Source organism: Cellulosimicrobium sp. SL-1, from assembly GCF_011033075.1.
Lineage (GTDB): Bacteria > Actinomycetota > Actinomycetes > Actinomycetales > Cellulomonadaceae > Cellulosimicrobium > Cellulosimicrobium funkei.
In genome coordinates, this window is record NZ_JAACJC010000005.1 from 56746 (window position 1) to 385694 (window position 328949).

At 74.1% G+C, this 328949-nt stretch carries 297 protein-coding genes, 6 tRNA genes, 1 other RNA gene and 2 pseudogenes; 123 read left to right on the top strand and 183 right to left on the bottom strand.

The window, feature by feature from the left end:
* Positions 1-132: 132 nt before the first annotated feature.
* On the bottom strand, positions 133-951 hold the full coding sequence (gene thiD / locus GWJ10_RS08735; protein WP_021483778.1) for a bifunctional hydroxymethylpyrimidine kinase/phosphomethylpyrimidine kinase: 819 nt from the start codon (positions 949-951) through the stop codon (positions 133-135).
* Between the two features lie 218 nt (positions 952-1169).
* Here thiD and GWJ10_RS08740 point away from each other — a divergent pair, with 218 nt between their 5' ends.
* Positions 1170-1439: a ribbon-helix-helix domain-containing protein gene (locus GWJ10_RS08740; protein ID WP_163186907.1), complete on the top strand. Its 270-nt coding sequence runs from the start codon at positions 1170-1172 to the stop codon at positions 1437-1439.
* A 130-nt stretch (positions 1440-1569) separates the two neighbouring features.
* On the opposite strand, the gene rnpB is transcribed toward GWJ10_RS08740, so the two are convergent.
* Positions 1570-1983, bottom strand: an RNA gene (gene rnpB, locus GWJ10_RS08745) — RNase P RNA component class A.
* A gap of 118 nt (positions 1984-2101) precedes the next feature.
* Between rnpB and GWJ10_RS08750 the strand changes: the two genes are divergently transcribed.
* Together GWJ10_RS08750 and recQ are read left to right on the top strand one after the other, a co-directional pair.
* Positions 2102-4180: an AAA family ATPase gene (locus GWJ10_RS08750; RefSeq protein WP_163186909.1), complete on the top strand. Its 2079-nt coding sequence runs from the start codon at positions 2102-2104 to the stop codon at positions 4178-4180.
* A gap of 68 nt (positions 4181-4248) precedes the next feature.
* On the top strand, positions 4249-6075 hold the full coding sequence (recQ, locus tag GWJ10_RS08755) for a DNA helicase RecQ (protein WP_163186911.1): 1827 nt from the start codon (positions 4249-4251) through the stop codon (positions 6073-6075).
* 57 nt (positions 6076-6132) lie between these two features.
* Here the strand turns inward: recQ and GWJ10_RS08760 are convergent, their stop codons facing one another.
* Complete coding sequence (locus GWJ10_RS08760; protein ID WP_163186913.1) at positions 6133-6516, bottom strand: tautomerase family protein; 384 nt, start codon at positions 6514-6516, stop codon at positions 6133-6135.
* Between the two features lie 86 nt (positions 6517-6602).
* On the opposite strand from GWJ10_RS08760, the gene yaaA reads away from it, so the two are divergent.
* Together yaaA and GWJ10_RS08770 are read left to right on the top strand one after the other, a co-directional pair.
* Positions 6603-7445 carry a peroxide stress protein YaaA gene (gene yaaA / locus GWJ10_RS08765; RefSeq protein ID WP_163186915.1) on the top strand — a complete coding sequence of 281 codons (843 nt, stop codon included), beginning with the start codon at positions 6603-6605 and terminating at the stop codon, positions 7443-7445.
* 104 nt (positions 7446-7549) lie between these two features.
* Positions 7550-7885 carry a TfoX/Sxy family protein gene (locus tag GWJ10_RS08770; RefSeq protein WP_163186917.1) on the top strand — a complete coding sequence of 112 codons (336 nt, stop codon included), beginning with the start codon at positions 7550-7552 and terminating at the stop codon, positions 7883-7885.
* Between the two features lie 57 nt (positions 7886-7942).
* Here the strand turns inward: GWJ10_RS08770 and GWJ10_RS08775 are convergent, their stop codons facing one another.
* From GWJ10_RS08775 to GWJ10_RS08785, 3 genes are all read right to left on the bottom strand, one after another.
* Positions 7943-9193, bottom strand: a complete 1251-nt coding sequence (locus GWJ10_RS08775) for a bifunctional RNase H/acid phosphatase (protein WP_163186918.1) — start codon at positions 9191-9193, stop codon at positions 7943-7945.
* Positions 9190-9933, bottom strand: coding sequence for a hypothetical protein (locus GWJ10_RS08780; RefSeq protein WP_163186920.1), 744 nt, complete (start codon positions 9931-9933; stop codon positions 9190-9192). Before GWJ10_RS08780 ends, GWJ10_RS08775 begins: the two co-directional genes overlap by 4 nt.
* A gap of 80 nt (positions 9934-10013) precedes the next feature.
* On the bottom strand, positions 10014-10991 hold the full coding sequence (locus tag GWJ10_RS08785; protein WP_163186922.1) for a Nif3-like dinuclear metal center hexameric protein: 978 nt from the start codon (positions 10989-10991) through the stop codon (positions 10014-10016).
* Between the two features lie 90 nt (positions 10992-11081).
* Here GWJ10_RS08785 and GWJ10_RS08790 point away from each other — a divergent pair, with 90 nt between their 5' ends.
* From GWJ10_RS08790 to GWJ10_RS08805, 4 genes are read left to right on the top strand one after another with little or no spacing between them, the layout of a single operon-like run.
* Entirely contained in the window at positions 11082-11528 is a 447-nt protein-coding gene (locus tag GWJ10_RS08790) for a metalloregulator ArsR/SmtB family transcription factor (RefSeq protein WP_076405483.1), read from the top strand.
* On the top strand, positions 11525-13237 hold the full coding sequence (locus GWJ10_RS08795; RefSeq protein WP_163186924.1) for a SulP family inorganic anion transporter: 1713 nt from the start codon (positions 11525-11527) through the stop codon (positions 13235-13237). The genes GWJ10_RS08790 and GWJ10_RS08795 overlap by 4 nt, the downstream gene beginning before the upstream one ends.
* Before the next feature lie 17 nt (positions 13238-13254).
* Entirely contained in the window at positions 13255-14160 is a 906-nt protein-coding gene (locus tag GWJ10_RS08800; protein ID WP_206158381.1) for a helix-turn-helix domain-containing protein, read from the top strand.
* On the top strand, positions 14126-14614 hold the full coding sequence (locus tag GWJ10_RS08805; protein ID WP_206158382.1) for a VOC family protein: 489 nt from the start codon (positions 14126-14128) through the stop codon (positions 14612-14614). Before GWJ10_RS08800 ends, GWJ10_RS08805 begins: the two co-directional genes overlap by 35 nt.
* A 28-nt stretch (positions 14615-14642) precedes the next feature.
* Here the strand turns inward: GWJ10_RS08805 and GWJ10_RS08810 are convergent, their stop codons facing one another.
* From GWJ10_RS08810 to GWJ10_RS08865, 12 genes are all read right to left on the bottom strand, one after another.
* Complete coding sequence (locus GWJ10_RS08810; protein WP_163186927.1) at positions 14643-16334, bottom strand: bifunctional 3'-5' exonuclease/DNA polymerase; 1692 nt, start codon at positions 16332-16334, stop codon at positions 14643-14645.
* Entirely contained in the window at positions 16331-18415 is a 2085-nt protein-coding gene (locus GWJ10_RS08815; RefSeq protein WP_163186929.1) for a hypothetical protein, read from the bottom strand. Before GWJ10_RS08815 ends, GWJ10_RS08810 begins: the two co-directional genes overlap by 4 nt.
* Positions 18412-19611, bottom strand: coding sequence for a VWA domain-containing protein (locus GWJ10_RS08820; protein ID WP_206158383.1), 1200 nt, complete (start codon positions 19609-19611; stop codon positions 18412-18414). The genes GWJ10_RS08815 and GWJ10_RS08820 overlap by 4 nt, the downstream gene beginning before the upstream one ends.
* Complete coding sequence (locus GWJ10_RS08825) at positions 19587-22094, bottom strand: DUF5682 family protein (RefSeq protein ID WP_163186931.1); 2508 nt, start codon at positions 22092-22094, stop codon at positions 19587-19589. Before GWJ10_RS08825 ends, GWJ10_RS08820 begins: the two co-directional genes overlap by 25 nt.
* The gene (locus tag GWJ10_RS08830) at positions 22085-23218 is read right to left on the bottom strand and encodes an AAA family ATPase (protein WP_061268614.1); all 1134 of its coding nucleotides are present in this window, start codon (positions 23216-23218) and stop codon (positions 22085-22087) included. Before GWJ10_RS08830 ends, GWJ10_RS08825 begins: the two co-directional genes overlap by 10 nt.
* Positions 23215-24636 carry a YihY/virulence factor BrkB family protein gene (locus GWJ10_RS08835; protein ID WP_163186933.1) on the bottom strand — a complete coding sequence of 474 codons (1422 nt, stop codon included), beginning with the start codon at positions 24634-24636 and terminating at the stop codon, positions 23215-23217. The genes GWJ10_RS08830 and GWJ10_RS08835 overlap by 4 nt, the downstream gene beginning before the upstream one ends.
* 36 nt (positions 24637-24672) lie before the next feature.
* Positions 24673-28398, bottom strand: coding sequence for a DUF4132 domain-containing protein (locus tag GWJ10_RS08840; protein WP_163186935.1), 3726 nt, complete (start codon positions 28396-28398; stop codon positions 24673-24675).
* A 235-nt stretch (positions 28399-28633) separates the two neighbouring features.
* Positions 28634-30349, bottom strand: a complete 1716-nt coding sequence (locus tag GWJ10_RS08845) for a DUF2075 domain-containing protein (RefSeq protein ID WP_163186937.1) — start codon at positions 30347-30349, stop codon at positions 28634-28636.
* Complete coding sequence (locus GWJ10_RS08850; protein ID WP_163186939.1) at positions 30336-30656, bottom strand: nucleotide pyrophosphohydrolase; 321 nt, start codon at positions 30654-30656, stop codon at positions 30336-30338. Before GWJ10_RS08850 ends, GWJ10_RS08845 begins: the two co-directional genes overlap by 14 nt.
* 182 nt (positions 30657-30838) lie before the next feature.
* A tRNA-Val gene (locus tag GWJ10_RS08855) sits at positions 30839-30915 on the bottom strand.
* A 69-nt stretch (positions 30916-30984) separates the two neighbouring features.
* Positions 30985-31482 (bottom strand): peroxiredoxin, encoded by a 498-nt coding sequence (locus tag GWJ10_RS08860; protein ID WP_034655440.1) that lies wholly within the window; start codon positions 31480-31482, stop codon positions 30985-30987.
* Positions 31466-31879 (bottom strand): DUF3052 domain-containing protein, encoded by a 414-nt coding sequence (locus tag GWJ10_RS08865; RefSeq protein ID WP_031316633.1) that lies wholly within the window; start codon positions 31877-31879, stop codon positions 31466-31468. The genes GWJ10_RS08860 and GWJ10_RS08865 overlap by 17 nt, the downstream gene beginning before the upstream one ends.
* 431 nt (positions 31880-32310) lie before the next feature.
* Between GWJ10_RS08865 and aceE the strand changes: the two genes are divergently transcribed.
* Positions 32311-35073 carry a pyruvate dehydrogenase (acetyl-transferring), homodimeric type gene (gene aceE, locus GWJ10_RS08870; RefSeq protein WP_034655442.1) on the top strand — a complete coding sequence of 921 codons (2763 nt, stop codon included), beginning with the start codon at positions 32311-32313 and terminating at the stop codon, positions 35071-35073.
* Positions 35074-35158: 85 nt separating this feature from the next.
* Here aceE and GWJ10_RS08875 read toward each other — a convergent pair whose 3' ends face one another.
* Positions 35159-35845, bottom strand: coding sequence for a hypothetical protein (locus tag GWJ10_RS08875; RefSeq protein ID WP_163186941.1), 687 nt, complete (start codon positions 35843-35845; stop codon positions 35159-35161).
* Positions 35846-36042: 197 nt separating this feature from the next.
* Here GWJ10_RS08875 and GWJ10_RS08880 point away from each other — a divergent pair, with 197 nt between their 5' ends.
* From GWJ10_RS08880 to GWJ10_RS08900, 5 genes are all read left to right on the top strand, one after another.
* On the top strand, positions 36043-37164 hold the full coding sequence (locus GWJ10_RS08880; protein ID WP_228087650.1) for a PucR family transcriptional regulator: 1122 nt from the start codon (positions 36043-36045) through the stop codon (positions 37162-37164).
* Between the two features lie 131 nt (positions 37165-37295).
* Positions 37296-38282, top strand: coding sequence for an ACP S-malonyltransferase (locus tag GWJ10_RS08885; protein WP_108048410.1), 987 nt, complete (start codon positions 37296-37298; stop codon positions 38280-38282).
* Positions 38279-39286, top strand: a complete 1008-nt coding sequence (locus tag GWJ10_RS08890; RefSeq protein ID WP_163186943.1) for a beta-ketoacyl-ACP synthase III — start codon at positions 38279-38281, stop codon at positions 39284-39286. Before GWJ10_RS08885 ends, GWJ10_RS08890 begins: the two co-directional genes overlap by 4 nt.
* A 163-nt stretch (positions 39287-39449) precedes the next feature.
* Positions 39450-39698, top strand: a complete 249-nt coding sequence (locus GWJ10_RS08895) for an acyl carrier protein (protein WP_021482065.1) — start codon at positions 39450-39452, stop codon at positions 39696-39698.
* Between the two features lie 97 nt (positions 39699-39795).
* A complete protein-coding gene (locus tag GWJ10_RS08900; RefSeq protein ID WP_061268620.1) occupies positions 39796-41040 on the top strand; it encodes a beta-ketoacyl-[acyl-carrier-protein] synthase family protein in 1245 nt (414 codons plus the stop codon).
* A gap of 112 nt (positions 41041-41152) precedes the next feature.
* On the opposite strand, the gene GWJ10_RS08905 is transcribed toward GWJ10_RS08900, so the two are convergent.
* The 3 genes from GWJ10_RS08905 to GWJ10_RS08915 form a co-directional block, all read right to left on the bottom strand.
* Positions 41153-41653: a DUF3145 domain-containing protein gene (locus GWJ10_RS08905; protein ID WP_021481145.1), complete on the bottom strand. Its 501-nt coding sequence runs from the start codon at positions 41651-41653 to the stop codon at positions 41153-41155.
* 168 nt (positions 41654-41821) lie between these two features.
* Positions 41822-42307 carry a peptide deformylase gene (def, locus tag GWJ10_RS08910; RefSeq protein ID WP_021481144.1) on the bottom strand — a complete coding sequence of 162 codons (486 nt, stop codon included), beginning with the start codon at positions 42305-42307 and terminating at the stop codon, positions 41822-41824.
* A gap of 67 nt (positions 42308-42374) precedes the next feature.
* Positions 42375-43181 carry a DUF1206 domain-containing protein gene (locus GWJ10_RS08915; RefSeq protein ID WP_241005728.1) on the bottom strand — a complete coding sequence of 269 codons (807 nt, stop codon included), beginning with the start codon at positions 43179-43181 and terminating at the stop codon, positions 42375-42377.
* Between the two features lie 142 nt (positions 43182-43323).
* Between GWJ10_RS08915 and GWJ10_RS08920 the strand changes: the two genes are divergently transcribed.
* The gene (locus tag GWJ10_RS08920) at positions 43324-44442 is read left to right on the top strand and encodes an acyltransferase (protein ID WP_163186945.1); all 1119 of its coding nucleotides are present in this window, start codon (positions 43324-43326) and stop codon (positions 44440-44442) included.
* On the opposite strand, the gene GWJ10_RS08925 is transcribed toward GWJ10_RS08920, so the two are convergent.
* Positions 44415-44774, bottom strand: a complete 360-nt coding sequence (locus GWJ10_RS08925; RefSeq protein ID WP_206158384.1) for a DUF488 domain-containing protein — start codon at positions 44772-44774, stop codon at positions 44415-44417. The two genes, GWJ10_RS08920 and GWJ10_RS08925, sit on opposite strands and share 28 nt — an antisense overlap.
* Positions 44775-44825: 51 nt before the next feature.
* Positions 44826-44899, bottom strand: a tRNA-Ile gene (locus GWJ10_RS08930).
* Between the two features lie 58 nt (positions 44900-44957).
* On the opposite strand from GWJ10_RS08930, the gene GWJ10_RS08935 reads away from it, so the two are divergent.
* From GWJ10_RS08935 to GWJ10_RS08945, 3 genes are all read left to right on the top strand, one after another.
* A complete protein-coding gene (locus GWJ10_RS08935; RefSeq protein ID WP_076405514.1) occupies positions 44958-45473 on the top strand; it encodes a hypothetical protein in 516 nt (171 codons plus the stop codon).
* Positions 45474-45528: 55 nt separating this feature from the next.
* Positions 45529-45604: transfer RNA gene (locus GWJ10_RS08940), tRNA-Asn, on the top strand.
* 183 nt (positions 45605-45787) lie between these two features.
* Positions 45788-46492, top strand: a complete 705-nt coding sequence (locus GWJ10_RS08945; RefSeq protein WP_163186947.1) for a hypothetical protein — start codon at positions 45788-45790, stop codon at positions 46490-46492.
* Positions 46493-46544: 52 nt separating this feature from the next.
* Here the strand turns inward: GWJ10_RS08945 and dnaG are convergent, their stop codons facing one another.
* Positions 46545-48491 (bottom strand): DNA primase, encoded by a 1947-nt coding sequence (gene dnaG, locus GWJ10_RS08950; RefSeq protein WP_163186949.1) that lies wholly within the window; start codon positions 48489-48491, stop codon positions 46545-46547.
* Between the two features lie 9 nt (positions 48492-48500).
* Positions 48501-49466, bottom strand: coding sequence for a helix-turn-helix domain-containing protein (locus GWJ10_RS08955; protein WP_163186951.1), 966 nt, complete (start codon positions 49464-49466; stop codon positions 48501-48503).
* A 96-nt stretch (positions 49467-49562) separates the two neighbouring features.
* On the opposite strand from GWJ10_RS08955, the gene GWJ10_RS08960 reads away from it, so the two are divergent.
* Positions 49563-50015 carry a VOC family protein gene (locus GWJ10_RS08960; protein WP_163186953.1) on the top strand — a complete coding sequence of 151 codons (453 nt, stop codon included), beginning with the start codon at positions 49563-49565 and terminating at the stop codon, positions 50013-50015.
* 21 nt (positions 50016-50036) lie between these two features.
* Here GWJ10_RS08960 and GWJ10_RS08965 read toward each other — a convergent pair whose 3' ends face one another.
* Complete coding sequence (locus GWJ10_RS08965; protein WP_241005746.1) at positions 50037-51326, bottom strand: deoxyguanosinetriphosphate triphosphohydrolase; 1290 nt, start codon at positions 51324-51326, stop codon at positions 50037-50039.
* Positions 51327-51439: 113 nt separating this feature from the next.
* Here GWJ10_RS08965 and GWJ10_RS08970 point away from each other — a divergent pair, with 113 nt between their 5' ends.
* On the top strand, positions 51440-51871 hold the full coding sequence (locus GWJ10_RS08970; RefSeq protein WP_163186957.1) for a hypothetical protein: 432 nt from the start codon (positions 51440-51442) through the stop codon (positions 51869-51871).
* Here the strand turns inward: GWJ10_RS08970 and GWJ10_RS08975 are convergent.
* The 4 genes and pseudogenes from GWJ10_RS08975 to GWJ10_RS08990 form a co-directional block, all read right to left on the bottom strand.
* Positions 51810-53722: pseudogene (locus GWJ10_RS08975) on the bottom strand (glycoside hydrolase family 13 protein). The gene GWJ10_RS08970 and the pseudogene GWJ10_RS08975 overlap by 62 nt on opposite strands.
* Positions 53723-53726: 4 nt before the next feature.
* Positions 53727-54575, bottom strand: coding sequence for a sugar ABC transporter permease (locus GWJ10_RS08980; RefSeq protein ID WP_228086664.1), 849 nt, complete (start codon positions 54573-54575; stop codon positions 53727-53729).
* A gap of 64 nt (positions 54576-54639) precedes the next feature.
* Positions 54640-56286: an ABC transporter permease subunit gene (locus tag GWJ10_RS08985; RefSeq protein WP_076405524.1), complete on the bottom strand. Its 1647-nt coding sequence runs from the start codon at positions 56284-56286 to the stop codon at positions 54640-54642.
* A gap of 152 nt (positions 56287-56438) precedes the next feature.
* Positions 56439-57671, bottom strand: a complete 1233-nt coding sequence (locus tag GWJ10_RS08990) for an extracellular solute-binding protein (protein ID WP_137281084.1) — start codon at positions 57669-57671, stop codon at positions 56439-56441.
* Between the two features lie 264 nt (positions 57672-57935).
* On the opposite strand from GWJ10_RS08990, the gene GWJ10_RS08995 reads away from it, so the two are divergent.
* Positions 57936-59012: a LacI family DNA-binding transcriptional regulator gene (locus GWJ10_RS08995; RefSeq protein WP_241005729.1), complete on the top strand. Its 1077-nt coding sequence runs from the start codon at positions 57936-57938 to the stop codon at positions 59010-59012.
* 181 nt (positions 59013-59193) lie between these two features.
* Positions 59194-61047 (top strand): glycoside hydrolase family 13 protein, encoded by a 1854-nt coding sequence (locus GWJ10_RS09000; RefSeq protein WP_163186961.1) that lies wholly within the window; start codon positions 59194-59196, stop codon positions 61045-61047.
* Positions 61048-61182: 135 nt separating this feature from the next.
* On the opposite strand, the gene dusB is transcribed toward GWJ10_RS09000, so the two are convergent.
* Positions 61183-62418, bottom strand: a complete 1236-nt coding sequence (dusB, locus tag GWJ10_RS09005) for a tRNA dihydrouridine synthase DusB (RefSeq protein ID WP_163186963.1) — start codon at positions 62416-62418, stop codon at positions 61183-61185.
* A gap of 116 nt (positions 62419-62534) precedes the next feature.
* Between dusB and GWJ10_RS09010 the strand changes: the two genes are divergently transcribed.
* Positions 62535-62693, top strand: coding sequence for a hypothetical protein (locus tag GWJ10_RS09010; protein ID WP_021483859.1), 159 nt, complete (start codon positions 62535-62537; stop codon positions 62691-62693).
* Between the two features lie 111 nt (positions 62694-62804).
* On the opposite strand, the gene GWJ10_RS09015 is transcribed toward GWJ10_RS09010, so the two are convergent.
* Positions 62805-64202 (bottom strand): glycine--tRNA ligase, encoded by a 1398-nt coding sequence (locus tag GWJ10_RS09015; protein WP_021482542.1) that lies wholly within the window; start codon positions 64200-64202, stop codon positions 62805-62807.
* Positions 64203-64363: 161 nt separating this feature from the next.
* Here GWJ10_RS09015 and GWJ10_RS09020 point away from each other — a divergent pair, with 161 nt between their 5' ends.
* Genes GWJ10_RS09020 through GWJ10_RS09045 form a run of 6 tightly spaced genes read left to right on the top strand, consistent with a single transcriptional unit; the run spans position 64364 to position 68857 of the window.
* The gene (locus GWJ10_RS09020) at positions 64364-65356 is read left to right on the top strand and encodes a metal ABC transporter substrate-binding protein (protein WP_076405528.1); all 993 of its coding nucleotides are present in this window, start codon (positions 64364-64366) and stop codon (positions 65354-65356) included.
* The gene (locus GWJ10_RS09025) at positions 65353-66183 is read left to right on the top strand and encodes a metal ABC transporter ATP-binding protein (protein ID WP_082774215.1); all 831 of its coding nucleotides are present in this window, start codon (positions 65353-65355) and stop codon (positions 66181-66183) included. The genes GWJ10_RS09020 and GWJ10_RS09025 overlap by 4 nt, the downstream gene beginning before the upstream one ends.
* The gene (locus GWJ10_RS09030; protein ID WP_076405529.1) at positions 66180-67148 is read left to right on the top strand and encodes a metal ABC transporter permease; all 969 of its coding nucleotides are present in this window, start codon (positions 66180-66182) and stop codon (positions 67146-67148) included. The genes GWJ10_RS09025 and GWJ10_RS09030 overlap by 4 nt, the downstream gene beginning before the upstream one ends.
* Positions 67145-67537 carry a transcriptional repressor gene (locus GWJ10_RS09035; RefSeq protein WP_009864106.1) on the top strand — a complete coding sequence of 131 codons (393 nt, stop codon included), beginning with the start codon at positions 67145-67147 and terminating at the stop codon, positions 67535-67537. Before GWJ10_RS09030 ends, GWJ10_RS09035 begins: the two co-directional genes overlap by 4 nt.
* Before the next feature lie 3 nt (positions 67538-67540).
* A complete protein-coding gene (locus tag GWJ10_RS09040) occupies positions 67541-68149 on the top strand; it encodes a hypothetical protein (RefSeq protein WP_076405531.1) in 609 nt (202 codons plus the stop codon).
* Between the two features lie 30 nt (positions 68150-68179).
* Positions 68180-68857 (top strand): alpha/beta hydrolase, encoded by a 678-nt coding sequence (locus tag GWJ10_RS09045; protein WP_076405533.1) that lies wholly within the window; start codon positions 68180-68182, stop codon positions 68855-68857.
* Positions 68858-68899: 42 nt separating this feature from the next.
* On the opposite strand, the gene GWJ10_RS09050 is transcribed toward GWJ10_RS09045, so the two are convergent.
* From GWJ10_RS09050 to GWJ10_RS19595, 8 genes are all read right to left on the bottom strand, one after another.
* Positions 68900-69274, bottom strand: a complete 375-nt coding sequence (locus GWJ10_RS09050) for a VOC family protein (protein ID WP_163186965.1) — start codon at positions 69272-69274, stop codon at positions 68900-68902.
* 69 nt (positions 69275-69343) lie between these two features.
* Positions 69344-70147: an isoprenyl transferase gene (locus tag GWJ10_RS09055; protein ID WP_061266733.1), complete on the bottom strand. Its 804-nt coding sequence runs from the start codon at positions 70145-70147 to the stop codon at positions 69344-69346.
* Complete coding sequence (gene recO / locus GWJ10_RS09060) at positions 70147-70965, bottom strand: DNA repair protein RecO (protein ID WP_061266734.1); 819 nt, start codon at positions 70963-70965, stop codon at positions 70147-70149. Before recO ends, GWJ10_RS09055 begins: the two co-directional genes overlap by 1 nt.
* 54 nt (positions 70966-71019) lie before the next feature.
* Positions 71020-71592, bottom strand: coding sequence for a TetR family transcriptional regulator (locus GWJ10_RS09065; RefSeq protein WP_163186967.1), 573 nt, complete (start codon positions 71590-71592; stop codon positions 71020-71022).
* 120 nt (positions 71593-71712) lie between these two features.
* The gene (locus GWJ10_RS09070; RefSeq protein WP_163186969.1) at positions 71713-72423 is read right to left on the bottom strand and encodes an ABC transporter ATP-binding protein; all 711 of its coding nucleotides are present in this window, start codon (positions 72421-72423) and stop codon (positions 71713-71715) included.
* The gene (locus GWJ10_RS09075; protein WP_163186971.1) at positions 72420-73541 is read right to left on the bottom strand and encodes an ABC transporter permease; all 1122 of its coding nucleotides are present in this window, start codon (positions 73539-73541) and stop codon (positions 72420-72422) included. Before GWJ10_RS09075 ends, GWJ10_RS09070 begins: the two co-directional genes overlap by 4 nt.
* A gap of 120 nt (positions 73542-73661) precedes the next feature.
* On the bottom strand, positions 73662-75443 hold the full coding sequence (gene leuA, locus GWJ10_RS09080) for a 2-isopropylmalate synthase (protein ID WP_043651760.1): 1782 nt from the start codon (positions 75441-75443) through the stop codon (positions 73662-73664).
* Positions 75444-75674: 231 nt separating this feature from the next.
* On the bottom strand, positions 75675-77921 hold the full coding sequence (locus tag GWJ10_RS19595; protein ID WP_206158385.1) for a hypothetical protein: 2247 nt from the start codon (positions 77919-77921) through the stop codon (positions 75675-75677).
* A gap of 231 nt (positions 77922-78152) precedes the next feature.
* Between GWJ10_RS19595 and GWJ10_RS09090 the strand changes: the two genes are divergently transcribed.
* The 5 genes from GWJ10_RS09090 (at position 78153) to GWJ10_RS09110 (ending at position 82022) form a co-directional block, all read left to right on the top strand.
* On the top strand, positions 78153-78578 hold the full coding sequence (locus GWJ10_RS09090) for a hypothetical protein (RefSeq protein WP_163186973.1): 426 nt from the start codon (positions 78153-78155) through the stop codon (positions 78576-78578).
* A gap of 169 nt (positions 78579-78747) precedes the next feature.
* Positions 78748-79236 carry a hypothetical protein gene (locus GWJ10_RS09095; RefSeq protein WP_163186975.1) on the top strand — a complete coding sequence of 163 codons (489 nt, stop codon included), beginning with the start codon at positions 78748-78750 and terminating at the stop codon, positions 79234-79236.
* A gap of 34 nt (positions 79237-79270) precedes the next feature.
* Positions 79271-80335, top strand: coding sequence for a peptidoglycan-binding domain-containing protein (locus GWJ10_RS09100; RefSeq protein WP_163186977.1), 1065 nt, complete (start codon positions 79271-79273; stop codon positions 80333-80335).
* Positions 80332-80955 carry an ATP-binding cassette domain-containing protein gene (locus tag GWJ10_RS09105; RefSeq protein WP_076405546.1) on the top strand — a complete coding sequence of 208 codons (624 nt, stop codon included), beginning with the start codon at positions 80332-80334 and terminating at the stop codon, positions 80953-80955. Before GWJ10_RS09100 ends, GWJ10_RS09105 begins: the two co-directional genes overlap by 4 nt.
* Before the next feature lie 74 nt (positions 80956-81029).
* Positions 81030-82022, top strand: a complete 993-nt coding sequence (locus GWJ10_RS09110) for a hypothetical protein (protein WP_163186979.1) — start codon at positions 81030-81032, stop codon at positions 82020-82022.
* Between the two features lie 8 nt (positions 82023-82030).
* Here GWJ10_RS09110 and GWJ10_RS09115 read toward each other — a convergent pair whose 3' ends face one another.
* The 11 genes from GWJ10_RS09115 to GWJ10_RS09165 all read right to left on the bottom strand — a co-directional run bounded on the left by GWJ10_RS09115 (position 82031) and on the right by GWJ10_RS09165 (position 94354).
* Positions 82031-83683: a PQQ-binding-like beta-propeller repeat protein gene (locus GWJ10_RS09115; protein ID WP_163186981.1), complete on the bottom strand. Its 1653-nt coding sequence runs from the start codon at positions 83681-83683 to the stop codon at positions 82031-82033.
* 82 nt (positions 83684-83765) lie between these two features.
* On the bottom strand, positions 83766-85364 hold the full coding sequence (locus GWJ10_RS09120) for a prolyl oligopeptidase family serine peptidase (protein WP_076405552.1): 1599 nt from the start codon (positions 85362-85364) through the stop codon (positions 83766-83768).
* A 77-nt stretch (positions 85365-85441) separates the two neighbouring features.
* On the bottom strand, positions 85442-86392 hold the full coding sequence (gene era, locus GWJ10_RS09125; RefSeq protein ID WP_043651768.1) for a GTPase Era: 951 nt from the start codon (positions 86390-86392) through the stop codon (positions 85442-85444).
* Positions 86389-87723, bottom strand: coding sequence for a CBS domain-containing protein (locus GWJ10_RS09130; protein WP_061266746.1), 1335 nt, complete (start codon positions 87721-87723; stop codon positions 86389-86391). The genes era and GWJ10_RS09130 overlap by 4 nt, the downstream gene beginning before the upstream one ends.
* Positions 87720-88172, bottom strand: a complete 453-nt coding sequence (ybeY, locus tag GWJ10_RS09135; protein ID WP_021482948.1) for an rRNA maturation RNase YbeY — start codon at positions 88170-88172, stop codon at positions 87720-87722. Before ybeY ends, GWJ10_RS09130 begins: the two co-directional genes overlap by 4 nt.
* On the bottom strand, positions 88169-89257 hold the full coding sequence (locus tag GWJ10_RS09140; RefSeq protein WP_163186983.1) for a PhoH family protein: 1089 nt from the start codon (positions 89255-89257) through the stop codon (positions 88169-88171). The genes ybeY and GWJ10_RS09140 overlap by 4 nt, the downstream gene beginning before the upstream one ends.
* 121 nt (positions 89258-89378) lie before the next feature.
* Positions 89379-89741, bottom strand: coding sequence for an HIT domain-containing protein (locus GWJ10_RS09145; protein WP_021482946.1), 363 nt, complete (start codon positions 89739-89741; stop codon positions 89379-89381).
* A complete protein-coding gene (locus GWJ10_RS09150; RefSeq protein WP_163186985.1) occupies positions 89738-90550 on the bottom strand; it encodes a 16S rRNA (uracil(1498)-N(3))-methyltransferase in 813 nt (270 codons plus the stop codon). The genes GWJ10_RS09145 and GWJ10_RS09150 overlap by 4 nt, the downstream gene beginning before the upstream one ends.
* Positions 90551-90563: 13 nt before the next feature.
* Positions 90564-91688: a molecular chaperone DnaJ gene (gene dnaJ, locus GWJ10_RS09155; RefSeq protein WP_163186987.1), complete on the bottom strand. Its 1125-nt coding sequence runs from the start codon at positions 91686-91688 to the stop codon at positions 90564-90566.
* Positions 91689-91794: 106 nt separating this feature from the next.
* Positions 91795-92811: a heat-inducible transcriptional repressor HrcA gene (gene hrcA / locus GWJ10_RS09160; protein WP_021482687.1), complete on the bottom strand. Its 1017-nt coding sequence runs from the start codon at positions 92809-92811 to the stop codon at positions 91795-91797.
* 79 nt (positions 92812-92890) lie between these two features.
* Positions 92891-94354: an MFS transporter gene (locus GWJ10_RS09165; protein ID WP_076405561.1), complete on the bottom strand. Its 1464-nt coding sequence runs from the start codon at positions 94352-94354 to the stop codon at positions 92891-92893.
* Positions 94355-94509: 155 nt separating this feature from the next.
* On the opposite strand from GWJ10_RS09165, the gene GWJ10_RS09170 reads away from it, so the two are divergent.
* Positions 94510-95373, top strand: a complete 864-nt coding sequence (locus GWJ10_RS09170; protein WP_076405563.1) for a DUF3097 domain-containing protein — start codon at positions 94510-94512, stop codon at positions 95371-95373.
* A 112-nt stretch (positions 95374-95485) separates the two neighbouring features.
* Here GWJ10_RS09170 and GWJ10_RS09175 read toward each other — a convergent pair whose 3' ends face one another.
* The 3 genes from GWJ10_RS09175 to lepA form a co-directional block, all read right to left on the bottom strand.
* Positions 95486-96592: a hypothetical protein gene (locus GWJ10_RS09175; RefSeq protein ID WP_163186989.1), complete on the bottom strand. Its 1107-nt coding sequence runs from the start codon at positions 96590-96592 to the stop codon at positions 95486-95488.
* Between the two features lie 193 nt (positions 96593-96785).
* Entirely contained in the window at positions 96786-98078 is a 1293-nt protein-coding gene (gene hemW, locus GWJ10_RS09180; protein WP_163186991.1) for a radical SAM family heme chaperone HemW, read from the bottom strand.
* Positions 98075-99967, bottom strand: a complete 1893-nt coding sequence (gene lepA / locus GWJ10_RS09185; protein ID WP_021479819.1) for a translation elongation factor 4 — start codon at positions 99965-99967, stop codon at positions 98075-98077. The genes hemW and lepA overlap by 4 nt, the downstream gene beginning before the upstream one ends.
* A gap of 205 nt (positions 99968-100172) precedes the next feature.
* On the opposite strand from lepA, the gene GWJ10_RS09190 reads away from it, so the two are divergent.
* The 3 genes from GWJ10_RS09190 (at position 100173) to rpsT (ending at position 101995) form a co-directional block, all read left to right on the top strand.
* Positions 100173-100751 (top strand): type 1 glutamine amidotransferase domain-containing protein, encoded by a 579-nt coding sequence (locus tag GWJ10_RS09190; RefSeq protein ID WP_163186993.1) that lies wholly within the window; start codon positions 100173-100175, stop codon positions 100749-100751.
* A gap of 54 nt (positions 100752-100805) precedes the next feature.
* Positions 100806-101495, top strand: coding sequence for a type II toxin-antitoxin system PemK/MazF family toxin (locus GWJ10_RS09195; RefSeq protein WP_163186995.1), 690 nt, complete (start codon positions 100806-100808; stop codon positions 101493-101495).
* 239 nt (positions 101496-101734) lie between these two features.
* Positions 101735-101995: a 30S ribosomal protein S20 gene (rpsT, locus tag GWJ10_RS09200; protein WP_021482133.1), complete on the top strand. Its 261-nt coding sequence runs from the start codon at positions 101735-101737 to the stop codon at positions 101993-101995.
* Between the two features lie 232 nt (positions 101996-102227).
* Here rpsT and holA read toward each other — a convergent pair whose 3' ends face one another.
* Positions 102228-103238, bottom strand: a complete 1011-nt coding sequence (gene holA / locus GWJ10_RS09205) for a DNA polymerase III subunit delta (RefSeq protein ID WP_076405569.1) — start codon at positions 103236-103238, stop codon at positions 102228-102230.
* Between the two features lie 188 nt (positions 103239-103426).
* The gene (locus tag GWJ10_RS09210) at positions 103427-105259 is read right to left on the bottom strand and encodes a ComEC/Rec2 family competence protein (RefSeq protein ID WP_163187258.1); all 1833 of its coding nucleotides are present in this window, start codon (positions 105257-105259) and stop codon (positions 103427-103429) included.
* Between the two features lie 82 nt (positions 105260-105341).
* Between GWJ10_RS09210 and GWJ10_RS09215 the strand changes: the two genes are divergently transcribed.
* The 5 genes from GWJ10_RS09215 (at position 105342) to GWJ10_RS09235 (ending at position 109473) form a co-directional block, all read left to right on the top strand.
* Positions 105342-106826, top strand: coding sequence for a recombinase family protein (locus GWJ10_RS09215; protein ID WP_163186997.1), 1485 nt, complete (start codon positions 105342-105344; stop codon positions 106824-106826).
* 201 nt (positions 106827-107027) lie between these two features.
* Entirely contained in the window at positions 107028-107330 is a 303-nt protein-coding gene (locus tag GWJ10_RS09220; RefSeq protein ID WP_034654815.1) for a hypothetical protein, read from the top strand.
* Positions 107331-107532: 202 nt separating this feature from the next.
* Entirely contained in the window at positions 107533-107718 is a 186-nt protein-coding gene (locus GWJ10_RS09225; RefSeq protein ID WP_163186999.1) for a hypothetical protein, read from the top strand.
* 139 nt (positions 107719-107857) lie between these two features.
* Entirely contained in the window at positions 107858-109102 is a 1245-nt protein-coding gene (locus GWJ10_RS09230; RefSeq protein WP_163187001.1) for an AAA family ATPase, read from the top strand.
* 218 nt (positions 109103-109320) lie between these two features.
* The gene (locus tag GWJ10_RS09235) at positions 109321-109473 is read left to right on the top strand and encodes a hypothetical protein (protein ID WP_163187003.1); all 153 of its coding nucleotides are present in this window, start codon (positions 109321-109323) and stop codon (positions 109471-109473) included.
* Between the two features lie 5 nt (positions 109474-109478).
* Here GWJ10_RS09235 and GWJ10_RS09240 read toward each other — a convergent pair whose 3' ends face one another.
* Complete coding sequence (locus GWJ10_RS09240; protein WP_163187005.1) at positions 109479-109730, bottom strand: hypothetical protein; 252 nt, start codon at positions 109728-109730, stop codon at positions 109479-109481.
* 607 nt (positions 109731-110337) lie between these two features.
* Between GWJ10_RS09240 and GWJ10_RS09250 the strand changes: the two genes are divergently transcribed.
* The 11 genes from GWJ10_RS09250 to GWJ10_RS09300 all read left to right on the top strand — a co-directional run bounded on the left by GWJ10_RS09250 (position 110338) and on the right by GWJ10_RS09300 (position 120650).
* The gene (locus GWJ10_RS09250) at positions 110338-111657 is read left to right on the top strand and encodes a hypothetical protein (protein ID WP_163187009.1); all 1320 of its coding nucleotides are present in this window, start codon (positions 110338-110340) and stop codon (positions 111655-111657) included.
* Between the two features lie 294 nt (positions 111658-111951).
* Complete coding sequence (locus GWJ10_RS09255) at positions 111952-112848, top strand: phage portal protein (protein ID WP_163187011.1); 897 nt, start codon at positions 111952-111954, stop codon at positions 112846-112848.
* A gap of 3 nt (positions 112849-112851) precedes the next feature.
* A complete protein-coding gene (locus GWJ10_RS09260; RefSeq protein WP_163187013.1) occupies positions 112852-114414 on the top strand; it encodes a hypothetical protein in 1563 nt (520 codons plus the stop codon).
* Positions 114415-114416: 2 nt separating this feature from the next.
* On the top strand, positions 114417-114758 hold the full coding sequence (locus tag GWJ10_RS09265) for a hypothetical protein (protein WP_163187015.1): 342 nt from the start codon (positions 114417-114419) through the stop codon (positions 114756-114758).
* Complete coding sequence (locus tag GWJ10_RS09270; protein WP_163187017.1) at positions 114755-115135, top strand: hypothetical protein; 381 nt, start codon at positions 114755-114757, stop codon at positions 115133-115135. The genes GWJ10_RS09265 and GWJ10_RS09270 overlap by 4 nt, the downstream gene beginning before the upstream one ends.
* Positions 115135-115551, top strand: a complete 417-nt coding sequence (locus GWJ10_RS09275) for a hypothetical protein (RefSeq protein WP_163187019.1) — start codon at positions 115135-115137, stop codon at positions 115549-115551. The genes GWJ10_RS09270 and GWJ10_RS09275 overlap by 1 nt, the downstream gene beginning before the upstream one ends.
* Entirely contained in the window at positions 115551-116039 is a 489-nt protein-coding gene (locus GWJ10_RS09280; protein ID WP_163187021.1) for a hypothetical protein, read from the top strand. Before GWJ10_RS09275 ends, GWJ10_RS09280 begins: the two co-directional genes overlap by 1 nt.
* Before the next feature lie 3 nt (positions 116040-116042).
* A complete protein-coding gene (locus tag GWJ10_RS09285) occupies positions 116043-117353 on the top strand; it encodes a hypothetical protein (protein ID WP_163187023.1) in 1311 nt (436 codons plus the stop codon).
* A gap of 1 nt (position 117354) precedes the next feature.
* Positions 117355-119004, top strand: a complete 1650-nt coding sequence (locus tag GWJ10_RS09290; RefSeq protein ID WP_163187025.1) for a hypothetical protein — start codon at positions 117355-117357, stop codon at positions 119002-119004.
* Positions 119005-119007: 3 nt separating this feature from the next.
* Positions 119008-120129 (top strand): hypothetical protein, encoded by a 1122-nt coding sequence (locus GWJ10_RS09295; RefSeq protein WP_163187027.1) that lies wholly within the window; start codon positions 119008-119010, stop codon positions 120127-120129.
* A gap of 17 nt (positions 120130-120146) precedes the next feature.
* Positions 120147-120650: a hypothetical protein gene (locus GWJ10_RS09300; protein WP_163187029.1), complete on the top strand. Its 504-nt coding sequence runs from the start codon at positions 120147-120149 to the stop codon at positions 120648-120650.
* A gap of 84 nt (positions 120651-120734) precedes the next feature.
* Here the strand turns inward: GWJ10_RS09300 and GWJ10_RS09305 are convergent, their stop codons facing one another.
* Both GWJ10_RS09305 and GWJ10_RS09310 read right to left on the bottom strand, forming a co-directional pair.
* The gene (locus GWJ10_RS09305) at positions 120735-121229 is read right to left on the bottom strand and encodes a hypothetical protein (RefSeq protein ID WP_163187031.1); all 495 of its coding nucleotides are present in this window, start codon (positions 121227-121229) and stop codon (positions 120735-120737) included.
* Positions 121226-121933 (bottom strand): hypothetical protein, encoded by a 708-nt coding sequence (locus GWJ10_RS09310; protein WP_163187033.1) that lies wholly within the window; start codon positions 121931-121933, stop codon positions 121226-121228. Before GWJ10_RS09310 ends, GWJ10_RS09305 begins: the two co-directional genes overlap by 4 nt.
* 213 nt (positions 121934-122146) lie before the next feature.
* On the opposite strand from GWJ10_RS09310, the gene GWJ10_RS09315 reads away from it, so the two are divergent.
* Positions 122147-122641, top strand: coding sequence for a hypothetical protein (locus GWJ10_RS09315; RefSeq protein ID WP_163187035.1), 495 nt, complete (start codon positions 122147-122149; stop codon positions 122639-122641).
* Between the two features lie 62 nt (positions 122642-122703).
* On the opposite strand, the gene GWJ10_RS09320 is transcribed toward GWJ10_RS09315, so the two are convergent.
* The 4 genes from GWJ10_RS09320 to GWJ10_RS09335 all read right to left on the bottom strand — a co-directional run bounded on the left by GWJ10_RS09320 (position 122704) and on the right by GWJ10_RS09335 (position 126507).
* Complete coding sequence (locus GWJ10_RS09320) at positions 122704-122910, bottom strand: hypothetical protein (protein ID WP_163187037.1); 207 nt, start codon at positions 122908-122910, stop codon at positions 122704-122706.
* A complete protein-coding gene (locus GWJ10_RS09325; RefSeq protein ID WP_163187039.1) occupies positions 122910-123203 on the bottom strand; it encodes a hypothetical protein in 294 nt (97 codons plus the stop codon). Before GWJ10_RS09325 ends, GWJ10_RS09320 begins: the two co-directional genes overlap by 1 nt.
* Positions 123204-124179: 976 nt before the next feature.
* Entirely contained in the window at positions 124180-125505 is a 1326-nt protein-coding gene (locus tag GWJ10_RS20000; RefSeq protein WP_277394948.1) for a helix-hairpin-helix domain-containing protein, read from the bottom strand.
* 120 nt (positions 125506-125625) lie between these two features.
* Positions 125626-126507: a DegV family protein gene (locus GWJ10_RS09335; protein WP_163187042.1), complete on the bottom strand. Its 882-nt coding sequence runs from the start codon at positions 126505-126507 to the stop codon at positions 125626-125628.
* An 84-nt stretch (positions 126508-126591) separates the two neighbouring features.
* Here GWJ10_RS09335 and GWJ10_RS09340 point away from each other — a divergent pair, with 84 nt between their 5' ends.
* Together GWJ10_RS09340 and GWJ10_RS09345 are read left to right on the top strand one after the other, a co-directional pair.
* Positions 126592-128472 (top strand): helicase HerA-like domain-containing protein, encoded by a 1881-nt coding sequence (locus GWJ10_RS09340; RefSeq protein WP_163187044.1) that lies wholly within the window; start codon positions 126592-126594, stop codon positions 128470-128472.
* Between the two features lie 144 nt (positions 128473-128616).
* Positions 128617-129522 carry a hypothetical protein gene (locus tag GWJ10_RS09345; protein ID WP_163187046.1) on the top strand — a complete coding sequence of 302 codons (906 nt, stop codon included), beginning with the start codon at positions 128617-128619 and terminating at the stop codon, positions 129520-129522.
* 67 nt (positions 129523-129589) lie between these two features.
* On the opposite strand, the gene leuS is transcribed toward GWJ10_RS09345, so the two are convergent.
* Positions 129590-132565 carry a leucine--tRNA ligase gene (gene leuS / locus GWJ10_RS09350; protein WP_241005748.1) on the bottom strand — a complete coding sequence of 992 codons (2976 nt, stop codon included), beginning with the start codon at positions 132563-132565 and terminating at the stop codon, positions 129590-129592.
* A 91-nt stretch (positions 132566-132656) separates the two neighbouring features.
* On the opposite strand from leuS, the gene GWJ10_RS09355 reads away from it, so the two are divergent.
* Positions 132657-133103, top strand: a complete 447-nt coding sequence (locus GWJ10_RS09355; RefSeq protein ID WP_051876945.1) for a YbjQ family protein — start codon at positions 132657-132659, stop codon at positions 133101-133103.
* A gap of 33 nt (positions 133104-133136) precedes the next feature.
* Here the strand turns inward: GWJ10_RS09355 and GWJ10_RS09360 are convergent, their stop codons facing one another.
* The 6 genes from GWJ10_RS09360 to GWJ10_RS09385 form a co-directional block, all read right to left on the bottom strand.
* Positions 133137-133793, bottom strand: a complete 657-nt coding sequence (locus GWJ10_RS09360; protein ID WP_241005731.1) for a vitamin K epoxide reductase family protein — start codon at positions 133791-133793, stop codon at positions 133137-133139.
* 147 nt (positions 133794-133940) lie between these two features.
* Complete coding sequence (locus tag GWJ10_RS09365; RefSeq protein WP_241005749.1) at positions 133941-135119, bottom strand: MFS transporter; 1179 nt, start codon at positions 135117-135119, stop codon at positions 133941-133943.
* A gap of 232 nt (positions 135120-135351) precedes the next feature.
* Entirely contained in the window at positions 135352-136080 is a 729-nt protein-coding gene (locus GWJ10_RS09370) for a metal-dependent transcriptional regulator (RefSeq protein WP_061266759.1), read from the bottom strand.
* Between the two features lie 34 nt (positions 136081-136114).
* Entirely contained in the window at positions 136115-136819 is a 705-nt protein-coding gene (locus tag GWJ10_RS09375; protein ID WP_163187052.1) for a YceI family protein, read from the bottom strand.
* A 54-nt stretch (positions 136820-136873) separates the two neighbouring features.
* A complete protein-coding gene (locus GWJ10_RS09380) occupies positions 136874-138754 on the bottom strand; it encodes a metallophosphoesterase (RefSeq protein ID WP_163187054.1) in 1881 nt (626 codons plus the stop codon).
* 97 nt (positions 138755-138851) lie between these two features.
* The gene (locus tag GWJ10_RS09385; protein WP_241005732.1) at positions 138852-140411 is read right to left on the bottom strand and encodes an MFS transporter; all 1560 of its coding nucleotides are present in this window, start codon (positions 140409-140411) and stop codon (positions 138852-138854) included.
* Between the two features lie 226 nt (positions 140412-140637).
* Here GWJ10_RS09385 and GWJ10_RS09390 point away from each other — a divergent pair, with 226 nt between their 5' ends.
* Positions 140638-141282 carry a TetR family transcriptional regulator gene (locus GWJ10_RS09390; RefSeq protein WP_241005733.1) on the top strand — a complete coding sequence of 215 codons (645 nt, stop codon included), beginning with the start codon at positions 140638-140640 and terminating at the stop codon, positions 141280-141282.
* Between the two features lie 2 nt (positions 141283-141284).
* On the top strand, positions 141285-141446 hold the full coding sequence (locus GWJ10_RS09395) for a hypothetical protein (protein ID WP_163187058.1): 162 nt from the start codon (positions 141285-141287) through the stop codon (positions 141444-141446).
* A 213-nt stretch (positions 141447-141659) separates the two neighbouring features.
* On the opposite strand, the gene GWJ10_RS09400 is transcribed toward GWJ10_RS09395, so the two are convergent.
* Together GWJ10_RS09400 and GWJ10_RS09405 are read right to left on the bottom strand one after the other, a co-directional pair.
* On the bottom strand, positions 141660-142112 hold the full coding sequence (locus GWJ10_RS09400; RefSeq protein ID WP_043654330.1) for a VOC family protein: 453 nt from the start codon (positions 142110-142112) through the stop codon (positions 141660-141662).
* Positions 142113-142238: 126 nt separating this feature from the next.
* Positions 142239-143297 carry a Ku protein gene (locus tag GWJ10_RS09405; RefSeq protein WP_163187060.1) on the bottom strand — a complete coding sequence of 353 codons (1059 nt, stop codon included), beginning with the start codon at positions 143295-143297 and terminating at the stop codon, positions 142239-142241.
* A 90-nt stretch (positions 143298-143387) separates the two neighbouring features.
* Between GWJ10_RS09405 and GWJ10_RS09410 the strand changes: the two genes are divergently transcribed.
* Positions 143388-143690 carry a DUF1905 domain-containing protein gene (locus tag GWJ10_RS09410; RefSeq protein WP_031315545.1) on the top strand — a complete coding sequence of 101 codons (303 nt, stop codon included), beginning with the start codon at positions 143388-143390 and terminating at the stop codon, positions 143688-143690.
* A 41-nt stretch (positions 143691-143731) separates the two neighbouring features.
* Here the strand turns inward: GWJ10_RS09410 and GWJ10_RS09415 are convergent, their stop codons facing one another.
* Positions 143732-144430 (bottom strand): GTP pyrophosphokinase family protein, encoded by a 699-nt coding sequence (locus tag GWJ10_RS09415; protein WP_074809919.1) that lies wholly within the window; start codon positions 144428-144430, stop codon positions 143732-143734.
* Positions 144431-144645: 215 nt separating this feature from the next.
* On the opposite strand from GWJ10_RS09415, the gene GWJ10_RS09420 reads away from it, so the two are divergent.
* The 3 genes from GWJ10_RS09420 (at position 144646) to GWJ10_RS09430 (ending at position 149868) form a co-directional block, all read left to right on the top strand.
* A complete protein-coding gene (locus GWJ10_RS09420) occupies positions 144646-147330 on the top strand; it encodes an ATP-dependent DNA ligase (RefSeq protein WP_163187062.1) in 2685 nt (894 codons plus the stop codon).
* Between the two features lie 73 nt (positions 147331-147403).
* Positions 147404-148654: a YncE family protein gene (locus tag GWJ10_RS09425; RefSeq protein ID WP_163187065.1), complete on the top strand. Its 1251-nt coding sequence runs from the start codon at positions 147404-147406 to the stop codon at positions 148652-148654.
* The gene (locus tag GWJ10_RS09430) at positions 148651-149868 is read left to right on the top strand and encodes an amidohydrolase (RefSeq protein WP_163187067.1); all 1218 of its coding nucleotides are present in this window, start codon (positions 148651-148653) and stop codon (positions 149866-149868) included. Before GWJ10_RS09425 ends, GWJ10_RS09430 begins: the two co-directional genes overlap by 4 nt.
* Positions 149869-149887: 19 nt before the next feature.
* On the opposite strand, the gene GWJ10_RS09435 is transcribed toward GWJ10_RS09430, so the two are convergent.
* The gene (locus tag GWJ10_RS09435) at positions 149888-150769 is read right to left on the bottom strand and encodes an alpha/beta fold hydrolase (RefSeq protein ID WP_163187070.1); all 882 of its coding nucleotides are present in this window, start codon (positions 150767-150769) and stop codon (positions 149888-149890) included.
* Between the two features lie 243 nt (positions 150770-151012).
* Between GWJ10_RS09435 and GWJ10_RS09440 the strand changes: the two genes are divergently transcribed.
* Together GWJ10_RS09440 and GWJ10_RS09445 are read left to right on the top strand one after the other, a co-directional pair.
* On the top strand, positions 151013-151420 hold the full coding sequence (locus tag GWJ10_RS09440; protein ID WP_034654698.1) for a VOC family protein: 408 nt from the start codon (positions 151013-151015) through the stop codon (positions 151418-151420).
* A gap of 45 nt (positions 151421-151465) precedes the next feature.
* A complete protein-coding gene (locus GWJ10_RS09445) occupies positions 151466-152401 on the top strand; it encodes an NADP-dependent oxidoreductase (RefSeq protein WP_076405593.1) in 936 nt (311 codons plus the stop codon).
* Between the two features lie 80 nt (positions 152402-152481).
* Here GWJ10_RS09445 and GWJ10_RS09450 read toward each other — a convergent pair whose 3' ends face one another.
* Positions 152482-152874 (bottom strand): cupin domain-containing protein, encoded by a 393-nt coding sequence (locus GWJ10_RS09450; RefSeq protein ID WP_034654712.1) that lies wholly within the window; start codon positions 152872-152874, stop codon positions 152482-152484.
* Positions 152875-153020: 146 nt separating this feature from the next.
* On the opposite strand from GWJ10_RS09450, the gene GWJ10_RS09455 reads away from it, so the two are divergent.
* Entirely contained in the window at positions 153021-154199 is a 1179-nt protein-coding gene (locus GWJ10_RS09455) for an aminopeptidase P family protein (protein ID WP_163187072.1), read from the top strand.
* 43 nt (positions 154200-154242) lie between these two features.
* On the opposite strand, the gene GWJ10_RS09460 is transcribed toward GWJ10_RS09455, so the two are convergent.
* Positions 154243-155655: an MFS transporter gene (locus tag GWJ10_RS09460; RefSeq protein ID WP_163187074.1), complete on the bottom strand. Its 1413-nt coding sequence runs from the start codon at positions 155653-155655 to the stop codon at positions 154243-154245.
* Between the two features lie 27 nt (positions 155656-155682).
* Positions 155683-156756, bottom strand: coding sequence for a biotin synthase BioB (gene bioB, locus GWJ10_RS09465; protein WP_163187077.1), 1074 nt, complete (start codon positions 156754-156756; stop codon positions 155683-155685).
* 220 nt (positions 156757-156976) lie between these two features.
* Here bioB and GWJ10_RS19835 point away from each other — a divergent pair, with 220 nt between their 5' ends.
* The 4 genes from GWJ10_RS19835 (at position 156977) to mqo (ending at position 160947) form a co-directional block, all read left to right on the top strand.
* Positions 156977-157582 (top strand): TetR/AcrR family transcriptional regulator, encoded by a 606-nt coding sequence (locus GWJ10_RS19835; protein WP_076405601.1) that lies wholly within the window; start codon positions 156977-156979, stop codon positions 157580-157582.
* Positions 157579-158253 (top strand): pyridoxal 5'-phosphate synthase, encoded by a 675-nt coding sequence (locus GWJ10_RS09475; protein WP_163187079.1) that lies wholly within the window; start codon positions 157579-157581, stop codon positions 158251-158253. Before GWJ10_RS19835 ends, GWJ10_RS09475 begins: the two co-directional genes overlap by 4 nt.
* The gene (locus GWJ10_RS09480; RefSeq protein ID WP_163187081.1) at positions 158244-159176 is read left to right on the top strand and encodes a maleylpyruvate isomerase family mycothiol-dependent enzyme; all 933 of its coding nucleotides are present in this window, start codon (positions 158244-158246) and stop codon (positions 159174-159176) included. Before GWJ10_RS09475 ends, GWJ10_RS09480 begins: the two co-directional genes overlap by 10 nt.
* A 250-nt stretch (positions 159177-159426) precedes the next feature.
* Complete coding sequence (gene mqo, locus GWJ10_RS09485; RefSeq protein WP_163187083.1) at positions 159427-160947, top strand: malate dehydrogenase (quinone); 1521 nt, start codon at positions 159427-159429, stop codon at positions 160945-160947.
* A 122-nt stretch (positions 160948-161069) separates the two neighbouring features.
* Here the strand turns inward: mqo and GWJ10_RS09490 are convergent, their stop codons facing one another.
* Positions 161070-161492 (bottom strand): hypothetical protein, encoded by a 423-nt coding sequence (locus GWJ10_RS09490; protein ID WP_163187085.1) that lies wholly within the window; start codon positions 161490-161492, stop codon positions 161070-161072.
* Positions 161493-161582: 90 nt separating this feature from the next.
* Between GWJ10_RS09490 and GWJ10_RS09495 the strand changes: the two genes are divergently transcribed.
* The gene (locus tag GWJ10_RS09495; RefSeq protein WP_021482731.1) at positions 161583-162536 is read left to right on the top strand and encodes a helix-turn-helix domain-containing protein; all 954 of its coding nucleotides are present in this window, start codon (positions 161583-161585) and stop codon (positions 162534-162536) included.
* Positions 162537-162689: 153 nt separating this feature from the next.
* Positions 162690-163799, top strand: a complete 1110-nt coding sequence (locus GWJ10_RS09500) for an acyl-CoA desaturase (RefSeq protein ID WP_034651111.1) — start codon at positions 162690-162692, stop codon at positions 163797-163799.
* Between the two features lie 70 nt (positions 163800-163869).
* On the opposite strand, the gene GWJ10_RS09505 is transcribed toward GWJ10_RS09500, so the two are convergent.
* The gene (locus GWJ10_RS09505) at positions 163870-164697 is read right to left on the bottom strand and encodes a siderophore-interacting protein (RefSeq protein ID WP_241005734.1); all 828 of its coding nucleotides are present in this window, start codon (positions 164695-164697) and stop codon (positions 163870-163872) included.
* 172 nt (positions 164698-164869) lie between these two features.
* On the opposite strand from GWJ10_RS09505, the gene GWJ10_RS09510 reads away from it, so the two are divergent.
* The gene (locus GWJ10_RS09510) at positions 164870-165088 is read left to right on the top strand and encodes a hypothetical protein (RefSeq protein WP_086151137.1); all 219 of its coding nucleotides are present in this window, start codon (positions 164870-164872) and stop codon (positions 165086-165088) included.
* A gap of 56 nt (positions 165089-165144) precedes the next feature.
* Here the strand turns inward: GWJ10_RS09510 and GWJ10_RS09515 are convergent, their stop codons facing one another.
* Entirely contained in the window at positions 165145-166377 is a 1233-nt protein-coding gene (locus GWJ10_RS09515) for an MFS transporter (RefSeq protein ID WP_163187089.1), read from the bottom strand.
* Positions 166374-167375 carry a LysR family transcriptional regulator gene (locus tag GWJ10_RS09520; RefSeq protein WP_083711899.1) on the bottom strand — a complete coding sequence of 334 codons (1002 nt, stop codon included), beginning with the start codon at positions 167373-167375 and terminating at the stop codon, positions 166374-166376. The genes GWJ10_RS09515 and GWJ10_RS09520 overlap by 4 nt, the downstream gene beginning before the upstream one ends.
* Positions 167376-167618: 243 nt before the next feature.
* On the opposite strand from GWJ10_RS09520, the gene GWJ10_RS09525 reads away from it, so the two are divergent.
* On the top strand, positions 167619-168551 hold the full coding sequence (locus GWJ10_RS09525) for an aldo/keto reductase (RefSeq protein ID WP_163187091.1): 933 nt from the start codon (positions 167619-167621) through the stop codon (positions 168549-168551).
* Positions 168552-168642: 91 nt separating this feature from the next.
* Positions 168643-169092, top strand: a complete 450-nt coding sequence (locus GWJ10_RS09530; RefSeq protein WP_034651120.1) for a hypothetical protein — start codon at positions 168643-168645, stop codon at positions 169090-169092.
* Positions 169093-169188: 96 nt separating this feature from the next.
* On the opposite strand, the gene GWJ10_RS09535 is transcribed toward GWJ10_RS09530, so the two are convergent.
* Positions 169189-170034 carry an aldo/keto reductase gene (locus tag GWJ10_RS09535; RefSeq protein WP_076405613.1) on the bottom strand — a complete coding sequence of 282 codons (846 nt, stop codon included), beginning with the start codon at positions 170032-170034 and terminating at the stop codon, positions 169189-169191.
* A gap of 171 nt (positions 170035-170205) precedes the next feature.
* Between GWJ10_RS09535 and GWJ10_RS09540 the strand changes: the two genes are divergently transcribed.
* Positions 170206-171171, top strand: coding sequence for an SH3 domain-containing protein (locus GWJ10_RS09540; RefSeq protein ID WP_163187093.1), 966 nt, complete (start codon positions 170206-170208; stop codon positions 171169-171171).
* Positions 171172-171234: 63 nt separating this feature from the next.
* Here GWJ10_RS09540 and GWJ10_RS09545 read toward each other — a convergent pair whose 3' ends face one another.
* The 14 genes from GWJ10_RS09545 to GWJ10_RS09610 all read right to left on the bottom strand — a co-directional run bounded on the left by GWJ10_RS09545 (position 171235) and on the right by GWJ10_RS09610 (position 181505).
* Positions 171235-171804, bottom strand: coding sequence for a dihydrofolate reductase family protein (locus GWJ10_RS09545; protein ID WP_163187095.1), 570 nt, complete (start codon positions 171802-171804; stop codon positions 171235-171237).
* Between the two features lie 208 nt (positions 171805-172012).
* Positions 172013-172468 (bottom strand): GNAT family N-acetyltransferase, encoded by a 456-nt coding sequence (locus tag GWJ10_RS09550; RefSeq protein WP_163187097.1) that lies wholly within the window; start codon positions 172466-172468, stop codon positions 172013-172015.
* A 184-nt stretch (positions 172469-172652) separates the two neighbouring features.
* Positions 172653-172725 (bottom strand) — tRNA-Ala (locus GWJ10_RS09555).
* 68 nt (positions 172726-172793) lie between these two features.
* Entirely contained in the window at positions 172794-173474 is a 681-nt protein-coding gene (locus tag GWJ10_RS09560) for a histidine phosphatase family protein (protein ID WP_061266781.1), read from the bottom strand.
* Positions 173471-173917, bottom strand: coding sequence for a ribosome silencing factor (gene rsfS / locus GWJ10_RS09565; protein ID WP_163187099.1), 447 nt, complete (start codon positions 173915-173917; stop codon positions 173471-173473). The genes GWJ10_RS09560 and rsfS overlap by 4 nt, the downstream gene beginning before the upstream one ends.
* A gap of 25 nt (positions 173918-173942) precedes the next feature.
* Positions 173943-174992, bottom strand: a complete 1050-nt coding sequence (locus GWJ10_RS09570) for a hypothetical protein (RefSeq protein WP_163187101.1) — start codon at positions 174990-174992, stop codon at positions 173943-173945.
* Complete coding sequence (nadD, locus tag GWJ10_RS09575) at positions 174985-175590, bottom strand: nicotinate-nucleotide adenylyltransferase (protein ID WP_031316993.1); 606 nt, start codon at positions 175588-175590, stop codon at positions 174985-174987. Before nadD ends, GWJ10_RS09570 begins: the two co-directional genes overlap by 8 nt.
* Positions 175591-175633: 43 nt before the next feature.
* Positions 175634-175789 (bottom strand): hypothetical protein, encoded by a 156-nt coding sequence (locus tag GWJ10_RS09580; protein WP_021483496.1) that lies wholly within the window; start codon positions 175787-175789, stop codon positions 175634-175636.
* Positions 175790-175979: 190 nt separating this feature from the next.
* Positions 175980-177332 (bottom strand): glutamate-5-semialdehyde dehydrogenase, encoded by a 1353-nt coding sequence (locus GWJ10_RS09585; RefSeq protein WP_163187104.1) that lies wholly within the window; start codon positions 177330-177332, stop codon positions 175980-175982.
* Positions 177333-177385: 53 nt separating this feature from the next.
* Positions 177386-178513, bottom strand: a complete 1128-nt coding sequence (gene proB, locus GWJ10_RS09590) for a glutamate 5-kinase (protein ID WP_163187266.1) — start codon at positions 178511-178513, stop codon at positions 177386-177388.
* Between the two features lie 194 nt (positions 178514-178707).
* The gene (gene obgE, locus GWJ10_RS09595; protein WP_061266785.1) at positions 178708-180228 is read right to left on the bottom strand and encodes a GTPase ObgE; all 1521 of its coding nucleotides are present in this window, start codon (positions 180226-180228) and stop codon (positions 178708-178710) included.
* Positions 180229-180369: 141 nt separating this feature from the next.
* On the bottom strand, positions 180370-180627 hold the full coding sequence (rpmA, locus tag GWJ10_RS09600; protein WP_021482383.1) for a 50S ribosomal protein L27: 258 nt from the start codon (positions 180625-180627) through the stop codon (positions 180370-180372).
* Positions 180628-180713: 86 nt separating this feature from the next.
* On the bottom strand, positions 180714-181022 hold the full coding sequence (gene rplU / locus GWJ10_RS09605; protein ID WP_198163222.1) for a 50S ribosomal protein L21: 309 nt from the start codon (positions 181020-181022) through the stop codon (positions 180714-180716).
* A 276-nt stretch (positions 181023-181298) separates the two neighbouring features.
* Entirely contained in the window at positions 181299-181505 is a 207-nt protein-coding gene (locus tag GWJ10_RS09610) for a dodecin family protein (protein WP_021482381.1), read from the bottom strand.
* 166 nt (positions 181506-181671) lie between these two features.
* Between GWJ10_RS09610 and GWJ10_RS09615 the strand changes: the two genes are divergently transcribed.
* A complete protein-coding gene (locus tag GWJ10_RS09615) occupies positions 181672-182304 on the top strand; it encodes a protein-L-isoaspartate O-methyltransferase (RefSeq protein ID WP_163187106.1) in 633 nt (210 codons plus the stop codon).
* Here the strand turns inward: GWJ10_RS09615 and GWJ10_RS09620 are convergent.
* Genes GWJ10_RS09620 through GWJ10_RS20005 form a run of 5 tightly spaced genes read right to left on the bottom strand, consistent with a single transcriptional unit; the run spans position 182247 to position 188919 of the window.
* Entirely contained in the window at positions 182247-182972 is a 726-nt protein-coding gene (locus GWJ10_RS09620) for a thymidine kinase (RefSeq protein WP_163187108.1), read from the bottom strand. The genes GWJ10_RS09615 and GWJ10_RS09620 overlap by 58 nt on opposite strands.
* Positions 182973-182992: 20 nt before the next feature.
* The gene (locus GWJ10_RS09625; RefSeq protein WP_163187110.1) at positions 182993-184489 is read right to left on the bottom strand and encodes a 5'-nucleotidase; all 1497 of its coding nucleotides are present in this window, start codon (positions 184487-184489) and stop codon (positions 182993-182995) included.
* A 52-nt stretch (positions 184490-184541) separates the two neighbouring features.
* Positions 184542-185153, bottom strand: coding sequence for a GNAT family protein (locus tag GWJ10_RS09630; protein WP_241005735.1), 612 nt, complete (start codon positions 185151-185153; stop codon positions 184542-184544).
* Positions 185150-188800, bottom strand: coding sequence for an Rne/Rng family ribonuclease (locus tag GWJ10_RS09635; RefSeq protein WP_163187112.1), 3651 nt, complete (start codon positions 188798-188800; stop codon positions 185150-185152). Before GWJ10_RS09635 ends, GWJ10_RS09630 begins: the two co-directional genes overlap by 4 nt.
* On the bottom strand, positions 188797-188919 hold the full coding sequence (locus GWJ10_RS20005; RefSeq protein WP_255181389.1) for a hypothetical protein: 123 nt from the start codon (positions 188917-188919) through the stop codon (positions 188797-188799). Before GWJ10_RS20005 ends, GWJ10_RS09635 begins: the two co-directional genes overlap by 4 nt.
* A 409-nt stretch (positions 188920-189328) precedes the next feature.
* On the opposite strand from GWJ10_RS20005, the gene GWJ10_RS09640 reads away from it, so the two are divergent.
* From GWJ10_RS09640 to cydC, 4 genes are read left to right on the top strand one after another with little or no spacing between them, the layout of a single operon-like run.
* The gene (locus GWJ10_RS09640; protein ID WP_061266797.1) at positions 189329-190843 is read left to right on the top strand and encodes a cytochrome ubiquinol oxidase subunit I; all 1515 of its coding nucleotides are present in this window, start codon (positions 189329-189331) and stop codon (positions 190841-190843) included.
* A gap of 41 nt (positions 190844-190884) precedes the next feature.
* Entirely contained in the window at positions 190885-191997 is a 1113-nt protein-coding gene (cydB, locus tag GWJ10_RS09645) for a cytochrome d ubiquinol oxidase subunit II (RefSeq protein WP_163187114.1), read from the top strand.
* The gene (gene cydD / locus GWJ10_RS09650) at positions 191994-193778 is read left to right on the top strand and encodes a thiol reductant ABC exporter subunit CydD (RefSeq protein WP_163187116.1); all 1785 of its coding nucleotides are present in this window, start codon (positions 191994-191996) and stop codon (positions 193776-193778) included. The genes cydB and cydD overlap by 4 nt, the downstream gene beginning before the upstream one ends.
* Positions 193775-195589, top strand: coding sequence for a thiol reductant ABC exporter subunit CydC (gene cydC, locus GWJ10_RS09655; RefSeq protein ID WP_163187118.1), 1815 nt, complete (start codon positions 193775-193777; stop codon positions 195587-195589). Before cydD ends, cydC begins: the two co-directional genes overlap by 4 nt.
* A 10-nt stretch (positions 195590-195599) precedes the next feature.
* Here cydC and GWJ10_RS09660 read toward each other — a convergent pair whose 3' ends face one another.
* The 3 genes from GWJ10_RS09660 to GWJ10_RS09670 are packed head-to-tail and all read right to left on the bottom strand — an operon-like array spanning position 195600 to position 199017.
* A complete protein-coding gene (locus tag GWJ10_RS09660; RefSeq protein ID WP_086151155.1) occupies positions 195600-197003 on the bottom strand; it encodes a dipeptidase in 1404 nt (467 codons plus the stop codon).
* On the bottom strand, positions 197000-197533 hold the full coding sequence (locus GWJ10_RS09665) for a hypothetical protein (protein WP_163187120.1): 534 nt from the start codon (positions 197531-197533) through the stop codon (positions 197000-197002). Before GWJ10_RS09665 ends, GWJ10_RS09660 begins: the two co-directional genes overlap by 4 nt.
* Positions 197530-199017, bottom strand: a complete 1488-nt coding sequence (locus GWJ10_RS09670; RefSeq protein WP_163187122.1) for an APC family permease — start codon at positions 199015-199017, stop codon at positions 197530-197532. The genes GWJ10_RS09665 and GWJ10_RS09670 overlap by 4 nt, the downstream gene beginning before the upstream one ends.
* 263 nt (positions 199018-199280) lie before the next feature.
* Between GWJ10_RS09670 and GWJ10_RS09675 the strand changes: the two genes are divergently transcribed.
* Complete coding sequence (locus tag GWJ10_RS09675) at positions 199281-200222, top strand: NAD(P)-dependent oxidoreductase (protein WP_163187125.1); 942 nt, start codon at positions 199281-199283, stop codon at positions 200220-200222.
* Between the two features lie 73 nt (positions 200223-200295).
* Here GWJ10_RS09675 and mutM read toward each other — a convergent pair whose 3' ends face one another.
* The 6 genes from mutM to coaD form a co-directional block, all read right to left on the bottom strand.
* Positions 200296-201240, bottom strand: a complete 945-nt coding sequence (mutM, locus tag GWJ10_RS09680; RefSeq protein ID WP_085387653.1) for a bifunctional DNA-formamidopyrimidine glycosylase/DNA-(apurinic or apyrimidinic site) lyase — start codon at positions 201238-201240, stop codon at positions 200296-200298.
* A complete protein-coding gene (gene rnc / locus GWJ10_RS09685) occupies positions 201233-201982 on the bottom strand; it encodes a ribonuclease III (RefSeq protein ID WP_051028283.1) in 750 nt (249 codons plus the stop codon). The genes mutM and rnc overlap by 8 nt, the downstream gene beginning before the upstream one ends.
* Positions 201983-201987: 5 nt before the next feature.
* Entirely contained in the window at positions 201988-202182 is a 195-nt protein-coding gene (rpmF, locus tag GWJ10_RS09690) for a 50S ribosomal protein L32 (protein ID WP_021482203.1), read from the bottom strand.
* A 2-nt stretch (positions 202183-202184) separates the two neighbouring features.
* Positions 202185-202703 (bottom strand): YceD family protein, encoded by a 519-nt coding sequence (locus GWJ10_RS09695; RefSeq protein ID WP_163187270.1) that lies wholly within the window; start codon positions 202701-202703, stop codon positions 202185-202187.
* A gap of 280 nt (positions 202704-202983) precedes the next feature.
* The gene (locus tag GWJ10_RS09700; RefSeq protein ID WP_241005736.1) at positions 202984-203568 is read right to left on the bottom strand and encodes a hypothetical protein; all 585 of its coding nucleotides are present in this window, start codon (positions 203566-203568) and stop codon (positions 202984-202986) included.
* A gap of 23 nt (positions 203569-203591) precedes the next feature.
* Entirely contained in the window at positions 203592-204092 is a 501-nt protein-coding gene (gene coaD, locus GWJ10_RS09705) for a pantetheine-phosphate adenylyltransferase (RefSeq protein WP_031315746.1), read from the bottom strand.
* An 87-nt stretch (positions 204093-204179) separates the two neighbouring features.
* Between coaD and GWJ10_RS09710 the strand changes: the two genes are divergently transcribed.
* Positions 204180-204917: a GNAT family N-acetyltransferase gene (locus tag GWJ10_RS09710; RefSeq protein WP_128957475.1), complete on the top strand. Its 738-nt coding sequence runs from the start codon at positions 204180-204182 to the stop codon at positions 204915-204917.
* 140 nt (positions 204918-205057) lie between these two features.
* Here GWJ10_RS09710 and rsmD read toward each other — a convergent pair whose 3' ends face one another.
* From rsmD to GWJ10_RS09725, 3 genes are read right to left on the bottom strand one after another with little or no spacing between them, the layout of a single operon-like run.
* On the bottom strand, positions 205058-205702 hold the full coding sequence (rsmD, locus tag GWJ10_RS09715; protein ID WP_163187127.1) for a 16S rRNA (guanine(966)-N(2))-methyltransferase RsmD: 645 nt from the start codon (positions 205700-205702) through the stop codon (positions 205058-205060).
* A 36-nt stretch (positions 205703-205738) separates the two neighbouring features.
* Positions 205739-207997, bottom strand: coding sequence for an ATP-dependent DNA helicase RecG (recG, locus tag GWJ10_RS09720; RefSeq protein ID WP_163187129.1), 2259 nt, complete (start codon positions 207995-207997; stop codon positions 205739-205741).
* Positions 207994-209829, bottom strand: coding sequence for a DAK2 domain-containing protein (locus tag GWJ10_RS09725; protein ID WP_076405657.1), 1836 nt, complete (start codon positions 209827-209829; stop codon positions 207994-207996). The genes recG and GWJ10_RS09725 overlap by 4 nt, the downstream gene beginning before the upstream one ends.
* A gap of 319 nt (positions 209830-210148) precedes the next feature.
* Between GWJ10_RS09725 and rpmB the strand changes: the two genes are divergently transcribed.
* Positions 210149-210340, top strand: coding sequence for a 50S ribosomal protein L28 (gene rpmB, locus GWJ10_RS09730; RefSeq protein WP_024840757.1), 192 nt, complete (start codon positions 210149-210151; stop codon positions 210338-210340).
* Positions 210341-210487: 147 nt separating this feature from the next.
* On the top strand, positions 210488-211003 hold the full coding sequence (locus GWJ10_RS09735; RefSeq protein ID WP_021483587.1) for an N-acetyltransferase: 516 nt from the start codon (positions 210488-210490) through the stop codon (positions 211001-211003).
* Positions 211004-211012: 9 nt separating this feature from the next.
* Here the strand turns inward: GWJ10_RS09735 and GWJ10_RS09740 are convergent, their stop codons facing one another.
* Positions 211013-212005, bottom strand: a complete 993-nt coding sequence (locus GWJ10_RS09740; protein WP_163187131.1) for a thiamine-phosphate kinase — start codon at positions 212003-212005, stop codon at positions 211013-211015.
* Between the two features lie 64 nt (positions 212006-212069).
* Here GWJ10_RS09740 and GWJ10_RS09745 point away from each other — a divergent pair, with 64 nt between their 5' ends.
* Entirely contained in the window at positions 212070-212621 is a 552-nt protein-coding gene (locus GWJ10_RS09745; RefSeq protein ID WP_232322537.1) for a DUF3515 family protein, read from the top strand.
* A 45-nt stretch (positions 212622-212666) separates the two neighbouring features.
* Here GWJ10_RS09745 and GWJ10_RS09750 read toward each other — a convergent pair whose 3' ends face one another.
* Positions 212667-213836 carry a D-alanine--D-alanine ligase family protein gene (locus GWJ10_RS09750; RefSeq protein ID WP_163187133.1) on the bottom strand — a complete coding sequence of 390 codons (1170 nt, stop codon included), beginning with the start codon at positions 213834-213836 and terminating at the stop codon, positions 212667-212669.
* A gap of 219 nt (positions 213837-214055) precedes the next feature.
* Here GWJ10_RS09750 and GWJ10_RS09755 point away from each other — a divergent pair, with 219 nt between their 5' ends.
* The 4 genes from GWJ10_RS09755 to GWJ10_RS09770 all read left to right on the top strand — a co-directional run bounded on the left by GWJ10_RS09755 (position 214056) and on the right by GWJ10_RS09770 (position 219110).
* Entirely contained in the window at positions 214056-215486 is a 1431-nt protein-coding gene (locus GWJ10_RS09755; protein ID WP_163187135.1) for a hemolysin family protein, read from the top strand.
* Complete coding sequence (locus tag GWJ10_RS09760; protein WP_043654869.1) at positions 215483-216514, top strand: hemolysin family protein; 1032 nt, start codon at positions 215483-215485, stop codon at positions 216512-216514. Before GWJ10_RS09755 ends, GWJ10_RS09760 begins: the two co-directional genes overlap by 4 nt.
* A 106-nt stretch (positions 216515-216620) precedes the next feature.
* The gene (locus GWJ10_RS09765) at positions 216621-217805 is read left to right on the top strand and encodes an acyl-CoA dehydrogenase family protein (RefSeq protein WP_163187138.1); all 1185 of its coding nucleotides are present in this window, start codon (positions 216621-216623) and stop codon (positions 217803-217805) included.
* Positions 217806-217958: 153 nt separating this feature from the next.
* Positions 217959-219110: an aminotransferase class I/II-fold pyridoxal phosphate-dependent enzyme gene (locus GWJ10_RS09770; protein WP_163187140.1), complete on the top strand. Its 1152-nt coding sequence runs from the start codon at positions 217959-217961 to the stop codon at positions 219108-219110.
* 80 nt (positions 219111-219190) lie between these two features.
* Here the strand turns inward: GWJ10_RS09770 and GWJ10_RS09775 are convergent, their stop codons facing one another.
* Both GWJ10_RS09775 and GWJ10_RS09780 read right to left on the bottom strand, forming a co-directional pair.
* Complete coding sequence (locus tag GWJ10_RS09775; RefSeq protein ID WP_163187142.1) at positions 219191-219661, bottom strand: hypothetical protein; 471 nt, start codon at positions 219659-219661, stop codon at positions 219191-219193.
* Between the two features lie 64 nt (positions 219662-219725).
* The gene (locus tag GWJ10_RS09780) at positions 219726-220061 is read right to left on the bottom strand and encodes a DUF6191 domain-containing protein (RefSeq protein WP_206158387.1); all 336 of its coding nucleotides are present in this window, start codon (positions 220059-220061) and stop codon (positions 219726-219728) included.
* A gap of 133 nt (positions 220062-220194) precedes the next feature.
* Between GWJ10_RS09780 and GWJ10_RS09785 the strand changes: the two genes are divergently transcribed.
* Entirely contained in the window at positions 220195-220914 is a 720-nt protein-coding gene (locus GWJ10_RS09785; protein ID WP_206153646.1) for a hypothetical protein, read from the top strand.
* Between the two features lie 26 nt (positions 220915-220940).
* Here the strand turns inward: GWJ10_RS09785 and GWJ10_RS09790 are convergent, their stop codons facing one another.
* From GWJ10_RS09790 to GWJ10_RS09820, 7 genes are all read right to left on the bottom strand, one after another.
* Complete coding sequence (locus GWJ10_RS09790) at positions 220941-221966, bottom strand: NAD(P)H-dependent glycerol-3-phosphate dehydrogenase (protein ID WP_241005737.1); 1026 nt, start codon at positions 221964-221966, stop codon at positions 220941-220943.
* Positions 221963-222688: a lysophospholipid acyltransferase family protein gene (locus GWJ10_RS09795; protein WP_163187144.1), complete on the bottom strand. Its 726-nt coding sequence runs from the start codon at positions 222686-222688 to the stop codon at positions 221963-221965. The genes GWJ10_RS09790 and GWJ10_RS09795 overlap by 4 nt, the downstream gene beginning before the upstream one ends.
* 31 nt (positions 222689-222719) lie before the next feature.
* On the bottom strand, positions 222720-223325 hold the full coding sequence (locus GWJ10_RS09800) for a response regulator transcription factor (RefSeq protein WP_043654878.1): 606 nt from the start codon (positions 223323-223325) through the stop codon (positions 222720-222722).
* Complete coding sequence (locus GWJ10_RS09805) at positions 223322-224602, bottom strand: histidine kinase (RefSeq protein ID WP_163187146.1); 1281 nt, start codon at positions 224600-224602, stop codon at positions 223322-223324. The genes GWJ10_RS09800 and GWJ10_RS09805 overlap by 4 nt, the downstream gene beginning before the upstream one ends.
* 81 nt (positions 224603-224683) lie before the next feature.
* Positions 224684-226000, bottom strand: a complete 1317-nt coding sequence (gene murA, locus GWJ10_RS09810; protein WP_021481138.1) for a UDP-N-acetylglucosamine 1-carboxyvinyltransferase — start codon at positions 225998-226000, stop codon at positions 224684-224686.
* Between the two features lie 351 nt (positions 226001-226351).
* Positions 226352-227392 (bottom strand): adenosine deaminase, encoded by a 1041-nt coding sequence (locus GWJ10_RS09815; protein WP_043654883.1) that lies wholly within the window; start codon positions 227390-227392, stop codon positions 226352-226354.
* A gap of 114 nt (positions 227393-227506) precedes the next feature.
* Positions 227507-228397, bottom strand: coding sequence for an SDR family oxidoreductase (locus GWJ10_RS09820; protein WP_163187148.1), 891 nt, complete (start codon positions 228395-228397; stop codon positions 227507-227509).
* A 237-nt stretch (positions 228398-228634) separates the two neighbouring features.
* Here GWJ10_RS09820 and GWJ10_RS09825 point away from each other — a divergent pair, with 237 nt between their 5' ends.
* Positions 228635-229579, top strand: a complete 945-nt coding sequence (locus GWJ10_RS09825) for an alpha/beta fold hydrolase (protein ID WP_163187150.1) — start codon at positions 228635-228637, stop codon at positions 229577-229579.
* A complete protein-coding gene (locus GWJ10_RS09830) occupies positions 229576-230019 on the top strand; it encodes a MarR family winged helix-turn-helix transcriptional regulator (protein WP_163187152.1) in 444 nt (147 codons plus the stop codon). The genes GWJ10_RS09825 and GWJ10_RS09830 overlap by 4 nt, the downstream gene beginning before the upstream one ends.
* Positions 230020-230180: 161 nt before the next feature.
* Here GWJ10_RS09830 and lpdA read toward each other — a convergent pair whose 3' ends face one another.
* Entirely contained in the window at positions 230181-231587 is a 1407-nt protein-coding gene (gene lpdA, locus GWJ10_RS09835) for a dihydrolipoyl dehydrogenase (protein ID WP_034654525.1), read from the bottom strand.
* A gap of 261 nt (positions 231588-231848) precedes the next feature.
* Here lpdA and GWJ10_RS09840 point away from each other — a divergent pair, with 261 nt between their 5' ends.
* The 3 genes from GWJ10_RS09840 to GWJ10_RS09850 all read left to right on the top strand — a co-directional run bounded on the left by GWJ10_RS09840 (position 231849) and on the right by GWJ10_RS09850 (position 235199).
* Positions 231849-232835, top strand: coding sequence for a DUF808 domain-containing protein (locus GWJ10_RS09840; RefSeq protein WP_163187154.1), 987 nt, complete (start codon positions 231849-231851; stop codon positions 232833-232835).
* Positions 232836-232871: 36 nt separating this feature from the next.
* Complete coding sequence (locus GWJ10_RS09845) at positions 232872-234179, top strand: hemolysin family protein (protein WP_163187156.1); 1308 nt, start codon at positions 232872-232874, stop codon at positions 234177-234179.
* A 108-nt stretch (positions 234180-234287) separates the two neighbouring features.
* Positions 234288-235199, top strand: a complete 912-nt coding sequence (locus tag GWJ10_RS09850; protein ID WP_241005738.1) for an LLM class flavin-dependent oxidoreductase — start codon at positions 234288-234290, stop codon at positions 235197-235199.
* A gap of 196 nt (positions 235200-235395) precedes the next feature.
* On the opposite strand, the gene leuD is transcribed toward GWJ10_RS09850, so the two are convergent.
* Both leuD and leuC read right to left on the bottom strand, forming a co-directional pair.
* Positions 235396-236034: a 3-isopropylmalate dehydratase small subunit gene (leuD, locus tag GWJ10_RS09855; RefSeq protein WP_034654518.1), complete on the bottom strand. Its 639-nt coding sequence runs from the start codon at positions 236032-236034 to the stop codon at positions 235396-235398.
* A gap of 57 nt (positions 236035-236091) precedes the next feature.
* Positions 236092-237573 carry a 3-isopropylmalate dehydratase large subunit gene (gene leuC, locus GWJ10_RS09860; protein ID WP_061266852.1) on the bottom strand — a complete coding sequence of 494 codons (1482 nt, stop codon included), beginning with the start codon at positions 237571-237573 and terminating at the stop codon, positions 236092-236094.
* Positions 237574-237734: 161 nt separating this feature from the next.
* Between leuC and GWJ10_RS09865 the strand changes: the two genes are divergently transcribed.
* The 3 genes from GWJ10_RS09865 to GWJ10_RS19605 all read left to right on the top strand — a co-directional run bounded on the left by GWJ10_RS09865 (position 237735) and on the right by GWJ10_RS19605 (position 239763).
* Positions 237735-238454 carry an IclR family transcriptional regulator gene (locus tag GWJ10_RS09865; protein WP_034654517.1) on the top strand — a complete coding sequence of 240 codons (720 nt, stop codon included), beginning with the start codon at positions 237735-237737 and terminating at the stop codon, positions 238452-238454.
* Positions 238455-238630: 176 nt separating this feature from the next.
* A complete protein-coding gene (locus tag GWJ10_RS09870; protein ID WP_163187158.1) occupies positions 238631-238798 on the top strand; it encodes a hypothetical protein in 168 nt (55 codons plus the stop codon).
* A 2-nt stretch (positions 238799-238800) separates the two neighbouring features.
* Positions 238801-239763 carry a PH domain-containing protein gene (locus GWJ10_RS19605; RefSeq protein ID WP_241005739.1) on the top strand — a complete coding sequence of 321 codons (963 nt, stop codon included), beginning with the start codon at positions 238801-238803 and terminating at the stop codon, positions 239761-239763.
* Between the two features lie 187 nt (positions 239764-239950).
* On the opposite strand, the gene GWJ10_RS09880 is transcribed toward GWJ10_RS19605, so the two are convergent.
* Positions 239951-240023 (bottom strand) — tRNA-Glu (locus GWJ10_RS09880).
* A 100-nt stretch (positions 240024-240123) separates the two neighbouring features.
* Positions 240124-240195 (bottom strand) — tRNA-Gln (locus GWJ10_RS09885).
* 202 nt (positions 240196-240397) lie between these two features.
* Here GWJ10_RS09885 and GWJ10_RS09890 point away from each other — a divergent pair.
* On the top strand, positions 240398-241177 hold the full coding sequence (locus GWJ10_RS09890; protein WP_076405683.1) for a class I SAM-dependent methyltransferase: 780 nt from the start codon (positions 240398-240400) through the stop codon (positions 241175-241177).
* Entirely contained in the window at positions 241174-241821 is a 648-nt protein-coding gene (locus GWJ10_RS09895; RefSeq protein ID WP_206158388.1) for a hypothetical protein, read from the top strand. The genes GWJ10_RS09890 and GWJ10_RS09895 overlap by 4 nt, the downstream gene beginning before the upstream one ends.
* A gap of 9 nt (positions 241822-241830) precedes the next feature.
* Here GWJ10_RS09895 and GWJ10_RS09900 read toward each other — a convergent pair whose 3' ends face one another.
* A complete protein-coding gene (locus GWJ10_RS09900) occupies positions 241831-242754 on the bottom strand; it encodes a LysR family transcriptional regulator (protein WP_163187160.1) in 924 nt (307 codons plus the stop codon).
* A 69-nt stretch (positions 242755-242823) separates the two neighbouring features.
* Between GWJ10_RS09900 and GWJ10_RS09905 the strand changes: the two genes are divergently transcribed.
* Positions 242824-244074 carry a putative sulfate exporter family transporter gene (locus GWJ10_RS09905; protein ID WP_163187162.1) on the top strand — a complete coding sequence of 417 codons (1251 nt, stop codon included), beginning with the start codon at positions 242824-242826 and terminating at the stop codon, positions 244072-244074.
* Positions 244075-244278: 204 nt separating this feature from the next.
* Here the strand turns inward: GWJ10_RS09905 and GWJ10_RS09910 are convergent, their stop codons facing one another.
* From GWJ10_RS09910 to GWJ10_RS09930, 5 genes are all read right to left on the bottom strand, one after another.
* Positions 244279-245067 carry an HAD family hydrolase gene (locus tag GWJ10_RS09910; protein WP_163187164.1) on the bottom strand — a complete coding sequence of 263 codons (789 nt, stop codon included), beginning with the start codon at positions 245065-245067 and terminating at the stop codon, positions 244279-244281.
* Complete coding sequence (gene gltX / locus GWJ10_RS09915) at positions 245064-246566, bottom strand: glutamate--tRNA ligase (RefSeq protein ID WP_206158389.1); 1503 nt, start codon at positions 246564-246566, stop codon at positions 245064-245066. Before gltX ends, GWJ10_RS09910 begins: the two co-directional genes overlap by 4 nt.
* Positions 246567-246632: 66 nt before the next feature.
* Positions 246633-246899 (bottom strand): hypothetical protein, encoded by a 267-nt coding sequence (locus GWJ10_RS09920; RefSeq protein WP_163187166.1) that lies wholly within the window; start codon positions 246897-246899, stop codon positions 246633-246635.
* Between the two features lie 2 nt (positions 246900-246901).
* Positions 246902-247684: a fumarylacetoacetate hydrolase family protein gene (locus GWJ10_RS09925; RefSeq protein WP_163187168.1), complete on the bottom strand. Its 783-nt coding sequence runs from the start codon at positions 247682-247684 to the stop codon at positions 246902-246904.
* Between the two features lie 31 nt (positions 247685-247715).
* A complete protein-coding gene (locus GWJ10_RS09930; protein ID WP_163187170.1) occupies positions 247716-248606 on the bottom strand; it encodes a methyltransferase domain-containing protein in 891 nt (296 codons plus the stop codon).
* 129 nt (positions 248607-248735) lie between these two features.
* Here GWJ10_RS09930 and GWJ10_RS09935 point away from each other — a divergent pair, with 129 nt between their 5' ends.
* The 3 genes from GWJ10_RS09935 to GWJ10_RS09945 all read left to right on the top strand — a co-directional run bounded on the left by GWJ10_RS09935 (position 248736) and on the right by GWJ10_RS09945 (position 251431).
* Positions 248736-249956, top strand: a complete 1221-nt coding sequence (locus GWJ10_RS09935; protein ID WP_163187172.1) for a heparan-alpha-glucosaminide N-acetyltransferase domain-containing protein — start codon at positions 248736-248738, stop codon at positions 249954-249956.
* A gap of 10 nt (positions 249957-249966) precedes the next feature.
* The gene (locus GWJ10_RS09940; protein WP_163187174.1) at positions 249967-250974 is read left to right on the top strand and encodes an aldo/keto reductase; all 1008 of its coding nucleotides are present in this window, start codon (positions 249967-249969) and stop codon (positions 250972-250974) included.
* Positions 250975-251050: 76 nt separating this feature from the next.
* Complete coding sequence (locus tag GWJ10_RS09945) at positions 251051-251431, top strand: MmcQ/YjbR family DNA-binding protein (protein WP_163187176.1); 381 nt, start codon at positions 251051-251053, stop codon at positions 251429-251431.
* A 24-nt stretch (positions 251432-251455) separates the two neighbouring features.
* Here the strand turns inward: GWJ10_RS09945 and GWJ10_RS09950 are convergent, their stop codons facing one another.
* Positions 251456-252403 carry a hypothetical protein gene (locus GWJ10_RS09950; protein WP_163187178.1) on the bottom strand — a complete coding sequence of 316 codons (948 nt, stop codon included), beginning with the start codon at positions 252401-252403 and terminating at the stop codon, positions 251456-251458.
* A 28-nt stretch (positions 252404-252431) separates the two neighbouring features.
* Entirely contained in the window at positions 252432-253481 is a 1050-nt protein-coding gene (locus tag GWJ10_RS09955) for a DUF4190 domain-containing protein (protein WP_163187180.1), read from the bottom strand.
* Positions 253482-253739: 258 nt separating this feature from the next.
* Between GWJ10_RS09955 and GWJ10_RS09960 the strand changes: the two genes are divergently transcribed.
* Both GWJ10_RS09960 and GWJ10_RS09965 read left to right on the top strand, forming a co-directional pair.
* Positions 253740-254678 carry a 3-methyladenine DNA glycosylase gene (locus tag GWJ10_RS09960; protein ID WP_083711920.1) on the top strand — a complete coding sequence of 313 codons (939 nt, stop codon included), beginning with the start codon at positions 253740-253742 and terminating at the stop codon, positions 254676-254678.
* An 84-nt stretch (positions 254679-254762) separates the two neighbouring features.
* The gene (locus tag GWJ10_RS09965) at positions 254763-255590 is read left to right on the top strand and encodes an aminoglycoside 3'-phosphotransferase (protein ID WP_163187182.1); all 828 of its coding nucleotides are present in this window, start codon (positions 254763-254765) and stop codon (positions 255588-255590) included.
* 30 nt (positions 255591-255620) lie between these two features.
* Here GWJ10_RS09965 and GWJ10_RS09970 read toward each other — a convergent pair whose 3' ends face one another.
* Together GWJ10_RS09970 and GWJ10_RS09975 are read right to left on the bottom strand one after the other, a co-directional pair.
* On the bottom strand, positions 255621-256217 hold the full coding sequence (locus GWJ10_RS09970) for a YdeI/OmpD-associated family protein (RefSeq protein ID WP_163187184.1): 597 nt from the start codon (positions 256215-256217) through the stop codon (positions 255621-255623).
* Positions 256218-256335: 118 nt separating this feature from the next.
* Positions 256336-261423 (bottom strand): glycoside hydrolase domain-containing protein, encoded by a 5088-nt coding sequence (locus tag GWJ10_RS09975; protein ID WP_206158390.1) that lies wholly within the window; start codon positions 261421-261423, stop codon positions 256336-256338.
* 367 nt (positions 261424-261790) lie between these two features.
* On the opposite strand from GWJ10_RS09975, the gene GWJ10_RS09980 reads away from it, so the two are divergent.
* The gene (locus GWJ10_RS09980; RefSeq protein ID WP_163187188.1) at positions 261791-264526 is read left to right on the top strand and encodes a DEAD/DEAH box helicase; all 2736 of its coding nucleotides are present in this window, start codon (positions 261791-261793) and stop codon (positions 264524-264526) included.
* Between the two features lie 27 nt (positions 264527-264553).
* Here GWJ10_RS09980 and GWJ10_RS09985 read toward each other — a convergent pair whose 3' ends face one another.
* Positions 264554-264979 carry a carboxymuconolactone decarboxylase family protein gene (locus GWJ10_RS09985; RefSeq protein WP_076405713.1) on the bottom strand — a complete coding sequence of 142 codons (426 nt, stop codon included), beginning with the start codon at positions 264977-264979 and terminating at the stop codon, positions 264554-264556.
* 89 nt (positions 264980-265068) lie between these two features.
* Here GWJ10_RS09985 and GWJ10_RS09990 point away from each other — a divergent pair, with 89 nt between their 5' ends.
* The 3 genes from GWJ10_RS09990 (at position 265069) to ybaK (ending at position 267771) form a co-directional block, all read left to right on the top strand.
* A complete protein-coding gene (locus tag GWJ10_RS09990) occupies positions 265069-265794 on the top strand; it encodes a VIT family protein (protein ID WP_163187190.1) in 726 nt (241 codons plus the stop codon).
* 252 nt (positions 265795-266046) lie between these two features.
* On the top strand, positions 266047-267225 hold the full coding sequence (locus tag GWJ10_RS09995) for a Cmx/CmrA family chloramphenicol efflux MFS transporter (protein WP_163187192.1): 1179 nt from the start codon (positions 266047-266049) through the stop codon (positions 267223-267225).
* Positions 267226-267267: 42 nt separating this feature from the next.
* Complete coding sequence (ybaK, locus tag GWJ10_RS10000; protein ID WP_061266868.1) at positions 267268-267771, top strand: Cys-tRNA(Pro) deacylase; 504 nt, start codon at positions 267268-267270, stop codon at positions 267769-267771.
* Positions 267772-267779: 8 nt separating this feature from the next.
* On the opposite strand, the gene GWJ10_RS10005 is transcribed toward ybaK, so the two are convergent.
* The gene (locus GWJ10_RS10005; protein ID WP_021483390.1) at positions 267780-268178 is read right to left on the bottom strand and encodes a YccF domain-containing protein; all 399 of its coding nucleotides are present in this window, start codon (positions 268176-268178) and stop codon (positions 267780-267782) included.
* 109 nt (positions 268179-268287) lie between these two features.
* On the opposite strand from GWJ10_RS10005, the gene GWJ10_RS10010 reads away from it, so the two are divergent.
* Complete coding sequence (locus tag GWJ10_RS10010) at positions 268288-269037, top strand: YggS family pyridoxal phosphate-dependent enzyme (RefSeq protein WP_163187194.1); 750 nt, start codon at positions 268288-268290, stop codon at positions 269035-269037.
* An 81-nt stretch (positions 269038-269118) separates the two neighbouring features.
* On the opposite strand, the gene GWJ10_RS10015 is transcribed toward GWJ10_RS10010, so the two are convergent.
* From GWJ10_RS10015 to cimA, 8 genes are all read right to left on the bottom strand, one after another.
* A complete protein-coding gene (locus GWJ10_RS10015; RefSeq protein ID WP_163187196.1) occupies positions 269119-270111 on the bottom strand; it encodes an N-acetylmuramic acid 6-phosphate etherase in 993 nt (330 codons plus the stop codon).
* The gene (locus tag GWJ10_RS10020; RefSeq protein ID WP_163187198.1) at positions 270108-271409 is read right to left on the bottom strand and encodes an anhydro-N-acetylmuramic acid kinase; all 1302 of its coding nucleotides are present in this window, start codon (positions 271407-271409) and stop codon (positions 270108-270110) included. The genes GWJ10_RS10015 and GWJ10_RS10020 overlap by 4 nt, the downstream gene beginning before the upstream one ends.
* Positions 271406-273118 (bottom strand): glycoside hydrolase family 3 N-terminal domain-containing protein, encoded by a 1713-nt coding sequence (locus GWJ10_RS10025; RefSeq protein WP_163187200.1) that lies wholly within the window; start codon positions 273116-273118, stop codon positions 271406-271408. Before GWJ10_RS10025 ends, GWJ10_RS10020 begins: the two co-directional genes overlap by 4 nt.
* Positions 273115-273948: a carbohydrate ABC transporter permease gene (locus GWJ10_RS10030; RefSeq protein ID WP_241005752.1), complete on the bottom strand. Its 834-nt coding sequence runs from the start codon at positions 273946-273948 to the stop codon at positions 273115-273117. The genes GWJ10_RS10025 and GWJ10_RS10030 overlap by 4 nt, the downstream gene beginning before the upstream one ends.
* A 59-nt stretch (positions 273949-274007) precedes the next feature.
* On the bottom strand, positions 274008-275012 hold the full coding sequence (locus GWJ10_RS10035; RefSeq protein WP_163187202.1) for a sugar ABC transporter permease: 1005 nt from the start codon (positions 275010-275012) through the stop codon (positions 274008-274010).
* Positions 275013-275123: 111 nt separating this feature from the next.
* On the bottom strand, positions 275124-276431 hold the full coding sequence (locus GWJ10_RS10040; protein WP_163187204.1) for a sugar ABC transporter substrate-binding protein: 1308 nt from the start codon (positions 276429-276431) through the stop codon (positions 275124-275126).
* Positions 276432-276728: 297 nt separating this feature from the next.
* Entirely contained in the window at positions 276729-277778 is a 1050-nt protein-coding gene (locus GWJ10_RS10045; RefSeq protein ID WP_163187206.1) for a biotin/lipoate A/B protein ligase family protein, read from the bottom strand.
* A 35-nt stretch (positions 277779-277813) separates the two neighbouring features.
* A complete protein-coding gene (cimA, locus tag GWJ10_RS10050) occupies positions 277814-279472 on the bottom strand; it encodes a citramalate synthase (RefSeq protein WP_076405729.1) in 1659 nt (552 codons plus the stop codon).
* A 335-nt stretch (positions 279473-279807) separates the two neighbouring features.
* On the opposite strand from cimA, the gene GWJ10_RS10055 reads away from it, so the two are divergent.
* Complete coding sequence (locus tag GWJ10_RS10055) at positions 279808-280401, top strand: hypothetical protein (protein ID WP_076405730.1); 594 nt, start codon at positions 279808-279810, stop codon at positions 280399-280401.
* Between the two features lie 110 nt (positions 280402-280511).
* Here the strand turns inward: GWJ10_RS10055 and GWJ10_RS10060 are convergent, their stop codons facing one another.
* Both GWJ10_RS10060 and GWJ10_RS10065 read right to left on the bottom strand, forming a co-directional pair.
* The gene (locus tag GWJ10_RS10060) at positions 280512-281645 is read right to left on the bottom strand and encodes a branched-chain amino acid aminotransferase (protein WP_031317075.1); all 1134 of its coding nucleotides are present in this window, start codon (positions 281643-281645) and stop codon (positions 280512-280514) included.
* A gap of 207 nt (positions 281646-281852) precedes the next feature.
* Positions 281853-282896 (bottom strand): 3-isopropylmalate dehydrogenase, encoded by a 1044-nt coding sequence (locus tag GWJ10_RS10065; protein ID WP_076405733.1) that lies wholly within the window; start codon positions 282894-282896, stop codon positions 281853-281855.
* Between the two features lie 132 nt (positions 282897-283028).
* Between GWJ10_RS10065 and GWJ10_RS10070 the strand changes: the two genes are divergently transcribed.
* Positions 283029-284249, top strand: a complete 1221-nt coding sequence (locus GWJ10_RS10070; RefSeq protein ID WP_076405735.1) for an ROK family transcriptional regulator — start codon at positions 283029-283031, stop codon at positions 284247-284249.
* A 73-nt stretch (positions 284250-284322) separates the two neighbouring features.
* On the opposite strand, the gene GWJ10_RS10075 is transcribed toward GWJ10_RS10070, so the two are convergent.
* The 11 genes from GWJ10_RS10075 to GWJ10_RS10125 form a co-directional block, all read right to left on the bottom strand.
* Positions 284323-284862: an ASCH domain-containing protein gene (locus tag GWJ10_RS10075; RefSeq protein ID WP_074809855.1), complete on the bottom strand. Its 540-nt coding sequence runs from the start codon at positions 284860-284862 to the stop codon at positions 284323-284325.
* A 289-nt stretch (positions 284863-285151) separates the two neighbouring features.
* Positions 285152-286177, bottom strand: coding sequence for a ketol-acid reductoisomerase (ilvC, locus tag GWJ10_RS10080; protein WP_021481959.1), 1026 nt, complete (start codon positions 286175-286177; stop codon positions 285152-285154).
* A 114-nt stretch (positions 286178-286291) separates the two neighbouring features.
* Positions 286292-286816 carry an acetolactate synthase small subunit gene (gene ilvN / locus GWJ10_RS10085; RefSeq protein WP_061268745.1) on the bottom strand — a complete coding sequence of 175 codons (525 nt, stop codon included), beginning with the start codon at positions 286814-286816 and terminating at the stop codon, positions 286292-286294.
* A 98-nt stretch (positions 286817-286914) separates the two neighbouring features.
* Positions 286915-288825 carry an acetolactate synthase large subunit gene (locus GWJ10_RS10090; RefSeq protein WP_061268746.1) on the bottom strand — a complete coding sequence of 637 codons (1911 nt, stop codon included), beginning with the start codon at positions 288823-288825 and terminating at the stop codon, positions 286915-286917.
* Positions 288826-289201: 376 nt separating this feature from the next.
* Positions 289202-291070 carry an alpha-glucosidase gene (locus GWJ10_RS10095; RefSeq protein WP_163187208.1) on the bottom strand — a complete coding sequence of 623 codons (1869 nt, stop codon included), beginning with the start codon at positions 291068-291070 and terminating at the stop codon, positions 289202-289204.
* Positions 291071-291089: 19 nt separating this feature from the next.
* Positions 291090-292136 (bottom strand): DUF4037 domain-containing protein, encoded by a 1047-nt coding sequence (locus GWJ10_RS10100; RefSeq protein ID WP_163187210.1) that lies wholly within the window; start codon positions 292134-292136, stop codon positions 291090-291092.
* A gap of 47 nt (positions 292137-292183) precedes the next feature.
* On the bottom strand, positions 292184-293164 hold the full coding sequence (locus GWJ10_RS10105) for an NAD(P)-dependent oxidoreductase (protein WP_163187212.1): 981 nt from the start codon (positions 293162-293164) through the stop codon (positions 292184-292186).
* Positions 293161-294996: a class I adenylate-forming enzyme family protein gene (locus GWJ10_RS10110; RefSeq protein ID WP_163187214.1), complete on the bottom strand. Its 1836-nt coding sequence runs from the start codon at positions 294994-294996 to the stop codon at positions 293161-293163. Before GWJ10_RS10110 ends, GWJ10_RS10105 begins: the two co-directional genes overlap by 4 nt.
* Positions 294993-296285 (bottom strand): cytochrome P450, encoded by a 1293-nt coding sequence (locus GWJ10_RS10115; protein WP_240696672.1) that lies wholly within the window; start codon positions 296283-296285, stop codon positions 294993-294995. The genes GWJ10_RS10110 and GWJ10_RS10115 overlap by 4 nt, the downstream gene beginning before the upstream one ends.
* Positions 296282-297046: a glycosyltransferase family 2 protein gene (locus GWJ10_RS10120; RefSeq protein WP_163187216.1), complete on the bottom strand. Its 765-nt coding sequence runs from the start codon at positions 297044-297046 to the stop codon at positions 296282-296284. The genes GWJ10_RS10115 and GWJ10_RS10120 overlap by 4 nt, the downstream gene beginning before the upstream one ends.
* Before the next feature lie 23 nt (positions 297047-297069).
* On the bottom strand, positions 297070-298164 hold the full coding sequence (locus GWJ10_RS10125) for a ketoacyl-ACP synthase III (protein ID WP_241005740.1): 1095 nt from the start codon (positions 298162-298164) through the stop codon (positions 297070-297072).
* Positions 298165-298292: 128 nt separating this feature from the next.
* On the opposite strand from GWJ10_RS10125, the gene GWJ10_RS10130 reads away from it, so the two are divergent.
* Positions 298293-299669 (top strand): cytochrome P450, encoded by a 1377-nt coding sequence (locus GWJ10_RS10130; RefSeq protein ID WP_241005741.1) that lies wholly within the window; start codon positions 298293-298295, stop codon positions 299667-299669.
* A gap of 36 nt (positions 299670-299705) precedes the next feature.
* Here the strand turns inward: GWJ10_RS10130 and GWJ10_RS10135 are convergent, their stop codons facing one another.
* The 3 genes from GWJ10_RS10135 to ilvD (GWJ10_RS10145) all read right to left on the bottom strand — a co-directional run bounded on the left by GWJ10_RS10135 (position 299706) and on the right by ilvD (GWJ10_RS10145) (position 303060).
* A complete protein-coding gene (locus tag GWJ10_RS10135; RefSeq protein WP_163187218.1) occupies positions 299706-300518 on the bottom strand; it encodes a hypothetical protein in 813 nt (270 codons plus the stop codon).
* Between the two features lie 68 nt (positions 300519-300586).
* Entirely contained in the window at positions 300587-301261 is a 675-nt protein-coding gene (locus GWJ10_RS10140) for a 4a-hydroxytetrahydrobiopterin dehydratase (protein ID WP_163187220.1), read from the bottom strand.
* An 80-nt stretch (positions 301262-301341) separates the two neighbouring features.
* Complete coding sequence (gene ilvD, locus GWJ10_RS10145) at positions 301342-303060, bottom strand: dihydroxy-acid dehydratase (RefSeq protein ID WP_163187222.1); 1719 nt, start codon at positions 303058-303060, stop codon at positions 301342-301344.
* Positions 303061-303186: 126 nt separating this feature from the next.
* Here ilvD (GWJ10_RS10145) and GWJ10_RS10150 point away from each other — a divergent pair, with 126 nt between their 5' ends.
* A complete protein-coding gene (locus GWJ10_RS10150) occupies positions 303187-303747 on the top strand; it encodes a hypothetical protein (RefSeq protein ID WP_163187224.1) in 561 nt (186 codons plus the stop codon).
* A gap of 78 nt (positions 303748-303825) precedes the next feature.
* Here the strand turns inward: GWJ10_RS10150 and ilvD (GWJ10_RS10155) are convergent, their stop codons facing one another.
* Complete coding sequence (gene ilvD, locus GWJ10_RS10155; RefSeq protein ID WP_163187226.1) at positions 303826-305688, bottom strand: dihydroxy-acid dehydratase; 1863 nt, start codon at positions 305686-305688, stop codon at positions 303826-303828.
* A 320-nt stretch (positions 305689-306008) separates the two neighbouring features.
* Between ilvD (GWJ10_RS10155) and GWJ10_RS10160 the strand changes: the two genes are divergently transcribed.
* Positions 306009-306593, top strand: a complete 585-nt coding sequence (locus GWJ10_RS10160; protein ID WP_163187228.1) for a DoxX family protein — start codon at positions 306009-306011, stop codon at positions 306591-306593.
* 86 nt (positions 306594-306679) lie between these two features.
* Here GWJ10_RS10160 and GWJ10_RS10165 read toward each other — a convergent pair whose 3' ends face one another.
* Positions 306680-308311 carry a peptide MFS transporter gene (locus GWJ10_RS10165; RefSeq protein WP_163187230.1) on the bottom strand — a complete coding sequence of 544 codons (1632 nt, stop codon included), beginning with the start codon at positions 308309-308311 and terminating at the stop codon, positions 306680-306682.
* 51 nt (positions 308312-308362) lie between these two features.
* Between GWJ10_RS10165 and GWJ10_RS10170 the strand changes: the two genes are divergently transcribed.
* The 3 genes from GWJ10_RS10170 (at position 308363) to GWJ10_RS10180 (ending at position 310709) form a co-directional block, all read left to right on the top strand.
* Positions 308363-309742, top strand: a complete 1380-nt coding sequence (locus GWJ10_RS10170; protein ID WP_163187232.1) for a deoxyribodipyrimidine photo-lyase — start codon at positions 308363-308365, stop codon at positions 309740-309742.
* A gap of 113 nt (positions 309743-309855) precedes the next feature.
* Positions 309856-310224: a metalloregulator ArsR/SmtB family transcription factor gene (locus GWJ10_RS10175; RefSeq protein ID WP_043654229.1), complete on the top strand. Its 369-nt coding sequence runs from the start codon at positions 309856-309858 to the stop codon at positions 310222-310224.
* Complete coding sequence (locus GWJ10_RS10180; protein WP_085387610.1) at positions 310221-310709, top strand: SRPBCC family protein; 489 nt, start codon at positions 310221-310223, stop codon at positions 310707-310709. The genes GWJ10_RS10175 and GWJ10_RS10180 overlap by 4 nt, the downstream gene beginning before the upstream one ends.
* Positions 310710-310917: 208 nt before the next feature.
* On the opposite strand, the gene allB is transcribed toward GWJ10_RS10180, so the two are convergent.
* The 8 genes and pseudogenes from allB to GWJ10_RS10220 form a co-directional block, all read right to left on the bottom strand.
* A complete protein-coding gene (gene allB / locus GWJ10_RS10185; RefSeq protein WP_241005742.1) occupies positions 310918-312297 on the bottom strand; it encodes an allantoinase AllB in 1380 nt (459 codons plus the stop codon).
* 27 nt (positions 312298-312324) lie between these two features.
* Complete coding sequence (gcl, locus tag GWJ10_RS10190) at positions 312325-314100, bottom strand: glyoxylate carboligase (protein WP_021481125.1); 1776 nt, start codon at positions 314098-314100, stop codon at positions 312325-312327.
* A gap of 44 nt (positions 314101-314144) precedes the next feature.
* Positions 314145-315035, bottom strand: a pseudogene (locus tag GWJ10_RS10195) (2-hydroxy-3-oxopropionate reductase); the annotation flags it as partial.
* Positions 315036-315068: 33 nt separating this feature from the next.
* Entirely contained in the window at positions 315069-315875 is an 807-nt protein-coding gene (locus tag GWJ10_RS10200) for a TIM barrel protein (protein ID WP_086151230.1), read from the bottom strand.
* A gap of 200 nt (positions 315876-316075) precedes the next feature.
* Complete coding sequence (locus tag GWJ10_RS10205; protein ID WP_021481128.1) at positions 316076-316906, bottom strand: bifunctional allantoicase/(S)-ureidoglycine aminohydrolase; 831 nt, start codon at positions 316904-316906, stop codon at positions 316076-316078.
* A gap of 78 nt (positions 316907-316984) precedes the next feature.
* Complete coding sequence (locus GWJ10_RS10210; protein WP_163187235.1) at positions 316985-318334, bottom strand: aldolase/citrate lyase family protein; 1350 nt, start codon at positions 318332-318334, stop codon at positions 316985-316987.
* Positions 318334-319980 (bottom strand): malate synthase A, encoded by a 1647-nt coding sequence (gene aceB / locus GWJ10_RS10215; protein ID WP_085387606.1) that lies wholly within the window; start codon positions 319978-319980, stop codon positions 318334-318336. The genes GWJ10_RS10210 and aceB overlap by 1 nt, the downstream gene beginning before the upstream one ends.
* 44 nt (positions 319981-320024) lie before the next feature.
* The gene (locus tag GWJ10_RS10220; protein ID WP_021480427.1) at positions 320025-321521 is read right to left on the bottom strand and encodes an NAD-dependent malic enzyme; all 1497 of its coding nucleotides are present in this window, start codon (positions 321519-321521) and stop codon (positions 320025-320027) included.
* Positions 321522-321650: 129 nt separating this feature from the next.
* Here GWJ10_RS10220 and GWJ10_RS10225 point away from each other — a divergent pair, with 129 nt between their 5' ends.
* On the top strand, positions 321651-322463 hold the full coding sequence (locus GWJ10_RS10225) for an IclR family transcriptional regulator (protein WP_061268761.1): 813 nt from the start codon (positions 321651-321653) through the stop codon (positions 322461-322463).
* A gap of 69 nt (positions 322464-322532) precedes the next feature.
* On the opposite strand, the gene pucL is transcribed toward GWJ10_RS10225, so the two are convergent.
* The 7 genes from pucL to gatC all read right to left on the bottom strand — a co-directional run bounded on the left by pucL (position 322533) and on the right by gatC (position 328539).
* A complete protein-coding gene (gene pucL, locus GWJ10_RS10230) occupies positions 322533-323471 on the bottom strand; it encodes a factor-independent urate hydroxylase (protein ID WP_163187237.1) in 939 nt (312 codons plus the stop codon).
* Between the two features lies 1 nt (position 323472).
* Positions 323473-323841 (bottom strand): hydroxyisourate hydrolase, encoded by a 369-nt coding sequence (uraH, locus tag GWJ10_RS10235; RefSeq protein ID WP_021480424.1) that lies wholly within the window; start codon positions 323839-323841, stop codon positions 323473-323475.
* On the bottom strand, positions 323838-324335 hold the full coding sequence (gene uraD, locus GWJ10_RS10240) for a 2-oxo-4-hydroxy-4-carboxy-5-ureidoimidazoline decarboxylase (protein ID WP_163187239.1): 498 nt from the start codon (positions 324333-324335) through the stop codon (positions 323838-323840). Before uraD ends, uraH begins: the two co-directional genes overlap by 4 nt.
* Before the next feature lie 254 nt (positions 324336-324589).
* Positions 324590-325195: a GNAT family protein gene (locus GWJ10_RS10245; RefSeq protein WP_241005743.1), complete on the bottom strand. Its 606-nt coding sequence runs from the start codon at positions 325193-325195 to the stop codon at positions 324590-324592.
* 5 nt (positions 325196-325200) lie between these two features.
* Complete coding sequence (gatB, locus tag GWJ10_RS10250) at positions 325201-326706, bottom strand: Asp-tRNA(Asn)/Glu-tRNA(Gln) amidotransferase subunit GatB (protein WP_061268762.1); 1506 nt, start codon at positions 326704-326706, stop codon at positions 325201-325203.
* On the bottom strand, positions 326703-328241 hold the full coding sequence (gatA, locus tag GWJ10_RS10255; RefSeq protein WP_163187241.1) for an Asp-tRNA(Asn)/Glu-tRNA(Gln) amidotransferase subunit GatA: 1539 nt from the start codon (positions 328239-328241) through the stop codon (positions 326703-326705). The genes gatB and gatA overlap by 4 nt, the downstream gene beginning before the upstream one ends.
* A gap of 1 nt (position 328242) precedes the next feature.
* Positions 328243-328539, bottom strand: a complete 297-nt coding sequence (gene gatC / locus GWJ10_RS10260) for an Asp-tRNA(Asn)/Glu-tRNA(Gln) amidotransferase subunit GatC (RefSeq protein WP_021480419.1) — start codon at positions 328537-328539, stop codon at positions 328243-328245.
* Positions 328540-328949 lie beyond the last annotated feature (410 nt).

A 328949-nucleotide genomic window follows, 5' to 3' on the forward strand; every position in this document is an offset into this window, starting at 1 on the left:
GGGAGAGGTCGTTCACGGTGACGAGAGTATTCCTTGACCGTCAGGGGACGTCGAGACGTCCGAGGGGTGATCGCTGGTCGAGCACGGGTCGGCCCGGGGTCGTGGGGCGCAGCCCGGGCGCACCGCAGGAGGTCAGCGGCGCGCGCCGACCCGCACCGCGTCGAACGGCGCGTTCGAGGCCACGCGGTCCTCGATGGAGGCGGTGACGACGTCCTTGGCGACGCGCGCGGCGTCGAGCACCGAGGCGCCCTTCGCGAGCTCCGCGGTGATCGCGGCGGCGAACGTGCAGCCGGCCCCGCTCACGCGCTCCTCGCCGATCTTCGGGGTGCGCAGCACGTGCACCTCGTCGCCGTCGACCAGGACGTCGACCGCGTCGGGACCGGGGAGCTCGACGCCGCCCTTCGCGACGACGGCGCGCGGGCCGAGCGCCTGGACCTTGCGCGCCGCCTCGACCAGCTCCTCGACCGTCTCGATCGACTCGACGCCCGCGAGCGTGCGCGTCTCGAAGAGGTTGGGCGTGACGACGGTCGCGAGCGGGAGGACCTGCGCGCGCAGCGCCGTGTCGGTGTCGAGGGCGGCACCGGGCTCCTGGCCCTTGCAGATGAGGACCGGGTCGAGCACGACGTGCTCCCACGTGCGCGAGCGCAGCGACTCGGCGACGACGTCGATCGTCGCGGGCGTGCCGAGCATGCCGATCTTCACGACCGAGGGCTCGTGCGTGACCGTCGCCGCCTCGAACTGGTCGGCGATCACCTGCGGGTCCACGGGGACGAAGCGGTGGCCCCAGTCGTTCTTCGGGTCGAACGAGACGATGCACGTGAGCGTGCCGACGCCGTAGGCACCGAGCTCCTGGAACGTCTTCAGGTCGGCCTGGATGCCGGCGCCGCCGGTGGCCTCGGAACCGGCGATGACGTAGGCGAGCGGAGGCGTGTGCGAGTCGTGGTGCGACATGGTGCTCCTCGGCACGAGTAGGACGGGGCCCGTCCTCCCGGTGGTCCCGGGAGAGGCGGGCGGACGCGCCGGCGGACCGGCGGCTCCGCGGCGGGTGCGGCACGACAGCCTAACTCCGCACCGCGTCTCTCACGCCGTCCCGCCGCCCCGCGGGCGCCGCGGCCCGGCGCCCCCGCGACGGACTGACCGCCGCACACATTTTCGTGTACGTCATTCCTGTGAGCGAGGAGCAGCGCACCATCCACGGCAAGCCGGTCCCCGACGAGCAGACCCGGGCATGGGCCGACGAGGCCGGATACGACCTGCCCGCTCTCCGCACGCGCCGCCGTGGCCGCCCCACGGCCGGCGACGGCCCCGGCAAGCCCGTCACCGTCCGCCTCGACGAGCAGACCCTGACCGCGCTCCGGGAGCGCGCCGAGCGAGAGGGTCTGGCGAACGAGTCGGAGACGATCCGCGCCGCCGTCCGCGCCTGGGCCCACGTCGCGTGAAGCTTCACGAGCCCGTACGGAACCGCGACACGCGGGACCGACCCGCCGAAGTAGACCCCCAGCCGTCTCGTGGTCCTCGTGCAGACCGAGGAGAGCCCTCCTGCGACGCCCCAGGTCGGGTGGTGAGATGCGGACGAGCCGGTCTGTACGCCGGGTTCTGTTCCCGCGCGAGGTCACCCTCGCGCGGGCGACGGTCATCCATCTAGGCCCTGCGTCGCCGCAGGGCTCGAGCGGTCTACCCGACTGTGCTTCTCCGTGGAGAATCGGGCGGGCAGCCCTCAGACACAGTCTGTCTGACCTTGCTCCAGGTGGGGTTTACCGAGCCGGACCGGTCACCCGGTCCGCTGGTGGTCTCTTACACCACCGTTTCACCCTTACCGCACCGGTCGGGGCCGGAGCCCTTCCCGACGCGGCGGTCTGTTCTCTGTGGCACTGTCCCGCGGGTCACCCCGGGTGGGCGTTACCCACCACCTTGCCCTTCGGAGCCCGGACGTTCCTCGGCGGGAGGCACGAGGCCTCCCGACGCGACCGTCCGACCGACTCGTCCGCGCCAGCAAGGCTACCGCTCCCGGGCGGCTCGGCGGACCAGCGACCGGCCCGCCGGCGGGTCATGGCCCGTAAGATGGCCCGCCCCCCTCGAAGCCTGCTCCCGGAGGTCTGTCGTGCCCGCCACCGCCGAACCGTCCGCCCCCGACGCCCCGAGCGCGGCACCCGCCACCGACACGTCGGCCGAGCTCGCCCGGGAGCAGGAGTTCCTCGCCGACGCCCGCAGGCAGCTCGCCCGCATGCGCGAGCGGGCGGGGTCGCTCGACGCGCTCGCGGGAGACCGGGTCAGCGCCGAGTACCTCGAGGCGGCGCTCGCCCGTCGGCTCGCCCAGCTCGCCGACGACCCCGAGGCCCCGCTCTTCTTCGGACGCATCGACCTCGACGGCACCGGCCACGAGCCCGCCGAGGTCTTCCACATCGGCCGCCGCCACGTCTCGGACCCCGAGGGCGACCCGCTCGTCGTCGACTGGCGCGCCCCGGTGAGCACGCCCTTCTACCGCGCAACCCGCACGGAGCCGATGGGGGTCGCCGTCCGCCGTCGCTACGGCTTCCAGCGTGGTGCCCTCACCGGCTTCGAGGACGAGACGCTCACCGCCCCGGGTCCCGGTGCGGAGCTCTCCGCGATCCTCGAGGCCGAGATCGAGCGGCCCCGCACCGGGCCGATGCGCGACATCGTCGCCACCATCCAGCCCGAGCAGGACGTCATCGTGCGCAGCGGGCTCGACCGGACCGTCGTCGTGCAGGGCGCGCCCGGCACCGGCAAGACCGCCGTCGGGCTGCACCGCGCCGCGTACCTGCTGTACTCCCACCGCGAGCGGGTGAGCCGCGCCGGGATGACCGTCGTCGGGCCCAACGCGAGCTTCCTGCGGTACATCCGCGACGTGCTGCCCGCGCTCGGCGAGGTCGACGCGACCCAGACCACCGTCGAGGAGATCGTCACGGCGCACGGCCGCCTGCGCGGCACGGAGCCCGCGGAGGTCGCCCGGCTCAAGGGCGACGGGCGCCTGGCCGAGGTGCTCCGACGCGCCGTGTGGTCGCACCTCGTCGATCCGTCCGAGGCGCTCGTGCTGCCGCGCGGTGCGCGCCGCTGGCGCGTCGCCGCGTACGAGGCACGCGAGTGCGTGGCGCAGGTGGTCGGCCGGGGGCCGCGCTTCGACGCCGGTCGCGACCACCTGCGGCACGCGCTCGCGCACCGGATCCTCGTGCAGATCGAGGAGTCGGGCGAGGCGCTCGACGAGCGGGCGTGGGACGCGCTCGCGCGCACGCGCCCGGTCCGGGACTACACCGCCGCGGTGTGGCCGAAGGTCACGCCGACGGCGCTGCTGCACCGGCTCCTCGTCGACCCCGCGTTCCTCGCCGCGAGCGCCGACGGCGTCCTCTCCGCGGCGGAGCAGGAGCTGCTGCGCCCGGCCCGACCGTCCCGGACGCCGGGCACGGCTCGCTGGACGCTGGCCGACCTCGTCCTGCTCGACGAGATCGCGGACCTGCTGGCCCGCGGGGCGTCGGTCGCGCACGTCGTGGTGGACGAGGCGCAGGACCTCTCGCCGATGATGCTGCGCGCTCTCGGGCGCCGGGCGCGCACCGGCTCGCTGACGGTGCTGGGCGACCTGGCCCAAGCGACGACGCCGTGGGGGGTCTCCTCGTGGACCGACGCGCTGACGCACCTCGGCAAGCCCGACGGCCACGTGGAGCAGCTCACCGCGGGCTTCCGCGTCCCCGGCGACGTCATCGAGTACGCGGCCCGCCTGCTGCCCTCGATCGCGCCGGACCTCGACCCGCCGGTCGCCGTCCGCCGGGCGCGGGGCGAGCTCGTCCTCACCACGAGGCCGGTCGTGGACCTGGTCCGCACGGCGCTCGCCCGGGAGGGGTCGGTCGGGCTGATCGTGCCCGACGCCGGCACGGACGCCGCGCGCGCGGCGCTCGCCGCGGCGGGCCTCGCCTTCGCGGTCGTCGGCGAGGCGTCGGACGACGACGGCGCGGTCGAGTTCGACGCGCGCCTCGACCTGGTGCCCGCGTCGCTCGCGAAGGGCTTGGAGTTCGACCACGTCGTGCTGGACGACCCGGAGGGCGTCGTCCGGGGCGAGCCGGACCGGGTCACGGGGCTGCGACGGCTGTACGTCTGCCTGACCCGCGCGGTGACGTCCCTCGCCGTCCGCCACCGGGACGACCTGCCCGCCGAGCTCCGCCGCCCGTGACGGGCGCCTCGGTGGTGGCGCGGACGCGCCGGGACCGTCGTATCGGCACTCCTCGGTAGGGTGCCCGGGTGGCCACAGCGACTGCGACCGATCCCGCGCTCGACGTGCTCCGGCGGGTGTTCGGGTACGACGCGTTCCGGGGTGAGCAGGCGGCCGTCATCGACACCGTCGTCAACGGCGGCGACGCCCTGGTGCTCATGCCGACCGGCGGGGGCAAGTCGCTGTGCTACCAGGTCCCCGCCCTGGTCCGTCCGGGGACCGGCGTCGTGGTCTCCCCGCTCATCGCCCTCATGCAGGACCAGGTGGACGCCCTCGCGGCGCTCGGCGTCCGCGCCGCGTTCCTCAACTCCACGCTGTCCTCGGAGGACCGCCGCGCCGTGGAGCGCGCGCTCGTGGCGGGTGAGCTCGACCTGCTCTACGTGGCGCCGGAGGGGCTCCGCAGCCGCGCCACCCTCGACCTGCTCGACAGGACGCCGATCGCGCTCTTCGCGATCGACGAGGCGCACTGCGTGTCCCAGTGGGGCCACGACTTCCGGCCGGACTACCTCGAGCTGTCGGTGCTGCACCAGCGCTGGCCGTCCGTCCCGCGCATCGCGCTGACCGCGACGGCGACGGCCGCGACGCGGGCCGAGATCGCCCAGCGCCTCGACCTGGAGGGCGCACGGCACTTCGTCTCCAGCTTCGACCGCCCCAACATCACCTACCGGATCGTGCCCAAGGACCGGCCCGAGAAGCAGCTGCTCGACCTGCTGCGCACCGAGCACGCCGGGGAGGCGGGGATCGTCTACTGCCTCTCGCGCGCGTCGGTCGAGAGGACCGCCGCGACGCTCGTCGAGAACGGGATCCAGGCGCTGCCCTACCACGCGGGGCTCACCGCGTCGGTGCGCGCCGCGAACCAGTCCCGGTTCCTGCGCGAGGACGGCCTGGTCATGGTCGCGACGATCGCCTTCGGCATGGGCATCGACAAGCCCGACGTCCGGTTCGTCGCCCACCTCGACCTGCCCAAGTCCGTCGAGGGGTACTACCAGGAGACAGGACGCGCGGGGCGTGACGGCCTGCCGTCCACCGCCTGGCTGGCCTACGGCCTCGCCGACGTCGTGCAGCAGCGCAAGCTCATCGAGACGTCCGACGGCGACGCCGCGCACCGGCGCAACCTGGGCCGGCACCTGGACGCGATGCTCGCCCTCTGCGAGACCGTGGAGTGCCGCCGCGCCCAGCTCCTCGCCTACTTCGGCCAGGAGCACCCGGGGGCCTGCGGGTCGTGCGACACGTGCCTCGCCCCGCCCGAGGCCTGGGACGGGACGGTCGCCGCGCAGAAGGTGCTCTCGACGGTGTTCCGCCTGGACCGCGAGCGCGGGCAGCGCTTCGGCGTCGGGCAGGTCGTCGACATCCTCCTCGGCCGGGACACGGAGAAGGTCCGACGGTTCCGGCACCAGGAGCTGTCGGTGTTCGGGGTCGGGGACGACCTCTCCGAGAACGAGTGGCGGGCCGTGGTGCGCCAGCTCCTCGCCCAGGGGCTGCTCACCGTCGAGGGCGCGCACGGGACGCTCGTGCTCACCGCGGCGAGCGGGGAGGTCCTGGCCCGGCGCCGCGAAGTCCGGATGCGGCACGAGCCGGCGCGTCCGGCACGCGCGGCGAAGGGACGGAAGGCGGCCGCCGCCGAGCTGGCCGAGGCCGACGTCCCGCTCTTCGAGGCGCTGCGCGCCTGGCGGGCGGGCGAGGCGAAGACCCAGGGCGTGCCCGCGTACATCGTGTTCGGTGATGCGACGCTCCGCGGGATCGCGACCGCCCGGCCCGGCTCGCTCGAGCGGCTCGCGCTGGTGAGCGGCGTCGGCGAGAACAAGCTCGCCCGGTACGGAGACGCGGTGCTGGCCGTCGTCGCCGAGGCAGGCTGAGCGGCCGCACACCGGTCTCGGACCGTCCCCCGCCGCCCTCGGCAGCGGACGACCGTGTCAGACGTCGACGCGGTACGACAGCGCGAGCTCGTCGCCGCTGACGCCGCGGATGCCCCAGTTCTCGCGCGGGCTCTCGAGGATCACAAGCTCCACGTCGTCCGCCGTCAGGCCGAGGGCGGGCGCGACGTCCTCGTACAGCGCCGCGACCAGCGCGCGCTTGGCCTCGCGCGTGCGGCCCGTGAAGCAGACGACCTCGACGACGAGGTACCCGTCCGAGCGCGGGGCGACCAGGTCGTCGTCGTCCAGGAGCAGGAAGCGGTGGAACCGCTTGTCCGGCGGGAGCTGCCACGCGCGCACGAGCGCGTCGTGCAGCGCGTCGGACAACTCCGTCCGCCGCGCGCCCCACACGCTGCGCCGTCCGTAGATCTTCACCTGGGCCATCGGGCGAGCGTAGCCGTGACGCACCCCACGCCGTCGGCCCCGGTCACCCGCGACGGCGACGTCGCGCGCGCTCGTAGAGTGACCCGGTGCTCGTGCTGCTCCCCCCGTCCGAGGGCAAGACCCCCGCGCCCGACGGCGCCCCGCCCGTCGACCTCGACACCCTGACCTCCCCCGCGCTCACCGCGCACCGCGTGACGGTCCTCGACGCGCTCGCCGCCGCGAGCGCCCGGCCGGACGCCCACGAGGTCCTGGGCACGACGCCGGGGCTCGCCGAGGAGGTGCGACGCAACACCGTGCTGCGCTCGGCCCCGGCCGGTCCGGCGGCCGACGTGTACACGGGCGTGCTGTACGGCGCCGCGGACCTCGCGGGGGCGCTCGCCGCGGGCGGGGAGCCCGCGCGTCGGGCCCGCGAGGACGTGCGCGTCGTGTCGGGGCTGTGGGGCACCCTCTCCCCTGCCGACCGGGTCCCGGCGTACCGGCTCTCCATGGCGGTGGACCTGCCGGGCGTCGGGAAGCTCGCCACGGCGTGGCGACCCCACCTCGCCCCCGTGCTCGACGAGCGGGCCGCGGGCGACGTCGTCGTCGACTGCCGGTCCGCGACGTACGTGGGCGCGTGGAAGCCGCGGACGTCCGGCCCGCCGGCGGCCGAGTGGGTCGCGGTGCGGGTCGTGCGCGAGCACGCCGGGAAGCGCACCGTCGTCTCGCACAACGCCAAGCACACGCGCGGCGTGCTCGCCGGGCACCTCGTGCGCCGGGAGGCGGCGGCGCCGTCGTCCGCGGCCGGGCTGCTGGACGCCGCGCGCGAGCTCGTCGGCACGGTGATCGGGACCGAGGTCGGCTCGGGCCTCACCTACCGGCTGATCGAGGCGACCCTGCACGACGCCACGACGCGCAGCGGCCCGCGGACGCTCGAGCTCGTCATCGCCTGAGCGGTCCAGGCGAGCGGTCCGGGCGAGCGGTCCGGCGCGGTTGTCGGCCCGGGCCGGTGCCGCGTGCCACTGCGCCGGGACGGGCAGGGGTCCACAGTGGACCCATGGCCGTCAGCCAGGACCTCGCCGACCGCGTCCGCGCGGTGCTGGCGCCCCGCGCCCCGTTCGAGGAGCGGACGGTGTTCGGCGGGCTCGCGTTCCTCGTCGACGGGCGCATGGCGGTCGCGATCACCGGCGACGCCCTCATGGTGCGGGTCGGGACGGGCGGACGCACCGCCGCCCTGGAGCGCGGCGCCCGGCCGATGACGATGGGCACCCGCACGATGGCGGGGTGGGTCGTCGTCGACGGTCCGCGCCTGGCGGACACGCGCGAGCTCGACGCCTGGGTGGAGACCGGTCTCCAGGTCGCCCGCACCGCGCGTCCGAGGCCGCCGAAGTAGAGGCCTGGTCACGACCATGCCTCTACTTCGCGCTACCAGGCCTCTACCTCGGCCGGGTCAGAGGTCGCTCGGGACGCCCTGGGCCGTGAGCTCGCTCATGCCGTCGGCCCACAGCCGCAGGATGCTCACCGACGCCGGAGGGACACGGATGCGCGACCACTGCTCGGGCGGCGCGTCCACGGCCGTCCCGATCGCGGCCCGCACCTGGACGGCGTGGCCCACGACGACGACGGTGCGGCCCGCGGGTCCGGCACCCGGCAGCATGGTGTCGACGAGGTCGCACAGCCCCTGCCGGACGCGCACGCCGACGTCGGCGGCGGACTCGCCGCGCGGGGCCGGCGTCGTCCCGGTCGTGTACCAGGCGGGCAGGAGGCCGGGCCACCCGGCGTCCACCTCCGCGGCCGTGAGCCCCTCCCACGCGCCGAAGTCCACCTCGGCGAACCGGTCGTCCGTCGTCACGGGCACCCCGAGGCGGCGGCCGACGGCGCGCGCGGTCTCCTGGGCCCGGACCATGGGCGAGGAGACGACGGCCGACGGGCGCGGCAGGTCGGGCCACGCCTGACGACCGATCCGGAACACCAGGTCCGCGGCCTGCGCGGCCTGGGTCCGGCCGCGCGCGGTGAGCGACGGCCCCGGGACCGACGAGCCGCTGAACGCGCCCGCGACGGTGAGCGGCGTCTGGCCGTGGCGCACGAGCACGACCGTGAGCGCGGGCGCGTCGTCGAACCGGACGGTGGCGCCCGACGGCCGAGCGGGCGTGTCGAGCGCCGCGCCCTCGGGGACGGCGGGGAGGGTCGCCCCGTCCACGGGGACGGGCGCGGTCTCGGCCGCGGGGTCGGCTGCTGCACCCGAGGACGGGTCCGCGGGGTCGAGGTCGCGCACGACGGTCCCGCGGGTGTCCATCGCCTCGTTGGCCAGGGCGTCGGCCGCCGCGTTCTGCGCGCGCGGCACCCACTCGTACGTGACCTGCGCGGCGGGGAGCACCGCCGCGGCCTCGGCCGCCAGGCGGCGCATGTCGTCGTGCTTGATCTGCCAGCGCCCCGACATCTGCTCGACGACGAGCCGCGAGTCCATCCGGACCGTCACGCGCGCGTCCGGGTCGATCTCCGCGGCGGCGCGCAGCCCGGCGACGAGGCCCGAGTACTCGGCGACGTTGTTCGTCGTCGTCCCGAGGTACGCGGCCCGCTCGGCGAGCACCTGGCCGGTCGCGGCGTCGCGCACGAGCGCCCCGAAGCCCGCGGGCCCCGGGTTGCCGCGTGAGCCGCCGTCGGCCTCGACGACGAGCTGCCGACCGCTGGTGCCGCTCACGCGCCGGCGCCCTCCGGCCGCACCACGATGTGGCCGTAGTCCTCGAGCCGCACCACCTGGTCGGGCGCGGCCGACGTGATCGCCGCGAGCTCGGCCGGGCTCAGCGAGACGTTGAGCCCGTCGACGTGCTGGCCGCGCAGCGCGACGACGCCGCGGCCGCCGTTCTGGTCGCGCACGCGCTCGTAGAGCGCGAGCAGGCCCGCGTCGAGACCGGCGACGGCGTCCGTGCGCCGCCCCGCGACCTGCGCGGCCTCGGCGTCGAGCTCGGCGTACCGGGCGTCGCGCGCGGCCACGACCTCGGCCTTGGCGGACTCGAGCTCGGCGTGCGCCGACTCGAGCTTCGCGAGGGCCTCCTCGTGCGCCTCGAGCCGCTCCATGACGTCGAGCTCGACCTCCTCGAGGACGCCCTGCCTTCGCGCGAGCGACTCGAGCTCGGCGACGAGCGCCTGAGCGTCCTTCGCCCCGACCTGGCCGGAGTCCAGGCGGAACTGGTCACGCGCGGCGCGCGTCCGCACCTGCTCGACGTCGCCCTCGGCCTTGGTCAGCTCGCGCCGGAGGTCGCTCACCGCGGTCCGCGACTCCACGAGCTTGCCGCGCAGGTCCTCGAGCTGGGCGTCGAGCTCGGCGATGCGCGTGTGCTCCGGCAGGTTCTTGCGCTGGTGCGCGAGCTGCTGGGCACGCGTGTCGAGCTCCTGGACGTCGAGCAGGCGGAGCTGGTCGGCGGGCGGTGCAGTGGCCACGGGTGGTTCCTTTCGTGGGCCCCGGACGGGGCCGGCGTGCGGGTCGGTGGGGACGGGTGGGGGTCGACGCGCGGCGGGCGTCAGCCCTGCGCCGTGGCGTGGGGCGGTCCGGCGTCGGCTGTGGGGTCGGCGGGTGCGGACGGGAACCGCGCCGTCCACGGGTCGGTGACGAGCGTGCTGACCCGCGTCTCCACGGCCGCGCCGGAGCGCGCGAGGACGCGCACGAGGTCCTCGGCAGCGTAGCGGAGCCACGGCCACTCCGAGGCGTAGTGCGGCACGTCGACGAGGAACGGCGTCCCCGCCTCGCCGCCGTCGAGCCGCGCGCGCTCGCGCAGCTCGGACACGGGGTGGTGGCGCAGGTCGGAGGTGAGGTAGACGTCGGCCCCGCTCGCGCGCACGGCGTCGAACAGCGAGTCGCCGGACCCGCCCACGACCGCCACCGACTCGACGCGCGCGTCGAGGTCGCCCGCCACGCGGACGCCCTGCACCGTCGGAGGCAGCACCTGCGCGACGCGCTGCGCGAACGCGCGCAACGTCGTCGGCTCCGCGAGCCGGCCCACGCGGCCGGTGCCGGTGCGCGCCGCCTCGTGCGGCGACGGCGCGGGGTGCGGCACGAGGGGGACGCGGTGCAGGAGGTCGAGCGCGTCGGCGAGGGCGTCCGCGACCCCGCGCTGCGCGGCGTCGGCGTTGGTGTGCGCGACGTACAGCGCGCAGCCGCCCCGGATGAGGCGGTGCACGAGCGAGCCCTTGAAGGTCGTCGCGGCGACGGAGTGCACGGGCCGCAGGAACAGGGGGTGGTGCGTCACGAGGACGTCGGCACCCCAGGCCAGCGCCTCGTCCGCGACCTCCTCGACGGGGTCGACGGCGAGCAGCACCTTGCGCACGGGCGCGTCCGGGTCCCCGGCGACCAGGCCGACGGCGTCCCAGTCCTCCGCCGTCGACGGCGGGTACAGCTCGTCCAGCGTCCGCACGACGCGGCCGAGCGTCGGGTGCCCCGCGCCCTCGGCCGCCGGGTCCGCAGGAGGCGTGTCGGTGCTCGGGTCGGGCGCGGCGGTCATGGCGGCAGGCTATCCCGGGCGGGCCGCCGGACGCCGCTCGCCATGGTTTGATGGATTGCGCAAGCCATCATCCCGCAGCCCGGAGGACCCGTGCCCCGCCCACCCCGACCCGACGACGGCGCCCCCGGCACCGACGAGACCGCCCCCCTCTACCGCATCAAGGCCGAGCTCTTCCGGTGCCTCGCGCACCCCACGCGAATCCAGGTGCTCGAGGTCCTCGCCGCCGACGCCGACCACACCGCGCCCGTCTCCGTGCTGCTCGACGTCACCGGGTGCGAGGCGTCCCAGCTCTCCCAGCACCTCGCGGTGCTGCGCCGGGCAGGCGTCGTCACCTCGACGCGCAGCGGGAACGCCGTCGAGTACCGCCTCGCCGAGCCGCTCGTCGCCGAGCTGCTCGTCGTCGCGCGGGCGTTCCTCCTGTCGAACCTCGCCGGCGCGTCCGACCAGCTCGAGGCCGCGCGGCGGCTCCCGGCCCTGCCCGGCGCGACCGCGCGCGCGGTGCTCGACGCGACCACGGCGTCGTCCCCCTCGGCATGAACCGCCTCGCCGCCGTCCGCGACCTGCTGCCCCGCCGCTCCGACTACGACCTGCGCCCCCGGACCCTGCGCGCCGACCTCCTCGCCGGCGTCACCGTGGGCGTCGTCGCGCTCCCGCTCGCGCTCGCGTTCGGCGTCAGCTCCGGCGTCGGGGCCGCCGCCGGGCTCGTCACCGCCGTCGTCGCCGGCGTCGTCGCGGCGGTCCTCGGCGGGTCGAACCACCAGGTGTCCGGACCGACCGGGGCGATGGCGGTCGTGCTCGCGCCGGTCGTCGTCGCGCACGGTCCGGGCTCCGTCGCGCTCGTCACCGTCCTCGCCGGGCTCGTGGTCCTCGTCGCCGGGCTCGCCCGGCTCGGGCGCGTCGTCACGTACATCCCGTGGCCGGTCGTCGAGGGGTTCACGCTCGGGATCGCGTGCATCATCTTCCTCCAGCAGGTCCCGGCCGCGGTCGGCGTCGAGGTCGCGCCCGGCCACAACACCCTCGTGTCCGCCGTGGAGGCCGTGCGCGCCGCCGTCACCGACGTCCCCGCCGCCCCGGTGCTGTGGACGCTCGGCTGCGTCGCGCTCGTCGCCGCGACCATGGTGCTGCTCCCCCGGCTCCACGCGGGGATCCCCGCGTCGCTCGTCGCGGTCGTGCTCGCCACCGTCCTCGTCGAGGTGCTCGGCGCGCCCGTCCCGCGCATCGGTGCGCTGCCGTCGTCGCTGCCCGCGCCCGTCCTGCCGTCGGTCACGCCCGGCGCGCTGCGCGACCTCGGCGGCGCCGCGCTCGCCATCGCCGCGCTCGCCGCGATCGAGTCCCTGCTGTCCGCGCGCGTCGCAGCGACCATGGTCCAGTCCGGGCCGGGCGGCGGTTCCGTCTACCAGCCCGACCGGGAGCTCGTCGGCCAGGGCGCCGCCTCCGTCGCCAGCGGCCTCTTCGGCGGCATGCCCGCCACGGGGGCCATCGCCCGCACCGCGGTCAACGTGCGCTCCGGCGCCCGGACGCGGCTCTCCGCCGTCGTGCACGCGGTCGTGATCCTCGCGGTCATGTACCTCGCCACCGGCCCGGTCTCGCGGATCCCGCTCGCCGCGCTCGCCGGCGTCCTCATGGTGACGAGCTTCCGGATGATCGGCGGGCGCACGATCCGCTCCGTCGTCGGGGCCGGTCGCTCCAGCGCGGCGACCTTCGCCGTGACTGCCGTCGTCACCGTCGCGTTCGACCTCGTGCAGGCCGTCGAGATCGGCATCCTCGTCGCCGCGTTCTTCGCGCTGCGGACCGTCGCCCGCGCCTCCGGGGTCCACCGCGAGCCGCTGCCCGGCCCCGCCGAGCCGGGCGACGAGCACGTCGCGCTCTTCCGGCTCGAGGGGTCCATGTTCTTCGGTGCCGCCGACCGCGTGCTCGCCGAGGTGACCGACGCCTCGGCGCACGAGGACGTCGCCGTGGTCGTCCTGCGGCTCTCCCAGCTCCGCATGGTCGACGCGACCGGGGCGAAGGCGCTCGGCGGGCTCATCGAGGGCCTCGAGGCGCGCGGGGTGACCGTCCTCGTCAAGGGCGTCCAGGACCGGCACCGCGCGCTGCTCACGAACGTCGGCGCGCTCGCCGAGCTCCGGCACGAGAACCACCTGTTCGACACGCTCGACGACGCCGTCGAGCACGCGCGCTCCCACGTGCGCCGCGCGGCCACCGGCACCGACGTCCCGCAGGTGCGCGGTCTGCGACCCGCGACGTGAGTGCCTAGCCTGGAGCCGTGCACGAGTACGTGCGAGCCCTGCCGCGGGCGCTGCCGCCCGGCGTCGTGTCGATGGTCGGATACCGCCTGCGGACCGCGACGACGGACGGCACGCCGTCCGTCCACCGCGGCCTGCCGTCGCCGTGGCTCACGCTCGTCGTGAGCACCGCGGGCGCCGTGCCGACGGCGGTCGGGCCGGACGACGCCCCGGTGGGCTACGCCTCGCTCGTCGGCGGGCTGCACACGCGGCCCGCGTACATCCACCAGCCGCCCGAGCAGGCGGGCGTGCAGCTCGCCCTCGACCCCCTCGCGTGCCGGGAGCTGCTCGGCGTCCGGGCCGGCGAGCTCGGGCTCGTCGAGGACGCGGACGCGGTGCTCGGGCCCGTCGCCGAGCGGTTGCGCGAGCAGGTGGCCGAGGCGGGCTCGTGGCCCGCGGCGTTCGACGTCGTGCGGGCGGCGCTCACGCAGCCCGGGGGCGTCATGCCAGGTGGCTCCGTCGCCCGGCGCGACGGCGTGCGCCCCGAGATCGCGGAGGCGTGGCGCGTGCTCGTGCGCACGCACGGGCGCGCCCGGGTCCGGGACGTGGCCCGCCACGTGGCGCTGGGCGAGCGCCGCCTGGAGACGCTGTTCCGGGCGGAGCTCGGGGTCTCGCCGCGCGCGGCGCGCGGGCTCGCGCGGTTCGACGCCGCCCGTCGCGCGGTGCAGCGCCTCGCCCTCGGCCGCGGGCCCCGCACGCTCGCGGACGTCGCCGCGAGCGCCGGGTACGCCGACCACTCCCACCTCGTGCGCAACTTCCGGCGGTTCGCCGGTACGACCCCGACCGGGTGGGTCCGGGAGGAGGTCGGGAACATCCAAGCCGGGGGCCACACCGACGGCCCAGCCTGGGACCATGAGCATCCACGAGAGCACCCGGGACACCACTGACCACGCACCCGCCGCCGACGCGGCCGGGACGCCGACCGGGACGCCGAGCCCCCAGGTCTGGCCCACCCTCCAGGCGCGCGACGCCCGCGCGCTCGTCGTGTTCCTCACCGACGTCGTCGGGTTCGTCGCGACGGCCGTCATGGCGGGCGACGACCGCGACGTCGCGCACGCCCAGCTCGACTGGCCGTACGGCGGCGGGATCATGCTCGGCAGCCACTCCCCCGAGCGGGAGTGGTCGCGCGAGCCGGGGACGTGCGGCACGTACGCCGTCGTGCCCGACGACGCCGCGATCGAGGCGCTCGACGCCCGGCTGCGCGAGCGCGTGCCGGGTACCGGCGGTCGCGTCGTCGTGCCGCTGCGGGACACGGACTACGGGAGCCGCGAGCTCGTGCTCCGGGACCCCGAGGGGAACCTCTGGTCCTTCGGCACGTACCGCGGGGAGCCGCGGCGGTGACGACGCCGGGCGTCCTGCCCGCCGCGTCTCACTTCGCCTCGGCGTAGTGGTCGACGACCGCGACCGTGAGCGGGAAGTCGACCGGGAAGTCGCCGAACAGGAGGCGACCCGCCTCGGCCGCCGCGGCGCGGACCTCGTGCGCGACCGTCTCGGCGAGCTCGGCCGGCGCGTGCACGACGACCTCGTCGTGCAGGAAGAAGACGAGGTGCGCCCGGTCGGCGAACGGGGCGGGCGCCGCCCCGGGGGTCGCGGCGAGGGGCAGGTCCCACAGCCGCCGCCGGATCGACGCGAGCCAGCACAGCGCCCACTCGGCGGCGGTGCCCTGCACGACGAAGTTGCGCGTGAACCGGCCCCAGGCCCGCGTGTACGACCGGGCCCGCGCCTGCGCGTCGGCCCCGGACGCGGCGTCCTCCGTGGCACCGACCTCCTCGACCGCGTACGCCCCGTCCTGCGCGGCGTGCCACGACTCGCCGGGGCGCGGGGAGCTGCGGCCGAGGAGCGTCGAGACGATCTCCCCGCGCTCACCCGCCTGGGCGGCGCGCTCCACGAGGCCGATGGCGTCGGGGAACGCCTTCGCGAGCCGCGGGAGCACGAGCGCGCTGTCGCCGGTCGTGCCGCCGTACATCGCGCCGAGCATCCCCACCTTCGCGTGGTCGCGGGTCGCGACGGCGCCCGACGCGACGATCCCCGCGTACATGTCGCCGCCGCGACCCGCGGCGGCCATGCGCTCGTCGTGCGCGAGCCCGGCGAGCACGCGCGGCTCGAGCTGCGCGGCGTCGGCCACGACGAGCCGCCAGCCCGGGTCCGCGACGACGGCGCGCCGCACCTGCTTCGGGAGCTGCAGCGCTCCCCCGCCGCTCGACGCCCACCGGCCCGTGACGACCCCGCCCACGACGTACTCGGTACGGAACCGGCCGTCGTGCACCCAGGTGTCGAGCCACGCCCAGCCGTTCGCCGTGAGGAGCCGCGCGAGCTTCTTGTACTCCAGCAGCGGCTCGACGACGGGGTGGTCCGTGCGCTCGAGCTCTCCCTTGCGCAGGGACCGCACGCCGACGCCCGCGTACTGCAGCGCCTTGAGCAGGTCGGGGTGGGAGTCGGGGTTGAGCGTGGGCGGCGCGTCGAGCGCCGTACGGATGCGCGCGACGAGCTCCTCCATGCGCGCGGGCCGCTCGCCCGGCCGCGGCCGCGGCCCGAGCTCGCCGCTGAGGATCGCGTCGTGCACGTCGGCGCGCCACGGCACGCCCGCGTGGTGCATCTCGGCGGCGACGAGTGCGCCCGCGGACTCAGCGGCCAGCAGGAGCCGCAGCCGCCCAGCGGCGTCCGGCCCGTCCGCGGCGGCGACGGTCACGAGCTGGTCGCGAAGCTCGGCGACGGGGTCGAGCCGCACGCTCGGGCCGTCCTGCGCACCGAGCTCGAAGAGCCCGACGGGCTGCCGCGGCGCGGACGGGTCGCGCCCGGCCGGTACCGCGGCGAGCGCGTCCCACGGCCCGGGGTCGCGCCGCGCGAACGGCGTGCCCGCGACGAGCCGCGAGCGTCGTAGCAGCACGTGGGACAGGCGCAGGTCGTGCGACCGCTCCACGCGCCGCCCGGCCGTGAGCAGGGGCGGGTACCACCGGTTCGTGTCGTCCCAGGTCTCGCGGACCGGGTCCGCCGGGCCGTCCGCGACGTGCTCGACCCGGGCCCGCCCCGGCGAGCCGACGTGGACGGCGTAGGTGCTCACGCGCTCACCTCCCGTGCTCGGGGCCCGGGGTCGGGCGCGGCGGCCACGGCGCGCGCGAGCGTCCGACCCCGGGACGCGACGAAGCCGGCCCGCAGGAGCCGGGCCGCGTCGGGCTCGTGCGCGACGAGGCTGACCGTGGCGGCGAGCGTCGTCGCCCCGAGGTCGTCGGCGGTGCGCGCGGCGCGCGCGAGCGCGCTCGCCTGGTGGGGCGTGAGGTGCCGGCGCCCCGTGGCGGCGAGCGCCACGACCGTGTCGAGCAGCGTGTCGCACACCTCCTCGACGGGCGTGGGCACGACCACCTCCCGCGCGTGCATGCCGGCGCGCCCGCGCAGCGACCGGACCCGGGCGCGGAGCCGGGTCCACGGGGTCGACCACGCCCGGTGGTCGTACGCCGGCGTCAGCGTCGGGACGACGACGTCGAGGCCCTCGCCCGGGCGGTCGACGAACAGCCCGACGGCCTCGTCGCTCCGCGACGCGAGGTCGCGCTCGACGGCGACGGCGACCACGCGCCGGTTCCCCGCCGCGACCCCGAGCAGGGTGTCGCACGCCGCCTCGTCCGCGGCGTCGACGCGCACGACCGTCTCCGCGCCGTCCGCCGCGACCAGCGTCCAGGTGAGCTCCTGGGCGACCTCGTCGAGGCCGATCGCCCCTGCCTCGCGCACCATGACGACCCGCACGGCGGCGGGTGTCCGGCCGAACCCGGCCTCGGCCCGCGGCGGGGTCGTCGCGGTGCGGGCCGCGACGTCGCGGAGGTCGTCGGCGTCGAGCGCCCCGAGCGGCTCGACGGCGGGCCCCTCGCCCGCGCGCAGCCCCGTGTCCGCCCGCTCGGTCGCGCCGCGGAGCGCGAACGGGCCGCGGCACAGCGCCTCGACCGAGCGGCCCCAGACGAGCGGGAGGTCCCACGAGCGCCGGAAGGTCGGGTCGGCGCCCGGCGGGCGGCCGGTGGTGACCGACCGCACGCGCCCGGCGTCCGCGTCCCACAGGTGCACGGTCACACCCCGCGCGCCCGACGCCGCGACCCACCACCGTGCACCGAGCGGCACGACCCGCGCGAGGTCGGTCGGGCGCTCGTCGGGCGTGCCGGCGTCGGGCGGGGGCTCCGCCTGCACGTACGCCCACAGCTCGGCCAGCGCGAGGAGGCAGTCCGTCTCGTCGACCGCGTCGCGGCGGTCCGCGAGCGCCTCGAGCCGCCCGACCGCGGACGTGACGAGACGCTGGACCGCGGGCCGCCGGCCGAGCCGCGCCACCACGCCCGCACCGCGCAGCTCCTCCAGGTCGTCGCGGCCGACGTGCGAGAGCCCGACGTCGAGCAGCCGCTCGACCGCGCGCACGACCTCGTCGGCCACCGCCCGGGCGTCGGGGACGCCCGTGGCACGCGGCGTCGCGGCGGCCCGCTCGGGCCAGGGCCACGGCCGGCCGTGCGCACGCCACACGTGCACGAGCGCCTCCAGCCGCCACCGGCGCTCGTCGGCGTCGCTCCACGCCGCCCCCTCGCGGGTCACGAGCATCCCCGGGAACCCCGCCCCCGCGACGTACGTGACGCGCGGCGCGCCGGGCCACGAGACCTCCGCGCGCGGGCCGTCGACCGCCACCTCCGCCGGCGGCCCACCGACCGCCTCCTCCACGGGTTCAGCAGGCACGGTCTCGGCGACCGCCCGCACGACGGCGGCGCCCGCGGCACGGTGCGCGACGCGCGGGTCGAGCGCGAGGATCTCCGCCACCGGGTCCGGGGCGGGGGCGGACGGCGCCGCGCCGTCACCTGCCGCGGCGGGAGCCGCCGCGGGTGCGGCACCCGCCTCCCGCGCCCACAGGCTCGCGGCCACGACGTGCTGGCACGTGCCCGGCGTCGGGCACGCGCACCGCGCCCCGGCGGGACCGCGCGCGTCGAGCTCGACCCGCACCCCGCCCACGGACACCACGACGCCGTCGGGGCGCGCCTCGACCGGCTCGACCCGCCCGGCCGCGACGTCCTTGCGGGCGCGCCGGACGAGACCCGGGCTCGCGATGGTGGCGAGGGCGGCGTCGTCGTACCCCGCGTACACCGCTGCCCATGCACCGGGCCCGGCGCCGACCCCGCTCACGGGAGCACCTCGCCGAGCCACTCGGCGAACCGCTCCGGCGTGAGCGCCGCGATCTCCATGCCCTGCTCGGCGAGCCGGCGGGCGACGCCGCGGTCGTACGCGGGGTTCGCCTGCCCGTCGAGGGCCGCGAGCCCGAGCAGCCGGACGCCCGACGCGTGCAGGCGCCCCACCGCGGACACCAGCTGCGACACCGAGCCGCCCTCCTCGAAGTCGCTGACGAGCGCGACGACCGTGCGCCGCGGGTCGCGCACGTGCTGCTCCGCGTACCGCACGGCGCGCGCGATGTCGGTCCCCCCGCCGAGCTGCGCGGTGAGCAGCACCGTGACCGGGTCGTGCGCGAGGTGCGACATGTCGACGACCGCCGTGTCGAACAGGACGAGGCGGACCGTGATCCCCGGCAGCCCCGCGAGGATGCCCGCGCTCACCGCGCTGTAGAGCACCGAGGCCGCCATGGACCCCGACTGGTCGACGAGCAGCACGACGTCGTACGACAGCGCCCGGCGCCGCCGCGCCGAGAAGCGCAGGTCCGTCACGAGCAGGCGCCCGCGCTCCGGGTCCCAGCGGCCGAGGTTCGCGCGGACCGTCGCGGCGGCGTCGAACGTGCGGCTCGACCGCACGAACGAGCGGCGGGACCGGTCCCGGCGCCCGTCGACGGCCGTCACGAAGCGGGGGCGCAGGCGGCGCACCACGTCCTCGACGACGCGCGCGACGATCCGTCGCAGCCCGTCCTGGACCTGCGGCCCGAGCCTGCCCCGCACGCGCAGGAGCGCCGACGCCAGCTCCGTGCTCGGCTCGACGGCCTCGACCGCCTGCGGGTCCGCGAGCAGCTCGGTCATGCCGTACCGGCCGACCGCCTCGACCTGCATGCGCTCGAACGTCTCGCGCGGGAACAGCTCGCGCGCCGACCCCAGCCAGTCGAGCCCTTCGACGACCGACCCTCCGCGGCCACCTCCGCGGCCCCGGCCCTCGCCGGGGTCTCCCCCGGTGCCGTGCCGGTGGCCGCGCGCGGTGTACTCGCGGTCGTAGAGGTGCCCGAGCGTGCGGTCCAGCGCCTGGTCCGGTGGCGCCACGGGCAGCGTGTCGCCCGCGTACCGGCCCAGCACGAGCCGCCAGCGCCGCGCGGCCTCCTGGTCGTCCGCCCGCCCGGCCACGCCGAGACCGCCGCCCGCCGTCACGAGGCGCTCCCGCGAGCCCACGCGCCCAGCCCGTCCCGCTCGAGCACGGCGACGAGCTCGCGCTCCACCACCAGCGCGGCCCGCAGGTCGTCCTCCGAGACGTGCACGCGCCGGTCCAGCGCGTCCGCGCGCGTCCCGGTGCGCGCGGCGACGCGCTCGGCGAGCCGGTGCGTCTCGGTCGGCCGCAACCACGTGAACGCGCGCCGTAGGTCCGGCAGGACCGCTCGGAACGCGTCCTCGTCGAGACCACGCAAGCCCTCGTCGACGGCGTCGAACATCTCCGGCGTGTGGAGCAGCAGGTCCGGGGCGGCGCGCAGGACCCCGCCGAGGAACGCCGTCGCCGCCACGGGGTCCGCGCCGGGTGCGAGCTGGGCGCGCACCCGCTCGACGAGCCCGTGGTCGCCGGGCTCGTCGTCGAGCTCGTCGTCGACGGCGGCGAACGCGGTGAGCGCCCCGCGCACCGCCGGGGACGCGTCGGCGTCCTCCCGGACGCGCGCGAGCGCCTGCCCCACCGTCGCGGCCGCCGAGCCCGGTCCGTCCCGGCCCGCGCCGCGCACGTCGCGCACGAGGGACCGCAGCGCGACGAGGCTCGCCAGGGCGTCGTCGTGCGTCGTCGCGTCGGCCGCCGCGAGGTCCGGGACCAGGTACGCGGCCGTGGCCAGTCCCTGCTCCGCGAGGTCGAGCAGGGCCTGCGCATGGTCGCCCAGCTCCAGCTCCACGCGCGCGCGCCACAGCGCGACGAGCCGTCGCATGCCCGCGACGACGGACGCGAGCGACGGGTCCACGTCGAGCGTGGCGCGCACGAGCGCGACGAGCGGGGGCAGCCGCTCCGGGAGCCCGACGACGACGCACTGCGCGACGAGGCGCGCGACGGCGTCGCTCGAGCGCTCCTCGCGCGCCCGCTCGCGCGCGTCGTCGAGCAGCGCGACCGCGACCGCCTCGAGCGTCGCCCCGCGGTGGGAGAGCTCGACGAGGCGCGCCTCGACGAGCGGCGTCCACGCGTACGTCCACTCCTCCAGCACGAGGCCCAGCCCGCGGCCCGCGACGTGGTCGGGGCCGGAGACCCGGCGAGCGAAGCCCAGCTCGAGGAACGCGCACAGCGCGAGGAACCGGCGCCGGTCGCGGTGCGCGGCACGACGGCGGGCGTCGAGCCGCACGGTGCGCGGCACGGCGTCGGACACGTCGAGGCGCAGCGCCCGGGCGCGGGCACGCGCCTCCTCGACGAGCGGCGGGGCCGCACCGCCCGGGGCGACGTCGCCGAGCGCGCGCCCGGCGAAGACCTCGGCGACCGCGAGACCGAGCGGTCGGTCGCCCGCGGCGTCCAGGTCGTCCGGGTCCTTCACGTAGCACGAGGTGATCGCGTCGAGCAGGTCGGTGCGGCACGGCCAGGGCCGTTCCCGCAGGGCCGCGAGCCGGTGCGCGTGCTCGACGGCGGCCTGGGACTGCGCCACGCTCACGAGTGCCCCGCGCTCCGACGCCCCGCGCCCGACGTCGACCAGCACCCCGGCCGCGGCGGCAGCGGGCCCGGCCGGGTCGTGGTGCGCGGCCCAGAGCCGGTCGTAGTAGCCCGGCGCGGGCATGCCCGCGCCGTACCCCCGCAGGGCGTCGAGCCGCTCGTCGTCGTAGCGGACGAGCCACGCGGGAGCGTCGGCGAGGTCGCCGTACCCGTCCGCGGGGCGCCGCGCCACGACCGCCGTGCCGTACTCGCTCCCGACGAGCGCCTCGACGAGCGCGAGGGTGTGGAACGCCCCCGTCACGACGACGACCGGCCCGTCCGCACGCGCGGCGTGCTCCGCGACGCGCGCGGACATGCGCGCCTCGCGGTCGAGCGAGCCGTCGGCGGCGAGCGCCTCGTCCTCGTAGTCGAGCCGCGCGAGCGCGGCCCACGCGAACACGTCGTCGACGAGCTCGCGCCAGTCGCGCAGGCGCGCCGTCTCGCGCGCCTCGAAGAGGTGGTCCCACAGCTCGTCGTGGTCGCGGCACCCGAGCCGCTCCGCGAGCCGGGCGACCGTGCGCGAGTGCGCGAGGTGGCGCTCCGCGAGGACGGTCCGCGCGGCGGCTCCCCGCTCGTCGTCCTCCTCTCCTGCCCGCTCCCCCCACGGGGAGTCGACGAACGCGAGCTCCGCGCCCGCCGCGTGCCCCGCGCGCACGGCGACCCACTCGGGCGAGTACCGCGCGAGCGGGTAGAAGCCCGCGGCGCGCACGCCGCCTCCCGCGGCGTCCGCGAGGTCGCCGGCGAGGCTGAGGACCGCGACGGGCGGGACCGTCCGCTCGTCGAGCAGCGCGGGCAGGAGACGCGTGTACTCCTCGGGCCCCTCGACGAGCACGACGGACGGCCGGATCTCGGCGACCAGCGCGGCCACCGCGACCGCGCAGGCGGGACTGTGGTGGCGCACCCCGACGAGGTGCACGCCGTCGCGCTCGCGCAGCAGCGCGAGGTCGTGGGCTGCCTGTCGCAGCCGCGGCGGCGCGGCGTCCCACGCGGCGCGCCGGGCTACCGCCACAGGTCGCCCGCCGCGGTGAGGAAGTCCTTCCAGCGCGCGTCCGACCGCGCGCGCTCCCGCACGACGTTGTCCACGTAGTGCCGCAGCCGCCGGGCGTCCTCCTCGTCGCCCTTGAGCGCGACGCCGCCCACCTGGCGCGCGACCTGCCCCGCCGTGACCGTGCCGTCGCCGAGGTAGCGCGCCTCGAGCGACGCCGCGATCGCGACGTTCACCGCCTCCGCCGTCGACATCACGGTCTCGGGGCGCTTGACCGGTGCGCCGCTCGCCGTCGTGCCGGTGCGCAGGTCCTGGAACACGGTGACGAGCACCTCGAGCACGTCACGGTCGAGCACCGGTCGGTCCTCGACGGGCCCGAGCTCGGCGGTGAGGCGCGTCTCGACGAGCTCGATCTCGAACGCGCGGTCGCGGATCGGCGCGACCGTCTCGAAGTTGAAGCGCCGCTTGAGCGCGGCCGACATCTCGTGGACCCCGCGGTCGCGCAGGTTCGCCGTGGCGAGCACGTTGAACCCGGGCCGCGCCGCGACGCGGGCGTCGGCGCCGAGCTCGGGGACCATGAGCTGCTTCTCGGACAGCACGGAGACGAGCGTGTCCTGGATCTCCGGGGCACAGCGCGTGATCTCCTCGAACCGCGCGACGCGCCCGCTCTCCATCGCACGGTAGACGGGCGACGGGACGAGCGAGCGCTCGCTGGGACCCTCCGCGATGAGCAGCGCGTAGTTCCACGAGTACCGCACGTGGTCCTCGCTCGTGCCCGCGGTGCCCTGCACCGTGAGGGTCGACGTGCCGCTCGCGGCCGCCGCGAGCAGCTCGGACAGCAGGGACTTGGCCGTACCGGGCTCACCGACGAGCATGAGGCCCTGCCGGCCGAGCAACGACACGACCGCGCGGTCGACGAGCGGGTCGTCGCCGAAGAACTTGCGGCTCACGCCCAGCTCCCGGTCGCCCACGACGAACGCCCGCACCGCGCGCGGGCTCAGGCGCCAGCCCGGCGGGACGTCGGCCCCGCGTCGGGCGTCGGCCTGCGCGAGCACCGCGAGCTCGTCGGCGTACCGGACCTCCGCCGGCGGTCGCAGCTCGGCGAGCGCCGGGGGCGCCTGCTCGTCACCGGTCGTCGTGCTCGTCACCCGGGCTCCTCCTCGGTCCGGTCGCGGGCACCGTGCCCGTGGTCCTGCAGGTCAGCGTAGGAGCCGCGTCCCACACGGCCGGCGCCGGTGCCGCGGGAGCGGTCGTCGACGGGTTCGGCGGCCGTGCCCGTCGTGGGGGCGCTCTCCCCACCGGCCCAGGCTGCGCCCGTGGCGCGTCCCGCCGGGACCACGCGGTGCGGGTCGGCCTCCGCGTTCACGACGCCGCCCACGAGCACGACGATGCTCGTGAGCCAGCCCCAGAGGACCCCGGCGAGGACGAGGCCGAGCATCTGCCCGGCCGCCTGGACGACCGCCGTCGTCCCCGCCTCGGAGCCCGGCGCCGCCGGTCCCGCGAGCCGGACGTAGAGACCGAACCCCCAGGACACGAGGAGGACGCCGCCGGTCCCGACGGCCGCGCCCGGCAGGCACCGCCGCCACGTCGTGTCGACGTTCGGTGCGTAGCGGTAGAGCAGCGTGAGGTACGCGCCGCAGACGAGCACGACGGTCGGCCAGCGCAGCACGTCCCACGTCTGCCGGAAGGCCGCGTCGAGACCGAGCCGCTCGGCCAGGTCGGCGCCGTCGCCCAGGAGCGGGCCGACGACGACGAGCGCGACGACGGACACCGCCGTGACGATCGCGCCGAGGGCGAGCGCGACCCCCAGGACGTACTGCGCCACGACCCCGCGGCGCCGCTCGACGCCGTACGCGTCGTCCAGGGCGCGGACCGCGGCGCGGAAGACGCGGCTCGCGAGCCAGAGCGCGACGAGGAACGACCCGACGGCGAACCCGGTGCGCTGCTCGTCGAGGAGGCTGTCGACGAGCGGCGCGACGACCGAGGTCGACACGTGCTCGGCGAACACCGTGGTGAGCCCGCCGACGATCGACGAGCGGATCGAGTCGACGGTGTCGTCGCCGAGGAGCGGGCGCAGGAAGCCGAGGCTCGACCCGATCGCGGTCGTCAGCGGGATGAGCGAGATGAGGCCGTAGTACGACATCTCGGCGGCGAGGCCCGTGACGCGGACCCCGGCGACGCGGAACGCCGAGCGGGCGGCGACGTCGGCGACGCGCACGCCCCGCACGCGCGGCCCGGTGCGCGCCGCGGCGGCGAGCACGCGGTCCTGCCACGGGACCCGGCCCGCAGCACGCTCGCGCCGCCGCACCGTCCAGGGGCGGACCACCGCTCGCGCGCACCACGTACCCGCCGCGACCGCGCCGGCCGCGGCGGGCACGCTCGCGAGCGCGCCGAGCGCCCGGGTCCCGCCGTCGTCCGCGGCGACGGCCACGACGACGACGACCGCCCCGACCCCCGCGAGGGCGAGCAGCGTCGACGTCGCCGTGCTCACGGCGGACCGGACCGCTGGCGACCGGCGCGCGAGCACGGCGACGAGCAGCCAGGCGAGCGTCGCGACGACGATCACGGGGCGGCGCCGCCGCTCACGGGAGCGTCCGCCGGGTCACCACTGGCTCTTCCGCTCCCAGTCAGGGTCGAACGACCCCGCCTCGGCCACCGCCACGTAGTCGCGGTACGCCTCCGCGACGAGGACGGGCGGCAGGTCCGCGATCCGCGCGGTCCCCCGTCCGGAGCCGCGGCCGGTCCGCTCGAACGTCAGCGCCGTCACCGCGGCCGGGATGTTCTCCTCGGGGACGAACGACCCCGTGAACTCGATCTGCACGACGATCCCCGCGCTCGTGAACGCCTTGGTGTACGCGCTGAACCACCCGGCGTCCTCGGCCTGCGAGCGGGAGTATCCCCGCTTCGTGGCGCGCCCGCGGATCGAGAAGCTGTCGGAGAACCAGCCCTTGTGGTCGTCGATCGCGGTCGCGCCCGCGGGGACGTCGGGCGTCGTGACGTCGAGCTGCGCGAAGATCGGGGTGACCTCGTAGTCCGCCAGGTGCGCCGTCCAGGCCGCCGTCGCCTCCGGGCCGAGCAGGACGGCGTGCGCGAGCCCGACCGTGGACTCCGCCCCGAGCTCCACGTCCTCGTCGTCGGCGTCGACGAGCGCGCCGCCGTCGGGCCGGAACGGGCGGGCACCCTCCGTCCCGGAGTTCTCGACCCAGACGAGCCGCTCGACGAGCCGCGACATCACGGGGTGCCCGAGGAGGTACTCCTGCCACTCCGACGCCGTCCATGTGCGGCCCACGCACATCGCCTCGTAGAGCCGCTGGGTCTGCAGGGCGACGACGGCCTTGAGCTCCTTGCGACTCGCGGTGAGCTGCTTCTTGGCGGCCGCGACGAGCTCGGGGTCGTCCTGCGCCCGGGGCGCCGGGAGCGCCTTGACCACCTTCCCGGCGTCGCTCGTGAGCTCGAGCGTGAAGGCGGGGGTGATGCGCCCGACGTACTCCCGGGAGCCGAGGTCGAGGTGGAGCAGCCCGTCGTCCTCGAACCCCGCGGTCTGGACGGTGCGGTCGGCGAGCTGGTCCGCCGTCCAGCCGCGCCGCTCCGCGAGCTCGGCCGCCAGGCGCTGCGCGGTCTCCTGGACCGTCGCCTGACGGAACCGTCGCGAGACGGCGAGGAGCTCCTGGATCGCGGCCGGCTGCCCGTTCGCCGCGAGCGCGTGCACGAGCGCCTCGGTCTGCGCGCGACGCCCGACGTGCGCCTTCGCGTAGCGCTGGAACGTCGCGGCGAGCTCGGCGCCCGGCATCGCGACGGTCAGCGCGAGCAGACCCTTGTCCTTGACCGCCGAGCCGACGTACGTGGCCTGGTGCTCGCGGTACAGGTCGCGGTGGTGGTCCTCGAGCGACTTGGACGCCTCGACCGAGTAGTGCTCGGGCGAGCGCTTGGCCCACGCCTGGTACTGGTCGTACCGCAGCTGGGCACCGGCCGTCGCGTACGCGTCGCTCTCCTGCGGCGAGGGGTTGCGCGTGTCCTGCGCGACCCACGCCGCGAGCACGTGGCTGCCGAGCCGGGCGCGGTCCTCCTCCTGGAGCAGCGACAGGTACCGCTCCAGCAGCCCGGCACCGCTCGGGTCCTTGAGCTTGACCGCGAGCACGACCCACCAGCGCAGGACCGTCGGCTCCACCGGAGAGCCGTCCGCCGCCCAGCGCGCCGCGGGCAGCGCGTCGAGGTCGAACCACGCCATGCTGACGGGCTTCTTCGCGCGCAGGCCCTTGGTCGCCTCCGCGAGCAGCGCCTCGGGCGCGAGGTCGGCGGAGATGTCCTCGCCGAGCGACTCGAGCGCCGTGAGGAGCGTGGCGCGCACCACCTCGGTGCGCTCCCTGCCCAGCGCGGCGCGCAGCGCGGGCACCGCGCCGGCGTCACCGAGCCGCGCCAGCCACTCGGCCGCCGTGCGCCGGATCTCGGCTCTGCCGCTCCCGAGCCCTTGCTCGGCCAGCTCTCGCACGCCCGGGTGAGACAGCAGGACCTCCTGCGCGGCCGAGCGGTACGAGCGGCCCTCGCCGAGGGCGAGCTCGGACAGGCGCGGCAGGAAGCGGCGCGGGACCTGCGGGAACTGCCCCAGCAGCGCGATCGCGCGCGCCGGCTTCGCCGTGCCGTAGGTGCGCTCGCGGTCGTCGAGGGCCTCGGCGAGACGGTCGAGCCGCCCGGCGTAGTACGGCCACGCGTTCCGGGGCGAGACCGTGTCCGCCGCCCACCACGACGAGAAGTAGAGGTCGTCGACCAGCCCGTCCGCGTCCTCACGGCCCACCTGGCGCAGCGCCGCCTCGAGGGCGCGGAGATCGACGTCGAGCAGGTCCCCGTCGTGGAGGCGGTACCACGCGAAGTGCTCGCGCGGGCCGCGTTCCGCGACGACCAGGCGCAGACGGTGCAGGAGCGTGGTGCCCGGGAGGCGGGCGAAGACGGCGGGCGCCGAGAGCCGACGCATCGTCACCCGGTCGGGGCGCCGCGTGCTCGTGCCGGAGAGGAACGCGGTGAACACCCGGATGTCGTCGTCCGAGATGCCGGGCAGTTCCTTGAGGTCCTCCTCGACGGCCTGACGACGCCACCGCGCCCAGCCCTCGTCACCCCCCTTCGCCGGGTGCGCCGCACGCTCCGCCCGGGCACGCTCCAGCGCCGTGTCGATCGCCGCCCGCGCGGCGCGGACGGCGTCCTCGCCGAGCACGACGTCAGGCAGCGGATCGTACGGCGGTACCTCGATCTCGGGCTCGTCGCCCTGTGCCGCGACGAGGACGCGAGCGCGCTCGACGGTATCGCGCAGCAACGTCGCCCGGGCGCCCGTCGACCGCTCGGCCGTCTCCTCCAGAGCGGCCAGGCCGCCGTCGACCTGGGCGAGCCGCGTCACCACGGCACCGAGCCGCGAGGCCGGGAGCGACGTGAGCAGCGGGGCGAGGAGCTCGAGCTGCCGCGCCGCGGGGAGCGGGACGAGCGCGGCGACCGCCGCCTCGCGCACCGCCTTGCTCGTGTCCGCGGCGAGCGCGGCGAGCAGCGGGGCGAGCGTCTCGGTCGCCGCCGGGTCCGCCGCGACGAGCGCCACGAGCTCACCGCGCCCCGCGGCGCTCACCCCCGGCAGCACCTGCGTCGCGACGTCCAGGTGCGCGACGACGAACTCCCGCGCCGGGTCGCCCAGCAGCGCCGGGCCCAGGTGCCGCGACGCCCAGCCTGCCGACGCCGGCCGCTCGAACAGCTCGCGCAGCACCACCGCCGGCGCGTCCGCCTCCGGCACGCCGCCCTCGACCGCGAGGGCCACGAGCAGGTCCGGCGTCCAGCGGTCGGGCGCGCCCTTGCCCTTCTTGCCGTGCCGGCGTTCGTTCGCGCGCCGCGACATGTCGTTGACGAGCGTCGTGAGCCAGCGCGGGTCCGACGCCCGCTCGCGGTCCACCTCGGACGAGACCGCGCTGAGGACGCGGCCGAGGCGCACGAGCTCCGGGACGGTGACGGAGTCCGAGAGCGTGTAGAGGTTGGAGCGCGCGGTGACCGCCTTGGCCGACGTCCACCCCGGCACGGCGGCCTTGAGCAGGTCGTCCTGGGCGGGGGTCGTCCACGAGTAGACCCCGGACTGACCGGGACGGCCGAGGAGGGCCTCGACGTCGCCGCCCCGCAGCGCCTCCAGCTCGAGCAGCACCTCAGGACCCTCGCCCCGGTGCACGTACGCGACAGCGCGGTCCGCGAGCTCCGGCGACGCGACCGCGAGCACCTTCAGGGCGTCGACGAGCCGAGCGCTCGGGCGGTCGACCCCCGTCTGCCCCTCGTCACGCCGGAACAGACCCTTGACCTTCTCGAGCACCCTCTACCTCACCGTCACGTCGTCGCTGCTGGAGGGCCCGATGCTAGGGGTGGGTAGTGACAGTGTCGGCGCCCAGGTGGCGCGTAGGCACCCGCACGGCACCCCGAACCGCCACCACATCAGACGAGCCACGAAGAGGGATCCGTCCGATGCGGTCAGCTGCGCCGACCGCACGTAAGAGGAAGACGGGCATCCACGCCCGTCGCCATGCTGACGCTGTTCGTCCACCGCCGACTTAGGACTCCATGTATGCGCGAAGATGCTCGCGCAGCTGCGGGTCCACGACGTAGACGAACGTCCCGCGCATGCCTCGTGTCAGCAGCACCGCGTAGATATTCGCGACGAAGGCCAGCAGGTCCTCGTCGTCGTACCTGATTCCACGCATCCGATTGTCCTGCTTCCCCTTCTTGTCGAAGTAGGACTTTCTGTCGAAGTACAGGCGCTCACGTGCGGGGTCGTAGCGCAGGTCACCGCCGATGATCACGCCGGCGTAGTTGAGGTCGTAACCCTGGACGGTATGGATCGAGCCGACCTCGTCGATCGACGTCGGGCTGCTGATCCAGTCCGACGTGGTGCGATTCCACGGCATCTGTACACCGTCGATGTCGATGTCGGGGGCGGAGCAGTCGGCCCGGCTGCGCCACGGGAAGGCGTAGCCAGCCACCAGGCGCGCAAGCCCGTGCTCGGCCTCCCGATCCCGGATCGCGTCGCGCATCTCGCCCAGGTCGTCGAACAGCCGCAGCTCATATCCACTGAAGCGCCGTGGCTGAGGGCGCTGCCCGGCGAGGATCTCTCTGACATAGGCGACGTAGTCGTGCCCAGCGAGGACGCGCATCTGCGAGGACAACGGGTAGAGGCGGTGCGCCGCACGCGACTCCTCGACCAACGCGTCGAGGACGTCGGTCGGAAGGTCGGCCGGTCGAACGCGTTGACCGGTATCGAGCAGAAAGACCTGGTGCTTGCTCTTCTCTCGAATCCAGTCCAACTGGGTCAGGGTGAGGTCGTCTGTGCCGAAGAGCTGAAGGTTGATCGCCGGGAACTTGCCGTTCAGCCGCGCCGATGCGAGGCTTGCGCGCTGGCTGAGCCTATGCGTCTCGTCGACTATGAGCAGGTCGAACGTCTCCGCGCTCTCGCCGACCTGGAAGGGCGTGAGCACCATGTCCTTGTGCAGACCGGGCGTCCTGCGGAACACCTCCTGGATCGAAGCGCGCAGCGACAACTGCGGCACCACGAGGCCGATCTTGAAGTCCTTCAACAGCTCGGGGTAGCCCTCCGCGAAAAACTCGGAGAACACCGTCTCCGCGTTCATCGCCTCGCCGAGGTCAGCGGCCTCGATGTCACGGAGGAGCTTCATGAGGTAGATGCCAACGATGGTCTTGCCGGTGCCCGGGTCACCCCGGACGACGATCGTGCTCTCACGGCCGGTGCGTAGGTCGTCGAACAGACCTTCAAGGATGTCCTCGACGGCGATCGCCTGGTCGGGGTTGAGGGCCTTGAACGGCGAGAGCTTGAACAGGTCGCTGTTCTCGATCTGGTTGATCGAGCGCGTGAAAAGACCCTCCGCTCGCAGCTCCTCGAACACGGCTCGGAAGGTCTCTCGGTATCTGCTCCGGTCGTAGTAGTCCGCGTCGACGATGCCGAAGTTCCGGTTCAGCACTTGATAGCGACCGTCGCCCGAGAACCACCGGATCAGGTGCGACTCGAGATCGAGGCAGACGGACTTGTTGAACGTGTCGTCGACGACGATGCGGATACCCCGGAGATGAGCCTTGCCGCTGGTATCGAGGTGCTGCCGCATCCGGGCCACAGCGTTGAGGGTCTCGCCGACGTAGATGTCGCGCTCGCCGTCGATCGCGTACACGACTGGCCAGTTGGTGAGTCGACGATCCCCGCGGCGGGCGTTGACCGCATCGATCCGAAACGGAACGTGCTCGACGTCAAACCTGGTCATACTTGGCGCTCCGGCCGCGTGCCTTCTCGACCGGGTACTTCTTCCTCGTCGTCTCGAGCTTGTCGAGAACGATCCGACCGGCGTCGAGGCCGAGCTTGTCAGCGAGGAGCAGGCAGTACGTCAGGACGTCCGCAAGTTCGGCTTCTACGTCCTCGAGATCATAGTCCGGGCTCCACTGAAAGCACTCAAGAAGCTCAGCCGCCTCGATCGAGATACTCTTGGCCAGGTTCTCCGCGGTGTGGAACTGCCCCCACTCGCGCTCTGCGACGAACGCGCGAAGCGCCTGGTGGACCTCTGTTTCACGCATGCCGGGGACAGTACCCGCCGGGGCGGGGAGACCATCCCCGCACACGCCGAACCCGCGGTCTCCGCCAGGGCGAACCCGACGCCTCAAGACCACCGTGCCGACACGACGTCGTGCAGAGCGGCGATCACTCGCGATCCGATCGCGCTCGGGTCCGCCCCGAGACGGGGAGGTACGGCTCTGGGTGGTGGGCCCGGAGGGACTCGAACCCCCGACATCCACGGTGTAAGCGTGGCGCTCTAACCAGCTGAGCTACAGGCCCTGGAACGGCGGAGCACAGCCTACCGGGTCGGGACCCCGCCACCGGCCACGACCGCCGGGCTCTCGGGGCTCAGAGCTGTTCGAGCGCCCGTCGGTAACCGTCGAGGTCACGACGCTGCCCGCGCGGGTTCACGACCGACCACCGCACGATCCCGTCGGCGTCGAGCAGGAACGAGCCGCGCAGCGCGAGGCCGTTGTCCTCGTCGAGGACGCCGTAGGCCCGCGCGACGTCTCCGTGCGGCCAGAAGTCGGAGAGCAGGTCGAACTCGAAGCCCTCCTGCGCGGTCCACGCCTTCTGCGCGAACACCGAGTCGCACGAGATGCCGAGCAGGGTGACGCCGGCCGCCTCGAACTCCTCGAGGTTGTCGCGCAGCTCGCACAGCTCGCCCGTGCAGATCCCCGAGAACGCGAAGGGGTAGAACACGAGGAGCACCGGCCCGCCCCGCAGGTCCGCGAGGTGGACGGGCGTGCCGTGGGTGTCCGGCAGCGTGAAGTCGGGCGCCGGGTCGCCCGGACCGGGCGGCGTGGTGCGCCCGGTCGTCGCGGCGTCGTCAGCGACCGCGGCCACGGGTCCCGAGCTTCGTCGCGGACCAGTCGGGCGCGATGGCGAACGTGCTCGTCGCGTGCAGCCCGGCCGTGGTCGCGGCCTCCTGGATGTCGTTGTGGCCCACGTGGCCCGGCCGGCCGGGCTTCGGGGTGAGCACCCAGATGAGGCCGCCGTCGTCGAGCACGGTCTGGACGTCCACGAGCAGGTCGGTGAGGTCGCCGTCGTCCTGGCGGAACCACACGACCACGCCGTCCGTGACGTCGTCGTAGTCCTCGTCGACGAGCTCGCCGCCGACGAGCTCCTCGAGCTCACCGCGCAGGTCGTCGTCGACGTCGTCCGCCCAGCCGAACTCCTGGACCACGTTGCCGGGCGCGAACCCCAGTCGGTCCGCCCCGCTGGGCCCTACGGTGTCGGTCACTGTCGTGTCGTTCCTTTCCTCGTCCTGTCCGTGCGGTGGGCCGTCGCGCGCGCCCGGGCGGGCGCCCGCGCGCACGACGACCTGCCGTGTCTGGCAAAGGTAGCCCACCGCAGGGTGCGGTGCTTGGCAAGGCACCGCCTACGGACGGCCGTCCCGCGGGTCGTCGGCCGTGGCCGGGCACCGCCGGGCGGCCGCCCGACGGCGGCGCGCACGCCGCCCGGCCCGTGTCGCCGAAATCACGCCCTCTTGACCACCCGATGGTGTGACTTACGCGCGCGTTGTGAACACAATGGGTAGACCACCCTGGTCTCGTGAAGAGGCGCGGTCGCCACCAGCGGCCGCGGCCGCGTGCCCGGAGTGGGCCCGAGACGGGTGTCGGCCGTGTACCGCGCGGCCGAGTGCCCGGCATCCGACGAGATATGAGGTTGCTGGTGGCTTCGTACGACGAGACCGGACCGCTGATCAACGGTCTGCTCAGCCAGGTTCCGGACTTCGACCCCGCCGAGACCGGCGAGTGGGTCGAGGCCCTCGACGGCCTGATCGACGACCGCGGGGGCCCGCGCGCCCGCTACGTCCTGCTGAACCTGCTCAAGAGGGCCCGGGAGCGCAACGTCGCCGTCCCGACCTCGCTGACCACCCCCTACGTGAACACCATCGGTGTGCACGAGGAGCCCTACTTCCCCGGCGACGAGGCGCTGGAGCGCCGCTACCGCTCGTGGATCCGCTGGAACGCCGCCGTCATGGTGACGCGGGCGCAGCGGCCCGGCATCGGCGTCGGCGGCCACATCTCCTCCTACGCGTCGGTGGCGACGCTGTACGAGGTGGGCCTGAACCACTTCTTCCGCGGCAAGGACCACCCCGGCGGCGGCGACCAGGTCTACTTCCAGGGCCATGCCTCCCCCGGCGTGTACGCGCGCGCCTTCCTCGAGGGCCGCCTCTCCGCGGACCAGCTCGACGGTTTCCGCCAGGAGAAGTCGCACCCGGGCGGCGGCCTGCCGTCGTACCCGCACCCGCGGCTCATGCCCGACTTCTGGGAGTACCCGACCGTCTCCATGGGTCTCGGCCCGGCGAGCGCGATCTACCAGGCGTGGACGGACAAGTACCTGCACAACCGCGGGATCCGCGACACGGAGCAGCAGGACGTGTGGGCGTTCCTCGGCGACGGCGAGATGGACGAGCCCGAGTCGCGCGGCATGCTCCAGCTCGCGGCGCAGCAGCAGCTCGACAACCTGACGTTCGTCGTGAACTGCAACCTGCAGCGCCTCGACGGCCCGGTGCGCGGCAACGGCAAGATCATCCAGGAGCTCGAGGCGCAGTTCCGCGGTGCGGGCTGGAACGTCATCAAGGTCATCTGGGGCCGCGAGTGGGACGTCCTGCTCAACGCGGACAAGGACCGCGCCCTGGTCAACCTCATGAACGTCACGCCCGACGGCGACTACCAGACGTACCGTGCGGAGTCCGGCGCGTTCATCCGCGAGCACTTCTTCGGCCGCGACCCGCGGACGAAGGCGCTCGTCGAGAACATGACCGACGACGACATCTGGAACCTCAAGCGCGGCGGCCACGACTACCGCAAGATCTACGCGGCCTACGCGGCGGCGCGCGCCCACACGGGCCAGCCGACCGTGATCCTCGCGCACACGGTCAAGGGCTACGCGCTCGGGCCGTCGTTCGCGGGCCGCAACGCGACGCACCAGATGAAGAAGGTCGGCCTGGCCGACCTCAAGGCGCTGCGCGACTCCCTGCGCATCCCGATCACGGACGAGGAGCTGGACGCCAACCCGTACGAGCCCCCGTACTTCCACCCGGGCCCCGACGCACCGGAGATCCAGTACCTGCTGAACCGTCGCCAGCAGCTCGGCGGGTTCGTGCCCGAGCGCCGCTCGTCGCCGAAGCCGATCACCCTGCCCGGCGACAAGTCCTACGAGATCCTCAAGAAGGGCTCGGGCCAGCAGGAGATCGCCACGACGATGGCGTTCGTCCGCCTGCTCAAGGACCTCATCAAGGACAAGGAGTTCGGCAAGCGCGTCGTGCCGATCATCCCCGACGAGGCCCGCACGTTCGGCCTGGACTCGATCTTCCCGTCGGCGAAGATCTTCAACACCCAGGGCCAGCACTACCTCGCCGTGGACCGTGAGCTCATGCTGAGCTACAAGGAGTCCGAGGCCGGGCAGATCATGCACACCGGCATCAACGAGGCGGGCTCCGCGGCCGCCTTCCAGTCGGTCGGCACGTCCTACGCCACGCAGGGCGAGATCATGGTGCCGTTCTACATCTTCTACTCGATGTTCGGCTTCCAGCGCACCGGCGACCAGTTCTGGGCGGCGGGCGACCAGCTCACGCGCGGCTTCATCATCGGCGCGACCGCGGGCCGCACCACGCTCACGGGCGAGGGCCTGCAGCACGCCGACGGCCACTCGCCGCTCCTCGCGGGCACGAACACCGCGATCGTCCAGTACGACCCGGCGTTCGGCTACGAGATCCGGCACATCGTGCGCGACGGCATCGAGCGCATGTTCGGTCCCGGCGAGCACGGCGTGGGCGCGGACGGCCGCGACCAGAACGTCATGTACTACCTCACGGTGTACAACGAGCCGATGGTCCAGCCGGCCGAGCCGGAGGACGTAGACGTCGAGGGCATCCTCAAGGGCATCCACCGCATCTCCGTGGGCGAGGGCGACGGGCCGCGCGCCCAGATCCTCGCGTCGGGCGTCGGCGTGCCGTGGGCGCTCGAGGCGCAGCAGCTCCTGCGGGAGGACTGGGGCGTCGCGGCGGACGTGTGGAGCGTGACGAGCTGGAACGAGCTGCGGCGCGACGCGCTCGCCGCCGACCAGGCCGCGTTCCTCGACCCGGCCGCGCCCGCGCGCGTCCCGTTCGTCACGGAGAAGCTCTCCGGTGCCGAGGGGCCGTTCGTCGCGACGAGCGACTACGACCACCTGGTCCCCGACCAGATCCGCAAGTGGGTCCCGGGCGACTACGAGGTGCTCGGCGCCGACGGCTTCGGGTTCTCGGACACGCGCGCTGCGGCCCGCCGGCACTTCAAGATCGACGGCCCGTCCGTCGTCGTGCGCACGCTCCAGGCGCTCGCCAAGCAGGGCAAGGTCCCCGCGGACGCGTCGGCGCGCGCGATCGAGAAGTACCGCCTGATGGACGTCACCGCCGGCACGTCCGGCAACGCGGGCGGCGAGGCCTGACGGCCACCGCCGGAGACGACGACGGCCGGTCACCCCGCGGGGTGGCCGGCCGTCGTCGTCTCCGGAAGGTGCCGGGCGCCGCGGGTCAGGTCCCGGCGCGGTGCTGCTCGGCCTGCGCGACGGCGCGCTCGAGGTCCGCGCGCAGCGGCGCGACGCCTCGGGGGTCGCCGTACTCGACGAGCGACTCGAGGTGGTGGCGGGCGTCGAGGGGCCGGTCGGCCTCGATGGCGGCGAGGACGAGCTGGCGCCCGACCTCGGCCTCGTGCTCGCGGGCGCGCCAGTGGCCGACGCCGAGACCCAGCGCCTCGACCGGCAGGCCCGCCGTGCGCAGGACCTCCATCGACTGCGCGAGCGCGTGCCCCGAGGGGTCACGCTCCGCGGCCGTCGCGAAGCGGCGCTGGGCCGCCTCCGGGTCGTCGTCGAGGGAGAGGCGGCCGAGCTCCACGAGCGGGTACCACCCGCGGGGGTGCCCGGCGAGCTCCTCGGCGAGAGCCCAGACCGCGAGGTCGGCGGCGCGCTGCTTCTCCGTCTCGTCCGCCGGGGCGGCGAGCGGGTCGTCCGTGGACGGTCCCTCCGCGGCGCGACGACGGACCAGCTCCGCGAGCGCGCGGAAGGCCCGCTCGTCGTTCGGGTCGTCGACGAGCATCGCCCGCAGCGCGTCCTCGTGGACCGTGTCGCCACGCTTCTCCCCGGACCGTGGGCGGCGCGTGCCGACGGTCGACGCGGACGTCGGCCGACGCATGAGCTGTCGAAGTCGGGGCATGAGTGCCATTCCCCGACCCTAGCGGGTCGTCCGGGTGCTCACCCAGCGACCCGGTCCCCCGGCGACCCGGCCGACGCCGGGACGCGCGCTTTGTGGACTGTCCACAACCCCGGCCGTATGCTCGGCGCGTGACGGCCACCCCCAGGACCCCGGCGACCGCGCCGACCCCGACGAGCCCGGCCGGCAACGCGGACAACCTCCAGCGCCTGCGCGACGGCAGCGGCCTGCTCATGTCCGCCGCGCTGCGCCGCCTCGACGACGAGATCCGCTGGTACCGCGAGCTCCCGGCCGAGGACCGCTCCTACGTGGGTCTCGTCGCGCAGTCCGGCATCACGGCGTTCGTCACGTGGTACGCGGACCCGCAGGCACCGCCGCACGGCGTGAGCGACATCTTCGCCGCGGCCCCGCCCGAGCTCACGCGCTCGATCTCGCTCCAGAACACGCTCCAGCTCGTCCGCATCGTCGTCGAGGTCGTCGAGGCGTACTCCGACCAGCTCGCGGCACCGGGCGGCGAGCGCGACCTGCGCGAGGCCGTGCTGCGCTACTCCCGGGAGGTGGCGTTCTCCGCGGCCGAGGTCTACGCCCGCGCCGCGGAGGTCCGCGGCGCGTGGGACGCGCGCCTGGAGGCCCTGGTCGTGGACGCGCTCATCCGCGGCGACGGCGACGACTCCCTGCGGTCGCGCGTCTCGGCGCTCGGCTGGGGCGGCCACGGCTCGACCCTCGTCATGGCCGGCACGATCGCCGCGACGCTCGACGAGGTCCGCACGGCGGAGCTGCGCCGCGCGACGCGCCGCGCGGCGGGTGACGCGCTCGTGGGCATCCACGGCGACCGGCTCGTGCTCGTGCTCGGCGGCGAGGGCGACCTCCAGGCCGCCGCGGCGTCGCTCCTGCCCCGCTTCGGCCCCGGCCCGGTCGTCATCGGGCCGACGGTCCCCGGGCTGGAGGAGGCCGCGCGCTCGGCGCAGGCCGCGCTCGCGGGGCTGCGGGCCGCGCCCGCCTGGCCGCAGGCCCCGCGCCCGGTGCTCGCCGACGACCTGCTCCCGGAGCGCGTCCTCACCGGCGACACCACGGCGCGACGCACGCTCGTCGCCCAGGCGTACCGCCCGCTCGCCGAGGCGACGGGCTCGGTGCTCGAGACGCTGTCCGCCTACCTCGGCACGGGCCGGTCGCTCGAGGCGGCGGCCCGGTCCCTGTACGTCCACCCCAACACCGTGCGCTACCGCCTGCGCAAGGTCTCGGAGATCACCGGGTGGGACCCGCTCGACGCCCGCGAGTCGTTCGTGCTGCAGGTCGCGCTCGCGCTCGGGCAGCTCTCGACGGTCCGCTGAGGGGCCGGGCGCGCCCGGCGTCCCCCCGGCTCCGCGCCTGCGGCGCCTTGTAGGTTCGGCACAACCACTCTCCGCAAGGTTGGTGCGGGTCGTGACGTGGCGCACGGCCCTCGCGTTGGCACAGTTGACGGGTGCTCGCCGTCTTGTGCCCTGGACAGGGCTCCCAGTCCCCCGGAATGCTCGCCCCCTGGCTCGAGCTGCCCGGCGTCGCCGACCAGGTCTCCGCGTTCGGCGAGGCCGCGGGCCTCGACCTGCGCGCGCACGGGACGGAGTCGGACGCCGACACGATCCGTGACACGGCCGTCGCGCAGCCGCTCATCGTCGCGTCGTCGCTCGTCGCGCTCCGCGTGATCCTCGACGGGCGCGACACCGCCGACGTCGTCGACGTGACGGCCGGGCACTCGGTCGGCGAGCTCGCCGCCGCGGCCGTCGCGGGGGCGCTGACGGACACCGGCGCCGTCGGGCTCGTCGCGCACCGCGCCCGCGCCATGGCCGCGGCCGCCGCCGCGACGCCGACCGGCATGAGCGCCGTCGTCGGGGGCGATCCCGAGGAGGTCCTCGCCGCGATCGAGGCGGCCCACCTGTGGCCCGCGAACGTCAACGGCGGTGGGCAGGTCGTCGCCGCCGGGGCCCTCGACCACCTCGCCGCGCTCGCGGAGAACCCGCCGGCGAAGGCGCGCGTCATCCCGCTCCAGGTCGCGGGCGCCTTCCACACGCCCTTCATGCAGCCGGCGCTCGAGGAGTTCGAGCCGGTCGCCGCGTCGTGGGACGTCGCCGACCCACGCCTGCCGTTCCTCTCCAACGCGGACGGCGAGTCCTACGGGACCATCGACATCGAGGGCAGCACGTACGGCAAGGCCCGCGACGTGGTCCGCCGCCTCACCGCGCAGATCGCGGCGCCCGTGCGCTGGGACCTGTGCCAGGAGACCCTCGCGGAGCTCGGCGTCACCGCGCTGCTCGAGCTCGCGCCCGGAGGCGTCCTCACGGGTCTCGCCCGCCGCTCGCTCAAGGGCGTCGAGGCCGTGGCCGTGAAGTCGCCCGACGACGTCGAGGCCGCCCGCGACCTCGTCGCCCGGCACTCGGTGGCGGCAGGCGCGGCCCCGGGCGTCGACGCGTGAGCGGCGCGACCCTGCGCCAGGCCACCGGTCCGGCGCACTCGCGCATCCTCGCGATCGGCGGGGTGCGCGGCGAGAACGTCGTCACGAACGACGACATCGCCGGGCCGATCGACTCCTCCGACGAGTGGATCCGGCAGCGCACCGGGATCGTCACGCGTCGTCGTGCGGGCGCCGACGTCGACGTCCTCGACCTCTCCGAGGCCGCGGCGCGCGACGCGCTCGCCCGGGCGGGCCTCCAGGGCGCCGACGTCGACGCGGTGATCGTCTCCACGGTCACGTACTTCCACCAGACCCCCGCCGCCGCGGCGGTGCTCGCGGAGCGCCTCGGCGCGACGCCCGCCGCCGCGTTCGACGTCTCCGCCGCGTGCGCGGGCTACGCCTACGCCATCGCGCAGGCCGACGCCCTCGTGCGCGCCGGCATCGCGACGCACGTGCTCGTGGTCGGCGCGGAGAAGATGAGCGACTTCATCGACCCGACCGACCGCTCGATCTCGTTCCTCCTGGGCGACGGCGCCGGCGCCGCGATCGTCGGGCCGTCCGACGCCCCGGGCATCGGCCCGACGGTGTGGGGCTCCGACGGCGGCAAGGCGGAGGCGATCCGCCAGACGCACGCGTGGTCGGACCTGCGCGAGGACCCCTCGCTCGGGTGGCCCACGCTGCGCCAGGACGGTCAGAGCGTGTTCAAGTGGGCCGCGTTCCAGATGGCCCCCGTCGCCGCCAAGGCGATGGCCGAGGCCGGGGTCGCCCCGGCCGACATCGGCGCGTTCGTGCCGCACCAGGCGAACATGCGGATCATCGACCAGATGATCAAGCAGCTCGAGCTCCCCGCATCCGTCGCGGTCGCCCGGGACATCGCGGAGACCGGCAACACGTCGGCCGCCTCGATCCCCCTCGCGACCCGGCGCCTGCTCGACGAGGGGCAGGTCCGCTCCGGCGACCTCGCCCTCCAGATCGGGTTCGGCGCCGGGCTCGTCTACGCGGCGCAGGTGGTCGTGCTGCCGTAGGGGAGAATCACCCTGGACGGACGGCCGCCCTCCCCGCGGGGAGGACCCACGCCGTCGGCGGACCCGTCCGTCGCGCGCACCGTCTGACGAAGTACCGCCCGGCACACCCACCGGGCACCGCCACCGGGACCGGTCGCCGCCGGCCCCACGACAAGGAGAAACCATGGCCTACACCGAGCAGGAAGTCCTCGCCGGCCTCGCGGAGATCGTCGCCGAGGAGACGGGTCTGCCGACCGACGCCGTCGCGCTCGAGAAGTCCTTCACCGACGACCTCGACATCGACTCGCTGTCGATGATGACGATCGTCACCCACGCCGAGGACAAGTTCGGGGTCCGCATCCCGGACGACGAGGTCAAGAACCTCACGACGGTCGGCGACGCCGTGTCCTTCATCACGGGCGCCCAGGCCTGAGCACGCCCCGCCTGCCTCGCAGGCCTGCGGGCGGGCCGGCGTCACCCACGCCGGCCCGCCCGTCCTCCCGCCCCCGCCGCAACCCCCGAGGAGCACCATGTCTGCCGCTACTGAAGTCGTCGTCACCGGCCTCGGCGCCACCACGCCGCTCGGCGGCGACGTGCCCTCCACCTGGGCCGCGGCACTGGCCGGCGAGTCCGGCGCGCGCACGCTCGAGAACGACTGGGCGGAGCGCTACGAGATCCCGGTGACGTTCGCCGCGACGATCAAGGTCGACCCGGCCGAGGTCCTCGCGCGCCCCGAGATCAAGCGCATGGACCCCTCCACGCAGTACGCGATCATCGCCGCGCGCGAGGCGTGGGCGGACGCGGGCAGCCCCGAGGTCGACGGCGACCGGCTCGGCACGGTCGTGTCGTCCGGCATCGGCGGCATCTGGACCACGCTCGACGGCTGGGACACGCTGCGGGAGCGCGGCGCGCGCCGCATGCTGCCCATGACCGTGCCCATGCTCATGCCAAACTCCCCCACCGCGTACGTCTCGCTCGAGCTGGGTGCCCGGGCGGGCGCCCACGCACTCGTCTCCGCGTGCGCGTCCGGCGCCGAGGCGATCGGCTACGGCGTCGACATGATCCGCGCGGGCCGCGCGGACGTCGTCGTCGCCGGCGGCACCGAGGCCACGATCCACCCCATGCCGATGGCGGCCTTCGCCGCCTCGCGCACGCTCTCGCTGCGCAACGACGACCCCCAGGGCGCGTCGCGCCCGTACGACGTCGACCGCGACGGCTTCGTCATCGGCGAGGGCTCGGGCGTCGTCGTCCTCGAGAGCGCCGAGCACGCCGCGGCCCGCGGCGCCCGCGTCTACGCGCGGCTCGCCGGCGTCGGGCTGTCCTCCGACGCCTACCACATCACCTCTCCCGACCCGGAGGGCCGGGGCCAGGTCGCGGCGATGCGCCGTGCGCTCGAGGAGGCCGGTGTCACCGGGCGGGACGTCGTGCACGTCAACGCGCACGCGACCTCGACCAAGGTGGGCGACCTCACCGAGACCCGCTCCATCCGCTCGCTCCTGGGCGACGACGCCGACCACGTGCTGCTCTCGGCCACCAAGTCGATGACCGGACACCTCCTCGGCGGCGCCGGCGCGCTCGAGTCGATCTTCACGATCAAGGCCGTCGCGGAGCGCCTCGCCCCCCCGACGATCAACGTGACGAACCCCGACCCGGAGCTCCAGGTGCCGCTCGTGCGCGACACGCCCGCGCCGCTGCCGAGCGGCGACGTCGTCGCGATCAACAACTCGTTCGGCTTCGGGGGCCACAACGTCGCCCTCGCCGTGGCCAGCGTCTGACCGCACGCCACGACGACGCGAAGGGCGCCTCCCCGATCTCGGGGAGGCGCCCTTCGTGGTCCTCGCGGACGAGCGCGCGTGAGCCGTCTCGGCGGAGCGGCGTTGTTGAGGGTCAGCCGACGCGGTGCAGCCAGCGCACCGGAGCGCCCGCTCCGGCGTAGCGGAACGGCTCGAGCTCGTCGTCCCAGGCCTTGCCGAGCGCGAGGTGGAGGGCGTCGCGCATCGCCCAGGGCTCGCTCACCTGCTCGAGCGCGGCACGGATCCGGTCCTCGGGCACGACGATGTTCCCGTGCACGTCCGTCTGGGCGTAGAAGATGCCGAGGTCGGGCGTGTGGGACCAGCGACCGCCGTCGACCCCGTGGCTGGGCTCCTCGGTCACCTCGTACCGCAGGTGGGACCATCCGCGCAGCGCGGAGGCCAGCCTGGCGCCCGTCCCCTGCGGCCCCTGCCACGAGTACTCGGCCCGGTAGAGGCCGCGCGCGGCGGGCTGCTCGGTCCAGTCGAGCGACACGCGCACGCCGAGGACGTTGCCCGCGGCCCACTCCATGTGCGGGCACAGAGCACGCGGTGCTGAGTGCACGTAAAGAACACCGCGGGTGATGGCACCGGCCATGTCTGCCTCCCTAGGTCGAGGTTTCGTCTTCCCCAACGTCCTCACCCAGGGCGGGTCCACAGCGCTAGCACCGATGTCGCGGCGTGTCTCGTGCTCATCTTGCACGACATCCCGCGTGCGCGCGAGAGATCGGGCGGGCGTGCCCGGGACCGACCGGGCACACCCGTGTCAGAGGTGCTCGCGCAGCTCGCGCATCGCCTTCTTGCGCACGGAGCGGTCGAGCCGGTCCAGGTAGAGCATGCCGTCGAGGTGGTCGCACTCGTGCTGGAGGCACCGGGCCATGAGCTCGGTCCCCTCGACCACGACCTCGTTGCCGTCGAGGTCGGTGCCGACCACGCGCGCGTACCAGGCGCGGCGCGTCGGGTACCAGAGGTCGGGGACGGAGAGGCAGCCCTCGTCGCCGTCCTGGTAGTCGTCAGACAGCTCGACGATGCGCGGGTTGAGCACGTACCCGATCTCGTCGTCGATGTTCCACGAGAACGCCCGGAGGTTGACGCCGATCTGGTTGGCGGCGAGCCCCGCGCGCCCCTCGTGGTCGACCGTCTCGACGAGGTCGGCGACGAGAGAGCGCACCCGGTCGTCGATGGTGGTGATCTCGTCGCAGGGGGTGCGGAGCACGGGGTCCGGGATGGTCCGGATCTCTCTCATCGCCATGGTCACCATTCTTCCATGCGCACGACGGCGTCCGGCCGTCGTCCCCAGCCCCGCACCAGGGCGCGCGTCACATCCGCGCGTACCGCGCCCGCGCGAACGAGTAGAGCCCGTAGGCCGCGAAGCCCAGCCCGACGGCGACGAGGAGCGCGACCCCGAACGGCTGCGTCGCGAGCGTGGCGAACGCGCTGTCGAGACCGCCCGCCTGCTGCGGGTCGTGCTGGACGGCGGCCACGACGAACAGCACGCCCAGCACGCCGAGCGCGACGCCCTTGGCGATATACCCCACCCGCCCGAGCGTCACCACGGCGCGGCCCAGGTGCCCGCTGGTCCCGCCCTGGAGGTCCTCGAGGAACTTCTTCCGCCACCCCTTGACGACGTGGTAGACGCCGCCGGCGACGATGCCCACCCCGACCGCGCCGACCAGCAGCACGCCGCCGGGCTTCTCCATGAGGGTCGCGGTCATGCTCTCCTCCTGGCCGGAGCCGCCTGCGGACCCGGTCACGACCTGGAGGGCGATCACCCCGAGCGCCAGGTAGAGGACGGCCTTGCCCGCGGCCTTGAGCCGGTCGGACGTCTCGGCCGCGCCGCTCAGCGCGACGGTGACCTGCCACAGGGCGAGCGCCGCGAACGCCACGACGGCGAACCACAGCAGCGCGGTGCCGCCCGGCGTCTGCGCGATGGCCGTGAGCGCACCGGTCTGGTCGGCCTGCTCGCTCGAGGCCGAGCCCGTCGCCACCTGCACGGCGAGGACGCCGACGACGAGGTGGAGCAGGCCGCTCACCGCGTAGCCCCCGCGGGCCAGGAGCTCCAGGGTCTTGCTGCCGCGTGCGCCGCGTGATGCCGCCTTGCCGGTCGAGCTCAAGCTCGGTGCCACAGGACCTCCTCGGTCGTCGGGACGCCGCCCCCACCGCGCCGCCGGGTTCTCCGGCCCGCACACGGTGCCAGAACTGCGCACTCCGCGCACGCCGGACGGCGTTGCCAGGCGGCGTTGGTCACGATTCGGTAACGTGCCGCGGATGCCCCCGCAGAACCCTCGCCTCGCCGTGCTCGACGGACTCCGGTTCGTGGCAGCAGCTGCGGTGCTCGTCTACCACTTCGTCGCCGTCAACCACCACGCGTGGGGCGCGCGCACGAGCGCCTCGCTCCCCGACGCCCAGGCGGTCACCGCCTACGGGTCCTTCGGGGTCCAGCTCTTCTTCGTCGTCAGCGGCTTCGTCATCCTCATGACGGCGTGGGGCCGCGACGTGCGCGGCTTCGTCGCGTCGCGCGCCGGGCGGCTCTTCCCCGCGTACTGGGCCTCGGTGCTGCTCACGGTGGTCCTGCTGGTGCTCGTCGTCCCCGGCCGGCGCGACGTCGACCTGCCACAGGCGGCGGCCAACCTCACCATGGTCCAGCGCGCGTTCGGGATCCCCGACCTCGAGGCCGTCTACTGGACGCTCTGGTCCGAGCTGCGGTTCTACGTCCTCGTCGGCGTGCTCGTCGCCGTCGGCCTCACCCGGGCGCGGGTCCTCGCGTTCGTCGTGCTGTGGCCCGTCGCCGGCGCGATCACGACCCAGACCGGCTCCGAGCTGGCCGCGACGGTGCTCGTCGCCCCCGACGCCCCGCTCTTCGCGGGCGGCATGGTGCTCTACCTGCTGACCCGCGAGCGCCGCTCCCCCGCCCTCTGGCTCGCGCTCGCGCTGAACGTGCTCCTCGGGGCGGCGCTCTCCGGGCAGATCCAGTCCGGCCGCATCGAGAACAGCACCGATGTCGTCGTCTCCCCCACCGCGTGGTGGGTCGCGATCGTCGTGTGCTTCGCGCTCGTCGCCGTCGCGACCCTCACCCCGCTCGCTCGCGTCTCCGAGGGCTGGCTCACCGCGCTCGGCGCCCTCACGTACCCGCTCTACCTCGTGCACTCGTCCTGGGGGCGATGGGTCATCGAGTCCGTGCACCCGTACCTCTCGCGCGCCGCGACCCTCGCGGTGGCAGTCGCGGTGTGCCTCGCCCTCGCCTGGGTGATCCACCGCGCCGTCGAACGGCCGCTCGGGCCCCGGCTGCGCCACGCCCTCGACCGCGACCTGCGACGCGACCTCGACCGCCCGACCCGGGCCGCCGCGTCCCGGGGCGCTCAGGACGAGGCGCTCGCCGCGAGGTAGTCGCGCAGCACCACCGCCTGGTTGTGCTGCTCGTCCCTCGCCCCGTACACCAGCGTCACCACGGGGTGCTGCCCGACGACGTCCCGCAGCTCCGCGACCACGTCGCCGCGGGCGTCGAGCTCGGCGCGGTACCGCTCGGCGAACTCGTCGAACAACCGCTCCTCGTGGTGGAACCAGCGCCGCAGGTCCGTCGACGGCGCCACGTCCCGGAGCCACAGGTCGACGTGCGCCGCCTCCTTGCTCACGCCGCGCGGCCACAGGCGGTCGACGAGCACGCGGAACCCGTCCTGTTCCTCGGCCGGCTCGTACACGCGCTTGGTCCGCACCGTCATGAGGCCATGACACCGCGCGGACGCTCGCGCCGCACGCGCGACGCGGAAGGGTGCCCCGTGCAGGACTTGAACCCGCGACCGAGAGATTATGAGTCTCCTGCTCTGACCAGCTGAGCTAACGGGGCGCGCGGGCGAGCATACCGCCCGTGCGGCAGGCGGTCGGAGAGCCGCTACGGTGGGGACGTGTCCTGGTTCCGCCGTCCCGCGCTGCCCGACCCTGTCCGTCGTGCGCTCGACCTCCCGGCCACCGATCGTGTCCTCGCGTCGGCGGAGCTCGCCGACGGGTCGTGGGCCGTCGCGACGCGGGCCGGGCTCCTCACGAGCGACGCCAGCGGGACGACCGTCGTCCGGCACCTCTGGTCGGACGTCGACCGGGCGGGGTACGACCCGGAGAGCGCGACGATCACCGTCTCGTGGGTCGACGGCGCTCCTCCCCTGGCCCTGCGCCTCGCCGACCCGCGCCGTACGTCGCTCGCGCAGACGCTGCGCGAGCGCGTGCAGTCGTCGGTCGTGCTCTCGGAGACCGTGACGTTCGCCGCAGGGCTCACCGCGCGCGTCGCCGTGCGGCGGGACGCAGACGGCGAGCTCTTCTCGCAGGTCGTCGCCGACCCCGGGCTGGACCTGACGGACCCGGAGGTCGAGGCACGGGTCGACGCGGCCGAGGGTCGGGTCCGGTCGGCGTCCGGACTACCCCTCTGAGCCTGCTAGAGTTTTCCCCGGTCGCTGCGGTGCAAACCCCGACGGCCATGGTCGATCCCGCGTAGCTCAGCTGGCAGAGCATCCGACTGTTAATCGGACGGTCGTAGGTTCAAGTCCTACCGCGGGAGCCATCGCCCCCATCCGGATCCCCGGGTGGGGGTTCTCCTTTTCCTCGAGCGACCCAGACACACTCACCGCACCCGTCCGCACGCTCGTGTCCGTGTCTCCGGAGGTCGGGTCGCTGTCCGGTCGGCGGACCGGGGGCGGCGAACCTTCGCGGTGGTGGCCGGTTGAGGATCGTTACGCTCACGTCCATGCATCTGCCGTCAGCGCTCGACTCGCTCCGCGCCGGGCTCAAGTCCAAGGCCGTGGAAGCGCGTGGTGCCGCGAGGAGCCGCTGGCGGCGCCTGCAAGGGCGCCACGGTGCGTTCGCGCACGGAGAGGTCAGTGCGCGGGCGACGCGCCTCACCGAGCTCTGGGAGCGCAGGTGGCCCGGTGTCGAGCCGCTCGCGCACGTGCTGCGAGTCGAGCACCCCGACAGGTGGGTCCGGTTCCACAGTCTCCCCGAGTCGAAGCGATGCGCCGAGAACGCGACCGACGACGAGGAGATCGTGCGGCGGCACCGCACGATCCTGCACGAGCTGCTCGGCTCTGCCGACTCCCGCGCCTTCCACGGCGTGTACGTCGTCGGTGTCGACTGGGACTGGCGGGACCTGGCTGCGGGCTGGACGAAGCGCCGTCTGCCCGGAGCGTGGCCCTGGCGGAGCAGCACCCCGGACGGCGACGACGCCCCTCAGTACTTCTGGGCGGTGTCGGATCGGTCCCCGCAGGAGATCGACGCGCTCCTGCTCGGGGCAGCGGACGACCAGTGCCACATCGTCATCGGCGCGCACGACCTCTCGTGGCTCTACTGCCCGTACGACGGGGGCGCCGACGTCCTGCTCCCGACCGAGGCCGAACGCGACACCCTGCGGGAGCGCCATACCGACTGGCTCTCGCCGCACCCGGGCGGGCTCTGAGCCGCACCCGGCATCGGCTGCGCCGCGGCCCTCGCCGGTCGAGCGGTGGGGGTCAGGCGATCTCGCCCTCGCGCAGCGTGCGGCGCTCGGCCTCGACGGCGAGGAGCGCGGCGAACGCCTCCTGGTACGCGGCGAGGTCGACCGACGGGTCGAGCCGCTGGAGCCGGCTCTTCGCGTCGGCGACGCGGCGCGTGAGGCCCAGATCGACGAGGCCGCGCACGACGCCCGCGACGTAGCCGCCGACGACGTTCTCCCGGTCCTCGGGCAGGGGCGCGACGGCGAGCTCGGTCACGAGGCCGCGCACGGGCTCGGCGGCCTGCTCGACGACCGCCTCGACCCAGTGCCCGGCGCCGAGCGACCTGCCCTCGCGCACGCCGCCCGCGGCGCGGATCGCGGCGTGCACGGCACGCCAGGCCGGGACGGCGAACGCGTCCTCGCCGAGGTCGTCGAACATCGGCGGCACGTGCTGGGGGTACTGGAGGACGGCGGCGAGCGCGAGACGCTCCCGGCGCGCGACGGGGTCGCGCGGGTCGGGCGGGGGCAGCGCGGGGACCTCGGGCTCGGGCGCCCGGACCTCGGCACCGGGGCGGGCGTCGTCGGGCCGGGCGGTCCGCACGGGCCCGGGCGCGCTGCCGCGCTTGGCGGCCGCGGCGACCTCGCGCCGGACGCGCTCCGCGTCGGTGCCGATCCAGCCGGCGAGCATGCGCGCGTACTCGGGCCGCAGCGCGGTGTCGCGGATGCCGGCGACGACGGGAGCGGCCGCGCGCAGGGCGCCGACGCGCCCCTCGGCCGTGTCGAGGTCGAACGAGGCGAGCGTCGTGCGGATGACGAACTCGAAGAGCGGCTGGCGGCCGTCGACGAGCGCGCGCACCGCGTCCGGCCCGCGCGCCATGCGCAGCTCGCAGGGGTCCATGCCGCTCGGCTCGACCGCCACGAACGTCTGGGCGTAGAAGCGCTGGTCCTCGCCGAACGCCCGCACGGCGGCCTTCTGGCCCGCGGCGTCGCCGTCGAACGTGAAGACGACCTCTCCCCCGACGGACGCGCCCGACGCGAGCTGCATGCCGCCGCCCGCGGTCGTGTCGCCGAGGAGGCGCCGCACGATGCGCGCGTGGTCCGAGCCGAACGCGGTGCCGCACGTCGCGACGGCGGTCGTCACGCCGGACAGGTGCGCGGCCATGACGTCCGTGTACCCCTCGACGACGACGACGCGCTTCTGCTTCGCGATCTCGCGCTTGGCGAGGTCGATGCCGTAGAGCACGTGCGACTTCTTGTAGAGCGTGGTCTCGGGCGTGTTGAGGTACTTGGGGCCCTGGTCCTCGTCGTAGAGGCGGCGCGCGCCGAACCCGATGATCTCGCCCGTCACGTCGCGGATCGGCCACATGAGCCGGCCGCGGAACCGGTCGTAGATGCCGCGCTGCCCCTGGCTCATGAGGCCGGAGGCGACCAGCTCCGCCTGCGTGAAGCCGCGGCCCTGGAGGTGGCGCTGGAGGTTGTCCCAGCCGGTCGGCGCGTACCCGACGCCGAAGTGCTCGGCGTCGGCCCGCTCGAAGCTGCGCTCGGCGAGGAACGCGCGCGCGGCCTGGGCGCCCGGGGCGAAGAGCTGCTCGGAGAAGTACTGGGCGGCGACACGGTGCGCCTCGAGCAGCCGCTGGCGACGGCCGGGCTCCTCGCGGGGGCGCTGCGGGCCGCCGGAGTCCTCATAGCGGAGCTGGATGCCGATGCGGTCCGCGAGGTACTCGACGGCCTCGACGAAGGTCAGGCCGTCGATCTTCTGCACGAACGAGATGACGTCGCCGCCCTCGCCGCAGCCGAAGCAGTGCCAGCGCCCGACGCCGGGGCGCACGTGGAACGACGGCGAGCGCTCGTCGTGGAACGGGCACAGGCCCTTGAGCGAGCCGACGCCTGCGGTCTTGAGCGTGACGTGCGCGGAGACGATCTCGTCGATCCGCGCGCGGTCGCGGACGGCTTCCACGTCCTCGCGTCGAATCAGGCCTGCCACGAGGCGAGTCTATGCGCCCCGGGCCGGCCCGGCGGGTGCCCCGGCGGCGGCGTCCGTCACCCCGGCGCCGGTCCCCGCCGCCGCCCCCACGAGGGCCGCGCGCGACGCCGCGCAGCGGCGCGCGTACGCGCCCGGGGTGACGCCCGCCGCGCGCGCGAAGTCCGCCCCGAGGTGGGCCTGGTCGTAGTACCCGACGGCGGTCGCGAGCGCCGCGAGGTCCTGGCCCGGGTCCGCCGCCAGGAGGTCCGCGGCGAGGTGCACGCGGTGCCGCTGGAGCACCCACTTGGGGCTCACGCCGACGGACGCGGCGAACAGCCGCTGGAGCGAGCGCGCGGACGTGCCGACCACGTCCGCGAGGTCTCCCACGCCCGCCCCCGGCCCGAGCTCGCCGCCGACGAGCGCGGCGAACGCCCGCGCGACCCGGTCGAGGTCGCGCGTCGCGCGGGGTGTGCGGACCCGCTGGGCCCGGGCACGCAGCAGGGGCTCGACCGTCCGCGCGGCCTCCTCGTCGCGGCCCGCGACCGCGAGGGCGAGCGCGGCGGCGCCGGTGCGCTCCGCCGTCGGGCCGAGCAGCGCCGCGGCCGGGACCTGCACGCCCGGACGCACGGCGTCCGGGTGTCCGAGCAGCACCCGGAAGGCGCCCGGCCGGAGCTTGGTGCCGACGACGGCGCCCGACCCGGTCAGGGTGCGCTCGAACAGGCCGGGCGGGATCCCGTGCGCGACGTACCCCGACTCCTCGGCCACGACGTTCGCCACCGGGTGGGGGACGAGGACCTGGGTGAACTCCGTGCCGGGCGGCAGGTCCCACCGCACGACCCAGTGCCGCTCCACGAGGTCCGCCAGGTCGGGGGCGGGCTCGACGCGCACGAGCTCGAAGCCGCGGCGCGCGGCAGCCGGATCGACGAGGCCGCGGACGGACGTCGTCGGGCGCCGACGCCCGACGGGGGCGGCACCGCTACCGGCGGGTTCGAACACCTGTCGCATTCCTCCAAGACTGGCACGGCCCGCCGACACGAGCATGAGGGGACGGCCCGCCCCGGGTGGGCGAGGAACCACGAGGAGGAGGACACCATGGAGATGTCGGCACTGCACCCCAACGTCACGGTGAGCGGCGCGCGCGAGGCCATCGCGTTCTACGAGGCCGCGCTCGGCGCCGAGGTAGTCGACACGATCGCGGCGGGCGACGCCGTCATCCACTCCGACCTGCGGCTCGTCTCCCCGGCGGGGACCAGCACGTTCACCGTCGCGGAGGCGTTCCCGCCGGACTCGGTCGCGCCGGAGCCCGGCGCCCCGACGCACGCGTCGTTCACCGTCCCGGTCGAGGACGCCGACGCCGCGTACGCGCGGGCGCTCGCGGCCGGCGCGTCGAGCCTCGCGGAGCCGTCGGACTGGTTCGAGGGGTTCCGCCAGGCGGCGGTGCGCGACCCGTTCGGGCACCGCTGGTACTTCGCGACCGTCGCGGAGTCGGTGACGGCCGAGGACGTGCAGCGCGCGAGCGACGCGTGGGTCGCCGAGCGCGGCTGACCCGGCCCGTGCGCCCGTCGGTCAGGCGGGCGGGCGCACGAGCCGCGCGTGGAGCTGCATCGCGGAGACGTCGGTGAGCGACGCGACCTGGTCGATCACCACGCGCAGGCGGGCGGCGTCGTCGGGCGCCGCCTCCCAGTCCGCCGCGAACGACGGCTCGAGCGCGACGGGCGCGCGGTCGCCCAGGACGTGCACCAGGTCGGCGATCACCTCGCGCTGGCGCTGGTAGAGCGGCTCCTGCTCGCGCGGCGCCATGACGTACGCGACCGCGACGCCCTTGAGCACGAGGATCTCGGCGACCGTCTCGTCCGGCACGACGAGCCGCGCCGCGTACCGCGTGAGCGGGCCGTCCCCGAACAGCGCGCGCGTCGCGTCCTGGGCCGCACCGGTGAACCGGCCGATGAGCTGGCTCGTGGCGTCCTTGAGCGCGGCGAGCGCGCGGCGCGACCCGTCGAACCCGGTGACCAGGTGCCCGGTGCCCTGGAGCCGGGTGATCGCGGCGTCGAGCGCCGCCTCGTCGTACGCGGTGCCGTACCAGGAGTGGACGGCGCGCACGACGCGCGCGCGCTCGTCGGGGTCGTCGAGCACGGCGAGCTCGATGCGCCCGCCGACGACGGCGTCCTCGACGTCGTGCACCGAGTACGACACGTCGTCCGCGAGGTCCATGACCTGCGCCTCGAGGCACTTCACCTGCGCGGGCGCCCCGGCGCGCAGCCAGTCGAACACCGGGCGGTCGTCCTCGTAGACGCCGAACTTGTGGGTGGGCCGACCGTCCGCGCGCAGCGGCGCCTCACCCGCGCCCCACGGGTACTTCACGCTCGCGTCGAGGCTGGCGCGCGTGAGGTTGAGCCCGTACGACCGGCCGTCCTCCACGACCTTGGGCTCGAGCCGCGTGAGGAGGCGCAGCGTCTGCGCGTTGCCCTCGAACCCGCCGACGTCGACCGCGAGGTCCACGAGCGCCCGCTCGCCGTTGTGCCCGAACGGCGGGTGCCCGAGGTCGTGCGCGAGGCACGCGGTGTCGACGATGTCCGGGTCGCAGCCGAGCGCCTTGCCGATCTCGCGGCCCACCTGCGCGACCTCGAGCGTGTGCGTGAGCCGGGTGCGGACGAAGTCGTCGCTGCCCGGCCCGAGCACCTGCGTCTTGGCGCCGAGGCGGCGCAGGGCGGACGAGTGCACGATGCGCGCGCGGTCACGCTCGAACGGCGTGCGGGCCCGGGACTTCGCGGACTCGACGAACCACCGCTCGGTGTCGGCGTCGGAGTACGACGCCGTGCCCTCCTCGCCGCGCGCCGGGCGCGGGCCGGTCCCCACGACCGCGGGGTCGAACGCCTGCTGCTCGAACGTCTGCACGGGCCCCAGCGTAACGACGCCGGTCGGCACCCGGCGGACGGCGGGCGGGCCGCCGCGGGCGTACCCTCCGGCGTATGGGTGCAGCGCGTGCGCTCGAGCTGCGGGCCGTCACCGTCGACGGCCTGGTCGAGGTCGTCCCGTACGTGGACGGTCGGTCGCTCGTGGACGTCGTCGGACGGTTCGAGTCGGCGCGCGGGTACTCCCCCGCGGGCGCGTACGGCGGGCTGGTCCCCGCGTCCTTCCGCTACGGCGACGCCGCGCACCAGTGGTACGGGCGGGGACGCGTGCCCGCGGGCGGGCGGGCGTGGGTGCTCGCGTGCGACTGCCACGAGGCGGGCTGCTGGCCGTTCGAGGTGGCCGTGGCAGCCGACGCCACCACCGTCACGTGGCGCGACCTCACGCAGCCGTTCCGCCCCGAGTGGGACTACTCCGCGCTCGGGCCGTTCACGTTCGACCGCGCGCAGTACGACGACGCGGTGCGCGCGGTCGCGCACCTGTTCGGCTAGGTGTGATGTCTAGGGCAGGCGCCACACCCCGACGGCCGGGCCGTCGCCCGCGAGCCGGGCGCCGCCGTCGTACGTCGTCAGGGTCAGCGCGCCGTGCAGCCGTTCGGGCTCCCCGCGTCCCACGAGCGCGGGGTGCAGCGTGACGCCGCCCCACGGCGCGCGCGCGAGCGCGACGAGCACGCGCTCCTCGGGCGTCTCCCGGAGGTAGACGAGCGCGTCGTCGGCGACGTGCACCCAGCGCAGGCCGCCGTGGCGCAGCGCGTCCGAGCCGCGGCGCACCGCGATCAGCGCCCGGTACAGGTCGAACGTCGCGCCGTCCCAGCGCCCCTGGCCCGGGTTCGCGTCGTCCCACGGCATGGTCGCGCGCGCGTGCTCCCCGTTGAGGCCCGTGAGCCCCACCTCGTCCCCCGCGAAGATGACTGGCGTGCCCGGGTAGGTGAGCAGGAGCGTCGCCGCGACCTCGACCATCTCGCGCGAGCCGACGATCGAGCGCAGCCGCGGGGTGTCGTGCGACCCGAGCATGTTCCACTGCGACGCGGTCACGCGCCACGGCAGCACGGCGTCGAACTCGCGCATCGTCTCCACGACCGCCGGCCCGGCCCGGCGCGGCGTGCGCACGGGCAGCCCGAGGTAGGGCACGGGCGAGTGCGCGGGAGACAGCCAGGTCCACGCCGGGCGCGTGAACGCCGAGTAGTTCATGTTCGCGTGCCAGCCGTCGCCCGCGAGGTCACCGGAGGCGTCGTGGAAGTGCTCGGCGACGAGGGCGGCCTCCGGGTTCACGCCCCGCATCGTCGTGCGCAGGCGCCGCGCGACGTCGAGCGTGCGGTCCTCGGCGCCGAAGCGCCCCGTCATGTTGGCGACGTCGATGCGCCACCCGTCGAGACCGAACGGCTCGCGCAGGTAGCGCCCGACGACGGACCCGGGCCCGTCGATCATGCGCGCCCCGAGCTCGGCCGAGCCGTACGACAGCTTCGGCAACGACGCGTGCTCGAGCCACCCCACGTACCCAGGCTCGACGTCGGTCCAGTAGTAGAAGTCACGCTCCGGCGCGCCCGGGTCCGCGAGCGCCCGCGCGAACCACTCGTGCCCGGCGCCCGTGTGGTTCGTCGTGAGGTCGCCCATGACGCGCAGCCCGCGCGCGTGCGCGGCGCGGATCAGCGACGCGTACGCCGCGTCGCCGCCGAGCAGCGGGTCGACGTGGTCGAACGTGCTCGCGTCGTAGCGGTGGTTGGAGCGCCCCGGGAAGACGGGCGTCGTGTAGAGCGTCGTGACGCCGAGCGCCACGAGGTGGTCGAGCCGCTCCTCGACCCCGGCGAGGTCGCCCCCGTAGTACTGCGTGCCGACGTCGGGCCCCGCGCCGTGCGGCTCCTCGTCCCAGGCCGCGGGGACGGCCCACTCGGGGAGCGGACGCCCGTCGGCCGCGGCCGAGCGCGCGAACCGGTCCGGGAAGACCTGGTACACGACGCCGTCGCGCATCCACGCGGGTGCGCCCTCGTGGACGGTGAGGCGGAAGTCCGCGGCGTCGGGCACGTCGCGGTCCCACACCCCCCGGCCGTTGAGCCAGCGGTAGCCGCGCTCGCCCTCGTCGAGGAAGAACCGGTAGCCGGTCACCGGGTTGTGCACGAGGACCTCGGCGACGTACCAGTCCTCGTGCTCGTCCGAGCGGTCGAGGCGCGCCGGGGCGAGGCGCGGCTCGCCGTCGCGCACGGTGCGCAGCCACACGTCGCGCACGCCGGCCGAGCGGGGCACGCGCACGCGGACGGTGACCGTGTCCCCGAGGGCGGGGACGCCCTCGGGGACGTACAGCGCCGAGCCGTCGTGGTGCGGGACGGTGGTGGCGACGTCGTGCACGCGGTCAGCCCTTCACGGAGCCGGCCGTGAGGCCGCCCACGATGTACTTCTGCAGGTAGAGGAACAGGGCGAGCACGGGCAGCGCCGAGATGACGGCACCGGCCGTGAAGAGGCCCCAGTTGGCCTCCTTGAGCGACGACACCCACCCGTACAGCCCGACGGCGAGGGTCCAGTTGCTCTCGGACGACAGCACGATGCGCGCGATGATGAACTCGCCGAACGTGCTGATGAACGACAGCAGCGCGACGACGGCGAGGATCGGCGCGACGAGGCGCAGGATGATCGTCCAGTAGATCTGCGTGTGGGTCGCGCCGTCGATCTTCGCGGCCTCGTCGAGCTCGCGCGGCACGGTGTTGAAGAACCCGTACATGAGGAACGTGTTCACGCCCAGGGCGCCGCCGAGATACACCGCGACGAGCGCGATCTTGCTGTTGAGGCCGAGGACCGGCACGACGTTCCCGAGCGAGATGAGCAGCAGGAAGATCGCGACGAACGCGAGCATCTGCGGGAACATCTGGATGATCAGCAGGGACGTGAGGCCGGCGCGCCGGCCGCTGAAGCGGAACCGCGAGAACGCGTACGCCGCCGCCGCGCCCATGAGCACGGTGCCGACCGACGTCGCGACCGCGATGACGAGCGTGTTGCCCATCCACGTCCAGAACATCGTGGTGCCGAGCTGGGCGTAGTTCGCGGTGCTGACGTCGGAGAACAGCGAGTTGGAGCCGGTGAGCGTCCCGTTCTCCGACAGCGACGCCGACAGGACGTACACGAGCGGGAACGCGGCGTAGACGACGGCGATCACGCCGACGACGTGCCGCCAGCCCAGCTCGGAGAACCAGCGCCCCGGGCGCATGCGGTTCCGGGACGCCGGGACGGCGGTGCCGCCGACGACGGGGGGTGCCTGGGTGGTCGCCATGTCAGCTGATCTCCTCGAACTTGCGCGTGCTGCGGAAGGCGATGGCCGAGATCGTCCCCACGATGACGAAGATGACGATCGACAGGGCGCTCGCGAGCCCGAAGTCCTTCTGCGCCGAGCCGTCGACGCCGGAGATCGAGTACACCATCGAGATGAGGATGTCCGTGTGGCCGAGCGGCACCGACGCGTCGGCGAAGCGTGGCCCGCCCCCGGTGAGCATGTAGATCAGGGTGAAGTTGTTGAAGTTGAAGGCGAACGACGAGATGAGCAGCGGCGCGGTCGAGATGAGCAGGAGCGGCAGCGTGATCGCGCGCCACGTGGTCCAGCGGCCCGCGCCGTCGATCTTCGCGGCCTCCATGACGTCGGACGGCAGGGACTGCAGGGCGCCCGTGCAGATGAGGAACATGTAGGGGAAGCCCAGCCACAGGTTCACGCCGAGCACGGACAGCTTCGCCAGCCAGGGGTCGGTGAGCCACGGGATGTGCGCGCCGCCCAGGATCACCTCGTTGATGAACCCGAACCGCGTGTTGAGCAGCCCGGACCACAGCAGCGCCGCGAGGAAGCCCGGGATCGCGTACGGCAGGATCATGAGCGTCCGGTAGACCTTGCGACCGCGCATCCGGGTGTCGTTGAAGACGATCGCGAGGAACAGGCCGAGCAGGAACGTCGTGGCGACCGAGCCGATCGCGAACACGAACGTCCACACCAGGATCTTGACGAACGGCTGGGCGTAGCGGGCGTCCGAGAACGCGGTGACGAAGTTGTCGAACCCGACCGGGACGCGCCACCCGACCGCGAGGGTCGAGCCGTCGGGCGCCTGGAACTGGCCCTCGTCGTTCGGTGTGTAGACCGTGCCCGTCGTGGTGTCGGTCATCGTGTCCGCCGCCGCGTCCCACTCGAGGGCGGACGTGTACACGTAGCCGGTACGGGCGTCGGTGGTGCGGATCGAGCCGTCCTCGGGGTCGTCCGAGACGGGGACGCGCAGCTCGGTCACCTCGGCCTGGCGCTGCAGCACCTGGTCGCGCGGCACGACCGTGTACCCGGGAACCTCGGTCGCGCGGCCGTCCTCGACGGTCGCGCCGTCGACGACGGACAGCGGCCGGTCGGCCGTGCCGGCCTCGACCTCGCCGTCGTCGGTGACGACCGCGAACCCGAGCGCGTCGCCGTCCTCCACGACGGTCAGCGCGGACGACGCCGAGCCCTCGACCCGGCGCTCGTTCTGGATGAGCAGCGCGGAGACCGCCTGCTCCTTCGTCGAGTTGTGGCCCGTCCCGTAGTTGGTGAACGCCACGTAGCCCGTGTACCCGACGACGAAGATCTGGTAGACGAGCAGGAAGATCAGGCCGGGCAGGATGTACTTCAGCGGCAGGGACCGCTTCGAGAAGTACACCCAGTTCGCCGCGACGAGCAGCGCGAGCGTCGCGGCGAGGATGCCGTACGAGCCGGCCGTCCACGCCGACCAGACCACGTACACGCCGAGCGCGTCCACGACCGCCATGAGGGCGAGCTTGACGAAGAACCCGGGCCCGTAGTCGCGCGCGTGCGAGGCGTCGCGCGGCCGCAGGCGGCGCTCGCCGCGCGGCGGCGGGCCGTCGGCTCCGGAGGTGCCGACGCGCTCGTCGCCGGCCGTGGTCTGAGGGGCGGACATCGTGGTGCCTCCGAGGTCGTCGGACGCGCGGGGTGCTGCGTCTTCTGGAGTGTCGTCGTGCTGCGTCGCGGCCCGTTCCGGGGCCGGAGGTCGGGACGCGCCGTCGCGGTGCGCAGGAGCCCTGCGCACCGCGACGGCGGGCTGCACCCGGATCAGGAGTCGATCGCGCCCTGGATGTCGGCGATCATCTTGTCCCAGCTCGAGACCGGGTCGGCACCGGCGACGATCGCCGCCTCGGTGACGCCCCAGAAGCTCCACACGGAAGCCATCTCGGGGATCGACGGCATCGGCACGGCCTCGGCACCCACGGCGCGGAAGCCCGCGACGATCGGGTCGTCCGCGGCGGCGGTGTCGGCGGCGGCGGTCAGCGCCGGCGGACGGTTGCCCGCCTCGTACAGCGCGAGCTGCGCCTCCTCGGTGGACAGGAAGTTCACGAGGAAGTCGTTCGCGACGATCGCGTTGTCGCTCTCCGCGCTCAGGTAGAAGCCCTGGACGCCGACGAACGGCTGCGCGGGCTGGCCGCCCGCGGTGGGGATCGGGTCGATCGACAGGTCGAGGCCCTCGAACGAGTCGATCATCCACGGACCGCCGACGATGAACGGCGACTGACCGTTCTTGAACGCCTCGACGGCGATGTCGTAGGTCGTGTCCTGGCTGAGCACGCCGGCGGCACCCTGGGCGCCGAGCCACTGCGCGAACGCCTGGCCCTCGGGGCCGCCCATCGCGAGCTCGGACGAGTAGCTGCCGTCCTCGTTCTGCGCGAAGACGGGGGCGCCGAACGACGTCTGGAACGGGTAGTGGGTGTACGGGTCACCCTTGTCGCCGTCCGACTGGACCAGGATCGGGAACTGCGTCCCGGCGGCCTGGCCAGCGGCCACGGCCTCGTCCCACGTGGCGGGGGCGGTCGGCGCGAGCGCCGTGTTGCGGATGAGGGCGATGTTCTCGATCGCGTAGGGCAGGCCGTAGACCTGGCCGTCCTGCGTGAACGCCTCGATGGAGACGTCCTCGAACTCGGCCGCCTTGTCGCCCAGCTCGAGCGGCGCCACGACGCCGTTCGTGGTGAGCTCGCCCAGCCAGTCGTGGGCGCCGACGGTGATGTCAGGGCCCTCGCCCGTCGGGACCTGGGCGAGGAAGTCCGCCCGGATGTCCTCGAAGTTCTTCAGCACGACGTCGACCGTCGTGCCCGTCTCGGTCTCGAACGACTCGGCCGCCGCGGTCACGGCGTCCTGACGGGTCTCGTCGACCCAGACGGTCAGCGAGCCACCGGCGGACGAACCCTCGGCGCTCGGCTCGTCGGTGGTCTCGTCGCCCGAGCCGCCGGACGAGCAGGCGGTCAGCGCCAGCGTCGTGGTCAGCGCGGCGGCAAGAAGGATGCTCCGTCGCATCAGTGGTCACTCCAAGCGTGTCGTGATGGGCGGCCCGCTCCGGCGTTGGCACCGGCGCCGGACCCTGATGGGCACGACGGTAGAGCGGGAGGTGGCACAGGTGCAAGTCGTTGCGGTAACTTTCATGCAACGCTTTGCAGGGCGTCGACCGGCGCCCACCCGCCTCCTCCGGCCGACGGGTCCGCGCGCCTCCGCACAGGGGATCGCGGCTCGCCGACCGGACGACCAGGACGAGGAGGTCCGGTGTCCCCTACGCTGCCCCATGTGCGTACCCGTCTCAGTGATCTCGCCGCCCAGGCAGGCGTCTCCACGGCGACGGTCTCGCGCGTCCTCAACGGCAAGCCCGGCGTCGCGAGCGAGACCCGCCAGGCGGTGCTCGCCGCGCTCGACGTGCTGGGCTACGAGCGACCGTCGACGCTGCGCACCCGCTCCGCCGGCCTCGTCGGCCTCGTCGTCCCGGAGCTGACGAACCCCGTCTTCCCCGCGTTCGCCCAGACGATCGAGTCGCTCCTGTCCGAGCACGGGTACACGCCGCTGCTGTGCACGCAGTCGCCGGGCGGGACCACGGAGGACGACTACGTCGACATGCTCATGGACCACGCGGTCGACGGCATCGTCTTCGTCTCCGGCCTGCACGCGGACACCCAGGCGAGCCACGAGCGCTACGAGCGGCTGCGCAGCAGGGGGATCCCGATCGTCCTGGTCAACGGCTTCGCCGAGGGCATCGACGCCCCGTTCGTCTCGCCCGACGACGTCGCGAGCGTCGAGCTCTCGGTGCGGCACCTCGTCTCGCTCGGGCACCGCAGCGTCGGCCTCGCGATCGGGCCCGACCGCTTCGTCCCCGCGCAGCGCAAGCTCGCGAGCTTCGCCGAGTCGCTCGTGCGGCACGGTCTCGTCGCCGACGAGGCGGAGGCGGCCCAGCACGTCGTCGTGACGCTCTACACCGTCGAGGGCGGCCAGGCCGCGGGCGGCGAGCTCATCGACTCGGGCCACACCGCGATCGTCTGCGGCTCCGACCTCATGGCGCTCGGCGCCATCCGTGCGGCGCGCTCGCGCGGGCTGCGCGTGCCGCAGGACGTCTCGGTGCTCGGCTACGACGACTCGCCCCTCATCGCCTTCACCGACCCGCCGCTCACCACGGTGCGCCAGCCCGTGAGCGCCATGGCGCACGCCGCCGTGAGCGCGCTCCTCACGGAGATCGCGGGCGAGCGGGCACCGCGGACCGAGCTCCTCTTCCAGCCGGAGCTCATCGTCCGCGACTCGACCGGGGCCGCCCCGGCCCGCGCGGCGTCCGCGACGGACGCGAGCACGGTCGCCGCGGCGGGCTCGCCGACCGCCTGAGACCGGCGCCGGGAAGTCCACGCACCTCGCTGCGGGCGTCCGCCGACCCCTCGTCGGCACCGCACCGCAAGCGCTTACACTCGACGGAGGGTCGGCGACACCCCGCTCCGCCAGCCGAGTGACCACCACCGGAAGATCCCCTGAAAACCCCAGCACCACGTACGTGAGGACCGACAGCTCGATGACTCGTATCGATTCGACGCCGACCGCCGCCGCGACCAGCACCGGGCTGGCCACCGCCCCGGCGCCCTTCAGCACGGGGGCGCTCGTGCACACCGGGCCGGGCGAGGCCCCCGAGTGGTGGCGCGACGCCGTCATCTACCAGGTGTACCCGCGCTCCTTCGCGGACGGTGACGGCGACGGCGTCGGCGACCTGCCCGGCATCACCTCGAAGCTCGACCACCTCGCCGAGCTCGGGGTCGACGCCGTCTGGCTGAGCCCGTTCTACCGCTCGCCCCAGAAGGACGCGGGCTACGACGTCGCGGACTACCGCGACGTGGACCCGCTGTTCGGCACGCTCGCGGACTTCGACGAGCTCCTCGCCCAGGCGCACGCGCGCGGCATCCGGATCGTCGTCGACCTCGTCCCGAACCACACGTCGGACCAGCACGCCTGGTTCCAGGCGGCGCTCGCGTCGCCCGAGGGCTCGCCGGAGCGCGCGCGGTACATCTTCCGCGAGGGCGAGGGCGAGCACGGCGAGCTGCCCCCGAACAACTGGCAGTCCATCTTCGGTGGCCCCGCGTGGACCCGCGTCACGGCCGGCGCGAACGCCCGCCCCGTGACCGGCACCGAGGGCGAGACGCCCGGGCAGTGGTACCTGCACCTCTTCGACTCGACCCAGCCCGACCTCGCGTGGGACAACCCGGAGGTCCGCGAGGAGTTCGAGCAGGTCCTGCGCTTCTGGCTCGACAAGGGCGTGGACGGGTTCCGCGTCGATGTCGCGCACGGCATGATCAAGGCCGACGGCCTGCCCGACTGGGACGGCACCGTCTCGATGGTCGAGGGCACCGAGGCCGCCGACGGCGAGGAGGGCACCGACCCGGGCGCCCCCGAGGACGGCTCGACGGGCGCCGGGAACTCCGGCCCGATGTTCGACCAGGACGGCGTCCACGAGATCTACCGCGCGTGGCACCGCGTCCTCGCCGAGTACGACGGCGACCGTGCGCTCGTCGCCGAGGCGTGGGTCGAGCCGCTCTCGCGCCTCGCGCGCTACGTGCGCCCGGACGAGATGCACCAGGCGTTCAACTTCTCGTTCCTCACCACCGGCTGGTCGGCCGCGCCGCTGCGCACCGTGATCGCGGCGTCGCTGCACGCGAACGACGAGGTCGGCGCGCCCACGACGTGGGTGCTGTCGAACCACGACGTCGTGCGCCACGCGTCGCGCCTCGGCCTGGCCGACCCGGGCCTGCGCCCCAACGGCATCTTCGCCCACGACCCGCAGCCCGACGAGGAGCTCGGCCTGCGCCGTGCGCGCGCCGCGTCGCTGCTCATGCTCGGCCTGCCCGGGTCGTCGTACCTCTACCAGGGCGAGGAGCTCGGCCTCCCCGAGCACACCGCCCTGCCCGACGACGTCCGTGAGGACCCGGCGTTCTTCCGCACCCAGGGCGCCGAGGCGGGCCGCGACGGCTGCCGCATCCCCCTCCCCTGGCGCGCCGACGCCGAGGGCTTCGGGTTCGGGCCGTCCGGCAAGACCTGGCTCCCCCAGCCGGAGTCGTACGGCCGCTACGCCGCGGACGTGCAGCGCGGTGTCGAGGGCTCGACCTACGAGACGTACCGCACGGCCCTCGCCACGCGTCGCGCGGAGCGCCTGGGCGCGGGCACGCTCGCGTGGGTCGAGGAGTTCGCCGGCTCGGCGGACGTCGTCGCCTTCCGCAACCGCGACGTCGTCGTGCTCGCCAACCTGGGCGCCGAGCCCGTCGTGCTGCCGCACGGCACGGAGGTCCTCGTGGCCTCCGGCCCGGTCGTGACCGACCGCTCCGCGGACCCGCAGGTCCGCGTCCCGTCGGACACGACCGTCTGGCTGCGCGCGCACTGACCGACGCCGCTGCATGTGCACGACGGCCGGGACCCCGCGGGGGTCCCGGCCGTCGTTCTTTGCGTCCCGCCGGTGCAGGGCCGCGCTCGGGTAGCCGGCGAGGGAGCGGCGCCCAGCCTGCGGAGGAGGCGGCGCTCAGCCGCCGGAGACGCTCAGCTCGGCCTCGCGCAGGCGCTCCTCGTGCTCGGCGTCGAGCTCGCGCGAGTCGAGCCAGCCGTACGGCAGGTGCGGCGTCTTGGGCGACCCGGCCCGGCCGCGCTGGCCCTCGGCGGCCTCGCCGGGGTACGGGGCGTCCTGGTCGAGGTCGTCGAGCAGCGCGCGCAGCTCGGCGAGCGTCGAGACCATCGCGAGCGCGCGGCGCGCGTCGCCGCCCACCGCGTAGCCCTTGAGGTACCACGCCATGTGCTTGCGCAGGTCGCGCATGCCCTTGCCCTCGTCGCCGTCGAAGTACTCGATCATGAGCTCGCCGTGGCGGTAGATCGTGCCCGCCACCTCGCGCAGCCCGGGGCGCATGCGCTCCGGGCGGCCCGCGAACGCCGCGGCGAGGTCGGCGAACAGCCACGGCCGGCCCTGGCAGCCGCGCCCGACGACGACGCCGTCGCACCCGGTCTCGCGCACCATGCGCACGGCGTCCTCGGCCGACCAGATGTCGCCGTTGCCGAGCACCGGCACGCTCGTGACGGCCTCCTTGAGACGCGCGATCGCGGACCAGTCAGCCGTGCCGGAGTAGTGCTCGGCGGCGGTGCGCGCGTGCAGCGCGACGGCGGCGACGCCCAGGCCCTCCGCGATGCGGCCGGCCTCGAGGTAGGTGAGGTGGTCGTCGTCGATGCCCTTGCGCATCTTCACGGTGACGGGGACCCCGTACGGGCGGGCGGCCTCGACCGCGCCCTGCACGATCGCGGTGAACAGGTCGCGCTTCCAGGGCAGCGCCGCTCCCCCGCCCTTGCGCGTGACCTTGGGCACCGGGCAGCCGAAGTTCAGGTCGACGTGGTCGGCGCGGTCCTCGGCGACGATGATGCGCACGGCCTCGCGGACGGTCGCGGGGTCCACGCCGTACACCTGCGCGGACCGCGGCGTCTCGTCCGCGCCGAACGTCACGATGCGCAGCGCCTCGGGGTTGCGCTCGACGAGCGCGCGGCTCGTGACCATCTCGGCGACGTAGAGGCCGGGGTCGTCGCCGCCGGACGCGCCGGCCTCGCGGCACAGCGTGCGGAACGCGCGGTTCGTGACGCCCGCCATCGGGGCGAGGACCACCGGCGTCCGGACGACGATCGGGCCGATCCGCAGCGGCGCCACGAGCGGACCGGTCCCCGGGTCGGAGCGGTCGGTCGTCGTGCTGAGGGCAGGAGCGGGTGCAGTCACGCGCCCCATTGTCCCACCCGGCTCCCGCTGCACGACGAGCCCGTTTCGACGAGCGAGCAGCGTACGGTCGTGGCAGTGTTGAGGAGGTCCGGCAATCCAGGCCGGACACGGACGAAAGGGACGACATGCCTCTCTGGCTCATCCTGGTCATCGTCGGCGCCGTGCTCCTCATCCTCGGCGTCGCCATCGAGGCCGCGAAGATCCTCATCTGGATCGGCATCATCGTGCTCGTCGTGAGCCTGGTGATCGGCCTGCTCAACAGGGCTAAGGGGGCGGCCCGCTAGCGCGAGGCCGCTGGGGGCGACGCGTCCCGACGAGACGCGACAGGAGGGGCGGGACCGCACGGTCCCGCCCCTCCTGCGTGCCCGGCGCCGGTGCGCCGGGCCGGTGACGCATCAGGCGCCGAGCAGGTGCCCGGCGAGGTACTCGGTGACCTTGTCGAGCGCGACGCGCTCCTGGCTCATCGAGTCGCGGTGGCGGATCGTCACGGCCTGGTCGTCGAGCGTGTCGAAGTCGACCGTGATGCAGAACGGCGTGCCGATCTCGTCCTGGCGGCGGTACCGGCGGCCGATGGCGCCGGCGTCGTCGAAGTCGACGTTCCAGTACTTGCGGAGCTCCGTCGCGAGGTCCTTCGCCTTGGGCGAGAGCTGCTCGTTGCGGCTCAGCGGGAGCACGGCGGCCTTGACCGGCGCGAGGCGGTGGTCGAGGCGCAGGACCGTGCGCGTGTCCACGCCGCCCTTCGCGTTCGGCGCCTCGTCCTCGGTGTACGCCTCGACGAGGAACGCCATGAGCGAGCGCGTGAGACCCGCGGCCGGCTCGATGACGTAGGGCACCCAGCGCTCGTTCTTCGTCTGGTCGAAGTACGACAGGTCCTTGCCCGAGTGCTCGGCGTGCGTCTTGAGGTCGAAGTCGGTGCGGTTCGCGATGCCCTCGAGCTCGCCCCACTCCGAGCCGGAGAAGCCGAAGCGGTACTCGATGTCGACCGTGCGGGTCGAGTAGTGCGAGAGCTTCTCCTGCGGGTGCTCGTACAGGCGCAGGTTGTCGCGCTGGATGCCGAGGTCCACGTACCAGTCGGTGCGCGTGTCGATCCAGTACTGGTGCCACTCGGCGTCCGTGCCGGGCTCGACGAAGAACTCCATCTCCATCTGCTCGAACTCGCGCGTGCGGAAGATGAAGTTGCCGGGCGTGATCTCGTTGCGGAACGACTTGCCGATCTGGCCGATGCCGAACGGCGGCTTCTTGCGGCTCGCTCCCATGACGTTGGCGAAGTTCACGAAGATGCCCTGCGCCGTCTCGGGGCGCAGGTAGTGCAGGCCCGACTCGTCCTCGACGGGGCCGAGGTACGTCTTGAGCATCATGTTGAAGTCGCGCGGCTCGGTCCACTGCCCGCGCGTGCCGCAGTTCGGGCAGACGATCTCGGCGAGGCCGCCCTCGGGCGCGCGGCCCTTCTTCTCCTCGAACTCCTCGATCATCTGGTCCTCGCGGAACCGCTTGTGGCAGTGCAGGCACTCCGTCAGCGGGTCGGTGAAGACGCCCACGTGGCCCGACGCGACCCACACCTGGCGCGGCAGGATCACGGACGAGTCGAGGCCCACGACGTCGTCGCGGCTCGTGACCATCGCGCGCCACCACTGCTTCTTGATGTTCTCCTTGAGCTCGGTGCCCAGGGGCCCGTAGTCCCACGCGGAGCGGGTGCCGCCGTAGATCTCGCCCGAGGGGAAGACGAACCCGCGCCGCTTGGCGAGGGAGACGACGGCGTCGAGACGGGCGGTGGGCGAGGGCGCTGCGGCCACGGACATCACTCCTGGTGCTCACGGCCCCGCACGTGGCTCGTGGGGGCTGGACGGGTGGGCGACGCCCGCACGGGCGCCGACCGACCAGCGTACCCGGCCGTGACCCGGCTCACCGGGAACGGTTTTGACATTCATTCTCAAGAAGGCGGAGACTGGTGGTCATGCACCGCTCCCCCTCCCGGCGCCGTCGCGCCCTCGCCACCACCGCCGCCCTCGCCACGGCCGCGCTCGTCGCGGCGTGCTCCCCCGGGGACGGCGGCTCGGGAGGAGGAGGCGGCGACGACGGCCGGCTCCAGGTGCTCGCGTCGTTCTACCCGCTCCAGTACGTCGTCGAGCAGGTCGGCGGGGAGCACGTCGACGTCGCGAACCTCACGCCGCCCGCGGCCGAGCCGCACGACCTCGAGCTCGCGCCCGCGCAGGTCCGCTCGATCGGCGACGCCGACCTCGTCGTCTACCTCTCGGGGTTCCAGCCCGCGGTCGACGAGGGGATCGAGCAGCGCGCCCCCGAGCACGTGGTCGACGCCGCGGCGTCGGCCGGGCTCGAGGAGCACCCCGGCGGCGAGGGCGAGCACGCCGACGAGACCGCGGAGGAGCACGCCGAGCACGCGGACGAGTCCGGCGACGGTCACGACCACGGCCCCACGGACCCGCACTTCTGGCTCGACCCGACACGCCTGGCCGCCGTGGGCGACGCCGTCGCCGACGAGCTCTCCGCGATCGACCCCGACCACGCCGACGACTACGCGGCCGGTGCCGCCGCCCTCACCGCGGACCTCGACGACCTGGACGCCGAGTTCGCCGAGGCGCTCGCCCCGTGCGCGGGCGCGACGCTCGTCACCTCGCACGAGGCCTTCGGCTACCTCGCCGAGCGCTACGACCTGCACCAGGTCGGGATCTCCGGGATCGACCCCGAGGCGGAACCCTCGCCCGCGCGCCTGCGCGAGGTCGGCGAGGTCGTCCGGGAGAACGGCGTGACCACGCTCTTCTTCGAGACGCTCGTCAGCCCCAAGGTGACCCAGACGCTCGCCGACGACCTCGGCGTCCGGACCGCTCTGCTCGACCCGCTCGAGAGCCTCGCGGAGGGCGCGACGGACTACCGTGAGGTCATGGAGTCCAACCTCGAGGCGCTCACGTCCGGCCTCGCGTGCGCATGACGGACGCACCCGAGCTGATCGCCGCGCGCGACGTCCACGTGACCCTCGGCGGGAGCGAGATCCTGCGCGGCATCGACCTCTCGGTCCGCGCGGGCGAGGTCGTCTCGCTCCTCGGCGCGAACGGCTCGGGCAAGTCGACGCTGGTCCGTGCGCTCGTCGGGATCGTGCCGCTCTCCCGCGGCTCCGTCGACCTGTTCGGCGCGCCGCTCGGCCCGCGGCTGCCGTGGCGGCGGCTCGGCTACGTGCCGCAACGCGTGAGCGCGCCCTCGGGCATGCCGTCCACCGCGTCGGAGGTCGTCGCGTCCGGGCTCCTCGGCGGCGGCCGTCTCCGGCTCCCGCGCGGGTGGCGCGACCGCACGGTCGAGGCGCTCGAGCTCGTGGGCCTCGCGGACCGCGCCGACGACTCGACGGCCGAGCTCTCGGGCGGGCAGCAGCAGCGCGTGCTCATCGCGCGCGCCCTCGTCCGCCGGCCCGACCTGCTCGTGCTCGACGAGCCCGTCGCGGGCGTCGACAAGCCGAGCCAGGAGGCGTTCGCCGCGACGATGACGCGCCTCGTGGGCGACGGCCTCACGGTCCTCGTGGTGCTCCACGAGCTCGGGGCGCTCGCCCCGCTCGTCGAGCGCGCGGTCGTCCTGCGCCACGGGCGCGTCGTGCACGACGGCGCCCCGCCCCGCGCGTCGTCCACGCACGCGGGCGCGACGCACCAGCACCTGCACCCGCACGAGCCCGTCGACGGCGACAACCGTCCCGCGGGCCCGGAGACGGGCCTCACCGACACCCTGAACCCCGACCTCTCCGCAGGCCACGCACCCAGGACGGCCTCATGACCACCCTGTTCTCCGAGATCTCCCTGCTGCTCACCGACCCGCTCATGCAGCGCGCCCTCCTCGCGGCGCTGCTCGTCGGCGTCAGCGCCCCCGTCGTCGGCACGTACCTCGTGCAGCGCAAGCTCTCGCTGCTCGGCGACGGCATCGGGCACGTCGCGCTCACGGGCGTCGCGCTCGGGTGGCTCGTCGGCGCCGCGATGGGCGTCGTGCCGAACGACGCGCTCGCGATCCCCGGCGCGGTCGTCGCGGCGGTGCTCGGCGCGGTCGCGATCGAGCTCGTGCGCGAGCGGGGCCGCACGAGCGGTGACCTCGCGCTCGCGCTCCTGTTCTACGGCGGCATCGCGGGCGGCGTCCTGCTCATCGGCCTCGCGGGCGGCTCGTCCGGCAGCCTCATGCAGTACCTGTTCGGCTCGATCTCGACGGTGACGTCGTCGGACCTCGTCCTCACGGTCGTCCTCAGCGCGGTGATCCTGCTCGTCGGTGTCGGCCTGCGGGCCGCGCTGTTCTCGGTGAGCCACGACGAGGAGTTCGCGCGCGCGTCCGGCCTGCCCGTGCGCACGCTGAACATCGCGGTCGCCGTCGTCGCCGCGCTCACCGTGACCGTGTCGATGCGGGTCGTCGGGCTGCTGCTCGTCAGCGCCCTCATGATCGTGCCCGTCGCGGTCGCCCAGCTCGTCACGCGCTCGTTCCGCCGCACGATGCTCGTCGCGTCGGTCGTCGGGGTGGTCGTGTGCGTCGTCGGGCTGTCCTTCACGTACTGGAACAACGTCTCGCCGGGTGCGACGATCGTCGTCCTCGCGATCGCGACGTACCTCGTCGTCGCCGCGCTGCGACCCCTGTGGGTCCGACGGCGGCCGCGCGTCGCGCGGGACCCGCACCCGGACATCCCCGACGACGTCGAGCTCGACCTCGTACCCTCGGGGTCGACCCACCGCACCACCGGAGGTGACCCGTGCAGCGCATGACCCGCCAGCGCGCCGCCGTCTCGGACGCGCTGGAGGACCTGGAGGACTTCCGCAGCGCCCAGCAGCTCCACGAGATCCTGCGCACGCGCGGCGACAACGTGGGGCTCGCCACCGTCTACCGCACGCTGCAGAGCCTCGCGGACGGCGGCGACGTGGACGTGCTGCGCACCGAGGAGGGCGAGAACCTCTACCGCCGGTGCGAGCGCCGCGAGCACCACCACCACCTCGTGTGCCGGGCGTGCGGGCGGACCGTCGAGATCGACGGCCCGACGGTCGAGGCCTGGGCCAACCAGGTCGGCACCTCGCACGGGTTCGTCGACATCCAGCACACCATCGAGCTGTTCGGCACGTGCGCGGGCTGCGCGCGGGCCACCGCCGTCCAGGACTGAGCGGTGCCCGACGCGCTGGACGGCGCCCCGTTCGCCGCGCTCTTCGCCTTCTTCTTCGCGATCGCGTTCGTGCGGACGCAGGCGACCTACTGGATCGCGCGCCTCGTCACGACGTGGACGCTCGACCGCACACGCCCCGTCAAGCCGTGGGTCGCGCGCGTCCACGCCTGGCTGTCCGGACGGTCGGCCGCACGCGGGATCGAGACCGTGCGGCGGTGGGGCGTGCTCGCGGTGCCCGCGTCGTTCCTCGCGACCGGGACGAAGACCGTGATCAACGCCGCCGCGGGCGTCGTGCGCATGCCGTTCGGGCGCTACCTCGCGGCCATGATCCTCGGGTGCGCGGTGCACGCGACGATCTACGCGACCGTCGGGTGGGCGGTGTGGACCGCCGCGTTCGCCGCCGCGACGGGCTCGCCGACGGGCGTCGCGGTGCTCGTCGCGATCGTCGTCGTGGTCGTCGTGGCGGTGGTCCTCATGGCCCGCCGTCGGGCCGCCCGGGCGGGCGCCGACGCCGCGGTCGTGCCGACCGGCGCGCCCGCCGGGGACGTCCCCGCGCTGGACGGGCAGGCGACGCTCCCTCGCGACGAGGACGCGCCGCACACCGACCGATGAGATGACGCGTCCCGGACCGTCCGAACCTCCATGACGACGTTCCTCCTGCTTCCCGGCGCCGGCGGCGACCCCGCGTACTGGGACCTGCTCGTCCCGGAGCTCGACCGGCTCGGCCACCGGCCGGTCGCCGTCGACCTCCCCCAGCACGACGAGGGCCACGACTGGGCGGACCTCACCGACGTCGCGGTGACGACGCTGCGCCGGGCGACGGCCCCCGCCGAGCGGGACGACCTCGTGGTGGTCGCCCAGTCCATGGGCGCGTACGTCGGGCCGCTCGTGTGCGAGCGCGAGGCGGTCCGCCTGCTCGTGCTGCTCAACCCGATGATCCCGCGACCGGGCGAGAGCGGGGGCGACTGGTGGCGGGCGACGGACCATGCCGCGCGTCGTGCCGCCACGGGCCTGGGCCCGTTCGACCCCGTGGACGACTTCTTCCACGACGTGCCGGACCCGGTCGCGGTCGTCGTGCAGCGCAGCGACCGGCAGCCGTCCGAGCGGTCCTTCGCCGAGCCGTGGCCCGCCCGCGCCTGGCCGGCCGTGCCCACGGTCGTGCTGCAGGGCGACGACGACCGCCTCTTCCCGCCGCCGTTCCAACGCGCCGTCGCGCGCGAGCGGCTCGGTGCCGAGGTCGAGACGATGCCGGGCGGCCACCTCGTGGCGCTCAGCCGCCCGGCCGAGCTCGCCGCCCGGCTCGACGCGCTGGCTCGCTGACGGGCCGACCCGACGGGACGCCCGACGGGACGACCGCGCGCCTCAACCGACGCTCGTCGGCGCCTCGGGCGCGCCGACGCAGAACTGGTTGCCCTGCGGGTCGGCCAGCACCGCCCAGCGGTACCCGGGGATGGTGTGCTCCCCGACGAGCGTCGCGCCGTCCGCCACGAGCGCCGCGACGTCCGCCTCGCGGTCGGACGTGCCGAGGTCGAGGTGCAGCCGGTTCTTGCCGGGCGTCGGGTCCTCGACGCGCTGGAACCCGAGGACCGGAGCCGTCACCCCCTCGGCGGGCACGACCTCGAGGAACCACCCGTCCGCCTCGTCGACGAGCCGCCCGCCGAGGCGGCGCGCCCACCACTGGGCGAGCGGCCGCGGGTCGGTGGAGTCGACGGTCACCATGCCGATGCTCAGAGTCATGCCGCGCACGCTACCGGCCGCCTCCCACGGCGTCCCGGCGACAAGGCACGCGCTGCTCCGCGCGCGACGTCAGGCCGGGCCGCCCGCCGTCCCGCCCACCGCGTCGACCGCACCGCCGTAGCGGCGGTCGCGGCGCGCGTACTCCTCGACGGCGCGCCACAGCGAGCGGCGGTCCACGTCGGGCCAGGGCTCCGGGAGGAACACGAGCTCCGCGTACGCGGCCTGCCACAGCATGAAGTTCGACGTGCGCTGCTCGCCCGAGCTGCGCAGGAACAGGTCCACGTCCGGCAGGTCGGGCTCGTCGAGGTGCTGCTGGACCGTCCGCTCCGTGACCTTGCGCGGGTCGATCCGCCCGGCGGCGACCTCGCGCGCGATGGCGGCCGCGGCGTCGGCGATCTCGGCGCGCCCCCCGTAGTTGACGCACATCGTGAGCGTGCAGACGTCGTTCTGCTTCGTCTGCTCCTCCGCGACCTCGAGCTCCTTGATCACGGACGCCCAGAGCCGCGGACGACGCCCCGCCCACCGCACGCGCACGCCCCACGAGTCCATCTCGTCGCGGCGACGCCGGATCACGTCGCGGTTGAAGCCCATGAGGAAGCGGACCTCGTCGGGCGAGCGCTTCCAGTTCTCGGTCGAGAACGCGTACGCCGACACGTGCTTGACGCCGATCTCGATGGCGCCCGCGACGACGTCGAGCAGCGCCGCCTCGCCGGCCTCGTGGCCCGCGGTGCGCGGCAGCCCGCGCGCGTTGGCCCAGCGGCCGTTGCCGTCCATGACGACCGCCACGTGGTTCGGCACGAACTGCGCCGGGATCGCCGGGGGCCGCGCACCGCTGGGGTGCGGGAACGGCGGCTGGTACGTGCGCCGCGCCATCAGGCGTCCGCCCCGGCACCGGCGCGCGGGTCCGCGGAGGCGGCGGCCTCGTCGGCGTGCGGGACGGCGGGGACGTGCGGGGCGGGGGCGTCCCGCTCCACCATGCGCAGTGATCGCAACGTTCTCTCCAGGTGGTATTGGCTGTACGCGGCCACGAGGCCGCTCGCTTCCTTGCGGTGCCGGGCGTCCGACGCGTCGGCCGCGTCCCACTCCCCCGCGAGCAGCGCGGCGAGCAGGGCGAAGGTCTGGGGCGCGGGCGCCGTCGAGCCCGGCGGGCGGCAGCGCGAGCACACGGCCCCGCCCTGCGCGACGGCGAACGCGTGGTGCGGGCCCGGCTCGCCGCACCGCGCGCAGTCGACGAACGACGGCGCCCAGCCCGCGACGGCGAGCGCGCGCAGGAGGTAGGAGTCGAGCACGAGCCCCGGCGCGTGCGCGTGCTCCGAGAGCGCCCGCAGCGCGCCCGCGAGCAGCCAGTACTGCTGCACGGCGGGCTCGCGCTCGTCGGCGACGAGGCGCTCCGCGGTCTCGAGCATCGCGGCACCCGCCGTGTACAGGCCGTAGTCCTCGCAGATCCGGCGCGCGTACGGGCCGATCGTCTCCGCCTGCGTCACCGTGTCCAGCGACCGGCCCGCGTAGAGCTGGACGTCCACGAGCATGAACGGCTCGAGCCGCGCGCCGAACCGGGACGACGTGCGGCGCACGCCCTTGCCGACGGCGCGCACCTTCCCGTGCTCGCGCGTCAGGAGGGTGACGATGCGGTCCGCCTCGCCCAGCTTCTGGGCGCGCAGCACGATCGCGTCGTCTCGGTACAGCACCACGCCCCTATTGTCCGTCACGCCGCCGACACGGCGCGCACCACCCGCCGACGGCGGTCACGCGGGCGCGAGGCACCCGAGGACCGCGCGGACCCGGGCGAGCGTCGTGCCCGCGTCCTCGCCGGACTCGACCTGGCGGGCCGCGGCGAGCACCACGGCGTTGACGAGCTCCGCGGAGCGCGCGGCGTCCGGGACGCCGAGCTGCTCCAGGGCCTCGACGAGCGGCACGAGGATCGTCGCGTGCATCGCGGCGCTCTGATGGGCGAGCGCCTCGCGGCCCGCCTCGGCGCGCAGCGCGGCGACGACGGCGTGCTCGCCCTCGGCCACGAGGAGCAGGTTCTCGCGCGCGTAGGCGACGATCGCGTCCTCTGGCGACGCCGCGGTGGCCACCGCGGCGGTGATGCGCGCGGACCACCGCGGCACGACGTCGGCGACGACCGCGTCGAGCAGCTCCTCCCGCGACCGGAAGTACTGGTAGACGCTCGACCGGGCGAGCCCGGCCCGCGCCGCGACCGCCGCGAGCGTGAGCCCGCTGCCGTCCTCGCGGATGAGGTCGCGCGCGGCGTCGAGCAGGGTCCGGAGCTGCGCCGCGCGGTGCTCGGCCACCGTCGGGGCGGCGATCTTGGGCACGAGGGTCCTCCTTCCCGGAGCGCTCTGCGAAGCGCTCCCCCGGGAGCGCGACGGCCCCCGGCCGGACCATCATGCCCGACCGGGGGCGGTCGGGCGGCCTCCCGGAGCCGCCCGCCGACGTCAGCCGGCCACCGCGGGCAGCCCGAGCCGCCCGTCGACCATCTCGACGACCCGGTGGCAGTGCTCGAGCACGTCGTGGTCGTGCGTGACCATGAGCGCCGCGGCGCCGTATGCCTCGACCTCGCGGGCCAGCAGGCTCACGACCTCGTGGCTGCGGGCCCGGTCGAGCGCCGCCGTCGGCTCGTCGACGAGGAGCAGCGCGGGGCTCGCGACGAGCGCGCGGGCGATCCCCACGCGCTGCCGCTCGCCGCCCGAGAGCTGGTCCGGGCGCCGGTCGGCACGGTGGCTCATGGACACCGAGCCCAGCAGCTCGCGGGGGTCGCGGGCACGGGGGTCGCGCTCGTCGATCCCGGCGACCCGCAGCGCGAGCCGGAGCTGGTCGACGCTCGTGAGCGCCGGGAGGAGGTTGCCGGACTGGAAGACGAAGCCGATGCGCTCGCGCCGCAGCCGGGCCCGCTCGCGGTCGTTCGTCGCGCCGAGGTCGACCCCTTCGAGACGGACGGTCCCGGAGTCCGGCGCCGTGAGCGCACCGGCGACGGCGAGCAGGCTCGACTTGCCGGAGCCCGAGGGCCCGACGACACCGACGAGCTCGCCCGCGGCGACGCTCAGGCTGACCTCGTCGAGCGCGACGACCGTGGTGTCGCCGTCGCCGTGGCGGACGGTGACCCGGTCGATCTCGAGCACGGGCGTGGCGGGGGTGGTGGTGCTCATCGCTGCCCTCCCAGGGCGGTCAGGGGGTCGACGGAGGTGACGCGCGCGACGGCGACGGCCGCTCCGGCCATGCCGAGGACGAAGAGCAGGACGCCGGCCAGCACGAGGTCGGGGGCCTGGAGCGCGAACGGCATCGGCGACGCGCCGAGGCCCGCGCCCGCCGCGACACCGAGGGCGAAGCCCACGCCGATCGAGGCGAGCAGGAGCACGGCGGCCTGGCCGAGGGAGTCGGCGAGCAGGAAGCGGCGCCGTGCCCCCATGGCGCGCATCACGGCGATCTCGTGCCGGCGCTGGATGACCCACACGGTGAAGAACGCCCCGACCACGAGCGCCGAGATGGCGTAGAGGAACACCTGGATGAGCAGGAGGGTCGCGGTCTCGGCCGTGTACCCGGGCGAGGCGTCGAAGGACTCGGTGAGCGTGCGCGTCACCGTGCCCGACGCCGCGTCGGCAGCCTCGCGGTCGAACGACCCGGGATCGGTGCGCAGCGCGACGGCGGTCGCGACGTCCGGCACGTCGGCTCCCGGCTGCTCGGCCCCGGCGAGGAGCTCCTGCCACGTGCCGAGCGGGAGGTAGGCGATGTCGACGTGGCCGAACGTGTGCTGGTCCTCGAGGACGCCCACGACCGTGAGCGTGCGCTCCGGGCGCGCGAGGGCAACGGTGTCGCCGACGGCGAGGCCGTCCTCGGCGGCGGTCGCCGAGACGACGATGCCGTCCGCCGCCCCGACGGCGTCGCCCTCCGCCATCGCGGCCGGGGCCACGAACGATCCGGGCTCGACGCCCACGAGGGTGAGGTCGACGGGCGAGCCGTCCTCCTGGTGCGCGTTCGCCAGGAGCAGGCCGTACGGGGCGGCCTCGAGCACGCCCGGCTGCTCGGCCATGGTGCCGACCTGGTCCGTCTCGATGACGGAGCGCGTGAACGCGGCGTCCGTCCCGGCGCCCTCGGCGAAGGCGAAGTCGGTGACGGGCGTGCGCTTGAGGCCGGAGACGCCGTCGTTGACGAGGCCGGCGGACAGCCCGGAGAGGAGGACGACGAGGACCGCGACCAGCGCGACGACACCGCCCATGAGCAGGAAGCGGGTGCGCGCGAAGACGAGCTCGCGCAACGCGAGGAACATGAGAAGCCTTCCAATTTTGTCGACAGTGCGTCGGCATCTTACCAACATGGTGTCGACAAAACGCCGACGGCCCGGACGACGAGGTCGTCCGGGCCGTCGGCGAGATCGGCGGGAGGGCGGTCAGCCCTGGGCACGCTCCGCACGGTTCACGGCGGACACGATGGCCTTGAGCGAGGCGGTCGTGATCGACGGGTCGATCCCCACGCCCCACAGGACGTCGTCGCCCACCTGGCACTCCACGTACGCCGCGGCCGTGGCGTCCCCGCCCTCCGAGAGCGCGTGCTCCGCGTAGTCCAGGACGCGGACGTCGACCCCCACCTGCGCGATCGCGTCGACGAACGCCGCCACCGGGCCGTTGCCCGTGCCCTCGAGCGTCAGCTCCTCGCCGCGGTCGAGGACGTCGACGCTCAGGGTGTCGGGGCCGTCCTCGCTCGACGACGCGCGCGTGGAGCGCAGCTTGAGCCGGCCCCACGGCTCCAGGCCGGAGCCGGGCTCGACGGGCAGGTACTCGTCCGAGAAGAGGCGCCAGATGTCCTCGCCGGTGACCTCCGTGCCGTGCGCGTCGGTGTGCTGCTGCACGGACTGCGAGAACTCGATCTGCAGACGGCGCGGCAGGTCGAGGTGGCGCTCCGACTTCAGCAGGTAGGAGATGCCGCCCTTGCCGGACTGCGAGTTGACGCGGATCACGGCCTCGTACGAGCGGCCGACGTCCTTGGGGTCGATCGGCAGGTACGGGACGGCCCACGTGATGTCGTCCACCGTGGCACCCTCCGCCTCCGCACGGACGGCCATCGCGTCGAAGCCCTTCTTGATGGCGTCCTGGTGCGAGCCGGAGAACGCCGTGAAGACCAGGTCGCCCGCGTAGGGGTGCCGCTCGGGGACGCCGAGCTGGTTGCAGTACTCCACCGTGCGGCGCACGTGGTCGATGTCGGAGAAGTCGATCTGCGGGTCCACGCCCTGGCTGAACAGGTTCATGCCCAGCGTGACGAGGCAGACGTTGCCGGTGCGCTCGCCGTTGCCGAACAGGCAGCCCTCGATGCGGTCCGCGCCCGCCTGGTAGCCGAGCTCGGCGGCCGCGACCGCCGTGCCGCGGTCGTTGTGCGGGTGCAGCGACAGCACGACGTTCTCGCGGTGGTGCAGGTGCCGGTTCATCCACTCGATCGAGTCGGCGTAGACGTTCGGTGTCGCCATCTCGACCGTGGCGGGCAGGTTGATGATGACCTTGCGGTCGGGGCGGGGCTCGAAGACCTCCAGCACCTCGTTGCAGATGCGGGCCGCGAACTCGAGCTCCGTGCCGGTGTACGACTCGGGCGAGTACTCGTAGTAGACCGTCGTCTCCGGGACGGTCTCCTCGAACTTCTTGCACAGCCGCGCGCCGTCGACGGCGATCGCGATGATGCCGTCCTCGTCCGAGCGGAACACGACCTCGCGCTGCAGGACGGACGTCGAGTTGTAGAGGTGCACGATCGCCTGCTTCGCGCCCTTGATCGCCTCGTACGTGCGGGCGATGAGGTGCTCGCGGGACTGCGTGAGGACCTGGATGACGACGTCGTCCGGGATGCGGTCCTCCTCGATGAGCATCCGCACGAAGTCGAAGTCGGTCTGCGAGGCCGAGGGGAAGCCGACCTCGATCTCCTTGTAGCCCATCGCGACGAGCAGCTCGAACATGCGCAGCTTGCGCTCCGCGTTCATGGGCTCGATGAGGGCCTGGTTCCCGTCGCGCAGGTCGACGGCGCACCAGCGGGGCGCGGTCTCGATGCGCTTGTCCGGCCACGTGCGGTCGGGCAGGGAGACGTCGATCTGCCGGTGGAACGGCAGGTACTTGTGGATCGGCATGCCCGACGGCTGCTGCGGGTTCGGGTCCGCGGCGGTGGGCGTCGAGGTGGGGGCGGAGGCGTTCATCGTCGGTCCTTCGGGGTCGTCCTGATCGGTGTCAGCCGGCACACCAACCACCGCGACGAGGAACCGGCTACAGGGCCTCGCCGCGGCAACGAAGGAGGAGCTGCCGCATCAGGTGCACGACGCCACTGTACTCCTCCGCCGTCCGCGCGCCCGGGACGTCCGCTCCTCGGGCACGGCGTGGGTGCGCCCGGCCGGCCCTCGCGCGGAGGGCCGACCGGGCGCCGGGGTGCGTCAGCCGCGTCGCGCGCGCAGCGCCGCGTCGACCGCAGGGTCACCGAGGTTGCCGAGCCACTCGAGCAGCGCCGGGTACGTCGACGGGTTCGCCGCGACCTGGGGCCGCAGGTGCGGCGCGTCCTGGACGATCTGCGCCAGGACCTCGAGCGGCGTGCCCGGGTCGAGCGCCTGGGCCGCGGTGAAGCCCGCCGGCTGGGCCGGCGGGGCGTACGACGGCTGCTGCGCCGCGGGCTGCTGGGCGTACCCCTGCTGGCCGTAGCCCTGCGGGTCGTACCCCTGCGGCGCGTAGCTCTGCTGCCCCGGCCCGGAGGACGCGTAGCCCTGCTGCTGGCCGTATCCCTGCTGGGGGTACCCCTGGCCGGGCTGCTGGGCGGTCGGCTGCGGGCCGGTGCCCGGCTGCTCCTCCTGGTAGGCGGGCAGGACCGCCGTCGACGGGCCCTCGTCGGGCGTGAGGCCGGGACGCGCGGCGTACCCGCTGCGCTCCGGCTCCGCCGGCTGGACCGGGAGCACCTCGGTCGCGTCGGACCCGGCGGCGAACCGCCGGTCCGCCGCCTGCTGCGTCGGGACGGGACCCGTGTGCCCGGCCGGCGGGTAGGCGCCCGTCGGTCCGGTGGCCGGGTAGGCGCCCGTCGGTCCCGTGGCCGGGTAGGCGCCCGTGCCCGGGTAGGCACCCGAGTGCCCGGTCGTCGGGTGCGCGCCGGTCGGCGGGCCCGCCGGGGCAGGCGCGGGCCGGGCCGGCTTGGGGGGCTTCGGCGCGGGCGGCTCCCACACGTAGGCGCGTGCCGCCTCCGCCCCGGTGGCCGCGGGCACGGGGCGGTGCTCGGCGAAGTACGCACGGACCTCGCGCGGGACGGTGAGCGCCCCGACGACGAGCAGCGGGAGGCCGAAGGCGAGCAGCACGTGCTCCACGCCGCCGCCGAGCACGACGCGGTTCGACGTCACGACGAGCAGCACGATGCCGAGCAGCGCCACGACGCCGGCGCCACCGAGTGCGAGCGGGCGCCCGGTGGCGGCGTCGCGAGCGAGCGAGCGGCGCGCGACGAACGCGACGGCGGACGCGAGGACACCGACGATCACGGCGAGGACGACCGGGACGCCGCGTGCGCCGTCGGCCAGGGTGAGCACGGCGCTCACGGCGACGTAGCCCGCGACGACGAGCACGAGGTCGAGGGCGTTGACGGCCACGCGCACCCAGGTGGTCACCGGGTCCGCGGCAGCCATCGCGCGGTGCACGGCGGGCGCCGCGGCGACGGCCGCGAGCGCCGGGACGAGCACGAGCCCGAACCGGCCGCCGTGCGTGCTCTCGATCGTCACGAGCCCGTTGTTGCCCGAGCCGAGGACGAAACCGACGGCGAGCATGACGCCCAGCCCGACGAGCGTGAGGCGCGCGGCCTCGGACCGGCGCCACGTGCCGTACGTCGGCAGCCCGGCGAGCGCGAGGACGAACACCGCGGCCACGATCACCAGCAGCACGAACAGGGCGCCGCCGAGGCGCGTCCCGGTGGCGGTGAGGATCACCGTGAGCAGCACGGTGAGGGCGAGGAGCGCCGCGAGCGCGAGGAGCGCCTGGAGCCACCGGTCGGTGACCGCGCGGTCCTGGTCCTGCGGCCCGAGCTCGCTCTCGCGCGGCTGCGCCGCGAGGAGCGCGCCCGCGAGGCCGAGCGCGGCGGCGGAGCCGACCCCGCCCCACCCGTCGGCGAGGTCGCCGCCGCCCACGACGTCGACCACGAGGTAGACGAGCACGAGCAGCACGTACGGCGCGTTGGCCAGCAGACGGACCGTGCGCGTGGTGTGCACGGTCCAGGTCGTCGGGAGCACGCCCGTGCGCGCGAGGTACGGCAGCGCGAGCGTCAGCAGCGAGAGGATCGTCAGCAGGACGACCTCGATCTTGTCCGACGCGCGGCTCGACACGTCCCACGGCAGCGCGAGGGAGACGAGGAGCAGCAGCGCGCCGACGCCGTCGCGCACGTAGTCGCTCACCGGGATCCCGGCGAAGGGCGACGCGGTGGCGGTCGCCGTCGAGGCCCCGCCGGTCTCGCGCGCGGAGCCCGTGTCCTTCTCCGTGCCCGTGTCCGCGGCTCCCGCCGCGTCCGGGTCCGACCCTGCCGAGCCCGTCGCACCGTCCGGTGCGCGCTCGGCCGTGGAGTCCCCGTCACCCGCCGTGACGCCCTGGGGCGCCCGGGTCGGCCCGGTGCCCGCAGCACCGGGCTGCGGGTCCTCGGCCGGCTCTGTCTGGTTGGTCATCGTGCACTCCCTACGCTGTCGCGCGGTGCCGGTCGCACGCACGCCGGGCCGAGGGGCCCCGACCGTTTCTACCGGTTCATCACGTGCGGCTCAAGCGCCCACGCGCGGCGCCGTCCTCCCGGGGCGGATCAGGCCGCCCGCCGAGGAGGGGCCACGAGCGCGACCGACCCGCCGTCCCATTATGTGAGCACCCCTGCGAAACGCGGTCCAGGACACTTGGATGAGGACTCCATGGCCGCCGACGAAGGCGACCACATCCCCGGGGGGGCAGACATGGTGCTGCAGAAGAGTCTGAGGAAGTCGTGGGCGAGCATCGGGGCCGCAGGCGTCCTGGTGCTGGGGGGCCTGGTGGCCCTCCCTCCGACGGCGACTGCGGCGACCGGCACGATCACCGTGCGGGCGAGCACCGCGACGTGCCAGTACAAGGCGCTCAAGCCGAGCGGTGGCGCGACCGCGCAGAACAGCAGCTGCTACCGCGTCTCCGCCCGGGTGCAGTACCGGTCCGCCGGCGGCACCGCGTACTGGACGAACCGACAGGTCTCGACGAGCAACGTGACCGTCTACGTACCGAGCGGCACCACGTACGCCTCCGGCAGGACGGGCGGGTCCATCATGTCCGGGAGCGCGGAGCTCGGCTTCTACGAGCAGACGGTGTAGAGCAGTGCGCACGTCGATGCTCCGGCGCCCAGGAACGACCGTCCGGACCGGTCGGCAGGCTGCGAGGACGCTCGAAGGTCCACGGACCAGGCAGCACCTCGGTGTCGCCGTAGCGGGCCTCGCGCTGGCACTGGCGGGGTGCTCCTCCGGCGCGGACCCGGCGCCGGACGTGGCCGACCGGTGGCGCACGGAGATCGACGCGCTCCTCGCCGACGACGTCAGCGCGCTGGAGCGGCAGGTGCTCGCCGACTACGAGATCACCGACGCAGAGCTCGCCGAGGCGCGGGACGCCTACGCGCGCTGCATGTCTGACCGCGGCCTGGAGGCGGACTTCGGCGACGGCGACGGGTTCTCCTACGGCGCGACGCAGGAGTCCCAGGACGCCTTCCGTAGCGCCTCGGCAGACCCCGAGGCCGCGCTGGACCAGATTCCTACGATCGCCGACGCGTGCGCGGACGGGACGATCTGGGACATCGGCCTGTACTACCACGAGATGCGGAGCAACCCCGAGGGCAGGTCCTTGCTGGAGCTGTGGCGCGAGTGCCTGGAGTCGGCCGGGGTCGACGAGATCCATGACCTCACGGACCAGGAGCTGCAGGAGCTCGTCGACGACGAGTCCTACGTCCCTCCGCCTGAGGTCGGGACGTGCGTGTCATAGCCGTCGAGGAGCGCGAACAGGAGACGAGGGTGCCGTGAAGCGAGCCGCTCTCGCTCCCCCGCGCAGGACCGCGTGGGCCACGTCCACCCTGACGGCGCTGGTGCTCGTCACGGGCGGGGCGATCGCCGGGGTCCTCGTCGTCCCCGAGCGCACCCCCGCCTCGCTGCGGGGCCCTGCCACGGCTGAAGCGTCCGTCGCCGTCGTGACGCAGGAGTTCGACGACGCCCGTCAGGTCCCGGTCACCCCGCAGCTCACCCCGAGCACGACGCTGACGCTCGGCGACTCGGGGCGGCTGCGACGCAGCGCGTGCGCGCCGGGTGCGACGATCGCGTCAGGCAGCTCGCCTGCGACGATCGACGACCGCCCCGTCCTCGCGCTGGCCACCGACGTCCCGCTGTGGCGGGACCTCGCGCCGGACTCGAGGGGCGACGACGTGGCGAGCCTCCAGCGCGAGCTGGCCCGGCTCGGCTTCGACGTCGAGCCGGACGGCGAGTACGGCGCGGCGACGAAGGCCTCCGTGTCCGCGCTGCAGAGAGACGTGCTCGGTCTTGCGCGGCCGCCCGGAGCGCTCGCGGTCGCCTCCGTCCTGTGGCTGCCGGCGCCCTCGGTGACCGTCACGACGTGCGAGGCACAGGTCGGCCAGCCGTTCGCCGGCACCGGGCTGGCGACCGTCGCGGGCGTCCTCGAGTCCGTGCGCATCGACGCCGTGCCGCAGGACGCGACGCCGGGCGACCGCGTCGTGCGGCTCGCCGGGTCCCAGACCACGGCCGCGGTCGGAGACGACGGCGTGGTCCGGGACAGGTCGTTCCTCGACGCCGTCCACGACGACGCGGCGTTCCGCTTCTCGCAGAGCGAGGGAGCCACGGAGCCGATGACCCTCGACTACGTGCTGGCGCAGCCGCTCCAGGTCTCCACGGTGGCGCCCGGGGCCCTGTACGGCCTCTCGGGCGGCACGGCCTGCGTCGTGGCCGACGGGAGACCGCGCCCGGTGACCGTCGTGGCCTCTTCGCTCGGCCAGACCTTCGTCACGTTCGACGACGGGAGCACCCCTGCCCGCGTCGCGCTCACGCCGCCGACCGGCAGCCGGGACTGCCGGTGACCCGAGCAGTCCGTGCGCGGGGTCTCGCCCACGCGTTCGCCGGTACCGGCGACCTGTTCTCCGGCCTGGACCTGGACCTGGACCCGGGCGAGGTGGTCGCGCTGGTCGGACCGTCGGGCTCGGGCAAGTCGACCCTGCTCAGCATCCTGGCCGGCTGGGTGACGCCGTCCGCGGGCACGGTGGAGCGGGAGGGGATAGAACACGTCGGGTGGGTCTTCCAGAACCCCCACGGCGTGCCGCGGCGCTCCGCCCTGGACCACGTCGTCCTGCCCCTTCTCGCACGGGGGCTGCGGCGCCGCGAGGCCGAGCTGCGAGCGAGCGCCATCCTCGATCGTTTCGGGCTTTCCGCCACCGCGGACCGTCCGTTCCGCGCGTTGTCAGGCGGAGAGGCACAACGGCTGATGCTCGCGCGCGCGGTCGCGCTCGCCCCGGACCTGCTGCTCGTCGACGAGCCGACGGCCCAGCTCGACCTGCGCACCGCCGGCACGGTGAACGCCGTCCTCGCCGGAGTGGCGCAGCAGCACTCGATCGTCGTGGTCGCCACCCACGACCCTCGAACGCGCGACGCGTGCACCCGCGTCGTCGACCTCACCCGGGCCCGAGCGACGAGGACCTCGTGATGCGGCCCCGGTCGGTCGCGTCCGAGGCCGCACGCAATCTCCGCTCGGGCACCACCCGCGCCCTCCTGCTTGCCGTGGCGTTCGTCCTCCTGGTGGGGACCCTCGCTGCGCTCGACACCCGTGCCGTCGTCGACGTGCTGCGCGGTGCCGCCGACTTCCGGGCGTCGGGGGCAGCGATCGCGACGCTCGCTGCGCCGGAACGCGTGGACGGTGGTCGGTGCGAGGCCATCGGCGACGTCCCCGGCATCACCGCCGGGGCCTACCGCGCCGGCGAGCCTCTGCGGGCGCTCAGCCTGCCCTCCTCGCGGCTCAGCGTCTTCGACGTGACTCCGGGTCTGCTCGACGTGCTCACCGGGACGACGACGCCCGCGCGCACGAGCGGCGTCTGGCTGTCCGCAGGGCTCGCCGAGACCCTCGGCGTGGTGGCGGGAGACCGGCTCGCCACGTCGTCGGGCGACGCGACGGTGGCCGGCATCTATGCCTACCCCGACGACGGGCGCGATCGCGCGCTCGCCTACGCCGTGCTGACGCCGGTCCCCCCGGCAGGGACGTTCGACGTCTGCTGGGCCGAGGTCTGGCCCGTCGACGCCGGGTCGAGCGCGCTGCTCCCGATGGCCCTCCTCCCGGGGACGGACCCCACCGAGGCCACGCTGGGCCAGCTGAACACCCGGCTGGGCGCGGGGCACGACGCGCTCGACCTGCTGGCGCACCGGCTGACACGTCACGCGCCGGTCGCAGCGCTGCTCACAGGGTTCGTGCTCGGAGCGGCCTCGGTCCGCGCGCGGCGGCTCGAGCTGGCGGCCGCGCTGCACGCGCGGGTCCCCCGGCCCGCGCTCGCCTGGCAGGTGCTCCTGGAGGTCCTCGCCTGGACGCTCGCCGGTGCGCTGATCGCCGGCGCATGCCTGCTCTGGATCTCCCGGTGGGGCAACCCCGACCCCGGAGCGGAGGCGTGGTGGACGGGGTTGCGCGTGGTCGCCGTGGGCGCGGGAGGCGCGCTCCTCGGCGCGCTGCTCGGCGTCCTCGGAACCCGCGAGCGCTCGCTGTTCCGCTACTTCAAGGATCGCTGAGACGCCGCTCAGGACACGGCCGTCAGCCCGCCGGTCCCGAGGAGGAAGAGCCGGCCCTCGACCGCGAGCACGTCGTAGGTGCCCTCGGGCAGCGTCCAGCGCCACTCGACCGCCCCGTCGTCGAGCGCGATCGACACGAGCCCTGGCTGGCGGCGCTGCCGCTCCGTGACGAACAGCGACCGGCCGTCGGTGAGCACCGGCCCGGGGCCGCCGTCCTCGAGCGTGACGGCCCACGCCTCCTCGCCCGTGCGGGCGTCGACGCTGCGGTAGGCCGAGTCCGTCTGGACGACGACGCGGCCGTCGACCCGCGCGACGGCGCGCATGCCCGTGCCCGGCAACGACCACAGCTCCGAGCCGGTCGCGGCGTCCACGCCCACGATGCTGCCGAAGGTGTTCGTGACGATGACGCCCGGCGCGGACCCGTCCGACAGGGGCGCCTCGAGCACGCGGCCGGAGATCCGGAACGCGGGCTCGCCCGCGGCGGTGAACACCGTGGCGCTGCCGCGGCCGTACTCGTTGCCGACGTAGCGCCCGTCCTGGAGCCGGACGATGGTCCACACGTCGTCCTCGACGAGCGAGAGACCGTCCTCCGTGAGCGCCGCCGCGACGCCCGGCGCGAGGACGTCGACGACGCCGCGGCGCACGTCGAGCACGACGTCGCCGCCGCTCCCGAGGCCGTCGTGCGCGAGCGTGCGCTCCCACCGCACCTCGCCGGTCGCAGCGTCCTCGCGCACCACCGCGACCTCGTCGCCGCGCCACCACGCCCGCACGACGTCCGTCGCGCCGACCGGCACGACGGACAGCCGCCCCGCCGTCGCGGCCGTGCGCTCCCCCACGACCTCCCCGGTCGTCGCGCGCACGGTGGTGAGCCGGGCCGCCTGCTCGCGCCACCCCGTCGGCACCGCGCACACCACCACCTCGCGCGCGGGCTCGCCCGAGGCCGGCAGGCACGTGGCGCGGTCGCCGAGACGCTCGGACCGCCAGAGGACCGAGCCGTCCGCGACGGAGTACGCCGTGAGCGACCCGTCGACGGTCACGACGGCGCCGACCGCGGGGACGACCTCGGTGCCGGGCTCGACGGGGACCGACCAGCGCGGCTCGGGCGGGTCCTCGAGCGGCCGCAGCCCCCCGGCGAGCGCGGTGACGTCGACGGGCCGCGCGTCCTCCATCGACGCGGTGAAGGCGACGGAGCCGGCGAACGCGACGGCGACCGCGAGCACCACCCACGGGACGGGGTGCAGGAACCAGCGGCGCCCGGGCGCACGCACCTGCGGGGACTCGCCGCCCCCGGCGGACCCGGACGGCCGGGGCGCGCCGGACCGCGCGGGGCCGGGCATGTCGGGGGCCGTGGGCGGGCGCTCGTCCTGCGGGCGCGACAGGGGCAGCACGTCGCGGGCCGCTCGGTCGTGGTGCCCGCTCCGCGTGGCGGGCGGACCGTCCTCGTCCCGGGGTCGCGGCCCGTCGGGCGGACGGCGGACGGGCGCCTCGGCAGGACCCGCGAGCGCGGCGTCGAGGGCGGCGTCGAACCGGTCGTCGGACCGCAGCTCGGGCGGCAGGAGCTCGAGGCCGCCGACAGCCGTCCCGGCACCCTCCGTCGTCGGCTCGTGGGTGACGTGCCCGGCACGAGCCGCCCGGTCCTGCGCGAGCCGACGGCGCCTCACCCGTCCACGATACGCACGCCCGTCGGGCCGCGCCGGGCGAGCGGCGGGACCGCCGCGCCCGGACGACGGCGCACCGGCACGGTCAGATGCCGAGCTGGTAGACGCCCCAGTACGCGAGGATGACGAGCAGGACGGTGGACCCCGCGACCACGCACCACAGCATGACGCGGGGGGTCACGCCCCGCGCGACCTGCAGCACGCTCCCGCCCTCGTCCGCGGCGACCACCTCGTCGGTGCCCCGGCGCTCGTCGTGCGCACGGCGCGCGGAGCGGACCTCGGCGGCCCGGTTGACCAGCAGGGCGCCCGCGACGAGCGTCGCGAGCCCGACGAGCCGCACCCCGATCCAGCCGCCCTGCACGACCCACGCGTCCTTCTCGTAGTCGAGCGCGAGCCGCGCGGTGGCCACGAGGTAGACGACGAGCGCGACCGTCGTCGCGAACGCGCCGACCCCGAGCCCCACCAGCGGCACGCGGAAGCCGGGCGCGAGACCGGCGGGCGCTCCGGGCCGGCCCGCGACCCGTCGCAGCCGGCGCACGAGGCCCCCGACGAGGCCAACGAGCGGGCCGAGCACGAGCAGCCCGACGGCGGCGAGGACGAGGGCGACGAACAGGTCGCCGTTGCCCAGCCAGCGCGGCGACGGGACCGGCCCGGCGAGGTACTGCTGCGTGGGCTCGGCTCCCGCGACCTGCGGCAGCGCGGTCGCGCTCGCGGGCAGGGAGGTCACCCACGCGCTCACGTCGCGCGGGAAGTCGGGCACGAGCACGTCGTCGATCTTGATCCCGTGGTTCGCGTCCGCGTAGTACCGCACGGTGACGTCGGCCCCGCCCGGCACCTGCGACGACGGGCCCGTGGCGTCGAGGATCTGCCGCGCCCCCTGCTCGACGGGCATCGACGGGTCCGCGGTGCCGTACACGACGAGCACCGGCTGGGTGAGCCGCTCGAGGAACGGCTCCACGTCGAAGTCCGCGTACTCGAAGCCGCCGCCGGGGATCGCCATCCCGACGGCGCGCGGGATCGCCCGGAACACCCCGTGGGGCACGTCGGTGTTGCGCAGGTAGCTGTCGACCGCGAACGCGGCCTGCTGGCGCGGCGGCACGACGGGCGCGGACACGAGGACGGTGAACGCGATGGTCGGGTCGTCCGCCGCCATCACGGGCACGATCCACGTGCCCTCGGACTCCCCGTACAGCCCCACGCGCTCCGGGTCGACGCCGGGACGCGCCCGCAGGAGGTCCACGGAGTGCGCGTAGTCGCGCGCCATCGCCTCGTAGTCACGGTGGCGCGTCGTGTAGGTGTCCAGGCGCTTGTCCGGGACGAGGGTCACGACGCCCGCGCTCGCGAGGTCGGTCGCGACGTCCACGAACGCCTCCGACGCCAGGCCGGTCCCTGCCCCGTGCACGAACACCATGCCCGGGAGGTCGTCGCCCGCGTCGACGGGCTCGCGCAGCACGCCCCCGACGGTCGCGCCGTCGAGCCGGACCGTCACGTCGGTCTCGCGCACGTCGTAGGTGCCGACCGGGGCGGCCCCGCCCGGCGGCTGCCCGCCGACGGTCGTGTCTGGCGTCTCGGGGACGAGGTGCTCGGTCACGGGCACCGGGTCCCACTGCGGCCCGGTGACCGCTCCGACGATCGCGAGGACGATCGCGAGGGCTGCCGTCGTCGCGGCGGTCCGGAAGATCACCGAGGAATCGTACGTCGCGGGCCGCCGGCCGGTCCCTGGTGCCGTCCCGACGACGGCACGGGGGACGTCCCCCCGGGTCAGAAGCCGAGCCGGTGGAGCTGCTTGGGGTCGCGCTGCCAGTCCTTGGCGACCTTCACGTGCAGGTCGAGGTAGACCCTCGCCCCGAGCAGCGCCTCGATGCCGTGCCGCGCGCGCGTCCCGACCTCGCGCAGCCGTGAGCCGCCGCGGCCGATGACGATCGCCTTCTGCGAGTCGCGCTCGACGAAGAGGTTGACGCGCACGTCGAGCAGCGGCGGCCGGCCCGTGGCCTCGTCGCCGCTGCCCTCGCGGGGCACGATCTCCTCGACCTGGACCGCGAGCGAGTGCGGGAGCTCGTCGCGCACGCCCTCGAGCGCCGCCTCGCGCACGAGCTCGGCGACCATGACGGCCTCCGGCTCGTCCGTGAGCTCGCCGCCCGGGTACAGCTCGGGGCCCTCGGGCAGGTGGGAGACGAGGACGTCGGTGAGCACGTCGACCTGGTAGCCGTCCTGGGCCGAGACGGGCACGATGTCGGCCCAGCCGCCCGCCGTCTCCCCCAGCCGGTCGACCGCGAGCAGGTGCGCGGCGAGGGTGCCGCGGTCCACGAGGTCGGCCTTCGTGACGACCGCGACCACGGGCGTGCCGCGGCGCCCGCGCATGAGCTCCGCGAGCTCGTTCGCGATGAAGCGGTCGCCCGGGCCGATCTTCTGGTCGGCGGGCAGGCAGAACGCGATGACGTCGACCTCGGTGAGCGTCTCGCGCACGAGGTCGTTGAGACGCTCGCCGAGCAGTGTGCGGGGGCGGTGCAGCCCCGGGGTGTCGACGAGGACGAGCTGCGCGTCGGGGCGGTGCACGATCCCGCGGATCGTGTGGCGCGTCGTCTGGGGGCGCCCGGAGGTGATCGCCACCTTCTGGCCGACCAGCGCGTTCGTCAGGGTCGACTTGCCCGCGTTGGGCCGCCCGACGAGGCAGGCGAAGCCGGAGCGGTGCTCGGGGGTGGTCGTGCTCACGGGGTGTCCTTCACGGTGGGGAGGGGCTGACGGGTGTCGGCCGCGGGGTCGGGCTCGTCCGGCGCGGGGACCGGAGCGTCGGGCGAGGTCGCCGTGGAGACGAGGACGGTCGCGAGCTGCTTGCGGCGGCCCTGGACGCGGTCGGCCTCGAGGCGCAGCCCGTGGACCTCGGCCACGGAGCCGGGCAGCGGGACCTTGCCGAGCGCCTTGGCGAGCAGGCCGCCCACGGTGTCCACGTCGTCGTCGTCCAGGCCGAGGCCGAAGAGCTCGCCGAGCTCGTCGACGCCGAGGCGGGCGGGCACGCGCAGGACGCCGTCGCCCAGGTCCTCGACCTCGGGCTCCGGCCGGTCGTGCTCGTCCGTGAGCTCGCCCACGATCTCCTCGAGCGCGTCCTCGATCGTCACCAGTCCCGCGACGCCGCCGTACTCGTCGACGACCATGGCGATGTGCGAGGACGACGCCTGCATCTCGCGCAGCAGGTCGTCCACGGGCTTGGACTCGGGTACGAAGATCGCGGGGCGCGCGACCTCGCCCACGGGCCGCGCGTCGGTCCCGGGACCGCCCTGCAGGACGCGCACGACGTCCTTGAAGTAGGCGACGCCCACGAGGTCGTCCGCGGACGTGCCCGTGACCGGGATGCGGGAGAAGCCGGAGCGCAGGAAGAGCGAGAGGGTCTTGCGCAGGGGCGTGTCGCGCGCCGTCGTCACCATGTCGGTGCGGGGCACCATGACCTCGCGCGTGAGGGTGCTGCCGAGCTCGAAGACGGAGCGGATGAGCTCGCGCTCCTCCTCCTCGATGACCTCGGACTCGTTGACGCGGTCCACCATGTCCTGGAGCTCGCGCTGGTGGGCTCCCTCGTCGGGCGCCGGGGCGAGCCGCGTGAGCCAGCGCGTGGCCCCGACGACGACCGTGAGCAGGCGCGACAGGCTCAGCAGGACGCGCACCGCGTGGCGGCGGCCGAGGGACCGCGGGCTCACGCGCACGACGAGGAGCCCGACGACGACGCTCACCGCGAGCGCGACGAGCAGGACCTGCCACCACGGTTCCAGCCACGCCGCGACGAGCAGCGTGAGGCACGTGACCGCCGCGACCTCGGCGACGACGCGCACGAAGCCGACGGAGCGCACGGTCGCCGCCGGGTCCGCGAGCAGCGCCAGCGCCCGACGCCCCTCCGGGCGGGCGGGCACGGCCGGGTCGTCGCCCAGGGCGGCCTCCGTGACGGCCGCCCGCGTCACGCGCAGGACCGCCGCCTCGCCCGCGCTCAGCGCGGCCGCGAGCACGACCGTCAGGACGGTCAGGGCCGCCAGGAGCGCGACGGGTTCGCCGCTCACCGGCCCGCGAGGAAGGTCAGGAGCAGCTTGCGCTGCAGCGCGAACATCTCCTTCTCCTCCTCCGGCTCGGCGTGGTCGTAGCCGAGCAGGTGCAGGATGCCGTGCGTCGTGAGCAGCAGCATCTCCTCCGCGGTCGAGTGGCCCGCCGTCACCGCCTGCTGGGCGGCGACCTCCGGGCACAGCACGACGTCGCCGAGCTGGCCGGGGCCGGCGACCTCGCCGTCGCGCCCGGGCCGCAGCTCGTCCATGGGGAACGACAGCACGTCCGTCGGGCCGGGCTCGTCCATCCAGCGCACGTGCAGCTCGCTCATGACGTCCGTGTCGACGAAGAGGATCGACAGCTCGCTCTGCGGGTGCACCCGCATCGCGTCGAGCACGTACCGTGCCAGCGCCGCGAACTCGGCCTCGTCGACCTCGGCCTCGGTCTCGTTGTTGACCTCGATGCTCACGCGTCGTCCCTCGTCCGTCGTTCTCGTGCCGCGGGGCGTCCGCGGCGGTCGTCGTCGCGGCGGCGCGACCCGGTGCTCCCCGAGCCGCCGCCGCTCGCCAGGTCCCACCGCGCGTACGCGTCGATGATGTCGCTCACCAGCCGGTGCCGCACCACGTCGGACGACGTGAGCCGGCAGAACTCGACGTCGTCCACGCCGGTGAGGACGTCCTCGATGACGCGCAGGCCGGACTGGGTGCCGCCCGGCAGGTCGACCTGCGTCGCGTCGCCCGTGATGACCATGCGCGACCCGAAGCCGAGGCGCGTGAGGAACATCTTCATCTGCTCGGTGGTCGTGTTCTGCGCCTCGTCGAGGATGATGAACGAGTCGTTGAGGCTGCGCCCGCGCATGAACGCGAGCGGGGCGACCTCGATCGTCCCGGCCTCGATGAGCTTGGGGATCGAGTCCGGGTCGATCATGTCGTGCAGCGCGTCGTACAGCGGGCGCAGGTACGGGTCGATCTTCTCCGTCAACGAGCCGGGCAGGAACCCGAGCCGCTCCCCCGCCTCGACGGCCGGGCGCGTGAGGATGATGCGGTTGACCTGCTTCGACTGCAGCGCCTGCACGGCCTTCGCCATCGCGAGGTACGTCTTGCCCGTGCCCGCGGGGCCGATCCCGAACGTGATCGTGTTCGCGTCGATCGCCTCGACGTAGCGCTTCTGCCCCACGGTCTTGGGCCGGATCGTGCGGCCGCGGCTCGACAGGATGTTGAGCGTCAGCACCTCGGCCGGGCGCGACGCCGTCGCGGCGGTGAGCATCGCGATGGACCGCGTGACGACGTCGGCCGTGAGCTGCGTGCCTGCCTCGACGACCTCGACGAGCTCGTCGAGCAGGCGCGCGGCGAGCGCGACCTCCCCCGGAGGGCCGGCGACCGCGATCTCGTTGCCCCGCACGTGCACGTCGACGGCGGGGAACCCCTCCTCGACGGCCCGGAGCACGGAGTCGCGGCTACCGAGGAGCGCCACCATCGGCACGTGGTTCGGGATGACGATGCGGTGCTCGACCCGGTGCGACGAGGGGTCGGGTTCTCGGGACAGAGAGGTCATGAGCCGGCTTGCGCCGCTGCGCTCCTTCGGTCGGGCAGTGGGTCCGGGACGGCCACCGCCCCGCAGATCGCTTCCATCGTACCGAGCGCGGCCGGGCGTCACACGCGCTTTCGCGCAGGGCTCAGGCGGGCGACCAACCGAGCTCGGCGCCTGCGATGACGTGGCCGTGCACGTGGAACACGCTCTGGCCGGCGCGCGGCCCCGAGTTGAAGATGAGCCGGAACTGGCCGTCGGCCAGGTCGCCCGCCACCTCGTCCGCCAGCGCGACGACGTCGCCCAGCAGCTCCGGGTCCGCCGCCGCGAGCTGGGCGATGTCGCCGTGGTGGTCGCGCGGCACCACGAGCACGTGCACGGGCGCCTGCGGGTCGATGTCGCGGAACGCGATCGAGCGCTCGCTGGTCGCCACGACGTCGGCCGGCACCTCCCCCGCGACGATGCGGCAGAAGAGGCAGTCCGGGTCGGTGCGCAGGTCGGTGCTCGTCATGACCCCGAGGCTAGACCACGCGTCCCGGCCACGCCCCAGCGGCCGAGCCGCTCCGCGAGCAGCGCCACGGCCACCGGGCCGGCGGTCGACGTGCGCAGCACGTGGGGCCCGAGCCGCGCCGCGACCGCGCCGGCCGCCGTGAGGTCGGCGAGCTCCCGGTCGGAGATCCCGCCCTCCGGGCCGACGACGACGAGCACCTCGGGCGCCGCCGCGCCGTCCGTGGCCGGACCGGCGGGCAGCCCGACGTCGGCGAGCGGCGTCGTCGCCTCCTCGTGCAGGACGATCGCCCGACCGCCCGCCGCGACGACGTCGACGACCCGCGCCGCGAGGCCGCGCGAGTCGAGCGCGACCTCGACGCGGGGCAGTCGCGCCCGCCGGGCCTGCTTGGTCGCCGTGCGGACGGTCGCGAGCCACCGCGCGCGGGACTTCGCCGCGCGCTCGCCGCGCCACACGACGACGGAGCGCTCCGCCTGCCACGGCACGACCACGTCGACGCCGATCTCCGTCGCCGCCTCGATCGCCATCTCGTCGCGGTCACCCTTGGCGAGCGCCTGGACGAGCGTCACGACGACGTCCGGCGCCGGCTCGCGGTCCACCTCCTGCACGAGGAGCGTCACGCGGCCCGACTCGGCGTGCTCGACGACGCACCGCAGCCGGAGCCCGTCGCCGTCGACGACGTCGACGCGCTCCCCTGCGCCGCGCCGCTGCACGACGCCCGCGTGCCGGCCCTCCGCGCCGTCGAGCACGTAGCGGTCGCCGGGCGCGACGCCGTCGGTCCCCGTCTCGGCGAGGAACACCGGAGCACTCATGCCCGCGCCCCGCTCAGCGGCCGGAGAGCTTGTCGCGCAGGCGCGAGAACACGCCCGGGTGCGCGGCGGCGAGCCGGGGCTCGGGCCGCTCCTCGCCGCGCAGCGCGGCGAGCGAGCGCAGGAGCTGCTCCTGCTCGGGGTCGAGGGCCGTCGGCACCTGGACCTCGATGTGGACGTTGAGGTCGCCGCGCCCGCTGCCGTGCAGGTGCCCGACGCCGAGGTTCTTCAGCGTGACGATCTGGTTCGGCTGCGTGCCGGGGCGCAGGTCGATCTCCTGGAGCCCGTCGAGCGTCTCCAGCTCGAGCACGGTGCCGAGGGCGGCCGCCGTCATGGGCACCTGGAGGGTGCAGTGCAGGTCGTCGCCGCGGCGCACGAACGTGTCGTGGTTGCGCTCGCGGATCTCGACGTACAGGTCGCCCGCGGGGCCGCCGGCCGGGCCGACCTCGCCCTGCGCGGTGAGCTTGATGCGCGTCCCCGTGTCGACGCCCGCCGGGACGTTGACCGTGATGCTGCGGCGGCTGCGCACGCGGCCCTCGCCCGAGCACTCCGCGCACGGCTCCGGGACGACGGTGCCGAAGCCCTGGCACGCGGCGCACGGCGCGCTCGTCATGACCTGGCCGAGGAACGAGCGCGCGACGCGCTGGACCGTGCCGCGGCCGTGGCACACCTCGCACGTGCGGGGCGAGGTGCCCGGGCGGCAGCAGGTGCCGCCGCACGTGCCGCACACGACCGCCGTGTCGACCTGGAGCTCGCGCTGCGCGCCGAACGTCGCCTCGGAGAGGTCGATGTCGAGCCGCACGAGCGCGTCCTGGCCGCGGCGGGCGCGCGGGATCGGCCCCTGCTGCGCCTGGGCGCCGCCGAAGAACGTCTCGAAGATGTCCTGGAAGCCGAACCCGCCGCCCATGGGGCCGCCGCCCCCGCCGCCGGGGGCGCTGGGGTCGACGCCGAGGTCGTACTGCTGGCGCTTCTCCGGGTTGGACAGCACCTCGTAGGCGCGCGCGACGTCCTTGAAGCGGTCGCCCGCCTCCTCGCCCGCGACGTCCGGGTGCAGCTCGCGCGCGAGCTTGCGGTACGCCTTCTTGATCTGGTCCTGGCTGGCGTCACGGGCCACGCCGAGGATCTCGTAGTAGTCGCTCACACGTCACTCTCTGCTGGTGCGGGTCGTGAGGCCGGCGCGCGGCCGGTCGGGAGGGGTCGGGGGTGGTCGTCGAGCGGGCCCGCCGCGGGCGGGGAGACCGCGGGGCTCACGTGCCGAGCACCCGTGACAGGTAGCGCGCGACCGCGCGCACCGCCGCGATGGTGCCGGGGTAGTCCATGCGGGTCGGCCCGATCGAGCCGACGAGCGCGACCGTGTCACCGTCGTTACCGTAACCGGTCGTCACGACGGAGGTCTCCGCGAGGCCCTCGAGCTGGGTCTCGCGACCGATCCGGACGCTCACGCCCGACTCGGCGGCCATCTCGGTGAGCAGCCCGAGCAGGACGACCTGCTCCTCGAGCGCCTCGAGGACGGGGCGCAGCGCGTGCTCGAACCGCATGCCCGCGCGCGCGAGGTTGGCCGTGCCCGCGAGGACGAGGCGCTCCTCGCTCTCCTCCGCGAGCGTCTGGGCGACGAGGTCGCCCACCGCGCGGACGAGCGGGGCGTCGTCGGGGTGGAAGCTCTCGGTCACGGCGGCGAGACCGGGCGCGAGGTCCGTGAGGCGCTTGCCCGCGGCCGCGGCGTTGAGCCGTGCGCGCACCTCGACGAGGGTCCCCTCGTCCGGCAGGCTCGCGACCTCGAGCGTGCGCTGCTCGACGCGGCCCGTGTCCGTGATGATGACGACCAGGAGGCGCGACTCGCCGACGGGCACGAGCTCGAGGTGGCGCAGGCCCGACCGGCTCAGCGAGGGGTACTGCACGACGGCGACCTGGCCGGTGAGCTGGGCGAGAAGGCGCCCGGCGCGCGCGATGACGTCGTCGAGGTCCACGCCCTCGGACAGGAAGGTCTCGATGGCGCGCTTCTCCGGCGCGGACAGCGGCTTGACGCCCGAGAGGCGGTCCACGAAGAGCCGGTAGCCCTTGTCCGTCGGGATCCGGCCCGCGGACGTGTGCGGCTGCGCGATGTACCCGGCGTCTTCGAGAGCCGCCATGTCGTTGCGGATCGTGGCGGGCGAGACGCCGAGGCTGTGGCGCTCGGTGAGCACGCGCGACCCCACGGGCTCGCGCGTGAGGACGTAGTCCTCGACGATGGCCCGCAGCACCTCGAGCCGGCGCTCCTCGCTCACGTCCACCTCCCGCGTGCCGCACCGTCGCCGCCCGGGCGGGCGTGCGGGCGTCGGCACTCCCGACCTCCGAGTGCCAATCCTACGCGTCCGCGCGGCCCGTCCGGCGGTCCTCCGCTCGTCGCGAACGCAGGTCGAGGAGGCCGACGACGAGCGCGACCGCGACGAGGCCGATCGTCACCAGGAGCGCGCGCCCGGTCGCGTCCGCGGCCGAGTCGCCGCTCGCGAGCCCGCCGTAGTAGACGGACAGGACCACGGAGATCCCGACGGCCGACCCGATGCGCTGACCGAGCTGCAGCATGCTGCCCGCCACCCCGGCCCGGCTCACCGGCACCTCGGACAGCGTGAGCGTCTGGTTCGGCGCGATGACCGTGCCGCTGCCCGCGCCCGCGACGAGCAGCGCGACCGCGAGCGCCGGGCCGACGGCGCCCGGGTCGTCCCCGAGCGTGCGCACGACGACCTCCGCCGCGACCACCCCGACGAGCACGAGCACGACGCCGCCCACGACGAGCTCGCGGCCCCAGCGCGCGACCCAGCGGCCCGAGAACCACGCGGACACGCCCGACGCGACCGCGAACGGCGTGCCGACGAGCCCCGCCTGGAGCGGCGTGTACCCCAGCTCGTCCTGGAGGTAGAGCGTGACGACGAGGAAGATGCCCGTGAACCCGGCGAAGTACGCGAGGCCGAGCAGCGCGCCGTTGCGGAAGGACCCGAGCCCCACGACCTGGGGGTCGAGCACGGCCTCGCCCGTGCGCCGCTGGTAGCGCCGCTCCCACCCGACGGCGGCCACCACGGCGGCCGCGGCCGGCACGAGCCACCACCAGCGCGACGCGTCGTCGCCGCGGCCCGTCGTCGTGACGAACGGCATCATCACGCCGAGGGTCGCGGCGCCGAGCAGACCCAGCCCGACGAGGTCGAGCCGGCGCGGCCCGCGCGCCGCGCCCGAGCCGGTGCGCGGTGGCCCGGGCACGAGGCGCCACGCGAAGGGCAGGAGCACGGCGACGACGGGGATGTTCACGAGGAACACCCACCGCCACCCCGTCTCCGGGCCCGCCGCGGCGATGATGAGCCCGCCCAGCAGGGGCCCGAGCGCCGTCGAGACGCCGATGGTCGCGCCGAACATGCCGAACGCGCGCCCGCGCTCGTACCCGCGGAACTGCTGCTGGATGAGGCCGACGACCTGCGGGTTGAGGACGCCCGCGCTCACGCCCTGGAGCAGGCGCGCGACGCCGAGCCACGTGTCGGTCGGCGCGAGCCCGGACGCGAGGCTCATGAGCGCGAAGCCCAGGAGGCCCGCGATGAAGAGCGGGCGTCGTGCGCCTGCGTCGCCCAGGCGCCCGGCGGGCACCAGCGCGAGCCCGAACGCGAGCGTGTAGCCGGCGACGACGAGCTGGAGCTGGGTCGGGCCCGCGTCGAGCGACGACTCGATCGACGGCAGGGCCACGTTGACGATCGACACGTCGAGAGTCGTGATGAAGCCCACCGCGAGGCAGACCGGCAGCACGCGCCAGCGGTTCGGGTCCGGCTCCGCGCGCTGCTGGCTCATCGGTCCGTGGTACCACCCCGCCCCGGGGGCGCGCGCGCCGGGAGCCGCCGTGCGCGGCCGGGCCGGGCGCCCGGGACCTCCCCGCGGGAGGCCGATCCCGCGACGCACGGGGCGATCTCGGTGGTGAGCGGCGGACGCTGGCCTAGGGTGACGCCGTGTCCTTCGACCGCTACGGCTCCGACGTCCTCGGCGGCACGCCCGCCCCCACCCACCACCGCGCGCGGCCCGTGTCGCGCCCGCAGCCCGCGGAGCGCGGCCTCGTCGTCGAGGAGGTGCAGACCGGGTGGGTCGGGGCCGTCGTCCGGGTCGAGAAGTCGGGCGGCATGCACGTCGTCGTGCTCGAGGACCGCGCGGGCCGGACCCGCACGTTCCCGCTCGGTCCGGGCTTCTGGGTGGACGGCGCGCCCGTCGAGCTCACCCCGCCCGTCACCTCCCGCGCCCCCGCCGCGCCGACGCGCACGGCCTCGGGCTCGCGGGCCGTCGTCGGGCAGCGGGCGCGCGTCGCGCGCGGGAGCCGCATCTGGGTCGAGGGCAAGCACGACGCCGAGCTCGTCGAGAAGGTGTGGGGCGACGACCTGCGCGTGGAGGGGGTCGTCGTCGAGCCGCTGCACGGCGTCGACGACCTCGCGGCGGCGCTCGCCGACTTCGGCCCGACGCCGCAGCGGCGCGTGGGCGTGCTCGTGGACCACCTCGTGCCCGGCAGCAAGGAGCGGCGGATCGCCGACGAGGCGCTGCGGCGCTCGCCCGCGGGCACGGTGCTCGTGCTCGGGCACCCGTACGTCGACGTCTGGCAGGCGGTGAAGCCGGCCCGGATCGGCCTCGAGCGGTGGCCCGTGATCGAGCGCGGCACCGAGTGGAAGCGCGGGATCCTGCGCGAGCTCGGCTGGCCGGCGGAGAGCGCGGAGGACGTCGGCCGCGCGTGGCAGCGCATCCTCGGCACGGTGCGCACGTACGCCGACCTGGAGCCGTCGCTGCTCGGGCGCGTCGAGGAGCTCATCGACTTCGTCACCGCGCCCTGACCGGTCGCGGGCGCGCGGGACGCACCCCGCGCGTGAGGTACCGCGCGCGAGACGCACCGCGCCCCGGTACCGACGGGCGGTACCGGGGCGCGGCGACAGCGTCGGCCGGGTCTCAGGCGGCCGGCACGCCGCCCGTGAGACGGCGGTAGGCGTAGCCGACGGCGACGTAGCTCAGCGGGATCGTCACGAAGAGCCCGAGACCGCACGGGATCGCGCCGAGGATGTTGATCCCGACGAGGGCGAGCAGGAGCAGGAACACCTGCCCGAAGTTCTTCGCGACGAGCGAGAAGCTCGTGCGGATCGCCGTGATCGCGTCGACGCCCTGGTCGAGCGCGACGTAGTACACGAACGCCGAGAACAGCAGCATCGCGAGCCCGGGCAGGACGCACAGGACGAGCCCGATGCCGGACAGGACGCCGACGATGAGGGCGGCGAGCAGCACGTTGAGCACGTTGCCGATGCGGAAGAACGCGGCGACGTCGGGTCGACGCCCGTCCACCTCGTCGAGCGCGCCGCGCGTGAAGAACGCGGTGATGAGGTAGCCGATGGCGGTGCCGACGATCCCGAGCAGCACGCTCGTGAAGGTGAGGCCGCCGAGGGCCGCGAAGTTCGTGTCCGAGTAGTCGAACTGGTCCTGGAACTGGTCGAACCCGCCCGTGATCCAGCTCCACGCGATGTTGACGGCGAGGAAGATCAGCGCGACGAGGATCCACGGCCCCAGGTTCGACGTGACGCGGCGCCACCCGTAGGAGATCGCGTCGCCGACGCCGAACGCCGGGCCCGAGTAGCCGGGCTGGCCCCCGTACCCTCCGGCGGCGCCCGGGTACGACCCGGGCGGCGGCGGGTACCCCCCGGCGGGGGGCGGGTATCCGCCGGCGGGCGGCGGGTACGCACCGGACGGGGGCGGGTACGCGCCCGGCGGGGGCGTCGCCGGTCCCCCGGCCGCGCCGTCCGGCGCACCGGTCGGCGCGCCGTAGGCACCCGGTGCCCCGTACGCGGGCGGGCCCGACGGCGGTGCGGCCGGGTCGTGCGGCGCTCCCCCGCCCGGGCCGTACGGCGAGGCGGGCGGGACGTCGCCGCCGGACGGGGCGGCGTCGGGCCGGTCGGGTCCGGGACCGGACGGTGGCGTGGCGTCCGGTCGCGGGCCGCCCGCGCCGTCGGCGGGGGTGTGCTCGTCGTCGCGGGGCGGCTCGCCGCCCGGGTTCGTGGGGTCGGTCATCGTGCACCTCGTTCCTCGTCGTCACGTGCTGCGGGCTGCACGCTCCGTCGACGTGCTGGGTCCACCTTGGCGGTTCCCGGCCCGGACCGCGCGGCGAGCACCGCGGCCGTCGCACGGCGGCGGGCAGGATGGTGCCGCCGAGGGGCCTCGTCCCCGCGGGGCGCGCCCGGGTCGCGGTGGACCCGGGCCGACGTCACTCGTCCGTGATCGTCCGGACGACCGTGTCCGCGAGCAGCCGCCCCCGCAGGGTGAGCACGGCACGACCGGCGACCGCTGCGCGGCCGTCGAGCAGCCCGTTCGCGACGAGCCCGGCGACGGCGTGGCGTCCCGCCGGGGAGAGGACCGCGAGGTCGAGACCCTCGCGCAGCCGCACGCCGAGCATCGCCTGCTCGAGCCGGCCCTCCGTGCGCGTGAGGAGCTCGCGCCCCGCCGCGGGGCTCGTGCCCGCCTCGAGCAGCGCCGCGTACCGGCGCGGGTGCTTGACGTTCCACCACCGCACGCCGACGCGGGCGTCCTCGGGCGACGCCCCTGCAGGCGCGGCGCCGGTCGCCGCGACGTAGGAGTGCGCACCGGGCCCGATCCCCCACCAGTCGTCGCCGCGCCAGTACGCGAGGTTGTGGCGGCAGCGGTCGGCGTCGGTACGGGCCCAGTTGCTCACCTCGTACCAGGTGAGGCCGGCCGCCGTGAGCAGCTCGTCGGCGAGCTCGTACTTCGTGGCCTGGTCGTCCTCGCTCGGGAGCGCGACCTCCCCGCGCCGCACCTGGGCGGCCATCTTCGTCCCCGCCTCCACGACGAGCGCGTACGCGGACACGTGGTCGACGCCGGTCGCGAGCGCAGCCTCGAGGCTCGCTCGCCAGTCGTCGAGGCTCTCCCCCGGCGTGCCGTAGATGAGGTCGAGCGAGACCTGGAGGCCGGCGTCGCGCGCCCAGCGCACGACGTCCGGGATGCGGCGCGGGTCGTGCGTGCGCTCGAGCGTCGCGAGCACGTGCGGCACGGCGGACTGCATGCCGAACGACACGCGCGTGAACCCGGCGGCCGCGAGCTCGGCGAGCGACTCGGGCGTCACCGAGTCCGGGTTCGCCTCCGTCGTCACCTCGGCGTCGGGGGCGAGCCCCCACGCGTCGCGCACGCCACCGAGCAGGCGGACGAGGTCCCCGGCAGGCAGGAGCGTGGGCGTGCCGCCGCCGACGAAGACGGTCGACACGGGCCGCTCGGGCAGCCTGGCGTCGTGCAGCACGCGCGCGGCGAGGTCGATCTCGCGCAGCGCCGTGCTCGCGTACGAGGCCTGGCTCGCGCCCCCGCCGAGCTCGGACGCCGTGTACGTGTTGAAGTCGCAGTACCCGCACCGCACCGAGCAGAACGGGACGTGCAGGTAGACCCCGAACCCGCGGGTCGCGGGCACGGTGCCGCCCGCGCCGCTCGCGACCCAGGAGGGCAGCGAGCCGTCGGGCGGGACCGGCAAGCCCTCGGGCAGCGCCGGGCTCACTTCTTCGACTTGTCCTTGGCGTCCTTGCCGCCCGCGGCGTCGGAGGAGAGCGCGGCGATGAAGGCGTCCTTCGGGACCTCGACGGACCCGATGTTCTTCATGCGCTTCTTGCCCTCCTTCTGCTTCTCGAGCAGCTTGCGCTTGCGGCTGATGTCACCGCCGTAGCACTTCGCGAGGACGTCCTTGCGCATGGCGCGCACCGTCTCGCGCGCGATGACGCGCGCGCCGACGGCCGCCTGGATCGGCACCTCGAACTGCTGGCGCGGGATGATCTCCTTGAGCTTCGCCGTCATCATGACGCCGTAGTCGTACGCCTTGTCCTTGTGCACGATCGCGCTGAACGCGTCCACCTGCTCGCCCTGGAGCAGGATGTCGACCTTGACGAGGTCGGCGACCTGGTCCCCCGACGGCTCGTAGTCGAGCGAGGCGTAGCCGCGCGTGCGGGACTTGAGCTGGTCGAAGAAGTCGAACACGATCTCGGCGAGCGGGAGCGTGAAGCGCAGCTCGACGCGGTCCTCGGACAGGTAGTCCATGCCGAGCATCTGGCCGCGGCGGTCGTTGCACAGCCCCATCACGGTGCCCACGAACTCGCTCGGCGCGAGGATCGTCGCGCGCACGACCGGCTCGCTGACCTGCTTGATCTTGCCGCCCGGGAACTCCGACGGGTTCGTCACGTTGACGAGCGTCCCGTCCTCGAGCGTCACGTCGTAGACGACGTTCGGCGCGGTCGAGATGAGGTCGAGGTCGAACTCGCGCTCGAGGCGCTCGCGCACGATCTCCAGGTGCAGCAGGCCGAGGAACCCGACGCGGAAGCCGAATCCGAGCGCGACCGACGTCTCCGGCTCGTAGTTGAGCGCGGCGTCGTTGAGCTTGAGCTTGTCGAGCGCGTCGCGCAGGACCGGGTAGTCGGTCCCGTCGATCGGGTACAGGCCCGAGAAGACCATGGGCTTCGGGTCCGAGTAGCCGCCGAGCGCGTCCGCGGCGGGCTTGGCCGCGTTCGTCACCGTGTCGCCGACCTTCGACTGGCGCACGTCCTTCACGCCCGTGATGAGGTAGCCGACCTCGCCGACGCCGAGGCCCTTCGTGACGATCGGCTCCGGCGAGATGACGCCGATCTCGAGCAGCTCGTGCGTCGCGCGCGTCGACATCATGACGATGCGCTCGCGCGGGTTGAGGTTGCCGTCGACGACGCGCACGTACGTCACGACGCCGCGGTAGGTGTCGTAGACCGAGTCGAAGATCATGGCGCGCGCGGGGGCGTCGGCGTCGCCGACCGGCGCGGGCACGCGCTCGACGATGCGGTCGAGCAGCGCCTCGACGCCGGCGCCCGTCTTGCCGGAGACCTTGAGCACGTCGTCCGGGTCGCCGCCCACGAGGTTCGCGAGCTCCTCCGCGTACTTCTCGGGCTGGGCCGCCGGGAGGTCGATCTTGTTGAGCACGGGGATGATCTCGAGCTCGTTCTCCATCGCGAGGTACAGGTTCGCGAGGGTCTGCGCCTCGATGCCCTGCGCCGCGTCGACGAGCAGCACCGCCCCCTCGCACGCCGCGAGCGACCGCGAGACCTCGTACGTGAAGTCGACGTGCCCCGGGGTGTCGATCATGTTGAGCGCGTGCGGCGTCTCCACGCCGTCCGCCACGACGGCCCACGGCATGCGGACCGCCTGCGACTTGATCGTGATGCCGCGCTCGCGCTCGATGTCCATGCGGTCGAGGTACTGCGCACGCATGGCGCGCGGCTCGACGACACCGGTGAGCTGCAGCATGCGGTCGGCCAGGGTCGACTTGCCGTGGTCGATGTGCGCGATGATGCAGAAGTTCCGGATCAGCTCGGGCGGCGTGGCCGCGGGCTGGATGCGGGTGCTCAGCTGGGCACTGGGGATCGGGGACAACGCGGGTGCGCTCCTGGGAGTGGCGTGCGGGTCGGGGCCGCGCGCTCGGGGGCGGCGCGCCGACGGTCGCTCTCGGGCGGGCGGGAACGACCATTGTCCCACGTCCGGCGTCGGGCACCCGCCCGCCCTGCGGGGCACCGCGAGCCGACCTAGCGTGGAGGACCGGCCGGCCGCACCGGGCCGACCGGCGACGAGAGGAACGCTCATGGCCCAGGACACCGAGCACCGCACCTCCGACCACACCGGCGGTCGCCGCGTGCTCGCGATCGTGACCAACTACGGCGTCGAGCAGGACGAGCTCGTGGTCCCGCTCGAGCACCTGCGCGGCGAGGGGGTGGAGGTCGACGTCGCGGCCACGTCCGCCGACGACGTGCAGACCCTCGTGGGGGACAAGGACCCCGGCCGCACCGTGACCCCGAACCTCACGCTCGCCGACGCCGACCCCGCCGGGTACGACCTGCTGCTCGTGCCGGGCGGGACGATCAACGCCGACGCGCTGCGCCTCCAGGACGACGCCGTCAGCCTCGTGCGCGCGTTCACCGCCGCCGGAAAGCCGGTCGCGGCGATCTGCCACGGCCCGTGGGCGCTCGTCGAGGCGGCCGCCGTCGAGGGCAAGACCCTCACGAGCTACGCGTCGCTCGAGACGGACGTGCTCAACGCGGGCGGCGCCTGGGTCGACCGGTCCGTCGTGCGCGACGACGAGGGGTACACGCTCGTCACGTCGCGCGACCCCGGCGACCTCGACGACTTCCTGCGCGAGGTGGACGCCGTCCTGGCCGGGTGACGTGCACCGTTCTGGCAGCCGGGCGGACGCGCGTCCGCCCGGTAGGGTGCGCGCGTGGCACGCAACCGATGGCTGGGACTTCTGACCGACGCGGCGCGCGCCGTCGTCTCCGGGCTCACGCGCTCGCAGGGCGCGGGGCAGGGCGGCGCGCGCCAGGGCACCGCGGCGACGCGGGCCCCGGGGCGCGAGCGGACGCCGTCGGGCCGCGGCCCCGCCGACCGCACGCCGTCGCCGCGGCCCGGCCCGCGTCCCGGTGCTGCACCCGGTCCTCGACCCCGCCCCGCGGCGGGCGGGCGACCGGTCCCGGCCGGGACGACGGGCGGTCGGGGCGCCGCCGCCGGGGCGTACCCGGGCGACTTCGAGGGTGCGGTGCGGGCACAGTACGCCCCGCGGCCCGACGGCGACCCGGACCCCGGCGAGATCGTCTGGACGTGGGTCCCGTTCGAGGAGGACCACTCGCAGGGCAAGGACCGGCCCGTGCTGCTCGTCGGGTCGGACGGCGCGTGGCTCCTCGGCGTGATGCTCACGAGCAAGGACCACTCGCGCGACGCCCGGGACGAGGCGCGCTGGGGGCGGTACTGGCTCGACATCGGGTCGGGCCCGTGGGACGCGAAGGGACGCGACAGCGAGGTCCGGCTGGACCGCGTGGTGCGCGTCGACCCGGCCGCGGTGCGCCGCGAGGGTGCCGTCGTCGGGCGCGACGTCTTCGACCGCGTGGTCGAGGGGATCTCGCGGCACCGCTGAGGCGGTGGTCCCGGCTCCTCGCGCCGGCCTCGACGCCTCGGGCGAGGTCGCACTCCGGCCGCGCGCGACGATTAGGGTCACGACCGGACCGCTGGTAGTCTTGATGGCTGCGTGTCCGCCCAGGTCGGCGGGCACAGCTCCAGCACCTCTCCACGGGTTCCCCACCCCAGTCCCGGAGCTGGAGTCGCCCTCTACGACCTATCCGCTCGCTCCGGCGAACAGAACCAGAAAGTCCACACGTGGCCAACATCAAGTCCCAGATCAAGCGCATCCGCACGAACGAGAAGGCTCGTCTGCGCAACAAGGCAGTCAAGTCCGAGCTCAAGACGTACGTGCGCCGCGTGCGCGAGGCCGTCGCCGCGGGCGACAAGGAGGCGGCGACCACCGCGCTCCAGGCGGCGTCGCGCAAGCTCGACAAGGCCGTCTCGAAGGGCGTCATCCACGCGAACCAGGCCGCGAACCGCAAGTCGGCCATCGCGAAGTCCGTCAACGCTCTCTGAGCGCACGGTTCGCCCGCGGTGTCGTGACACGCTGATCGTCGCGACGCTCGCACAGGCTTCCCACGAGGGGCGCCGACCCGCACGGGTCGGCGCCCCTCGTGCGTCCGGTGTCGGGCGACCGGTCTTGGCCGTCGGCGCCGCGCCGGGCCGGGTGCCCGGGCGGAGCCCGCCGCCGTCGACGCCGTGCCGAGCCCGGACCCCGAGCCCGGGGCCCGGGCGGGCGGCTGCCTGGTCAGCGGCCGTGGGCCCGCGCGATCGTCAGCACGGCCCGCTCGACGGCGAACACCGGGTCACGCCCCGCGCCCTTGACCTCGGCGTCGGCCTGCGCGACGGCACTGATCGCGGTCGCGAGCCCCTCCGGGGTCCAGCCCGCGAGCTCGCGGCGCGCGCGGTCGACCTGCCAGGGCGCGAGCCCCAGGTCCTTGGCCGCCACCCCGCCACGGCCACGCATCGCGCCGACCTTCGCGAGGGCGCGGAGCTTCATCGCCAGGGCCGCGACGAGCGGCACCGGGTCTGCGCCCGTCGCGAGCGCGTGCCGCAGGAGCGCCACGGCCTCCCCCGCGTTCCCGGCGACCGCGGCGTCCGCGACCCGGAACCCGGTCGCCTCGACCCGGCCGCCGTAGTACCGGTCCACCACGGCCTCGCTCACGGTGCCGTCGGTGTCCGTGACGAGCTGGCTGCAGGCGGCCGCCAGCTCCCGCAGGTCGTTGCCGAGTGCCTCGACGAGAGCCCGCACGCCCGACGCGTCGATGCGTCGACGCGCCCTGCGGAACTCGGCGTTGACGAACGCCACCTTGTCGGAGTCCTTCTTGATCGCCTCGACCGCGACGACCGGGGCGCCGCTGCCCTTGATCGCGTCGAGCATGCGCTTGCCGCGCACGCCGCCCCCGTGCACGACGACGACCGTCGTCGCCGGGTCGGCGACCGGCACGTAGTCCACGACGTCGGCGACGAGCGCGTCCGTCGCGGACTCGGCGCCCTCGACGACGACCACCTTCGCCTCGCCGAACAGCGACGGGCTCGCCGCCACCGTGAGCATCCCGGCCTGGTACGTCGCGGCCTCGATCGTCACCTTCTCGACCTCGGGGTCGCGCTCGCGCGCCAGGTCGACGATCGCGTCGACGGCACGCTCCGCGAGGAGCGACTCGGGCCCCTGGACGAGCACCACGGGCGCGAGCCGGACGTCGTCCCACGCGAGGGACGGGCCGGCGGACGGACGGGCGGTGCGGGTCGGCGCGGGCATGGCCCAAGCCTGCCACGAGCCGCCCACCGGCGGTGCCGGCCGACGCGCCCCGAGGCTGCGGTCCGCGACTCTCGCAGGAGTTCCGGCGACGCCGCACCGACGACACCCGGGCGTCGCGGGCGCCCTGGCACCGGGGCACAGGATGGTCGGCCGCCCGGGTGCCCGGGCGGGGGCGCGCTCGGGCGCGGTCACCCGCACCCCGCGGCGGAGAGGACGTCGTCGCGCACGACGAGCGCCACGGTGCCGCACGCGTCGGTCCGGAGCACCGTCGCGCCCACCCCGCGGTAGAGGTCGAGCGCCCGGTCGGTGGGGTGGCCGTAGGTGTTCTCGCCCGAGCTGACGAGCGCCACCGTCGGTGCCAGGACCTGCGCGAGCCGGTCGGACTGGGTGGCCGAGCCGTGGTGCGCGACCTTGACGACGTCGACCGGTCCCGTGCCCCGCTCGCCCAGGGTCCGCGCGAGCGCCGCCTGCCCCGCGTCCTCCAGGTCGCCCAGCGCGACGACGTCCAGTCCCGCCACCCGGACGAGGAGCGCCACGCTCGCGTCGTTCGCGTCACCCGGTCCGGCCTGCAGCACCTCCCACGAGGCGCCGTCGCCGACACTCTCGCCGGATCCCCCGGCACCCGCAACGCCCGCGGTGCCCCCAGCGCCCGCAGCGCCGACTGAGCCCGCCGCGCCTGTCTCCCCGGGCCGCGCGACCTGTACCGGGACGCCTGCGTCCGCGAGGTCACCGAGCACGCGCTCGGCCTGCCCCGCGGGCTCCGCCGTGGGGCTCACGAGCGCGCGCTCGACCTCCCGGCCGCGGAGCACCGCCTCCAGGCCGCCGACGTGGTCCGCGTGGAAGTGGCTGAGGACGAGCAGGTCGACCCGCTCGACCCCGAGGTCGTCCAGGCACGACCCCGCCGCGGGGCCCGCGGGGCCGGCGTCGACGACCACCGCGGCGCGCGGGCCCGAGCGCACGACGAGCGCGTCGCCCTGCCCGACGTCGCACGCCACGACCGCCCAGTCCGCGGGGACCGGCCCCGCGGTCACACCGAGCGGCCGGAGCACCACGACGAGCAGGACGGGCACCGCGACGAGCGCGACGACGGCCGCGACGCGCGCACGAGACCGGGCTCTCCCCCGCAGAGCGAGGGCGGGGTGCGCGCCGACGGTCCGTCCGAACGGCCCGGCGTCGGGGCGTGACGGCCGGGTGGCGCGACGCCACTCCCCGGCGAGGCGCGCCCGCAGGGACGGCGACGTCGCGCGACGCAGCGTGCGGCGCTCCCCCGCGTCCTGCAGTGCGCGCGAGCGGAGGACCACGGCGAGCCCGACGGCAGTCAGCGCGGCGAGCAGCGCGGCTCCTCCGACACCTCCCGGCCAGGGCACCCGCGCACCGGGCGCGGCCGCGAAGACCTGGGCGACGCCCGCGATCCAGCCTGTGAACAGCCCCGCCGTCCAGGCGAGCGCGGTCGCGGCGCCGGGCCACCAGGGCGCGACGAGCGTCGCGAGGACGCCGAGCACCGTCGCGGGACCCAGCGCCGGTGCAGCCACGAGGTTCGCTGGGACGGACCACGTGCTCACGCTCGGGTCGAGCAGGACGACGATCGGGGCGCACGCCGCCTGCGCTGCCACCGGGACGGCGAGGACGTGCGCAGCGGTCCGTCCGCACCACGGTGCCAGCCGGCGGGCGATCGGCTCCGTGAGCAGGGCCAGCCCGGCCGTCGCGGCGACGGAGAGGACGAAGCCGTACGACCGCGCCAGCCACGGGTCGACGACCAGGAGCACGACCACCGCGGCCCCGAGCGCCGCCACCGCGCGGGACGGTCGCCCGAGCGCGATGCCGAGCACGCCGACCACCCCCATCGCCGCCGCCCGCAGCACGCTCGGCTCCGGGTGGACCAGCGCGACGAACCCGACCATCGCCGCGCCCGTGACGACGACGCGGACGGCTCGCGGCGCGCGCAGCACGACGCACAGCGCCGCGACGCACGCGACGACGATGACGAAGTGGCCGCCGGACACGGCCGTGACGTGCGTCAGCGAGGTGAGGTGTCTTGAAGGGCCTCATCCCGATACGGTGGCGCCAGGGGCGCAGGCCGGCGCCCGAGGAGAGGAGGCAGCCGTGGACGCGGCGGTGTACGTGCGCATCAGTCGCGACGACCTCGCGGACGACGATCGAGACGGGCGGAAGGCCGTCAAGCGTCAACGCGAGGACGCCGAGAAGATGGCCGAGATCAAGGGCTGGAAGGTCGTCGAGGTCGTGGAGGACAACGACACGAGCGCGACCAAGGGGCAGCCGCGCCCAGGCTTCGAGCGACTACTCCGTCTCGTAGACGAGCGCCGTGTTCAGGTAGTCGTCGCGGATAGGTGGGACCGCCTACTGCGCAACCGCAAGGACCAGTACCGGCTCATGGAACTCGGACAGGAGCGTGAGCTCCGGGTCTCGCTCATCAAGGGCACCGACGTGGACATGTCCACCGCGCAGGGGCGACTCGTCGCGGGCATCCTCGGCGAAGTCGCCACTAGCGAGTCCGAGATCTCCAAAGAGAGGATGCGACGCTTCTTCACCCAGCACGCCGCCGAGGGCAAGCCGTGGTGGAGCAACCGCCCGTTCGGGTACGAGCGTGACGGGACACCTCGTGAGGAGGAAGCCGACCTGCTCCGTGACGCGTACCAGCGGGTCCTGCAAGGCGAGACCCTCGCGGCGATCCTCCGAGGCTGGCCACCGGAGCATCGCAAGGGCGCGAGCCACTTCAAGAAGATCCTCTGCGCGGCGCGGAACGCGGGCATCCGGACGCACAACGGCGAGGAGGTCGGACGCGGCAACTGGACTCCGCTCGTCGATGAGGGGACCTGGCGTGACGCGGTGGCGGTACTCAACTCCCCCGGCCGCACTCACGGCGGTCCGCGACGCTTGACCTATCTGCTCTCCACTCTCGCGTGGTGCGGGATCTGCGACGACGGTTCGACGGTCGTCTCGGTGAACTCCCACGGGAACCGCGCGTACAAGTGCCGCGCGAAACCGCACTGCACACGGAAGGCGGCGGAGGTCGAGGAGCACGTCGTCCTCGCCACGCTGTGGACGCTCGCACATGGAGCCGGAGAGTCGATTGCCCGCCAGAGCGACCCCGAGCAGGTGAGAGGACTCCGGGCAGAGCGCATCCGGCTCGGCGTCGAGATGGACAACCTCGCGGCGGCACACGGCCAGGGACAGATCACCCTCTCGCAGCTGATCGTGGCCACCCAGGGCCTCCAGGAGCGCATCGACGCCGTCGACGCCGGTCTGCACGAGCGGACGCGCTCCGACCTCCTGGACGGGATCTGGGGCTTCTCCTGGGAGGACGAGACCGCGCGCTCGGAGGCGATCCGCCGCTTCAACGAGTTGCCGCTCGCACGTCGGCAGGAGGTGCTGCGCTCCGTCTGGGACCGGATCACGCTCCTCCCGATCAAGCCGAACCAGAAGTTCCGGCCTGAGACCGTCGTCTTCAGACGGGCGGCCGAGGTCCAGGCGGTCTGGAACGCGACGGACGAGCCCACGGAGTCGGGGCTCGAGATCGCCCTCGGAGAGGCGGATCTGGCGCCGGTCCGGGTGGAGAACGTCGTCTAGACGCAGATGATCGAGGTCGTCTTCACCTTCCTACACCGTGTTCGGCGGCATGCACTACCTGCGGAAACGCGACTGTGACCTGCCCCGACATCCAGTTTGTCCGGGTATTCCCGCGGCGTGGGTTCGGTAGCGACGAGCCTTCCGGAGGCAAGGTTGTTGAGTGCGAGGGAACACGCCCTCGGCACGACACCAGGAGATCGAGTGACCGACACCGAGAACACCCCGCCGAGCGCGGACAAGGTCCTGCGACGGTTCGTGAAGGCGGACCGCCGCCTCAAGCGCCGCATCGCGAAGCTGAACGAGGCGCACAAGGAGTGGGTTGAGGCCTACCGCGCCGTGGAGGGGCACAGCACTGATCACCAGGTGGGGATGCACCGCGACACGATCAAGGGGTTCCTGATCGATGGGCCGACCGACTTGCTGATCGCTCTTCCGGAGACTCACCGCGACATGACCGACCGCGAGACCTTCTACAAGGCGCTCGCGGACGACGCGACCGCGTAGGCGGAATCGGTCGAGGGCGGCCCTCCCGGGGCCGCTCTCGGTCGTTGCTGGAGAGTTTTTGACGAGTTCGCGCAGCCCGCGAGGCCAGCATTCGCAACGGCATCGCGCCGGATCAGCCAGCCACGAATGCTTGACACGGTCTCGAACGGTTTACGGTTATTTCATCACCCAGGGAGGGTGTGGTTAACAAGAAGGTGAAGAAGTGGGAGCGTATTTCGAACTGCCGCGCCACACCGTGCTTAAGCAGAGCATCGGGAAGCGCCGCAACGGTTTGAAGAGCATGGCCGTCCGCCACGCGCGAGAGCGCGCGCAGAAGGAGCAGGAACTCGCGGCCGTCGAGGCAGAGCTTGAGGCGTATCTCCGCGACCACCCGGAGACCGCGCGATGACCGTGCTTTGGATCGTCGCGACCTGCGCGCTGTGGACGGGCGCCGGGTTGCTGTGGGGCTTCGTCGCGCGCGAGGCGTGGGAGCAGAGAAGGGCAGTCCGCCTAGCAGGCGCGGACTCCGAGCGGATGAGAGGCGAGGCGTGAGCGCAAGTACTCCACCGGTGCCCCCGGTCGCGGCGACTTCGACGCCGTTCAACGACCCGTGGGCTCCAGACCCGATCGACTGGGAGACGCTGATGGCGCTTGCCGCCGCGCAAGACGTCACCGTCGAGGAGCTCGACGACGCGATTCAGCACGAGATCTGGCTCGAGTCCCTGACCGCGGCAGAGCGCGAGGAGTACGAGTACTGGGAGAAGTTCCCGAACCGTCTCCGCCCGATCGACTGGATGGCGAATCCTCCGCAGGTCGACTGGCTCGTGCCGGGTCGCATACACCGGACCGGCCTCGCGCAGGTCTACGGACCGCCGTACTCCGGCAAGACGCTCTACGTCCTCGACCTGGCGCTGTCGGTCGCGGCTGGCCTGGACATGTGGCTCGGGCACGATCTGAACGTCGCGGGGCCACAGCACGTGGTCTACGTCGCGAACGAGGGTGGTGCGACGTTCCGCATCCAGGTCCACGCCTGGTTGCTCGCCCACCCGGAAGCCGATGCCGCCGTGGTCCAGGAGCATTTCTGGCTCCTCGACGGCGGCCAGGGTGACGTGCTGGAAATGGCATGGGGAACGGGTCGTGACGCGTACACCCCCAGCCCCGCGGACAGCGTCCATAGACTCCTCGGTGAGATCCACGCGCGAGGCTTCATGCCAGCGATGATCGTCTACGACACACAGATCGATCTCGCGCCGGGCATCAACGAGAACGACAACGCCGCGATGGTCACGCTCCTCCGCCAGATCAAGGCCGACGCCGACAAGGCGCGTCACCTTGCGGTCGTGGTCCACCACTCCGGGCACACGGGTGACCACGCACGCGGCGCATCCGGTCAGCGCGCGAAGACGGACGTCCAGGTCCAAGTCGTCCCGGTCGGCAAGGGCCATGAGAAGACCGCGCTCTGGTCGAAGGCGAAGATCAAGGGCGCGCCTCAGCCGGAGACCGACGACAACTTCGAGTCGTACCAAATGTCCGGCTCGGAGGGTGCCGCGATCCGAAGTATCGGACAGGTGAAAGCCGCGCTTGCGGCGCACCTCGCCGGACAGCCGTCCGACGATGAGCAGCGCGCCGTCCTGGACGCGATCGACGCCGGACACGTGAGCGCACGCGCGATCTCCGACGAGACCGGCATCGAGCGCAAGAGTCGCCTCCCCCAGGTCCTCACGTGGATGCAGGAGGAGTTGCAGATCACCAAGACCGGCACGGGCTCACAGACGAGGTACGCGCGCGTCTGAGCTTGGTCCGCCTTGGTCTGGGACCAAGCAGAGACCAAACCCCAAACCCAGATCGAGGGTTTGGTCCTTGGTCTCCGGGGTTTACCCCGGACCAACCGGACCAAACTCGAGGGTTGGAATTCCAACGAGAACGACGAGGGGTCAGACGCCCCGACGAGAGACGCAGAGACGCCAACCGGACCAGCACGAGGCTGGCCGGACGAGAACGGGCGAAGAGCATGGCGTACTACACGGACACAGAGGGCAAGCAGGTCTACTACGAGGCGGACATCGACTCGGTGTACACCGCGATCGAACGTCTCGCGGACATCGCGGAGCGACAGGCAACGGCGCTTGAGCGGATCGCGGACTCGCTGGAGTCGGGACGATGAACGGGTCAGCGGCGCTCCGGCAGCAAGTGGGAGAGGACGACCGCGACTCCGCCCGCGACCACGAAGGCGAAGAGCAGGAACGTCTGCAGTCCGTGCCCGAAGAAGTCGAAGCCCGTCTCGTCGAACGGAGTGTTCGACGCGCAGTCGTTGAAGGCGATCGAGCCGCACATCGAGGACGGGACCAAGACCATGAGCAGTCCGAGGACGACCAGGCCGTAGCCCGAAACCCGGACGATGAGCCGACCGTTGCGCGTCATGGGCACACGGTAGCGCCAAGACGTCGAGGTTCCTCCTCAGGACACGACCAGCCCGAGCGCGGTGGAACAGGCGGAGGCAAGAAGAGCGGGCGCGAGAGGGACACCGGCGACTTCGACTCGCTGCCCTGCGCGAACCCGACCTGCGGACGACCGAGGACGGACGGCTCCGTGTTCTGCAAGACCTGCGACCGAGGACGGCTGTGGTGAGCGCGAAGGACCCGACGCGCTACAACGTCGGGAAGCTGAGGGCGTACTGGACGGCGAGGCTCACGGCCGGCCCGCTCCCCTGCTCGAAGTGCGGGCGCCCGGTCACGACCGCCATGCGGTGGCACGTCGACCACGTCGTGCCTCGCGCGATGGGCGGAGCGTCGAACGACGTCAACAACACGTGGCCCGCGCACGGTCGATGCAACGAGTCGGCAGGTCAGGCACTCGCACAGTCTCGAATGCGTGCGCGTCGCGATCAGTCGGACGGCATCCGCACGTGGTGATGCACGCACACGAACGTCCTTTTAAGACTCACGAGAGTCCTCGTTCCTTGCCCGTCACAATTCTCTTTCGGTAAGTGATTGAACATATGAGTAAGTACAGCTTGCGCGGAGCAGAGATGCTAGGCATCACCCTCCACGCACATCAAATCGCCCTGGGCGACCTGCTTGACCGCGGAATTGAGACGACTTCGATCTGTTGGGGCCGACGCAACGGCAAGACCGAGGCAGTCTGGGCGTGGATGCTCGGGTTGATGGACCTCGAGGACGACACGTACATCGTGATCACGGCCCAGACGGGCTCGAAGTCCCGGGACCGCTTTATGAGCCACGCCCGGCGCCTGGACCGCTTCTACCCCGAGGATGCGGGCGGCCCGAAGATCCGTCGCGGCGCGATCGTGGACATGGACTTCGCGAACGGCTCGCGCATGTGGTCCGTCGCGCCTCACGAGGACTCGTATCGCGGTGACGAGGCGCGCGTGGCGTTTATCGACGAGGCCCAGTCCTTCGATCCTGAGCAGGGTGCCAACCTGAAGCAGGGCATCATGCCGATCCTCGACACCGTCGCGGACGGACAGGTCATCCTCGCCGGGACACCCGGCGACAGCCGCGCCGGATGGTTCTGGGACGCGCTCCAGGCAGGCCTCTCGGAACAACCGGGACACGCCACGAGCATGTACACGGCCGGAGACGACATCGCAGACATCGACCTGGCCGACGAAGAGATGTGGCAGCGCGTCCTGCCCGGCATCGGCACCCTGACGACGCTGGACAAGATGCGGGCTCGCCGTGCCGGCTTGGACGACGCCACCTGGGCACAGGAGTACCTGGGTGTCTGGCCGCGCGGCGCGTTCTCGGGAGCGTTCGACATCGCGGCGTGGAACGAGTGCGCTGCCGAGTTCTCGGAGAAGCCGAACGAGTTCGTGCTCGCCTTCGACGCACAGCCGGAGTCCAAGTCCTCGTCCGTCGTCGCAGCGTGGCGAGACGGGGACCAGCTCCGGGTGGAACTGCTCGCCCAGCGTGCCAACACGGACTGGACGCCGAAGTTCCTCTACGACCTCCTCGTCCGCTTCCCGAAGGCGCGTGTCGTCTACGACGGCCTCGCGAAGTCGGCCATGACGCAGCCGACCGAAGTCCTCAAGCGACAGAAGAAGGTTGCAAACCGCGTCGTCGCGCACGACTCTCGCGCGGTCATGGCCGGACAGGACAACATCGTCAAGGCCGTCGACTCCCGATCCCTCCGCTACCCGAAGTCGAACGTCGGCCTGACGAACGCGGTGATGGGCGCGCAGTGGCGCTCAGACCCGGAGGGCAAGGGCCGCTACCTCAACTGGCACCGCTCGGACGGTGACATCTCCCCCATCCGCGCGGCCGCGCTCGCCGTCTGGGAGTTGGAGCAGAACCCGAGACAAAAGCCGATCATCCTCGACAACGCGTGACGGTTCTTATGCATTGCTTCGAGAAATCCCGATAAGATAGAGATATCTATTTCAGGTGCTGTCATGACACCCTCGGGCGGGAGTTCTCCAATCCTCCTGCCCGAGGGCTCAGCATAACTATCGGAGCGAATGTAGTTGGGTCTATTCACCCGCCGAATCAGTGACGCAAATAGCCTACGGGGTTCCGTCTATGTACCGGCCGGTGTAGCGCCTGGATCGGCGCAGTACTACGCGACGACTCGCCCTCACTCTCTCGCCACCATCTCTATGCCGGACTTCCTAGTCGGCCTCCCGATGGACAAGAACCAGGCTCTCGGCATCCCGTCCGTAGCAGCGGGGCGCAACCTCATCACCGGCCAGATCAGCCGCACCCCGCTCCGCGCCTACAAGGCCGGTGGCGAGCAGATGATCGAGACCCCGCTCTGGCTGACCCGCACCAACGGCGCGATCAGCCCACAGATGCGCCTCGCACTCACTCTTGACGATCTGATCTTCACCGGGTGGGCGTTCTGGTTCGTCGAGCGCGGCGCGGACGGTCAGATCATTCAGGCGAGCCGCTGCCCCCGCGAGGACTGGCACTTCGACGGTCAGGGCCGCGTGGTCGTCGGCAACCAGGTTGTAGCTGACGGCATCCTCATCCCGGGCCCCATCCCGGGCGGAATCCTCGCCGTCGCCCAGCGCACGCTCCGCGCCGCTCTCAACGTCGAGACGATCCGGGACCAGCGCCTCCGCACTCCAGCCGCCCAGACAGAGATTCACGTCACCGACGACTCACAACTGGACTCCGACGAGGTCGCCCAGGTCCGCGACAACTACGCCGCCGCCCTCCGCGACTCCAACGGCTCGATCGTCGTTACACCGGCAGGCATCGAGATTCGAGAGCACAACAACGTCGAGTCGGACTACTTCGTCGAGGTCCAGAACTCCGTAGCCGTCAACATCGCACAGCACATGGGCATTCCGTCCGCGTTGATCGACGCCGCTGTCTCGACCGGTTCGAGCGCAAACCTCACGTACGCGAACCTCAACAACCAGCGCTCGTGGTTCCTCGACACGACCTTTAACTTCTGGGCGGACCCGATCGTCAACCGCCTCTCCATGGACGACGTTGTCCCGCGCGGAACCTACGTCGTCTTCGACCTCTCATACCTCGCGACAACGCCGCCCGAGCCTGCGGCTCTGGAGGACTGACTCGTGCTGACCATCTATTCATCTAGCCTCGTCGCATCGTCCGGAGAGCGCTCTATCACCGGACTGCTTCTCCCCTTCAACGAGCCGGGCGCAACGAGCGCAGGGCTCGTCACCGCCTCCGCATCGAGCGTCACCGTCCCTGAGGACGTGTCCAAGGTCGTCCTCAACATCGAGCACGACGGGCTGCGTCCGGTCGGTCGCGCAACGTCGATCGAGGCGCGCGAGGACGGGCTCCACGCCACCTTCCGCATCGCCGCAACGACCGCGGGCAACGACCTCCTCGAAGAGGTTCGCGAGGGACTGCGCGCCTGCCTCTCGGTCGAGGTCGAGCGCCCGGTGATCCGCGACGGACACCTCCTCGCCGGAGACCTCACCGGAGCCGGAGCCGTCGTCCGCCCCGCGTTCCCGTCCGCGTCCGTGTACGCCCTCGCCGCGTCCGACTGCGGCGAACTCCCAGACCCCTCCGCGCCCGTGGGTGACCCCGACGCCGATCGCTCCGCGTCGGTAACCCCTACGGCCCCGGAGGCCCCCTCAGTAACCGCGTCCGAGGCGCCCGCCGACGACACAACCAACACAGAAAGTGAGAGTCACGTGACCGACAACGTCACCGCTCCCGCCGACCTGGTGGCGTCCGCGAAGAACGCCAACACCGGCAAGGAAATTTCTCTTCACCAGGCTTCGAGCCTGATCGCCTCGGGCAAGGCCCAGCAGGTCCTTAACGCCGCGCTGACCGACATCCCGGCAGGCAACGGCCACGACGGCGGCATCCTCGACAACGTCGCCGTCCCGCAGTTCCTCGGTGAACTGTGGTCGGGCAAGACCTACACGCAGCGCTACGCGCCGCTCGTCAACCACGCCACCTTCACGCCGGGAACGTCCGGCGTCGTCTACGGCTGGCGCTTCACGGACAAGCTCTCGGTCAACGACTGGAGCGGCTTCCCGAACGAGGTCCCGACCTCGGACGTTGGCACCGAACTCGTGACCGCGAACCCGGCGAAGTTGGCTGGAGGTTGGGTCTTCGACCGTGACCTCGCGGACAGCGGCAACGCGGGCTTCATCGAGGCCGCACTTCGCCAGGCCACGAACGACTACGCACGCAAGATCGACAACAAGGTCATCGCGCGTATCTCGGCGGAGTCGACCGCCGTCACGGGTGTCGCTCCTGTCACGGGTGTCGCCAAGGCGTCTGTCCTCATGGCCAAGGGAATCCTCAACCTCATCAACGACGAGGCGAGCCTCACCCCGGACTTCGCGATCGTCGGCCAGGACCTCTACGAGGAACTGCTCTTCAGCAAGAAGGACCAGGTGCTCGAGTACCTGTCCGTGTCCGTTGGCTTCGACGCTGCGAACTTCGCTGGGTTCAAGGTCGTCCCGGCGAACACGCCGAGCCTCAACGGCTCCGTCATCGTCGGCTCGCGCGAGGCGCTGACCCTCTTCGAGTACGCCGGTGCGCCGGTTCGCGTTGAGGCGCTGGACGTCGCTCGCGGTGGCATCGAGGTCGGCCTCTACGGCAAGTGGGCGATCATCGCGGCCGGCAAGGGCCTCGTCAAGGTCACCGGAGCCTGACCGTGGACGAGCCGGTACTCATCGGGTGGGTCACGTTCGAGGAAGCGCGTGCCCAGTGGCCCGATGCTCCTGTTGACGACGACGAACTCGGTGAGTACCTGCTCGCCGCCTACGACCAGTGCATCGCGTACTCGGGATACTCGGTCGCCGCGGTGGCGTACTCGCGCCACCGCCTCGCACAGATCAAGCAGGCGCGGGCGCTTTGGCGAGCCGCTGAGGCTGGGGACAACAACGGTCTCGGCCCGGACGGGTTCACCGTCACGGTCTTCCCGATGGACTGGAGCGTCAAGCAGTTGCTCCGCCCGAAGTCGCCCGGCTCGGTCCACTTCGGAGCCCGCTCGTGAGCGCCCGCACAACGATGACCGCGTACCTCCGCGAGAACACGGACCTGACCGTACTTGACTACGCCCCCGAGAACTACGCGGCAATCACGGATGCGACGATCTTTGTTGCTCCTGACATGGAGATTCGCTGGGGCGGCAATATCGACGACCTTGCATTCGGGGCATACGAGGTCGACATGGTCATTGTGCTCGTCGTCCCGTATGAGGATTACCGCCGAAGCGAGGACGCGCTAGACGGCCACATTGCTGACGCGCTCAACGCGCTGGATCGCATCAACGACGTACGTGCCGCTCGGGCCACACGCGTTGTGTACGCCGACAAGAAGCACGGCTACTCCATCAACATCACAATGCTTGCACAGAAGGAATCGGCATAATGCCTGTAATCGAAGTACAGCCGTACACACTCAAGGACGTCACGTTCATCACCAGTCTTTCCGGTGGCGCGTCGTCCGACTACAAGAAGCACCTCTCGGGCGTCACGTTCACGCCGACCGCATCGACCGTGACCTGGAACGGGCTTGGCTCGAACTCGTTCACCGACGTCGCGACAGCGACCTGGGTCTGCACGCTCGACTACGCCCAGGACTGGGAGACGACGGACTCGCTTTCCCGCTTCCTACACGAGCACGAGGGCGAGGAGATTGAGGTGACGTTCAAGCCTGTGTCGTCCAAGTTGCCGACGATCGAGGCGACCCTCATCGTCACGCCGGGCGCGATCGGCGGAGCGTTCGGAGCGGTTGCGTCTGCTTCCGTCTCGCTCGGTGTCAACGGACGTCCAGAGTTGGTCTGATGACGTCGAAGCTACGGCTTCGCGACTGGGATCAGTTCTACCAGCGCGCGGCCAAGATGGAGGGCGTCGACGCGGAGATCCGGTCCGCGCTCAGCCGACACGTGCCCTCCATCGCGGCCAGCGTCTGGACCCAACCGAAGGTGCTCCAGGCGGCGCGTACGCGCATGGACCGCGCTGCCCTGGCAGGCACTGCGGTCCGATCCTCCGCGCGCTCCACGACCCTCCGAGCGGCCACCAGCCCGCGCATCCCGGTGCCGGCCTACGCCGTGGAGTTCGGTGACGGCAACAACACCAAGGAGACGTACACGCGTCGCTCTCCCAAGAGCCGGACGCACCGCGTCACCCGCAACACGCAGGCGCAGCTACCGCGACGCGACCGCCGTGGACGAGTCGTGTTCAAGTACGGCTCAGAGGCAGTGCGTCGCCTGATGAGCGCCTACGCCCAGACCGTCGCCCGCACGCTCCACGAGACCCTGGAAGGAAAGTGACCCGTGGCAAAGGACCTACGCCTAGGCATCGTTGTTGACACGGACACTCGTGCGACGAAGCAAGAGTTCTCGTCACTCCGTCGCGAGGTCAAGCGCGAGGCAGACGCGATGGGCGGCGACTGGGAAGCCGCCGCTCAGAAGGTCGAGGACGCACTCCGTGAGGCCGGCGCCCGTAACGACCTGATCGACGCCGCGCAGCGGATCGGTCGCGAGGGCCCGTCCGAGATCGAGAAGATGCAGCGCGCGCTCAAGGACACGGGCGACACCGCTCGCAGTCTGAGCGATGACATCCGCGATGCGGCGGACGACATCAAGCGCTCGTTTGACGACTCGTCGCTCTCGGCGAACGACATCTTCGACGCGAACTTCAAGGCGGAGATTCAGGCGTCTGCGCGCGAGACGGGGTCGGAGATCCTCGGCCAGATCAGCGGCGCGCTCTCGGACGGCTCCATGGACATGGACACGCTCGTTACGTCCATCAGCGACGGCCTGGTCGAGATCGGTGCGGAGGTGGGCGGTCCGGCCGGTGGCGCGATGGTCGCCGGTGGCCTCATCGCATCCGCGCTGTGGGGGCAGATCACCGCTCAGAAGGAGGCCGTCCAGGAGGACATCTCCGCGATGTTCGACAACATCATCGAGCAAGGCGCGGCCGCGGCAGAGGCAATTCGGATCGGCGAGAACATCCGTGATCTCACCGAGAACCAGGACAAGCTGAACTTCTCGACAAAGATGGCGAAGGAACTCAACACCGACCTCTCGACGGTCATTCGGGCGCGCGCAGGTGACGAAGCCGCGATGAGTGACGTGCTCGCCGCTCAGACACAGCGCCAAGAGGAACTCAAGGCCGAGTACGAGAACGGCACCATTTCGCTGACGGTCTACGAACAGGAGAGCCGCAAACTAGGTGACGCTGTACAGGACATCACCAATGACTTTGACTCTGAGCGCTCCGGAATCGACGCGGCGAAGTTGGCTACTGATGCCTATCGCGAGGCCACCGAGGCTACGAATGCGGCCATCGTCTCTAACGCACAGGCACTCGCCATGGGCACGGGAAAGGCGCAGGAGTTCACAGTCACCGTCGATGGCGCCACCCGGACCCTCAAGGCGATGCCGAACGGCAAGGTCATCGACGTCACAGACGGCGGCTCCGTCGAACTGACCCAGAGCGAGATTAACAACATTAAGGGCGGCTCGGTCAAGGTGGGCGTCTGGGTCTCGCGCGACGAGATGCAAAGCGCTGTCAACGCGGCGGCGCAGAACGTCGTCTCCCCGTATGTCCAGGTCCGCCCGTACGTGAGCACGAGGGTCTGAGATGGCTACAACGATCACCGCCACTCCGCGCGTCGGCTCCGCATCAGTGGACCTGCGCGTCACTCGAGACGACAGCAGCGGCACGAACATCGCAGCCGAGTGGGCTCGTGGCGACGAGGCGTCGAACCTCGCGCAGAAGGCGACGTGGAGTGACCCCAGCAAGTTCGTCGTCACCGCAGTGGATACCTACGTGCAGGGCTCGGCATCCAAGACGTTCACAGCGGCTACCCCTGGGCAACGCGTGCTGTTCGAACTCTGGGCAACAGGAACAACCGGCGGCTGGAAGATCAACGGCGCGGTGATGAAGCAGACCCGCGAGACGGGCCCGTACGACACCCGTCGTTTCGTGTGGGAGGGCGTGGTCCCGTCCGGTGGCCTAGTCCTTCTATTCGACATGCTCCCCGGGTACTCCTCGGGGCTGTACAGCTACAAGATCACACGACTGCTCGACCAGAGGGTCATGACCGGCCCCGAGTTCGCGTCGGGCGATGAGAACGCGTGGATGTTGCTCGAGGCTCCGCCGTTCTGGAACGAGGTGATGCAGTGGGCGTCGGCGTCCACCGGCCTGTACGCGACTTGGTACAACACGGACGTCACCGGCACGATCGCAGCGAAGGCGCTCGCTGCGCAGCGAACGATCAACACAACAGCCGGACGCACCTACACCGTGACGACCGAGGTGTCCGTCTTCGCACTGAAGTCGACCACGGGTCTCTTCGTAGAGATCCTGACCGGGACAACGGTCCTCGCGGCTCAAGAGGTCGTGAGCAACGCGCCCACCGTGGTCCGGCTGTCGTTCGTGGCGCCCGGGACCTCGGTAACGATGCGCGTGTCCAACCGCCAGCCGTTCGTCGTGGAAGGACCTTCCAGCTACAACGCTCGTTACTACGTGCGGACACTGCTCGTTGAGCGCATGCAGACGGACGACCTGTCAGCCGCCGACTACACCATCACCACGCTCTCACGGACGGACAGCAACGGCGTGCGCCAGGTACGCCTCGTCCGTGGCGCGGACCTCGTGAATGGCGCGCTCGATGCGACCGACTACGAGCCTGCGTTGCAGGGCCTCGTCGCGTACACCGTCGTCAGCGAGCGTGTCGGAGCGGCAGGTTCGCGAGAGATCGTGACCACCAGCACCCGACTGGACACCGCAGGCAACGTCTTCATCGACGCCGCCACACCTCAGCTACGGTTCAACGCCGAACTGGTCGAGACCTACACCGCTACCAACGCTACGTCGGCGGTGTTTCACGACGTCATCGGGCGCGCTGACCCCGTCGTGTCAGAGGGCGTACAGCGACTACGTGACGGCTCCATGCGGGTCTGGTTCCCGTCCTACGAAGCCGCGAAGGACGCAATCGCCGCGTTCGGCCGCGGTCGGTCAATGCTGTGGCGCTCGACCGACAACGCCGGGTTGGACATGTACTTCCGCTCCGTAAACGTCTCTAGCGCTCCATATGACACTCAGACGACCCCGCGCCGCTGGTACGTGGATGTCACGTTCCGCGAGGTCGCCACTCCGACCTCGCCCCTCGAGGGTGACGCGGCGTGGAACTTTGCCGCGAGCGCTGAGCGCAACGAGACGTTCTTCGACTCGTTCACGGAGTTCTCCGTCTTCGCGGACCTGCTCAACGGTCCCGAGGAGGTCTGACCTGTGGCTCTCACTGATCCATACCGTTCAGACGCGGAGATGTTCCTCCGTGACTCCGTCCAGCACGTCCACAAGATCACCGTCTACCGACCCGGCCAGAACCCGGTCAACGACGGCGTCGTGCTCGACCTTGTGACGGCCACCGTGACGATCGACGAGGACGCCACACCTCGCTTCACGTTCAACGGCGCGGTCGGTCTCGTTGAGGATCAGGCCTTCCTTGACCTGCTGGACCCGCGGAAGGGCACGCGTCTGCGGGTCGAGGTGGGATACCGCTACGCGGACCGCAAGACCGAGATTGCGCCGCTCTGTGACCTCGTGCTGACGGAGCGGGTCGTGCGTCGCCCACAGAACGACATCACCCTTGTGGCGCAGTCGGACGAGCGGATCGTCATGGACCAGGTGGCGGCGTCGTACTTCCCCGTCGGCACCTCCAAGACACGCGCCGTCTACCAGTTGATGTCTCAGGGCCACTCACAGCCGGTCAACGTCCTCGCGAGTGGACTCATGGGAACTCTCGTGGAGGAGCTCCGCGTCGAGTACGGCGGCACGTGGGACGCGTTGCGCTCACTCATCGATAACGCGTCCGCCGAGGCTTACCACGACGGGCTTACGGGGTTCTTCGTCCGGCCCCAAGCCGTTCATTCCGGAGCGTCCAAGGCCACACTCGCCACGGGCCGATCGGGAACGATCACGGCCTCTGAGGCTGCGATAGACCGCGAGGGCTTCGCAAACTACATCGTCGTCATCTTCAGTTGGCGAGACGACGACGGCACCGATCAAACCGTTCGGGGCATCGCGGAGCAGGTCGACGGCCCATACGGGACCACGACGGTAGGCCGCGTAGGGCTCGTGCACGAAGTTGAGCGTCGCGGCTCTGCCGGCGAGGCCTACGGGCAGGCACTCGGGATCCTCTACCGCACGCTCTCGCGCGGCCGCCGACTGCACGTTGAAGACTCGGCCGCTCGCTATTGGCTACGCCCCGGCGACGGGATCACGGTCCGCCTCCCCACGGGAAACGCCGAGCGGCCCATCGTGTCCCGCGTCACGTTCAACCTTCCCCAGGGGTCGATGTCGATTCACACCCGGCAGCCCGAGTACGTATCAGCAGTCCCTCCCGCGTAATAAGGAACTAGAAGAAAATGGCTGGAACAACAGGCAACCGGGGTTACACGTACCCCACACTCGCGGACGCAAACGACGTCCCGTTCTACATTCAGACTCTCGCGGAGGCCGTCGACCTCGACGTGGCCGCGCTCAACAACCCCGCACCCGTCGCGCCCGTCTACTCCTCAGGCTGGGGTCCGTACGGCGGCGGAACGACGTTCCTCGGAGTTGCAGCCACACGCTCCGCGTCTGGGCTCGTGGGAATCTCTGGAATGGTCGGCCGCACGGGAGGCACCATCGCCGCCACGACCGCACAGCAGACGCTCCTCACGCTGCCCCTCGGCTACCGCCCTTCGCGCCAGATCATCATCATCCTGAAGGGATGGTCGGGCGACGGCGCGGGCTGGCAGGACTGCCGCGTCGACGTCATGCCGAACGGCGAGATCCGGGCCGGGTGGCTCACCGCCGCGGCATGGCAGGGCACCGGAAACGTTGCCTGGCTCTCGCTGGCTGGTCTCTCCTTCGTTGCTGCTCCCTGACGTGATCGTCGCCTGGACGATGTTCCTGCTCGGCGGCTTCGTCGCGGGCTGGTTTCTGTGGCAGGCGATCAGGTGGTGGCGGCGCTAACTTGCCACGTGCAACTCCACTCGCATTGCCGCAATCAACTCTTCCCTAAGACCAGCTAGAGGCTCGAGGACGCTCTCGAGAGATTCAAACCATCCATCTTTGAGGCCAAGATCGCTCATCTGGACACTGCGCAAGAGCTTCGACATGGTCTTCGCCGATGCCCTCACCGCCCCTGATCCATAGAGGTCAACACCCAAGCTTGCGTCCGAGAACTTGGCAATCGTGGCTGTCATGGTCTCAGCGATTCGCTCCGGCGGAATCAGAGCCTCTCGGCCAGCCTGCTGCCTCTCAACCGTTGCACCGACTGCAACGATTGCTTGGGTCATCTCGTCTATACGGACCAAGAAAATACGGTAGGCCTCGCGTCGAATCCTCTCGGCTTCCCGCCTCCGCTCCGTTGAGTGCTGAAGGAGGGCCGCGATTACTTGCGCAAATCCTCCTAGGATGCCGCCCACAACCACGCCAAGAATTCCCCAGACTTCAGGGCTCAATTTCCTCCCCCCGAACCGAGTCCGAACTGCACGAGTGCATAAGCCGCGGCGATTGTCCCGGCGATAGTCACGACTAGCCCAATGACGAGAGCCGCAGCATGCTCGCGCCAGGTCCGCTTCCACCAGCCAGGCTCTGTCTTTGCAACGGGCTGGGCGCTAGACGTTGCCGCAACGGGCGCAACGATGGTCGCCTCTGTGACCGTGTGCTTGCCGATTCTGGCTTCGATCGCAGCACGGCGGGCCGCCTCTTCGACGGTCTCAACGGTCACACCGTTCTTCTGGAGAGCCTCCAACGCGGCATTCACTCGCGCGAGCAGCCCGTCAGCGACGATCTTCGTCCGCGACTCGACGTTCGCGCTGACCAGGAATCGGTCTACATGCCCGCCACGCAGGTCAGAGTTTGCGCTAACGCTCACCTCGACGACGGGAAGCCAGGATCCCGTCACTTCCGAGTTGCGGTTGACGATGGACACACGAGAAGCCGTCGGGGTGACGTCGTGGGCGAGCAGAGCATCGGCGGCCTCTCGAGGGGTGGGCCGGTCGAGTGAGGTGCCGCCTGCGCTTGCCGATGCACTCACCTCGATCGTGCCGGGGAGCTCTCGCAGTCCGCGCATGATCCGCTCGAGGAGGAACTCGGCTACCTCCCACGGTGTCCCGGTCTTGTCGTTCACGTAGACCGTCACCCGGTCCCCAAAGGTGTCCACGAGTGCAAGTGTGGCAGACACCTCGTACAGTCCAGGCACCCTGGCTCGAATCGAACCTACCCACCCGGCTCGTGAACTCTCGCCCCGCGTGAGCAACTTCGGGCATGGTGGCGCCGGGCGAGTGCGATCATTCACCCCCGGAGTGTGGGTTCGTTCTGGCACGATCGACTTGGACCCGGCAGTCGCGTCCAGGGATGAACGGAGCGATCGAGCATGACAGAGCAGTTGAGCCAGAAGGAGAAGGACAAGCAGAATCGCAAGATCTTCAAGTCCTTCAAGGGCATCGACAGGGAGCTTGAGACGCTGCTGGTGATCATGCTCGGGCGTGACGGCAGAGCAAGCGAAGGTTCTTTTGGCCTCACCGTCACGGTGGGCGGAACGATCATCTCGGGCTTGGTGGTCTCTTACGGGAACTGGCATGAGGAACTCGTGTCCACGATGCGCAACGGCGGTGCGCTCGACGCGATCACGGACGGCCTCGAGTCGCTTCGGCAGACTCGGTTCGAAGCGATGGACGAGAAGCGGGCTGAGCGAGAAGCGAAGGGCCTGATCAGTCCCGCCGTGCAGTACATCCACTTCAAGGAAGCGGTTGTCGTTCCTAGTGACGGGAACGCCGCCAACTTGAAGGCGGGTCCGTGGCGTGTGCGGCTCGACCGAGTCGACGGCTGGTTCCTCGGCAACTACTTCGCGCCGGAGTCCGACGCGTAGAGTCCCGCGACAAGAAGGACCCCGGCGATACCCGCGCCGGGGTCCTTCTGCGTCTTAAAGGGTCACTGGTGCACTCGGTCTCCGCGAGAGACGTAGGCGGCCCAGGCGTCGGCGTCCTCCTGTGATGAGGCGTCGACCTCGGCGAGGAGCGACGAGGCACCCTTAGTCCACGAGGCGACGACGACCCCGAAGCGGTCGACGCCGATGTCCTCCGCGAACGACTGCGCAGCGTCCGTGAGGAGCGGCAGGGTCACGGTGAACGTCGCCATCACTTCGCCGCCTTGGCGACACGGGGGCGGCGGGTCTGAGCCCACACGGTCAGGGTGCGGCCGTCGATCTTGGCGCGGAACGAGACGCCCTCGGCGCTGCCGGAGCGGATCTTCCCGAGGGCGTACCCCGGTCGGTCGTGGTTGAACTCGACCGCTCCGTCCGCGTCGTCGACGTGTGAGTTGAGGTAGTCGATGACGTGCTGGAACGGGTTGGGCGTGACGGCCTTGGCCGGAACGGCGACCTTGTTGAACTCGACGACGGTCTCGATCTTGCGGGCGGGCTTGGTAGCCATGGTGGTTCCTCCTGTGGTTGTGTCGGATTATCCCGACGTTGACCACCATATCTAGCGGTGCTAGGTATGTACACCAGATGAGGCCTTTCATGGTCTGCTACCGACGTGGTGCGCATCGCCTCGTCGAGCTCGGGGTCCAGCCGCGAGGTGTCTCCCACGGCCACCCCCGGCACGAGCCCGCGAGCCTGCGGGCTGAGCCCGTCCGTCACGTCGAGCAGGCTCTGCCGCATGGCGTGCGCGCCCTGGAGGAACCGCCCTGGGTCGTCGACGACGCGTGGCGCGCCGTCCGTGCGCAGGAAGGTCCGGTCCCCCTGCACGTCGAGCCGGCCGGTGACCACGACGGCCGCCCCGTACGCGAGGTCGGTCCACCCGTTGCCGCGCCCCGACACGACGACGGGCCCCGCCGCCGGGACGGTCGCGCCGCGTGCGGTGACCTGGTCGACCGCCACCCGCACCTCGTGCCGGTCGGCCGACCCCGACCACGGGTCGGTCCGCGGCTCGACGGCGGAGCGCACCGTCCCGGTGAGGGCCGCCGTCGCGCGCTCGTCGGCCAGCGAGGCGAGCGGAGCCCGCGCGGCGAGCTGGACCCCGCCCGAGAGGAGGACGGCGGCCACGCACGCGAGGACGAGCGCCACCTGCCCGAGCACGCGCACGCCGACCAACGACCCGGCCCGCGGCCCGACCGTCCGACCGGCCCGTGGCCGGACGGGTGCGCCGAGCCGCGGTCCGCCCGACCGACAGGGGCCCGCTCCGGTCGCCGGGCCGGAGGGCACGGTCACGACGCCCCCGCCGAGGCCCGCGTCGGGCCCGGGGAAGGTCGCCCCGCGACGCAGGGCGACGAGGCCGGCGACGAGCACGCAGCACAGCGCGACGGCCGTGGCACGCGCCGCGTGCAACGTGTCCGCTGCCGACGCACCGACGGCGACGAACGCGGTGGCCCACGCCGCGAGCGCCGCGGGGACGAGCCGGAGGTCGGTCACACGCGCACGAGGTCGCGCACGTCCTCGAGCACGGCAGGGCCGATGCCGCTGACCTCGCCGAGCTCGTCGACCGCGGTGAACGGCCCGTTCTCGTCGCGCCACGCGACGATGCGCTCGGCGAGCACGGGGCCGATGCCGGGCAGCGTATCGAGGGCGGCGGCGTCGGCGGCGTTGAGGTCGACGACCGCTCCACCCGCGCCCCCGCCACCGGTGGCGGCTGCCCCCGGGGAGGCGGGCGGTGGTGCGGCGACCGCCTCCCCGGGGCGGGGGACGTGGATCTGCTCGCCGTCGGTCACGGTGCGCGCGAGGTTGAGCGCGGCGAGGTCGGCGTCGGGGGTCGCTCCCCCGGCCGCGTCGAGCGCGTCGGCGACGCGGGCGTCCGTCGCGACGGTGACGAGGCCCGGCGCCGCCACCTGCCCGACGACGTGCACGACGACCCCGTCCGGCGTCCCCGCCGCTGCTGCGCCAGGACCGGGAGCGGCCTCCGCCTCGCCGTCGGCGGCGGCACCACCCGCCGCGGCGGGCGGCGCGTCCGAACCGGCCGGGGCGCCGTCACCGGCCGCCGCGGCCGCGGCGGGGGCGTCCACGCGCGCCACGGGCTCGACGCCCCCGGCCGGCGCCCGCAGCACGGCGACGCCGACCGCGACGAACAGCACCACGACGAGCGCGGTGACCGCGGTCCGCGGCCGCAGCGCCCACCGCCTGCCGCCCTCCTCGGCGAGGTCGCCGAACCCGGAGTGGGCCGTCGGGTGCCCGTGCGCGGCCGTGTACGCGCTCGCGGCCGTCTGCGCCGCGCGCCGTCGCAGGCGAGCCACCTCGCCGTCCGCCTCTCCGTCCACGGTGGCGTCGGGCGCCTCGTCGTCGGACCGCGCCGTCTCCCGGGCGGCGGCGGGACCGACGGCCTCGCCAGCCTCCGGCACCCCGGACGGCGGGGACGGCAGAGACGGCACGGACGGCACGGACGGCGCACGCTCCTCCGGCTCCGGCCGCGACGGCAGCCAGCCGTCGGCGCCGGACGACGACCCGGGGTCGCTCGACGCTCCGGGACGCCGGTGCCAGGACGGGACGACGTCCGGCGCAGGGATGTCCGGCGCAGGGGCGTCCACCGCCTCGCGCGGCTCCCACGACCACCGCTCGCCTCGCCCCGGGCTCGTCTCCGGCGGGTCGACCCGAGGCAGCGCGGCGGTCGCCGGGTGCCACGCGAGGGCAGGCCGCCCGGACCCGGCGACCGCCCTCAGGCGTTGCCGGACGACGGCGCCGTCCCTCCCGAGGTCGCGGCCGGGGCGGGCGTGCTGGCGGGGCTCGTGCCGAGGTGTGCTCACGCCGTGGACGCTAGGGCGCGGCCGGCGCGCCCTGCCGACGCCGCTGCCCGACCTGTGGAGGACACGACGAGGTGCGCGGCTGTGCACGGCCACGCATCGGAGGCCCCCGGCGTCGGGACATCAGATCATCGCCGAGAGGTCTCCCACCCCGGAGCCGCGGTCGGCGAGGTCCGCGACCACGACGGCGAGCACGCCCGGGCCGACGTGCGCCCCGAGCACTGCGCTCACCGGCGTCACGACGACGTCCAGGCCGGTGCGCTCGGTGAGCGCCACCGCGAGCCGGTCGGCGCCCTCGTCGTCCCCGACGTGGTGGACCGCGAGCGCGGGCCGCGCGCGGCGACCCGCGGACTCCACGGCGACCGTCGTGAGCCGCTCGACGGCGGCGGACCGGGTCCGGACCTTCTGCACGACGTCGATCCTGCCGTCACGCACCGCCAGCAGCGGGCGGACACCGAGCACCGTCCCGAGCGCGGCCGAGGCCGCGCTGAGACGGCCGCCGCGGCGCAGGTGGTCGAGCGAGTCGACGAGGAAGACGGCACGGCTCGCGTCGGCGACCTCGATCGCCCGCCGCGCGACGACGTCCGGCCCCGCCCCGGCCGCTGCGGCCGCCGCCGCCTCGCGCGCGGCGAAGCCGAGCCCCATCGCGACGGTCCGCGAGTCCACGACCCGCACGGGGACGGGGGCGTCTGCGGCTGCGAGCGCCGCCGCGTGCACCGTCCCCGACAGCTGCCCCGAGAGGTGGACGGAGACGATCTCGCGTGCGCCGGCCGCGGCCGCCGCGGCGTACGCCTCGCCGAACGCGCGCGGCGTCGGCTGCGAGGTGGTCACCCGGTGGCCCGCCTGGAGGTGCGCCGCGACGTCCTCGGCGGTGAGGCCGACGCCCTCCAGGTGCGACTCGTCGTCGACGATCACGTGCAGGGGGACGGCGCGCAGCCGCTCGTCGGGCCCGGCGGGCAGGGAGGCCGTGGAGTCGGTGACGACGTGCACGCGGTGGTCGGTCATGGCCGCGCCACCTTACGGCGTGCTCGCCGCCCTGCGCATCCCGGCCCGGCTGCGCCCCCGCTGCCCCGACCCTACGATCCGAGCATGGCCGACGACGCCCCACCGTCCCCGTCCGAGCTCGCCGCCCTGCGCGCCGCCGCCGCGCAGGCCGCCGCAGAAGCAGCCGAGGCGCGTGCCGCGGCGGCCCGGGCGGCGCTCGAAGCCGCCGAGGCGGCCGCCGGGGTTCCGTCGGGCGAGGCCTCCCCGGCCGACACGGCGGCGACCGACGCACCGCCCCTGCCGGAGCCGAGCGACCCCGCCCCGGACGCGTCGTCCCCCGGGGACGCGTACGCCGACGAGGTGGCGGCGGGCTACGCGTACGCCGGCGGCACGCTCCCGCTCGGCGCGCTGCTGGAGGGTAGGGAGGGCGGCGACCCGGCCCCGCGCGCCGACGTCCAGGTGGGGTTCGCGCTCTCGATGCTCAACCGGCACGGGCTCGTGGCAGGCGCGACGGGCACCGGCAAGACGAAGACGCTCCAGGGCATGGCGGAGGGCCTGTCGGCGGCGGGCGTCCCGGTGTTCCTCGCCGACGTCAAGGGCGACCTGTCGGGGCTCGCCGTCGCGGGGACGTCGTCCGCCAAGATCGTGGAGCGCTCGGCGTCGATCGGCCAGGACTGGAGCCCGACGGCGTACCCCGTCGAGGTGTACTCGCTCGGCGGCCTCGGCACCGGGGTGCCGATCCGGACGACGGTCGCGGACTTCGGCCCGCTCCTGCTCGCCAAGGTGCTCGGCCTCAACGAGACGCAGGAGTCGAGCCTCGGGCTCATCTTCCACTGGGCCGACGCGCAGGGCCTCGCGCTGCTGGACCTCAAGGACCTCCAGGCCACCATCGCGTACCTGACGTCCGACGAGGGCAAGGCCGAGCTCCGGGGCATCGGCGGCGTGTCGGGCGCGACGGCCGGCGTGATCCTGCGCGAGATCGTCGCGCTCCAGGCGCAGGGCGCGGACGTGTTCTTCGGCGAGCCGGCGTTCGCGACGTCGGAGCTGCTGCGCACGACGCCCGACGGGCGGGGCGTCGTCTCGGCGCTCGAGCTCCCCGCGGTGCAGGACCGTCCGGCGCTGTTCTCGACCTTCCTCATGTGGCTGCTCGCCGACCTCTTCCAGGAGCTGCCCGAGGTGGGCGACGTCGAGAAGCCGCGGCTCGTGTTCTTCTTCGACGAGGCGCACCTGCTGTTCACCGGCGCGTCGAAGGAGTTCCTCCAGCAGGTCGTGCAGACGGTGCGCCTCGTGCGGTCCAAGGGCGTCGGCGTGTTCTTCGTGACGCAGAGCCCGAAGGACGTCCCCGCCGACGTGCTCGCGCAGCTCGGGAACCGCGTCCAGCACGCGTTGCGCGCTTTCACGCCGGACGACGCCGCGGCCCTGCGAGCGGCGGTGCGCACCTACCCCACGTCGCCGTACGACCTCGAACGGCTGCTGCAGTCGCTCGGGACGGGCGAGGCCGTCGTCACGGTGCTCACCGAGAAGGGCGCGCCCGCCCCGGTGGCGTGGACACGGGTCCGTGCGCCGCAGTCGTCGATGGACCCCGCCCCGGCGTCCGTGCTCGACGGCATCGTGGCGGCGTCGCCCGCGACGGCCCGGTACGGCACCGCCGTCGACGCCGAGTCCGCGTTCGAGCTCCTCCAGGTGCGCGTCCAGGAGCAGGCGGCGGCACGCGCCGCCGCCGACGCGGCCGAGGCCGAGGCGGCCGCGCAGGAGAAGGCGGCGAAGCAGGCCGCCCAGGAGGCCGAGCGTGCGGCGAAGAAGGAGCAGGCCGAGCTGGAGAAGATGCGGGCGAAGCTCGAGCGCGAGGCCGCGACGGGGCCCTCGCGCTCGTCCGGGTCCTCCCGGTCGCGGTCGTCGAGCCCGCTCGACTCGTTCCTCCGCTCGGCGGGCACCCAGCTCGGGCGCGAGCTCACCCGCACCATCTTCGGCACCCGCCGCCGCTGACCCCCCACCCCTCCCGCTGAGTGCATGAAACAGTCGCGCCGCAACCGGTTCAGCGCGACTGTTTCATGCACTCACGGCGGGGCTGTCCACAGCTTCGCGCGCGCCGGTTTCCTCTCCGTGGCGGCGCGGGCATGCTCGGTGCGCATGGTGACCGTCCCCAGCCCGTCCGGCCCCTTCCGCACGCGCACGGCGCAGACGTTCGGCATGACACCGGCGTCGCTGCGCAGCCCTTCGTTCGAGGCTCCGTTCGCCGGGGTGCGCGTCCCGCGCGGGAGCCTCAGGTCCGTCGTCGACCTCTGCACCGCCGCGGCCCGCGTCCTCCCGGCAGGCACCGCGTTCAGCCACGTCACCGCGCTGCGTCTGCTCGGTGTCGAGGTTCCCTGGCGCCTGACCGACGACGACCGCGTCCACGTCGTCGCGCCGCAGCGACGGCAACGCCCCCAGCGGTCGAACGTCGTCGCGCACTACTGCGGTCAGTCCGCCCTGACCCTGACCACCGCCCACGGGCTCCTCGTCACGTCCGCGGCCCAGACCTGGCTCCACCTCGCGCACACCCTGCCGCCGGACGACGTCGTCGTGCTCGCGGACGCGATGACGCGGCGGGACGCCCCAGCGACGACCGTCCGAGAGCTCCGGAGACTGACGGACGCGACGTTCAAGATGCGCGGCATCGCGCGGTGCCGTGAGGCGATCGACCTCGTCCGGCCGGGGACGGACTCCAGCATGGAGACGCGCACCCGGCTCCTCCTGGTCCAGGCCGGTCTGCCGTGCCCGCACGTGAACGTCCCGGCACGCGACGACGCCGGCCGCTTCCTCGCTCTCCCCGACCTCTCCTACCCGCGGCTGCGCATCGCGATCGAGTACGACGGCGACGTGCACCGGACCGACCCCGCGACGTGGCGACGGGAAGTCGAGCGGCGCCAGCGGCTCGAGGATGCCGGCTGGATCATCGTCACGGCGACGGCCGACGACGTGCTCCGCTTCCCCGAGCGCCTGGTGCGCCGGGTCCGCGAGGCGCGACGACGCCGTCTGGCACCGGGCTACCCGTGAGTGCATGAAATCGTCGCGTCCGAGCGCCCGGCACGCGACGATTTCATGCACTCAGCGAGTCGGGTCGTCAGACGACGATGTTGACCAGCTTCGGGGCGCGGACGATCACCTTGCGGACCTCGGCGCCGTCGATCGCGCGCACGACGTTCGGCTCGGCGAGCGCGGCGGCCGTGAGGTCCTCCTCCGAGATCGACGGCGGCACCTCGAGCCGGCCGCGGACCTTGCCCTTGACCTGCACGATGCACGTCACGGTGTCCTCGACGAGGTAGCGCTCGTCCGCCGTCGGGAAGGGCTCGTGCGCGAGCGAGCGCTCGTGGCCCAGGCGCTCCCACAGCTCCTCCGCGATGTGCGGCGCGACGGGCGCGGTCATGAGCACGAGCGGCTCGACGGCCTCGCGCGGCACGCGGCCGAGCGCCGTGAGGTGGTTGTTCAGCGTGATGAGCTTCGCGATGGCCGTGTTGGGGCGCATGTGCTCCATCTCGACGCGGACGTCGGCGATCGCCCGGTGCACGGCGCGCAGCGTCTCGGGCGACGCCGGCTCGTCGACGACCGTCACCTCGCCCGTCTCCTCGGAGACGACGTTGCGCCACAGGCGCTGCAGGAACCGCTGCGACCCGACGACGGCGCGCGTCTCCCACGGGCGCGACAGGTCCAGCGGGCCCATCGACATCTCGTACACGCGGAACGTGTCGGCGCCGTACTCGGCGTACATCTCGTCGGGCGTGACGACGTTCTTGAGCGACTTGCCCATCTTCCCGTACTCGCGCTGCACGACCTCGCCGTTCCAGCGGTACACGACCTCGCCCGAGCCGTCGGGCGCGGGCTCCTCCGTGACCTCGGTGGCGGGGACGTACTGGCCGCGCGCGTCGGTGAAGGCGTACGCCTGGACGTAGCCCTGGTTGAAGAGCTTGTGGAACGGCTCGACGCTCGACACGTGGCCCAGGTCGTAGAGGACCTTGTGCCAGAACCGCGCGTAGAGCAGGTGCAGCACGGCGTGCTCGACACCGCCGACGTACAGGTCCACGCCCCCGGCGCGGCCCGCGCTCGGGTTGTGCTCCGGGCCCATCCAGTAGCGCTCGAGCTCGGGGTCGACGACCGTGTCCTGGTCGCCGCCGTCCCACTGCGGGTCGAGGTAGCGCAGGTAGTACCAGCACGACCCGGCCCAGTTGGGCATCGTGTTCGTGTCGCGGCGGTACTGCTTCGGCCCGTCGCCGAGGTCGAGCGTGACGTTGACCCACTCGTCGTTGCGGCCCAGGGGCGCCTCGGGCGACGAGTCGGCGTCGTCCGCGTCGAACGTGCGGGGCGCGTAGTCGGGGACGTCCGGCAGGTCGACGGGCAGGAGCGCGTCGGGGATCGCGACGGGCTGGTCGTTCTCGTCCCAGACGATGGGGAACGGCTCGCCCCAGTAGCGCTGGCGGCTGAACAGCCAGTCGCGCAGGCGGTACGTCGTCGTGCCCTCGCCGATGCCCTTGCCCACGAGCCACTCGGTGATGCGGCGCTTCGCCTCGGGCACGTCGAGCCCGTCGAGCGAGATCTCGTCGTTCGCCGAGCCGACGACCACGCCGTCGCCCGTGTACGGGCCCGTGAAGTCCTCCGGCAGCCCGTCCGCGGGCTCGACCGTGCGCACGACCGGCAGCCCGAACGCCTCGGCGAACGCGAAGTCGCGCTCGTCGCCGCCGGGGACGGCCATGATCGCGCCCGTGCCGTAGCCCATGAGCACGTAGTCGGCGGTGAAGACCGGGATCGCCTGGCCGTTCACGGGGTTCACCGCGAGGTGCCCCGTGAACACGCCCGTCTTCTTGCCGGCGTCGGCCTGGCGCTCGACAGCGGTCTTCGCGGCGGCCTCGCGGCGGTACGCCGCGACGGCCTCGACCGGCGAGCGGTGCCCGCCCGTCCACGCGCTCGACGTGCCGTCCGGCCAGTGCGCCGGGACCTCGTCGAGCAGCGGGTGCTCGGGCGAGACGACCATGAACGTCGCGCCGAACAGCGTGTCCGGGCGCGTCGTGAAGACCTCGACCTCCGCGCCGGACTCCGCCGCGGCGTCGTTCGCCCCGTCGGGCGTGCCGAGCACGGCGAACCGCACGAGCGCGCCCTCGCTGCGACCGATCCAGTTGCGCTGCATCGCCGTGACCTTCTCGGGCCAGTCGATGAGGTCCAGGTCGTCCGCGAGGCGGTCGGCGTACGCGGTGATGCGCATCTTCCACTGGCGCAGGCTGCGCTGGAACACGGGGAAGTTCCCGCGCTCCGAGCGGCCGTCGGCGGTGACCTCCTCGTTCGCGAGGACCGTGCCCAGGCCGGGGGCCCAGTTCACGGGCGACTCGTCCACGTACGCGAGGCGCTGCGCGTCGACGACGGCGCGGCGCTGCTGGGGCGTGAGGGTCGCCCAGTCGGCCCCCTCCTCGACGCCCTCGACGCCGCCCGGCACCGGCCGGGCACCGGACGCGAGCTCGGCCTCGAGCTCGGCGATGCGGCGCGCGCGGCCACGACCACCGTCGGGGCGCAGGGCCTCGGGGTCGTACCAGGAGTCGAAGATCTGCAGGAAGATCCACTGCGTCCAGCGCACGTACTCGGGGTCGATCGTCGCGAACGTGCGGCGCGAGTCGTGCGCGAGCCCGAGGCGGCGCAGCTGCCGGCGCATGTTGGCGATGTTCGCCTCGGTGGTCACGCGCGGGTGCTGACCCGTCTGCACCGCGTACTGCTCGGCGGGCAGGCCGAACGCGTCGTAGCCGAGGGCGTGCAGCACGTTCTCGCCGCGCATGCGCCGGAACCGGCCCACGACGTCCGTCGCGATGTACCCGAGGGGGTGCCCCACGTGCAGGCCCGCGCCCGACGGGTACGGGAACATGTCCATGATGAAGTACGGGCTCGCGCCCCGGGGGCCGTCGCCCTCGCCGTCCGTCAGGTCGCCCGTGGGGTTCGCGGCCCAGAACGTGCCGCGCTGCTCCCAGAGCTCCTGCCACTTGAGCTCGATCTGCTCCGCGAGCGCCGGCGTGTAGCGGTGGGCGGGGCCGCCCGCGGCGGGGGCGTCCGGGGCGTGCGGGATCGAGGTCGTGTCAGGCGTGGTCACCCGGCCGAGTTTACCGGCCGTCGCACGGCCCGACGGCGGCCGTCCGCCCCGTGCGAGGATGTGCGGCGTGATCATCGTGACGACCAACGACGTGCCCGGCTACCGCATCGACGCGGTGCTCGGCGAGGTCATGGGCATGACCGTGCGCAGCGCCAACCTCGGGGCGAACTTCGTCGCGTCCTTCCGCTCGATCGGGGGCGGGGAGGTCAAGGAGTACACGCAGCTCGTCTACGAGTCGCGCCAGGAGGTCATGCACCGCATGGTGCAGGAGGCGCAGCGCCGCGGGGCCAACGCCGTCGTCGGGATGCGCTTCGACACCGGCGAGATCGCGGCGTCGTTCTCGGAGGTGTGCGCGTACGGCACGGCCGTCGTCGTCAGCCCGCTCGCCGCGGGCCAGCCCGGCGCGACGGCGCAGTCCGCCCACCAGGCCCAGGGTGGGCCGTCCGCTCCCCCGCAGCCGGGCGGCCACGGCTACCCGCAGGACGCCGCGCCGGACCAGCCGGCCTGGCGCTGACGCGACACGGCACCACCGGCGCGGCGGCGCCGGTCAGAACAGCGAGACGATGATCGGGCCCTTGACCAGCACGATCCACGCGACGAGCGCGACGTAGGCGATCGCCAGGAACAGGTTCCGGTTGCGGACGAGGGTGCGGCGCACGCCCTCGCCCGCGGGCAGGTAGCCCTCCTGCACGGCGTGGACCACCTGGTACCAGAACAGCGGGATCATGGCGAACCACACGACCATGCAGTAGGGACACATCGCGGAGATCGCGTACATCGTCGTCCACATGAGGAAGACGATCAGGCCCATGCCGAGCGTCGTCCCGCCGAGGAGTGCGAGCCAGTACCAGCGCGGCAGGCGGGTGCCCGCCAGCAGGACCACGCCCGTGGTGATCACCACGGGGAACGCCGCGATCCCGAGCAATGGGTTGGGGAAGCCCAGGAGCGCGCCCTGCCACGAGTCCATCGCGTCGCCGCAGTCGAGCAGGGCGTTGACGCTGCACGAGGCGACGTGACCCGGGTCGGCGAGCTTGAGGTACTTCTCGATCGCGAGCGCCGCCGAGCCGGCGAGGCCGATCGCGCCCAGCACGACGAGCAGCCAGCCCATCGTGCGCGGCCTGATCGGGCGGGGGCCGGACGCTGGCAGCAGCTCGTCGTCGGGCTCGGCGGACACGTTCGCACCGGCGGTGGCGCTCTTGCTCACGGGGACGCTCCTCGTGGGTCACCGGCTCCCGCCGGACGTGACGGCGCGCACGGCGGTGCGCGCACGGCACAACCTACCGCGCCCCGCTGGGACCTGGCTGGGAGACACCGGACCACCGCACGGGGGCCACCTCGGTCGGTCGGGGGGCTACCGCGGCGGCGCGACGGCCGCCGACGGCGCGTGCGCGTCGTCGGGCAGCGTGGCGACCACGACGCCCGCGGGGCGGCGACCGGCGACGAGGATGATGGTGAGGCCGGCCACGGTGAGCACGACGCCCGTCCAGGCGGGCGCGAGGTAGCCCCAGCCGGCGGCGATGACGAGCCCGCCGAGGAACGCCCCGTTGGCGTTGCCGACGTTGAGCGCGGAGTGGCACAGCGCCGCACCGAGCGACGGCGCCGACGGCGACAGGTCCATGAGCCGCGTCTGGAGCGACAGGCCGAGGATCTGCGACGTGACGCCGAGGAGGAACAGCGACAGCACGGCCGGGACGGGGTGCTGCCCGGTGAGCGCGAAGAGGGCGAGCATCGCCCCGGTCGACACGAACCCGAGGTACACGGTGCGCATCACCGAGCGGTCGGCGAGCCGGCCGCCGAGCACCGTCCCGACCGTCATGCCGACGCCGAAGATCGCGAGCACGAGCGGCACCGCGCCGGACGCGAGCCCGGTGACGCGCGTGACGGTCGGCTCGACGTAGGAGTACACGGCGAACATGCCGCCGAACCCGATCGCGGCGCCGACGAACCCCGTCCACAGCGGGCCGTTGCGCAGGGCGCCGAGCTCGCGCCGCACGCTCGTGTCCTCGTCGCCCGCCCCGGCGGGGATCAGCCGCCACAGCGCCAGGAGCGTCACGAGCCCGAGCGCCCCGACCACGACGAACGCGGCCCGCCAGCCGAGCTGCTGCCCGGCGAACGTGGAGAGAGGGACACCGACGACGTTCGCGATCGTCAGGCCCGCCATCATCGTCGCGACGGCGCGGCCCCGGCGGCCAGGACCCGCGACGGCCGCGCCCACCGCCGCCCCGACGCCGAAGAACGCGCCGTGCGGCAGCCCGGCGAGGAAGCGCCCGGCGACGAGGGTCTCGATGCTCCCCGCCGTGGCGGAGAAGAGGTTCCCGAGCGTGTAGAACGCCATGAGCGCGAGGAGGAGCGTCTTGCGCGGCACGCGTGCCGCGGCGACGGTGAGCAGCGGCGCACCGACGACGACCCCGACGGCGTAGGCCGTGATCGCGTGGCCGGCGGTCGGGATGGACGTGCCGAGGTCGGTCGCGATGTCGGACAGGAGCCCCATGGTCGCGAACTCGGTCGTCCCGATGGTGAAGCCGCCCATCGCGAGCGCGAGCAGCGCGGGCCCGGCGCCGCGCAGGCGGCCGGCGTCGCGCAAGCGGCCGGCGTCGCGCGGCTCAGGGGCGTCCGACGGCGGTGCGGACGGGGTGGCGTCGGTCATGGGTGTCCTCGTGCGTCGGTCGGGATGGTCGGGCGAGCGGCTCGGAGCGGAGTTGTCGAATCGATTCGAGCCCGGTCGGCGACATCGGCGACGAGAAGAAGGGCAGGCGACCAGTCTAGGCGGAGACGGGCTCGGCGCGCACGACCCACACGTGGTCCGCCGCGCGCAGACCGAGCTGGGCGGGCGCCGCCGGGCGGCCTTCCGGCACCGGCTCGACGCCCTCCGCCGGCGGCGACCAGACGACCGAGAGGATGCCCGCGTACTCGCGGCGCTCGCGGACCTCGACGCCCGTGTCGAGGCCGACGCCGATCTCGGCGAGGTAGCGCAGCACGTCGGGGTCGGCGTCGGAGATCCGCACCACCGTGCCGCGGTCGCCGACGACGAGCTCCGCGAGCGGGACCGCGGGCGGGCGGACGACGGTCCCGTCGGCGCCGGGGATCGGGTCGCCGTGCGGGTCGCGCGTGGGGTGCCCGAGGCGCGCGTCGATGCGCTCGATGAGCAGGTCGGAGACCGCGTGCTCGAGCACCTCCGCCTCGTCGTGGACCTCGTCCCACCCGTAGCCGAGCTCGGACACGAGGTACGTCTCGAGGAGCCGGTGGCGGCGCACCATCGCGAGCGCGAGGCTGCGGCCGCGCTCGGTGAGCGTGATCGCGCCGTACGGCGCGTGCTCGAGCAGACCCTGGGCGCTGAGCCGCCGGACCGTCTCGGAGACGGTCGAGGCCCCGACGCCGATGCGCTCGGCGAGGAGCTTCGTCGTCACGCGCTCGTCCGCCCACTCCTGAGCGGCCCAGACGACCTTGAGGTAGTCCTGGGCGACGGGCGTCAGGTCGGTCGGGTGGTCCACCCGACCACCCTAGGTCACGGCGTCCGGCGGGGGCTCAGGGGGTCGCGGACCGGACGAGCTCGAGCCGCACCTCGACCGTCCCGTCGTCGCGCACCTGCACGGGCGCGTCGGGCGGCACCGCGATGCCGAAGTCGGAGAAGCGCACGCCGATCGCCCCGGTCGCGAGCACCCCCTGTCCCGACCGCTGCACGTCGAGCGCGACCGTCACGGCCTGGGTCTCGTCGCGGATCGTCAGCGCCCCCGCGGCCTGGAGCCGGACCGTCTCGTCGGTGGCCGTGAGCTCGCTCACGTCGAGCGGCGACGTGAGCGAGAAGAGCGTGGTCGGGTACAGGTCCGTCTCGAGCGCCTGCTGGAGCTGGCGGTCCGCCACGGACGACCCGGTCCGGAGCGCGGTCGTCGCGACGGTCACCGTCGCGGTCTGCAGCTCGCCGTCCGCGACGCGCAGCGTGCCGGTGACGTCCGGTGTGGTGCCGAGGAGCACCGCCTCGTCCGCCGGGACGTCGAGGACGTCCGCGCGGAAGCCCGCCTCGGAGCCCGGCGCGACGACCCACTCGCCGTCCACGTCGAAGGGCCCGGGCGCGGCCGGGGCCGCGGACGCCGCCTCCTCCCCCGGCGACTGCAGACCCAGCGGGGGCGGGGTGCGGCCCTCCTGCACCTCCGAGTACACGAACGGGGCGAGGAGCACCACGACGAGCGCGAGGACCACCGACACGACGATCCAGCGCGTCGACCTGCTCATACGCCCCATCCTGCCGTGCCGCGCAGCGCGCGGCGAGCACCGACGCGCAGCGGCTCAGCCCTCGCCCGCGGGTTCACCCCCGGCCGGGGCGTCGGCGGGCGCGTCGCCGTCGGGCACGTCGCCCTCGGTGCCGACCTCGGTGCCGGCCTCCTCGACGACCGGCTCGCCGGACGGCGTGGGCCACGCGATCCGCGGCCAGACCTTCGCGGACTCGTCCGTCCCGATCTGCACGAGCTGCCAGTCGACGATGCGCCGCCGGTCGGGGTCGAAGCGCAGCACCGTCATCTCCGCGGTGCCCTTGAGCGGGCCGATGCGGAGCTGGTCCTTGACCGCGCCCGCGGTGCTCCCGCTCACGTACCGGACGCCCCCGCCCGTCCGCTCCGGACCGGACCGGGTGTGCATGTGCCCGGAGACCTGGTTCGGGACGCAGCCGGAGTCGATCGCCTCGTTCCCCATGCGGGGCGTGTGGATGAGGAGGAGGTCGATCGGGTCGCCGTCCGCCTGCTCGGCGCACGCGACCTCGGTCAGCCGGGCCGCGTACTCCTCCGGCGTCTCCTCGCGGGGCGGCTGGCTGCCGAGCCCGAGCCGCGTCTCGAGCGGGTCGCGGTCGCCGAGGATGCGGATCCCCTCGACCTCGACGACCTTGCCGTCCAGGACGGTCTGGCCGTTCGCGCGCTCCTGCGCCGAGGTCTCGACGCTGTCGTGGTTGCCGTCGGCGACGACCATCGTCACGCCCTTCGGCACCGCGGAGGCGAACGAGTCGACGCAGAACGACTCGACGGCCGTGCCGTTCATCGTGGTGTCGCCGGCGTTGAGGACGACCGACGCCCCCGACCGCTCCACCGCGGTCCGGATGAGCGGGGCCATGCCGGTGTTGCAGTGCAGGTCGCTCACCACGAGGAGCGTGACGAGGTCCTCCTCCGCCGCGGGGGCGGGCCGCGGCGTCGGCTCGTCGCCCGCCTCGGTGTCGGTCTCGCTGTCGGAGCCGTCGTCGGGCGCGCCGGGCTCGTCGGCTCCCGCGTCGGTCCCGTCGTCCGTGCCCGACGTCGTCCCCTCCGTCGCGTCCGGGGCGTCGCCCGTCGCGTCGGAGGACGCGCCGTCGGACGGCTCGTCGGAGGCTCGGTCGTCGGACGTGCCCGCCGCGGCGGGACGCGGCGCGGTGAGGCGCTGGATCCGGTCGCGCCGGTCCCAGGCCGCGACGAGGTGGGCGTCCGCGCGCGCGTAGAAGTCCTCGTTCTCGCGGTAGAGGTCGATGAGCATCGCGCCGTAGGTGTCGACGACGCCCGCGAGCCGGCCGGTGATGCGCGCGCCCTCGAGGGGGGTCCCGTCGAACACGGCGGACGCGCGCTGGGACGGCCCGGCCGTCGTGCCCGGGTCGCTCGCGACGAGCGACGCCCCGACGAGCGAGACGAGCACGACGCCCGCCGTGATCTCGTACGTGCGCGGCGCGACCCGCTCGCTGAGCTCGCGCCGGCGCGGCGGGCCGAGCAGGAGGTAGAGACCCGCACCGACGGCCGCCACGACGAGGATCGCGAACCCCGTGCGGCGCAGCGCGTCGACGACGAGGGCGCGCGCGACGGAGCCGATCGTCTCCTGCGGGCCGCCGAAGAAGCGGAGATAGTCCTCGAGGTCCTGGGACAGGCCCTCCAGCGTGTCCGCCTGCCCGACGGCCGTGAGGTCGGCAGGGATCTCCTCGACCGTGACGTCGGCGCCCAGGCCGAGCGGCAGCGGCGAGTCGATCTGGATCGTCCCGAGCGGGCCGAGGTCGACGGTGACGAGGCCGTTCGTCGTGACCTCGTACAGCGCCTCGTGCGGGCCGAGGCTGCGCTCGGCCGTCGCCGTCGTGACCCCCCACACGACGCACGGCACGAGGGCGAGCAGGATGCCGAGGGTCCAGCGGACCCAGCGGGGCGGGGTGCGGTGCGGACGGCTCATCACCGCCCAGCCTCCCGGATCGCGGCTCTCGTCGCCAACCGCGAGCGCCGCGCGCCCCGCCGCGAGGGTGCGGCGGGGCGCGCGAGGCGGCGCGCCGTCAGGACTTCGCGCCCCGCAGCGTGACGAGCGCCACGCCCGCGGCGACGAGCATGAGCACCACGCCGATGAGCGACGTCGTGCCGACGCCGCTGCCGAACGCGGCGTGCGCGGAGTCGAGCAGCGCCTGCGCCTGCCCGGCGGGCAGGGTCGAGGCGACCTGGGTCGCGCCGCCGAGCGTCTCGGCCGCGGCGACGGCGTCGGCCGCGGGGACTCCCTGCGGGACGACGACGTTCGCGTGGTACGACGCCGTGAGGATGCTCCCCAGCACCGCCGTGCCGAGCACGGCGCCCACCTCGTACGCGGTCTCGGAGATCGCGGACGCGGCACCCGCCTTCGCGGCGGGGACGGACGACACGATGAGGTCGTTCGACACGGTCTCGGCCGCGCCCACGCCGAGCGAGAGCACGACGAACGCGACCATGAGCAGCGCGAGCGTGCTCTGCCCGGCGCCCGCGGCGACGATCGCGTAGCCCGTCGCGGAGAACAGCAGCGCGACGGCGACGACGTGCGCCGGGCGCACGCGCCGCACCACCCGGACGACGCCGAGCCCGGCGACGATCATGACGACCAGCCCCGGCAGGAGCGCGACGCCGGCCTGCATCGGGCCGAGCCCGAGCACGAGCTGGACGTCCTGCGACACGAAGAACAGGAAGCCGACGAGCGAGAACACGGACAGCAGGTTGACGAGCACCGCGCCGCTGAAGGCACCGCGCGTGAAGAGGCGCACGTCGATCATGGGGTTGGACCGGTGGAGCTGACGGCGCACGAACAGCACGCCCGCGGCGAGCCCGACGGCGACGCTCGCGAGCGCGACCACGCTCGGGCCGGACTTCGCGAAGGTCTTGATGCCGTAGACGACCGGGGTCATGGTCGCCATGACGAGCACGATCGACAGGACGTCGATCCGGCCCGGCGCGGGGTCGCGCGACTCGGGCACGAAGAACGGCGCGAGCGCGAGCAGCAGCACGAGCACCGGGACGGCGAGGAGGAAGACCGAGCCCCACCAGAAGTGCTCGAGGAGGAAGCCGCCGACGATCGGCCCGAGCGCGGACCCGGCCGCGAACCCGGCGGCCCAGACGGCGATGGCGAGCCGGCGCTCCTCGCGGTCGGTGAAGACGTTGCGCAGGATCGAGAGCGTCGACGGCATGAGCATGGCGCCGAAGAAGCCGAGCGCGGCGCGCGACGCGACGAGCGCTCCGGCGCTGGGCGCGTAGGCCGCGACCACGGAGACGGCGGCGAAGCCCACCGCACCGGTGAGGAGCAGCCGACGGCGGCCGACGCGGTCGGCGAACGAGCCCATCGGCACGAGCAGACCGGCGAGCACGAGCGGGTAGATGTCGATGATCCACAGCAGCTGCGTCCCGGTGGGGCGCAGCGACTCGGAGATCTGGGGCAGCGCGAAGCTGAGCACGGTGTTGTCGACCGACACGAGCAGCACCGGGAGCATGAGCACGGCGAGCGCGAACCAGCGGCCGGCGGCGCCGCGCGCGGGTCCACGCGTCGCGGGCTCGTGCTGGGCGGTGGTCCCGGTCGGGGTCGTCGTCACGGGGGTCGTCACGGCGAGGGGTCCTTCCACGTCTTCCGGGCGGCCGGGGCGACGCGGTGGCGCCGAACTTCCAGACCGTCCAGACGGTATAGTAACGACGGGACAGGCCACCGTCATCCCACCCGCGCCTGTGACGCTGCGCACCGCGCCGCCTCCCCCCGACCGGCGCCCCCGCACCGGCCGCGGGCTCGCGGTTCACCGGCCTGCGGGTCCGCACGGGCCGACTACCCTCGGTGCCATGCCGCCGCCCCCCGCTGCTCGCGCCAAGGTCCTGCGGGCGTTCGCGTCCCTGCTCGTCGAGCAGGGCGAGCGCGCCGCCACGCTCGAGGCGGTCGCCGAGCGCGCCGGGGTGTCCAAGGGCGGACTGCTCTACCACTTCGGCTCCAAGGACGCGCTCGCCGACGGCCTCACCGAGCACCTCCGGGAGCTCACCGCCGCCGACGTGGAGGCCATGCGCGCCGCCCCTGCGGGGGCCGTCGACTACCTCATCCGCACCTCGACGCTCGTCGACACGGAGTTCGAGCTCGTCTACCTCGCCGTGTCCCGGCTCGCGCAGGGGTCGTACCCGCGCGCCCGTGCTGCGCTCGACGGCGCGCACGACGCGTGGACCCGCGCCGTGCTCGACGAGGTCGGCGACCCCGTCGTCGCCCACGCGATCGTCCTGCTCAGCGACGGCCTCTACGCGCACGCCGCGCTGAGCAGCGACGTGCTCGGCCGCGTCACGGGCGGTGACGAGGGGGACGACGGCGACGGCACGGCGGACGAGGACCTCGCCTTCCGCGGCCCCCGCCCCGGCGACGACGTGGACGACCTCCTCGGCCTCATCGGCGAGCTCGTCGCGCTGCGACGCCCGGACGGAGCGGCGCGACGCCAGAGATCCTGACCGTGCCGACGAGCACCTCGGAGCCCCGACGCCCAACCCTCGAGCACGAGGACGACGTCGCCGAGGCCGAGCATCGCCGGGCGGTGGCGGCGCTCACGACGGTCTCGGAGCACTACGCGGCGGCCGACTACCTCGACGACGTCCGGGCGGGCTGGGACGAGTGATCGTCGCCGACGCGAACGTCGTGATCGCTGCGTCCAACCCTTCCGGCGTGCACCACACCGAGGCGACGTCGCTCGTCCTCGAGCACGGACAGCACGGGATCGTCCGTCACTTCCTCGCCCTCGCCGAGATGCTCGTCGGTCCCGCGCGAGCAGGCGCTCGGGTACAGGCACGTCACCGCCTGGACCTGGCGGGTTCGGCCTCTCCGCGCCGGCTCAGCCCTCGTAGGCGGCGCGCAACGGCACCAGGTCGAGCTTGGACTGCGTCATCATCACGTCCACGACACGCTGCACGCGCGCCGGGTCGGGGTCCTGCAGCATCGCGAGGAACTCGAGCGGCACGACCTGCCACGACAGCCCGAACCGGTCCTTGAGCCAGCCGCACTGCGACTCCTGGCCACCGTCGGTGAGCGCCGCCCAGTACTCGTCGACCTCGTCCTGGGACTCGCACTCGACGACGAACGACACCGCCTCGGTGAAGGGGAACTGCGGACCGCCGTTGATGGCGTCGAACCGCTGGCCGGCGAGCTCGAAGTCCGCCGACACGGCGGTGCCGTCGGGCTGGCGGAACACGTCGCCCACCTTCGCGTCGGGGAAGACGCTCGAGTAGAACGTGATGGCCTCCTCGAGGTTGCCGTCGAACCACAGGCTCGGCACGATCGCACGCATCGTCGTCTCCTTCGCAGGGCCTCGCGGGCGGCCGGTCGACCGCCCACCCGTTCCGACGGGCGCCGGGCGCGGAACTCATCGCACCCGCCCGGGATCGCGCGGTGCGCGCCCGCCCGCCGCCCGGTGCTAGGCGGACGCCTTCTTCCGGGTCGTCTTCGAGGTGGTGGACTTCTCCTTCGTGGAGGCGGCGCGGCTCGTGCTCTTCTTCGCGGCCGGCTTCGACGCCGCCTTCTCCTTCGTGCCCGAGCTCTTGCTCGCGCTCGTCGACCGGGAACCGCTCGACCCCTTGCCCGACGACGAGCTCGCGCGGCCGGAACCGGACTTCCGGGTCGACCCGGAGCCCGACCCGGACCGTGAACCTGAGCCTGAACCTGAGGCCTTCCCCCCGCTCGCGCGCGAGCTCTTGGACGACGCGACCGACTTGCGCAGCGCCTCCATGAGGTCGATGACCTCCGCGCCCTCGCTCTCCTCCGGCTGCTCGCCGAAGGTCTCGGCGGTGTCGAGCGCGTCGCCCTGCTCGAGCTTGGCCTCGATGAGCTGGCGGAGCTGCGCCTGGTAGTCGTCCTCGTAATCCTCCGGCGTGAAGTCCGCCTCGAAGCTCGCGACGAGCTGCGCCGACATGGCGAGCTCCTTGTCGGTCACCCTCGCCTCGTCGTCGAGCGAGGGGAACGCGGCCTCGCGCACCTCGTCGGCCCACAGCAGCGTCTGGAGCACGAGCACGTCGTCCCGCACGCGCAGCGCCGCGAGCCGCGTGCGCTGGCGGAGCGCGAACTTCACGATCGCCGTCCGGTCGGTCTCCTCGAGCGTGCGCCGCATGAGCACGTACGCCTTGTTGGACTTCGAGTCGGGCTCCAGGTAGTAGCTGCGGTCGAGCAGGAGCGGGTCGATCTGCTCGCTCGGCACGAACTCCACGACCTCGATCTCGCGGCTGCGCTCGGCGGGGAGCGCGGCGAAGTCCTCGCTCGTCAGCACGACGGTGCGCTCGCCGTCGTCGTACGCCTTGTCGATGTGCTCGTACGGCACGACCTCGCCGTCGATCTCGCACACGCGCCGGTAGCGGATGCGGCCGCCGTCCTTGTCGTGGACCTGGTGCAGCGGCACGTCGTGGTCCTCCGTCGCGGAGTACACCTTGACCGGCACGTTGACGAGGCCGAACGTGATGGCGCCCTTCCAGATGGCCCTCATCCGTCCATGGTGGCGTCACCGGCGCCCGCCCGCGAGGGATACGGCGCGACGTCGGCACCGCGTGTGGGTGGCCCGCGGCACCATGGACGGGTGGCGGGGACGAGGTTCGAGTTCGAGGCCGAGCTGTGGCGGTGGGAGGCGCGCACCGACAGCTGGGTGTTCGCCGCGCTCCCGGAGGACGTGAGCGACGAGATCGCGGAGCTGCCGCTGCCGCCCGCGGGGTTCGGCTCGGTCAAGGTCGAGGTGACGCTCGGGGCGCAGCGCTGGTCCACGTCGGTGTTCCCCGACGCGCAGCGCAAGACGTTCGTCGTGCCGATCAAGGCCGCGGTCCGCCGCGCCGAGGGCGTCGACGTCGGCGACCGGGTGCGGATCGGCGTCGAGACGCTGGTCTGAGCGGCCCGACGTCGTCGCGCGGCCCGCGCGGGAGCGTCGCCTCAGCCGTCGTGGCGGCGTTCGTGGAACGCCTCGTCGGCGACCTGCGCCGTCCGCATGAAGCTCTCCATCACCTCGCGCGGCGTGGCGAGCTCGTCGGTGTTCTCGACCGGCTCCGGCACGCCGTCGAGGCTGCGGACCTCGTCGTGGATGCGCTCCATCGTCGTGTCGAGGGTCGCGGCGACGTCCGCCGCGAGCTTGAGCGCGTCCGTCAGGTGCTGAGGCACGTCCCGCTGGTACTTGTAGTAGATCTTGTGCTCCAGGCTCGCCCAGAAGTCCATGGCGATCGTGCGGAGCTGGATCTCGACGACGACGTCCTCGACCCGGTCGGAGAGGAACACCGGCACCTGGACGATGAGGTGCAGGCTCTTGTAGCCGTTGCCCTTCGGGTGCGCGATGTAGTCGCGCTCCTCCAGGACCGTGAGGTCGCGCTGGCCCACGAGCAGGTCGCGCACGCGGTAGATGTCGGAGACGAACGCGCACGTGACCCGGACGCCCGCGACGTCGAACATGTTCTCCCGCACGCCCTCCGGGGTGAGCGGGATCCCCTTGCGCCGCGCCTTCGCGACGATCGACTCGAGCGACTTCAGGCGCGAGCCCAGGTGCTCGATCGGGTTGTCGTCGTGCACGTGCCGGAACTCGTCGCGGAGCACGGTGATCTTCGTCATCACCTCGTCGATGCCGAACTTGTAGTTCATCATCAGGCGACGGAACTCGCGGACGCGGGGACCGATCTCCGCGGGGAGCGGTACGTCGTCGGTCGTCAGGTGCGTCACGGTGATCCTCTCGGTCCGGCATCGACCCCGGGCGGGCTCCCCGGCCGGTCGGACAGCCCCACCCAGTGTCCACGGTCGAGGGCGCCGAGAAGTTCCCGCCACGGCGGGCGACGCCGTCGGGCCCGCGCCACGATGGGCCCATGGCCACCACATCCAGCCGGGCGGGCGAGACGGTGAACGTCGGTGGTCACCGCCTGCGGCTCACCAACCTGGACAAGGTCCTCTACCCCGCCACCGGCACGACGAAGGCCGACGTCCTCGCGTACCTCGCGGCCGTCGCCGACGTCATGCTCCCCCACTGCGCCAACCGGCCCGCGACGCGCAAGCGGTGGCCCGACGGCGTCGACGGCCAGGTGTTCTTCCAGAAGAACGCGGGCCAGGGCGTCCCGTCCTGGGTGCGCACGCGGCGCATCCAGCACAAGAGCAGCGCCAACGACTACGTGCTGGTGAACGACCTCGCGACCCTCACGTGGCTCGGCCAGACGGCGTCGCTCGAGCTCCACGTGCCGCAGTGGCAGTTCGGCCGCACCGGGGCGCACCTCGACCCCGACCGCCTCGTCCTCGACCTCGACCCCGGCCCGGGGGCCGGGCTGGCCGAGTGCGCGGAGGTCGCACGCCAGGCGCGGCAGATCCTCCAGGGCATGGGCCTCGAACCCCTGCCCGTGACGAGCGGGTCCAAGGGCATCCACCTGTACGCCGCGCTCGACGGCAAGCAGGACGCGGCGGCCGTCTCCGCCGTCGCGCACGAGCTCGCCCGCTACCTGGAGGCCGAGCACCCCGACCTCGTCGTGAGCGACATGAAGAAGTCGCTGCGCGGCGGCAAGGTGCTCGTGGACTGGAGCCAGAACAACGGCAACAAGACGACGATCGCGCCCTACTCGCTGCGCGGGCGAGAGCACCCCACCGTCGCCGCGCCCCGCACCTGGGAGGAGCTCGACGACCCGGACCTGCGCCACCTGGACCTCGACGAGGTCGTCGAGCGCGTGCGCACCCTGGGCGACCCGCTCGCCGCGCTCACGCAGGGACACCTCTCCGCGCTCGAGCCCACGCCCGCGCGCATGGCGACGTTCGAGCGCAAGGGGGGTGCGGCGTCGGGCAGCGGGACCGCGGACGGCGGGCCGGACGACGAGCGGCCCGACCGCCTGCACCGGTACCGCTCCATGCGCGACGCCGGGCGCACGCCCGAGCCCGTCCCGGACGAGGCGCCGCCGCCGAGCGCGGGCAACAGCTTCGTCATCCAGGAGCACCACGCCCGCCGCCTGCACTGGGACTTCCGGCTGGAGCACGACGGCGTCCTCGTGAGCTGGGCGCTCCCGCGCGGCGAGCCGACCGACCCGAAGAAGAACCACCTCGCCGTCCAGACCGAGGACCACCCGCTCGCCTACGGCTCGTTCGAGGGCACGATCCCGAAGGGCGAGTACGGCGCCGGCGAGGTGACCATCTGGGACGCCGGCACGTACGAGCTCGAGAAGTGGCGCGACGGCGAGGAGGTCATCGTCACGCTCCACGGCGAGCAGCACGGCACGCGCCGCCTCGCGCTCATCCACACGGGCGGCCGCGACGGCCGCGACGAGGACAACTGGCTGATCCACCTCATGGCGCCGAGGCCGAGCCGTCCGGGCGAGAGCGCGCGGGGTCGGGGCGCCGGGGGTGGGGAGGAGGCGCCGGGTCTACCATCCGCGGCTCGTCCCTCGCCGCTCCCGCCAGACCCGCCACGACCCGGCACCTCCTCCCCACCCCCGGCTTCGCGGTCGGCTCGGGGCGCGTCCTCGCCCGACCACGACGACACGCCGGAGCCGCGGCCGGCTCGGACGGACTGGCGGCCGATGCTCGCGTCGCCCGCGTCGGCGGGCGACCTGCACGACGGCGACGCGTGGGCGTTCGAGATGAAGTGGGACGGGTTCCGGACGCTCGCGCACGTGGCCGAGGGGCGCGTGCGGCTCGTGAGCCGCTCGGGCAAGGACATGTCGGTGACGTACCCGGAGCTGCAGGCGCTCGCGGAGCAGGTCCCGGCGGAGGCGCTGCCGGTGGTGCTGGACGGGGAGATCGTCGCGCTCGACGCGCGGGGGCGGCCGAGCTTCCGGCGTCTCCAGCAGCGCGCGAACATCGCCAAGCCGGGGGACGTCGCCGCGGCGCGACGGCGGGTCACGGTCGACCTCATGGTGTTCGACGTCCTGGAGACCGGCGGGCGGTCGCTCGCGAAGCGCCCGTACGACGAGCGGCGCGAGGTGCTGGAGGACGTGCTGCGCGACGCCGTCGCCCCGGTGCACGTGCCGCCCGTGTTCGACGGGGACCTGGAGGCCGCGATGGAGACGTCGAGGCGGCTGGGGCTCGAGGGCGTGGTCGCGAAGCGGCGCGACGGGGCGTACTCGTCGGGCCGCCGCTCGGCGCTGTGGCTGAAGCTCAAGCACGCGCAGTCGCAGGAGGTCGTCGTGGTCGGGTGGCGGCCGGGCCACGGCGAGCGGACGCACCTCGTCGGGTCCCTGCTGCTCGCCGTGCCCGACGACGGCCGCCTCGTCTACGTGGGCCGGGTCGGGTCGGGCTTCACGGACGCCGAGCGGCGTGACCTGGTCGCCGAGCTCGACCGGATCGGTCGCACGACGCCGCCCGCGGTGGGCGTGCCGCGCGAGGACGCGCGCGACGCGCACTGGGTGTCGCCGCGGCGGGTCGCGGAGGTCGTCTACGCCGAGTGGACGGGCGCCGGGGAGGGCGACGGGGACGACGTCCCGTTCGGCAAGCTGCGCCACCCCGTGTGGAAGGGATGGCGCCGGGACAAGTCACCGGACGACGTCGTGCTGGAGGCGCCCGCGACGTTCGAGGGCTGACCCGGCCGCGGTCCTCGGTCGGTCGCCGCATCGCGCCCGCGGCGCGCTCGCACGATTGGTATACCATTTGGCCATGGCTGCCCCTCCCCTCTCGCGCCGCACCGACCGGCCCGGGAACCGTCGGCCGCGCCGCGTGGTGGCGTGGGCCGCGGCGCTCGGTGTCGCCGTCCTCGCCGCGTGCACGCCCGGCGGGGCGGGCGACGACGCCGCGCCCGCTGCGCCGCCGAGCCCGGCCGCCACGCCGCAGGCTCCGGCGACGACGCCCGGGGACGGGCCGACGCCCCCAGCGCCCGACGCCGTGCCCGCCGTCGAGACCCCGCGGTTCCTGCTCGCGACCGAGGCGGAGTCCGACGGGCTCGCGGTCGTCGACCCGACGATCCGGGAGGGCAGCGCCGTCGTCGACCGCATCGAGGTCGGGGCCGCGCCGTGGGGCGTCGCCGTGCACGCCCCGACGATGCGCGCCTACGTCTCGACGGCCCAGGGCGTCGCCGTCGTGGACCTCGCGACGCGCGAGCGGGTCGACCTCCTCCCCTACCGGGACGCGCCCGCGCGCGTCGCGTTCGGCGAGTACCGCCGCGGCGGCATGGGCATCGCCGTCTCGCCCGACGGCGCCCGCGTCCACGTCGCCGTCCACCGCGGCGACTCGTCGACGCTCGAGACGATCGACGTCGCGTCGCGCGAGGTCGTCGCGAGCACCCCCGTGGGGCTGCGACCGTTCGACGTGCTCGTCGCCGCCGACGGCGGCGAGGTCTACACCGTCGACCACGACACGTTCTCCGTGCACGTCGTCGACACCACGACGTTCGAGGCCCGGCGGATCGAGGTCGCGCCGTTCGGCACGGACGGCGGCCTCGCGTCGTTCGAGAAGCCGCACTACGCGGTGCTCGACGACGACGGCTCGCTCCTGCTGCCCTACCAGGGCCGCGTGCTGGTCCGCCTCGACCCGGCCACCGGCACGACGACGACCGTCGCCTCGGCGGCGGACAGCCACCAGCACGGCGTCGCCCGCGCGCCCGACGGCCGCGTCGTCGTCGTGGGCAACGGCCCGTTCGGCAACGCCACGGGCGGGCCGAACGTGACGGTGCTCGACCCGGCGACCGGCGCGGAGCAGGTCACCTCGCTCACGCGCCGCCACGAGACCGTGACGACGTGGACCGACCCCGCGACGGGGCGCCCGAGCGCCGTGCTCGTCGGCGGGTACACGCAGGCCGAGGCGTGGGACGGCGCGACCGTCGTCGACCTCGGCACGCTCGACACGTACGAGATCCAGATCCCCGGACGGCCCCAGGTGGTCGTCCCGCTGCCGGAAGGACCCGCCGCATGACCACCGCCCGCACCCCCGAGACCGTCACCGTCCTGCGCGACGTCCGCCCCTGGGGCGGCGAGCCGGTCGACCTGCACGTCGCGGACGGCCGCATCGCCGCGGTGACGCCGCACGACCCGGCAGCCGGCACGGCGCCGGAGGCCGGCGTGGTCGACGGCCGCGGCCTGCTCGCGCTCCCGGGCCTCGTCAACGCCCACGCGCACGTCGACAAGAGCTGGTGGGGCCGGCCCTGGGTGAGCTACGGCGGCGAGGCGACGACGCAGGGCCGCATCGCGCACGAGCGCGCGCACCGCGACGAGCTCGGCATCCCGGGCGTCGACGTGACGCTCACGGTGCTGCGCGAGTTCGTGCGGCACGGCACGACGGCGATCCGCACCCACGTCGACGTCGACCTCGGCCTGGGGCTGCGCGGCATCGAGGTCGTGCGCGAGGCGCTCGCCGCGCTGGACGGCGCCGTGCACGCCGAGATCGTCGCGTTCCCGCAGGACGGCGTGCTGCGCCGCCCCGGGGTGCTCGACCTGCTCGACGCGGCCGCCGCCGCGGGCGCCGAGCACGTCGGCGGCCTCGACCCGGCGTCGATCGACCGCGACCCCGTCGGCCAGCTCGACGGGCTGTTCGCGATCGCCGAGCGCCGCGGCGTCGGGATCGACGTGCACCTCCACGACGGCGGGGACCTCGGCGCGTTCCAGGTCGAGCTCATGATCGACCGCACCCTGCGCGCCGGCCTCCAGGGGAAGGTCAACGTGGCGCACGGCTTCGCGGTCGGCGACGTCCCGGCGTCGCGCCAGGCGGAGCTCGTCGCCGCGATGGGCGAGGCCGGTATCACCATGACCACGGTCGCGCCGATCGGCGCCGCTCCCTTGCCCGTGCACGCGCTGCGTGCGGCGGGCGTCGCCGTCGGGCTCGGCACGGACGGCATCCGCGACCTGTGGTCCCCGTACGGGACGGGCGACCTCCTCGCGCTGACGACCCAGCTCGCCCGCCTCTCGCGCTTCCGGTACGACGAGGAGCTCGTCACCGCGGCGCGCGTCGCGACGTCCGACGCCGCACGCTTCGTCGGCCGCGACGTCCACGACCTCGTCGTCGGCGCGCCCGCGGACGTGGTGCTCGTCGACGCGGAAAACGTGCCCGACGCCGTCGTGCGCGCCCCGCGCCGCGCGCTCGTCGTCGCGGGCGGCCGGGTCGTGGCCCGCGACGGCGACGTGCTCGTCTGACGTCGCGGGCCCCGAGCCGTCAGGCGCGCGGCGCCCTCGCGTGCGCCAGGGCCCAGTCGAGCGCGTGGTCCGCGACCGCCTCCCACCCGGGCGCCGCGCACGTCCAGTGGTCGCGGCCCGCGAACTCGTAGTACTCCGTGAGCGCGGGCGAGGCCTCCCAGTGCTTGGCGTTCGAACGGTTCACGGCCGGCGGCATGATGTGGTCCTGCTCCCCCGCGACGAAGAGCAGGGGCGCCCGGTCCGCCGAGTAGTCGACCCACGTGTCCTGGTGCCCGGGCTTGAAGTTGGCGACGAGGCCGTACTCCCACACCCAGTGGCCGGGGGCGGGGATCGCGTACCGCTCCCAGACCGCGCGCGACGCCTCCTCGCTGAGCGTGTTCGTGAACGCGTAGTGGAACTCCTCGGGCGTGAAGCCGACGGCGCGGTGCCGGTTCGCGGGGTTGCGCAGCGCCGGGAAGAGGGAGCGCGCCTGGGACACCGGGGTGACGCGCACGCCCTCGGTGGGCGCCGAGTCGATCACGACGCCCGCGGCGCCGAGACCCCGCGCGAGCAGGAGCTGGGTGAGGGTGCCCCCGAACGAGTGGCCCATGATGATCGGCGGCGTGTCGAGCGCCTCGATGACGGAGGCCAGGTGGTCCAGGGTCTCCGGGACGGTGAGGTCGGCGATGAGCTGCGGGTTCTCCCGGAGCCCCTCGACCTCGATCTCGAAACCGGGGTAGCCGGGCGCCAGGACGGTGAGTCCCTGCTGCTCGTAGTGCGTGACCCACCCCTCCCAGCTCCGGGGGGTCATCCAGAGGCCGTGCACGAGCACGACGGTGTCGGGGCGCCGGGCAGGAGGCGCGGCGGCAGACGCCTCGGCGAGGTTCTCGGCAGGGTGCTCGGTGCGGTCGGTGTCGGTCATGGCGGGTTCCTCTCGGGCTCGGTGGCGGTGGAGAAGAGCGGGGACGCCACGTCGCGTCCCCCCGGCCGGCACCCCGCCGACCTGTCCTTCGAGAACCGTGCGCGGAGCCCTCCGTCGGACGCTACCGTTCCCGGGCGCCGGGCGACAGACCCTCTGGCCTCCCGCGTCGATGAGTTTCCGGGCTCGGGTGCGTCTATCCCGCGACACCCCTCGGGCCAGGCGCCCGCGACACCGGAGGACCCCATGAGCACCCAGATCTTCGTCAACCTGCCCGTCCAGGACCTCGACGCCGCCAAGGCGTTCTACACCGCGCTGGGGTACACGGTGAACGAGCAGTTCACGGACGAGAACGCGTCCTCGATCGTGCTCAGCGACACGATCTACGTGATGCTCCTCACCGCGGAGTTCGCGCAGCGGTTCACGAACAAGGCGATCGCCGACGCGACCGCCACGACCGAGGTCATCAACGCCCTGAGCGTCGGCTCCCGCGCCGAGGTCGACCGGCTCGCCGACGCCGCGTTCGCCGCCGGTGCGACGGCGGTCAAGGACCCCCAGGAGGAGGGCGGCTTCATGTACTCGCGGAGCTTCGCCGACCTCGACGGGCACCAGTGGGAGGTCCTTCACATGGACCCCACCGCGTTCGAGGGCTGACCGCACCGCGGGAATCCGTCGGGCGCCCGCGGGGTTGCCGCCCGTATGCGAGCCATCACCTACTCCCGCTACGGCGGCCCCGACGTCCTCGAGACGACCGACCTCCCGACCCCCAAGGTCGGCCCCGACTCCGTCCTCGTGCGCGTGCGCGCCGCGAGCGTGAACCCGGTGGACTGGAAGGTCCGCGAGGGGTACCTCGACCAGATCATGGATGTCGCGTTCCCTGTCGTCCCGGGCTGGGACGTCGCGGGCGTGGTCGAGCGCGTGGGCCTGGACACCCCCGAGCTCCAGGTCGGCGACGAGGTGTACGGGTACGTGCGCAAGGACGTCGTGGGCGGCGAGGTCTCGGGCGGCACGTTCGCCGAGCTCGTCGCGGCGCCCGTCCGGACGCTCGCGCGCAAGCCGGCGGCGTGGTCGTTCGAGGAGGCGGCGGCGGTGCCCCTCGCGGGGCTGACGGCGTACCAGACCATCCGACGCACCGGGCTCGCCGCGGGCCAGACGGTGCTCGTGCACGCCGCCGCCGGCGGCGTCGGGTCGTTCGCCGTCCAGATCGCGAAGGCGCTCGGGGCGCGCGTCCTCGGGACGGCGTCGGAGCGCAACCACGACTTCCTGCGCTCGCTCGGCGCGGAGCCGGTGACGTACGGCGACGGGCTCGCGGAGCGGGTCCGGGCGCTCGCGCCGGAGGGCGTGGACGTGGTCCTCGACTACGTGGGCGGCGACGCGCTCGACTCGGTCCCGCAGGTGCTGCGCGACGGCGGCACGGTCGCCTCGATCACGGACGCGCGGGCACGCGACGAGCTGGGCGGGCACTACGTGTGGGTGCGCCCCGACGCGGCCGACCTCGCCGAGCTCGCTCGGCTCGGCGACGAGGGCCTGCTGCGCCCGGAGGTCGCGGAGGTCTTCGACCTCGCCGACGCCGCCGACGCGCACCGCGCGAGCCAGTCCGGGCACGTGCGCGGCAAGGTCGTCGTGCGGGTCTGACCCTCCGAGACCGGCCCCGGCGGCGCCCGATCGACCCGCCGCGGGCCGGTCCGGCACGTCCGGGCCGGTCGGGCGGGCCGTCAGGCGGTGGGCGGTTCGCCCGGCAGCTCCCGCAGCGGCGACGTGAGGTCGCCGCCCGCGTCGCCCGTGTTGACCGTCCCCTGCCGCTCGACGAGCACCGCGGAGGTCTCGACGGCGGCACGCGGCCGGTGCTCGACGCCCCGCGGCACCACGAACAGGTCGTGCGGGCCCAGCACGACAGCGCGCTCGACGCCGCCGTCGCGCAGGTCGATCGTCAGCTCGCCGTCGAGCACGAGGAACAGCTCGTCGGTCTCGGGGTGGGTGTGCCAGACGAACTCGCCCAGCACCTTCACCACCTTGACGTCGGCGTCGTTGAGGCTCGCCACGCGGTGCGGCTGCCAGTGCCCGTCGAACGTGTCGAGGGCGGCGAGGAGGTTGCGCACGTCGGTCATGCGAGCAGCCTGCCACTCCCGGACCCGAGCCGGACCGCCCAACCCGCGACGACCGGGACGGACCCGGCCGCCCGAGCGGACCCGCGGAGGACCGACGCCGGGCCGCTCGGGTCGATCTCGGCGTCGAGCGGTGCCACGCTGGGCTCATGTCGAGCACCGATGCCGCACGTCCGGGGGCCGCGTTCGGTCCCGAGGTCTACGCCGTGCGTCGCGAGCGCGCCGCCGCGCACGCGCGCGAGGCCGGTCTCACGGGGCTGCTCGTCTCGCCCGGCCCCGACCTCGCGTACTTCACCGGGTACGCGCCACCGGAGACGGAGCGGCTGACGCTGCTCACGATCCCCGCCGAGGGGACCGGGACGACCGGCGGCGCGTCCGTCGTCGGGCCGCTGCTGGAGCGGGGCGACCTGGCCTCCGCCCCCGGGGCGGACGGCCTCGACGTCGTGACGTGGCGCGACGGCGACGACGAGCACGACGCCGCGGCGCGACTCCTCGCCGCGGACGGCACCTACGCCGTCTCGGACGCCACGTGGGCGCTGCACGTGCTCGGGCTCCAGCGCGCGCTTCCCGGCGTCCGCCTCACCGCGTTCTCCGACGCCGTCCCGACGCTGCGGGCCGTCAAGGACGCCGCGGAGGTGGAGCGCCTCGCCGCCGCGGGTGCGGCCGCCGACGCCGCGTTCGCGGACGTCCTGGGCGTCGCGTTCGCGGGCCGGCGCGAGCGGGACGTCGCGGCCGACCTCGACCGGTTCCTGCGCGAGCACGGGCACGAGCAGGTCGACTTCACGCTCGTGTGCTCCGGCCCGAACGGCGCCGACCCGCACCACGACGCGGGCGACCGCGTCATCGAGCCCGGCGACCTCGTCGTGCTCGACTTCGGCGGGCTGCGCGACGGGTACGGGTCGGACACCTCGCGGACGGTGCTGGTCGCGGGCGGCACGGACGACGCCCTCGCGGGCCAGCAGCGCGAGGTCTACGACGTCGTCCGGCGCGCGCAGCAGGCCGGGGTCGACGCGGTGCGCCCGGGCGCGACGTGCCAGGACGTCGACCGCGCCGCGCGCGCCGTCATCGTCGACGCGGGCTACGGCGAGCAGTTCGTGCACCGCACCGGCCACGGCATCGGCACGACGACGCACGAGCCGCCGTACATGGTGGAGGGCGAGGACCGCCCGATCGAGGCCGGCATGTGCTTCTCCGTCGAGCCGGGCGTGTACCTGCCCGGCCGCTTCGGCGTCCGGATCGAGGACATCGTCGTCGCGTTCCCGCCGGACGTGCCCGACGGCGCACGCCGCCTCAACACCTCGACCCACGACCTGCAGACGGTGCGCTAGCCGTCGGCACGGCGGGCGCGGGACCTCGAGCCGGCACTCCGCCTCAGCCGCTCTGGGCCCCTCCGGCGCCGGTGGCGCGCACACGGTCGTTGCGGATGCCGACCCAGCTGAGCACGCCGCCGAGGACGAGCAGGCCCGCCGTGACGAGGAGCGAGCGGTGGAAGCCGTCGAGGTCGAGCACGCCGCCGACGATCACCCCCGCGAACGCGATGACGACGAGCCCCGCGACGCGCGACACCGCGTTGTTCACCGCGGAGCCGATGCCGGCGTCGGCCGCCGGGATCGAGCCGAGGATCGCCGACGTCAGCGGCGCGACCGTCATCGCGAGGCCCAGGCCGAAGAGCACGAGGCCCGGCAGGACCTGGGTGACGTACACGGCGTCGTCGGTCGTCGTGAGCAGGAGCAGGTAGCCGGCCCCGCCGACGATCGGGCCGAGCGTCATGAACAGGCGCGGGCCGTAGCGGCCCGCGAGCGCCCCGAACCGCGTCGACAGGGCGAGGAGCACGAGCGTGACGGGGAGCTGGGCGAGCCCGGCGGCGGTCGCGCTGTACCCGCCGACCTGCTGGAGGAAGAGCGTGACGACGAACCCGCCGAAGTACAGCGCGCCGTAGATCGCCGCGGTCGCGAGGTTGCCCCACGCGAAGTTGCGCACCCGGAACAGGCGCGGCGGCAGCATCGGGTCCGGGGCGCGGCGCTCCCACCCCACGAACGCGGCGAGGCACACGACCCCGACGGCGAACGGTCCCCACACCACCGGGCTCGACCACCCGAAGCGTCCCTGCTCGATGAGCGCGAACACCGTCCCCGCGAGCCCGACGGCGGCGAGCGTCGCCCCGAGCGTGTCGATGCGCCGTCGTCCGCCCGGGCCCGCCGCGGCGTCCGGCTCCTCCGCCGCGGACCGGGGGACGCCGCGCAGCAGCCACAGCGTGACGGCGACGGGGAGCACGTTGATCCAGAAGACCCAGCGCCACGAGATCGCGTCGATGAGGACGCCGCCGAGCAGCGGCCCGACGAGCGACGCGGTGCTGGTCCACGCGGTCCAGGAGCCGATCGCGCGGGCCTGCCGCTCGCCGTCGAACGTGGAGATGATCATGGCGAGCGAGCTGGGCACGAGCAGGGCGCCCGCGACGCCCTGGAGGCCGCGCGCGACGACGAGGACGAGGCCGTCGGGCGCGAGCGCGCACGCGACCGACGTCACGGCGAACCCGACGAGCCCGATCGCCATGATTCGGCGGCGCCCGTGGACGTCCGACAGCGACCCCGCCAGGAGGATGAGCGCGCCGAGCGTGATCATGTAGGCGTCGACGACCCACTGCTGCAGCGCGAGACCCGTGACGGGCCCGGTGGTGAGCTCGGCGGAGATCGCGGGCAGCGCGACGTTGACCACCGAGCCGTCCAGGAACGACACGAACGACGCGAGGACCGCGACCACCAGCACCCGCTGCTGCACCCTCACGCCCTCACGCTACGACGGTCGCGGCGATCAGGCGTTGGGAGCGACGTCCGTCCCCGCCCCGCGGCGGCGCGGAACGACGCGCGACGACGCCGTCCGCCCGGCGGGCCCGGGCACCTCCTCGACCTCGAGGCCGGCATCGGCGATCATCGCGAGGTCCGCGGCGGCGTCCTGCCCCTCCGCCGTGAGGTAGTCGCCGAGGAAGAGCGAGCTGGCCACGTGCAGGGCGAGCGGCTGGAGTGCTCGCAGATGGAGCTCCCGCCCGGCGCCCAGGCGCAGCTCGGCCCGGGGCAGCGCGAACCGCGCGGCGGCGAGGATCCGCAGGCACCGTTGCGGCGTGAGCTCGTGCCGGCCCGCGAGCGGGGTCCCCTCGAAGGGCACGAGGAAGTTGACCGGGACGGAGTCCGGTTCGAGCGCCCGCAGCTCCAGGAGCACGTCGACGAGCTGCTCGGGGGTCTCCCCCGCCCCCGCGATGAGCCCCGAGCAGGCCGACAGCCCGGCGCCCTGGACGCGCTGGACGGTCGCGACGCGGTCCCTGTGGCCGTGGGTCGTGCAGATCTCGGGGTAGGCGTCCTCCGACGCGTTGAGGTTGTGGTTGTAGGCGTAGGCACCTGCGTCGCGCAGGCGCTCGGCCTGGCCGTCGGACAGCAGCCCGAGGCACGCGCAGACCTCGACGCCGGGGTGCTCCTCGACGATCCGGGCCACGACCCCGCAGACGCGGGTCACGTCGCGCTCCGTGGGGCCGCGCCCGCTCGCCACGAGGCACACGCGCGACGCCCCGGCGTCGATCCCCGCGCGCGCCGCTCCGAGCGCCTCGGGCGCACGGAGCCACGTGTACCGCAGGATCTCCGCCGCGGACCCGAGGCGCTGGGAGCAGTAGGTGCAGTCCTCGGGGCACAGCCCGGACTTGAGGTTGACGAGGTAGGCGAGCTTCACGCGCCGGCCGAACCACCGGCGTCGGACCCGGGCCGCCGCGGCGACGACGTCCAGGAGGTCGTCGTCGTCGGTCGCGAGGACGGCGAGGAGGCTGTCCGCGGAGGGCGCCTCCTCGCGCGTCGTGGCGGAGACGAGGTCGTCGAGCAACGCGGCGAGGTCGTGGTCCATGGGTCGATCGTGGCGACGCGTGACGCGCGCGCCCGTGCACGGTCTCTCCAGCGTCGCGTTCCGCCGACCGGGGAGCCCGACGACGCGTTGGTGGCGGTCCACAAGACCGGTGGGGCGAGAACGTCGCTCTCCCCCAGGCGCAGGTCGCACCACGTCGGCCCCCGAGACTCGTCCGCGACATACCTAGCGGTAGGTATGGTCGCCCGCTAGGCTGCGGACCATGCCGTCCGACACGCGACCCGAGCCACGCGCGGAGGCGCCCGGCTCGAACCGGGACCGCCTCGTCGCCGCCGCGCAGGAGCTGTTCTGGGCGCAGGGCGTCGGCGCGACGAGCCCGCGCCAGGTCCTCGCCGCGAGCGGCGTCGGGCAGGGCAGCCTCTACCACCACTTCCCCACGAAGCACGACCTCGCCGCCGCGGCCGTGCACGCCACGACGACCGCGGGCCTCGATGCCGCGCGCCGCGACCTGGGCGCGCAGGGCTCCGCCGTCGAGCGCCTCGTCCGCTATCTCGAACGCCCGCGGCCTGCGCTCGCCGGCTGCAAGGTCGGGCGCCTCGTGAGCGACCAGGCGGTCATGGACGACGCCGCGCTCGCCGCGGAGGTGCGCGCCTACTTCCGCGGGCTCGTCGACCTGGCCGCCGCCGTCCTCGTCGAGGGCGGGCTGCCCGACGACGCGGCGCGCGACCGCGCGCACGCCGCCGTCGCCGTCGTGCAGGGCGGGTACGTCCTCGCGCGCGCCCTCGACGACCCGGACGCGATGTCCGCCGCCGCGCGGGGCTTCGTCGCCCTGCTCGACCCGCTCCCGACCACCTCGGAGGACGCATGACCGACGCCGACCGCCCGTCCCTGCGCGAGCGCCTGCGCGCCCTGCCCGTCTTCGGCCCCGACCTCCCCGGTCTCGAGGTCGACGCCGCACCCGACGACCCGGGCACGCTCTTCGTCCGCTGGCTCGACGACGCGATCGACGCCGGGCTGCCCGCCCCGCACGCCGCCACCCTCTCCACCGCCGACGCGAGCGGCCGCGTGGACGCACGGACCCTCATCCTCAAGGACGTCGACGGCGACGGGTGGGTCTTCGCGACGCGGGCCGACTCCCCCAAGGGCGTCGCGCTCGCGCAGAACCCGAACGCCGCCCTGACGTTCTTCTGGCGCGAGCACGGTCGGCAGGTCCGCGTGCGGGGACCCGTCGTGCCGCTGGACGCCGAGACGTCCGCCGCCGACTTCCTGGACCGGTCCGACTTCTCCCGCGCGACCGCCCTCGCCGGGTCGCAGAGCGCCCCGCTCGCGTCCCGCGCCGCCTACCGCGAGGCATGGGACGCCGCCCTCGACCGCGTGCGGGCGGAGCCCGGGCTCGTCCTCGACGCCTGGACCGCGTACGCGCTCGAGCCGACGAGCGTGGAGTTCTGGGCGTCGTCGGGCGCGGGCCAGACCCGCCTGCGGTACACCGCGGCGTCCGGCGCGCCGACCACCTGGACGAAGGAGCTGCTGTGGCCCTGACCGACGCCCCCGCCCTCACCCCGCCCGACGTCGAGGAGGTCCGGCGCGACGCGCGCGCCGCCCTCGACGCGGTGACCGACGCGGCGCGCGGGCTCGACGCCGCCGGGCTCGACGCGCCGTCGGCCCTGCCCGGGTGGTCGCGCAGCCACGTGCTCGCGCACGTCACCGCCATCGGCGAGGCCATGGCGCGGCAGGCCGAGCGCGCCGCGCGCGGCGAGCTCGTCGAGGTGTACGACGGCGGCGCGGCCGGGCGCGAGGACGGCATCCGGACGGGCGCGCTGCGCTCCGTCGCGCAGCACGTCGCGGCACTCGATGCGCTGGCCGACCGCCTCGACGCCGCGTGGCCCGCCGCCGGGTCCCCCGGGTGGTCCGCGCCGGTGACGTACCGCGACGGCACGGTCGCGGACGCGCTCGTGGCCTGGTGGCGCGAGGTGCGGATCCACGCGGTCGACCTCGATGCCGGCGTCGGCCTCGACTCCTGGCCTCCCGCGCTCGGGCTGCACCTCCTCGACTTCCTCGGGGTCCGGCTCGCGGACGACGTCGTGGTCGAGCTCGACGGGGCACCAGGAGACCTCGTCGTGGGCGCCGGCGGCGTCCACGTCGGACCGGGCGCTCTCCGCATCGGACCGGGCGCCCTTCGCGTCGGACCGGGCGGCCTCCGCGTGGCTGCCGGACCTGAGCCCGCGTCCGAAGCCGAGCCCACCTCCGGGGCCGCGGCCTCGCCTGCGCCCGCGTCCGCGCCCGGCCGGGGCGCCGTCGTCGTCCACGGCCGCCTCACCGACGTCGCCGCCTGGCTCGCGGGCCGCACCCCCGGCGCCGAGCCCACCGCCCGCCTCGCGGGCGCGCCCGTGGGCCTCCCCGAGATCGGCCCCTGGCCGTCCCCGTACTCCCCGCCGCAGGAGAACCCCACCCCCGCGAGGTAGAGCCCCGGTCGGCCGAGGTAGAGCCCTGGTCCGCCAGGTAGAGGCGTGGTCGGCTGGCGCACGCGGACCACGGCTCTACCTCGCGAGACCACGGCTCTACCTCGCGGGAAGACGGCTCGGACCCGGCCGGATCGCGCGGTACGCGACGTCCGACCTGCCCGGCTCGGGACCGAGGTCCCGCGAAAGTGTGACGCACGCCCGTGACGCACCGCACAGTTAGTGCACTCTTTCACAAGCGTAGGATCGACATGTGTCGAGTCGAGCGAGCAACCCCGCAAGCAGCGCAGACCAGATCGACGTAGCCCTCATCGGCGGTGGCATCATGAGCGCCACGCTCGGGGCACTCTTGAAGGTCTTGGAGCCCACCTGGACGGTGCGCATCTACGAGCGCCTGGACGCCGTGGCGCAGGAGTCGTCGAACCCGTGGAACAACGCCGGGACGGGTCACGCCGCCCTGTGCGAGCTGAACTACACGCCGGAGAAGCCGGACGGCTCGATCGACATCACCAAGGCGGTGAAGATCAACGAGCAGTTCGAGGTGTCGCGCGAGTTCTGGCACCACCTGCTCACGACGGGCGCGCTGCCGCAGCCCGCGAGCTTCATCTCCCGCACCCCCCACATGACCTTCGTGCGCGGCGCGGAGAACGTCGACTACCTGCGTCGCCGCTTCGAGACGCTGCGCCGCCACCCGCTGTTCAGCGAGCTCGAGTTCACGGACGACCCGGCGGTCATCGCCGAGTGGGCCCCGCTCCTGGTCGCCGAGCGCGACGGCGACGAGCCGGTCGCGGCCACGCGCGCGACGAGCGGGACGGACGTCGACTTCGGCGCCCTCACCGAGCAGCTCGTCGACTACCTCGTCTCGGAGGGCACGCAGCTCTACCTCGAGCACGAGGTGAAGGACCTCAGGAAGACGAAGGACGGCCGCTGGCGCCTGACGGTCAAGGACCGCTCGTGGAACGCCCCGAAGCGCCGCTCGACCGTCGAGGCCCGGTTCGTGTTCGTGGGCGCCGGCGGCGGCGCGCTGCCGCTGCTCCAGGCGGCCGGCATCCCGGAGGCGAAGGGCTACGGCGGCTTCCCGATCAGCGGTGAGTTCCTCCGCACGGACGACCCGGAGCTCGTCGCCCAGCACCAGGCGAAGGTCTACGGCAAGGCCGACGTCGGCTCGCCGCCCATGTCGGTCCCGCACCTGGACACGCGCGTCGTCGACGGCAAGACGTACCTGATGTTCGGCCCCTACGCCGGGTTCAGCCCCAAGTACCTCAAGAAGGGCAAGTACCTCGGGCTCTTCACGTCGCTGCGCCTGCACAACCTCGGCTCGATGGTCGGCGCGGGCCTGAAGAACCTCGACCTCACCCAGTACCTGGTGGGCCAGCTCCTCGCGAGCCCGGAGACCAAGTTCACCGCGCTCCAGGGCTTCATGCCCACCGCGCACCCCAAGCACTGGGAGACCATCACCGCGGGCCAGCGCGTCCAGGTGATCAAGAAGGACAAGGACGGCAAGGGCGTCCTCGAGTTCGGCACCGAGGTCATCGCGGCGTCCGACGGCTCGATCGCCGGCCTGCTCGGCGCCTCGCCGGGTGCCTCGACGGCCGTCCCCGCGATGATCGACCTGCTCGAGCGCTGCTTCCCCGCCCGCTTCACCAAGTGGCGCCCGGAGCTCGCGACGATGATCCCGAGCCTCGGCCACGCCCCGTGGGAGGCGCACGAGCTCGAGGGCCTCGACCAGCTCACGGGCGACGCGGACGTCGACGCGGTCGGCTCGCGCGCCTGACCCGAGCGACACCGCTCCCCCGCGAACGGCCCGGACCTCCACGAGGTCCGGGCCGTTCGTGCGTCCGGAGACGCCGCACGCGGTCGAGCGGCGCGTGGCCGGGCGGCTCCGCACGCGAGGGCTCAGCGCGCGAGCGGCGTGCCCCGGGTCCCCGGCCGCCGCGGCGCGGCGGGAGCGTTCGCCCCGGGGCGCCCGCCCGGCACGGCAGGAGCGGCGCGCACGCCGTCGCGCACGGCCGGGTTCGGCACGACGCGCCGCAGCACGAGCTCGGCCGCGACCTCGTGCGGGTCGACGACGGCGGCCGGCTCAGCCGGTCGCGACGCCGCGGCGCGCAGGTCGGCGTCCAGCCGCTGCGCGTCGCGGTCCCAGCGCTCGCCGTGCACCGACCGGTCCCCGCGCGCGTCCCACGCGGCGCCGTCGGGCCACGCGCCGTCGGACCCGGCGGGGAACCACGGACGGGCCGGGTCCTCGCGGCGGACCGCGAGGGCCGCGACCGTCGGGCCGACGACGAGGAGAAGAGCCACCACACCCCAGAAGATGTCCATGGCTCCACCCTCGCGGCGCACGACCCGCGCCACGAGTGGCAGCACTGACACCTCTCGACAAGATCCTGCCAGCGGCGTAGCGTGCCGAGCATGGTGCGATCCGTCGCGGCCGTCGTGTGCGACGGCCTGGCCCCGTTCGAGTTCGGCGTCGTGTGCGAGGTCTTCGGCCTCGACCGCAGCGACGACGGCGTCCCGTCGTTCGACTTCCGCGTGTGCGGCCCGGTCGCGGGCCGTCCCGTCCGCACGTCGGTGGGCGCGCACGTCGTGCCCGACCACGACCTCTCCGCGACGGACGACGCGGACCTGGTCGTCGTGCCGGCGATCCGCATCGGGACCGACTACCCGCCCGAGGTGCTCGACGCCGTCCGCCGCGCGTCCGACCGCGGCGCCCTGCTGCTCAGCGTGTGCTCGGGCGTGTTCGTGCTCGCGGCCGCGGGCGTCATCGAGGGACGGCGGGTGACGACGCACTGGATGCACGCCGACGAGCTGCGCCGTCGTTACCCGAGCCTCGACATCGACCCCGACGTGCTCTTCGTCGACGACGGCAACCTCATCACGAGCGCCGGAACGGCGGCGGGCATCGACGCGTGCCTGCACCTCGTGCGCCGCGAGCTCGGGGCCCGGGTGGCGAACACCATCGCCCGGCGCATGGTCGTGCCGCCCCAGCGCGACGGCGGGCAGCGCCAGTTCATCGAGCGCCCGGTGCCCGAGTGCGAGGAGGACTCGTTCGGGGAGCTGCTGGAGTGGATGACCGACCACCTCGACGAGCCGCTCACCGTGCGCGACCTCGCCCGCCGGGCCCACACCTCCGAGCGCACCTTCGCGCGCGCGTTCGTCGCGCAGACCGGCACGACCCCGCTCGCGTGGCTGACGTCGCAACGCGTCGCGCACGCGCAGTCGCTGCTCGAGGAGTCCTCGCTGGACCTGGAGGAGGTCGCGCGCCGCAGCGGTTTCGGGTCGGCCGCGCTCCTGCGCCACCACTTCCGGCGGGCGGTCGGGATCACGCCGACGGAGTACCGCCAGACCTTCCGGTTCGCCGCCTGACCCCTCCGGAGGAGGTGTCGCTCCTTCGCGACTCCTTCACCCGGCCCCCTCGCGCGCGCAACCTACGGTCCCGTAGGGTGGGGTCATCTGCACGACGAGCACCTGCTCACCTCCGCGGCTGGGAAGTCGACACCGACACCCCTGCGAGGACACATGACCTCTGCCGCAGTGCGCCCGGGCTTCCGGGCCACCCGCCCTCGGACCGACGAGCCCGGTGCCGTCACCAGCACCTACAGCGCACTGTCGCGCACGGTGCGCGACGCGGGCCTGCTCCACCGCACGCACGCCTACTACCTGTGGACCCTCGGGGTCCTCACGCTCGCGCTCGGCGGCGCTGTCGCCGGGTTCGTCCTCCTGGGCGACTCGTGGTTCCAGCTCCTCGTCGCCGGGGCGCTCGGCCTGATCCTCACCCAGTTCGCGTTCGTCGCGCACGAGGCGTCGCACCGCCAGGTCTTCGCGTCCGGCCCGGCGAACGACCGCCTCGGGAAGGTGCTGGCCAACGGCGTCGTCGGCATCAGCCACTCGTGGTGGATGAACAAGCACACGCGCCACCACGCGAACCCGAACCGCCGCGGCAAGGACCCGGACATCGCGCCCGACGTCGTCGTGTTCCTCGAGGAGGACGCGGAGGTCGCGAAGGGCTTCCGGGCGGTCATCAACCGCTACCAGGGCTGGCTGTTCTTCCCGCTCCTCACGCTCGAGGGCGTGAACCTGCACGTGCAGGCGTTCCGCTCGCTCCTCGCCGGCGGCCGCGCGCGCGGCGACGTCCGCACGCGCGTCATCGAGATCGTCACCATCACGCTGCGCCTGTCGCTCTACGTCGGGGCGGTCGTCTGGTTCCTGCCGCTCGGCCTCGCAGCCGCCTTCCTGGGCGTCCAGCTCGCCGTCTTCGGCGTCTACATGGGGGCGTCGTTCGCCCCCAACCACAAGGGCATGGCGATCATCCCCGCCGACAGCAAGATCGACTTCCTGTCCAAGCAGGTCCTCACCTCGCGGAACATCCGCGGCGGGTGGTGGATGAACATCCTCATGGGCGGGCTCAACTTCCAGATCGAGCACCACCTGTTCCCGAGCATGCCGCGCCCGCACCTCGCGCGGGCCCGCGAGATCGTGCGCGAGCACTGCGCGCACCTCGGCCTGCCGTACACGGAGACGAGCCTCGTGCAGTCCTACGCGATCGTCGTCCGGTACCTCAACCGCGTGGGGCTCTCGGCGCGCGACCCGTTCGACTGCCCGATGTTCCGCCAGCTCCGCCGGGTCTGACCGACCCTCCCCCTGCGGCACGACGACCCGCCGCACGACGCCCCGCGCCCGACGACGCGCGCGGGGCGCGTCAGGCGGACGCCGCGTGCCCGTGGCGCCAGTACCCGACGAAGTCGACGTGCGCCTTCGGCACGCCCCGGTCGTCGACCAGGTGGCGGCGCACGCCCGTGGCGAGCGCCGACTCCCCGACCGCGTACGCGTAGCCGGGACCGGCGGGCAGGTCGGCCGACCGTACGGCGTCGAGCGCGAGACGACCCGGCAGCAGGTCGTGGTCGCCGCCGCGCGCGGGCCGTGCGCCGTCGCGCGCCAGCCAGCGCAGCTCGACGCCCGCGGGCACGCGGAACTCCTGCGCGTCCGCCGCCTCGGGGACCTCGACCACCGCGAGGCCGCGCGCGTCGTCGGGCAGGGACTCGCAGATCCCCGCGACCGCGGGCAGCCCGGTCTCGTCGGCGACGAGGAGCGTCCAGTCGTGCGGGACGCGCGGGTGGTAGCCGATCCCCTGGTCGAGCAGGCCCACGCGGTCCCCCGGCTCGGCGGACAGCGCGAACGAGGACGCGGGCCCTGCGTCGCCGTGCACGACGAAGTCCACGTCCAGCTCGCGCAGGCCCGGGCGCACGGCGCGCACGGTGTAGTTCCGCACCCACGGACGGCGCGCCTTGGGCGTGGCGAGGTACTGGACGTACCAGAGGCCCGACGCGCGGGTCGGCAGCCGCAGCGCGTCCTGGTCCTCGCGCGGGAGGAAGAGCCGGAACCACTGGTCGAACCCCAGCGGGGTGAAGAGGTCCAGCTCGTCTCCCCCGAGCGTGACCCGCACGACGTTCGGACTGACCCGCTCGCGCCCGACGACGCTCAGCGTGACGACGTGCGCGTCCTGGGGCTTGACGGTCTTGACGGACACCGGCGGCTCCTCGTGCGACGCCCGGCTCCCCGGGCGGAACGGCGGCCCCGCGAGCGCGTCGACCACGAGAGAGGTTAGCCTCACCTCACGCCTGCGTCGATGTGCTGGATCCCACACGCTGCCCGCGGCCGCCCCGCCCGAGGCACCCGACGCCTCCTGGCATGCTCGGGACGTGGAGATCCCCGTCGTCTGGTCCGTGGTCCTGCTCGTCACGGCCGCCTGGAACCTGCTCATCTGGCCGCGCTTCCTCCAGCGCATCGCCAAGGACCCCCGCTCGCGCGACGCCGACGGCCGCGCGACGCGCTTCCTCACCGTGCACGTCGTGCTCATCGCGGTCTCGCTCGTGCTCGCCCTCGCCGTCGGGGTGCTGGGCGTCCTCACGCTCGTCTGAGCCGGGCCGTCGCGCGGCCCGGCCCGGGGCCCCACCGCGCCCGAGGGCGGCCCGGACTAGCGACGTCGGACGAGGTTCGCGAGCGGCGAGTGCCGAGGCACCCACCGCGCGAGCGCGGCCGCGGAGCCGGCGCCGAGCGCCGCCGTCGCCCAGACGCCCGCGGCGAGCGACCCCAGCGCCGCACCGGCCGACAGCACGAGCGGACCGAGGGCGTCGCCGGTGTCCTGGAACAGGCGCCACACGCTGAGGAAGGTCGGGCGCACGTCCGCGGGCGCGACGTCGGCGCCGAGCGTCATGACGATGCCCGAGCCCATGCCGTTCCCGACCCCGAGCACGGCCGCGACGACCGCGAGCGCGGGGGCGGTGTGCGCGAGCGGCAGCACCGCGAGACCGACGGCCATCGTGAGCATGGACGGCACGGCGACCCACAGGCGCCCGAACCGGTCCATGACCTTGCCCGCCGGGTAGAAGAGCAGCATGTCGAGCGCACCGGAGACGCCGAAGATCAGCGACGTCACCTCGGCGTCGAGCCCCAGGTGCTCGCCCCACAGGGGGATGACGGTCTGCCGGGCCCCACGGACCGCGCTCACCAGGAGGATCGCCACGCCGAGCGTCGCGAACAGGTGGCGGTAGTCGCGCGCCACGCGGGCGATGCCGACCCGCGGCACGGCCCGCGCGCCGCGCAGTCGAGCACGCCCGGCCTCCGCGGGGTCCGGCCGCACGACGGCGAGCACCACCACCGCGGTGAGCGCGGCGCCCGTCCCGAGCCAGTAGGCGCCGCGCACGTCGGTCGCGGCGATGACCGCCGCGCCCGCGAACGGGCCGAGGAACAGCCCGATCCGGTGCACGCCCGCGAGCGTCGACAGGACGCGCGCCCGGCGCAGCGGGGGCGTGATCTCGGTGAGGTACGCCTGGCGGGCGAGGTTGAAGACGGCGGTCGACGCACCGAGTGCGAGGACCCCCGCCGCGAGGCCCCACAGACTGGGGGTGAGGGCGATCGTCGCGAAGGCGACCGCCGCGACGCCCCCGGCGAGCAGCATGGCCGCACGGTCGCCGAGGCGCTGGGCGAGCGCCCCGGCGGGCAGGTCGAAGAGGATCTTGCCGATCGGCACGAGCGCGGCCACGAGCCCGGCGACCGTGAGGCTCGCGCCCCGGCCCGTGGCCGTGACGGCGACGACCGGCAGCATGGCCCCCACGCCGATCTCGAGGACGAGCGTGGGCAGGAACGCGCCGAGGACGACGCTGCGAAGCGGGAAGAGCGGTGCGTCGGTGCCCGCGCGGGCGGTCACCGGGCCTCCGCCACGGCCTCGACGGCAGGGCTCGGCACCTCGACGGCAGGGCTCGGCGCTTCGACGCCCGCGCGCAGCGCGGCCGCGTCGGGCCGGGAGACGTCGACGCCGCGGCACGCGGGGGCGTCCGCGAGGAGCTCCAGGAGCTGCGGCGCGGCCGAGGCGCCGCGGTCCCAGCGCCCCGTGACGACGGAGACGACCCAGCTCGGCGCACCGCCCTCCGGCAGCGCGAGCGTGACGAGGCGCTCGGCCTCCGGCTTGCCCGCGACGTGGCGCGGCACGAGCGCGATGCCGAGCCCCCGGTCGACGAGCTCGAGGAGCGTGTGCACGTCGTTGACCGAGCACCGCACGCGCCGGTGGACGCCGTGCGCGGCGCACGTCGCGTCGTTGACCGGCCGCGCGCCCCACGAGGGGTCGAAGTCGACGAACTCCTGGCCCGAGAGGTCGGACCACTCGACCCGGCCCCTCCCGGCGAGCGGGTGCTCGGGCGCGCACACGAGCACGAGCGGCTCGCTGCCCAGGACCGTCTGGGACAGCGGCCCCAGGTGCTCGGTGGTCGCGACGAACGCGACGTCGAGGTCGCCCTCGCGGACGCGCGCGAGGAGGTCGTGCGAGCCCGCCTGCGCGAAGTGGATCTCCACCTGCGGGTAGCGGCGGTGGAAGCGCTCGAGCAGGGCGGTCACGTCGAGGACGCCGAGGCACTGCTCCGAGCCGACGCGCAGCGAGCCGGACAGCGCGCGCGTGGCCCGGACGACCGCGTCGCGGGCGGCGGCAGCCTGCGCGAGCATGGAGCGTGCGTACGGGAGCAGCGCGAGACCGGCTTCGGTGGGCTCGACGCGCCGCGTCGTGCGCGTGAACAGGCTCGCGCCGAGCTCCTCCTCCAGGCTGCGGACCGCGGCGGAGAGCCCCGACTGCGAGACTCCGACGAGCTGGGCGGCGCGGGTGAACTGGCGTTCGTCCGCGAGCGCGACGAGGTACTCCATCTGACGAAGATCCATTGACCACTCACAGTTCTCTATTTGACAAACACTAGTTGTTGGACTTCTAGGTTATCGCTTCCTAGGCTCGAGCCGTCGCGGCCGACCGGCCTCGCTCGGGTCGTCCGGCACCCCGCCCGCGGGCGGACGACGCCCTTCCTACCCCCGACCCGTGGGAACGACCCCTCTGCAGCGGCGCACTCTCGGATCCCGGACACCGAGGTCGTGCACCCGACCCGCCCACCCCACGAAGGAGCTCCACCGATGAAGACCTTCACCCTGACCGGCACCGACATCGTCGTCCCGAACGTCGTGCTCGGCCTCATGCGCATCCAGGACAAGACCGACGACGAGGTCCGCACCCTCGTGCGCACCGCACGGGACGCCGGCATCACGTTCCTCGACCACGCCGACGTGTACGGCTCCGAGCTCCACGGCTGCGAGCGTCGCTTCGCCGAGGCGCTCGACCTCTCCCCCGCCGAGCGTGCGGAGTGGGTCATCCAGTCCAAGGCCGGCATCGTGCCCGAGGGCCCGTACTTCGACTTCTCGTACGAGCACCTCGTCGCGTCCGTCGAGGGCTCGCTCGAGGCCCTGCGCACCGACTACCTCGACATCCTGCTGCTGCACCGCCCCGACGCCCTCGTCGAGCCCGAGGAGGTCGCGCGCGCGTTCTCCGACCTGCACGCCGCGGGCAAGGTGCGGGCGTTCGGGGTCTCGAACCACACACCGGGCCAGATCGAGCTGCTGCGCCGTTACGTCGAGCAGCCGATCGTCGCGAACCAGCTCCAGCTCTCCGTCACGCACGCCCCGCTCGTCGCGCAGGGCGTCGCGGCGAACATGCAGGCCCTCGACCAGTCCGTCAGCCGTGACGGCGGGACCCTCGACTACTGCCGCCTGCACGACATCGCCGTCCAGGCGTGGTCCCCGTTCCAGGCGGGGTTCTTCACGGGCGTGTTCCTGGGATCCGAGAAGTACCCCGAGCTCAACGCGGTGATCGACCGCCTCGCCGCCCGGTACGACGTGCCGCCCATCGCGATCGCGACCGCGTGGATCACGCGCCACCCGGCGCGGATGCAGGTCGTGCTCGGCACGACGAGCCCCGACCGGGTCGCCGGCGCCGCGCTCGGTTCGGAGGTCCCGCTCACGCGCGCCGAGTGGTACGAGATGTTCCGCGCCGCGGGGTACACCGTGCCCTGATCCCCGGGCGCCGAGGGCCCGGCGCGAGCGCGTGCGGAAGGTCACGCGCTCGTCGTCCGAGGGGTCCCGCGGGGCGGTCTAGGCTCGTGCCGTGGCAACCTTCTCGGCAGTGACCCGGCAGCACATCCTCCAGGCCCTCGCGGACTGGGACGACCGGGGCCGGGACGCGTTCCTCGGGGTCTACGGGTTCACCGCGTCCCCCGGCACCCCGCTCGTCCACGAGGACCGCGTCTACGACGCGCAGGCGATCCTCGGCGTCGCGCACCGGTACGCGACCGGCCGCGTCGCGACGGCCGAGGAGTTCCGCAGCAGCCCCGTCGGCGTCGCGGACCTACTGCGCAAGCGTGGTTTCGACGTGCCCGGTGCCGCCCCCGCGGCGGCCCCCGCACCCGCGCGTCGGGCCACGGCGAAGGCCGCGCCCGCGACACGCACGCCGCGCCGCACGACAGCCCGCTCCGCGGAGCCCGAGAAGCCGCCGGCCGTGTGCCCCACGTGCTTCACGGTCCTGCCCGCGACGGGCATCTGTGACGAGTGCGGCTGACCCGCTTCGCCACCAGCGCACGACGAGGGGCGCCGTCCGGTCGGACGGCGCCCCTCGTCGTGCGTGCTGCCTCGCGCGAGGCCGCGGGCGACCGGGTCAGTTGACCTCGGACGGGTGGGCGCTCACGCGGCCCGAGCCGTCACCCGTGTCGAGGGCGTCGATCGCGGCGACCTCGTCGGCGGTGAGCTCGAACCCGAAGAGGTCGAAGTTCTCCACCATGCGCTCCTTGCGCGACGACTTCGGGAAGACGATGAAGCCGCGCTGCAGGTGCCAGCGCAGCACCGCCTGGGCGGGCGTCACGCCGTGGGCGGCCGCGGCGTCGACGACGGCCTGCTTCTCGAAGAGCGGGTACTTGCCCTGGCCGAGCGGACCCCAGGCCTCGATCTTCGTGCCGTTCGCGTCGGCCCAGGCGAGCACGTCGCGCTGCTGGTAGGCCGGGTGCAGCTCGATCTGGTCGACGGCGGGCACGACGCCCGTGGCGGCGACGATCCGGTCGAGGTGCTCGGGCAGGTGGTTGGAGACGCCGATCGAGCGCGCGAGGCCCGCGTCGCGGATCTCGACGAGCTTCGCCCACGCGTTCGTGTACTGGTCCTGCTCGGGCGCGGGCCAGTGCGTGAGGTACAGGTCGACGTGGTCGAGGCCGAGCTTGTCGAGGCTCTCGCGGATCGCGTCGTGCGGCTGCTCGCCCGACTGGCGGTCGTTCCAGAGCTTCGTGGTGACGAAGAGCTCGTCGCGGGGGATGCCGCTCTTCGCGATGGCGGCGCCGACGCCCTCCTCGTTGCGATAGATCGCCGCGGTGTCGATGTGGCGGTAGCCGACCTCGAGGGCCTCGCTCACGGCCTTCTCGGCCTCGTCCGGCGGCACGAGGAAGACGCCGAAGCCGAGCTGCGGGATGGTGTGACCGGAGTTGAGCGTCACGGTCGGTACAGAGGGAACGGTCATGCTTCCAGCGTAGGAACCCGCCTTCCACCCGTCCAACGACTGCGGCGCATACGACTCAGCGCTGCCGCTCATGAGTCGAACGGGAGCGCTGCGCGGAATGTCCGACTGGACTTCTCAGATCACGGTTTGGTTACATTGGCGCGTCCTACCCACGAGGAACCGGAGCGCACCATGTCCCGAGGCCGCCACAGCGCAGCCCCCGCCACCGCGCGCTCCTTCCGGCTCCCGGCCCTACCGACGCTGCCGGTCCGGTCGCTCAAGCTCCCCGCGCTGGCGCTCGTCACGCTGCTCGGCGCGGGTGCCGTGGGCGCGGGCCCCCAGCCTGCGGAGGGCAACCCCGACCTCGCTCCGCTGAGCGTCGAGCCCACCGCCGGCGCGAGCGTGGAGCGCGGCACGGGAGCCGCCAGCCGCTCGTCCGAGCGCGTCGCGCCGCCCACGGCGCCCCAGGAGCCCCCGGTCGTCGAGACCGCGGCGGAGATCGCCGTCGTGCCGGCCGCCCAGGCCGCCCCGACGCCCCCGCCCCTGCCGCCCGTCACCGGCCAGCTCTGGACCACCGAGGCCGTCAACGTGCGCTCCGCGCCGTCCCCGGACGCCGAGCGCGTCGCGACCACCGAGTTCGGCGCCGCCGTCGACGTCACGGGCGTCACCGAGGGCGACTGGAGCCAGATCGTCTGGGACGGCGCGGCTGCGTGGATCAAGTCGAGCTTCCTCGCGCAGTCGCAGCCCGAGGCGCCCCAGGTCGCCGCCGCGGCCGGGGGGTCGAGCGCCGGCGGCGTCTCGGACGCCGCGTGCTCGGTCAGCACCGGGATCGAGTCGTCGCTGCGCGCCAACGCGCGCGCCGTCTACCGCTCCGTGTGCGCCAACTTCCCCCAGGTCACCACCTTCGGCGGCATCCGCCCCGGCGACGACGGCGACCACGGCACGGGCCGCGCCGTCGACATCATGATCAGCGGCGAGACCGGCTGGGACATCGCGCGCTACCTGCAGGCCAACGCGGGCTCGCTCGGCATCACGTACCTCATCTACCAGCAGAAGATCTGGATGGCCGGCGACCCGGCGAGCGCGTGGTCCGGCATGGAGGACCGCGGCGGCGCGACGGCGAACCACTACGACCACGTGCACGTCAGCACGTCGTAGTCCCGCTCCCCCACGCACGCACGCCCGGCCGGCACCTGCCGCGCCGGGCGTCGTCGTCCCGGCTCACGGCACGGCCGTCACGGGCCGGTACCGCACCGCGACGGCGCCCGAGCGCAGCTCCTGCCGGTCCACCAGCTCGAGCGTGATGCGCTCGCGCAACCCCGACAGCAGCGTCGGCCCGTGCCCTGCCAGGACCGGCTGCACGAGGAACGCGTACTCGTCGATCAGCCCGAGATTCGCGAGCGCGAGCGGCAGCGTCACGCCGCCGACGAACAGCGGCCCGCCCGGCTGCTCCTTGAGCCGCCGCACCGCGTCCCCCAGGTCGCCCTCGACGAGCTCGGCGTTCCAGTCGACCTCGCGCAGCGTGCTCGACACCACGTGCTTCCTCGCCCCGTCGATCGCCTCGGCGAACGGGACGTCGCGCTCCCCCATCCAGTCCGGCCACGCGCCCGACGCCGGACGGCGCCACGCCGCCTCCATCATCTGGTAGGTGACCCGCCCGAACAGCAGCGCGTCCGCGCGCTCCGTCTCCTCGGTCCAGAACCGCATCGACTCCTCGTCGGGCGGCAGTCCCGCCTCGTGGTGGCAGCAGCCGTCGAGCGTGACGTTGATCGCGTAGCGCAGTGGCCTCATCGCGTGCCCTCCCCCGGGTACCCGCGCGACGGGCGGAGCGCCGTCGCACCGCACCAGCGTGGCAGGCGCGGCAGGCCGCGCCAAGACCCGCGCCCCGGCGCACGAGCAACGTGGATCACGAAGTCCGCGCCAGGACGATCCCCACCGGTCGGCCGACGGCGTTCGGGCCAAACCTCGCCGCTACCCTCCATCGGCCGACGAGCGGCCCTCACCCCGCGCCGCAGGCCTCCTCCAGGTTCTTCCTGAAGAAGACGGCCGAATCCTCGTAGCCGAGCGCACGGTAGAAGGACCCCGCGCGACGACTGGCGAGTGCGAGGTAGGCGGCACCCTGCTCCCGGGCCCAGTCCTCGGCGCAGCCCATCAGCTCTCGGCCGACACCGGACCGGCGGTGAGCCTCGTGGACCATCACCTCCTCGACCCAGGCGACCGGACCGTTGGCCAGGAAGGTCAGGTGACAGCTGGCCAAGAGGTAGCCCACGACGCTCCTGCCCGCCTCGGCGACGACGACCAGCGTGCTGGGCGTCTCGGCGAGGCTCTGCCACGTCCGGTCGAACGCCGCGCGTTCTGGGGCGAACGACGTCGCGAAGTCGCGAGCCAGCGGCCAGACCTGATCGGCGTCCCCCGGCTGGGCGGGTCGGACGAGCAAACGCTGGCTCTCAGGCATCGCCGCATTCTTCCCAGGTCTCACGCGTGCCGCAACGCTCTGGCAGCACACCGTGGCGTGGGAGGTCGGGGTGACGGAGGCGCAGAGACACGCTCGCGGCTCTGACTGTCGCCAGAACGCCGAAAGGCCACCTCTGACGCCCTTCGAGAAGGACTCCGAGATGGCCGACGACCTGGTGTTTCGGTGGAGCTGAGGGGACTCGAACCCCTGACCCCCTGCATGCCATGCAGGTGCGCTACCAGCTGCGCCACAGCCCCGTGGATCCGTGAAGATCCAGGTCATGCACTCCTCCGGCCGGTTTCCCGTCCTGCGGAGCGTCGCTAGTCTACGCAGAAACTGGCTCCAGATTCCAATCCGGTCCCGCGTTCCACTCGTCGAGCGGGAACCCGGCCCCGACGTTGTGCGCCACGAGGCGCCACGCGGGCGTCGCGGCGGGCGCCGAGCGGTGCAGGTGGGACCAGTGGACGTTGTGCAGCCCGGAGATCCCGCGCCAGCCCTCCGGGTCCAGGCCGAGCAGCGCGGTGACCGCGAGCGTGATCGCGGCGCCGTGCGAGACGACGACGAGCGTGTCGTCCCGCTCCAGGGACTCCACGTGCTCGGTCACGGACGCGACGAGGCGCGCCGCGACGTCGGCCTTGGACTCCGCGCCCGCGCGCACGGGCTCCTCGCCCTGGCGCCACGCCGCGTACTCCTCGGGCCAGCGCTCGGCGATCTCCGGGCCCGTGAGGCCCTCCCACTCCCCGAAGCCACGCTCGCGCAGCCGGGGGTCGTACGCGACGTCCGCGCCGATCGCCGCCGCGTACGCGCGCGCGGTGTCGGCGGCGCGCACGAGGTCGGACGCGACGACGCGCGTCGCGCGGTGCGCGCTCGCGAGGGCCTTCGCGCCCTGCTCCGCCTGCCACCGCCCGACGGCGTCGAGCGGGATGTCGACCTGCCCCTGCAGGCGCATCGACGCGTTGTACGCGGTGCGACCGTGGCGCAGGAGGACGAGCGTGCCGGCGGTCACGCCAGGGGCTCCCCCGAGAGGCGGATGGCGCCGTCGCCGCGCGTGGTGTCGTCGGTGTCGTCGGTCGTGCCGTCGCCGCCGCGCGCGTCCTCCGGCAGCTCGACCACCGGGCAGTCCTTCCACAGCCGCTCCAGCGCGTAGTACACGCGGTCCTCGGCGTGCTGCACGTGCACGACGACGTCCCCGAAGTCGAGCAGGACCCAGCGGGCCTCCTGCTTGCCCTCGCGGCGGATCGGCTTGGACCCGGCCTTGTGCATGGCCTCCTCGACGGCGTCGACGATCGCCGAGACCTGGCGCTCGCTCGACCCCGAGGCGATGAGGAACACGTCCGTGAGGACGAGCTGCTCGCTCACGTCGAGCGCGATGATCTCCTCGGCCTTGCGGTCGGACGCCGCCCGGGCGGCGATGACGGCGAGCTCGAGGGCTCGGTCGGTGGCGGTCACGTGTCTCCGTTCGTGGTGCGGCCGGTCAGCGGCCGGTGTCGAGGGTGCCGGGGTCGTCCCACGTCCGCACGGCGGCGGCCGAGGCGCTCGCGTCCTCCACGGCCAGGCCCGGGTCGTCGCGGGACACGAGCGTCCAGACGAGCAGGCCGAGGACGAACGCGACGGCGACGAGGATCAGGTAGTGCAGCCACGTGTACGACGGGCCGCGCCGCTCGTCCTCGAGGTCGTCGTCGTCCGACTCCTCGGGCTCGGCGGCACGACCGCGCACGCGGGGGAAGAGCTCGTCCGAACCGCCGGCTGGAGCAGGTGCGGACTCCCGCACGCCGCCGAAGGGCGACGACTGCTCGCGGTCCGCGCTCGCGGGCTCGGGCGCGGAGCCTGCCGTGATCGCGGACCACGGCAGGGCCGCGCCGCCTGCCTCGGCGGGCGGTGCCGGGGCGGGCGCGCGCTCGGGAGCGGGGGCGCGCGTGCCCGCCCACGGGGACGTTGCCGGTGCCGGCGCAGGCGTTCCCGGCGGGGCGGGGCTGGTGGGCGGGGCCGCGAACGCCGAGAGGCGCGGCGGCTGCGTCGCCTCGGGACGCGCGGGGCCCGCGCCCGCGGCGAGACCGCCGACCGGAGCCGACGGCGTCGCGGGGCGCACGGGGCCGGACGCACCCGGCACCGGGGGCCGCGGGGCCGCGGCAGGCGGACGCGAGGACGTGCGCGTGGGCACGACGGGCGTCGGGGCCGGCGGGCGGATCGCGACGCGCTCGGCCGTCTCCTGGACCGGCGTGAGGCGGCCGGTCTCGTCCAGGCCGCGCATGCCGCCCGAGGCGGCCGGGGGTCGCACGACCGACGGCTGTGCCGGGTGCTCCGCCGGGCCGGTCGTCTCGCGCAGGGTGCGGCGCGACGGCGGCGGGCCGGACGGCGCTGCCGGGCGCGCCGGCTGCTGCCAGCCGTCCGCACCCGGTGCCGGGGCAGGCGGGGGCGCGGCGCTCTGCGCGGACCGCTCGGCGGCGGCCGCCTGCTCGCGCTCGCGCATCTCGCGCCGGGTGAGCGGGCGGACGGGCTGCATGTTGCTGCCGTTGTCACTCATCGTGCTGACCTCGATACAAACCGTGCTTGGCGATGTACTGGACCACGCCGTCCGGAACCAGGTACCACACCGGCTGCCCGGCCTCCGCGCGCCGACGGCAGTCCGTCGACGAGATCGCGAGGGCGGGGACCTCGAGCGTCGTGACCACGCCCGGAGGCAGGCCCTCGACGCTCAGCTGGTGACCCGGGCGGGAGACAGCCACGAAGTGTGCCATCTTCCAGAGCTCGTCGGCATCCTTCCAGGTGAGGATCTGCTCGACGGCGTCCGCACCCGTGATGAAGAACAGCTCGGCGTCCGGTCGCGCGGCCCGCAGGTCGCGCAGCGTGTCGACCGTGTAGGTCAGCCCGGGCCGGTCCACGTCCACACGGCTCACCGTGAACCGCGGGTTCGACGCGGTCGCGATGACGGTCATGAGGTAGCGGTGCTCGGCCGGGCTGACGGTCTGGTGCTGCTTGAACGACGGCTTGCCCGTGGGGACGAAGACGACCTCGTCGAGGTCGAACCGCGCCGCGGCCTCGCTCGCGGCGACCAGGTGGCCGTGGTGGATGGGGTCGAACGTGCCACCCATCACCCCCAGGCGGGGCCGGCGCGGGCTCATCGACGCGTCATCGGTCGCGGGCGCTTCCGTCGTCCGGGGCGGGTCAGTGCCGCGTGCCGACGCTGCGGAACGCGTAGGTCACGAGCAGCAGGGCCACGAGCCCGCCGAACCCGAGCAGCCCGTACGCGAGCGGCGGGATGGGCAGGTGCGACGCGGCCTCGGCGCCTTCCTCGGCGGCCAGCACGACGGCAGAGATCACGACGTCCTCCTCGAAGGTCGTCCCCGGGCCGGACGGGCACGTGCCGCGGGCCGGGGTGGTGCGATGGAACGGTACGCCCGCCGGGACCGGCCCGACGGCGGACCGGACGGGCGCCGGTCGCCGACCAGTCTCTCACGACCGTCCGGGGACCTCGTCCGGCGGGTATCAGGTACCCGCCGGGGGCCGTGCGTCAGGGGCGGACGTGGCCGTCCCCGTGCACGACCCACTTCGTCGTCGTGAGCTCCGCGAGGCCCATGGGGCCGCGCGCGTGGAGCTTCTGGGTCGAGATGCCGATCTCCGCCCCGAGGCCGAACTGGCCGCCGTCGGTGAAGCGGGTCGAGGCGTTGACCATGATGGCGGCGGAGTCGAGCTCGGCGACGAATCGCTCCGACGCCGCGAGGTCGCGCGTGACGATCGCCTCGGTGTGGCCCGACGTCCAGGTCCGCACGTGCTCGATCGCGGCGTCGAGGTCGTCGACGACGCGCACGGCGATCTCGGGCGCGAGGTACTCGGTCGCCCAGTCCTCGTCCGTGGCCGCGAGCACGTCGGTGCCCGCGGGCGCGAGGCCGGCCGTGCGGTCGTCGCCGTGCACGACGACGCCCGCCTCGGTGAGCGCGGCGAGCGCGGCCGGGAGGAACTCGGGTGCGGCGTCCGCGTGGACGAGGAGCGTCTCCGCGGCGTTGCAGACGCCCACGCGCTGCGTCTTGGCGTTGAGGAGGATCTCGAGCGCCATGGCCCGGTCCGCGCTCGCGTCGACGTACACGTGGACGTTGCCGACCCCGGTCTCGATGACGGGGACGGTCGACTCGCGCACGACGGTGCGGATGAGGTCCGCCCCGCCGCGCGGGACGAGGACGTCGACGAGACCCCGCGCGTGCATGAGCGCGACGGCGCCCGGGCGCCCGTACCGGTCGATCGACTGCACGAGGTCGCCGGGCAGCCCCTGCGCCTCGAGCGCACGGGCCAGCACGCCGACGATCACCTCGTTGGAGCTCGCCGCCGCGGACCCGCCGCGCAGGATCACCGCGTTGCCGCTCTTGAGCGCGAGGCCTGCGGCGTCGACCGTCACGTTGGGGCGCGCCTCGTAGATCATGCCGACGACGCCCATGGGCACGCGCAGCTGGCGCAGGCGCAGGCCGTTCGGCAGCGTCGAGCCGCGCACGACCTCCCCCACCGGGTCGGGCAGGCCCGCGAGCGCGCGCAGCGCGTCGGCGATCGCGGCGACGCGCGGCGCGTCGAGCGCGAGCCGGTCGAGCAGCCCCTCGCTCATGCCGTTCGCGCGCTCACGCTCCAGGTCGACGGCGTTCGCGGCCACGATCTCGTCGGTCGCCGCGACGAGCGCGTCGGCGAGCGCGAGGAGCGCGGCGTCCTTCGTGGCGCGGGTCGCGGTCGCGAGGGTGCGCGACGCGACCTTGGCGCGGCGCGCGACGCTCTCGACGGCCGCCGCGACGTCGGTCGGGGCGTCGGTCGCGGCTGCGGCGGGACCGGCGGTCCCGGGCTCGGCGGCGCCCGCGACGACGGGCGCGTCCTCGGTGGTGGTCATGGTCCGAGCCTACGTCGGCGGCCGTCGCGCCGGGAGCGCCGTCCGGCCCGCGGTCAGCGCGCGCGCCGCCGCACGAGGACGAGGTCGTCGCGGTGCACGACCTCGCGGTCGTAGCCCTCGCCGAGCTCGGCCCGCAGCTCCGTGGTCGACCGGCCGAGGAGGTCCGGGATGTCGCGTGACTCGAACGCGACCAGACCCCGGGCGACCACGCGCCCGTCGGACGCCACGAGCTCGACCGGGTCGCCGGCGTCGAACTCGCCCTCGACCGCGGTGACCCCGGCGGGCAGCAGCGAGGCGCGCCCGCCCTGCACGGCCCGCACCGCGCCGTCGTCGAGCACGAGGCGGCCGCGCGTGCGCGCCGCGTGCGCGAGCCAGAGCCGACGGCGCGTCGTCCGCCTGCCCGTCGCGGCGAACCAGGTCCCGACCGGCTCGCCGGCGAGCGCCGCGGCGGCGTGCTGCGCCTTGGTGAGCACCACGGGGATGCCCGTGCCGGTCGCGATGGAGACCGACTCGAGCTTGGTGAGCATGCCGCCCGTGCCGACCGCGCTCCCCCGTCCCGTCACCTCGACGCCCTCGATGTCGGCCGGCGAGCGCACCTCGGCGATCCTCCGCGTGCCCGGGCGCGACGGCGGGCCGTCGTACAGGCCGTCGACGTCCGTGAGCAGGACCATGGCGTCGGCCCGCACGAGGTGGGAGACGAGCGCGGCGAGACGGTCGTTGTCGCCGAAGCGGATCTCGTCGGTCGCGACGGCGTCGTTCTCGTTGACGACGGGCACGACGCCGAGGTCGAGCAGGCGCTCGAGCGAGCGCTGGGCGTTGCGGTAGTGCCCGCGACGCACCGTGTCCTCCGCGGTGAGGAGCACCTGCCCGACGCGCAGCCCGTGCGCCGCGAACGCCTCGGCGTACCGGGCGACGAGCATGCCCTGCCCGACCGACGCCGCGGCCTGCGCCGTCGCGAGGTCGCGCGGTCGGCTCGCGAGGCCGAGGGGGCCGATCCCGGCGGCGATGGCGCCGGACGTGACCAGCACGACCTGGCCGCCGTCCGCGCGTCGGGCCGCGAGGACGTCGACGAGCGCCCGCAGGGCCGCGAGGTCGAGGTGGCCGTCGGCGCCCGTGAGCGACGACGAGCCGATCTTCACGACCACGCGACGGGCGGAGGCGATCTCGGAGCGGGAGGACAGCGCGTTCACGCGCCCATCATCGCCGCCGGAGGGCCGCCGCCGCGCACGATTTCACGGACCAGGACGCCTGCGCCCGGGACCGACCCGCTCCCGGGCCGCGCCGAGGACGACCCGGGCACGGCCGAGGGCCCGGTCCCCCACGGGGAACCGGGCCCTCGGCGGCGCGGACGACTCCGGGTCGGGCGGACTCCAGGTCAGTCGGACTCGGGGTCAGTCCAGGTGCCGGCCTGGCGCTCGGTCCACAGCTCGCGCCGCGCCTCCGCCTTGGCGTCCATGCGCTCGTGGTGCTCGCGCCGCTTCTCCGAGCGGGTCGGGCGCAGGCTCTCGTCGAGGCGGTTGTCGGAGCCGCGCGGGCCGCCGAGCAGCTCGGAGCCCGACATGAGCGTCGGCTCCCAGTCGAAGACGACCGCGTTGACGTCGGTGCCGATGCGCACCTCGTCGCCCGCGACGGCGCCCGCCTCGAACAGCTTGTCCTCGACGCCCAGACGCGCGAGGCGGTCCGCGAGGTAGCCCACGGCCTCGTCGTTGGAGAAGTCCGTCTGGCGGACCCAGCGCTCCGGCTTGGCGCCGCGCACCTCGAACCAGTAGTCGGTCGCCCCGCCCTTGCGCTTGACCGTGAACCCGGCCTCGTCGACCGCGCGCGGCCGCAGCACGACGCGCGTCGGCTCGGGGGCGGGCGCCTCGGCGCGCGCCTTCTCCACGAGCTCGGCGAGCGCGTACGTCAGCGGGCGCAGGCCCTCGTGGCTCGCGGTCGAGATCTCGAACACCCGCAGGCCGCGAGCCTCGAGGTCGGGCTTGACGAGCTCGGCCAGGTCGCGAGCCTCAGGGACGTCGATCTTGTTGAGGACGACGAGGCGCGGACGCTCGGTGAGCGGCACCCGCCCGCCCTCGATCTCGAGGTCCTGCGCGTAGGCCGCGAGCTCGGCCTCGATGACGTCGAGGTCGCTGATCGGGTCCCGGCCGGGCTCGAGCGTCGCGCAGTCGAGCACGTGCACGATCACCGCGGTGCGCTCGATGTGGCGCAGGAACTCCAGGCCGAGGCCCTTGCCCTCGCTCGCGCCCGGGATGAGGCCAGGGACGTCCGCGACGGTGAAGCGCGCCGACCCGGCCTGCACGACGCCCAGGTTGGGCACGAGCGTCGTGAACGGGTAGTCGGCGATCTTGGGCCGCGCCGCGGAGATGGCGGCGACGAGCGACGACTTGCCCGCGCTCGGGTACCCGACGAGCGCGACGTCCGCGATGGTCTTCAGCTCGAGGACGACGTCCCGCTCCTCGCCCGGCTCGCCGAGCAGGGCGAAGCCCGGCGCCTTGCGGCGCGGGGACGAGAGCGCCGCGTTGCCGAGACCGCCCCGGCCGCCCTCGGCCACGACGTACTCGGCGCCCTCGCCGACGAGGTCGGCGAGCACCGTGCCGTCGGGCGACTTGACGACCGTGCCGTCCGGGACGCGCAGGACGAGGTCCTCGCCGTTGGCGCCGTCGCGGTCGTCGCCCATGCCCTGGGTGCCCGACGTCGCGTGGCGGTGCGGCGAGTGGTGGTACTCGAGGAGCGTCGTGGTCTGGGAGTCGACGACGAGGCGGACGGTGCCGCCGTCACCGCCGTTGCCGCCGTCGGGGCCGGCGAGCGGCTTGAACTTCTCGCGCCGGACCGAGGCGCACCCGTTCCCCCCGTCGCCGCCGGAGACGTGCAGGACGACACGGTCGACGAAGCTGGCCATGGAGGGATCCTCTCAGAGGTGGGTCGTGCGGTGCCGCAGTCGCGGCGGGTGGTGCGGCCCGTGGGGACGGGCGCCGGAAACGGCAGGAGGGGCGCACCGCGTCGGTGCGCCCCTCCTGCTCGAAGCCTCTGTGGCTGTCGCTCAGCCCTCGGCGGAGACGATGTCGACGACCTTGCGGCCGCGACGGGTGCCGAACTGGACCGCGCCGGCGGCCAGGGCGAACAGCGTGTCGTCCTTGCCGCGGCCGACGTTCTCACCGGGGTGGAAGTGGGTGCCGCGCTGGCGGACGATGATCTCGCCCGACTTGACGACCTGCCCGCCGAAGCGCTTCACGCCGAGGCGCTGGGCGTTGGAGTCGCGACCGTTGCGCGAGGAGCTCGCGCCCTTCTTGTGTGCCATGACGAACCTGCTTTCGTGCTGGTCTGCTGAGGGAGGGTGCCGGCGGCGCGGCGCGGCTCGGGGCCGCTAGCTCGCGCCGGGCGAGATCACTTGATGCCGGTGACCTTGAGGCGGGTCAGCTGCTGACGGTGACCCTGGCGACGGCGGTAACCGGTCTTGTTCTTGTACCGCAGGATCGTGATCTTCGGACCCTTCTCGTCCCGCACGACCTCGGCGGTGACCTTGACCTTCGCGAGCTTCGCCGCGTCGGTGGTCACCTTCTCCCCGTCCACCAGCAGGAGAGCGGGCAGCTCGAGGGACTCACCGGCCTTGGCGGACACCCGGTCCACCACGAGGATGTCGCCGACGGAAACCTTCTCCTGACGGCCACCGGCCTTGACGATCGCGTACACCACGTTGCTGCTCATCTCTCCTAGTCTTGGCGTGCTCGTCACGGCGAGTTCGTCTTGGAGACTCCGACCACGCCGCGGCGTGCGAGTGCGAGTCGTCCGTGGGCACACGGGACCGGCGCGCCTGGGCGCGCCGACGTCCAAGATTACGGACCGCAGGGCGTCCTGGTCAAATGGCGCGCGCGGACCCCGGCGCGGGCGACCGCTCCGGGGCGCGGACCAGGCCTCGCGCCGAGGAGCGCGGACGGCGGCGCCTCCGCGCGACGAGATCGTCGGCCGACCCTACTCGAGGACGAACGTGACCTCCAGCACGACCTGCCAGGCCGTGATGCGGCCGTCGGCCACGTCGACCTTCTGCTCCTTGACCCACGCGCCCGAGACGTTGCGCAGCGTGCTCGCGGCGCGCTCGACGCCGATCCGCACGGCGTCCTCGAAGCTCGTGTCCGACCGCGCGCTGATGTGCGTGATCCGTGCCACCGTTCCGCTCATGCCGGCTCCCCGGTCCAGGGCGGGCGCCCCGATGCGCCCGCGCACCCGTCGAGCATCCCGCCGTCCCCGTGGCCGCGCCACCGGGGCGCCTCCCGCTCGGGCCCTGCCCGGCCCACCCGGGCGCGGGGTCCGCCGTCGTGCCTACGCTGGCCGTGGAGGTGGTCGTATGCGCCCCGCGGACCCGCCCGACCACGCGCGCCAGGACGACGCCGTCGCCGCGGCGATGCGCACGGTCCACCGCCGCGGCTTCCTCCCCCGCGCGCAGCGGCGCTGGGCCGCGCAGGACCGGCCGCTCGCCATCGGCCACGGCCAGACCAGCTCGCAGCCGTCGACGGTCGCGGCGATGCTGCGCCTGCTCGACGTCGCCCCGGGCGCCCGGGTGCTCGACGTCGGCGCCGGGTCGGGCTGGACGACGGCGCTGCTCGCACGGCTCGTCGGGCCGACCGGGCACGTGCTGGGCGTCGAGCGCCACGCCGACCTCGCCACGTGGGGCGCGGAGAACCTCGCCGCGGTGCGCGCGCCGTGGGCGCGCCTCGTCCTCGCGACGCCCGGCGTCCTCGGCACGCCGGGCGAGCAGTACGACCGGGTGCTCGTCTCCGCCGCCGCCGAGACCCTCCCCCGCGCCCTCGTCGACCAGCTCGTGCCCGGCGGGCGCCTGGTCGTCCCCGTGCGGCACACGATGCTCGTCGTCGTGCGCGACCTCGACGCCCCGGACGGGGTGCGGGTGAGCGAGCACGGGTCCTACTCGTTCGTCCCGCTCGTCGAGGACCCGGCGGGACCGGCCGCGCCGCCGTCCTGACGGCGCCACGGGGCTCCTGGCAGGTGCACCCGGCAGCGCGCCTCGTAGCTCTCGGCGCCGCCCACGTGCGCGGCGACCGGCGCGAGCGGGTCGCCCGCCCCGCGACCGTCGGGCTCCGGCTCCCGGACGGCGCGCACGTGGAACGCGGCGTCCTCGCCGCACACCGCGCACACCGCCGTGAGCTTGTCGACGCGCTCGGCGAGCGCCGCGAGCGTGGGCAGGGGCTCGAAGGGCCGCGCGTCGAACGTGACGTCGAGCCCGGCGACGACCACGACGAGCCCGTCGTCGGCGAGCCGCTGGACGACGTCGACGAGCTCCGGCCCGAAGAAGTGCGCCTCGTCGACGGCGACGAGGTCGAGCGGCCCGGCGGCGCGGACGATCCGCTCGAGGTCGTGCGCGTCGCGGGCGGTGCGCGAGGGGATCGCGAGACCCGAGTGCGAGCTCACCGTGCCGGTGCCGCGCCGGGTGTCGAGGACGTGCCCGACCACCTCGACGCGGCGCCCCGCGACCTCCGCGCGCCGGACCCGGCGCAGGAGCTCCTCCGTCTTGCCGGCGAACATGGGGCCGCACACGACTTCGACGCGTCCGCCGGGTCGGGGCGTCGGGAGCCCTGCGTCACCGGCCCCGGGAACCGTCCCGGGGGCGCCCGGGCGTGCCGCGTCGCTCATGCGAGCAGTGAACCACCGGCTCAGTGGTGGCGCGCGCCGCCGTTCGACGACGGCCGGACGGGCAGCGGCTTCGGCTCCCCGGCGGGGCCGAGGACGGAGACGCGGTCGGGGGCGCCGGGCCGCGCGTCCCGGCGGCTGAGGAGCGTCGTGCCGGACGGGGCAGGGCTCGCCGTGCCGGTCGGTGCGTCGGCCTGCTCGTCGCCGGACGCCGCCGGGGAGGCGGCGTCGGCCGGGGCGTCGGGAGCGGGTGCCGTCTTCTCCCCCTCGGGCGCGGGCGTCGGCTCGGCCGGCACCCCCGCCGCGATCCCGGCGAGCCCGGGCCCGCCGATCCCCGGGACGGACCGGACGAGCGGGAGCTCGCGCGTCCCGGTGCCCGACGCACGGCCGCCCTCCGCGGTGCGCTCGCCCGCCGGGTCGGGCGTCGGCCGCTCCCCCGCCGGATCGTGGGCCGGCCGCTCGTCGTCCGCGTCGCGCTCCGCCGACGCACCGGGCGCGGGCGGGGTGGCCGCCTCGCGGCGACCGGGCGCGGGCGCCGCGACGTCGGCCGCGCGCGTCGACCGTGCGTCGAGGGCCGGGTCGGCCGGCAGGACGCCGCGGTTCAGCTCGCCGTACGGAACGTGGACCGACGGCGCGACCCGGCGCGCCGCCTCGACCACGGCGCGCTGGTCGTCGAAGAAGATGTGCGGCCGCAGCACCTCGAGCACGCCGCCCTTGTCCACGCCCCCGAGGAAGAACGCGTCGTCGACCGTCACGCCCCACGAGGAGAGCGTCGCGACCGCGCGCTCGTGCGCCGGGGCCGAGCGGGCCGTGACGAGCGAGACGTGCACGCGCGGCCGGTAGGACGGGTCCGTCGCGTGCCGCTCACGCTCGACCACCTGCACGCGGTGGATACCGACGAGGAGCTCGCGCAGCGGCCCCCGGCCGAGCGGCACGTCGGCGTTGAGCACCTCGTGCTCGCGGAACGACGCGAGCCCACCGTCCTGGTAGCGGCGCTCCGAGGAGTCGTCGGCGAGGACGCCGTCGAAGTCGAACGCGATGCGCAGCTCGTCTCCCTCCTCGTCGGCGAACGTCGGGTCGAGCACGTACCCCGCGGGCAGGCCCAGGTCGACGGCGTCGCGCACCGAGCGCTCGTCTGCCGAGAGGAAGAGGTCCACGTGCAGGGGACGGATGAACTCGTGCGGGCTACGCCCCTGGCGGAAGACGGCGCGCGTGATGTCGAGGTCGTGGTGCCGCACCGAGCGCATGACGCGCAGGCCGGTCTCCGGGGAGTTGCGGGACATGACGATGACCTCGACGAGCGGGTCGTCGGCGGAGGGCGCGAGGTCGTTGAGCGCGAGCAGACGGCGCACGAACCCGAAGGCGACGCCGGGGGCCAGCGCGTCGTCGCGGTGGCGCTCCTGGAAGTCGCGGTACGCCGCCTCCCCCTGCGTGCGGAACACGCGGTCGGACTCGGTGAGGTCGAACAGTGCGGACGAGGCGACGCCGACGACGAGGCGGCCCGAGAGGTCGTAACCCATGCGCGCATGATGCCAGGTGCGGGTGACGTGCACGAAGACGCCCGCGAACGGCTCAGGACCGGTCGAGCCACTCCCGGCGCAGCACGCCGAGGACGACGGCGTCGTACCGCACGCCGTCGACGGCGCGGGCGTCGCGGAACCGCGCCTCCTCCACGAGGCCGAGCGCCCGGCCGGCGCGGAGCATCGCGTCGTTCCCGGACCACGTCGCGAGGTCCAGACGGACCCACCCGGTCACGGAGAACAGGTAGCCGATCCAGGCTCCGAGCGCGTCGCGGCCCAGGCCGCGCCCGCGCACCGCGGGGTCGTAGAGGCCGATCCCGACCCGCGCCCACTGCGTCTCGGCCGACTCCCAGTACCAGGAGCACGTCCCGACCAGCCGGTCCTCCTCGTCGGCGACCACGACGCGGCGCGGCGGGAGGCCGTCGTCGTCGAGACCTTCGGGGCGGGCGGCCTGCGCGGCCGCCGCGAGCGCGAGGCGTGCGACCGCCGCGTCGGACGCGGCGTCGTCGGGCACGGGGTAGTACGGGCCGTCCCAGCGGTGCCACTCGTGCTCCGGGCGCAGCCACTCGCGGTACGCCGCGAGGTCGTCCGCGCGCCACCCGCGCAGACGGGCGCGCGACCCGGCGGCGTACAGGGGCACGCCGCCGGGTGCGCGCTCGATCACTCCGTGCCCGGCTCCGCCGACGTGTCGTCGGCAGCCGGCGCGTCGTCCGCGCCGTCGTGCTCGTGGGCGTGCGCGGCGGCCGCCGCGATCGTCGCGAGCGTGGCCTTGACCGCGGCCCGCGCCTCCGACGTGACCTCCGGCAGGACCGGGACGGCGGGCTGCGGGAGGGTGATCCCGGTGTCCTTCGGCGCCGAGGCGCCCGAGCCGGAACCGCGCTTGCGGCGCGACCGCGAGCGGCCGCCCTCGGCGGGCTCCTCGGCGGCGGCGCCGCCCCCGCTGCCCCCGGCGTTCCCGTTGCCGTTGCCGTGGTTGCCGTGGTCGTGGCCGCCGCGGTTGCCGCCCGACTTCTCGATCGGGTCGGTGTGCACGATGAACCCGCGCCCGTGGCAGTGCTCGCACGTCTCGCTGAACGCCTCGACGAGGCCCTGGCCCACGCGCTTGCGCGTCATCTGGACGAGGCCCAGCGACGTGACCTCCGCGACCTGGTGCTTGGTCCGGTCCCGGCCCAGGCACTCGACGAGGCGGCGCAGCACGAGGTCGCGGTTCGACTCGAGCACCATGTCGATGAAGTCGATGACGATGATGCCGCCGATGTCGCGCAGCCGGAGCTGGCGGACGATCTCCTCGGCCGCCTCGAGGTTGTTGCGCGTCACCGTCTCCTCGAGCGTGCCGCCCGAGCCGGTGAACTTGCCGGTGTTGACGTCGACGACGGTCATCGCCTCGGTGCGGTCGATGACGAGCGACCCGCCCGAGGGCAGCCAGACCTTGCGGTCCATGCCCTTGGCGAGCTGCTCGTCGACGCGGTGCACCGTGAAGACGTCCTGCGTGCCCGTCCACTTCGAGACGCGCTCGCGCAGGTCGGGCGCGAGCTCCTCGACGTACGTCGAGATCTCCGACCACGCCCCGTCACCCTCGACGACGAGCGAGCTGAAGTCGTCGTTGAAGATGTCGCGGACGACGCGGATCGCGAGGTCCGGCTCGCCCTGGAGCAGGGCGGGTGCCGACGCGCTCTTCGACTTCTTCTCGATGGCCTCCCACTGGCCGCGCAGGCGCTCGACGTCGGCGCGCAGCTCCTCCTCGCTCGCGCCCTCGGCGGCGGTGCGCACGATGACGCCCGCGCCGTCGGGCACGACCTCCTTGAGGATCTTCTTCAGGCGGTTGCGCTCGGTGTCGGGGAGCTTGCGGCTGATGCCGGTCATGCCGCCGCCGGGGACGAACACGAGGTAGCGGCCCGCGAGCGTGATCTGCGACGTGAGGCGTGCGCCCTTGTGCCCGATCGGGTCCTTGGTGACCTGCACGAGCACGGAGTCGCCCGACTTGAGCGCCTGCTCGATGCGGCGCGGCTGGCCCTCGAGCCCGGCCGCGTCCCAGTTCACCTCGCCCGCGTACAGGACGGCGTTGCGGCCCTTGCCGACGTCGATGAACGCGGCCTCCATGCTGGGCAGCACGTTCTGGACACGGCCCAGGTACACGTTGCCCGCCATCGACGCCTGCGACTGCTGCGAGACGTAGTGCTCGACGAGCACGCCGTCCTCGAGCACGGCGATCTGCGTGCGGCCGCCGCGCTCGCGCACGACCATCGACCGCTCGACCGACTCGCGCCGCGCGAGGAACTCTGCCTCGGTGATGATCTGGCGACGACGACCCGCGTCGCGGCCCTCGCGGCGGCGCTGGCGCTTCGCCTCGAGCCGCGTGGAGCCCTTGAGCGCGGTGACCTCGTCGGCCAGGCTGCGCTCGCGCGGGCGGGAGCGCGTCGTGGTCGTCTCGCCCTCGCCCCGGCTCCCGCGGCGGCGGCGGCGACGGCGGCGGCTGCCGCCCGCCTCGTCCTCGCCCTGCTCGTCCCCGGCCTCGTGGTCTGTCTGCTCGGCGTCGGCCGGCGCGGCCGCGTCGGCCGGCTCGTCGTCCTGCGCCGACGGCGTGGCGTCGTCCTCGTCCTCGTCGCGGTCCTGCTCGCGGTCCTGGTCACGTCCCCCGTCCGGGCGACCACGACGCCCGCGGCCACCACGACGGCGGCGGCGGCGCGGGCCGGCGTCGGAGTCGGAGTCGGCGTCGTCGGCCGCAGGCTGCTCGTCGGGCTCCTCCGCCTCGTCGAGCTCGACGAAGTCCTCCGGCCCGAACGCGTCCTCGGGCACCTCGACGCCCTCGGCGACGAGCTCGGACTCGATGGCCTCGATCTCCTCGACCGCGGCCGCGTCCTCGCCCGTGAGGACGAGCTCGGCGGCGGCGGGCTCCTCGACGGGGGTCGACGGCTCAGCCGTCTGCGACTCGGACGTGCGCGACTCGGCCGTGCGCAGCTCGGCCGTGCGGGACGCGGGCCCCGACGCCCTCCGGCCGCGACGGCCGCGGGTCCCGGTGGTGGGCTCGGGCGTCGCCGTCGGCTCCGTCGTGGCGACCGGCTCCGTCGTGGCGACCGGCTCCGTCGCCGCGGGTGCCGGGGCGGCGGGCTCGACGTGGCGCGGCGGCCCGGCCGGGCTCTGCGCGCGACGCGGACGGCGCGGCGCGGCGGCGGGGTCGGGCGCCTGGAACAGCAGGGCGGTCGTCGCGAGGCGCGGGGTGCTGGTCCCCGCTCCCGTCGCGGCGGGCGACGCCGGGCCGCCGGCCGGGGCCGACGACGCGGGAGCGGCCGGGGCCTCGGGCGCGGCCGGGCTCTCGGCCGCGGCGGTCGCCTCCGGTGCCGCCTCGGCGGCGGGCTTCGAGGTGGCGCGGCGCGAGCGGCGCGCCGGCTTCTTCGCGGGCTCCGCGGACGCCGGCGCCTCCGACTCGGCGGGCGTCGGCTCGGCGGCGGACGGCGCGTCGGCCACCGCCGGGGCAGCAGCCTCGGCGGCCGGGGCCGCGGTCTCGGCGGCCGGGGCCGCTGCCGCGGAGGTCGCGCGGCGCGAGCGGCGCGCGGGCTTCTTCGCGGCGGGCGTCTCGACGGGCTCGGCCGTCGTCGGCGCGCCGGACGGCGCGGTGTCAGCGGACGGGGCGTCCGGCTCGGCGACCGGCGCGGCCTCGACGGCCGGAGCCTGCGCGGTCGTACGCGTCGCCCGGGTGCGCTTCGCGCGACGCGGGGCGTCGGCGGCTCCCAGCAGGGCGTCGGCGTCGGGCGCCACCGCCGCGGCGGGGGCGGGGGCCTGCTCGGCGGCGGGCGGTGCGCTGAGGCCGAACTCGGAGAGGACGTCGAGCGGCGCGTCGCCTGCCGGGGCCTTCGCCTTCTTGCCGCCACCCTGGGCGCGGCGCGTCGCGCGGGCGCGCGGGGCGGGCTCTGCCACCACCGGCTCCGCCGCGGCGTCGGCGGCCGCGGGGCTCGCGTCTGCCGGGACGTCGGCCGGGGCGGACGCAGCGGGAGCCGCGTCGGCCGCCGGAGCGGCGACGGACGGCGTGGTGCGGGTCGCGCGACGCGAGCGGCGCGCGGGCGGGGTCGTGGCCTCGGCCACGGGTGCGGTCGCGGGCGCCTCGGGCGCCGGGGTCGCGTCCGCGGTGGCCGCGGGCGCGGCGACGTCGGAAGCAGCCGTCACCGCGGGGGGAGTCTGCGGCGGTGCCGCGCTGCGCGTCGCGCGGCGGCGGGCGGGCTTGCGCGCCGGGGTCGTCGGGCTCTCGGCCCGGTCCGCGGCGGCGTCCGCCGTCGACTCTGAGGGGGTGCTGTCGGAGGTGCTGTCGAGCGTCACGCGTCGTGCTCCTGCTGCCACAGGGACCGCCCCGCACCGTGCGGCCCGTCGGGCGGTCGGTCGTCGCTCGGGACGAGCGCACCGGAGCGCGTCGTCCGGCGACGGAAGTCGTCGGTCACGGCCGCGGTCCGCGTGCGCGGCGCGGGCGCCTGCCACCGGGCCCTTCGCCCCGGTCGGCGCGCCGACTGCCGCGGTCCGCTGGTGCCGCGATCTCGTGCTCGCCGGGTGAGCGATGCGGAGCCCGCCCGGCTCCGCCCAGTATCGCACAGGGGTGCGGACGAACCCGGGCGACACGCACCGCGCCCCGGGCCGCCCGTCCCGCCCGACCGGGACCAACGTCCCGGGACCTTGTGAACATAGTCACAAGCGGCGTGTTTTCAGTACTCCTCGTCATTTCCGGCCCTGCCGATACGGCAGATTGGAACTACCGTCGGAGGAGGCGACCGGTCGCCCGGCCGTCTGCTCCGGCAACACTCCCCTACGCCGTTGTCCCTTCCCCGACCCGGTCGGGCCCCCCGAGGAGCGCACGTGGATGCCCTAGCCCTGGCGCGGTGGCAGTTCGCCATCACGACCGTCTACCACTTCATCTTCGTCCCGCTGACGATCGGCCTGTCGCCCCTCGTCGCGATCATGCAGACGGCGTGGGTCCGCACCGGCAACGAGCGCTGGCTGCGCCTGACGAAGTTCTTCGGCAAGCTGCTGCTCATCAACTTCGCGCTCGGCGTCGTGACCGGCATCGTGCAGGAGTTCCAGTTCGGCATGAACTGGAGCGAGTACTCGCGCTTCGTCGGCGACGTGTTCGGTGCGCCGCTCGCCATGGAGGCGCTCGCCGCGTTCTTCATCGAGTCGACGTTCCTCGGCCTGTGGATCTTCGGGTGGGACCGCCTCAACAAGAAGGTGCACCTCGCGTGCATCTGGGCGGTTGCGATCGCGACCAACCTCTCCGCGTTCTTCATCCTCGCCGCGAACTCGTGGATGCAGCACCCCGTCGGCGCGATCTTCAACCCCGAGACCGGGCGCGCCGAGATGAACGACATCGGCGCCGTCCTCACGAACAACACCCTCTGGGCCGCGTTCCCGCACCAGATCACGGCGACCTTCCTCACCGCGGGCACGTTCGTCACGGGCATCGCCGCTTGGTGGATGGTCCGCCTCGTGCGCACCCGCAAGGCGGAGAACGTCGAGCTCGCGCGCGACGTCTACCGCCCGGCCGTCACGCTCGGCGTCATCGCCATGCTCGTCGGCGGTCTCGGGGTCGCGGTCTCCGGCGACATCCAGGGCAAGATCATGTACGAGCAGCAGCCCGGCAAGATGTCGTCGGCCGAGGCGCTCTGCCAGGGCTCGGAGGGCGCCGCGTTCTCCATCCTCACGATCGGCGACCTGTCGAACTCGTGCGAGAACGTCCGGCACCTCATCGAGATCCCCGGTCTCGCGTCCTACCTCGGCACGGGCCACTTCTCCGGGCCGGAGAGCTACCTGCCCGGCGTCGAGGACGTCCAGGAGCAGATGACCGAGCGCTACGGCGACGTCACCGCCTCCGGCGACCCCGTCACGTACACGCCGAACCTCGCGATGACCTACTGGTCCTTCCGGCTCATGATCGGCATGGCCGCCGGCTCCGTGCTCCTCGCGCTCATGGCGCTGTGGCTCACCCGCAAGGGCCGGGTCACGGACAACAAGTGGTTCGCGCGCGTCGGCCTCATCGCCATCCCCATGCCGTTCCTCGCGAACTCGTTCGGCTGGATCTTCACCGAGATGGGCCGCCAGCCCTGGGTCGTCGCGCCGAACCCGACGGGCATCGACCAGATCCGCCTGCTCACCGAGCGCGGCGTGTCCACCGTGGTGAGCCCCGGCGTGGTGCTGACGTCGATGATCGTCTTCACGCTCGTCTACGGCGCGCTGGCCGCGGTCTGGTTCACGCTCATGCGGCGCTACGCGATCGAGGGCGTCCCGCTCACGGTCCGCGACGAGTCCCCGGAGGCCCAGGAGCCGCCGGACGAGGACTCCGAGTCCGCCGACCGTCCGCTGTCCTTCGCGTACTGACCCGACGCGCCTGAACCCGCCCAGAAAACTCAGGAGACACCGTGGATCTCGCCGTCGTCTGGTTCGTGCTCATCGCGGTCCTGTGGACCGGCTACCTCGTGCTCGAGGGCTTCGACTTCGGGGTCGGCATGCTGCTGTCGATCCTCCCGCGCGGTGACAAGGAGCACCGCGAGAAGGAGCGCCGCGTCCTCATCAACACCATCGGCCCCGTCTGGGACGGGAACGAGGTCTGGCTGCTCACCGCGGGCGGCGCGACGTTCGCCGCCTTCCCCGAGTGGTATGCGACCCTCTTCTCCGGCTTCTACCTGCCGCTCCTGCTCATCCTCGTCGCGCTCATCGTGCGCGGCGTCGCGTTCGAGTACCGCGGCAAGATCCGCGACGACGGCTGGGCGCGCCGCTGCGACGTCGCGATCCAGGTCGGGTCGTGGGTCCCCGCCGTGCTGTGGGGCGTCGCGTTCGCCAACCTCGTGCGTGGCGTGCAGCTCGACGCCGACCACCAGTTCGTCGGCGGCTTCTTCTCGCTCCTGTCGCCGTTCGCGCTCCTCGGCGGTCTCGTCACGCTGAGCCTGTTCCTGCTGCACGGCTCGGTCTTCGTCGCGCTCAAGACCGACGGCGACATCCGCGCCCGCGCCCGTCAGCACGCCTCGGTCTTCGGCGTGGCCGCGCTCGTGCTCGCCGGCGGCTGGGCCGTCTGGGCCCAGGTCGCGTACTCGGTGCCCTGGACGTGGGCCGCCGTCGTGCTCGCCGCGGCCGGGCTCGTGACGACGCTCCTCGCGAACCGCAAGGGCTCCGAGGGACGCGCGTTCACGGCGTCGGCCCTCACGATCGTCGCCGCCGTCGTGCTGATCTTCGGCTCGATGTACCCCGACGTGATGCCCGCCGTCGACCCGGCGAACTCGCTGACGGTGCACAACGCGTCGTCGACCGACTACACGCTCACCGTGATGACGTGGGTCGCCGTGATCCTCACGCCGCTCGTCATCGCCTACCAGTCGTGGACCTACTGGGTGTTCCGCCGCCGCCTGTCGACGAAGGACATCCCCGCGCCCGCCGGCCTGTCGCTCAAGAAGGTCCGCGAGGCGGCGTTCGGCGGGGCGTCCTCGGGCGGCTCGACCGGCCGCGGCCTGACCGACGGCGGGGGCACCGGCTCGTGAAGCCGCTCGACCCGCGGCTCCTGCGCCACGCGCGGGCCGCGCGAGGGTACGTCGTCCTGACGGCGGTGCTCGGGTTCGCCACGGCGGCCCTGGTCGTCGCCCAGGCCCTCGTCCTCGCGTCGGTCCTCGCGCCGGCCGTCCAGGGGACGGCCGACCTGGCCGACCTGGGGCCGCGGGTCGGGCTGCTCGCCGCCGTCGTCGCCGCGCGCGCCGGCACCTCGTGGGCGCAGGAGCGCTTCGCACTGCGTGCCGCGACGCGCACCGTCGCCGAGCTGCGCGAGCAGGTCGTCACGCACGCCGTGACGCTCGGCCCGCGGTGGCTGGCCTCGGGGCGCGGCCCCGAGGTCGCGACGCTCGCGACGCGCGGGCTCGACCAGCTCGAGCCCTACATGGTGCGGTACCTGCCCCAGCTCCTGCTCGCCGCCACCGTCACGCCCGCGACGCTCGCCGTCGTGCTGGGCCTGGACTGGGTCTCGGCCGTGATCATCGCCGTGACCATCCCCCTCGTCCCGATCTTCATGACGCTCGTCGGGCGCCTCACCGCGGGGACGTCGGAGCGGCGCCTCGTCGTCATGCAGCGGCTCGGCGCGCAGGTGCTCGACCTGCTCGCCGGCCTGCCGACGCTCCTCGCGTTCGGTCGCGCGCGCGGCCCCGAGCGGCGCGTGCGCGCGCTCGGCGAGGCCAACCGCCGCGCCACGATGGGCACGCTGCGCGTCGCGTTCCTCTCCGGCATGGTGCTCGAGCTCCTCACGACGCTGTCCGTCGCGGTCGTGGCCGTGGGCGTCGGCCTGCGCCTCGTGCACGGCGGCATGGAGCTCGAGCCGGCGCTCGCCGTGCTCGTGCTCGCGCCCGAGGTCTACCTCCCGCTGCGCCAGGTCGGCCTGCACTTCCACGCCTCGACCGACGGCATCGCCGCGGCCGAGCAGGCGTTCGCCGTCCTCGACGAGGACGCGCCCGCGCCGGGCACCGCGCCCGCGCCCGCGCTCGCCGGGACGACGCTCGCCCTGCGCGGCGTGAGCGTGCGGGCCGGGGACCGCGACGTGCTCGCGCCCGCCGACCTCGACCTCGAGCTCCGGCTCGGGACCTCGAGCGGCCGCGTCGTGGCCCTCACCGGGCCGAGCGGCGCGGGAAAGACGACGACGGCGATGGTCCTGCTCGGCCTCGTGCGGCCCGACCGCGGCACCGCGACCCTCACCGCGCCCGACGGCGCCCGGCTCGACCTGGCCGACGTCGACCCCCAGACGTACTGGCCCCAGGTCGCGTGGCTCCCCCAGCGCCCCGTGCTCGCGCCGGGGCGGCTGCGCGACGTCGTCGCCGGCGGCCTGGACGTCACCGACGCCGACCTCGACCGCGCGGCGCGCACCGCCGGCCTCGACACGGTGCTCGCCGCGCTGCCCGCGGGCTGGGACACCGAGGTCGGGCGCGGCGGCGTCGGGCTGAGCGTCGGCCAGCGCCAGCGCGTCGCGCTCGCCGCGGCGCTGCTCGGCGACCCGGCGCGCGTCCCGCTCGTCGTGCTCGACGAGCCGACGGCCCACCTGGACGCGCGCGGCGAGCAGGTGGTGCTCGACGCCGTGCGGGCGTTCCGCGACCAGGGGCGCACCGTCGTCGTGGTCGCGCACCGTGCCTCGCTCGTGCGCGCGGCGGACGACGTCGTCGAGGTCCGCTCCGCACGGCTCGAGCCGTCCCCGGCGAGCCCGGGCGTCGACCCGGCCGACCCCTGGGACACCGCCGTGGCGGTCGGCGCCGCCACCTCCACGACCCCCGAGGGGAGCGTCCCGTGACCGGACCTCGTGCCCGCCTCGCCGCCGACCCGCTGTGGCGGGCGGTCGGGCTGCTCGACGTGCGCTGGCGCCGCGTCGTGTGGGCGGTCGTGCTCGGCACGCTCTCGCTCGGGAGCGCCGTCGGCCTCGCGGCCGCCGCGGCGTGGCTCATCGCGCGCGCCTCGCAGATGCCGCCGGTCCTCACGCTGTCCGTCGCGGTCGTCGGCGTGCGCGCGTTCGGCATCTCGCGCGGCGTCTTCCGGTACCTGGAGCGGCTCGCGTCGCACGACGTCGCGCTGCGCGGCATGGCGTCCCTGCGCGCCAACCTCTACACCGCGCTGGCGCAGGGCTCGCCCGCCGCGCTCGTGGGGCTGCGGCGGGGCGACCTGCTCGCGCGCGTCGGCGCGGACGTCGACGCGGTCGGTGACGTGGTCGTGCGCGCGTTCGTGCCCGCCGGGGTCGCGCTCGCCGTGTCGGTGGGGTCCGTCGTGCTCGTGGGCGCCTTCCTGCCCGCGGCCGGGGTAGCGCTCGCGCTGTGCCTCCTGCTCGCCGCCGTCGTCGCGCCGTGGCTCTCCGCCCGGTCGGCGCGCGAGGTCGAGGCGCGCGGCGCCACGACGCGCGCGGCGATGACCGCCACGACGCTGGAGATCCTCGAGGAGTCCGGGCCGCTCGCCGTGTCCGGGCGCCTCGGCACGCGCCTGGACGACCTGCGCGCGACCGACCGGGCGCTGGCCCGCGTGACCGACGACGGCGCCCGCCCCGCCGGGGTCGCGGCCGGGATCGCCGCGCTCGCCGTCGGCCTCGCGGTGCTCGCGTCGCTCCTGCTCGGCATCCCGGCCGTCACCGCCGGCACGCTCGCGCCCGTCGAGCTGTCCGTCATCGTCCTCACGCCCCTCGCGGTGTTCGAGGCGGCGAACACGCTGCCCGGAGCCGCCGTCCAGCTCCACCGCTCGCGGCAGGCCGCCGCGCGCGTCGTCGGGCTCCTCGACGGGCCGACGCCCGCGGCCGGCCGCGCGCCGACCCCCGCCCCCGGCGAGTCGGGCCGCGCCCCCGACCCGCGCACGTCCCTCGTGCTCGACGACGTCGCGGCCGGCTGGCCGGGCACCGGACGCACCGTCGTCGAGGGCGTCGACCTGGCGCTCACGCCGGGCCGTGCGGTCGCCGTCGTCGGGCCGTCGGGCGTCGGCAAGACGACGCTGCTCGCGACCGCCGCCGGGCTCGTCCCGGGGGTCGCGGGGCGCGTGCTCCTCGACGGCGTCCCGACGGCCGACCTCGCGCGCGAGGACGTGGCGCACCACGTCGTGCTCGTCGCGGAGGACGGGCACGTGTTCGACACGACCGTGCTGGAGAACCTGCGCGTCGCGCGCGGCGACGTCACGACCGAGGAGGCCGAGGCCGCCCTGCGGGCCGTCGGCCTCGACCCGTGGCTCGCCGCGCTGCCCGACGGACTGGAGACGTTGCTCGGCCCCGACGCCACCACGGTCTCGGGCGGCGAGCGCCGCCGTCTGCTCGTGGCGCGCGCGCTCCTGTCCCCCGCGCCGCTGCTGCTGCTCGACGAGCCCGCGGAGCACCTCGACGCCGCGGGTGCCGACGCGCTCGTGCGGCACCTCGTCGCGACGACGCGCGCCGCGCAGGACCGGCGCGGCGTCGTCCTCGCGACGCACCGGCTGAGCGCGCTGGAGGCGGTCGACGAGGTGCTGCTGCTCGGGGTCCCCGACGGCGCGCCGGACGGCGCCCCCGCGCGCGTCGTCGCGCGCGGGACGCACGCCGAGCTGCTCGGGCTCCCCGCCTACCGCTGGGCGCTCGACCAGGAGGCCCCCGCGGTGCGGTGAGCCCGCGACGTCAGCCCTCGCCGAGGCGCGCGAGGAACAGCGCCTCGCCGACCGCGAGGTTCTCGATCTCGCTGGGCGCGACCGACTCGTTCGGCGCGTGGATGAGGCACGCGGGCTCCTCGACGCCGAGGAGCACGATCTCCGCGTCCGGGTACTGGCCCGCGAGCACGTTGCACAGCGGGATCGAGCCGCCCTGGCCCGCGGTGACCGTCTCGCGCCCGTACGCGTCCGCGAGCGCCCCCGTGAGCGTGTCGAACACGTGCCCGCTCGTGCGCGCCGCGAACGGCTGCCCGACGGCGTCGCGCTCGACCCGAACGCGCACCCCCCAGGGCGCGTGGGCCTCGAGGTGCGCGACGAGCTTGTCCTGCAGGTCCTGGGCGTCGGCGCCGGGCGGTACGCGCAGGTTGAGCCGCGCCGAAGCGCGCGGCTGGATCGCGGCCGCGGAGCCGACGACGCTCGGCGCGTCGATCCCGAGGATCGTCACGACGGGCCGCGCCCACAGCCGGTCGGCGACGCTGCCGGTCCCGACGAGCCCGACGCCGTCGAGCACGCCCGCGTCGCGGCGGAACTGGTCCTCGTCGTACGCGACGCCGTCCCACGTGCCGTGCGCGACGGCGGGCGGCACGCCGTCGATGGTCGTGTCGCCGTGCTCGTCGCGCAGGCTCGCGAGGATCGCGACGAGAGCCGCGAGCGCGTCGGGGGCGGCGCCTCCGAACATGCCGGAGTGGATCTCGCCCTCGAGCGCCTCGACGTGCACGACGACGTTCGCCGCACCGCGCAGGGTCACCGTGAGCGTCGGGAGGCCGAGCTCGGCGTTGCCGGTGTCCTGGACGAGCATCGCGTCGGCCGCGAGCGCCCCGGGGTTCGCCTCGACCCACCGGTCGAGGCCGCCCGTGCCCTGCTCCTCGGAGCCCTCGACGACGAGCCGGACCCCGACGGGGAGGTCGTCGCCGCCGAGCGCGCGCAGGGCCCGCAGCGCGGTGAGGTGCGTGACGACGTTCCCCTTGCAGTCCGCGGCGCCGCGCCCGTAGAGGCGACCGTCGCGCTCGGTGAGCTCGAAGGGCGGGCTGGTCCACGCCGCGTCGTCGAGGGGCGGCTGGACGTCGTAGTGCGCGTAGAGCAGGACGGTCGGCGCGCCGTCGGGTCCGGGACGGTGGCCCAGGACGACCTGCGACCCGTCGGGCGTGACCTCCAGGCGCGTGTCGATCCCCTCCGCGCGGAACGCGTCGGCCACCCAGCGCGCGGCGCGCTCGCACTCGGCGCGGGGGTAGAGGCGCTCGTCGGCGACGGACGGGATGGCGACGAGCGTGCGCAGGTCGTCGAGCGCGCGCGGCAGGAGGCCCTGCACGGCGGCGCGCACCTCCTCGACGTGCCCGGTGGCGTCGGGTCGTGCTCCGGTGCTCGGCTGGCTCACGCGTCCTCCTCGGTCGTGGTTCCGGTGGTGGCGTCGGTACCCTCGCCGCCCTGCTCGGTGGTGCGGCCGGGGTCGAGGTCGAGCGAGTCCACGTACGCGTCGAACGCGGCGAGCTGGTCGGGGCAGTAGACCTCGATGACGAGCCGGTCGCCGGCGAGCCGGCGCTCGTCGAGCACGGAGGGCCGCAGGCCGGGGCCGGCGGCCCCGTTCGCCGCGCCGAGGTTGGCGGTCGCCTCGACGAGGGCGGCCGGGTCGGCGCAGAAGCCGCCGCCGTCGTCGCCGAGGACGTCGGCGATCGTCTCCTCGCTGAAGGCGGTGATCCCGATCGCGGCGAACTGCTCGTGCAGCTCGGCCGCCTTCTGCTCGGCCTCGCGCGCGTCGCGGTTCGACCGCACGTTGTCGAACATGATCAGCATGACGGCGCCGAGGGCGACGAGGAGCAGCGCGGCGGCGGTGTACGTGACCCACCGCTTCGACGAGACCGGCTCGGGCTCGTGCTCGGGGACGTGGGAGGGGCGGGACGTGGTCATGCCGCGTCGCCCTCCCCCGCCTCGTCCGCCGCCGCGAGCGCCGCGGCCTCGGGGTCCTTCCAGGACGGCTTGCGCAGCAGGTAGAAGAGCGCCGGGACGAGGATGCCGATGATCCCGAGGCCGCCACCGACGATCAGCACGTAGACGCCCACGTTCCCGCTGGAGAACTGCGCGGGCGGCACGAACCCGATGATCATCGCGGCCACCGAGGCGCAGAACCCGACGACGCACAGGAGCGTCAGCGCGGGCGCGCGGTAGCCGCGCGGGTGGTCGGGTGCCCGACGGCGCAGCCGCACCGCCGCGACGAACAGCAGCAGGTACATGACGAGGTACACCTGCGTCGTGATGACGGACAGGATCCAGTAGGCGCTCGAGACGTCGGGGATGAAGGCGTACAGGAGCGCGATGCCGGTCGTGATGACACCCTGCGTGACGAGGATGTTCTGCTGCACGCCGTGCTTGTTGAGCCGCTGCAGGAACGGCGGCAGGTAGCCCTCCTCGCGCGCGACCGTGAGCAGGCCCTTCGACGGCCCGGCGAGCCAGGTGAGCATGCCGCCGAGCGACGCCGCGATGAGCATGAGGCCGAGGATCGGCGTCAGCCAGCTCACGCCGAAGTTGGCGAAGAACGCGTCGAACGCCTGCATCACCCCGGCGGTCAGGCTGAGCTGGTCGGCGGGGATCACCCAGCTGATCGCGACGGCCGGGAGGATGAAGATCACGAGGACGAGCCCGATCGCCAGGAACATCGACCGCGGGAACTCCGTCGCCGGCCTGCGCAGGCTCGTCACGTGCACCGCGTTCATCTCCATGCCCGCGTACGACAGGAAGTTGTTGACGATGAGCACCAGGGACGCGAGCCCGGTCCAGGCCGGCAGCAGGTGCTGCGCGTCCATCGGCGCGGCCGACGGGTTGCCCTGGGCCAGGAAGACGACGCCGAGCACGACGAGGATCGCGGCCGGGACGAGCGTCCCGATGACGAGGCCCCAGCTCGACAGCCCCGCGACCGTCTTGGTGCCCTGGGAGGAGAGCCACACGCCCGTCCAGAAGAGCACGACGATGACGATCGCCACGTAGAGCCCGTTGCTCGCGAGGCTCGGGTTGATGACGTAGGCGAACGTGCTCGCGACGTACCCGAGCAGGCTCGGGTAGTAGAAGATCGTCATCGCGAACTGGCACCAGATCGCGAGGAACCCGAGCGGCTTCGACACGCCGTCCGCGACCCAGCGGTACACGCCGCCCGACCACCCCGACGCCAGCTCGGCCGACACGAGCGACGTCGGGAGCAGGAACACGAGCGCCGGGACCACGTAGAGGAACACGGCCGCGAGGCCGTAGACCGCCATGGTCGGCGCGGCGCGCAGGCTCGCGACCGACGACGTGATCATGAACGCGAGCGTGAGCCACGTGATGTAGTTCTTCGGTGTCCGTGCCGTGATCGCCGTGCGCACCTCAGCGTGCGTCGGCGCGCCCGTGGACGAGCCCATCCCCCACCCCCGAAGCCGTGACCCCGCCGGGGCCGACCGGGACGGCGCGCGGACGGCGCGTCGTCGGAACACCGCGAACATATCGCCGCGACGCAGGTCGCGCCTGGGGAGTCGTCCGGGGCACGGCCGGGTCGCGGACCGGGCGCCGCACCAGCGCCGAACCGTCTCGGGGCGGCGCGGGCGCGGTGATACGTTCGCGAGGCGGCCCGTCCCGCGCAGCGCGAGGGCCGTGACGACGACACGGACGACCTCAAGGAGCAGCGGTGAAGATCCTCGTGCCCGGCACCATCGCCCTCGACGTGCACGCGGGCCCGGACGACGAGGTCGTCGTGTACGACGCCGCGGCCCCGTTCCGCCCCGAGGACGCCGACGCCGAGGTGCTCGTGGTGTGGGGCGGCTCCGCGGAGAACCTCGCCGACGCCGCGGCGCGGCTCCCGCGCCTGCGCTGGGTCCAGACGCTCGCCGCGGGCCCCGACGCCGTGCTGGCCGCCGGGTTCGGGCCGGACGTGACGATCACCTCCGGCCGGTCCCTGCACGACGGCCCCGTCGCGGAGCACGCGCTCGCGCTGGTCCTCGCCGTCGTGCGCCGGCTCGACGTGCTCGGGGCGGCGCAGCGCGAGCACCGGTGGGACACCGCGGTGAACCAGGCGCAGGCGGACCCGGCGACGGCCGCGCGCTACACGCTCGACGGCGCACGCGTGACCGTGTGGGGCTTCGGCTCGATCGCCGCCCGGCTCGCGCCGCTGCTCGCGGCGCTCGGCGCCGACGTGACGGGCGTCGCGAGCCGCCGCGGCGAGCGGCACGGCTTCCCCGTCGTGACCGACGACGACCTCCCCGACGTGCTCGCCTCGACCGACGTGCTCGTCTCGCTCCTGCCCGCCCTCGACACGACGCGGCACGCGTTCGACGCCGCGCGGATCGACCAGCTCCCCGACCACGCGGTCTTCGTCAACGTCGGCCGCGGCGCCACGGTCGACGAGGACGCGCTCGTCGCCGCGCTGCACGACGGGCGCCTCGGCGGCGCCGCGCTCGACGTCACCGGGTCCGAGCCCCTGCCCACGGAGTCGCCCCTGTGGGACGCGCCGCGCCTGGTCCTCACGCCGCACGTCGCGGGCAACCGGCCCCAGCGCGCGTCCGAGCTCGTCAACGCCAACCTCGACGCGCTCCGCGCGGGCCGCGAGCTCCGCAACGTCGTCCCCCGCTGAGTGCATGGCATCGTCGCGTCGGGTGGGCCCGGACGCGACTTTTTCCTGCACTCAGCGGGGACGCTTCCGGGGTCTACCAGCGGCCGTTGCGGGGCCGCGGCTGGCACCGCGGGCACGTGTACGACGAGCGGTTCATGAACTCGTCGCGCCGGACGGGCGTGCCGCACCGGGGGCACGGCTCGCCCTCCTGCCCGTACACGGCGAGCGACCGCGAGAAGTAGCCGGACTGCCCGTTCACGTTGACGTACAGCGCGTCGAAGCTCGTGCCGCCCTGCGCGAGGGCCTCGGTCATGACCTCGGCCGCCGCGTCGAGCAGGCGGTGCGCCTCGGGACGGCGCAGCGTGTCCGTCGCGCGGGCGTAGTGCAGCCGGGCGCGCCACAGCGCCTCGTCCGCGTAGATGTTGCCGACCCCGGACACGACGGTCTGGTCGAGCAGCGCGCGCTTGACGCCCGTCCGACGACGCCGGATCGCGTCCACCACGTCGTCGCGCCGCAGCGACGGGTCGAGCAGGTCCCGGCCGATGTGCGCGACCGGCGCCGGGACCGCGGCGAGGTCGGAGCCGAGGCCGCCGGGGGCTCCGTCGGGCGTCGGGACGAGGTCCTGGACGGACAGGTGCCCGAACGTGCGCTGGTCGACGAAGTCGAGCGCCTGCGCACCGTAGGCGGTGCGGTCGTCGTGCTCCAGCACGACGCGCACCCGCAGGTGCGGCGAGCGGTCGGCGAGCGCGACGCCGGAGCGGACGAGGAGCTGGCCCGACATCCCGAGGTGGGCCAGCAGGGCGGCGGCGGGGCCGTCGACGGACCCGGCGGCGGGCTCGAGCGGGAGCCAGAGGAACTTGCCGCGGCGCACCGCGGCGCCGAGCCGCTGGCCGAGCAGCTCGTCGCGGAAGCCCGCCGGCCCGCCCTCGTGGCGCCGCACGCTGTAGTCGCGCAGCACCTCCACGTCGACGACGCGGGCGCCCACGACGTGGCGGGCGAGACCGTCACGGACGGTCTCGACCTCGGGCAGCTCAGGCACCGGCGTCCTCGGCGGCGACCGGCGAGGCCGCGGACGCCGCCTCGCGCTCGGCCTGCTCCGCCGCGAGCGCGCGGTACGCGCGCTCCGCGGCCTCCTGCTCGGCGTACTTCTTCGCCGTCCCGCTGCCCGTGCCGTAGAGGCGGCCGTCGAGGTGCACGTACGACGTGAAGACCCGCGCGTGGTCCGGGCCGACGGCGTCGCTCGAGTACGACGGCGCGCTCAGCCCGGCCGCGGCCGCGGCCTCCTGGAGCGACGTCTTCCAGTCGAGCCCGGCGCCCAGACCGGCCGCCGCCGACAGCGTCGGCTCGACGAGCCCGAGCACGAGCCCGCGGGCAGGCTCCAGGCCGTGGCTCAGGTAGACCGCGCCGATGATCGCCTCGACCGTGTCGGAGAGGATCGAGTCCTTGTCGTTGCCGCGCGTGCGGATCTCGCCCTTGCCGAGCAGCACGTACTGCCCCAGGCCGAGCCGGCGCGCGATCGCGGCGAGCGACTTCTGCGAGACGGTCGCGGCCCGCATCTTGGCGAGCTCGCCCTCGGACAGGTCGGGGTGGCGGCGGTAGAGGGTCTCCGTGACGACGAGGCCCAGGACGGTGTCACCGAGGAACTCGAGACGCTCGTTCGTGGGGATGCCGCCGTTCTCGTGCGCGAACGACCGGTGCGTGAGCGCAAGCACGAGAAGCTCGGGGTCCAGATGGACCCCGAGCTTCTCGAGAAGACCGGATGCCGGTGCAGCCGGTGCCACGCGCCTCAGCCTGCGTGCTCGGTGCGCAGCGCCTCGGCGTACTGGCGGCCCTTGTAGGTACCGCACGTCGGGCACGCCGCGTGCGACAGCTTGTCGCCCTTGCACTGCGGGCAGGTGGTGAGGTTCGCGGCGGTCGTCTTCCACTGCGAACGACGCGCACGGGTGTTGCTGCGCGACATCTTGCGCTTCGGAACAGCCACGGCTAGCTCTCTTTCGTCTCGTCGGACACGTTCGAGGTGTCGAACATGCTCTCCAGCGCCGACCAGCGAGGGTCGACAAGTTCGTGGGTGTGGCCCGGGTCGTCCGCCAGGCGCGCACCGCACTCGGAGCACAGCCCCGGGCAGTCCGCTCGGCACACCGGACTGAATGGTAGTGCAGTGACGACCGAATCCCGTAGCGCGGGCTCGATGTCCGCGAGGTCGCCGTCCAGCTCGTAGACGTCCTCGGCGTCCTCCAGGTCGTCGCCCGACTCCTCGGCGGCCTTCGCGCGCTCCGGGTAGGCGAACAGCTCGCCGAGCTCGACCGAGACGTCCTCGTGCACCGTGTCGAGGCAGCGCACGCACTCCCCGACCGCGCGCCCCGTCACCGTCCCGGAGACGAGCACGCCCTCCATGACGGCCTCGAGACGCAGGTCGAGCTCGAGCTCGCTGCCCTCGGGGATGCCGATGACGGCGGTCCCGAGGTCGGCCGGCGCGGGGACGGTCCGGCGGACCGTCAGCATGCTCCCGGGTCGCCGACCGAGCTCGTGCGTGTCGAGCACGAGCAGCGACGTCTTCTCGGCGGTGATGGTGCGCTCCAGGATCGGAGCCCGCAGGCGTGGGCGCCCGCGGACGGTGGTCAACGATGGTCGGGGGCCGGCGACCGCTCGACGGCGGCTGCCAGGCACGGGTCGACGCGTGACGCGACGAGCCAAACATCGATCTTACGTCACCGGACGCCGTGGTCGCCACCTTCGCGGCGCCGACCACGACGGTGGTCGGGCCCGGCGACCGGCACGCCCGTCAGCGGGCCGCGCGCTCCCCGCCGCGCTCGCGCATCGTCGCCGGGAACGGCGACTCGTCGGCGTCGCCGAAGCGGTCGCCGAGCCGGTCCGCGAGCTTCGCCCGGCCGGCCTGGACCTGCGCGAGGAGCTTGCCGAGGTCCACCTCGAAGTCCGCGAGCCGCCGGTCGCAGTAGTCGTCGGCGTCGCGCTGCAGCACGGCCGCCGCCTCCTGCGCCTCGTCGACGATGTCGCGGGCGCGCGCCTCCGCCTGGACCACCACCTGCTCCGTCTGCACGAGCTCGATCGCCCGGGCGCGCGCCGTCGTGAGGATCTCCTCCGCCTGCCGGTGCGCGTCCTCGAGCACGGCGTCCGCCTGCGCGAGCACCTCGTCCGCGTGCGCGAGCTGCTCCGGCAGCGCGCCCCGCAGCTCGTCCAGGAGCGCGAGGGCGTCGCCCTTGTGCACCAGCACCGACGCGGACATCGGCATCGTGCGCGCCGACTCGACGAGGTGCGTGAGGTCGTCGAGGATCGCGTTCAACCCGACCTGCGCCTCCTCGCCCGCGCGGTCGTCGTGCGTCGGCCGTCGGTCCTGCTGCTCGCTCACGTACCCGGTCCTTCCCGTCGTGCTCACCTGCTGGTCCCCTGCGTCCGTGCCAGCGCCGCCCGGACGGCGTCGCCCACCCCCGGCGGGACGAGGTCGTCCACCGGTCCCCCGTACCGCGCGATGTCCTTCACGAGCGACGACGCGACGTGCAGGAGCGCCGCGTCGCCCGCGACGAACACCGTCTCGACCCCCGCGAGGTGCCGGTTCATGAGCGCCATCGGCAGCTCCGCGTCGAAGTCGGCGCCGCCGCGCAAGCCCTTGACCACCGCCGTCGCACCGACGTCGCGGCAGAAGTCGACGAGCAGCCCCGGCACGACCTCGACCCGGACGCCGTCCAGCCCCGCGTCCCGCACCGCGGACCGCGCGAGGTCCACGCGCTCGTCGACGCTCAGGAGCGCCGACTTCGACGCGTTCCGCGCGACGCCGACGACGACCTCGTCGAAGAGGGCGCGCGCACGGCGGACGATGTCGAGGTGGCCCAGGGTGATCGGGTCGAACGACCCGGGACAGACGGCTGTGGTCACCTCGTCACGGTAGTACACGGGGGCCGCCGGACCCGGGCGGCGCGGCCGGGCGCGCGCCGACCGGCGTCGGGCGCGACGATGGTCGACGTGACCACCCCCGCCGTCGTCCCGCTCACCGACCCCGCGCTGCTGCGCTCGCTGCACCGCGACGTCCTCGTGCCGTCGTTCCCGCCGGCCGAGCTCGTCGACGAGCAGGAGCTGCTCGACGCCCACGCGAGCGGGCGGCTGCGCAGCCTCGGCGTCGTCGAGGAGGGCCGCGTCGTCGCCGGCGTGGTCGGCGAGTGGTTCGCCGACGCGCGCGTCCTCCTCGTGCTCTACCTCGCGATCGCCCGCGGACGCCGCGGCGGCGGCGTGGGCCGTCGTCTCGTCACCACGGCGCTCGACGACTGGCGCGCGCTCGACCCGCTCGTCGTCGTGGGCGAGGTCGAGCACCCCGCGCACCACACGGGCAGCGAGGCCCACGGCGACCCGGTCGCGCGACTCCGGTTCTACGCGCGCCTCGGGGCGCGCGTCCTGGCGCTCCCCTACTTCCAGCCCGGCGACGGCCCGGGCGGCGAGCGCGTGCCCGCGCTCCTCCTCGTGTCGTTCCCCCTCGGACCGCACGCCGCCGAGGACGACGTCCCGGCCGCGCCGCTGCGCGCGTTCCTCGCGGAGAACCTCCGCGAGAGCGAGGGCACGGTCGCCGACGACGCCGCGACCCGCCGCCTGCTCGACGCCGCGGGCGGGGACAGCGTCCGCCTCGTCGACCCGGACGACCCCGCCGCCCTCGCGACCGTGCCCGTCGGCACTCTCTCCCCGGCCGAGACCCGAGCCCCGACTGCCTGACCCCCCGGTCCCGCGGACGCCCCCACCGACCAGGCAGTCCCGGCAGGCCGAGCAGGCGGTCTGGGTGCGTCAGCCGACCCGGACGAGCCAGAACCACCTGGTCGACGGGGACGAGGGGCCGGACACGGGTGGGCGGCGGGCTATGCGTCGTCGGCGAGCTGCGGGCCGACGAAGAACACCGCGGTCTCGCCGTAGTCCTTGTGCGCGACGAGCTCCCAGCCGGCGGGCCACGTCGGCTCGGGCGTGCGCGTCGAGCGCTCGACGACGACGACGGCGGCCGGGTCCAGCACGCCGGGCACGGCGAGGTGCGCGAGGACGCGCTCGAGCGCCTCGGCCGTCACGTCGTAGGGCGGGTCCACGAGCACGAGGTGGAAGGGGCCGTGGCCCGCACGCCCCCGGGACGACGCACCGGCCGCTCCGGCCGCGTCCCCGGCCGCCGACCGCTGCGCCGCGGCCGCCGCCACGCCCGCGACGAACGCCTCGGCCGGCTGCGCGACGACGTGCACGTTCGACAGGCCGAGGGCGGCGACGTTGCGTCGTGCGACGTCGGCCGCGACCCGCGCGGAGTCGACGAGCGTGACGTCGGCCGCGCCGCGGCTCGCCGCCTCGAGGCCGAGCGCGCCGGAGCCCGCGTAGAGGTCGAGGACGCGCGCGTCGTCGACCACGCCGAGGTGCTCGAGCCGGGAGAAGATCGCCTCCCGCACGCGCTCGCTCGTCGGTCGCGTGCCGCGGGGCGGGACCTGCAGCGTGCGCCCACCGACTGTTCCCGCCACGATCCTCGTCACGCGCCCACCCTACGCAGACGCCGCGGCGCCCCGCCGTCACGCACGCTCGAGGAACTCCTCGCGCTCGGGGTCGAGCTGCTCGCGGATCGCGGCGGCGAGCGCCGGGTGGTCCGCGAGGTCCGGGTCCTGCGCGACGACCTCTGCCGCGTCCGCCCGCGCGGTCTCGATGACGTCCGCGTCCTTGACGACGCGCAGGAGCCGCAGGGAGCTCGCACGCCCCGACTGGGCGGCACCCAGGACGTCGCCCTCGCTGCGCAGCTCGAGGTCGACGGTGGCGAGCTCGAACCCGTCCGTCGTGCGCGCGAGCGTCTCGACGCGCGTCGCGGCGGGCGTGCCCGGCTGCGCGGTCGACACGAGCAGGCACAGCCCGGCGGCCGACCCGCGGCCGACGCGTCCGCGGAGCTGGTGGAGCTGGGAGATGCCGAACCGGTCCGCGTCGAGCACGACCATCGCCGTGGCCTCCGGGACGTCGACGCCGACCTCGACGACCGTCGTGGAGACGAGCACCTGGACGGCTCCCGACGCGAAGTCGGCCATCACGGCGTCCTTCTCGGCAGGCGGCATCTGGCCGTGCAGCACGCCGACCGTCAGCCCGGCGAGCCGCGGGTGGGCGCGCAGCTCCTCCGCGACCTCCAGCACGGCGCGCAGCGGCGGCCGCTCGACGGCGTCGGGCGCCTCGGGGTCGAGCAGGAAGTCCGGGACGTCGTCGAAGTCCTCGTCCCCCGTCCCGCCCGCGTCGGCGTCCGGCTCGTCCGGGTGGATGCGGGCGCACACCACGTACGCGCGGTGGCCGGCGTCGACCTCCTCGCGCACGCGTGCCCACGTCCGCTCCATCCAGGTGGGGTTCCCGGCGGGCACGACGTGCGTCGTGATGCCCGACCGCCCGGCGGGGATCTCCGTGAGCGACGACGTCTCGAGGTCACCGAACACGGTCATCGCGACAGTGCGCGGGATCGGCGTCGCCGTCATGACCAGCAGGTGCGGGGAGGTGCGCGCCTTCGCTCGCAGCGCGTCGCGCTGCTCGACGCCGAACCGGTGCTGCTCGTCGACGACCACGAGCCCGAGGTCGGCGAACTGCACGTTCTCGGAGAGCAGCGCGTGCGTGCCCACGACGATCCCCGCCGCGCCGCTCGCGGCGTCGAGCAAGGCCTCCTTGCGCGCGGCGGCACCGAGCGACCCGGTGAGGAGCGCGACGCGCGTCCCGTGCTCGCCGCCCCCGAGGAACCCGCCCTCGGCGAGCGGCCCGAGGAGCGCCCGCAGGGTCCGCGCGTGCTGCGCGGCGAGCACCTCGGTGGGCGCGAGGAGCGCCGCCTGGCCGCCGGCGTCGATCACCTGGAGCATCGCGCGCAGCGCGACGACGGTCTTGCCGGAGCCGACCTCGCCCTGGAGGAGCCGCTGCATGGGGCGCGCGAGCGCGAGGTCGGCGGCGATCTCCCGGCCCACCTCGCGCTGTCCCTGCGTGAGCGTGAACGGCAGCGCCGCGTCGAAGTCCGCGAGGATGCCCGGCTCGCCCTCCGGCCGGGGCGGGCGGGCGGTCGCGGGCTCGGCGGCGGCCCGCGCGCGCCGCTGCGCGAGCGCGGCCTGGAGGACGAACGCCTCCTCGTACCGCAGCCGGTCGCGACCGCGCCGCCACTGCTTCTCGTCGTACGGCTCGTGGACGTCGCGCAGCGCCTCGAGCCGGGTACCGAGCCCGCGCCGCTCGCGGACGGCGTCGGGCAGCGGGTCGGGGACGTCCTCCTCGCGCAGCGGGTCGAGGACGGTCCGCACGGCGGGCTGGATCTTCCAGCTCGGGATGCTCCCGCTCGCGGGGTAGATGGGGATGGGCCTGCTCGCCTCGAGGACGGCGCTCTCGGCGTCCTCGGCGTCGTCGTCCATGCCGATGATCTTGTAGTCGGGGTGCGTGAGCTGGCGCGTGCCCCGGTAGAGGCCGACGACGCCCGTGAACAGGCCGTGCCGCCCCGGCGCGAGCCGCTGCTCGTGGTAGCGCAGCACGTTGGGGCTCTTGGCGAAGAACGTGAGGGAGAGCTGCTGCGGGCCGTCCGTCACGATCGCCTCGAGGATGGCGCCCGCGCGGTTGCGCATGCGCCGGACGGTCGCGCTGCGGACCTGGGCGACGATCGTCACGTGCTCGCCGAGGGCGAGCCCGCCGAGGTCCGTGAGCCGGCCGGGATCACCGTAGCGGCGCGGGTAGTGGCGCAGCAGGTCGCCCACGGTCTCGAGGCCGAGCTTCGCGAGCGGCCCCGCGCTGCGCGTCCCGACGGCGCGGGTCAGCGGCTCGGCCAGCCGGTCCGTCATGCGCCCACCACCTCGTCCGTGCCGTGGTGGACGACGGCGCCCTCCACGGCGAGCGCGACGGTGCCGCCGTCCCGGCCCGAGCGCAGGAGCACGAGCTCGGCCCCGGACCGGGCGGCCGCGGGGGCGAGCGCGTCGAGCGCCGGGAGGGGGACGTCGTCGTCCGCGAGGACCGTGACGACCTCGGCGGGACGCTCGAGCAGGCTCTCCAGCAGCCCGACGAGCCGGCGCGCGGCCTCGGGGCCGTCCGTCCCGGCCGCCGACGCCCGGGAGGTGCGCACCGTGGCGAGCGCGGACCGCACGGCGTCCACGCGTCCGGGGCCGTCGACCAGCTGGGCGGCGGCGAGCGCGACCGTCACGTGCAGGTCCGTCGGGGCCGGGAGCACCTCGAGCGACTCGACGCCGTCCTCGCGCAGGGCTGCGCGGAGCGTCGCGACGTCCTGCTCGGGGAGGTCGCCGCCGGGCAGCACCACGACGTGCGCCGCGCGCGCGTCGACGGCGACGCGGTGCAGCGCCGCGAGGTCGGGCGCACCGGGCTCGTCGCGCAGGAGCACGACGGCGCCCGCGCGCGCGAGGTCCGCGACGAGCCCTGGTGCGCTGGTCACCGCGACGAGCCCCGGCTCGTCGGACGGGGCACGGTCCGCCGTGGTGCCGCCCGCTTGCGCTCGGTGACCGTGCCCGTGCGCGCCCGGCAGGTGGCGCACGCGGACCTGCCGCAGCGCGACGAGCGCCCCTGCTCCCTCCCGCGAGGCGCGGCCCTGGGCGTCGGCGAGCACCGCCCGCCCGGCGACGACCGCGGCCATCGGGTCGTCGGTGTGGACGTGCGCCTGCCAGAGCCCCGACCCGTCCTCGCCCGCGCCGCCGACGACCACGACGGAGTCCCCGATCCGGGACAGGTCGGACCGCAGCCGCTCCCCCGGTCCCGTCGACGCGCCCGCGGCGTCGCGGAGGGCACCGCCCGGCAGGTCGACCACGTACATCACCTCGAACTCGCCCCCCTCGTGCGCGGCCTCGGTCCCCGACGCCGCCCCCGGGGACGACCCGGTGACCGGCGTCATGCCGGACATCATGCCCAGCACCTCCGACACGACCGGCGCGGGGGTCCCCGGTACCGCGCCGGGCTCGTCGAGGCGCGCGTCGACGAGCCCGCGGCCCGGCTCGTCGATCTGCGTGCGGCCCGATCCGCCGGTCCGCTCGTCGAGCGCCGCGACGAGCGCGCCGAGCACGAGCACGAGGCCGAGGGCCCCGGCGTCGAGCACCTGTGCCCGTGCCAGCGCGTCGAGCTCGTCGGTGCTGCGCAGCGCCGCCGCGCGGGCGCCGTCCCGCGCCGCCGCGGCGACGGCACCGGGCGAGGGGTCGCCGTCCGTGACCACGTCCGCGGCCGCGCGGGCCGCCGCGTCCGCCGCGGTGAGGATCGTGCCCGGCGCCGGGCGTGCGACGGCGCCCCGGGCCGTGCGCGCGGCGCGGTCCAGGCCGACGGCGAGCGCCGCCCCCGAGACCGTCCGGTGCTCGGCGAGCTCGAGTGCGAGCCCGCGCAGGTACTCGCTGAGGATGACGCCGGAGTTGCCGCGCGCGCCGACGAGCGCCCCGCGCGCGAGACGCACGAGGACGTCGCCCGCCCCGCCCGCTGAGCCCGCGGTGTCCGCCGTGCCCGCGGGCAGCGCTCGCACGGCGTCGAGCAGCGTGAGGTACATGTTCGTGCCGGTGTCCGCGTCGGCCACGGGGAAGACGTTCACGCGGTCGAGCGACGCGCGCGCCTGGGCGAGGGCGTGGACACCACCACGACCCCACGCGACGACGACGGCGGCGTCAACCACGTCGGCTCCGGGGCTCACGTCGGGACGGCTCCTCGTACGCTGGGGGACGACCCGGCCGCGCGCGGCGGGTCGGACGACCCGGCGGTCGTCGGGACCACGGTAGTCAACCCGGCCCCCGGTCGTGGGGCGAGCCGCCCCGGGTCCGACGTGATCCGTGCGACGCGGACCCGGTTTGAGCTGAGGGCCTCGGATCGGCTACCCTGACGAGGTTGCCCGGGTGCTTCGCGCGCCCTCGACGTCGTCGAGGAGCCGCCGAGGGACACCGGGCCGGACACCCTACAGACCATTCAGGACGTCGCCGCTGCGTGCGCGACGTGCACGACGATCAGGAGAAACCGTGGCTGCCAACTGCGACGTCTGCGGCAAGGGCCCGGGCTTCGGGCACAGCATCTCGCACTCCCACATCCGCACGAAGCGCCGCTGGAACCCGAACATCCAGCGCGTGCGCGCCGTGGTCGCGGGGACGCCCAAGCGCCTCAACGTGTGCACCTCGTGCCTCAAGGCCGGCAAGGTCACCCGCCCCGCCTGAGTCGCGCGACTCCTCCACGAGAGCGCCCGCCGGTCCCCGGCGGGCGCTCTCGTCGTCTGCGGCCCCGGACGCCCGAGCTCCGAAGACCTCCTGAGGATCCGGACAAACGGGCTTGGTGTATCCCCGCCCGGGTGGCAGTCTTTGTTCATGGTGACGGAACTGAGCGAGGTAACGATCCGCCCGGCCGGCCCCGCGGACGCGCGCGCCATCGCGGCCGTGCACATCGCGTCGTGGCGCGGCGCGTACGCCGGCATCGTGCCGGACGAGTACCTCGCCTCCCTCGACCACGACCAGCGTGAGAAGCACTGGGTCCAGAGCCTCGGCACCGCCGGGGCGCGCACGTGGCTCGCCGACGCCGACGGCCGCACCATCGGCTTCGCCACCCTCGGCCCGGGTCGCGACGAGGACGCCGAGCCCGGGGACCTCGAGATCTACGCCATCTACCTCGACCCCGAGTCCTGGGGCCGCGGTGTCGCGCGCGACCTCATGCGCACCATGCTCGGCGAGGTGGGCCCCGGCACCACCGTCACGCTCTGGGTCCTCGAGGACGCCGAGCGTGCGCGCCGGTTCTACCGTCGGCACGGGTTCAGCCCGGACGGGGTCGAGCGCCGCGACGACATCGGCGGCAAGGACCTCACCGCCGTCCGCTACCGCCGGAGCTGACCCCCGCGCTCAGGCGCGGAAGTGGTCCCACCCCGACGACCGGCGCGGCACCGCGCCGTCCAGGCGCACGCCCGGGCCGTCGTCGCCCGCGGGACGCACCGTGCCGAGCCGCCGGAACCCGGCCGGGAGCGGCGCCGCCGCGGGGAACGTGGCGAGCAGACCGTGGTCCTCTCCCCCGGACAGGACCCACCCGTCGACGAGCTCCGCCCCGTCGTCCTCGCGTGCGAGCGCGGTGCCCGCGTCCCGCAGCCGGGCGCGGTCGGCGTCGAGCGCGCCCGGCTCCAGGTCGACGACGACGCCGCTCGCCCGCGCGACCCGCCCCGCGTCCCGCAGCAGGCCGTCCGAGACGTCCATCATCGCCGTGGCCCCGGCGTCGGCCGCGACCGGGCCTGCGGCGAGCGGCGGGTCGGGACGCAGGTAGGCGGCGACGAGCGCGTCGTCGACGTCCGCGCGACCGGCGTCGAGCAGCGCCAGACCCGCGGCGGACCGACCGAGCGTCCCCGCGAGCGCGACGACGTCGCCCGCCCGGGCCCCGCCCCGCAGCACCGGCTCGCGTCCCTCCAGATCCCCGTGGACGGTCACGGCGACCACGACCTGGTCCCCTCCGGACAGGTCGCCGCCCACGACCGCGGCACCGAGCGGGGCGCACGCGTCGGCCAGCCCGCGCGCGAACCCGGTGACCCAGTCGACCGGCAGGTCGCCCGGCATGACGAGCGAGACGACGAGCGCCGCGGGGCGCGCGCCCATGGACACGACGTCGGCGAGGTTCTGCACGGCGGCGCGCCGGCCGACGTCGTAGCCCGTCGACCAGCGCCGGCGGAAGTGCCGGTCCTCGACGAGGACGTCGGTGGACACGACGTAGCGGCCGTCGGGCGCGGCGACGACCGCGCAGTCGTCCCCAGGCCCGACGAGCGTCGAGGGGGCCGTGGGCAGCAGGGGGAAGATCCGGGCGAGGAGCGCCTCCTCGGGCACGTCGCGGACCAGCAGGGGCGTCTCGCTCACGCGGCCACCCTAGTCGCCGCCCGGGCGGTCACGGGCACCCGTCGCGGGCCGCTACGGTGGTCGCGTGCTCGACGTCGTCCCTCCCCGCTCCCCCTCCGCCCGCCCCGGGTCGTCCCGGCCGTCCCGCCGCCGGCTCGTCCGCGCCCTGGCCGTCCCCGCGCTCCTGGGCGTCGTGGCCGCGACCGCCGCGTGCGCGCCGCGCATCGGCGTCCCCGTGGCGGACGACGCCCAGAACCCGCTGTGCGCGGACGTCGTGCTCGCGCTGCCCGACTCGCTGGGCGAGGACCTGCCGAAGGTCGGCACGACGAGCCAGGCCACGGCCGCCTGGGGCGAGCCGGGCGCCGCGGTGACGCTGCGGTGCGGCGTCGAGGTGCCCGGGCCCACGACGACGGCGTGCCAGAGCGTCGTGTCCGAGGGGGGCAGCGTCGACTGGCTCGTCGTCGAGGACGAGGGCACGTGGACGTTCACCACCTACGGGCGCGACCCCGCGGTGCAGGTCGTCGTCCCGCCCGCCGTGACGGAGGGGCACTCGACGTCGTTCATCGCGGACCTGGGCCGCGCCGTCATGGAGGTCCCGCAGACGCGCGCGTGCGTCGGGGTGGGCGACGTCGGCTGAGCCGCTGCCCGTCCCGGGCCTGCCTCCGGCCCGCCGCCCGCGCGGTCAGCGCAGGCCGGTGGGCCGCTCGAGCGCGAGCGCGACGAGCTCGTCGATGAGGTCGGGGTAGCTGAGCCCCGACTTCTCCCACATGCGGGGGTACATCGAGAACGGCGTGAAGCCCGGCATGGTGTTGATCTCGTTGACGACGACCTGCTCGTCGGGCGTGACGAAGACGTCGACGCGCGAGAGTCCCTCCGCGCCGACCGCCTCGAACGTGCGCACGGCGATCTCGCGCACGCGCTCGACGAGGTGCTCCGGGAGGTCCGCCGGGCACGACAGCTCCACCCCGGCCTCGTCGAGGTACTTGGCCTCGAAGTCGTAGAAGTCGTGCTGCTCGCCCGTGACGACGATCTCCCCCGGCAGGGACGCGCGCGGCCGCGCTCCCCCGCGCCCGCCGAGGACGGCGCACTCGATCTCGCGACCGACGACGCCCGCCTCGACGACGACCTTCGGGTCGTGCTCCTGCGCTGCCGCGATCGCCGCGGGCAGGTCGGCGAGGTCGTCGACCTTGGAGATGCCGAGGCTCGACCCGGCGCGCGCGGGCTTGACGAAGACGGGCAGGCCGAGCGCGGCCACCGCCTGCGTCACCGTCTCCGGGTCGCGCTCGAACGCTCCCGGCTTGACGACGGTGTACGGCGCGATCGGCAGGCCCTCGCCCGCGAGCACGAGCTTCATGAAGTGCTTGTCCATGCCGACCGCCGAGGCGAGGACGCCCGCGCCCACGTAGCGCACGTCGGAGAGCTCGAGCATGCCCTGGAGGGTGCCGTCCTCGCCGTAGGGGCCGTGCAGGAGCGGGAAGACGACGTCCACCTCGCCGAGCACGCGCGGCACCTCGCCGGGTGTGAGCACGCGCAGGTCCCGGCGCCCGGTCGACAGCGGGAGGATGACCTCCTCGCCCGTCGGCTCGACCTGCGGCAGCCGGCCTGCCGTGATCTCCCAGCGCGACGGCTCGTCGGCCGCGAGGACCCACTCGCCCGACGGCGTGATCCCGACGGGGACGACGTCGTAGCGCGACCGGTCGATGGCGCGCAGGACGCCCGCGGCGGTCGCGGCGGAGATGGCGTGCTCGCCCGAGCGCCCGCCGAACAGCACGAGGACGCGGGGCTTGCGGGGGGCGCCGGTGGGGTGCTCGTCGGTGGACGGCACGGACCGGTCGGGGCTCTGGCTGGACATCGCCGACGACCCTACCGGACGCCTGCTCGCGCGCGGACGCGCGCCGGTGCGAGATCCCGGGAACGATCCGGGAGTCTCCGGCGTTGGGAGTGCCGTGGAAGACACGACTCTCGAGGCCCCCGCGGCCGACGACCCCGACCATAGTCCCGGCCGCACCGGCCCCGGCAGCGAGCGGACGCACCCACGCGTCCCCGTCGACCGCAGGGCGGTGCGGGCACGATGACGACCTTCCTCTCCCTCCTCCTCGGGCTCCTCGTGGTCCTCGCGATCACGGCGGCGACGGCCTACTTCGTCGCGCAGGAGTTCGCCTACATGACCGTCGACCGCTCCCGGCTGGGGGCCAAGGCGGAGGCCGGCGACGAGTCGGCCCGGCGCGCGCTCGCCGTGACCCGGCGCACCTCCTTCGTCCTGTCCGGCGCGCAGCTCGGCATCACGGTGACGGGCCTGCTCGTCGGCTACGTGGCCGAGCCCCTCATCGGGCAGTCGCTCGGCACCATGCTCGGCGGCGTCGGCGTCCCGACGGGTGTCGGGGTCGCGGTGGGCACCGTCCTGGCGCTCGTGCTGTCGACGATCATCCAGATGCTCTTCGGCGAGCTGTTCCCCAAGAACCTCGCCATCGCGCGGCCCGAGCCGCTCGCGAAGGGTCTGGCGCGCTCGACGTCGGCGTACCTCACGGTGTTCGGCTGGCTCATCGCGGTGTTCGACAAGGCGTCCAACGCGCTGCTGCGGATGCTCAAGATCGAGCCCGTCCACGACGTCGACAACACCGCGACCGCGCGCGACCTCGAGCACATCGTGGCCGACTCGCGCGAGAGCGGGAACCTGACCGACGAGCTGTCCGTGCTCCTCGACCGCGTGCTGGACTTCCCGCAGCGCGACGTCGAGCACGCGATGATCCCGCGCTCGCGCGTGGGGACCGTCCGGCCCGAGGCGACCGTCGCCGAGGTGCGCGAGCTCATGGCCCGCGCCCACACGCGCTACCCGGTGGTCGACGACACGGACCAGCCGCTCGGCGTCGTCCAGCTCGCCGACGTCCTCGCGACCGACCTGCCCGCGGACGCCCCCGTCACGGCGCTCATGCGCCAGGCCGTGGTGCTGCCGACGGCCATGACGCTCCCGGACGCCCTCGCGCAGCTCAACTCCACGCGCAACCAGCTCGCGTGCGTCATCGACGAGTACGGCGGCTTCACCGGCGTGCTGACCGTCGAGGACCTCGCCGAGGAGCTCGTCGGCGAGATCACCGACGAGCACGACCCCGAGCAGCCCGCCACGGTCACGGCCGAGGAGGACGGCGTGTGGGTCATGGGCGGCGACGTCCACGTCGACGAGGCGGAGCGCGCCCTCGGGCACGACCTGCCCCGCGGCGACCACGAGACGGTCTCGGGGCTCCTCATCGCCCAGCACGGTGCCCTGCCGCGCGCGGGCGACCAGATCGAGGTGCCGCTCCCGGACGACCCGGCCGACCTCGTGCACGACGAGCCGGTGCACCGCGCCCTCCTCGTCGACGTCCTGTCGGTCGAGCGGCACGTGCCGCGTCTCGTGCGCGTCCGGCTCGTCGAGCGGCGTGGCGACGTACCCGTCGACGTCGTCGGGCACCCGACCGCGCGCGAGGCAGCGCACCCGACCGACGCCGCGGAGGAGACCCGATGAGCAACCCCTGGGTCGTCGTCACGGCGACCGTCGCGATCATCGCGCTCAGCGCGTTCTTCGTCGCCGTGGAGTTCGCGCTCCTCGGTGCCAAGAGGCACCGCCTCGAGGACGCCGCGCCCACGAGCCGCGCCGCGCGCGCCGCGCTGCGCAGCTCGAACGAGCTCACGCTCCTCATGGCCGGCGCCCAGCTCGGCATCACCGCGTGCACGCTCGCGCTCGGTGCCATCACCAAGCCCGCCGTCCACCACTGGCTCACGCCCGTCTTCGAGACGTGGGGCGCGCCCCTGTGGGCCGCCGACGTCGCGGGCTTCGTGCTCGCGCTGATCGTCGTGACGTTCCTGCACCTCGTCGTCGGCGAGATGGCACCGAAGTCGTGGGCCATCGCCCACCCCGAGCGGTCTGCCACGCTCCTCGCGCTGCCGATGCGCGGGTTCATGTGGGCGTTCCGCCCGCTCCTGCGCTGGCTCAACGAGCTCGCGAACCGCTGCGTGCGGGCCGTGGGCGTCGAGCCGGTGGAGAACGTCGAGGGTGGCGGGCAGGACGCCGCGACCCTGCGGCACCTGGTCGAGCACTCGGCGAACGTCGGCGCGCTCGAGGCGTCGTACCGGGCGCAGATCTCGGGCGTGATCGAGCTCGAGACCCTCACGGTCGACGCGCTCGTGCCGGCCGGGAGCCGGCCCACGTCGGTCCCCGCCGACGCGACCGCGGCCGACGTGCGACGCGCGTCGGCCCGCTCGGGCCACCTGCGCATCCTCGTCCAGAACGGGAGCGTGGTCCCGAAGGTCGTGCACGTGCGCGACACGCTCCTCGAGCCGGACGACCGGCTCGCCAAGGAGCTCGCGCGCCCCGGGTTCGTCCTGGAGTCCGGCACCACGGTGCACGCCGCGCTCGCGCGCATGCGCGAGTCGAGCGAGCAGCTCGCGGTCGTCATGGACGGCGAGCGGTTCGTCGGCGTCGTGACGCTCGCAGACGTCCTGCGCCGCATCCTCCCCCACCCGGAGGATCCGGTGCCCGTCCTCGTGGGCTGACGGCGGCCACCGGCCGCCGTACGGTGGAGGGGCCCCGGCGACGCACGTCGCCGGGGCCCTTCCCCGTCCGCCCCTCCACCGTCCGTCCCGAGACCGAAGGCAGGCCATGCCCACGCCCGTCCCGTCCCCCGCCCCGTTCCCCACGCCGCGCACGCTGCTCTCCGACGAGCTGCTGGAGCAGATCCGCGGCCGGGCCGCGGGCTACGACCGCGACAACGCGTTCTTCACCGAGGACCTCGCGGCGCTCACCGAGGCCGGGTACCTGCGCGCGCTCGTGCCGGAGTCGTTCGGCGGCGCGGGCCTCACCCTGCGCGAGGTCGCGCACGAGCAGGCGCGGCTCGCGGGTGCCGCCCCCGCGACGGCGCTCGCCGTGAACATGCACCACGTGTGGACGGGCGTCGCGCGCTACCTCCACCTGCGCGGCGACGCGTCGCTCGACTGGCTGCTCGAGGACGCCGTCCGCGGGGGCGTCTTCGGGTTCGGGTACTCCGAGGGCGGCAACGACCTCGTGCTGCTCGGCTCGCGCACCGAGGCCCGCCCGGACGAGCGGGGCGGGTACACGTTCCACGGCCGCAAGATCTTCACGTCGAACTCGCCCGCGTGGACGCGGCTCGGCGTGCTGGGGCTCGACACCCAGTCGCGCGACGCCCCGCGCCTCGTGCACGCGTTCGTGTCGCGCGACGCCGGGGTCCAGGTGCTCGACGACTGGGACACGATGGGCATGCGCGCGTCGCAGTCGCGCTCCACGGTGCTCGACGGCGCGTTCGCCCCCGTCGAGCGCGTCGTCCGGCGGCTGCCGCCAGGCCCGACGCTGGACCCCCTCGTCGTCGGGATCTTCACGACGTTCGAGACGCTGCTCGCGTCGGTGTACACGGGCATCGCGGAGCGTGCGCTCGAGCTCGGCGTCGCCGCGGCCCACCGTCGCACCTCGATGAAGAACGACGGTGCACCGCTCTCGGAGGACCCGGACGTCCGCTGGCGCCTCGCCGACGCCGCGCTCGCGCTCGACGCCGTCTGGCCGCAGATCGACACCGTCGCGGCCGAGCTCGACGCCCTCGTCGACCGCGGCGCGGGCTGGTTCCGCGCGACCGCAGGGCTCAAGGTGCGCGCGACGGAGACGGCCAAGACCGTCGTCGACCAGATGGTGCGGGTCGCGGGCGGCTCCAGCTACTTCGCCGGCAACGAGCTCGGCCGCCTCTACCGCGACGTCCTCGCCGGGATCTTCCACCCGTCCGACGACGAGTCCGCCCACTCGACCGTCGCGCAGTCGCTCCTGGGCCCCCTCCCCTGACGCGGACCGCCGGCGCCGAGCAGGTGGTCCTGGCACGTCCCGGCCGCACGACGCACCAGCACGACCTGCTCGGCCGACCGTGATCGCCTGGTCGCCCGGTCAGGGGGTGGTCGCCCGGGGCACTCGTCGGGCGGCCGGGCGTACGCTGCCGCCATGACCGACCCGCACGCCTCCGACGCCCTGTCCCCCGCGACCGTCGCCGTCGCCGCGGGACGCCCCGAGCGGTCGCAGGGCGCACCCGTGAACCCCCCGATCGTGCTGTCCTCGACGTACGTGTCGCAGGGCGTCCAGCAGCCGGGCGAGCTCCTGTACACGCGGATGGACACCGAGACGTGGCACCCGTTCGAGGAGGCGCTCGCCGCGCTCGAGGGCGCGGAGCACCCCGGCGTGGTGTTCGGCTCCGGGATGGCGGCGATCGCTGCGGTGTTCTCGGCCGTGCCCACGGGCGGGAAGGTCGTGCTGCCGCGCCACGCCTACCAGGTGTCGCTCGGCTTCGCGGACGACCTCGCGGCACGGGCCGGCGTCGAGGTCGTGCGCGTCGACGTCGCCGACACCGACCAGGTCGTCGCGGCCCTCGACGGCGCGTCGCTCCTCCTCGTCGAGTCCCCGACGAACCCCATGCTCGAGGTCGCCGACCTTCCCGCCCTCCTCGCGGCGGCGCGCGAGCGCGGGGTCCTGTCCGCGGTCGACAACACGTTCGCGACCCCGCTCGGCCAGCAGCCCCTCGCGCACGGCGCGGACGTCGTCGTGCACTCGGTGACGAAGTACCTCGCCGGGCACTCCGACGTCGTGCTGGGGGCGGCCGTCGCGCGCACGCCGGAGCTCACGACGGCGCTGCGTGCCTACCGCACGCTCCACGGCTCGATCCCCGGGCCGTTCGAGGTGTGGCTCGCGCTGCGCGGCCTGCGCACGCTCGCCCTGCGCGTCGAGCGGTCCCAGCAGAACGCGGCGGAGCTCGCGCGCCGGCTCGCCGAGCACCCCGACGTCGTCGAGGTGCGGCACCCGAGCCTGCCCGACGACCCGGGTCACGAGCGCGCGACGCGCCTCATGACCGGGTACGGCTCGATCCTCGGCGTGCGCCCGCGGGGTGGTGCGGCGGGCGCGGACGCCGTCGTCGCGGCGGTCCGGCTGTGGGTACCCGCGACGAGCCTGGGCGGCGTCGAGTCGAGCCTCGAGCGCCGACGCCGGTTCGCGACCGAGTCGCGCACGGTCCCGGAAGACCTGCTGCGGCTCTCGGTGGGCGTCGAGGACGTCGAGGACCTCTGGCGTGACCTGGACCGGGCGCTGCGCAGCGCGGTCGGCTGACGCGCGCCACGGCCCCGGCCGCGCGGCGCCGCGGCGGCGGGTGCGTCGGTCCGGCTCCGCACCGCCACGCTCCGACCCCGTCAGAGCAGGTCGTTCTCCGCCTCTTCGAGGGGACCGCTCCACCAGGAGTCCGGCCCGGTCGCGGCGCTGTCGATGGCGCGCAGCCTCGTGCGGAGCGTCCGCAGCCGCGCCCGGTGCGAGGGAGCCCTGCGCCCGGACGGACGGGAGGGCGGACGGATCTCCCCCGCCCGGAAGGCACGCAGGCGCTCCGCGGCCTGCTCGGCCGTCATCGTCGTCGGTCCGGGGGCGGGCTGCCCAGATCTCAGGTACTCCGCGAACGCCTCCAGGAACCCCTCGGTCGCCACGCGGTCGCGGTTGAGGGGGGACGAGTCGCCCGTCGCGACGTCCCGCACCCAGGTCGACCCGTCCTCGTGCTCCACGACCAGAAGCTCTCCGTCGTGGACGACGCCGATCTCGCGGGCCCCGGGGTCGAGGTCGGTCCTCGCTGCCACCGGGTGCAGGCGGATACCGAACAGATGCTCGTCACGCACGCCCTGGATCCTCTCCGCGCAGGCCGCCACGGCCCGCGCACCACCACCTGTGGGTCACCGCACCCTAGCCCGCGTCGGGCTCAGGTGCCGGGGAGTCGCGGCGGGACTGCTCCCGGGGGACGTAGAAGACCCCGCCGTCCAGGTCGACGTCGAACGGCCGGCCCTCCGCCGGACGCTGGACGATGTCGAGCCGCTGACGTTCTTTCTCCTCGGTGAGGTGCGTCCGGCTGGGCTGGAAGATCTCGACGATCTCGCCGAACATGCCGGACGACGCGCTCTCGCCCGCGCCCTCGGAGCGCCGGGCACGCGCCTCCGCCCCGGACGCGAAGCGGACGATTCCCACGACCACCAGTCCCGTGAGCGCGACCGCGAAGGACGCACCACCGATCCCCTGCAGCATCCCCCGAGGGTAGCGGCAGCCACCTCGTCAGGACAGGGTGCGCGGTCCCCGAGACCGGGCTGTGACACGACCGTCGCCGGACCGTGGCCCGCCCGCCGCGCGCGCGTGACCTGGGCTTTCTAGGATCGACGGTATGACGACACGACGAGCGGTGCGGACTCGGCAGGCACGACCGACGGGCCGCGCGGTGCCCGGAGGACCGGCCGCCGTCGCCGGCGCGGTCCTCGTCCTCGCCCTCGCGGCGTGCAGCCCGGGCGGGTCGGACGAGTCGCCCTCGCCGTCGAGCACCGCGACGAGCGCGTCGCCCAGCCCCACCGACTCCCCGAGCACCACCCCGGAGCCCGGCGCCGAGCCGTCCGACGGCGCGTCCACGCCGTCGGACGACGCGACGGAGGCACCGCTGCCGTTCCCCGCGAACACCGAGCCGGACACGCAGGACCCGTCCGCGGACGCCGCGCTCACGGTGACGGACGTCCGGGTCGGGCACCACGACGGGTTCGACCGGGTCGTCTTCGAGCTCGGCGGCACGGGGACGCCCGGGTGGCGGGTCGAGTACGTGGACCAGCCGACGGACGACGGCAAGGGTGACGTCGTCGCGGTCGACGGCGACGCCTACCTGCAGGTCATGATCTCCGGCTCGGGGTACCCCATGGACACCGGGGTCGAGGAGTACGCGGGCCCCAACCCCGTCCGGGCCGGGGACGACGGCGAGGTCGAGGAGGTGCTGCTGCGCGGCGTGTTCGAGGGGTACACGCAGGCGTTCGTCGGGGTCGACGACGAGCGGCGCCCGTTCCGGGTGTTCTCGCTCGAGGACCCGACCCGCGTCGTCGTCGACGTCCGCGACGACGGCTGACTGCCCCACTCGTCAGGCCGAGGGCCTCAGCGCTCCGCCGAGACGCCCTCGGCCTTCTGCGGCCGCGACAGCAGGCCGCGCGCCATCTCGTCGACGGGCATGCCCTCGTGGAGCACCGCGACGACCCCGGCCGTGATGGGCATGTCGACACCGACCTTGCGCGCGAGCTCGAGCACCGAGCGGCACGACTTCACGCCCTCCGCCGTGCCGCCGGTCGCGGCGATCGCGTCGTCGAGGCTCAGGCCCTGGCCGATGTGCTTGCCGAGCGTGTGGTTGCGCGAGAGCGGCGACGAGCACGTCGCGACGAGGTCGCCCATCCCCGCGAGCCCGGGGAACGTCTCCGCGTCCGCCCCGAGCGCGAGCCCGAGGCGCGTGATCTCGACCAGGCCGCGCGTGATGACGGTGGCGGTCGTGTTGTAGCCGAACCCGCGGCCCTGGGCGATGCCCACGGCGAGCGCGATGACGTTCTTCACCGCGCCGCACAGCTCGACGCCGACCACGTCCCGGTTGGTGTACGGGCGGAAGTACGACGACGAGCACGCGCGCGCCACGTAGCGGGCCACCTCGTCGTCGACGCACGACACGACGGTCGCGGTCGGCTGCCGGTGCGCGATCTCGCGCGCGAGGTTCGGCCCCGAGACGACGGCGACGCGCTCGGGCGGCAGGCCGAGCGACTCCGCGACGACCTCGCTCATGCGCCGGTCGGTGCTCAGCTCGACGCCCTTCATGAGCGACACCGCGACGGCGTCGAGGCCCACGTGCGGGCGGAGCTCCGTGAGCGTGTCGCGCGCGACCTGGGAGGGCACCGCGACGACGACGAGACCGGCGCCCGCGAGCGCCTCGGCCGCGTCGGTCGTGGCGCGGATCCCGTCGGGGAGGTCGATGCCCGGCAGCCGCTTCTCGTTGCGGCGCGAGGCGTTCACCTGCTCGGCGACCTCGGCGTCGCGGCCCCAGAGACGCACCTCGCACCCGGCGTCGGCCAGGACGGCGGCGAACGTGGTGCCCCAGCTGCCGGACCCGAGGACGGCGGCGACGATCCGCTCGGCGCTCACGCGCGGTCCTCCGTCCCCGGCCGACGGCGCAGGTCGAACCGCTCGGCGGGCGCCTGCTCCCCGCGGATCTCCTCGAGCTGGCTCGTGATCGCGGCCATGATGCGCTCGGTCGCCTCGCGCAGCGTCGCGGTGTCCTGCGGACGGTCGTAGAGGTCGGAGAGGTCGACGGGCGGCCCGGCATGGACCGCGACCTGCTTGGGCGGGATCGGCTTGAACACCTTGCCGTAGGGCGCCAGGAGCCGGTGCGCGCCCCACTGGGCGATGGGGACGACGGGCGCCCGGCTCGTGAGCGCGAGGCGCGCGACGCCCGTCTTGCCGACCATGGGCCAGCCGGCCGGGTCGCGCGTGAGCGTGCCCTCGGGGAAGAACACGACGCACTCGCCCTCGTCGAGCCGTGCGGTGGAGTCCACGAGCGACTGCGCGGCGCCCGCGGTCCCGCGGTGCACGGGGATCATCCCGGTGCGGGTGAGGAGGCCGCCGAGCACGGGCACCTTCCAGAGCGACGCCTTCGCCGTGATCTTGGGGGCGCGGCCCTGGTCGTAGAGGAAGTGGGCGAGCGTCACGGGGTCGACCTCGGTGACGTGGTTCGCCGCGGCGATGAACCCGCCGTCGGGCAGGTTCTCGGCGCCCCGCCAGTCGCGTCGGGTGATCGCGAACAGGATCGGGCGCAGCAGGAACGCCAGGGTCTTGTACGCGCGCGGGGTCTGGGGCTGGCTCGGCACGGTCACCGAGCCTACCGGGCGGAGCCCGCCCTCAGATCCAGCCGTGCCGCCGCGCGGCGTGCGCGGCCTCGTGCCGGTTCGCGGCACCCAGCTTGGCCGCCGCGGACGAGAGGTAGTTGCGCACCGTGCCGGGCGCGAGGTGCGCGCGGGTCGCGATCTCCTCGACGGGGGCGCCGTCGGCAGCGAGCTCGAGCACGTCGGCCTCGCGCGGCGTGAGCGGGCTCGCGCCCGCGGCGATCGCCTCCGCGGCGAGCTCCGGGTCCACGTACCGGCCGCCGTCGCGCACCTGGCGCACGACGTCCGCGAGGACGCGCGCCGAGACGGTCTTCGGCAGGAAGCCCCGCGCCCCCGCCTCGAGCGCGCGCTTGAGGTAGCCCGGGCGGCCGTGGCTCGTGACGATGACGACGCCGCACGACGGCAGCTCGCCGGCGAGCCGCTGCGCGACCTCGACGCCGTCGAGCCCCGGCATCTGGAGGTCGAGCACGGCGACGTCGGGCCGGAGCTTGAGCGCGGCGGCGACGGCCTCGGGGCCGGACGCCGCCTGCGCCACGATCTCGAGGTCGTCCTCGAGCGCGAGGAGCGACGCGACGGCGTCGCGGATGAGGTTCTCGTCGTCGGCGAGGAGGATGCGGATCACGCCGGGGTGGTCCTCTCGGGGAGCGGGGACGGGGACGAGCGGTGGGGCCGGGTGGCGTCGGGCACGCGGGCCACGAGCCCGAAGCGGCCGTCGTCGACCCACGTCTCGAGGCGACCGCCGGCGCCCTCCAGCCGTTCGCGGAGCCCGACGAGGCCCGACCCGCCGCCGGTGCGCGGCGCCGTCGGGACGCCGTCGTTGACGACCTCCACGACGCTCGACGCCCCGTCGCGGTGGACCGTGATGGTGCACGTGCGCGCGGTCGAGTGCCGCACGACGTTCGTCACGGCCTCCCGGACCGCCCACGCGAGCGCCTCCTGCGCGTCCTCGCCCACGGGGGTCTCGTCGCCGTGCACGGTCGTCTCGATCCCGGCGGACCGCAGGACGGACCGCGCCCCGGCCAGCTCGGCGCCGAGGTCGGCCGTGCGGTAGCCCGCGACGACGGCGCGCACCTCGCGCAGCGCGTCCTGCGCGATGCGGCGGACCTCGAGCATCTGCTCCTCGGCGCCGGGGCGGCCGCGGGCCGCGAGCTCCGCCGCGAGCTCGCTCTTCACGGCGACCACGGACAGCGTGCGGCCGAAGACGTCGTGCAGGTCGCGCGAGAACCGCAGCCGCTCCTCGGCGACGGCGAGGCGGGCGTGGAGCACGCGCGTGCGCTCCTGCTCCCACACGACGCCGAGCATCCAGACCGAGGCGCGGTACGAGCCGAAGACGCCGAGCAGCATGACCAGGACCGAGAGGCCGAGGCCCACCGCGATGCCCGCCGTCCGCGCCGTCACGGGCCCGGTGCCCATCCACACGGAGCACCCGGTGACGACGGCGAGGACCAGCGCGACGAGCGCGACCCGCCGGAACGTGAGCAGGGGGACGAGCGCCAGCACCCCGTAGCCGAGGCCCAGGAGCAGCCCGTAGTAGCGACTGCTCGCGGCGACGTCGTCGACCCCGTCCACGGGGAAGGTGCCGACGGCGAGCGCGGCGACCGCGATCGAGAGGACCCCGAGGAGGGCGAGCAGCACCGGGTGGACGCGGCGTCCGCCGAGGAAGTGCCCGATCCCGGCGCGCAGCACGAGGATGCAGACGACCGCGTGCACGAGGACGAGCGCCAGCCAGAACCGCGCCACCGACGGGTCGAACGTCGGGTCGCTCCCGATGAGGGCGAGCGCGATGAAAGGCTCGGTCCCCGAGAGGAAGTAGAGCGACCATCGGGTGTAGGAGTCGAACCGTTCGGGGCCGGTCCGACGGCTCCACACGTCGAGGAACGTGCGCGGTCGGGTGATCACGACGCCCAGCCTCGCACGCGGACCGCGTGCGAGGCCGTGACAGTCGTCATGAGGTGGGTGCCCCGGGCACCCGTGGACGGCTCAGTCCCGGCGAACGTCCGCGCCGAGCGCGACCAGCTTGTCCTGGAAGTTCTCGTAGCCGCGGTCGATGAGGCTGATGCCGCGCACGGTCGACGTGCCCTTCGCGGCGAGCGCGGCGATGAGGTGGGAGAAGCCGCCGCGCAGGTCGGGCACCTCGATGTCGGCCGCGGTGAGCGGCGTCGGGCCCGAGATGACCGCGGAGTGGTGGAAGTTGCGCTGCCCGAACCGGCAGTCGCGCCCGCCCAGGCACTCCTTGTAGACCTGGATGGTCGCACCCATGCCGCGCAGCGCGTCGGTGAAGCCGAAGCGGTTCTCGTACACCGTCTCGTGCACGATCGACAGGCCCTTGGCCTGGGTGAGGGCCACGACGAGCGGCTGCTGCCAGTCCGTCATGAAGCCCGGGTGCACGTCCGTCTCGAGCACGATCGGCGACAGGTCGCCGCCCGGGTGCCAGAACCGGATGCCGTCGTCCTGGACGTCGAACCGGCCGCCGACCTTGCGGAAGGTGTTGAGGAACATCATCATCTCGGGCTGCGTCGCGCCCTTGACGGTGATGTCGCCGCCCGTCGCCAGCGCGGCCGACGCCCACGAGGCCGCCTCGATGCGGTCACCGAGCGCGGTGTGCGTGTAGCCGTCGAGGCGGTCGACGCCCTCGATGCGGATCACGCGGTCGGTGTCGACCGAGATGATCGCGCCCATCTTCTGGAGCACCGCGATGAGGTCCATGATCTCGGGCTCGATCGCGGCGTTCGCGAGCTCCGTGATGCCCTCGGCGCGCACGGCCGTCAGCAGGAGCTGCTCGGTCGCGCCCACCGACGGGTACGGCAGCGCGATCTTCGTGCCCTGGAGGCGACGCGGGGCACGGATGTGGATGCCGTTCTCCCGCTTGTCCACCACCGCGCCGAACTGGCGCAGGATGTCCAGGTGGTAGTTGATCGGCCGGTCGCCGATCCGGCAGCCGCCCAGGTCCGGGATGAACGCCTCACCGAGACGGTGCAGCAGCGGGCCGCAGAACAGGATGGGGATGCGGCTCGAGCCCGCGTGCGCGTCGATGTCCGCGACGTGCGCCGACTCGACGTTCGACGGGTCCAGGTCGAGGATCCCTGCGTCCGGGTCGGACTTCACGGTGACGCCGTGCAGCTCCAGCAGCCCCGTCACGACGCCGACGTCGCGGATCTGCGGCACGTTGCGCAGCACGCTCGGCGACTCCCCCAGCAACGACGCCACCATCGCCTTCGACACGAAGTTCTTCGCGCCGCGCACGGTGATCGTCCCGTCCAGCGGGGTCCCGCCGTCGACGTACAGCACATCCTTCATGAGCTCTGGTCGCCCTCTCGCCAAGCCGGTGGTCGTGGTGCCCCTGCGGGCAGGGGCCCGCGTGCGGGGCCGCGGACGGCCGTTCCGCGCGCGCGGGTCCCGTGCGTGCCAACGTGCGGCACCCGGAGATTATTCACCCCCTGCGGGGGTGCTCGCCGCCGAACGGACGGCGGCGGCCGTCCCCGACACGTTACTCCCCGGTACGTCCGCGCGGGACGAGCGCCCAGAACCGCGAGACAGAGCCTCGATCGCGCGAGGTAGAGCCCCGGTCCCGCGAGGTAGAGCCGTGGTCACGACCACGCCTCTACCTCGGCGGACCGGGGCTCTACCTCGGCGGGGTGCGTAGCCGGGTCAGACGGCGGTCGCGTCGAACGCCGCGACGTACCGGTCGATCTCGGCGAGGTAGGCCGCGCGCTGCGAGTCGCCGAGCCACGACGCCTCGAACGAGTTCCTCGCGAGCTGCACGACCTCCTGCGTCGTGAGGCCCGCCGCCTCCGCGAGCGCGACGTAGTTCTCCGCGACGTAGCCGCCGAAGTACGCCGGGTCGTCGGAGTTCACGGTGACGCGCACGCCCGAGCGCAGCAGGCCGGCGATCTCGGTCGCCTTCATGTCGTCGGTGACGAACGAGTTCGAGATCGGGCACGTCGTGAGGCCCAGCCCGCGCTCGCGCACGACGTCGACGAGCGCCGGGTCCTCCACGACGTTCGTGCCGTGGTCCACCCGGTCCACGCCGATCTCGTCGAGCACGGTCCGGATGTTGTCGATGCTGCCGACCTGGTCGATGTCGCAGTGCATCGTCAGCCGGTACCCGAGCTCGCGGGCGCGCGCGAACACGTCCGCGAACTTCTGCGGCGGGTTGTCGCGCTCGTCGGAGTCGAGCCCGACGCCCAGGATCTTGTCGCGGAACGGCACCGACGCCTCGAGCGTCTCGGCCGCGCTCTGCGCGGAGTGGTCGCGCAGGAAGCACAGGATGAGGTGCGCGTCGATGCCGTGCTTGCTCGGCGCCTCGGCCGCGGCGCGGTGGTACCCGGTCACGACCGCCTCGAACGGCACGCCGCGCGACGTGTGCGCCTGCGGGTCGAAGAACATCTCGGCGTGCTTCACGCCGTCCGCCGCCGCGCGAGCGAGGTAGGCGTCGGCGAGCTCGTAGAAGTCGTCCGCGGTCTGCAGCACCTCCATCGCCGGGTAGTACACGGCGAGGAAGCTCGTCAGGGAGTCGAACGCGTACGTCGCGCGCACCTCCTCGACCGTCGACTGGCCGATGTCGATGCCGTTGCGCTGCGCGAGGCGCAGCTTGAGGTCGGGCTCGAGCGTGCCCTCCAGGTGCAGGTGCAGCTCGGCCTTCGGCAGGCCGGTGACGAACTCGCGGGTGGGCGTCGTGGGCGCGGGCATGGGTCTCCTTCTCGGTCGGTGTCCCCCGGGACCATCTTCTCCCGTGCACGACGACGGCGGCGCACCCGGGTGGGTGGCCGCCGCCTCGTGCGCGCCGGGGGACGGGAGAACCCGTCAGAGCAGCCGACCTCCGGTCACGCCGATGCGGTCACCGGTGATGTAGCTCGACTCCTGCGAGGCGAAGAACACGTACGCCGGCGCGAGCTCGGCCGGCTGCCCGGCGCGGCCGAGCGGCGTGTCGGCACCGAACTGCTCGACCTTCTCCTCCGGCATCGTGGCCGGGATGAGCGGCGTCCAGATCGGCCCGGGCGCCACGGCGTTGACGCGGATGCCCTCGGGCGCGAGCTGCTGCGCCAGCCCCTTGGTGAAGTTGAGGATCGCCGCCTTGGTGCTGGCGTAGTCGAGCAGCGGAGGGCTCGGGTCGAACGCCTGGACGGAGGTCGTGTTGATGATCGCGCCGCCGCTGGGCAGGTGGTCGAGCGCCGCCTGCGTGATCCAGAACAGCGCGTAGACGTTCGTCTTGAGGACCCGGTCGAGCTGCTCGGTCGTGATCCCCCGCAGCCCGTCGTCCTGCGCCATCTGGTACGCGGCGTTGTTCACCAGCACGTCGAGCCCGCCGAGGCCCGCGACGGCGTCCGCGACGAGCTGCCGGCAGAACGCCTCGTCGCGGATGTCGCCCGGCAGCAGCACGGCCGTGCGGCCCGCGTCCTCGATCCACCGGGCCGTCGTGCGGGCGTCCTCCTCCTCTTCCGGGAGGTACGAGATCGCGACGTCCGCGCCCTCGCGCGCGAACGCGATCGCGACCGCCCGGCCGATGCCCGAGTCGCCGCCGGTGATCAGCGCCCGCTTCCCGTCGAGCCGGCTCGACCCCCGGTAGGTGGTCTCCCCGTGGTCCGGCTCCTGCGACATGTCGCCCGTGCGTCCCGGCGGCTGGAGCTGGTCCGCGGGCTGCTCCGGCTGCGGCTGCTGCGTCGTGGGGTCCTGCGGCGTGGTCTGGTCGGACATGAGCAACTCCCCTGTCGTCGTTCGGCGGAACGTCCAGCATGGGGGCGTCCGCGCGCGCTCGCAGCGCGCCCGCCCCGTGCGCCGACGACGAGCGCCCTGGTCCGCCGAGACCGGACCCACGCGGTACGCGAGCCCGACGGCCTGCAGAGCCCGGCCGCGAGCTGCTCGTGCACCTCTCGCTCGCGCCGCGTCAGCGCACGCACGACCTCACCCACGGAGCCCGCTAAGGTACTTCGCATGCGAAACGACAGCCCGGCGACGGTGGGCTCCGACGAGCTGCGGATCCAGATCCCGGCGGGCGGCTGGGTCGTCGGCACGGTGCGCAAGCCCGCCGAGGAGTCCCCCCGCGGTGTCGTGGTGATCCACCCCGCGACGGCGGTCCCCGAGCGCCTGTACACGGGGTTCGCGGAGTTCCTCGCCGCCCACGGGTACGTCGTCGTCACCTACGACTACCGCGGCACGGGCCGGTCCGGCAGCCCCCGCGACCACCGCGGCCTGCGCATGCGCGACTGGATGGCCGACGACGTCCCCGCGGTCGCCGCGTGGGCCCGCCCGCGGTTCGGCGACGTGCCCCAGCTCGCCGTCGGGCACAGCATCGGCGGGCACGCGCTCGCGCTCGGCAAGGGCTCACGGGGCCTGGCCGGGTTCGTCACGGTCGCGTCCCACGTCGCCGCGACGTCCGCGATCCCCGACCGCGCCGAGCGAGCGCGCGTCCGACTGATCCTGCGGGCGCTCGGCCCCGCGACGGCCCGGGCGCTCGGCCACGTCCCCGGCCGTCGTCTGAGCCTCGGGGAGGACATGCCCACCGCCGCGATGCTCGAGTGGAGCCGCTGGTCGACCATGCCGGGCTACTTCTTCGACGACCCGACCATGCGCGCCGCCGCGGACGCCGCACGCGTCACGGGCGACGTCCTCGCCGTCGGGTTCACCGACGACCCGTGGGCCACCCCCGCGCAGATCGACGCGATCACCGACCGCCTCACGGCCGCCCACGTCGAGCGCCGCACCTGGAGCCCCGCCGACGGCGGCGTGGAGGCGATCGGCCACCTGGGCTTCTTCCGCCGCGGCCTGCGCGACACGCTCTGGCCCGAGCTCCTCGCCTGGCTCGACGCCCGCGCCGCGGCCGCCCCGTCCCAGCAGGACGGGAACGTCCACTTCCCCGCCAGGAAGCCGCGACGATGACCGGCAGCCCGCCGCGGCTGGTGTTCCTCACCACCGCGGCGGAGCGCCAGATGCGGCGCTGGATCGCGCGCCGCGGCAGCACGCGCACGACCGGGGACGGCGGCCCGGGGCTCGGGGCCGCCGCCGCCGGCGTGCTGCTGCACCTCGCCGCCCACCCCGGCGCGACGATCGGCGAGGTGACGGCCGCGCTGCAGGCCTCTCCCGCCGGCACCAGCGGCCTGCTCGCCCGCATGGAGCGCGCGGACCTCGTGCGCCGTCGCCCCGACCCCGACGACCGCCGCACCGTCCGCCTGGACCTCACGCCCACCGGCACCGCGGCGCTCGACGACGTGCGCGCCGCGCTCGCCGAGCTGAACGACCGCCTCACCGAGGGCTTCACCCCCGACGAGCTGGTCACCGTCGCCCGCTGGCTCGAGCACGTGACGCGGACGCTCGCCTAGCTGCACCGGCGGATCGTCTGCCTCCGCTCCGAGGGCGCGCGAGGGCACGTCGTCCCCCGGCGTGCGCACGGGCACCGGACAGCACGAGGCCCGGACCTGGAACAAGCAGGTCCGGGCCTCGGCTCGGGTGGTCGCCCGCGCGGGCGACCGCGTCTGACGGGTCAGAAGTTGATCATGTGCCCCGCGAGGCCGTGGATCGACTCCTGGACGGCCTCGGACAGCGTCGGGTGGGTGTGCACGTTGCGCGCCACCTCGTTGACCGTGAGGTCCCACTTCTGCGCGAGCGTGAGCTCGGGCAGCATCTCGGAGACGTCGGGGCCGATGAGGTGGCCGCCGAGGAGCTCGCCGTAGGTCTCGTCGGAGATGAGCTTGACGAAGCCGACCGGGTCGCCGAGGCCGTGCGCCTTGCCGTTCGCCATGAACGGGAAGGTCGCGACCTTGACCTGGTAGCCCTCGTCGCGCGCCTGCTGCTCGGTGAGGCCGAAGCTCGCGACCTGCGGCTGGCAGAACGTCGCGCGCGGCATCATGCGGTAGTCGCCGAGCGTGAGCGTCTCGGCGCCGCCGATGGTCTCGGCCGCGACGACGCCCTGCGCCTCCGCGACGTGCGCGAGCATGAGCTTGGCGGTGACGTCGCCGATGGCGTAGATGTGCTCGACGTTGGTGCGCATGACGTCGTCGATCGCGATGGCGCCGCGCTCGGTGAGCTGGACGCCGGTGTTCTCCAGGCCGAAGCCCTCGACGTTGGGCGCGAAGCCGACGGCCATGAGGACCTTGTCGACGACGAGCTCGCCCGGCTTGTCGTCCTTGACGCCCTTGTAGCTGACGGTGACGCCGTCGGCGCCGTTGTCCTTGACCGTCTGGACGGCGGTCGAGGTGAGCAGGTTGACGCCGAGCTTCTTGTACTGCTTGGCGATCTCCTTCGACACGTCGGCGTCCTCGTTGGGCAGCGCGCGGTCGAGGAACTCGATGATCGTCACGTCCACGCCGTAGTTCTTGAGGACGTAGGCGAACTCCATGCCGATCGCGCCCGCGCCGACGATGGCGATGGAGCGCGGCAGGTCGCGCGTGAGGATCTGCTTCTCGTACGTGACGACGTTCTCGGACAGCTCGACGCCCGGGAGCAGGCGCACCTTCGAGCCGGTCGCGATGATGACGTTGTCGAACGTCACCTGGTCGGTCGAGCCGTCGGCGAGCTTCACGTCGAGCGTGTGCGCGTCGCGGAACGTGCCGCGGCCGTCGTACTCGGTGATCTTGTTCTTCTTCATGAGGAAGTGCACGCCCTTGACGCGCCCCTCCGCGACGGTGCGCGAGCGGTCGAACGCCGCGCCGAAGTCGAAGCTGACCTCTCCGGAGATGCCGAAGGTCTTCGCGTCGTGCTGGAAGATGTGCGCGAGCTCGGCGTTGCGCAGGAGCGCCTTGGACGGGATGCAGCCCACGTTGAGGCACACCCCACCCCAGTACTTCTCCTCCACGACCGCGACCGACAGACCCAGCTGGGCTGCACGGATCGCGGCCACGTAACCACCGGGACCTGCACCGAGGACGACGACGTCGTAGTGGGATGCCATGGCCTCAAGCCTACTGGCGCAGCATCGGCCGTGGCGCGCCCGCGTGCGCGACGTCCGCCACACCGCCGGGGCCCCGAGCACGGGGTGGGCGACCGGAATCGCCTCGATCCGGTCGCCGGTCCCGTGCTCGGCGCCCCGGCGCCGGCGGGTGCGGTCCTGCGACGCGTGGTGGGGGCGGAGTCGCTACGATGCTGCGGCCGCGTCCACTCGACCAGCGGGCCCGTGCGCGGCGACACGGGCCGGCGCACGGAGCACCCACCCATGGCCTTCGGACTCGCTGCCCTCCTGGACGACATCGCGGCGTTCGCCAAGCTCGCGGCCGCCTCGATCGACGACGTCGGCGCGGCCGCCGGGCGTGCGAGCGCGAAGGCGACGGGCGTCGTCATCGACGACACCGCCGTCACGCCCCGCTACGTCGAGGGTCTGGCAGCCAAGCGCGAGCTGCCCGTCATCAAGCGCATCGCGACGGGGTCGCTGCGCAACAAGCTGCTCTTCATCCTCCCGGCGATCCTGCTGCTGAGCCAGTTCCTGCCCTTCCTGCTCACGCCGCTGCTCATGCTCGGCGGCACGTACCTCGCGTTCGAGGGCGCGGAGAAGCTGTGGGAGCTCGTCTCGGGCCGGCACCATGCCGAGGTCGAGACGAAGACCGAGAAGAAGGCGGTGGACGAGGACTCGGTGGTGTCGAGCGCGGTCCGCACCGACTTCATCCTCAGCGCGGAGATCATGGTCATCGCGCTCAACGAGGTCGCCTCGGAGAACTTCTGGTCGCGTCTGATCATCCTCGTGATCGTGGCGATCCTCATCACGGTCCTCGTCTACGGGGTCGTGGCGCTCATCGTGAAGATGGACGACATCGGCCTGCACCTCGCGAAGCGCGACACGCCGTGGGTCCAGTCGTTCGGGCGCGGGCTCGTGGGCGCGATGCCGAAGGTCATGTCCGTCATCTCGATCGTCGGGATCGTCGCGATGCTCTGGGTGGGCGGGCACATCCTGCTCCAGGGCACGTACGACCTCGGCTGGCACGGCCCGTACGACGTCGTGCACCACCTCGAGCACGCGGTGACCGGCGTCGCGGGCGTGGGCGGGTTCCTCGGCTGGCTCGTCAACACGGCGTGCTCCGCCGTCGTCGGGATCGTGGTCGGCGGCGTCGTGGTCCTCGTGACGCACCTGATCCCGCGCCGCAAGCATGGCGAGCCCGCCGCGACGGAGCCGACGACGCCGGACGGCCCGGCCCCGACCGCCGGCTGATCCCGCTCCGGGCCGAGCCGCCTGGTTGGATGAGGCATGGACTCCGGCACCTGGACCAGCATCGGCCTCGTCCTGCTCTTCATCCTCGTCGGCGGCGTGTTCGCCGGGACCGAGATCGCGCTCGTCTCGCTGCGCGAGAGCCAGGTCGCTCGCATCGAGAAGCAGTCGGCGCGCGGCGCACGGGTCGCGGCGGTCGCGCGTGACCCCAACCGCTTCCTCGCCGCCGTGCAGATCGGCGTGACCGTGGCGGGCTTCTTCTCGGCCGCGTACGGCGCGTCGACGCTCGCGCCGGACCTCGCGCCCGCACTCGAGGACCTGGGGCTGTCGAGCGGGCTCGCGGACACCGTCGCGCTCGTGGGGCTCACGCTCGTCATCGCCTACCTCTCCCTGGTGCTCGGCGAGCTCGTGCCCAAGCGCATCGCGCTCCAGCGCTCGGCGGGCGTCGCGCTCGTCGTCGCCCCTCCCCTGGACCGCTTCGCGACACTCATGCGGCCCGTCATCTGGCTGCTGTCGCGCTCGACCGACGGCGTCGTGCGGCTGCTCGGCGGCGACCCCACGGCGCGCAGCGAGGAGATGAGCGAGGAGGAGCTGCGCGAGATCGTGCTCGCGCACGAGTCGCTGCCCGAGGACGAGCGCCGCATCCTCGACGACGTGTTCGCGGCGGGCGACCGTTCGCTCGCCGAGGCGATGACGCCGCGCGGCGAGGTCGCGTTCCTCGCGGCCGACACCCCCCTCGCGGACGCCGCAGAGACGGTCGCGGCGGGCCCGTACTCGCGCTACCCGGTGACGGGCGACGACTTCGACGACGTCGTCGGCTTCCTCCACGTGCGCGACCTGCTCGGCCGGGACTGCCCCGACCACCCGCCGACGGACCCGACGACGGGGCGCGCCCTCACCGTGCGCGACGTCGTGCGGCCCATCCTCGCGCTGCCCGCGACGAACACCGTGCTGCCCGCGATGTCGCAGATGCGGCGCGAGGGCGTGCACATCGCGGTCGTCGTCGACGAGTACGGCGGCACCGACGGGATCGTCACGCTCGAGGACCTCGTCGAGGAGCTCGTGGGCGACATCCGCGACGAGTACGACGCCGACGAGCCGTCGCCCGCGCGCGAGCACGGCGCGACGACGAGCGTCGACGCCGGACAGACGATCGAGGAGTTCGCGCGCCGCACGGGCGTCGAGCTGCCCGACGGCCCGTACGAGACCGTCGCCGGCTTCGTCCTGGCGGAGCTCGGGCGCCTCGCCGTCGTGGGCGACCACGTCGACGCGGACGGCTACCGGCTCACGGTGACCGACGTCGCGCGGCGGCGCATCGTGCGCGTGGACGTCGTCCCGCTCCCCTGACCGCTGAGCGCACGACGCTGAGTGCGGGAAACAGTCGCGTCCCGGCACCTCGGACGCGACTTTTTCCTGCACTCAGCGGTGTGGGTGGGGCCGCGTAGCGTCGGGTGGATGAGCGCAGCGACGACGGAGACACGGTCGGGGATCAAGGTCGGGGTGGTCGGGAGCTTCGGCTCCGCCGCCCAGGTGCTGGAGATGGCGGTCGGGGCGGAGGACGCCGGCTGGGACGGGTTCTTCTCGTGGGACGGGCTGAGCCTGCTGTCGATGCCGGTCGACACGTTCGACCCGTGGGCGGTGCTCGCCGCGGCGGCGGTCCGGACCGAGCGGATCACGCTGGGCGCGATGGTCTTCGCGCTCCCCCGCCGCAAGCCGTGGGAGGTCGTGCGCCAGGCGCTGACCGTCGACCACCTGTCGGGCGGTCGCCTCGTGCTGCCGGTCGGCGTGGGCGTGCTCGACGACGGCGGCTTCTCCGCCGTGCCGGGCCAGCAGCAGTCGCTGCGCGAGCGCGCCGAGCTGCTCGACGACGCGCTCGCCTACCTCGACCGCGCGTGGACCGGCGAGCGGTTCACGTTCGAGGGAACCCACGTGCGGACCGGGGAGATGCAGTTCCTGCCGCGCCCGGTCGAGCGCGCCGTCGTCGGCCACCACGTGCCGGTCTGGCCGGTCGGCGTGTGGGACGCCGAGCGCCCGCCGGTGCGCTCGCTCGACCGCACCCTGCGGGCCGACGGGATCGTGCTCCAGCTCCGCGGCGACCGCGGCTTCGACGTGCCCACGCCCGACGACGTCTCCGCCCTCGTCGGCTGGCTCACCACGCGTCGCGTCGAGCTGGGCCTCGACGCGGCCCGGCCGTTCGACGTCGTCGTCCAGGGCGAGCTCCCGGCGGACCGCTCCGCGGCGGCCGAGCAGCTCGCCGGCCTCGCCGACGCCGGAGCGACCTGGTGGGTCGAGTCCCGCTGGAACCCCGAGACCGCGACCCCGGAGTCGCTGCTCGCCGCGATCCATGCGGGCCCGCCCCGTCCCTGAGCAGGGACGGGGCGAGGCGACGCACGCACGGGCTCGGCCGCGCGACGTGTCGGCGACACGATCACGGGCGGGCTCTGGGGTGGTGACGACGGGTCGTGGCGGGCCTGGCGGGAGCAGGGCGAGGGACGAGCCCTGCGGATGGTAGACCCGTCGTCACCACCCCAGAGCCCGCCCCCGGCCCCGCGTCGCAGAACCGTTAGCCGACGGGCCGCGCCGCCTCGATCTCGACCTTGGGCAGCGTCTTCGCCGGCAGCGTCTTCGGGCGCCACGACGCGCGCGTCGCCTCGAACGCGGAGATCTCGTCCTCGTGCTGGAGCGTGAGGCCGATGTCGTCGAGGCCCTCCATGAGACGCCAGCGCGTGTAGTCGTCGATCTGGAACGGCACGGTGACGTCGAGCGCCGACGCGGTGCGGGCGACGAGGTCGACCGTCACCTCGGTGCCCGGGTTGGTCTCGAGGATCTTCCAGAGCAGCTCGACGTCCTCCTGCGCGACGATGCCCGCGACGAGGCCCTGCTTGCCGGAGTTGCCGCGGAAGATGTCGGCGAAGCGCGACGCGAGGACGACGCGGAAGCCGTAGTCCTTGAGCGCCCAGACGGCGTGCTCGCGCGACGAGCCGGTACCGAAGTCGGGTCCGGCGACGAGCACGGAGCCCGCACGGTAGGCGTCCTGGTTGAGGACGAACGTGGGGTCGCCGCGCCAGGCGGCGAACAGCGCGTCCTCGAACCCGGTGCGCGTCACGCGCTTGAGGTAGACGGCGGGGATGATCTGGTCGGTGTCGACGTTGCTGCGGCGCAGCGGGACGCCGACGCCGGTGTGGGTCGTGAACTTCTCCATGGCAGGAACCTCTTCGGGTCTTCGGGGCGACGGGTGGGGCAGCGCGGCGCGGGTGGCTCAGACCTGCACGAGGACGCGCGGGTCGAGCGGCGCGAGCGGCGTGCCGTCGAACGACGTGATGTCGGTGCCCTCGGGCAGGTCGAGGTCGCTCAGCGAGGAGAGCGTGCCCCGCAGCGCCGTGGCCGCGGCCACGAGCGGCGACACGAGGTGGGTGCGGCCGCCCTTGCCCTGGCGCCCCTCGAAGTTGCGGTTCGACGTCGAGGCGGCGCGCTCGCCCGGCTGGAGCTGGTCGGGGTTCATGCCGAGGCACATCGAGCAGCCGGCGTTGCGCCACTCCGCGCCGAAGTCGAGGAAGATCTGGTCGAGACCCTCGGCCTCGGCCTGGAGGCGCACGCGCGCGGACGCCGGGACGACGAGAACCCGGACGCCGTCGGCCTTCTTCTTGCCCTGCACGACCTTTGCGACCGAGCGCAGGTCCTCGATGCGGCCGTTGGTGCACGACCCGATGAACACGGTGTCGACGGGGATCTCGCGCAGCGGCTGGCCGGGCGTGAGGCCCATGTACTCGATCGCACGCTCGGCGGCGACGCGCTCGTTCTCGTCCGCGATCTGCTCGGGGACGGGCACGGTCGCGGAGATGGGCAGGCCCTGGCCGGGGTTGGTGCCCCACGTGACGAAGGGCTCGAGGTCGGACGCGCGGAGCGTGACCTCGGTGTCGAACACGGCGTCGTCGTCGGAGCGCAGCGTGCGCCAGTACTCGACGGCCGCGTCCCAGTCCGCGCCCTCGGGCGCGTGCGGGCGGCCCTTGAGGTACTCGAACGTCGTGTCGTCCGGGGCGATCATGCCGGCGCGCGCGCCCGCCTCGATCGACATGTTGCAGATCGTCATCCGCGCCTCCATGGAGAGCTTGCGGATGGCCTCGCCGCGGTACTCCAGGACGTAGCCCTGGCCGCCGCCGGTCCCGATCTTGGCGATGATCGCGAGGATGATGTCCTTGCTCGTGGCGCCGGGCGGCAGCTCGCCGTCGACGTTGATCGCCATGGTCTTGAACGGGGCGAGCGGGAGCGTCTGCGTGGCGAGCACGTGCTCGACCTCGGACGTGCCGATGCCGAACGCGAGCGCACCGAACGCGCCGTGCGTCGAGGTGTGCGAGTCGCCGCACACGACCGTCAGGCCGGGCATGGTGAGCCCGAGCTGCGGCCCGACCTGGTGCACGATCCCCTGGTCGGCGTCGCCGAGCGAGTGGATGCGGACGCCGAACTCGCGCGCGTTGTTGCGCAGCGTGTCGATCTGCGTGCGGCTCGTGAGGTCCGCGATCGGCAGGTCGATGTCGAGCGTCGGGGTGTTGTGGTCCTCGGTCGCGATGGTGAGGTCGGGGCGGCGGACCGGGCGGCCCGCGAGGCGCAGCCCCTCGAACGCCTGGGGGCTGGTGACCTCGTGCACGAGGTGGAGGTCGATGTAGAGGAGGTCGGGCGACCCGTCGGCGCCTCGTCGCACCAGGTGCGCGTCCCAGACCTTCTCCGCCAGCGTGCCGGCCATGTAGCTCATCTCCTCGTCGTCTGTCACGGTCCTCCTGGGGGGTACGGAGAGCCGCCTGGGTCGATGGTCCGCCGTCCGGCATCCTGCCGGGGAAGACGTCCAGCGGGTGGAACATCCGTGCCGGACTTGCATCTCAGTGCGTGAGACGTCAATATCGACCTATGGACAATACTAGCGGAGTCGGAGTGCTGGACAAGGCGGCCTCCGTCCTGGGCGCCCTGGAGTCCGGACCTGCCACCCTCGCCCAGCTCGTCACGGCCACGGGCCTGGCCCGCCCGACGGCGCACCGCCTCGCCGTCGCCCTCGAGCACCACCGCATGGTCGCGCGCGACATGCAGGGCCGGTTCGTCCTCGGCCCCCGGCTCAACGAGCTCGCGACGGCGGCCGGCGAGGACCGCCTGCTCGCCGCCGCGAACCCCGTGCTGACCGCGCTGCGCGACCACACGGGCGAGAGCGCCCAGCTCTACCGCCGCCAGGGCGACCACCGCATCTGCGTCGCGGCCGCCGAGCGCCCCGTCGGCCTGCGCGACTCGATCCCCGTCGGCGCGACGCTCACCATGAACGCGGGCTCCGCCGCCCAGGTCCTCCTCGCGTGGGAGGAGCCGGACCGGCTGCACCGCGGGCTGCGCGAGGCCGTCTTCACCGCCACGATCCTCTCCGGCGTCCGACGCCGCGGGTGGGCCCAGTCCGTCTCCGAGCGCGAGCTCGGCGTCGCGTCGGTCTCCGCGCCCGTGCGCGGCCCGTCGGGCCGGGTCGTGGCCGCCGTCTCCATCTCGGGCCCGGTCGAGCGCCTGAGCCGTCAGCCCGGGCGGCTGCACTCCGGCTCGGTCGTCGCCGCCGCGAACCGCCTCACCGAGGTGCTGCGCCGCGCCGGCGAGTGAGGACGGCGACGCCGGCCCGCACCGGGCCGGCGTCGGCGTGCCGCGGGCCGCAAACGGGACGCGCCCTGTCAAAATGTCCCCGGCTGCTGCCATGCTGTGCGTGCCCGACGCCCGGACAGCGCAGCGGTCGCGGGGGCGACCGCTGACCGTCCGATCCCGAGACACGAGGAGTTCCGATGCACCCGAAGCTGAAGGCCGCCCTGATCTGGGTCCTCGTGATCTTCGCCGTGTACGCGATCGTCACGAGCCCGGACCGCGCGGCCGACATCGTCGAGGGCATCTGGGACGTGATCGTCGGGGCGTTCCGCTCGATCGGCCAGTTCTTCAGCTCGCTCCTGGACTGACCGTGGCCCGCGGCGGACCTCGCAGCAGGATCCTGGACCGCTACGTGCTCAACGGCGAGCGGGTCGTCATCGCGACGCGCCACCACTGGGGGATGCTCCTCGAGCCCGTCGCGACCACCGTCGCGGGGGCGGTCGCGATCGCCTGGCTCGTGGTGCAGGCCGGCCCCGCGGTCGGCGACGGCGTGCTCGTGCTGTGGTGGCTGTGGCTGATCCTCGCCGCCCGCCTGGTGTGGAAGGTCTTCGAGTGGCGCAACGAGTGGTTCGTCGCCACGGACAAGCGCCTGCTCCTGCTCTACGGCCTCATCACGCACAAGGTGGCGATGATGCCGCTGACCAAGGTGACGGACATGAACTACGGGCGCTCGCTCGTCGGGCGCGTGCTGGGCTACGGCCAGTTCCTGCTCGAGTCCGCCGGGCAGGACCAGGCGCTGCGCCAGATCGACTGGGTCGCGCACCCGGATCGGACCTACCGCCTGCTGTGCGACACGCTGTTCATCCCGGGCGTCCGCCCGGGCGGAGCGCCGGCCGGCCCGGGCGGGGCCGCCGCGACGACGGGGGGTGCGCTGCCCGCGACCGTGCCGCCGCCCGCGCCGCGCCCGCCGCAGCCTGCCGAGCCGCTTCCGGTCGAGCCCGCGCCCGCGTGGGACGGACGCAGCCCGGCCGCCACGACCCCGCCTCCCCCGGCACCGCTCCCGTCGGACCCGCGGGTCGTCGTCGTGCCCGGCCGGTCCGCCGGCGCGTCGAGCGGGCCCACCCAGCCGATCCCCGTGACCGGCGACGCTCACGCGGCGCGGGACGCCGCGCGTCCCGACGGCCCGCCGGCGGGGCCCGGCGAGGACGAGCAGGGCTGGACGGTCTCCGGCGAGCACCGCGCGACGTACGTGCCGGTCACGCCCCCGCGGCCGTCGTCGACGCCCATCCCGAAGCCGTACGAGCCCGGCCCCGGGCGCGACGGCGCGCCCTGACCGGCCGCACCACCCACCACCCGGTAGCAAAGGCCCCGAGGTCGACCTCCGCGGGGTCTCGCACGCCACGCGACGTGCGTCACACTCAACACCGGCCAGGCCCGCCATCGATCGACGAGCGGCCAACGGGCGCACGGAAGAAACGACGAAGGCCCGGTCACCGTGATGGTGACCGGGCCTTCTTCTGTACCCCCAACGGGATTTGAACCCGTGTTACCGCCGTGAGAGGGCGACGTCCTAGGCCGCTAGACGATGGGGGCCTGTGGAGCTTCGTACCGTTTCCGGTCCGTTTCTCCGGTGAGAACTCTACCTCATGTTTCTCGCGGTCTTGACCGCTCGATCCAGAGCCGGAGCTCTTCGCTGGGGTACCAGGACTCGAACCTAGACTAAGTGAACCAGAATCACTCGTGCTGCCAATTACACCATACCCCAAGGGGGTAACCGATCCGCGTCGGGAAGCCGTGACGACGAGTCATAGACCCGTCCCCTAGCTCCCTCCCGTGGAGGTCCCACCGGCCGAGAACATTACCGGACATGCCGACGCGGACCAAATGCGCTGCGCGCGCCCGAGCGGCCCGGCGACGCGCGCGTCCTGCGGTCGACGGGCACGGCCGCCGTCTGGCACCGTCAGGGCATGAGCCCTGGAGACTCCCTCGACCCCGGTTCGCGCGCCGACCGGGCCGCGTCGTTCGAGCACGGTGCCGCGCAGTACGCCTCCACCCGGCCGTCCTACCCGGACGCGGCCGTCGACTGGCTCGTGCCCGACGGCGCCCACCGCGTCCTCGACCTCGCCGCCGGCACCGGGAAGCTCACGGAGCGGCTCGTCGCACGCGGCCTCGACGTCGTCGCCGTCGAGCCGTCCGACGCGATGCGCGACCGTCTCGCCGAGACCGTGCCCGGCGCCGAGGCGCTCCCGGGATCGGCCGAGGCCGTCCCGCTGCCGGACTCGAGCGTCGACGCGGTGCTGGTCGCCCAGGCGTGGCACTGGTTCTCCCCCGCGGCCCAGCCGGAGATCGCGCGCGTGCTGCGGCCCGGCGGCCGGCTCGGCATCGTGTGGAACGTCCGGGACAGCTCGGTGGACTGGGTGGGCAGGTTCACCGAGATCATCCACCGGGGCGACACGCTCGAGCACAGCTACCGCGAGCCCGCGCTCTCCGAGCACCTCTTCACGACGCCGGAGCACCGCACGGTGCCGTGGGCCGACCGGGTCCTCACGTCCTCGCTGCGCCCGCTCGCCGCGTCGCGCAGCTACCTCCTGACCCTCCCACCCGCGCGGCGCGAGGAGCTGCTGGACGAGATCGACCGGCTCGTCGCGACCCACCCCGACCTCGCCGGCCGCACCGAGGTGGACCTCCCCTACCTCGCCCAGTGCTGGCGCGCCGACGTGCGTTCCGACGCACCGGGCGCAGCATGAGCGGCGGGAACGCACGCGGCACGATGACCGGCGACGACGTCCGGGTGGCCGTCCGATGGCTCGCCGACCGCCTCGTGGACCAGCCCGTGTCGGCGTTCGACGCGCAGGCCGGCCCGGTCCGCTGGTCGTGCTGGACGACGACGGAGCACGTGGTCGACGACCTCCTCGCCTACGCGCTCCAGCTCGCGGCGCTCCCCGCGCTCGCGTACGTGCCTCTCGTCGGGCCTCGGGGCGAGGGCGAGATCGCGCACGTCGACCGGGCGGCCGGGACGGCGGGGCTCGTGGAGGCGCTCGTCGGCGGCGGGGAGCTGCTCGCGACGCTCGCCGAGACGCGCCCCGCGGACGCGCGCGCCTTCCACCCGTACGGGGTCTCGGACGCAGGCGGCTTCGCGGCGATGGGCGTCGTGGAGGTCCTCGTGCACGGCCACGACGTCCTCCTCGGGCTCACGGACGCACCCACCCCGTTCCCCCCGGGTCTGGCGGCCCGAGCGCTGACCCGACTGTTCCCCGACGTCGAGACGGGCCCGGACGAGGACCCCGACGCGGTGCTGCTCTGGGCGACCGGCCGGGGCGAGCTCCCGGGTCGGCCCCGGCGCACACGCTGGCGCTGGGACGCGAGCGTGCGCGCGGACGAGCCGGGCTGAGCCGGCCCGTCAGCCCGACGACGCGGCCGCGGCCGCCGCGATGCGGCGCGCGGCCGAGGAGAGCGCCGTGCCGTCCTTCCAGACCATCCGCAGCCGGCGGTCCAGCTCGAGCCCCGGCACCGCGACGCGCACGAGGGCGCCCCGCGCGACGTCCTCGGCGACGGCGAGGCTCGACAGCACGGCGACCGCCCCGCCGTGCTGCACGGCCGTCTTCAGCGCCGCGGTGGAGCCGAGGTAGGGCAGGTGGTCCGGCAGGCGCTCGCCGAGCGCCGCGAGGCCGCGCTCGAGCGTCTCGCGCGTGCCCGAACCACGCTCGCGCACGACGAGCCCCCCGGACAGCAGCTCGTCGACCCGGACCGCGCTGCGGCGCGCCCAGGGGTGCACCGGGCCGACGACGACGACGAGCCGGTCGTGCGCGACGGTGCGGCTGCGCAGCCCGCGCCGCAGCGTCGCGCTCTCGACGAACCCGAGCTCCACGCCGCCGTCGAGGACGAGGTCCGTCACCTCGCGCGAGTTGCGGACGACGAGCTCGACGTCCGGAGCGCCGCCGCCCGGCGCTCCCTCGAGGGCGAGCCGCGCGAGCCAGCGCGGCGCCAGGTACTCCGCGACCGTGAGGCTGGCCGCGACGCGCACCCGGGCCGCCGGGGCGTCGCGCAGCGCCGCGACGGAGGTCTCGAAGCGGTCGGAGGCCTCGATCACCTCGCGCGCCCACGCCGCCGTCGCGCGGCCGGTCTCGGTGAGCCGAGACCCGCGCGTCGTGCGCTCGAGGAGGTCGAGGCCGAGGCGGCGCTCGAGCGCGCGCAGGCCCGCCGAGGCGGTGGGCTGCGCGACGCCGAGGGCGCGGGCGGCGGCGCTGATCGACCCGTGCGAGTCGGTCGCGACGAGCAGCTCGAGCGCGGAGAGGGACGTCCGGTCGCGGGCGGTCGGGGCCATAGGTCCACTCTATGCCTCGCGAGGGAAGTCGCTCTTCTGCCGCCGCGCCAGCCGCAGCACGCTGGAAGCATGACCCAGCCTGCACCCCCCTCGGCCCGCACGGAGGCCCTCGCGACCCGAGGCATCCCGGCGGCCACGGCCGCTCCCCCGGCGCCCGCACCCGACCGGCGTCCCGACGCACCGCGCGGACCGCGCGCGCTCGTCCCCGGGCTCGTCCTCGTCGGCGCGGCCACGCTCCTCGTGCTCGCGGGCGCGCGCCTGGTCCCGACGGTGTCGCCCCTCGTCGTCGCGCTCGTCCTGGGCGCGCTCGTCGCCCCGGTGCTCGGCCGGCTCTCTCCGACGCGTCGGGGCACGGCGACGATCGCCGCGACGCGCCCCGGCGTCGCGTGGACGTCGCGCGTCGTGCTCCGGGTGGGCGTCGTGCTGCTCGGCTTCCAGCTCTCCCTCCCGGAGGTGCTGGGGCTGGGCTGGCGCGGGCTCGTCGTCGTCACGACGACGCTCGCCGTCACCTTCGCGGGCACGCTCGCGCTCGGCCGCGTGCTGCGCGTGCCGCGCGTGACGACGCTGCTCGTCGCGACCGGCTTCTCCGTGTGCGGGGCGGCCGCCATCTCCGCGATGCAGGGCGTCGTGGACCGGCCGGGACGCACGCCCGACGAGGTGCGCGAGGACGACGACGGCGTCGCCACCGCGCTCGCGCTCGTCACCGTCTACGGCACGCTCGCGATCGTCGTGCTGCCGTGGCTCGCGGGGGTGCTCGGGCTCACCGACGACCGGGCCGGGCTCTGGATCGGGGCGAGCGTCCAGGAGGTCGCGCAGGTCGTCACCGCCGCCGGGACGATCTCCGGGCCGGCGCTCGCGACCGCGACGGTCGCGAAGCTCGCGCGCGTGGCCCTCCTCGCGCCGCTCGTCGCCGTCGCCGGGGTCGTCGTGGCCCGCGGGGCCCGACGCGCGGCGTCGGCGCTGGCGGCCACGAGCGCGCTCGGGGCACCGGGCACCGCGCCGTCGTCCGGTGCGGACGACGGCGAGTCCCGCAGCGCAGGTGCCGGGGCCAGGAGGCGACGCGTCGCCCCGGTGCCGTGGTTCGTCGTCGGGTTCGTGGCGGCGGTCGTGCTCCGCAGCCTCGGGGTCGTGCCCGCGCCGGTGCTCGCCGTCCTCGTCACGGCCTCGACGCTGGCGTTCGTCGCGGCGATGTTCGCCCTCGGGCTCGGCGTGGACGTGCCGACGCTCGTGCGCACCGGGCGGCGGTCGCTCGTGCTGGGCGCTCTGTCCGCGGTGCTCGTCACCGCGACGGCCCTCGTCGGGGTCCTGCTCCTCGCCTGACCGCCCCACGGGCGAGAGCCCCGGGTCTCCCGGGGAACGCCCCGGTAGGCCGGGGTAGAGGCCCGGTACGCCGAGGTAGAGCCCTGGTCATGACCAGGGATCTACCTCGCGGAACCAGGGCTCTACCTCACGGGGCGGGGGCTCTACCTCACGGGGCGGGGGCTCTACCTCGCGGGCGGGGGCTGTGCCTCGCAGGGCCGGGGGTTACCTCGGCGCGGGGGTCTGCGCCGCCGCGACGCCGAGCGTCGCGGCGAGATCGTCGAGGTTGTCGACGACGTGCACGCCCGACGCGCGGGCCGACGTCGGGTCCTCCGGGTGCGGGCCGCCGCGGCGGGTGCCGGGGCGGTCGAGCCAGACCCCGACGAGGCCCGCGGCGAGCGCGCCGCGCGCGTCGACGTCGAGCTCGTCGCCCACGTACGCGGTGCGGGCCGGGTCGGTGCCGAGACGACGGCACGCCTCGGCGAACACGCGCGGGTCGGGCTTGCCGAAGCCGAGCGTGTCCACCCCGACGAGCAGCGGCACGTCGGCCAGGCCCGCGGCCGCGAGCTTGCGGGTCTGGAGCTCGACGCGCGCGTTCGTCAGCGACCCGACGCGCACCCCGGCCCCCGTGAGCGCGTCGACGACCGCGCGGGAGTCGGCGAACGCCGTCCACGACGCCTCGAACGTGCCCCAGAAGAGGTCCTTCCAGTCGACGTACGCCGCGTCGTCGAGCAGCTCGCCACCGAACGCCGCCTGGAGCTCGTTGGCGCGCGCCATGCGCTGGGCGTCGAAGTCGACCTCGCCGCGCGTGTACGCGCGGTAGTGCCCGTTGGGGTCGGCGCGCCACAGCGCGAGGACCTCGTCGTAGCGCTCCTCGGGCAGGTGCGGCAGCCACACGCGCGACGCGGCGGCGATGGCCTGCGCGAACGCGGCGCGCGTGTCGACGAGCGTGTCGTCGACGTCGAACAGGACGCCCTCGAGCGGCGCGCCCGCCGAGGCCGCGGCGTCGGTCACAGCGCGTCCCGCAGGCGCACGAGGCGCTCCAGCGTCGAGCCCTTGCCGAGCAGCTCCATCGACTCGAACAGCGGCGGCGAGACGCGGCGGCCCGTGAGCGCGACGCGCAGCGGCGTGAACGCGAAGCGCGGCTTGACGCCCATGCCCTCGACGATCGCGTCGCGCAGGCGCTCCTCGATGGCGGCGGCGACGAACTCGTCGTCCTGCAGCACGTCGAGCGCGGCGATCGCCGCCGCGAGGATGTCCTTCGCGTCGTCGCGCAGGGCGCCGCGCGCGTCCTCCTCGACCGTGAGCGCGTCGTCGGCCGTGAAGAGGAAGCCCAGCATCCCGACCGACTCGCCCAGAAGCACCATGCGCTCCTGGACGAGCGGCGCGGCCGCCGTGAGGATCTCCTGGTTGCGGGGCGACAGGTCGGCGAACGAGTCCGCCGGGACGAGCCCGCCCGCGTGGAGGTACGGCACGAGGCGGTCGCGGAAGTCCTCCGGCGCGAGCATCCGCACGTGCGTCGCGTTGATCGCCTCGGCCTTCTTGAGGTCGAAGCGCGCCGGGTTCGGCAGCACGTCGTGCACGTCGAACGCCTCGACCATCTCGGTGACCGTGAAGATGTCGTGGTCCGGCGAGATCGACCAGCCGAGCAGCGCGAGGTAGTTGAGCAGGCCCTCCGGCGTGAACCCGCGCTCGCGGTGCAGGAACAGGTTGGACTCGGGGTCGCGCTTGGAGAGCTTCTTGTTGCCCTCCCCCATGACGTACGGGAGGTGGCCGAACTCCGGCATCACGTGCGCGACGCCGATCTCCAGCAGCGCCCGGTACAGCGCGATCTGGCGCGGCGTCGAGGACAGCAGGTCCTCGCCGCGCAGCACGTGCGTGATGCCCATGAGCGCGTCGTCCACCGGGTTCACGAGCGTGTAGAGCGGCTGCCCGTTCGCGCGCACGAGCGCGTAGTCCGGGACCGAGCCCGCCTTGAACGTGATCTCCCCGCGCACGACGTCGGTGAACGTGATGTCCTCGTCCGGCATCCGCAGGCGCAGCACCGGCTCGCGGCCCTCGGCGCGGAAGGCGGCCTTCTGCTCGTCCGTGAGGGTGCGGTCGAAGTTGTCGTAGCCCTTCGTCTTGAGCCCCGCGGCGGCGTTGCGCGCGTCGGACTCCTCCGGGGTCGAGAACGACTCGTACACGTACCCGCCCTCGACGAGCCGCGCGATGACGTCCTGGTAGATGTCCGCGCGCTGCGACTGCCGGTACGGCTCGTGCGGGCCGCCGACCTCGACGCCCTCGTCCCAGTCGAGCCCGAGCCAGCGCAGCGCGTCGAGGAGCTGCTGATAGCTCTCCTCGCTGTCGCGCGCGGCGTCGGTGTCCTCGATGCGGAACACGAACGTGCCGCCCGTGTGCCGCGCGTAGGCCCAGTTGAACAGCGCGGTGCGGATGAGCCCGACGTGCGGCGTCCCGGTCGGGGACGGGCAGAAGCGGACGCGGACGGGCGAGGAACCAGGTGCGGGGATCACGGCTCCCAGCCTAGTTGCCCGACGCCGCCCCCCGCCCGGGCGTCCGGCACCGTGCCTGTCCTCGTCTCAGTCCGGGACGGTCCCCGCCGCGCCTCCCGCGCGCCCGGCCCGCCACGACCGCGTCGCGGCGACCGCCGCACCGAGGGCGGCGCCGGCGAGCGCGCACCCCGGGACCAGGATGATCGCCAGGACGACGGCGTACGCCAGCACCTCGCCCGGGGGGACGTTCCCGGAGGCGATCGCGAGGACCGCGAGCACGACCACGACCACGCACGGGACGACGGCACCCCAGCCCGCCCACCGCGCGACGGCGCGGCCCGGACCGCGTCCCACGGTCAGCCGCGCCGGACGACCGGGTTGCTCAGGACGCCCAGCCCCTCGACCTCGCACTCGACGCGGTCGCCGACGTCGATCAGCCCGACGCCGGCGGGCGTGCCGGTGAGGATGACGTCGCCGGGCAGCAGGGTCATCGCCTCGGAGACGTACGACACGAGGAACGGGATGTCGAAGATCATGTCGCTCGTGCGGCCGTCCTGCTTGACCTCGCCGTTGACGCGGCTGCGGACGCCGACGTCCTCGGGGTTCAGGTCGGTGTCGATCCACGGCCCGAGGGGGCACGCGGAGTCGAAGCCCTTGGCGCGCGCCCACTGGCCGTCGGTGCGCTGCGCGTCGCGCGCGGTGACGTCGTTCGCGACCGTGTACCCCAGCACGTACGCCGGCGCGGCCTCGGGCGACACGTCCTTCGCGAGGCGCCCGATGACGACCGCGAGCTCGGCCTCGTACGAGACCTCCTGCGAGAAGTCGGGCAGGACGATCGGGTCGTCCGGGCCGACGACCGACGTGTTGGGCTTGAGGAAGAGCAGCGGGCTCGTCGGGACGTCGTTGCCCATCTCCTTCGCGTGGTCCGCGTAGTTGCGGCCCACGGCGACGATCTTGGAGCGCGGGATCACCGGTGCGAGGAGCCGGACGCCGTCGCCCAGCTCGACGCGCTCGCCCGTCGGCGTGACGGGCATGTAGAGCGGGTCGCCCGTGAGGACCGCGAGGTACGTGCGGTCCCCCTCCTGCTGGACGAGGGCGTAGCGGGGGTCGTCTCCGGTGGTGAATCTCGCGATGCGCACGGGCCCAGGCTATCCGGCCGTGCCCGGTCGATCACGTGCGGGCGAGGACCTCGCCGTTGAGGACGGCGAACCAGCCCGCGGGCTCCTCGGCCCAGCGCAGCCAGTCCTGCGCGAGCTGCTCGAGCGCGACGTCGTCCGCGAGCGCCGACTCCTTCGCCTGGACGGCGAAGTTCGACGCGACGCACCGCTCGGCCCACAGCCCGCCCCACCACGTGCGGTCGGCGGGGGTGGCGTAGCACCAGGTGCTCGCGCTGGGCTCGATCCCGTCGAGCGGGAACCCGGCGTCCTGCACCCAGGAGAAGAGTCGACGGCCGGCGTCGGCCTCGTACCCGTAGGCGTGCGTGACCTCGTGGTAGAGCGTGTTCCACTCGGTGAGCCCCGGCGACTCGGGGTACCAGGTCATCGCGGCGTAGTCGGCGTCGCGCACGGCGACGAGCCCGCCCGGCTTCGTGACGCGCCGCATCTCGCGCAGCGCGCCGACCGGGTCGGACAGGTGCTGCAGGAGCTGGTGCGCGTAGACGACGTCGAAGGTGCCGTCGGCGAACGGCAGCTCGTAGGCGTTCGCGTGCTGGAACGTGATGTTCGCGGTGCCGCGCTGGGCGGCGAGCTCGCGCGCGCTGTCGAGGACGGCCTCGGACGCGTCGACGCCGACGACCCGCCCGCCGCCGACGCGGTCGGCGAGGTCGACGGTGACCGTGGCCGGGCCGCAGCCGACGTCGAGGAGGCTCATGCCGGGGCGCAGGTGCGGCAGGAGGAAGCCGGCCGAGTTCTCGGCCGTGCGCCAGCGGTGCGAGCGCAGCACGGACTCGTGGTGGCCGTGGGTGTACGACTCGGACTCCTGCGCGGGGTCGCTGCCTGCCCCGGTGGGGGCGTCGGCGTGGTGCTCGGCGGCCTCGTCGGCGCCGTGGGGGGTGTGCGTCATACCCGCACCGTAGGCCGCGGGTGCGGCGTTCTCGACCCCGTTCTCACACTCTGGGCGCGCGGTCGCCGCGCGGCTCGTCCCCGGCGTGGCGGCGGGGTGGGAGCGCGCCCGCGCGCGGACAATCCCCCCATGACGGCCGCGACCGGCACGACCTCCGCCCCGGGCGACCCCGCTCGCCCCTCCGCCGGCTTCGCGCGGCGCCACGCCGCGCTCCTGCTCGGCGGGCCGGGCCGCGTCACGGGGCTCGACGTCGCGCGCGGGGTCGCGGTCCTCGGGATGTTCGCGGCGCACGTGGGCTTCACGACGGACGACTTCGGCGAGGTCTCCGGCTGGCTCTCGCTGTCGCACGGGCGCTCGTCGGTGCTCTTCGCACTCGTGGCCGGGGTGTCGCTCGCCCTCGTCTCGGGCGGGCGCACCCCGCTCGACGGGCTGCCCGCGCTCCAGAACCGCACCCGCGTCCTCGTGCGCGCGGTGCTCCTGCTCGCCCTGGCCGGGCTGCTGGACCTGCTCGGCACACGCGTGCTGCTCATCCTCGGCTTCTACGCCGCCTACTTCGTGCTCGCGCTGCCGTTCCTGCGCTGGCGGCGCCGGGACCTCCTCGTGCTCGCGGGCGTGGTCGCCGTCGTCGGTCCGGTGCTCGCCCTGTGGCTCCCGGAGGTGCTCGCGCGCGCCGGGCTCGACCTGCCCGACGACGGTTCGGGAGCGCTCACGGACTTCCTCGTCTCCGGGCACTACCCGGCGGTGGTGTGGATGGCGTACGTGCTCGTCGGGATCGCGATCGGTCGGTCCGACCTCGGGGCGAGGACGACGCGCGTCGCGCTGGTCGGTGGCGGGCTCCTGGCGGCCGGGCTCGGGTACGGCGTCTCGGCACTGGTGACGGGTCCGCTCGGCGGGGCGCAGGCCGTGGAGGACGCGGCCGCGGTGTGGTCGAGCGCGTACCGGCCGGAGCCGCTCGGGTGGGCGGACCCGTGGCCGACGAGCGCGTACCTCTGGCTCGCGGGCCCGCACACGGACACGCTCCCCGAGGTCGTGGGGTCGGGCGGGTTCGCCGTCGCGGTGCTCGGGCTGTGCCTGTTCGCGGGCCGGGTCGGTCGCTGGGTGCTCGCCCCCGTCGCCGCGGTCGGTGCCATGGCGCTCACGGTCTACTCGGCCCAGATCGTCGTCCTGTGGGCGTGGGGCGACGCGGCGTACGAGCAGACGACGAACGGGCCGCTCCTCGCGCTCGTGCTCGCGACGCTGGTGGTCGCGACCTTCTGGCGCTGGGCGTTCGGCCGCGGCCCGCTGGAACGGCTCGTCGCGTCCGTCGCGGCGCGCGCCTCCGCCGTCACGTCGTCGCGCGGGCCGACGTAGGGTCGGCCGCATGACCACCACGAGCGACGACACCGCCCCCCGCCCCGCCCTGCGCCGTCTCGGCCGGTCCGGCCTGGCGGTGTCCGCCGTCGGGCTGGGGTGCAACAACTTCGGGCGCCCCACGACGGCGACGGAGACCCTGGAAGGCACGCGCGCCGTCGTCGACGCCGCGCTCGACGCGGGCGTGACCTTCTTCGACACGGCCGACACGTACGGCGGCCGTCCGGGTCTGAGCGAGGAGCTCCTCGGCCAGGCGCTCGGGTCGCGGCGCGACGACGTCGTGGTGGCGACGAAGTTCGGCCTGTCGATGCGCGGGGTCGCGGGGGCGGACTTCGACGCGCGCGGCTCGCGCCGCTACGTCGTGCGGGCGGTCGAGGACTCGCTGCGGCGCCTCGGCACCGACCGCATCGACCTCTACCAGTTCCACGCCCCCGACCCGCGGACGCCGATCGACGAGACGCTCGCGGCGCTCGACGACCTCGTGCGCGCGGGCAAGGTCCTCTACGTGGGGCACTCGAACCGGGCGGGGTGGCAGATCGCGGAGGCGGAGTTCGTCGCGCGCGCGGCGGGCACCGTGCGGTTCGTGTCCGCGCAGAACCAGTACAACCTCGTCGACCGCGCGGCCGAGCTCGAGGTGCTGCCCGCCGCGGCGGCGTACGGGCTCGGCGTCCTGCCGTACTTCCCGCTCGCGAACGGCCTCCTCACCGGCAAGTACGCGCACGGCGCGCGGCCCGACGACGGCCGGCTCGTGCGCACCAAGCCGCACCTGCTCGAGTCCGCGCCCTGGGAGGCGCTCGCGCGGCTCGGCGCGTTCTGCCAGGTGCGCGGCATCACCGAGGTGCAGGTCGCGTTCGGGTGGCTGCTCTCCCGACCCCAGGTGTCGAGCGTCATCGCGGGTGCGACGAAGCCCGAGCAGGTGCGGCAGAACGCCGCCGCGGGCGCGTGGCGGCCCACGGACGAGGACCTCGCCGAGCTCGACGAGATCTTTCCTCCGCTCGGGAAGGTCGCGCCCTTCTGACCCGCCCCACCGGGCTCCTGTCGGCCTGGCGGCCGGTCGTGTGGCCCGACCGCGACCGGCTGCCTACCGTGGGGGCATGGCCTCGTGGGAGGACGTCGGACGGGTCGTGGCGGTGCTGCCGGGCACGGCGCTCAAGGACGCACGACGGTGGACGGTGCACGGCAAGCTCTTCGTGTGGGAGCGCCCCCTGCGCCCGCGCGACCTCGACGAGCTGGGCGCCGCAGCCCCGGCGGAGCCGCCCGTCGCGCTGCGCGTCGCGGACGAGGGCGAGAAGGCCGCGCTGATCCAGGACGACCCCGGCACGTTCTTCACGACGAGCCACTTCGACGGGTACCCGATCGTGCTCGCGCGGCTCGACCGGGTCCCTGTGCCGGAGCTCGAGGAGCTCCTGCAGGACGCGTGGCTCGCCCGCGCCCCGCACCGCCTCGCGCAGGAGTACCTGCGGCGCACGGAGTGACGCCTGCGCACGTCGGGAGAGGGGTCACCAGGAGAAGACGGCCACCGCGTAGTTCGCCCACGTCGGCTCCAGCGCCACCGTGACGTCCTCCGGGTCGTGGACGGCGTACACGAGATCCCACTCGCCGCTCGACCCCCGCGCCACGAGGTCGGGACGCTCGAGCAGGACGTCCGGCGCGTAGTCGTACACCCGGCGGGCCACGAGGCCGCCCGACACCGGCTGCACGTCGACGCTCCCGGGGTCGACGGCGCGGCCCGTGCCGTTCGTCAGGCGCACCCGGACACGCACGGAGTCCGGCGGGTCGCCGTCGCGCACCGCCGCGTGCTCGCTCGGCGTGTACGCCTGCGGCGCCGAGACCGCGACGACGAGTCCGTCGGCGTACCGGACCGAGTCGCCGAACCAGACGCGGTCGGACACGGCCGTGATCTCCGGGCCGTCGTCGGACCCGCCGCCGAGCGGGTACCCGCGCAGCGAGCTGCCGACGCCGTAGCCGGGACCGGACGCGGGCACGAGGTCGACAGCCACCCAGGTCGTGACGACGACCGTCCCCGCGAGCAGCGCGACGAGCGCGCGCGTCGCCCCGGGCACGCCGCGCGTGCCCCGACGCCAGGCGACGGCGCCGACCGTCAGCACGACGGCCCCGGCGACCGGGTAGAGCCAGCCCACGTGCGCCCAGCCCCAGCGCGCCGTCATGGCCTCGGTGACGAGGACGGCCCCGACGAGCAGGACGCCGAGGCACGCCGTGACGAGGACGCCCGTACCCGGCGGCCGGGCGCGCGCGGGCTGCGCGGCCGGTCCGGGCTCGGGGTCGCCCGGGGCCGGGCGTTCGCCGCCGTCCGCAGGCGCGCTGGCCTGCACAGGGTCCGGCGCCGAGGGCGCGGGCTCGCGCTCCCCCGCCGTACCGGGCGCCGTGCCCCACACGGGTGCGGGCGCCGCGTCGTCGGGCGGGGTCCTGGGGTCGCTCGTGCTCACCGGTCCGTCCCTCGGTCCCGTGCGCCGGTCAGTACGCGCTCACGCGGGTGACCTCGAAGGTCGCCGTCTTCATGGCCTCCAGGTTCTCGGAGTCGATGAAGTCGAAGGCCTCGACGGTCGTCGACTCGCCCGGCGCGAGCTCGTCGGTGTAGGCGAAGTCGGACTCGACGACCGTGCCGTCGGCCGCGACGGCGTCGATGTCGAGGTCGAACGTCAGCGGCTCGTCGGAGGTGTTGGTCAGCGTGACCGGCAGCGCGGACTCCACCCAGCCGAACTCGTCGGCGGTGCCCTCGAACGTGCCGATCTCGACCTCGAGGTCGTTCGCGAGGATCTCGTCCGTCGACTCGCCGAGCGCACGGTCGGAGTCCTCCTGGATCTCCGCCAGCGACTGCTCGTACTGCGACGAGGCCTCGTTCGCCGCGATGACGAAGAGGACCCACACGAGGATCGTCACGAGCACGGACACGACGCCCAGCACGATCGCCGCGATGGAGAAGCCCTTGCCCGACCGGCCCCGCTTCGCCTGCGACAGCCCGACGAAGCCGAGCACCACGCCCGCGATGCCCATGACTGCGGCGAAGATGTTGACGAACGGGATCCAGCTGCCCAGGAAGCCGAGGATCGCGAGCACGAACCCGACGATCGCCATCGTCCCGGTCGTCGACACGGGCGCGGCGTACGGGGCGTAGCCGTTCCCGAACGGGCTCCCGTAGGGCTGCTGGGCGGGGTCGCCGTAGGGCTGGCCGTACGGCTGCTGCGCCCCGGCGGCCGGGTACGGCTGCGCGTACCCCTGGGCCGGGTCCCCTGCGGGCCCGCCGTAGCCCGGCTGTCCGTACGCCGTCTGCGGGTCCGCGCCGTAGGGCGCGTAGCCCGGGTCGCCGTAGGGCGCTTGCTCCGGCGTGCCGCCGTACCCGGGCGCGCCGGACGCGGCGTCGGGCGAGCCGTGCGGCTGCGGCTCCCCCTGCGGCGCCCACGGGTCCTGCCCCTGTCCGTGCTCCTGCCGCGCCGGGTCCGAGTCCTGCGGCCGGTAGGGGTCGAACTGGTAGGGGTCCTGCGGTGCCGTGGGCGGCTGCGACATGGTGCTCCTCCGCGGCCTCGCCGCGAGTTCGGTCGTTCGGGTCGGGGTGGACGGCCGACGCGCGGTCGGCCGGCCTGACGCGCCGGGTCTTCACAGCACGTTCACGACCATTCTTCCCGGTCGCGCCCACATCGGGAAAACCGCACGGCGGGTGAAAGTCCGCCGCGGCGGCGCGCCCACGGGCTCTCGTACCCTGGGTACGTGCCTGCGACCGTCACCACGACCCCCCGGGCGACGTCCGTCGTCGGCCCCGTCGTGCTGCCTGCCGCGGAGTGGGCCGAGCGTGAGCGCGCCCACGCCGAGCGCGCGGACGCGCTCACGGCCGGGTGGCGGCACCGGAAGCCGCTCGGGCAGAAGCACGCGATCGAGGACTTCCTCTTCACCTACTACCCCACGCGCCCGGCCCAGCTCCGGCGCTGGCACCCGGGGCCGGGCGTCGTGCTGGCTCCCCCGCCCACCGCCGCGAGCGGTGCGGCACCGGGCGGCGACGACGCCCCCGACCCGTCCACCGACCGCGCCGGCTGGCGCTGGTACCGCCGCACGACCGAGGGCCTGACGCTCGACACCGACGCGTTCCTCGCCGACCGTGGCGACACCGTGCGGTACCTGCGCGGTCTGCTCACGGCGACGGCGTCTCGCCCGGGGCGGTTCGGCTGCTTCGGGCTCCACGAGTGGGCCATGGTCTACCGCGACAAGGCGGCCGGCCGCGACCACCGCCACCCGCTCCCCCTGCGGCTCGGGCACGACGGGACCGACCGGGTCGTCGAGGACCACCCCGTGCAGTGCTCCCACTTCGACGCGTTCCGCTTCTTCACGCCCGAGGCGGGGCCGCTCAACCGCCTGCGGCCCACGCGCGAGACGCAGCCCGCCCTGGAGCAGCCCGGGTGCCTGCACGCGACGATGGACCTCTACAAGTGGGCGCTCAAGCTCACGCCGGCCGTCCCCGGCGACGTCGTGCTCGACGCGTTCGAGCTCGCGCGCGACGTCCGCGTCGTCGACATGCAGGCGTCGCCCTACGACGTGTCGTCGTACGGGCTGGAGCCGGTCGCGATCGAGACGCCCGAGGGCAAGGCCGAGTACGTGCGGCACCAGCGCGCCTTCGCCGCCCGCGGGGCGGCGCTGCGCGAGCGGCTCGTCGCCGTGTGCGACGCGCTGCTCCCGCCGGACGGCGACGCGGCCGCCCGCCCTCCCCGCTGACGCACCGACGACCGGCGCACCGGGCCGACGTCGCGCCGGGAATGGCCGTGACCGGCGGACGGACCGCGTGCGAGGATCGCCCGCGTGAGCCGCGCCGAGACCATCGCCGAGATCCCGACCGGACCCGTGGCCGTCCCCGCCGTCGTCCGCGCGCTCGCGGGGGACGACGTCGTCACCCCGGTCTGGCGCAACACCGTCGGCGGGCTGACGTTCCGGCTCGACGCCCGCGGCGGGGAGACCGCGCGGCCGGTCCGGTACGCGAAGTGGGTCCCGGCGGCCGTCCCGGAGATCGACCTGGGCGCGGAGGCCGAGCGGCTCGCGTGGGTCGGCGACCGGACCCCCGTGCCGCGCGTCCTCGACCAGGGCGCGGACGACGACGGCTCGTGGCTCGTGACGCAAGCCGTCGCGGGGCGGTCTGCGGTCGAGGCGCGCTGGGCGGGCGACCCGGCGGTCGCGGCGACCGCGATCGGCCGCGGGCTGCGCACGCTCCACGAGGCGCTCCCGGTCGCGTCGTGCCCCTTCACCTGGTCCGTCGCGCAGCGCGTGGCGCAGGCCGACGACCGCCTCGCGCGCGGGCACGGCCCCGACGAGTGGTTCCCCGAGCATCGCGGTCTGGCCGTCGCCGAGGCGCGCGCCCGGCTCGACGACGCTCCCCCGGTCGACCGCCTCGTCGTGTGCCACGGGGACGCGTGCGTGCCGAACACGCTCCTGCACGACGACGGCACGTTCGCCGCGCACGTCGACCTCGGGTCGCTCGGGGTCGCGGACCGCTGGGCTGACCTCGCCGTCGCGGCGTGGAGCACGGAGTGGAACTACGGCCCCGGGTACGACGGCCACGTCTACGCGGGCTACGGCGTCGAGCCCGACCCGGAGCGCATCGCGTACTACCGGCTGCTCTGGGACCTGTCCTGACGTCGGAGCGCGGTGCCGCCGCGGACGCGGTCAGCCCCGACGCGGCTGGTGGGCGGCGACGCCCTGCTCGGCGAGCTCGGCGGTCTCCGCGATCCGGCGGGCCCGGGTCTCGGGCCGCTTCGCCTCGACGATCCAGCCGAGGATCGAGCGCCGCACGCCGGGCGTGAAGGCGTCGAAGCGGGCCCGCGCGTCGGGCCGCTCGCCGAGCGCCGTGGCGAGGTCGTCGGGGACGACGAGCGCCTCCGCGTCGTCGTGCCGGGTCCAGGACCCGTCCGCCCGGGCCGCCTCCACGACGGCGCGCCCCGCGTCCGTCAGGCGTCCGTCCGCCTCGACGCGCGCGACCCGCTCCTTGCTGAGGCGCGTCCACCGGGAGCCGGGGCGGCGGCGCGTGAACCACAGCGCGTGCCGGTCCTGGTCGACGGTCGCGGCCTGCCCGTCGATCCAGCCGTAGGACAGCGCCTCCTCGATCCACGGCTCGTACCCGAACGTCGGCCGGCCGCTCTCGTGACGCCACGTGACGAGCCAGACTCCGGGCTCGGCGTCGTCGTGGTGCGCCGCGAGCCATGCCCGCCACTCCGCGGGGGCCTGCGCGTGGAACGCGGGCCGGCCCTGGAACTCCTCGGTCACGGTGGCGCCTCCGTCGTCGGTCGGGGCACCAGCGTGCCCGGTCCGCCGCGGAGGCGCCAGGGTGCCGGCCCGGGAGGCGCCCCGTCAGCGCCTCCCGGGTCGGTCGTGCGTCCTGCGGTCAGGAGCACGACGGGACGGTGACGACCTGGTCGACGGTCTGCGTCCCGTCCGCCCCCGTCGCCGTGACGGTGACGTCCAGGTCGCCCGTCGCGGACCGCGCGGCGAACGACTGGTACGCGCTCGCCCCCGGCGCGACGCCGGTGAACGACCTCGTCCCGAGCGACGACGCCAGCTCGACGTCGACGGCCGCGTCGGAGACGTTCACCGCGCGGACCGCGACGTAGGGCTTGCCGGCGAGGCAGCGCGGGCTGACCTCGACCTCGACGAGCACGACGTCGGCCGGCTCCTCCAGGGCGTCGACGGCGCCCTGGAGCGCGAGCCGCGCGTCGTGCAGCGCCACGTCGGACGCCGCCGCGTCGTCGAGCGTCCCGGTCGCCGCGGCGAGAGCCGTGCGGAAGGCCTGCCAGGACTCGGGGCTGTACCCCTCGTCGGTCAGGGCCTCGGCGCTCGCCACGAGGTTCTCGAGCCGACGGCGCTCGGCGGGCACGAGCTGGTCGGTCGCCAGGCCGAGGCGCCGGGCCCTCTCGTCGGCCTGCGCCTGGGTGGCGCCGGCGTCGGCGAGCACGGACCGTGCCGCCGCGAGCTCGCGCGTGAAGACGCGCGCGTCGATCCGGCCGTACCGCGCGATCTCCGCCTCGAACGCCTCGGCGTCCTCGACGGACGCGGCGAGCGCCGCGGTGTCCGTGGAGGGAGCCTCGACGTCGTACGCGTCGGTGAAGAACCGCATGCTGTCGAGGTTCGCGACGTACGGGTGGTCGGCGTACGCCTCGGTGGACAGGCGCACCCACACCTGGTGCTTGCCGCGCAGCGTGCTCGGCAGGTCGACGACGGCGGTCCCGTCCGTCGTCCAGCTCGACCCGGTGTTCGCCAGCGGGACGGTGACGAACGGCTCGCCCGGGTTCGCCGGGTCGAACGCGTCGAGATACACCGACAGCGCGGAGTTCCGCCCGGACCGGTTGGAGTTGTGCACGTAGTGGATCGAGAGCTGGTCGAGCGCGGCGGAGCCGAGGTCGATCTCGCCGTAGGCGAGCCAGTCGCCGTCCGCGGTGCCGCCGACGTTCGTCACCGGACCGCTCGTCCACGTCGAGCTCTCGTTCTTCAGCCCGCGGCCGGAGTTCGACGTCCAGGCCTCGGACTCGACGACGACCGACGTCGGGCCGCCCGGCGCGAACGTCAGGCTGTCGAGGTTCGCGACGTACGGATGGTCGGCGTACGGCTCGGTCGACAGGCGCACGAACACCTCGTGCGTCCCCTGCACCGTCTCGGGCAGGACGACGGTCGCGGTCCCGTCCGCCGTCCAGCTCGACCCGGTCGTCGGCAGCGGCATGGTGACGAACGGCTCCCCCGGGTTCTCCGGGTCGAACGCGTCGAGGTACACCGACAGGGCAGAGTTCTTCCCGGAGCGGTTCGCGTTGTGCACGTAGTGGACCGACAGCTCGCCGAGCGGGAGCTCACCGAGGTCGACCTCGCCGTAGGCGATCCAGTCGCCGTCCGCGGTGCCGCCGACGTTCGTCACCGGACCGCTCGTCCACGTCGAGGACTCCTTCTTGAGCCCGCGACCGGAGCTCGCGGTCCAGTCCTCGGCCTCGATCGTCACCGTCGGTGACTCGCCCGGCTGACCTGGGGCAGCCGGGTCCTCGGCGCTGAACCGGAACCAGTCGAAGTTGCCGACCCAGCTCCGCCCGGACGGCGCGAGCAGCTCGAACGTGACGACCTGCGCGTCGACGAGCGCCTGCACGTCGCCGAGCTCCGCCGTCACCTCGGCGTACCTGCCCCAGCCGCTCGTGCCCTTCAGGTCGACGGTCGCGACCACGGGGCCGCTCACGTCGCCCGCGTGCACGCGCACGGTGCTCGGCGTGTCCGTCGGGGCGAAGCTCGTGTCGTACCGGACCGTGAGGAAGCGCGGCGGGGTGTCCCCGGCGGCGGTCTCGAAGGTCATGTCGCGGTACTGCACCCACGACCCGGAGCGCACGCCGCCGAGGTTGCCGGACGAGCTGTTCGCCTCGTTCTTCAGCTCGCCGCCCGACCACGCCTCGGACTGCTCGGCCTCGAGCGTGCGGTAGCCGCCGCCCGTGAGGTCGAGCGCGTCGGCCGCCGCACCGAGCCGGTCGGCCGCGAACCGCAGCGCGACGCTCGTCGCGGCCTCGTCACCGAGGACCTCCTGCGCCGTCGTCAGCGCGGTGGAGAACCGGTCGAACGTCACCGAGGAGTAGTTCCCGTGCCGCACGAGCACGGCGTCGTCGACGAGCGCGGCGAGCGCGTCGCGCTCGGCGGACGCCACCGACAGCCGCAGGGGCGAGCGCACCGAGATGCCCTGTCCCTGGAGCGACGCCGCGGCGACGCCGTCGGCGAGCGCGGCGTCGCGCAGGTGCACGAAGAAGCGCGCGTCGGCGGACGCCGTCCCCGTCAGGGAGACGGTCAGCGCGGTCGGTGACACGACCGTCACCGCCGCCGTGACGCCGTCGGGCAGCCCGACGACGCTCGCCGTCCCGCTCGTGACGAGGTCCGTGCCGGCGGGCGCGGCGAGGCGGGCGCCGTCGAGCGTGAGCGTCACGGTCGCGTCGAGCGCGCCGCCGTCGCGGGTCTGCACGGTGGTCGGGTCGGCGCTGACGCGCGGTCCCTCGGCCGGCTCGTCGGTCGCGGTGCTCATCGAGAACGCGGGCGCGGTGTCCGTGCCCCAGTCGCTCGGCTGCTCGCCCATGCGGAACGCGAGGTCCGCGCCCCCGACCACGGTCGCGTAGTCGACCCACGTGTTGCCGAACGTCGCGCCGTCGAGCGTCGCGGACTGGACGTAGAACGCGTCCTCCGAGACGCCGTCGGCCGTGACCGTGAAGGCGCTGCCGTCGTCGTACGTGATGGTCGTCGAGTCGAAGAACGGCGACCCGACCTGGAACTGGGACGAGCCCGCGGTCACCGGGAACAGGCCGACGGCCGCGGCGACGAACATCGTCGACATCGTGCCCGCGTCGTTGTCCATCGTGGGGAGCATCCCGCGTGGGTCGAGCTGGTAGACCTTCGTCTTCACGGGCGGCGTGAACTCGCCGCCTCCGCTCGGGACGGCGCTCGAGGAGCCCGTCGCGATGTACCGGTTCCAGGTCTCCTTCGTGTAGATCGCGCGCGCCCACTTCTGCGTGAGGCTCGGCTCGCCCGTGTAGTTGAACAGGTACGGCGCCTGGAGGTCGATCTCGTTCGCGTTCGAGTGGAGCATGGCCGTGCCGTCGTCCGGCGCGTGCTCACCGAACATGTGTCGCATGGCGAGGCGCGCCGCCTCGGGGCCGCCCATCGCCTCGACGAGCGCGTCCATGTCGTACGCGTCGTACCAGTGGTACTGCCAGAGCGTGCCCTGGTAGAGGCTCGCGGCCTCGAACTTCGCGTAGTCGGCGCTCTGCCACGACCCGTCGGCGGCGCGCGGGGTGAGGAGGCCGACCTGCGTGCCGTCGGCCGCGGTCCACGCGCCCGGCTTGGTGAGCTTCTCGATCGGCCACGACGCCTGCTCGCGCAGCGTCTGGGCCTCGTCGGTCAGCCCGAGCTCGTCCGCGATCACGGACAGGCCGTACTGGTCGTAGCCGCGCTGCACGGACGCGCCGGGGTTGCCCGCCACGTAGCCACGCCGGAGCTCGTCCGCGCTGTACTGCCCCACGAGGCGCTGCAGCGCCGGGTACGCCTCGTCGAGGCGGTCGAACCCGTCGAAGCCCTTGGCGATCGCGTCCGCGACCACGACCGACGACCGCTCCCAGCGCACCGTCGGGACGGAGTGCACGAACCCGCCGAGCCCGCCGCCGGTCCCCGTCGCCTCGGCGTCCGCGAACAGGTAGATCAGCGACTGCACCATGTCCCGGTACAGCGCCGGGTCGATGTACGCGATGACGGAGAACTTGCGGAAGTCGTCCCACGTGGCCCACGAGTCGTAGTACGTGAAGCCCTGCGCGGCGTGCACCGCGCCGTCGACGCCGCGATACGTGCCCGAGGTGCTCGTCGCGTTCATCGGCATGGCGAACATGCGGTAGAGGTGCGTGTAGAAGAGCTGCTGGAGCTCGCCCGTCGGGTCCGTCGCCGTCGACGCGTCGATCGCGACCCGCCCGAGCGTCGCGTTCCACTCCGCGCGCGTGCGGTCGCGGATCGCGTCGAACGACAGGTCGCCGAGCTCGACCTGCTGATCGATCCGCGCCTGCTCGACGCTCACCGGCGACAGTGTGACCTGAAGCCCGATCTCCTCGGCGTCGGCCGGGTCGAACGTGAGGATCGCGCCGGTGTCGACGCCGTCCTGGGACGTCGCGTCGACGAGCCTGTCGTCGTCGCCCCACGTCTGCACGGTCGCAGGCTGCAGCGTGCGCGCGGTGTAGTACAGCGTGTAGGCCGCGTTGTAGAAGTACCCCGTGACCTGTCCGGACAGCTCCACGGTGCCGTCCGCGCGCGTCTCGGCCTGCACCGACGACGACCGGCGGCTCGTGTTGTTCGTCTCGAGGTCCACGACGAGGCTCGGCGTCGAGCCCGCGGGGAACGCGTAGCGGTGCACGCCCGAGCGCGTGGTCGCCGCGACCTCGGCCTCGATCGTGCCCGGCGCGCCGGTGATCGCGCCGTCCTTCCCCGCGACGTTGCCGAGCCCGACGGAGTAGAAGCCGGGGCCCGCGTCCTCGTCGTCGTGCGAGAACGGGTGCGCGTACGTGCCCGTGCCGGGGCGCGCCGTGTACGACCCGGACGTCGGGACCACGAGGAGGTCACCGCCGCCGCCGGAGCCCCCGACCCCGTCGAGGTTGGTGTGCGTGAAGCCCGAGATCTTCGACTGCGCGTAGTCGTACCCGGTGTTGTTGCGGCCCGGGGTCGTGCGCGGGTTGACCTTCGCGAGGCCGTTCGGCGCCTGCGCGGCCGGCATGTCGTTGCCGTAGTCACCCTCGGTGCCGACGAAGACGTCGACCAGGGACGCGTAGTCGGCCGACGGCGGCTCGGGGGCGGCGCTCGCGGCAGTCGCGGGCGCGAGGCCGACGACGGCGAGCGCCACGGCGAGCGCGCCCGCGACCAGCCGCGGGGCGGGCCGGCGCGGGCGGTCCGGGGTCGTGATCCCGGGGGTCGACGGTCTGGGGTGCACGGATCGGGGGGTCGGCAGGCTGGGGGCCATGGTGTCCTCGGGCAGGGGCCGCCGGCGGGGGCGCCGGGGCGGCAGGGTCGGTCAGGGGGTGGGATGGCGCGGGGGGCCGGGGCGGGCCCGCGCCACCCTGTCAGGGGCAGGTGACGAGCGGGTGGTCTGCGGGTGGCCGCACGGGGTGCTCCCTCCGTCCCACGGCGGCGTGGGCTCGGTGGTCGTCGGTGACGCGGAGGCTGGACGCGCGTCCCGTGCACGTCCGGGGCTACCCTCGCACACGTTGACAGCGCTATCAACCCCCTTCTCGGACCCCCGGGTCGCCCGCAGCGCCCGTCCGGCGACCCGCCTCCGCGACACCTGACAGACTCGTCCCGTGACCACCACGACCGGCCGCACCCCGGCTCTCCTCGCGCACGTGCCCGCCCCGACGGGCAAGGCCCCCGACCCGGACGCGCTCTACGAGGGGTTCACCACGTGGGCGACGGAGCAGGGTCTCGAGCTCTACCCCCACCAGAGCGAGGCGCTCATCGAGCTGGTCACCGGGTCGCACGTCATCCTCTCGACGCCCACCGGGTCGGGGAAGTCGCTCGTCGCGATGGGCGCCCAGTTCGCGGCGCTCGCCGCGCACCGCTCGGGCCGCGGCGGCCGCACCTACTACACCGCGCCGCTCAAGGCGCTCGTCAGCGAGAAGTTCTTCGCGCTCGTCGCGGCGTTCGGCTCCAAGAACGTGGGCATGACGACGGGCGACTCCGCCGTGAACCCCGACGCGCCGATCATCTGCTGCACGGCCGAGATCCTCGCGAACATCGCGCTGCGCCGCGGCGGCGAGAACGCCGGTGCGGACGACGGGGACGCGATCTCGCAGGTCGTCATGGACGAGTTCCACTTCTACGCCGACCCGCAGCGCGGCTGGGCGTGGCAGGTGCCGCTGCTCGAGCTGCCGAACACCCAGTTCCTGCTCATGTCCGCGACGCTCGGCGACACGACCCGGTTCGTCGAGGAGCTCGAGGAGCGCACCGGCCGGCCCGTCGCCGAGGTGACCACCGCGCAGCGGCCGGTCCCCCTGCACTTCAGCTACGTCGTCGAGCCGCTCACCGAGGTCATCGAGGAGCTCGTCAGCACGCGCCGCGCGCCCGTGTACGTCGTGCACTTCACGCAGAAGGACGCGGTCGAGCGCGCGCAGTCCCTGCTGTCGATGAACGTCGCGACGAAGTCCGAGAAGGAGGCGATCGCCGCCGAGCTCGGCGACTTCCGCTTCGGCACCGGGTTCGGCAAGACGCTCAGCAAGTTCCTGCGCCACGGCGTCGGCGTGCACCACGCGGGCATGCTGCCCAAGTACCGGCGCGTCGTCGAGCGCCTCACGCAGGCAGGTCTGCTCAAGGTGGTGTGCGGCACGGACACGCTCGGCGTCGGCATCAACGTGCCGATCCGCACCGTGCTGCTCACGAGCCTCGTGAAGTTCGACGGCGAGCGCATGCGCCACCTCACGGCACGCGAGTTCCACCAGATCGCGGGGCGCGCGGGCCGCGCCGGGTACGACACCGTGGGCGAGGTGCTCGTCATGGCACCCGAGCACGTCATCGAGAACCGCAAGATGCTCGCCAAGGCGGGCGACGACCCGAAGAAGCTCAAGAAGATCGTCCGCAAGAAGGCGCCGCAGGGCTCGGTCAACTGGACCGACGCGACGTTCGAGCGCCTGCGCGACGCCGAGCCCGAGCCGCTGACGAGCCACTTCACCGTCACGCACGCCATGGTGCTCAACGTCCTCGCGCGCACCGCGCAGCACGGTCGCGGCGGCCAGGCCGACGCGAGCGACCCGCGCCGCGACCCGGTCGAGGCCATGCGCCACCTTCTCCTCGCGAACCACGACACCGAGTCGCAGCGCCGCGAGCACGTGCGCCAGACGTTCCGCATCTACCGCTCGCTGCGCGTCGCGGGGATCGTCGAGCGCGTGCGCGTCCCCGACCCGTCGCGCCCCGCGGGCTACCGCCCGAGCGTGCGCCTCGTCGGCGACCTGCCGCGCGAGTTCGCGCTCAACCAGCCGCTGTCGCCGTTCGCGCTCGCGGCCCTGGACCTGCTCGACGTCGAGGGCGCGACCCACGCGCTCGACGTCGTCTCCGTCATCGAGGCGACGCTCGACGACCCGCGCCAGGTCCTCTACGCCCAGCAGAACGCCGCCAAGGGCGAGGCCGTCGCCGCGATGAAGGCCGAGGGGTACGAGTACGAGGAGCGCATGGCGCTGCTCGAGGAGATCACGTGGCCCAAGCCGCTCGAGGAGCTGCTCGCGCCCGCGTTCGCGATGTACAAGCGGTCCAACCCGTGGGTCGCGGACGCCGAGCTCTCCCCCAAGTCCGTGGTCCGTGACATGGTCGAGCGCGCCATGACGTTCGCGGAGTTCGTGTCCGTCTACGGGCTCGAGCGCACGGAGGGCGTGGTGCTGCGCTACCTCGCGGACGCCTACCGTGCGCTGCGCCAGGTCGTCCCCGAGGAGCACCGCACCGAGGAGGTGCAGGAGATCGTCGAGTGGCTCGGCGAGCTGGTGCGCGGCGTCGACTCGTCGCTCCTCGACGAGTGGGAGCGCCTGGCGCACCCGGTCGACGACGACGCGGACACCGAGGTGGGCGACGGCCCGCTCTCCGGGGCGGGGGCCGAGGCGCCGACGCGTCCCGTCACAGGCAACCCGCGCGCGTTCCGCCGCCTCGTGCGCAACGCGCTGTTCAAGCGCGTGGAGCTCGCCGCACGTGAGGACTACCGCGCGCTCGGCGCGCTCGACGGCGGCGCGGGCTGGGACGCGGACGCGTGGGGCGACGCGCTCGACCCGCTCTTCGAGGACCAGGGCGACGACGCGATCGGCATCGGGCCCGGAGCCCGCTCCGCGGCGCTGTTCCGCGTCGTCGAGGCGGGCGCCGAGCTGCCCGCGGGCCACGAGGGCCCGACGGCGGAGCACGCCCCCGGCGGCGTGGTGCCCACGGGCACGTGGCTCGTGCGGCAGGTGCTCGACGACCCGGCGGGCGACCACGACTGGGCGATCACGGCGAGCGTCGACCTCGCGGCGAGCGACGAGGCGGGCGAGCCCGTGGTGACGGTGCTCGCCGTCGGGCCGCTGTAGGCCGGGCGAGACCGCGCCCCGCCGCCCTCACTCGACCGGCAGGAGCCCGCGCCGCGCGAAGACGTCCTTCGCGACCGCGGTCGCGTTGAGCGCGCGCGGGAACCCGCAGTACACCGCGGACTGCAGGAGCGCCTCGACGATCTCGCGCGGCGTCAGCCCGACCTCCAGCGCGGTGACGACGTGGATGTCGAGCTGCGCCTCGCAGCCCCCGAGCGCGGCGAGCATCCCGAGCGTGACGAGCTGGCGGTCCCGCGGTTCGAGGTGCGGCCGCGCGTACATCTCGCCGTACGCCCACGCCGAGATCTGGTGCTCGAGCTCGGGCGAGACGTCCGCGAGCGCCTCGGCGATGGCGGCGGGCGCCGCCTCGTTGACCGCGCCGAACACCGCCCGCCCGTGCTCGTAGCGCTCCGCGCGCGTCGTCGACCGGTCGTCCGTGGAGTTCCCCTGCGTCACGCGGAGCAGGGTAGAGGACGCGCGGCGGTCGCGGTCGACGGTCTCGCGCCCCAGGTCGCGCCGCGCTGGTCGCGTCCTACGGTGAACTCATGAGCGACGCACCGCGCACCGGTCGGCACCCCGGCGAGCCCCACCACCCGGAGAGCACGGGCCCACGGCTCAACCGGCTCCGGGCGGGGGTGCTCGGCGCGAACGACGGCATCGTCTCGACGGCAGGCGTCGTCGTGGGCGTCGCGGCGACGAGCACGTCGATCCCCGTCATCGCGACGGCGGGCGGCGCGGCGCTGCTCGCGGGCGCGCTGTCCATGGCCGCGGGCGAGTACGTCTCGGTGAGCACGCAGCGCGACACCGAGAAGGCGCTGCTGGCGACCGAGCGCCGCGAGCTCGCGGAGATGCCGGACGCGGAGCTCGACGAGCTCGCCGGCATCTACGAGGCGAAGGGCCTGACGCCCGACCTCGCACGCCAGGTCGCGGTCCAGCTCACCGAGCGCGACCCGCTCGCCGCGCACGCCGACGCGGAGCTGCACATCGACCCCGACGAGCTCACGAGCCCGTGGGAGGCCGCGGTCGCGTCGATCGTGTCGTTCACCGTCGGTGGCCTGCTGCCGCTCGCGGCGATCCTCCTGGCCCCGGCGGCCATCCGTATCCCGCTCACCTTCGTCGCCGTCGTGCTCGCGCTCGTCCTCACCGGCTGGGGGTCGGCACGCCTCGGCGACGCGCCCACGCGCCGCGCGACGGTGAGGACCGTCGTCGGCGGCGCGGTCGCGATGGGCGTCACGTACGCGATCGGCTCGCTGCTCGACGTGAACGTCTAGCCGAAGGCCCGGGACTGTCGGGGCTCCCGGCGCCCGCGCGGCGACTTGGGTAGGGTGTGGCCCATGTCGAGCCCTGAGGCATCCACTCCGGGGGCTTTCGGTCACACCGTCAGCCCCCAGGACCGCTGAGCCTCTCAGCGCTGCCCTCCGCCCCCGCTCCGTGCGGGTGCCGTGCCGGACGCCGCCCTCCGGGCGCTGACCGTGGTGTGACGAGACACCTCCTGCTCGTCCTCTCGCACCCCGGAGCCCTCGATGCCTCGTGCCCTGTACCTGCTCGCCCTGGCGGTCTTCGCCATGGGCACCTCGGAGTTCATGCTCGCCGGCCTGGTGCCGGACATCGCCGCCCGTCTCGACGTCCCGGTGGGGACGGCGGGCCTGCTGACGTCGGCCTTCGCCGTCGGCATGGTCGTCGGCGCGCCGGTCATGGCGGCTTCGGCCCGCCGCCTGCCGGTGCGGGCGACGCTGCTCGGCTGCGTCGCGCTGTTCGCCCTCGCCCACGTCGTCGGCGCGGTCACCCCGAGCTTCGCGGCGCTCGTCGCGGTGCGGGTGGTGGCAGCCTTCGCCAACGCGGGGTTCCTCGCCGTCGCGCTCGGCACGGCGGCGACGCTCGTGCCCGCAGACCGCACGGGGCGCGCCGTCGCCGTGCTGCTGTCGGGCACCACCGTCGCGATGGTCGCGGGCGTCCCGGCCGGGGCTCTCCTCGGCGCCGCGTGGGGCTGGGAGTCGACCTTCTGGGCCGTCGCGGTCCTCTGCCTGCCCGCCGCGCTCGGGATCGCGCGCGGCCTCCCCGCGCGCGGGCCCGAGCGTGCGGCCCTGCTGCCCGTCGACGCACCGTCGCTGCGGACAGAGCTGGCACAGCTCGTCTCGCCCCCGCTCGGCCTCACGATGGTGTCTGCCGCGCTGGTCAACACCGGCACCTTCGCGACGCTCACGTTCCTCGCTCCGCTGGTGACCGACGTCGCCGGGCTGAGCCGGTGGTGGGTGCCCGTCGCGCTCGTGCTCTTCGGGGTCGGCTCCTTCCTCGGCGTCACCGCCGCGGGCCGGACGTCCGACCGCATCCCCGGGGTCGTGGTCGCCGTGGGCGGCGTCCTGCTGCTGGGTGGCTGGGTCGCCCTGGCCGCCTTCGCCGCCGTTCCGGTGTTCTGCCTCGTGCTCGTGCAGGGCGTCCTCGGCTTCGCGGTCGGCAGCACGTTGATCGCGCAGGTGCTCCGCGCGGCGTCGGGCGCACCGACGCTGGGCGGCTCCTTCGCGACGGCGGCGCTCAACGTCGGCGCGGCCGTGGGGCCGGCCGTCGCCGCAGCGACCATCGCCACCCGGCTCGGCGACCGTGGGCCGGTGTGGGTCGCCGTGGCGGCGACCGCGCTCGCCCTGGTGACGGCGGCCATCCTGCGTCGCGTGACCGGCCCCGCGACGGCCCGCGCCCCCCGCTGACCCGTGCGGGCGCTCCCCCGCGCGCTGCGGCACAATCGGGCCGTGGCCAAGAAGTCGAAGTCCTCCGCGCACGCCGGCACGCCCGCGGTCGCCCTCCTCGAGCGCGAGGGGGTCGCGCACACGCTCCACCCGTACGAGCACGACCCGTCGAGCGAGCTGTCCTTCGGGCTCGAGGCGGCCGCGGCCATCGGGGTGCCCGCCGAGCAGGTGTTCAAGACGTTGCTCGCCGTGGTCGACGGCGGCCCGCTCGTCGTCGGGATCGTGCCGGTCGACCGGCAGCTCGACCTCAAGGCGCTCGCCAAGGCCGCAGGCGGCAAGAAGGCGAGCATGGCCGAGCCCGCCGCGGCCGAGCGCGCGACGGGCTACGTCGTCGGCGGGATCTCGCCGCTGGGCCAGAAGCAGCCCCACCGCACGTTCGTCGACGACAGCGCGCTCGCGTTCGACGCCGTCTACGTCTCGGGCGGACGCCGCGGGCTCGACGTCGGCCTGTCGCCCGCGGACCTCCTGCGCCTGACGGCGGGCACGGCCGCCCCGATCGCGCGGTAGGCGGTCCGTCAGCGCTGGTAGAAGGTGTACCGCGCGTCGGTCGGGACGATGTCCTTGCCGAGCGGCAGGAGCGAGACGGGGATCATCTTGAGGTTGGCGATGCCGAGCGGGATCCCGATGATCGACACGAACAGCGGGATCGCGGTGACGACGTGCCCGATCGCCAGCCAGATCCCCGCGACGAGCACCCAGATGACGTTCCCGATCGTCGACCAGGCGCCCGCGGTCGGCTTGTCGACCACCGTGCGGCCGAACGGCCACAGCGCGTAGCCCGCGATGCGGAACGACGCGATCCCGAACGGGATCGTCACGATCAGGATGCAGCAGATGATCCCCGCCACGACGTAGCCCAGCGCGAGCCACAGCCCGGCGAACACGAGCCAGATGATGTTGAGCAGCGTCTTCACGGCACCGTCCTTTCCCCACCATTCTCGCCGATCGAGCGGTCGGTGCGGATCGGGGACCACCCTGAGACGACCCGGATCCCGGACCGTGCGGCCGACCTAGACTGACCGCATGCCCCTCCCCGAGCCGTCGTCCGTGCTGGCCGCGCAGATCGCGCAGAACCTCGCCCGGGTGCGGACCCGGGTGGACGACGCCGCGCGCGCGGCTGGGCGTGCGGCGTCGGACGTGCGGCTGCTCGTGGCGACGAAGACCCAGCCCGCCGACGCGGCGCGCGCGGTGGTCGAGGCCGGCGCGGACCTCATCGGCGAGAACCGCGTGCAGGAGCTGGTCGCGAAGGCGCCGGACCTCGCCGACCTCGTCACCGCGGGACGGGTCGAGGTCCACATGATCGGCCACCTCCAGCGCAACAAGGTCAACCAGGTCCTCGCCACCGCGACCGGGGTCGAGAGCGTGGACTCGCTCGCGCTCGCCGAGGCGCTCGCGGCGCGCTGCGCGCGCGACGGCCGCGTGCTCGACGTCCTGGTGCAGGTCAACGTCTCGGGCGAGGAGTCGAAGTCGGGCGTGCGGCCCGACGACGCGCCCGCCCTCGCGACGGCGGTCGCCGCGCTCGACGGGCTGCGGCTCGCGGGCTTCATGACGATCGGCGCGAACTCGCCCGACGAGGCCGTGGTGCGCGCGGGCTTCGCGCGCCTGCGCGCGGTGCGCGACGCCGTCGTGGGGTCGGGCGCGCCGGGGACCGCAGACGCCCGTGCGCTGTCCATGGGCATGAGCGGCGACCTGGAGCTCGCGGTCGCCGAGGGCGCGACGATCGTCCGCGTCGGCACCGCCGTCTTCGGCCCCCGCCCCACCCCGCCGAGGTAGAGCCCGGGTCCGCCGAGGTAGAGGCCTGGTCGCGACCAGGCCTCTACCTCGCGGTACCGGGCCTCTCCTGCGGCAGGGTCGTCATCGCGCGGGGAGGGCGCCCAGCCGGGCGAGCGCCCCGCGGACCCCGGCCACGCCGTCTCCGGCCAGCGCCTCGCGCGCGGCGTCGGCCTCGACGCCCGCGAGGAGCATCACGAGCGCGACGTGCACCTCGCCGTCGGCCGCGCGCAGCACGTCCTCGCACTCCGCCGAGCCCAGGCCGGTCGCCTGCACGAGCATCCGGACGATGCGTGCGCGCAGCTTCTGGTTCGTCGGGCGCACGTCGATCATGAGGTTCGAGTACGTCTTGCCGAGGCGGATCATCGTCGCGGTCGAGAACGTGTTGAGCACGAGCTTCTGGGCCGTCGCCGCCTTCATGCGCGTGGAGCCCGTGACGACCTCGGGGCCCGTGTCGACGAGGATCGCGACGTCCACCCCGGCCGCGAGCGGCGCGTCCGGGTTGGCCGAGACGAGCACCGTGCGCGCCCCGCGCTCGCGCGCGACGTCGAGCGCCCCGCGCACGTACGGCGTGCGGCCGCTCGCCGCGAGCCCGACGACGACGTCGCGCGGCCCGACCGCGTCGACGTCGGCGCGCCCGAGCGCCACGTCGTCCTCCGCCCCCTCGACGGCCAGCATCATGGCGCCCACGCCGCCGGCGAGGTGCGCGACGAACCACTCCTCGCCCACGCCGTACGTCGGCAGGAGCTCGACGGCGTCGAGCACGCCGAGGCGGCCCGACGTGCCCGAGCCCACGTAGTGCACGCGGCCGCCGGCGCGCAGCGCCTCCACGGCGAGGTCGACGGCCTGCGCGATGCGGCCGCGCTGGGCCCGCACCGCGTCCGCGACGACGGCGTCCTCCTCGGTGATGAGCCGGACGACGTCCGCCGTCGGGAGCAGGTCGACGTCGGTCGTGCGCGGGTTGCGCTCCTCGGTCGGCGAGGCGAGGCGCACCAGCTCCTGCCACTCGTCGGGGCTCGAGGTGGTGCTCGCAGCCCCGCTCGGAGTGCCGCTCGTGGCGACGGTCGGGTCGGTCATCGGGAGGTTCCCTTCGTCGGGTCCGCCAGCGGACCCTGGGTGCGCGGGCCCGGGTGCAGGCCGTGCGGGGTGTTGGCGAGCGTCAGACGGCGCACCGGGCCGCTCGCGGCGGGCCACGGCAGCGGCGTGGGCGGGGTGAGCGAGCCGAGGACGACCGCGCGGCGGGCCCCCGTCGCCCGACGGCGGTGCTCGCCGACGGCGGTGCCCGGCAGCCCGTGGGCCGACAGGAAGCCCAGGAGCGCGAAGAGGTACGCCTCCTTCGCGTCGACCGGCAGGCCGAGCGCCTCGGACGTCACGACCTCGCACGCGTGCGGCACGCGCTCGGCGAGCGCCGCGCGCAGCCGGTCGAGGAGCACAGGGTTGCGCGCTCCCCCGCCGGACGCGACGACGCGGCGCACGTCGCGGCCCGCGAGCGCGTCGGCGACGCTGACCGCGGTGAGCTCGGTGAGCGTCGCGACGAGGTCGGGGCCGGTGAGCCCCGGGCGCACGGACGCGAGCCGGCGGGCCGTGTACGTCGTGTCGAAGAGCTCGCGGCCCGTCGACTTCGGGGCGGGCGCGGCGAAGTACGGGTCGTCGAGCAGAGCCGCGAGCGCCACCGGGTCGACCGTGCCCTGCGCGGCGAGCTCGCCGTCCTTGTCGTACGCGAGACGGCCGTCGGTGAGCGCCGCGACCGCGACGTCGAGCAGGCAGTTGCCGGGGCCCGTGTCCCAGCCGGTGACCGGGTCGTCGACGCGCCCCACGAGGGACACGTTCGCGATCCCCCCGATGTTGAGGGCTGCGGTGAGCCCGGCGTCCGCGGCCGCGTCGGCGCCCGCGTCCTCGCGCCCGAGCCAGAGCGCGTCGAGCACGCTGACGAGCGGCGCGCCGTGGCCGCCGGCCGCGACGTCGGCCACGCGGAAGTCGCTGATGACCGGGCGCTTGACGTGCTCCGCGACCCACGCGGCGTTGCCGAGCTGGAGCGTGCCGCGGGCCCGCGCCCCGACGACCCAGTGGTAGATCGTCTGGCCGTGGGACGCGACGAGGTCGACGTCGCCGCCGGCGACGTCGTCGATCGCGCGCCGACCGGCGCGGCCGAGCTCCTGCCCGATGAGGGTGTCGAGCTGGGCCACCTCGGCCACGTCGACGGCGGCGGGCGGCAGCGCCTTGAGGATGCGCTCGCGCAGGGCGCGCGGCCACGCGTACTCCGTGTGGCCCAGGGGCCGCATGCGCAGCACGCCGTCGTCGCCGAGCGTGAGGTCGGCCGCGGCCGCGTCGATCGCGTCGACCGACGTGCCGGAGGACAGTCCGAGGACGATCATCGCTCTCCTTCCCCTTCCACGCCGACGGTCGGGTCGGCTCGAGGCGTCTCCGTACCGGTGCTCGCGCGGGGGCCTGTCGTCCCCCGCAGGAGCGCGACGGCGGCGCGCGCGTTGGCGCGCCCCGTCCCGCACGCGACCACGACCGTGCGGCCCGCGCCGAACCACGGGCCGACGGCGCCGGGGAACCCGGTGTGCACGACGGCGGCGTCGGGCCGCGCCGCGAGCAGCTCCGTGAGCCGCTCGTGCTCGCCCGAACCGGGCACCGGCTCGCGCGTGAGGACGACGAGCGGGCGGTCGCCCGCGCGCACGGCGTCGAGCGTGCGCGCCCACGCCTCGGCGTCGGCCGGGCGCAGGTGCCGCACGTCGGGGCCGAACGCGTCGTCGAGCGCGCGCTGGACGTGCTGCGCGGTGCGGCCCGCGGCGTGGTCGAACCGCAGGCGCAGGTCGACGACGTCGGGTGCCGTGGGGACGGGCGGATCTTGCGGCGCGGGCCCGGCGAACCGGACGGCGCGCGCCGCGACGCGGGCGCCCACCTGGTCGAGGACGTCGAGCGCGGCGCGCGCGGACTCCGGCGAGGGGACGATGCCGCTCGCCGCCTGGCGCGCGCGCACCGCGGCGAGGGTGCGCGCCGTGCGCGCGGCGGACGCGCGCAGGCGCTCGACCGTGACCCGGCCGGACGCGACGGCGTCCACGAGCGCGCGCTGCGCCTGGCGGAACAGGACCTCGTCGTCGCGCCCGACGGTCGTGCCCAGGCACAGCAGGTCGGCGCCCGCCTCGACCGCGCGGACCGCGACCTCGCCGATGCCGTGCGGCGCGGCGTCGTCGGCACGGGACGAGGTGACCGTGTCGCCCGCCGCGTACGTCGCGACCGCGCCCATGTCGAGCGCGTCGGTGACGATCGGCCCGTCGAACCCGAGCTCGCGCACGAGCGCGCCGACGGCGGGCTCGAGCGTCGCGGGCAGCGCGCCGAGCGCGGGGACGACGACGTGCGCCGTCATCACGGCGTCGAGCAGCGCGTCGCCGGCCTCGTCGTCCGGGGCCATGGTCGCGACGAACGGGGGCAGGTCGCGCGCGCGGAGCTCGTCGAGGCTCGCGTCCACGACCGGGAGCGCGAGGTGCGAGTCGACGTTCGTCGCACCGTGGCCCGGGAAGTGCTTGCCGCACGCGCCCGCGCCTCCCGCGTGCAGGCCGCGGACGAACGCCGCCCCGTGGCGGGCGACGAGCGTGGGGTCCGCGCCGAACGAGCGCACGCCGATCACGGGGTTGTCGGGGTCGGAGTTCACGTCGAGGTCGGGCGCGAGGTCGAGGTCGACGCCCGTCGCGGTGAGCAGACGACCGAGCGCGGCGCCGACCTCCTCGGTGACCGCGACGTCGTCGACCAGCCCGAGGGCCGCGTTGCCGGGCAGGCTCGAACCGGTCGCCGCCTCGAGCCGGGACACGTCCCCGCCCTCCTCGTCGACCGCGACGAGCAGGTCGGGCGACGCGCCGCGCAGGCGCGCGGTGAGCCGCGCGGTGGTCGCGACGTCGGGCGTGTTGTGCCCGAACAGCACGACCCCGGCCAGGCCGTCGCGCGCCGCGTCGACGAACCACGCCGGCAGGTCGTCCGTGCCGGTGAACCCGGGCAGGAGCACGCCGTTCACGGCGCGCACCACGTCGGCCGCGCGCCGCGCCCCGGTCGGGTCCGCCGTCGAGGGCGTCGCGCCGCTCATCCCTTCACCGACCCGGCGGTGAGGCCCGAGGACAGGTTGCGCTGCACGAGGACGAAGAACACGAGCACGGGCAGCGTGATGATCGTCGACGCGGCCATGACGGCGCCCCAGTCGGTCGTGTTCTCGCCGAAGAACTTCTGCAGCCCGATCGGCACGGTGTACTTGCTCGACTGCTGGAGGAACGTCAGCGCGAAGATGAACTCGTTCCACGCGGTGATGAAGGAGAAGACGCTCGTCGCGACGACCCCGGGCGCGACGAGCGGCACCAGGACCTTCCAGAACATGCGTCCCCAGGACGCGCCGTCGAGGAACGCTGCCTCCTCGAGCTCGACCGGCACCGCGGCGACGAAGCCGCGGAGCGTCCAGATCGCGAAGGGCAGCGCGAACGCGAGGTACACGACCGCCAGGCCCAGGAGCGAGTTGAGCATGTTGAGGTTGCGCATCTGGATGAACAGCGGGATGACGAGCGCCTCGAGCGGCACCATCTGCACCATGAGGATGAGCACGAGCATCGACTTGCGGAACCGGAAGCGGAACCGGCTCACCGCGACGGCGGCGAGCAGCGCCACGACCGACGACGCGAGCACCGTGCCGAGCGCGACGAGCACCGAGTTGCGCAGGTAGTGGCCGAACCCGCCGTCGTCGATCACGGTGACGAAGTTGTCCCACGTGACGCCGGCGGGAAGGAGCCGGGCGCCGCGCGTCGCGGCCTCCGGGTCGATCGCCGAGGAGAACATCCAGTAGGCGGGGAAGAGCGAGAAGACGAGGAGGGCGACGATCCCCAGGGTCTTGGCCGCCGCGACGCCAGCTCGGCGGCGGCGGGCGCGCAGCACCTGCTCGGTGCGGGCGCCGGGCCCGGGGGTGGCGCGGGTGTCGACGACGGCGGCGCTCACAGCTCCTCCTCCTTGAACAGGGTGCGCATGTACACGAGCGTGATGCCGAGCAGGATGAGCGTGAGCAGGACCGCGATGGCCGCGCCCATGCCGTACTTGCCCTGGGCGAAGGACTGGATGTACGACCACACGCCGAGGTTGAAGACGTCCTTGTTCCCGCCGTTGCCGCCGGGCATGAGGTAGATCTGCGTGAAGACCTTGAAGTCCCAGATGGTCGACAGGATCGTCACGACCGCGAACACCGGGCGCAGGATGGGCGCGGTGATGGCCCAGAACCGGCGCCACGCCGTCGCGCCGTCGACCTTGGCGGCCTCGTGCAGCTCGTGCGGGATCGTCATGAGCCCCGCGAGCACGGTGATCGCGACGAACGGGAACCCGTGGTGCACCACGTTGAGCGTCGCGATCGCGTAGAACGACAGGCGCTCCGTGAACCAGTTGACCGTGCCGGGCTCGATCGCGCCCATGCCCTCGAGCACCGAGGCGACGAGGCCGTTCAGCGGGTCGAAGATCCACACCCACACGTACGTGCCCGTGATCGCCGGGACCGCCCAGGCGACCATGATCGCCGTCGCGCCGACGCCCCGCCAGAACCCGCCGAGCGTGTTGAGGAACAGCGCGACCGCCGTCCCGAGCGCGACCGTGAGCACGACGCACGCGAGGGCGAACAGCACGGTGTTGGGCAGGACCGTGGTCCACAGGTAGCTGTCGCCGAGCAGGTCGGCGTAGTTCTGGAGCCCGATCCAGTTCGACTCGCCGCTCGCGATCTGCCGCAGGCCGTAGTCCTGCAGCGAGAGCAGCACGACGCGCACGAGCGGCCACAGGAGCAGGACGCCGAGGACGACGAGTCCCGGGGCCAGCAGCAGCCAGGGGCGCAGCGGGGAACGGTGGCCGAGGCCCGTGCGGCGGCGTCGTACGGCGGTCGGCACGGTGCTCGACGGCGGCCGGCCGGCCGGGGCGGCCGGGGCCGGCGAGGCGCCGGGCGCGGCTCGAAGGTCTGCCATGGGAGAGGTCCTGTCGCGGGGTGCGGGGCGTGGTGCGGGCGCCGACGGTCGGGCGCCGGCGGAGGGCGGCGTCCGGCCGCGGGCGGGCTGCCCGCGGCCGGACGCGTCGGGTCAGGAGCCGAACGTCTCGTCCATGTCGGCGGCCGCGGTGTCGGCGGCCTCCTGGACGGTCGCGCTGCCCGACAGGACGGACTGGAGCATCGTCTCCAGCGTCTTCTTGCCCTGGATCTGGCCGTAGAGCGGCGTGACGGGGACCGAGCGGCCGGCCTCGGCCATCTGCCGGGCGAACGGCGCGACGATCGGGTCGTCCTCCGCCACGACCTTCTCGAGCAGGGACGTCTGGCCCGGGAAGTAGCCGGACTGCTCGCCCCACGCCTGCGCGAACTCGCCGGTCGTCATCATCTCGACGAACTTCCACGCGAGGTCCTGCTTCTCGCTCGCCTCGAAGACGCCGAGGTGCGAGCCGCCGAGGAACGAGTCGGACAGGCCCTCGGTCTGGCCGGGGATCGGGAAGGCGCCGATCTTGCCCTCCATGTCCGGGACGTCGGCGAGGATCTTGCCCGGCGTCCAGCTGCCGGAGATCATCATGCCGACCTGGCCCTGCTCGAACGCGGCGAGGAGGTCCGTCTCCTTCCACGTCGTCGCGGCGGCGGTCGAGAAGCCGTGCTCGGTCGCGAGACCGGTGTAGAACTCGAGGCCCTCGACCGACTCCGGCGAGCTGATCTCCGACGTCCAGGTGTCGCCGTCCTTCACCGCGAGGTCACCGCCCGCGCCCCAGATGAACGGCATCGCGCCGTACTGGCTGTCGCCCGCGACGGGGAACGGGATGATCTCCGGGTTCGCCGCCTTGAGCGCGTCCGCCGCGGCGACGAGCTCGTCCCAGGACGTCGGGGTCTCGATGCCGGCGGCCTCGAAGAGGTCGGCGCGGTAGACGACCGAGCGCACGCCCGCGTACCAGGGCATGCCGTAGATGCTGCCGTCGAGCGTCGCGGACTCGACGAGCCCGGGGACGAGGTCGTCCTCGAGACCGGCCTCCGCGACCCGGTCCGAGAGGTCGGCGAGCGCGCCGACGTCCGCGAACTCGCCCGTCCAGGTGGTGCCCAGCTCGGCGACGTCGGGCGTCGTGCCGCCGGCGATGGCGGTCGTGAACTTGTCGTGGGCGCTGGCCCACGGCTGGAACTCGATCTGGAGGTCGGCGCCGGTCTCGTCCTTGAACGCGGTCGTCACCTCGTCGAAGAATGCGTCCGCGTCGGGGTTGGTGCCCTCCATGATCCAGACGGTGAGGGTCTCGCCCGAGAAGTCGGTCGCGTCGTCGCCACCGGTCCCCTCGGAGCCGGACCCGCCGCCGGAGCTGCACGCGGCCAGGCCGAGCGCGAGGACGAGGGTGCCCGTGACGGCCACCGTGCTGCGTCGCTGCATGCCGTGACACTTCCTTTCTGGTCGGCCGTCGGGGGAACGGCCGGGTCGTGTGTCCTGACGGTCCCGCGCGGCCGGTCGGCTCCCGCGGTGTGAAACTTACTTCCATCAGTGGACGTATGTGTGGAGATTACTGCCACGAGTGCGCGAACGGAAGCCACGGCGGCAGATGTTGCACGTTCTTAACAATCGCCGGGGGGTCGCCCGGCTCGGGAGACCGCTCAGGCCGCGGGGCCCAGCACGCGGGCGGGCGTCCCCCTCACGCCCCGGCCGCGCACCACCCTGCGCACTCCGCGCGCGTCACGGGACGCGCGCGGTCCACTCCGGGGTGGAGAACTTCGTCCGCGCGAGCTCCTGCGCGCGCTCGCGCTCCTCGGGGGTGACCGCACCCTCGACCGTGCGGTACCGCGAGCGGAAGTGCTCCTTGAACGCCTCGATGACGTCCTCGCGCGCCATGCCCGTCTGCGAGCGCACCGGGTCGACGCGCTTGTTGGCGCTCGTGGTGCCCTTGTCCGAGAGCTTCTCGCGCCCGATGCGCAGCACCTCGGTCATCTTGTCGGCGTCGATGTCGTACGCCATCGTCACGTGGTGGAGCACCGCTCCCCCGCGCAGCCGCTTCTGCGCAGCGCCCGCGATCTTGCCGGCCGGCGACGCGATGTCGTTGAGCGGCTTGTACGTCGCCTCCACGCCCAGGTCGGCGAGGGCGCCCAGCACCCAGTCGTCGAGGAATGCGTACGAGCGCTCGAAGCTGAGCCCCTCGACGAGCGACCCCGGCACGTACAGCGAGTAGGTGATGGTGTTCCCGGGCTCGACGAACATCGCGCCCCCGCCCGAGATGCGCCGCACGACCGACACCCCGTGCCGCTCCGCGCCCTCCGGGTCGACCTCGTTGCGCAGCGACTGGAACGAGCCGATGATCACCGCGGGCGACGCCCACTCCCAGATCCGCAGCGTGGGGCCGCGACGGCCCTCGTCGAGCTCCTCGGTGAGCACCTGGTCGAGCGCGAGGTGCATCGCCGGCTCCTCGGGCCCCTCGTGCACGATCTCGAACGTGTGGTCGCCCCACCCCGTCGCCCGGCCGAGCGCCCGGCGCACCGCGATCGCGACCGCCTCGGGCGAGAACCCGACCATCGTCACGTCGGGGCCGAGCGCGGCCTGCACGGCGCTCGCGAGCTGCGCGACCGTCGCCGTCTCCGGCATCCCCGTCAGGGCGCCGTCGATGTCCTCGAGCGCGTCGTCCGGATCGAGGAAGAAGTCGCCGCTGACCGCGACCCGGGCGAGCCGCCCGGCCTCCACCTCGACGTCGACCGCCACGAGCTTGCCACCGGGGACCTTGTACTCACCACGCACGCGTCCACCCTAAGCCCGACGCGCGCACCACCGGCTCAGCGCGGCTCGACGCCCGCGTGGACCAGCCCGTAGATCGCCGAGTCGGTGAGCGCCTCCCAGGCCGCCTCGATGAGGTTGGGCCCGACGCCGACCGTCGACCACGACGTCGAGCCGTCGGTCGTCTCGATGAGCACGCGCGTGATCGCGTCCGTGCCCTGCTCGGTGTCGAGGATGCGCACCTTGAAGTCGATGAGCTCGAACACCTCGATCTCCGGGTAGACGCGCCCGAGCGCGAGCCGCAGCGCGTGGTCGAGCGCGTTGACCGGGCCGTTGCCCTCGCCCGTGGAGACGATGCGCTCGCCTCCGGCGTGCAGCTTGACGGTCGCCTCCGCCGTCGCCTCGGTGCCGCGCGACCCGGCGCGCTCGACGATCGTGCGCCAGCTCTCGACCCGGAAGTACGGCGGGCGCTCCCCCGCGATCTCCTCGCGCAGCAGCAGCTCGAACGACGCGTCGGCCGCCTCGTACGTGTAGCCGCGCGCCTCGTCGTCCTTGACGCGGTTCGTCACACGGGTGAGGAGGTCGCCCTGGCCCGACAGGTCGAACCCGAGCTCGCGGCCCTTGAGCTCGATCGACGCCCGGCCCGCCATGTCGGAGACGAGCATGCGGATGTCGTTGCCCACCGCCGTCGGGTCGATGTGCTGGTACAGGTCCGGATCGACCTTGATGGCGCTCGCGTGCAGGCCCGCCTTGTGCGCGAACGCGCTCGCCCCGACGTACGGCTGGCGCGCGTACGGGGAGATGTTCGTGATCTCGCTGATCGCGTGCGAGATGCGCGTCGCCTCCTCCAGGCCCTCGCCCGTGAGCGTGCGCACCCCGTGCTTGAGCTCGAGGTTCGCCACGACCGTGAGCAGGTCGACGTTGCCCGTGCGCTCCCCGTACCCGTTCACCGTGCCCTGCACGTGCGCCGCGCCCGCCTCGACGGCGGCGAGCGTGTTCGCGACGGCGCAGCCCGAGTCGTTGTGCGCGTGCATCCCGAGCAGCGCGTCCCCCGGCAGCGCGTCGCGCCCGTGCGGGAGCCCGACGGCGTCGCGCAGCTCCGCGACGGTCTCGGCGACCCACGTGGGGAGCATGCCGCCGTTGGTGTCGCACAGCGCGACGACCTCGGCGCCCGCCTCGAACGCGGCCTGCACGGCCGCGCGCGTGAACGCGGCGTCGTACCGGTAGCCGTCGAAGAAGTGCTCGGCGTCGACGACGACCCGGCGCCCCTCGCCCACGAGGAACGACACCGTGTCGGTGATCATCGCGAGGCCCTCGTCGGGCGTCGTGCGCAGCGCGCGCTCGACGTGCCGCACGTCGGACTTCGCGACCAGCGTGACCACCGGCGCCTCGGAGTCGACGAGCGCCCGCACCTGCGGGTCGTCCCACGCGCGCAGCCCGGCCTTGCGCGTCGCGCCGAACGCCGCGAGCACCGCCCGGCGCAGGTCGAGCTCCTTCGCCGCGCGACGGAAGAACTCGGTGTCCTTGGGCACGGCGCCCGGCCAGCCGCCCTCGATGAAGCCGACGCCGAGCTCGTCGAGCAGCGGGGCGATGGCGAGCTTGTCGGCGACGGAGAGGTTCATGCCCTCCTGCTGCGCGCCGTCGCGCAGGGTCGTGTCGTAGACGTGGAAGACCCGGGGCTCGTGGGGACCGGTCCCGGGGGTCGTCGCCGAGGTCATGGTGCCTCTTCCTGCCGTTCGTCGTGTCGCGGGCGTCGCTGCGCCCGCCCCTGCGGTGCGTCTCCCGACGCCGGGAGGGGCCCTCGTGAGGCGGTGGGCCCGGCGTCCGTGCCGCCGGGCGGAGGTGGTGCCCAGCAACAAAAAAACCCCCCGAGGGTGCGGGAGGTCTGCGCGTCCGGTGGGTGCTACCGGGCGCGCTACTCGATAATGAGCTGGGAGACGAGGTGTGTCACAGGGCACATGGTGCCACAGGTTCCGCCAGGATGGACCAGAGCGTCCATCCACTGAGCCGCCCGCCGCCCGTCGGCGCGACGGCGACCGAGCGAGGAGTGACGATGAGCGACCCGACCCCGGGCGGTTACGACCCGCAGAACCCTCCGACGCGGCGCTACGGCCAGCCGCCGGTCCCCCCGCAGTCCCCGCCCCCGGCGATCCGCCCGACGGACCCGCAGACCCAGTTCCCCGAGCCCCGCACGCCGGTGAGCCCGGCAGACCCGCGCCTCACGGTCGAGGCCGGCCGGTTCTGGGCGGGCGCCGCCGCGACCGCGCTCGTCGCCGCCCTCATCGGGCTGCTCGGCGTGATCATCTTCGAGCGCATCTTCGCGATCACCCTCGTCCCGCCGCCCGACCTCTTCGCCACGGGGTCGCGCCAGGCGGCGTGGGCGATCGACGGCGCGATCCTCGCGCTGCTCGCCGCCGGGGTGCTGCACCTGCTCATCCTCAGCACGCCCCGACCGCGCGCGTTCTTCGGCTGGATCATGGCGCTCGTCGTGGTGGCGATCGCCGTCCTGCCGTTCGCGTGGTCGAGCGACGTCACCGCGGCGGCGCTGTCCGGGCTCATCAACCTGCTCATCGGCGTCGCGGTGTGGTCGCTGCTCGCGGGCGTCGCCGGGCGGACGATCGTCGCGCGGCCCGCGCCCGTCGTCTGACCCGGAGCACCCGGGCGGACCCACCGCGCCGCCCGCCCTACGACGACGGGGCGCCCCTCCCGCGGGAGGGGCGCCCCGTGTCGTGCCGGCCGGCTCGGGCGAGCCGGCGCTCAGGCGAGCCGGCGCAGCCAGCCGTGGCGGTCGGCGGCGCGACCGGTCTGGATGTCCGTGAGCTCGGTGCGGATCGTCATGGTCAGCGAGCCCGCCTCGCCGGTGCCGATCGTGTGGTCGAAGTCCGAGCCGGCGAGCCGGCCGATCGGCGTGATCACGGCGGCCGTGCCGCACGCGAAGACCTCCGTGACGGAGCCGTCCCGGATCCCGGCGAGGACGTCGGTCAGCGGGATCCGGCGCTCGACGACCTCGTGCCCGCGGTCGGTGAGGAGGCGGATGATCGACGAGCGCGTCACGCCTTCGAGGATCGAGCCGCTGAGCTCCGGCGTCTCGACCGAGCCGTCCGCCTTGACGACGAACACGTTCATGCCGCCGAGCTCCTCGAGGAACGTGCGCGTCGCGGAGTCGAGGAAGCACACCTGCTCGCACCCGTGCTGCTGCGCGACCACCTGCGGGAGCAGGCTCGAGGCGTAGTTGCCCCCGCACTTCGCGTCGCCGGTGCCGCCCGCGCCGGCGCGGCTGTACTCGCGGTCCACCCAGATGGACACGGGCTTCACGCCGCCCGAGAAGTACGGGCCGACGGGCGACGCGATGACGAGGTACTCCGCCTCGAGCGACGGGCGCACGCCGAGGAACGCCTCCGAGGCGTACATGAACGGGCGCAGGTAGAGGCTCGCCTCCTCGCCCGACGGGACCCAGTCCACGTCCGTGCGCACGAGCGCGGTGATCGAGCCGACGAAGTCGTCCACCGACAGCGCGGGCAGCGCGAGGCGGTGCGCCGAGCGGGCGAAGCGTGCCGCGTTCGCCTCGGGCCGGAACGTCCACACCGAACCGTCGGCGTGGCGGTACGCCTTCATGCCCTCGAAGATCTCCTGCGCGTAGTGCAGGACGGCGGTCGCCGGGTCCAGGAGGAGCGGGCCGTACCTCTCGATGCGGCGGTCGACCCACCCGTCGGTCGAGTTCCAGCTGATCCGCGCCATGTGGTCCGTGAAGACGGTGCCGAACTTCGGGGCCGCGATGGCGGCCTCGCGCTCGGCGGGCGGCGTCGGGGAGTCCGTGGGGCGGACGTCGAACAGGGCGACGAGGTCCTCCGCCGAGGAGGACGGCTGGTGCTGCGCTGCGAGGGTGCTCATCATGAGGCCTTTCACCTGGCGACCCGGGTGGTCTCCGCCTAGTTTTCCACGCCGGTGCGGCTCGTGCGGGGATCCGCGCGAGGGCACGACGACGCGGGGCGCCACCGGGTCAGAACGGGAGGGATCCGGTCCTGGGGCGATGACGACCGAGGTGCGGGGACTGCGGCGAACCGGTGCCCGGGCCCGCGAGGGGCCCGTGACGGCGTGTCAGCCGGCGACGCGAGCGGCGAGCTCGCGGCCCACCTCGGCCGTCGAGCGTACTCGGCTCCCCCGCTCGGCGAGGTCGGCGGCGACGGCCGCCTCGACGCGCCGCGCCTCGTCGCCGAGGCCCAGGTGGTCGAGGAGCAGCGCGACCGACAGCACCGTGGCGGTCGGATCGGCCTTGCCCTGCCCGGCGATGTCCGGAGCCGAGCCGTGCACGGGCTCGAACATCGACGGCGCGGTGCGGTCGGGGTTGATGTTCGCGGACGCGGCGAGGCCGATCCCGCCCGTGATCGCGGCGGCCTGGTCGGTGAGGATGTCGCCGAACAGGTTGTCGGTGACGATCACGTCGAAGCGCGAGGGCTTCGTCGTGAGGAAGATCGTCGCGGCGTCGACGTGCAGGTAGTCGGTCGTGACGTCGGGGAACTCCGCGTTGACGGCCTCCACCGTGCGGCGCCACAGGTGGCCCGCGTGCACGAGGACGTTGTGCTTGTGCACGAGCGTGAGGTGCTTGCGCGGACGCGCCTGGGCGCGGGCGAACGCGTCGCGCACGACGCGCTCGACGCCGAACGCCGTGTTGAGGGAGACCTCGGTCGCGATCTCGTGCGGCGTTCCGGTGCGCAGCGAGCCGCCGTTGCCGACGTACGGGCCCTCGGTGCCCTCGCGCACGACGACGAAGTCGATCTCGCCCGGGTCGGCGAGCGGCGACGTGACGCCCGGGTACAGCTTGCCCGGGCGGAGGTTGACGTAGTGGTCGAGCGCGAAGCGCAGCTTGAGCAGCAGGCCGCGCTCGAGGACGCCGGACGGGACGCTCGGGTCGCCGATCGCGCCCAGGAGGATCGCGTCGTGCCCGCGGATCGCGTCGAGGTCCGCGTCGGTGAGCGTCTCCCCCGTCGCGTGCCAGCGGCGCGCACCCAGGTCGAACGGCGTCGTGGAGACCTTCACGTCCGAGCCGGCCACGGCGGCCTCGAGCACGGCGAGCCCCTGCTCGACGACCTCGGTCCCGATGCCGTCGCCGGCCACGACTGCCAGATCAATGGTGCGCGTCATGCCGGCGAGCCTACGCCGCGCCGCCACCCTTCGGGACGGTGGTCTCACGTCTCGGACGGGCGCCGAGTTGCGTTCCACGCGCGGCGGGTCCACTATTAGTAAACTTTCCTAAAGCCCGTCGAAGGACCGACCATGACCGCGCCCGCCACGTCGAGGGTTCCCGGCACCCCGGGGCTCCTGCGCACCATCAACGACCGCGCGGCCCTGGAGCTCCTCCTCGACGTCGGCCCGCTGACCCGGTCCCAGATCGGTGACCGCACCGGCGTCTCGCGACCGACCGCCTCCCAGATCGTCGCACGGCTCGAGCAGTCGGGGCTCATCGAGCCCACCGGCTCCGTGCAGGGCGCGCGCGGCCCCCAGGCCACGCAGTACGCCGCCCGGACCGACGTCGTCGTGGGACTCGCGCTCGACGTCGTGCCCGCTGGGGTGCGCGCCAGCGTCGTCGACGCGCTCGGCCGCACGCTCGGCGAGACGACCGTCGCCGCCGGTCCCGAGCGCTCGGCAGCCGCCGACGTCCTCGCCGCGCGCGACGAGGCCTGCGCCGACGCCGGCATCCCCGTCTCCCGCGTCGCGACCGCGGTCGTCGGCGTGCAGGCCGCCGTCGCGCCGCGCACCGGCGACATCGCCCTCGTCGGGGAGCTCCCCGGCTGGCCGCGCCGCGGGCTGCGCGCGCACCTCGAGGACGTGCTCGGCATCGACGTCCACGTCGAGAACGACGTCAACCTCGCCGCGATCGCCGAGCGCGACGCCGGCCGCGACGAGGAGAGCTTCGCGCTGCTGTGGCTGGGCGAGGGCATCGGCATGGGCGCGTGGCTCGAGGGCCGCGTGCACCACGGCACCGCGGGTGGCGCCGGTGAGATCGGCTACCTCCCCGTGCCCGCCGCCGGCATCGACGACTCGGTCAACGTGCAGGACCTCGTCGGCGGTCTCCGCCTCGTCGAGCTGTGCGCCCGCGCGGGGCTCCCCGGCATCACCGAGGAGGGCTCCTCCTACGGCGACGCCGTCGCCGCCCTCGCCGCGCACCGCGACAGCACCGCGGTGCACGACCTCGTGCAGGACCTCGCGCTCCGCGTCGCGGTCGTCCTCCAGCCCGTCGTCGCCATCCTCGAGCCCGACGCCGTCGTGCTCGGCGGGCCCACGGGCGTCGCGTGCGGCGCGCCGCTCGCCGAGGCGACCGCCGCCGTCCTGCGCGGCACCGACCAGCGGACGGGAGCGGTCGTCGCGAGCGCCGTCCCCGAGCTCGCCGTCCTGCGCGGCGCGCGCTCCGTCGTCGCCGAGGACGTGCGCACCCTCCTGCTCGCCGCCGCGGGACGACCGGACCACCCGGTCGTCGCGCCCTCCGTCCCGGGGTAGTCCTCTTCACCTACCTCGCGAGCGGTGGCCGGCCGACCGTGGCACGGCCGGCCACCGCTCATCCTCGCCGCGCTCAGCGCGGGTAGCGCAGCTCGAACCGCTCGCACACCAGCGGCATGTCCGGCGCGAACTCGCGCGACAGGACGCGACGGAAGTACTTCTCGTGCTCGACGCGCCACGACTCCAGCGACCGGTCGTCCTCTCCCTCCGCGTGCGCGAAGTCCGCGTCGACGTCCTCGAACGCGACCACCTCGACCGACGTCGTGCGGATCAGCGCGCGCGGGTGGCCCGCGCCGTCGAGCAGGATCGACAGCTCGCCGACGCGCGGCACCGCCTCGCCCGTCTCCTCGTACTCCCACAGGGCCGACGACGTCGCCGTCTTCTCCCCCGTGAGCACCGCCATGAGCAGGTCGTCCGCCAGCGCCGGGTTGTCCCCGAACGACCACGCCGGGGGCGGCACGCTCTCGGACACCGTCGTGCCCGTGACGACACCGAGCCGCGCCATGCCCGCGCTGGGCCGCGCCAGCTCCCAGAACGCCAGGATCTCCGCCGCCCGCTCGTCCACCGTCACGTCGTCCGTCACCGGGTCTCCCTCGTCCGTCTCTCGGGTCATGCCCCTATCGTGGCGCACCGAGAATCGGATCTGCCCGGTCTCCCGCCCTTCGTCCCACCCGTGTCGCGCCGGCACGATCCGCCATCTTCTCGGACGCCGCGACCAGGTCCGGGACTGGCGGCCTGCTGGCCAGCGCCCGGGTGAGCCGACAGCAAGGGGGTGGGTGACCCCTGTCGCGCGATCGTGGTGGGCCTGGCGGGAGCGGTGCGAGGAACGAGCACCGCGGATGGTAGATCGCGCGACAGGGGTCACCCACCCCCAGAGGTGAGCCGAGCTCAGAGGCCGAGGATCAGCGCGCGGCGCTGCCCTCGGTGTAGTCGGCGTCCTGCTGCTTCCACGCGAACAGCGACCGCAGCTCCTTGCCGACCTTCTCGATCGGGTGCTGCGCGGCCTTCTCGCGGAGCGCCGTGAACTCCGGCGCGCCGGCGTCCTGGTCGTCGATGAAGCGCTTGGCGAACGCGCCCGACTGGATGTCGGCGAGGACGCCCTGCATGTTCTCCTTGACGCGGGCGTCGATGACGCGCGGGCCGGAGACGTAGTCGCCGTACTCGGCGGTGTCGGAGACGGACCAGCGCTGCTTGGCGATGCCGCCCTCCCACATGAGGTCGACGATGAGCTTGAGCTCGTGCAGCACCTCGAAGTACGCGATCTCCGGCTGGTAGCCGGCCTCGGTCAGCGTCTCGAAGCCGTACTGGACGAGCTGCGACACACCGCCGCAGAGCACGGCCTGCTCGCCGAACAGGTCGGTCTCGGTCTCCTCGGTGAACGTCGTCTTGATGACGCCCGCGCGCGTGCCGCCGATCGCCTTCGCGTACGACAGCGCGACGTCCCAGGCCTGGCCCGACGCGTCCTTCTCGACGGCGATGATGTCCGGGATGCCACGGCCCGCGACGAACTCGCGGCGCACCGTGTGACCCGGCGCCTTCGGGGCGACGAGGATGACGTCGACGCCCTCGGGGGCCTCGATGTAGCCGAAGCGGATGTTGAACCCGTGCGCGAACGCGAGCGTCTTGCCCGTGGCGAGGTTCGGCTTGATCTCGTCGTTGTAGATCGAGCGCTGGTGCTGGTCCGGCGCGAGGATCATGATCAGGTCGGCCCACGCGGCGGCGTCCGCCACGGACTTGACCTCGAAGCCCTCGTCCTGGGCCTTCGCGACGGACTTGGAGCCCTCGCGCAGGGCGACGACGACCTCGACGCCCGAGTCGCGCAGGTTCTGGGCGTGCGCGTGGCCCTGGCTCCCGTAGCCGACGATCGCGACCTTCTTGCTCTGGATGATGGACAGGTCGGCGTCGTCGTCGTAGAACAGCTCAGCCACGATGGATCTCCTCGGTTCTTCGTTGCGGTGCAGGGGTCTGTTGCGGTGTCGCGCGGAACGGCGACCGGTGCGCGCCGACGCCCACGGGGGTCTCGGTGCGAGGGTAGGCGATGGTCAGGCGGAGCGGACGACGCGTTCCAGCGCGCGGTCCGTGATGGAGCGGGACCCGCGCCCGACGGCGACGGTCCCCGACTTCACGATCTCGCGCACGCCGTAGGGCTCGAGGGCCCCGAGCAGCGCGTCGAGCTTCTCCCCCGTGCCCGTCGCCTCGATGGTCACGGCGTCGGGCACGACGTCGACCACCTTCGCGCGGAACAGGTTGACGACCTCGAGCACGCCGGTGCGGTGGGTGCCGTCGGCACGCACCTTGACGAGCAGGAGCTCGCGCTGGACCGACGCGGACGAGTCGAGCTCGACGATCTTGATGACGTTGACCAGCTTGTTGAGCTGCTTCGTCACCTGCTCGAGCGGGCGCTCCTCCACGTCGACGACCACGGTGATGCGCGAGATCTCCTCGTGCTCGGTGGGGCCGACGGCGAGGGAGTGGATGTTGAAGGCGCGGCGGGCGAACAGGCCCGCGACGCGCGTCAGCACGCCGGGCTTGTTCTCGACGAGCACGGAGAGGGTGTGGCGGGACATCGGTCAGTCCTCCAGGGACAGGGGTCGGATCGGGGCTGCATTGCGCTGCAGCCGAGTGCCTTGCTTCGCTGCGGCCCTCAACCTCCGCTGCATTCCGCTCAGTCCTCCCGGTCCCAGGCGGGCGAGATGCCCCGCGCGTACTGGATGTCGTCGTTGCTCACGCCGGCGGCGACCATCGGCCACACCATCGCGTCGCGCGAGACGTTGAAGTCGATGACGACCGGACGGTCGTCGATCTCCATCGCGCGCTTGATCGCGGCGTCCACCTCGCCCATCGACTCGACGCGGATGCCCTCGCACCCGTACGCGTCGGCGAGCTTGACGAAGTCGGGCACGCGCGCCGTGCCGTGGCCGGTGTGCAGGTCCGTGTTCGAGTAGCGCTGGTCGTAGAACAGCGTCTGCCACTGGCGCACCATGCCGAGCGAGCTGTTGTTGATCAGCGCGACCTTGATGGGGATCTCGTTGATCGTGCAGGTGGCGAGCTCCTGGTTGGTCATCTGGAAGCAGCCGTCGCCGTCGATCGCCCACACCGTGGCGTCGGGGCGTCCGACCTTCGCGCCCATGGCCGCCGGGATCGAGAAGCCCATGGTGCCGAGGCCGCCGGAGTTGAGCCACGTCCGCGGGTGCTCGTAGCGGATGAACTGGGCCGCCCACATCTGGTGCTGCCCGACGCCCGCGACGTAGATCGACTCGGGGCCCGAGATCTCGCCCAGGCGGGAGATGACGTGCTGCGGGGCGAGGTGGCCGTCGTCGGGCTCCGTGTAGCCGAGCGGGTACGTCTCGCGCCAGTCGTCGATCTGGCGCCACCAGGCCTCGACGTCCGGCTTGCCCTTGGCCTCGTGCTCACGCTCGAGCTCCGGCAGCAGGTCGGTGATGACCTCCTTGAGGTCGCCGACGATCGGCACGTCCACGTCGCGGTTCTTGCCGATCTCCGCGGGGTCGATGTCGGCGTGCACCACCTGCGCGTGCGGGGCGAAGCTCGACAGCGCGCCGGTGACGCGGTCGTCGAAGCGGGCGCCGAGCGACACGACGAGGTCGGCCTTCTGCAGCGCCGCCACGGCCGGCACGGTCCCGTGCATGCCGGGCATGCCGAGGTTCTGGGGGTGCGTGTCGGGCACCGCGCCGCGCGCCATGAGCGTCGTCACGACGGGCGCGCCCGACAGGTCGACGAGGCGGCGCAGCTCGGCCGACGCGTTCGCGCGGATCACGCCGCCGCCCACGTACAGGACCGGGCGGCGGGCCGTCGCGAGCAGGCGCGCGGCCTCCTTGATCTGCTTGCTGTGCGGCTTCGTCACCGGGTGGTAGCCGGGCAGCTGCACGTCCTGCGGCCAGGAGAACGTGGTGCGGGACTGCATCGCCGACTTCGCGATGTCGACGAGCACCGGGCCCGGGCGGCCGGTCGAGGCGATGTGGAACGCCTCGGCGATGGTGCGCGGGATGTCGTCCGGGTCGGTGACCAGATAGGAGTGCTTGGTGATCGGCATCGTGATGCCGACGATGTCCGCCTCCTGGAAGCCGTCGGTGCCGATCATCGACTCGGCGACCTGGCCCGTGATCGCGACGAGCGGGATCGAGTCCATGTTCGCGTCGGCGATCGGGGTCACGAGGTTCGTCGCGCCCGGGCCCGACGTCGCCATCGTGACACCGACGCGGCCGGTCGCGTGGGCGTAGCCCTGCGCCGCGTGGCCGCCGCCCTGCTCGTGGCGCACGAGGATGTGGCGCAGGCGCTGGGAGTCCATGAGCGGGTCGTACGTCGGGAGGATCGCACCACCCGGGATGCCGAAGACGACCTCGGCACCGGCCTCCTCGAGCGAGCGGACGATCGACTGCGCGCCCGTCATCTCCTCGCCCGTCGGGGCGCCGTTCGAGGCGCCGGCCGGGCGAGCCGTGGCTGCGCGCCGGACGTCGCCGCGCGGGGCGACCGACGCGGGTGTCGGGGCGGGCTTCGGCGCCGCGGCGGGCGCCGGGGCGCCCTGTCGCGGAGGTGCCGGGGTGGGACCCTGGGCCATGGTGTCTCCTGCGTGTCGTGGCCTCGGCCCGGCGGGCGCCCCGTGGGGCGCTCCGCCGGGAGCCGGAGCCGACCGTGGTGGTGCGGTCGTGCTGGTCGCGGTGTGCGGGTGCCGGTCCTCGCGGGTCTCGCGGGTGCGGCGCTCGCGGTGGCCGGGTAGGCCTGCCGCGGTCTGTCTGCCGTGCTGATGGCGTTGTGGTGGCAACAAAAAACCCCTCGGACCCGGGATGCCGGGCTGGACGAGGGGTGAGCGCGCTGACGAAGCCTGGTGGCGTGGCCTCAGCCGGCGCGCTCAGGAAGTACTACAAGGAGGATCGTCTGCACGTCTGGGACTGTACGCCCATGTCCCGGTGATGTCACGTGTCGAGGCGGCCGTCTCACGCACTGGGACGTGCGGGGCGCGGCCCGGTGCGCCGGAGCACCCGTCCCTCCCACGGCTCCAGGTGCCCGACGGCGCCCGGCCGGGTGCCGTCGTCGGCCCGCCCGGGGTGCGTGGTCACGAGGACCGACCCCGCCTCCCAGCCCGTGAGCGTCCCGGGCGGGACGTCCTGCGGGACGCCACCGACGTTGACGAGCACGAGGAGCTCGTCCCGGACGGTCGTGCCGTCGGGCCCGGGCGCGTCGAGGGCGCGCGTGAACGCGTAGACCGCCTCGTGGTCGGGCAGCAGCATGCGGAAGTCGCCGAGCGCGACGACCGGCTCCTCCCGGCGCAGCGCGACGAGCCGCCGGTAGAAGTGCAGCACGGAGTCCTCGTCGGCCCAGGCGGCCTCCGCGTTGATCGTCGCGTGGTTGGGGTTGACCTCGAGCCACGGCGTCCCCGTCGTGAAGCCCGCGTTCGCGCTCGCGTCCCACTGCACGGGCGTGCGGGCGTGGTCGCGGCTCGCGTGCGCGAGCACGGCGAGCATCTCGCCGTCGGTCCGCAGGCGCGGGGCGCCCGTGCGACCGGTCAGCTCGCGGAAGTACCCGAGCGACTCGACGTCCTGGTACTGCTCGATCCGCGTGAACGGCGCGTTCGTCATGGCGAGCTCCTCGCCCTGGTAGACGTACGGCGTGCCGCGGTGCAGGTGCAGCAGGAGGGCGAGCGCCTTCGCCGAGGCGACGCGGTGCTCCGGGGAGTCGTCGCCGAACCGCGAGACGACGCGCGGCTGGTCGTGGTTGTCCCAGTAGAGGGCGTTCCAGCCCCGGTGGGCGAGGCCCGCCTGCCAGCGGCCGAGGGTCGCCTTGAGATCGGCGAGGTCCCACCGGACCGGGTCGTACCGGGTCGCCCCGTGGTCGATGCCCATGTGCTCGAACTGGAACACCATGTCGACCTCGCGACGGTCCGGGTCGGTGTACCGCACGCCGTGCTCGACCGTCACGCCCGGCGTCTCCCCCACCGTGAGGATCTCCCGGCCCTGGGCGAGGTACGGCGCGAACACCTCGCGGTGCATCTCGGCGAGGAACTCGTGCACGCGCGGCCCGTCCGTGTAGTGCGGGCTCCCGTCCCCGTACGTGCCCCAGTGCACCTCGCCGTCGGGCAGCGAGCCGTCGGGCGCGACGTCCTTGGAGATGAGGTTGATGACGTCCATGCGGAAGCCGTCGACGCCGCGGTCGAGCCACCGCCGCATCATCGAGTAGACCGCCTCGCGGACGTCGGGGTTCTCCCAGTTGAGGTCCGGCTGCTTGGGGTCGAACAGGTGCAGGTAGTACTCGCCCGAGGCCTCGTCGAACCGCCACGCGCTGCCCCCGAAGAACGAGCGCCAGTTCGTCGGCTCGGCGCCCGGGGCGCCGGGCTCCATGCCCTCGCGCGCGGGGCGCCACCAGTACCAGTCGCGCCGCGGGCTCTGCGCGGACGAGCGCGACTCGACGAACCACGGGTGCTCGTCGCTCGTGTGGTTGACGACGAGGTCCATGACGAGCTTCATCCCGCGCGCGTGCAGCCCTTCGATCAGGGCGTCGAGGTCCGCGAGCGACCCGAACAGCGGGTCGACGTCCTCGTAGTCGCTGATGTCGTAGCCGTTGTCCGCCTGCGGCGACCGGTACACCGGGGACAGCCACACGACGTCGACGCCCAGCCGCTCCAGGTGGTCGAGGCGTCGCGTGATCCCGGGGAGGTCCCCGATGCCGTCGCCGTCGGTGTCCTGGAACGAGCGCGGGTACACCTGGTAGACGACCGAGCGCGTCCACCAGGGGGCGTCACCGGGCGTCTCGGCGCCGGGCCACCCGCCGCGGGGCAGGGGGTCCGGGGTGGGTGCGGACGAGGTCATCGCACGGCTTCCTCTCGGGTCAGGGGGTCCTGGTCCCAGCCTGCCCGACGCCGCGCGACGCGGCGACGCGACGGGCGGGGTCCGTGAGGACGTCGACGTCGTCGACCCAGTGCTCGACGGTCCCGACGCCCGGTGGCAGCGCCCGCACCACCGGGTCCTGGATCGCGGACGTCACCACGTCGGCCACCGGCCCGAGCCCCCGGAAGGGCCGGTCGAAGAACGGGACGACGACGTCGGTCACGGTCGGGAGGCCCACCTCGCCCTGGAGGTCGTGCAGGGTCTCCAGCCCTCGGCACAGCGCCGCCTCGCGCGCCCGCCAGTCGTCGGCCGCGAGCGCCTCCGCGAGGTCGGGCCCGGCGGCGGCGGCACGCGGGAGCGCGGCGAACGTCGTCCCGAACCACTTCGCGTACGGCGTCCAGCGCCGCTCGAGCAGGAAGCCGAGGTGCATCGCTGCGCGCACGAGCCGGGCGGCGACGACGCGCGACCCGAGGTCGTCGCCGCGCTCCGCCGCCCGGCCGACGAACGGCAGCTCGTGCCCGATCCGCGCCCAGTCGACGGCGACCGCGTACCGCCACAGGTCGTCGGGATACCAGGCGAGGCGCTCGCGCGCCGCGGTGGCCTGACCGCCGGTGTCCACGAACACCGGCCCGGCCCTCACCTCGAGGACCGCCTGACCGGTGAACGTGAGCCAGTCGTCGACGGCGAGCGGTCGCGTCGCGTCGACGCCGAGGCGCGACGTGACGAAGCCCGACGGCGACGCGACCTCGACCTGGTGCGGACCGTGCGGGCTCCACGTGGTCGGGAACCGGGTCGGGTGCCCGGCGAACGTGTCGGGCAGCGCCGCGCCGAGCAGCGCGTCGACCTCGTTGACCATCGGCTCGTCGACCAGCAACGTCAGGCGCAGACCCCAGTCGTGGTCGCGCGACGTCGCGTCGTCGAGCCCGAGGACGTCGGACCCGCTCCCGAGGCGTCCCGCCGCGTGCGGCAGCCCGGGCCAGCGGCCGAGCAGGATCGGCCCGACGACCTCGTCGTAGTAGCGCCGCGCGAGGTCGGTCCCGGTCTCCACCCGGGCAACCTAGCGGGTCGGCGTCACGACACCCAGGGCTTTCGCCGCTACCACCGCTCGGCCCCGACGAAGCGCGTGGGAGCCGGGTCGACGCCCAGCACGTCGCGCAGGACCGTGAGGTCGTAGGTGCGTTCCATCGCGAGGTGGCTCAGCGCGTACCGGGTCAGGCGCGGCGGCTCGCGGCGACGCAGCCGCCGGGCGACCGTCTCGACCGCGCCCGCGAGCGCCCAGGCGGGCCGCACCGGGACGGCGACGACCCGCACGGCGGTACCCCGGCGGCGCAGCGCGTCGGCGAGCGCGTCGCGCAGGACCACCGGCTCGGCGTCGGCGACGTTCACGACGAGCGGGCCTCCGGCCGCGCCGTCCCCCGCGCCGGGCGCGCGGGCCGCGGTGTCGGGCAGCACGACGGCGGCGCGCGCCGCGGCGAGCAGCGTGTCCACGTGCGTCAGGGACTGGAGGACGCGCCCGCCGCCGGGCAGGACGAGGCGTCCGCGCCGCACGGCGGCCTCGACGCGCGGCAGGAGCGTCGAGTCGCCCGGCCCGTAGACGGCGTGCGGGCGCAGGACGACGACAGCGCCGCGGTCGGGGTGGCGCGCGACGTCGCGGGCCAGCGCGCGTTCGGCCTCCGCCTTCGTCGTGCCGTAGGCGTCGAGGTACCGGGCGACCGGCGCCTCGTGCTCGCGGGCGCGGACGCTCGGGCGGTACGGGTCGTACACGCTGCCGGACGAGACGTGCACGAACCGCGCGCCGGGGAACGTGTCGCGGACCGCGAGCGTCCCGGCGACGTTCGTGGCGCGCGCGACGTCGAGCGCGCACCAGTCGGACACGGCGGCGCCCGCGTGCACGACGGCGTCCACCGGGGGCGGGTCGGCGAGCGGACCGGTGGTGAGGTCCCAGGCGAGGTGCCGGGCGCCGTCGACCACCGGGTCGCGGCGGGAGGACGTCCAGACCTCGTGGCCGTCGGCGACCAGCCCGCGCGCGACCGCTCCCCCGACGAACCCCGACGCCCCGGTGACGACGACCCTCACGCGCGGGCGCCGGGCGTGTCTCGGCCGACGGCGGCCGACTCAGCGGGCACCAGCGGCGCGGCGGGCACGCTCGGCGCGGCGGTCTCCAGCGGTGCGGCGGGCACCAGCGGCGCGGCGGCGCGCGAGAGCGCGGCGCGGTCGGGCTTGCGCGAGCGACCGGCGAGCGGGATGCGGTCGGCGAGCAGCACGACGTCGGGCAGCGCGTCGTGGTCGAGCACGCCCGGCAGCGCGGTGCGCACCCGGTCCACGAGTGGGTGGTGCGGGTCCAGGCGCACCGCCGTACCGGCGTCGGGCCGAGGATCGGGCCTGGTGGCCGTGTCCGGCCGAGAGTCTCCCGACGCCGGGGTGACGACGAGCGCGACCCGCTCGTCGCCGTCCACCTGGGGAACCCCCACGAGCAGCGCCTCGCCGACGCCGTCGAGCGCCGCGACGCGCGGCTCGTAGAGGCCGGGGTAGATGTTCGTCGTGCCCCGGATGATCATGTCCCGCGTGCGGCCGACGAGGACGAGCCGCCCCGCGTCGTCGCGGCGCGCGAGGTCGCCGGTGCGGTGCTCCGCGGCCCGGGCGCCCGCGCCGCGGGCGGGGGCGTCGAGGTCGTGCAGGTAGCCCGCCATGAGCGACGGCCCGGACAGCACGAGCTCCCCGACGACGTCGTCGCGGCCGGGCTCGCCGACGGCGTCCCAGCCGCCCTCGGGCTCCTCGTCCTCGACCGGGTCGAGCCGCGCGACCGTGCCGGGCAGCGGCACGCCGACGAGGTCGCCGTCGCCCGCGTACGCGAGCTTCTCGCGGGCCTCGACCACCGCGACCGGCAGGATCTCGGTCATCCCGTACACCGCGACCCACCGCGTGCCGGGCAGCAGGCGCGCCGCGCGCTCCAGGAGCGCGCGGGTCACGGGCGCACCGCCGACGAGCGCGACGCGCGGCCCGCGTGCCGGGACCGCCCCGGCCTCGATCACGTCGAGCAGCGCCGTGACGTCCGCGGGCACGAGGTACGTGCCCGCGGCGCCGTCGAGCTGGCGCGCGAAGGTCGTGATGTCGCGGCTCGGCGGGTCGGCCGGCACGGACCACGTGGCACCCGCGAGCAGCGCCGGGACGCCGAGCAGCATCTGGTCGGTGTGCACGACGTCGCCCGGCGCGAGCGCGAACACGTCGCGCAGCAGGTCGCACCCGGCGAGCAGCGACCCGGCCGTGTGCACGACGGCCTTCGGCTGCGCCGTCGTGCCGGACGTGAAGACGGTGAGCGCCTCACGGTCCGGGTCGAGCGGCGGCAGCGCCGCGCGGTCGACCGCGCTCGCGGCGAGGCGGCGGGCGGCGCGCGAGCCGCGCGGCACCCCGGGGAGCCACGGGCCGGCGTGCACGTGCCGCAGCGGGAGGCTCGCGTAGTCGGGCAGGAGCAGGCCCCGCGACCGGGCCAGACGGCGCAGCGGCCCGCGCGAGGCGGCGTAGAGGAGCGACTCGGTCGTCGCGAGCGACGGCCCGGCTGCGCTCACGCGTGCCGCGAAGAGCTCGGGCGTCGAGCCGGGGTCGACGAAGACGACGGTCCCGCCCGCCCGGACCACCCCGAACGCGAGCGCGACGCCCTCCGGCCGGGGCCGCACCGAGAACAGGGCGCGGTCGCCCGGCGCGAGGCCGTCGGCCGCGAGCGCCGTCGCGGTCGCCTCGACGCGCCGCGCGAGGTCGGCGTACGAGGCCTCCTCGCGCACGCGCGCACCGCGGAGGCCCGGCCGCGTCCAGCGCCGGAGCGCAACCGCGTCGGCGGACGCGTGCCCGGCGGCTCCGCGGGCGAGGATCGGGGCGAGCAGGTGGCGGGCCACGTCGTCGGGCACGGTCATGCCGCCTCCCCGGCCGACGACGCGGCCGATCCGGCGACCGGGCCCGGTGCGCGCACCTCGCCGCCGACCGCCCGCACGACGAGCGAGCGGTACGCCGGGATGAGCACGCCGCGGGCGACGGCTCGGTCGGTGACCTGAAGGCTCCGACCCGCCGCGGCGACCGGGCGCAGGGCGTCCAGGACGGCGTCGACCTGGGCCGTCGCGAGCGGCATGCCGAGACAGAAGTGCGGGCCGGCGCCGAACCACAGGTGTCGCACCGCCGGGTCGACGGGGGCGTCCGGGTCGAAGGGGCCCGCGTCCTTGCAGCAGGAGATCGTCGCGATCACGACCCGGTCGCCCGCGCGGACGCGGACGTCGCCCACGGTCGTGGCGGCACGCACGGAGCGGAGCATGGCGGGCGTGGGGGCCGTGACGCGCAGCGCCTCCTCGACGACGCGGCCGCGCAGCACCGCGGCCTCCGGCCCGGCGCCGGGGTCGGCCGCGAGGAGCCGGTCGAGCCAGCCGGTGTCCGCGGTGAGTGCCACGAGGCGCGGCACGAACGACTGGATGGTCTCGGTGCCCGTGAGGACGAACGCGCCGACGGCGCCGAGCGCCTCGTCCTCCGAGAGCCCGAGCTCGCGCATGCGCCCGGGGACGGTCGCGGGGTCCCCCGCGCGGTACGCGTCACGAGCCGGTGCGGACAGCCGCGCGAGGACGGCGCGCGCGTGCCGCACCTGGCTGGGCGTGAGGCTGCGCCGGTGCAGGCGCACGAGGCCGACCACGGACTGTGCGGCGGTCATCGCCTCGCGGACGGCGGAGTCCGTCGGGGGCAGCCCGGTCATCGCGCAGACGACCGTGCCGGCCATGGTCGCCGTCTCCGCCACGAGGTCGACGCGCTCCCCCGCGAGCAGCCGCGGGGCGAGGCCCGCGAGGACGTCGGGCACGCTCACCGCGACGAGGTCGCGCACCGCACGGGGTGTAAAGAGACCCGACAGCGCCCGGCGCAGGCGCGCGTGGTCGGCGCCCTCCATGTTGAGGAGCACGGACGGGCCGAGCACGGGCGTCCACAGGTCCGACGGCGACCCCGGGCCCACCTTGGAGAAGTGCTCGGTGTCGAGCAGCACGGCGCGCGCCGTCGCGGCGTCGGACACGACCACCCCGATCCCGGGGACGCGCACGACCGGGCCGCGGTGCCGCAGGGCCCGGATCGCCGGGTAGACGAGCGGGTGCGCCCCGCGCTGCACCCGCTCCTCCCAGCGCATCGCCGCGGCGAGCCCGGCGGGTGCGGGCGCGAGCGCCGTGCCGGTCACCGGATGTCCACGAGCTCGGGCCGGTAGCGGTGGTCGGCGTACCAGCCGAGCGTGCGGACGAGGCCCCACGCGTGCGCCCGGCGCGTCGAGGCCCGCACGACGACGTCACGGTGCGCGCCGTACCGCCGCGTGCGGCGGCGCACCGCGTTGACGAGCGCCCGGTCCTCGTGGACGTCCTCGATCGCGGTGCGCGGGAACCCGCCCGCCGCCTCGTACAGCGCCGCGGTGATCGCCATGTTGCAGCCCGGCGCCATGACGTAGGGGCCGAGGTAGGACGGGTCCTGGTTGCCGGGGCGGAAGCGCCCGAACGTGCTCGCGACGCTCACCGCCGCGGAGAGCACCCCCTGCTGGACGCGCGAGACCGGGCGGTCGTCGGTGCGCGGCACGAGCCGTCCCGCGACGAGGTCGTGCCCGCTCGCGAACGCGGCCCGCACGCGTCGGGTCCAGTCGGGCAGCGGCAGGCAGTCGGCGTCGGTGCGGGCGAGGTGGGTCGCGCCCTGCGCGATCGCCGCCCGCATCCCCGTGTCGGCCGCCGCGCCCGTGCCCTTCTGCAGCTCGTCGACGACGCGCCACCGCGTCATGCCCCACGCCGCCGCGGTCGCGCGCACCAGGTCGCCCGTGCCGTCCGACGACCCGTTGTCCACGACGACGAGGTCGAAGTCCGTGTCCTGCTGGTCGCGCAGCGCCTCCAGCGTCGCGACGATCCCGTGCGCCTCGTCGCGCGCGGGCACCACGACGGCGAGCCGCTGCGTGCTCGTCACTCCTCGCGTGAACCGCCGGGTGCTCACAGCCGCACCACCGTCGCGCCGATGCTGATGCCGCCCGCGAGGCCGACGAGCACGACGATGTCGCCCGGCCCGACCCGACCCGTCTCGAGCGCGATCGCGAGCTGGAGCGGGAGCGTCGCGGAGGCGACGTTGCCGTGGTCGGCGACGGTGACGAGCGTGCGGCCGGTCGGCAGACCGAGCGCGGCGTGCACGTCGTCGAGGTAGGCGACGGCGACCTGGTGCACGGCGACGAGCGCGACGTCGTCCCATGTGAGCCCCGCACGGCCGAGCGCGTCGAGGACGACCCCCGGCCCGAGCGCGAGGAACGCGTCCCGCAGCCGGGACCCGTCGATCTCGAAGTAGGTGCGCTCGAGGTCGCGCGGGTGCGCGGTGCCGCCCCCGGGGAGCATGCCGACGTCCCAGTGCGTCGACTCGGCGCCGAACGCGCTCGCGAGGATGCCGCGGGGCGCGGGGGCGCCGGAGCCGTCGCGCGCGTCGGCCTCCGCCGCGGTGGCGCGGCGCACGAGGACGGCGGCCCCGGCGTCGGACATGGTGTAGCCCGGGGCGGAGAGCAGGTACGTCGCACGGTCGGGGACGTCCCAGCGCACCGCGCGCGACGGGGCCTCCCCGCACGCGACGAGCACGGTGCCGTACCGGCCCGTCGCGACGAGCGCCTCGGCGACCTCGATGGCGTTGAGCACGGAGTTGCACGCGTTCTTGACGTCCATGACGGGCGCCCGGACCCCGAGCTTCGCGGCGACGATGTGGCTCGTCGCGGGCTCGACCATGTCCTGGCTCGCCGACGCGAAGAGCAGCAGGTCGACGTCGTCGGGGGCGAGGCCCTGGGTCGCCAGCAGCTTCTCCGCGGCCGCGACGGCGAGGTCGGAGGCGTCCCAGTCGTCGGGGAGCACGTGGACCTGCCGCACGCCCGTGAGGCGCGAGACCATCGGCACGCGCGGCGCCGCGCCCGGGTTGCGCTCCGCGAGCGCGCGCTCCGCCTCGCGCACGTCGACCACGCGCTCGGGCAGGTGGACCCCGACGGCGGCGATCACCGCCGCGGGACGCACGGGTGCGGACCCGGGGGCTACCGGGCGGGGTGGGTTCTCTGGCACGCGCGACACAGTAGCCAAGCAGACCCCCTCGGACGGCGGTCGTCCACAGGTTCCGATGGGGTGAAGTGCCCATCCCCGGACGGCGGCGCGGCCGCCCCGTGGCCCTGCCCGTGCGCCACACTGACCCCGTGACTGCGACCACGACCGGACCCGTGCCCACCCGCGAGCGCCGTCGCGCCCTGCCCACGACCCGGCACGAGCTGCAGGTCCTCACCGCCGCGCGCCCCGCGATGGCCGGCGTGCTCCTCGTGGGCGGCGCGCTCACCGGGCGGCGTCCGGGCGGTGGGCTGCGCCGGGTGCCGGGCCTCGGGTGGGTGACGGCCGACCCGACCGTGGGTCGCCGCATCCTCACCGACCACCGGCACTTCACGATCGTCGGCGAGGGCGGGGTCGGGCACCTCTGGGCCCAGATCCTCGGCGACTGGGTCCTCGACCTGTTCGACGGCCCGGGCCACCACGACCTGCGCACCCGCTCGCGCGAGCTCTTCACCGAGGCGAGCGCCGCGGCGTTGGTCGACGGCGCGTGGTCGCTCGCGCTCGACGACGCGCGCCGCACCCTCGCCGCGGGCGGGACGGTCGACGTCGGCCGGCTCGCGCGCGTGCTCGTCGGCCGGATGATGATCTCGCTGCTCGGCATCCCGTCCCCGGCGGCCACCGGGGCGGGCTCAGGGCCGGGCACAGCGACGGGCTCAGCGGCGAGCTCAGCGGCGGGCGCCGGGACCGGCGCGACGCCGGAGGCCGTCCCGACGGACGACGACGCCCTCGCGGCCTTCGCGACGGGCGAGCGGCTCGCGTCGATCGCGCTCGGGAGCGCCGGCTCGACGTACCTCGCGCCGGGCCAGGTCGCGGCGGCGCGGGAGATCGTCGCCGAGCTGACCCAGGGCGTCCCGGACGGGTGGCGGCACGCGCCGGCCGACCGCCTGCTCGGCCGGTGCCGCGAGCTCGGCCTCGGGATGGAGGAGACGACCGGGCTCGCGAGCCTGCTCATGGTCGCGGGCACCGAGACGTCGGCGTCGGCCATGGCCCGCACCACCGCGCTCCTGATCGACACGGGCGAGCAGCACCGCCTGCTCCGGCTCCTGGCCGACGAGCGCGCCCACCCCGTCGAGCGGGCCGCCGGCGAGCCGGACGCCGTCGAGAACGCCGTGCGCGAGGGTCTGCGCGTGACGAGCCCGGCCTCGGTGATCGGCCGGGGCGTGTCGGCCGACGTCGAGGTCGCGGGCCGCACCCTGCGCGCCGGGGAGCGCGTCATGATCCTCACGTGGGCGGCGAACACAGCGGCCGGGCCGTTCCGCGCCGACCGCCCCTACGTGCGCGAGACGCGCCAGCTCTGGTTCGGCGCGGGGCGCCACCTGTGCCTCGGCGCCGCGCTCGCCCGCGCCGAGATCGCCGCGCTCCTGCACGCGCTGTTCGACGACGGCGCACCCCTGCGCGTCGTGTCGCGCCGCGCCAAGCGCCGGGTCCTCGTGCCCGGCTACGACCAGCTGGTCGTCGCGCGCGCCTGACCCGCAGGGCGGGAATCGGCAGCGGTACACCGGGCGTCAGCCCTGCGGGGTCACGCTCCACGTGCCGGCGGTCTTCACGGCGAGGACACCGGGAAGCGCGAGGTCGTACGTCTCGGTGAACGCCTCGGTGTCGCCGAACATGCGCGACGCCTCGCGCGTGACCCCGAAGTATCGGCCCTGGAACGAGTCCTCGGGGCCCGCCGGCGTCCACGACACCTCCGCGCTCGTCGTGCTGCCGTCGAGCCGCAGGACGGTCGGTCCCGTGCCCGACTGCGGCCCTGCGACGGGCGGCAGGTCGTTCCAGCTCTCGAACCGCAGGGACCACTCCCCCGACGCTTCGAGCCAGATCGACTGCTGCGGCGCGGAGTCCTCGAAGACGTCCATGAGGTACGACCCGGTCGTCTCACCGAGCGCACCCGGGTACGGCGTGACGTCCGTCGGTGCCATGAACGCGCGCGTCCCCGCGCAGTCGCCGCAGTCCAGGTGCACGACGACGGCGAAGTCGCCGTCGCGCGCGAACGTCACGGCGGCGCTCCCCGTCCCGCTCGCCGCGGCGGGTGCACCGGCGGCGACCGTTCCCGCGTCCACCGCCTGGGCGGGTGGCGCGGAGGGACGGTCGGCGAGCGGGTCGACCACCTCGGGCGTCGTCTCCTCCGACGGCTCGTCGCGCGTGCCCAGCGAGTCCTCGGTGGCCGTCGGGCTCGGGGCGGAGGACCCCGGAGCGACCTCCGGCTCCCCGGCGGCAGTGCACCCGCCGAGCGCGACGACCGCGGCCGTCACGATGGCCAGCGGGACGACGGCGGACGCGGCCCGGCGACGGCGCGGCGATCTCTCCGGACGTGCACTCACGGGACCAGCCTCGCAGGGACCGGACGGTTCCTGCGCGCTCGTCTCATCCCCGACGCCACCGGCCCCGGTCAGTCGCGCGCCTGCCAGGTGCACACGCACGCCTCGTTGCCCTCGGCGTCGGCCAGGACCCAGAACGCGGGCGCGCGCCGGTCGGACACGAGGTGCCCGCCCGCGGCGATGGCGGCGGTGACGCGCGCTTCCGCGACGTCGTGCGGGACCGTCACGTCCACGTGGATGCGGTTGCGCTGCTCGCGCGGCGCGTCCATCTGCTGGAACCAGAACGCCGGGGCGCGCCCGCTCGGGTCGCGGAGCTCGGGCGCGGGCAGCTCGGGCGCGCCCTCGTCGAACCCGAGGACCGCGCGCCAGAACGGCTGCACCGCCGTCCCGACGAGGGTGTCGATCGCGATCTCGAGGTCCTGCACCGCCGTCGGGTCCGCGACGAGGTCAAGCTCGCGCGCCGCGGCAGAGATTTGCCGGGCGAGCTCGACGTCGCGCGTGCTCACGCCGCCCACGTCGTGCGACGTCAGCCGGACCGTCACCGTCCCGTACCGCAGGTCGACGTCGGGGTGGTGGTTCGCCGCCTCGGCGAGCTCGCCGATCGCGTCGACGAGCTCCACCCCCGCGGTGAACGACCCCGTGCGGAACAGCGTCTGCACCGTCCTGAGGATGAACCGCCAGTCCTCGACGCCGTCGCTGTCGTGGAACTGGCGCGCGGTGATGCGGTCGTCCGCCGTCTGGGTCATGGCCGTCCTCCGGGGTGCGTCGCTGCGGCGAGGTGCGACACCACGCTAGTGCGCGCCTCCGACGCCCGCGCGCTCCGGGGTCACTCGAGGATCGCGCCGCGCGACGCCGACTGGACGAGCTTGGCGTACTTTGCCAGCACGCCGCGCGTGAACGTCGGGGGCAGCGGCGCCCACCCGTCGCGGCGCGCGGCGAGAGTGTCGGCGTCGACGAGCAGGTCGAGCGTCTTGTTCGCGACGTCGAGCCGGATCGGGTCGCCGTCGCGCACGAACGCGATGGGGCCCCCGTCGACCGCCTCGGGCGCCACGTGCCCGACGCACAGGCCGGTCGTCCCGCCGGAGAAGCGGCCGTCCGTGAGCAGCAGGACCGTCTTGCCGAGCCCCGCGCCCTTGATCGCGCCCGTGATGGCGAGCATCTCGCGCATCCCCGGGCCGCCCTTGGGCCCCTCGTACCGGATGACGACGACGTCCCCGTCGGTGATCGTGCCGTCCTCCAGGGCGTCGAGCGCCGCGCGCTCGCGCTCGAAGACGCGCGCGGTGCCCTCGAACACGTCCTCGTCGAACCCGGCGGACTTCACGACGGCGCCCTCGGGCGCGAGCGACCCGTGCAGGATCGTGATGCCGCCCGTGTGGTGGATCGGGTCGTCGAGGGCCCGCAGGATCTTGCCGTCCGGGTCGGGAGGGTCGATGTCGGCGAGGTTCTCCGCGACCGTACGGCCGGTGACGGTGAGCGCGTCGCCGTGCAGCAGGCCGGCGTCGAGCAGGGCCTTCATGACGACGGGCACGCCGCCGATGCGGTCGACGTCGTTCATCACGTAGCGCCCGAACGGCTTGAGGTCGCCGAGGTGCGGCACGCGGCTCGCGACGCGGTCGAAGTCGGCGAGCGTGAGGTCGACCTCGGCCTCGTGCGCGATGGCGAGCAGGTGCAGCACCGCGTTGGTGGAGCCGCCGAACGCCATGACGACGGCGATCGCGTTCTCGAACGCCTCCTTCGTCATGATGTCGCGCGCCGTGATGCCGAGCCGCAGCAGGTTGACGACGGCCTCGCCCGAGCGGTGCGCGAACGCGTCCCGGCGCCGGTCCGCCGACGGCGGCGCCGCCGAGCCGGGCAGCGACATGCCCATCGCCTCCGCGACCGACGCCATCGTGTTCGCCGTGTACATGCCGCCGCACGCGCCCTCGCCGGGGCAGATGGCGCGCTCGATGCGGTCCACGTCCTCGCGGCTCATGAGCCCGCGCGCGCACGCGCCGACCGCCTCGAACGCGTCGATGAGCGTGACGTCCTTCTCCGTGCCGTCGGAGAGCTTGACCCAGCCGGGCATGATCGAGCCCGCGTAGAGGAACACGCTCGCCAGGTCGAGCCGCGCTGCCGCCATGAGCATCCCCGGGAGGGACTTGTCGCACCCGGCGAGGAGGACCGTCCCGTCGAGGCGCTCCGCCTGGACGACCGTCTCGACCGAGTCCGCGATGATGTCGCGGCTCACGAGCGAGAAGTGCATCCCCTCGTGGCCCATGGAGATGCCGTCGGAGACGGAGATCGTCCCGAACTGCAGCGGGTACCCGCCGCCCGCGTGCACGCCCTCCTTCGCGCCCTGCGCGAGCCGGTCGAGCGACAGGTTGCACGGCGTGATCTCGTTCCACGAGCTCGCGATGCCGATCTGCGGCTTGGCGAAGTCCTCGTCGCCCATCCCGACGGCGCGCAGCATGCCGCGCGACGCCGTCGCCTCCAGGCCGTCGGTGACCTGGCGGGAACGCGGCTTGAGGTCGGGTCCGGCGTCGGACCCCGAGGTGTGCCCAGTCATGACCCCACTCTAGGAACGGCACCGGCGCGGGGCGCGGCGGGACGCGCCGCGGCACGGAGGCCCGCCCGGCCCGTGCAGGCCCGAGACGGGCCGACCGCGGTGCGAGGCGCACGGCATCATGGGGCCGTGCACACACGCCCCGGAGCCGTCCGAGCCGTCCTGCCCGTCCTCGCCCTGGCCGCGACCGCCGCGTGCGCGGCTCCCACGCCGTCGGGCACGAGCCCCGGCTCTCCCACCTCCGCGGCGTCCGCCCCCGCACCGGACGCGACGACCGGGACGCCCGACGACGCCGCGACCGCGACGGCGACCGCGAGCGCCGAGGAGGCTCCCGAGGGGCAGGTCGAGACGCCCGAGGAGTCGTTCCGCGCGTGGCTGGCCGCGAGCCGCGCGCCGGAGGTCGAGGTCGCGTGCGGGTACCTCGCACCGGAGCTCGTCGACCGGATGGTCGCCGAGATGACGGCACAGGGGTGGCCGGGCATCACGGACTGCGCATCGATGACCACGACCACCGCCGGTCTCTACGCGGCCGTGGGCGACGTGCCGGAGGTCGAGGTCGGCGTCCGCGAGGAGCGCGCCGACGCGACGGTGCTGTCCGTCGTCTACGACGGCGGCGACTGCGGGACCGCCGTCATGGTGCCGCAGGACGCGCGGTGGGTCGTCACGGAGCAGTCCGAGGAGGAGTGCTGACCCTCGCCGCGGGGGGCTCCGCGCCCGGGCACGACGACGGGCCCGCACCTCGGAAGGTGCGGGCCCGTCGTCGTCGGGTCAGCGGCGCTTGATGAGCGACACGTCGCGGACGGCGCCGCGGTCGGCGGACGTCGCCATGGCGGCGTAGGCCTGGAGGGCGGGCGAGACGTAGCGGTCGCGGTCGACCGGCTGCCACGGGTTCTCGCGCGCCTCCATCTTGGCGCGGCGCTCGGCGAGCACGTCGTCGGGCACGTTGAGGCGGATCAGGCGCGTGTCGACGTCGATCTCGATCTCGTCGCCGTCCTCGACGAGGCCGATGACGCCGCCCGCGGCGGCCTCGGGCGAGACGTGGCCGACGGAGATGCCCGACGACCCGCCGGAGAAGCGGCCGTCGGTGATGAGCGCGGTGACCTTGCCGAGGCCGCGGCCCTTGATGAACGACGTCGGGTACAGCATCTCCTGCATGCCGGGGCCGCCCGCGGGGCCCTCGTAGCGCACGACGACGACGTGGCCGGGCTGGACCTGCTTGGTGAGGATCTTCTCGACGGCCTCGTCCTGCGACTCGCAGACGAGCGCCTTCCCGACGAAGTGGAAGACGTCCGGGTCGACCCCGGCGGTCTTGAACACGGCGCCGTCCTCGGCGAGGTTGCCGCGCAGCACGGCGAGCCCGCCCTCGACGGTGTACGCGTGCTCGAGGTCGCGGATGCAGCCGTTCGCGGCGTCGGTGTCGAGCGACTCCCAGCGGTTCGACGTCGAGAACGCCTGCGTGGTGCGCACTCCCCCGGGCGCCGCGTGGAACAGCTCGACGGCCCGCTCGGTCGCCTTGCCGCCCCGGACGTCCCAGTCGTCGAGCCACTCGCGCAGCGTCGGCGTGTGCACGCTCGTGACGTCGTGGTCGAGCAGGCCCGCGCGGTCGAGCTCGCCCAGGAGGGCGGGGATGCCGCCGGCACGGTGCACGTCCTCCATGTGGAAGTTCGGGTGGTTCGGCGCGACCTTGGACAGGCACGGAACCTGGCGGCTGATGCGCTCGATGTCGGTGAGGTCGAAGTCGACGCCCCCCTCCTGCGCGGCGGCGAGGATGTGCAGCACGGTGTTCGTCGAGCCGCCCATCGCGACGTCGAGCGCCATGGCGTTCGAGAACGCGGCCTTGGTCGCGATCGAGCGGGGCGCGACGGAGTCGTCCTCGTCCTCGTAGTAGCGCTTCGCGAGCCCGACGATCGTGCGGCCGGCCTCGAGGAAGAGCTCCTTGCGCGCGGCGTGCGTCGCGAGGGTCGAGCCGTTGCCGGGGAGCGACAGGCCGAGCGCCTCGGTGAGGCAGTTCATCGAGTTCGCGGTGAACATGCCGGAGCACGACCCGCACGTGGGGCACGCGTTCTCCTCGACCTGGGCGAGCGCGGCGTCGGACACCGCGTCGTCGGCCGAGTAGTTGATCGCGTTGACGAGGTTGAGCGGGGTCTTCGCGACGCCGTCGGCGACGACCGCCTTGCCCGCCTCCATGGGGCCGCCGGACACGAAGATCACGGGGATGTTGAGCCGCAGCGCGGCGTTGAGCATGCCGGGCGTGATCTTGTCGCAGTTCGAGATGCACACGAGGGCGTCGGCGCAGTGCGCGTTGACCATGTACTCGACCGAGTCGGCGATGAGGTCGCGGCTCGGGAGCGAGTAGAGCATGCCGCCGTGGCCCATGGCGATGCCGTCGTCGACGGCGATGGTGTTGAACTCCTTGGAGACGCCGCCGGCCTCGCGGATCGCGGACGCGACGAGGTCGCCCATGTCCTTGAGGTGTACGTGGCCGGGGACGAACTGCGTGTACGAGTTGGCGATCGCGATGATCGGCTTGCCGAAGTCCTCCGCGCCCATGCCGGTCGCGCGCCAGAGGGCGCGGGCGCCGGCCATGTTGCGGCCGTGGGTGGACGTCCGAGAGCGCAGGGGGCGGCTCATTCCGGGTCAGCTCCTTCGACGGGGTGCTGCGACCGATCCTCCGGCCGCCGGGTCACATTACGCCTCGTCGGGGCGGTCCGGCCGAGGCGTCCGTCTCGTGGTCGTGCGGCCTACGTACGTAGCCCCGCCAGGCCTACGGGATGTCCACGCGATCCGGACGTAAGGGTTGAACCGCCTCCCGTACCCCTGCCACCGTGGGCGAGCACGTCACGGCCGGACGACCACCGCGACGCCTCGACGGGGAGCGGCACACCGCTCGGGTCGGGGCAGGTCCTCGCCGGCCCCGACCCGACCACTTCTCTCCCCGAGGGGGCACCTCCATGTCCACGTCCACCACGTCCGCGCCGCCCGGCGCCACCTCTGGGGCCGCAGCGCGCACCACCGACCCCGTCACCCAGGACGACGTCGTCACGCGCTCGTCGGCCCGCCACGCCCTCGCGCTCACGCGGATCGGCACGGCCGTCGTCTTCCTGTGGCCGTTCACCGACAAGCTCGTCGGCCTCGGGTACGCGACCCCGCGCGAGCGCGCGTGGCTCGCGGGGGGCGCACCCACGCAGGGCTACCTCGAGAACGGCGCCCAGGGCCCGCTCGCGAGCACGTTCGCCGCGATGGCGAGCCCCGTCACCGACTGGCTCTTCATGCTCGGGATGCTGGGCGTCGGCCTCGCGCTCCTGCTGGGGATCGGCCTGCGGGTCGCCGCGGTGAGCGGCACGGTCCTGTTCGCGATGCTGTGGCTCTCGCAGTGGCCGCTCGCGGCCGGTTCGAACAACCCGGTCGTCGACGACCACGTCCTCGTGATCCTGCTCCTCGCTGTCCTCGCGACGACGCTCGCGGGCGACACGTGGGGCCTCGGCCGACGCTGGGCGGCCCTCCCCCTCGTGCGCCGGGCGGCCTGGCTGCGCTGACGCGCCGCGGGACTGGTACCCCCACGGGTGCAGCACCGGGGCGGGGCCGCGACGTCGCGGCCCCGCTCCGTCGTCCGACGCCGCCCTCAGGCCCCGGCGGTGTGCGCGCCCTCGAGCTCGTCGGCGTGGCGGATGTGCCGCGTGACCCACGGCGCGAGCGCGAACAGCGCGAGCGCGAACACGAGGGTGATGGCGCCGATGCCGCCGAAGTACGCGGTGTCGGAGGCACCCTCGGTGACCTGCACGACCTGCGCGGTGATGGCCTGCCCGGCGGCGGGCGCGAGGAACCACAGGGCCATCGCCTGGGACCGGAACGCCTTCGGCGCGAGCAGGGTCGTCGCGGCGAGGCCGACCGGCGACAGGCACAGCTCGCCGAGCGTCTGGATCACGTAGACGAGCACGAGCACCCACGACGGCGCCTTGCCGTCGCCGACGACGGCCGACGCGGCCGCGAGGAAGAGGAACGACACCGACGCGAGGGTGAGGCCGATCGCGAACTTGTTGGCCGTCGTCGGGCGGTCGCCCGTCTTGAGCCAGATCCACGCGAACACGGGCGCGAGGACGATGATCGACAGCGGGTTCACCGACTGGAAGAACTCGGGGCTGATGCCCACGCCGAAGAACGTCAGGTCGGTGCGGTCCTTCGCGAACGCCGAGAGCGTCGTGGCCGCCTGCTCGAAGATCATCCAGAAGAGCATCGCCGCGACGAACAGCGGGATGTACGCGATGACGCGCGGCCGCTCGGCGTCCGTCACGCGCGGCGAGCGGTACATGACGATGAAGTAGGCGATCGGCGCGAGGAACGCCAGGTAGGACATCGTGTCGATGAAGGTCGAGATCTCGAACCCGCCGGCGACGAGGACGGCGACCAGACCGACGAGCACCACGCCGCCCGCGATGAGGAGGAAGATCCGCGCGATCTTGGCGCGCTCCTCGGGGCGGACGGGGTTGGGCACGTGCGCGCCCGCCTCGCCGAGGTAGCGCCGGCCCGCGACGAAGAACACGAGCGCGACCGCCATGCCCACCGCCGCGACGGCGAAGCCCGCGTGGTACCCGCCCCAGGCCCGCGCGGCGCCCACGAGGAACGGCGCGACGAACGAGCCGAGGTTGATGCCCATGTAGAAGATCGAGAAGCCCGAGTCGCGGCGCGGGTCGTCGCGCGCGTACAGCTCGCCGACCATCGACGACACGTTGGGCTTGAGCAGGCCGGTGCCGAGCGCGACGAGCGCGATGCCCACCATCGAGAAGCCCGTGCCGGGGATCGTGAGGCTCACGTGCCCGGCCGCGATGATGATGCCCCCGTACAGGACCGAGCGCCGGGACCCGATCACGCGGTCCGCGAGCCAGCCGCCCACGACGGACAGCAGGTACACGCTGGTCCCGTAGATCGACACGAGCGCGAGGCCCGTCGTCTCCCCGATGCCCAGGCCGCCGTTCGCGACGGTGTCCGTGAGGTAGAACAACAGGATCGCGCGCATCCCGTAGTAGCTGAACCGCTCCCACAGCTCGGTGGTGAAGAGCGTCAGCAGCCCGCGCGGGTGCCCGAAGAACGCGTGGTCCCCGACGATGGCCCCCGCGGCGGGCCCCTCGGCCGCCCCCACTCCGGCCGCGGTACCCGGCCCGAGGGGCGGAGCCCCGGCCTCCGGCTCGGTGCGCGCCTCGCGCCCGAGCGCGCGGCGTCGCGCGTCGTCCTGCTCTCGTCGGTCGTCGCCACCCATCCTGCGATGCTCCCACCGGCGTGCACCGCCTGCGACCGTTAGCGTGGCCGGATGCCGACGCTCTGGTGGTGCCGCCGCGACCTCCGCCTCGCCGACAACCCGGCCCTCGTCGCGGCGGTGCAGGCCGCCCGGGACGCGGACGACGAGGTCGTCGCGCTCTACGTGCTCGACCCCCGCCTGTGGGGCGCCGCGGGCGACCCGCGCCGCGCCTACCTCGCGCGCAGCCTCGCCGCGCTCGACGAGGCGACGGGCGGCCGGCTCGTCGTCCGGCACGGCGACCCGCGCGCCGTCGTGCCCGCCGTCGCGCGCGAGGTCGAGGCGCGCGAGGTGCACGTCGCGGCGTCGTTCGAGCCCTACGGCGTCGCCCGCGACGTCGCGGTCGAGGAGGCGCTGCCCGACGCCGACGCGCACCTCGTGCGCACCGGCTCGCCCTACGCCGTCGCGCCGGGGCGCCTGCGCACGCGCACCGGGACCCCGTTCCAGGTCTTCACGCCGTTCCGCGACGCGTGGGTCGAGCACGGCTGGCGCGACCCGGCGCCGAGGCCGCGCGACGTGCCGTGGGCCACGCTCCGGTCGGACGGCGTCCCCGCCGACCCCGGTACCGACGCCCGGCTCCCCGCGGCGGGCGAGGCCGCGGCGCGACGGCGCTGGCGCAACTTCCTCGCGGACCACCTCGCGGGCTACGCGACCGAGCGCGACCGCCCGGACCGGCCCGCGACGTCGGGCATGTCGGTGCCGCTGAAGTGGGGCGAGCTGCACCCGCGCACGCTCCTCGCCGACGTGCGGAGCGCCCTGCACGACGGCTCCGCGCCGTCCGACGACGCGCTCGCCTACCGCTCCGAGCTCGCCTGGCGCGAGTTCCACGCGGACGTCCTGTTCCACCACCCGGGGGCGGCGCAGCAGTCGTTGCGGACCGTCGTCCCGGAGGACGCGTGGGCGGAGGGTGCCGCCGAGGACGCGTACCTCGCCGCGTGGGCCGAGGGCCGCACGGGCTACCCGCTCGTCGACGCCGGGATGCGCCAGCTCCTCGGCGAGGGGTGGATGCACAACCGCGTGCGGATGGTCGTGGCGTCGTTCCTCGTCAAGGACCTGCACGTGCGGTGGCAGCGCGGCGCGGAGCACTTCATGGCGCACCTCGCGGACGGCGACGTCTCGCAGAACCAGCTGAACTGGCAGTGGGTCGCGGGGACGGGCCGCGACGCCGCGCCGTACTTCCGCATCTTCAACCCCGTCACCCAGGGCAAGAAGTTCGACCCCGACGGCACGTATGTGCGCCGGTGGGTGCCGGAGCTGCGGGAGGTCGAGGGCCGGGGGGTCCACGAGCCGTGGACGCTGCGCGAGCTGCCGGCCGGGTACCCCGAGCGGATCGTCGACCACGCCGTCGAGCGGAAGGTCTCGCTCGACGACTTCGAGCGGGCCCGGCGCGCCTGACGCGTTCTTCTCAACCAAAGGGTTGACGACTTGCCGGGTGCGGCGTAGCGTCGTTGTCAACCAATGAGTTGACGAACCGGACGCCGTACCCCGGCGCCCCACGAGGAGGTCCCGTGACGGCCGACCCGCTCTCCCGCGTGTTCTCGGCGCTCGCCGACCCCACGCGCCGCGACATGGTGGCCCGGCTCGCGTCGGGAGACGCCAGCGTCGGGGAGCTCGCCCGGCCGTACGACATGTCCGTCCAGGCGGTGTCCAAGCACCTGCGCGTGCTCGAGGACTCCGGCCTGGTGACCCGCACGACGGACGCCCGGCGCGCCCCCGTGCACCTCGAGGCGGAGGTGCTGGACCTCATGACGAAGTGGATCGAGCGCTACCGGCGCGAGGCCGAGGACCGCTACCGCCGCCTCGACGACGTCCTGCGCGACCTGCCCGACCGACCGGGCACCACCGAGAACGACCCGACGACAGGAGCAGCACCATGACCACCACCGGCACCCACGAGACCGAGATCGTCGTCCCCACGGACCTCCCGATCGTCCGCATCGTGCGCGAGTTCGACGCGCCCGCGGCGAAGGTCTTCCGCGCCCACCTCGACCCGGAGCTCTTCGCGCGCTGGAACGGCCCGCGCTACCTCACCCAGCGCAACGAGCTCTGGGACGTGCGCACGGGCGGCGCGTACCGGTACGTCCAGGTCGACCCGGACGGCAACGAGTACGCGTTCTTCGGCAGCGTCCACGAGGTGCGCCCGGACGAGCTCATCGTCCAGACGTTCACGTTCGAGGGCTTCCCCGACGGCGTCTCGCTCGACCGCCTCGTGTTCGAGGACCTGCCCGACGGCCGCAGCCGGCTCACCGCGACGTCGCTCGTCGACTCGTTCGAGGGCCGCGACGGCTTCGTCGCGAGCGGCATGGAGGTCGGCGTGCGCGAGGGCTACGAGCAGCTCGACGAGCTCCTCGCGCAGTCCTGACCCCCACGCCCTCCACCCCGCCGAGGTAGAGCCCCGGTCCGCCGAGGTAGAGCCGTGGTCGCGACCAGGGCTCTACCTCGGGCGACCAGGGCTCTACCTCGCGCTCGACGAGGGGCGGCACCCACCAGCGGTGCCGCCCCTCGTCGTGTACGGGTCAGGTGGTTCCCCGTGCCCGGCCCCCGCGGCCGGGCACGGGAGTCTCAGCCCCTCACGCGTCGCCGCGCGCGAGCAGGCGGCCCGTGGGGCGGTCGAGGGTGATCTCCTCGCCCCGCAGGTACGTCGCGACGACGGCGCCCGAGAGCGCGCGGTCGGCGTACGGCGTGATGGGGTTCTTGTGGTGCAGGGCCTTCGGGTCGACGACGAACGCCGTGTCCGGCTCGACCACCGCGAGGTCCGCGTCGAAGCCGAGCGCGATCGAGCCCTTGCGCCGCAGACCCGCGACGGCCGCCGGGCGAGCCGACATCCACTCGACGACGCGCGCGAACGGCACGCCCCGCGTCCGGGCCTCGGTCCACACGATCGCGAGCCCGAGCTGGAGCGACGACACGCCGCCCCACGCCGTCCCGAAGTCGCCCGTGTCGAGCTCCTTGAGGTCGGGCGTGCTCGGCGAGTGGTCCGAGACGATGCAGTCGATCGTGCCGTCGAGCAGCCCCTCCCAGAGCAGCTCGCGGTTGTCGATCTCCCGGATGGGCGGGCAGCACTTGAACTGCGTCGCGCCGTCGGGGATCTCCTCGGCCGCGAGCGCCAGGTAGTGCGGGCACGTCTCGACCGTGAGGCGCACGCCCTCGCGCTTCGCGCTCCGGATCATCGGCAGCGCGTCCGAGCTCGACAGGTGCAGCACGTGCGCGCGCGCCCCGGTCCAGCGCGCCGCCTCGATCACCGCGGCGATCGCGACGTTCTCCGCGCCGCGCGGGCGCGACGCGAGGAACGTGTCGTAGTGGTCGCCGTGCGGGGTGGGCGCCCGCTCGATCGCGCGCGAGTCCTCGGCGTGCACGAGCATGAGCCCGTCGAAGTCGGCGAGCAGGCGCAGGTCGGCCTCCAGCTCGTCCGGCTCGAGGTACCCGAACTCCTCGACCCCCGAGTGCAGCAGGAAGCACTTGAACCCGAACACGCCCGCGTCCCACAGGGGCCGCAGCTCGTCCGCGTTGCCGGGCACGGCGCCGCCCCAGAACCCGACGTCGACGAACGCCTGGTCGCGCGCGACCTTCTGCTTGGTCTCGAGCGCCTCGACGTCGACCGTCGGGGGGATCGAGTTGAGCGGCATGTCGACGATCGTCGTCACCCCGCCCGCGGCGGCGGCCCGCGTCGCGGACGCGAACCCCTCCCACTCGGTGCGCCCCGGCTCGTTCACGTGCACGTGCGTGTCGACGAGCCCGGGGACCAGCACCTGGTGCGGCCCCAGCTCGACGACGCGCGCGCCGTCGAGCCCCGCGCCGAGCGGCTCGATCGCGCGGACCACTCCCCCGACGACACCTACCTCGCGCGGGTGCTCGCCACCGGCGACGAGCACGCGCTCGCCGCGCACGACGAGGTCGTACTCGTGCCCGCGACCGCTCACCTCACCCGTGCCCATCGCGCCCTCCGTCATGTCTCCTGCTCCCTGGGTGCGGCGTGCTCAGTCGAGCAGCGCGGTGGCGGTGGGGGCGTCCTCGGCCGAGATCGCGAGGTCCTCGAACTCGTTCACGCCCGTGATCTCGACGCCCATGGCGATGTTCGTGACGCGCTCGAGGATGACCTCGACCACGACCGGCACGCGGAACTCCGCCGCCATGGCCTGCGCCTTCGCGAACGCCTCGCCGAGCCCCTCGGGGTCGGTCACGCGGATCGCCTTGCAGCCCAGCCCCTCGGCCACCTTGACGTGGTCGACGCCGTAGCCGCCCAGCTCGGGCGAGTTGACGTTCTCGAACGAGAGCTGGACGTGGTAGTCCATGTCGAAGGCCCGCTGCGCCTGGCGGATCAGGCCCAGGTAGGAGTTGTTCACGACGACGTGCACGTACGGCAGGTTGAACTGCGCGCCGACCGCGAGCTCCTCGATCATGAACTGGAAGTCGTAGTCGCCCGAGAGCGCGACGACCGGCTCGTCCGGCACGGCCTTCGCGACACCGAGCGCCGCCGGCCCCGTCCAGCCGAGGGGCCCGGCCTGGCCCGCGTTGATCCAGTGCCGCGGCTTGTACACGTGGAGGAACTGCGCGCCGGCGATCTGCGAGAGCCCGATGGTCGTGACGTAGCGCGTCTCGGGGCCGAAGGCCTTGTTCATCTCCTCGTACACGCGCTGCGGCTTGATGGGGATCTCGGTGAAGTGCGTCTTGCGCTGCAGCGTCCGCTTGCGCTCGGCGCACTCGGCCGCCCAGCCCGCGTAGTCGCGCGCACGGCCGGCGTCGCGGCGCTCGCGCGCGACCTCGACGAACAGCTCGAGGGCCGCCTTCGCGTCCGAGACGATGCCGTAGTCGGGCGCGAACACGCGACCGATCTGCGTCGGCTCGATGTCGACATGGACGAACGTGCGGCCCGCGCGGTACGTGTCGAGGCCGCCCGTGTGGCGGTTGGCCCAGCGGTTGCCGATGCCGAGCACGAAGTCGGACGCGAGCAGGTTCGCGTTGCCGTAGCGGTGCGACGTCTGGAGACCGGCCATGCCGGCCATGAGCGCGTGGTCGTCCGGGATGACGCCCCAGCCCATGAGCGTGGGGATCACGGGGACGCCCAGCGTCTCGGCGAGCTCGACGAGCAGGTCCTCGCCGCCCGCGTTGACGATGCCGCCGCCCGCGACCAGCAGGGGACGCTCCGCCGCGAGCAGCAGGTCGATCGCCTTCTCGGCCTGGGCGCGCGTCGCCGTCGGGCGGTGCACGGGCAGCGGCTCGTAGGTCGCCGGGTCGAACTCGATCTCCGTGAGCTGCACGTCGATCGGCAGGTCGACGAGCACCGGGCCCGGGCGGCCCGAGCGCATGAGGTGGAACGCCTGCTGGAAGACCTGCGGCACCTGCCCGGCCTCGAGGACGGTCTTGGCCATCTTCGTCACCGGAGCGGCGATGCTCGCGATGTCGACGGCCTGGAAGTCCTCCTTGTCGAGCTTGGCGACCGGCGCCTGGCCCGTGATGCAGAGCATCGGGATCGAGTCGGCCCACGCGGCGTAGAGGCCGGTGATCATGTCGGTGCCCGCGGGGCCCGACGTGCCGATGCAGATGCCGATGTTCCCCGGCTTCGCGCGGGAGTAGCCGTCGGCCATGTGCGACGCGCCCTCGACGTGGCGGGCGAGCACGTGGTCGATGCCGCCGTGCGCGCGCATCGCGGAGTAGAAGGGGTTGATGGCGGCGCCGGGCAGGCCGAACGCCTGGGTCGCGCCCTCGATCTCGAGGATCGCCACTGCGGCGTCCACCGCACGCATACGAGGCATGGTTTCTCTCCTTGCTGGAGGTGACGTCGTCGTCGGGGGGAAGGTCAGGAGCCGTCGCGGCCGGACAGGCGCTCGACGCCGCGGAACAGGCCGGAGTGGTCGAGGCCGCCGTCGCCGTTCGCGCGGGCGGAGGCCATGAGCTGGGCGACGAGGCCGCCGAGCGGCGCGACGACGCCCGCCTCGCGGGCCGCGGCGGTGACGATGCCGAGGTCCTTGTGGTGGAGCTCGATCCGGAAGCCGGGGCCGAAGTCGCGGTCGAGCATCTTGCGCGCCTTCTGGTTCAGCACCGCCGAGCCCGCGAGGCCGCCGCCCAGGACCTCGATCGCGGCCTCGGTGTCGACGCCGTAGGCCTCGAGGAAGACGACCGCCTCGGCGAGCGCCTGGATGTTCGCGGCGACGATGAGCTGGTTCGCGGCCTTGACCGTCTGGCCGGAGCCGTTCGGGCCCACGTGCACGACCGTCTTGCCGACGATGTCGAGGAACGGCTTGGCCGCCTCGAAGTCCTCGGGCGTGCCGCCGACCATGATCGACAGCGCGGCGTTGATCGCGCCCGGCTCGCCGCCCGAGACGGGGGCGTCGACGATCCGCAGGCCCGCGTCCTTCGCCTGCTGCGCGAGCGCGACCGTGACGTCCGGGCGGATCGAGGAGAAGTCGACGACGAGCGCGCCGGGCTTCGCGTTCGCGAGGACGCCGTCGTCGCCGGTGAGCACCGCCTCCACGTCGGGCGAGTCCGGGACCATGATCGCGACGACGTCGGCGCCCGAGACCGCGTCGGCGACCGACGCGGCCGCGCGACCACCCGCCTCGACGAGCGGCGCGGTCTTCTCGGGGCTGCGGTTGTAGCCCGCGACGTCGTGCCCGGCGTTCTGCAGGTGGACGGCCATGGGGCTGCCCATGATGCCGAGTCCGATGAAGGCGATGGAGGCCATGGTGTGCTCCTCTTGGGTGGTTCGGGTCGGGGGGTCGCGTCAGCGCTCGGCGGCGGGGAGCCACGCGAACGGGTCGGCGGCCGCGGTCTTGTACTCGAGGCCGATCCAGCCGTCGTAGCCGCCGGCGCGCAGGTCCTTCGTCCAGCGCTCGATCGGCAGGTCGCCCGTGCCGGGCTCGCCACGACCGGGCGCGTCCGCGACCTGCACGTGCGCGATGCGGCCGCGGTAGGTCGACAGGGCCGCGTCGACGTCGTCGCCGTTGACGGCCAGGTGGTAGACGTCGAACAGGAGACCGAGGTTCGTCTCGCCGTGGTCGGCGGCGACCCGGTCGATGACGCGCACCGCGTCGGCCGCGGTCTTCAGCGGGTAGGCCGGCGCGCCGCTCACGGGCTCGACGAGCACCGTGCCTCCGATGCGCCCGACGGCCCGCGCCGCGAGCGCGAGGTTCTCGGCACCGAGCTCGTCCTGCACCTCGGGCGTCTCGCCCTCCTGGCGGTTGCCGTAGAGCGCGTTGAACGCGCGGCAGCCGGTGCGCTCCCCGATCGCGGTGACGACGTCGAGGTTCGCGCGCAGGTCGGCGGAGCGCGCGGGCCACGACACGAGGCCGCGGTCGCCGCCGGGCATGTTCCCGGCGTCGAAGTTGAGGCCCGTGAGCTGCACGCCCGCGGTCTCGATCGCGCCGACGAACGCGTCCACCTCGTCGCGGGCGGGCGTGGGCGACGCGAACGGCCACCAGAACTCGACGCCCCGGAACCCCGCCGCCGCGGCGGCGGCCGGCCGCTCGAGCAGCGGCAGGTCCGTGAGCAGGATCGAGCAGTTGACGGTGTACGTCGGTGCGGGGCTCATCGTCGTCTCCCTGGGTCCGTCCGCGTCTCGCTGCGTTGCGATTCCATCTTGCGGAACTTTTCTTCTGCTGTATGGAAGTGTAGGCACGCGCGTCGCCGGGCGTCAACAGCGCCACCGCCCTCGGCCCGGAGCGCACGGACGACGAAGGGCCCGGCCCCTCCAGGGGGACCGGGCCCTTCGCGCGACGTCGCCGACGGTCGTCAGCGCCGACGGTCGAGCTTCACCTGCCGGTTCACGTCCTTGTAGAGCAGGTAGCGGAACGGCTTGGGGCCGCCCGCGTAGCAGGCCTGCGGGCAGAACGCCCGGAGCCACATGAAGTCGCCCTCCTGCACCTCGACCCAGTCGCCGTTGAGGCGGTAGACCGCCTTGCCCTCGAGCACGTAGAGGCCGTGCTCCATGATGTGCGTCTCCGCGAACGGGATGGACCCGCCGGGCTGGAACGTCACGATGTTGACGTGCATGTCGTGCGCGAGGTCGTCGGGGTCGACGAACCGCGTCGTCACCCACACGCCGTCCGTGTCCGGCATCGCGCGCGGCTCGACGTCCTGCTCGCGCGTGACGAACGACGTCGCGGTGTGGCCCGGGATCGGCTCGTACACCTTGCGGATCCACTGGAACGCGGCCTTGGCGTCCGAGCGGTTGTGCAGCGCCCACCGCTCCCCCGCCGCCAGGTACGCGTACCCGCCCGGCTCGAGCACGTGCTCGACCCCGGCGAGCGTGAGCACGAGCGTGCCCTCGGTGACGAAGACGACGGACTGCACGGTCTCCTCGTCCTCGCCCTGGTCCGACCCGCCGCCGGGCGAGACCTCCATGACGTACTGCGCGAACGTCGTCGCGAAGCCCTCGATCGGCCGGGCGAGCACCCACAGCCGGGTCTTGTCCCAGCCGGGCAGGTTGCTCGTGACGATGTCGCGCAGCACGCCGCGCGGGATCACCGTGTACGCCTCGGTGACGATCGCGCGGTCGGTGAGCAGCTCGGTCTGGCCGGGCAGGCCACCCTGCGGGGTGTAGTAGGGGGTGGTCTGGGTCATGGGGTCACTCCTCGGAGGTCGTGGCCGTGCCGGTGGCGGTACCACGGCGGACGGCGGGAAGGATGGGAGGGCGGGCGCTCAGCCCGCGACCGGCTGCGGCGCGCGCCCGGAGACGCGGACCGCGTCGAGCCCGGCGCGGTCGAGGCCGGTCGCGGTGCGGACCTCGGTCTCGGTGAGCGCGCCGCAGTCGACGCCGCGTCCGAGGAACCAGGCCATCGCCTTGGCGGTCGCCGGCTCGTCGAGGACGCCCCCGGCGTCGGGCACGAACCCGACGTACGCCGCGAGGCGCGCGAGCGCCGACGCCGCGCCCTCGCGGTAGAAGGCGTACGTCGCGGCGAACCGGCTCGGGAGCTGCGCGGGGTGCAGGTCCCAGCCCTGGTAGTACCCGCGCTCGAGCGAGCGGCGCACGAGCCGCCCGTGCAGTCGCCACGCGGCGTCGACGGCCTGGGGGTCACCGACGGGCAGGACGTTCGTCGACCCGTCCGACAGGCGCACGCCCGTGCCCGCGACGGCGAGCTGCATGACCGACTTCGCGTGGTCGGCCGCGGGGTGCTCCATCGACTGGTACGCCGCCGCGATGCCGAGCGACGCCGAGTAGTCGTACGTGCCGTAGTGCAGCGCCGTCACACGACCCGGCGCGGCGTGCACCAGGCGGGCGACCGTCGCCGTGCCGTCGGCCGCGAGCAGCGCCTGCGGCGTCTCGACCTGCACCTCGAACCGCAGGGTGCCCGGTTCGAGGCCGTTCGCCTCCTCGACGTGCTCGCACGCGCGCGCCATCGCCTCGACCTGCTGCGGCGCGGTGACCTTGGCGAGCGTCACGACGAACCCGTCCGGCAGGGCGCGGGCCTCGCCGGCCCCGGCGCGACCCGCGACGAGCTCCGCGACGAACAGCGCGAGGGTGCGCACGCCACGTCGGCGCGTCGCCTCCTCGAGGCACTTGATGCGGATGCCCGCGAACGGCGTCGCGGTGCCCTGCGCCTCGGCCCGGACGAGCTCGCGCGCCGCCGCGATCACCGCGGCGTCCTCCGCCGCGTCGCCGCGGTCGCCGAGCCCGTCCTCGAAGTCGATCCGGAGGTCCTCGATCGCCTCGACCGCGAGCTTCGCGCTCACGCGCTCCGCGACGGCGTCCGCGAGGTCGCCCCCGGCCCCCTCCCCGACGCCCAGCAGGTCCACGAGACGGCGGACGCCGCCTGCGCCGTCGACCGCCTCGCGCGCCCGGGCCGCCCACTCCGGTGCGAGGCCGGCCGCGTACCGGTCGCCCGACACGTAGACGGTGTGCACGGGCTGGCGCGAGCCGTCGTCGCCCGGGTAGCGGGCCGCGAGCTCCGCGTCCCAGGGCGCGAGCAGCCCGTCGAGCGACGCGTGCAGCGCCGCGACGCCGTCCTCGCTGAAGCCGCGGACCGAGCCCGCCTCGGGACCGGCCGGCATCAGGACGCGTCCTGCTCGTGCGCGACGACGTCCTCGTACGCGGGCAGCGTGAGGAAGTCGACGTAGTGCTCGTTGAGCGCGATGTCCTCGACGAGCGCCGCCGCCCGGTCGTACGGCCCGGCGTCGTAGGCCTCGTGCCCGACGTCGTCCCGCAGCCGCGCGGTCTCCTCGCGCAGGAGCGTGCGGACCAGGTCCGCGGTGACGGTCGTGCCCGCGCTCTCGCCCGCGGTGAACGACGCGCCCGAGCGCACCCACTGCCACACCTGCGAGCGCGAGATCTCCGCGGTCGCGGCGTCCTCCATGAGGTTGTGGATCGCGACCGCGCCGTTGCCCGCGAGCCACGCCGCGACGTACGCGACGGACACGTAGAGGTTGTTGCGCAGCCCCGCCTCGGTGACGTCCCCCTGCGCGGACGCCACGTCGAGGAGCTGGTCGGCCGTGACGTGGACGTCGGGGCGCTGCCGGTCGAGCTGGTTGGGTCGCTCGCCGAGCACCCCGTCGAACACCTCGCGGCACACCGGCACGAGGTCCGGGTGCGCGACCCACGACCCGTCGAAGCCGTCGCCGGCCTCGCGCTGCTTGTCGGCGCGCACCTTCTCGAACGCCTGGGCGGTGACCTCGGGCTCGCGGCGGTTCGGGATGACGGCCGCCATGCCGCCCATCGCGAACGCGCCGCGCCGGTGGCACGTCTGCACCAGCAGCTCGGTGTACGCGCGCATGAACGGCGCGGTCATCGTGATGGACCCGCGGTCGGGCAGCGTGAACGACGGCCCGGAGTCGCGGAAGTACTTGATCACGGAGAACAGGTAGTCCCAGCGGCCCGCGTTGAGCCCGGACGCGTGGTCGCGCAGCTCGTAGAGGATCTCGTCCATCTCGAACGCGGCCGGGATCGTCTCGATGAGAACCGTCGCCCGGATCGTCCCGTGCGGGATGCCGAGCGCCTGCTCCGCGTGCGTGAAGACCTCGTCCCACAGGCGCGCCTCGAGGTGGGACTCCATCTTCGGCAGGTAGTAGTACGGCCCGGAGCCGCGCGCGACGAGCTCCGCGGCGTTGTGGAAGAAGTGCAGCCCGAAGTCGACGAGCGCGCCCACGGCGGGCGTCCCGTCCACGGTGAGGTGCACCTCGTCGAAGTGCCACCCACGGGGCCGCACGACCATGACGGCGAGCGGGTCGCCGTCGGTCTCCGGGCGCAGCGCGTACTGCTTGCCCTCGGGCGACGTGAACGCGAGCGTGCGGCGCGTCGCGTCGTGCAGGGCGACCTGCCCCCCGACGACGTTGCTCCAGTGCGGCGTCGACGCGTCCTCGAGGTCGGCGAGCCAGACCTTCGCGCCCGAGTTGAGGGCGTTGATCGCCATCTTGGGCGTCGGGGGCCCGGTGATCTCGACGCGGCGGTCCCGGAGGTCGGCGGGCGCGCCGGCGACCGTCCAGTCCCCCGCGCGCACGTCGGCGGTCTCGGGCAGGAAGTCGAGGCGACCCGTGCGGGCGACCTGCTCGCGCCGCGCGGCCCGGGCGGCGAGCAGCTCGTCGCGGCGGGCGCCGAACCGGCGCTGCAGGTCGGCGACGAAGTCGAGCGCGTCCGGCGTGAGGATCTCGTCGGACCGCTCGACGGCGGGTCCGTGGACGGCGACGGCCGTGGTGGTGGTCATGGTGGTGTCCTTTCTGCGGGGCGGGCCGGGCTGACGAGGGTGCGTCAGGACCGGGCTGCTGACCCGACGTGGTGGCCCGACGTGCTGCTCTCCTGAGCCTGGCCCGCGCGGTCGCGCTCCGCGACCTCGGCGACGGCGCGCGCGACGGCCGTGGAGACGGCCGGCTCGAAGACGCTCGGGACGATGTAGCTCGCGCTGAGCTCCTCGGGCGCGACCGCGTCGGCGATCGCGACGGCCGCGGCGCGCAGCATCTCGTCGGTGATCTCGCTCGCGCCGACGTCCAGCAGGCCGCGGAAGAGGCCCGGGAAGGCGAGCACGTTGTTGATCTGGTTCGGGTAGTCGCTCCGGCCCGTGGCGACGACCGTCGCGTGCTGCGCCGCGGCGATCGGGTCGACCTCCGGCGTAGGGTTCGCCAGCGCGAAGACGATCGCGTCGTCGGCCATGGTGGCCACGTCGTCGCCCGTGAGGATGTTCGGCCCCGAGACGCCGATGAAGACGTCGGCACCGGCCAGGCCCTCGCGCAGCGTGCCCGTGAAACCCTCGGGGTTGGTCGTCTCCGCCAGGCGGCGGCGGTGCTCGTCGGTGAGGCTCGCGCCGGGGTGGATCGCGCCCTGGCGGTCGAACGCGACGATGTTGCCCGCGCCCTGGCCCTGGAGCAGCGCGATGATCGCGTTGCCCGCCGCGCCGACACCGGAGACGACGATGCGCACGTCCTCGATGGCCTTGCCCACCACGCGCAGCGCGTTCGTCAGCGCCGCGAGCACGACGATCGCCGTGCCGTGCTGGTCGTCGTGGAACACGGGGATGTCGAGCTCCTCGCGCAGGCGGCGCTCGATCTCGAAGCAGCGGGGCGCGGAGATGTCCTCGAGGTTGATCCCGCCGTACACGGGCGCGATGGCCTTCACCGTGCGGATGATCTCCTCGGTGTCGGTCGTGTCGAGGCACACCGGCCAGGCGTCGACGCCCGCGAACTGCTTGAACAGCGCGGCCTTGCCCTCCATGACGGGGAGGGCCGCGGCGGGACCGATGTCGCCCAGGCCGAGGACGGCGGTGCCGTCGGTCACGACCGCGACCGTGTTGCGCTTGACCGTCAGACGGCGCGCGTCCTCGGGCCGCTCCGCGATGGCGAGGCACACGCGCGCCACGCCCGGCGTGTAGGCACGGGCCAGGTCGGCGCGGTGGCGCAGCGGCACCTTGGGGTTGACCTCGAGCTTGCCGCCGAGGTGCATGAGGAACGTCGCGTCGCTCACGTGCCGCACGGTGAGGCCGTCGAGCGCGCTCAGCGCGTCCCGGATCTGCTCCACGTGCGCGGCGTCGACGGTGTCGGCCGTGATGTCGACGACGAGGCGGTCGGCGCCCGACTCCGAGACGTCGACGCCCGTGATCGCGGCACCCGTCGCGCTCACGGCCGCGACGAGGTCGCTCGCCGTGCGGTGACCGCTGGGGGCCTCGACGCGCAGCGTGATGGAGTAGCTCGGGCTGGTCGCGGCGTTCTTCGCCGTCGCGGCCTGCGTCTCCGGGGCCTTCGTCTCGGACGTCATGTTCGTTCCTTCTTCTCGTATGCTGATGCGTGTCTTCCGTGATGCGGAAGGGAGTGCGGGAGGTTCCCGCACTGCTCAGGCGAGGTGCGCCCGCCGTCGGGCGGCACCTGGTGGACAGGAGATGGTGAGATGGCCGAGACACCGGCGGCGACGGAGCCGACGGAGACCGCGCCGGGCACGCGGACGGCGAAGCCGGCCGGGGGCGTGCAGTCCGTGGACCGCGCGATCGAGCTGCTCGAGCTGCTCGCCGACTTCGGCGGGGAGTCCGGCCTGAGCGAGCTCGCGCAGCACGCGGGGCTCCCCCTGCCCACGATCCACCGCCTGCTGCGCACGCTGCTCGCCCAGGGCTACGTGCGCCAGACGCCGTCGCGGCGGTACACCCTCGGCCCGCGCCTCATCCGGCTCGGCGAGTCGGCGGGCCGCCAGCTCGGCGCCGGTGCGCGCCCCTACCTGGAGCGCCTCGCCCACGACCTCGGCGAGTCGGCGAACCTCGCGATGATCGACCGCGACATGGCGGTCTACGTCGCCCAGGCGTCGTCGAGCCACTCGATGCGCATGTTCACCGAGGTCGGACGACGCGTGTACACGCACTGCACGGGCGTCGGCAAGGCGGTCCTCGCCCAGCTCCCCGACCAGACGGTGCGCGAGATCATGGGCCGCGTCGGCATGCCCCCCGCGACGGACCAGTCGATCACCGACGTCGACGCGCTCCTCGCGGAGCTCGCCGCGACCCGCGAGCGCGGGTACGCGATCGACGACGGCGAGCAGGAGCTCGGCGTGCGCTGCTTCGCCGTCGCGGTGCCCGACGCCCCGACCCCCACCGCGCTGTCCGTCTCCGGGCCCGCGGCCCGCGTGACGTACGAGTTCGGCGAGCACGCGGTCCCGGTGCTGCACCGCGTCGCGAGCGAGCTCACGCGCGAGCTCATCACCGCGGCGCCCTGAGATGGGCGCGCCCTGCCCGGCCGCGGGGGCTCCGCGGCCCGGCAGGGCGCGTCCGTCCGTCATGTCGGCTCAGCAGAACCCGGTGACGGTCGCCCAGGCGCGCGGCTCGGCCGGGACGTCCTCACGCAGGACGGTCGCCTCGATGAGACCGTACGGGCGGTCGGCCGCGTAGAAGACCTCGTTCGGGTTGTCGAGGCCGAACGGCGCCAGGTCCACGAGGAAGTGGTGCTTGTTCGGCATCGAGAACTTGATCTCCGCGATCTCCGGGACGGCCTCCAGGACGGCCTTGCCCATCGCGAAGAGCGTCTGCTGGAGCGCGAGCGAGTGCGTCGTCGCGAACGCCTCGAGCTGGATCGCGCGGACCTTCGCGTACACCGCGTCGAAGTCGACGTCGGTGGTCGTGTAGCGCCAGCGCGAGGTGACCGACGTCGCGAGGATGCGGTCGTCCGTCTCGACGAGCGTCGTGTAGCGGTCGCGGGGGAACCCGTGGAACTCCGAGCCCGTCGACTTGAGGACGACAAGGTCCGTGAGGCCCGAGACGACGAAGACCTCGTCGCCGTCGCGCTGCACGACCGTGGTGCGCGTCTCCTGGTTGTTGCGGACGAACGCGTGGTCGTGCTCGCCGTCCGAGGTCTCGATCCGGTTCCAGGAGTACTGCTCGATCTCCCAGCGCCCGCCCTCGATCCACTCGAAGTCCTCGACGAAGTGCTGCCCGAGGCGGATCGCGAATTCCTCGATCGCGCCGACGCCGTCGCGGGCGAACGCGTAGATCGTGTTCTTCTGCGTGTCCGTCGCGACGCACCGGGAGTTGTCCCCCTCGCGGTGCGTGGCCTCCTGCCCGCCCCTCAGCTGTGAGGAGACGTTGACGTCCGTGATCTCGTGGCGGGGCGTGGAGCGGTCGACGCGCACGAGGCGCACCTCCGCCTTGCCCCACTGGTTGTCGCCCAGGACGATGGCCCCGCTGCTCTGCGTGGCCGCCGACTGCTCGGCAGTCGTGGTGGTGCTCATGTCAGCTCCCTCGATAGGTCGAGTAGGCGAACGGGCTGAGCAGGACGGGGACGTGGTAGTGCTGCTCAGCGCTCGCCACCCGGAAGACGATGACGACCTCCGGGTAGAAGGACACGGTGTCTCGCCGGTCGAAGTACTCGGCCGTGTCGAACACGAGCCGGTACGTACCGGGGACGAGGGTCTCGGGCCCGAGCTGGGGCACGCGACCGTCGTCGTTCGTGCGGGAGGACGCCACCAGGGACCAGCCCTGCCCCGTCGTCCCCTCCGCGATCTCCGGAGCCGCCTCCAGGCGGACGGTGATCCCCTCGGCGGGCCTACCGCTGGCCGCGTCGAGTACGTGCGTGGTGATGTGGCTGGCGTGGGTGCTCATGCCGTCAGCATTCCCTTCAGCCGCAGCGCGGCGATCTCGCGCAGGTTGCGGGCGGCGTTCGCCCGCTCGGTCTCGGCGTCGTTGCCCAGCCGCTCGGTGAGCTGCTCGAGGATCTCCTCGGCGCTGCGCCCGGCGGCCCGGACGAGGAACACGTGGCCGAACCGCTGCTCGTACGCGCGGTTCCCCTCGGCGAGCCGGCGCGTCACGTCGTCGACGGAGGTGTCGACGCCGGCCTGCTCGGAGCGCGACATGCTCGCGTCCGCGGCCTCCCCCTCGGCACGCTCGCCGATCCGGGGGTGGCGCGCCAGCGCGGAGTCGACCTCGTCGTCCGTCCACGGGTCGGCGGCGGTGAGCGCCGCCTCGGCGGCGTCCTCCACGGTCGCGTACGGGCGCCCGGCCGCGACCTCCTCGGCCCAGCGGTCCACGTGGGCGCACGCGAGGAGCGCGTCCCGCGCCTCGTCCGGCGACCACCGGTTGAACTCGTCCAGCGTCATCGCTGCGTTCCCTCTCGACGACCGGGCCGGGCGGCACACCGCCCGACCTTCGGAGTGGATTCCACATCTCGGAAGTTTGTTTCCGTCTTATGAATGTACGTCCTGGGTCGGGTGATGTCAACCACGGTGCCGCTCCAGGGGTCGGGCGGCGAGCGTCGCGCCCCGAGCACCCCGGCCACGGTGGACGACGAAGGGCCCGGCAGCGGATGCTGCCGGGCCCTTCGTGCGGTCGTGCGGTCGTGCCCGCGGACGGCTCAGGACGCGCCGAGGCCCGCCCGGAACTCGTCCTCGAGGATGCTCATGACCGTCGCGTCCGCCCACCCGTCGCCGTCGCGGTAGACGTCGCGCAGCCGACCCTCCTCGCGGAAGCCCAACGACTCGTAGAGCATCCGGGCGCGGGGGTTGATGCTCAGCACGTCGAGGCTCACGCGATGCAGGCGCGGTCCCTCGTGCCGGACGCCGTCCACGTCGGTCGACCCGTCGAACGCGAACCGCAGCACCTCGAAGATGGCCTCGCGACCGTAGCCGCGCCCGCGGTAGTTCGGGAGCAGCGCGAGCCGCAGGTTCGCCGAGCGCGCGTGCTCGTCGAGGTCGTTGAGCACGATCTCGCCGATCAGCTCGTCGCTCACCGGCTGCCCGTCACGCACCGCGCCCGGCGTGATGGCCCAGTCGTACCGGCCGTCCCGGTCGCTGACGGTCGCCACCCACTCGTCGATCTGGTCGCGCGTGAAGGTCGCCGTCGTCCCCGTGAGCCGGTTGGCCTCCGGGTCCTGCAGCGACTCCCACATGCGGTCCGCGTCCCACGCCTCGATCGGGCGCAGACGCACCATCTCCCCCAGGACGACCGGTCCGCGCGTCACGGCGGTCAGCCGATCCGCTCGAGGACGAGCTCGCGCACGCGGCCCGCGTCCGCCTGGCCGCGGGTCGCCTTCATCACGGCGCCGATGATCGCGCCGACGGGCCCGAGGTTCCCGCCCCGGACCTTCTCCACGATGTCCGGCTGCGCGGCGAGCGCCTCGTCGATCGCGGCGAGCAGCGCACCGTCGTCAGAGACGACCTCGAGGCCCCGAGCGGTGACGACCGCCTCCGGGTCCCCCTCGCCGGCGAGCACGCCGTCGAGCACCTGGCGCGCGAGCTTGTCGTTGATCCGGCCCGCGTCGACGAGACCCTGCAGCGCGGCGATCTGCGCGGGCGTGACGGGCAGCGCCTCGAGCGCCACCTCGTCCTGCTTGGCGCGGCGCGCGAGCTCGCCCATCCACCACTTACGCGCACCGGCCGGGCTGGTGCCCGCGGCGACGGTGGCCTCGATGAGGTCGAGCGCGCCCGCGTTCACGACGTCGCGCATCTCGGCGTCGGCGTAGCCCCACTCGCCCTGGAGCCGACGGCGGCGCGCGACCGGGAGCTCGGGGAGCCCGGCACGGATCTCCTCGATCCACTCGCGCGGCGGCGCGATCGGGACGAGGTCGGGCTCCGGGAAGTACCGGTAGTCCTCGGCGTCCGACTTCACGCGGCCCGACGTCGTGATGCCCGTGTCCTCGTGCCAGTGCCGGGTCTCCTGGACCACAGTGCCGCCCGCGTCGAGCACGGCGGCCTGGCGCGAGACCTCGTAGCGCACAGCCCGCTCGACGGAGCGGAACGAGTTGACGTTCTTCGTCTCGGTGCGCGTGCCGAGCGGCGACTCGGGTGTCGGGCGCAGCGAGAGGTTCACGTCGGCGCGGACGTTGCCGCGCTCCATGCGCGCCTCGGACACGTCGAGCGCCCGGAAGATGTCGCGCAGCGTCTGCACGTACGCGCGCGCGACCTCGGGGGCGCGGTCGCCCGCGCCCGTGATCGGCCGCGTGACGATCTCGACGAGCGGGATGCCGGCGCGGTTGTAGTCGACGAGCGAGTACTCGGCACCGTGGATGCGACCGGTCGCCCCACCCACGTGGGTGTTCTTGCCGGCGTCCTCCTCCATGTGCGCGCGCTCGATCTCGACGCGGAACACGGTCCCGTCCTCGAGTTCGACGTCGATCCACCCGTCGTAGGCGATGGGCTCGTCGTACTGGGACGTCTGGAAGTTCTTCGGGACGTCCGGGTAGAAGTAGTTCTTGCGCGCGAACCGGCACGTCTCGGCGATCTGGCAGTTGAGCGCGAGACCGATGCGGATCGCGTACTCGACAGCCTTGCCGTTGACGACCGGCAGGGCGCCCGGGAGCCCGAGCGAGACCGGGGTCACCTGGGTGTTCGGCTCGGCGCCGAAGCTCACCTCGGCCGGGCAGAACATCTTGGTCAGCGTGCCGAGTTCGACGTGCACCTCGATCCCGATGACGGGGTCGTAGCGGCGCGTGGCGTCGGCGTAGTCGACGAGGTCGACGGTCGTGGCGGTCATCCGACCTGGCCCTCCTGTGCGTTCGTGGCCGTGGGCAGCGCGGGCGCGCGGTCGAGCAGCGGTCCGCCCCACGAGCCGACCAGGGCGGCCTCGAGCGCGGCGCCCACCCGGTACATGCGGTCGTCGGCCTTGGCCGGCGCGAGGATCTGGAACCCGACGGGCAGGCCGTCGTCCGACAGGCCCGAGGGCACCGACATCCCGGGGACCCCCGCGAGGTTGGCGGGGATCGTCGCGACGTCGTTGAGGTACATGGCGAGCGGGTCGTCGAGCTTCTCGCCGAACCGGAACGCCGTGGTCGGCGCCGTCGGCGAGACCAGGACGTCCGCCTGCTCGAAGGCGGCGGCGAAGTCCCGCTGGATGAGCGTGCGGACCTTCTGCGCGCTGCCGTAGTAGGCGTCGTAGTAGCCGGCCGAGAGCGCGTAGGTGCCCAGGATGATGCGGCGCTTTACCTCGTCGCCGAAGCCGGCGCCGCGCGTGGCGGCCATGACGCGCTCCGCGGTCACAGGGCCCTCCTCGGGCTCCACGCGCAGGCCGAAGCGCATGCCGTCGAACTTCGCGAGGTTGCTCGACGCCTCCGACGGCATGATCAGGTAGTACGCGCCGAGCGCGTACTCGAAGTGCGGGCAGGAGACCTCGACGATCTCGGCGCCGAGCCCGCGCAGGAGGTCGAGCGACTGCGCGAAGCGCGCGCTCACGCCCTCCTGGTAGCCCTCGCCCGTGAGCTCCTTGACGACGCCGACGCGCAGGCCCGAGAGGTCGCCCGTGGCGCCCTGGACCGCGGCGTCGACGAGCGCCGGCCCGCGGCCGGGGATCGACGTGGAGTCGCGCGGGTCGTAGCCGCCGATGAGCTCGTGCAGCAGCGCGGCGTCGAGCACGGTGCGCGTGACGGGGCCCGCCTGGTCGAGCGAGGACGCCATCGCGATGAGCCCGTACCGGGAGACGCCGCCGTACGTCGGCTTGACGCCGACGGTGCCGGTGACGGCCCCGGGCTGACGGATCGAGCCGCCCGTGTCCGTGCCGATCGCGAGCGGGGCCTCGAACGCCGCCACCGCCGCGGCGGAGCCGCCGCCCGACCCGCCGGGGATCCGGTCGAGGTCCCACGGGTTGCGGGTGTTGCCGTACGCGGAGTGCTCGGTCGACGAGCCCATGGCGAACTCGTCCATGTTCGTCTTGCCGAGGATCGGGAGCCCGGCGGCGCGGATCTTCTCGACGAGCGTCGCGTCGTACGGCGGCACCCAGCCCTCGAGGATCTTGGAGCCGGCCGTCGTCGGCATGCCCTTCGTCACGACGACGTCCTTGACCGCGATCGGCACACCGGCGAGCCGGTGCACCGGCTCGCCCGCGACGCGGAGGTCGTCGACCGAGCGGGCCGTCGCCAGCGCATCGTCGGTGTTGACGTGGAGGAACGCGTTGACCGCGCCCTCGACCGCGCCGATCCGGTCGAGGTGCGCCTGGGTGGCCTCGACGCTCGAGAAGTCGCGCGCCTCGAGCCCTTCGGCGAGCTCGGCCGCGGAGAGCCGTGTCAGGTCCGTCATCTCACTCCTCCCCGAGGATCTGCGGTACGGAGAACCGGCCGTCCTCCGCCGCGGGCGCGCCCGCGAGGACGTCCTCGACGGGCAGCGGCGGCTCGGGGATGTCGTCACGGAAGACGTTCGACATCGGGATCGGGTGGCTCGTCGCGGGGACGTCGGGCGTCGCGACCTCGCTGACCTTGGCGATGGCGTCGACGATCACGTCGAGCTCGCCGGAGAGCCGGTCCAGCTCCTCGGGTCGCAGATCGATGCGGGCCAGCGCGGCGACGCGCGCGACCTCGTCACGGGAGATGGTGGACATGCCCCCATTCTAGTGGGGACACGCGCCGTGGCCCGCCTCCGGCCGGCCCGCAGCCTGATCAGCCTGCGCTCGGTGGCGCAGCCACACCGCTCTGCCCGGCGTCCGGAGAAGCGTGGTGCGAGGTGCGCGCCCGGGGGCGCTGCCTCTGCTCCGGCTCGACGCCGGCACACCCCCCGCTCCGCGACGGCTCGGGCGGACGCCGGGGCCAGCGCCGACGCCGACGCCGACGCCGACGAGAGGGTCGGCCACGACGGGTTCGCCCCGTCTCGCGGTGTGGGGGTATGCGGAAATGCCGAAGGCCCACCCCGTGTGGGGTGGGCCTTCGGTGAAGGGTTGTCCGGCGGCGTCCTACTCTCCCACCCCGTCTCCAGGGCAGTACCATCGGCGCTGAAGGGCTTAGCTTCCGGGTT

Bases quoted from the DNA above. Each gene is read 5' to 3' on its own strand.
- GWJ10_RS09255 (WP_163187011.1), top strand. From the start codon at position 111,952: ATGGACAAGAACCAGGCTCTCGGCATCCCGTCCGTAGCAGCGGGGCGC.
- GWJ10_RS10070 (WP_076405735.1), top strand. From the start codon at position 283,029: ATGACCGCGCCCGCCACGTCGAGGGTTCCCGGCACCCCGGGGCTCCTG.
- GWJ10_RS09620 (WP_163187108.1), bottom strand. From the start codon at position 182,972: ATGAGCGACGCGGCACGCCCGGGCGCCCCCGGGACGGTTCCCGGGGCC.
- murA (WP_021481138.1), bottom strand. From the start codon at position 226,000: ATGAAGGATGTGCTGTACGTCGACGGCGGGACCCCGCTGGACGGGACG.
- GWJ10_RS09250 (WP_163187009.1), top strand. From the start codon at position 110,338: ATGCTAGGCATCACCCTCCACGCACATCAAATCGCCCTGGGCGACCTG.
- ilvD (WP_163187222.1), bottom strand. From the start codon at position 303,060: ATGACTGGGCACACCTCGGGGTCCGACGCCGGACCCGACCTCAAGCCG.
- GWJ10_RS09030 (WP_076405529.1), top strand. From the start codon at position 66,180: ATGACCACCCTGTTCTCCGAGATCTCCCTGCTGCTCACCGACCCGCTC.
- GWJ10_RS09420 (WP_163187062.1), top strand. From the start codon at position 144,646: ATGGCCACCACATCCAGCCGGGCGGGCGAGACGGTGAACGTCGGTGGT.
- GWJ10_RS10090 (WP_061268746.1), bottom strand. From the start codon at position 288,825: ATGGCCCAGGGTCCCACCCCGGCACCTCCGCGACAGGGCGCCCCGGCG.
- GWJ10_RS08925 (WP_206158384.1), bottom strand. From the start codon at position 44,774: ATGACGGTGCGGACCAAGCGCGTGTACGAGCCGGCCGAGGAACAGGAC.
- GWJ10_RS09670 (WP_163187122.1), bottom strand. From the start codon at position 199,017: ATGGGCTCGTCCACGGGCGCGCCGACGCACGCTGAGGTGCGCACGGCG.
- GWJ10_RS09190 (WP_163186993.1), top strand. From the start codon at position 100,173: ATGGCCCAGGACACCGAGCACCGCACCTCCGACCACACCGGCGGTCGC.
- GWJ10_RS09020 (WP_076405528.1), top strand. From the start codon at position 64,364: ATGCACCGCTCCCCCTCCCGGCGCCGTCGCGCCCTCGCCACCACCGCC.
- GWJ10_RS09905 (WP_163187162.1), top strand. From the start codon at position 242,824: ATGACCCAGCCTGCACCCCCCTCGGCCCGCACGGAGGCCCTCGCGACC.
- GWJ10_RS09940 (WP_163187174.1), top strand. From the start codon at position 249,967: ATGACCACCACGAGCGACGACACCGCCCCCCGCCCCGCCCTGCGCCGT.
- GWJ10_RS09540 (WP_163187093.1), top strand. From the start codon at position 170,206: ATGTCCCGAGGCCGCCACAGCGCAGCCCCCGCCACCGCGCGCTCCTTC.
- GWJ10_RS09615 (WP_163187106.1), top strand. From the start codon at position 181,672: ATGCGCCCCGCGGACCCGCCCGACCACGCGCGCCAGGACGACGCCGTC.
- GWJ10_RS09145 (WP_021482946.1), bottom strand. From the start codon at position 89,741: ATGACGAGCACCGACCTGCGCACCGACCCGGACTGCCTCTTCTGCCGC.
- GWJ10_RS09890 (WP_076405683.1), top strand. From the start codon at position 240,398: ATGAGCCCTGGAGACTCCCTCGACCCCGGTTCGCGCGCCGACCGGGCC.
- GWJ10_RS10200 (WP_086151230.1), bottom strand. From the start codon at position 315,875: ATGAGCCCCGCACCGACGTACACCGTCAACTGCTCGATCCTGCTCACG.
- GWJ10_RS09430 (WP_163187067.1), top strand. From the start codon at position 148,651: ATGACCACCGCCCGCACCCCCGAGACCGTCACCGTCCTGCGCGACGTC.
- GWJ10_RS10110 (WP_163187214.1), bottom strand. From the start codon at position 294,996: ATGACCGTGCCCGACGACGTGGCCCGCCACCTGCTCGCCCCGATCCTC.
- GWJ10_RS09150 (WP_163186985.1), bottom strand. From the start codon at position 90,550: ATGAGTGCTCCGGTGTTCCTCGCCGAGACGGGGACCGACGGCGTCGCG.
- ilvD (WP_163187226.1), bottom strand. From the start codon at position 305,688: ATGAGCCGCCCCCTGCGCTCTCGGACGTCCACCCACGGCCGCAACATG.
- GWJ10_RS09075 (WP_163186971.1), bottom strand. From the start codon at position 73,541: ATGTTCCTCGCGTTGCGCGAGCTCGTCTTCGCGCGCACCCGCTTCCTG.
- allB (WP_241005742.1), bottom strand. From the start codon at position 312,297: ATGACGGAGGGCGCGATGGGCACGGGTGAGGTGAGCGGTCGCGGGCAC.
- GWJ10_RS09735 (WP_021483587.1), top strand. From the start codon at position 210,488: ATGGTGACGGAACTGAGCGAGGTAACGATCCGCCCGGCCGGCCCCGCG.
- GWJ10_RS08980 (WP_228086664.1), bottom strand. From the start codon at position 54,575: ATGCGCCCGGGGCGCTGGTTCTCCGAGCTGGGCTGGCGGCACGTCGTC.
- GWJ10_RS09365 (WP_241005749.1), bottom strand. From the start codon at position 135,119: ATGGGCGGCTTCACCATCGGGACGACCGAGTTCGCGACCATGGGGCTC.
- GWJ10_RS09390 (WP_241005733.1), top strand. From the start codon at position 140,638: ATGCCGCCGCCCCCCGCTGCTCGCGCCAAGGTCCTGCGGGCGTTCGCG.
- obgE (WP_061266785.1), bottom strand. From the start codon at position 180,228: ATGGCCAGCTTCGTCGACCGTGTCGTCCTGCACGTCTCCGGCGGCGAC.
- GWJ10_RS08875 (WP_163186941.1), bottom strand. From the start codon at position 35,845: ATGGCACTCATGCCCCGACTTCGACAGCTCATGCGTCGGCCGACGTCC.
- GWJ10_RS09140 (WP_163186983.1), bottom strand. From the start codon at position 89,257: ATGACCTCTCTGTCCCGAGAACCCGACCCCTCGTCGCACCGGGTCGAG.
- GWJ10_RS10075 (WP_074809855.1), bottom strand. From the start codon at position 284,862: ATGACCCGAGAGACGGACGAGGGAGACCCGGTGACGGACGACGTGACG.
- GWJ10_RS09850 (WP_241005738.1), top strand. From the start codon at position 234,288: ATGAGCGCAGCGACGACGGAGACACGGTCGGGGATCAAGGTCGGGGTG.
- def (WP_021481144.1), bottom strand. From the start codon at position 42,307: ATGGCGATGAGAGAGATCCGGACCATCCCGGACCCCGTGCTCCGCACC.
- GWJ10_RS08960 (WP_163186953.1), top strand. From the start codon at position 49,563: ATGGAGATGTCGGCACTGCACCCCAACGTCACGGTGAGCGGCGCGCGC.
- GWJ10_RS09440 (WP_034654698.1), top strand. From the start codon at position 151,013: ATGAGCACCCAGATCTTCGTCAACCTGCCCGTCCAGGACCTCGACGCC.
- GWJ10_RS10095 (WP_163187208.1), bottom strand. From the start codon at position 291,070: ATGACCTCGTCCGCACCCACCCCGGACCCCCTGCCCCGCGGCGGGTGG.
- GWJ10_RS19835 (WP_076405601.1), top strand. From the start codon at position 156,977: ATGCCGTCCGACACGCGACCCGAGCCACGCGCGGAGGCGCCCGGCTCG.
- GWJ10_RS09010 (WP_021483859.1), top strand. From the start codon at position 62,535: ATGCCTCTCTGGCTCATCCTGGTCATCGTCGGCGCCGTGCTCCTCATC.
- GWJ10_RS08845 (WP_163186937.1), bottom strand. From the start codon at position 30,349: ATGACCAGGTTTGACGTCGAGCACGTTCCGTTTCGGATCGATGCGGTC.
- GWJ10_RS09290 (WP_163187025.1), top strand. From the start codon at position 117,355: ATGGCTACAACGATCACCGCCACTCCGCGCGTCGGCTCCGCATCAGTG.
- GWJ10_RS08770 (WP_163186917.1), top strand. From the start codon at position 7,550: ATGGCCGTCAGCCAGGACCTCGCCGACCGCGTCCGCGCGGTGCTGGCG.
- GWJ10_RS10040 (WP_163187204.1), bottom strand. From the start codon at position 276,431: ATGCAGCGACGCAGCACGGTGGCCGTCACGGGCACCCTCGTCCTCGCG.
- GWJ10_RS09325 (WP_163187039.1), bottom strand. From the start codon at position 123,203: ATGGCTACCAAGCCCGCCCGCAAGATCGAGACCGTCGTCGAGTTCAAC.
- GWJ10_RS09820 (WP_163187148.1), bottom strand. From the start codon at position 228,397: ATGTCCGACCAGACCACGCCGCAGGACCCCACGACGCAGCAGCCGCAG.
- GWJ10_RS09070 (WP_163186969.1), bottom strand. From the start codon at position 72,423: ATGAGCACCACCACCCCCGCCACGCCCGTGCTCGAGATCGACCGGGTC.
- GWJ10_RS10225 (WP_061268761.1), top strand. From the start codon at position 321,651: ATGGCCGAGACACCGGCGGCGACGGAGCCGACGGAGACCGCGCCGGGC.
- GWJ10_RS08805 (WP_206158382.1), top strand. From the start codon at position 14,126: ATGAGCATCCACGAGAGCACCCGGGACACCACTGACCACGCACCCGCC.
- GWJ10_RS09415 (WP_074809919.1), bottom strand. From the start codon at position 144,430: ATGATGAACTACAAGTTCGGCATCGACGAGGTGATGACGAAGATCACC.
- nadD (WP_031316993.1), bottom strand. From the start codon at position 175,590: ATGAGCCCGCGCCGGCCCCGCCTGGGGGTGATGGGTGGCACGTTCGAC.
- GWJ10_RS09780 (WP_206158387.1), bottom strand. From the start codon at position 220,061: ATGCTGCAGGGGATCGGTGGTGCGTCCTTCGCGGTCGCGCTCACGGGA.
- GWJ10_RS09455 (WP_163187072.1), top strand. From the start codon at position 153,021: ATGTCGAGCACCGATGCCGCACGTCCGGGGGCCGCGTTCGGTCCCGAG.
- recG (WP_163187129.1), bottom strand. From the start codon at position 207,997: ATGACGGACCGGCTGGCCGAGCCGCTGACCCGCGCCGTCGGGACGCGC.
- GWJ10_RS09490 (WP_163187085.1), bottom strand. From the start codon at position 161,492: ATGGACATCTTCTGGGGTGTGGTGGCTCTTCTCCTCGTCGTCGGCCCG.
- ilvN (WP_061268745.1), bottom strand. From the start codon at position 286,816: ATGTCCCGCCACACCCTCTCCGTGCTCGTCGAGAACAAGCCCGGCGTG.
- GWJ10_RS10160 (WP_163187228.1), top strand. From the start codon at position 306,009: ATGTCCACGTCCACCACGTCCGCGCCGCCCGGCGCCACCTCTGGGGCC.
- GWJ10_RS08850 (WP_163186939.1), bottom strand. From the start codon at position 30,656: ATGCGTGAAACAGAGGTCCACCAGGCGCTTCGCGCGTTCGTCGCAGAG.
- GWJ10_RS09755 (WP_163187135.1), top strand. From the start codon at position 214,056: ATGACGACCTTCCTCTCCCTCCTCCTCGGGCTCCTCGTGGTCCTCGCG.
- GWJ10_RS09165 (WP_076405561.1), bottom strand. From the start codon at position 94,354: ATGAGCCAGCAGCGCGCGGAGCCGGACCCGAACCGCTGGCGCGTGCTG.
- GWJ10_RS09520 (WP_083711899.1), bottom strand. From the start codon at position 167,375: ATGGATCTTCGTCAGATGGAGTACCTCGTCGCGCTCGCGGACGAACGC.
- GWJ10_RS10025 (WP_163187200.1), bottom strand. From the start codon at position 273,118: ATGAGCGGCGCGACGCCCTCGACGGCGGACCCGACCGGGGCGCGGCGC.
- GWJ10_RS10065 (WP_076405733.1), bottom strand. From the start codon at position 282,896: ATGACGCGCACCATTGATCTGGCAGTCGTGGCCGGCGACGGCATCGGG.
- GWJ10_RS09535 (WP_076405613.1), bottom strand. From the start codon at position 170,034: ATGACCGTTCCCTCTGTACCGACCGTGACGCTCAACTCCGGTCACACC.
- GWJ10_RS09935 (WP_163187172.1), top strand. From the start codon at position 248,736: ATGACGGCCGCGACCGGCACGACCTCCGCCCCGGGCGACCCCGCTCGC.
- GWJ10_RS10060 (WP_031317075.1), bottom strand. From the start codon at position 281,645: ATGAGCACCCTCGCAGCGCAGCACCAGCCGTCCTCCTCGGCGGAGGAC.
- GWJ10_RS09990 (WP_163187190.1), top strand. From the start codon at position 265,069: ATGAGCGACGCACCGCGCACCGGTCGGCACCCCGGCGAGCCCCACCAC.
- GWJ10_RS09240 (WP_163187005.1), bottom strand. From the start codon at position 109,730: ATGACGCGCAACGGTCGGCTCATCGTCCGGGTTTCGGGCTACGGCCTG.
- GWJ10_RS09000 (WP_163186961.1), top strand. From the start codon at position 59,194: ATGACTCGTATCGATTCGACGCCGACCGCCGCCGCGACCAGCACCGGG.
- GWJ10_RS09275 (WP_163187019.1), top strand. From the start codon at position 115,135: ATGCCTGTAATCGAAGTACAGCCGTACACACTCAAGGACGTCACGTTC.
- gcl (WP_021481125.1), bottom strand. From the start codon at position 314,100: ATGCCTCGTATGCGTGCGGTGGACGCCGCAGTGGCGATCCTCGAGATC.
- GWJ10_RS09945 (WP_163187176.1), top strand. From the start codon at position 251,051: ATGGCCTCGTGGGAGGACGTCGGACGGGTCGTGGCGGTGCTGCCGGGC.
- GWJ10_RS09845 (WP_163187156.1), top strand. From the start codon at position 232,872: ATGGACTCCGGCACCTGGACCAGCATCGGCCTCGTCCTGCTCTTCATC.
- GWJ10_RS09175 (WP_163186989.1), bottom strand. From the start codon at position 96,592: ATGACCGACCCCACGAACCCGGGCGGCGAGCCGCCCCGCGACGACGAG.
- GWJ10_RS09335 (WP_163187042.1), bottom strand. From the start codon at position 126,507: ATGACCGACCACCGCGTGCACGTCGTCACCGACTCCACGGCCTCCCTG.
- leuC (WP_061266852.1), bottom strand. From the start codon at position 237,573: ATGGCCGGCACGCTGGCGGAGAAGGTCTGGGACGCGCACCTGGTGCGA.
- GWJ10_RS10165 (WP_163187230.1), bottom strand. From the start codon at position 308,311: ATGGGTGGCGACGACCGACGAGAGCAGGACGACGCGCGACGCCGCGCG.
- GWJ10_RS08990 (WP_137281084.1), bottom strand. From the start codon at position 57,671: ATGCGACGGAGCATCCTTCTTGCCGCCGCGCTGACCACGACGCTGGCG.
- GWJ10_RS09035 (WP_009864106.1), top strand. From the start codon at position 67,145: ATGACCCGCCAGCGCGCCGCCGTCTCGGACGCGCTGGAGGACCTGGAG.
- gatC (WP_021480419.1), bottom strand. From the start codon at position 328,539: ATGTCCACCATCTCCCGTGACGAGGTCGCGCGCGTCGCCGCGCTGGCC.
- GWJ10_RS08920 (WP_163186945.1), top strand. From the start codon at position 43,324: ATGCCCCCGCAGAACCCTCGCCTCGCCGTGCTCGACGGACTCCGGTTC.
- GWJ10_RS09055 (WP_061266733.1), bottom strand. From the start codon at position 70,147: ATGGCGCGGCGCACGTACCAGCCGCCGTTCCCGCACCCCAGCGGTGCG.
- GWJ10_RS08945 (WP_163186947.1), top strand. From the start codon at position 45,788: ATGCATCTGCCGTCAGCGCTCGACTCGCTCCGCGCCGGGCTCAAGTCC.
- GWJ10_RS09870 (WP_163187158.1), top strand. From the start codon at position 238,631: ATGCACCCGAAGCTGAAGGCCGCCCTGATCTGGGTCCTCGTGATCTTC.
- GWJ10_RS09525 (WP_163187091.1), top strand. From the start codon at position 167,619: ATGAAGACCTTCACCCTGACCGGCACCGACATCGTCGTCCCGAACGTC.
- GWJ10_RS09380 (WP_163187054.1), bottom strand. From the start codon at position 138,754: ATGAGCCGTCCGCACCGCACCCCGCCCCGCTGGGTCCGCTGGACCCTC.
- GWJ10_RS10020 (WP_163187198.1), bottom strand. From the start codon at position 271,409: ATGATCGTCCTCGGACTGTCCTCCGGCACGTCGGTCGACGCGATCGAC.
- GWJ10_RS10015 (WP_163187196.1), bottom strand. From the start codon at position 270,111: ATGACCGACCCGACCGTCGCCACGAGCGGCACTCCGAGCGGGGCTGCG.
- GWJ10_RS09900 (WP_163187160.1), bottom strand. From the start codon at position 242,754: ATGGCCCCGACCGCCCGCGACCGGACGTCCCTCTCCGCGCTCGAGCTG.
- GWJ10_RS09610 (WP_021482381.1), bottom strand. From the start codon at position 181,505: ATGAGCGGAACGGTGGCACGGATCACGCACATCAGCGCGCGGTCGGAC.
- uraH (WP_021480424.1), bottom strand. From the start codon at position 323,841: ATGAGCACCCACGCCAGCCACATCACCACGCACGTACTCGACGCGGCC.
- GWJ10_RS10205 (WP_021481128.1), bottom strand. From the start codon at position 316,906: ATGACCCAGACCACCCCCTACTACACCCCGCAGGGTGGCCTGCCCGGC.
- GWJ10_RS09090 (WP_163186973.1), top strand. From the start codon at position 78,153: ATGGCCGCCGACGAAGGCGACCACATCCCCGGGGGGGCAGACATGGTG.
- GWJ10_RS09865 (WP_034654517.1), top strand. From the start codon at position 237,735: ATGGACAATACTAGCGGAGTCGGAGTGCTGGACAAGGCGGCCTCCGTC.
- GWJ10_RS09930 (WP_163187170.1), bottom strand. From the start codon at position 248,606: ATGACGCACACCCCCCACGGCGCCGACGAGGCCGCCGAGCACCACGCC.
- GWJ10_RS09425 (WP_163187065.1), top strand. From the start codon at position 147,404: ATGGCTGCCCCTCCCCTCTCGCGCCGCACCGACCGGCCCGGGAACCGT.
- GWJ10_RS10210 (WP_163187235.1), bottom strand. From the start codon at position 318,334: ATGCCGGCCGGTCCCGAGGCGGGCTCGGTCCGCGGCTTCAGCGAGGAC.
- GWJ10_RS09765 (WP_163187138.1), top strand. From the start codon at position 216,621: ATGCCCACGCCCGTCCCGTCCCCCGCCCCGTTCCCCACGCCGCGCACG.
- GWJ10_RS09435 (WP_163187070.1), bottom strand. From the start codon at position 150,769: ATGACCGACACCGACCGCACCGAGCACCCTGCCGAGAACCTCGCCGAG.
- GWJ10_RS09545 (WP_163187095.1), bottom strand. From the start codon at position 171,804: ATGAGGCCACTGCGCTACGCGATCAACGTCACGCTCGACGGCTGCTGC.
- GWJ10_RS09025 (WP_082774215.1), top strand. From the start codon at position 65,353: ATGACGGACGCACCCGAGCTGATCGCCGCGCGCGACGTCCACGTGACC.
- GWJ10_RS09345 (WP_163187046.1), top strand. From the start codon at position 128,617: ATGGTGACCGTCCCCAGCCCGTCCGGCCCCTTCCGCACGCGCACGGCG.
- GWJ10_RS19595 (WP_206158385.1), bottom strand. From the start codon at position 77,921: ATGACCAACCAGACAGAGCCGGCCGAGGACCCGCAGCCCGGTGCTGCG.
- rpmA (WP_021482383.1), bottom strand. From the start codon at position 180,627: ATGGCACACAAGAAGGGCGCGAGCTCCTCGCGCAACGGTCGCGACTCC.
- GWJ10_RS08985 (WP_076405524.1), bottom strand. From the start codon at position 56,286: ATGTCCGCCCCTCAGACCACGGCCGGCGACGAGCGCGTCGGCACCTCC.
- GWJ10_RS09500 (WP_034651111.1), top strand. From the start codon at position 162,690: ATGACCTCTGCCGCAGTGCGCCCGGGCTTCCGGGCCACCCGCCCTCGG.
- GWJ10_RS10180 (WP_085387610.1), top strand. From the start codon at position 310,221: ATGACCACCACCGGCACCCACGAGACCGAGATCGTCGTCCCCACGGAC.
- GWJ10_RS09495 (WP_021482731.1), top strand. From the start codon at position 161,583: ATGGTGCGATCCGTCGCGGCCGTCGTGTGCGACGGCCTGGCCCCGTTC.
- leuA (WP_043651760.1), bottom strand. From the start codon at position 75,443: ATGAACGCCTCCGCCCCCACCTCGACGCCCACCGCCGCGGACCCGAAC.
- GWJ10_RS09550 (WP_163187097.1), bottom strand. From the start codon at position 172,468: ATGCCTGAGAGCCAGCGTTTGCTCGTCCGACCCGCCCAGCCGGGGGAC.
- GWJ10_RS09320 (WP_163187037.1), bottom strand. From the start codon at position 122,910: ATGGCGACGTTCACCGTGACCCTGCCGCTCCTCACGGACGCTGCGCAG.
- thiD (WP_021483778.1), bottom strand. From the start codon at position 951: ATGTCGCACCACGACTCGCACACGCCTCCGCTCGCCTACGTCATCGCC.
- GWJ10_RS09785 (WP_206153646.1), top strand. From the start codon at position 220,195: ATGACGACACGACGAGCGGTGCGGACTCGGCAGGCACGACCGACGGGC.
- GWJ10_RS08895 (WP_021482065.1), top strand. From the start codon at position 39,450: ATGGCCTACACCGAGCAGGAAGTCCTCGCCGGCCTCGCGGAGATCGTC.
- GWJ10_RS09450 (WP_034654712.1), bottom strand. From the start codon at position 152,874: ATGACCGACGTGCGCAACCTCCTCGCCGCCCTCGACACGTTCGACGGG.
- GWJ10_RS09665 (WP_163187120.1), bottom strand. From the start codon at position 197,533: ATGACCACGTCCCGCCCCTCCCACGTCCCCGAGCACGAGCCCGAGCCG.
- GWJ10_RS08785 (WP_163186922.1), bottom strand. From the start codon at position 10,991: ATGACCGCCGCGCCCGACCCGAGCACCGACACGCCTCCTGCGGACCCG.
- dusB (WP_163186963.1), bottom strand. From the start codon at position 62,418: ATGGGGCGCGTGACTGCACCCGCTCCTGCCCTCAGCACGACGACCGAC.
- GWJ10_RS09050 (WP_163186965.1), bottom strand. From the start codon at position 69,274: ATGACTCTGAGCATCGGCATGGTGACCGTCGACTCCACCGACCCGCGG.
- GWJ10_RS09750 (WP_163187133.1), bottom strand. From the start codon at position 213,836: ATGTCCAGCCAGAGCCCCGACCGGTCCGTGCCGTCCACCGACGAGCAC.
- pucL (WP_163187237.1), bottom strand. From the start codon at position 323,471: ATGAGCACCACCACGACTGCCGAGCAGTCGGCGGCCACGCAGAGCAGC.
- GWJ10_RS09825 (WP_163187150.1), top strand. From the start codon at position 228,635: ATGCGAAACGACAGCCCGGCGACGGTGGGCTCCGACGAGCTGCGGATC.
- GWJ10_RS09400 (WP_043654330.1), bottom strand. From the start codon at position 142,112: ATGCGTGCGATCGTGCCGAGCCTGTGGTTCGACGGCAACCTCGAGGAG.
- GWJ10_RS09300 (WP_163187029.1), top strand. From the start codon at position 120,147: ATGGCTGGAACAACAGGCAACCGGGGTTACACGTACCCCACACTCGCG.
- GWJ10_RS10055 (WP_076405730.1), top strand. From the start codon at position 279,808: ATGAGCGACCCGACCCCGGGCGGTTACGACCCGCAGAACCCTCCGACG.
- holA (WP_076405569.1), bottom strand. From the start codon at position 103,238: ATGCCCGCGCCGACCCGCACCGCCCGTCCGTCCGCCGGCCCGTCCCTC.
- GWJ10_RS09475 (WP_163187079.1), top strand. From the start codon at position 157,579: ATGACCGACGCCGACCGCCCGTCCCTGCGCGAGCGCCTGCGCGCCCTG.
- GWJ10_RS09895 (WP_206158388.1), top strand. From the start codon at position 241,174: ATGAGCGGCGGGAACGCACGCGGCACGATGACCGGCGACGACGTCCGG.
- GWJ10_RS09585 (WP_163187104.1), bottom strand. From the start codon at position 177,332: ATGACCACCACCGAGGACGCGCCCGTCGTCGCGGGCGCCGCCGAGCCC.
- GWJ10_RS09280 (WP_163187021.1), top strand. From the start codon at position 115,551: ATGACGTCGAAGCTACGGCTTCGCGACTGGGATCAGTTCTACCAGCGC.
- GWJ10_RS09045 (WP_076405533.1), top strand. From the start codon at position 68,180: ATGACGACGTTCCTCCTGCTTCCCGGCGCCGGCGGCGACCCCGCGTAC.
- GWJ10_RS09445 (WP_076405593.1), top strand. From the start codon at position 151,466: ATGCGAGCCATCACCTACTCCCGCTACGGCGGCCCCGACGTCCTCGAG.
- gatA (WP_163187241.1), bottom strand. From the start codon at position 328,241: ATGACGGACCTGACACGGCTCTCCGCGGCCGAGCTCGCCGAAGGGCTC.
- uraD (WP_163187239.1), bottom strand. From the start codon at position 324,335: ATGACGCTGGACGAGTTCAACCGGTGGTCGCCGGACGAGGCGCGGGAC.
- GWJ10_RS10170 (WP_163187232.1), top strand. From the start codon at position 308,363: ATGCCGACGCTCTGGTGGTGCCGCCGCGACCTCCGCCTCGCCGACAAC.
- gatB (WP_061268762.1), bottom strand. From the start codon at position 326,706: ATGACCGCCACGACCGTCGACCTCGTCGACTACGCCGACGCCACGCGC.
- GWJ10_RS09840 (WP_163187154.1), top strand. From the start codon at position 231,849: ATGGCCTTCGGACTCGCTGCCCTCCTGGACGACATCGCGGCGTTCGCC.
- GWJ10_RS10140 (WP_163187220.1), bottom strand. From the start codon at position 301,261: ATGACCCAGACGGCGGACGACCGCATCACCGCGCGCCAGTTCCACGAC.
- GWJ10_RS09405 (WP_163187060.1), bottom strand. From the start codon at position 143,297: ATGAGGGCCATCTGGAAGGGCGCCATCACGTTCGGCCTCGTCAACGTG.
- aceB (WP_085387606.1), bottom strand. From the start codon at position 319,980: ATGACCACCACCACGGCCGTCGCCGTCCACGGACCCGCCGTCGAGCGG.
- leuD (WP_034654518.1), bottom strand. From the start codon at position 236,034: ATGGAGAAGTTCACGACCCACACCGGCGTCGGCGTCCCGCTGCGCCGC.
- GWJ10_RS08905 (WP_021481145.1), bottom strand. From the start codon at position 41,653: ATGGCCGGTGCCATCACCCGCGGTGTTCTTTACGTGCACTCAGCACCG.
- GWJ10_RS09760 (WP_043654869.1), top strand. From the start codon at position 215,483: ATGAGCAACCCCTGGGTCGTCGTCACGGCGACCGTCGCGATCATCGCG.
- GWJ10_RS09830 (WP_163187152.1), top strand. From the start codon at position 229,576: ATGACCGGCAGCCCGCCGCGGCTGGTGTTCCTCACCACCGCGGCGGAG.
- GWJ10_RS08970 (WP_163186957.1), top strand. From the start codon at position 51,440: ATGGGTGCAGCGCGTGCGCTCGAGCTGCGGGCCGTCACCGTCGACGGC.
- GWJ10_RS09995 (WP_163187192.1), top strand. From the start codon at position 266,047: ATGCCTCGTGCCCTGTACCTGCTCGCCCTGGCGGTCTTCGCCATGGGC.
- GWJ10_RS08900 (WP_061268620.1), top strand. From the start codon at position 39,796: ATGTCTGCCGCTACTGAAGTCGTCGTCACCGGCCTCGGCGCCACCACG.
- GWJ10_RS09235 (WP_163187003.1), top strand. From the start codon at position 109,321: ATGGCGTACTACACGGACACAGAGGGCAAGCAGGTCTACTACGAGGCG.
- GWJ10_RS08795 (WP_163186924.1), top strand. From the start codon at position 11,525: ATGAACCGCCTCGCCGCCGTCCGCGACCTGCTGCCCCGCCGCTCCGAC.
- GWJ10_RS09375 (WP_163187052.1), bottom strand. From the start codon at position 136,819: ATGAGCAGGTCGACGCGCTGGATCGTCGTGTCGGTGGTCCTCGCGCTC.
- GWJ10_RS09625 (WP_163187110.1), bottom strand. From the start codon at position 184,489: ATGGGTTACGACCTCTCGGGCCGCCTCGTCGTCGGCGTCGCCTCGTCC.
- lpdA (WP_034654525.1), bottom strand. From the start codon at position 231,587: ATGGCATCCCACTACGACGTCGTCGTCCTCGGTGCAGGTCCCGGTGGT.
- GWJ10_RS08760 (WP_163186913.1), bottom strand. From the start codon at position 6,516: ATGGCCCAGGTGAAGATCTACGGACGGCGCAGCGTGTGGGGCGCGCGG.
- cimA (WP_076405729.1), bottom strand. From the start codon at position 279,472: ATGACCTCGGCGACGACCCCCGGGACCGGTCCCCACGAGCCCCGGGTC.
- GWJ10_RS09695 (WP_163187270.1), bottom strand. From the start codon at position 202,703: ATGCTGACGGTCCGCCGGACCGTCCCCGCGCCGGCCGACCTCGGGACC.
- GWJ10_RS09815 (WP_043654883.1), bottom strand. From the start codon at position 227,392: ATGCCCGCGCCCACGACGCCCACCCGCGAGTTCGTCACCGGCCTGCCG.
- GWJ10_RS09770 (WP_163187140.1), top strand. From the start codon at position 217,959: ATGACCGACCCGCACGCCTCCGACGCCCTGTCCCCCGCGACCGTCGCC.
- GWJ10_RS10035 (WP_163187202.1), bottom strand. From the start codon at position 275,012: ATGGCAGACCTTCGAGCCGCGCCCGGCGCCTCGCCGGCCCCGGCCGCC.
- GWJ10_RS09570 (WP_163187101.1), bottom strand. From the start codon at position 174,992: ATGAGTGACAACGGCAGCAACATGCAGCCCGTCCGCCCGCTCACCCGG.
- bioB (WP_163187077.1), bottom strand. From the start codon at position 156,756: ATGGACCACGACCTCGCCGCGTTGCTCGACGACCTCGTCTCCGCCACG.
- GWJ10_RS09315 (WP_163187035.1), top strand. From the start codon at position 122,147: ATGACAGAGCAGTTGAGCCAGAAGGAGAAGGACAAGCAGAATCGCAAG.
- GWJ10_RS10220 (WP_021480427.1), bottom strand. From the start codon at position 321,521: ATGACGTCCGAGACGAAGGCCCCGGAGACGCAGGCCGCGACGGCGAAG.
- GWJ10_RS10010 (WP_163187194.1), top strand. From the start codon at position 268,288: ATGCCCCTCCCCGAGCCGTCGTCCGTGCTGGCCGCGCAGATCGCGCAG.
- GWJ10_RS09340 (WP_163187044.1), top strand. From the start codon at position 126,592: ATGGCCGACGACGCCCCACCGTCCCCGTCCGAGCTCGCCGCCCTGCGC.
- GWJ10_RS09955 (WP_163187180.1), bottom strand. From the start codon at position 253,481: ATGTCGCAGCCGCCCACGGCACCGCAGGACCCCTACCAGTTCGACCCC.